Annotated in this window: 280 protein-coding genes, 3 tRNA genes and 5 pseudogenes (2 of these 288 only partly in view); 153 read left to right on the top strand and 135 right to left on the bottom strand. The window is 41.1% G+C overall.

All coding sequences use genetic code 11. The annotated features are described in order from the left end of the window. The 8 genes from DI077_RS03085 to DI077_RS03050 all read right to left on the bottom strand — a co-directional run. A protein-coding gene (locus tag DI077_RS03085; RefSeq protein WP_109020145.1) for a PEGA domain-containing protein crosses the window boundary here: on the bottom strand, window positions 1-1406 show its 5' portion. Its footprint begins 253 nt before the window's first position; the window shows 1406 of its 1659 coding nt (coding positions 1-1406); it begins with the start codon at window positions 1404-1406; the stop codon falls past the left edge of the window. 9 nt (window positions 1407-1415) lie between these two features. Continuing rightward, entirely contained in the window at window positions 1416-2195 is a 780-nt protein-coding gene (locus DI077_RS03080) for an ABC transporter permease subunit (protein WP_109020143.1), read from the bottom strand. Continuing rightward, on the bottom strand, window positions 2182-3087 hold the full coding sequence (locus DI077_RS03075) for an ABC transporter permease subunit (RefSeq protein WP_109020141.1): 906 nt from the start codon (window positions 3085-3087) through the stop codon (window positions 2182-2184). Before DI077_RS03075 ends, DI077_RS03080 begins: the two co-directional genes overlap by 14 nt. 9 nt (window positions 3088-3096) lie before the next feature. Continuing rightward, entirely contained in the window at window positions 3097-3558 is a 462-nt protein-coding gene (locus tag DI077_RS03070; protein ID WP_109020139.1) for a PTS sugar transporter subunit IIA, read from the bottom strand. Between the two features lie 35 nt (window positions 3559-3593). After that, the gene (locus tag DI077_RS03065) at window positions 3594-4496 is read right to left on the bottom strand and encodes a hypothetical protein (RefSeq protein ID WP_109020137.1); all 903 of its coding nucleotides are present in this window, start codon (window positions 4494-4496) and stop codon (window positions 3594-3596) included. Next, window positions 4496-5656: a 4Fe-4S dicluster domain-containing protein gene (locus DI077_RS03060; protein ID WP_109020134.1), complete on the bottom strand. Its 1161-nt coding sequence runs from the start codon at window positions 5654-5656 to the stop codon at window positions 4496-4498. Before DI077_RS03060 ends, DI077_RS03065 begins: the two co-directional genes overlap by 1 nt. Before the next feature lie 6 nt (window positions 5657-5662). Next, a complete protein-coding gene (locus tag DI077_RS03055) occupies window positions 5663-5941 on the bottom strand; it encodes a hypothetical protein (RefSeq protein WP_109020131.1) in 279 nt (92 codons plus the stop codon). Window positions 5942-6016: 75 nt separating this feature from the next. Further along, on the bottom strand, window positions 6017-7558 hold the full coding sequence (locus tag DI077_RS03050; RefSeq protein WP_109020129.1) for a cellulose synthase family protein: 1542 nt from the start codon (window positions 7556-7558) through the stop codon (window positions 6017-6019). A 178-nt stretch (window positions 7559-7736) separates the two neighbouring features. Here DI077_RS03050 and DI077_RS03045 point away from each other — a divergent pair, with 178 nt between their 5' ends. Together DI077_RS03045 and DI077_RS03040 are read left to right on the top strand one after the other, a co-directional pair. Further along, a complete protein-coding gene (locus DI077_RS03045; protein WP_242935330.1) occupies window positions 7737-9863 on the top strand; it encodes a hypothetical protein in 2127 nt (708 codons plus the stop codon). After that, the gene (locus DI077_RS03040; RefSeq protein ID WP_167837137.1) at window positions 9863-10600 is read left to right on the top strand and encodes a motility protein A; all 738 of its coding nucleotides are present in this window, start codon (window positions 9863-9865) and stop codon (window positions 10598-10600) included. Before DI077_RS03045 ends, DI077_RS03040 begins: the two co-directional genes overlap by 1 nt. A 237-nt stretch (window positions 10601-10837) precedes the next feature. On the opposite strand, the gene DI077_RS03035 is transcribed toward DI077_RS03040, so the two are convergent. Continuing rightward, window positions 10838-11815, bottom strand: coding sequence for a class I SAM-dependent methyltransferase (locus tag DI077_RS03035; protein ID WP_109020121.1), 978 nt, complete (start codon window positions 11813-11815; stop codon window positions 10838-10840). A 234-nt stretch (window positions 11816-12049) separates the two neighbouring features. Between DI077_RS03035 and DI077_RS03030 the strand changes: the two genes are divergently transcribed. The 11 genes from DI077_RS03030 to DI077_RS02980 all read left to right on the top strand — a co-directional run bounded on the left by DI077_RS03030 (window position 12050) and on the right by DI077_RS02980 (window position 26590). Beyond that, the gene (locus DI077_RS03030) at window positions 12050-12463 is read left to right on the top strand and encodes a ribonuclease HI family protein (RefSeq protein WP_109020119.1); all 414 of its coding nucleotides are present in this window, start codon (window positions 12050-12052) and stop codon (window positions 12461-12463) included. Beyond that, complete coding sequence (locus tag DI077_RS03025; protein WP_109020117.1) at window positions 12460-12804, top strand: hypothetical protein; 345 nt, start codon at window positions 12460-12462, stop codon at window positions 12802-12804. The genes DI077_RS03030 and DI077_RS03025 overlap by 4 nt, the downstream gene beginning before the upstream one ends. A 13-nt stretch (window positions 12805-12817) precedes the next feature. Further along, the gene (locus DI077_RS03020; protein ID WP_242935329.1) at window positions 12818-13261 is read left to right on the top strand and encodes a Fur family transcriptional regulator; all 444 of its coding nucleotides are present in this window, start codon (window positions 12818-12820) and stop codon (window positions 13259-13261) included. Beyond that, window positions 13252-14547, top strand: coding sequence for a CCA tRNA nucleotidyltransferase (locus DI077_RS03015; RefSeq protein ID WP_109020115.1), 1296 nt, complete (start codon window positions 13252-13254; stop codon window positions 14545-14547). Before DI077_RS03020 ends, DI077_RS03015 begins: the two co-directional genes overlap by 10 nt. 174 nt (window positions 14548-14721) lie before the next feature. Further along, window positions 14722-16242, top strand: a complete 1521-nt coding sequence (locus tag DI077_RS03010) for an outer membrane beta-barrel protein (RefSeq protein WP_109020113.1) — start codon at window positions 14722-14724, stop codon at window positions 16240-16242. 13 nt (window positions 16243-16255) lie between these two features. After that, window positions 16256-16714: a hypothetical protein gene (locus tag DI077_RS03005; protein WP_109020110.1), complete on the top strand. Its 459-nt coding sequence runs from the start codon at window positions 16256-16258 to the stop codon at window positions 16712-16714. A gap of 240 nt (window positions 16715-16954) precedes the next feature. Then, on the top strand, window positions 16955-17599 hold the full coding sequence (locus DI077_RS03000; RefSeq protein ID WP_109020108.1) for a hypothetical protein: 645 nt from the start codon (window positions 16955-16957) through the stop codon (window positions 17597-17599). Further along, window positions 17596-23952 carry a TIGR04388 family protein gene (locus tag DI077_RS02995; RefSeq protein ID WP_109020106.1) on the top strand — a complete coding sequence of 2119 codons (6357 nt, stop codon included), beginning with the start codon at window positions 17596-17598 and terminating at the stop codon, window positions 23950-23952. Before DI077_RS03000 ends, DI077_RS02995 begins: the two co-directional genes overlap by 4 nt. A 4-nt stretch (window positions 23953-23956) precedes the next feature. Further along, on the top strand, window positions 23957-24526 hold the full coding sequence (locus DI077_RS02990) for a hypothetical protein (protein ID WP_135354877.1): 570 nt from the start codon (window positions 23957-23959) through the stop codon (window positions 24524-24526). 401 nt (window positions 24527-24927) lie between these two features. After that, window positions 24928-26004 carry a C39 family peptidase gene (locus DI077_RS02985; RefSeq protein ID WP_167837136.1) on the top strand — a complete coding sequence of 359 codons (1077 nt, stop codon included), beginning with the start codon at window positions 24928-24930 and terminating at the stop codon, window positions 26002-26004. Next, window positions 25991-26590 carry a hypothetical protein gene (locus DI077_RS02980; RefSeq protein WP_135354876.1) on the top strand — a complete coding sequence of 200 codons (600 nt, stop codon included), beginning with the start codon at window positions 25991-25993 and terminating at the stop codon, window positions 26588-26590. The genes DI077_RS02985 and DI077_RS02980 overlap by 14 nt, the downstream gene beginning before the upstream one ends. 319 nt (window positions 26591-26909) lie before the next feature. On the opposite strand, the gene DI077_RS02975 is transcribed toward DI077_RS02980, so the two are convergent. After that, on the bottom strand, window positions 26910-27464 hold the full coding sequence (locus DI077_RS02975) for a hypothetical protein (RefSeq protein WP_242935328.1): 555 nt from the start codon (window positions 27462-27464) through the stop codon (window positions 26910-26912). A gap of 182 nt (window positions 27465-27646) precedes the next feature. On the opposite strand from DI077_RS02975, the gene DI077_RS02970 reads away from it, so the two are divergent. Further along, window positions 27647-29626 (top strand): methyl-accepting chemotaxis protein, encoded by a 1980-nt coding sequence (locus tag DI077_RS02970; protein WP_109020101.1) that lies wholly within the window; start codon window positions 27647-27649, stop codon window positions 29624-29626. Between the two features lie 63 nt (window positions 29627-29689). Here DI077_RS02970 and secA read toward each other — a convergent pair whose 3' ends face one another. From secA to DI077_RS02955, 3 genes are read right to left on the bottom strand one after another with little or no spacing between them, the layout of a single operon-like run. Continuing rightward, a complete protein-coding gene (gene secA, locus DI077_RS02965) occupies window positions 29690-32449 on the bottom strand; it encodes a preprotein translocase subunit SecA (protein WP_109020100.1) in 2760 nt (919 codons plus the stop codon). A gap of 10 nt (window positions 32450-32459) precedes the next feature. Then, entirely contained in the window at window positions 32460-33149 is a 690-nt protein-coding gene (locus DI077_RS02960; protein WP_109020099.1) for a type 1 glutamine amidotransferase, read from the bottom strand. Continuing rightward, window positions 33146-33733, bottom strand: coding sequence for a TlpA family protein disulfide reductase (locus DI077_RS02955; RefSeq protein WP_109020098.1), 588 nt, complete (start codon window positions 33731-33733; stop codon window positions 33146-33148). The genes DI077_RS02960 and DI077_RS02955 overlap by 4 nt, the downstream gene beginning before the upstream one ends. Before the next feature lie 140 nt (window positions 33734-33873). Here DI077_RS02955 and DI077_RS02950 point away from each other — a divergent pair, with 140 nt between their 5' ends. Next, window positions 33874-34347 (top strand): DNA primase, encoded by a 474-nt coding sequence (locus tag DI077_RS02950; RefSeq protein WP_109020097.1) that lies wholly within the window; start codon window positions 33874-33876, stop codon window positions 34345-34347. A gap of 5 nt (window positions 34348-34352) precedes the next feature. Further along, window positions 34353-35813: a 6-hydroxymethylpterin diphosphokinase MptE-like protein gene (locus DI077_RS19790; RefSeq protein WP_109020096.1), complete on the top strand. Its 1461-nt coding sequence runs from the start codon at window positions 34353-34355 to the stop codon at window positions 35811-35813. Here DI077_RS19790 and DI077_RS02940 read toward each other — a convergent pair. Further along, complete coding sequence (locus tag DI077_RS02940) at window positions 35810-36028, bottom strand: hypothetical protein (protein ID WP_109020095.1); 219 nt, start codon at window positions 36026-36028, stop codon at window positions 35810-35812. The two genes, DI077_RS19790 and DI077_RS02940, sit on opposite strands and share 4 nt — an antisense overlap. A 121-nt stretch (window positions 36029-36149) precedes the next feature. Between DI077_RS02940 and DI077_RS02935 the strand changes: the two genes are divergently transcribed. After that, window positions 36150-37622: an HDOD domain-containing protein gene (locus tag DI077_RS02935; protein ID WP_109020094.1), complete on the top strand. Its 1473-nt coding sequence runs from the start codon at window positions 36150-36152 to the stop codon at window positions 37620-37622. Then, window positions 37615-38397: an ABC transporter ATP-binding protein gene (locus tag DI077_RS02930; RefSeq protein WP_109020093.1), complete on the top strand. Its 783-nt coding sequence runs from the start codon at window positions 37615-37617 to the stop codon at window positions 38395-38397. Before DI077_RS02935 ends, DI077_RS02930 begins: the two co-directional genes overlap by 8 nt. Window positions 38398-38505: 108 nt before the next feature. Here the strand turns inward: DI077_RS02930 and DI077_RS02925 are convergent, their stop codons facing one another. Next, window positions 38506-42228 (bottom strand): Cna protein B-type domain protein, encoded by a 3723-nt coding sequence (locus DI077_RS02925; protein WP_109020092.1) that lies wholly within the window; start codon window positions 42226-42228, stop codon window positions 38506-38508. A gap of 239 nt (window positions 42229-42467) precedes the next feature. Here DI077_RS02925 and DI077_RS02920 point away from each other — a divergent pair, with 239 nt between their 5' ends. From DI077_RS02920 to DI077_RS02910, 3 genes are read left to right on the top strand one after another with little or no spacing between them, the layout of a single operon-like run. Further along, entirely contained in the window at window positions 42468-43685 is a 1218-nt protein-coding gene (locus DI077_RS02920) for a DUF445 domain-containing protein (protein WP_109020091.1), read from the top strand. Window positions 43686-43692: 7 nt separating this feature from the next. Beyond that, complete coding sequence (locus tag DI077_RS02915; RefSeq protein WP_109020090.1) at window positions 43693-44658, top strand: NAD-dependent epimerase/dehydratase family protein; 966 nt, start codon at window positions 43693-43695, stop codon at window positions 44656-44658. A 27-nt stretch (window positions 44659-44685) separates the two neighbouring features. Beyond that, the gene (locus tag DI077_RS02910) at window positions 44686-45507 is read left to right on the top strand and encodes a hypothetical protein (protein WP_135354875.1); all 822 of its coding nucleotides are present in this window, start codon (window positions 44686-44688) and stop codon (window positions 45505-45507) included. Between the two features lie 83 nt (window positions 45508-45590). Here the strand turns inward: DI077_RS02910 and DI077_RS02905 are convergent, their stop codons facing one another. From DI077_RS02905 to DI077_RS02895, 3 genes are all read right to left on the bottom strand, one after another. Continuing rightward, on the bottom strand, window positions 45591-46178 hold the full coding sequence (locus DI077_RS02905; RefSeq protein WP_109020088.1) for a hypothetical protein: 588 nt from the start codon (window positions 46176-46178) through the stop codon (window positions 45591-45593). Between the two features lie 214 nt (window positions 46179-46392). Continuing rightward, window positions 46393-48102 carry a methyl-accepting chemotaxis protein gene (locus DI077_RS02900; RefSeq protein WP_109020087.1) on the bottom strand — a complete coding sequence of 570 codons (1710 nt, stop codon included), beginning with the start codon at window positions 48100-48102 and terminating at the stop codon, window positions 46393-46395. A 434-nt stretch (window positions 48103-48536) separates the two neighbouring features. Continuing rightward, a complete protein-coding gene (locus DI077_RS02895; protein ID WP_109020086.1) occupies window positions 48537-49703 on the bottom strand; it encodes an acyl-CoA dehydrogenase family protein in 1167 nt (388 codons plus the stop codon). Window positions 49704-49870: 167 nt separating this feature from the next. Between DI077_RS02895 and DI077_RS02890 the strand changes: the two genes are divergently transcribed. Next, window positions 49871-50896, top strand: a complete 1026-nt coding sequence (locus tag DI077_RS02890) for an alpha/beta hydrolase (protein ID WP_242935326.1) — start codon at window positions 49871-49873, stop codon at window positions 50894-50896. A 41-nt stretch (window positions 50897-50937) separates the two neighbouring features. Continuing rightward, window positions 50938-51846 (top strand): DKNYY domain-containing protein, encoded by a 909-nt coding sequence (locus DI077_RS02885; RefSeq protein WP_109020085.1) that lies wholly within the window; start codon window positions 50938-50940, stop codon window positions 51844-51846. An 8-nt stretch (window positions 51847-51854) separates the two neighbouring features. Here the strand turns inward: DI077_RS02885 and DI077_RS02880 are convergent, their stop codons facing one another. After that, on the bottom strand, window positions 51855-52295 hold the full coding sequence (locus DI077_RS02880; RefSeq protein ID WP_109020084.1) for an acyl-CoA thioesterase: 441 nt from the start codon (window positions 52293-52295) through the stop codon (window positions 51855-51857). Window positions 52296-52402: 107 nt separating this feature from the next. On the opposite strand from DI077_RS02880, the gene DI077_RS02875 reads away from it, so the two are divergent. Together DI077_RS02875 and DI077_RS02870 are read left to right on the top strand one after the other, a co-directional pair. Next, entirely contained in the window at window positions 52403-53107 is a 705-nt protein-coding gene (locus tag DI077_RS02875) for an SDR family oxidoreductase (protein WP_109020083.1), read from the top strand. 37 nt (window positions 53108-53144) lie between these two features. After that, entirely contained in the window at window positions 53145-53639 is a 495-nt protein-coding gene (locus tag DI077_RS02870; RefSeq protein ID WP_109020082.1) for a DUF1579 domain-containing protein, read from the top strand. A gap of 3 nt (window positions 53640-53642) precedes the next feature. Here DI077_RS02870 and DI077_RS02865 read toward each other — a convergent pair whose 3' ends face one another. The 4 genes from DI077_RS02865 to DI077_RS02850 form a co-directional block, all read right to left on the bottom strand. Then, window positions 53643-55607 carry a PAS domain-containing hybrid sensor histidine kinase/response regulator gene (locus DI077_RS02865; RefSeq protein WP_109020081.1) on the bottom strand — a complete coding sequence of 655 codons (1965 nt, stop codon included), beginning with the start codon at window positions 55605-55607 and terminating at the stop codon, window positions 53643-53645. A gap of 7 nt (window positions 55608-55614) precedes the next feature. Further along, window positions 55615-56862: an adenylate/guanylate cyclase domain-containing protein gene (locus DI077_RS02860; RefSeq protein ID WP_109020080.1), complete on the bottom strand. Its 1248-nt coding sequence runs from the start codon at window positions 56860-56862 to the stop codon at window positions 55615-55617. 256 nt (window positions 56863-57118) lie between these two features. Continuing rightward, on the bottom strand, window positions 57119-58330 hold the full coding sequence (locus DI077_RS02855) for an NADP-dependent isocitrate dehydrogenase (RefSeq protein ID WP_109020079.1): 1212 nt from the start codon (window positions 58328-58330) through the stop codon (window positions 57119-57121). Window positions 58331-58375: 45 nt separating this feature from the next. Next, complete coding sequence (locus tag DI077_RS02850) at window positions 58376-58951, bottom strand: hypothetical protein (protein WP_109020078.1); 576 nt, start codon at window positions 58949-58951, stop codon at window positions 58376-58378. Between the two features lie 90 nt (window positions 58952-59041). Between DI077_RS02850 and DI077_RS02845 the strand changes: the two genes are divergently transcribed. The 4 genes from DI077_RS02845 (at window position 59042) to DI077_RS02830 (ending at window position 62342) form a co-directional block, all read left to right on the top strand. Further along, window positions 59042-59434: an LIC_13246 family protein gene (locus DI077_RS02845; RefSeq protein WP_109020077.1), complete on the top strand. Its 393-nt coding sequence runs from the start codon at window positions 59042-59044 to the stop codon at window positions 59432-59434. A 49-nt stretch (window positions 59435-59483) separates the two neighbouring features. Then, a complete protein-coding gene (locus tag DI077_RS02840; protein ID WP_109020076.1) occupies window positions 59484-60539 on the top strand; it encodes a hypothetical protein in 1056 nt (351 codons plus the stop codon). Window positions 60540-60708: 169 nt separating this feature from the next. Continuing rightward, complete coding sequence (locus DI077_RS02835; protein ID WP_109020075.1) at window positions 60709-61053, top strand: helix-turn-helix domain-containing protein; 345 nt, start codon at window positions 60709-60711, stop codon at window positions 61051-61053. After that, window positions 61053-62342 carry a type II toxin-antitoxin system HipA family toxin gene (locus DI077_RS02830; protein WP_109020074.1) on the top strand — a complete coding sequence of 430 codons (1290 nt, stop codon included), beginning with the start codon at window positions 61053-61055 and terminating at the stop codon, window positions 62340-62342. Before DI077_RS02835 ends, DI077_RS02830 begins: the two co-directional genes overlap by 1 nt. 87 nt (window positions 62343-62429) lie before the next feature. Here DI077_RS02830 and DI077_RS02825 read toward each other — a convergent pair whose 3' ends face one another. Genes DI077_RS02825 through DI077_RS02815 form a run of 3 tightly spaced genes read right to left on the bottom strand, consistent with a single transcriptional unit; the run spans window position 62430 to window position 63878 of the window. Beyond that, entirely contained in the window at window positions 62430-62696 is a 267-nt protein-coding gene (locus DI077_RS02825) for a DUF2442 domain-containing protein (protein WP_109020073.1), read from the bottom strand. Then, window positions 62677-62922, bottom strand: a complete 246-nt coding sequence (locus DI077_RS02820; RefSeq protein WP_109020072.1) for a DUF4160 domain-containing protein — start codon at window positions 62920-62922, stop codon at window positions 62677-62679. Before DI077_RS02820 ends, DI077_RS02825 begins: the two co-directional genes overlap by 20 nt. An 8-nt stretch (window positions 62923-62930) precedes the next feature. Then, window positions 62931-63878, bottom strand: a complete 948-nt coding sequence (locus tag DI077_RS02815; RefSeq protein ID WP_109020071.1) for an MBL fold metallo-hydrolase — start codon at window positions 63876-63878, stop codon at window positions 62931-62933. A 91-nt stretch (window positions 63879-63969) separates the two neighbouring features. On the opposite strand from DI077_RS02815, the gene trmB reads away from it, so the two are divergent. Beyond that, a complete protein-coding gene (trmB, locus tag DI077_RS02810) occupies window positions 63970-64629 on the top strand; it encodes a tRNA (guanosine(46)-N7)-methyltransferase TrmB (protein WP_109020070.1) in 660 nt (219 codons plus the stop codon). Between the two features lie 5 nt (window positions 64630-64634). Here trmB and DI077_RS02805 read toward each other — a convergent pair whose 3' ends face one another. The 4 genes from DI077_RS02805 to rsgA all read right to left on the bottom strand — a co-directional run bounded on the left by DI077_RS02805 (window position 64635) and on the right by rsgA (window position 71908). Next, window positions 64635-68231, bottom strand: a complete 3597-nt coding sequence (locus tag DI077_RS02805) for a tetratricopeptide repeat protein (protein ID WP_109020069.1) — start codon at window positions 68229-68231, stop codon at window positions 64635-64637. Beyond that, the gene (locus tag DI077_RS02800; protein WP_109020068.1) at window positions 68228-69859 is read right to left on the bottom strand and encodes an LIC10124 family lipoprotein; all 1632 of its coding nucleotides are present in this window, start codon (window positions 69857-69859) and stop codon (window positions 68228-68230) included. Before DI077_RS02800 ends, DI077_RS02805 begins: the two co-directional genes overlap by 4 nt. After that, window positions 69856-70827, bottom strand: a complete 972-nt coding sequence (locus DI077_RS02795) for a FecR family protein (protein WP_109020067.1) — start codon at window positions 70825-70827, stop codon at window positions 69856-69858. Before DI077_RS02795 ends, DI077_RS02800 begins: the two co-directional genes overlap by 4 nt. Window positions 70828-70894: 67 nt before the next feature. Continuing rightward, window positions 70895-71908: a ribosome small subunit-dependent GTPase A gene (gene rsgA, locus DI077_RS02790; protein WP_167837138.1), complete on the bottom strand. Its 1014-nt coding sequence runs from the start codon at window positions 71906-71908 to the stop codon at window positions 70895-70897. Between the two features lies 1 nt (window position 71909). On the opposite strand from rsgA, the gene DI077_RS02785 reads away from it, so the two are divergent. The 3 genes from DI077_RS02785 to tpx all read left to right on the top strand — a co-directional run bounded on the left by DI077_RS02785 (window position 71910) and on the right by tpx (window position 75597). Next, window positions 71910-73646: an ATP-binding protein gene (locus DI077_RS02785; RefSeq protein WP_109020066.1), complete on the top strand. Its 1737-nt coding sequence runs from the start codon at window positions 71910-71912 to the stop codon at window positions 73644-73646. 243 nt (window positions 73647-73889) lie between these two features. Then, window positions 73890-75020 (top strand): LBF_2804 family protein, encoded by a 1131-nt coding sequence (locus tag DI077_RS02780; protein WP_109020065.1) that lies wholly within the window; start codon window positions 73890-73892, stop codon window positions 75018-75020. A gap of 61 nt (window positions 75021-75081) precedes the next feature. After that, window positions 75082-75597, top strand: a complete 516-nt coding sequence (gene tpx / locus DI077_RS02775) for a thiol peroxidase (protein ID WP_109020064.1) — start codon at window positions 75082-75084, stop codon at window positions 75595-75597. Here the strand turns inward: tpx and DI077_RS02770 are convergent. The 3 genes from DI077_RS02770 to DI077_RS02760 all read right to left on the bottom strand — a co-directional run bounded on the left by DI077_RS02770 (window position 75594) and on the right by DI077_RS02760 (window position 80248). After that, complete coding sequence (locus DI077_RS02770; RefSeq protein WP_109020063.1) at window positions 75594-77903, bottom strand: ATP-binding protein; 2310 nt, start codon at window positions 77901-77903, stop codon at window positions 75594-75596. The two genes, tpx and DI077_RS02770, sit on opposite strands and share 4 nt — an antisense overlap. 2 nt (window positions 77904-77905) lie before the next feature. Further along, window positions 77906-78985, bottom strand: a complete 1080-nt coding sequence (locus DI077_RS02765) for a metallophosphoesterase family protein (protein ID WP_109020062.1) — start codon at window positions 78983-78985, stop codon at window positions 77906-77908. Between the two features lie 69 nt (window positions 78986-79054). Then, complete coding sequence (locus DI077_RS02760) at window positions 79055-80248, bottom strand: CaiB/BaiF CoA transferase family protein (RefSeq protein ID WP_109020061.1); 1194 nt, start codon at window positions 80246-80248, stop codon at window positions 79055-79057. Window positions 80249-80373: 125 nt separating this feature from the next. Between DI077_RS02760 and DI077_RS02755 the strand changes: the two genes are divergently transcribed. Beyond that, the gene (locus DI077_RS02755) at window positions 80374-85011 is read left to right on the top strand and encodes a beta strand repeat-containing protein (RefSeq protein ID WP_242935325.1); all 4638 of its coding nucleotides are present in this window, start codon (window positions 80374-80376) and stop codon (window positions 85009-85011) included. A gap of 1 nt (window position 85012) precedes the next feature. On the opposite strand, the gene DI077_RS02750 is transcribed toward DI077_RS02755, so the two are convergent. Together DI077_RS02750 and DI077_RS02745 are read right to left on the bottom strand one after the other, a co-directional pair. After that, a complete protein-coding gene (locus DI077_RS02750) occupies window positions 85013-86818 on the bottom strand; it encodes a sulfatase (protein WP_278321658.1) in 1806 nt (601 codons plus the stop codon). Then, window positions 86815-87204 (bottom strand): DMT family transporter, encoded by a 390-nt coding sequence (locus tag DI077_RS02745; protein ID WP_109020059.1) that lies wholly within the window; start codon window positions 87202-87204, stop codon window positions 86815-86817. The genes DI077_RS02750 and DI077_RS02745 overlap by 4 nt, the downstream gene beginning before the upstream one ends. 47 nt (window positions 87205-87251) lie before the next feature. Between DI077_RS02745 and DI077_RS02740 the strand changes: the two genes are divergently transcribed. Beyond that, complete coding sequence (locus DI077_RS02740; RefSeq protein ID WP_109020058.1) at window positions 87252-88088, top strand: alpha/beta fold hydrolase; 837 nt, start codon at window positions 87252-87254, stop codon at window positions 88086-88088. Between the two features lie 503 nt (window positions 88089-88591). On the opposite strand, the gene DI077_RS02735 is transcribed toward DI077_RS02740, so the two are convergent. From DI077_RS02735 to DI077_RS02725, 3 genes are all read right to left on the bottom strand, one after another. Beyond that, window positions 88592-90730, bottom strand: a complete 2139-nt coding sequence (locus DI077_RS02735) for a hypothetical protein (RefSeq protein WP_109020057.1) — start codon at window positions 90728-90730, stop codon at window positions 88592-88594. A gap of 122 nt (window positions 90731-90852) precedes the next feature. After that, window positions 90853-92280, bottom strand: coding sequence for a dihydrolipoyl dehydrogenase (lpdA, locus tag DI077_RS02730; protein ID WP_109020056.1), 1428 nt, complete (start codon window positions 92278-92280; stop codon window positions 90853-90855). A 42-nt stretch (window positions 92281-92322) separates the two neighbouring features. Continuing rightward, window positions 92323-93063, bottom strand: coding sequence for a class I SAM-dependent DNA methyltransferase (locus DI077_RS02725; RefSeq protein WP_109020055.1), 741 nt, complete (start codon window positions 93061-93063; stop codon window positions 92323-92325). A gap of 79 nt (window positions 93064-93142) precedes the next feature. On the opposite strand from DI077_RS02725, the gene DI077_RS02720 reads away from it, so the two are divergent. The 4 genes from DI077_RS02720 to DI077_RS02705 are packed head-to-tail and all read left to right on the top strand — an operon-like array spanning window position 93143 to window position 97345. After that, the gene (locus tag DI077_RS02720) at window positions 93143-94252 is read left to right on the top strand and encodes a hypothetical protein (RefSeq protein WP_109020054.1); all 1110 of its coding nucleotides are present in this window, start codon (window positions 93143-93145) and stop codon (window positions 94250-94252) included. Then, a complete protein-coding gene (locus DI077_RS02715) occupies window positions 94253-94762 on the top strand; it encodes a chemotaxis protein CheX (protein WP_109020053.1) in 510 nt (169 codons plus the stop codon). 14 nt (window positions 94763-94776) lie between these two features. After that, entirely contained in the window at window positions 94777-95811 is a 1035-nt protein-coding gene (locus tag DI077_RS02710; protein WP_109020052.1) for an alpha/beta hydrolase family protein, read from the top strand. 46 nt (window positions 95812-95857) lie between these two features. Then, window positions 95858-97345, top strand: a complete 1488-nt coding sequence (locus tag DI077_RS02705; protein WP_109020051.1) for a DUF342 domain-containing protein — start codon at window positions 95858-95860, stop codon at window positions 97343-97345. A 9-nt stretch (window positions 97346-97354) separates the two neighbouring features. On the opposite strand, the gene msrA is transcribed toward DI077_RS02705, so the two are convergent. Both msrA and mtnA read right to left on the bottom strand, forming a co-directional pair. Continuing rightward, window positions 97355-97864 (bottom strand): peptide-methionine (S)-S-oxide reductase MsrA, encoded by a 510-nt coding sequence (gene msrA, locus DI077_RS02700; protein WP_109020050.1) that lies wholly within the window; start codon window positions 97862-97864, stop codon window positions 97355-97357. Between the two features lie 7 nt (window positions 97865-97871). Further along, window positions 97872-98942, bottom strand: a complete 1071-nt coding sequence (gene mtnA, locus DI077_RS02695) for an S-methyl-5-thioribose-1-phosphate isomerase (protein ID WP_109020049.1) — start codon at window positions 98940-98942, stop codon at window positions 97872-97874. A 113-nt stretch (window positions 98943-99055) separates the two neighbouring features. Here mtnA and DI077_RS02690 point away from each other — a divergent pair, with 113 nt between their 5' ends. Beyond that, complete coding sequence (locus DI077_RS02690; RefSeq protein WP_109020048.1) at window positions 99056-99322, top strand: sigma-54 down-regulated protein; 267 nt, start codon at window positions 99056-99058, stop codon at window positions 99320-99322. A 27-nt stretch (window positions 99323-99349) separates the two neighbouring features. Here the strand turns inward: DI077_RS02690 and DI077_RS02685 are convergent, their stop codons facing one another. Genes DI077_RS02685 through DI077_RS02670 form a run of 4 tightly spaced genes read right to left on the bottom strand, consistent with a single transcriptional unit; the run spans window position 99350 to window position 103594 of the window. Then, window positions 99350-100066, bottom strand: coding sequence for a hypothetical protein (locus DI077_RS02685; protein ID WP_109020047.1), 717 nt, complete (start codon window positions 100064-100066; stop codon window positions 99350-99352). After that, window positions 100063-101883, bottom strand: coding sequence for a CHAT domain-containing protein (locus DI077_RS02680; protein WP_109020046.1), 1821 nt, complete (start codon window positions 101881-101883; stop codon window positions 100063-100065). The genes DI077_RS02685 and DI077_RS02680 overlap by 4 nt, the downstream gene beginning before the upstream one ends. A 12-nt stretch (window positions 101884-101895) precedes the next feature. Further along, window positions 101896-102633 (bottom strand): hypothetical protein, encoded by a 738-nt coding sequence (locus tag DI077_RS02675; RefSeq protein WP_109020045.1) that lies wholly within the window; start codon window positions 102631-102633, stop codon window positions 101896-101898. Window positions 102634-102676: 43 nt separating this feature from the next. After that, complete coding sequence (locus DI077_RS02670; RefSeq protein WP_109020044.1) at window positions 102677-103594, bottom strand: RNA polymerase sigma factor; 918 nt, start codon at window positions 103592-103594, stop codon at window positions 102677-102679. A 45-nt stretch (window positions 103595-103639) separates the two neighbouring features. On the opposite strand from DI077_RS02670, the gene DI077_RS02665 reads away from it, so the two are divergent. Next, window positions 103640-104584 carry a M23 family metallopeptidase gene (locus DI077_RS02665; RefSeq protein ID WP_109020043.1) on the top strand — a complete coding sequence of 315 codons (945 nt, stop codon included), beginning with the start codon at window positions 103640-103642 and terminating at the stop codon, window positions 104582-104584. Window positions 104585-104667: 83 nt separating this feature from the next. Here DI077_RS02665 and DI077_RS02660 read toward each other — a convergent pair whose 3' ends face one another. The 3 genes from DI077_RS02660 to dnaE form a co-directional block, all read right to left on the bottom strand. Beyond that, window positions 104668-106563, bottom strand: a complete 1896-nt coding sequence (locus tag DI077_RS02660) for an AMP-dependent synthetase/ligase (RefSeq protein WP_109020042.1) — start codon at window positions 106561-106563, stop codon at window positions 104668-104670. 69 nt (window positions 106564-106632) lie between these two features. Beyond that, window positions 106633-107754, bottom strand: a complete 1122-nt coding sequence (locus tag DI077_RS02655) for a helix-turn-helix domain-containing protein (protein ID WP_109020041.1) — start codon at window positions 107752-107754, stop codon at window positions 106633-106635. 2 nt (window positions 107755-107756) lie between these two features. Continuing rightward, a complete protein-coding gene (gene dnaE / locus DI077_RS02650; protein WP_109020040.1) occupies window positions 107757-111257 on the bottom strand; it encodes a DNA polymerase III subunit alpha in 3501 nt (1166 codons plus the stop codon). Between the two features lie 182 nt (window positions 111258-111439). On the opposite strand from dnaE, the gene cobT reads away from it, so the two are divergent. From cobT to DI077_RS02635, 3 genes are read left to right on the top strand one after another with little or no spacing between them, the layout of a single operon-like run. Further along, window positions 111440-112501: a nicotinate-nucleotide--dimethylbenzimidazole phosphoribosyltransferase gene (gene cobT, locus DI077_RS02645; RefSeq protein WP_109020039.1), complete on the top strand. Its 1062-nt coding sequence runs from the start codon at window positions 111440-111442 to the stop codon at window positions 112499-112501. After that, entirely contained in the window at window positions 112498-113367 is an 870-nt protein-coding gene (locus DI077_RS02640; RefSeq protein WP_109020038.1) for an adenosylcobinamide-GDP ribazoletransferase, read from the top strand. The genes cobT and DI077_RS02640 overlap by 4 nt, the downstream gene beginning before the upstream one ends. Next, window positions 113352-113948: a histidine phosphatase family protein gene (locus tag DI077_RS02635; RefSeq protein WP_109020037.1), complete on the top strand. Its 597-nt coding sequence runs from the start codon at window positions 113352-113354 to the stop codon at window positions 113946-113948. The genes DI077_RS02640 and DI077_RS02635 overlap by 16 nt, the downstream gene beginning before the upstream one ends. Here the strand turns inward: DI077_RS02635 and gatB are convergent. The 7 genes from gatB to DI077_RS02600 form a co-directional block, all read right to left on the bottom strand. Next, complete coding sequence (gene gatB / locus DI077_RS02630) at window positions 113945-115408, bottom strand: Asp-tRNA(Asn)/Glu-tRNA(Gln) amidotransferase subunit GatB (RefSeq protein WP_109020036.1); 1464 nt, start codon at window positions 115406-115408, stop codon at window positions 113945-113947. The genes DI077_RS02635 and gatB overlap by 4 nt on opposite strands. 108 nt (window positions 115409-115516) lie before the next feature. Continuing rightward, on the bottom strand, window positions 115517-116623 hold the full coding sequence (locus DI077_RS02625; RefSeq protein WP_242935323.1) for a bacteriohemerythrin: 1107 nt from the start codon (window positions 116621-116623) through the stop codon (window positions 115517-115519). Window positions 116624-116776: 153 nt separating this feature from the next. Continuing rightward, window positions 116777-118252: an aldehyde dehydrogenase family protein gene (locus tag DI077_RS02620; RefSeq protein ID WP_109020035.1), complete on the bottom strand. Its 1476-nt coding sequence runs from the start codon at window positions 118250-118252 to the stop codon at window positions 116777-116779. A gap of 71 nt (window positions 118253-118323) precedes the next feature. Then, window positions 118324-118854: a thioredoxin domain-containing protein gene (locus tag DI077_RS02615; RefSeq protein WP_109020034.1), complete on the bottom strand. Its 531-nt coding sequence runs from the start codon at window positions 118852-118854 to the stop codon at window positions 118324-118326. A gap of 2 nt (window positions 118855-118856) precedes the next feature. Next, entirely contained in the window at window positions 118857-120395 is a 1539-nt protein-coding gene (locus tag DI077_RS02610) for a methyl-accepting chemotaxis protein (protein WP_109020033.1), read from the bottom strand. A 242-nt stretch (window positions 120396-120637) separates the two neighbouring features. Further along, the gene (locus tag DI077_RS02605) at window positions 120638-122764 is read right to left on the bottom strand and encodes a 7TM diverse intracellular signaling domain-containing protein (protein ID WP_242935322.1); all 2127 of its coding nucleotides are present in this window, start codon (window positions 122762-122764) and stop codon (window positions 120638-120640) included. After that, on the bottom strand, window positions 122764-124968 hold the full coding sequence (locus tag DI077_RS02600) for an adenylate/guanylate cyclase domain-containing protein (protein WP_242935321.1): 2205 nt from the start codon (window positions 124966-124968) through the stop codon (window positions 122764-122766). Before DI077_RS02600 ends, DI077_RS02605 begins: the two co-directional genes overlap by 1 nt. A gap of 90 nt (window positions 124969-125058) precedes the next feature. On the opposite strand from DI077_RS02600, the gene DI077_RS02595 reads away from it, so the two are divergent. The 4 genes from DI077_RS02595 to DI077_RS02580 are packed head-to-tail and all read left to right on the top strand — an operon-like array spanning window position 125059 to window position 130991. After that, window positions 125059-126111, top strand: coding sequence for a FliG C-terminal domain-containing protein (locus tag DI077_RS02595; protein ID WP_109020157.1), 1053 nt, complete (start codon window positions 125059-125061; stop codon window positions 126109-126111). Window positions 126112-126115: 4 nt separating this feature from the next. Further along, window positions 126116-127039 carry a flagellar assembly protein FliH gene (gene fliH, locus DI077_RS02590; RefSeq protein WP_109020031.1) on the top strand — a complete coding sequence of 308 codons (924 nt, stop codon included), beginning with the start codon at window positions 126116-126118 and terminating at the stop codon, window positions 127037-127039. Then, window positions 127036-128994 carry a sensor histidine kinase gene (locus tag DI077_RS02585; RefSeq protein ID WP_109020030.1) on the top strand — a complete coding sequence of 653 codons (1959 nt, stop codon included), beginning with the start codon at window positions 127036-127038 and terminating at the stop codon, window positions 128992-128994. Before fliH ends, DI077_RS02585 begins: the two co-directional genes overlap by 4 nt. Further along, entirely contained in the window at window positions 128991-130991 is a 2001-nt protein-coding gene (locus DI077_RS02580; protein WP_109020029.1) for a 7TM-DISM domain-containing protein, read from the top strand. Before DI077_RS02585 ends, DI077_RS02580 begins: the two co-directional genes overlap by 4 nt. Window positions 130992-131034: 43 nt before the next feature. Here the strand turns inward: DI077_RS02580 and DI077_RS02575 are convergent, their stop codons facing one another. Genes DI077_RS02575 through DI077_RS02560 form a run of 4 tightly spaced genes read right to left on the bottom strand, consistent with a single transcriptional unit; the run spans window position 131035 to window position 135746 of the window. Next, window positions 131035-132597: a hypothetical protein gene (locus DI077_RS02575; RefSeq protein ID WP_135354874.1), complete on the bottom strand. Its 1563-nt coding sequence runs from the start codon at window positions 132595-132597 to the stop codon at window positions 131035-131037. A 43-nt stretch (window positions 132598-132640) separates the two neighbouring features. Further along, window positions 132641-133357, bottom strand: coding sequence for an acireductone synthase (gene mtnC / locus DI077_RS02570; protein ID WP_109020027.1), 717 nt, complete (start codon window positions 133355-133357; stop codon window positions 132641-132643). An 8-nt stretch (window positions 133358-133365) separates the two neighbouring features. Continuing rightward, window positions 133366-134727, bottom strand: coding sequence for an MFS transporter (locus DI077_RS02565; RefSeq protein ID WP_109020026.1), 1362 nt, complete (start codon window positions 134725-134727; stop codon window positions 133366-133368). Between the two features lie 2 nt (window positions 134728-134729). Continuing rightward, complete coding sequence (locus tag DI077_RS02560) at window positions 134730-135746, bottom strand: hypothetical protein (protein ID WP_109020025.1); 1017 nt, start codon at window positions 135744-135746, stop codon at window positions 134730-134732. A gap of 136 nt (window positions 135747-135882) precedes the next feature. Here DI077_RS02560 and DI077_RS02555 point away from each other — a divergent pair, with 136 nt between their 5' ends. After that, window positions 135883-136698 carry a WecB/TagA/CpsF family glycosyltransferase gene (locus tag DI077_RS02555; RefSeq protein ID WP_109020024.1) on the top strand — a complete coding sequence of 272 codons (816 nt, stop codon included), beginning with the start codon at window positions 135883-135885 and terminating at the stop codon, window positions 136696-136698. A 2-nt stretch (window positions 136699-136700) separates the two neighbouring features. On the opposite strand, the gene DI077_RS02550 is transcribed toward DI077_RS02555, so the two are convergent. Continuing rightward, a complete protein-coding gene (locus DI077_RS02550; RefSeq protein ID WP_109020023.1) occupies window positions 136701-140330 on the bottom strand; it encodes a hypothetical protein in 3630 nt (1209 codons plus the stop codon). A 145-nt stretch (window positions 140331-140475) separates the two neighbouring features. On the opposite strand from DI077_RS02550, the gene DI077_RS02545 reads away from it, so the two are divergent. Then, window positions 140476-141351, top strand: a complete 876-nt coding sequence (locus DI077_RS02545; RefSeq protein ID WP_109020155.1) for an early set domain-containing protein — start codon at window positions 140476-140478, stop codon at window positions 141349-141351. Window positions 141352-142018: 667 nt separating this feature from the next. Here the strand turns inward: DI077_RS02545 and DI077_RS02540 are convergent. From DI077_RS02540 to DI077_RS02510, 7 genes are all read right to left on the bottom strand, one after another. After that, window positions 142019-142345 carry an ATP-dependent Clp protease adaptor ClpS gene (locus DI077_RS02540; RefSeq protein WP_109020022.1) on the bottom strand — a complete coding sequence of 109 codons (327 nt, stop codon included), beginning with the start codon at window positions 142343-142345 and terminating at the stop codon, window positions 142019-142021. 17 nt (window positions 142346-142362) lie between these two features. Further along, entirely contained in the window at window positions 142363-143328 is a 966-nt protein-coding gene (locus DI077_RS02535; RefSeq protein WP_109020021.1) for a transketolase family protein, read from the bottom strand. A gap of 3 nt (window positions 143329-143331) precedes the next feature. Continuing rightward, a complete protein-coding gene (gene metK, locus DI077_RS02530; RefSeq protein WP_109020020.1) occupies window positions 143332-144498 on the bottom strand; it encodes a methionine adenosyltransferase in 1167 nt (388 codons plus the stop codon). A gap of 32 nt (window positions 144499-144530) precedes the next feature. Continuing rightward, window positions 144531-145262 (bottom strand): lysophospholipid acyltransferase family protein, encoded by a 732-nt coding sequence (locus DI077_RS02525; protein ID WP_109020019.1) that lies wholly within the window; start codon window positions 145260-145262, stop codon window positions 144531-144533. A gap of 2 nt (window positions 145263-145264) precedes the next feature. Next, window positions 145265-145963 carry a Rossmann-fold NAD(P)-binding domain-containing protein gene (locus DI077_RS02520; RefSeq protein WP_109020018.1) on the bottom strand — a complete coding sequence of 233 codons (699 nt, stop codon included), beginning with the start codon at window positions 145961-145963 and terminating at the stop codon, window positions 145265-145267. Between the two features lie 101 nt (window positions 145964-146064). Beyond that, window positions 146065-146415, bottom strand: coding sequence for a PilZ domain-containing protein (locus DI077_RS02515; protein ID WP_109020153.1), 351 nt, complete (start codon window positions 146413-146415; stop codon window positions 146065-146067). 50 nt (window positions 146416-146465) lie between these two features. After that, window positions 146466-147959, bottom strand: coding sequence for an MBOAT family O-acyltransferase (locus DI077_RS02510; RefSeq protein ID WP_109020017.1), 1494 nt, complete (start codon window positions 147957-147959; stop codon window positions 146466-146468). A 125-nt stretch (window positions 147960-148084) separates the two neighbouring features. On the opposite strand from DI077_RS02510, the gene DI077_RS02505 reads away from it, so the two are divergent. After that, on the top strand, window positions 148085-148585 hold the full coding sequence (locus DI077_RS02505) for a DUF3332 family protein (RefSeq protein ID WP_109020016.1): 501 nt from the start codon (window positions 148085-148087) through the stop codon (window positions 148583-148585). Between the two features lie 155 nt (window positions 148586-148740). After that, complete coding sequence (locus DI077_RS02500) at window positions 148741-149997, top strand: hypothetical protein (RefSeq protein WP_135354873.1); 1257 nt, start codon at window positions 148741-148743, stop codon at window positions 149995-149997. Window positions 149998-150045: 48 nt separating this feature from the next. Here DI077_RS02500 and DI077_RS02495 read toward each other — a convergent pair whose 3' ends face one another. Beyond that, entirely contained in the window at window positions 150046-150399 is a 354-nt protein-coding gene (locus tag DI077_RS02495; RefSeq protein WP_109020150.1) for a single-stranded DNA-binding protein, read from the bottom strand. Window positions 150400-150579: 180 nt separating this feature from the next. Here DI077_RS02495 and DI077_RS02490 point away from each other — a divergent pair, with 180 nt between their 5' ends. The 3 genes from DI077_RS02490 to DI077_RS02480 are packed head-to-tail and all read left to right on the top strand — an operon-like array spanning window position 150580 to window position 154465. Beyond that, window positions 150580-152454: a PAS domain-containing sensor histidine kinase gene (locus DI077_RS02490; RefSeq protein ID WP_109020014.1), complete on the top strand. Its 1875-nt coding sequence runs from the start codon at window positions 150580-150582 to the stop codon at window positions 152452-152454. Next, complete coding sequence (locus DI077_RS02485; RefSeq protein WP_109020013.1) at window positions 152455-152856, top strand: response regulator; 402 nt, start codon at window positions 152455-152457, stop codon at window positions 152854-152856. It begins immediately after the preceding gene. Between the two features lie 58 nt (window positions 152857-152914). Continuing rightward, complete coding sequence (locus DI077_RS02480; protein ID WP_109020012.1) at window positions 152915-154465, top strand: FMN-binding glutamate synthase family protein; 1551 nt, start codon at window positions 152915-152917, stop codon at window positions 154463-154465. A 6-nt stretch (window positions 154466-154471) separates the two neighbouring features. On the opposite strand, the gene DI077_RS02475 is transcribed toward DI077_RS02480, so the two are convergent. Next, window positions 154472-155926, bottom strand: a complete 1455-nt coding sequence (locus DI077_RS02475) for an Lcl C-terminal domain-containing protein (RefSeq protein ID WP_109020011.1) — start codon at window positions 155924-155926, stop codon at window positions 154472-154474. A gap of 295 nt (window positions 155927-156221) precedes the next feature. Here DI077_RS02475 and DI077_RS02470 point away from each other — a divergent pair, with 295 nt between their 5' ends. The 6 genes from DI077_RS02470 (at window position 156222) to DI077_RS02445 (ending at window position 162911) form a co-directional block, all read left to right on the top strand. Beyond that, on the top strand, window positions 156222-158300 hold the full coding sequence (locus tag DI077_RS02470) for an adenylate/guanylate cyclase domain-containing protein (RefSeq protein ID WP_109020148.1): 2079 nt from the start codon (window positions 156222-156224) through the stop codon (window positions 158298-158300). A 184-nt stretch (window positions 158301-158484) separates the two neighbouring features. Then, window positions 158485-159318: an LA_0442/LA_0875 N-terminal domain-containing protein gene (locus DI077_RS02465; RefSeq protein WP_109020010.1), complete on the top strand. Its 834-nt coding sequence runs from the start codon at window positions 158485-158487 to the stop codon at window positions 159316-159318. 2 nt (window positions 159319-159320) lie between these two features. Further along, window positions 159321-160202, top strand: coding sequence for an Ig-like domain-containing protein (locus tag DI077_RS02460; protein WP_109020009.1), 882 nt, complete (start codon window positions 159321-159323; stop codon window positions 160200-160202). A gap of 180 nt (window positions 160203-160382) precedes the next feature. Further along, on the top strand, window positions 160383-160589 hold the full coding sequence (locus DI077_RS02455; protein WP_109020008.1) for a hypothetical protein: 207 nt from the start codon (window positions 160383-160385) through the stop codon (window positions 160587-160589). Window positions 160590-160635: 46 nt separating this feature from the next. Further along, window positions 160636-161742 carry an AraC family transcriptional regulator gene (locus DI077_RS02450; RefSeq protein ID WP_109020007.1) on the top strand — a complete coding sequence of 369 codons (1107 nt, stop codon included), beginning with the start codon at window positions 160636-160638 and terminating at the stop codon, window positions 161740-161742. A 107-nt stretch (window positions 161743-161849) separates the two neighbouring features. Further along, the gene (locus tag DI077_RS02445; RefSeq protein ID WP_109020006.1) at window positions 161850-162911 is read left to right on the top strand and encodes a fatty acid desaturase; all 1062 of its coding nucleotides are present in this window, start codon (window positions 161850-161852) and stop codon (window positions 162909-162911) included. Between the two features lie 242 nt (window positions 162912-163153). On the opposite strand, the gene DI077_RS02440 is transcribed toward DI077_RS02445, so the two are convergent. From DI077_RS02440 to DI077_RS02430, 3 genes are all read right to left on the bottom strand, one after another. Continuing rightward, window positions 163154-164077 (bottom strand): ankyrin repeat domain-containing protein, encoded by a 924-nt coding sequence (locus DI077_RS02440; protein WP_109020005.1) that lies wholly within the window; start codon window positions 164075-164077, stop codon window positions 163154-163156. Between the two features lie 117 nt (window positions 164078-164194). Beyond that, window positions 164195-164890 (bottom strand): NADase-type glycan-binding domain-containing protein, encoded by a 696-nt coding sequence (locus DI077_RS02435; RefSeq protein WP_109020004.1) that lies wholly within the window; start codon window positions 164888-164890, stop codon window positions 164195-164197. Between the two features lie 6 nt (window positions 164891-164896). Beyond that, window positions 164897-172495: a TIGR04388 family protein gene (locus tag DI077_RS02430; RefSeq protein ID WP_242935320.1), complete on the bottom strand. Its 7599-nt coding sequence runs from the start codon at window positions 172493-172495 to the stop codon at window positions 164897-164899. Between the two features lie 678 nt (window positions 172496-173173). Here DI077_RS02430 and DI077_RS02425 point away from each other — a divergent pair. Next, window positions 173174-175903: a fibronectin type III domain-containing protein gene (locus tag DI077_RS02425; RefSeq protein WP_167837224.1), complete on the top strand. Its 2730-nt coding sequence runs from the start codon at window positions 173174-173176 to the stop codon at window positions 175901-175903. A 29-nt stretch (window positions 175904-175932) separates the two neighbouring features. Here the strand turns inward: DI077_RS02425 and DI077_RS02420 are convergent, their stop codons facing one another. Beyond that, window positions 175933-176793, bottom strand: coding sequence for an Ig-like domain-containing protein (locus DI077_RS02420; RefSeq protein WP_135354932.1), 861 nt, complete (start codon window positions 176791-176793; stop codon window positions 175933-175935). A gap of 488 nt (window positions 176794-177281) precedes the next feature. Here DI077_RS02420 and DI077_RS02415 point away from each other — a divergent pair, with 488 nt between their 5' ends. Together DI077_RS02415 and DI077_RS02410 are read left to right on the top strand one after the other, a co-directional pair. Further along, window positions 177282-177560: a FitA-like ribbon-helix-helix domain-containing protein gene (locus DI077_RS02415; RefSeq protein WP_109022130.1), complete on the top strand. Its 279-nt coding sequence runs from the start codon at window positions 177282-177284 to the stop codon at window positions 177558-177560. After that, window positions 177544-177942 (top strand): type II toxin-antitoxin system VapC family toxin, encoded by a 399-nt coding sequence (locus DI077_RS02410; protein ID WP_109022129.1) that lies wholly within the window; start codon window positions 177544-177546, stop codon window positions 177940-177942. Before DI077_RS02415 ends, DI077_RS02410 begins: the two co-directional genes overlap by 17 nt. Window positions 177943-178068: 126 nt before the next feature. Here DI077_RS02410 and DI077_RS02405 read toward each other — a convergent pair whose 3' ends face one another. The 3 genes from DI077_RS02405 to eat all read right to left on the bottom strand — a co-directional run bounded on the left by DI077_RS02405 (window position 178069) and on the right by eat (window position 180078). Then, complete coding sequence (locus tag DI077_RS02405; RefSeq protein ID WP_109022128.1) at window positions 178069-178374, bottom strand: HigA family addiction module antitoxin; 306 nt, start codon at window positions 178372-178374, stop codon at window positions 178069-178071. Between the two features lie 11 nt (window positions 178375-178385). Further along, window positions 178386-178667, bottom strand: a complete 282-nt coding sequence (locus tag DI077_RS02400; RefSeq protein WP_109022127.1) for a type II toxin-antitoxin system RelE/ParE family toxin — start codon at window positions 178665-178667, stop codon at window positions 178386-178388. Between the two features lie 70 nt (window positions 178668-178737). Beyond that, entirely contained in the window at window positions 178738-180078 is a 1341-nt protein-coding gene (eat, locus tag DI077_RS02395) for an ethanolamine permease (RefSeq protein WP_109022126.1), read from the bottom strand. 360 nt (window positions 180079-180438) lie between these two features. Between eat and DI077_RS02390 the strand changes: the two genes are divergently transcribed. Continuing rightward, a complete protein-coding gene (locus tag DI077_RS02390; RefSeq protein WP_109022125.1) occupies window positions 180439-180825 on the top strand; it encodes a hypothetical protein in 387 nt (128 codons plus the stop codon). Window positions 180826-180939: 114 nt separating this feature from the next. Here DI077_RS02390 and pckA read toward each other — a convergent pair whose 3' ends face one another. After that, window positions 180940-182535 carry a phosphoenolpyruvate carboxykinase (ATP) gene (pckA, locus tag DI077_RS02385; protein WP_109022124.1) on the bottom strand — a complete coding sequence of 532 codons (1596 nt, stop codon included), beginning with the start codon at window positions 182533-182535 and terminating at the stop codon, window positions 180940-180942. Between the two features lie 70 nt (window positions 182536-182605). Here pckA and DI077_RS02380 point away from each other — a divergent pair, with 70 nt between their 5' ends. Beyond that, complete coding sequence (locus DI077_RS02380; protein WP_109022123.1) at window positions 182606-184036, top strand: glycogen/starch synthase; 1431 nt, start codon at window positions 182606-182608, stop codon at window positions 184034-184036. 50 nt (window positions 184037-184086) lie between these two features. Here DI077_RS02380 and DI077_RS19760 read toward each other — a convergent pair whose 3' ends face one another. Further along, window positions 184087-184215 (bottom strand): hypothetical protein, encoded by a 129-nt coding sequence (locus DI077_RS19760; RefSeq protein WP_278321656.1) that lies wholly within the window; start codon window positions 184213-184215, stop codon window positions 184087-184089. 247 nt (window positions 184216-184462) lie between these two features. Here DI077_RS19760 and DI077_RS02375 point away from each other — a divergent pair, with 247 nt between their 5' ends. Together DI077_RS02375 and DI077_RS02370 are read left to right on the top strand one after the other, a co-directional pair. Continuing rightward, entirely contained in the window at window positions 184463-185971 is a 1509-nt protein-coding gene (locus DI077_RS02375; protein WP_109022122.1) for a hypothetical protein, read from the top strand. An 88-nt stretch (window positions 185972-186059) separates the two neighbouring features. Next, complete coding sequence (locus tag DI077_RS02370) at window positions 186060-187448, top strand: lipid A deacylase LpxR family protein (RefSeq protein ID WP_109022121.1); 1389 nt, start codon at window positions 186060-186062, stop codon at window positions 187446-187448. A 62-nt stretch (window positions 187449-187510) separates the two neighbouring features. On the opposite strand, the gene DI077_RS02365 is transcribed toward DI077_RS02370, so the two are convergent. Further along, entirely contained in the window at window positions 187511-188407 is an 897-nt protein-coding gene (locus tag DI077_RS02365; RefSeq protein ID WP_109022224.1) for an AraC family transcriptional regulator, read from the bottom strand. A 128-nt stretch (window positions 188408-188535) separates the two neighbouring features. Here DI077_RS02365 and DI077_RS02360 point away from each other — a divergent pair, with 128 nt between their 5' ends. The 4 genes from DI077_RS02360 to DI077_RS02345 all read left to right on the top strand — a co-directional run bounded on the left by DI077_RS02360 (window position 188536) and on the right by DI077_RS02345 (window position 191156). Beyond that, a complete protein-coding gene (locus DI077_RS02360) occupies window positions 188536-189393 on the top strand; it encodes an NmrA family NAD(P)-binding protein (RefSeq protein WP_109022120.1) in 858 nt (285 codons plus the stop codon). A gap of 88 nt (window positions 189394-189481) precedes the next feature. Next, window positions 189482-189856, top strand: a complete 375-nt coding sequence (locus tag DI077_RS02355; protein ID WP_109022119.1) for a DUF1304 domain-containing protein — start codon at window positions 189482-189484, stop codon at window positions 189854-189856. After that, a complete protein-coding gene (locus tag DI077_RS02350; protein ID WP_109022118.1) occupies window positions 189857-190690 on the top strand; it encodes an RNA polymerase sigma factor in 834 nt (277 codons plus the stop codon). A 4-nt stretch (window positions 190691-190694) separates the two neighbouring features. After that, a complete protein-coding gene (locus DI077_RS02345) occupies window positions 190695-191156 on the top strand; it encodes a hypothetical protein (protein ID WP_109022117.1) in 462 nt (153 codons plus the stop codon). A gap of 74 nt (window positions 191157-191230) precedes the next feature. Here DI077_RS02345 and DI077_RS02340 read toward each other — a convergent pair whose 3' ends face one another. Both DI077_RS02340 and DI077_RS02335 read right to left on the bottom strand, forming a co-directional pair. Further along, on the bottom strand, window positions 191231-191641 hold the full coding sequence (locus DI077_RS02340) for a DUF5329 family protein (RefSeq protein ID WP_109022116.1): 411 nt from the start codon (window positions 191639-191641) through the stop codon (window positions 191231-191233). Window positions 191642-191671: 30 nt separating this feature from the next. Then, window positions 191672-192301 carry a TfoX/Sxy family protein gene (locus DI077_RS02335; protein WP_109022115.1) on the bottom strand — a complete coding sequence of 210 codons (630 nt, stop codon included), beginning with the start codon at window positions 192299-192301 and terminating at the stop codon, window positions 191672-191674. Window positions 192302-192366: 65 nt separating this feature from the next. On the opposite strand from DI077_RS02335, the gene DI077_RS02330 reads away from it, so the two are divergent. Then, on the top strand, window positions 192367-192828 hold the full coding sequence (locus DI077_RS02330; RefSeq protein WP_109022114.1) for a GNAT family N-acetyltransferase: 462 nt from the start codon (window positions 192367-192369) through the stop codon (window positions 192826-192828). 474 nt (window positions 192829-193302) lie between these two features. On the opposite strand, the gene DI077_RS02325 is transcribed toward DI077_RS02330, so the two are convergent. Both DI077_RS02325 and DI077_RS02320 read right to left on the bottom strand, forming a co-directional pair. After that, complete coding sequence (locus DI077_RS02325) at window positions 193303-195051, bottom strand: hypothetical protein (protein WP_109022113.1); 1749 nt, start codon at window positions 195049-195051, stop codon at window positions 193303-193305. Between the two features lie 54 nt (window positions 195052-195105). Continuing rightward, window positions 195106-196140 carry a zinc-dependent alcohol dehydrogenase gene (locus DI077_RS02320; protein ID WP_109022112.1) on the bottom strand — a complete coding sequence of 345 codons (1035 nt, stop codon included), beginning with the start codon at window positions 196138-196140 and terminating at the stop codon, window positions 195106-195108. Window positions 196141-196242: 102 nt separating this feature from the next. Here DI077_RS02320 and DI077_RS02315 point away from each other — a divergent pair, with 102 nt between their 5' ends. Then, window positions 196243-196827 carry a TetR/AcrR family transcriptional regulator gene (locus DI077_RS02315; RefSeq protein ID WP_109022111.1) on the top strand — a complete coding sequence of 195 codons (585 nt, stop codon included), beginning with the start codon at window positions 196243-196245 and terminating at the stop codon, window positions 196825-196827. Between the two features lie 10 nt (window positions 196828-196837). On the opposite strand, the gene DI077_RS02310 is transcribed toward DI077_RS02315, so the two are convergent. Continuing rightward, window positions 196838-197215: a hypothetical protein gene (locus DI077_RS02310; protein WP_109022110.1), complete on the bottom strand. Its 378-nt coding sequence runs from the start codon at window positions 197213-197215 to the stop codon at window positions 196838-196840. A 107-nt stretch (window positions 197216-197322) separates the two neighbouring features. Between DI077_RS02310 and DI077_RS02305 the strand changes: the two genes are divergently transcribed. Further along, window positions 197323-197772 carry a hypothetical protein gene (locus DI077_RS02305; protein WP_109022109.1) on the top strand — a complete coding sequence of 150 codons (450 nt, stop codon included), beginning with the start codon at window positions 197323-197325 and terminating at the stop codon, window positions 197770-197772. 43 nt (window positions 197773-197815) lie between these two features. On the opposite strand, the gene DI077_RS02300 is transcribed toward DI077_RS02305, so the two are convergent. The 3 genes from DI077_RS02300 to DI077_RS02290 are packed head-to-tail and all read right to left on the bottom strand — an operon-like array spanning window position 197816 to window position 199610. After that, window positions 197816-198385 carry an RBBP9/YdeN family alpha/beta hydrolase gene (locus DI077_RS02300; RefSeq protein WP_109022108.1) on the bottom strand — a complete coding sequence of 190 codons (570 nt, stop codon included), beginning with the start codon at window positions 198383-198385 and terminating at the stop codon, window positions 197816-197818. A gap of 2 nt (window positions 198386-198387) precedes the next feature. Further along, entirely contained in the window at window positions 198388-199056 is a 669-nt protein-coding gene (locus DI077_RS02295) for an NrsF family protein (RefSeq protein ID WP_109022107.1), read from the bottom strand. Further along, window positions 199053-199610 (bottom strand): sigma-70 family RNA polymerase sigma factor, encoded by a 558-nt coding sequence (locus DI077_RS02290; RefSeq protein WP_242935319.1) that lies wholly within the window; start codon window positions 199608-199610, stop codon window positions 199053-199055. Before DI077_RS02290 ends, DI077_RS02295 begins: the two co-directional genes overlap by 4 nt. A gap of 130 nt (window positions 199611-199740) precedes the next feature. Here DI077_RS02290 and bufA2 point away from each other — a divergent pair, with 130 nt between their 5' ends. The 3 genes from bufA2 to DI077_RS02275 are packed head-to-tail and all read left to right on the top strand — an operon-like array spanning window position 199741 to window position 201603. Next, window positions 199741-199995, top strand: coding sequence for a BufA2 family periplasmic bufferin-type metallophore (bufA2, locus tag DI077_RS02285; protein WP_109022106.1), 255 nt, complete (start codon window positions 199741-199743; stop codon window positions 199993-199995). A 5-nt stretch (window positions 199996-200000) separates the two neighbouring features. Beyond that, the gene (gene bufB, locus DI077_RS02280) at window positions 200001-200861 is read left to right on the top strand and encodes an MNIO family bufferin maturase (protein ID WP_242935318.1); all 861 of its coding nucleotides are present in this window, start codon (window positions 200001-200003) and stop codon (window positions 200859-200861) included. Further along, window positions 200827-201603 (top strand): HvfC/BufC N-terminal domain-containing protein, encoded by a 777-nt coding sequence (locus tag DI077_RS02275; RefSeq protein WP_109022104.1) that lies wholly within the window; start codon window positions 200827-200829, stop codon window positions 201601-201603. The genes bufB and DI077_RS02275 overlap by 35 nt, the downstream gene beginning before the upstream one ends. On the opposite strand, the gene DI077_RS02270 is transcribed toward DI077_RS02275, so the two are convergent. Then, window positions 201600-203564 (bottom strand): PP2C family protein-serine/threonine phosphatase, encoded by a 1965-nt coding sequence (locus tag DI077_RS02270; RefSeq protein ID WP_109022103.1) that lies wholly within the window; start codon window positions 203562-203564, stop codon window positions 201600-201602. The genes DI077_RS02275 and DI077_RS02270 overlap by 4 nt on opposite strands. Before the next feature lie 208 nt (window positions 203565-203772). Here DI077_RS02270 and DI077_RS02265 point away from each other — a divergent pair, with 208 nt between their 5' ends. After that, window positions 203773-205722 (top strand): PP2C family protein-serine/threonine phosphatase, encoded by a 1950-nt coding sequence (locus DI077_RS02265; protein WP_242935317.1) that lies wholly within the window; start codon window positions 203773-203775, stop codon window positions 205720-205722. On the opposite strand, the gene eutC is transcribed toward DI077_RS02265, so the two are convergent. Beyond that, entirely contained in the window at window positions 205715-206500 is a 786-nt protein-coding gene (eutC, locus tag DI077_RS02260; protein ID WP_109022102.1) for an ethanolamine ammonia-lyase subunit EutC, read from the bottom strand. The genes DI077_RS02265 and eutC overlap by 8 nt on opposite strands. Further along, window positions 206490-207881, bottom strand: coding sequence for an ethanolamine ammonia-lyase subunit EutB (locus DI077_RS02255; RefSeq protein ID WP_109022101.1), 1392 nt, complete (start codon window positions 207879-207881; stop codon window positions 206490-206492). Before DI077_RS02255 ends, eutC begins: the two co-directional genes overlap by 11 nt. An 85-nt stretch (window positions 207882-207966) precedes the next feature. Here DI077_RS02255 and DI077_RS02250 point away from each other — a divergent pair, with 85 nt between their 5' ends. The 11 genes from DI077_RS02250 (at window position 207967) to DI077_RS02200 (ending at window position 218500) form a co-directional block, all read left to right on the top strand. Further along, window positions 207967-209850 carry a 7TM diverse intracellular signaling domain-containing protein gene (locus DI077_RS02250; RefSeq protein WP_109022100.1) on the top strand — a complete coding sequence of 628 codons (1884 nt, stop codon included), beginning with the start codon at window positions 207967-207969 and terminating at the stop codon, window positions 209848-209850. 15 nt (window positions 209851-209865) lie between these two features. Further along, entirely contained in the window at window positions 209866-210603 is a 738-nt protein-coding gene (locus DI077_RS02245) for a LytR/AlgR family response regulator transcription factor (protein ID WP_109022099.1), read from the top strand. Between the two features lie 130 nt (window positions 210604-210733). Then, the gene (locus DI077_RS02240) at window positions 210734-211114 is read left to right on the top strand and encodes an LIC20211 family lipoprotein (protein WP_109022098.1); all 381 of its coding nucleotides are present in this window, start codon (window positions 210734-210736) and stop codon (window positions 211112-211114) included. Window positions 211115-211129: 15 nt separating this feature from the next. Then, on the top strand, window positions 211130-211531 hold the full coding sequence (locus DI077_RS02235; RefSeq protein ID WP_109022097.1) for a hypothetical protein: 402 nt from the start codon (window positions 211130-211132) through the stop codon (window positions 211529-211531). Beyond that, the gene (locus tag DI077_RS02230) at window positions 211528-211878 is read left to right on the top strand and encodes a hypothetical protein (protein WP_109022096.1); all 351 of its coding nucleotides are present in this window, start codon (window positions 211528-211530) and stop codon (window positions 211876-211878) included. The genes DI077_RS02235 and DI077_RS02230 overlap by 4 nt, the downstream gene beginning before the upstream one ends. Beyond that, window positions 211850-214363 (top strand): TonB-dependent receptor plug domain-containing protein, encoded by a 2514-nt coding sequence (locus DI077_RS02225; protein ID WP_109022095.1) that lies wholly within the window; start codon window positions 211850-211852, stop codon window positions 214361-214363. Before DI077_RS02230 ends, DI077_RS02225 begins: the two co-directional genes overlap by 29 nt. Further along, the gene (locus tag DI077_RS02220; protein WP_109022094.1) at window positions 214363-214869 is read left to right on the top strand and encodes a hypothetical protein; all 507 of its coding nucleotides are present in this window, start codon (window positions 214363-214365) and stop codon (window positions 214867-214869) included. Before DI077_RS02225 ends, DI077_RS02220 begins: the two co-directional genes overlap by 1 nt. Before the next feature lies 1 nt (window position 214870). Beyond that, the gene (locus DI077_RS02215) at window positions 214871-215485 is read left to right on the top strand and encodes a MotA/TolQ/ExbB proton channel family protein (protein ID WP_109022093.1); all 615 of its coding nucleotides are present in this window, start codon (window positions 214871-214873) and stop codon (window positions 215483-215485) included. A 4-nt stretch (window positions 215486-215489) separates the two neighbouring features. Then, window positions 215490-215888, top strand: coding sequence for an ExbD/TolR family protein (locus tag DI077_RS02210; protein ID WP_109022092.1), 399 nt, complete (start codon window positions 215490-215492; stop codon window positions 215886-215888). Further along, window positions 215885-216538, top strand: coding sequence for an energy transducer TonB (locus DI077_RS02205; RefSeq protein WP_109022091.1), 654 nt, complete (start codon window positions 215885-215887; stop codon window positions 216536-216538). The genes DI077_RS02210 and DI077_RS02205 overlap by 4 nt, the downstream gene beginning before the upstream one ends. Before the next feature lie 6 nt (window positions 216539-216544). Next, window positions 216545-218500: a sensor histidine kinase gene (locus DI077_RS02200; protein ID WP_109022090.1), complete on the top strand. Its 1956-nt coding sequence runs from the start codon at window positions 216545-216547 to the stop codon at window positions 218498-218500. Here the strand turns inward: DI077_RS02200 and DI077_RS02195 are convergent. The 11 genes from DI077_RS02195 to DI077_RS02145 all read right to left on the bottom strand — a co-directional run bounded on the left by DI077_RS02195 (window position 218466) and on the right by DI077_RS02145 (window position 231891). Next, the gene (locus DI077_RS02195; RefSeq protein WP_242935316.1) at window positions 218466-219071 is read right to left on the bottom strand and encodes an SCO family protein; all 606 of its coding nucleotides are present in this window, start codon (window positions 219069-219071) and stop codon (window positions 218466-218468) included. The two genes, DI077_RS02200 and DI077_RS02195, sit on opposite strands and share 35 nt — an antisense overlap. Continuing rightward, the gene (locus DI077_RS02190) at window positions 219053-220129 is read right to left on the bottom strand and encodes a multicopper oxidase domain-containing protein (RefSeq protein ID WP_109022089.1); all 1077 of its coding nucleotides are present in this window, start codon (window positions 220127-220129) and stop codon (window positions 219053-219055) included. Before DI077_RS02190 ends, DI077_RS02195 begins: the two co-directional genes overlap by 19 nt. A gap of 28 nt (window positions 220130-220157) precedes the next feature. After that, window positions 220158-220469 (bottom strand): PLDc N-terminal domain-containing protein, encoded by a 312-nt coding sequence (locus DI077_RS02185; RefSeq protein WP_109022088.1) that lies wholly within the window; start codon window positions 220467-220469, stop codon window positions 220158-220160. Window positions 220470-220483: 14 nt separating this feature from the next. Next, window positions 220484-222466: a right-handed parallel beta-helix repeat-containing protein gene (locus DI077_RS02180; RefSeq protein ID WP_109022087.1), complete on the bottom strand. Its 1983-nt coding sequence runs from the start codon at window positions 222464-222466 to the stop codon at window positions 220484-220486. A gap of 111 nt (window positions 222467-222577) precedes the next feature. Continuing rightward, on the bottom strand, window positions 222578-223210 hold the full coding sequence (locus DI077_RS02175; RefSeq protein WP_109022086.1) for a TetR/AcrR family transcriptional regulator: 633 nt from the start codon (window positions 223208-223210) through the stop codon (window positions 222578-222580). Beyond that, a complete protein-coding gene (locus DI077_RS02170; RefSeq protein ID WP_109022085.1) occupies window positions 223211-225157 on the bottom strand; it encodes an ABC transporter permease in 1947 nt (648 codons plus the stop codon). A gap of 4 nt (window positions 225158-225161) precedes the next feature. Continuing rightward, window positions 225162-226121 carry an efflux RND transporter periplasmic adaptor subunit gene (locus DI077_RS02165; protein ID WP_109022084.1) on the bottom strand — a complete coding sequence of 320 codons (960 nt, stop codon included), beginning with the start codon at window positions 226119-226121 and terminating at the stop codon, window positions 225162-225164. Beyond that, window positions 226114-227469 carry a TolC family protein gene (locus DI077_RS02160; protein ID WP_242935315.1) on the bottom strand — a complete coding sequence of 452 codons (1356 nt, stop codon included), beginning with the start codon at window positions 227467-227469 and terminating at the stop codon, window positions 226114-226116. The genes DI077_RS02165 and DI077_RS02160 overlap by 8 nt, the downstream gene beginning before the upstream one ends. 152 nt (window positions 227470-227621) lie before the next feature. Then, the gene (locus DI077_RS02155) at window positions 227622-228605 is read right to left on the bottom strand and encodes a TPM domain-containing protein (RefSeq protein ID WP_109022083.1); all 984 of its coding nucleotides are present in this window, start codon (window positions 228603-228605) and stop codon (window positions 227622-227624) included. 76 nt (window positions 228606-228681) lie between these two features. Then, on the bottom strand, window positions 228682-230289 hold the full coding sequence (locus DI077_RS02150; RefSeq protein ID WP_109022082.1) for a SulP family inorganic anion transporter: 1608 nt from the start codon (window positions 230287-230289) through the stop codon (window positions 228682-228684). Between the two features lie 27 nt (window positions 230290-230316). After that, window positions 230317-231891: a helix-turn-helix domain-containing protein gene (locus tag DI077_RS02145; RefSeq protein WP_167837221.1), complete on the bottom strand. Its 1575-nt coding sequence runs from the start codon at window positions 231889-231891 to the stop codon at window positions 230317-230319. Window positions 231892-232017: 126 nt separating this feature from the next. On the opposite strand from DI077_RS02145, the gene DI077_RS02140 reads away from it, so the two are divergent. The 4 genes from DI077_RS02140 to DI077_RS02125 all read left to right on the top strand — a co-directional run bounded on the left by DI077_RS02140 (window position 232018) and on the right by DI077_RS02125 (window position 236452). After that, window positions 232018-233874: an alginate export family protein gene (locus tag DI077_RS02140; protein WP_109022080.1), complete on the top strand. Its 1857-nt coding sequence runs from the start codon at window positions 232018-232020 to the stop codon at window positions 233872-233874. Window positions 233875-234049: 175 nt separating this feature from the next. Next, window positions 234050-234640, top strand: a complete 591-nt coding sequence (locus DI077_RS02135) for a TetR/AcrR family transcriptional regulator (RefSeq protein WP_109022079.1) — start codon at window positions 234050-234052, stop codon at window positions 234638-234640. A 60-nt stretch (window positions 234641-234700) separates the two neighbouring features. Beyond that, on the top strand, window positions 234701-235603 hold the full coding sequence (locus DI077_RS02130) for an alpha/beta fold hydrolase (RefSeq protein WP_109022078.1): 903 nt from the start codon (window positions 234701-234703) through the stop codon (window positions 235601-235603). Between the two features lie 225 nt (window positions 235604-235828). Next, window positions 235829-236452, top strand: a complete 624-nt coding sequence (locus tag DI077_RS02125; protein ID WP_109022077.1) for a TetR/AcrR family transcriptional regulator — start codon at window positions 235829-235831, stop codon at window positions 236450-236452. 196 nt (window positions 236453-236648) lie between these two features. On the opposite strand, the gene DI077_RS02120 is transcribed toward DI077_RS02125, so the two are convergent. Beyond that, entirely contained in the window at window positions 236649-237362 is a 714-nt protein-coding gene (locus DI077_RS02120; protein WP_341461787.1) for a lysophospholipid acyltransferase family protein, read from the bottom strand. Window positions 237363-237497: 135 nt separating this feature from the next. On the opposite strand from DI077_RS02120, the gene DI077_RS02115 reads away from it, so the two are divergent. The 6 genes from DI077_RS02115 (at window position 237498) to DI077_RS02090 (ending at window position 242561) form a co-directional block, all read left to right on the top strand. Continuing rightward, a complete protein-coding gene (locus tag DI077_RS02115; RefSeq protein WP_242935314.1) occupies window positions 237498-238598 on the top strand; it encodes a cytochrome-c peroxidase in 1101 nt (366 codons plus the stop codon). Window positions 238599-238966: 368 nt separating this feature from the next. Beyond that, window positions 238967-239560: a hypothetical protein gene (locus DI077_RS02110; protein WP_109022076.1), complete on the top strand. Its 594-nt coding sequence runs from the start codon at window positions 238967-238969 to the stop codon at window positions 239558-239560. 57 nt (window positions 239561-239617) lie between these two features. Further along, window positions 239618-240499 (top strand): LIC_13355 family lipoprotein, encoded by an 882-nt coding sequence (locus DI077_RS02105; protein ID WP_109022075.1) that lies wholly within the window; start codon window positions 239618-239620, stop codon window positions 240497-240499. 349 nt (window positions 240500-240848) lie between these two features. Next, window positions 240849-241628 (top strand): class I SAM-dependent methyltransferase, encoded by a 780-nt coding sequence (locus DI077_RS02100; RefSeq protein WP_242935313.1) that lies wholly within the window; start codon window positions 240849-240851, stop codon window positions 241626-241628. Between the two features lie 12 nt (window positions 241629-241640). Further along, window positions 241641-242198 (top strand): slr1658 superfamily regulator, encoded by a 558-nt coding sequence (locus DI077_RS02095; protein ID WP_109022074.1) that lies wholly within the window; start codon window positions 241641-241643, stop codon window positions 242196-242198. A 15-nt stretch (window positions 242199-242213) separates the two neighbouring features. Then, a complete protein-coding gene (locus tag DI077_RS02090; RefSeq protein WP_109022073.1) occupies window positions 242214-242561 on the top strand; it encodes a slr1659 superfamily regulator in 348 nt (115 codons plus the stop codon). A gap of 11 nt (window positions 242562-242572) precedes the next feature. Here DI077_RS02090 and DI077_RS02085 read toward each other — a convergent pair whose 3' ends face one another. Further along, window positions 242573-243736, bottom strand: a complete 1164-nt coding sequence (locus tag DI077_RS02085; RefSeq protein ID WP_109022072.1) for a GNAT family N-acetyltransferase — start codon at window positions 243734-243736, stop codon at window positions 242573-242575. A 117-nt stretch (window positions 243737-243853) separates the two neighbouring features. On the opposite strand from DI077_RS02085, the gene DI077_RS02080 reads away from it, so the two are divergent. Genes DI077_RS02080 through DI077_RS02070 form a run of 3 tightly spaced genes read left to right on the top strand, consistent with a single transcriptional unit; the run spans window position 243854 to window position 246926 of the window. Next, window positions 243854-245365 carry a PP2C family protein-serine/threonine phosphatase gene (locus DI077_RS02080; RefSeq protein WP_109022071.1) on the top strand — a complete coding sequence of 504 codons (1512 nt, stop codon included), beginning with the start codon at window positions 243854-243856 and terminating at the stop codon, window positions 245363-245365. 7 nt (window positions 245366-245372) lie between these two features. After that, on the top strand, window positions 245373-246323 hold the full coding sequence (locus tag DI077_RS02075) for an adenylate/guanylate cyclase domain-containing protein (protein ID WP_109022070.1): 951 nt from the start codon (window positions 245373-245375) through the stop codon (window positions 246321-246323). A 33-nt stretch (window positions 246324-246356) separates the two neighbouring features. Then, window positions 246357-246926, top strand: a complete 570-nt coding sequence (locus tag DI077_RS02070; protein WP_109022069.1) for a slr1658 superfamily regulator — start codon at window positions 246357-246359, stop codon at window positions 246924-246926. Here DI077_RS02070 and DI077_RS02065 read toward each other — a convergent pair. Further along, on the bottom strand, window positions 246916-247566 hold the full coding sequence (locus DI077_RS02065; protein WP_242935312.1) for a TetR/AcrR family transcriptional regulator: 651 nt from the start codon (window positions 247564-247566) through the stop codon (window positions 246916-246918). The two genes, DI077_RS02070 and DI077_RS02065, sit on opposite strands and share 11 nt — an antisense overlap. A gap of 96 nt (window positions 247567-247662) precedes the next feature. On the opposite strand from DI077_RS02065, the gene DI077_RS02060 reads away from it, so the two are divergent. After that, window positions 247663-248622, top strand: a complete 960-nt coding sequence (locus tag DI077_RS02060) for a hypothetical protein (RefSeq protein WP_109022068.1) — start codon at window positions 247663-247665, stop codon at window positions 248620-248622. Then, complete coding sequence (locus DI077_RS02055; RefSeq protein WP_109022067.1) at window positions 248619-249059, top strand: ABA4-like family protein; 441 nt, start codon at window positions 248619-248621, stop codon at window positions 249057-249059. The genes DI077_RS02060 and DI077_RS02055 overlap by 4 nt, the downstream gene beginning before the upstream one ends. 189 nt (window positions 249060-249248) lie before the next feature. Here the strand turns inward: DI077_RS02055 and DI077_RS02050 are convergent, their stop codons facing one another. Beyond that, window positions 249249-250907 carry an ankyrin repeat domain-containing protein gene (locus tag DI077_RS02050; protein WP_167837220.1) on the bottom strand — a complete coding sequence of 553 codons (1659 nt, stop codon included), beginning with the start codon at window positions 250905-250907 and terminating at the stop codon, window positions 249249-249251. 107 nt (window positions 250908-251014) lie between these two features. On the opposite strand from DI077_RS02050, the gene DI077_RS02045 reads away from it, so the two are divergent. Together DI077_RS02045 and DI077_RS02040 are read left to right on the top strand one after the other, a co-directional pair. Continuing rightward, window positions 251015-251851, top strand: coding sequence for a hypothetical protein (locus tag DI077_RS02045; RefSeq protein ID WP_109022065.1), 837 nt, complete (start codon window positions 251015-251017; stop codon window positions 251849-251851). Window positions 251852-251909: 58 nt separating this feature from the next. Next, window positions 251910-252764, top strand: coding sequence for an alpha/beta fold hydrolase (locus DI077_RS02040; protein WP_109022064.1), 855 nt, complete (start codon window positions 251910-251912; stop codon window positions 252762-252764). A gap of 33 nt (window positions 252765-252797) precedes the next feature. Here the strand turns inward: DI077_RS02040 and DI077_RS02035 are convergent, their stop codons facing one another. Further along, on the bottom strand, window positions 252798-253061 hold the full coding sequence (locus DI077_RS02035; protein ID WP_109022063.1) for a hypothetical protein: 264 nt from the start codon (window positions 253059-253061) through the stop codon (window positions 252798-252800). 179 nt (window positions 253062-253240) lie between these two features. On the opposite strand from DI077_RS02035, the gene DI077_RS02030 reads away from it, so the two are divergent. The 4 genes from DI077_RS02030 (at window position 253241) to DI077_RS02015 (ending at window position 254933) form a co-directional block, all read left to right on the top strand. After that, window positions 253241-253693, top strand: coding sequence for an SRPBCC family protein (locus DI077_RS02030; protein WP_109022062.1), 453 nt, complete (start codon window positions 253241-253243; stop codon window positions 253691-253693). Between the two features lie 22 nt (window positions 253694-253715). After that, on the top strand, window positions 253716-254027 hold the full coding sequence (locus DI077_RS02025; RefSeq protein ID WP_242935311.1) for an ArsR/SmtB family transcription factor: 312 nt from the start codon (window positions 253716-253718) through the stop codon (window positions 254025-254027). A 79-nt stretch (window positions 254028-254106) separates the two neighbouring features. Next, window positions 254107-254445 (top strand): ArsR/SmtB family transcription factor, encoded by a 339-nt coding sequence (locus DI077_RS02020; protein WP_109022060.1) that lies wholly within the window; start codon window positions 254107-254109, stop codon window positions 254443-254445. Next, window positions 254442-254933: an SRPBCC family protein gene (locus DI077_RS02015; RefSeq protein ID WP_109022059.1), complete on the top strand. Its 492-nt coding sequence runs from the start codon at window positions 254442-254444 to the stop codon at window positions 254931-254933. The genes DI077_RS02020 and DI077_RS02015 overlap by 4 nt, the downstream gene beginning before the upstream one ends. Before the next feature lie 62 nt (window positions 254934-254995). Here the strand turns inward: DI077_RS02015 and DI077_RS02010 are convergent, their stop codons facing one another. Further along, complete coding sequence (locus tag DI077_RS02010; protein ID WP_109022058.1) at window positions 254996-256411, bottom strand: ferredoxin reductase family protein; 1416 nt, start codon at window positions 256409-256411, stop codon at window positions 254996-254998. A 144-nt stretch (window positions 256412-256555) separates the two neighbouring features. Here DI077_RS02010 and DI077_RS02005 point away from each other — a divergent pair, with 144 nt between their 5' ends. Next, window positions 256556-257038: a MarR family transcriptional regulator gene (locus tag DI077_RS02005; RefSeq protein WP_109022057.1), complete on the top strand. Its 483-nt coding sequence runs from the start codon at window positions 256556-256558 to the stop codon at window positions 257036-257038. Window positions 257039-257137: 99 nt separating this feature from the next. Here DI077_RS02005 and DI077_RS02000 read toward each other — a convergent pair whose 3' ends face one another. Further along, complete coding sequence (locus DI077_RS02000) at window positions 257138-257893, bottom strand: SDR family NAD(P)-dependent oxidoreductase (protein ID WP_109022056.1); 756 nt, start codon at window positions 257891-257893, stop codon at window positions 257138-257140. 190 nt (window positions 257894-258083) lie between these two features. Here DI077_RS02000 and DI077_RS01995 point away from each other — a divergent pair, with 190 nt between their 5' ends. Next, window positions 258084-258977 (top strand): AraC family transcriptional regulator, encoded by an 894-nt coding sequence (locus DI077_RS01995; RefSeq protein WP_109022055.1) that lies wholly within the window; start codon window positions 258084-258086, stop codon window positions 258975-258977. Window positions 258978-258985: 8 nt separating this feature from the next. On the opposite strand, the gene tmpT is transcribed toward DI077_RS01995, so the two are convergent. From tmpT to sppA, 11 genes are all read right to left on the bottom strand, one after another. Continuing rightward, a complete protein-coding gene (tmpT, locus tag DI077_RS01990; protein ID WP_109022054.1) occupies window positions 258986-259624 on the bottom strand; it encodes a thiopurine S-methyltransferase in 639 nt (212 codons plus the stop codon). A gap of 75 nt (window positions 259625-259699) precedes the next feature. After that, window positions 259700-260098, bottom strand: a complete 399-nt coding sequence (locus tag DI077_RS01985) for a hypothetical protein (RefSeq protein WP_109022053.1) — start codon at window positions 260096-260098, stop codon at window positions 259700-259702. A 55-nt stretch (window positions 260099-260153) separates the two neighbouring features. Then, the gene (locus DI077_RS01980) at window positions 260154-260570 is read right to left on the bottom strand and encodes a putative toxin-antitoxin system toxin component, PIN family (RefSeq protein ID WP_109022052.1); all 417 of its coding nucleotides are present in this window, start codon (window positions 260568-260570) and stop codon (window positions 260154-260156) included. Beyond that, window positions 260570-260815, bottom strand: a complete 246-nt coding sequence (locus DI077_RS01975; RefSeq protein WP_109022051.1) for a CopG family ribbon-helix-helix protein — start codon at window positions 260813-260815, stop codon at window positions 260570-260572. The genes DI077_RS01980 and DI077_RS01975 overlap by 1 nt, the downstream gene beginning before the upstream one ends. A gap of 135 nt (window positions 260816-260950) precedes the next feature. Next, window positions 260951-261022 (bottom strand) — tRNA-His (locus DI077_RS01970). 16 nt (window positions 261023-261038) lie between these two features. Then, window positions 261039-261112 (bottom strand) — tRNA-Arg (locus DI077_RS01965). 16 nt (window positions 261113-261128) lie between these two features. Continuing rightward, window positions 261129-261200 (bottom strand) — tRNA-Pro (locus tag DI077_RS01960). 60 nt (window positions 261201-261260) lie between these two features. Further along, on the bottom strand, window positions 261261-261926 hold the full coding sequence (locus tag DI077_RS01955; protein WP_109022050.1) for a tetratricopeptide repeat protein: 666 nt from the start codon (window positions 261924-261926) through the stop codon (window positions 261261-261263). Window positions 261927-261968: 42 nt separating this feature from the next. After that, window positions 261969-262715, bottom strand: a complete 747-nt coding sequence (surE, locus tag DI077_RS01950) for a 5'/3'-nucleotidase SurE (RefSeq protein WP_109022049.1) — start codon at window positions 262713-262715, stop codon at window positions 261969-261971. Continuing rightward, window positions 262716-263327 (bottom strand): hypothetical protein, encoded by a 612-nt coding sequence (locus tag DI077_RS01945; RefSeq protein WP_242935310.1) that lies wholly within the window; start codon window positions 263325-263327, stop codon window positions 262716-262718. After that, the gene (gene sppA / locus DI077_RS01940; RefSeq protein WP_109022048.1) at window positions 263324-264289 is read right to left on the bottom strand and encodes a signal peptide peptidase SppA; all 966 of its coding nucleotides are present in this window, start codon (window positions 264287-264289) and stop codon (window positions 263324-263326) included. Before sppA ends, DI077_RS01945 begins: the two co-directional genes overlap by 4 nt. A 135-nt stretch (window positions 264290-264424) precedes the next feature. Here sppA and DI077_RS01935 point away from each other — a divergent pair, with 135 nt between their 5' ends. Genes DI077_RS01935 through DI077_RS01925 form a run of 3 tightly spaced genes read left to right on the top strand, consistent with a single transcriptional unit; the run spans window position 264425 to window position 267413 of the window. Next, on the top strand, window positions 264425-264991 hold the full coding sequence (locus DI077_RS01935; RefSeq protein WP_242935309.1) for an LIC10415 family protein: 567 nt from the start codon (window positions 264425-264427) through the stop codon (window positions 264989-264991). After that, entirely contained in the window at window positions 264988-266376 is a 1389-nt protein-coding gene (locus tag DI077_RS01930; protein ID WP_423241780.1) for an APC family permease, read from the top strand. Before DI077_RS01935 ends, DI077_RS01930 begins: the two co-directional genes overlap by 4 nt. An 11-nt stretch (window positions 266377-266387) precedes the next feature. Beyond that, complete coding sequence (locus tag DI077_RS01925; protein ID WP_135354931.1) at window positions 266388-267413, top strand: hypothetical protein; 1026 nt, start codon at window positions 266388-266390, stop codon at window positions 267411-267413. On the opposite strand, the gene DI077_RS01920 is transcribed toward DI077_RS01925, so the two are convergent. Beyond that, on the bottom strand, window positions 267410-268903 hold the full coding sequence (locus DI077_RS01920) for a potassium/proton antiporter (protein WP_109022045.1): 1494 nt from the start codon (window positions 268901-268903) through the stop codon (window positions 267410-267412). The two genes, DI077_RS01925 and DI077_RS01920, sit on opposite strands and share 4 nt — an antisense overlap. 12 nt (window positions 268904-268915) lie before the next feature. Continuing rightward, window positions 268916-269317 carry a hypothetical protein gene (locus tag DI077_RS01915; RefSeq protein WP_109022213.1) on the bottom strand — a complete coding sequence of 134 codons (402 nt, stop codon included), beginning with the start codon at window positions 269315-269317 and terminating at the stop codon, window positions 268916-268918. Window positions 269318-269390: 73 nt separating this feature from the next. On the opposite strand from DI077_RS01915, the gene bcp reads away from it, so the two are divergent. Beyond that, window positions 269391-269861, top strand: a complete 471-nt coding sequence (bcp, locus tag DI077_RS01910) for a thioredoxin-dependent thiol peroxidase (RefSeq protein ID WP_109022044.1) — start codon at window positions 269391-269393, stop codon at window positions 269859-269861. 5 nt (window positions 269862-269866) lie between these two features. Next, window positions 269867-271345: a leucyl aminopeptidase gene (locus tag DI077_RS01905; protein WP_109022043.1), complete on the top strand. Its 1479-nt coding sequence runs from the start codon at window positions 269867-269869 to the stop codon at window positions 271343-271345. Between the two features lie 164 nt (window positions 271346-271509). Here DI077_RS01905 and DI077_RS01900 read toward each other — a convergent pair whose 3' ends face one another. Both DI077_RS01900 and DI077_RS01895 read right to left on the bottom strand, forming a co-directional pair. Next, entirely contained in the window at window positions 271510-273933 is a 2424-nt protein-coding gene (locus DI077_RS01900) for a SpoIIE family protein phosphatase (protein WP_109022042.1), read from the bottom strand. A gap of 43 nt (window positions 273934-273976) precedes the next feature. Then, window positions 273977-275578, bottom strand: coding sequence for a Ppx/GppA phosphatase family protein (locus tag DI077_RS01895; RefSeq protein WP_109022041.1), 1602 nt, complete (start codon window positions 275576-275578; stop codon window positions 273977-273979). A gap of 152 nt (window positions 275579-275730) precedes the next feature. Here DI077_RS01895 and DI077_RS01890 point away from each other — a divergent pair, with 152 nt between their 5' ends. From DI077_RS01890 to DI077_RS01850, 8 genes are all read left to right on the top strand, one after another. Then, window positions 275731-276753, top strand: coding sequence for a rod shape-determining protein (locus DI077_RS01890; RefSeq protein WP_002972591.1), 1023 nt, complete (start codon window positions 275731-275733; stop codon window positions 276751-276753). Between the two features lie 324 nt (window positions 276754-277077). Next, window positions 277078-278619, top strand: coding sequence for a type I restriction-modification system subunit M (locus tag DI077_RS01885; RefSeq protein WP_109022040.1), 1542 nt, complete (start codon window positions 277078-277080; stop codon window positions 278617-278619). Continuing rightward, complete coding sequence (locus DI077_RS01880) at window positions 278616-279629, top strand: virulence RhuM family protein (RefSeq protein WP_109022039.1); 1014 nt, start codon at window positions 278616-278618, stop codon at window positions 279627-279629. Before DI077_RS01885 ends, DI077_RS01880 begins: the two co-directional genes overlap by 4 nt. Window position 279630: 1 nt before the next feature. After that, window positions 279631-280857: a restriction endonuclease subunit S gene (locus DI077_RS19840; RefSeq protein ID WP_109022038.1), complete on the top strand. Its 1227-nt coding sequence runs from the start codon at window positions 279631-279633 to the stop codon at window positions 280855-280857. Window position 280858: 1 nt separating this feature from the next. After that, window positions 280859-282037: an anticodon nuclease gene (locus DI077_RS01865; RefSeq protein ID WP_109022037.1), complete on the top strand. Its 1179-nt coding sequence runs from the start codon at window positions 280859-280861 to the stop codon at window positions 282035-282037. Beyond that, window positions 282030-285131 (top strand): type I restriction endonuclease subunit R, encoded by a 3102-nt coding sequence (locus tag DI077_RS01860; RefSeq protein ID WP_109022036.1) that lies wholly within the window; start codon window positions 282030-282032, stop codon window positions 285129-285131. The genes DI077_RS01865 and DI077_RS01860 overlap by 8 nt, the downstream gene beginning before the upstream one ends. Before the next feature lie 2 nt (window positions 285132-285133). Beyond that, window positions 285134-285364, top strand: a complete 231-nt coding sequence (locus DI077_RS01855; RefSeq protein WP_109022035.1) for a hypothetical protein — start codon at window positions 285134-285136, stop codon at window positions 285362-285364. 144 nt (window positions 285365-285508) lie between these two features. After that, window positions 285509-285955 (top strand): nucleotidyl transferase AbiEii/AbiGii toxin family protein, encoded by a 447-nt coding sequence (locus DI077_RS01850; protein WP_109022034.1) that lies wholly within the window; start codon window positions 285509-285511, stop codon window positions 285953-285955. On the opposite strand, the gene DI077_RS01845 is transcribed toward DI077_RS01850, so the two are convergent. Further along, window positions 285900-286334, bottom strand: coding sequence for a hypothetical protein (locus tag DI077_RS01845; RefSeq protein WP_109022033.1), 435 nt, complete (start codon window positions 286332-286334; stop codon window positions 285900-285902). The two genes, DI077_RS01850 and DI077_RS01845, sit on opposite strands and share 56 nt — an antisense overlap. A gap of 126 nt (window positions 286335-286460) precedes the next feature. Next, window positions 286461-286790 carry a hypothetical protein gene (locus tag DI077_RS01840; protein WP_109022032.1) on the bottom strand — a complete coding sequence of 110 codons (330 nt, stop codon included), beginning with the start codon at window positions 286788-286790 and terminating at the stop codon, window positions 286461-286463. A 362-nt stretch (window positions 286791-287152) separates the two neighbouring features. Between DI077_RS01840 and DI077_RS01835 the strand changes: the two are divergent. The 5 genes and pseudogenes from DI077_RS01835 to DI077_RS01815 form a co-directional block, all read left to right on the top strand. Then, window positions 287153-287527: pseudogene (locus DI077_RS01835) on the top strand (rod shape-determining protein); the annotation flags it as partial. Between the two features lie 703 nt (window positions 287528-288230). Next, window positions 288231-289325: pseudogene (locus tag DI077_RS01830) on the top strand (DUF1554 domain-containing protein). Window positions 289326-289926: 601 nt separating this feature from the next. Beyond that, entirely contained in the window at window positions 289927-290790 is an 864-nt protein-coding gene (locus DI077_RS01825) for an SDR family NAD(P)-dependent oxidoreductase (RefSeq protein WP_167837218.1), read from the top strand. 268 nt (window positions 290791-291058) lie between these two features. Further along, on the top strand, window positions 291059-292069 hold the full coding sequence (locus DI077_RS01820) for an aldo/keto reductase (RefSeq protein WP_109022026.1): 1011 nt from the start codon (window positions 291059-291061) through the stop codon (window positions 292067-292069). Between the two features lie 6 nt (window positions 292070-292075). After that, on the top strand, window positions 292076-292993 hold the full coding sequence (locus DI077_RS01815; protein WP_109022025.1) for a helix-turn-helix domain-containing protein: 918 nt from the start codon (window positions 292076-292078) through the stop codon (window positions 292991-292993). On the opposite strand, the gene DI077_RS01810 is transcribed toward DI077_RS01815, so the two are convergent. Further along, the gene (locus DI077_RS01810) at window positions 292982-295408 is read right to left on the bottom strand and encodes an LA_1737 family protein (protein WP_423241779.1); all 2427 of its coding nucleotides are present in this window, start codon (window positions 295406-295408) and stop codon (window positions 292982-292984) included. The genes DI077_RS01815 and DI077_RS01810 overlap by 12 nt on opposite strands. A 137-nt stretch (window positions 295409-295545) precedes the next feature. On the opposite strand from DI077_RS01810, the gene DI077_RS19835 reads away from it, so the two are divergent. From DI077_RS19835 to DI077_RS19820, 6 genes and pseudogenes are all read left to right on the top strand, one after another. Continuing rightward, the gene (locus DI077_RS19835) at window positions 295546-295752 is read left to right on the top strand and encodes an AAC(3) family N-acetyltransferase (protein WP_109022211.1); all 207 of its coding nucleotides are present in this window, start codon (window positions 295546-295548) and stop codon (window positions 295750-295752) included. Between the two features lie 245 nt (window positions 295753-295997). Further along, window positions 295998-297486 (top strand): annotated as a pseudogene (locus DI077_RS19830) (efflux RND transporter permease subunit); the annotation flags it as partial. Between the two features lie 200 nt (window positions 297487-297686). After that, window positions 297687-299249: pseudogene (locus DI077_RS19825) on the top strand (efflux RND transporter permease subunit); the annotation flags it as partial. A 340-nt stretch (window positions 299250-299589) separates the two neighbouring features. Next, on the top strand, window positions 299590-300555 hold the full coding sequence (locus DI077_RS01800) for a hypothetical protein (RefSeq protein ID WP_109022022.1): 966 nt from the start codon (window positions 299590-299592) through the stop codon (window positions 300553-300555). Window positions 300556-300884: 329 nt separating this feature from the next. Next, on the top strand, window positions 300885-301763 hold the full coding sequence (locus DI077_RS01795) for a bile acid:sodium symporter family protein (RefSeq protein ID WP_109022021.1): 879 nt from the start codon (window positions 300885-300887) through the stop codon (window positions 301761-301763). A gap of 25 nt (window positions 301764-301788) precedes the next feature. Then, window positions 301789-301917 (top strand): annotated as a pseudogene (locus DI077_RS19820) (Mpo1-like protein); the annotation flags it as partial. 52 nt (window positions 301918-301969) lie between these two features. Here the strand turns inward: DI077_RS19820 and DI077_RS01790 are convergent. From DI077_RS01790 to DI077_RS01775, 4 genes are all read right to left on the bottom strand, one after another. Beyond that, window positions 301970-302155 carry a hypothetical protein gene (locus DI077_RS01790; protein WP_109022020.1) on the bottom strand — a complete coding sequence of 62 codons (186 nt, stop codon included), beginning with the start codon at window positions 302153-302155 and terminating at the stop codon, window positions 301970-301972. A 433-nt stretch (window positions 302156-302588) separates the two neighbouring features. Beyond that, window positions 302589-303215: a hypothetical protein gene (locus tag DI077_RS01785; protein WP_109022018.1), complete on the bottom strand. Its 627-nt coding sequence runs from the start codon at window positions 303213-303215 to the stop codon at window positions 302589-302591. Window positions 303216-303235: 20 nt separating this feature from the next. Further along, window positions 303236-303640: a response regulator gene (locus tag DI077_RS01780; RefSeq protein ID WP_109022017.1), complete on the bottom strand. Its 405-nt coding sequence runs from the start codon at window positions 303638-303640 to the stop codon at window positions 303236-303238. Between the two features lie 14 nt (window positions 303641-303654). Further along, complete coding sequence (locus DI077_RS01775; RefSeq protein WP_109022016.1) at window positions 303655-307155, bottom strand: PAS domain-containing protein; 3501 nt, start codon at window positions 307153-307155, stop codon at window positions 303655-303657. Window positions 307156-307453: 298 nt separating this feature from the next. Here DI077_RS01775 and mreC point away from each other — a divergent pair, with 298 nt between their 5' ends. Genes mreC through DI077_RS01740 form a run of 7 tightly spaced genes read left to right on the top strand, consistent with a single transcriptional unit; the run spans window position 307454 to window position 314851 of the window. Beyond that, window positions 307454-308617 carry a rod shape-determining protein MreC gene (gene mreC / locus DI077_RS01770; protein ID WP_109022015.1) on the top strand — a complete coding sequence of 388 codons (1164 nt, stop codon included), beginning with the start codon at window positions 307454-307456 and terminating at the stop codon, window positions 308615-308617. Continuing rightward, window positions 308614-309129 carry a rod shape-determining protein MreD gene (mreD, locus tag DI077_RS01765; protein WP_109022014.1) on the top strand — a complete coding sequence of 172 codons (516 nt, stop codon included), beginning with the start codon at window positions 308614-308616 and terminating at the stop codon, window positions 309127-309129. Before mreC ends, mreD begins: the two co-directional genes overlap by 4 nt. Beyond that, complete coding sequence (gene mrdA, locus DI077_RS01760; protein ID WP_109022013.1) at window positions 309126-311063, top strand: penicillin-binding protein 2; 1938 nt, start codon at window positions 309126-309128, stop codon at window positions 311061-311063. Before mreD ends, mrdA begins: the two co-directional genes overlap by 4 nt. A 1-nt stretch (window position 311064) precedes the next feature. Further along, window positions 311065-312579, top strand: coding sequence for a rod shape-determining protein RodA (gene rodA / locus DI077_RS01755; protein ID WP_109022012.1), 1515 nt, complete (start codon window positions 311065-311067; stop codon window positions 312577-312579). After that, window positions 312579-313358 carry a hypothetical protein gene (locus DI077_RS01750; protein ID WP_109022011.1) on the top strand — a complete coding sequence of 260 codons (780 nt, stop codon included), beginning with the start codon at window positions 312579-312581 and terminating at the stop codon, window positions 313356-313358. Before rodA ends, DI077_RS01750 begins: the two co-directional genes overlap by 1 nt. A 21-nt stretch (window positions 313359-313379) precedes the next feature. Then, on the top strand, window positions 313380-314084 hold the full coding sequence (locus tag DI077_RS01745; RefSeq protein WP_109022010.1) for a DUF1003 domain-containing protein: 705 nt from the start codon (window positions 313380-313382) through the stop codon (window positions 314082-314084). 2 nt (window positions 314085-314086) lie between these two features. Further along, window positions 314087-314851 carry a hypothetical protein gene (locus DI077_RS01740; RefSeq protein ID WP_109022009.1) on the top strand — a complete coding sequence of 255 codons (765 nt, stop codon included), beginning with the start codon at window positions 314087-314089 and terminating at the stop codon, window positions 314849-314851. On the opposite strand, the gene DI077_RS01735 is transcribed toward DI077_RS01740, so the two are convergent. Next, complete coding sequence (locus DI077_RS01735; RefSeq protein ID WP_109022008.1) at window positions 314840-315769, bottom strand: bifunctional riboflavin kinase/FAD synthetase; 930 nt, start codon at window positions 315767-315769, stop codon at window positions 314840-314842. The two genes, DI077_RS01740 and DI077_RS01735, sit on opposite strands and share 12 nt — an antisense overlap. Window positions 315770-315804: 35 nt before the next feature. Here DI077_RS01735 and DI077_RS01730 point away from each other — a divergent pair, with 35 nt between their 5' ends. Then, window positions 315805-316380, top strand: coding sequence for an LIC10729 family protein (locus DI077_RS01730; protein WP_242935306.1), 576 nt, complete (start codon window positions 315805-315807; stop codon window positions 316378-316380). Here the strand turns inward: DI077_RS01730 and DI077_RS01725 are convergent. Beyond that, window positions 316377-316721 carry an STAS domain-containing protein gene (locus tag DI077_RS01725; RefSeq protein WP_109022007.1) on the bottom strand — a complete coding sequence of 115 codons (345 nt, stop codon included), beginning with the start codon at window positions 316719-316721 and terminating at the stop codon, window positions 316377-316379. The genes DI077_RS01730 and DI077_RS01725 overlap by 4 nt on opposite strands. A 122-nt stretch (window positions 316722-316843) precedes the next feature. On the opposite strand from DI077_RS01725, the gene DI077_RS01720 reads away from it, so the two are divergent. Genes DI077_RS01720 through DI077_RS01700 form a run of 5 tightly spaced genes read left to right on the top strand, consistent with a single transcriptional unit; the run spans window position 316844 to window position 320739 of the window. Next, the gene (locus DI077_RS01720) at window positions 316844-317566 is read left to right on the top strand and encodes an LIC_12936 family protein (protein WP_109022006.1); all 723 of its coding nucleotides are present in this window, start codon (window positions 316844-316846) and stop codon (window positions 317564-317566) included. An 8-nt stretch (window positions 317567-317574) separates the two neighbouring features. Next, a complete protein-coding gene (locus DI077_RS01715) occupies window positions 317575-318300 on the top strand; it encodes a J domain-containing protein (RefSeq protein WP_109022005.1) in 726 nt (241 codons plus the stop codon). A 2-nt stretch (window positions 318301-318302) separates the two neighbouring features. Next, window positions 318303-319316, top strand: a complete 1014-nt coding sequence (locus DI077_RS01710) for a type I phosphomannose isomerase catalytic subunit (protein WP_109022004.1) — start codon at window positions 318303-318305, stop codon at window positions 319314-319316. 1 nt (window position 319317) lies between these two features. Further along, entirely contained in the window at window positions 319318-320280 is a 963-nt protein-coding gene (locus DI077_RS01705; RefSeq protein WP_109022003.1) for an NAD-dependent epimerase/dehydratase family protein, read from the top strand. A gap of 45 nt (window positions 320281-320325) precedes the next feature. Continuing rightward, window positions 320326-320739: an acyl-CoA thioesterase gene (locus tag DI077_RS01700; protein WP_109022002.1), complete on the top strand. Its 414-nt coding sequence runs from the start codon at window positions 320326-320328 to the stop codon at window positions 320737-320739. On the opposite strand, the gene DI077_RS01695 is transcribed toward DI077_RS01700, so the two are convergent. Both DI077_RS01695 and DI077_RS01690 read right to left on the bottom strand, forming a co-directional pair. Further along, window positions 320725-321585 carry a pirin family protein gene (locus DI077_RS01695; RefSeq protein WP_109022001.1) on the bottom strand — a complete coding sequence of 287 codons (861 nt, stop codon included), beginning with the start codon at window positions 321583-321585 and terminating at the stop codon, window positions 320725-320727. The genes DI077_RS01700 and DI077_RS01695 overlap by 15 nt on opposite strands. Further along, window positions 321582-322631, bottom strand: a complete 1050-nt coding sequence (locus DI077_RS01690; protein ID WP_109022000.1) for a glycoside hydrolase family protein — start codon at window positions 322629-322631, stop codon at window positions 321582-321584. Before DI077_RS01690 ends, DI077_RS01695 begins: the two co-directional genes overlap by 4 nt. A gap of 201 nt (window positions 322632-322832) precedes the next feature. On the opposite strand from DI077_RS01690, the gene DI077_RS01685 reads away from it, so the two are divergent. Then, window positions 322833-323519: a DJ-1/PfpI family protein gene (locus DI077_RS01685; protein ID WP_109021999.1), complete on the top strand. Its 687-nt coding sequence runs from the start codon at window positions 322833-322835 to the stop codon at window positions 323517-323519. Window positions 323520-323573: 54 nt separating this feature from the next. Here the strand turns inward: DI077_RS01685 and DI077_RS01680 are convergent, their stop codons facing one another. Beyond that, a complete protein-coding gene (locus DI077_RS01680) occupies window positions 323574-324896 on the bottom strand; it encodes an MFS transporter (RefSeq protein WP_423241778.1) in 1323 nt (440 codons plus the stop codon). A gap of 56 nt (window positions 324897-324952) precedes the next feature. Here DI077_RS01680 and DI077_RS01675 point away from each other — a divergent pair, with 56 nt between their 5' ends. Further along, window positions 324953-325921 (top strand): cysteine synthase A, encoded by a 969-nt coding sequence (locus DI077_RS01675; protein WP_109021997.1) that lies wholly within the window; start codon window positions 324953-324955, stop codon window positions 325919-325921. A gap of 274 nt (window positions 325922-326195) precedes the next feature. Then, the gene (locus DI077_RS01670) at window positions 326196-327971 is read left to right on the top strand and encodes a sensor histidine kinase (RefSeq protein ID WP_167837217.1); all 1776 of its coding nucleotides are present in this window, start codon (window positions 326196-326198) and stop codon (window positions 327969-327971) included. 7 nt (window positions 327972-327978) lie between these two features. On the opposite strand, the gene DI077_RS01665 is transcribed toward DI077_RS01670, so the two are convergent. After that, window positions 327979-328972 carry the 3' portion of an acetoacetate--CoA ligase gene (locus DI077_RS01665; protein ID WP_109022208.1) on the bottom strand. It continues 959 nt past the right edge of the window, so 994 of the gene's 1953 nt are visible here — the last part of the coding sequence; the start codon falls outside the window, past its right edge — the gene reads right to left on this strand; the stop codon is at window positions 327979-327981.

Below are 328972 nucleotides of genomic sequence, written 5' to 3'. Positions count from 1 at the left end.
CGCCAATAATTGGAATCGGAATCGTTGATCAACATAGACTGATACAGATACCAGCCTGCAAATTCGGCCTGGTTCGCCTTATACATGGTATCGATAATTGCATAATTCGTAATTTGAATCTGAGGTCTTGCCGCCTCACGAGCCTTATTCGCCGCAACATTGAAATACAAATATCCGGCATAAAACAAAAGTGCCCCGTAAAGAGAGTAAGTGGAGAAGTCTTTATATGTATGATCTAAAAATACGTTCTGTTTGTTCGGATAATAGATCTCCGATTTTCCGGGCCTCATTTCGATTTCGAAAGAAGACAACTTTCCTTCCTGTGCATCCACTCCCCGAAAAGAATCGATAAATCCTTCTTTGGAAACACGAAGTCGGTTCATTCCCACAGGAATGGGAACATTTTCGATCGGCGTTTTTCCAAGATGAGTTACCCCTAAATAAACATCCGCTTCTTCATTGGAATTGACGGTTAAGAACGAACTGCTCGCAATCTTTACCAATTTTACATCGGTATGAAAGGATTTGCCCGCTTCCAGATAAATAGTTTGTTTGTACGGATGATATCCTTCCTTAAATACATATAACTCTCGTTTACCGATAGGGAATTTTTTATCCAAAACGGGAGATTTGCCGAGATAAATTCCATCCAGATAAATAAGGGAAGATTCCACCCCGCTCACTTCCACCTGAACCAAAGTCGTTTCTTTTCCCTGAAGATGTTTGCGAATCTCTTCTCCCAGAGGACCCAACTCCTGATACGATCGAACAAAACTAGTGTTATGTGAGAATTTGTGCGACTTCCCTTCATATTCATCAAACAATTCCACATTAACCTTTAAACTCTGATCATTTGCCGAGAACTCACCGGTAAGAGTATAATCGCACCCGAATTTGCCGGAAAGAGAATACGCATCTTCGAAAAAAGGAGCCTTCGTTTCAAAGATTTGTTTGAGTTCCAATTTAATATAACGGGGATCTTTGTCCGGTTGCAGGACTTTTTTTCCGGCCCTGAGATCTTGCAAATCTTCCTGGGTGGTAACTTCCTTTTTCTTTTTTTTGTAACCTTCCGATTCGGAGTCAACTCTCTCTTGTAATGTTTTTTCCGGGCTTGCACCAAACGAATGATATACTATATCCGCGTGAGGGTATTCCACGTAAACATATTCCATATTACGCAATTCGGAAAATAGAACAGAAGGAAGCCCAGTTGCAAGATAAGAAAACTTGGCTTCTTTATTGGCGGTACGAAATGGAAACAAACATAACTTTCTTTTTTTTTCAAAAGCCACACTGCCCTTTACGGATTGTTTCGGAAAATTGTAATATTGATCAACAGCCGAAAGTGAGGAAACACTCATGGAAAAAAAGCTGAGAATCAAAATGAAAGATGTAAAACTTTTCATCACCTAACTTTAATTCTCGCTTCGACCGAAAGAATAAACCAAACCGATGATTCCCAATATGGGAAAAACAACAGAAACAGGAGTTTTTTCGAAATAATCTTTGGAAAAAGAAATCTGTTCTCCAAGTCCCGGCCCCCAATCGAAAAAACCGGTATCAAGTCCTAGATAAGAAAAAAGTGCCGTAGTCATAATTACAGAGGGAATCCCGGTCAAAAATAAGTATTCAATCAGGATTCTAAGTGCTGGTAAAAAATGTAACAAAAATATTTGATTCGATTTACCGCCCATCGCAAATGCCGCCGAAACATACCCGCTTCCTTTCACCTCTCTGATTTTTGCCTGCAAGGATTCGTAATTCATGGCCCAGTCGGATAGTACGATTGCAAATATGATGGTTAGTTTTGTTTCCGGAAAAACACCGATAATGATCAATGCTACAAGTAAGGAAGGCAAAGATAAAAAAACCGAAGAGAAAGATTCGATCAAAACGGAAAAACGTCCTTCCTTGATATAAGACAAAAACGAAAAAAACGAAGCAAAGATCAAAGTCAAAGCCTTTGCAGGGACGCACAAAATAACAGTCGCTAATGCCCCATAGGAAAAAAGCGCGAAATTGTCACGTCCGAGACGATCACAACCGAAAATATGGTCCCATGTTTGAAAGGGTTCAAGATTTACATCTGTCAACTGAACATAATTAGGCGGTACATTCAAGACAACTCCCAGAATGACCGATAAAAACGTCAAAAGTCGGACCAAATTACGAACGGATATCTTAGACAGAACCATAATCCGCCTCTCCGCTCAATTTTTTCTGCCATTGCATGGCAAAACGATTTAGAATATAAAAAACAATACCGGTATACAAGAGTAAGGTGGAAAGAAGATTAGTATCCATCGACTTGATCGAAAAAAACAATGATTTCCCTATTCCGGGAAAAAAGAATATTTCCTCCACTACCATTGCTCCGGATATAAGAGAACCGAAATCCAAAACGATAAGTATCATTGTCACGGGAAAAACTTTGATAAAAATCTCCTTAAATACGATATGTTTCCAGGGATAACCTCGCGTCTTCAAAAGTAAGATGTAAGGAGAATCGGATTCCATCCAAACCTCTTTGGAATGAAACAGATAAATCCTTGCAAATACCCGCATTCCCAAAGCGATTCCAGGCAAAACCACATAATACGTGTTCCATGATTCGTACCCGCCAGGAGGAAAGAGTTCCCATTTGTAGAAAAACAACAATAACAAAATCACCGCGGCAACGAATACAGGAGTGGAAAGAATCGCTTCAGAAAGAAAGCCCAAAGACTTAAACAAAAACCTGGACTTGAAAAACAACCCGGTTAATGAAAAAACAATTCCTAAAATCGATCCGAAGAGAATTGCAAAAAGAGCTAGATGAAAACTAGGAAGGATTCTACTGCCGATATGCGAATAGATATTTTCCCCGCTTTGAGTTTTGCCCCCGTTTTCCCAAATGATATTTTTCCAAAACAATATATAGGAAGTGCCGATCGTAAAAAGTATGTTAGGTTCTTCTTTTTTAGTTTCCGAAATACCGCCGTCCGCGTATAAAAACTCTCTGTCTTTCGCACGATAGGTGGAAATGAAATTGGCGATAAAGCTAAGCAAAATCAGGAAAAGAACAAAACGGAGAATTTCCGATTTCACAGACTTATGTTAGGAGGGAGAAAGAAATGCCTTTTGAATCTCTTCAAAATTTCTAGCTTTGATGAGTTTCTCTCTTTCCTCTGGGATGTTTAAAGTTTTTGCAATGAGCGCTAATGTTTTGATATGATCCTGAAATTTGTTTTTAGGAACAATCAGCATAATGAAAATCTGAACTAAGGAATGATCCAAAGCTTCGAAATCAATTCCTTTGGGCGCAATCGCCATAGAACATTTTAATTCGTTCACATAATGGACGGAACAATGCGGGATCGCAACTCCGCTACCGATACCGGTGGACATGGATTTTTCACGATTGAGGAGAGAGGTAATAATATCTTCTTCGTACGCGGGATCCAAAGAGGAAGTCCCTACCATATGAGAAATCATTTTGCGAATTGCTTCTTCTTTAGAAGAGGCTTCGAAATCAAAAATAATATTTTTTGGCTCCAAAATCTCTAGGAGTTGATTCATTGAAAAAATCCTACTTCCATAGTTTTAAAAGAAGGTTATTTTCCAAGAAAAACCCTTACCAATATTGCTTCTATCGGAAAAAAAAGAAGGAACACTAAAAAAGGGCTGATTCCCAACTTACCTGCTAACCAAGACATCGGGATCAAAATGCAAAAACTGATGATGGAAATATAAAATGAACCGTAAAAATTACGGCCGGGAGCCAGATGCACCAAAATGGAAACCGAGGAAAAGCTCAGAATCCAAGCGAACGGAATATTTCCCGTAGTTATTCCCATGACAAAATAAATCGCCAACCAGCCGAAGAAATAAACAAATAACAAGGGCCTGCGAAAAGCAATCCAAGATACTCCGATCAAAATATAAGTGGATAAGAATTCCAAACTGGAACGAAAAAGCGGATTTTGCTGGTTTTGACCAACTAACCAAGGAGATGCGAAATTCGGACCGAGAGTATTAGCTTCGACAACTCCCCTTCCCGGAAAAAAAAGAGAGGTTTGTTCACCCGCCCGCAAAGGAATTCCCATCAAATGAAAGAGCATATCCCAGAGAAAAAAGAAAAACAGAATATAAACAACTAATGCCAATCGAATCGAATACAATTGATTTAGAATAACATAAAAAAGCGCACCGCATAATAAAGCGATCACGGCAAGAACCGGGTGTAATAGCGGTATCGGAACCAGTAAAATCGTCAGAATGATTTGAGTGAGTAGAGCGATCGGATAGATTTGATTTTTCTTTTTTAATAAGTAAAAATACAAACATCCCCCCATCACTAAAAATTCCAATCCGACTATAAGATAGAGAAAAGGTTGATAGATAAAAAACAAAGAAAACGTAACAACGAGAGAAAGAGCAAAAAACAAATCCGCAAAAATTTCGGAAGACTTAATTCCCCAACTACCTTCCGAAAGTATGTATAAACTACGTAACATTAAAGTCCTTTCACCTCTAAGATCCTGGATCGTATATCAATTCCGGAAGGACAGTAAACAGTGCAGATTCCGCACTCAATGCAGGACTCTTTCTCGAAGTCCTCGAATCTTTTTTTTACAAGTGCAAACGGATTTGCATTTGTAGGGCAATAAGTATTGCATTCGTTGCAATCGATACAGGCAAATTCGTTACGAACAACGGGAAGACGTTCGTATAATAAAAGTAAATAATGTTCGTATATATTAAAATTGCCTAACGAATTGATATCCAGTGCATTTACGGAATCAAACATACTCTGAAAACTTGCGACTTTATACCTTTTATCATTGTTTTGGCGGATAAAATCAAGGGATTGCCCGTTGGTCAAAAGGAACTGTCTCGATTCGGTATCCATTCTTCCCTTTCTATCCACCAAACAGACAGATAGATGGCGCCTGGTAAACGGTTCGTCATAATATAAGGAACGCAAAATATGATAAATCGTTTCAGGACCCAAAAACAAAATCCGATTGTTTTGAATCTGTTCATTCACGGAAGGAATGTCCTCTCCCGTGATTTTATGAATAAAAAATTCGGGAATCCCCAATGGATGCGAATAGGGAATTTTGCCGGAGTCAATATGGCTTAAAATCTCTGCCTTGGGAAAAGTGGACTTTAAAAGCAACAGAAACTGATCCAGAGGTTCCTTCATCTCAGCGACAATCATCTCATCAAAAGAAAGATGATTATAACGGGTGAAAGGTGAGATTACTATTTTGAAATGATTTTCGGGAGAAAAGGAAGAGAAAAGTTTGAGTAAGGATAAATTCGGAAAATCGAGAGAAGCAAGTGCTCCTTCTACGAATTTTTCCAATACTTCGGCAAACGAATAATTTCTGTTTTGGAAAGGGGAGCTGGTTTTCCAAACCCCATCTTGTTTGATTTGAAAATGGGTCCCGTCTTCAGTGAGAGTGGCGACCCCATTCACGGGAGCAAGGATGCGCAAGGCACCTGAATCAATTAAAACTTCTCCAAGGCTGACCCTTTTCGGATAGATTTCTGTAATTTTGCTCCCCGAAGGAACGGCGATTAGGAAACTTCCCTGGATCGTCCGTTCTCTTTTGTTTTCAGCTTTGTGAAACTTCCGGGTAAATGTTCGAGGAAGTCTTGGGAAAAACACACCGATTTAGACTGCTTTCACCATGTAAATTTCATCTTTAATTGGGAGTTCTTTTTTGAGATTTTTGATGTAAGGCAAAATCTCTCCCATTTCTTCGTAAAATTCGCAATTGGTTTGCATTCTTCTGGCAACAGTAAAGTATTTATAGAGTTTTTCTTCTCCAGAACGCTTGGACCATTTCTTTTTATTACACTTGACGCGGAGTATATATTTATCTTGTTCCGATTCGTATTGGCGAACTACAACACAGTGTAGACAATTCGCGCAGTAAACTTTTTCACTCATGGAAGACCCCTGACCTAGGTTGAAATGTACAGCTTTTAGAAATAGACCGTTTCGTCAAGTAAGTACCCCAACCACTTAGGCGAGGGCACTTGCCTCTTTTTCTTCTTTGCTGGCCGGCTTGAACTTCCAGAAGGATTCTGAGACGGAAAGAAAGGAAACGGTAAAAAATCCGATCGAATAGAGAACCATAAATCCGATGACATACGGTTTTCCTACCAGAAAGGAAACATAAATACAGAATAAACAATATCCACCCATAAAAAATTCAAGGATGGCGCGGTAGTCCACAGGTACCACATATTTCACTTTTTCCTTGAGATTGTCGCCCGTTCCTTCAATGCGAAGTTTAGGAGTGCGTTTGAAACCGGACTGAACCCCGAATACCGCTTCGAGCCAAGCATAAGTGTTCACAACGGCAATTCCCGTTCCGATCATAACCAGAACCGGTAGGTAGATCAATTTGCCTTTCCAGTCTTTATGAAGTTCTCTTTGGGAGTATGCATAAAAAATCACGGGGCCAAGAGATCCGAGAGAAAGGATCGCTGCCGATCCGAATAGAATCTCAATCGGGAGATCATCCAATTTGAATCCTGCCCAATACTCCATAAGTAGTAGAGGAGCCGTCAGTAAAATATTGATGATCATCAAAGGATGAACGGAATAATTAATCAAGTGGGTAATCGCCTCGGCTTTGATCTTCCAAGGTTCTTTTGCGTTCCAAATACGCGGAATTAATTTAACAGCTGTTTGAATAGAACCTTTGCACCAACGGAACTGTTGGGATTTGTAAGCGTTCATAGTCGCAGGAATCTCCGCCTTACAAACCACATCTTTGATATAACGGAATTTCCAACCTTTGAGTTCGGCGCGATAAGAAAGATCGAAATCTTCCGTAAGAGTATCGTGTTCCCAACCACCCGCGTCTTCAATACATGCACGGCGCCAAATACCTGCAGTTCCATTGAAGTTCATCCAAAGACCGGAACCATTGCGTGCAACCTGTTCGATCATAAAATGACCGTCGATTCCGAAGCTTTGCGCTTTTGTAAGAGTATTATAATTCTCGTTAATATGACCCCAACGTGCCTGCACTACCCCGATCACAGGGTCTTGGAAATAACCCATGGTACGAAGTAGAAAATCAGGCTCTGGAGTAAAGTCCGCATCAAATATAGCAATGAAATCGCCTTTTGCCCGTGCCATACCTTCATCCAAAGCGCCAGCTTTGTGACCGCGACGGTTTGTGCGATGAAGATGTTCGATCCAAATTCCTTTCCCGGAATAAGAATGAACCAGAGATCTCACTTTCTCAATCGTCTCGTCCGTAGAATCATCTAAAACTTGAATTTGCAATTTGTCTTTGGGATATTCCATCGCACAAGCAGCATCGATCAGACGATCAATCACATAAAATTCGTTAAAGATTGGTAGTTGAATGGTGACAGTAGGTAGGTTTTTGTCGGACTTGGATAATAACTTGGTCTCGTCTTCCGCGCAATTTTCTTTATAGCGGCTATAAAGAAAAACCATCAGGTATGTATGTAACCCGAAGTAAAAAAGGAGAAGAATGTCAATGCCATAGATGGCAAGGAAAGAAAATGACAAAAACGTTAGCATGGCTATTGTCAATGTCGGCAGCTTATCCCTTGGAGTCAAACGTTTTGTGCACTGCCAAATGAAATCTAAATTTTCCTCTTTCTCTTCTCCCGTACCCTAGAAACCTTGGCTTCAATTCTTTATGGATTCGCAATGGAAACGATTCTGGGAAACAGGCCTTTTCCCCTCTTTAGAGTTTATGTTAAGCTTAACGCTCGGATACTTTATATCCCTGCTTTTTTATACATCATCAAATGAATTGAATTTGGTGGACACCACCGATTCCGCCTTTCCCATCCTCCAGGGACTTTTGGCCTTTTTTTTCGGATTCGGCTTCATTTTCAGAAAGTATTCTCAGAATTTACCAAGGCCACTAACGATTATTTTATTATTTTTAGTCGGTGCGGAAGCTTACTGGGTGATTCAAGAAGGTGCTTCCGAGTTTCTAATCGATTATATTTTTTCTTTTGAACTCATTTTGGTCACCGCGATCCTGGGAGGGTTCACTGCCGGGTTGTATTGCGGGTCACTCAGAGATTACAGGTTCTTAAGTTTTGCTCTAGGAGTGACGATTTTCACCTTTCACTCGTTATTTGACCCGAATCACAATTATTCCTTAAAAACAATCATCGCAGTTCTGTTTGTTCTATTTGAAATTTATCTTTGCAGTACATTCCTGCAGAAATCCGCATTTTCGATCCGATTTTACAAAATCAGATCGAAAATCGGTAAACATCCGTTATTTGCTCCATTTTACAGGTCTTCTCTTTCCTTATTGATTTCCTATTGCATTTTGCATGTGTATTTTCAGCCCGGTCCGAAAATCCCTCTGATACTTTCCATCTCGTTTGCGGTTTTTTTCGGAAGAATACTTTCCCTGCTAACGGGAATTAAGCATGAGACCAAGGCAGTGTTCTTTATCGGTCGCGCAACACTTGTGATTGCTTTCTTCTTTTTTGTTTATCAATCCTATTGGAATTATTTTCACATCGCACTTTGCATCCTGCTCGCAGGGATGGTCGGTTTTTTCAAACCGAACGAATCAGGCAAAAAGGAATATATCTTCGTAAGTTTGGAAGTTTTCGGATACACCGGGTTGTCTCTCATTTTGTATCATTGGAATATTATGCTGGGAATCCGATCGTTTCTTGCCTTGGGTTTTGTTCCGATTTTAGTTTATCCCTATCTGATGCAGAAACATATCGTCAAAACGCCCAGACTCATCATGTTAGGCGTTACATGCTTAATAACGATCGTATTTTTTTATCCGCCTTCCATCCGAAGCAATGCTCCGTTTTCCAAAAAGGAAATTTACGACCCGATTCCTTATAAAATCATAAATGCAAACATCGCAACCGATGAGTTCGTATTTTACAGATCTATTTTACCGTTTCAGTCCGATCCTTTTCTGCCGAAAAAAACTGAGATCAAAAACAAAACGATCATCTTGAGTTTGCAACACAATCAATCCCAGATCATTTCTTATATCGAAAGACTGAGTAAAGAAAAACATCCATTTCTAATATTTGTTAGCCGAAAAAAAGAAAGTCCGTCGCCTCATATCAATGCTTTGTCCCTTTTGAAGAGAATTTCCTTTTGGAGTTTCGATGTTTATTATCCGCCTTACACGGAGCAGCCGATTGGATTTGCGGAAGGTATTCCGAAAGATTGGAGATTGAAATACTTTCAGGAACGTTTGGAAAATGCAAACACCGAAGAAGCCCGGATCGCATTGGATACAATCATCAAATTTTCCAGCGGTGATTTGCGAAAAGACGCATTTACAATCAAACAATTGTATTACGATTCATATGCGGATTATGCAAGTTTCTACTACTCCATAGGACAAAACAAGTTGGCTCTTGATTCGATCGCATTGGCTCGGAAATTCGAAGTCCCGAAAAAAGACCTTCTCCGCATAGCATACAATAGTTTGAAGTTCACTACTCCGGAACCTGACTTTATACCTATTCTGGAAGATCTTGCAGGCGAAGAAGAGTTTCAGGAATTTGCTTGGAATACTCTCGTTCCTATGTTCGAATCCCTTAGTGATTTCGAGAATGCTTTGAAAACGATGTCTCTATTGGAAAAATACTACCGCAATCACAACCAAATCGATTTGGCCAACGAACTTGAGTTAGTAAAAGTTCGCCTTTACCTCAATCAGGAAAATTGGAAAGATGCGGAGCCGCTTATATTTGCCCGTGTAAAGGAAAATCCCGAATCGGTGATTTGGGGAAGATTGAAAAATGAAGTGATTGAAAAAAAGGAATCTTCCAGGAGAATATACGCACGTCCTGAAATGAGAGAGGCTCGTATCCAATAATGCACCCAACTATACTAGGAATCATTGCCGCCATACTTTCCGTCATCGTTGCGATCTTAATCGAAGGAGCATCTTTCCGTTCGTTCCTGCATCTTCCCGCCTTCTTACTGATAGTTGGCGGAACTTTAGGCGCCACCATCGCTTCTTTTTCGCTTTCGCAGTTAGGCCGGGCGATACGCGATTTGAGAAATTCCCTTTTTGAAAAGGAACCTCTCGACTTACAATCCATCTTTTTTAAATTTTGGGAGAAGGCCAGGAAAGAAGGGCTTCTTTCTTTGGAAGAAGAAGCAAAACGATTGCAACATCCCTTTCTTCAAAAAGGAATTCAATTGATTGTGGATGGTTCCGATCCGCGCACCATCGAAGAAATCCTTTGGGAAGCACATGAAGAATCCGAAAAAAAAGACCTTCGTTCCGCAAAAGTTTTTGAAACGGCTGCGGGATTTTCTCCCACAATCGGAATCATTGGAACCGTCCTCGGGCTTGTAACTGTTCTTGAAAACCTAGAAGGTGGAACACGTGTTTTGGGGCAAGGAATTGCAACCGCTTTTATCGCGACATTTTACGGAATCGCATTTGCCAATCTCATCTTTCTTCCGTTAGCTTACCAGCTTCGCTCATTCTCCAAAAAACAGAGTAACGAAAGACAGGCGATTTTTCGCGGAGTTCTTGCTTTGCAATCCGGTGAAAACAGAAGGATTTTGGCGGAGAGAATTGAACCTTTTTTAGATAAGTAAGGAAGGGACATAATGCGGCGGGGATATTAAAAGCCCCCGCCCTGAAGATCAGCTTCGCTGATGATTCTTCGAATACTTCTTCGCTTCTATTGGCGCGAAGAAGGGGATTGGGGGGTGTGGCTCGTGGGCTGCCGGAAATCCCTAACACAAAATCCTCATTCCCGCAAATCCAACTCCAAATTTCACGATTTTTCTTTTAAAAAGTTCGCCTTTTTGCCTTCCCCGAGAACATAACCACTAAACAGGTGCAATACGATATAATTTATGAATTTTTTTATCCCGAAAATCTTCAGGAATACTAGCAAGAGATAAATCGGTGCATTGAAAATCCCTCTCGGACCATTCTTCTTCGGGAATTCTCCACTCAAACTTACGAAAGTTAGTTGAAAACCAAATCTCCCCCGTATCCGTTAGAAATTTTGTCAAGAGAGTCAAAAGCAAATTGCGATGGTTTTCCTGAACATCCCATTCTTCCGACATTTTTTTACTATTGGAAAACGTTGGCGGGTCCAAAACGATCAGATCGTATTTTTTCCGAGAAGGGTTTTTTGACTCATCACGAATCCATTTGATTACATCCGTACAAAGAAGTTCATGATTTCTTTGATTAAAACCGTTTTTTGCCAAATTTTTTCCGGCCCATTCGATATAGGTCTTCGACAAATCGATGCTAACCGTAGAACTTGCCCCACCTGCAGCGGCGTATGCGGTGAAAGACCCGGTATAACAGAATAAATTCAGAACCGATTTGCCTTTTACCTTCTCTCTAACCATTTTCCTTGTTATACGATGATCCAAAAAAAGGCCGGTATCAAGATAATCCGATAAATTGATTAAAAATTGAATGTCATTCTCTTCTATCCAAATTTCTTTGGAGACATCGGACAGTTTTTCATACTGATCTTTGCCTTTTTGTTTCTTCCTTCTCTTTAAAAAAAGATTTTCCTCTTCCAATCCGAAGGAATTCCGGACAATCCGTCCTATTTCCTGAAATCGTTCTTCCTGTTCCGTTTCATTTTGAAATCGCAAAGAACTTCTATCATATAACACAAAATAATCGTTATATCTGTCCAAAATAACCGGAACCTGAGGTATATCCTCATCATAAATGCGATAGGACTGAATCCCTGCACGTTTGGACCATTTCTCACGATCTTTTTTAAGTTTTTTTAGGCGGTTCTCAAACATAAGAAGCGCGCCGGAAAGAGAATTCATAGAAAATCCTTGGTTAAAAGTCAGGCAAATAGAATGACGGTCGTTAGTTGCCGTCTATATATCCCCGCCCGATTTTGGGTGGGGAACTACACCCGCCGCCCAATACCTTCCCCTTACCACGCCCACCCGAAATCGTCCGCCCTTTTTCCATCCGCAAAGAAAATTTTTCGGAAAAGTTCGCCTTTTTCACTTTTCTCCTTGAGAATAAGGTACTGAACGGAATCTTTATCTTAGATGAGCGAGAAAGATCTGCTTTATATTTACTGCGACGGATCCTCACGAGGAAATCCCGGTCCGGCGGCAATCGGTGTTTCCGGCCAAACCAGAGACGGTAAAGAAATATTTTTCATTTCAGAGTCGATAGGAAATGCAACTAACAATGTTGCAGAATGGGGTGCTTTGCACCGAGGAATGGAAAAGGCTCTACAGCTAGGAGAAACCAAAGTTCAATTCAAATTGGATTCGGAACTTGTCGTAAAACAAATGAAAGGTGAATATAAAGTAAAGAACAAAGACTTGCTTCAATACAAAATCGCCTGTGAGAAATTAAAACCCGGCTTTGAATTTTTTGAAATCAAATACATACCGAGAGAACAAAACTCCAGAGCGGATGCCCTTGCCAATTTAGCACAAGACGCAAAACAATGAAGTTCCGGATTTTTTTTCTCTGCCTTTTATCAACACAGTGCCAAAAATCTCTCGAGGATCAGTTCGATGAACTGAAAAGAACCGCTTCCGTTTTCCGACTCGCCAGATTCTGTGAAGAAAATAAAGTCCTGCAGACCACAAAAGGAAAGGAATGTTCGGAAGCTTTTCAAGCCAGCCGGGACAGGTTGGAGGAAATATTATCCAGGCAGATTGATCTAAGCTTTACAAAACTGATTTTACCAAAGGAAGAAGGCGAGGAAATCGAACTACTTTTAAGAACCAAACCGGAATGGGGAATCCGCTATTTGGAAATCTGGAAACAATCTGTGATTTTAGAATAGACAATCCACGCTCATGCAGGATAAACAAATTATGGCGACAGGCGATCCTTCCAATATTCTGAAAAAGATTGGTCTCAAAGTAACTAAGAATAGAGAAAAAGTCATATCCATTCTCCAAGATTCCAGAAGACCTCTGAATCACCAGGAGATCATGGAAAAATTGCCTAAAGACGAATCTTGGGACAGGGTTACCATTTATCGCGCCTTAGCTGATCTGGAAGAAAAAAATATTCTGAATTCTCTCCACTCTACCGACAGACTCACCTACTTTGAACTGAAAGAAGAAGGTGGACGAACCGTATCTTTGGCGCACGGACATTTAATTTGCAACGTATGCGGCAAAATCGAATGCATAGATGATCCATGGAACGGAATTCCATCCGCCAAACAACTGAAAGGTTTTTCAACTGACTCGGTGGAAATCGTTTTTCGAGGCACTTGTAAGTCTTGCCAGTAGGCTTAACCCACATCCCGGAACCATTTCGGTCTCACCTCCAGGTTCTCTATAAAACTTTAAAAAACGCAGATTTCGAATCTTATCTTGTAGGAGGGTCCGTAAGGGATCTTTGTATGGGAAAGGTTCCCAAAGAATACGATCTCACCACTTCGGCAAAACCGGAAGATGTCAAAAAATTATTCCGACATGTGATAGAAACGGGGATCCAACACGGGACCGTCACCGTTGTGATGGAAAAAGTAAATTATGAAATCACAACCTTCCGGATAGACAAAGATTATACGGACGGCAGAAGGCCCGATCATGTGGAGTTCGGTTCGTCTCTCAGCGAAGATTTGAAGCGAAGGGATTTCACAATGAATGCTCTTGCTTTAAACCTGGAAACGGATGAATTGATCGATGAACATGAAGGCCAAGTCGACATTCGGAATAAATTGATCAGAACGATAGGAGATCCTGTCAAAAGATTTTCGGAAGACGGCCTCAGACCGGTTCGTGCCATGCGATTTGCCAGTGTATTGGGTTTTTCTATAGAACCAAACACTAGAAAGGCGATTGAAATTACAAAACAAATTACCGCAAAAATTTCGGTCGAACGTTTGCAGGAAGAAATCATAAAATCATTTCTGGGACCGAAACCTTCCGAAATGTTGAAATTGCTTTTGGAAGAAGGGATTCTCTCTCTTTTCTTTCCGAATTTCCTATCCGAAAACATTATACCGCAAAACAAAAGTTTATTGGCGTTGGATTCCGTTCCGAAAGAAAATCCGGGTTTTATATTAGGTATATGGATGTTTGCCATCTTTCCTTTTGCAACCACTACCGAATGTGAAGACTTCCTGAAAAAGCTGAAGTTCTCCAATCAATTGACCAAAGACGCATTATTCTTTTTTTCCATCTGCCAGGATCTGGCAAAACCTCTTCCTCAGGAAGATTATGAAATTCGCAAATACTTCTTGGCACCCATTGCCAAACATACGAATCCAAGAAAAATGGAACCAAATGAAGTATTCGCGGGTCTTAAAGTTGTCATCTCAAAGTTGAATGATAAGGAAGGAATCCGATGGTTTGAAAAACTATTTACCATTTGGCAATCCAAGCCTCCTCTTCTGCTTTCTGAGTTGGTTTTGAACGGAAAAGATATCGAAACCCTCTTTCCTTCCCTTCCCAAACAGAAATACGGAGAGCTACTGCAATTTCTCTTAGAGATGGTTTGGAAAGATCCAATAAACAATCAAACTGCCCTTCTAACCGAGCACTCTGCTTATTTTATAAGCAAACTGTAAATTTTCTCCAAAGTTTTCCTATATCCTAGTATTCATTACAAGAAAAAAATGTGCAAAAATTGCTCATTCTGCACTGGTTTTGCGTGAATCCTGTTCTTTTCCGGGTATAAATTTTTTCCTAATCTTCCCCCTGGTACACTACTTGCACTAGGACGGCATAGGAGAAAATGGCAAATGAGAAATAAATATACTCTCTTAGCAACCACGGTTGTGATTCTATTCAGCCAGACTTCGATCTTTTCCCAAGACAAAAAGGAAAAAGAAAAGTCATGGTACGACCTAGTCAATTTTTCCGGTTACGTGGATGTGTATTACAACTACACTACCAACAACCGGCAAGGTGCGACTCAAGATACGGCAGGAACTTTTCATACGTATAACAAACAATTTGCGGTAAACGCAGTTAAGTTGTCTATGGAAAAGATTGCAGATAAAGAAAGCCCATGGGGTTTTCGATTAGATATGCAAAACGGGCAAAACAACATGTACCAAGAGCGTCCTTACCAAACGACTAACTCTTTGCACAATATGCAATTGCTCCAACAAGCTTACGTATCTGCATACTTCAACGTATTGAAAGGTTTGACAGTTGACGTCGGTAAGATGGCAACACACATCGGACTGGAACTTTTGGATTCGAAAGACAACATTGCCTACACCATTGGGTATGTGTTCTTTAACACAATCCCCTTTATCCATACCGGTGCGAGAGCGAACTTACAAGTAACTGAAAAACTTTCCACATCATTGTATGTTTACAATAGTGCGCAAGGAACAGGATACACTGGAAACGGACAACAGTTCGGTTACAATGGTCTTGCAGTTTACGGTGATGCTACCACTACATCCAGCTTAACAAGCACTCAACAACATGCTTATGCAGACGGTCCGAACCCTACCAGAGCGATCGGAACACAAGTCAAGTATGCTTTCAGTGACAAGTTTACTGCTGTATGGAACACATTAAGCGCAAACGATAACATCCAAGGTAGACAAGACAATGCTCTTTACTATGCTAGTAACTATGCTGGAACTACCATTCCAAAACAATCCCGTTTCAATACAGACCATTGGTTGTTGCAAAACGTAATTCTGATCTTCAAACCGACTGACAAATTGACTACGATCTTCGACTATACTTACGGTGAAAGAGCTGGTCAAACAAACACTGCGGCGTACGGATATGAGGCTGCTGGTGGTGGTATCACCAGACAAAAACTTATCGACAACTTACCGGGAATTACAATTGCAGAATTGGATCCGGGCTTAGTGGCTGCAGGTTTCGGAAACGGTACACCATTGAATCGTGAAAACAGAATCAAACGAGTATACCAAACTTACCAATTCCAAGCGAAATATCAGTTCACTGATATGTTTGCTTTAGGAGTAAGAGCGGAGTATTTGGATGACAAACGTTACGGTGGATCTTTGGCGGTAAACCCTCCACTATTCGCACTTACACCTGTAGATCGTTATGACCTCAAGTGGCAAGAAAACATCGGTGCACGTGCTGCAAGTAACTACGGTCAAATCAAAACTTTCACACTCACACCTACGATCAACCTAACGGAAAACCTCCAAGTTAAGATTGACTTGAGAAGAGACTGGGGTCCGGGTCAACAATTCGTAGACTTGGCGGGAAGACCAGCTTCTCATCAAAACGGAATTATCATTGGTGCGGTTGCGAAGTTTTAAGGAGAGGATAAAGATGAAACGAAACAATAAACTAACCTTACTTACAATCGCAACTCTTCTCACAATGGGCATGATGCTCACAGCGGGTTGCACTAAAAACGGAGAGAAGAAACAGGACAACCCTACTCTTCTACTTTACTTAGCGCAAGGAAACACTGCTTCTCCAGATAAAGCGGAACAAACTTGTCTAGGAGCATATGCTCTGGCAAACAGTTGTGTTGCGGGGAGTCAATTCTTCAACGCAGGTATCGGATGCAGCAAAGCAAAGTTGAAAGACCAAGCTACTTATGATGCTCTGAAAGCTTGTGTTGTTGCTGGTATCACTGATCCAATCCAACCTTGTAACCTTACACAGTTCAAATATGCGGAAGCGCAACAATCAGTTGCGACAGGTGCGGCTTTCAACAAGTGCACTAAACCGTATGTTTCCGGAACTACGACTACAGACTTAACTGGAGTTCTTGTTTACTAGTAAGTCCTACTAGTAGTATAAGTAACTCGAACATTAACCCGGAACGGTTTCGTTCCGGGTTTTTTATTGTACAAACCAAAATTAAATTCGCTAGCTCACCAAACAGACGGATTGCTTAATTTATAAACACTTATCTGAAGCAAGATATAATCCCAATCAGTCTAGCTTATTTTGCAACTAACTCCAAAGAATAAAATATTTATAAAAAAACCTTGTTATCTTTTCTAAGATCAGCTTGTAATGGCTGTTATCGTGGAGTTCTTTCGGAAAATAGCAAAGTTACAAACAAGTAGAAATCTATTTCTACTGATTTTGTTATGTTCCACTCCAAGCTATTTATTTGCCGAATCAAACATAACCACCGCTGATTTCGAATCGGAGCTGGAAACTACTGTCTGGGAATCCGAGCTGAAGTCAAAAAATAGTTTCCCGAAAGATCCCGATTCCCATAAGATTTTTAGCCAAAATCAGACTCAAGCCGCTCCGCAGGTATCATCCCTCCCCGCGCATTCAGAAATGGAAGCCGATTGGGAAAACGAAGAAAGGGATCTGGTTTCGGAAATCATCACCTTACAAAAGCAGGTCCAATCCGATTTTCATAAGGAAATGGCAGGTTTGCAAACCGCTTCCTTCCTGCCAGAGTCCGATTCCGAAAGCTCTCCTTACTTTTACTCATCCAAAGTTCTACTTATATCCGGTTCCGATAAATTTGAACCTTCCTTTGTTCGTATAACAAACACTAGAAAACCTTTTGATTCTCAAAATCAAACTCTTGGTTTCCGATCCATTTGTCCTAATCTCTCGATTCCCAATCGCTTTTTACAATTTTTAGCAATCAAACTTAACTCTCCCCCTCCGGGTTTCCCAAAACAGGTTCGCACATGAAAAACTCTCTCTTCTCCCACTCTAACAAAAAATACACAACCTTTAGCCTGGACTTCGGTTCCAGAATCGGATTCTCCGAAAGACTCACCTCCCTCGTTTTACTTACTGTTTTTTTATTCACGATTGCTTTGCCCATAGAGGTTCTGGCGCAGAGTGTTCCCCAACTTACCAAAACAAAACCATTTAGAAACACGGACTTACAACCTTACGTTGAGTCTGCGGCAGCGAGCCAAACCAGCGAATCCGGTTTTATGAGTATTGTAAGAGGTGCAGAAGATGCAGTCGAAGCATCTTGGGAAGCGGAAGTAGAAGCGGAGATCAATACGATCCTTAGCTCAGTCACAACCACCGACCCTGTAAATGATGTTAGCGTTTACAGACAGGCAGTTCAAGCACAGCTCACCTTACAAAAACAACAAGCAAAAGCCAATTGGATTGCAGATGCATCCAGCTATATTCAGTCCGAATTGAATGCTTTTCTCAACACTCTTTCCGCTAAAAAAGACCAAGACATAGAAACCAACAAACAAGGGCTCATCGGAAGTATTGACCCGGCAGTTCAGGCGGTAACCGGCTTTGCGGAGGCTTCCCAAGAAGCGAACCCCGCACAAGTCACGGACGGATACACACAAGGTGCCGCTCTTTGGGATAGCAAATGGCAGGATCTACTCACCAAACAAGAGAATTGGGAACAAGATTCCGTGGCCGCCATCCAAAACGGGATCTTACAATGGAATACTACGATCAGCAACCTAACCCAGGAAAAACAAGACTATCTGGATGGGATTGCCATGACCAAGGAACAGTGGCTTCAGAACAAAGGTATGATCGAAAGTGCAGAGAATGCACTCAGGTCTTCTTTGCAAGGAACTGTCAATAGCATCCAATCCCAAAGAATACAACTGGCAACAAGCGTCAATGGCGACAAAGTGATGAGTGATGCATTCGGAGATGTAGATGCTCTCCTGAGTGAAATACAACAAAAATTAAACGACCATGCCTCCATATCCGAGATGGCCCAAACTCTAGGAACTTTTTTCCGAAACCAGGAAAACTATGCCAAAAATAAAGTCAATGAATGGGATGTATTGAAATGGGAAACAGTGACTGTAAGTCAACAACTTACTTATACCCAAGATGTTGGGGATACAACAGTAAGCTGTAGTGCTTATGGTGGATCCGGTGGTTGCGGTAGCTATCCCCCAGGCACTACTTATAATATCATTTATCAAGCGAATGGAACTTTCAACGGGTATTCTGTTGCTTCCGCTGTAAATTATGACACGAGAGGCACAGCTACTGCATTGATGAATGCAGGGAGGGTGCATGATTTTTTAACTTCTTATGACGCAGCGGCATGGGTTGTCGGTCAAAATTTCTCTACCCCTTCCGATAGTAGCACTGGTGCATGGGGTGGTCATCAAGAAACAAAGTATGTCGCCACTTCTAATTACCCTTACTATACATATGGAGGAACAACTGATGGTGTACAATGTTATCAACCAGGTAGAGGTACTTGTAACTACGCAATCCCCCCGGCAGGAATAAAAATGTATGGGTATTATGTTCCTCAATTACTTTCCGATCAGTCTTATTATCTCAACGTTTCTAACGATGTCTTGGAAGGGCAAGTCGCCACCAACAACAGCATTCGTAATGCAGTTTCAAAAAATTATAACGCCACTTTCACTCCAAATACTGCACAAGGATATTTAACCGGAAGCGAACAAGCGATTGCAGGTACCACAAAGATATTCTTAGGCAATACAGACATTACAGGAGCCGGGAACTGGTATGACCAACTGGGTTGGTACAACAATGTCAGTATCTATACGGATTATCGATATATAGATAAAGACAAACAAGGAAACCAAGATACTTGGAAAGGACACCAAGCCAACTATAAAAGTCTGGCAGATACTTTCTTAAGTCTGGTCAATCCACTCCAAGATTGGGAAGATAGAAGCAAACAGTACACAGACGAATACGAAGTCTCTCTCGCCAATCTGGAAGAAGCGAAGAACCTCGCGGTTCTTAATTTTGATACCCAAATCGCAAGTCTCAAAACACAGAGAGACAATTGGATCACTGATGTTTACGGATTTGAAGTCGCGGGAACAGGTGCCGTTGGTAACGAAAACAGTAGATTCCGAGCAGGACAACAAGCTTGGCAAGATACAATCGTTACATTCAAATCGGTTGAGCTGAATTGGTTCCTCACAGCCAAAGAAGCACTGAACAAAGCGGTAGAAGACCCGAGCACAGGTGAGAAAAAATTCCAAGCCGATGCCATCTCGGTCGCTCAAAACCTACAATCCCAAATTGTAAATTCATACAATAATACAACCCAGATGTACGATAGCTCCCGCCAACTTTGGAATAATTACCAATACAATTATTCCAATCAACTATTGGACCAAGCAGTATCCGGAAAAACAAATGAAATCCAAATGGGGGAAGCAGGTGCAGTTGTAAGTGGGAAACTCATCGAGTCTTATGCCAGAACAGAAAGTTATACCTCTAGCGAAATGGATGCGACGATCCGAATCCAAAACATTCTGGGAATGTTCGGACAAGAAGGATACGGAATCGAAGAGTTCCAGTCGGTCCAATCCAATATAGATGCTTCCCAGCAAGGCCAGGTTGATTGGAACAATGAATTGAATGGTGGGGATGGAAAATTCGGGTTTATCCCCAGAGCTGCCAGGGACAGAAACACACTCGCGCTTTATCAAGACGTAAGAGATGATACGAAGAAAGCGAACACACTTCAAAAAGAAGTGTTGGAAAAAGAAAACAAGATACTCGCCCAAGTGGAACAATACTTTAAGAAAGCCGATGATTTCCTAAAACTGGCGGAAGAATACGAAGAGAAAGGTAAGTTCGACGAAGCAGCGTATTACACAGGACAGGCGGTAGCTAAAAAGGCGGAGGCGAGATCCATCATCACGGATAATTATGCGAAGCTCGGGGACTTTATGCTGCAAGAGGTTTCGTCCAGATCTCTTAGTTATACGAAATCTTCATTCCTAAATTACAAAGATTCCCTTATCAGTAAAAGTTTCGACGATTCGGAATCCATTGCCAAACAAATCAAACAAGGCCAGAATCAAATTGATGGAATCAGAGAATCCGGTGAGGCTTACGATAAAATCCAAGGTTTACTTGCTACATCCCAAAGTTTAGTTCAAAAAGGAACCGAATCCCAAAATCTAGTAAACCAACTACTCGCGCAATCGGAACAGCTTGCGAACAAAAACCTCAAAGGGGAATTGTTAGACGGACTGGCTGAGATGATCGCTGCCATAGAAAGTGGTGCGCCTGCATCCGTTTCCGATGGATCGGAGATTGCAGAAGCAATCAATGCATCCAACCAGGCACTCAAGGAAACCAGAGAGCAAGTAGACGGACTGCTCTCCCATATGAATTCACTCGTCACAAACGAGAATGATATTAAGAACTTAGGTGCCCTGCTCAACGGTTCGGGCCAGGCGATGAATTATGCGGCTAACAGCGCCATTGCGAAATACCTGGATGATTATTCCCAACAGTTTATAGAAGAGAATGAAGCGAGAAGCAAATCCCTCAGACAAGAACTTTTCCTCAAATATTCGCAAGGGGAAGAGTATGCCTACTTAAGAAAAGAAGGTTATGAGTTCCGTATTCAGGGAGACTATATCGTAGGGTCCCGATCAATCCACAGTGGAGACTTTAAGATCGCAGGGAATGCGATGCAGGATTCCAGTTACTCTCCTCTCTTTACGGCGCAAAATATAGAGATCAATACTAAGTTTGATCCGGGCACGTTGCGTGTGGATACACTCGGCATAGATTCATTAATGAATACGGAATTTAACGCCGACAGAGTGACCCAAGTTGCCGCATATGTGGACAACATGGCAAACAATATGGAAGAGATGTTTGCTCAGTTCAGTGATAAGACGGAAGAAACAAAAGCATATTATACTCAGAATGAAGAAATCAAAACACAGAACATAGAGACTTATAAAAAACTAAGTAACTATTTTTTAACCAACTTCCAGGGCATGGAAGCTACCTTTAGCCAGGCTTATGCACCAAATATGGGCGGGCTTCGGGATAATTTCAAACAGTCAAAATACAATTTCAGACAAGGAACTCTTCCTGGTGATTCCAAAGGAGAGAATTGGGTTTCTATCAAAGGAGTGCCTGTTTCCACAGAACGCCACTTAGGTTCCAGAGAGTTAAGAGGAACTGTAAATATCAAAGGTATACCGATCGAGATGAGTTATGGAATACAAGACCTCAATATTCCTGCCGCATTCTCTCTCGGAGCTATGGGTCATAGCTTTGAGCTCAACGGTATGGGAACTACTTTCGCAGCTAATGAAGTAACAGCCGCTAATGGAGCATTCACTCAATATCTGGATGGCACAATCAAAGACGTTCAAGCCAAAGCGAAGGCAAATGAATCGGAGAAAGAAAGCAAAGGTTTTCTATTTGATGTTCTTTCCGGAACGGCCAGCGGACAAAACCTAGCACAAAGTTTCAAATCAGTCGTCACAGAAAAAGTTAATGGTATTATCACTTCCGCCATTGCCGAAGCAACCGGTCTTCCTGCGGGACTCATCTCCGGTCTTGTCGGTGGTAAGTCGATGAAGGACGCTGTCAAAGACTACGCAAAACAAGAAGCGACCAATGCCATCGCCGAAGCGACAGGTATTCCTGCATGGGCTATCTCACAACAGTTAGATAAGATGAGTAAGCCTAAGGAGAAGTTTTATGAGACTAAGGAATTTCAAATAGTAACAACAGTTGCCGCAGTAGCACTTGCTCCGTTTACAGGCGGAGCTTCTCTATATGTAGCAGTTGCAGCGAGTGCAGCGATCGGAGCAGCACAAGGCGCTGCAAGTGGCGGACTACAAGGTGCGTTAGTTGGTGCCGCAGGAGGTGCACTCGGTGCTGTTACTCGAAGTGTATCCGGAGGATCGGTAACTGTTGGACTATCTTACAGCGCTGAGAATGGATTCGGTGCAAGTGTAGGTGTTGGGTACGGTCCAGCAACAGTTACGGCCGGGATTAGCCAGAAAGGGGGAACAACTGTCGGGCTCGGATTTGAAGCCGGGGGATTGTCTGCAGGATTATCTTATTCTGAGCAAGATGGATTCGGAGGCAATGTAGGAATCGCTTCCGAAAATGGAAATAGCCTGGCGTTAAACTATAGTCAGGCTTCCGGTCTGGGAGTCAATATAGGAAGGGAATTTGGGAATGGTGTCTCAGGGGGGTTGAGTTATAGTCAGCAGAACGGATTCGGTGCGAATGTAGATGTTGCTTATGAGAATAAATTAAGCAAAAACAATGGTACAGGGGCCGGACTAGAACTAACCCAGAACGGAGGACTTACCGTAAATCTCAATGCAGCCGGTGGCGCAAATGCGGGTTCTTGGAATTCTCAAACCGGCTTCCAGGCAAATACAAATTTCTTAACCGATCAGTGGCAAAACAAATACAATAAAGATCAAGAAGAGAAACAAGCAGGGCTTGATCAAGCGGAAGCTGAAGCAAAACAGAAAGAAGCACAAAATAATGAAGGCGCCGATATCATTGCGGGGGCAAGCCGAATCGGGAAGAAGGAAGGAGATGAGCCAGATGCTCCAGGCACACCTATTGATCGTAATGCGAATAGTCGTGAGGCGATGCCAGACATAAGTGATCCAGGAGATAGTGTGCCTGATCCGGGAGAACCAGAGAATGCTCCAACATCGGAGAACAGTAACAAAGATAATTTACAATTGGATGTCAGAAAAATCAAACAACAAGATTTTCGAGTAAGTTCAAGTGAAGGATTATTCAGTTCAATGAGAAATGGATTAATGACTGCTGCAATGAAGGCCAACGGATGCTACGCAGCTACATTAATTGCTAGCGGGGAAGCGGATGGTGGAAAAAAAGTTGATCCAAATTCTGTATTGAACAAAGCAATTAAAAAAGGATACGTCGATGGCTATTCCGGTGAAGTATTAAATACAGTAGATTTATACAAGCTTGCTGGGGGAACAAAAACAAATTTAGAACGAGTAACCGGCAAAGGAATTACTGCAGAATATATCTCTTCTCAACTTGAAAATGGGAATACGCTCCAAATGAAATTACTTAAGAAAAATGGTGGTACACACTTTGAGGTAATCAAAGGAATTGAAACTATCGGTGGACAAAAGTATTTCAAGCTTATGGATCCCGGTTACAATGATGGCTATGAATATCTTAATCAAAAGACAATGAAAATTGGCTTAATCAACGAAACTGGAGAATTTATAGCAAGAAAAGATATAAATTCAATTGAAAGAATTCAAACTATAAAGAATTCTGAATAAAAATATGAGAAGATTTTTTTTCCCCATGCTCGGGCTCTGTTTAATTCTTTTATCTAGTAGTTTATCTGCAAAGAAGCCACTGATAACTGTAGGTAAAGATGAATGCTTCATAATCAATTCCAAAGAAGTCATCTACGATGGAAAAAAAGAAAATGGGGAAGTCATAAAACTCAATCTACCAATATATAGAGGAACCGAAGAGCCGGCAACATATTCAGACCTTAAATCAATGGTAATGGCTAACAATGAATATTTACTGAATTTTTGCTACTATAAGAACAAGGAGCAAACAAGAAAAGAGCTGCTATTTGACATTATTAATTTTTATAAAAAAAATCTACTTAAGAATATAGATACAAATAAGCCAAGCCTTCTTGCCGTAGAGGATAATGAATATATCATCTATTACGATTTTTTATATGAAGGAGTACCTGGACATATTCTTATCATGGCTTTAGATGCAACTAATTTATCATACCACTTTGGAGACGTTAGGCTAGCTCAACTGAAAAATAATAATCTACCAATCTTTTTAGTATTAAATATTGGGAAGTATAGTTCATATAAAAAATGATATTAAGCCTGGTAAAAACCAATTAGCCAAACAAATTGATCCACAGAAAGAGCTATACAGCAGTATGGCGGTCAAACATTTTTGAGAATTTGGCTTCCTCTGAAAAAAAATAGCTCTGAAATCACTCTTTAATCACTGAAGAGCGATTATAAATCAAAAATCCTCTTTTATTTTTTTCCTTCCTTGAATCCCAAAACAATCTCCAACAACAAATAACAAACCCCTTCGCCCGGATCGACTGAGCGCCCGCGTCGAGGGAGAGCCGGAAATAGCGCCCAAATAACAAGAAGTAGCTTACTACTCTATTCTTAAAACTGAGTGAAGCACTTCTCGCGGTGGCGAAGGCAGGGATGCCGGAGCTCGTGCGTCGTAACAGGAGGTTACGCGCACAGGAGCGTGGAGTGCGGAACGATTATGGATTCGGTGCGAATGTAGATGTTGCTTATGAGAATAAATTAAGCAAAAACAATGGTACAGGGGCCGGACTAGAACTAACCCAGAACGGAGGACTTACCGTAAATCTCAATGCAGCCGGTGGCGCAAATGCGGGTTCTTGGAATTCTCAAACCGGCTTCCAGGCAAATACAAATTTCTTAACCGATCAGTGGCAAAACAAATACAATAAAGATCAAGAAGAGAAACAAGCAGGGCTTGATCAAGCGGAAGCTGAAGCAAAACAGAAAGAAGCACAAAATAATGAAGGCGCCGATATTATTGCGGGGGCTAGTCGAGTCGGGAAGAAGGAAGGAGGTGCACCAGAGGCTCCTGAGACACCGAAGGATCGCAATGCAAATGGAAGTGAGGTGGTGCCAGACATAAGTGATCCAGAAGACAATATGCCTGATCCGGGAGAACCTGAGAATGCTCCAATCAAGCTATCTGACAAATTAATAATAAAAGAGAATGGTGACTTTGAGCTCCCTATTACAAAAGAAAGCCAATCCAGTTTTGTTGTAAACTTAGGAGAGAAAACTATCTTTGGCAAAAAAATTATTATTCCTGATCCTGTTGCAACTGCTAAACTCAAAAACAATGGCTGCAATGTAGCAAGCATAGTTAGTATTGGAGAATTGAACTCAGGAAAAGATGTTAATGCTAATCAAATTTTAAAGCAAGGAATTGACAAAGGCTTTGTTAGAAGAGATGGTTATGTAATGAACGAATCTGGTCTAATGAAATTGACCGGCTCTACTTCAAACGATAGAACCCAATTCACTGTTGACAAAGACTCAAAAGATAGAATCATAAATAATCTAAAGCAAGGAAACCCAGTCAAAGTTTCTTTAAATAATGGAGCTCACTTTGAGGTCATACATGGTATTGAAACTATTCAAGGTAAGCAGTATTTTAAAGTAATGGATCCAGGTTATCAAGGAGATACCCATTTGGATTCAGACAATTGGCAACCTGGTCGTTTTAAAAATGATAAGTTTGAAGGTACAAAAAGATCAGCTACAGGATTTTATGAGTATAAATAAACTACAATATAGTATGCTCTTCTTTATGCTTTTTTGCTCAAATGTAATTACAGCTGAACAAATACTAACTGAAGATAAGAAAACATTTTGTCGGTATATTAACGCCTCAAATGTTATATATAAAAGTAATCAAGAAAAAATAACTTACAAAGTTCCAATTTATCCAGGGAAAGGTAGGGATATTACTTATGAAGAGTTAGAATCTCAATCTACATCTCCGCCTAATCACTACTTACTGAATAATATTTGCTATAATACAAAGCAAGGAAAAGAACTGGAATTGCTAAATGATATTCTGAAATTTTATCAGAAACAAATGAATGCTGATCTCGATATAAAAAAGCCTACTGCGATTGTAACAGAGGATAATGAATATATCCTGTTCTTTGATTTTTCTTTCCAAAAAAATCCTGCTTACTTAACATTTACTTTAACAAATAGCAATTCAGCATATTATTCAGCAGGCCGTCTAGATCCAAAACGATTAAAGTTCAAAAAAGGACCTTCAGTTATTTATTTGGGCATATCCTTAGAATCGGAAAGTGATTACAAAATATGTCTACGTGATAAATCCTGTGAAATTTAATTTTCAAGCTTAGTTGAGTTCTTTACAAACCAAGTGCAAATTTAACAAATTGGTTCACTGGCCAAAACTAATAAAAGAACGTTTGTTAACATAAGACATAAATCACAAAAATCCTCTTTTTATTTTTCCCCTTACTTGAGCTCCAAAACAATATCCAACAACAAACAATCCACCTGAGCGCTGAGATTACGCACAAGGGATCGCAGTGGAAATCCTTCGCGCAGACCGCGCGAAGATTGGAACGGAGAGCCCGGTCGGGGCTTCGTTTATTTAATAAATATGATTTTGATCCGATGGGCCACCACCTAACAAAAACAAACTATTTTTGTTCCGACTCCGTCTTCTCGGCTTCTTTGTCTCCTTCGGGTTTTTTACGCGGAATGACTTTCTTGAATTGAAAAAGAGATTCTTCATTGGAAGCAGGTTTTATATGATTCACTCTTTCTACCATGGTTCGGCGAAATACGACAGTGATTTCCTCGTCAGGGTCGGAATCAGGTTTGTATTTGCTAACCGGGCGAGTATAAACCCAATACTCCCTATCTCCGTAATGTTTAATTTCATCCGGCTCGCCTAAATATTCTTTTACGAACAAATTGTTTTTAGACGCCAATGTATCTTTTATATCTTGTCTTATTTTAAGTCCCGCCAATTGTTCTTTGGAAAGTTTGGCAACTTGTTCTCTTCGGATTTCTTCGGAAGTTTTTAAGTCGGCTTCGGATTTTTCGAGAAAAGACTTGCACTTCACCTCGTCCTTAAACGTTTCCATACAATTATCATATAATGCTTGTTTGTTTTTCATTTGAACGTCCTGGGAGGAGGAACAATTCAAAACCGCAAAAGTGGTAATGGTCATAATTGCTAAGTTCTTCATATTTCTATGGAAATATAAGGAATCAAATTTTCCAAGCAATAATGAGGTCCTCATTTCGGATGATTCTGCGGAAAGGATTCGCTTCTTTTCGCAATAAAATGACAAAATCCAGACAAATTTCCTAAAAAATAAGCTCTCCTTTTAAGAAAGCTGCTATTATTTGACCAGTAAGGTAAATCTCGATGCTGAAAAGAATCTCCATCAAAAACAGACTTTTTCTATTGCCGTTACCCTTAGTCATACCTATCCTTTTTTTATTTATTTCTTTGTTTTTAGAACAAAACAAAACCATCGGTTTTTCCGAGAAAGAGATCGAAGGAATCCGGAGCACTAAGAAAGTTTATTGGATATTCGAAAACTTAATCTTATTACAAACCAGCCCCGAAAAATACACAAAACGGAAATTAGACGAACATCCGGGTGAAATTTTAGAGGGAGCAAGTATCAATGAATTAACATTGAAATTGGATGCTGCGAGTAAACAAACATTCGATCCTATCCCGATAATCGACGAAGCAAGAACTCTTCAATCGAAAGTGGGAGACGATTCCAATTTAATCTTGGATCCTGACATCGATTCTTATTATCTTATGGATATTACTATCATTCGATTTCCGTCCATATTCGAATCGATTTCCCGGATCAACGCGGAGATTTCCAGCTTATCAAAAAACATATCCCCCAATCAGATTAAATTGGAAACGGAATTGATTTCCATAAAAAAGGAAATCCGGGAAATCAACAAGTCCATACTTAAAGTGAAAGAATTCAATCCTGCATTCTTTGAAGAAAATTATTCGAAATCCCAAACAGAAATAAAGGAATTGGAAAAACAATTTCTGGAATTCGAAAATGAAATTTTAGATCCATCGGGTAAAACCATTTTAAAAAAAGATACAGCGGGTATTCAGTGGGAACAGTTCCCCGGTCTGAAAACATTATCCGATCTGACTTTGGATAGCTTGGAGAAACTAATCAACATTAGAGTAAACAAATTCAAATCGCAGCAGAATTTTTCCATCATTGCCATCATCATCATAGTAGTGCTTGCAATCGTATTTCTCTTAACAATTTTAAATAGCATTCTGAATCCTCTTTCATTGATTGTATCCAAAGTGGAAGAGCTTTCCAGCGAGGAGGCAAATCTGACTCATGAACTGCCCGATATGGGGAACAACGAACTGAGTATATTGTCTCACTCTATCAATAAATTTCTAAAAAATCTAACTGAAATTATCCGAAAAATGAAGACATCTTCCGCCAGTGCGAACGATGCATCGGAAAGATTGCAACGCGGTGCAGAGTCCGTTTCAGAATCGGCAACAAATCTAGCCAGTACTTCGGAGGAATCGTCCGCCGCCTTGGATCAACTTTCCCGTTCTTTCGATCTCATGCTGCAATCGATTATAAGCGAGACGAAAAACATAAATGAGATCGAAAACGAAATGCGGTCTATCAATCATTTTTTAGATGCAGTAAGTAAATCTTTGATTCTATTGGATTCAATCGTAATAGAATCCAATAAAGTTGCAGAAGAAGGTGATGCGACAGTAAAATTTACAGAGTCTTCGATGAAAGAGATTCAAGATGTAACCGGACAAATATCCGGTATCGTCAAATTGATCACTGAAATTTCAGAGCAAACCAACTTACTCGCATTAAATGCAAGTATCGAAGCTGCCCGCGCCGGAGACGCAGGAAAGGGATTTGCAGTTGTTGCGGAAGAAATTTCAAAACTTGCGAACAAAACAAGATCTTCTGTTAACGGGATCAAAGAGTTGATAGAAAAAACGAATGTTTCCGTAAATTCAGGTTCGGATCATGTTTCCAGAACGGTAATCGCGCTTTCCCATATCGTGCAAAATTCACTGTTGATCAAAGATAAAGTCAATCATTTGCAGAAAGAAATGACCACACAAGCAAAGAGCGTAACTCTTGTTACGACAGAATTGAACGGATTGAAAGATATGGCCGAGATGATAGAATTTTCGAGCAAGGAACAAAAGCAAGCATCGGAAGAAATGCAGTCGGTGATAAGTGAATTGGCAAAACGGGCGGAATTACTTGCCCATAACTCGGAAGATTTGAATGTAGTGAGCCGACAGATCACGGACATATCGGCAAACATTGCCGATACAACCGCAAGATTTAAGGTAAAATGAAAAGACGTTCTTCTTTCGAAGGGCTTCCTTTTTCAGAAAGCCTTTTCGTTTGATTGGAATCGATTATTTTTTTCTACGACTGGATCTTCTCTCGGAACCGCCGCCGGAACTGGTCGTGTTTGTGACCTGAGGTTTGGTTTGATTTGATCTCTTTTCGTTTCCGAACATATCCACTTCTTCCCGGGATTCCATTCCTACTTTCTTATATTCCTTAGGAGATTCGGTTCCCACATTGGATTTGTCCGATTCACTCACTTCCAATCGGAAGAGAAAAGATACTACTTCCACTTTCAGGTTGTCCACAAGTTGATCGAAAAGTTTAAAACCTTGGAGTTTGTATTCTACTAGAGGGTTTTTTTCTCCGTAACCTACGGTCCATATACCCTCTTTCAAATGATCCATTGCATAGAGATGGTCTTTCCATCTATGATCCAGGATATCCAGAAATACATTGCTTTCGATCGAACGCCAGATATTCTCTCCGACACGCTCCACCTTACTTTGATAAGTTGCTTTAAAAGCGGATGACACATCTTCGAAAAGCTTAAGTTGAGGATTGGATGCTTTTTTATAGCTTTCAGTATCCAGTTGAAACTGAATTCCGATGGAAGACAACCATTCATTCAAAGGCTCTGTTTCCCAAGAGGACACATTATTTCCTTCGCAATAAGTAATGATTTGGTTTTCCGCCACCTCATCGAGAAAATCCAAAATTTTCTCGGACATATTTCCTTTATCCAACAATTCGTTACGAATTCCATAGATATAAATTCTCTGGCGGTTCATTACATCATCATACTCTAACAAATGTTTACGAATATCGAAGTTATGACCTTCCACTCGCTTCTGAGCGCGGGCAATCGCATTGGAAACCATACTGTGTTCCAACTCTTGTCCTTCCGGCATCTTCAATGTATCCATGATTCGGGCGATTCTGTCCGAACCGAAGATACGCATCAAATCATCCTGAAGAGAAAGATAAAATCGGGAAGATCCCGGATCTCCCTGTCTTCCCGAACGACCTCGTAGCTGGTTGTCAATACGACGGGACTCATGTCTTTCCGAGCCGATGATATGAAGCCCGCCTGCACCGATCACCAAATCATGATCTTTTCTCCATTTGCGGGCGGATTCCAAAATATCGGAACATTGTTTGCGAATTTGGACATGCTCGATACTTGCAAGAGCGGATTCACTTTCGTCGAACTTTTGTTTAACGAGAAGTTCCCGAAAAGCGTAAATCGTTTGAATTCCGTTTCTGGAGTGGATTCCAGCCTTATGTGCGATCTCATCCAGTTTTTCCAGATCGTCTTTGTATTTCTGCGCTCCACCGAGAACAATGTCGGTTCCACGACCCGCCATGTTGGTGGCAATCGTTATAGCGCCAGGTTTTCCGGCATTGGCGACAATTTCGGATTCCCTTTCGTGTTGCTTCGCATTTAATACGTTATGTGGTAAACCATTGGCGGTCAACAGACGGGAAAGAACTTCCGATTTTTCTATGGATATCGTTCCTACAAGAACAGGTTGTTTTTTGGTAACCTTGTCCTGGATGTCTTTGACTACTGCGTCGAATTTTTCCTTCTCCGTTTTATAGACACGATCCGGCAAATCGATTCTTTGGATTTTTACATTGGATGGAATCACGATCACATCCAAACTATAGATTTTTTTGAATTCCTCCGCTTCCGTGTCTGCAGTTCCGGTCATACCCGCGAGTTTGTTATAGATTCTAAAAAAGTTCTGAAATGTGATGGAGGCTAATGTTTGGGATTCACGTGCAATCGGTACACCTTCTTTCGCCTCCAATGCCTGGTGGAGCCCGTCGGAATACCGTCTACCTTTCATTAGACGACCGGTAAATTCATCCACGATGATCACCTGACCTTCCTGAACCACATAATCCTTGTCTTTATCGAAAATCTTATGTGCTTTCAAAGCCTGATGAACGTGATGAACCAATTCGATATTATCCGCATTGTACAAATTATCCACGGACAATAATTCTTCCACGTGATGAACTCCCGTTTCGGAAAGTAATACGTTTTTCGCCTTTTCATCCACTTCATAGTCCTCCCCTTCGATCAAACGGGGAATGATCCGATCCACTTTAATGTATTTGTCGGTGGATTCTTCCGCAGGCCCGGATATGATCAGAGGAGTTCTCGCTTCGTCCACCAAAATGGAATCCACTTCGTCCACGATCGCAAAATTATGATTTCTTTGAACTCTATGTTCTTTATAGGAAACCATATTGTCCCGCAAATAATCAAAACCGAATTCGTTATTGGTTCCGTAAGTTATATCCGAGTTATATGCTTCTTTTCTTTCTTCATGTTCCATATCGTGTTGGATGATACCCACACTGATTTTCAGAAACTCGTAAATCGGTTTCATCCAATTGGCGTCACGTTTCGCCAAATAGTCGTTTACCGTTACAACATGAACACCTTGGCCCGATAATGAATTCAAGTAAATAGGCAGAGTGGAAGTAAGAGTTTTACCTTCTCCCGTTTTCATTTCGGAAATATTTCCCCAATGAAGTGCGATCCCACCCATCATTTGCACGTCGAAATGACGCATACCCAAAGTGCGGTAAGCCACCTCCCTAACAGTTGCAAATGCCTCGGGAAGTATATCGTCCAAAGATTCTCCTTTGGACAAACGTTCTTTAAAAGTTTCAGTTTGATTGGAAAGATCCGAATCGCTCAAAGCGCGTATTTTCGGTTCAAACGCATTGATTGATTCTACAATCGGAGTAAGTTTTTTTAAATCTCTCTCGTATTTACTACCGAAAAGAAATGTCAGTATTTTTTGAAACATAAATCATCCATTATATATTTAGAATATTGCGAAATACGATTTTAGCCGAAGACTCCATCGTTTTTTGATCTTCCACCAGATTGGAAAAATCCCCGTTGCCCTTGGCGATGAATTCCTTATGAACATCCTGCCAAACGCGTAACATCGGCAAAGTCGGTTCGATATGGGTTTGGAATGCGAATGCCTTATCTTTATAGGAAAACATCTGGTTGGGATAAAATCCGCCTTCCAAAAGATGATCGGCACCGTCGGGAATCGTGAACACATCTTCATGCAGATGGAATGCCTGGATTTCGGAAGAATCGATTCCGGCAAAGACCGGATTCGATTTGTTTTTGATCTTTACGGGAGAGAATCCGACTTCCGGACCTTTTTCGCCGACAGTCACTTTACCGCCTAACACCCGTGCAACGATCTGGGAACCCAGACATATCCCTATCAATTTGCGACCGCGAGTGATCAGAACATTTTCAACCAACTCATAATAGGGGGCAAAAAAAGAATCATTGGAATCGTCGGCAACGGTTTGAGGACCACCCAATAAAACAATCAGATCGAAATTCAGATGAGCGGACGGATGAAGTCTGAGTCTTTCGTCGTAAGCATTATGATAACTCACTCGATAACCTTTTTCGCGTAACACATGCTCGACTACGCCGGGTCCTTCACAGTCTTTGAAACGAACCATCAAACTTCTCATAAGCCCATCCCGAATTGATGACGAAAAAATGCGACCTTCGGATCTTTTTCAATTTCTTCCTGTTTTGATTCTTCCGAGATGGAACCTATGAAATTGTAATACAATCGCAGAGGTTTGGTTTCGAATAATAATGTTTCGGGTGTTCCACTCACCAGAGAATTGGGGATGATGGTAAAAGGGTGTTTCATGAATAAAATGGGAATCTCTATCTTATAATCCGATTTTTCTTTTTCCATAACCTTTTTGGCTTTGGCAAAAGCCTCTCCCCAACTCGCGTCAGCCGGTAAGTCGGGAACAATTTGATAAGGATCCACTACCATATAGATTGCTTTCGAAGGAAATTTGGTTTCAATTTCACGAGAAAGATAATTTAATGTGGGAACTTCCCTTTGGCAAGGGGTACAATTGGGGGCATAGACATTCAGGGCCAATTGTTCTTTTTCCAATTGACTGAATTTGATTTCTTTGCCGTCACTCGTGGTTGCGACCCAGTTTTCTTCCCCGAAATAGGAAGATTTGGTGGGAGCACAGAACCCGAGAAATAAGAAGGTGATTAGGAAGGCGGGGAAGGATATTTGTCCCATTCTAAGATCTTTTCCGTCCTATTCTGTCTCCTGGAGGTAGGCTGTAAAGCCTGTTTTCTCCAAGATTCCCCTTGACACGGGAGCCTGCGCTCCCAGACTGGTTTAACATTCCACTCCTATCTCTGGGGAATCATAAAAAAATGAGCCAATCCAACAAAGAAGACTTTGATATCGTATCCTTAATTGAATTATGCCGTGAAAAAAAATACGAAACCTGTGTCGCTGGCTTTGGAGTGATCGATAAAATCGAAAAAATCACTCTCCCTAAGAAACTTAAAAATAGAAAGCTCACAGTACAAGCACTTTATGCTCTTACAAATGATTTAGTTCAATGGAAATATCTCTCTAAAGAAGAACGCGAAAAACTCCAGGCGGAAAAAGACAAAATCGCAGGAGTTTCCTCTACTCTTACAACCTCCGCAGCACCTCACGCGGAAGAAGACATCGAAGAAGATTTCATTCCGGAAGAAGAAGCTCGCAAACCGGAAGCACTGGACGGCGAAGAAGATGAGTTCGGTGATGACTTCGATGACGATGATGATTCGGACGACGATGACGACGAAGATGATGATGATTCGGACGATGATGACGATGAGGATGATGACAAGGACTAGAAGCCATCGCTTTCCAAGTTATCTTTGAAAACCACAAACTCCTAAATTTCTTTCACCCCGAACAAAATACATTTATACATTCGCGATTCGATCCCAAAAAGGAAGGATCGCGATTTGTTCAATCTCTCTCCCCCAACGAAAATTCCTTACCTTGTTTCATCGGTCTCGGTGCCTTACACCACATAGATTCCTTACTCGAATCCAAAATTCATTTTCCTTTTTTACTTTTCTGGGAGCCTTTTCCGGAAATCCACTCGAACCCTGCGTTTCAAAAAGCTTGGGAGGAAATCGCAAAAAAACTCACTGAGCAAAATAGGAAATTCCGCCTTCTTCCGTCCGACCTGACCACCGAAGAAGCGAGCGAAATACTGGAATCCTTTCAAATCGAGATCGGTAGATCGCAAATTCGATATGAGATCCATCCATTCCCGTATTATGCACGTCATGCGGAAAATGAAATTGCCCGATTTAAAGATTTTCTACTTCAAAAAAACGAATCTTCCGTAAACCGTTCCACAAAATCCCATTTTCAAAAACTATGGACAGGGAATTATTTAAAAAATCTGAAACTCAGTTCCGAAACCGATTCTGCAAAAAGAAAATGGATCGAAGGTTTGGATTTGAAAGGCAAAGACGTATTTTTTTTAGGGGCAAGTCCTTCTTTGGAATCGGAATGGGAGGATCTGCCCAAAGAAAGATCCCGATCCGTTTTGATAGCGGCAGATACAAACATCCAATTTTTACTCGCGAAAAACATCATTCCCGACGCGATTCTTTCTTTAGATCCCGGGCGCGGTACCTTATTTCATTTTTTACCTTCCATTCCGAATACGATTCCTATTCTTACCTGGCTTGGTGCAAATTCCTATTTGTTTTCCCTACCGAACCCGGTTTATCTCATCAATACCAATCATCCTTTCGACCAACTAATTCAGTTTATATGGGAAAGGAAAAAGAATTCGGATCCCGCAAAATCGAATTGGCCGTATTTGAAAAATCCTAGTCTGAATTTGGCTGGGATGGCTCTGTCCTTTGCAAAAGAAGGCAAAGCCGATAAACTTATATTAGTTGGAGTTGGTTTTAAGGAAGAAAAGGGGAAGTCTCATTGCAGGGGAACAGGTTATGAAAGTTATCGTTTACCAATGGTAACCAGAAGAAGTCCCATGGAAAATCTACAAACCGGAATTTATGGAAAAGAGAGAAAGGGCAAAAACAAAATCGCCTGGGAATCAATTTGGAAAAAAGACATTGGTCTAAAAGTTATTTCTATGGAAGAATACAAATCCGTTACGAAAAAAGAGCCGGCCGTTGTCCTTGCTCCTACCGCTATTACGTCCCAACATAAGGAATGGATTCTAAGTTTTCAGGGGATTCCCGCAATGGATCCCTGGTTGTGGGAAAAGGCTTTCCAAGAATTTCCCGATTCAATTTCTATCTCTACTCTAAAACGTTGGAAGTTGATTTAGGCCCCGAATAATATAGGGATTTCACTCAAATTCCATTCTGCTTTTTCTTTGTTAGCAGGTATTGTAGGGATATAAACTATTTTCTTCCTAGGTTTCTTTTCCGAAATTTCAGTCAAGATCCGTTCCAATCTTTCCTCCATCAATGCATGTAGATTTTCCAGATCCAAAGAACCCGATACCTCATTCTTTCCTTTTCCTTCTAAATGTGCTTTCATAAAGATCTCCTTATAGAAACCATGATACCAAAGGGCTGGGACAAATCCCGTACCCCGTAAAAAAAATAACGCAAAGCACCAAAACGTATTCAAAGGGTGTTACTGGGATAAGTAAAGAACAGTGAATTTTCAGGAAATCATCTCTCAATTAGAGACAACGAAAGAATCAAGGCTTAATTATTACTTCGTTACGGAAGAACAAAACCAGGAAATCTACGCCCTTTTGGTTCATGTCATGGGCTACATGGACAAACTGTATTTGGTAGAAGTCATTTTTACCGTTCTAAAAGAACTTCTGATGAATGCGAACAAAGCCAACGCGAAACGGGACTACTTTACACGCGAAAAATTAGACATTCAAAATCCGGAAGATTATATAAAGGGAATGGAAAAGTTCCAAGAAAATATCATTCTTCGCTGGAACGAACAATTGGCCCATTTGGACGGAGGAAATTTTTATATCGGACTTCTTATCAAAGTGGATGGCAATAGCATTCATTTTGCGGTGGAAAACAACGCACCCATTACTCAGGAAGAATTGGCAAGGATCAACAAACGGATCGAAGTCGCCAAAAATTACAACGATCTTGCAGATGCTTTTTCGGACGTATCGGATAGTCAGGAATCTGCAGGACTCGGAATCGTACTCATTCAATTATTGCTTAAAAATTCAGGGATAGGAGCGGACAAATTCAGAATCCACACAAATGAAAAGCTAACGCGCGCTACACTGACCGTGCCTGATGTAACTTCTCCCGTGGAAATTACAACCACTCTCAAAACCAAAATTTTAAATGAGATAGAAGGTTTGCCTCCTCTCCCTCATTCTTTGACAAAAGTCATCCAACTCTGCAATAACCCTGACGCAGACTTGAATATGATTTCCGCAGAAATCGAAAAGAACCCTTCCCTTGCGGCGGACCTTCTGAAACTTTCCAATTCCGCATTTTTTGCTAACCGCAGTCAGGTGAACTCCATTCTACAGGCAGTCAAAGTAGTCGGCCTGAAAAACCTCCGTAATCTTCTCTACGTTTCGGGAGTTCGTAAAATTATGGATGGTCAATACGGTAAAATGCAGGATGTTTGGGAACATTCCAATCGTTGCAGTTATTATGCAAGATTTCTTGCGATGGACCATCCTCATGGAAATAAAATTGCGGATACGATCGCCGTCAGTGCTTTGTTACACGATATAGGAAAATTCGTACTACTTTCAGTGGATCGCGCCTTCTTCAAAAAAATAGAAACCTACCAAAGGGGTTCCGATTCGGGGAACTCCACTCTTTTGGAAGAGATGTCCATCGGTCTCAGCCATCCTCAGTTAGGCGGACTACTTGCAGAGAAATGGGAATTTCCATCCGATCTCCGCGTTGCTATCGAATACCACCACAAACCTTTTATGGCGCCGACTGATTTACGTGACCTGGTTGAAATCATTTACATGGCAAATATGATGTGTGATTTTCAAGAACAGAAAAAAGGTTTTTACGCAATCGACAAAAACCTTCTCGCAAAATTCAATTTGGATAGCTTGGAAATCTTTTCGGAAAAAGTCAAAAAAGTGGAAACCCTATACAAAAAGTCGAATGGATAATTTTCTTCGATTCTCCCATGTTTCCTTTTTTCGAAACGGAAACTGCATCTTAGACGATATATCCTTTTCCGTTCCTAAGGCAGAATCCCTTGTGATACTCGGAAGGAACGGCGCTGGCAAAACGACTCTCATCAATCTTTTGTTTGGTTATCTTTGGCCTACGACCGGCTCTGTTTTCGTCTTGAACGAAGAGTACGGAACAACCGCATTGAAACCGATTCAAACCAAAATCGGAATCGTACAACCCGCCCATCAGGAACAATTGTTACAAAAATCTCTTACAGTTGAAGAGATGATTTTAACAGGGTTCTATGCCACCTTAGGCCTGTACAACGATCCGACGGATGATGATAGGAAGAAAGCAAAGGAAAGACTCTCTCTACTCAACCTCACTCATAAGGCAAAACAGACTTATTCCACTCTTTCTTCCGGCGAAAAATCGAAAGTTTTACTACTTCGTGCACTCGGCAATGGCAAAGAAATTCTGATCCTGGACGAACCAGCCGCAGCTCTCGATGTGACTGCTCGTTTTGAATTGAACGAAAGTATTTCGAAAATCAAAAAAGAAAATCCCGATCTGACGAGAATTTTAATTACCCATCGTTTGGAAGAAATACCTAAAGATTTTTCTTCGGTCCTGCTTTTAAAAGAAGGCAAAATACTAAGTTACGGTAAAAAAGAAGATGTGCTCACTGCGGAACATTTAAGTGAATTGTATGACCTCAATTTGGATGTAGCCGTAAACAACGGTCAATACTCAACCAGTTTCAAATAAAAACTTTCGAAAATAATTTTCAAAATAGAAATTACAAAAAAAAACCAGAGGGAAACGCGCCCCTCTGGTATTAAGAATCTCTAAGCTAGCCAAATAACAGTGATTTGATCAATACATTGATCTTTCCAAAAACCCCGAAGCATTGCAATTGGAAGTTCCGACATCGGTGATGTTTTTATCGGCACCGATGCAAAAGATTTTCCACCATCTGTTGGAATGATTCGGACTGATTGCATAATTTCTTACTTCCCCGATACTACCTTTAAACACTCGTATGGTGGCACCGGATATACCCATATTGGCTTCTCCCGACCAGTTGTAGATACTGTAATAACGTACATCCTGTGACCAAATAGATCCTTTTAAGGAAATCGTTTCCGGTCCGTATCCCGTAGTGATATCATAATCCAGTTCACCATTGCCGGCTCCGAGTGGAGTTTTTCTATTCCATACGATTCTACTTCCACTATCGGTCGCACTGTATTGCAAATGGGAGTCCAAATCTCTGGGTTTTGCCCCCCAAGATAAAACAACTCTCATCTCGGAATCTCCGAGTACCGGTGAGACTAAGATGTTTTGATTGGAAGGTGTTTCCGTTCCTGCGGCAACCACAGTGCGAAAAGTAGTGGAATAAGCCTCTACGGAACTTGTACAATTTCCACGTTTTCCCGAACCTGTTACTTCCAAAGTATAATTTCCTGGAGGAACATTCGGAATCGCATAAGATCCGTCAGTTGCCGTTTTTACGGAAGCGATCGTTGTTCCGTTGCCATCAATTGCGTATGCTCCGGATTTTACATTGACTCCCGGTCGTATACGAGCCGTTAAATCACAAACTCCCGTATTGTACAAAGCGGATAATGCTCTTCCCGAAATGGCACCGGGAGTTTGAGTTCCAGGAACAAATGTAATGATATCAAAATTGGTCGTTGCATCCGCCTGGATATCCACGATTCCTTCTACGGTTTTATAACCGCTCGCCACGAAGCGAACCTTCCATCTACCTGCATTGATATTGAAAATGGTATATTGGTTTGCGTTCGAGAATGTAGTCGCTCCCGTCGAAATGGAAGCAGGCTGAACTCCCGCAGTCGGACGAATGGTTCCCGTATTCGGATCGACAATCTCAAGAGAATAAGTTCCGGAAAATGAAAATCCCCCCGGTGTACGGACAGAACCGGAAAGATGACCTTTCCCGTCATTTGTGATCACAGGAGTATTTACGGAAACCGTTCCTCCTCCACTTCCCACTTCTACGGGAAAGTAAGTAACGATGCCGTTTTTTTCCACTCGAATCGTGTATGCTCCTTGCGGAACAAATGAGAACGCATAACTGCCATTTGACTGCGAAGTGACGGATCCGATCACCTGGTCTTGTCCCGCGGTCCGAACCGAAGCAACAGTACAGGAATCGTTCACAAATCCCCCGGAACAATCCCGCCTAACATCGGCGACAAAATTTCCGGAATCAAATCTACCAAGCGTCAGAGTGGCTCCACTCACAGCGCTGGTAGAAATCGCATCCGTTACCGTTCCGGAAATAGTCGCCCGAACGTTATGAACTGCGATTCCGTTCAATGTAAATGTAGCGGGTGTCGAAGCGTATTGGTTGGTTGCCACATTGGAATTGTCCACGCTCAAAGAAGTGGCAGCCAGATAACTAGCTCTAGGTGAAGATACGACTGTATCAACTACCACAAGTTGAAAGGAGGACTGGCGGAAATAGTATTGATTGGTTGCAATCACATCAATCGATGCATTTTGATCATTATCCACTGCGATCGAATCCGCATTGGCAAGCGTGCTTGCCCCGCCGGCTTTCAAAGTCTGCAAAGCATAGCCAACCCGATCCGTATCCGAAGTCAAACCAGCAGGAAGTGTAACTACATAAGAAGAACCGTTAAAAGCAAAACTTCCACCGGATGTTACCGCAATATGTGCCAACGGTTGCCCGCCGGTTGTCGTATTGCCCAAAAGAACCGCAAAAAGTCCTGTTTGATTGGAATATAAACTCGGATTGGTAGGTGCGCTATCTCTGACAGTAATCGTTCCTGCAATCTGCGATCTATTTGTGATCGAAGTCATGGACACATTACCGGCGTTATGGTCGTTTCCATTGAGAGTAATGGTTTGGGGGCTGGAAGAACAAGGAGGTGCGTTCCCACCGCACCAGTTTTCAAAACCGGGAGCTGAAATATAGTAGGCCCATTTTCCCGCTACTGCGGTAAAATACACTTGGTTGTCGGACGGGCGGACTTCATAAACTTTGTTACCCCAAGTGGAATAATTCCACGGACCGGAACCTTGCACTGTCACCAAACAAGACGTTGTCGGAGTAATCGCACAGGAACAAATGGAAGGGGACCCGCTTGGATTCGTCGCACAATTAACACCTGCAACTGCAGAAAGAGATTCAAGAATCCAAAGTCTGGCGGCATTTCCGATCAGAGGATCACCGGTCAAATATACCAAATTGGAAGGGGCTTGTGTTCGATCCGGTTTGAAGTTGATGACGGAACCGGGAATGTGGTTAGAATTTCCGTCTCTTACAAAACCTACCACGTTGGAAGGACGGGCAACGATTCCAATAGGGGAAGGGAGAGTGATATTTTTCATACCCCCGTCCGGTGCCGCAGTGAACAAAAAGGATTGTGACACTGTGAAAAAATTGTTCGCGGAGACCTCGATATAATAAACTCCGTTGGGCAATCCCGAAGCAGTCAATTGAAAGGATCCATTACCCGAACGATTGGTAGAATCAACGACAGCACCTTGCTCGTTTTTGATTTTAATCGTAAAATAGGTTCCGGAATCTCCGGAAACCGCACCGTTGATCACCGAACCGTTTAAAGTTAGGCTACTATCCGTTGCCGCCATCCAAGGAAGAGTTGTTTCTCCCAAGGCAACGACAGTAGTAACGGAAGGATTTGTTCCTTGAAATGTAAAATGAATTGTATCGGAATTGTTTGCGTAAGGCTGGCCGTTTGAGGTAACGGAGGAGCCTTGGTATTCGATTGTATAATTTCCATTCGGTAAGTTGGGGATACTAAAGGAAAAAGTTCCGTCACCAGCAGTTGTGGTAGTTCCTACAGCATTCCCTTCGTTATCTCGTAAAACAACGGTTATCCCGGACAAAGGCCCGCTGGGAACAGTTACCCCGTTTCCGGAAAAACCGGGAGTGGAAATAGATCCTGTGATGAGCGCCGGACCGGATGTATAATACAATCTTTCCGCTTTCAAGTCTCCCACATCAACCAAGGTATAACCGTTTTGAGTAGGATCGAAAACAAAGGAAAAATCCTGATAACTGTAATTCAAACCGTTGCCGGTATTGATCAAAACTCTATAATTATTATTGGGGAGATTGTCCACATCGATGGTAAAACTACCATCCGCTTCGGCATTGGAAGAAGCGACTAAAGTGTATGAATTTCCATTTGCGACTTCAATTCTAACACTAATTAATGTTAAATCCAGACAATTGGGTGCGGAAGGTGCACCTGGTTGTCCGCATACGTCCGTAGCAGTCGTACCGGAAACTACAGGCCGAATGATTCCTGTAATTTTAGCAGGGCCTGAAGTAGGAACTTCCTGTTCCGCCTGATTTTCAGGAACTCCTCCGGAGGAGGAAGGAACGGTAGAATCACTGGATGCAGGGAGAGGAACCCCATTGGAATCGGCAGGAGTAGCTCCTGCAGAAGAATCTGCGGCATTGCCTGCTCCGCCCGAGCCAAGCAAAAACCAAAAAGGCATTGATTTGGACTTTTTAGAACAATCAACAACCAAAAAAGAGAGGGTAAGTACTAGTAGAAAAATCCCTCGTCTGTTCATAAAATTTCACCTCAAAATATTCGCTTTCTTTTACAATTCAGAAGTACGGAATTTCGCTACTTTTCCGTTTCTGCGTAGATATTAGTTTCAATTGTACAAAATACAAACAATTTTTGTCTTTTGTGTCAAATATTTGCCGGCAATATGTCGCATTGAGTATAAAAATTACGATTTTTTTCGTAAATGGAGATGAGAAATAGATTTCTTTATAGGAAATCCCCCATCCATTGGATTCCACAATGCCGCACGAACTAGTGAGCCTGGAAACTTTGAAACTATTATGCATTCCGTTCACTTATGGATTTGTAGGCTGGGTGACCAATTGGCTTGCTCTGAAAATGACATTCTATCCACTCAAATTTTGGGGAATCCCTCCTTACCTGGGATGGCAGGGAATCATTCCCAGAAAAGCACATAAAATGGCAAGCAAGTCCGTAGATGTAATCACGGAACGCTTGTTAAATATTCAAGAAGTGTTTTTAAAAGTAGATCCGGTCCGCGCCGAAAAGGAATTTTTACCTTCGATTGATTCCTCCATAAAAGAATCCATGCATGAATTTGCCGAAAGCCTGGATTCCCGAATCTGGCCTATGTTGCCGGATCTCGTAAAAGAAGAAATTTACCATAAAGTAAAAAGAGAAACAGGGTTTACCATTCGAAATGTAATCCGCAAACTCCAGGCGGATATCGATTCCTTATTCGATGTAAAAGCATTGGTTTTGAAAAAACTTTCAGGAGATAATGTGAGTTTGGTGGTCGAACTTTTTCAGGAAGTGGGCGCGCCTGAATTCAAATTCATCGAAAGATCAGGATTCTATTTCGGATTTTTGCTCGGCCTGGTTCAAATGGTGATTTGGATGTATTTTCCCATTTGGTGGACTTTACCGTTGCAAGGTGTGATCGTCGGTTATCTGACAAATTATTTGGCATTGGAGATGATATTCAGACCGCTCTACCCTACCAAAATCCTGGGAATCTTTACTTACCAGGGTCTTTTTCTGAAACGCCAAAGAGCGGTTTCTCTACTTTATGCAAAGTTAGTTGCAGAAAAAATACTCACGCCTAAAAATATTATGGAAGAACTGGTTTTTGGAAAAGCTGCCGCTGAAATTTTAGAAACCATTCGCAGGGCAATCCTCAAACAAGTCGATAATATCACAACTCTCGCAAAACCGATTCTTTATGCTTCGGGGAGATGGGAAAATTATGAAGTTGTGAAAGAAAAAATCGCAAAGACTATGTCAGAAACCGCCATTCGAAATTCCTCCGAATTGGAAGCCTATTTGGGAGAGGCGATGGAGTTGGAAAAAACAATGGGAGAAAGAATGGCAAGTTTGCCTCCCGATGAATTCGAATCGATACTCAGATCAGCATTTCAGGAAGATGAAATGTTATTGATTCTTGTAGGTGCCGCATTGGGAGCCGTGGTGGGTTGGTCCCAAATTTATTTTCTATAATGATACTATGAAAAAGATGAATGTATTAATTACAGGAGGTTCGGGAGTTCTAGGCCGCAAACTCATTGAATCCGTTTTAGAAAAATACAAAATCATTGCCATAGGCAAAGAATACGGAAGGATTTCGGAAACCATTCGACATCATAAAAATTTCAAATTTTACGAAAGGGATTTAACTGAAATTCGATCGGTTCAAGATTTTAAGATTACCGAGCCTATTGACTTAATCGTACATCTGGCAGGCGCAGTATCAGGATCAAAATTATCCGAAAAGGATTTTTTTACGATCAACGCGGAATCCACCAAACATCTGGCTGCGCTCGCAAAAGAAAAACATTCCAAAGCAATGTTACTCGCAAGTTCCGTATCCGTATACGGAGCACAGGAAGAGCCGATCTATACCACCAGTCCCACGTTAGGTTCCACAGTATATGCAAGATCGAAAATCGCTGCGGAAGAATATCTTAGAAACGCAGGAATTCCTTATTCCATTTTTCGCATAGCATCCGTTTATGGATTGAGTTCGAAAAGTTTCATACAAAAATTGTTTTCTTTGTATAAAAAGGGATTTTATCCAAAAATCAAAAACCAAAGCCCGAAATCGATCATCCATATAGAAGATCTGAATCTTGCTATCTTAGCTTGGATTGAAAGAGTATTAACCGGTGCTTCCATCCGACCGGTTTATGTCATATCCCATCCTGAATCCGTTACCATCCAACAGGTAATTGAAGAATTTAAAACTCATAGAAAACCGAGATGGGGAATCCTGGGCATACCTGTATTTCCTATTTTTATCCCTATATTTGATTTATTTTACAAGATTCTTCGAAAGTGGCAAGGACTCCCCTACCATGAATCCCCTTTGGGGCCCTTACTTCATTCCATTGAAGCTTATTCCGAGGAATCTTGGAGGGATTTGCACTTAATCCCGAAATGGGACTTGCGAAAAGGTACAACCCAGTATAAATAATGGAGAGGGAATAGGCCGATATTAAATATGATGAATGCGCGCGTTTTTCTCACCACCTTGCTACTAGTTTCCAGTGTTCCAGTTTTCGCAGGAACCTGGATTGAAGATTCTTTGGGATTTGCATTTGAATACCCGAGAGGTTGGTCGAAGGCAGTGCTTCGCAACCACGATACTGCCAGAATTCAATTTGCGAAAGCAAACAGAGAGGCAATCCTTCAAATCGATGTGGTTCGCAGAACCAAAGATTACGATCTGGATCGTTTCATCGAAGAATCGATTGATACATTTTTGCAAAAATACCCGGACCTGAAAGTGGTTCGGGAAAAAAGCCTGGAAGAAGAAATTCCCGGTTTCGATGAAACCGTATTTTTAGTTCTTCATTATGTGGAAAACAAAGTCATCGTTTCCAATCGGTTTTTGTTTCACAAAAAAGGTAACATGTATTATGTGATCCAGGCAAAAACTCCCAGAAAACAATACGGAGTTTATGCAAGAGATTTGGATCTGATTATGAAAACATTCAGAATGGAGCCGAGGGCCCGTTACCGATGGAGAAACGATAGCCTCGCCTATTTGGATCCGACAAAAGACGAAAAAGCAATTCAATACATATCCATTACCATCCGACCGATCGATAGTTTTCCAAGTGAAGACAAACCGAAAGAGGACAATACCTGGTTGAACAGTGCGGACGGATTCAAAAATCCTTTTTCCTCCGACCCAAACACTAACGATCCCTACATTCCTCAGAACAATAACTCATCTACGAATACGAACGAAAATGCAAAACCTTTGAATTCCAATCAGGAAAACGGTCCGACAGTCGTTCCTGAAACAGATCCGCTTTAGATCGAAACGATTGTTTTTACAAATCTCTCGCCCGCATAACTTTGTTATGACGGGCAAGCAGGGATCGAATTGATCCCTATTTCTTATTTAAAAAATCCTTTTTGATTTGCTTCTTTGTAAACAGCGAAAAATAAATCCTGTCTTGTTTCGTTTGCTACGGAAACAGGAAATTTGAACGGCATAACAAAGATGAGGAAAATCTGTTGCCATAAAGTCAATTTTTCTTTCTTCTCTATAACCCCTATTACCTTTCCCGCTTTTTTGAATGTACCTATTACTTTCCACTCGATGGATACGTAGGAAGGAATTACATAAAGAGTGAGCCCAGTCAAGAGTGCCATCGGTATATTCGGATCACCTATCTCCAATACTTCCAAGTCCAGAGTGTAATCGGATTTCGGCAATTGAGCTTCTACCGAAGTGAATAACAAAGAACCTTTTCCTTCCTTGATCGCAGCCTCTTCCCAATATTTGAGAAACTGAGCTTGCATAAGTTCCGAATTGCCGTTGTTGTGAACCCATTTTCCCACTGTGTTGATCCCTAAAGATTTGGAAGCGGGTTTTGCCACTTCGATCGTACCTGACTTAGGTTCTTGTAACCCTTCGCGAAACATGGCGCAGCTTGTCAAAACACTAACTAAAATCGAAATATATACATACCTTTTGTTCATTATTCGGTATTCCTCATTTGTAAATTCTAATCGATGTAAATAGGCACGAGCGTCCACGTCAATTCATTTCGACTAACAAAAATTTACGAAAAGGATGCAATAAATTATTTTTATGTTTTATTCCGCGCCAGGGATGCGAGGGCGCGAACGCGGCCAAACGAAGTTTGGCGGAAGCGTCAGCGCACCCCGTAGCAGCCCGCCCGGGCGCCCATTGTTATACTTTGAATTCGGACAAAACGTCTTTTAGATTGTATGCCATTCTGGACAAGGATTGGCTTGCTTCCGCAATTTCGGCTATGGCACTTTTTTGTTCCGTAGTTGCCAAAGATACACCTGATGTTTGTTCGGTGATTTTTCGATTAATGCCTTCCACATCTTTCGTAACTGTAATGATCTTGTTACTATAGTCCACGATCATTCGACTCGATTCGTTAATGGACTGTACCTGACCGGATTCGTCTTGCACGATGGAATTGAGAGTTTGAAAATTTTCACCGCATATTTTTACAAGTGCGGAACCTTCTTTGACTTCTTTTACTTCCTGTTTCATTTCATTCACTACGGAATGAATGATGTCTTGAAAATTTTTCACAAGCTCGGAGATTCCATCCGTTGCTTTCCTGGACTGTTCCGCAAGTCTGCCTACTTCCTGTGCAACAACGGAAAAACCTTTTCCTTCTGCTCCAGCTCTTGCCGCTTCGATTGCAGCATTCAAAGCAAGCAAACTGGTTTGTTCCGCAATCTGTGATATAACACTGACTATATTGTCTATCTCCTGGGATTCCCTGCCGAGTGTTTCGATCAATTGGTTGGATTTGCTCGCAACCGTTTCAATATTTTGCATTTGTTTCAGAACCTGATTGATCGAGACAAAACCGGAGTCAGCGGCTTTGGATGCTCTCTCCGACATGGATACGATTCCTTTGATAGCTGTGGAAATATCCTGAATCGCATTATGTATTCTCTCGGAAAGGACTACCACTTCTTCGACGGAAACGGATGCTTGTTTGGCTTGTGAATCGACGGTTTCCACGGAATTAACGACTAACATATTGCTACTGCTTGATTCTTCCGTACTGGCACTGAGCTCTTCCGAAGACGCAGCGACTTCTTCCGCTGATCGCAGAACACTGATTAACACATCTTTGATGTTTTGATTTGTTTTGGCGAAAGCGATTGCCAATTCTCCGTATTCGTCTTTTCTTTTTAGCAACTTCTCGCTTGGCCGGTCACTAAAATTCCGCTCTCCCATGGATTGCACGATACGGAGCATTTCCAAAAGAGGAGGAATGACAAGAGCTCTTAAATAAAGTCCGGTAAAAAAAATAATAAATGTCATAAACACCATTAGGATTGTGTTTGTAATCAAGTTGCTTTCCAGCAAAGATAAGCGGCGATTTCCTATAGTGTCGATTTGAGTGGAAATTTCTTTTAAGCCTCCATCGAGAACATCCGTATACGCCTGCAATTGGGATTCGGTAGTAGTTAGATAATGCTGATAAGCCTCTTCGTTTTTATTTTCCAAAGCAAGTTGAATCAGGATTTCCAGATTTTTTAAATAATTGGAACGCACTCTAGACAGAGTATCGATAAAGGTTTGATCCTTTTCGTTAAATATCAGTTCTTTTTTAAAACGTGCAATCTGTTCTGCATTATCTTTGTTCCTAAGGGTGATTTTTCCTTTGATCAATTCATTTCTTTTCAAATCTTTCGTAATCATCAGTTCCAAATAATCGCGGATATTGTTCTGCAAGTTGGATTTCATTCTTACCAAAATCAATTGTTGCTGATTTAGATTCAGATATACTCTATATTCGGAAGTAATTTCCCGGATGGAGGAAAAGATGAAAATATTTGAAACGACAATTACCGAAGAGAGGAAGATAACAACTGCCCAAAACTTTTTAGAAACGCTTAATTGCATAAAACCTTACCGGAGTTAGTATATATTTGTAAAATACTTTAACTACTCATATCAAATCTTAGATCTACTCCATTCAGACGAAAAAATAAATAATTTTCTCTATTAAGTATTCATTATCCTTAGGAAATAAATTTCCAAACAATTTACCGAAACAAGAAACAATTGACTGGTACTAGACCTATCTTTTTCATAAAAGTTCCCGAAAGTAATCAATTTTTACCGTATTGTCATTGTTAGTTTTATTTTCAAAAAGAAAGGAACGCAAAACCATATATGCAGAGAACCAAGCAAAGAATCATATTGTCGAAATTGCCAAAAGAAGGGTTTAAATGACCCCGAGGAAGGTTTGGGAAATAAAAAAGACCGCTACCACACTTTGTTCAGTGTTCTAGCGGCCTTTTTGTTAAGAAAGACGAGCTTTTCTTTGAAAGATATTATTCTTTTTTGGAAGCTGCGTCTTTGATTACATAAGCGGCAATTTCATTCTTTTGGATCTGAGTGGTTCCCTCGAAGATACAAAGAATCTTAGCATCTCTCATTAGTTTTTCCACAGGATATTCTTTCGTGTATCCGTATCCACCGAAGATTTGAACTGCATCCGTCGCACATTGCATCGCACATTCGGAAGCGTATGCTTTTGCAATTGCGGAATATTTCGGCAAAGTAGGATCGTTTGCATCGGACAAACGAGCTGCTTTGTAAGTGATCTCTCTAGCAGTTTCGACTTTGATCGCCATATCAGCTAACATATGTTGCACTGCTTGGAAAGTGGAGATTTTAACTCCGAACTGCTCTCTTTCACGTGCGTAACGTGCTGCATGGTCAAGTGCCGCTTGCGCCACACCCACACCCATAACCGCTACGAACGGACGGGAAGCATTCAATGTTTGAAGTGCGTAAACAAATCCAAGGTTTTCTTTTCCGATCAGGTTCTCTTCAGGAACTTCACAATCTTCAAAAATAACTTGGTGAGTGGAAGAAGCACGGATTCCCAATTTGTCTTCTTTCTTACCAACGATACAACCTTTTGCATCTCTTGGAACATAGAAACAAGATACTCCGCGAGTTCCGCGATTGCGGTCAGTATAAGCGAATACAGTGAATGCCTGTGCATCGGAAGCACCGGTGATCCATTGTTTTGCACCATTGATGACCCATTTGTCCCCTTTTTTCTCAGCACGAGTGCTCATGCCTGGAACGTCGGAACCGGCACCTGGTTCGGACAAACAGAAAGAAACTCCGAATTTTCCATCAGCGATAGGAGGAAGCCATTTTAATTTTTGTTCGTGAGTGGCACCTTTCAAAATAGGAAGGATTCCTAGACCGGTATAAGCGAATCCAAGAGAGATTCCGAGGCAGCCGCGAGATAATTCTTCGATGGCGAGGCACTGTTCGATAGCACCTAGTCCCCATCCGCCGTATTCTTCCGGGATAACTAGACCGTTGATTCCAAGTTCGGAACGCATTTTGTTAATGAGTTCTGTAGGATGGGCATTTTTTTCATCCCAATGCAAAGCTACTTCATGAGGGATTTCTTTTCTAACAAAATTGCGAACTAAGTCTCTGATTTCCAGTTGTTGTTCAGTGAATTGGGTATACATTCAGGGATGTTCCTTCTAGCGAATGGGGTATTTACTACCTTTTTTCGTACACGCTCTCTCGTGCAAAGGATTTTTCCTGACAGAAACCTAAAGAGAACGGAATTCTCTATTGACACAAATTTCCACAATTTTTCCGTCTTTACAGAAATTTGACACTGAGAGACCCTATGGCAGTTATGAATGCTACGAATGCTCTAATTTCCAGGAAAAGATTTTTTCTCCGATTTGTCACACTAACGGCCGTTTTTGTCATTTTTTCTTTTTGTGCCGGGAGGCCGGATTATACCCCCAAAAAAGATGTACCCAAAATCAGTTTTGAAGAATTTTATCAATCAAAACTCCGATTGAGCAAGGAAAAGGGACACAGACCGGGCAACGAAGAAAGATATATCAGCTTCGGTAAAAAAACTCCTTTGGCTTTTTTATACATCCACGGTTTTGGCGCCTCACGGGCGGAAGGCGAAGAAGTGATGGAAAAATTGGCGAAAACTTTCAAAGCAAATACCTATCTATTGCGACTTCCCGGCCATGGGACTAACAAGGAAGATCAAGCGGCGCAAAAATTTTCGGACTATCTGGATGCGGCCAGTGAAGCATTGCATATGATGCAGGGCCAAGGAGATAAGGTGGTTGTATTCGGATCTTCTCTCGGAGGACTACTCGGGACTTGGCTTGCTTCCGAATTTCCCGAAGAAGTGGACGGACTCGTACTCGGAAACCCTTTCTACGCCCCTACTGCGGGAGGACTCGGTTTGTACAATTACCCGGGCGGCCTAACCCTTGTACATATACTGAAAGGCAAAATCAGAAATTCAAGTCATAACGACAATCCGAAAGTATTACCGCAAAGAAACGATTATTGGTATCCCGAACAGTATTACTCAGCGTTAGTTGGTGTAAACGATTTGAAAAATTATGCCGCAGTCCCCGAGGTATTCGGAAAAATTTCAAGTCCGGTATTGCTATTATACTATTATAAGTCTGAAACGGAACAGGATCCTACCGCAAGCGTCTCAGCAATGAGATCCGCCTTTACTCAGTTTGGTGCTGATAAAAATCCGAATCCCTTGAATCGGGAAGTCAGAGTGGAAGACGGAATGCATGTACTCATGTCCAAATGGGTCATCACGGACAAAAAGTTTATCGAAAGCGAAACCGCGAAATGGATCAAAGACTTGGCCAAACTTAAGTAAGCAAGCACGGGCAAAAGTCGCTTATTTACGAAAAATTTATAATGATAACCGGAAAACACTATTTGATCTTGGTTTTTCTGTTTCTATCCTGCTCCCAAGGTTATCATTATAAATATTGGTTTTTTCCTTATTACGAAGATCATAAGATTGATACTACGGACAGGGAAGGATTTGCCATTTTAGATCGGTATTTTGCCAAAGATAAAAATCATATCTATTACAAGGAAAACCGATTGGCGGATATAGATCCTAAGTCCTTTCGGATTTTGAATCATACCTATTTTTCAGACAAGAAGAGTGTGTATTATATTTCCACTAGGACGGAATTAAAAACCAATTCTCCGAAAGCCTGGATCATCATTATTCCTTTGGATTTGAAAGTCTGGACGGAAGACAAATTGGCCTTGGTTCCTTTGGAAGATTCCGATCCGGAAACATTTCAAATCTTAAAAAACAGAGAGATCGATACCGCCTACGGAACCGATGAAAGGCGCTTATATTACGAAGGAACCAAATTGGAAGAAGTCGATAAAGATTCGATCCGGGTATTGGATTCGAATTTTTACGACATCATCAAAACGGAAAAATCCATTTATTATAAAGGGGAAAAAATTCAGGATGCCGATCCCGGAACATTTCTGTTATACGATAACTACGCGAAAGATAAAAAGAGATGTTATTATTTTAATACCTTAACAGTGCATGCGTTTTCCTGTAACGCAAAAGATTTCAAACCGTTGATTTATCCCAATCCGTTGGATTCTAAAATTTCCATGGATTCGGATTATGCAAAGGATGATGCGTCCGTATTTTGGCAGGGCACCAAAATCAAGCAGGCGGATGCAAAATCATTCACATTAGATTTGGAGAAAACCGATTGTCTTTACCCGGGAATGTGTGGAAAAGATAAAAACTTTTCTTATGAATCCGGACAAACTAACAACAAATAATCGATTCTTCAGTCCAGAACTTCAAATTGAGGAGCTTTTGGAAATTTGGAAAAAGCCTCTTTTACAAACTGGCTAGGAACCATTAATTTTCGAATTTCAGTATCGATCCAAGCACCGTCTACATTGATCACAGCGGCAAGTATATCTTCATTCTTAATGATACTGTGCTGAATGCTCCACCTTGAAAAATCAGGTCTTGCTTTTGTCAAAACCGCATTGATCGTAATCTTATCTTCAAAATGGATTTCCCGTTTGAAAATCGCTTCCTCTCTAAATAGGATCGGTCCTGTTTTCAGTTCCGTAAACTTGCTACTTGTCAAACCGTAGTTCGCTAAGAATTGAATCCTCGCAATCGCGCCGAAGTCGTAATATGCGGAATGTCTTAGGTGATGGTTTTGGTCAATGTCTGCCCAGCGAATTTGAATCGGAAAAGAAGCCGTAGATGTCATAGAATTTTCCCAATGGAACCGGGAACCTCATTCTTGTAATGGAAAAATCGGATTGTATTTCCTAATTTTTCGGTTTAATCTGAGAAAAATCCGAACCCGGAGACAAAATGAATCGGAAAGAAAAAATTGCACTCGTAACAGGATCCAACCGAGGGATAGGCAAACAAGTGGCACTGGATCTTGCCGCACAAGGAATCTTTGTCATCGTTACTTCCAGAAACAAAACGGAAGGAAAGCTAACGCAACAAGAGATCATAAGCTCCGGCGGAAAGGCGGATTTTTTTCCTTTGGATGTTTCCAATGAGAAAAGCGTATTGAGTTTGTTCGATTATATCAAAAAAACTTACGCGAGACTGGACATACTCATCAACAACGCGGGGGTTTATCTGGATCATGACGGTTTCAGCGGAACTACCAGAGAAGAAACTGCGAAAACACTGGAAACCAATCTAGTCGGCCCGCTTCGACTTTGTCAGTTATTTCTTCCTATGATGAGAGAAAACGAATATGGCCGCATTGTCAATGTTAGTTCAGGGATGGGGCAAATGTCGGATATGGGTGCGGGTTATCCTGCCTACCGGATTTCCAAATCGGCAATCAATGCACTAACAATTATAGTTTCGAAAGAAACCATCGGCAGAAATATCAAAGTCAATTCCGTCTGTCCCGGCTGGGTGAGAACAGATATGGGGGGTCCAAGTGCGGAACGAACAATCGAACATGGTGCGGAAACGATTGTTTGGGCGGCACTATTGCCCGAGACCGGAGCAACAGGTAAATTTTTCAGAGATAAAAAAGAAATTCCCTGGTGATCCTTTTCAACTAACAGTAAAAAACAGGTGTGATCTTATGAGCAAAGAAAAATTCGAATTATCCAAAAAAGAAGGAATTCATAAAGAACTGGCTTCTCTTGCGGGAGAGTGGAAAGGAAGAATGTTTACCATATTCGAAAAGGGAAAAATTGCGAATGAAGCGGACGTTTCCGGTACCATGAAACTTGTACTAGGTGGAAGATTCATTTTGCATGAATACAAAAGTAGCTTCGGAGACGATCCCATCGAAGGAATCGCTATTTACGGATATCATATAGATCGTAAAAAATTCGAATCCGCATGGATCGAAAGCTTCGGAATGGGAACCGCCATTATGTTTTCGCAAGGGACACATTCCGATACTGAGATTTCCTTTTTAGGCCATTACGAAGATCCTTCTTCCGATTCCAAATGGGGTTGGAAAACAACGATTCAAAAAATCGACGAAAACCAAATCCTCATCGTAGCGGAAAATTTTTCTCCCGAAGGCAGAGAAGCAGGCGGAGTCAAAATCATATACCATCGGATTTAAGGATCAACACCATTTTTCAATCAGTAACGCAAGTTCGGTTGGCTGAATCGGTTTGGAAAGATAATCATTCATTCCTGCATTGATACATTTTTCACGATCACCTTTCATCGCGTAGGCGGTAAGTGCAATGATGGGAATATTCGTTTGGAAATTTTCCTCAGTCTGAGAACGGATTCTAGCCGTCGCTTCAAACCCGTCCATCTCCGGCATTTGACAGTCCATCAAAACCAAGTTGTACCTATTTTTGGATAATTCTTCCAATACTTCTTTACCATTGTTTACAAGTTTCGCTTCTATTCCGATTTTTCTCAATAAACCCAAAGCTACGATTTGGTTTGTAGGATTGTCTTCCGCTACCAGAACTTTTTTACCCTGGAAACGTACATTTTTGGATTGGTTGGGAGATTTAGATTCGGCGTTCGAATCATTCGAGTCCAAACGAGATACATTATTTTCAAATACGCAAGTAAACCAAAATGTAGAACCTTTTCCCAATTCACTTGCAACTCCGATCGTTCCACCCATGAGTTCCGAAAGTTGTTTTGCAATGGCAAGGCCTAGTCCAGTTCCGCCAAACTTTCTTGTGGTGGAAGTCTCCACTTGATGGAAAGGGGAAAACAATTGGTCAATCGCATGGGAAGGAATCCCGATCCCGGTGTCCTGGATGGAAAACAATATCTTTGTTCGGTTCTCCACAGTCTCTTTCTTTTCAACGGTAATAGTCACTCCTCCGTCTCTCGTGAACTTTACCGCATTGCCGATCAAATTGATTAGAATTTGTCTGAGCCTGCTTGGATCTCCTAGAAAACTCTCTCCTTCGGCCAGATTGGATTCGTAATTCAAAGAAATCATCTTTTCAATTGTTTTCTGTTGAAATAAGAAAAGTACTTCTTCGATTGTTTTATCTACCTGGAAGGTAGTGTATTCCAATTCCAGTTTTTTCGCTTCTATTTTGGAGAAATCCAAAATATCGTTTAACAAAGATAATAAGGACTCTGCACTTGTCTTCACTAACTGGGAATATTTTCTCTGTTCCTGAGTGAGGCCGGTTTCCAAAAGAAGATGGGTCATTCCTATGATTCCATTCATCGGAGTACGGATTTCATGGCTCATATTGGCGAGAAATTCGCTTTTGGCAGCGCTTGCTTCCCTTGCCGTATCCGCCATCTTATTGGAATGATCGATCGCAATCAAAAGCCTTTGATTTGCTTCTTTAAGATCATCTTGCGATTGTTTGATGGCTTTTTCGGAACGGATTCTTTCCGAAATGTCATCGGCTACGCCGATCAAAAGAGAGATTTCCCCGAATTCATCGATAACAGGCGTTATCTTGACAGACCATGTTTTTAAAATTCCAGTGATTCTATGTTCCAATTCGAACTGAATCAGTTTTTTTTCTTCCAAGGATTGTTTGCATTGCAATAACAAATGATTTGCGACTTCGGAAGAAAAAACTTCATGTATCGTTTTGCCGAAAATTTTGGATTGGTGCAATTGCCATTCATTTTGAAAAGCAGGATTGGTTCCTAAAAAACGAAATACACTGTCCTCTTCCACTCTTAAGATAAAAATAGAATCGGACACTGCCTGAAAAACGGTCTTATACAGTTTTTCCTGTTCTCTTCTGTCATGTATATTGATCGCACAAGTGAGTCGTGCCTTGCCCGAACCCCAATGGATCACAGTATCATGGCATTCGTAAAATTGACCTTCAGGACCGAATTGACGTTCATAAGGTTCACTTCTGGAAGAAACAGTTTCCGAACCTAAGATCGATGCATTCCAGGTAAAAAGCGTAGAGATTGAATTTGGTTTTATTTCTTCGCTTTCTCCCAGTTCGGAAGGGATATTTCCCCAAATGGATTTTCCATATTCATTTACAAATAATATTTTCCCTGAGCCCATATCGGACACATAGACAAGAGCATCGATCGACTCTAAAATATTTGTAAGGATACTACTATTCATATAAATATTACATTCTTTTCGGTTCTTCCGAAATCGCAAAAATCCGCTTCGGGATAGCTATTCCTTTTAACTTATGTTCGCCGATGTCTTCCCATCGGATATTCGCATCACTTACAAATTCTTCGGAAGCGAGAACGGCTTTCTTCAACTCTCCGCACATCCCTGCAATGCGGCTCGCAAGATTGACCGCTTCTCCAATCACTGTGAAGTCCAATCGTTCTCTGGACCCGATGTTTCCGTATAAAATCTGTCCTTTATGAAGTCCCACTCCGTGTCGGATCGGGGTCTTTGAATCTTTGATACGAATTCGGTTTAATTTTCTCAATTCATCAAAGACCTGTCGAACAGAAAGTAAAGCTTTCATTCGGACTCTTTTCTTATTTTTTTCATCGAAAGGAAAGACAGCTAAAATTCCATCCCCTAACATTTTCAGAACTTCCCCGCCGTTTTTTTCAATGGAAGGGATAATGGCTCCGAAATAATCGTTCAACATGTGTATTATATCCGACGGAGATAAATCCTCACTGAGTCCGGAATAATTACGAATATCGGAAAACCAAATGACCGAATTCATAGTTTCCACGTCTCCTAAGTGAACTTTGCCCGAATAAACGAGAGAGCCCGTCCTTTTTCCCAGGTAAACGCTGAGCAAGGTCTCCGTAAATTCCGCCCGCATAAAGTTAGACCATTTAACATACATTACATTGCTTGCCTTTTCCAAAAAGGCGATCTTCTCAGGGGTAAATCCCTCCGGATGATCCGTCACAAAACTTTTAAATGCAACCGGATTTCTAGCCTCTATCACGGGTATTGCTATGTATCCAGTTGCTTTATGCTCTTTCAAATCTTCCAGGATGGGATAAGGCAAAGGTTCTTCCTGATAATCCAAAAAAGAAAACACGTAAGTTCTCTGAGATTGTAAGACACGATAAATCGGGCTGAGTTTGAACGGCTCTGTTCGGGAAGTACCTTGCTTGAAACGGATTTCCTTGAGAGAGCCGATTCCAAAAGTAAATACCTGTGAAGAAACGGCAAGGTCCCCTACCAGATTGTCAAAAATAGCCAATTTGTCATTCGGGACCCAAAGGTAAGTGACTGTTTCTACCTGAGGATGCACCGTTCTCGTTCCCATGCTCGCACGTATGATCCGGAAATCTTCCCGAATCAAAAACTCAATAAATGAATTAAAATAGGAAGAAGCGGATTTAGCGTTTCGGCTTTCTTCCATAAACCAGTCTAAAAATCGATTGTACATTGAACTCTGTCTGTATTATTTTTTATCTATAATTAATTCGCACACGCCATCTAACACGTTTTTTGCGGCAGATACACCGATGAATACACGATAAGGATTATCAAAGATTAAAGCGAAAGGCTTCATATTTCCTCCAGATGATTCAAAACAAATTGCCCATTGGACCGGATTTTCGCATGATCGGCAATCAAGACTGCCAAAGCCTATAAAGGAAGGTACCCTACCTCAAGGGAACAAGAGGTAGGGAAAAAGTTTCTTATTTCAATTTAGAATCGAGTCTTTTTTGAACGGCTTCCATAAATTGGAAAGTATCCAATTCTGTTTTTTTAGCCGCAGTCGAAAGAGAGAGTAAATCTTTTGTCATCTCTCCGCCTTCGATCGTCTCAATGATGGACTCTTCCAATTTCACTGCAAAGTTGACTACGTCAGGGGTTCCGTCTAACTCGCCTCTTTTTGCAAGAGCACCAGTCCAAGCAAAAATAGATGCAACGGAGTTGGTAGAAGTAGTCTCCCCTTTTTGGTATTTACGATAGTGACGAGTCACAGTTCCATGAGCCGCTTCGTATTCGTATTTTCCATCCGGAGAAACAAGAACGGAAGTCATAAGTCCCAAAGATCCGAATCCGGAAGCAACCATATCGGACATCACGTCACCGTCATAGTTCATGAGTGCCCAGAGTTGACCGCCTTCGTTTTTCATGATTTGCGCCACTGCATCATCAATTAGGAAATAATTGTAAGTGATGCCGGCAGCTTTCATTTCTGCGTCTTTTTTTGCTGCAAGATCATCAAAGATTTCGCGGAAACGTGCATGGTATTTTTTAGAGATGGTGTCTTTTGTAGCAAACCAGATGCTGATCTTTTCGGAAAGAGCATAATTGAAACAAGCAAGTGCAAAAGATTCGATGGACTTGTCCAGGTTGTGCATAGCAAGCGCAACTCCAGGTCCTTTGTATTCATTCACTACCAATCTTTGTTTTTCTTTTCCGGAAGCATCGGTATAAATCAATTCCACTTTACCAGGTCCGTCTATGATCATTTCCACATCACGGTAAATATCACCGTAAGCGTGACGACCGATTGCGATCGGCTTTTTCCAAGAGTTTACTGCAGCCGGAATGTTATTGATTATAATCGGTTTTCTAAAGACGGTTCCGTCCAGAATCGCACGAATGGTTCCGTTAGGTGATTTCCATTCTTGTTTCAGGCTGTATTCTTTTACTCTGTCTGCGTTGGGAGTAATGGTCGCGCATTTAACACCTACTCCGTGTTTTTTGATCGCATTTGCAGAATCGACAGTTACTTGGTCATCCGTCTTGTCCCGGTATTCAACGCCAAGGTCGTAATATTCAAGTGTGATATCTAAATAAGGGTGGATGAATCTTTCTTTGATTTCTTTCCAGATGATTCTTGTCATTTCGTCACCGTCTAATTCGACAAGCGGTGTTTTTACTTTAATTTTTCCCATGTAACTCTCCTAATAGCTGTTATTGATTTATAATTTCGCTTACGATCATGATTCTAGAAAAGGTGCTGCGTGTTTGTTCCAAAGAAAATGACAAAACTCGGTGGAATTGTTGATTGCGCCGGGCAAAGTATGAATCCCCGAAAGAGAGGCGTATCTTTTTTTAAACGCTTCTTTTTCGGAAAGACCCGCGAGCCTCTCTTCAATCCTAATCAAAGTTAGTCGCCAGTCCTTGACCAATTTTTCCTTGGAGACATTGACATTTGTTATATTTAATAATTTTGCGGAATCAATAGAAATATCTAAAAAATGAAGCGGAAATGCAGGAGGAGTGAATTTATCCCGAATGTCTTCCACATCCTTTTCCACATCCAATTCCTTATAAGGAGGGAAGGAAAACAATGCCCCGAACCTTAAAGAGAGAGGAAGATAGAAAGCAAAGTTGCGATCAAATGCAACCATTTGTTCCACTGCCCAGGCAATCGATTTGGGGCGGTCGGCGGAAGAAAACTCATACTCCGAGTCAGGGATTTTTGCGATTTTATTAATTGTGTACTGGGTAAAACGAAGCTTCTCGATCCAAAATATTTCTAAAATATGAGTCAGCATGTCCGTTTCGTTCATGATTATGAACGGAAACTTTTTTTCAAGTGAGAATCGAATTCGGGAGCCAATCGGTAGAGTTCTTTACCCCTCTGAAATGAGGTAAAAGACATGCACGAAGAGAAAACCGTTCTTTGGAGGGAGCTCACAAGCCGAAAAGAGGAATTCCAACATATCCTGAGGGTTTTGAATCATTATTACGAAGTCTGCAACATCCAAAATACAAAATTACAAAAGTTCCGCCAGGCATTGGTAGAAAGCCCTGCTGCAAAGATCAGAGTCTTTTTATCAAAAATTGGGGATTATGAATACTATGTTTCAGCCTGCATTACGGAAGGCAGTTTTTCTCCCCATACCTGGATCCATATCGACGGGATTTCGGAAGAAAGATCCAGGATGGTTTTGATCGGAAATTCGGATCACCCGGTTTTTTCCATCACAAGCATGGGGGATTTGTTTTCTCAAAATACGGAACCAACAAAAGAGGAGCACTTGCTTACTTAAAAATGAAAAAAAACTAGCAAAGTCCAAATCAAAATGAGAGTTTTGCCCCATGCAAAAGCTCTCCAGGCTCTGTTTTCTTTTTCTGATTTGTTGGCGATTGGATGCGGACGGAACCAATTTGGCCCGATTGGGAATTCCTTCCGATTTTCGAACTCAAATTTATCCGGAAGAAGGTTACTTGCAAGCTTGGAATTTTTCCTTACAAAATACATCCTACAAACTGTTTGCTACTTTTTTGGTCAGCAATTTCGGACCGGGCACAAAGAACAACGGAATCAGTGCCATCATCAAACATGAAAACGAACCTCTTTATTATTCTACCAGAGAGTTCGGTCAAGATGAGTTTGAAATGAAAAAGGGACAGTTCTTCCAACAAAGTGGAGAAAACTGGATGGATTATAAGGATGGAAAATATTCCATTCATATGGTTTTTCCCGAATGGACGATTGATTTGGATTTTTTTCCCAACCAAAGAACGGGAGTAGCCATCTCAGGTGGGAGGCTAAACCTAACAGAGGATGGGCGATTTGTTCAAGCGGACATTCCTCTCTCTTTCGTAAAAGTAAAAGGAACAATCATTCACAATGGAAATGCAGAAGCGGTGGAAGGGATAGGTGGAATGGAACACCTGCTGACCAATTACGAAGTGCATAAGTATTCCAATAAATGGGAAATCGTTCGAACGATCACAAAGGATGGAACTCGTATTTTTGCGGGTGGCTTTATCGGAAACGAAAAGATCCCCGGTGGGTTTTTTCGAAAGATTGCCGTACTTTCCAAAAAAGGAAACCTGATCCTGGAAGGAACCGTTTCAAAATCAGAGATTATCAATGAAGAAACGGAACCCGTTTCCGGTTACACTTTACCCAAAAAAGAAAGATTGTATTTCGGAGAGTCTGATTCTTGTTATGTGGATGTGATCAGGACAAAAAATATAGCAAGCATGAGTGCTTTGGAAAATATCTCCGCGGTGTTACGGTTTTTTATCCAACTCTTCTTCGCAAAACCGTATCAAATTCATTCCGAAACAGAACTGGAAGTGAATTGTGCGGCCTGGTCCGGCAAAGGCAAAGGAACTCATTCGTATTATCTGATCAATCAATGAAAGATGTTGAATTAGAATTAACCAAAATATGCCCATTAAACTATGCATATTTAAGATAAAACAGAAGATATGCCTAGTTTACCAGGCATAAAGTAAGTGTTTGACTAACTATTTATGCCTGCTATACTAGGCATATTCACAATAAAATTGAATATATGCCTACCAAACTATGCAAACAAACCGTAACGCACCTATAGAAACCCTGCTACAAACGATCGCCGAAAATCTTGAAAAAAGAGCGAAGCAAACAAAACAGGACAAACAAGATCTCGCCAGATTGGCCGACTTGAACCGAAATACAATCAGTGCCGCGCTCTCCGGTAACGATATGAAATTATCCACATTGATTCGACTTACACGCGTGCTCGGCTTCACTGACTGGCTACTGCCACTTCTAGATGCACCGATACAATCCCCCATCGAGCAACTTGCCAAAAAAAGAAAATCCGGTAACCAGGAGTCACTCGAATCCAAAAGACCAATGAGTAGAGTGATGGGGCGGCGCAAATCATAATGGAACAACCTGTTGCCGTCAATTTATGGGGAGAGAGGATAGGAGGATTGGTTTGGGATAAAAACCGGGGACTCGCTTTATTTGAATATGACCCTGACTTTATCCGGTCCCGTCGTTATGAAATCAGTCCTCTCATGTTACCTCTTTCCTCCCGAATTTTCCAATACCCGGAACTGAAAAATACAAAAACATTCAAAGGACTACCGGGTGTCATAGCCGATAGTCTGCCGGAAAAATTCGGCAATCGGTTGTTAGATGCCTATCTGGCGAAACATGGCCGTAAGCTTGAGGATATGAACCCATTGGAACGACTGTGTTACGTGGGAACCCGTGGAATGGGAGCACTGGAATATGAGCCCGATTTGGAAACCAGAAAATTAAACAAACCCATTCCCATACAAGTAAGTGATTTGGTCGAAGTAGCTAAAGCAGTATTGAATGAACGTATATCGGCAAATACCAGTTTGGTGGATGAAGGGATAGATTCGCTTATTACGGTCGGCACAAGTGCCGGAGGTGCAAAAGCAAAAGCGATTATAGCAATCAATAATAAGACCAAAGATGTTTTATCAGGTCAAACCAATGTTCCAAAAGGTTACGAACACTGGTTGATTAAGTTCGATGAAATGGAAAATGAAGAACATGCAACCAGCACCCAAATCGGTCGAATTGAATTCGCTTACAGTGAGATGGCATATGAATCGGGAATCAATATGATGGAATGTCGATTATTGAAAGACGGAAAGAAAGCACACTTTATGACAAAACGGTTCGATCGGGTCAATGGCAACGATAAAGTGCATGTTTTAACTTTCGCAGGAATGGTTCATGCCGATCGTGATCCACCGGGTAGTTATGGATACGAAAGATTGTTCCAGACAATTCGGGACTTGGGCCTAGGCCAAGATACACTGACCGAAATGTATCGCCGTATGGTATTCAATATTTGCAGTCGCAATCAGGATGATCATACCAAAAACCATGCTTTCCTAATGTTCGGAGATGGCAATTGGCAGTTGTCTCCTGCTTACGACATTTGTTTTAGTTATAAACCGGGAAATCAATTTATAGAACAACACCAGATGTCGTGCAACGGAAAACGCGAACATTTCACGTTGGATGATTTACTGGAAGCGGCTAAGTTTGCAGATATAAAACGTCCCCGTACCATCATAAAAGCGGTAGAGGAAACAGTATCTAAGTGGCCGGATTTTGCCGAGAAGGCGGGCATACGGGAAAAAAACGCAGCACAGATAGGAAATTTGCACAGACGTTTTATCAAGAAATAGAAAAACAAACATATGTAAGGCCGTATTAAATCCATTCCGAAACAGGACGAGAAGTGAATTGTACAGCTTGGCCAGGGAAGAATCTAACTAAAGATTTTTTTGATGTTGTGAAAGATCGCCATTCCCAAGAAGAAGCCCCGGGACACTGATATCCTCATCCAAATCGTCCCAATGCAGTCCAACTCCTCCGCCACTAATTTCAAATTTATGAAGTTGTTCGGAATTCGCTTTGCGAAGTCGAGGGAAATAAGCAAGAGGAACGGATAATGTTCTTCCATCAAATAAAGAGATCCAAAGATTATTTTCATCGAACCAGATTTTTTGAGCTTTAGCTTCAGATACCGAAGAAATCATTCCATTTACCTTGAATCAATACTAACTTACTTTCAATCTCATTTTCAATCCAATTTAATTCTTTTGAATTAAAACCATAGTTATCTTCAAGCGCGACAATCGGTTTAATCCAAAACTTGGCCAATTTTTCTCCCTTTCTGACATGAATGTGAATTGGTTCCCTAGGATTGCCTTCATTAGAAAAAAAGAAAAACTTATAACCATTGGTTTCGAATACCTTGGGCATAGAAAAATCTATAAATGAAAACTCATTCCTTCTCTTGCGATATGGATCGAAATATTTTTAGGATTGGAAGGTTTTCCCTCTTCTAAAATGATTCGAACCACTTCCGTATCTTCATGATCGGGCTCGTGATGAGTGAGTACTACCGATTTGATTTCCATCATCTCTGCAAACTCGACTGCTTGTCGAACAGCGGTATGTCCCCAACCGATTTTCTTTTCCGCCTCAGCAGTGCTATACTGCGCATCAATCACAAGCAAGTCGGCACCCGCAATATGAGGTTTCAATTCCAAAAGTTGGCTTCGGTCCTCTTCTCTGTATTCCACATCGGTACAAAATAAAAATTTCTTTTCCCCTTCCCGAACGCGGTATCCCAAACAACTGCCGGGGTGCCGGAGTCCGAAAGGGATCACTTTCAAATTCCCAAGCGCATAGGATTGAAATTCTTTCCAAAGATGAAATTCTTTTTTAGAAGCCATCTGGTTGAAAGTAATCGGAAAATTTTCAGGGTGTTGTTGGCGGATAAGTCTTTCTTCCAGGTTTTCAATCGCAGAATAAAAATGAATATTGGTAGTAGGTGAATAGGCCGGCTTAAAAAAAGGCCAACCTTGGATATGATCCCAATGAGTGTGAGACACAAGTATATTAATATCGAGTGGTTGTCCGTTGAATGCAACAGGAGCAAGAAGGTTTCCCAAGACGCGGATCCCGGTTCCCATGTCGAAAATAACCTTTTCTCCCGATTCTCCTTCCAGATAAACACAAGTAGTATTTCCACCTAAGTCTTGTTCCAAGGGGATGGGAAGGGATTCCAGAAATTTCTCTTCGGAAAAACCATTTGGATTTTTGGTCCACTCGGCTTTGGCTTGTCTTAAGATCTTCAGCAGTTTATCCTGCTGTTCCCGTTTCCCGACAGGAGTCGGTAACGAGCCTCGAACACCAAAAAGAGTAATTTTCATTCCATTCCTTTGGGAAATCTTTGTTTCCTGTGAAGATTGTTTTCAGAACTTGTATTCTAAACTCAAATATCGGTAGAAAGTGGTAAGTTCCTTGTTAGTAAATCCTGAAATTCGTCAAAAGCTATGGAAGTTCACCTTACGAACGTCCTATTCTTCAGACTATCTCCTGCAACCTAAAGAGTGGGGGAAAAAAATCGACATAAAAAAATGTTTCCCTGACCACATAAAAAACTACTGGCTAGAACTGGGTTCAGGTTGGGGGGAAGTAGCAATCGAACTTGCAAAAGAAAATCCGACTACGGGCTTTCTATTAATGGAACGGAAAATTGACCGAGTGATCGCTACGGAAGAAAAACGGAAAGAATTGGGTTTGGAAAATATCCGTTATATGACGGTCAACTTCCAATGGTTTTTTTCGGAGCTATTGGAAAAAGAAATGTTTGAAACTGTTTTGATCAATTTCCCCGATCCCTGGCCGAAAAGAAAACATCATAAAAACAGAGTGATGAAGCCGAAATTCTTAGAAGAAGTTCATTCCCTTTTGGCACCAAACGGGCGTCTTTTGTTTGCAACTGATTACGGTCCATACGCCAGAAAATGTATCTCTCTGTTTCGTAAAACAAGCAAATTCAATTGGGAAGGGATGGAAGAATATTCTTTCAGTCGACCGGAGTTCCCCCGATCTTTTTTCGAAACGGAAAAAAGAAACGAGGGAAAACAAATCTATTATTTAGAAAGAAACAAGGTATAAATCCCTCATTTAAGTGTAATCGTTGTCAGACGTTTTCCGTCTTTCTCCGATTTCCAAGGAACGGATTTCTTTTTACCGTCGGTGCTGACAGTGAGTTCTTTGGATTTCGGTTCCACGATATGTTCCCCTACAGGGAAACGGAATTCAGCGTCGCTCGCATAAGAATCGGCCCATTTCAAACCCGACTTCCAGACAAATATCTTTTCTTCCGTTTTGATATGAACAGTGTCTTCCGTTTCGTAAAATCCACGAATACTTCCCACATTCGGAAGTGCTCCCAGTTTCGATTTGGAATCAATTTCAAAGATTTGATTTCCCACCTTCACCAAACAGGAGTTTGTTACACACCCTAAAAATCCGGCCTTATCACTAGAATCCTTTTTGAGTAAAGATGCTGTCGGAGGATTCGAATTCAGATTGGAAAGAGAGGTGGAAGAAAACAAAAACTCTTTTTTGTTTTCTCTGAGGATCATCAAATTTCCCGATTTGGTAACAGCAAATGAATTCAAATCCTTCCATTTTAGCTCTGATTTTTTATTTCCGTTCCAATCCAAAATAGAAAGAATCCTTTCTTTATCTTTAGGATTTTCATTCAAAACAAGAATGGAATCGCCGCCTAGATCAGCTTGTAAAATCGGATAAGTATTCGGTAAAGGAAGAGTTATACCTTTTTTCCCAGTGTCAGGATAGATTTTTTGTATTACCCCGCTTCTGAATGCTAACAACTGTGTGCTGGGAACAAGATAAACAAATGTATCCGGAGTGGAAAGTTTCCAAACAGGCTCTTTTGTATTTCGATCCAAACCGGCAAGAGCAGTTCCGTAATTTACAATCACCCTGTTGGGATAAAGAATCGGATTCCCCACTACCGTTCCGCCCAAAGTCAAATCGGTTACAACAAACGGTGCATCGTCCATATCTTGTGTAGGAAGAAGTCGTGCGTATTTTGTTTCCGGATATTCTTTCCAAATTTGATTTTGAACCTGGCTACGTTTGGAACGGATTTTATCATCGGGATCTTGTTTGTATTTAGCATCCAAAATCCTCCAATGTGCATACAATGCTTCCGCCGATTTCTCTTCTTTTAAAACGGAAAGAACCGATTTTTCCGCATCATCCAACCGATTCTCTTTGAAATAGATATAAGCTAGTTGTAATTCGCCGTCGGTAAAGTCAGGGTTATTCTTTTTTAAGTCTTCAAGCAATGCTTTGGATTCTTTCACCAAATCTTCGTTAAAATATGCAATCGCCAAATTATAGGAAGACAAGGAAAAGTTGGTATCTTTCACACGTGCTTTTTCAAATTCTTTTTTGGCAGGTTCGGTTTGACCCAGTTTGTATAAGCTAAGTCCTTTTGCCACATTTGCCGGAGCAAAATTTCCATTCAGTAAAATCGACTTGTCCAATTGAGAAATGGAAGGTTCGTATTCCTTTTTTTTCATTGCAATCAGACCTAACATATAATAGCTGTAAAACGAATCGGGCTTTTCCCGCAAAAGATTGTTAAATCCGTCCTCAGCTTTGGAAGTTTCGCCTTTTTTGTAAAAGAATGCATAGATTCCTTCTTTAAAAGAAGATGCATTGTCTTTGTTTTCCTTTGCGGCTTTTTCCAGAATGGCGATTCCTTTTTCTTCCTCGCCCTTAGCCATATAACATTCCGCAATTTTCACAAGAAGAGAAGGTTTTTGGATTTTATTATAAGCTTTTTGGTAAGGCACGATCGCTTCATCGTACTTTTTCTTATCATAAAGGCGATTGGCTTCCGCTACCCAGGGAAGAATCTCCGCAAAACGCGCGTTCTCCTGAATCGTCTTTTCCGTTTGGACTACTTCCGGAATGTCCTTGGAATACTTTTTGGATTTTAGAATGTAGTCGGAAGCTTTCGAATAATTTTCTTTTTCGTTTTCTTCGACTGCCCTTTTGTAATAGAGACTTGCAAGGCGGTAGTTCAGAGCTTCATTGTCGGGAAATTTTTTCTTCAAACCGAGGTAAGTGGACTCCGCCTCTTCGTATTTACCGGCATCCTCCGCAATCCTACCGAGTGTGATGGCTGCGAACGGATCATCTGCGGAAAGTTTTTCCAAACGTTTGATGTATTCTTTCTCTTTTTTAGATTCGCCTGTTTTAGCGTACAAACGCGCAAGCCCTTGAACGGAACCTAAATTCTCAGGATCGTTGCGCAAAGCTTCCTGATAGGAAGATTCGGATTTTTTATAGTCGCCAAACACGAAATAGGCGCGACCGAACGCATTATGCGGAGAAGGGTCTTTAGGAGAACGACCAAGTGCGCGGCCATATTCTTCCAAAGCCTGTTTCTTTTTTCCTTGTCTTAAAAATTGATCCCCATTGGCGATAAACAACTGTGCTTCCGCAATCGAGAGAGCCTTCTTAAGGTCTTCCTTATTGGCATGCGGGTGCGATTCCGCTTTTTTCAAAACTTCAATCGCTTCCGCGTTCCTACCTTGGTCTAGAAGTACATATGCCAGGTTTAACTTCGGTTCGAAGAAATTTTTGTCCCAAACGGAAGCGTCCTGAAAACTAAGAGTGGCTTTCTGAGTTTGGCCCCATTTCCACTCGCAAATCCCTTGTTTGTTTTTCAATTCAGCATTTCGTGGAGATTTTTTGAGAGCAATGTCCGTTGTTTTCAAACATTCGGAAAAACTTTTTTTACGGATTTGAACATTGGTTAAACCGAGATAAGCAGCCGCAAGACTGTCTTGCAACGACAATGCTTTTCGAAAGCTGGTTTCGGAATCGGTATACGAAGTTTTTAAGAAATAAGCATTTCCCAAAAATGTCCAGAGAGAAGCGTTTGATGGTTGTAAGTCGGCTGCCTTTTTATATTCGGAAATGGCCAGATCATATTGTTTTTTGGAGATGGCATCATTTCCTTTTTGGATTAAAGATGCTATCTTTGTAGATTGTTTGGCGAGTCCTGCGGATTTTAGATCCGGTTGAAGCGCTTCCGCCTTGGCAAAATAACTTTCCGCCTCGTCGTATTTCTTCAGTTCCAAACAAACATCACCCAATTGATTGAGTAGTTCGACCGGGTAAGGAAAATCCTTATTTTCTTCCAAAGGTTTTAAAGTAACATAGCTCTCTTGGTATTTTTTCTGCGATTTGAGTAAAGTCCCCACCTTGTATTTATAAACAGGTTCGTCCGGTTTAATATCAACTAGCTTTTGATAGGTGACTGTGGCATCTTCATTTTCACCCAAAGTAGACTGAACCGTTCCCAAACCGATGAGTAATTTTTCATTTTTGGGATCCAATCTTTCACCCAATGAATATGCTTCTTTGGACTCCGCATATTCTCCCAATTGGTATCTGGAGGCACCTAGCAACGAATAAGCTTCCACAGTTTCATACTTTCCATTGGCTTCGTTTGCATGTGCGATTGCTTCTTCGAATTTGCCTTTTTGGAAATCGTTATTCCCTTCCGCCAGGATCAATCTCGCAGCTTCCAGATTTTCCTTATCGGATACAGTGGTTGCTTTATCCGCCAGCTTGTCACTTACGGAAACGGATCGAAAATCACGGGATTGACAGTTCCATAAAAAAATAGAGCTAACAATAAATAAAGACAGGAGAGGGTTTTTCATTTTTTGATTTTCTCCTCAAATTTCACCATATCGGGATAATGAATTTTAACACCCCGCACAGGATTTCCGGAAAGGAAGGAATCCGAAGGAGTAAGGATGGCAATACGCCAAAGAGATTTGAAATTCCAAGGTTTTTCCTGAATCAGGGAATTCCCCAGATAAACGCGTAACAACTGTTTTTCGGGATCTGTTTCCCAACGGAAAACCCGTCCCTTTTCAACGTCTTCCGATTTCCAACGGTAGGAAGATTTGACAAGAGATTCTTTTTCGTCTTTGGCAAAATTAACCAAATGGAAATCGGTTTTATCCACAACGACAAGAATGGAATGACCCTCTTTGTCCGTAAGATAGATTCCTAATTTTCCACCTAACTCGCCGGCAAGTCCCAATTTGATGCTGGATTCCACACGATCGGGAATGATGTCTTCTGAAAAAACTCCATACCATCCTTTGGGTAGATCCTGTTTTTTTTGGAATAAAAGTTGGCCCGGGAAGGAGGCAACAAAATGAGGTGAGCCGCCGGATGTTTCCCAGAACTCTTCCGCTTCCCAACCTGCACCTTCTTCCAAAGCGATGGGAAGCGCGAGGCTTGCGATGGATTTGGGGCGGATTGAAATTTCCGAACTTGCATATTCGTAATTATTATTTTCTTTTGTACGTACGAATTGTACGCTATAACTTCCGTAAGGAACGCCGGACTCGGCGTATTGGGTTTTTCCCTTTTTCTGGCCGGATACTAAAATATCCAAGCCCGTCGGGAAACTGGACAATAGAACAGTTCCTTGTGAAATATCATCACTCCATTCCTGGAATACGCGACTGGTTTTTCCCGCCCGAACCAAAATAGAACGGAAAATAGGATCTTTTCCCGGTTTGGAAAAGGAAAGTTGGTGTTTCCCATTTAACATGGAATAATCGATCAGAGGAGCTTTGCCTATTTCTTTGCCATCCAACATGATTGAAGTGCCGGGAGAAGACGAAAAAACGGAAACTTTTCCACGTAAACTGGATTCCAGGATTTTTTGGATCTCATCATTTGCTGGAGCGGAAACTTCGGATAAGTAGGAAGAAACTGCAGGAAGGAGAGGAACCAATTTGTTTTTTGCCTGAAAGATTTCCAAAGTCTTTCTTTGATCTTTCGATGAGATTTTATTTTCATCGTGAATCTGATGATAGCTGTAAAAGGTTGATCCGAAGTTTTGCGAAAGAACCGGATCTTTGTATTGAACATTGACTGAAATTTCATCTTTGTTGGATGAAAATTGCAATTCAAGAATCACATCAATATCCTTTGCTTTCAAAACCTCACCGTCCCCGATCTTAGAAGGGTCAATGGAAATATATTTCCCGAAAGAAGAATGAGAAGATATAACCCGCTCTTCCAACAAATTGATTTCTTCCCGATTGACATCGGGAGAAAGCTCCCGCCAAACAATCGCAAAGTGGGGAATCTGTTTGATCAGTAATCTTTCCCGGTAGTCTCTACCGGAAGGGTTTGGTTCGGAAAGCCCAGGCTCCGTGCTCCGGAAGACCGGTTTCGAGATTGAAGAATTTAAAGTCTCAATTTGCGAAACGGAAGCACAGGCCTGGAAAACAAAAGCGAATACCGCTATTAAAATAAATCTCATCTAGTCTTATCGAAACCTTCTTTGGCTGGTAATTTCAATGAATCTTTTTGTACATCTTTTTGGATGTATTTGGATTCTTCTACGGATTTTGCAGTAGTGATCACTTCATCCGATTTATTTCTAGTTGCTTCTTTTCTACGAACGGAAGTTTCCACTTCGTCAAGAGAAGATCCTACATCCATTTGTTTCAGTACTTCGTTATTGGATCTTAATTCATTGGCTAATGATTCGAATTCCAACATCTTGGTATTTTCAAAAACGAGCATCTCTTTCAATTCTCCGAGTGATTGGGAATCCAAAGGTTTTACAAGTTTTTCACTCAGCTTGGAATCGGATCCGACGGTAGCTTCTTTTTGTTTATCCAAAACCAATTCGTTTTCAGAGTTTGATTTTCGAATTGCGATCGCTCCGTCCAGAACTGCGTATTTAACAACACAGTTGTTCGCATTGCACGGAACCGATCCCGGTTTTGAACTTGGATTTTCCACGCTGGTCAAAAAGGAAGTCCCTCTAACACCCGCAATCGAAGTCGGTGTAACTACGTGGAAGGATTCGGATTTACGTTCCTTCTTGAGAACAGTTACCAATTTTCCGTATTGTAGATTCACCTCGGTATTGCGTTCTTCCGCGTGGCCTTTCAAAGCCGAATTAATACTGAGAGAAGTATTTTTGGCCAGTTTCAAAACGCCGTCTTCTCCCAGTAGAATTTCCGCTGCACCGTTTGCGCCTGTTACTACGGTATCGGTTGCAGCCAAAACATCACCTAAGATCGGTTTTATTTGCGCACCTTCCCGCAATACAATCACATCACCTTTGATAAATGCAAAAGCAGCAGCACGTTCGACCGGAGACTCCGGTTCGGTTGTAACATTGGAAGTCTTGGAATCCTTTTGACAAAAAAGACTGAATATGGCAAAAATTGCCACGAAGACCAGAGTGGATTTTTGGGGGGAAAGAATGAGTTTCATAGCGCCTCCTCTAACGAAAGAACATCCTAATTTTAATAAACAACTGAGAGCCTTGCAACTCTTTTACCTAATATCTTTTTGTAATCGCCTGGGACCAATGGTCCCTTCTGGTCACACGATGGGGTTTATCCAAACTTTCGAACATGGATTCAAGGCTTTTTTTGCGTGATTCCAATAGGCCATTCTCCATAAAACGAACCATATTGCACTCAGGACCCAAATCGCAACAATACTGCGAAGAACACTGTTCCTTTGCGGAAGAAAGTTCGGGAAAACTTTCCAAAAGCTCCTGCTTGGATAAATGAAGTATTCCCCATTCTTTCACACCGGGAGAATCGATAATCACCGTATCTTCTTCTAAAAACACGGCAAGAGAGTTTGTGGTGGTGTGTTTTCCTTTTTTGGTGGAACCGCTGACTTCATTCGTTTTCTGAACCTTTTGAACACTTTTCTTTGTTAGTTGGTTCAGCAAGGTGGATTTGCCGACGCCTGAGTTTCCGCAAAGGAAGGTTTTCTTTCCTTGAAGAACTTTCCATAAAACAGGAAAAGTATTTTCATCTTCGATGGAAACACTCATCACCTCATAACCCAAATTGGAATAAAAATCTTCCTTTTCCTTTTTCAGAGACGGGTCGACCAAATCGGATTTTGTAAAAATGATAAGAGGTTTGATTTTAGTATGATAACAAGCAACTAACAATCTATCAATGAATCCATCTTTCGTTTCCGGATCTTTATAGGAAGCTAGTATTGCCACTTGATCGAGATTTGCACACAGGACGTGGTTGTCTCCATGTTCGCTTCGACGGGTAAGATAGTTCGATCTTTCTTCTTTTTCAAGAATGATCCATTCTTCTCCGTAACCGGACTCGGCGGTTACAAGATCCCCTACTACAAACGGATGTCTATCCTCCGTGCTCTTCAATCTCAATTTGCCTTTGAGAACGGCGCGAACATACAATCTGTCCTTTGAGTATAACTCATAGTAGGCTCCGAAGATGCGTGCGATTGTAAATTGTTCTTTACCCAAAGATGAATTCCTAGTAGAGTGAGGTTCTTCTTTCAAGTTATCAGGAACCATCATGAAGATACAAGCCATCTTTCGATTTTTTCTCAGTGGGAAAAAATCAGAAACTGCGGAAATCCCCGCCAATGTCAGTCCGCAAATTCCAAAGGAAGATGAGAAAGGACCGAAGAAACGGGATGAACTGGTACAAAATCTATTTGCACTCGAAAAATTTAAAGAAGATCTGATTTCTCATAATGATCCCGATATCATCAGCCAAACGATCGCCAACTTTCTTGCGGCAAAAATCCCTGCAGAATTCGTTTTGGTTTATACTTGGGATGAAAAGGAAGGGAATTTTCGGCCAAGACCCTACCCCGACGGAACCAATTCGAATATTCTTTCCTCACTTCCCGTATATGACCCCTTCTTGCTATGGCTTTCCGACCGGGAAGGAATTCATTTAAAAGAAAATTTCGAAAATGAGAAAACTCCGAATCATGCGAAAATCAAAAACGCCGCTCTCAGTTTCTTCGATAGAACAAATTCCGTGTTAGTTGCCACTTTGGCAATGAAGAGTAGTCTGGTAGGTTTTATACTATTGGGCAAAAACACAAAAAAACATAGTTATGGACTTTCTGAAATTGAAACAATTTTGGAAATTCTTTCCGTTTCTCTCATGTCATTGTCCAATTCCATGATTTATCAACAGTTAGTTCATCTTACGGAAACATTGGAAGCCAAAGTCAGAGAAAGAACAAAAGAGTTGGAAGAAGCGCAAGCACATTTGGTTCAGTCGGAAAAGATGGCTTCTCTCGGTGTAATGGTTGCGGGAATTGCGCACGAAATCAATACTCCCGCTGGCGTAATCAACGGTGGGGCTGAAAATCTGGAATCCAATTTGATTTATATTTTTTCTCATTTGGCGGATCTCACCAAACTGATTCAAAGCCCAGATCTTTTGAAAAAATACATGGATGTGCTTTATTGTCTGATTCGGGAAGAATCGAAAGGAAAAATCGATCCCAAAGATAAATTCAAATTAAAAAAAGAAACCAAACACAAGTTTATCGAGAAGGGTTTGCCGGAACAAGACGCTTCGGAACTTGCCACCTTTCTGATTGAAAACTCCATCGTACATTTGGAACCTGAATTGATTTCCATATGGAATGAAGGTGGAAAAGAAGTGTATGAGATTCTGCGAAATAGTGCCGGACTTCATCGCAATGTAAAAAATATCAAATATGCCATACGCAATGTGGTAAGAATCGTAAAAGCGCTTAAGTATTATTCGCACTTAGGCCAATCTTCTTATGCGGAAGCCGATCTTCATGAAGGTATAGAAAACACTTTAATCATCGTTCAAAGTCAGATCAAACAAGGTGTGGAAATCGATCGTAGATATGAAAAATTACCACTCATCAAATGCAATATCGACGAACTGAATCAAGTCTGGACCAACCTGATCACAAACGCGCTTCATGCTATGAAGAAAACGGAAAAACCCCGGCTCACGATCTCCACACGAAGGATAGGCGAAGATTATGTGTTAGTCGGCTTTGAAGACAACGGATGCGGAATTTCCAATGACATCAAAGACAAAATTTGGGATCCTTTCTTTACCACAAAAGACCAAGGAGAAGGAACAGGACTCGGATTGGGAATTGTAAAAGGAATCATCGAAAAACACAAAGGAAGGATCGAACTGGAATCCGGCTCAGGTTCAACCAGATTTTTGGTGTATCTTCCTCTAGTCGGCCCAGGGGACGTACCAATGATCCCGAAAGAGATGATCCGGGAGATACGAGGGTAATGCGACATAAGTTGCGCGCGGGTGGTGAAAGCCCCCGCCCTGTGTAGGGTTGGGGGGTGAGGATCGTGGGCTGCAAACAACCGCCTAACACAGTACCGGATTTCCCGCAACTTCGTCTCTGAATCCGCTCTTTTTTTTTCAGATAAGTTCGCCTTTTTACTTTTGAACCCGGCAAAAGCCTTTGAAGTTCAGTAAATGTATCCACTTTGCAATCCCATTTCCCGAAAATCCATATAGTCCCTTATGGAAAATCAAAAGAAAATTCATTCTCCCGGTCTGTTGGAAAAATGGGGAAGAACGGTTTTATTTTCCTTCGCAGAAAAACAAAGGGGCAAAAAATCCGATGACCAATTGAACTTTCGGCAAAGTTCGAATCGGATCATTTGGCGGGGAAGTTTCCTGTCTTTTCTAATTGGATTTTTGCCTTCGTTTTTATTTGTATATGCCAGTTTTTTACTCCCCCTACCGAATGAATCCGAATTAGAATCGAAAATCATTCATATAATCTATGTTTTATTATTAATTCTGTTTTTCACAGTCATCGAATTTTATTTGTTATTCAAACTGGGGTTATATGAATCTTTCCGGATAGCGGAACTGGCAAATATAGAATTGGAAGACGAACCGGAACTTGTAACTCCGATCCCGGGAATGCTGGCACGGATCGCTCTCGAAATCCCTGACCCCGAACTCAGGTTATTCGGAATTGATCCTTATCAAAGATTAAATCGCAGGACTTTGGCTTTGAAAACATTGCTTTACAAGATCAAAGTGGTTCTTTCCAACATGATCGCAAAATTTGCGTTAAAGGCAGTGATAGGAAGAAGTTCCTTGCGACTTTATATTGAATATGTTTCCGCACCAATTACGGGCTTTTGGGATGCTTACGTCACTTTCCTGATTTTAAAAGAACTAAGAATGAGAGTCATCACAAGAAAGATCGCGGAACGAATCATTATTGAAACAAATACCGTTTCCGCGAACCTTTCCGAAAATGGAAAATTAGCCTGTCTTCAAGCGATTGCAAATTCAATCGTATTTACAAAAACATTTCATCCGAATTTCGAATTTATTCTCCTAAAGCTTGTTAAATGCTTTCAATTGAATTCAAACTTAAAGGATCTGGATAAACTCGTTGAATTTCAAAAAACATTATCCCAATGCAGTCCATTCGAAATGAAATTTGCGTTTCGTTTATTTCTGATCGGCTCCTGTTTTGACGGAAATTTAAGCGAAGAAGAAAAATCCATCTTACCTGCACTATATCCTGATTTTTCCGAGGAAGAATGGAAATCTACAAAAGAACTCTCTTTTTATATTCGGTCCGGAGAATTGAAGGAAGCCATTTCAGCTGTCGAAAAAATGATGCAATGATTTTTAAATTCTCTATTTTTGGAAAAACCGTCTAATTACAAACAACCGAAAAGGAATAATCATGGCATCCGTAACATTAAAAGGCAATCCCATTTCACTGGAAGGAAATCTTCCGAAAGCAGGAGACAAAGCTCCCGACTTTCATGTCACCACTCAAGATTTGAGTGAGATTTCTTTAAAAGATTTTGCAGGCAAAGTAAAGATCTTTGTAGCAGTCCCAAGTTTGGACACATCGGTCTGTGCCATCGAAGCAAAAAAATTCAACGAAAAAGTAGCAAAAGAATCCGCAATTACCACCTTAATTGTGTCAGGTGATCTTCCTTTTGCAATGAAACGATTTTGTGCGACAGAAGGAATTTCATCTCCGAACTTTATCACAGGATCCCAGTTTAGAAATTTTTCTTTCTCCAAAAACTACGGAACACATATCGGAACCGGCCCATTGACGGGACTATCTGCGCGGGCTGTCTTTGTTGTAGACAAATCGGATGTAATCCGCCACGTAGAGCTCGTTCCCGAAATAGGAAGCGAGCCAAACTACGAAACAGTGCTGGCAGAAGCAAAAAAACTAATCTAAGTTAATTCATGGAGAATGCAATCCAAGTTTTTGGACTTTGCATTCTCTCGGATCATTTTTACAAGATTTGAATCGAATGTAAAAAACACTCCGTTCCATTCTTCCTTCCCTAAAAAATCCAAACAATAATTCACTGCGGAACCGGTTCTGGTTTCATCCATATGCCGAAAAGGTTCATCTAGTAAAATCCAAGGTATCTTCTCTTCACCGGACATTCTTTTCGCATACTCCAAACGAAGTGCAAAAGATAATAATTCCTGAGTGCCTGTAGATAGATTTTCGAATTCCCTCAATTCGTTTCTTTTATCAAAGCTGGAAGGTTTTTTGGAAATATCATCCCATTCCAATTTTTTAAGTTCATTTCCCGAAAGAAGTTGGTTCCACCTTTTTCCTAATGACTCAATCAAAACTTGCATCTGATTGCCGGAATTCGCATCCATATCTCCAAATACTTTTGCCAGATTTTGATAAGCGGCGAAATTCAATTCCGCATCATCAAAATCTTTCTTCACCTTATCTAAGTCAGTCGATGATTTTTCCCATTCTTTCAAAATCCGATTCAATCTTTCCGTAGAAGTGGCAACCAAACTAGCTAAGGAATATTGGAGTTCATGAACTTCTTTGGACTTTGCATCTTTTTCCTTTTTTTTAGATTCAATTGTCAGCTTCAGATTTGATTTTTCATTTTTTTCATCTGAAGAAAAATCCTTAGGGATGTTTTCTTTTTCATAATGATCCAATTTATCTTTTGTTCTCAGTTTTAATTCTTCAATGGATTTCGTTTGGTATTCTTTCGCAATTTGAAGAAGATGCGAATCCAAATCCGAAAATTCCGTCAAAATCGACTTAGCCGATCTGATTTTTTCTTTATATTCCTCTATGGAAGTGGAATTGGATTTTTTTAAAATCTCGTCCACTGTCGTTTTTGTTTCTTCCCATTCTTCCTGTAGCTTGCGGATTTTTTTCGAAATATCCGTTAAAAGATTTTTTTCGGAAACCAAAGAATCCTCTTTCATTTGAGTTTGTCTTCGTTCCGATTCCAAATGAGAAAAATAATCTTTCAAAGCTTCTCTGATTCCATCCTTTGTAGCAAGAATCGGTCGAATCGTTTCCTTTGTCTGAAGGATCATATCTTCCGATAAATATTTAACGTGAGCATTCAAAGACTCTTCATCTTTTTTTATATTTGTTTTTTTACCGAAAAGAAGAAATACAAGTCCTCCTGTCAAAACAAGTAGTAACCCGCCGATGAACAAAGGAGTAACGGAGAACCCGTTATTCGCCGAAAGAATACTCGTAATAAAACCGATAAGAGAAACGGAAATGGAGGCGACAATATAAGGAATCTGCCAAACAATCTCTGTTTTTACAATCGTTGCGGACAAAATTTCATCCAACCGTTTTTCAAAACTGCGAGCCATCGATTCAAAAGCGGATAGAGAATTAAACTTCTTATCCGCTTCCTGTTTTTCCAAAGAAAGGGAAGTAATCTTTTTTTCCTTTTCTTCGGATGCATTTTTCAAAGATTTGATTTCAAAAGAAAGCTCGGTGGATTTTTTTTCGGAGGAAGTAAGCGCAGTTTCAGAATTGGATTCCAAAAGTTTTTTCAGATAGGAGATGTTTTTGAATTTATCTTCCCAAAGCAGAATGGATGCGTACAATTTGTCCAAAGTAGAAAGGGTTTCTTTTTTTTCCAAAATCTCATAACGTGCATTTGTTTGCAGCAAAGACTCCTCTATCTTTTTCAATTCTACTTCCAGATTTTGTTTTTTGATTTCCAAATCGGGAATGGAGGACCACTCTTTTAGACTATTCATTCTTTCCTGGTCCGTTTTAAAAAAATCAGCTCCCGCTTTGTCCAAAGATTCTTTGAGTGATTTGTAATTTTTAGCTGCTCTTCTGTTTCCCGTTTTTTCGGAAAATTCCAGACATCTTTCTTTAAGTTTCTTAGGATCGAATCCGGTATCAAATAAGGAATTTTGAATGACTTGGATCACTTCGTTTTTGTTTTTATCTTCATCCAGATTGAACTGAACATTTCCTTCCCGAATGGCATAAGTATGCAGGAAACTGGGAGCCGATAGGGAGTAAGAAGGAATGGAAGACTGAACCGACTTGTCTTTTTGGTAACGGGCATTTACTTTTTTTCCATAAACGGTCGTTCCACTAACTTTAATTAAAGAAGAAACGATTGCATCAAATATCGTGGTTTTTCCGGATTCGTTTCCTCCGTAAAAAATGGTTATTTGTTTGAATGAGAAGGATTTGTTAACGAATAATCCGAATTTTTTTAAACTGATATCCATTCTTAATTTTTTCCCGATAAAAGCATCTCAAAGCCGAGTCGTTTCATTCTTTCCCAAGTTTTAGGATCTTCGCCCGCTTTTCTCTTTTCCATCTCTTCCACAAAACGTTTGATAAATGCATTTTCCTGAATTCCGGAAATCAAACGTAAGCCGGACTCTTCCTTGTCAAAATCCATCGTTCTGAATTTCGGTTTCCATTCTTTCAAGAGTTGCAATTCAAAATCTTTTTTGGGATTCATATCTTCCACATAACCATTCCATCGAATGTAAACCCAATCATTCGGTCCGAATCCTTCAAAGTAGAATTCCGGATTTTTTTCAGGTTTTCCATCTAACGCCAAATCAATGTTTACTTCTCGAAATTGGCCCGCCTTCTCCCAAACCAAAGGTGATTTTTGAATGCGATTGTTTTTTATTTCCAAGAGATACCCTTGTCTCGGACCGGTTTCCCCTTTTCTCCATACCCGGGAAGATCCCGCATAGGCAATTTCGCAATTTCCGAACACTTGGGAACGCGCGGAATGAATATGGCCTACAGCCACATAGTCACAGTTCAACGATTGCAATTGATTGGAATCCAATATTCCTCCGTCCTCTTCCTCATTATTGATTCCTGCAAAACTCATTCCGGACACGGTCGCATGTGCCATTCCGATTCTGAATTTCGCTTTTTTGACAGGAGGATTGCCTGTTAATAATCTACCGTAGTTTTCCTGATGAGGGATTCCCAGGATCTCTATTTCTTCATTCAAAGAAATCAATTCATAAGGTTCCCCGTCAATAACCTGAATCTGAGTGCCCCAATCGAATTTCCCGTATCCGTTTTCCGATCCTTTTCTACGAAGAGCTTCGTGATTGCCCGGTAGAAAATAAATTTTGCCGCTAAATTGTTTCGACTCTTCTATAAATGCCGTGCGAAGCGCTTCCAGATCGGAATAAGTATCGAATATATCACCACATAACAGTATAGTTACGACTTCGTTTTTTTCTGCCGTTTGGAAAATTTCCCGAAGAACACCTAATCCGTATTCCTTGTCATTGGAAGCGGATAGATGCAAGTCGGATGTTTGAATCAGTTTCATATAATACCCAATCAATCCATTTTACAGGAGACATGGGACAAAATAGCAAGGCATACGAAAAAAGAAAAACTAAATGACTCTGTCTTTTCTAAATTCTTCTATATTTCCTTCGGAATATCCCAAAGATTTCAAAATTTCATTCGTATGTTCTCCATGATCCGGAGGGTCGTTTCTATAACTGAAAGGAGTTTCCGAAAAATGAAAAGGAGAACCGAATTGAAGCACATTTCCGTATTTTTCGGTTTTGGCCTCAAATACCATTTTGCGTTCTCTGAAATAAGGATCTTTCACCACTTCTTCCAAAGACAATATGGGAGTCAGACAGGAATCTTCATTCAAAAAAATCGGCTCCAAATCCGCATATGTTTTCGATAAAAAATAATCAGTTAACTTTTGTTTAATGAGCGGAAGATTTTCTTCCGTAAGCGGAGTCTCTTTGGTTAGATTTTCCATCCCCGCGGCACGAAGGAAAGTTTGAAAGAACATATCTTCCAAAGCTCCCAATGCCACATATCTTCCTTCTTTGGTTTCGTAGATATTGTAATTGGGAAGTTTCCCCGAGAGGATTTCGTTTCCTGCCTCGGGAGTTTTTCCGGAAGCGGAATAAATCCCTCCGTACAAAGATAGAAATTGCAAGGAAGCATCCGTCATCGAGACGTCAATCCTCTGACCTCTTCCTGTTTTTTCCCGATGATACAGTGCTGCGAGGATCGCCGAGACTGCTGTCAAAGTCCCCCCTCCGATATCCGCCAGTTGGAACCCGGCTGGTCTGGGAGGATTTCCCGTTTGATGAAGAACTCCGGAAAGTGCTAAGTAGTTCAAGTCATGTCCGGCAAAGTTTACGTACTTTCCCGAGGTTCCGTAACCGGAAATTCCGCAGTAGATCAGTCTTGGAAACTTTTCTTTCAGGACATCATATCCTATCCCCATCTTATCCATTCCGTCCGGGCGAAATCCTTCCAAAAGGACATCCGCATCGGCGAGTAATTTGAATAGAATCTCCTGAGACGCAGGACGCTTTAAATTCAAAGTGATGGCTTTTTTATTGCGATTCAGCATCATGAATAATGCCGAATAACCGGAGTTACCTTTGAACATCGCACGAGCGCCGTCGTATGCCCGGGGGTTTTCGATTTTGATCACTTCCGCACCCATATCGGCAAGATGTTGTGAGCAGAGCGGCCCGGGAAGTAGCAAGGATAAGTCAACAATTTTCACGCCTGCCAAGGGACCGGAAGATGGATTTGATTTGGGATTGGTCATGATATTTATTTACAGTTTCTTAAAAAAGAACCGGGAATCCAAACGATTTGATACGTTATATATAAAGAGAAGTATCGGAAAAGAAAAGCGATTTTTATTCCGGTAATGGTTCTTCCTATTCAGTGATGAAAAAAATCCACCTAACGTTAGCTTGTATTTTATTCTTCACTTTTTCCTGTCAAACCGTCGTACGTTCCAGCCTTTTTCTTTGGCTGGGAGCATTCTTCAGCGGCTCTTCGGATAAAGGGAATTTGATTTATGATGCAGACGTTTACCTTTTTACAAGTGAATCCGGAAAACAAGCCAGTTTTGAAGTCAAACTCAATCTTGAACCGAAAAGCGAAGTTCGTATCGGACCTATTTCCGTTTCGGATAGCACGGAAGGTGCGGTAGTCGGCAGCAATTATCTGACATTCACTCCTTCCAATTGGAATACCATTCAAACAATCACGATCAAAGGACTGGATGATTCACTCAGTGATGGAAATATTTCTTATCAGGTAAGTTTGGGAAACTGGCTGACAGACGACGGAAGATTTACGGAACAAAGTCTTCCTATCATTCCATTAGTGAACACTGACGATGAAACATCAGGAGTTGCTACAAATCCTGTCAGCGGACTTCTTACTTCCGAAAACGGAACTACGGCAAAGATCTATTATGTTTTGCAAACACGCCCGATGCGACCGGTGATTTTAAGCGGGTTTTCTTCTTCCGTTCCTGCCGAAGCAACAGCACCTAATACAACTCTCACGTTTACTTACGATAACTGGGACGTTCCTCAATACATTGAAATCACAGGAACGGACGACGGTGCTGTTATAGACGGTGCTCAAACTTATACCATCTCCGCAGGACTTACGAGCTCAGATGATCCGTCTTACAACGGTAAGTCTGTACCTGTTGCAACGGGAACAAACACGGACAATGATACCGCCGGGTTTACAGTCGTGAATAACACTACTTTAACGATAACAGAAGCAGGTGGTGCCGCACAATTTTCCGTCGTTATGAACACCATTCCTACCGGAAACGTCACCATATCATCCATTGTCGCCTCTCCGGCTACGGAAGGTACGGCAACACCGTCTTCTTTGGTATTCACACCTGCGAATTGGAATGTTCCCCAACTTGTCACAGTCACAGGTGTAAATGATTTCGAAGCGGATGGAAACCAAACCGTCACAATCGTTGCGAGTGCCGCCACATCCAGTGACGGATATTATAATAGTACACTTTGTACTCCTCCCGCAACTCCGCTTTGTCCCGTCGCTCCAAGTTTTCCCAATGTAACAAATACGGATGACGATACCAGAGGATTCACTCTGACTCCGACGAGCGGAATCAGCTTTTCCGAAAACGGAGGGTCTCAGGTATTTTCTTTCAGTCTGACTTCCAAACCTCCCGCAGGCCAAACGGTAAGTATCACAGGAATCAATTCATCTAACTCCGGGTTGGTGACAGTCAGTCCGACCAGTTTGAGTTTTACATCCGCCAATTGGAACGTACCCCAATCAATCACAGCCTCCGGACAGAACAATGCAATCGACGAAGATACCAGGTCGGTAACGATTTCCTTCGGCTCCGTGGATACATCTTCCGGCACAAGGGATACAGGCTACGATTCCGTTACGATTCCTTCGTCTGTCAATATATCTGTTACCGATGATGATACCGCCGGATTCACAATGTCACCTGCATCCGGTTTGGTGGTAAATGAAAATGCGGGCCCTATATCGACTACATTTACCGTTGTTCTGAATTCCCAACCGACTGCGACAGTCAACTTAACAAGCATTACATCAAGTAATACCTCAGAGATTACCGTATCTCCTTCCAGCCTCAGTTTCACTACCGCCAATTGGAATGTTGCCCAAACTGTCACAATCACATCCGTGTTAGATGGAAGTTTGGATGGAAACGGAAGTGTAAATATCAATTTTGCAAATGCTACTTCCGCAGATGCAAAATACAGCGGAATGTCCGTTTCTTCCGTAAGCGCAACGAATGTGGATAGCGGTACTCCTCAAGTGATATTGCAAAATATTTCATCCGGGTTGACACTTCCGGAGAACGGTATTTCGACCATTACCTTCGAAATCAAACTTGCCATCTTGCCGGGCTCCACAGTAACCATCGGACCGATTGTAAGTTCGGATACTTCTGAAATTGTCGTTTTGGATAGCAGTGGCAATCCTACTACTTCCCGCAGCCTAACATTCACTACTACGAACGGACAGGCTAATAACTTTACAGGATCTTCTTCCACAAGCGGATGGGATGTAGCTCAAACAATCACCATACGTTCGGTCACGGATGCATTCGATGACGGGGACATTCCGGTAAACATCAATATCCCTGCCGCATCGGGTTCTTTTTATGCGGGCCTTAGGCCGGATCAAATCATTTCAGGTTATACTCCGGCCACGGGAAATCTATTGGTTACATTGATTGATAATGATACGAAAGGTTTTACCATTTCCACTGGAACGGTGGCGGTTACGGAAGGAGGGGCAAACGGAACTTTTACAGTAAGACTCAATTCCGCACCTTGCGATACTCCCGGCAATTTGGCGAACTGCGCAACCGGTTCCGTTACGATTCCATTGAGTTCGGAAGTATTCTCCGCACCCGATGTGACTCAATATACATTTTCACCTGCAAGCCTTACATTCACTCAGGCCAACTGGAACACAAATCAAACTGTAACAATCATTCCATCAAATGATTCTTATGATGAAATTTTAACAAGGAACCATACTTTCACCTTAGGTGCGATCTCTTCTTCCGGCACGGATTATGACGGACAGGATCCGAGTGATGTTACGGTTTCAATCACGGATGATGACAACCCTTCACCTAACAAAGCAACTTTTGCATTGAAAGCAGGCTCCCAAGCATTTACGGCGGAGAACGGGTTACAGACCACCTATCAGTTGCAATTGGCTACTTCACCGATTGTGGGAAACTCGGTTACAATCACCGTAGCAACAACGAATTCTGCGGAAGGACGGATTCTTGTATCGACAGGTCCCGATGTACTTGCAAATTCGAACGTGTATACTTTTGATTCCACCAATTGGAACATTCCCGTTGATGTAGTGATTCGGGGAGAACCGGATAACGGAGATACTGCGAATGTTGCCTATACGGTGACCGTATCCGGTGGAACGGAATCGGGGAGCACTCCTTCCTGGTACAATAGTTTCGTAGGGGCAACAGGAGCCACAGCCAATCTGATCAATTATGATATTGCAGTAAGCAAGGTGACTATTTCCACTCCTGCATCCATGAGCATGGCGGAAAATGCGGCTGCATTCCAAGTGTATATATTTTTGGTTCAAGCTCCCAGTAGCACCGTGACCATACCTATTTCATTGAGTACGTCCTATCCTTGTAGGTTACTTACCAGCCCGGTAGTGGATCAATTTGCGATTTCCGCTACGTCGGTCACACTTGACTCTTCCAATTGGAATGTAGCAGGGACACATAACCAAATCACTGTTACCCCAAATAACGATGCGGTGAATGACGGGACGATTTCCTGTCCCATCCAAGTCGGAGCTCTTACTTCGGGAGACGCGTATTATAACGGTTACGATCCCGCAGATCCCAGCTTGACTTTAACGGACAACGATACGGCGGGTTATACGGTCAGCAACCAAACTCCCAGCCCTTTTGTCACTTCCTGGTCGGGAGCACAGTCTGCGTTTGACTTGATCTTAAGTTCGCAACCAGTCGCGGATATTACGGTAAGTTATACTCCTACTCCGGGCGGAATCGTAACATTCAGTCCTTCGACTTTGACGTTTACACCATCTAACTATGGATCAACGCAAACGGTAACAATGACAGGTGTAAACACAGGAGTATCGGGAGATCAGAGTTTTACCATTGCACTCAGTTCATCTTCCGGTGAAGTCACAACGGGAGGAGCGGGGTCCGTTCTTTATCAATCCTTATCCGCTTATACTTTACCTACTTCCGGTAAAAATATAGAGACCATTTTCGATATCATTCCTTGTGCAAGTACCGTTTCCTGTCCGGGAGCAGGCGGGGCCAACGCGAACGGAGGGCTCGTCGGAAGTCCGGCACTTAACACGACCGAGGCGGGAGGACAAGCAAGATTCCAAGTCAGACTTCGAGCAAGACCTGCCTCCGGTGTCACACTCGGAACCATCTCAAGCAGCAACACTTCCGAAGGAACCGTCACTCCGACAAGTCTCAGTTTCACTACCGCCAATTGGAACACCTTACAAGACGTATATGTAACCGGGATTGATGACTTCAGTGTCGACGGAAATATCAATTTTTTCGCACAACTGGGTTCTTTATCAGGAGGAGGAACCGCTTTCAACGGACTCGCATTGCCGGATGTTTCCATCACCAATACCGACAATGATACTGCTTCCGTGATCATCACTCCTACAGTCGGACTTGTAACAACGGAATCGGGAGGCACTGCCAATTTTACAATTCGTTTGAACAGCCAACCGAGCGGCATTGTGACGATTCCTCTCAGCTCTTCCAATACCGCGGAAGGAACGATCGCAGTGACGAATGTTCAATTCGACGGAAGTTGTCCCGGGGTCGATTGTTGGAGCACCGCCAAAACCATTACGATCACAGGAGTGGAAGATGCAGGTGCGATAGACGGAAATATTCCTTATTCCATTATTACGGGATCGGTCACTTCGGCGGATGCAAATTATAACGGAATCGATCCGACGGACGTAAGTGTAACCAATAACGATAACGATTGATTTACTGAATATAGCCTTGTTTGCGGAGTATATTCACCGCATCCGTTTCCAATTTATCGGAACGAACGTATTCTTTTTTATTATTTCCCGATCTCCAAACCTGCATACGGATTTCATTCGTCGGTCTCGGAGCACCGATAGGAGAATCGTATAAGGTTTCGCAATTCAATCTACAGCCAACAGGCGTTAGATCAAAAGAACCCGCACCCAAATTTCCGTTGGTGATTTCCAAATCATTTTGAAACAAATGAAAGCTCGGGAAAGTTACGTCGGGATATACTTCAAAAACAACTTCCGAATCCTTCGTTTTATTTTCTAATTGTTTGCTTTTATCCGAATTCCAAAGAACAGTCAACTCCCTTTCCGAATGGGAAATCTCCAAACAGGAACTGATGTTTTTTTTAAGAATGCGGATTCGTCCCACATTCACCCGGGCAACTGCTTTCAAAATCCCTTGATTGAATCGTCCGGGATTCAAACGGATCGTATAACGGGTCAAATTCGGTTCGGTCAACCGGATACGCGACCATAAAGATTCAATCTTTGTCTTCAGATCATTTGCAAGCTCGGAGTTTTTTATTTCGGAAATATCCAAAAATCGAATCGGATGGATTTGTTCCGGGTCTTTGGAAACATCATAGAAGTAAAAAGTTTCCCTTCCGACTCCTCCTTCCCAAAATCTACCTAACTCGTGAAAACGATAGGATCTTTGGAGAAGGAAATCATCCCCAATTCCGATCCCTTGCGTGGATCTTGTTTCTCCGTAGTACAGTCGTTTTTTGGTCTCTTCTCCCCGAATGATGGGAAATAGACTTTCTCCGTCTATATCGGATTTTTTTTGCATTCCTAATAATTCCAAAACGGTAGGATACAAATCAATGGAACGGGTTCTGTTTTTAAAAATAGTGCTGGTTGTTTGGTTTGGAAATTTGATCAAGAGAGGAACTGAAATATTTTCCAGAAACAAATCCTGTCCGTGTCCGAAAAATGTATTTGTTCCCGTAAAAGGAGAGATCGCATGTTCAGGATGCATCACCTCACCGTGGTCAGCCGTAATGATAATGCAGGTATTATCCCAAAGTCCTTTCTTTTTTAAAGCGTCAAATACAACGGACAATTCTTGATCAATATAAGCGACTTCTCCGAGATAATCCCTCTTTCTTTCTTCCATGATTTCATCCGACTTGATTCTTTCCCGGAAACCAGAAGGAGGAGTATAAGGTTTATGAGGATCGTTGAAATTCAAAAAAAAGAAAAAAGGTTTCTTTGCTTCCGAAAAGGATGTGATGACTTCCAAACTTTTTTTTGTGATTTGAGGTGTATCGTTACTCAAGTGGGAATATTCATGCAAAATTTGAAAACCCACATTTACCCCCAGACCGTTTTTATCCGTAACGAAAGGATTGTTTCCCACCATGACCGTATCGATTCCGTTTTGCGATAAAAGTTTCGGCAAAGGAAAAAGTTCCGATTCATAAAAAGCCGTCACTTCATTTTGAGGAGTTGGATAATCCCAGAAATTAACGGGATTTCTCGAAGCGTATTTGCCGGTAAAAAATACAAGTGTGGACGGTCTTGTCCAGGCCGCATTGACCAAATGGTTTGCAAACACATAGGAAGTTTTGGAAAATTTTTCCAATTCGGGAGTGACCCCGTATCTTCCGATCACATCTCCCCGCAAGGAATCGATCACAATCCAGAGAATGTTGGGTTTGTTCGGAGTTTCGGGGACGGGTAAAGATGTTTTCGGAGATGGTTTACAAAAGAAAAGACAAGCTGATATTAAAAAACAACAAATAGGTTTCAAGATTCAACATCAAACATTTGCAAGGCGGTAAGCCAAACACCGATCAAAATGAAGCCTATACCCATCCACTGCGTCCAATTCAATCTCTCTTTGAAAAAGAAAGCAGAAGCCATGAGCACGATGATAAATCCGCTGGAAGTGAACACCGGATAGGCGAGAGAAAGTTTAAGCCCTTTCCCTAAGACAAACCGGTAACCTAGGAGTGCCAATCCGAAGGAGGCCAGACCGGCGATAAAATAAGGATTCAAGATAGTCCATATGATCCCGACGGGAGAGGAAGTGCCTTGGCTTTGAGCATCTTGCAAGGAAGAAGATTTAATCAATATATTCGCAAGAGCGTTGAAGAATACGGCTATACAGAAGACTAGGATGATCTGGACTTGCATGAGATACTGGCAATTTGGAATGATTTGTAAGCAGGTCAAATAGAAAAATGAAAACAAAATCCTTTGCTTTTCGAGGAATCAATCTAACATACTACGACTACGAATCAGACAAACCTCCCCTTCTATTCTGCCACGCCAACGGGTACAGTGCGGGCTGTTACAAGTACTACCACGAGGTTTTGCAAAAAGACTACCGAGTCCTTGCACTGGATTTTGCCGGGCATGGAAAAAGTGATTTCACTTTGGATTTTAATAATTGGAACTTTTTTAGAGACCAGATCTTATCCCTTCTCGACCGCGAAAAAATCAATTCGATTCAGACCATAGGTCATTCTTTGGGGGGAGCTTCCACAATACTTGCTTCCGTCAAAGAACCGGAACGATTTAAAAAATTGATCGCATTCGACCCGGTGATCTTAGGTTGGAAAATGATCACCCTGGGAAAATTTCTAAAAAGTCCTTTGGAAAAAGGCGCATTAAAAAGAAGAAAAACTTTCAGCTCCATGGAACTGGTAAGAAGATCCTATCGTAAATTTCCCGCCTTCTCTAAGTTTGACGACTCTGTTTTTGAAGATTATCTGAACTCTTGTATCAAAGAGACAGGTAACGGAAAGGAGGTGGAATTATGTTGCGATCCGAGAGTGGAAGCTCAGATATTCGGAGATGCTCATTATCATATATTCGTGAACTTTTATAAAGTCTCCCGGGAAGTCCATGTACTCATCCCCGAAGAATACGAAGTCTGTAGTCCCGACTTAGCCAAACTCATCACAAAAAAAAATCCTAGTTCCTCCGTAACCATCTGGCCAGGAATCACTCATTTTTTCCCTTTTGAAAATCCCAAACAAACCTTGGATTGGTTGAAAACGAAGTTAGAACTCTAACTCCAAACCCCACCGCATCCACCGGCAAAAAGCCGAACTTTATTTTAAAAAATTCACGGAAAACAAGGTTCCCCTTTACAAATAATTTAACCTATGTTAAAAGGAACACATTGGGTGGCGGGTCTAGTTCCCCACCCAAAATCGGGCGGGGATACCAGAATAAAATCCAATACATCCTGAAGAACTACCAAAGAACACTACCAACTCCCATTTCCCTGTGCGCCTCGAACTCGTTAGATGATAAAAATCAAACACAATCCCCGACCGGGCTTTCCGTTTCAACCTTCGCATAAGCGAAGGGTTTTCACTGCAATCCCTGGCGCGGGGTCTTTTATATTCACAAGTAGGCTATGTTCCATTATCATTTTTCGCGCGACGGATCGTAACGGAAATCCTTCGCGTCCAGCGAAGATTGGAGTGAAGAGCCGGGTCGGGCACTGTATGATTTCAGATCCTATAACACATTCGACGCGCCCAACCAAACAAAACATTGATTAAGTTTTTCAATAACCGTTTGTTTCATACTGAAACAAACGAACGTTAGAGATTAAGTTCCCCGAACCTATATCCGTGCAATGAGTCGGAGAAACAGAACTCGCCTTTACTAATTTTCCATGACCTTGGTAGGAAGCTATGTTCGGAGTGTACAAACAATCCTCTCCCGATTCACAAAACAAATTCTCATTGCCGCTCCCGTCCCCGAGAATCTCTACCGCATTTCGTAAATGAATGATTTGGCAAATATTTCCCGATGCGGTTTTAGCACCTCTCAAGAAGGAAGAACACACCTGATCCGTATTACCTGCTCCTGAAATCGTATGAAACATCGGTTTGGCGGGATCAGGGCAAGGATTTGCATTTCTCAAAACCGTATCCGAATTTCGAAGGGACCAATCGTAAATCCTACAAATGCCTCCGCAATTTCCCCTCATTGCAGGAGTATATGCAGTCGAGGAATCATTATTACCCCAAGCACGATAAGGGTTTTGCATTGAGTCATAAAATCTTATTTCATTGGGAACAGAAGCGGATGGATAATAACCCGCAACATCGTAAGAATTTTTATTATCATCTTGAACGACTTGCCCCACAAAACTATCCGAGGAAGAAAGATTCGAATATAGATCAAAATCGGAATAACCGTTTTTTGCGCAAGTTGTAGTAACGATTCCGGGATTTAAACCGCCAGCCACAGTACAAGATGCTCCGACGCTGACTTTCAAGTTACCCGAAAAATAAGAATTACTGACATTCGTTGTTTCAAAATTCCCGATCAAAGAGGCAACATTCAATACTTTTGCATCCATATCCGTCGTTGAAGTTGAGTATAAATTAAATACCGGCGAACTATTATTGATAAATCCCATATTCATATCGGTAATATGATTGAATGGAACAGTAGCACTTGTTTGGTGAACAAAGCCAGGCAAACCGGCATTGGCTATCGTTAATTCTCTGGTCAAAAAACCGCTGATTTCGGCACTTCCTGCATTCCCAACCATAAACGCTTCCGCGGAAGAGGAGGAAAAAATAGTGATATCTGAGAATGCTTGATTGAAAATTTTGGAACCGGTAGCGGATACGTAAAGACTGATCGCATTGGAATCTGCTCCTCCGACTAACACCGATTTAAAAACATTCGCCTCCGTAGCCGTTCCTGAAGAACTTACCTTGATTCCCTCAGCGGAAGAACCACCGCCAAACAATCGCAAGTTCCGATACATTCCCATGGAACCGTAAACTGCAAACATACTTCCCGAAGCCGAATTGATCGAAACTTCTCTTACATAAGCGAATCGCGAAGAGGAATTGATGGTAACGACGCTAATCGGTGAACTTCCCTGTATGAGTCCTTCCAGATAAGGAAAACTTCCGTTAAAAACCAACCAATCTACCGCAGAAACATTCACTACGGATGAGGAAGACTGAATCACTCCCAGTTTGGGAGAATTGAAAGTTGTAGTATTGGAAACATTGGTATCCGAACCGATATAATACAAATCGTACGGTTTGCCTAATATCCCACCCGTAACAGGAAACGGATAAATGGGATTTTTCCACCAAACAGCAGGCTCTGATTTTCCGACTAGATTTCCGTTTAAATATACGAAAATCTGAATCGGTTTGAAACGAAGAGTATTCGAATCCACAAGATCACCCAATCTTTTTCCAGGAAGCAAAGATGTAGACGTTAGGCGAATTCCTCCGTCTGGATGCAAGCTGCAAGCATACAAAAATGCGCTTTCACTATCATTTGCAGAATACCCTTCGCAGGAATTCGGGGAAAGTTGTCCCCAACTAACACGAACGGATCTCATTTCACCTGCATGAATACAAGCGGAGTATCCTCCCGTCTCCGTTCCGTCACAAGGAGAATTCGAAGCGGAAAAATAATCTTTCCCATCGTTTTTGATATAATCCAGCCAATAATCTCTGCCGGAGTAAAGCGGTTCCGATGAAGAAACGGAAAGGTAACCGGAAACACCGCAGTGAGGAGAATGATCTTTCAGTATATTTTTTCCCAAAAGGGTTTTCCAAAACCCTTCGGACTTGGGATCACAGGAATTCAGGAAAGTCGGTGAATTGCAATTGACCCAAACATTCGAAAACAATAAAATAGTAATAAAGAAAAATCTGGACATAACGTAAAATCGGTTCGCTCTGATCAAACTGAACCGATTAAAACCAGCTGAATATCCGCGGAAATTCTTACAAACTCAAATCGCTAAAAAAAACATAGCGAAGTACACCACATAAATGAATTTCAAATATTAATCGCTTCACCTAGAACCGCGGCCGCAGCATCCATGATTCCCTCCGAAATGGTAGGGTGAGCATGAATCGTATTCGCAAGCTCACGGACTGTGACCTCCATATTGGCACCTAATGTTAATTCGGCGATCAATTCAGTAGCACCACTTCCTATAATATGCGCACCGAGAATCTCTCCGTGTTTTTTATCGGAGACGATCTTTACCATACCGGTAGTATCCCCTTGCGCCTGTGCACGACCACTGGCGGTAAAAGGAAACTTACCAATTTGAATCTCATAACCCAGAGAAAGCGCTTTTGCTTCCGAAAGCCCGACACTCGCCACTTCCGGATGACAGTAAGTACATCCGGGAATATAATTATAATTCAACGGATGGATTGTGATTTTATGCGGATTCCCGTTTCTAATGGAAATGTCTTCCGAAGCACGAATTCCTTCGGCACTCGCCACATGGGCAAGAGACGGAGTGGCGATACAATCCCCGATGGAATAAATCGTATCTACGGACGTTCTGTATTTTGCATCCACTTCGATAAACCCGTTCTTGGTTTTGACCCCTATCGACTCCAGACCGATATTACTTGTATTAGGTGCAATTCCCACTCCTACGATCACTTTATCGAATTTTAATTTCTCTTTTTTCGCGGATTTACGATCCTGAAGAACAAGTTCGACCCCATCGCCAGAAACGGAAGCGGATTCAACCGCATAACTTAAGTATTGTTCTATTTCCCTTTTTTTATAGCTTCTCTCCAAAATCTGAGAGATCTCCGTATCTTCGTTCGGCAACAAATGATCCTGGAACTCAATGATCGTTACCTTGGAGCCCATTGACTGATAGAAATCGGCGAACTCCACTCCTATGGCACCCGCACCTATGATAGCGAGATTTTTCGGAACGCTTTTTTGAATCATCGCTTCTTTTGCGGAAAGCACCTTATCACCGTCAAACGGTAAAAAAGGAAGGGCTTTGTTTTTGGCCCCTACCGCCAGAATGATATGATCGGCTGAAACCAAACTTGTTTCGCCTTTCTCATTTTTGATTTCAATATTGGATTTGTCTTTGAGGACCGCATCGCCGCTAAGAACGGTGATTTTGTTTTTCTTCATCAAAAACTCGACTCCCTTTGCCATTTGATCCGCAACGGAACGGGAACGTTTGATGACTTGTTCGAATTCTACGGATACATTTTCGGCCTTCAGTCCGAAACTGGCGGCTTTTTTCAAATGTTCCAAGACATGCGCGCTCTCTAACAGAGCTTTGGTGGGAATGCACCCCCAATTCAAACAAATTCCACCGAGTCTTTCTCTTTCAATGATTGCAGTATTGAGTCCGAGTTGTGCGGAACGAATCGCAGCGACATAACCTCCCGGTCCTCCTCCGATCACTACTACTTGGAATTTGGATGTATCAGTCATATATTCTCCCAACTCATTGGGATACCAGATTGAAAAAGGAAGTCAAGATCTCTTTTTTGCTACGACGAGAATCCTTGCCCCAGTTTTTAAGTATTTTTCCTCAGCATAACTTCCATAGACATGTAAAATTTCAAATTTGGCATCGTCTAAGAAAGTTTGAATCTGCGGATAATGAAAAACCCTCATGGTATGACGGTCTTTCACATCTTTCGAATTCAAGTTATATACGTAGTTCACTTCCACAATGGCAACATCGTCTGCCCTTGTCATACGAAATCCACGATTACGGCGGATGGAAATATTGCCCTGACGTACATTACTAACAACGGTTATCGGCTTTCTTTTGATACGGTGAATGGGATCGGCATTCCAGATTTCAAAAACGATGAGCCCGGCCTGTTTCAAGTTTTTATGAGTGTTGCGGAGAAAACCGATAACAGCATCATCATTTAATAGATAATTGAAAGTTCCGTAAAGGCAGACAATCGCGTCTACAGGTTGTTTTGCGACAAAATCTTCCATTTTGCCGTATTCAAAATGACAATGGGGATATCGGACTTTAGCGATTTCCAACATTCTTTGGGATGCATCCACACCTAGAACTTTGAAACCCATGGCTTGGATCTCTTTTACGTGTTCGCCGGTTCCGCAACCTATATCGATGATGGTTCCGATTTTATGTCTTTTGAATGTTTCTCTGAGAAAATCGACTTCTTCCGAAAATTTCCTGCCGGCTTCTTCAATGGTAAAATAATATTCAGCCAGCTCTGTATAAAGTTTCATTCTGTGGTTCGTTTCGGAGAGAAAATCATTTCAGAGATTTGGAAATCTGCCCGTTATAAAGAGTAACGGCAAATCTATCATGAAACGATATTTAATTCCTATTATTTTTTTTACCACCGGACTTTTGCTTCAATTTTGGCTTTATTTCTCTTGGACTACGTTCGGTCTCCTTCTCACTTCCACATTACTTCTTTGTCTTCTTATGTATGCAATCTCCGAAATGAGCACTGTGCCGGCGCAATTTGAAGAGAATATCTCTACGATGGCTTCGGAAGAAACCGTCCCTTTGGACCCCAAACCGGAAATCCAAATTGCAAACTCGGAAACTATACAGGAGATTCCTTTCTTTTCCGACTCGGATCCAGTCTCAATGGCGAAGGAATTGAAACAAAGGGAAAATCGAAACCTTTTCTCCGAAACCGTCAAAGAATATATTTTACCGAAGAAAAACCCCAAGATATCCTCCACCTTATATGCGTATTACGATGGATTGAGGTTCACGGAATGTTTTTGGCAAAAAGACAGCCTTCTCATCGACTCGGAATCCAACGACCTGGACTGGGAAGAATATGAACAAAACAGAATATTAGAATTATTGCCTTCGTTGAATAGGTCGGGCCGCAAACTTTATCTCCCCCTCTCCTTGAACCAGAGTCTATTCGGTCTGGTCTGTCTGGAAACAAAGGACAGATTTTTTGAAAATGAAATCAATTCATTCTGGGAATCCACCATTCTACTATCCGAAAAGCTTTTGGAAAAAAAAGAATACTATAAAGCGCTTCGTGATTCCAAAACCTATCTATTCAATAAATCTCATTTTTATACTACAGCAAAAGATCGTTTTTATTCCCACCTTCACCAGAACCTGATCCTTCTCAAGTTCATCAACTCCTCTCATTCGCAGGAATTTGCGATTTGTTTGAACGAAGCCGTAAAAAAGAAAGGATTCAGCGATATCGGTTTATTCCAATTGGAAGATCACATCATCGCAGGTTTCATTCCGAATTCCAATCTGGAAAAATTCACAAATTTCATTCAATCCTTTGTGGAAGAATTGGATTCTCTCGATTTCAATTGCGAACTGGCATTAGGTTATTCTTCCAAGACGGAGCCGGGACTTCGTTTCGACCAATGGATCAAAAAAGCCTATCAATCTTTGGAAGATAGCATTCTGCATAATGCGGCTTAAATGGATCCACTCCTAGACGAAAAATTCATTTTAACCGTTTCTCAGGTTCTGCCCGAACATTTTCAGAAAACTCTGCAAGTCCAGGCGGAAAGAGAGGCGTACGGTCCTTCGAAAAACGAAGGATTTTGTTATGAAAATGCAACTTGCGTTGAGTTTGTAGGAGACCTGAGCGGAAAAGTTTATCTAGGATTGGACGGTTACACCAAACTCAAGTTACTTCCTCGTATTGCAAAATCATTTCAAATCGATTCCACATCCAGGGCTCACTCCTCATCCATCATGATGGAATTTGCCAACCAAATCAGTGGAAAACTTATTTCCGAAATGAGGCTCGGACGATTTGAAATAGACATACTGCCTCCTGAAAATTTAAACCACAAACTTGTTCCCATCTCTTTGGAAAGATACAGACAATATATTTTGATTTTTTTTCTGAAAGACAGACGGGAAGAAGAATATCTGGGAAGACTTTATACAATTTTATTGCTGGAAAAATACCCGCAGAAATAAATATTTGAGCCAGCATGAGGCAATATCTCCTCTCCTTTCCATTGATCTCCCTTTACGGCGGACTCATAAAAAATAAAAAGATTCAATCCGAATCACTCACTCTTAAAAACAAAAGAAGAGCGAACGTCTATTGGCCCGCGAGCAGGAGCAGACAAAAACTTCCCGGCATATACCTTCAACATGGGATGAGCATTCTTGGAATCGACGACCAGAGAATCATCGACCTTGCGGAAAATCTTGCTTATTGCGGATTTAGCGTGATCCTTCCCGAACTGACGGAAGTAAGAGGATTACTCCTCAAGCCTGAAACCGTCGATCATATCGAAGAACTGGGAATCGAGCTTTCGGATAACAACACTTGGTATGATGGAAAGAGATTCGGATTTTTTTCGGTCAGTTTTTCGGGAGGAATGGGCCTTATCGCTTGTTCACGTCCCAAACTTTCCGAAAGAATTTCTTCCATTATGGCTGTTGGAGCTTATTCGGATTTTTTAGATACCTTTCCATTTGTATTTAAAAATTTCGAAGTGGATAATTACGGAGTTTTGGTTCTGCTTTATAACCTGATCGACAGAATCGAACCGAAATTATCATCCGATCTCTTGCCAGTTTTTTACGAAGCCGCAGTGGACAACGCACTACTTAGAACGAACGGTCAGGCAAAAGCTCCCGTACTACTGAAAAAAACGAAAAAGGCATCTCAGGATTTTTATAACAAAGTCATTTCGTCCCCTTCCTTCCGGGAAGAAATTTCCAAACGTATGTTAGCTTCCTACGATATTAGCGTACCCAAAGCCTTTTCCCCCTATTACAATATGAACGGTTTGAAAGCTCCTGTTTCTCTTTTACACGGCGAAACCGATCCTGTGATTTCGCCCAAAGAATCGGAAAAATTGGCCGGGTATTTCCAAGAGAAAAACCATAAATTCGTCTTCAGAACTTCTAGCGCGCTTACCCACGGCGACCAATTGCCGCTCCATACCCAAATTGCAGGCATTCCGGCATTATTGCAGACCTTCGGATCTTTTTTCAAATGGTTAAAGAATTGAGATTATTCTTTGCTTTTTGTAGCGATTTGCCGATAATTTAATCAGAATGGATAGCTCCCAGAACAAAAACCCAGAATTCAATCCGGAAAGGGGTTTGCGTGTTCAAATTTCCGATGACCGTCTAACAGCTACATTAGTTGCAAGACCGCTATGGTTGATCGGCGGGATATTGGACAAATATGTAATCTTGGAATCCATCGAAAGAGCCGGTGTTCATCCGGATCGTATCGAAATGAACGAACTGGACAAAGCGGTCACAGTCATAGACAACGCAACAAAAGATGCCACTCAACAAAAGGCCCAAATCGAATTCATAGTAGCAAGAGGAATTCCCGCCAAACAAGGGAAAAGTGGTTGGATCAAGTTTTTTTTCCCAAGAGCGCAAAGAGTCGTAGTAAAAGATGACGGAAGCGCTGATTTCAGAAATATCAATAAATACATACATGTCAAAGAAGGTGACAAACTAGCCACCTTATTCGAAGGAGTTCCCGGCGAACAGGGAACAGATGTTGAAGGAAAACCGGTTTATCCCAACCCGATCGACAGACCGAAGATTACTCTCGGACGAAATGTACTTCCGAAGACCGTGGAAGATTCCGAAAATCCCGGTTACACAGTAAAAGAATTTTATGCCGCAGTCAGTGGTGCGGTTTTCTCAACAGACAATTCGCTTACGGTATCTTCCGAATTGAATATTGATTCGAGCATCGGGCTTGGAACGGGAAATATCAATTTTGACGGAACCATTAAGGTAAAAGGTACGATTGAAGAAGGTGCCGTTCTCGTCTGTAGCGGATCCTTATATTTGGATGGAAACGTCGAATCTTCTGAGGTTACTGTAGGGGAGGACCTGGAAGTAAAAGGTGGAGTCAAAGGAAAGGGAAAAGGAATCATCCGTGTCAAAGGAGATCTTCGTACAAAATTCATCGAAAACGCAATCATAGAAATCGATGGAGATTGTATCGTAGAAAATTTCATCCTTGGCTCCAAAATCTTTTGTTTGGGTAACATCATCCTTACCGGAGAAACATCCTCTCTCATCGGATCGGAAGTGATTGCATTCAAAGGTGTCACATTATCCTCGTTTGGTTCCACAGCGCAAATGGATACTACCATCGAAGTCGGATTTCATTATAAAAACGATCGCTTATTTACGGAAGGTTCGAGTAGACTCGTCCAATTGGAAAAAGAATTGGAATCGGTTTTGCCTGAAATCCAAAAGATCAAGGACGTCGTACAAAGATCTCGCGGGAAAATAGACGATGCCCGCAAACTCAAATTCAAAGAAGTATTCGATAATTACCAAAAAAAATCCAGAACTCTCGAACTTTTAAAATCAAAAGTGGAAGAGCTTAAGATGACTCGATATAACAGCGAGAATGTGAAGGTTGTGGTTCGAAATACGGCTCATCCCGGAGCGACCATCAAGTACAGACGTCAGATTGAAAAACTGACAAAAGCGCAAACTGCTTTCATCATGAACTTTTTCCCGAACCAGGACAAAGCCATGATGACCGCTTTCAAAGCAAAATAACTTAAATTTCTATAGCTTCAAACCCAGTTTTTCCAGTTTCGGAGGAATCACATAATTGCAATATGGATTCCCCGGATTCAACCGAAAGTAATCCTGATGGTAGTCCTCTGCCGTATAAAATTCAGGCAACGGCGAAATCTCCGTTACGATCGGGTCGGAGAATGATTTTGCCGCATTCTTTTTGGAATCCTCGGCTATCTTTTTTTGAGTCTCATCTTTATAAAAAATAACGGAACGATACTGAGTTCCTACATCATTTCCCTGACGGTTGAGAGTGGTAGGATCATGAGCTTTCCAAAATATATCCAAGATTTGAGAAAGATTTATTTGGCTCTGATCAAATTTCACTTGGATGACTTCCGCATGTCCTGTGGTACCTGTGCAAATTTGTTTGTAAGTGGGGGATTTGACCGTACCGCCCGCATAACCGGACTTTACCGAAAGAACTCCGGGGATTCGCAAGTAAACTGCTTCCGTACACCAAAAACATCCGCCGCCCAATGTAATTTCTTCTTCCATAATGTCCTCACTTCCTTAGACGAGTTTTGATTTCTTCCGGAGGAAAACACCCGAACTCGGTGATAAAATTTGCGATAAACGAACAGGGAGTGATATCAAAGGAAGGATTGAGAGCCCGGGCACCCACGGGAGCGGTCATTCCTTCCGGTAAAAAAATCTCTCCATTCCCGCTTTTTAGAAAATCAAAACGAGTTACCTCTTCTTCCCTTCTCATCTCAATCGGGATTTGTGATCCCGTTTCCAATTTCAAATCGAAACTATCCTTTGTTGCGCATACGTAAAACGGAACCCGGTGTTGTTTTGCGGATATGGCCAGAGTATAAGTTCCTATTTTATTTGCAGTATCACCGTTTGCAGCAACGCGGTCACATCCGACTAGAACCGCATCGATTTTACGGTTGTTAAACAGCCATCCGGACATTCCGTCCGTAATGATATAACATTCGATCCCTTCTTCCATCATTTCAAATGCAGTCAGTCTGGAACCTTGCAAGAAAGGTCTCGTTTCATCCGCATATACGATCACTTTTTTCCCGGCATCCCGAAGAGATCGGATCACTCCCAATGCAGTTCCGTGTCCTGCGGTAGCAAGAGCTCCCGTATTGCAATGAGTGACGATATGAACTTCGTCTTTTGACTCCGAAAATAAGCTCAATCCGTTTTTACCCAGGTTCAAGTTGTCGGAAAGATCATTTTGCATAAGTTCCAAAGCAAGTTTTTCCCAAATGATGAAAACATCTTCCCAGTGTAACGAGTGTTTTACTCTGGTTTCGGCTTCCTTCAAAGCATAGGAAAGATTGACTGCCGTGGGTCTGGACTCCATCACACTGGCCAATAGGTTTTTTAAATCGTTCGGTAAGACATCTCCCGATTTCGATTTTGCACCAAGAGCCAGCCCAAACACACCCGTTATGGCAATGGCAGGCGCTCCCCTAACGGCCATTTCACGAATTGCGGAAATCGTTTCGTTTACCGAGGTAATCTTCAGAAATTCCTTTTTTCTAGGGAGGGAACGTTGATCGAGAAGGGTTAATTCCCCTGTTTTCCAGGAGATGGGTGAAAATCGGTCAGAAACCATAGGTCATTTTTTTTTAAACCCGACGGAAAAAAATTAAAAAAAACCATTGACGTTTTATGGAGCAGCGCACAAAAAGGAATAGTGCAATGCACAACTAAAACGAGGAACCGAAAATGGAAAAACAAGTAAAAGACAGTTTAAACTTTATCTTAGGCGCAGTAACTACTGCAAAAACGGAAGCTGAAACAGCGTGGACCAAAATCAACACTGAATTCCAAAGCCTAGCCGCTAAAGGTGCACAAGACCAAAGCGAAGTATCTGTAAATTTGAGAAAATACCTCCAAGACGGGATTTCACAAATTGATTCCCTTATCGGAAAAGTAAATACCACTGTTGCTGACGCGAAACAAAAAGTAGCTTCTGCAACTTCTAAAGCTTAAGAATCCCTTGGATTCAACAAACCCCGGTTAGTCGATTCTTGCCGGGGATTTTTTCATCTCTTCTTCCAAATCGTAAAACCCTTCTCCCAAGTTCTCTCTTAAAAAAACATAAACGGAAGATTCTTCCGGAAAACTATCGTATCTGACTTCGAAAGAGGTGGGATTAAAATTTGCGATTCGTTGCAAACGAATCCGAAAGAGAGATACAATCAATTCCTGAAATCGTAAAATCCCTTCTTCCATATTCCAATTTTTAAAACCGATCCATTTTTCGATCGCATAGATCAAAATATGATCTGATGCCAGATGGGAAAATTGAACCGAGTCCTCCGCAACTTTTACGAACAAATCTTCCCATAGAAGTGCAAGTTCATGTTCTTTGTTTTTGCAATCATAGGCTTGGCAGATAGAAGCCCCGTAAAAAGAAAAATTCTGACTTTTAGGATCTCCCGTAAAAATGGGATGGATCATACATCCTATTTTTTTCCCATCGCGGTTCACATATCCGAGAAAGGGACAATTATAAGTCATATCATCCTTTTTGGGGATTTCATTTTCCAACTTTTCTCTGGATTGTCTGTAAGCAGGAAAGCTATGACGGATGGAAAAATTTACATTCGACTGGAATTCTTCGGTTCTATCTTGGAGAAGTTTTTTATAACCTTCCGTGTCCAATTTCAAATTAAAAAGACCACAACAGGCACCGCAGGATACGCTGCCTTTGTCAGGATGGCATAAACTCAACCGGTAGACGTTTCCATTTTGAAAGTTTCAAGTCCGCTAAATACCAATTCCAAATCACCGGTTTCTTTTTTCTCTTTGAAATAAGTCAGATAAGGAATGGCTGTTTTTTTCTTATCATGAAATAATATCAAACTGCCGCGATAATTGGTCAACTGTTGGTCGATGGTTCGGTCTTTCACACCCGGTGCATTGATAAGAGCGTAAGTAGGTTTCGTACCTTTGAAAAAATAATGGTGTTGATTGCTTTCCGAAACCAAAAGTATATTCACTTTTTCCAATTCTGAAAACTCCAACATCAAGTTCTCTTGGAAAAACTGAAAGATAATAAGGTAAGATTCCAAATCGTCTTTAGGAATCGGCTTTTCTTCCCACGACTCCATCCAACCGATGATTTTGAATATAGTATCCTTTTGTGCATTCAAGGTATCCGAAATCGATTCCATAAAAGTGGAAATTTTCAACTTCTGAAAGTCCCAAATACAACTGTAAACCAATTCCCACCATTTGCGAATGGTTACCGCATCATCTGGGTTATTTGGAATTGCCTTGTCCATGGAATGAAATCTATGATCGCTGAATACAATCATACCCAGCACTTTGGAAAAACTTTCAAAGATAAATACCAAAGATTTTAAAAGTTCGATCTGAGGCGTTGCGGTTTTCTGAAGAGATAAAAACTTCGAATAAGCAAGTGCGATCGGAGACGGATAAAATTCGAATACAAGCGTAGGATTCAAAATTTTCTGGGCAGGCAAACTGGTACGCGGCTGGGTGATCAGTAAAAAATCAGGATTGCCGTATAACGCATAATTCGCCCAGGTCAAATCGTTGGAATGGTAATTCCTTCGGGCAAATTCTTTCGCCAAAAACAAAGACTCACCGACGGATTTTTCAGAGAATAAAAAAGTATAAAACCGAATCGTAAAATCAATCGTTCTTTCGTTATCCAAGATTTCCCAATTGGTTCCGATAAATGTTTTGATTCCTGCCGTCAAAAATGCTCCCGCGTATTGGTTCAAAATATCGGTATTTAGCTTTTTGCCGGCCATCTTTGCCGACATGCAAGAATTGGAAAATACTATGTCCGTATTGATTCCGGTGGATTTGATTTCGCGTGCTTTTAAAATTTTGCCGTCGGAAAGCAACCATCCGTTTTCCAGAGAGTCGTCTGAGAAATGCAGATGCCCTGAATAATGAATCACATGTTTGTCTTTGATAAGAGAAAGTAACTTGAGCTTGGTGACTTGTCTTCCCCCGATGAATTCCAATTCCAATAGATGGGAGGGAACTTTTTGGCTTAGGATGGAAAATAAAACTTCCCCCTCTTTTTGAGCCCCCGGCAAATCCTCGGTAGGATCGGCAATGATCAACATTTTGATTTTTTCGTTGGATCTTTGGGGAGAAAGATGAAGTCCCCCTCGAATGGTTTTACCGATCCGAAAACGGTCCGAAAGAAAGGAATTGCTGTCATGCAAAAGCTCCCAGGGAATGAGAGCCAATGCCGGATCTATATTGAAATGAATGCTTTTTTGAGATGTACTTTTGAGTTTTTGAACAATGCTTTCCGGAAAGAACTGTTGGTAGAAAGTTTCTCCCAAAATCCGAAGATCGTGGAGAACATCCGCGTTGACTACTTGGTTTTGATTGTTGAGAACTGCCTGGGAAACCCGGACTAGGCTATCGACTTCGCTGATGTATTCTAAAATCAGGTCGTCGTCAATGGTAGATTGAATATGGGATTCTTCGCCTGGAATATTTCCTTCCAGAACATTGAATATGTTTACATTTCCGACTCGGTCGATGATGAGAGAAAGCATCCCATCGAAAGGCTAACCAACTAGAACGGACAAGTCAAATGATTTTGAGCGTCCCACAGCGAGAAACTCAATGCTGTAGTTACCTGGTTTGAGACCGGAAAAGCTCGCAGTTCCTTCTTGGGAGATTTTGCTCGAAAGAATGAAACGACCGTCTTTTTTCAAATTCACCTGATGGAACGGACCTTCTCCGTTTGTTTCGGCTTTTACACTTAGGTAGATCTCATCCGGAGTTTCTTTGACAATCTGATAATAAAATCTTTGATTTTGAGTTGTTGTTTCTTCGAAAACTACTGAATTTGTGTCCGGAGAAGTTGCTTCCGCTGACGCACGTAAGCTGGGAGTCATAACAAGTGACTCTCGGACTTGAACGGTTTCAAGCAAACTATCGATAATTTGGATTCCTTTGTTGGAAAGCCGAAGGATCAAACTGTCCTTTCTCACGGGCTGCGCCAAGTTCTCTTCGGTATAATGCTTTAGGAATTCGGGTAATTCGTTTCCGGCACCCGATCCGAGAGAGAATTCGGCCTTTGCCAAATCCAATTTTTCCCGAAAGTCCGCAAAACCGTCTTCTTTGAAGTGCAGAGATAAATCGCCGAATAATCCCACCAATGTTTCTTCTAATGATACATATTCTGCAAAATTTTCTTCTGAGGACAAAAGCAGATCAGAGGAGATGTCTTTTCCTTCCACAAACAATTGCTTGATTAACTGCGAATCGTCTTGCGCTTTATCTGAACCCGAAACTTCCATTGTCCCACCTCAACTAAGAATCCTAATTAGGAGACGAATTTTTTCAATTTTCTTCACCGAAATCTCGAAAATTTTTCTGAAATTTTTCCATTACTCGTAACAAAGTTACGCTCACTCCTCCCTCAGATATCCCTAAAATACGGGATATTTCACGATAAGGAGTGCGTACTAGGAAATGCCCTTTTTGCTTTTTTTCGATCAATTTCCGTCTTTGTTCGTATTTCTTTTTTAGAGAGTGATCAATTCGATCCCGCAAATGAGCCGCCTCAATTGAATCACCAGTTGCTTTTGTCTTCTTTTGTTCCTTTAAATCAAGTATATTTAAATATAATGAAGTTATTTTGTCTTCATTGCGAAGGTTGTCCTCTTCTTTGTCCGAAAGATTTTCCCTTAAAGCCATGATCTCTATTTGCAAATCTACAGTGGAGATATTCGCCTTTTCCGCGATGTATTTTACCTCTTCGTCTGTTAGATGAAGGTAATAAATGAAAGAGAGTTTGAATACAACTCTACTTTCCAGTTTCACTTCCTGCAGGGCGGCTTGAAATTTTTCGGAGATATCGATCGCATGCGTTTGTTGTTCGGCGCGGGTATCCGGTTCGTCCTCGATCGTGTTATACTCTTTACCGTCTTTATTGACCTTACCCAGGGAATGTATCTTTAATTCCCGTTTGGTTCTTTGCCAATCAATGAGAAGGTTTCTGAGAACGGAAAAAAACCAGGTTTTGAAACTGGATTTGCCGACGAAACTCTGGAATCTCTTTCCTGTTTTGAGCCTTTCAAATGCATAGATATAATAATCGGAAGCATCATCCTCAGAAAGATGGAAGACCCGAATCGGAAAGTTATAGATGTCCTGGGAAAAAATATCAAAAAATTTCCGAAGGGCGGCTTCTTCCCCTTTCCCGCTTTTTTTTACGATGTCTAGGATTTCTTCATTCGAATATGCGACAGCTGGCATTATCTTCTTTCCTGATTTGAACCCGATCGGAATAGTTTCATAAATATGAAAAGAAGTCTTCGAAAGATTGCCCTTCTGGCAAGTTTTCTTTTATTTTTAACACCGTTTTCTGTACTTTTTATAACACTTCATTCTCAAACAGCTGGGAAACCCAAGTTTCAGTGGCCGATCCAGGGCTTAGACCTACCTTCCCTGATCACAAGTAGTTTCGGGGAATCCAGAAAGGACCATTTTCATAACGGATTGGATATTTCTTCCGTCTTTCAACCCGTGCGTAGTTTGGAAAGCGGCTATGTTCTCTATTCCCGCTACGGCGAAGACAACCCTTTCGAAGAAGAAAGAGGCTCGGGGAATATACTTTGGGTGGCGCACAAGGACGGTTATATCAGCGGCTATTATCACCTAGCAGGCTCTCGTCACGAAAACATCCGATCCAAAATAGAGATAAAAGCCGGGGAAGTGATCGGTTCCTCCGGAAATACGGGCCACTCCACGGGGGGGCATTTGCATTTTGTTTTGGGCAAAGATTTCGGAAAAACCTTACTAGACCCTTTGGCATACCTTCCCCCGCAAGAAGATACTATGTTCCCTCAAATCGCGAACCTGTTCATTCACGTAGGGGAAACTTATACAAACATCAATGACGGGGACAATATCAATGTTTCCAAAGCGTTTCCACTGACCGTGAGTGTGTTTGACGGGGGAGTGAAAAATAGTCAACGAAGAGGAATTCGAAATATTGAATATATCTTCAACGGTGAGCCGATGGGAAAAACATCTTTCGACTCTATTCATTTTGATAAGGGGAAATGGAAAACCGCGAACGGACTCAGTTTTGACGACCTTTACTTTAAGGATCGTTATTTGGTGGGAATCTTAAACTTAAAAACAGGGGAAAATATCATCAAGGTGATTGCTTCCGACTTTTCCGACCAGAAATCGGAAAGGACTTTTAGTGTGAATGTGACCCGGATCGCCTCGGGGAACTAAGCGGGATCGAAATACAAAGGTCAAAAAGCGGGGAGAACTCCCCGCAAAGAAGTATTGGGATCCGAAAGAAAAGAAAATACTGTTTATTTATACATCTCATCTATGTTTTTTGCATACTTTTCCGTAATCACGTGTCTCTTTAAGGAAAGTTTGGCGGTAAGTTCGTCTCCGACTTCGAACGGTTTGGATAAAACGGATATCTCTACGACTCTTTCGAAGGATTTGAATCCTTCCCCCGCATTGATCTTGGCCTTGACTTCGTTTTCTATCTTTTCCTTTACCTTTGTCGTTCCTGCAATTTGAGATAGATCAGCTCCATATTCGGATAACGCCTGTATATTGGGAACGATCAGTGCGGATAAAAACTTACGATCCTGCCCCACTACCATACATTGGTCGATGAGTTCGGATTCCAAAAGTTTCGCTTCTATCGGAACAGGCTCCACATTTTCACCGCCCAAAAGTACGATGGTTTCTTTGGTTCTTCCTACAATCTTCAAACATCCGTTTGCTGTAAATATACCCAAGTCACCGGTATTCATCCAACCGTCTTTGATAACTTTGGAAGTAGCTTCCTGGTTTTTAAAATAGCCCTGCATCACTTGAGGACCATTTACATGTATCTCTCCCTTTCTGCCGTATTCTATAAGGCCCCGCGTAGTATCCAAAAACACCTCTCCCGTCTTCCAGTCCACCAATCGGATTTCCGTGCCTCCGTACAAAGGACCGACTGTTCCCGCGACCAGATTGTCCGGTGTTCTCACTGCGATCACAGGGGATGTTTCCGTCATTCCGTAACCTTCCAGAACGGGAATTCCGATCGTATTGAAAAATTCATCCACATGAAACGGCAATGCACCTCCTCCCGAAACGGAACCTCTTAAATTTCCTCCGGTCGCCTTACGAATCTTAGATAAAACAATGGAGTCGAATATAAGATAAGGTATGAGCGAAACCAAGAATAGACAAAGTGCGGAGATAAAATCAAATACCTTTCGGAAAAAAGACTTCGGCACAAGCTGCAGATCTCTTCCTTTCAAAATCTGAAGAGTTCTAAAATGAGTTCTCGCGAGATTCGTAGCGATCGAGAAAAACAATTTTTTGGTAGTGGAAGCTTTTAAAATATTTCCCTGAATGCCTCCGTAAATACTTTCCCACAACCTAGGTGCGGATGCCATAAATGTAGGTTTAACAATTGCTAAATCTTCTTTCAAGGAACGAACATTTGTATAATAAGTGCAAGCTCCGTTTGCCATGCTGAAAATTTCAAATATCCTTTCGAAGATATGCCAAACGGGCAAAATGGAAAGTGCACGGTCATCCTCTTCCAAATTGATCGGCATATAATCCACTTGAGAAAGTATATTGGAATGACTAAGCATTACGCCTTTGGGAGCGCCTGTTGTTCCCGAAGTATAAATCAAAGTGAAAAGATCATTTCCTTTGATTCGACTCATTCTCTCTTCCAATGCCTTGGGAGATTTCGACTTCGCGACTTTTCCTTTTTCAATCACATCTGCAAAATTTCGCAATTTGAACTTACTTGATTTAACAGAGCCTGATTTCAAGCCGGACTCGTCCAATACGATGATTTCTTTCAGAGAAGTAAGTCTGGATTCAACTTGAAGGATTTTTTTCAATACATTTGCATTTTCCACAACCAAAATCTTGGATTCGGAATGATTGAGAATGTATTCTATATCTTGTTCCGTAACATCGGAAGCTCTAGGTACATCGGCCGCACCGGAAAAACAAATTCCGATACTTGAAACCATCCAAGCATAACAGTTGTCAGCAAATAAAGCGATCCTATCCCCCGGTTCTATACCTTCTAAACCTTCGCTGAAACTATGGGCATCCTCTATCAATTCGGAATATGATTTGGAAAGAAATGTTTTGTCGGCTTGTTTTGTGGCAAAGGCCGGTTTATTCGGGTATTTTTTTCTGAGACCTAAATAAAACTCTAAAAGATTTTGCATGGAACCATCTCCTGTCAGATTGAATTCCTATCTTAACAGATCATGATTTGAAAATCGTCCTAGAGAATTCTATGATACCTTTCTTTTAGTCTTAGAGGATTCCTTCGCACTCTTTTCTTTGAATTCGGTCGGAGTCTTTCCTTCTTTCTCCAAAAAAGCCCGATTGAATGTGGATTTGGAATTGAATCCGACCGAGTCCGCGATGGAGAGAACGGATCGTTTGGGATCTTCGAGTAAAATCTTCTTAGCCTCTGCGATACGATAGTCGTTGATAAAATGAAAAAAACTTTTTTCAAAATGGATATTGAGTAGTTCCGACATCTGTTGAGGACGAATACCTACCAATTCGGAAAATCGGGTCAGATTCAAATCTTCATCGCAATAGATCCGTTCCTCCGACATCAATCTTTGTATTTCATCTTTAATCGATTCAATATTCAAATTGACTAGTTTCGATTTTTCATATTTGGATCGTTTGATTTCCTCTTTGACTTGAGAGATAAAAGGTTTCCAAACTTCCCGGGCGATAAAATAAAAGAACATCAAAAAAGGAAGGAGAAGCGCACTGAGCTCCCGCAAAAAAGAAACCTTAAACAAAAATCCGAAAGTGCCGACCGAAAGATCCAAACAAATCAGAAGAAAAAAAACAAGAGTCAGTCTTCCTCCTTTTTTCAAGAACATTCCCCAACTAACAAATGGTAATATGTATTTAAAAAGAAACAATCCTGCCGACAGTAGTATCCCCAGTTTGATTGCAAGATTGAGAGATAAAACCGAAGCCTGGTAACCCGAAGAAGGTGGAGAAGAAAAAAATAAAATTTGTTCTCCTGTGGATTTCAGATAAAAAGGAATCAATAGTAAAACGGAAAGCACCGCGGGAAGATAGAGAAAGAAGGATAGTTTCGGTTTTTTATCCAGCACCAACAAAACAAAGTATTCGTAAAGAACGGGTGCCGATGCCAAAACAAAAGGAATGTGGAACAGTGTAATTCCCGGAAACAAAATGTACAATTTGGAAAAAAAGAAAGCGCCTGAGATAAGCCATAAGCCTGTGGAAAAAAGAACAAAGGCCCAACGAAATCGGAGAGAAGAGTTCTCTTCCCGTTTAACTAAGAATGAGATCGACCAAACGATACAAAAAATTCCGCCTGCGCCTAACCACAAAAAGCCGATCGCTTCTTTCAGGTCCATACTCAACCAAAAGCTCTCACTTCTTCCCCGATGGTATAACGAACAGTGCCTTTGCCCAATATTTCGGATAGAACATTCATCAAATCATCCGTAATTTCAATGGAAAAATGATCATGTGCACGAATAACTTTTTTCTCGTTTCCTGCAAGACCCACCAAATGGAAGAATACGGAGGAATCTCCTCTATGTTCTGTAAAGATAGATTGCAGACGAAGAATGATCTCTCTATTTTTTTCCTCTCCCATATCAATAGTTAGGTGAAGAGTCTTTTCCATTTTTCTTTCAATGGTAACCAAGTTGAGTTCTTCCACACGATTGACGATGATTTGGCCTTTGAGTTCCGACTCTTCCATATCCACACGCTCCAGGATACCTTTGATAAAAAGAGTTTTATCATCGATAAAGAGAGGTTTAAAGTCAGCATATGTTCTCGGAAAGGCAACACATTCAATCTCGCCGGTTTGATCTTCGATCACAAAGTTGATGAATTCTTCTTTTTTCTTAGTGAGTTTGATCTGTTTTTTGGAAAGAACACCCGCAATTTCCACTTTGGATTTGGGGCGAACGTCCTCCAACCTTTCAATTGTGATCGGTTTTAGACTTTTTAATTGTTCCGTAAATTTATCAAGAGGATGCCCGGACAGATACAGACCGGTGATTTCTTTTTCCCGTTTGAGAATTTCGTCAAACCCCCATTCGGTGGCGTTTTTCGGAAGGGTTAAATCGAATCCCGAATTGGGAGTGCTTGCTCCGAACAAAGAAAACTGGCCTTCTTTTTCTTCCGCCTGTTTTTTTTGCGCGAAAGAAAGGATGGTATCGGTAGATTCGAAAATACATTTTCGGGAATAGCCAAAAGAATCAAAACCGCCTCCTTGCGCAAGTGCTTCGAGAACTTTTTTATTGGCGAGTCTAGTATCCAGATCTTTTGCAAAATCATCCAACGTCGCATAGCCACCTAACTTTTGCCTGTTGGCCAGAATATTTTCCGCGGCAAGCTCCCCCACCCCTTTGATGGAAGAAAGTCCGAAACGAACCGTTTTATCATCGGTAATTTTGAAAGATACTTCCGATTCCCTTACATCCGGACCGAGGATGCGAATTCCCATCTCTTTCGCATTATTGATATATTTTACTACGTCGGTGGTTTTGGAATGATCTCCGGAAAGTAACGCAGTCATATATTCAATTGCGTAATTCGCTTTTAAATAAGCGGTTTGATAAGTGACAAATGCATAAGCTACCGAGTGTGATTTATTGAATCCGTATTCGCCGAATTTTTCCAAAGTTTCGAAAAGCTCTACAGCAAGTTTGGAATTGATTTTTTTCTCTGTGGCACCCGCCACGAATTTTTCTTTCAATGCAGGGAGCTTGGACTTGTCCTTCTTAGCCATCGCTTTACGAAGAACGTCCGAATCTCCAACTGAGAATCCACCCATAATTCTGGAAATCCCCATCACCTGCTCTTGATAAACGATGACTCCGTAGGTTTCGGACAATACTTCCGCAAGACTTTCATGCGGGAACACAACTTTCATTTTTCCGTTCTTACGGTCCAAATAATCGTCCAACATTCCCGATCCCATCGGGCCAGGTCGATATAATGCGAGTAAGGCGGCAATCTCTTCGAATTTCTGAACTTGTGCTTTTGCAAATAGGTCCCGAATACCCGTGGAAGAGTCCAACTGGAAGATACCCAGAACGTTTGCTTTCCGTAAAAGACTGAATGTAGCGGGATCATCCAACGGGATATTGTCCAAATCCACTTTGATACCGTGTCTTCTTTCTATGATTTGGGTGGCGTGATGAATGGTTGTTAGGTTTTTTAAACCTAAAATATCCATCTTGATAAGACCCACTTGCTCCGACATGTTTTTGTCGTATTGGGTAACGATGGATCTTCCGTCTTTTCCAGCTTCACTTACCGTGGAAAGAGGAACGATCTCTTCCAAAGGCACAGGTGAAATCACGACCCCTGCGGCATGTCTTCCCACCTGACGATAGTTACCTTCCAATCTTTGTGCGATGGAAAATACTTTTTTATTAAGATCCGTTTTTTCCGCCAAATCTTTCAAATCTTTCGATGTATCAACCGCTTCCTGAATGGTAATCCCCAATTTCTTAGGGAAAAGTTTGCTCATCTCATTCACTTCGGAGAACGGAACATTGAATACCCGGGCAACGTCTTTGATGGCGGCTTTCGCAGCGAGAGAACCGAAGGTAATGATCTGGCCTACACGATCTTCCCCGTATTTCTGTTTGATATAATTGATAACTTCTTCTCTTCTTTCTACACAGAAGTCCGTATCGATATCGGGCATATCCTTTCTATCCGGATTCAAAAATCTTTCGAATAGAAGGTTGTAACGAATCGGATCTACGTTCGTGATACCGAGTGCATAAGCAATGATGGAACCTGCGGCCGATCCCCTACCTGGGCCTACCGGAATTCCCGTGTGTCTTGCAAAATTGATATAATCTTGAACAATTAAAAAATAGCCCGCAAAATGCATGTTACGGATAGTTTGCAATTCAAAATCCGCTCTTTCCTTGACGATGGGAGTGATTTCTTTGTATTTTCTCTCGATTCCGTCCCAAACCAATTTTTCCAGATAAGTATCAGTGTCGTATCCGGGAGGAACTTCGAAAGGAGGAAGCAGAGGATTTCCGAATTGGAAACCGAGTGAACATTTATCACGAATCGCCAAAGTGTTGTAAAACGCTTGAGTATGATCCGGAAAAAGAGATAACATTTCTCTCGGGCTTTTAACATAAAAGTTTTCATTAAAGCCGAAACGCATCTCATCATCTATGTTTTTACGCATTCCGATGCGTAATAAGATATCTTGTGCTTCCCTATCATCTCTTGTTAAAAAATGGGAGTCATTGGTAAGAACGAGAGGAATACCGGTGCGTTTGGCAAAACCCATTACCGTTTCGGCAACAATCTTTTGTTCGGGGATGCCATGATCCTGAATCTCCATATAGAAATCTTCTTTTCGGAAAATTTCATGAAGTCTACCGGCTAACGCATAAGCTTTGTCTTCCTTACCTTCCAAAATCTTGCGATTGACTTCACCGGCAAGACATGCAGTCAGACAAACCAAACCTTCGCTGTGTCTTTCCAGCAAATCGTAATCGATCCTGGGTTTGCGATAAAATCCTTCCGTAAAGGATCGACTTGCCAATTTAATAATATTCTGATATCCTACTGAGTTTTTGACAAGTAGGATGATATGATAAGCTCCACCATCGGCAATCTCATCCATTTCCGTTTCAAGAGACCGGGATGGGGAAACATAAAATTCGCAACCGATGATAGGTTTGACATCGTGTTTGACAGCTTCCTTGTAAAACTCGATGGCACCGTACATATTGCCGTGATCCGTAATGGCAACCGAGCTCATTCCCAGTTCCTTCACTTTTTTCATCAGCTCGGGGATGCGTATGGCTCCATCCAGCATAGAATAGGTAGTGTGAAGGTGTAGGTGGGCGAAATCTTCCATAGCTCAAGTGACATAGTGACATTGGTGCGGTTGTAAGGAACGACTTTTTCTGGAAAAAGTAACAGACAAAAACGATGATTGAGTAGGAAAAATCGCTAGATTCTGGGACAGAGGAAGAAATTCCGCCGCACCAGAAATATCTCTCGATTTTCCCCCCTCACGGAAAACCCTGAGAAAGAAATATGAATTCCTCTTCGACTCTACAGAAATACTCCTTTCCTCCTTTGGAAAAGGATCTTGCCCCCAAAATCCAAACAAAGATCGATCAAAAAACAAAGCCGTTAGGCGCTCTGGGAGAGCTGGAAAAGATCGCCCTTCAAATCGCTCTGATTCAAAACTCTCTCTCCCCCGAACTGAAAAATCCCGTTCTTTATTTATTTGCGGCAGACCACGGAATTACGGATGAAAAGGTAAGCGCTTATCCCAAAGAAGTAACCTGGCAGATGGTGCAGAACTTTCTTACGGGAGGAGCTTGTTCCAATGTGTTTTCCAATTTCCACGGATTCTCGATGAAAGTGGTGGATGCAGGTGTGGATCACGAATGGGAAATGCAGAATCCGAACTTAATCGTCAAAAAAATTGCAAACGGAACAGCTAACTTTAACAAAACGAATGCGATGACGATGGAACAGGCTCTTCTTTGTTTGGAGACCGGGTATGAGATTATCCGAACCCAAACGACCGATTCTCAGAATGTGATTGCATTCGGAGAAATGGGAATAGGAAACACTTCTTCCGCATCACTCATTCATCATTGTATCTCCGGAATTCCTTTGGACGAGCTGGTAGGAAAAGGAACCGGTCTGGATCGGGAAGGCAGAGAAAGAAAACAAGAGGTTTTGAAATCTTCTCTTAAGAGAGGAGGAACCCCTACGGATCCGCTGGAAATCCTATCTCAGTACGGCGGCTTTGAAATCGCTATGATGGCAGGAGCATTTCTCGCTGTAGGAAAAACCGGGAAAACGATCTTAGTCGACGGATTCATCGCCACAGCTGCATTTGCGATCGCAAACTTGATTGAACCGAACTTAAAGGATTTTTGTATTTTTTCCCATGAATCGGAAGAAGTCGGACATAAAAAAATTCTCGCCCACTATCAAGTAACACCCATTTTGCGACTAGGAATGCGTTTGGGAGAAGGAACGGGTGCACTTGCCGCATATTCCATCCTGCAACTCAGTGTAAAATTTCTAAATGAAATGGCTTCCTTCGGAGAAGCAAAGGTCAGCGAAAAAGAAACATGAGTTCCATTTTAAAATATTTGATCCATGAACTAAGATTATTCTTTATCGCTATCTGGTTTTTATCCCGGCTACCTATTCCTAAATGGGTAGGCTTCCAAGAAGAATGGTTGGAAACTTCCATCAAATACTCTCCTTTCGTGGGAATAGTTCTGGGGAGTATCGGGTTTGTTGCCTTTTTTATCTTTCAGATATTTTTCGGAAGCTTAGTAGCATTTATACTCAGCACAGGACTTCTCGTCATACTCACCGGATGTTTTCATGAAGACGGATTCTCCGATTTTTGCGATGGGATCGGAGGCGGATGGAAGCGAGAAGACATCTTGCGTATTATGAAAGACAGTCGTGTAGGCAGTTTCGGAGCGGCGGGGTTAAGTCTGCTTCTACTTTTGAAAGTAGCAGCCGGCTATAAATCGTTGGAGATTTTAGACGGGATATTTCATTTCCAGATTCTATTCACTTCCCTGGAAACTGCGAAGAGTTTATTTTCCGAGGAATGGATTTTTATACTGCAAACCTGGCTATTCTTTATCACGGCCCATTCGTTCAGCAGATTCGTCTCTTTAAGTTTCTTTTTAACGCACGATTACGCGAAAGACGAAGGTTATGCGAAGCCGATGGCAAAAAGCATGACACTAGGACAATTTTCATTTTCTGCAATCGCTGGTCTTGGACCGCTCCTTGCTTTAAGTTATTTTTCGCCTTTGTTTCTTTTGATCTTTATTCCTTGTTTTCTGGTAAGGATGTATTTTTCTACTCTAATGAGAAAGTGGATCGACGGATTTACGGGAGATTGTCTGGGAGCTGTTCAACAAGGAATGGAAACATTGGTTTGGATATGGGGGGCTTTCTTATGGATCTCTATTTAGTTCGTCATCCGGAGACCTCGGCCCCCAAGGGAACTTGTTACGGTAGAGTGGATTTTCCTCTCTTGAATCCGGCAATCGAAACCGCAAAACAAACAATAAACGATTTACCGAATCAAATTCCTCTGATGATTGTGAGTCCGGCTCCTCGTGCGCAAGCACTTGCCAAGGAACTTTCCTTTCTTCATTTGGAAAAAAATTCAATTCATCCTGAATTACAAATTGAAGAACGGGTTCAGGAGATGGATTTCGGAGACTGGGACGGAAAACTTTGGGATTCCATTCCTAAAAAAGAAACCCTTGCCTGGATGAAGGATTTCGTAAATCAAAAGACTCCTAACGGAGAAGCATTCACAGACGTGATAGAAAGAACGAATGCATTTCTCAAAGACTGGGGAAAAGAAGGAATCAAACGAAAAGAGGAAGAAGAAAAAAGAAAAAGCCCGATTGACCAACTAATCATTGTTTGTCACTCAGGCTCCATTCGTGCGATACTATGCCAATTGCAAAACTTGGAATACAAAGATGCATTCCAAGCCAAAATCGACTTTGGCTCGGTGCATAAGGTAAAATTGGAATATTAGACTTTTTTCTTTTCTCCCAAAGGCCCGAGCTTGGCAAGAATCAGTTCATTGGCAAGCTTAGGATCCGCCTTTCCCTTAGTCTCTTTCATAACAGCTCCGACGATTGCGCCAAGCGCGCGATCTTTGCCGTTATTCCAAGCTTCGACGGATTCGGGCTGAGAGGCGATCACACGAACAATGATTTCTTCCAATGCCTTGTCGTCCCGAACTACTTTCAAACCTTTGGATTCTACGATCTTTTCGGGAGAATCCGTAGAAGTTAGCATATCTTCGAAAATGGTTTTAGCTATTTTCCCTGTGATCTCACCTGAATTGATCAGAGCAACTAACTTTCCGATACGATCCGGACCGACGCTAAATTCACTTATGGAAATATTTTCTTTGTTTACAATTCCCAGCACTTCGTCTTTTACCCAGTTGGATGTTTTTTTAGCATCTTTGGATATTTCCAGAGACTTTTCGAAATACTCAGCTATCTCTCGTTCGCTGGTGAGGACTTCCGCATCATATTCCGGTAGTCCGAGATCTCTGATATATCTTTCCTTCTTAGCACGAGGTAGTTCCGGCAATGTCTTTCGAATGTCATCAATGTACTGATCACTGATTTCCAATGCAGGAAGATCCGGTTCCGGAAAATAACGGTAATCATGGCTCATTTCTTTGGTCCGCATGGGAATGGTTTTAAGAAGAGTGGCATCCCAAAGTTTTGTCATTTGAACAAAGGTTTGATTGCGCGAATACTGATCTTTTTGCCATTCCACTTCATAATCTATCGCTTGTTTTACGGCTTTGAATGAATTCAGGTTTTTGATTTCCACTCTGGTGCGGAATCCCTTTTCCCCGATAGGGCGAATGGAAACGTTCGCATCGCATCGAAGAGATCCCTCTTCCATGTTACAATCCGAAACTTGTACATAACGAAGAATGGTTTTCAATTCGTTCAGATAGGCATAAGCCTCTTCCGAAGAACGCATATCAGGTTCTGAAACGATTTCAATCAAAGGAGTACCTGCGCGATTGTAATCCACGTAAGAATGATGAATCGAAGGATCGTGGGAGTGGATGAGTTTTCCTGCATCCTCTTCCATATGAATGCGGGTCAGGGGAATGAATTTTTCTTCCGACTGACCTTTCCATTTCACATGAAGCCCACCCTTTGTCGCATAAGGCTTGTCAAACTGGGAAATCTGATAACCTTTCGGAAGATCGGGATAAAAATAATTTTTGCGGTCGAATTTCGTAAATTGGGTGATGTCACATCCGAGAGCAAGCCCGGCACGAACGGCCTTTTCCAAAACGACTTCATTTAACACCGGCAAAGTGCCGGGAAGTGCCACGCAGAGTGTGGAAATATGAGTATTGGGAGAACCGCCGAATTCGTTGGTTGCGGTAGAAAAAATTTTAGAGTTCGTATTGAGCTGAACGTGGACTTCCAACCCGATGATAACTTCGTATTCCATAGATGAATTACAGGATTTTTCATAAAAAACAGGATGGCAAATGAAAAAGAATCGAAAGAAAGGGGATTTGTCCTTCCTTTTGGAAAAACTTTACCCTTTCTCTAAGACTTAAGCAAAAGGCTCCTGGACAATCGCTTTGTATAGATTCTGTTGGTCCGTCGAAATCTCAACTTCTCCTCTGGAATGAAGCTTTTTTGTGAATTCCAAAATCTCCCGAATTCTATGTTGTAAACTCAGTCCTATCTTTTTATCCTCAAAGGCAATATGGGATAATAACCAATTTTTCAAGTCTTGGACCAGATGCGTGGCTGCAAAAGGATCTCCTTTTTTATATTGATCATAACGTAACTTTACGAATTCGATAAACCGTTTGTGCTGATTCATGTGAGAGATCACATCGGTAAACCGGAAATATCGCATGATCTTTTCCTCCACGTCGAAGTGCACTTGAGTGTATTCAATCGCCAATGTGACTACTTTTTGAAAAACCTCAGACTCATGATCCCCCAGTTTCAAAGAACGATCCAATTCTACGATCATCTTCAATAGCCAAATATGTTGCAGATCGATGATGGGAATATTCGTCGCGAGGTTGTATGTTTTCCAGATATTCTGAATATCATGAACAATACTTTTCGTTTGGGTCGGTTCCAATTGATCCGCTTCGATCAAAGTGCTTATATTTTGGTAGAGGAGAAACTGGGCTTTGGAAATAGGAAACTTGCCTGATTTCAATAATTCGTTACAGTATTGTTTCAGATTGACTGACTCTTCCGTAAAGTATTCCGCATATTCCCTGTCATCATGCAGAATGTGTTGGAACAGCCATTTCTTCAGAATTTGAAGCAAACCTAAAGCTGCCACTTCCGTCTCATCCGAACTATGAAATTTCTCAATCAATTTTTCTACAAATCGTCTATGTCCTCTGATATGTTCCTCAAGTTTCGGATAGTTGAAATGCTCCAGAATATTTTCTTCCAAAGCAAAATGTTCGGATACATAGTCTAGTGCTTCATTGAAAGATGTTTTGATATCCGAAGCAGAGGTAGGGCGGTTTAAATCGGATAAGGCAAACTCGAGTTTGATGATGATATTTACCAACCAGATATGTTGCAAATCAATGATGGGAATTCCCAAAGAAAACGGCTTACTTTTCCAAGTATTTCTCAGTTCTTCGATATAAAGAGGTGAATCGGATTCCATGATGGAATCCAAGATCAAATCCCATCTTACTTAGTCTTATTTTAATTCGAATATTAGAAATTGATATTTATCAAATTAAGGAGGAGAAACGGAAGAAAGAAAAAGCCATATATTAAAAAGAAATTCCCAATTCAATATATGGCTTTCAGCTAAAGTGATTTCGAATTATACAAAAAATCTCGTAGTAGAATCCACAATCATTTTCACAAAACCGGTATAAGGCGGATACATCAGTTTTACTATGGAAAGTTTGGGAGTTTGAAGCACGGATCTCTCGTGAGAGAATGCCTTGAAGCCGAAAAGCCCATGGTAACTTCCGTGACCGGAATGATTGATGCCTCCAAAAGGTAAATTCGAATTTACCAAATGCAAAATCACATCATTGATCACCGATCCCCCGGCGCTTGTACGGTTCAAAATGTATTTTGCGGTCTTTGCCTTATCACTGAAGATATAGAGCGCAAGCGGTTTCGGTTTGTCATTGATGATTTTGATCGCATCGTCTAAATGATCATAGGTGACGATAGGAAGAAGCGGCCCGAAGATTTCATCCTCCATGATTTTTGCATCCAAAGGGACATCAGTCAAAATCGTAGGTGCGATAAAATTCTCATCGGCCTTTAATTTTCCACCGAAAGCGACCTTTGCACCTTTTTTCACCGCCTCATCAATATAAGAAGAAACTCTTCCGAAGTTTTTGGAATTGATGATCCTGCAAAAATCCGGATTTTCAGCAAACTTGTCTTCTTTGGACTTAAAGTATTTTTCAGTCGCTTCTTTTGCAAAAGATACGAATTTGTCTACTTTTGCCTTTGGAATCAAAACATAGTCGGGAGCAACACAGGTCTGACCTGCGTTTAAAAATTTCCCCCACATGATTCGTTCTGCTGCAAGTTTCAAATCGGCATCGTCCGCAACGATCGTAGGCGACTTACCACCCAACTCCAACGTAACAGTTGTTAAATGTTTTGCGGCTGCTTCCATCACCACTTTACCTACCGGAGTGGAGCCAGTAAAAAAGATATGATCGAAAGGTTGTTCCAAAAGAGCGGTCGATACGGACACATCCCCTTCAAAAACAGCCACTTCATTTTCCTGAAAGATCTCAGCTAACATTGTTTTAATGATCGCTGCGGTATTCGGAGTGAATTCGGAAGGCTTGAGAACGATTGTATTTCCCGCAGCGATGGCTGCTGCAATCGGTGCCACAGCCAAATGAAACGGATAATTCCAAGGAGCGATGATAAGACACACTCCTTTCGGTTCGTAAACGATTTTACTTACTGATCCGAGAAGAGTGATCGGAGTACTTACGTTCACGGGTCTCATCCAAGACTTCACATGTTTGATCGCGTCGTTGATTTCACCGATCGTAGGAAGGATCTCAGAAATATCCACTTCTCTGGCCGATTTATGAAAATCGGCGTGGAGCGCTTTTTGGATTTCAGTTTGGTATTTGAATATGACGTTTTTTAGTTTTTTTAACTTCGTAATTCGTTCTTTAGCAGTCGATAGGCGAAGTTCCAGGGATTTCGCTTTTTGCGCAGGGATGATGCGGCCGATGTCAGAAGGAGTAAAACTTTTGATTGAGCTTACGTGGGTGACCGATCCGTTCGAGTGAGAGAGTGTGGCTTGGGACATGGAAAAACTCCGTTAGAGTTTAATTTTGGCCTAAGAAAGAAAAGAGGACAAGGATTTTTTCAGTTTTTGTGTCAATTTGCCCTTAACTTGGGCCAATTTGTATAAAATCGGGAGTCCACTCGGTCTACCCACTCCGCTTCGGAGGAGCCTGCCCTGTGGATAAACAAACGGGAAGAGTGATGATTCGTATTTGAGCGGACCAGTCTCAATTTCTCCAAAACCGAATGCCTTTCTTTTGCATCCGGTTTCACTCTTTGGATATGAGGAAATCGGGTGGAGAATGTCGCCAAACCGGAAGGATTTTCAGTTTCGCTTAAGTCCAGAAATATAACCTTTACCTTGTTTGGTTGTGTTTCGGAAACGATCTTTTCCAACCAAGGAAGAGACGTGGCGCAAACCGTCTGGCAGTCCAAAAATCCGGAAAAGACCAAAGTGGAGAAATCGTCTTCCTCAGTGATGCGAACCTTTTCACCGATTCGATTTGGAATTTCAATTCCTTCTTTCAAATCAATCTTGAGCGTTTGAAAATTCCCGAAAAAAGCAAAACTGAAAAGTAAGCCGAAACAAAGGAAAAGGATGAAAATAAAAAGAATGTTCTTCAAGATTATTTGATATTTTTGATGATCGCATTTAATTCATCAAATCCTTGTTCTGTGGCTCCGACAAGTTTGGTGATTTTATCCGCAAGCTCAGTGGATTCGGAAACGGAGGATTTTAATTTACCCAATGCTTCGTTCACTTTCATGACAACCGATTCCTGGACTTCCGCAGAGGATTTTACATCTTCGCTATTCTTTGCAACTTTGAAAATTTGATCCTGGAAATCTTTTTGGTCCGTCTGCGCTTCCTGCAAGGTTTCCTCGACCGACTCCAAAGAAATCCCCGCTGCTTTCACCTGATCGGTGAATTGGTGATGGATTTTTGCAATTTCAACAGAATTCAATTCGCTTTTTTGAATTTCCTTTATCATTGCGGAAACGAGTAGTCCGATATCTCTCAATGCGGATTTGGTGGAATCGGAAAGTTTAGAAACTTCATGAGCGACCACACTGAAACCCTGACCTGCATCTCCGGCACGAGCCGCCTCGATGGATGCGTTTAATGCAAGTAAATTGACACGTTCCGCAATATCCCGTATCACTTTCAATATCTTGTCCATTTCCAGACTGTATTGATTCAGACCACCAAACGACTGTACTATTTCCTTCATCCCCTTTTCACTGGAATCAGCATGATTCAAAGCATGACTCATATTGGTTCTGGCCTCATTCGTCGCATCACGAAACAGATTGATTTTCTTAAGAAAATTACCCGAAGCGGTCAACAAACTCTTTGTACCTTCGCTTTGTTCCGTTCCAATGGAAAAAATCTGATGAGACTGTTCCGAATTTTTTATGATACTTTCCTCGATCATTTCCAAGGAATAAGATTGTAACAAATTTTTATCTTTCCACTGGCCGGAAGAAGCCCTGAGTTTTTCATGACTCTCCGCAAACGTTTCCGATTTTTTCTGAGCTTCTTCCACCAGTTTGCGCAAATGATCCGAGGTTTCCTCCGTCTTGATAATACTTTTCAACTGATTCGCAAGCCTACTTCGGAATACGATCGCAAGATAACCGAGAGCCAAACATTCAACGATTACAAAAAAGGCATGGACTGCTACGATGTCCCAACCGCATCCGTAATTGAAAATCTGAATCGGGATACCTGCGATTTGGATTTCTTTCGATTGTAAAAAATTAAAGAGGGCGTGGTGGACTGCGATAAACGCACCGCCGGTTAAAAAAACAATCCAATCCTCATAGATCAAAAGCAAGGCAAGCCCGCTAAAAACATGAAAATGCATTTCAATCCTACCGACTTGAGCTTGAATTAAAATGGCAGACCACAACATAATCAAACAAGAGTTAATGATTTTTAATTTTCTGCTCCCTAAGAAAAGATAATAGGAAACGAGTCCGATCAAAAAGGCAAATCCCCCGGTAATCAAAGTGGGAATTTGCGTTCCGAACTGAATGGAAAATAAAACGGAAATCGGAATGTGGATCAAAAATCCGAATAAAAACCAACGATCCGCCACCTTACTACGAGAAATGATCTCGGAAGTGAGTCTATCTTGGAAATGATGAGTAGAAGTTTTCAATCGTGCGACACCTTAGGAAAAATGACTGTGCTTATTGTTTATATATTAAGCTATCTCAAGTCATAATCGACAATGGTCGATTATTCGCATCTGAAATTTATTGACAAAGGGGAGATAAAGAACGAAAGGAAAAAGTAGTTTTAGTAATGATTGTGAAATCTTTTTTATTTTTTTTTACGAAAAGTTTCAAAAAAAAACGTCGAAGGTATTCGGTAAATTCTTACACCTCAGTCAAAAAATTTCTAACCCTTTTCCCAACCGGGCGGCGCACCGTTTTGAATATAGAGAATCGATTTTTCGCGATAGAGTTTGGATGCTTTGTCAGTCGGGTTGATATTCAGAACATAATTGAACTCATCCAATGCTTCGGAAAAATTTCCATCCCAAAATGCATTCACTCCTCTCTCAAAAGGAACTTTGGATAATATTTTAAGATGGGCATTGTCTTCCAGACCTTCCAGTAAAATTTCTGCAATACCAACTAACTTATTCTTGGCTGGAACCTTTATGAAATCCAAAATGCGATGAGGATGTGAATCAGGCTCCTTTGTTTCCAAAAGAGCATCCAAACTGATGATCACTTTGGCACCGTATTTTTTGGTCATAGATTCTAAAGTATTGGCAATCCCTGCCGTGTCCGACAAAACCGCACTCTCAATCCTTTGCTCTTCCCCAATCACACCTAACATCAATTCACCGTAATGAATGCCGACGCCGATCTGAATCTCAGGATAATTTTCGGCACGATTGCTATTATTCCATAAAGCAATGACCTTGTGCATATCTATGGCGGTTAATATCGCGGAATCCGGACCTTTGTCGAAGAAAGCGAGAATAGCATCACCGATGTATTTTTCGATAAAGCCCTGGTTAGATCGGATCACCGGACCGACCCTGCTCAAATAATCATTCAAAAACAAGAAATTGTCGGAAGGACTTAAAGCCTCGGAAATAGAAGTAAAATCGCGAATATCCGAAGACAGAACCGTCATGTTCCGCACAACATAATCACCCCTAACCACATCTATACTTTTCGGCTTGTCAAAAGATTCCAAAAATTTCAGAGGAACAAACTTTGAATAGGCGAGATTGGATTCTTCCAGCCGTTTATTGATCTCGATCACTTCTTCCGTTAATTTTTCCATCGAGGAATAGATACGGGCATTTCTTCTGGATAATAAAACGCTTTGGATCAAACAAAAGAAAAACAGAAAAAATCCAAGAAGTGGAGGAGCATTGGGCATAAAATTTCCCGCAACCAGATCGTTCAAACCACCGATCATCAAAAGTAAAAATCCGTAAAAGATCAGTTCGCTGTCTTTTCTCTTTGCCCTATAAACTTTGATCACATAAAACAATATGGAAAAACAAAATAAAAGAACCATCGTAAGAGATAAAAAATTCGCTTTCGAAAATACGATTGCATCCGTTAACAATACAAAGGCGCCGAATAATATCGAGCTCACCCAAGAACTGATCAAGAGCCAATTGGGAACATCCGATTTATTCGGATAAAGCGATTTGAAATAACTGAGGAAGGCAGTGACAAGAAAGGGGGAAGAGATATAATCGATCTTTTGCATCAGTTCCCAGGAAAAATCGGGGAACACATACATAATGTAAAAATTGTCGAGCACCACCAAACGAATGCTTGTTAAAAAACAGAATATTGCGAAAAACAAGGAACCGTATTCCTCTCTCCGCAGCAAAAATACCGTTAGTTGGTAAAGTCCCATCGAAATCAGAGCACCGAATACGAATATCTCTCCCGCGGAAAACCGGATATTTTCCACTTGGATCGCCGATCGGCTTCCCAATTCCAAAGACCTTCGAAACCCGCCCCGTGCATGATGAAAATTGCTCACCACCAAAATGAATTCGGTATCATAGGAAGTCGGTTCAAAAGAGGAAAAAAGCAATTTGTATTTCGGTTCTTCTCCTATTTTCGTTTCGGCAACCGTTCCGGAATGAGTGAGCAATTTCCGATTCACATACAACCGATAAGCGCTTGTTTGTGGGGGAATGCGGAGATAATAACGAATTCCGTAAGCCGGAAGACGAACTGTTAAACGATAAGTAGCGTAACCGTCTCCGCCTTTACCTTCAGGGCGATAGGAATTCCAGGATTTGGGAACTTCAGCATATTTGATCCCGTCTTTAGGAGTGTTGTCGATCGCTTCAAAATCGCCCAAATTATTCCAATAAAGTTCCCATTCTCCCTCCAACTTGTATTTGTAAAAATCGGAAAGATCGACTCCCGACAAGTCAAAAAACCCTTGTTTGGCGATCTTGATATCTTTTTTCTCGGTGCAAACGAAGGAAACGGAAGCGATAAAAACAAGAAAAACAAGACTGATTCGATATTTCATTATTTTTCCCAATCCGAAACTCCGTCCCAATCTTCGCCTACACCGGCACTCAGATTGTATTCGGTACGTTTTACATAAATTTCAGCGGCAACGTCTTCGGGATTGTCCAATGCAACCGCTTTGAAGCCCTCCAAAGCCGATTCGAAATTGGCCCTTTCATAGTCAAAGATAGCGGATTCAAAAAGATCTTTGTTCGCGATTTTTTTATCGGAAACGGTGTCTATTCCTGCAACGAGTACTTCCGCGATCATAACGGTTTCTTTTTTACCCTTCACCCGGACGAAGTCCAAAATACGATATGGAATATTGTCCAGGTCTTCATGCAACATAAGAGATGTTAGACTAATGAGAATCCTTGCGGAATACTTTTTGGTCAAACCCTGAATGCGGCTGGCAAGATTGACCGTATCGGAGATCACCGTACTTTCCATACGTTCCGACTCTCCGATGATCCCGAGCATCGTTTCACCGGAATGAATCCCGATCCCCGCATGAAGAGGAATGAATCCGTTTCCTCTTCTACGCACATTGTATTTTTCCAACTCCCATTGGATTTGTTCCGCAGCTTTTACCGCGTCCTGAATACCACCGTCAAACAACGCCATGACGGCACTTCCGATGTACTTGTCTATAAATCCGTTGTTGTTGGAAATATTGGGACCGATCCGACCTAGATACGAATTGGTAAATAAGATTCGTGCCTCTACCGGATTACTATAAATGATATCATAGTACTCCCAGATATCTGCAAATAGCACAGTCATCTCTCTTTGGTTGCTGTCTCCCAAGGAAATATTTTCGATGCTGTCTTTACCCAAGTAAGTGAGAAATTCTCTCGGAATGAATTTTTCATAAAAACGATTTGTTTCGATAAAGATATCGTTGGATTTTTCGAATTCTTCTTTTAACAATTTTCTTTTATCAAAAATGCGCGCAGTACGAAGAGTGATGATGGAGGATTGAACTCCGAAAAACAAAAACAAAGTGAGATGTGAAACGGACAATTCAGCTTCGGCCAAAAAAGCGGAAAGTATATCTATTGAAAATCCGGCGAATAACAAGATATAGCCGAATAAAAACAATCCCGATTCCGGCAATCCCCGATTGTACATCTGCACCAACCGGAAAAGAAGCAGAGAAGCAAGAACCAATCCGAAAATTTGAAATACGAATTCAAATCTCGTATAATAAAGCGGTTTCAAAATCAGGAAAAGAATCAGATGAAAGATAACGACCGCACTGATGGTTTTGATCAGATTGATACTGATGAATCTGGGAAAAAGTCCTTCTACGAACCATAAAAACAAAGTCGCCAAAACGAATACGCTTGCGTATTCCATAAAAATCATCAAATCCCAGGGAATAGCAGGTGTTACAGCATAGATTGTTTTGTTTCCCGTGAATAAAATGCGAACCGCAAAAACCAAACAAAACAAACCGAAGAAAAAAGCCTCTTTCTGTTTGTTCCGGTAGAAGAATATGATGAAATGATAAATCCCGAACATAAAGATGGCTCCCGTCAGAGCCAGATCAATCGTCCCGTTGGCAAATGCATAACCCTGGACGGCTTCTCCCGTTCCGATGAGCGGAGGAGAAAGAGTTCCCCCTTCCCTATGATGAAAATTGGAAACAAAGAGAACAAACGTTAGTTTGTCTTTGGCTGTGATAGACACCGATTGACCTTGCAAACTAGGATACGAACTGAGCGCAAGAGAACCGGGGATACCGCTTTGTACTCCTACTTTTTCGGTAAGATACAATCTGTAGGCGGTTCTTTGCTCGGGAACATAAACAACGTATCTAGCTTCTTCAGGAGGCAGGATGACTTCCAACTTATAAGTGGCAAATCCGATTCCGTCACTGAGTGAAGAAGATACGGGAGAATCATTCCAAAGCCCGGGAACTCTAAAATAACTCTTGCTAGTTGCCACCGAATTCCCATGAGAAAGGATTTCTTTCGGATAAAATTCCCAATCACCCTCCAAGGCAGCAATCCCGCCTTTTTCAAAAGGGAAAGAACTCAGATCTGCGACCCCGTTTTTAACGATGTCTACCTGATTTCGGATATTACACTGAAGGAAAATAAAAACAAACCCAAAGAAGAGAGACTTCTGCCAAAGGTTTGATTGCATGAAAACAAGAATCGGCCCTAATCCCCTTTTGGAAAGGAGGATTTCTTTCAAAGCGGAAATTACCAAGTTCACATAACCTTCATTTAATTTTTACCAAATCTCTTTCAAAAACTAAAAAATTAGTTTGTACGACGGATGAGTACATCTTACTATGTCACCCAAATGCAAAGAAATTCTGGCAAAAACAAAGCAGCCCTTGCCTACCAAATTTTAGGAAGGTATTTGCCAGATTCCGTATTCGATCACTTAAGATCGGAAGAAATCGAAAAATTACTCGAAAAAGTAAATCCAAATAGTAAACCCACTCCGAAAGAAGAACAAAACATTCTAATCTCATTCAACGAATTTTTAAAAGGAAAGCCAACAAAATCCAAAGCATCCACAAAGCAGTCTCTTTCCGAAATCCCAGTAGACCGCCTGTATTCCCCCGCAGAGGCGCGGGAGTCCGACCGGTCGTTTCCGAATCAATCCGACGATCAGCAACTAGTTCGGTTTTTGGAAGAGATGCTAAAAGAAGAAACCTCGAATGAATCCTATCTTGATTCTTTGAAGAAAAAGACGAGAGAAGAATTGTCCCATTTGGCAAGGGAAGAATCCCCGAGAACGATCGCCAGACTGCTTTCCTTTTCCGACCCGGAAGAAGCCTCCCTTGTGATCGCAGATTATCCCGATCCCATCCGGGAAGAGATTATTTTTGCCATATCCCAGATTGATTTCCATTCGGAAAGGGAGAGGGACGAACTGGAACGGTTTCTGCGATTCAAATCCGACCTAATCTCCAAAAAACTTCCCGTTTCCAAGGTGAAAAACCGCAAAGCCAAAACAGCGGGCGAGATTCTGACCCGCCTTCCTTTTTCCCAAACGCAAAATTTAATCGACCGAATACAGAAAAAAAGCCCCGAATTTGCCGAAACTATAATAGAACATTACTTTCGAATGGAGGATCTGCTCTATTTGGGACGAACGAGTCTCACTCGTTTTTTCTCAGAGATCCATCCTTTAGTGATAGCCTGCGCATTGAAAGGAGTTGAGACTTCATTTAAAGAGTCCATCTTCGAAAACCTTGAGGCATGGCTCGCAAAGGACATCCGTGTCGAATGGGACTCGTTAGGTCCCGTTTCTTTGGCTGAGATCGAAGAAGCCCAAAAAGGCGTACTCGATCGTTTGCGGGAAGAAATCGAAGAAGGTAAACTGAAACTTTGGAGAATGAAGTAAGGACATGGCAAAGCTAGTATTCAAACCCATTCAAATTGCCGACTTACAAGAAGAAGTTGAGATTCAACTTCCGGATAAGTATAAAAAATTTCATAAAACTGACGAGCAAGATGATTTTGAAATCGATCAAGAAGGAAATATCATCGAACAATACCAAGGTCCTTCCATTGAAGAGATCGAGGCGGAACTCCAAAGATACAGACAAGAAACCGAAGAACAAGTCAGACAACTTTTAGAAGACGCAAAAAAACACGCAAAAGAAATCGAAGACGAAGGTAGAACCAAAGCCTTCCAAATGATCCAGGACTCGAAAGAGAAAATCAAACTGGAAGAAGATTCAGGCCGTGCCAAAGCGGAACAAATCCTGGATCGCGCCAAGATGGAAGTGGAAAGGATGATCAAAGAAGCCGAAATGAAACAGGCTGAGATCGAACACGAAGCTTACCAAAAAGGCTATGATGCGGGCCGCGAAGTAGGATTCAAAAAAGGCCAAGGGGAAGTCAGACGACTCATCGACAGACTAGGAACTATCATTGGTAAGGCGATCGACATCCGTGAAGAAATGATCGCCGCTTCCGAAAAACAAATGGTGGAAATGATCCTGGTCATTGCGCGTAAGGTAATTAAAGACGAAATCATCGAACGTAAGGAAATCGTTCTCAATAATATACGCGAAGCTATGAAACGAATCAAAGACAGAGATCGTATCGACATTCGTGTTAACTTTGCCGATCTTGAACTTACAACGGCTCATAAAGACGAACTTATCAAACTTATGGAATCTCTCCGTAAGGTCAATATTTACGAAGACTCCCGTGTGGATCGCGGCGGTGTTATCATTGAAACCGACGTGGGCGCAATTGATGCCCGTATCTCCACTCAGCTCAAAGAAATCGAAGAGGCAATTCGAAACGTCGAACCGATATGATGCGTTTGTCTTTTTTATCAAAACTGGGGTTAGGTGCCACCCTCCTCGTAGTATTCCTATCTTCTGAACTTAAGGCGGAATCCTGCGGGGCTTTTATTTCATCCTGGGACGAACCCATCAAACTGGTGGATAACTGGCAGTTTCGAAAAGGCGACAACCTGGATTGGAGAGATGAAATCGTAGAAGAAAGTTTTTGGGTGAGAAGATCCGTTCCGGACTACGGAATTTCCAAAACGGAAAACCTAACAGGATATCATTGGTATCGTTGCAATTTTGTACTCCCTGAAAATTTCACAACGCCGACGGAACCGATCGCAATCCAACTGGGAAGGATCAGAGATATAGATGAATTGTATTTGAATGGAACTCTGGTGGGCAAAACCGGATCGGTTCTTCCCAAACTGGAAGTCGATTTCCAAAAACTGAGAATCTATTCCCTTCCTACTCATCTTTTAAAAGCAGGCAACAATATAATCGCGATCAGAATCTACGCTGCGACCAATTTAAACGGATTGAAAGTCGCACCGATCATAAGCAAAGAACGCACGTTACGCGAAGCGATGTTTATCAGCGAAGTATTTCCTATGGTTTGCGGTTATGTATTTATTTTTATGGGAATATACTTTCTTGTAGGTTCCATTGTACGGGGACGCACGGGGGAAAATTTCTTTTTTGCACTTTTTTCCATCTTTATTGGAATTTACGTACTGCTCCGTACCCAACATAGAAACATCTTATTTGATAATTTCACCTGGTCCTATGTGGCCGAGCTTCTGATACTCATCTGTCTTCCTGTTTTCTTTATCAACTTTCTCCACCAATATCTGAAGATAAAAAGAAACATGGTTTTGTTAGGATACGAAGTTTATCTTACGATTTTATTCATAGTCACATTATTCTTTCGCACACCGAAATCCTGGATTCTGGTCATTGCGCTTTTTAATTACGGATTGCCGGTGGCACTCGGACTCGGTGCATATTTATTCATCAAACACGGAAAAGAAAATATCGCAAAACTTCGTTATATCATCATAGGACTTATATCTTTACTTCCCACGATTTTAATCGATAGCCTATCCGCTTTGGAAATCATCAATTTTCCCGGTACACTCTTTCTGGGATTTTTGGTTTTTCTGGTAATGATTTCGATTCAACTTTCCAACGATATGGTTCTCGGTTTGCGTAATTTCATGGATCAGGAAAAAGAACTGATCCAAATGGAAAAAGTAAAAACAGGATTTTTACTTAACCTATCCAGCGAGTTCAAATCGGGGATGGAAAAAATCTATCTTGCTTTGGATAAAATTTCAAGACCTGCTCCCAAACCGAAAGCAACTAAGACCAAAACAAAGTCCGCAAAAGTCGCAGTTACCTCGACCGCAGATGTAATCAAACAAGCGGAAGATCACATATCTTACATGAGTTATATGGTAGAGGAAGCTTTGCTTTTAAAACAACTGGAAGAAAAAACATATCAGCCAAAATGGGAAAGTTTCCATATCAAAGAATTGATCCAGTCCTGCGTTTCCTCCATTGAAAATCATTTGGGTCAAAGAAGAAAAAATACAAGCATCGAAGTGAAACCCGACAACCTGGAAATACTCCAAGCTCCCGAATTGATTTTTGCCATGTTACGGAACTTAGTCGAAAACGCTTATATTTATACGGATGTAAAAACGGAAGTCAGCATTGAATTTTACAATAGAGACGGATTTCATTATCTTGTGGTCACCGATGAAGGTTTGGGAATGAGTCAAATCGAAATGGAGACCATATTTCAGAAATTTGTCCGCGGCTATAAAGAAAGTAAAAACGAAATACCCGGTGCGGGAATCGGTCTGACACTTGTACAAGCAACGTCGAATTTTTTGGGTGGAAATGTCACTTTAAAATCCGCCGAGGGAATGGGCGCAAAATTTACGGTAAAAATACCTGAAAAAGGTAAAAAAATATGAAGATACGTTCTTTAAGTATCTTATCATTAACGACTGTTCTTGTTTTATTTCTAAATTGCAGTCGAACGGGAAATGAAAATTCGATTGCCGTTTCTTTGCAAGGCGAAGACTGGGGAATTCAATTTGATCCTTCTACTGAAATTTTAAATCCCGACTTTAATATTAGTTCCCTAGAGCTTACTACCGTCCCCGGAAATTTCAGAAACATCAATCGTTCTTATCGAGGTCCGATTTGGATTCGTAAATCCTTCGAGATCACAAAAGATCAACATGATCAATCTCTTGCACTCCAATTGGGACGAATCTACCAATCCGACGAAGTCTTCATCAATGGAGTGTTAATCGGTAAAAATAATTCTCCTTTCGGAGAGAAACCGGATCTTTATTCTTTCGGAAGACCGCGCATTTATCCTATTCCTCATAATTTGATTCTGGAAGGCGAAAATAATATCGTTATCAAGATTGATTCCGATTTAAGCACATCGGCGGGGATCATCACAGGGCCGATTCGGATTTTGACCTATGAAGAAGCGATAGAGAAAAACCTGTATGATTCTCTCGTAGAACTGATATTTGTCGGATTTTATCTTTTCATCGCTCTGTTTTTCTTTATCAATTATTTCAAGATGAGAGATAAGAAAGAATATTTGAGTTTTAGTATCCTCGCATTGATCTTCTCAGCCTTTGAATTGTCTCGCAATGAGAGCCGTTTTTTCCTTTGGGACAACTTCACCGGGTATAAGTTCATAGAGTACGGATTTTTGCTCATCCTACCTTACGCATTCATCAAATTCATTCAGGACTTTTTTGAACTGAAGCGCTTCAAATACCAATTGGTTTACCTGGTCTTTCAATTGGTATTTTTGCTGGTATTCCTGATTATCCCCAAACCGGTGTTTTGGTATAATTTTATAGGATATTGGGACATTCATTTGCTGTTTGTAATCGGATATGCCGTTTATCTGACAATCCAGAAATTGAAAGATAATGTGCGTGGTGCCTGGATTCATATTCTTGCCCTCTGCTACTTGTTATATGCAATTTTAAAGGAAATCTTAATTGAAAGAGGTTACTTGGGAGCCGTTTCCTCATTGGAGACTTCTTTTTTGGTTTATCTGCTTCTGATGACACTTGCACTTCGTTTTCAATTTTTACTGATGAAGAGAAAGCTGCAAAATAGATTCGATCGCTTGAAAGAAGCGGACTCCATGCGGGAAAAAATCTTTTTCTATATGGATGCAATGATCACCAAACCATTGCTAAGTATGAAAGAAAAATTAAAAACCTTCCGGGAAGGCGTGGAAAAAGCAAAAGAAAAAATCATCTTGAAGGAAGTGATGGGGATTCAATCATCCATTGATTCGGTAATGGATGATATCATCGAACTTTCCCGTTTGGAAGTAATGAAGGAAGTTCCATTCCGTGATCAAATTAATTTTGTCAGCTTTATCAAAGATGTAATTCCGGACGATGAGATTACATATTCCATTAAAGTGCATCCGGATACTGAAATTTACAATAGTTTGGATTTGGTAAATTCCATCGTCGTTCGTTTGGTGGACTTTCCTCCTTTTAAAGAATTTTCCCATAACGATTTGATCATCACGCAAGACTTGAAAGGAAATGTACATTTCCGGTTTTTACTTTTCCATTCGAATCCGAAAGTCACAACAAGGCTTTTTAACGAATTGATAGAAAGCTATGAAACGCTCTCACCTAATAAAGTCAAATGGGCAATTATCCAGGAAATCGCACGCCTATTGGGTGCAAAAATGGATTTCAAAATCATCAAACGTAAATATCTGAAGATTGATCTCGGGCTAAAAGCAACCGCTCCTAATCAGGCGCAAATGCCGATCAAACAGCCAGGCATATCCCCTTCTCCAGCCAAGGCACCGGTTGCCAAAGAAGACTGGAAGGTCACTTTAAAAAAGATTTGGAGCCGCTTGAAGGAAATCGAAATCAAACTGCCGGATTTAAAGAAAAAGAAAAAATAAGTTTCTGATTGGTTGAAATCCCACTCCACGTCTCTTCTTAATCTTAATTGTCCCTTCTGAGTAAAACCTGATTAGAACAATTCCAGACTTTCAGAGGCTTAAAACTATATTGTTGAGTACTGTAATTGTTTTTCAGAAAATTTTTAAATTCAAAATCGTTTACAAACCGACTATCATTGATCAAAGCCTTATCAAGAAGAATTAAATTGATATTATTATTATTAACGAAAGCATCGAACGATGAATTTTTATTATACTCTCGTATATCTTCACAAGACCCCTTATAGTACATACATATTCGACCTCTTGTAGTCAAAAACTTGATTCCATCCAAATGAGTATTATTCAGAATGAAGGCGAGGGAAATATTAGAGCACGGATTGTTAAGATCATACTGCTTTCCTTTTGCTTTAAGATATATTTGATCCAATGATACCCAAACAAAAATCGATAAAAAGAATACATAATGAACTTTCTTCAATTTTATTTTAGAAAATAGAAATTCAAACGTCTCATACATCATGTATAAAAACGGAACGGAAAGCTGCAAAATATAATGTGTTCTTGGGAAAATCAACAAAACCCCTATGAGCGGAGGCAATGACAAAACCCAGGCAACAACCGATAAATATTTTGTTTCCCGAGAAAATATCAATTGATACAGCCCCAAGCAAAAAGAAAAAATATAAACAAATATAAGTAATACGATCGTGAAAGGAATATCAAGGTTAAGGACATTCGATATTTCTACTACACAGCCTCCAATATTTTCCGCAACATGCCGGAGAAATTTCTCAGGATGATTCGTAACGATTTTAATCAAACTGTCTTTTTCTTGAAAATGATCCAATAGAACACTTTCCCAATTCGTCCAAGGATCCACCGAAATTGTTCCATTCAAAGCCAACCTCAATGAATAATGCTGGCCAAACGCAATGATTGAACGTGATCCTTTGGTCGGGTTGTAAAAAATCACGATTGCCAGAAGTAAAACAAGGAACGGTATAAAATAAAAATAATTTTTTTTTGGAATCGAATCAAAGTGTTTCCAAATATAGAATATTATAAATATCAAGGTTAGATAAAAACTCAAAATAAATTCAGGTCTTGTAAAAACCAAAACGAATGTTAATAACGGCAAAAAAATGTAACAATTTTTATTATTTGAGACCAATAGAAGAATCGATAAAAGCAAACTGGAAAAAATAGTAATAAAAGGCCATACTTGAATGATACTTGGGCTCATCAGAAAGAAAACAAAGTAAAGTAAGTATATCACTACATGTACAAATTTATTATACGCTATTTTAGTCCCTAAAGCAATTCCCACGATCAAACTGGAAAAAAGACAATAGTACATTAGAAAATATAGATCTACATTGTTATTTTCAAAAAAACTTAGAAACTTATAAAATGAAAAATAAAAATAACCGTCCTGCAGTTTTTCACCGAAAGAAAAGTTCAAGCCTTTTTCCAAACTATCGGATTCATCATACAAACGAACATCATTCGGAAACGACAAATAATCCGATTTTAAATTAAAAAAATAAAGTGAAAATAAAATAATCACAAGTGTCCAAATTATTTTTTTTTCGTTAATAAACATACTTTGCCTAACCAATTTTAGGCGACCGAACATTTTATTCATATTATACCCAAATTGATCCCAGTTCTTTCAATACGCGAAACTCATGTTGAATTTGAGGTAAATTCCCCGGACGATCCAAGATAAAAACTTCCATACCTGCCGATTTCGCCGCGATCCCTTCCTCTGCTATATCTGTAAAAAAAACGATCTCACCTGCATCAGCACCTAACGCATGAACAATGTTTCGATAACTTATACTTTCCCTTTTACCACCGACAGCAGTATCAAAATAGGATTGAAAATATTCAGTCAGATCTCCTACATTGGAATATTTGTAGATCAGAATTTGAGCTTCCACACTCCCGGAGGAATATACATGACAGGCAATTCCTTTCTCTTTCGCCTTTTTCAAAAAGGGAGTCACATCGGGAAAGATAATACTTTTAATGGCTCCGGATTCGTAACCGGACTTCCAGATTTTACCTTGGATTTCCTTTAAAGGACCGAATTTACGATCCCTTAGAATCAAATAACGAAAGTAAGCTGGTAGAATCGTTTCCGAAAAAACGGGGTCCTTTCCCAAATACGAAACAAAATCCGGGTCGTTTGCCAACTTATCTTTTTCAAATTCGGAACGAACCGGTTCCAATTGAGCTTCGCTCCAAACAAAACCGGCTAAAAATTCATCCAATCTTTCCTGTGCAAAAGGAAACAAAACTTCATGTACAAAAGAAATAGGTGCAGTAGTACCTTCAATATCCAGTAAAAAATGTTTCAAAGATCACCTTACTTATGTTCTAGCTCTAATTTCAGTTGTTTTTCCATATTGTTTTGGTCTTTTTCATAATTGAAATAAATCAAAAGCCAAGCGAGAGCGCAAGGAACCCAAAACATAATGGAAATGGAAAGAGCCAAAGCGCGGTCTGTAGTCAAACCGAGAATGATTGCGGACAATGCCGGCCCCAAACCTTTTCCTAAATCATCCGTTAGGTTATAAATGGAAAAAATGGAACTTCTCGTTTTAGGAGAATTAACATTTAATAATACCGCTCTTACATTCGGTCCGGTCATTGAGATAAGAATTCCCGTTAACACGTTGAAAAGCGTAAATGCCAAAGTATTTTGTGAAAAACCTTGGGAGTAAAGTAAAACCAGAGCAGGGAAAATCCCTATCGTAGTGGTCGCAATACAAAGAACAGGTTGCCATTTTTTGTTTCGATTATAAAGCCATTGACCAAGGAAACCTCCGAAAAATGTTCCGATAAAAACGCCGATGGCGGCAAATGTAACAAGTCCGGATGCTTGTGCTTTTCCCAAGCCGTATGTATTTTCATAAAAATCCACCAAAAATACGAAGAACACTCCCCAAGGAATACAGCCGGGAATTCCTTGAAGAAAAGCGCCTAAATTGGTTTTATTATTAAATAATAATTTGAAATCCTTAAATGTCACTTTGTGAGAAAGTTCATCCACATGGTCGACTTCTTCTGCACCACCCCTCTTCGGTTCTTCACAAAACAGGATATAGACGATGACGAACAGAAAAGATGGCGCTGACATATAAATAAAAGATGTTCTCCATCCGTTGATCGGATCCGCCTCTCCCAAAATCCCTCCCAAGAGCTGGCCCACTCCGATCCCAAGTCCCATGGCAAGAGATACATAACCGGATGCTATTGCCCTGGATTGAGTGGAAAAATAATCTCCTATCAAACTGAACAATAATGGAAAAATTCCTCCCAGTCCGAAGCCGCATAATGTTCTTAAAACCAGGAACTGATCGTAGGTTTCTACATAAGCGGTTAAAAAACAGGGAATTTCTCCCAAAAGAACCGTTGCAACTAACAAATGTTTTCTGGAAAATTTTTGAGAAAGGTATCCCATCGAAAGAGAAACAGTCCCGCCCAAAATAAAAAATAAGATCGGTATGATCCCACCCAGTTTCCAATCGATATCTTCCGAATTTGTAATTCCTAGAGAAGCTCCGATGTTTTTCAGATTGGGGGCAATCAGGTTTTGGTCGCCAAACAAAAAGAAGGCAAGTCCCAAAATCATCCAGAATGCCAAAATCCCCTTTCCTCCGTGGGGAGCGAGTTCACCGAGTCCTACAAAACGTAAGAGAGATTTTTCCGGGCTTTTTGGGTTCATGGTTAGGGTTCCTTTTTAAGTGATTTTCTATAAACAAAAACAAAAGAAAGCGTAAATAATAATGATACAAAGCCGATCACTGCAAACAAGGAACTATCCCAAGAGGTAAGTATGGTTCCATTGGCGACTTCCGGAGAGGAATTGGTCATAGTAGGCACCGGCTTACCGCCAACAAACCTGAGTTTTATGATCTTCGAGGAATCCAATGCAATTAGGCTGTAAGCGCTGAGTCCCGGAGGAATGTCTTTTTCAAGTCTGGTCAAAGTTCCACCGGAAACAATTTCAGGCTTCATATCTTCCGGTTTTAAAAAAATAGGATAACTACCAGACTCACCCTCAAGTAACAGTTGTTCTGTGATCACTTCGATTTCATTGGGAATCAGATAAGAAATTTGAAGCTCGGATACTCCGGGAAGCAAAGCTCTTTCCAAAATTTTGCCTCCGTTTTTTCCTTCCGGCTGACCAAGAGGAATCGCCATCTTGCTTCCCGGTTGCTGAACTTGTGCAAAAACTTCCTTCGCTTCCTTAGGAACAAAATATTCTATCTGGCGGGAGTCGGTTTGAAAAGATCTGGGAGGTTTGCTCGCATTGTCCAAAAGAAACAATTTGAAAATACGAATCCCCGTTTTTTCCCGCATGACCTGCATTAAACTTTTCACGGTGATATCTTTCCAATTATTTCCTATCTCAAAAATCTGTATTTCCTGCGATGCACTACGAAATTTGGCAACGGGAGGAATGATCTTATTATAATTTACTCCTTTGTATGTCACCTGCACCAAAAGAGGCGAGCCTTCGGGAGCTTCCACGGCAGGAAAACGAAATGAACCCGTTTGTGGGCCGATTTCCGCCAAAGGCAACATAGCGCTTTGCAAAGCAAGTAGTTTGATTGAATCCGCTTTCCCTGCCCCCCCTAGAGTACCGTTCTTCAAAGAACCGAAAATGGAGACTTTTTCCGCATAACTAATGCTTGGTAATAATAAAAGAAAAACTACGGCTTGAATAAAAAAACGATTCATAACTCTCCCTGAATCTCCGTCTCACTATCAAAAATCCAAGTGAAAAAAAGAGATGGCCAGAAAATTTTAGAGGCGACACCAGACGCGCTCAGGGTATGTTTTTTTTAGAAGGTTCTAGGGGAAATAAGCAGGATCCATGAAGCAATTGAATGAAATCGTCCATAACTCTTCCAAAGAGGAAAGGGACATCCTACTTGAATACCAAAATATCGATGTAACCAAATTGGAGACTCTGAAAGTCCTTGGTGTACCGATCGACAATGTGACTGCAGATGAAGCGGTTGCGAAACTATTCAGAGTTCTTGAAAAAAAAGAAGCGATGCATCATGTACTTTTTCTTGATCCCATCAAGTTGATGAGGATGCGCCCTAAAAAGGCATTACATAGAATTACCGAAAAAGCGGGCACCATTCTTGTGGAAGGGGCGGGCATTGGTTGGATGAGTTCGGGTCGGCTGAAAGAAAGGGTCACTCCGGTTGCCATCATGATGGATCTCATTCGACTTGCGGAACTGAAAGAGTTCACCATTTTCATTTTCGGCTCCAAAGATGAAAACGTAGAAAGAGTATTTTTCAATCTTACCAGACATTTTCCGAAAGTTAGAATCGTAGGAAGACAAGCAGGACATCTGGATCGTCAGAGAGAGATGCGTGTCAAAGAAGCGATTCGCAAAACCGGTCCCGATATCATATTTGTAGCAAATGACTTTCCCGAACAGGAAGTATGGATAGAAAACAACACCGGTTTTTTCGGAAAAGCGGTAGTGATCGGAGTCGGTGGCGCATTAGATATGTTATCCGGTGCAGATAAAAAGTCGCCGGAATATTTCAAATCCAGAGGACTCACTTGGCTTTGGAGAATCATCACAAGACCTTATCGAATCCAAAGATTTTGGGAAACGTTCTATTTTATTCTTTTGGGAATCAGAGAAAGACTTAGAAAAAAATCCTAAGTCTATTTTTTGATATCGACCATCTTATCGAGGGTTGGTGGAAGCCAGTCCTCAAGCAACGGTTCTCTGTCCAACCTGGAACGCGCAAATACAAGATCCTTATTTGAAGTCGCAATCTCACTTACGGAATTGATCTTACGCGCAGTCTCCATCGCCTTCCAATAGTATTTCAAAGCGTTAATCGTATCCTGTTTCTTTTCGTAAACTGCCCCTATATTGTTATAGATCGCAGCGAGGGATTCATATACTTCCCTATGTTCCGAATTTTCAGGTTCGATTCTACCGAGAGTTTGTTCTCTCATTTCAAAATCATCTTTGAGCTTGAGATAATTGCCCAAACTGGCGTTATACTGCCTTGTATAGAAGAATGAATTTCCTTTTCCGAGAACCAAAGTAGGATTGTTATAAATATCTTCTTCCGGCAATTCCGCCCAAAAGTCCAAAGCTTGCGCAAATTCCCCGTGATTGTAATCGATCCAACCTAGGAAATAATAACATTCTCTTTGAATTTTAGGATCATTGCTGATACCACGTTCGATCGCTTTTTGAAAGGACTCCCGTGCGGCATAAAGTCCGTTTCTCCTTTCCTTTTCTTCAAAGGATAAAACACCTAAACTTCTTTCTGGATAAATTTTACGGCCGGGAAATTCCCTTATATTATCAGCCTGATTGATTCCTGCGGATTCCAATAATTGGATTTTGCCCAAGTCGAAAGAAATCCTTCCCGGCTTTCCTTCCAACAAGGTTTCATCTTCGTCCCTTTCGCCCAATTTGTCTTTATAAAGCTCATAACGGGTGTCAGATTCTCTTAACAATTTCACCGCTTCATCGTAGTTTTCCACTTTGATGTAGTATTCCGCCATAAGAAGAACCGCCAGGTAATGCCGGGTGTCATAAGTAGAAGCGAGTTCCAATTGCTTCAAGGCCCTTGCCGCTTCGTCGATCTTCAGATAATATCTGGCGCGTTGGTAATATCCTTCCGCAAATTTATTACCACCTTCTTTTCCGTAGGCGATATTTAAAAGATATTCCACATTATCATCAATCTCCATACCCGTCACTTGGTCTTCCGGATTGATGTTGTATTTGATTCGGACTTCTTCCGAATCCAAATCTATATAAAATGATGCCAACTTTGCAAGCACCGCAAGAGAAAGTTCGTCTTCTATATCAAGCGCGTTTCGAACCTGTCTATGATGGTTGAGAACAAACTGAGGATTGTTATCGCGTTTCCACATTTCAATATAAGTGGATAAAATACCTCCGTGACCGATCGGGTCTTTCGGGTATTTTTCAATAATATCGTTATAATATTTAACAGCTGTACCAAACTCTTGTTTGTTGTAAAAAATACGGGCTATTCCCGCGATCGCTTCTACATTATTCGGTTCGTTTGCGTCTGTAAAAACACGTTTGAAGTATTCGATCGCCAGATGGTCATTTTTATATTTTTTGCGATTGGAGCCGGGAGGAACATCAATGAAATCCTTCCGATTGAATGAATGAAATTTACCCAAACTGATATACGTCTGAGTATCATGAACATTGTATTTCAAACGGGAGGCGATATAAGCCCCCGCTTTTAAAACCTTTCTAGGGACTTTGTCTTGTGAAGTCAGATAAAATGCCAATTCGGAAAGCGGTTTTCTACCGGCAGTTTCCACACCAGCATCGTTCCATTCCGTTTTTTTAGCAAAACTGATGTTTGGTACTTCTTTTCTGTTTTCCCAAGCACGTTTGTGTTCCTTATCTTCCAATTCGTATCCGAAATCAGGCTCCACTTTACCGAAACATTTTTCAAAAGCACGATCATATTGGCCCGCACGCGCATATGCCAAACAGTATTCATTCAAATACTTCAGGTTATGCGGGAAGATTTCCTCGCCTTTGATAAAATAGTTTTCCGCATCTGCGAGAAGTTTCTTTTTTTCCAAAGCATCGGTTTCTTTGCTATACTCTTCTATTTTTTCAAGACCGAGAACATACTGAGCCTCCGCTCGGAAAGGAACGATTACATATTTATATAAAGCGACTCCTCCGAACACGAGGAGAATTGCCGCTGCGGAAGAAAATACCGTTTTACGGATAACTTCGCGGCGACGTACGGCACCTTCTTTCGTATATGCATCTTTGGATGCAATGATAGGGATACCGTCAGGGGAAAATTTTCCCGTGGAATCGGATAACTCCACTTTTTCGCCGAGTAACGAACTTAAGAATATAGCAACATCTTCCGGCTTTTGTTGAGCTTTGATTAACTCGATGAGTTCTTTTTGATTTCGGACAGGAACCCGATTATTGACAATCGTATCAATGATCGTACGTCTGAGCTTAGGCGGATATTTGATGAGCTCTCTTTGGATGATGGCAAGGTCTTCATCTTCCAGGCCTGCTTCCAAATCTTCCTGCGGCTCATCTTCTTTGCCGAGGGACATCAAATCATCTTCGAATCCTCCGTCTCCACCTAGATCGGACTCCATAGAGGAAACAGGCATATCATCAATGGAAGGAGCAAAATCATCGAAAGAAGGTGCGGAGGAATCATCATCCAATCCGGGAGGTTCCATTCCCACACCCAAATCTCCGAAAGGATCATCAAATCCCGAATCATCCGATGCGGAAGGAGCAGGTGTATTATCAAACCCGCCTCCCAAATCTCCAAAATCAGCATCTCCCGAAGAACTCGCAGATTCTCCCAAAGAACTAAACGGATCATCATCACCAAACGAATCAGTGGCGGTGGTTTCTCCGAAGCCGGAATCCCCTCCTCCCAAATCACTGAATGGGTCCGATTCGGTTTCAGCTCCGAATCCATCATCAACGCTTGGGGCGTCGCCAAGGCTTGCAAAAGGATCTTCTCCTTCTGTGCTATCGCTTGCACCTAAAGAGTCAAATGGGGCCGCCTCTTCGGAAGTCCCACCACCCAAATCAGCAAATGGATCGTCTCCGCCAAAACTTGGTTCCGTACCGGTTGTAGGGGCAAAGTCATCATCGAATCCGCCCGGTTCTGTTGGAGCTTCGTCGGATTCACCCAGGCTTGCAAATGGATCCGCTTCATCGGATGCAGAGTCTTCTTCCGAAGGAGATCCTAAAGAAGCAAACGGATCTTCTTCCGCAGGGCTATCCAACCCACCAAAAGGATCTTCGGAATCAGTAGTATCACTCGGTCCGCCCAAATCGGCAAATGGGTCGGCATCCCCTGCATCAACGGTAGGAGTTTCAAAGTCGCCTAATCCTGATTCTTCGGTGGGAGAATCAAAATCATCGAAATCGTCTGGAATTGGTTCTGCTTTTTTAGGGCCGTCTTCATTTAATAATTCATCTAAGTCGATGTCATCATCGGCTTCTAGGTTACGGAAAGGAGGTGGTCCGCCGGATTCCTCTGAGGACTCCGCAAATGGGTCATCCTCTCCTCCGAAATCGCTGTCAGTTGCAGATTCGGAATCCTCTTCCTCGGGGGCCTCTTCTTCTCCGGTGTGTTGGATTGGCTCCGAATAACCTAATTTCTCACGGAGAACTTTTGCCATCGGATTTAGGTCTTCCGAGGATTGCGGGTTTTTATTTAAGGCAGAGAGCAGACTTTCGATCTGTTGGATCTCTTCTGGTTGTAAATTATCTTTCGGCTCTGCCATGAGAAGGACGTATTTCCTACTTTAATATCGGACTCTTATAAAATTGGCAGAATTTTTTTTTATTATGTCGGATCGGTTGAAGAAAAATTACATTTATTCTCTTTCCGGATTTCTGCCGAAATTAAGAAAAGTGATCCCGAAACGTATGAAAAAATCATTTTTCTACCTTATCCCTTCTCTGCTTTTGTTTTTCTCCCTAGGACTTTGGGGACAAGATGCACTGGATTGGGTCGGTAGTTTTTCCTCAAACGAACTGGAAATGCAGGATGATATAGAAAGTCAGGATACCGTCTATTATCTCTGGCAATTGGAAAGTCTAAAGAAAAATATCTCACCCCGTTATATCCGTTACCTGGATGTGGAATCCTATCTGGAAACAACCAACTTACTCAAACGCGGAATTTTATTTTCTTATAACGGCCTCAGAGAAGAATCCGTAGAAGTCTGCGGTAATTTTTCCAATTGGGACTGTTTACCAATGAAGCGGAATAAATACGGAATCTATTATTTGGTGGTGGATGCGAATTTGCAAACACCCGACTATGAAGATGAAACGGTTTATGAATACAAATATAGGGTAAACGGGTTACTCACTTTTGATCCCGAGAACCAAGACAAAGCGGAAGACGGATCGGGTTCTTTTATCTCACGTTATATCCTGGAAAGAAAAGATACAAATAGACAATCCTCGTCTTTCGTATTGGAAGACTCCAATTCCGAAGAAAGAGATTTAAGGACCGTTAGGTTCCAAATTTATTTACCGCAAGCGGAAGTGGTAAGTCTTGTAGGAAACTTCAACGACTGGAATCCGGAAAATGATTTCCTAAAAAAAGACAGAAACGGGCTCTTCGTCCTGGAGAAAAAATTGCTCCCGGGTGAGTATCATTACCAATTCATCGTGGATGGAGATATACAAGTGGATACTTATAACTCAGTAACAAATGTTAAAATAGATACAAACGAACAAGTATCCACATTGGTGGTTCCGGAAAGGGATTTTCCTTTAGAGAGAAAGGATTAAGAAGGGGACATAATTTAAGAGCGCGGAATCTTTAAAGCCCCCACCCTTTTTAGGGTTGGGGGGTGAGGCTCGTGGGCTGCAAACATCCACCTAACACAATTTCCCTTTTCCCACTATCCCAATCTCTATCTCTCAAAATTTTCTTCCGAAAAGTTCGCCTTTTTGCCTAACCTTCCCCCGCGCCAGGGACCACGGAAAACCATTCCCCGCTCTTTTTCGCGGAACATCCTGTTCCGACGAAAAAACTCCGGCCATCCTTGGCCTCCGTTACCGCGAGAAATTGCTTTCCGTATTTAAGAATAGATCACTTTACTTTTTTTCCGTTTGATTGAAGCGGAGAGCCAGGTCGGTTAACAGAATAAAGCTGGAAAGTAAATTAAAATCCGAGGCACTAAAGCCAAACATAGATAAAGTCTTCTCCTCTCTTAAAAACAAGGAAGATGTTTCTCGCGGTGGCGGTGAAAAGCCCATCTCAGGATTGATGTGAACTTCCATAAGTTAGTTGGTTAAAGATTTATGTGCCCATTGGTTAGACTTGCAAGCAAGTCTGTGAATCTGGACTACCGCATTCGCTAACCGTCCAGTTCACATTCTCGCTCCCTATGAGTCGCTGCGAATGGCCAGGAAGGCCGGAGGTTACGCGAGAGAGAGCGGGGAACATCGAACGTTAATTTTCCAGAGTGGCAGTCATAGATCCTTTGGAACTTACCATACGAGGGTCCGGTCCGTAACCTATGATTCTTTCCTGAACAAATTCGGCATGTTCCAGTTCCCCGGAAAAAACGACTGTTTTCTTTTTAGTATCCACTTCTATGGCATGTTGGAAGGCTTTTTCCCAAGGCATTTGGCAGACATCCATCAGCATTTCGATCACATAATCGTAAGTATGATGGTCATCGTCCCAAAGTACGACTTTCCAGGGACCGCTGAACCCCCGTTTAACGAGGATTTCGGTTTCTTCTAAAACACCGGGCTGGGCATTCGCAAATATCACCCAGACAGCCTTCCTAATTATTTTAATTTTTTAGAGATTGCTAGCTCTACGTGAGAAACGATATCTTTGGATCTAAGTCCGAAATAATCCATTAGCCCACCCCAAGTACCGGATTTTCCAAAGCTATCTTTCATACCCACCTTTACGATAGGAACGGGAAATTCTTCGGAGAGAAACTCGGAAACGGCAGAACCAAGCCCGCCTATTACATTATGTTCTTCTGCGGTTACGATCGCACCGCATTCTTTTGCTTTCGCAAGGATGGCATCTTTGTCCAAAGGTTTGATGGTCGCCATATTGAGCAAACTTGCGGAAATGCCTTTCGCTTTCAAAGCTTCCACGGCGATCATTGCTTCCGAAACCATGATTCCGCAAGCAATGATACAAACATCCTTTCCTTCGGAAAGAACTTCAGCTTTGCCGATTTGAAATTGGTAATTATCTCTTTGAATGACTGGAATTGCAGGACGACCCACTCTTACGTAAACAGGGCCTTGGTAAGCAGCAATGGCATGAATCACTTGTTTGGTTTCATTGAAATCGGAAGGACAAATCACCGTCATCTCAGGGATAACTCGCATTGTTCCGAAATCTTCAATGCATTGGTGAGAAGCTCCGTCTTCCCCGACAGTGATTCCACCATGAGAAGCAACAAGCTTTACGTTTAACTTTGGATAAACGACACTATTGCGAACGATTTCCCAAGCCCTTCCGGACAAAAACATGGCGAAAGAAGAAGCGAACGGAGTGTAACCTGCGAGAGCAAATCCGGCGGCATGACCTACCAGATTTTGTTCCGCAACTCCCACATTGAAAAATCTTTCGGGAAAATGTTTTTTAAAATCAGCAGTTTTCGTTGAACCTGATAAGTCAGCTTCCAAAACGACGATATCAGGGCGGCTACCACCTAACTCAACCAATGCTTCGCCGTAAGCGTCACGAGTTGCTTTTTTATCTGAAGTTGATTGGCTAGGTGCACCCATTGATTATCCTTTTTTAAGAGCTTCCGCTTTGTCGGTTTTTTCCCAAGTGAATGTAGAACCCGTTCTACCGAAGTGACCGTATGCTGCGGTCTCTTGGTACTTTCTACCTTTACCGAGTAGATCTAAGGTATCCACGATTCCTTTTGGAGTGAGTTTGAAATTTGCTTTTACTCTTTTTGAAATTTCTTCATCAGAGATTGTTCCCGTTCCGAAAGTATCTACTAGTACGGATACAGGCTCGGCAACACCGATCGCGTAAGCAAGTTGTACTTCACATTTGCGTGCAAGTCCGGCTGCCACTACGTTTTTCGCAATATAACGGCCGATATATGCCGCAGAACGGTCCACTTTCGAAGGATCTTTTCCGGAGAAAGCGCCGCCACCGTGGCGACCCATTCCACCGTAAGTATCTACTATGATTTTTCTTCCCGTAAGTCCCGTGTCACCATGAGGCCCGCCGATTTCGAACTTACCTGTAGGGTTGATAAAATAACGGGGATTTCCCAGCAAGTTTGCAGGAATCACTTTTTTGATACATTCTTCAATCACTGCTTCTTCGATTTGTTTTTGAGTGAGACCCGGTGCATGTTGTGTGGAAATCACGACTGTGTCAACTTTCGAAGGTTTTCCATCCACGTATTGGATGGTGACTTGGGATTTAGCATCCGGACGAAGCCATCCTATTTTCCCGGAATGTCTGAGTTCGGATAAATTTTCCAAAAGTTTATGTGAATAATAAATCGGAGCAGGCATAAACTCAGGCGTATCGTCGATTGCAAAACCGAACATCAAACCTTGGTCTCCCGCACCTTGTTCCGTATACAAACCTTCACCTTCGTTCACGCCTTGTGCGATGTCGGGAGATTGGCTATGAACATGGGAGGAAACTACCGCATAATCCGCGTCAAAGTATAAATTGATATCGTTGTATCCGATTTTGCGGATCACATCACGAGCGACCTCGGAAGTGTCTACTTTTCCCTTACTGGTGATTTCACCGGCGATCACTACAAGATTGGTAGTTACTAAAGTTTCACAAGCAACTCTGGATTTTGGATCCTGTGCAAGAAATGCATCTAAAATAGCATCGGAAATTTGATCACAGACTTTGTCTGGGTGTCCCTCGGATACCGACTCGGACGTAAAAATGAAATTTTGTAGAGAGGACATTATTTTTTACCTTACTTCGCTAAACTTTTCATTTATAGTGCACTGTCAATAGAATTGTTCGGGTGTTTTTCCCGCATATATTCTTCCAGTTCTTTGCGCTTTTCTTTCATCTTTTCCTCTAATTTTTTAGACCATTCTTCCATTCCCGCTTCATCCAAAGCCTTAGGGACGAAAAACGGCTCCCCGTAAGAGATGTATAAATTAGCCCCGAACTTAGGGAAAAAATGCCGATCCCAACTATTAAATCTCCAGGCACGATCGTATTGCGAATCCAAAAACAAAATAGGCACCCCCGTCAGGGAAGCGGTCGCAATTACACCCGGCTTCACTTCATGTCTGGGTCCTTTGGGTCCATCGACCGTAAAAATAGGAACTCCTCCCGATTTCATTTCCTTGAGAATGGCGCGAAAAGCTCCGGTTCCTCCTCTGGTGGAACTGCCTCGAACGCTTCTTAAATTGGAGCGAGCAAATGTTTGGTGAATGATTTCCCCGTCTTTGGATTGGGATACAAGTGCAAACATGGAAGCTTTTTTCTTTTTCTGCAAATACCCTGTGGCATGTCTGTAGAGAGAAAGAGTAGTCTCATGAAAAACAGCAATGATGAATCCTTTTCCGGAGTCGATAAACTTCTGTGAGGCGGGAGGGATGAGCAATTCTCTGTTTCTAACGAATAAATACCAAAAACGTACTATGAAATGAACCACAAAACTCAAAATAATATATTTCGTTTTGTTATACGGTTTCCCCGGAGATGCACTTGCCATTCTTATAATCCTTTTCCCAAATCCAACATTTGATCCGATTCTATAATTTCCAGTTGGGGGGTGGTTGTTTCTTTCGTTTTCTCAAGACCCGCGGTAAGACTTTTCAATAAGGAAATAGCTACAAACTGGGCGTAAATCGGCTTGTATTTACGCATTCCCACAAGAGAAAAAGGTATGATCGTAGCAATCGCCTCTCCCAGTTTTTCCCCGATTCTTGTCTCTTTCCGGTCTCCCACAAGAAGCGAAGGTCGAAAAATCCCCAAATAAGGAAATTTCAAATCGATCAGAGCGTTTTCAATATCGCCTTTGACCCGATTATAAAACACAAACGAACCGGAGTTAGCCCCCATCGCGGTTACGATCAGGAATGCGGGAACACCCGCTTCCTTTGCCTTACGTCCGGCAAGTAGAGGATATTCATAATCCACTTCTCTGAATTTTTCCTGAGATCCCGCTTTGGCAATTGTGGTGCCGAGACAACATACAACCGCATCGATTCCTTCCGGTATTTGAACTTTTCCGGAAGAAAACGAATCCCAGGTAACCGTTTGAATTTCAATCGGAGAATCAGAATGAGCCGGACTTTCGATCCTCGCCCAAACAAAAACTTTTTCTATCTTTTTAAAAAGAGGAAGAACTTTCAGCACTTCCGAGCCTACAAGACCCGTGCCACCTAACAATAGTATTTTGTATCCGCTCATAAAGACGTCTCCGTGATTTTGGCATTGTGATTAGCCGATGTTTTGCAATGAAAATGGGAAATGATTGAAATGATAAAAATAGATTTCAGAAAAGGCACTTGCTAAATTTCCAAACTACGGGCAAGCATTGAATCCGTTAGATTTAATTTTTCGGAAAATTGTATCCCTGCCAGGAAGTATTGAACTCCCCGAATGACAGCTGTTTGGGTCCAAACGATTCTGCCTTCAAAAAACATACGTTTGTTGCCCAAAGACCAGAGAATGGTCCCGATTACGACGTTATCCAGTTCGTCGGAAAGCATATCGTCTTCCCCCAGATAACAGAGACCTTCCTCGGAAATATTGCCTAATTTTCCGGTAAGAGTGATCCCTTCTAAATCCAATTGAACTTCGAAATCACGAAATTCTCTCGGAGAGATCCTTGGAAGTCTGCGCTCGCTTTCGCTACCCATGGAAACAATGTAAAAGACAGTGATTTCGTGAAAACGAAAAAAGCCAATATCTAAAACTGGAAGTATATAAAAGGAACTGAATTTTCCGGAGTGGCCAGGCAAAGAATCAGCACAATGACGGGATAAAAGCAGAATTCCAAAGTCCCTGGAATATTCTTCCCCTTTCCTTTTTCAAAAATCCAATACCCGATCGCGTGACCCGCTGCCAGTAAGGCAACGATCCAAGCAAAATCTTTCCACATATAAGGACGAATTGTCCCCTCTTGGAAGAAAAATAATCCCTTAATATGAATCCAGGAAGCATCCCAAGTCAAGGATCGAAAAAACACCGCCCCTACAAAAAATGCAATGTTTGTTAAACTATTTTGTAAAATCCATTGGAGAGGTTGAATCCATTTTGAAATTTTTAATTTGAAAGAAGGACCTTTTTTCGGCTCCGCTTTCACATCTTTTTTCACCGGGAAAAAATCATGATAAAATTCTTCTATGACGTAAAAAACCCCGTTCAGAGATCCCCAGAAAACATAGGTCCAATTCGCTCCATGCCAGACCCCGCTGACAAACATGGTGAACCAAAGATTGAACTTCCTTCTCGCGGCACTGACTCTGCTTCCGCCCATCGTAAAATAAACATAATCCCGAAGCCAAGCGTTCAATGTCATATGCCAACGTCTCCAAAATCCCGAGACGGAGGTTGCGATGAAAGGCAGATTGAAATTGATTGGGAGTTTATAGCCGAGTAACAAAGCACTCCCGATCGCCATATCGGAATAACCGCTGAAGTCCAGATACACCTGAACTCCTCCGAGCACGGCACCGATCCACAAAGCAGATGTATGGTGGCCCGCAGGATTTCCGAAAATCGCCTCGATCGTCGGTGCGATCTGATCCGACAAAACAGCTTTTTTAAAATAACCTAATATAAAAAAACGGATCGCAATCCGAAAGGGAATGTCTGAAAATTTTTTCTCTTCGTAAAGCTGGGGGATAAATGTTTTTGCAGTGACAATGGGACCCGCCACCAATTGAGGAAAAAAACTTACGAATAGGGAAAACTTGATAAAATCCAACTCAGGCCTGATTTCTTTTCTATATACATCAATCGTATAACTCAAAGATTGAAATGTGAAAAAGGAAATCCCAGCAGGAAGGATGATATTTAAAATAGGCAGAGCTTCTTTTCCGAAAAGAGGAATCCAAATCGAATTGGTGGAGTTTGCAAGAAAGTTGTAATACTTAAAAAATCCTAAAATGAAAACAAGATTGGTGATGAGACTGAAATATAAATAGAAAAGTCTGAGTTTTCTATTTTCCGTTTTCCCCAATTTCCATCCCACGAAATAATCGATAAAGGTGGAAAGTAAAATCAATGCACCGAATCGGTAATCCCAGGACATATAGAAAAAATAACTGGCGATGAGTAAAAATATATGTAAGATGCGGGTTTCTTTCGAAGGATCTTTGAAAACAGCCGGAAAAAGATACCAGACTGTCAAAAATACAAATAGAAAAAAAATAAAATATTCGAAGTCAGAGAAGATCAAAAGGGATTTTCCTAATACTCAAACGATTCACTCAGAAAAAAGATACACGTCAATCATTTCGGCTTGCTAATCTCATTCCCTTTCGCAAGAATCTTCTAAAAATCACAAATTCTTGAGGTAAATGAATGAAACGACTGCTCGTAATTTTAAGCATTTTAATGTTCTCTTTCGGATCTTTCGCAAATTGTTTCGGTAAATTCGGTGTTCTGAAAACCATGTACGGCTTCCACGCGGGAATCAACGTTGGTTCCGGATTTGTTGCAAAACTGATCCGAACGATTTTAATGTACATCCCTTTCATCTGGGTCTACGGATTTGCCACTTTCCTTGACTTGGTTCTTTTCAATTTGATTGAATTCTGGACCGATAGCAACCCTATCGCTGCCGCAGAGTATGATTTCGAAGGAAAGTTAGTAAAAGAATTCCGTGAGAACGGAGAATCCTTACGTTTGACTTATACGAAATGGGGAAAGGAAATGATGATCGAAGCGGAAGGAAACAAAGGAAAAGTAACCTTCTTTGCTTTTGCTGACAAACCGGGCAAACTTTTCCAAAAAGAAAACGGAACTTTTGTAGAGAGAACGGAAGCAGAAGGCCCTGCCCTTCCTCCAGGATACGCACTTTAAAAATACAGAATGATTTCCAAAGCAGGAAGGGATTGATTTTTCTTCCTGCTTGAAGCTTGCACCGGAAGTTTTTCACCGGTTTCCGAACAAAATCCCCCTTCAAAATCAATAGAAAGATATTTGCCTCATACCGAGTCATTACCGATAATGAAACTATGAGATATGCCAAAATTCTTCCGCTTTTCGTTTTACTTTGGTTATTGGGTTGTAAGACGATAGTTTACAAAGTTCCTTCCGAACAAATAAACTTAAATTTGGTGAAGATGATCACTGCCGCGGAAGTGGCAAAAGAAACTGAGGCGGAATCGGATTCCGAGGATACCAAAAAAGTCCAATTATCCCCCGACCCTTATGTCAACGTGGAATACTCGGAAAATAACAAACCTTTCATCCGGTTGGAACTTTACTTCAAAGACTCCGGACTCAATATCATTGAAGAAATCAAAAACGGAACCATATTAGAACACAAAATCGTTGTGAAAAATCATAAGGGCGAAACGATCTCCGCTCAACCGGTGAACTTCCAAGCTTACGAAGTTACCGAAACCAAAATCGAAAAAGTCAGAAACAAAGTCGTCATCGGCGAAACCCAGGAAAAATTCAAACTCTCCGACCTTGGTAGAGAAAGCAAATCCTACAAGGAAAGCGAGCCGAGACGTTATTCGGATGATTCCCCCATTCCCCAGGCGCTGGAACTGGATCCGAAAAAAGTCCCCTCTGCAGGAGAATTCATCAGCATATTTTTAGAGATAACATACGTTAACCCTTTCCTGGAAGGAGTTTGCGATGAAATCAATTCGGACTGCGAAAAAGACAAAGTCATCATGTTTCGTCATATTGCGGAAAGAAACAAACTCGAATTGGAATCCTTGCGGGGGAGTTATGAAGAAGGAGACTTCCGCAAATTCAAATCCCTAACTGCGGAAGAAGTGGAATCCGAGAAAAAAATCATCAAAGATAAAATCTTTGCTCTCAATAATTCGCTCAACTCAAGCCTTCCCCAAGAATCCACCAATATCAAAAACAACCGTTCCTTTCCGGGCTCCGGTTTTGCACCGACAGTATTCAAAGAAACAAAAACAACTGTTAACGGGTCGGTTGAAACGGAGAAAGTGGGTACTATCAATGCATTCGTAGACCAAACCCATAACTACGACGGGAACAAATACTTTTATAGAGAATGGAATCTGGTCTCCTTTCCACGGTTTTTCAAAATCCAATCGATCATCAAAAACGGAAAATCCGTAGGAGAAGAAGTGAAAGACAAAGAGGAAAAAAAGATCCTCCCTACTTTACCGAAGGAAAATTCGGAATTGGAAAAAACCAAAGATGCAAATTCGGAACATCCCGAAAGCATATTTGATAAACCGAATCATCCGAAACACAAAAAGAAAACCATTTATACACCATAATATTCTAATGTGCGAGTCAAAGTATATGACTCGCACACCGCTCTCTTTTTAGGCAGCTTTCGCCTCTCTTTTTTTCTGACTGTCAAACCGCACGGTGGATGCCACCACTTTTACTTTGGACCTGTTCTCACCTTCGTTTGTTTTCCAACGGTTCTGTTTCAGATTTCCCATAACGGTGACCTTGCTCCCTTTCTTTAGATATTCGGAACAATTGTCTCCCAGTTTTTCCCACGCCTCTACTTCAAAAAAAGATACATCATCTGCATCTTTTTCTTCTCCAAAATGGTTGGAATGATTCACTGCAACTGTGAAATTCGTAACATTTTTTCCATTGTTTGTCCGTTTCAATTCCGGGTCCTGGGTTAAATTCCCATCCAGAATGATATATGATAGATTTTTAATACTCATAGAGTGATCCTTTAAACTAATTTAGGCGGCCGCCTACTACCTAAATGGGTAAAAAAACTTGAGTGTTTGGACCGATTTTTTTTTATTTTTTAGAAATAAATTTCCGAAAGTTCGCACTTTAACTTATGGAAAGAATAGACAAACCTAAATCCAAATTCAAATTTAGGGAGAACTGTGTTAGTACCTGATTACGAGATATATCAACTTCTTAGTAATATCAGTCGGGAGCTAATTTGCCTCCACACTGAAGATGGTACATATAGCTTTGTCAGCCCGTCTTCCGAGAAAATCATAGGTTATCTTCCTTCCGAATTGGTAGGAAAAAACGCATATGATTTCTTTCATCCCGAAGATAGGAAAAGAATCCAGGACGAGTCCCATTTGCCTATTTTAAGGGGAGAGGCGGACAATCTAACAGAATATAGGTTTTTGCATAAGAACGGATCCTATGTCTGGTTGCAAACGCTCAGCCAAATCGTAAAAAACAATGAAAACCAATCCGTAAAGATTCATACCTCCTCTCGTGACGTTTCCAACCAAGTAGAACTACGTGAAAAATTGATCCAACGGGAAAGACTACTCCGTGAATCCAATAATGTGGCGAAGGTAGGTGGTTGGGAATTGGATTTGATAACGATGAAGCCGATGTGGAGTGACATGATCTTTCAAATTCATGAGATCGAGCCTCCCGATATTCCTCCCTTGGAAACTTGTATTTCCTTTTTCCCTCCTCCCGGAGACAAAATCGTTCGGGAAAGTATTGCAACTACGATCGAAAAAGGCATTCCCTATGACTTAACCCTGCCTTTCGTTTCCGCTAATGGAAAACACAAATGGGTTCGCGCACTTGCCAAGGCCGAGTTTTTGAATGGCAAACCATCTCGCATCTATGGTGCGTTATACGATGTGACCGCGCAAAAAAATGCGGAGATAGAAAAAGAGATCTCTGAAAAAAAATTCAGAGAAGCGTTTTATTTTTCGGCGGGAGGACTCGCCATCACTTCGATCGAAGGAAAATTCATCGAAGTGAATCTGGCTTTTTCCAGATTCATCGGTTATTCTGAAGAAGAGCTGAAAAATATGACGATCGAATCCGTCAGTTATTTTGCGGACTTCGAAGCAAATATGAAATTACGTCAAAAGGTAATCGCAAACGAATCCAATTTTTTCGAAATGGAAAAACGATATGTCCACAAAGACGGCCAGATTCTATGGGGGCATCTTTCCGCCACCCTAGTCCGGGACAAAGTGGGTCATCCCGTTTATTTTATCTCGCAGGTTTTCGATATTGATTCCAGAAAAAAAGCGGAACTCAAGTTATTACTTGCCAATGAAAAATTAATATCTGTTACGAATTCATTGACAAACCAAAACAAACAACTTCAATCTTACAACCAAATCGTTTCTCATAACCTACGTTCACCGATCAGTAATCTCCGGACTTTGCTCGGCCTTATTGACGAGACGGAAGATCCTATTGAAAAAGCGGAATACCATTCTCATCTGAAAATCGTAGCCGAAAATTTGGAATCCACTTTAGAGGATTTGATCTCGGCACTTCGCATCCAGCAAAACCATGAAATCAAACCGCAACTTTTGGATATCAAAGACAGCTTCGAAAGAGTCCAAAAACTGATGATAGGAGAAATTCAAACCCTGGATGCGGAAATCGATTATGATTTTTCATCCTCTCCCAAAATCTATTTTCCGAAACTTTATCTGGAAAGCATTCTCACCAATCTTTTAAGCAATTCGCTTAAATACTCCGCGCCGGGAAAAAACCCTTATATACAAGTTCAATCTTTCAGCATTGGAAAATCGGTAACGCTTAGTTTTACGGACAATGGATCGGGGATAGACCTGGAACGGTATGGAAAACAAATCTTCCAACTGAAAAAAACATTTCACAGAGATAAGGCGGGAAGAGGAGTCGGATTGTTCCTGACAAAATACCAAATAGAATCAATGGGTGGTCAAATAGAGGTTCGTTCCCAACCTGGTCATGGAACTACGTTTCTCCTCCATTTTTTGAACCAGGTGAATGCATAAATGAGTCAAATCAAAATCTGTTTGATCGATGATGATAAAATCTATCAATTTACCACTAAAAAAATCATTTCCAATTCCAAACTGGCGGAAGAGGTTTTAACTTTCTCGGATGGGGAAGAAGCCATTGAGTTTTTTGAAGCTTCCAAACAAGACAAAGAAGTTTTGCCTGATGTTATTTTTTTGGATATCAATATGCCCTATATGGACGGTTGGCAGTTTCTGGACGCATATGCAAAAATCCATGCAGAGATTTTGAAACCCATTCGCATTTATTTAGTCAGCTCTTCCGTTGATGAAGCGGATACAAAACGTGCTTCGGAAAACAATCTGTTATCCGGATATATCTTCAAACCCTTTACCAAAGAAAAACTGATCCAAGCCACCTCGTTTTTTCAATCTTAGCTTGTCATTTTTTTCTTTTCTATGATCCTATTCGTCTAATACTCCCGCGGACGGTAGCATGGATCAAATTACAACTTGGATTTCTACAAACCCTTGGTTCTCCTCTGGGATTGTTTGTATCGGTTTTTTCATAATCGTTTTTGTTAGAGATATAACTCAGAAGAAACATACGATTCAACGCAACTTCCCTATCGTAGGTCATCTCAGATATTTTTTAGAGACAATTGGTCCCGAACTTCGCCAGTATTGGGTTGCAAACGATAAAGAAGAAAGACCGTTCGACAGAACGGAACGGAGTTGGATCTATGCTACGGCAAAAGGACAAAACAATAACTTCGGATTCGGTACAACGGAATTGCAGTATGAGCCCGGTTATCCGATCATCAAACACCATGCCTTTCCTTTTCCGGAATCCAAAGCACATATCGTAGGAAAAGATCCTTCTTGCATCCCCAGTCTGAAAGTGATCGGAGCCTGGCATAAAAGAAAATTTCCTTACAGACCTTATTCCATTATTAATATTTCGGCAATGTCTTTCGGCTCTCTCGGCAAAAATGCAGTGATGGCACTGAACCGTGGGGCAAGAGATGCAGGCGCCTATCATAACACAGGCGAAGGAGGACTTTCCCAATATCATTTGCAAGGCGCCGATATCATGTGGCAGATCGGAACCGGATATTTCGGAGCAAGAGATGAAAACGGAAAATTCGATTTGGCAAAAGCAAAAGAGAAAGTCGAAAAAAACAAAAATATCCGTTTGATTGAAATCAAACTTTCGCAAGGCGCCAAACCGGGTAAAGGTGGAATCCTTCCTGCGGCAAAAGTAAATGCGGAGATTGCAAAAATCCGTCATGTGGCAATCGGCAAGGATTGTATTTCTCCCAATTCCCATTCCGAGTTTAAAAATGTTTCGGAACTAGTGGAATTTATCGAAAAGGTTGCGGACGCAACCGGACTCCCCGTCGGAATCAAAAGCGCAGTGGGTGAAATTGAATTTTGGGAAGAGTTGGCAAAAGTCATCGAAGCTACGGGAAAAGGTCCCGATTTTATCACGATCGACGGTGGAGAAGGAGGAACCGGTGCGGCACCTCTTACTTACGCCGATCATGTTTCCTTGCCTTTCAAAATCGGATTTCAAAGAGTTTATACATTATTCCAAAGACACAATCTTTCCGAAAACATCGTTTGGATCGGTTCGGGGAAATTGGGATTTCCCGATCGCGCCGTTGTTGCGATTGCAATGGGATGTGATTTGATTCATATTGCACGGGAAGCCATGTTGTCGATCGGATGCATCCAGGCGCAAAAATGTCATACGGACCATTGCCCTGCGGGAGTTGCCACTCAAAACTGGTGGCTGCAAAGAGGAGTCGATCCCGAGCTCAAAGGCAAACGCGCCACCAAATATCTGCAAGGTTTTCGTAAGGAACTTTTGTCTCTCGCACATTCCTGCGGTTACGAACATCCGTTACAATTCACAGGAAGAGATATAGAAATCAGTATGGGTATGAACCGTTACCAACCTTTGGAAGACTTGCTCGGTTACAAACGGGACCCAATCGCCTTTACGAAGTTTGCCGATTACACTGACTTTCCCGGAAGAACGTAAATCGGGTCAATCGGGTCCTGCAACACAGCGGACCCGACTCACTACCGGAGAGGTTTTGTTGTTCGCAGCCATTTGATTCAGTTCATTGTATCTTACCTGTAAATTATTCGTCGGATTCAAAGTCCAACTTGTGGAAGAATGGAATAAATCTCCGCTTCCGTTCGTGAAAGGAGTATTCGGAAAAAATGTATTATCAATATAAGCGGAACTGGCACTTACATCAAAGCGCATAAGAGACAAAGCTTCCAAAACATTGGGAAGTCTCCAATCCGACCTACCACCTAACGTTAAACTGTCACAATAAACCAAAGCCCCCGACCAATCCAAACTCGAAGCGGATCCTCCCGAACAATCCGTACCACTCAGCCCGTTCGCACATTTCTGCCAGAGAAGTCCCGACCGAAATTCTCTGATCGTTCCGTCCTGATTGTCCGAAAATTGAGTGTATTGCAATTGGTTTCCCCGGACGCACGCAGTTAAACCGGTGTTATTTTTATCACGAGGAGCCAAACTTCCGAATGCAAATAATACGGCTCCGTAGTTGGTAGTGTTAAGTGGACTGACTTCATCCGTCCAAACCGGCACGGAAGCATGGTACCAGTTCGGAAAAGAACTAGTATCAATTGCCGCCGGAGAATTCGCCACATTCACAATGGAGAGTAATTCCTGAAAATTAGGAACTCTCCAATCCTTATAACCCGCATAACCTTGACCACTATTTGCCGAATTCAATGCACCGCAACTAATAGGCGCCTGGCTTTGTGTATTAAAAATGAAACTGCCCGTGCAAGTAGCTCCCGTAGGACCGTCCAAACAAGATTTCCAAGTAAGCCCGGAACCATTGTCAATGGTAATGTAATCAGACGCATAACCGGAATTTGTTGTTGGTCCCGTAAAAGAACGTATTCTGGACAAACCTTGTGCCTGAGCATCTTGCAACGGAAAAGCAGGATCCGTTCCGCAAGTAATCGTAGAATTTGCATTATAACAATTTACGGCCCCGCTTCGGATCAATTTGATGGAGTTGGAATTGTTTAAAGTAAAGGAATAATTATTCTCGGACCCGGATGAAGAAACTACTTTTAGTACAACCGTTTGGCTTCCGAACTTCAGCGGAACGAAAGCACCTGACTCAGGTTTGGTCAATGAACCTAAAGAAGAAACGGAAACTCCCGAATCCACTGCCCACTCCCAAACAGAAGAAGATCGACTCAAAGGAAAAGAAAGAGAATAAACAAATGTATCCGATGAAAAACCGGGAGTTAAAGTGCCGTCTTGAATGTTCAAACGATTCAATTTCGGATTTTGTGTCGAAGAGGAAGTATGCCTGAGAGCCCGATCCAACAAAGAACTAAGCGTGAACGGATCGCCGGGATTTGCCAATTCCAATTTGCAAGAAGAACAAACCAAACAAATCAATGTAAAAAAAGAAAAATTAGAAACGAGCTGATTCCGCCACATACAATTCTCTCTTCTCAATAATAAAAGAAAACGTCAAATGAATTCAGATCATTTTACTTTTCCAGTCAGTCCAAAAATTCACTACGTATTATTCACACGCAACCAACTAACTTTTGATAACTCAATCTCATTGTTGGCTCTGTAAATTTAAATTCGGAAGTCATCCCGATTCTTGCGTTTTGTCAGCAAATTTTTTTTTCTATCCTTAAAAGCAGATGGAACAAAATTTTTCGCTCGACGATCGTTTTATGATTTGAAATTTACTCGTCTCCTATTTCTAGGAGTAGGATTTTCATTGAAATTTATTATCTTGCTCATCTTTCTTTCCTTAAGTTGCAGTCCCGCCGGACGGGATGAAAAAGCAAACATTCAACAAGGAAAACTGAATTTAGAGACTTATTCCTTCGCCGACTCTCCTTTTTTAACACTGACGGGAGAATGGAATTTTTTCTGGAACAAAATCCCGGAAACCATCCTAGCTACGGATATTCCGACTTCCATTACTCTTCCCTCACATTGGAACCATCGTAAGGAAAAAGAAGAGGAACTGAACGGGCAAGGTTTTGCAACGTTCCGGGTTCATATCCTTTTGCCCAAGGATCAGACTGCTTTTCCTTTGGCAGTTTTAACGGGAGAACAGGATACTTCGCATGCGATCTATATCAATGGAAAGTATTTGGGAGGATCGGGCAAACCGGGTCGTTCCAAGGAGACTACCGTTTCCCAAGTGCAATCTTCAATCGTAATCATTCCTTTTACCGGTGCCAAAGAAATCGATCTGGATCTGGTTGTTTCCAATTTTGCGCATAGAAAAGGAGGGCCTTGGAATGATGTCGTTCTCGCTCCTTTCCAGAAAGCACAGGAAAGACTTACCAATAGGAAAATGAATGAAACCATCCTTGCTTCCGTACTCGGTTTTGTTGCTTTGTTCTTTTTGTTTTTCTATTTCTTTGATAAAGACGAAACCCACACTCTGGGTATTTTCGCTTTTTCATTTATCATATTGCTTAGAAATATTTCTACGGGCGAAAGAATCTTGTTGGATTGGATTCATCTTCCCTACCAGGTTATTTTACGAATCGAATATTTTTCCTGGTTCTGGTCCGCTCCCGTTTTATATCACTATTTTCAAACCGTCTTCCCTATCGATTTCTCAAAAAAAATCGGAAGTGTTTTTTATCTGATTTCACTGATACTAACACTCATTTTGCTGTTTCCTTCCGAATATTTTACGGAGACTGCTTCTTTTTATCCTGCGATATTCATACTTAACGGCTGTTTTTTGCTCTTTTTTCTAATCAAAAGTTATCTGAAAAAAAGATCGGATTCCCAAACCTTATTATTCGGAGCGGCTCTCCTTCTTATTGGTGCGATCAACGATACTTTACATGCGGAAGCGATCTGGCATACAACATACATAGGACCATTAACAGTTGTTTGTTTTGTGTTTTTACAGGTTTTCACATTCGGAAAGTCCTTTCGCAAAAGTCTGGATCACACAAAAGAGCTCGCTCACAAATTAAGTTCCCTCAATACTTCTTACAGTCGGTTTGTTCCGAAGGAATTTCTTAACTTTCTCGGGAAAACGGATATCAGAGACATTGCACTCGGCCAACAGGTTCAAAAAAAGATGACCATTCTTTTTGCGGACATCCGTTCCTTTACCGAATTTTCCGAGCAACTAACACCTAAAGAAAATTTCGATTTTTTAAATTCCTATCTGCAAAGAGTGGGACCTATTATCCGTCATAACGGCGGCTTCATAGACAAGTTCATCGGGGACGCCATCATGGCGCTTTTTCCGGACGATGCCAATCATGCCATTCGCGCCGCGGTACAAATGCAGAGCGAAATTCGCCTGTATAACATACATAGAGCCAATTACAATTACAGGCCGGTCCAAGTGGGAATCGGCATCCATACCGGCACATTGATTTTAGGAATCCTGGGAGAACACGAAAGGATGGAAGGCACGGTTATCTCCGATGCAGTCAATCTTGCTTCCCGAATCGAAGGAGTTACAAAGATGTTCGGTGCAAACATCGTGATCAGTGCGGACACTTTTATAGAAGCATCCGATGATTTGGGATATGACTACAGACTTTTGGATAGAGTGAATATAAAAGGGAAAGCTGATTCAGTCTTTGTTGTGGAAGTATTGGATGGATATGATCAGGAGAAAAAAGAGTTACTTTCCAAACGAAAAGATGATTATACCATAGCGCTGGAAGCATACCGAAGAGAAGACTATGAAGAAGCGGAAGAAGGTTTTTCCAGTATCCTTGATGAAGTTCCTCATGACTCGGTTTCCAAAATATTTTTGGAAAAATCGAAATCATTTCTTAATCTGTTAAACCAAGAACAAAGAAGCTAACCTTACCAGCGTTAAGGTAGCATATTTTTTCCATAGAAAATCCATAAAAAACACTACTCGAACAGGGGATAAAAAATTTCCAGTAGAAGTCCTAGTTTTTTACCAGGAAGAAACTTTTCTTCTTCCCAAACATTTTCCGTACATTAGGGTTTGTTTATAAGCAGAAAAATGAGCGCCAAATCATATGAAAAAATATCTATTTCTACTCTTATTCACCGGACTATTCTTATCTAGTCTTCCCCTAATCGCCATTAATACAATTCTTTTGAAAAATGGAAAATCCATCAAAGGAATCGTTTCCAATCAGAACATGGATTCCGTAGAAATCAATCGTACTGACGGAAAACATGTCATCATATCTAAAAAATCCGTCTTAAAAATCATCTACAAAGACCTTGCCGAAGAAGAAGAAGCAAAGATCCGCAAAGAAGAACAGACCAAAAGAGATTTGGAAAAAGCAAGACTTCTGGAAATCCGCAACCAGGAAAACCTAGCACTTCAAAACTCCGAAGCAGCCAAAAGAGCGGAAGAAAGAAAAAGAGTTTTGGAATCTGCAAATACTCCTTTGAAATCGGATTCCCTTCGCACTTCCTTTTTATTACATTCTCCGAATCCCACTCACCCGATACTACTCGCTTCTCCCGGACAAAAATGCCAACCATACTCGGAGTATCCTGAATACTTTTGGTTGTTTGGTGCTTTCCGGTTCAAAGAACCGAAATACAGTGAATTGTTTCCCAAAGAAGACCGACCGATTCGTATTTCTCAAGTTTCCACTTACAAGGACGTCGCTCTTACACTCTTGGGCGGATTTTTAGTTACAGTCACAAGAAAAACATTAGTAGTGGAAATCTGTGAAGGAGAAGGTGCTCGTTCTTACAACCAAACAGGCACGCCAAGCTCAATCGATTCCGAACTCAAAGCGAAACAAGACATGCAAGACATAGAAGAAAAACTGGATTTGGAACTCTTAGAGAAAGACCTGGAACATTTAGAGAAACAAAAACAAGGACAATAATCATGAATGCTTCAATTGTAAAAACCTTCTTCGCTTTTCGCCTGCTAACTTATATTAGCTGGGTTTTGACAATTGCATTTGTTTCCAATTGTTATTTCAATCCGGCGATTCAGTCGATAATCAACCCTCTGGAATCCAAATCATCTTCCGCAGGTGTTTTGGCGCTTTTAGGAGGAGGAGCGAATACCTCTTCTTCCAATATAGCAACTCTACAAGTTGGGGGACAGTTGAAATCCGACGGACTCAATTTAGTAAATGGAAATCTAACGGTTTCTTATGGTTCCTCTTCTGTAAGAGGAGTTTCCGTTTCCACATCAACCACTACCAATTCGGTAGGAAGATTTATTTTGTCTCTGAAACCAGGCACACCTAAGATCAGTGTAACCGATGCCAATGGAAACGATTTGGGTAGTTTTGAATTGAATGTACCGGCCGAAGGAGATATTACCGAAAAATCAAATTCCTCATCTTTGACCATATCCAGCTTAAAGAGATACACAATTGAGGAAACACCGGATCTAACAAACGATGATTCTTCAGATTCTTCTGTGGCTTTTTCACTCTCTTCCTCCACACCTGCATCAGGCGAAGAGCTAACTGCTGCTGCTGTGCCAAGCACAACTGTGACTTTGAATTTCAGTCAATCTGTAGATTCTTCAACGATCAGTGCATCCACAATTCAAGCGATAAACGTTACGGTTCCCAAAATGACTCTCACTCTCGGTTCATTTTCCACCAATGGAACAGTTGTAACATTCCAACTCGGAAATCTACTCGGAGGGAGTCCTTTTTTAATCAGTCTTTCCAGTTCAATTAAAAGCAAAAGTGGAAGCTCACTCCCCGTAACAACCATTCCTTTTACGATCGCTGGGGGAGGAGGATAACCAACCTTTCAAGATTCTAGGTTTTCGTAGACATTAGCTGCTTATGTCTCTTTAAAAAATTATAAATTTCTGATAAATACTATTGAAATCTATATTTCATAGGTACAATGGATGCCAGTCCCGAGCAGGCGTTCGTCACAATCAGTTCTATTTTTCTTGTGACAATCCGAAGGAAGTCCTATGAAAACAAATTCACCCCATCTATCAGATCGTAAGAACGTTTCAATCCGCCTTCTACTTGCTGCATTTTTTCTGGCTTTATTTTGCCAATGTTTGCTAAACCCCTCAGTGCAATCCGTTACAAAGCCGCCGGGAGAGACGACAAGTCCGATCGGTTTCCTGGTTTTGTTTGCGGGAGGTGCTACAACCAGTGACGCTTCCAGATAGAGTTCCTACTATACAGTTGTGATCGCAGCACTATCAACGGGGAACTTTGGATTTTCCGGCTTCATGGATCTTTATTTCCTTTGCAATCTTCGGGACCCATTTGGGTTTCCTTCTTTGTTTGGGACAATGTATATTAGAAAGAAAAACTTCCTTAAATAGACTACTCGCGATTTTATTTATCTCTCTTGGCATACTGCAGGGAACAGGACTCTGTTTGGTGCTGGGATTTCATTCCTTTCTTCCCAAGATCATCATCTTACATATCCCGGTATTGGCAACAGTAGGTCCTGTCCTTTACGGGATTCATAAAATCATTCAGGATTCGGAATTTGAAACATCCTTATTCGGGCTGGACGGAAAACATTTTTTTCTTCCCGGACTCTTTTGGGTATGGTATGCAAATATTCTTTTGACGGGAAACAGGGAATTATCCGATTCGATAGAGGTTTTTATTTCTGAAAATTCCTTGTTGGATTTTGTTTTTTACATACCCTTACTGATATTAGGTGCTTACATTGCGGCATTGCTCCGGGGAAGCAGAATGCTTTTCAAGCCGAGTGTGCTAAGAGAAGAATGGACAGCCCGTGTTCTACTTTACATCATCCTCGCTACCATAACAAATCATACGGTCGGCGCTCTTTATCTTTTTCATAAGAATCCGATCTTTCTTTTGGCAAGCGCCGATATGATGGCCCTTAGCTTATGCATTGCCTATTTGATCGGAAGAAGGTATCCTGCATATTTTCAAAATTTACAGGAAGTCGCAAGAGAAACCTTACGCAAATACAATCGTTCTTTGCTCATCGGGATGGATTTGGAAACCCTCAGGAACAATTTAACCTTGAGTATGGAAAAAGAAAAACTATATAAGGAAGAAGACTTAAACCTTGCAAACCTTGCCGAAGAGCTGGGACTCACTCCTCATCAACTTTCCGAACTGATCAACAAAGAAATGGGAAAGAATTTTTCTATTTTTGTAAACGAATACAGAATCAAGGAAGCCTGCGAACTTTTGCAAAGCGAACCGCAAAGATCGATTTTAGACATCGGATACGAAGTTGGGTTTCGAAGTAAAACCGCGTTCCTAAGGGCATTTTTAAAACAAACCGGCCTTACTCCTTCCGAATATAGAGAAAAAAATTCCATTCGTTAAGTAACATTCTATCATTCGGTTCCATTTACCAGGTATCAGTTTATAAAACGGAACGACCGCTTCGAAAAAATCCTGTAAGATATCCGATCGTCAGGTAGGAGAATGCGATGACCTCTTTAGTATTGGAAAGAAAAACGAAAATGTTTTCCGAAAAAGAAAAAACAAAACGAATCATGAAATGGATACGGTATTCCGATTCGAAACTGAGAAAACGATTCACTTTTTTACGTCATCAAAATGCAATCGGTTTTGGAATTGTGATCGGTTCCGCATCGGGAATGATTTTATTGGGAAGCCTATACATCGCAGGACTCCTCCCTTTTTGGATCTGTATTATTGGAAATGCGATCTTCGCTTCTTTCTTACATGAAATGGAACATGATCTCATCCACAATATCTACTTCAAAGAAAATCCGAAGATACAAAACTTTCTCTTTTGGGTGGTTTGGTTGTTCAGAGCCAATGTGGTCAATCCTTGGTTTCGAAAAGAAATTCATCTTTTGCATCATAAGGTATCGGGAAACAAAGAGGACATAGAAGAAAGATTTATCAGCAACGGCATGCCTTGGGGATGGAAACGGATTTTAGTAATGATCGATCCGATTCTGGCAGTCGTATTGCAAGGACCGAAAATCAAAAAAGATGCGATTCGTTATTTAAGAAAAATCAAATCCCCGGCGACCAAAGGACCGTATCAATCCGTTTTTCTTTTGCTATGGTATACTTTTTTAGGCTGGGGATTGTTCTCTTTGGTAAACATCGCACTTGCCAACCCCTTCCATGAAACAGGCATTATCGCAAATATTCATTCTATCCTAAACACTACCGCAGTCGTTTACTTGATTCCTTGTTGGTTGAGACAATCCGCGATCCAAATCGTTTCTTCCAATATGCATTATTATGGCGATGTCAAAAGCTTATACCGGCAAACCCAAGTTTTGGATTCCTGGCTCACTTTCCCCTTACAACTGTTTTGTTTTAATTTCGGCGCCACTCACGGAATCCACCATTTCATCGTAACGCAACCGTTCTATCTAAGACAGGCAGTCGCACCTAAAGTAAAACCGATTCTGAAAAAATACGGAATCCCTTTCAACGACTTCAAAAGCATGGCTCACGCAAATCGTGAAACAAATCCTGAAGGAAATGATGCAACCCAAACAGTGTAATCTGGGCGCCTCGGATTTATTCTGTGGATATAAATGAAATCCACATCCCCGACCCGGCTCTCCCTCGACGGCAACGCTCGGTCGATCCGGTGGCGCGGGAAGGGATTTTGATCCGGTAAGTGTTCAATACTTTGGTTTTTATGAGGCTCAGAAAAGATAACGGCAAGAGTCTATGGAAGGTATTCGATCTAAGTTAAGTTAGAAAAAACTAATCGGCGAATACTATAAGAAGAAAAATCCTCTCAATACTTATCTAAATAATCTTCCCAATTATTTGGATAAAGTCTCTTCGCTTCGTTAATTGCTGCGAGTGGGATTGGAGTGGCTCTGTAGTCGATTCCATTTTTCTTTAAGAATGCAACAACTTTCATTTTTTGTTTGTATTGTTCGGAGTTTAGGGGGAGAGTGTTAAAACGTAATTTGTCCGCGATAAATAATGGATATTCTTCTTTCGTATTATAATTTTTCCCACTAGCAGTGCCAAGTTGATGTTTGTATTCGATTCCATTTTCGAGTAAGTATAATACGATATCCATGTGATCTTGTATTAGAGCTTCTTTTAGTGGTGTCTCACCTAGTTCATTTTGAAAATGTATATCTGCACCCACTTTCACTAATAGTTTTACATTTTCTAATCTTCCACGTTTACTAGCATTTAGTAACGGAGTATATGTAATTGTACCGCTACTTATTTTCCCTTTCCCTTCTATATTTGGATTACCTCCGTGCGCTAATAATAATTTTAATACCCTCGTGTCTCTCGCACTTGCTGCATACATCACAGGTGAATAACCTTCTGAAAGTGAATTCCCTTGTTTGTTGGGGTCTGCACCTAATTCTAGCAATGTCCTAATGGAATCGTACCTTTCATTTTTAACCTCCATAGACAACAAAGTTTCTTCAAACTTGGGCTCTCGGAAATCCACATCCAGCTTCTCCTCTTGCACGATTTTTTTCATTTTTTCAGTATCTTGTATCACTGCAGCCTTGGTTAGTTCCCAAACGGGAGTTCCTCGGAATAATCTAAAATCGTAACCAGTAATTCTGGTTCCAGGAGGCAGGGGTGCATCTAAATCAATCAATCCCATATTTACTTTTGTTCTAAAACGCCATTCCGCACAAGAGATGGAAATAAATATGCATACTATATAGATCAAGTATTTCATAAAATACACCCCTATCTTTTCTCGATTAAATGCATAGTTTTTCTATATTCAATCCTTTATATTTTTGTCCCAAACGGCTAACGTAAAATCAGAAATGATAAAATTTTTCCATTGAATCTAGTTTTTCTCTGGCACAACAATAGAAAAACTAGCGTCAGAAATGCAGGTATCCTTATACTTAGAACCAGGATAGATATCTTTGATTATAATCTTAAATAACAGATCCATCTGAAGATAGGGATCCTTTTTAAGTTTAGGAATGATTTTTAGTTTAAACTTTTGCTCATCCATCGTATCCATTAATTCAATCTCATGAAGGCTATTGAAGAGAGGACCTTCATATATTTTTATATCTGTTCCAGCAGCCGTATCTGGTCCTGATACGGACATTGTATATCCAACCTCCTGCACCTCGATAGAAACTTTCTTAACTCTATTATTTGCTAAAAATAAATCTTTGTTTCTGGCAAATCCATTTGTAACCTTAAATAAAGAATAGTAGTCTCCTCTTTGCAAAATTTCTTTATATTCATTAATACTTGGGTCGTTTTGATATGGCACATAGATGAATTCTGCTATTCCTTGGTTTTTTGATACACACCATGCTGTTTCTTTTTTATAGTCATGTATTTTCGGGGGAATATATTCATCCTGAGGTTTGCCCTTCTCTATTAAGAAGGAACTAGCGACTGCTTGAAAGCACTCTCTTCCTTTAAGGCAATCGTTTACATTGACGTAAAGTTTCTCAAAATTAAGATCCCTCGCTTCTACAAATAAGGTGGGAAAGATGAGTAATAGAATCGAATATCTCATTTCCTGTTATTTCTCCTTTTGGATATTTTCAATTACGAATGCAGTCTTTTTGCCTATATCCCATTTACCGAAATCATAATGAGCATACATTCCCGACCCTTGGTAACTAGTATTATTCGCATTTCCATACGGATCATGGACTATCCAACCCGTAGAATCATAACCTACAATCACTAATCTATGACCTCCGATAACTGGAGAAACGTTAAATTCCCCACCAACTACTACCGGTTTGCCTTCACTCAAAGCCTTTTTGATAGAATCTGTTTTCCAATTATTTGGATCAGGTTTATACTGAGTTGGGCTTATTCCAGAAATTGGAACCAAATCTACTTTTAAATCAATCAATTTCTGATCATATTTTGCAAGGACCTGCTTTAAATATTTATCTTCTTTCAACTCCGTTCCACTAACAAGAACCCCATCGTTATTTGCCTGTTTGATAAAATCATCCACAAATTGATACATTCCATTTTGAGAAGTTGCTCCCATATATTCAGCGACGATTGAAGTTGAAGTTGGTGAACATTCATTACCCGGATAAAGAGTATAATCAGAAAATTCTATTTTGCTAGTATTGTCTCTCTGAGAATCGTAAGCTACCTGATTTAAAATCATTCCTTCTCCATTTTTTAATACGGTAACACGATCCGTACTATTTTCAGTATCGATTTTATCACCATACCTATTCACAAGAGTTTCTGCAGTGATTCTCGCATAATTTTCTCTTGTATAATCAATTCTTGCTTTTAACGGATCTACCTTTGCATTCTTAATCGTTGCATTCAATTCAGATTGCAATTTTTGATACAGCTGCTTTTGCTCCGGGGTCGAACTTGGAGTATTAAGCCCATTTTCCTTTGCGAATTTTTCGAGTAAGTCCTTTGATTTTATAGAAGCATCATAGTTGAAATATGCATCTTTAATCATTTGAGTTCCGATCTTCTCTATTGTCTCATGAATTTTTTCAGGAGGTGTCGTTTCTGAAAATTCTAATTTTAAACTACCTCCTTTCTTAAAATCATTCACATTCGGGAGTTCTACTGCTTCGATAAATCTCTGTTGTAAGGTAGCAGACGAATTCGAAATCTCACTCACATTCAAAGGGCGAGAAGCAACTTCAGGTTTATTTCCCACTGTGCTTTCGTTTACTACGGGACTGTAACCAAACCCCATAGATGTATTTCTGATAACGCTGTTTAAACTATCTTTTACTTTATTTGGAATTTTCTTTTTCAGCGGTTCATAAACTGTCTCAGAGAAAGCTTGAGCAAAGCCTCCCGCACTACCCTCTACTGTTGCATGAGGTATTTCTATTAATTTCATTGGATTAACCGTTTCCGTATTTTCATTTTTAAAATAATGATCTACGAAGTTCTCTATTTTGTGACCCTTAAAGATTCCTGATGGAGTCATAATCGTTTCCGTGTGAGTTCTACCATTGGGACCAATGAAAGGAAATAAAGGCCTTTGCACTAAAGTATTCAACGGATCAGTCGGAGTGATGTATGCATCAATTTGATTCCATCCCGTATTGAATGCATTGGAAATCCCATTGGTAAGAAAGTTGGTTCCGGCAGGATTGAAAGTGATCGCAGGAATTCCAGTCTGTAGAGAGATGGAAGCCGCCATTCCTCCACCTAAAGAATGACCTGTTGTCATTATAATTGCACTTGGATCATGTTCCTTTAGATACTTTTGAATCTTTCTTGCATTATCAAGGGCAAGTTCATATTGAGTCGAACTTCCTACCACAGCACTCGCATTTGTTGCCCCGTCTTGACTTATTGGCCCTCCTTCTGTTCCTGCCAAAGCATATACATAAACCGTTCTCTCTACTCCATCTATCGTTGCAGTTCGTTTCACTATCATAGAATCCAAACCCGATTTAGTATCTTTAAAACGTAGGTTTTCTAAAGTTGTCCCACTAAAATCATCCGGACCAAGAATCTTAAACAGATTTTCACTTTTTCCAAGTAATTGATCTTTTTTATCTTTCGGAACATCAGAATACACTGCTGCAGCTAACAAGGCCGCATCTGCTTTAGATAATACAGACGGATTGACTGCAGGTGCATCATTCCACCAGTCTATTGGCATTTGAGCAATTTCCTTCACATGATTAGCCATTCGGTCCACTGAATTGACAAGGTCCGTGGAAAGGTCTTTGATTGAATCTGTTAGGTTATCTTTCACCCGATCGACAACATCGGAGATTTTATCCAGAACGGTCTCAACACCGTCTTCAGTCTTTCTCCTAGCGACCTCGACGACTCTTGCACCGATATTCGTTGGTATCGGAGAACTGTTAGATGTTCCACCTAATCCGACAAAGGCAAGGGCTGCGGTTCCAAGGCTGGTCAAAGCGGCGATCGCTACAGTCCCGACATCGACAACGTTATTAATTCTATCCAATGCTTGCTCTCTCGCAAATTCACTCATAGAGTTTATAACATCCTGAGCAATTCCACTCTTTAGCAATTGCTGATTTTCTTTCTCTATCGTGATCTTGCCTGCAAGCTCTGCGATTTCATTATCAGACATCCTACTCACATCCGCATCAGGCATATTGGCTTTTACTGTGGCTAGATTCGATGCCTTTTGACGTATTTCATCTGTTGCGTCCTGTGCCTTATTAATATTTATATCCGTCCAACTGATTTCATCATATCTGAATCCATCTTGAGTCATTGTTGCCAAATTGACTCCGTTTAACTGTCCTGAGGTGGATAGTCCGTTGCGGTCAATTGTGGAGGTGAGTCCGAGTCCTGTTGCTGAATTTGTATATCCTACACTTCCCGAGAATCCGCCTCCGTTGATATCATAGTTTGCTCCGAGGTTCCAGCCTTGTCTTGGACCTTTGTCATTTGGGTTGTAATTCGCCCCAATTGTGGTGGCACCGTTCGTTGTGCTACTTGCCGTTAATTGAATACCTTTGAATCCTGATTCCATAGAACCGGATACAGTTGTATTCCCTCTCTGAGAGAAACTGATGGAAACATTTGCCTTGGCTCCCCCAAGTCCAAGGGAACCTCCCCAACCGTTTTGTTTGTCATAACTGACTCCGAGACCGAGTAAAGATTTTTCTAAAAGCGGATTTAATTTCGAGGTTAAGCTTGTGGATAATTCATCCGTAAGCGCTGAAAGTTTGTCACCGATAGGAATTTTAACTTTCCCACCTATTAAACCAATGGCACCATTCGCAAAACCTGCAAGCATCCCTTCTTTGCCATTTCGACTTCCGTCTACAACCTGAACTCCCAGATTGATGACAGCCGCGCCTAACTGTGCGCTACCAGCTCCAAGCACAGTCAAACCTTTCAAGACTGTTTGCCCAAATGCCCCACCTGCTCCGAGTGTGGCCGCTGTCGTAACGGCTGTGATGACTGTTGACCTTACGGCTTCGTTTTTAGCCTTATTATCCGCTTTCTTCTGTTTGATTGCTCCATACTGTTTACGGAAGGCTGCATCGGCTACATCCTTGTCCATCCCTGTAGCTTTAACGATTTCATCCACTACGATGCGTTGGCCCAGTTCATCTACAATGCCGGCATTGTCTTTGGGAAGATTGGACGTATAACTTGTACCTGGTGCTTTCATTCCCAAGGACTGATTTAAATAAGCTAGGGACTGAGCTTCCAAATTCGAATCTATTACCCCGGAGTACAACATTCGATTTCCATCACTCAACATCTTTTGAATGTCTCTTTCTTTGGCACCCATTGCGACTGCTGCGGTTTTTAAGATACCGCCTGCAAGTCCTGCCACCTGACTTCCTATCACTCCGATCGGATTGGAATTCATTGCATCTCTTGTTTTCTTCGCCGCTTGTGATCCTTGGTAGTCAGTCAACATTTGACCTACTAAATCTTTAGGAAGACCTGTCGCAGATGCGATTGCGGTTGTAGCGGAAGATTTGATCATTGCATTCTCATTTGCTTTAATCGCTGCCAATTGGTCTTTAGGTCCGGTGATTCGATTCATCATTGCATCCGCTGCATTGTCTCCGGCTACCGCCCGATAAACTGAGTTTGTGGCGCCTAAGCCAAAACTTGCCATCGAACTTCCAAATGTTGCACCGAGCATGGCACCGGAACTTCCGATCATGTTTCCAACCCCCGCCATTGCACCCATAGCTCCGCTGAGTAACATAGACGCCCCACCGGTCATAATAGCAAGTCCTCCCATCGCCGCATTGGTTAGGTTGTTTTTAGCCATATTGCTTTTGATCTTTCTTTCCTGCATCTTGCCGCGCATAAAGCTGACTAATTGCGAAGCCATCGCGATTTGATCTTCACTCCCCCCGGTAGCACGGATGAACGCTGCCGCCAAACCGGAATTAATCTGATCTTCTACCTTGCCTTTAATAGAGGATTTAATTCCTTCTATCCCTCCGGAAATATAAGCCATGATCATATCTTTGAGAAAGGAATCAGCTGCTTCCGCCGCAGCTTTGGCTTCTTGGAATTTTTTCTCGTTCCTTGACTCCGTTTGTGCTATATCGTTCAAGGCCGCAGAAGTGCGTTTGCTGTCACCCGCAAGACCGGCACTATAAAAATCCGACATCACAGCAGCTTGTTGAGCCCCGATATCGTCCCAATCCTCCTCCCCCCATACATCGAATAAATCTTTGCCTTTGGGAGCGATTACCGGTTTCACTTCCGACAAACTCACGTAACGAGTCTCTTCTTGTTTGCCACTGATGTATTCGCCTTTGCTATTTTTTCCTGCGATTTTACCATCGCTAATGATTTTAGTTACTGTGGCTACGTTTGAATTTTGATTCAACGTATAAGTATAATCTTGTCGGAGCAAAGTTTTGCAAGATTGCGGATTTACATAACAACTGCCTGCGACCGCTTTTTCTTCTGCGCTAAGATCAAGTCCGGCCGTCTGGCCTAGCATGACTTTATCTGCTCTACTTAAGGACTTTACGATCATTCCATCCTGATATTCCCAACCTCTTTCTTTGAGAAAAGATAGCTCTTTCTTATAATAATTATTAAAGCAGTCCTCAGGCGATCCTCCACCCGCCTTGCAACCATCCAGTTGGTTTGTATCGTATTTGGAAGGCTCTGTGAATCGTTTGAGTAAATCAGTCAAAAGCGGATCTCCGACGATCTCCCCCTTTTCATTGAATTTAGTAACGGCTCTGTCTTCCCATTTGATCCCATACGTTAGCTGATTGAGAAGTTTTTCCTGTTCTCTATCTGCACTTCTCTCGTTGTTTTCATTGGCGGATAATAATTGAGCATACTGGTACACTCCATTCGCTGTGTTGCTAAAAACTGCTCCTATATCTTTGCCATCCACCTTTAAACTTGTTTCCACTGTCTTTTGGCTCGCTGCGTTGAAAATCGAGAAGGATTGCCCACCGGATGTATTTGATCCTGTAAGGGAAGACGCAAATCCTCCCACAGCACCGGCAGCGGATTCCACAAGGCTAATCGTTTTATAAATGGTAGGATCGGTTTGCACAAGTCCGATACTTGATGCCAAACCACCTAACGAGAAACTTCCCAATGTGGAAACTTTATCGAATACCTCTATTTTAGATATCGCCATTAGACTTTGGTCTTTGGAGAAAAATTCTTTGACACTGATACTTGTATCTTGCGCGATGACCTGTTGTTGAACAGGTTCCTGGAATACAAATTCTTTCGTAGTAAGACTTGTTAAACTATCTTCGTAGCGACCTAAGACCGATTCGGTTCCTGTGGAAAAGTCAAAGGTTGAAGACTTACCGGAGATTAAATCCGATTTCAAGGCCGCTAAATCATTCTTTGATTCTGCGTTCGCAGCATTTTTTTGCATCTCTTCCCATTTGATGAGTCCCTCTTGTCTTTCCGTTTCCAGTTTGGAAACCCATGCGGATTTTTTGGCTTCCAGATCGGCGAGTGAATTTTCATAATCTGCCTTTGCCTGTGCTTTCAATGCATCTGCATTTACTTTCCATTGTTCGTAGAAACTACTATAACTTGCTACTTGTCCTTCCCAGTTTCGAATCGCAGGATTGATATCGTTCGTATATTTGCCCAGTTGACCTGTCAAAGAAGTCGAATTGGATCCCCAATAGTCTGCCATAACCGAAGCGTGCGCGTCATGCACTACGTATAAAGCGCGGTATCCGATGGCACCCATTTGCATTTCAGTTGTATTCCATGGACGTATTTGCCACCAACTGTCATAAGGAGTACCAACGGCTCTATCCCGAAGAAAATTCCCTTCAGTATGTGATACACCGGTGAGGCCTCCTGGCATTTGATTGTACATATTATAACTATCCGTATACAGGTTAGCAAATGTTACGCTTGTTACCGTCCGATCTCCCGTTCCCACAAGTTGGTTCAATAAAAATCTGACACCTTCCATATTATCAGATCTGATCGCCAGAAATATGGATTTGAGAGGTTCGGGAATATTTGCAAAATCCCTGGAACCAGGACTTTGTTGCCATGCCACAAATCGTTGGTTGTCAGGAACAGAACCGAATGAATCCGAATAAATCGAACTGATGATACCGGAAACATCTGTTGTATAAATATTCATACTGGGATCAAAATTCAAAGTAGTTTGGTAAGTATCGATTCGATTGGCAAAAGAAGTCGTATTGGTAGCCGCAGTGTTTCTGACTCCCGCCAGAAAAGATGTCACCTCTGTAGAAATGGAGGTGAGAATGTTGGAACTGTCCAAGGTTGTTTGGTTCAGAACTGTTTCCATTCTTCCAATCAAGTTAGTCAGCATGATTCCCGCATCATTCAATCCTGCCTGATTGGCTTTTTTATAAACGCAGTCATCCGGTTGGTTGCAGGTATCGACTAACATTCCTTTGAACTGATCGACGATTCCTTTGATTCCGGTTTTAACAGCTGTTTTATAAGAATCGATTGCGTTCAGATTGTTCTGGAAAGTGGCCTCCGACTCGTCCATAGAATCCAGGAATTGGCTGTACTGGCTTTCTATCGTTTGCAAAGAGGTCGCAAAATCATTGAATCCCTGTTGGGCATTCTGATTGAAATTTTGGCTCCATTGGTTCGAAGCATTGGCAATCTGCTGTTGCAATTGGAGCGCTTGGTTATGTGTGTCCTGTCCGGAAAGCGTTGTTTGTATTCCGATTCGATTCAGATATGTGGTATCGACTCTGTTTGTATTGAGTCTGAGCACGAACTCATTTCTATTTTCCAGAAAATCCAGGTTCGCACGATCTTCCCAGGTATTCAGAGCCGCGATTTTCTGGGATTCCAGTTCCTTTTGCACATAGTCTTTATACGCATCAACATTGTTATACGAATCGCTTGTGGTAATGTTTGAGACATAATTGTAAATCGCGCTGTCGGCGGCGGCTTCCCAATTGGCACGGAGCAAACCTTTGTAATACGTTACCTGATCCGTCCAGCCTGCGATGGAATTCAGAAAGTAAGACTGGCCGTAAACCTGATTCATTACATTCGAATTGTATTCATCCATCTGCAATTGGGGGATGACTTCTTGGGAGAACGTTCTACCTGCAAAGAACATTGCGAGGACGAAAGAACTTAACCCGATCCATGCTTGGGTTTTAGTAAATAATGTAAAATTCTGCTCTTTCGTCTGCTCTTGTTTCATGGTGCCATCTCCAGTGTTTGCCAACTAATACCAATTAGAAGTTAAAGTCAAAAAAATATACGGGTCGCCCGTTCGTTTTGTTGTTTCGTTTTTTCAATTTTCTAAAAAAAATTTCCCGGAAATCCGATTGGGACGATTTTGACTTTATGGCACCTTTCTACTGTTAATTGATAAAATACGAATTGTGTTTGGCTGTGTATTATCATGGGAACCTCTTTGCCGAGGTAAGTCGGCTATAGAAGAAGGTCAGGAAACTAGTGGTTTGGTTCTGGTTTTTAAAAAAATTTGCGGTTTTTTACGAAAAAAGTTAAAAGAGGCAGATAGGATGTGGGACGGGAGTCGAAGGTATACCATCCCCGCCCTATTGAGACTGGGTGGGGTAAACCACCCGCCACCCAATGCGTTCCCTCTAACACATCTTCCTCCATAGCGCAAGCAAAACCCTAGCAACAGAAATTTTTATTCCAATAAGTTCGCCTTTTTGCCGCATGGTGGCAACTGACACAGGTTTATATTGTAAAATTTCTAAAAAATAAATATTTTTTCCCTTTTTTATTTACCAAAAGGAATATACAGATAATACCCATTATCCAAATGCCAGAACGATCTTTCTGCTTGCTTTTGACCTTTTGTTTATTCAGTTGTGGGCCGTTAGCGCCCGAGGACTGGGCACCATCCATGTTTACAGTATCTTTACTATTAGGCGGAAGTTCGACAAACAGCTCAAAATCACTCAAACCAGGGCAAACAGTCAATCTCAACGGAGGACAGGGAACTGTCACCGGAACAGTTGTAGATACCAATGGAGACGGCATCGCAGATGGAATCGTGATTTATAATGGCAGTTCGGGAGGTAGCTCCGCCGACAGCAGTGCACCGCCCAATCTCATACTGATCGATTCCGACGGGGATGAAATTCCCAATGGCGTGGACACAAACGGAGACGGTATTATCGATTATTATCTTTCCATCGGAAACGGGAGCTCGATCAGTTTAACAACGCAACCGAATGGTGGGGGAAACCACGTAACAGTCGTTCCTGGACAAGGTTTTGATTCCAACGGAGACGGAATCGTGGACAATCCCATCTTAGGCCAAATCGCAAACGATACTTCTCCCCCTACTTCGTCCATCCTTCCTGCAGGAGGATCTTATCCTTCCGCAGTCAGTCTTACGATTAGTTGTTCTGATAACATTGCACCAAGCCAGATGGTTTATACCACAGACGGTTCCACACCAAGTTTCAATCCAATCAACGGAATCATTAGAAATCCACCTAGTGCTCGTTTTACTGCGGGAGCGGGAGGAAACGGAACTTATGTTGTCAAATATCTGTGCCGGGATCTGGCAGGGAATTTATCAATCACACATACCGAAACCTATGTGATTGATAACAATGTTCCCACCGTGACTGCAAGTCTTGCTTCCATCTATGTGAGTAACATTGGAGGAGCGATCAACTCATCCCTGCTCACTTGGTCAAGCAATGTGAATGGAAACTACAGCGTTCGATCTGGTGGGACAAATTGTACAGATGGGGTCGAGCTTTCCAATGGAAGTGCAACAGCGACAACCCCGAATACTGCTACTAATTTTGCCGCAAGTTCCTTATCGATTGGAAATACTACCATCCGGGTTTGTGTTACAAATCCAAACAACGGATTTACCGGTTCCTATGCACTTACCATCACAAGAGACGACACTCCACCCACTGTCAGTGCTAGTCCGACGAGCGGTAGTTATATCACACTTATTTCCGTATCGCTAACCTGCAATGACACAGGTGGAGCTGGCTGTGACAAAATCGCATACTCTACTCAGACTGGTTCTGCTCCGACTGATCCTGCAATTACCGGAACAACAGGGACAATTACTTCGGGGGTTTTATATTCCAGTGCGATTGCACAGGCAGACCTTGCAACGACTTATATAAACTTCATCGCCCGTGACCAAGCAGGAAATACCTCCTCAGTTTCCAGTGAAAATTACATGATAGACACTACCATTGTCACCCCTTCTCAGGTCTCCGCTATTGGTACTGGAACAGAAATCTATGTGCAATGGGCTCCCGTTCTCAACGCTACAGAGTACAGGGTGTACTACAGCACTTCCAGTCCAGTGACTACTTCCTCTGCTAGTATCACAGGAATTAGCGGACTGTATCACACAATCACTGGTCTTGCGAGCAATACAACTTACTATGTTCGGGTGGATGCAAGGAACGGTGCCGTGGGTGGAGGAGTGAGTGCGCTCTCAGGAGAACAAACCGTGTTTACCACTACCGTCCCGGTCGGCACTGCCATCTCAGGAGGTCATTTCGATATATCCGCAGGAGAGGGCGCGAATTCCGGAAATAACCCGAGAGCATTGATCGATACTGCTTCCGGAAAACTATTGGTAGTGACTAACAATGGTGCAAATAACGGTAAACCGAGTTTGTTTCGTTGCAATCTGGATGGGAACGGCTGCACTCATACGGATATTTCCGCAGGGCAAGGAACTGACTCCGGATTTGAATTAACGGTAGTTATTGATTCCGCTTCCGGAAAACTATTGGTAATGACTAACAATAATGCGAATAACGGCAAACTGAGTTTGTTTCGCTGCAATCTGGATGGAACCAGTTGTACGCATACCGATATCTCTGCAGGCCAAGGAACTAACTCCGGTCAGGCCCCTAGAGCAGTCATCGATTCTATCTCCGGGAAATTACTGGTTGTGTCTACAAATGGAGCAAATAGCAGTAAACCTAGTCTGTATCGCTGCAATCTAGATGGAACCAGTTGTACCCACACAGATATTTCCGCAGGACAAGGAGCAAATTCAATCTCACTTTTTCCCGGTGTGGTCATTGATTCTGTTTCTGCAAAGCTGCTTGTGGTGACTTGCAACGGAGCGAACACTAGCAAACCGAGTTTGTTTCGCTGCAATTTGGATGGAACCAGTTGCACTCATACAGATATTTCCGCAGGGCAAGGAACTAGTTCTGGAGAGAGGCCAACTGTAATCATCGACACTAGCTCAGGGAAACTTTTGGCATTCACTTCGAATGGTGCGAATGGAGGAAGGCCCGGTTTGTTTCGCTGTAACCTAGATGGAACAGCTTGCACTTATGCAGATGTATCTGCAGGCCAAGGAGCAAGCTCCGGTACTTATCCGTCTGCGGTGATTGATCCTATTTCGGGGAAAATATTGTTTGCGACCATGAATCAATTTAATAATAGCAAGCCAGGATTATTTCGTTGTGATGCAGATGGTACGAACTGCACTCATACGGATATTTCCATGGGACAAGGAATCAGCTCAGGCCTCCGACCTGCCATACTGATCGAGCCTAGTTCGGGGAAACTATTTGTAGTGACTATGAATCTGGCGAATAACACCAAACCCAGTTTGTTTATTTGGTAAAAGTTTTTGCCCAGGTTGCTAACGATTATTCATAACGCCGCGCCCGCTAGTTTAATAGTGATTGCTTTGGGAGTTAGAGAAAATCCGTCGGTGTCTTTGATGTTATTTGTGAGAGTAATCGTATAACTATACATTGGGAAAGCGAAAATATTGTTGCCACTGAAGATAATTGAGGCAGTATTTCCGGATACTGATGGCGTTATCGTAGTTCCCCCAGTAGAAAAGCCTATATTGCCAGGAACCATTGTAGATGCATCGACTGTGTTGCTAAAAACAAAAGAGCATAAGAAGCTGGCTGGGGAAGGACCGGTAATTGTCGGTGCATTCTGTTCTCCATCCACCGGACTAGAGCTAACAACTGTAAACTCTGTTGTCAACGTAACCGTCTGATCTAAGGTGTAAGTAGTAAGCCCCAGGAGAGTAAAAGTACCAGAATCGGAACCTTGTGTGACCGTGGTACCATTGACTACCAAACTGAAACTTCCAAGACTGACACCGGCGGAACTTGTTACACTGATCGTGTAGGTGCCGGGACGAAGTTTGAGTAAAAACTTACCAATCGCGTTCGTTGTCGCAGTAGTGCTAACGGCAACTACATCTTTTACAGAAGAGGAAGTCGAACCCAAACTCAAGGTAGCGTTTGCTACGGAAACACCCGAACTTTTTAATTGGCCTAATACTTGCAAAGTGGCAGAGGTATCAGCAGTGCTTACCGATGATCCTCCTCCGGCCAAAAGGGCAAGTGCTCCTGAGCTGTTTGACTCTGAAGTGGTAGGATTGAGAACGGATTGGATGGCAGGGTTGAAGTAACAATTCGAAAAAAATAGAAAGCCGATGATTAGAACCGGGATTTTAATGAGTAAATTTGATATAGAATTCTGTTTTTTCATTTTGATATCCCCGATTTTCCCTGTCTCTCGGAAAAGGATAGCATCTATGCAGAAGTTTTCTAGAAATAAATTGCTCAAAAAGAGATTTTAATCAAAGCAAAATTCACTACGAACGGAAGATTTATCCCCTAAACGAGGGATGCTCATTTAATAATATTTCGCAGACTATTGTTGGTTTTTTATTTCACCTAATTATGGTAAGGTACGATCCCTTTCTCAAAAATAGTCCTTTGCATTATCTCTTTACCAGGTAAACAAATTGGTTTTGCGCAGTCTGTAATATTCCAAGTCACTACGAAGAGCTTTCCTGAGGCAGGATTAATCAGTAATCTCTGACTGTTACTGAAGTAAACAAAAGCTAAACCCAAAACCACCCCGTGCGCCTTTCCAGGCAAAGGCACACCGTTTTTATTACCCTACCTATAGTATGACATGAAAAATGCTTGCAAACTCATGAAACGATCCCACATTAAAAATAGATACTAAATATGGCAAACCTACAAGTCAGAGATATTGATAATAGACTCTATGAGTCTTTAAAAAGAAGAGCTGAATTAGAACATCGATCCGTTAGCCAGGAAGTTGTTATGATTATTGAAAGCCATCTCAAACGAGATAATTTAGAAACCGAATTACAAACTCTTGAGTTTCTTAAATTGGCTAATTCTTGGCATGATGATAAAAGTGCTAAAGAAATAATTTCTGATCTTAAATCATCTAGGTCTAAAAATAACCGATCAAGGATTACGAATGAGTTATTTGATTGATACGGATATTATCATCTATAGTTTGAAGGGAAACGAAAAGGTCCAACAAAACCTAATTGATAGAAAGAATATTTCAAAATCCATTTCAGTCATCACATATGGGGAATTGATATTCGGGGCCAAGAAATCGAAAAGTAGAGAAAAAAATTTAGCTACTGTATATAGAATCGGGGAGCTATTTCCAGTAATTGAGCTTACAAAGGGAATCGTTGAAACCTTTGGAGAAGTTAAGTCTGCGACACAAAAGAAAGGAAATACTATCGACGATTTTGATCTACTAATAGGTTCAACTGCATTATTTTTGAATTATACATTGGTTACGAATAACGAAAAACATTTTTCTATGATTCCTGACTTAAGAATAGAAAATTGGAATAAATAGTTTACTTCAATACGGAAAAAACGGCGCAGATCACTAGCAACATCAAAGATACTGACGGCTTCTCTTTAACTCCAAAAACACTATACATTAAAAATGCAAGCGGTGCAATTAAGCGAACGACTTCGTTTAACTCGCTTTAAGTTCAGAAAATCTCTTTATAGATTTTAACTCATTTTTCAATTCATCTTGTTTCATTTCCAAGTCGTAGTGAGCTTGAATAGATAACCAAAATTCGGGAGAATTTCCAAAGAATTTAGAAAATCTTAAAGCTGTATCGGCAGTGATTGCCCTTTTTCCATGAATAATCTCACTAATTCTTTTTTGATCGATGAGAGTACTTTGAGCAAGTTTATATGCAGATAATTCCATTGGCTTTAGAAAATCTTCTAAGAGAATTTCGCCCGGGTGAATATTCATTAATTCTTTATTCATACCAAAACTCCTTAATGATAATCTACAATTTCAACATTTTCTACAGACCCATTGTTCCAGGTGAAACATATTCTGTATTTCATGTTAATGCTGATAGAATGCTGACCAATACGGTCATTACTAAGTTGATGTAATCTGTTTCCCGGAGGGATTTTTAGATCTTCCAAATTTTTTGCACTATCAATATGAATCAGTTTCCTTCTAGCAGTTCTCTGAATATCTTTAGGAAATTTCTTCGAAATAGACCCATTCCAAATAGCTTCAGTGTCCTTATCTTTGAAGGATTTAATCACAAGTCAATACTGGTGCCTCAAGATAGTGGTGTCAATTACCATTATTCCTAATTGGAGTTTTTTATTACTGTCATGTATGAACTTGCTTCCGCTCTCCCCTTCTACCCCACAACATAAACCCCACAGTCGACACAGCAAACCCAACAAACAAAAGTAAAGCGACAAAAGGATTACTGTAAATTACAGAAACCAAAGCTACTAAACCCAAAACCAAAGCGATCATTGCCAAAACAGGATAGAATGGCGCTACATAAGGTCTCGAACGATTCGGTTCTTTTTTTCTCAAAACGAAAAAAGAAATCATACTCACCACATACATCCCGCAGGCTCCGAGAGCGCTCGCTGTGATCAACTCCGAAGTTTTGCCCACACAAAGCGCCAAAAACCCTATGGCGGCACCGACAAACACTGCATTGACGGGAACATGGGTTTTGTGATTTAATTTTCCAAGGAAACCGGGCAAAAACTTTTCTTTGGACAAAGCATAGACCAATCGGGAGGAGCCCAATATGATTCCGAAAAGAGAAGCGATCAGTCCGAAAAGTCCGATAAACGTAAATATCTTCGCAATATAAGAATCAGTTCCATATAACTTTGTCAATACGAATGACAAAGGATAATCCAAGCCGGCCACTTCTTTCGTAGGAACCACACCTGCCGTTCCTATAAAAATGGAAGAAGCAAGAAAGATGAGAGTCCCGATTCCCGCGGCATAACCTTTTGGAATGTCTTTTTTGGGATCTTTGACTTCTTCGGCCGCCATGGCGACACCTTCCACGGCCAGAAAGAACCAGATCGCAAAAGGAATGGATTGAAAAAAAGAAGATAAGGAAAACTCGGCGAATGCGGGAAGTTTCGCAAACGATTGAAATGAAAAATAAGGAAGGATCGCTCCCAGATAAAGCAACAATCCGCAAATCGCAGTGATTGTAACAAACAATTCGAATCTCGCGGTCTGTTTGACTCCCAACAGATTGATGATCACCAAAATTCCGAAAAAACCGAAAGACGCATATAGATCGGGAATGACAGGAAATAGAAAATGAAAATAACCACCTAACGCAGATGCAATGGCGGGAGGCGCCAGAATGAATTCGGCCAAAACCAAAAACCCGCTGATAAACCCTCCTATCTTACCCAATGCCAAATGAGAGTATGCGAAAGGTCCGCCCGAATGAGGAATGGATGCCGCAAGTTCGGTAAAACAAAGTGCAAAACAAATATAAAAGACCGCGATGATAAATACTGCGAGCGCAAATTCCCAAAATCCTGCGACTGACCAACCCAGGTTCCATCCGAAATAATCTCCCGAGATCACAAGCCCCACTGCAATTCCCCAAAGATGAATCGGACCTAAGGTTTTATGAAGACCTGAATTTTCTTTTGATTGCGATTGTTCCGGATGATTCAAGTGGTACCTCTGACGGATTGGTTAGTTCATCGAACAGAAAGAACAAAAATCGGTCGAGTAAAGATTTATGGAAATGTAAAGATACCATGTAACAAAAACCAGGTGATGTAGTGAAATTCGGCTTTTTGTTCGCTAAAACGGCAAAAAATCCCCAATTATTTGTTTACAAAGAAAGAATCGGGAAATATAAACTTACAATTAGAATAATAGGAATAGTAAGATGCAAAATGTACAATGTATAGATAAAGTTCCATCTCTCTTCGGAGCAAGGGAGATGCTTCTTGCGGTGGCGAAGCCATGGACTGCCGAAGCGAGTGCACACATGGAGGTTACGCGCACAGGAGCGGGGAGCATCGAACGATGAAAAAACATCTATTGCGAATTTCGATTTTCGGTGTGGTCCTTTGGATCGTGCCTTTTTTTGTTTCCTTCGGTTTTTATTCTCCCGAAGGCAAACTACAAGGAGATCTTTTTTTATTCAAAACAACGATGATCCTTGTTGGAAGTTTAACCGGCTGTTACCTGCTCTATCGTTTGGCAAAATTGAAACCGGAGTCGGCACTGATCACATTTACAGGAACCGGAATCCTTTGGTTTGTAGAAAATATCGTTCTTGATTTTTTGATTTTGATCCCGATGTCCAAGATGTCGCTGGGAGATTATTTTGTGCAAATCGGGCTTCGCTACTTAACCATGATCTTTATCGCAACCACGGTTGGGGCGAGCATCGAGGCACAAAAAAAGTAAATTGGAAACGATATCAGTTAAAAAATAGAGATGAGTCAAAATATAAAAAACCCGCATTGTTTAGATGCGGGTCTTCACTTCGGTAGTACCGGAATCTTTGTCGTTTAATCTAAATTAAGCGACTGGACCGAAAGCACTGAAGTCGAACTCTTTCGAACCACCTGTTAAATACTTTTTGTAGTTTTCTACAAATTGTTTCGCAAGATCTCCCGCAGTTTTATCATAGTCCGCTTTGTCCGCCCAAGCATTGCGCGGGTTGAGGATTTGAGAATCCACTCCGGTCACTGTTTTAGGGAAAGAAACTTGGAATACAGGGTGTTTTTCGAACTCTGATTTTTCAATGTTACCGTTTAGAATTTCATTGATGATCTGGCGGGTTGCAGGAAGGTTCATACGTTTTCCCACACCATACTTTCCACCTACGAGTCCTGTGTTGATCAGGTAAGCATTTACATTATGCTTTTTCATTTTTTCACCGAGTAACTTTGCATAGAAAGTCGGGTGAAGGGTCATGAAAGCCTGACCGAAACATGCTGAGAAAGTTGCTTGCGGCTCTTTCACACCACGTTCCGTTCCCGCTACCTTTGCAGTATATCCGGACAAGAAATGATACATCGCTTGTTCAATAGATAGTTTGGAAACCGCAGGAAGAACTCCGTAAGCATCATAAGTTAAGAAGATCACAGTGTTCGGGTGACCTGCCTTGGATCCCGGTTGAGTGTTTTCAATGTGGAAGATAGGATAAGATACACGGGTGTTTTCCGTTTTTGCCGCAGAAGAATAATCCACTTTTTTGGTAGTAGCATCGAATACTACGTTCTCAAGAAGTGCATCTCTTCGGATCGCCGCATAAATCTCAGGCTCAGTTTTAGGATCGAGATTGATCGTCTTCGCATAACAGCCACCTTCGATGTTGAAGATACCGTTGTCATCCCAACCGTGTTCGTCATCGCCGATGAGTTTGCGGTTCGGGTCTGTGGAAAGAGTTGTCTTTCCTGTTCCTGATAAACCGAAAAACAAAGCGGAATCTCCCGCAGCACCTACGTTCGCAGAACAGTGCATAGTCAAAACGCCTTTGAGAGGAAGGTAATAGTTCATTACGGAGAAGATACCTTTTTTCATCTCTCCACCGTATTCCGTTCCACCGATGATACAGATCTTTTTAGCAAGGTGGAAGATTACGAATACATCCGAGTTCAAACCGTGCTCTTTGTACTTTGTGTTTTTGTAACCGGAAGCATTGATGATTGTAAATTCGGGAAGTAGATTTGCCAATTCGTCTTTTGTAGGACGAAGAAACATGTTTGTGCAAAAATGATGTTGCCAAGCTCTTTCCGTTACTACGCGAAGAGAGATGCGAGTGTCCGTGTTGGTTCCTGCATGACCGTCAAAGACATAAAGTTTTTTGTTGTCCAAAAACTTTACAACTTCCGTATAAAGTTCGTTAAAGATAGCTTCGGAAACCTTTGTATTTACAGGTCCCCACCAAATGTTTCCATTGGAAGAAGGTTCATCTACAAAGTATTTGTCTTTAGGAGAACGTCCCGTAAAAATCCCGGTATCCACCATCACTGTACCGTTGTCAGAAACTACGCCTTCTTTGTTGTTGATTTCGTGCTGGTAAATTTCGTCGTAAGATAGGTTATGGAAGACTTCAGATGGTTTCAGGCCGAGCTCTGCAAGGCCGCGTAAGTTAGTGGATACTGACATGGATTTCTCCTAGATTTCAAATCGTGTTTTTCTAGCTTCCCATTTTGCGAGTCGGTGTCAATAACAGAATATGAAGATTCTTCACGCTACGGCGGAATATTTTCCCTACATAAAGATGGGGGGTCTTTCGGACATGCTCGCTTCTTTGTCCAAAGAACAGTCACAAAACCATCAAGTTTCCGTGACTTTGCCTCAGATCCGTGGTCTGAAGGAAAAGCCTGATTTCACAGGAAAGACTATCCCGATCCTGCCCCCTTTTCCCGAAAAAACAAACGTTGTTCTTGAGATTTTGAAGGATTCCTGCTTCCGGGAAGCGGAGAAAGGAAGACTCAAACTCTATTTTTTCGATTCTCCTCTGTTTCGGGATCTGGAAACCATCTACGGAAATAGCGACGAACATTTCCGGTTTGCCGTTTATTCTTATGCCGCTTTTTACCTAAGCCAGGTCCTGGATGCGGATGTTTTCCATGCTCACGATTGGCACACTGCGATGGCCCCTGTTTTGCAAAAATATTCTCCCGAAGGAAAACCGTCCGTATTCACCATCCACAACCTTGCCTACCAGGGAGATCATCCTCTTTGGATGACTGGATTTTTGAAAGAAGCGCCTTTTTTACTTCATCCCGAATTTCTTTTGCACGAAGGAAAAACAAATTATCTGAAAGCAGGGTTACTTTCCGCAGACCAGATAACAACCGTAAGTCCCGGATACAGGGAAGAAACTTTATTGGATGCGAACGGATTCGGGCTCGCAGAAGCACTTCGCCGGAGAAGCGAAGACTATACGGGGATCATCAATGGAATCGATCCGGAAGAATGGAATCCGTCGAATGATATCCGTATCTTTGAAAGGTTCGATAGGAATACAAACAAAGAAGGAAAGTTAAAAAACAAAATCGAACTCTATAAAGAAATCGGCCGTCCATTGATCGATCCGGACCGGTCTCTTGTGGGAATCATAGGAAGGCTTACTTATCAAAAAGGTTATTCCGTGTTTTTACAGAGTTTCCAAGAGAGAAAACATTTATCGCATTATTATATCTTCCAGGGTGCGGGAGAAAAGGATTTGGAAAATCCCCTCTTCCATCTTTCCCATACGGAACAAGATCGTATCTATTTTTATAAAGGTTATAGCGAAGAGCTTGCCCGCAAAATCGAAGCAGCGTCCGATTTTTTTCTAATGCCTTCCTTATTCGAACCTTGCGGACTAAACCAACTTTACAGCCATGCTTACGGAACGATTCCGATCGTATCCAGAGTTGGCGGATTGAAAGATACCGTTGTAGAATCTTCGCAAAACAAATACTATACGGGAATCGTATTCGAACCGAACGACCCTTCTTCTTTGGGATATGCATTGGAACGGGCGGAAACTTTGTACAAAGACAAAATCAAATTTTATGAAGTCAGAGAAAACATAATGAAACAAGACTGGAGCTGGAAAAACAGAATGGGGGAATACGAAACCGTTTACAAAAGAGCGATCGCCAAACGGAAGTAAACTGGTATTTGAAAATCAAACACGGGAAAGTCTAATGACCGAAGGAAATTTTATTTATAAAGCAAATCCTCTTCTTCGGAAAAATCAAAGTTCTTCCATCTTTCCAAAGCAACCCTCATATCTTCATTCGCTTCCAAAACTTCCTGGTAAATTTCGCTGATCTCATCTTGTAATGACATGGGAAATACCTCTCGCCTGCATTAAAGTTCTACCACAAGCGGGGAATCTGACAATCCATTTCCGCTATCACGGATACTATGTTCATCATAATGGATACGAATTTAAACAAAAAGAAGGATATTTTTACAGATCAGCAATTCATTCAAATTGAATTGTTATTTTTATAGATTCGGGTACCGTTTTTAGAAATTCAGTTTTGCTAAAAAAGCGATAACCACTATGAAATTTATCTTCTATCTATCATTCATGTTTCTCCAGATTCTCGGACTGGCTGGTTGCAAAATCAATTTGAACAACCAGGGAGATCCTCGGTCTTCCGGGTTTTTCCAAGCGGGACTGATGAACGAGTTTCTGACTCCTCATTGCAGAAATTGGGCAAACAATTTCGGAACAGGAAGATATCTTACCATGCTGAATGATCTCGCTACTCTCCCTAACGGTGATATCATCGCAACGGGGATTACCAACGAACCTTTGACTTCAGGAAACGATCTGATCAAAGAAACCAAAACTCCTTTTACGGGAGTTGCCGGAATCGATTCGAATATCTTTATCGTAAGAATTTCCAGTAGGACCGGGGCTGCAGCATGGATAGATTATCTGGGGAAACCACAAAGCAGTGATTCGGCGAGACCTACAATTAAAGTTTCAACTTCCGGAGAAATCGTTATAGGGGGAGTTGCAGTTCCGAGTGGTTTGACAAATTCGATTTCTCTCATGTCGGGAAATCCTTATTCATTCCTGTTGGCAAAGTACAGCCAGGATGGTACAAGGCAATGGCTGACTTATCTGGACAGCACGGACATCACCTGGCCGTTTGCATTCGATGTGGACACAAAGAACTATATTCATTTATTCTTAGGACTGAACGGAGGGAACAATCACTCCCCTCTTACCGAGTTTCCATCACCAACTAACGCACATTCCGGTGAAACGATCAATCCGGACATCCTGTATGCTTTGCTTTCTTCCAACGGGGAACCGATTTCCCAACAGTACATACAAGGGTTAGGAGCGGAAGAAGCGGTATCCGCAGTTCGAAGCGGAGACTTCGTTTATTTAGGAGGGACCGCTCAAAATTTATTGTCCACCCCGAACGTAACGACTCACCCTTTTCCCGGAAATAAAAAGAACTTTCTGGCAAAAGTAAAAGTAAATTCAAACGGACAACAGGAAATCCAATGGGTCTCTTACAGCGGCAGTGTATCTTCGGTAGAAAGCCGGGTTAGAAAAATTTTGGATGTGAAAGGCAATATTCTTTCATTGGGACTTGCCAGTGATTCTTTCGGAACCCCTGCGGAACCTAGTCAAACTTCAGGAAATAGAAATCTCACTTACGAAAGTTTTGATGCGCAAGGAAACTCTTTGTGGCATAGTTATTTCGGACACGCAAATGCAGACGTCATCGACGGAGCAGTCGCAACAATCATGTATCCGACCAATTCGGAAAGTATATATTCGACTACCATCAGCCAACCTGGCGGCGAAAGATTTCTGGTCTCAAGCTCGATTGAAGCCAATCAACCTTCCGGTATGTACCCTTTGGCGACTCTGAAGATAAATGCAAATACCGGAAAATTCCAACGGATCTTTTACGAACACAATAGACCCTATCCTGTACTTTATTATAAAAACCAAGTGATACAAACTTGTTTAGGTGCCATAGCAGTCGCTTATCAGGAGATCCCCATTTTTGGAAACGAAACAAGAGGATATTTTTCAATCAAAACTATAAAAACTTCGGATCTTCCTTAAATACGATTTTATTTAAAGTTTGGAAAAACTAATGATGAAAAGTGGTAGGTACAAAGCCGAATGAAACAAAACTAAGCTTTATTCTTGCATGTCTTTATCGAAACAAGCTTTCTTTGTTGCTATTATTGTTATTCTATCGCATGCAAATTTCTCTTCCTTGCAAAGTGAAGAAGAGAAAACTTCGAAAGACAATACTTTAGACAGCTCTCGCCAAGATCCCGCCAAACGAGTATTAAAACTTGGAATTGAAAATGATGTCATACTTTTGTCCGATCGGGAATACACTCATGGAACCAGACTTGAATACGGACAATATGAATTTTTGCATTCCCCTTCCGCCTGGATATTTTTAGGATTAAAAAAACTGATTCCTGTCTTTGCCGACAACTCCAAAGAATACAACGGATACTCATTAACCCAAAAACTTTTTACTCCTCAGAACACAATCCGCAAAGACATCGCCTACGGAGAGAGACCTTACGCAGGTTATATGCAAGCAAGTTCCATATCAACCTATTGGTGGAAACAAAGTTCTTTTACCATTGAAACAGGGTTCGGAGAAATAGGACCGAACGCAGGGGGAGAATACTTTCAATCCCAAGTTCACAAAGTCATCGGTGCCACTCATCCGCAAGGTTGGAAGAATCAAATTCCGAACAGAACCGTTTATCAACTGAACCTTGACTATAAATTTTTTTGGATCAAAGAACTGGGCATGGAAACGACTGTTAAATGGGGGAATTTCGATACTTCCGCTTCCTTAGGCCCGATTTTTCGTTTTGGAAAAATAGTGTCTCCGGTTTCGGGAGGGTTTACCTTCAATGATCCCACATCCGTATATCCGGTAGATGATACAGAATATTATTTTTTCATCAAACCGGAAGCGGTTTATCAATCCTGGAACGGCACATTGCAAGCAGGCAAAGATTCCTTTCAAAAAATGAAACATCATACAAGCGCAGATTCGTTGTATCGTTATGCCATATTCGATGCTTTGACTTTTTCCGAAGAAAAACCTGGATTTCAATTCTTGATTTTCAATACTCTTTTCAATGCAGGCAATCCCGTTTCCAATGATCTTTCCTTATTGATTGCAAGGGACTTAACACCGATCAGTGATTATAAATTCAGATACCCAACTATAGAATATTTTCTACTGGAAACCTTATTGAACGACAAACTGCCTTCCGGAATAGCACGTAGTCTCGCATATTCGTATTTACTCGGAGACGGAACCAATTTGAACAACAACTTGATTGTTGCTTCCAAAATATTTTTGCAAAACTCGGAAGGTAGCAAACATTATGCGGTTCCCATTCGAAATTTTCAAGGGAAGTTGACTTTGGGCCTTGCTTTACAAAGGCCTGATTGGTTTATACAGCTGGCAGCGGAAATTGCTACTTTGGATTATATTCCTTCTACCGATATCAGCCCGGTACACAGATATGCCAGCTTGCAAGCAGGTTTAAAGTTTTAGTCAAATCGACCCAAACCCGACCCCGACCCGAAGAACAACACAAATACAAATAAGAAGACCGGTTAGCCCGTCTTTTTCCATTCCCGGGCGGGAGAGACACCAAATAACCGTTTGTATGCTTTCGAAAAAGCAAACGCGGAAGAATATCCTACGGCCAATGCTACCTCTTCCAAATTGGTATCTTCTTTCATAAAAAGATCTCTCGCCTTATCCATTCTGATCCGGGTCAGATATTCCATAGGAGGGATATTCAAAACCTCTTTGAACTTATTGGCAAGCCCTGCCCGGGAGATACCGATGTTTTTTGCCAACGACTCTAATGTCCAATCGGCGGAAGGATTTTTGTGCATGGATTGCAATGCAAGTAGCACATGATTGTCGCGAAATGCCATCACCCATCCGGGACTGACACTCGGGTTTTTTGTTAGCCAATGACGGATCACATAGTACAACAAAATATCCGTTAGTCTCTGCAAAATCAAATCGGAACCGAAACCTGATTCCAATTCCTGGGAGATCATTGTAGTCGCGGTGTTTAGAGAATGATGTGCCGCGATGTCTTCGGCCCGCATCAAAATATGATCCGGCAATTCCAGAAAAAAAGGATGTTGGGGTTTTTCAGGAATTTCATACCGAACGGAAACAAATGTAGTTACCGGGAGACTATTCTTTGTTTGGTGCTCCCTCTTTTCATAGAACCTTTGTATTTCAACTACCTTGGCCTTGGGATCGGACAATAATTCATGAGTGAGACCTTTTGCAATGAAAAGGATATCTCCTTTTTTCAATTCGAATTGTTTTCCCAAAAATCTCGCGTAACAAGAACCTTGCGTGATGATGTGAAACCCTCCGCTCTTCTCGCAAGGAAACTGAAATCCCCAAGACTCGTGGATCGCATCCCGAGTGAGCAAATCGTTTTTCCAACCGGCCTCGTCCAAAATGGCAGATAGTAGATCCATAGTGAAAAAATCAGGGCTTATATCCAAAAGTCTACTAAATTATACGATTGGATATATTTTTAATACTTAAACACATAGACAGTCTTGGATTTAGAGAGTAATCTTAGATTCGTAAGCAGGAGATTTATATGAAGATATTTGTAAATGGCGCGAGCGGAAAAGTGAGCCAAAATGTAATCCAGGAACTATTGGAAGCAGGTCATGAAGTATTTGCAGGAACCAGATTTCCCGAAAAAGGCGAAAAGAAAACGGGAGTGACTTGGGTGGTTTCCGACGCTTCCGCACCGGAAAAAGGTTTGGAAGTGTTGGAAAAAGTAGATGCTGCGTTTTTCATCGCACCTCCCGGATTTACCAACCAATACGAGATTCTTTCCCCTTGGATCGAAAAAGCGAAACAGGTAAAATTGAAAAAAGTAGTTCTTATGACCGCAATGGGAGTCGAGTTTGCGCCGGATGAAGCACCTTTCCGCAAAACAGAGATTTTGTTGGAAAAATCGGGACTAAATTGGAATATCATCCGCCCCAATTGGTTTATGCAGAATTTTCATACTTTCTGGATCGCAGGGATTTTAAGTGATAAAAAGATCTATTTCCCGGCGGGAAATGCAAAAACAAGTTTTATCGATTCCAGAGATATTTCAAGCACTGCCGCCAAACTTTTGGTAAGCGGCGATAAATTCGCAAGCCAGGCATTCGTACTTACAGGCACGAAATCTCTTACGCATGATGAAGTCGCTTCGATCATTTCGAAACACACCGGCCTAAAAATCGAATATGTAAACGTAAGCCCGGAAGATTTCAAAAAGGGACTGCTTAGCGGAGGAGTGCCGGAAGATTATGCAAGTTTTCTAGTCATCATCGCAGGAGCACTTCGGGACGGTCATTCGGAGGCAATTACCGATTCGGTTCAAAAGATTACCGGAAAATCCCCTATTTCTTTCGATAAGTACGCAGAGGACAACAAAAACGCCTGGTTGGTAAGCTAAGGTTTATCCTTAAAAAGAAATTTTTTTCTGGAAACTGTCACAAAATGCGATCCTATCTTTGTCGAAAGATCTAAATCAGGAGGATTTAATGAATATCGCATCAAAAATTTTAGTAGGGTTTGTGGCAGTAGAACACCTTTTCATCCTAGTTTTAGAAATGTTCCTTTGGCAAAGTGAACTGGGTTTGAAAATTTTTAAAATGACTCCGGAAGTGGCGAGTGCCTCGGCTACTCTCGCAAAAAACCAAGGTCTTTATAACGGATTTTTGGCGGCGGGACTGATCTGGGCACTCGGATTTATTTCCGACAAATCTCAAAAATACGACACAACCGTTTTCTTTTTGGGATGTATCATCGTTGCCGCAATCTTCGGAGCGATTACTGCAAAACCTTCCATTATCATTTCCCAAGGGAGCCCTGCGATTATCGCACTCATCGTAACGTACCTTGCCAATAAAAAGTAGATGATTGATGATCCGCACTTAGATTTGTTAGACGGTTGTTTGAAAGGGGATAGAAAGTCCCTGGAAAAACTAGTCAAAGTATTTCAGGAAAAGATATTTTCCCTGTCTCTGAAGTTTTTATGGAACCCGGATGATGCGGAAGATGCTACCCAGGAAATACTGATCAAAGTCATTACAAATCTAGGCGGGTTTCGTAAAGAAAGCAAACTTTCTACCTGGGTCTATCGGATTGCAACAAATCATCTGATCAATTTTAAAAAGAGCAAAGAAGAATTGTCCCGAGTCAATTTTCGATTGATTCATTCCGAATTGCAAAAATCACAAACGATCCAAACCGAATTTTCCGAAACCACTTCTTATATTGCAATGAATGTACAGGCGGCATGCACCCATGCAATGTTACTCTGTTTGAAACGAAACCACAGACTTGCATTCTTATTAGGAGAAGTATTCCAGGTAACAAGTGACGAAGGCGGATGGATTATGGATATAACGCCTGCTAATTTTCGCAAAAAATTATCGCGTGCGCGAATCAGAATGAGCGAATTTTTAGGAACTCACTGCGGGCTTAGCAACGCAAAGAATGTATGCAGATGTGAAAATAGGATCGAATACTCTTTGAACAGAGGAAGAATCCACGCTTACCTGGACCTCTCTGAAAAAATGAAGGAATCCGGCGAATGGAAACAGATGCCTGTGCTACTCGCCGCATCCGATGAAGTGCGGGACGTAGCCGAGGTCTATAGATTCAGTCCTCAATTTAAATCCAGACGGGATGGATTAGAATTTCTAAAGAAAGAGATTTCCAGGGAATCTTGGAAATTGATACGTTGATCCGATGAATGAATATGAAACCTATGTTCGTGATATGAGCCTTAGATTCAAAGCCATCAATGCCAAAGCACCCGATCTTACCAGTGCCGAGCACTCTTATGAACGTGGATGGATTACCAAAGAAGAATTCCAAGCAACAGAACGCGAAGCGGTCGTTTTCATTTCCAAAAAAGAAGAGCTAACAAAAGAATATTATTCCAAATATTCCCCGACTGATAAAGACGCACTGGGATTTTTCAGTCATGTGAAAGACAGACTGCTTTCCTACCAAACCAAAGGAAACGAATATCTGAAACAATACCCGGATGACCCCAAAAAACAGGGATTCAACTTGGCGCTTACCATCTCGATCAACAAAGAACTGGATGCTTTCCTAAATCATCAGAAGATGAATTCGGAATTGGGTTGGATGTTTTGGACTTCTTTGGATATTTACGATTTAGACGAAAAGATCTTTGAGCTTTAAATTTTAAAAACCGAACCGGTTGCTTCGAAGGTTCAACCGCCCGCTATAAACACAAAAAATAAATTAAGCGGTTTTTATTTACAGGAATCGTTTATCTTTTTCAATTCCACTTCCAACCAACTTTGCGAAGTGACTGTTTTTCCGTCTTTCAATTTGATTTTGTACACTTCACCGGACAAAAAAGATTTCGAAGCGACCTTTTCGATAAACAACTTGGCAGTCCAGTCCTTAGGATCGGGAGCAAAGATGGATTTTTTGGCAGAATTTAATTTATAACGAAGATGTTCGGCGGCTTCTTTAGCACCATGTTCTTCTCCGTTTCGGATAAAAACACCATCTAACTTTTGTACGGAGAGAATCAAAGACTCGATCTTTTGTTCTTCCGTGAGCGGATTCCTGCATTCTGCGGAAAGGTTAATCGAAAAAGACAGAAACAGCAAAACCAATGTTATCCGATTTCGAAGTATGTAAAAAAAGGCTAACATTGGTTTATCGTAATTCAATGAAGAATGATCTTATTTGGATCTTTTTTTCTTCTTCGCCGCTTTTTTAGCTTTGGCTTTTTTTACCGGCTTCTTTTTGATACTCTTCTTTTTAGAAACAAGTTTTTTAGAAGACTTCTTTACCGCTTTTTTGGATTTTTTAGGAGCCGGCTTGGACTTTTTAGCCTTCGCTTTTTTCTTAGCTACTACCTTTGCCTTCTTTTTAGCAGGTTTTGCTTTCTTCTTTGCAGCCTTCTTTTTAGGAGCGGATTTTTTAGCCTGTGGAGCAGGAGAAGCCGCTTTTGCAACGGGTTCCGGTTTTGGAGCCGGTGCTTCCGGTTTGCTTCTAACAGCTGCTTGGTAGGCAAGTTCTGCCCATTCTTGCAAGTCTTCCGGAGATTCCCAAACTTCCGATGGGAAAGTCCAGTAACTCATCACAGAAGGAGCGCCTTCTTTTCCGTCATAGGTAAAAGGTCGTCCGCCGGCAACTTGGAATTTGGAAATTGTTTGGCTGTCTGTCTTTAGATATAGCACATCTTCGGCGACAAGACCGAACATAACTCCGTCAAGATAGATGCCATAACCACCAAACATAGCTCTGGCGGTCACATTTCCTAGGATAGATAATTTTTCGAGGGTTTCTTCAACAAATGGATTGGACATAATGGTTTTCACTGACAAATACTGATCGACATAGTCTCATTTGTCAAACAAAACTAATAAACTGTATGGCAGAGATTCAAATCAAAAAAGAAAAATCCGACTCACCCGTTGTTTACAAAATGAGCAATGCACTTTGGGAAGAAATCCAAACGCGTTATTCGTTCCAAGCACCCAATCCTTACGAAGCCAAAGATTTTGCAGAAGACTGGTCCGGAGTTTGGATCGCCTACGATGGGGAGACTGCCGTAGGAAGCATTGCCCTTTTGCCCTTCGAAGGAGAAGAGAGTGAATTGGATCTGATGTTTGTGTCAAAAAACCACAGAAAACAAGGGATTGCGGAAAAACTTTTGGCAACGGTAGAATCTTTTGCCACGGAAACCGGCTATACAAGCATCAAACTACGTGCAGGTGAACCCCAACCTGAAGCAATCGCCTTTTACAAAAAGATGGGTTTCCAACCGATCTCCAGCTTCGGCAAATGGAAGTCCGATCCGACCGCACTCTGCTTTGAAAAAACCTTAGACTGATTTCCCGAAATACGAAAGAACCTTTTGGATCATGGGCGCCTCGGATGTTTTTTGGTTTTTCGGATTCTTTTGCGAAATCGACCGGGGCTCTGCCTCGGCGGCAACGCTCGCTTCGCTGGTCGGTCCCTGGCGCAGGGCTTCTGTCAGGGACGGAGGATAGAAGGAGTTTTTAGGATACTATCCCCGCCCTATCGACATTGGGTGGGGTTAACCACCCGCCACCCAATGCGCTCCTTCTATCACATCGCCTTGCTCTTGTAAAGCGAAGCATTGGTTCCTGAAAATTTTATTCAAATAAGTTCGCCTTTTTGCCAAAAACCGCCTTCCCGACCAGGGATACGAAGGGCTTGGTCCGCGCCAGCGACCGAGCGGATTTCCGCGAGCCCGCAGTAGCTCGGGCCCCGAAGCGAAAAGCTTCGGGGTGAGCGCCCCAAAAATAAAAAATTAATTCCACCTAATGTTTGTAAATCGAAATTAAATCCCTTTGAACAGATCGATACACAACAATTCGGACTGATACTTAAAAATCAAATATCCGTGAAAGCTGACGGCAAATCCTTCCAAAGAACGAAGTTTCACCTGGTTTATCTCCTGCCCTTCCGGATTCCAAAGAGTTAGAAGATAATTATCATCCACTCCGTAACCCGTATAATTCGATTGAACAAAACAAATATTTTTACCGTCAAACGTGAATAAGTTGACAAAAGGAACTTCCGAAGGAGAGACCCGAATCTCTTCTCCTTCCAAAGAAAAGAGACGGATTTGTTTATAGTCTTCGCAAAAGACCAGTCTGTTTTCCGTGACAAGAGTCGGTTCCGGTTTATCATCCAAAGCATGGGGGCCGAGTGTATCCGTACATGTATATGGAATTTTTTTTACGATCTCCAAATCGAAATTCAAAATATAAGATTCGTCATAAGCAAAGGGAACAAAATATCCATTTGGTAAGGGCGCAGGAGTGGTCCGTAAAAAATGAGTCAAACTCACACCGCTCTCCATTTTTTGTTGAAACTCCTTTACCACATGAGTTCTGGGATTTTCCACATGCGCATAATAATAGAATACATTCATATTCGAATCCATAAACACGGGATGATACGGGGACTTCCAGGAAGAGAGTATCTTCCACTTGGCATCGAATAGTATGAAACCTTTCATAGTATATGCAAGAATTTTCCCGTCTTCATCTATCTGTAGTTTGCCGGAGAATATATGACCATCGGGGAGAGAAAGATTTATGATTTCTTTTTTATTTTTTAAATCGAAAGCCTTTAAGGAATGACCGCTCGGCAAATAGAGACTGTCATCCCAAATCGTGACCCTGAAATTATGAACGGTTCTATTTTCGGAATAATCCCTTTCTTCCGGGGAAATCACTTCATAGGCTTTCCAGGAAAGATGTTCTTCTAACAAGAGTTCACCGTCCGTGGAATAAACCCTCAATCTATCCGGACGGTTCAATCGGGAATAATGTTCCGATCCCATTTGCAGCCCGTGCAAAGTGCAAAGATACCCGCCTTGATAAAACAATACAGGCAGTTTCATTCCCCCGGAAAAAGGAGCGGGCAAATCCGTTTTCCATCCCGCTTTTCCCGTTTTATGATTCAAAGATTGCAAATACGATCGACCGTCTTCCCCCTCTTCCACCCAAATCACGAAGTCTTCCAAAGTATAAAATTCGGAAGAGATGATTTTGGAATTTTCAGGTAAGGCATAAATGGAATTTGCACCCATGTGAAATCCGTCTTCTTTGAACCTGCGGAATTCTTCCGGAGCAATGCTTTCGTACCATTTTTCCAGCCAGAATTTAATGCTGCTGTCCAAATCCGGCTTTTGCTCTCTGTAGAGTCGGATGAGATTTTGTTTTTCCTTTTCTTTCAGCTTATCCAAAACGGAAGTTCGAAAGTCGTAAGGCATGGATATTTCACCTAATTTTAGTAAGTTGTCCAATGTAGGTTGAACTACGGCTTCCCTTTCTATTCCTTTCAACAAAGTGGCAGTTTGTTCGTAATACTCCGGATAGGTGGAACGGGGATCTCCCGTGCCTCGGGATTGGATTTTCCAAATGGAGTCGCAATCGGAACAACGATAGATTTCCGAAAAAACCTGAATTGCATTTCCTACCAAATCATCGATCGGAAAATCATGATGGTATTCCTCTCCGCCTAGAGCGACGGAACGGGAAAAAGACTCGGATTTTTTGCTGCAATAAAGGCAAGACATGGGGAAAGAATATCGACCTTTCCCCATCTGTCAAAGAAAGCATTTACTATCTTATCAATTTATTGCCGATTGGGTGATCACAAGTTTGGTACTAGGTTCGATCCAAGCATCCTTCGCATCCGAAAACGATGCCACCTTCGTGACAATCGGACCCGGATCATAAATCCCTGACTCGACGAGAGACAAAATCTTTGTCATATACTCTCTGGAATCCACCCTGGTGATATGTAATTTTGCACCCGCATTATAAAGTTCCAAATAAGGAATCTCCCATTTATTGGTCCAAAAAATAGATGCGGAAGTGAACACTCCGTTCGGTGCAATGGATCGCATCGCCATGTCCCACCCCTCTTTGGTAGAAGCGCATTCACAAACCAAATCGAATTTTCCGGCAGACTTGGGATATGTTTCCATATACTCGCAAGGAATCCCTAGAGAGCTGGCAAGATCAATCCGTGCCTTATCCGTATCCCAATAAACAACTGTTCCTCGGCCCATCCGATGAGCAAGGAGTGCGGTATACAAACCTATGCTTGCGGCCTGTCCCCCCACTACCAAAACCTTGGAATCCGGTCTTGTTTCCAAATATTTTCCCGCAAGCTTCCACGCTTCTGCGATATTATCGGATAAACTGGCAACCGCTACGGGATTTGTAGATTCTTTTATAGGAAGTAACATCTGTGATGCGTAAGGGACAAGAACCGATTCCGCAACGGCACCTCCGTAGATTTGCGCTCCGGGTGCCATTCCGAAACTGGTAACAGGGGGCAAAGTGGTACAAGATTTGGAATCCGCGGCAAGACAGCTCGGACAGGTTCCGCAGGAAATCTGAAAAGATACAGCTACTCTTTGTTTGGTGGTAAACCGGTCGCTCAAGTCGTCTGACACGGAAATGATTTCACCCACGAACTCATGCCCCAAAGGAAACGGAGGACGAAATAAGGTTCTTCCGGTTACGATTCCTATGTCCAGATCGCAACGAGCGATGGCGATGGGACGAACCAATGCCTGGTTTTTGCCTGTAATTTTGGGACTGGGAACCTCTTCCCATTCCAAGACCCCTTTTTTCCGAAATACTAAGTGTTGCATAGAATTCACCAAATTAGACAGATTTGTCTAATTTTTAAATGTTAGGAAATTTTTGTCCAGAAAAAATTAGACAGAATTGTCTAATTCAAAAGGATCGATATTATGGACAAACAAAAGCCAAAAGAAAGGATACTCAGCACGACCAAATCCCTTTTCTACCGGCAAGGGTATGATCGGACGGGCATCAACCAAATCCTGGAGGAGTCCCGTTCCCATAAACAGAGTTTGTATCAATACTTTCCTTCCAAACAGGATTTGGGAAAGGCCTACCTCGAAGAACAAAGATTAGATTTACTCAATTTACTCCGGGGCCTTTCCGAAAAAAAAGAAGATCCCAAGGAATGGATTGCTGCTTGGGTAAGCGTATTGAAACGACAGGCGAGAAAGGAGGATTTTTTCGGATGTCCTTTTGCCAATTTTTCCGCACAAAGCTTGGAAGAAAAAAGCATATTCCAGGAACAATTGCAAACCGTGATCAAAGAATGGATTCTAGTCTTTGAAACAAACTTTGACAAATGGAAAGAGAAAAAGTATATTTCACCTAACCTAAATTCATCGGTTTGTGCCAAAAAATCTTTGGTGATCTATGAAGGGAATATCCAACTCTTTCTGATCACCGGAAACAAATCTTATTTGGAATCCATCGAATCCGATTTTTTGGATTTGATCAGAGAACCGGTCCGCTAATTTATAAAAATCAAATCAAGGAACTGAGTTTAAAGCTAGGCCAAGATCCGAACCAAGTATGATAGTAGAGCACATAGATGCCGAATAACAGCCCGCATAAGATAAGAAAGATGGCCGTTTTGCGAAATACCAAAAGATTTCCCATCTCCACGGTAATCTTCAAAACGATCTTAGTCAGTTTATCAATGATGGAAAACAAAAACCAAAAAAGCAAAAGGATCACTCCCATACCTATCAAAGTCACGATCGGTTTTTCATAAAGACTGGTAAGACTCAATACCCGTCCGTTGATGTTTGTTACAACCAAATCGACTGCAAGTATGCAAAGTATGCGGAAATAAAAACCTAAAAAACGATGAAAGAGAGTTTGTTTGGGTGAAGAGGACATGGAATAAAATCATAGTTTCCGAGCCGAAATGGCAAGTACGATTTGCCAAAAATCGGTGGTAAAAATAATTAAAATTTCTGAAAAAGAAAAGATAGGTCTTAATATTTATGGACAAAGTTATAGAAAACAAATGGATTCCCGAACAGAAATTACTTATCTCTCATCTGGACGGTGCTATGGATATTGAAGACATCGCTGCTTGGGAATCTTCTTTACACCAATGTCTAAATCAAATCGAAGAGAACGGAACTTTTAAGATTTTTGTCAATCTCTACGGTTTCAGCGGAGCAAACGTAGAAGCACATAAAAGATTCAGATCAGTGATTCCCGAAACTTTGGCAAACTACGGTTGGAGAGTGGGATATTTGGATCTATTCGAGGAAGCCAAAGACCTGCAATTGAAAAACCATCGCGGTATTCAATGTTTGGCGGCTGTTCATGTCCATCAAGATGCCACAAAAATAGAAAAGTATGAAGAAAATTTCAGCAGAGAGAATGAACATTTTTTCACCGATCCGGCTCGGGCAAAAGAATGGATCACCGGGTTTGTAGTATAATTCGTAAACCTACCGGGTATTTCGAACCGCAAATATAGCTCTTTTACAATCTCCACAAAAACAAAGTTAGGTTTTTAATTCCTCCGAACCACGAACCTAACTTGCTTTCGGAATTGACATGCCCTTTTTTTCCAATATTTTTAAATTCAGCCCCCCAGTCCGAGGCGAGTTGTTCGGAAAAAGAAATCTCTGCATATGGATCATTTTCGCTAGCAAGAATCAGAGAAGGAGGAACCAACTTAATTCTTGTTAGCTTGGAAAATTCCGCAGCTTGAGAAGGAAAAACAGGCGATTTCGGATTAGGTGGCGCGACAAGCAGGATGGAAGCAACATAGTTTTGGTGAATTTGGTTTTCAAAAAAATAATGATGAACCAAAAGGCATCCCAGGCTATGGGCAATGATGATTTTTTTGCGATTGTTTTGCAATCTTCCCAACAACTCACCTAACGCAAATTGCCATTCCTTAAGATTCGGGCGATCCCAATCGGAGACGGAAATACGATAAGTGTTTGGTAAAAAATTTTCCCATTTTGATTGCCAATGAGATTCCCCCGAATTCCCGATGCCAGGAACAATGATAAAGTCGTATTTTCGAAAAAAGGGTAATTTCATAATTAAACTTTTAATAGGAAAGAATGTAAAACCTTTGTTTGAATCAGTTTAAATATCGTAAAAAAAATCAAACTATAAAACGGAATCGATGCAAGAGTATGCCAAGTGAGTATATGAGTCGATGTTTCATTGGCGCAAAAAAACGAGATTGCCATTTGAGCCAATGTAAAAGGCAACACATAAGCGGAAAATTGAAATAAAAAGGTAGGCTCTATAAAACCGTTCCTTAGGTATAAATTCAATAAAATCATAGGAATGATTGTCATCAAAAGAACTACTTCCGCACAACCCGGCCCGTGGCTTTTCCATTCCCCGGAAAGACCGGCAAGTAAACCTTTCTCCGTGAACGAAACGGAGAAAATCAAAAAACCAAACCAACTGACTAGAATTAGATTGTGGAACAGATAATCATAACCGGATTGTTTTCCTGGAATGTTTCTCTTGAACAAAACAAAACCGCAAGAAACAAAAACGATAGCCAAAGCCAGAATGGATTCCCAAAACCTTGGGATATGATATTGTCCGCGAATCATAAAGGAAGCGACCAAGATAACAAATATACTCAGAAAGGAATAGAATGCCCAAGTCAAAAACCGAAGGAGAGGACTTTTTAATACATGTACTTTCTTATTATCTTGTGTAAGTATCTCAATTAATTCTACTGTTTTCATAATTTCCCTCCCGGACGAATACGGATGATTTTATAAATTCTATGGGCCGCCGTTTTCACAGCGGACCTAGACATAGACATGACTTTCGCCGTTTCTGCAACGGACATTTTCTCCAACTTCAAAAGACGAAGGATCAATCTCTGTTTTTCGGAAAGTTTGTCCAATATTTCCTCGATACGTTCCTTGGTATCATCATCCGAATGAAAGTATTCTTTCTCCGGTAAATACTCGTTAGACTGAATAATTTCCCTTTTTTTCATACGTTCTTTTTTTCTGATATAATCGATTATCTTATATTTGGCGATAGTGGACAACCAAGGCAAAAACGATTTATCGGGTAAAAAAGTATGTTTGGAAAGATGGACTGCAATGAGAATTTCCTGAAGAACATCTTCCCTATCGTTCGGATCGTAAATTTTCACAGCGAGTGCCCTTCTTAAAATTTCGCTCGTTTCTTCCAGAAGTTTCCTGTAAGAAGACGAATCTCCTTCCTGAGAAGAGCGCATCAATCCGGATAATTCTTCCGGTGCAATCCTATTCCTGGATAGTTTCACCACTCTTTATTCACCTGAATGTTCAGTTCATAATTCAATTTATTTATAGAAATCAAATTATTTTTTTTAAGAATGTAACTTTTAGATTTTTCAAACGAAAGAAGATACAAATCAAATTCAGGAGTTTATTATGAATTACAAATCAGGAATCCTTATTGGCGCAGCCTTAGCCGGACTTACTTTCACATCTTGCATGAGTGCAAAAACACAAGTTGCGGAAAAAGCGGAAGGGGAATGTCACGGAATCAATGCCTGCAAAGGTCAGGGAGATTGTGGAGGAAAAGGACATTCTTGTGCAGGAAAAAATTCATGCAAAGGACAAGGCTGGAAAGGGACTTCCGAAAAAGATTGCGCATCGAAAGGCGGAAAGTTCGTAAAATCTTAAGATCGGTGGAACGTCTTACTTCCATATACGGTGTTGGTCTCAGACGAGAACATTATCCTTACTTATTGGAAAACCCGGATACGGGCATAGATTGGTTTGAAGTGATCAGTGAAAATTATATGAGCACAGAAGGAAGACCTATGTCCGTACTGGAATTCATCCGTAAAGACTATCCTGTCGCATGTCACGGAGTCGGTATTTCTTTGGGAAGTGCAACAGGAATTGATTCGAATTACCTGAGAGATTTAAAACAGCTGATCGATAGAGTGGAACCATTCTTGGTCTCAGATCATTTGGCTTGGAATGTCCAAAACAAAACTAGATTGCATGAACTGGTTCCCGTACCTTATAACGAAGAATGCCTGGAGGTAATAACAAATCATATAGACTATGTACAGAATGAACTTCAAAGACAGATAGCGGTGGAAAATATTTCCGCATACTTTAACTATAAATCTTCTTCGATGAACGAATGGGAATTCTTAAGTCAATTGGTACGAAGAACCGGATGTTCATTGCTTCTAGACATCAATAATATCTATGTGAATGCCAAGAACTTTCATTTTGATCCGATGGCTTTCATAGAACACATTCCTAAGGAAAGTATATCACAGATTCATCTGGCGGGTTTTACAGATATGGGAAATTTTCTATTCGATACACATGCAGAACCAGTGCATCGGGAAGTGTGGAATTTATTTGAAGCATCCTTAGCATATATTCCTGAAAATATCCCCATTATGATTGAATGGGATGAGGATGTTCCCGAATTTCATCGGCTGGAAGAGGAACTAAACAAAGCTCGAGAAATTATGAACAAGCGATATAAAAATGAAACTGAAAAAACTTCAAAATCTGTATTCTGAAAGTATTTTGTATAACAAGGATACCCCTTTTCAAAACCAAATTATCGCATGTAACAACTTAGCTCCGGAAGAAGCGATTTCCGTTTATAAAAATGCATACTTTTACAGGATGAAGGAAGTATTGGCGGATAATTTCGAAGCAATAAATTATGCGTTAGGTGATGAATTGTTTGATTTCGCGGCAGAAAAATTCATAAAAGAAACCTTTCATAAGTCTTATAATCTTTCCGACTACGGGGAAAATTTTCCGGATTGTTTGATGGAAATTTATCCAGAATTACCTTATTTGAAAAATTTGGCGGAATTCGAACTGAAATTTATTGATAGTTTTCATAAAGCAGAACATCTGAGTTTCGACTTTGCGAAAATTCAAAATCAAACCGATTTGGAAAATTCAATCTTGGTATTTGGCAAAAGTATAAAGCTAATCCAAAATCAATTTTCGATTTATCCGATTTGGAAAAACAGAAAATCAACTCAATCCCCTGATTTATCCAAAATTGATAATCAGGAATTTTTGCTACTCTATAAGCAGAATTCGGATATGTACATTCTTAGTCTGAAACCAATGGAATATTTCTTTATCGATTTACTGCTAAAAGGCGATCGAATCGGAGTTTCTTTGGAAAAAACGGCTGCTCTTTTTTATTTGGATCCAGAGATCATATCCGTCCTATTTGGAAAAATATCAGCGTCTGGAATAGTAACAAATATTATCTTACAAACCGAGAATACCGGTTAACTAATTTTATTTACCAGTCTTTTCAAAATGGGATGATTTTCCTCTTCAGCACCCACTTTACTCAAAAGATAATTTGCTCTTTCTTTGTCTCCCTGCAATCGATAAATATCCGCTAGGTGGATGAGGTTTTTAACATTTTCGGGATCGCGCAAACGGACTCTCTCGCTCAATTCCTGGGCCTCGCCCAGATAAGTCATGAATTTCGTTTGAGCAAATACTCTTTTGAATAATAAAGAAGTATGAAGCAGCCAAGCAGTGTCCGACGGATCTATTTCCAAAACCATACCGGCGTATTCCAAAGCTTGAAGTAAATTTTCCTTTTTCTCGTACAATCTTGCCAAAAGTTTCAATTCTTTCGGAGAAGCGACCACGGGATTGAAACTTTCACTCAATAGATCCAAAGCTTTTTCAAAATCATGAGCAAGCATTGCATCTTTTGCTTCAAAATAATTTTTACTCGGTTTAAAATGATTTTCTCCGGTATACTCCAATGAAATCAAACTGAAATCATCGGAAAAAGAACCGTAGGATTTCAACCGGGATTCCATCTCATAAAGATTTCCGTTTGCTTCTTCCAGTCTTTGTAAGAATTGAGTTTCGTCTTCGTTGATGATTCTTTTTCCACCGGAAGATTCTTCTATGACGATATCGTCTTTTCCGTCGGAACCGCAAAATATCTTATCACCTTGTTTCAGCTTAAAAACACTGATGGCAATCTGAGAAGGAATTCCGGTAACACCTAACTTATAAAAATGATGCTCATTTTCTACAAACCCTGCTTTGCCGTCACGGAATAAAATCATCCAGGGATGTTCCAAATTGATATAATACAATGTACCTGAAGTTTCTTCCAATAATCCGAAAATAGCGGATACAAGCATCCCTCCGTCAAAAGTTTCGAATACTTTTTGCAAATCGGTAAAACAATCCTTTAACCAACGTTCGGGGCTACGATTGGAAGAATTCGGATCCATTTTGGAACGAATGATGATGGAATTGTAAACCGCACCGAGTACGATGGCGCCCCCCGCTCCCTGAATGGATTTACCCATGGCGTCTCCATTGACAAACGCCTTGTATTTTTTCCCTTGGAGGATCAAATTATATACGCTAACATAATCACCGCCTAACTCGTATTCCTTTTCACGGAAGGAAAACTTTTTGTGTTGGCGGATCGTATAATCAATCTTAACAAATCCGCTTTCCACTTCTTTACCGACCAAAGGATTGAACAGAAGAGTAGTAAGAAAATAATCTCCGTCCTGTTTTGTTTTCAAATCCTGAATCTGGGCCATAGACAAAGATATCTCTTTGTTTTTTTCCAAAATCCTATGACGGCTTATGAAAGTGGTGAAACGAAATCTTTCGATGATAAATCCGCTGAAAAAACCTACAAGATAACTGATCGCAAGGTTTTGCATCGAGTAGGAAGCGGAATCGGTGGAAAGATTAGGATGAAAAATCAATACCGAAGTTAAAAAACAAAAAATGGATCCGATATAAAATAGAACGATTGTTCGTCTTTGAAAAGGCATAAAGACAAGCGACATGACAGCAATCTGAAGCCCGGAAACATAAGTCGGATCATCAGCAATCCTTCCTGTAAGAAACGCAGTCGCATTCAAAAGATAAAGGAATAGAAAATATGCCCAGCCAAGTCCTTTTCCCCTCGCTCTGATTTTAAAATATTTGTCAACGAAGTAGAGCATTAAAAAAAACAGACAGATAAGAGAGAGTCCGATTCTAAAATAGAACAATTCGGGAAATTCAGGATGTAATTTTTTATCCGTATCAAAAGCAAAACCCAACCAAACAAAGACTCCGATAAAGGAGCCGGGAAGGTGCAAAAGTCTCGCCTGCCTGTGTAAGTCGTCTAAATAATCTTTTGCATATTTTTTCCTATCTTCATCCAACTCAAACAGAGATTTAAAAGTTTTTTTGGTAAAGGAGACAAAGGACATAGTAGATACGCTTATTTACTATAAGTTCTCAGTAAATTGAGAAGATCAATTCGAATTAAAATCCGGTCGTAGCAAAAAGACTGCGATTTTAAGTAAATCTACGCAAATAACCCAACCTTTTGTACAATATCCACTCGACAATGTTTTGCGGTCTTTGGAAAAAGTTTGCGAATTTGGTCTTGCTATTTTCCAAAATTGGAATAGCATCTTGGAACAAAGTGACCTTATGTTTCGTATTGCCATTCTAACAATTTTCATTGGTTTTATCATGGCGGTAGATGCTAATCCTTTGGAAATAAATCCGGAGGAAATCACATCCGCTCCGGATGGTTGGACATTCGCAGCGCACGGACAAGACCCTGTCCCGATTCAAGTAGGGAAAAGCCTTGCCTCGCAAGGTTTCAAACCGCCCACTCACGGTAAGTATCACTTCACATTTTTTTTCCCAAAAACCGAAACGATTCTTGCACAAGGGATTTATCTAAACCGTGTTCAGGAAGCGGATAAAATATATCTAAATGGAACATTGATCGGAAAAACGGGAAGTTTTCCCCCCGGGGAAAAATACTCACCTAACTGGTATTTGAAGAGACTCTACTATCTCCCCGACTCCCTTCTTAAGAAAGGGGAACTCAATACATTGGAAGTGGAAATCTATTACCAGAACCAAACTTTTCCGGGAGGATTGTTCCGCACAATTCCTGAAATCGGAAATTTGGATATGTTATACTCCCATATCCTCAAAGAGGATGGAAGGGATTTCTGCATAATTATGTTATTTTTCGGGATCGGTGCTTATCAGATATTTTCCATTCTGCTTCGAAGACAACCTAAAGCGAATTTATATCTGCTCTGCTCCAGTATGTGTTTTGTTTTATGGAGACTTCCCCTTTTAAATGTAACTCATAATTTCTCAGGATTGGAGTTCAACACTTTGATCCGGATCTTTTTTGTTTTTCAAACTCTACTTCCTGCCGCATTACTTCTGTTCAGTTATTCTATTTTCAGAGATCCTTTACGTAACAAAGAGATAGCTGTGATCGGTCTTGTTGTGATCCTTGCCTTAATTCAAGTTTTCAATATCGAATACTCGACCAGGATCATTTGTCTCAGGATTTGGGAATTTTCCCTTCTATTTTTAGTGGCTTTTGTTATAACGGGAGTTATTCGCGCAGCAAAACAAAAGAAAAAGGAAGCAAGCATCCTTGGTATCGGCTTTTTATTCCTATGCATCGGTGGAGTTACGGACATAACAATAGATATCACTACGGGCAAAAATATCTATCTGAGCCAATACGGATTTTTGGTTTTGATGATCCTTTCCGCGGTAACGATTTCATTTAGAAATGCGAAAAATGAAAAGGAACTTTCCTTGCTTACCAAAGATCTGGAAGCAAGAGTTCAAATCCGCACGGAGGAATTGCGCAAAAAAAATAACAGCCTGGAACAGGATTTGTTTTTTGCTTCGCAACTGCAAGGCCACTTATTGCCGAAAGATTCTCCTTCCATCAAGGGTTTGAATTTATTCGCCACTTACCTTCCGATGGAACAGGTAGGAGGGGATTTGTACGATTGGGTGGAAGTCGACGAACATCAGTTATTGTTTCTGATTGCCGATGTGGCAGGCCATGGAGTTCCTGCGGCACTTGTATCTTCTATGGTAAAAGTCCAATTCAGGGAAATCGTCAAAGAAACCCAAAACCCGGCGAAGGTCCTTCTCAAAATGAACCAAGCTCTGGTTTTTTTAGTCAGCAAATATTTCATTACCGCCTCATGTGCGTTATTTGATACAAAGAAGAATCAAGTCATCATATCTTCCGCAGGGCATCCGAATCCGTTGATCTACAACGGAGACGATTCCAAATTCAGTTTTCTAAATCTCAAAGGCTCCATACTCGGTTGGAGAGAATCGTTCCAATTCCAAAATTGGACTCAAACGATTACAAAAGGAGACAGATACTTTTTTTATACGGATGGGGTCACCGAAGCGAGAGCGGACGGAAAATTGTTCGGAGAGGCCAATCTGCTCCGACTCCTCAAAAAAACAAAATCGAAAGACATTCAAAGTGTCGCCGAAGTAGTACAGGAAGAAATTACAAAATACTCCGACAAAGAACTGAAAGATGATGTAACATATGTTATTATCGAAATTATTTAGGCAACTGCTTTTCCGAAGAACCTACCGAACCTTCTATCGCATCTACCATTCTGTCCTTTAACAATACTCCCGATCTTTTTTGATCCAGTCCTTCCTTCAACAGATACGATAGTTTTTCCGCCGCTCTCTCATAGGATAAACCTTCCATACGAACATTGGAAATACAATTTCTTCTTTCGTCGGTTGATCCGATCGTAGGCTCGTAAGTCATATAGATTCCCAGACTGTCTGCAGATGTCAACCCTGGTCTTTCTCCTATGAGAACAATGAGCATCTTTGCTGCAAAAATCTCTGCCACCTCGTCTCCCACAGCAACTCTTCCGTTGGTGACACAAACAATGGGAGCGATTTTTTTAAATAACACTCTCAGTTCCGGTTCCAAGAGATTTAAAAAAGGAATTATATTTTTCCGGATCGCCAAAGGAGACAAACCGTCTACGATGCAAATGGATAGATCATAATTTTTCTTTTGCAAAGCACGGGTTTTGAGTTTTCCAACAGAGTCTTCACTCAAACGTCTTCCTTGGTCCGGTCGAAGCAAATAATCCTGTCTGGTGGTTGCGCAGGAATTTACTTCAATGATCCCGTTCCAGTTCTGCAAACCTTCGATGATTTCCTTCCAATCGCAAGTTTCCCAAACGGCATCCCTTGCACCGGCGTGATCCCATCTTAACTTTAACATCTCTTTTGTGGGAAGAGAACCTCCAGCGCGACCAAGGCCGATTCTTGCCGAAGTATGTTGTTTTATTTTTTCCCAGGACAAAGAATCATTTCCCATGAAATTCTCCCGCAAATCCGGGAAGGAGGCGCATCGAATCCTCTTTCCAGGTAGGCAATTGGTTTTTTCCCACCACTCCCATTCTTTGAAGCCATGCTTCAAACTCAGGAGCCGGTTTCAAATTCAAACTTTGTCTGAGGTAAAGTGCATCATGAAAGGATGTACTTTGATAAGACAACATCACATCATCAGAGCCGGGAATCCCCATGATATAATTGCAGCCTGCAACGCCGAGCATTGTCAAAAGCAAATCCATATCATCCGAATCGGCATCGGCATGATTCGTATAACAAATGTCAACTCCCATAGGAAGTCCCATAATTTTACCGCAGAAATGATCTTCAAGACCGGCACGAATGATTTGTTTTCCGTTAAAAAGATATTCCGGACCGATGAAACCCACAACCGTATTGACAAGTAGAGGTGAAAATTCGCGGGCAACCGCATAAGCGCGCGTTTCCAAGGTCTGTTGGTCGATTCCGAAATGGGCATTTGCGGAAAGAGCACTCCCTTGCCCGGTTTCAAAATACATTACATCGTTTCCCACCGTATAACGGTTCATAGACAAAGCTTGTTCACGGGCTTCTTTTAAAATTCCTAGATTCACTCCGAAACTTTCATTTAATTTTTGAGTGCCTCCGATGGATTGAAACACCAGATCCAGAGGTGCATTCTCCGACATAAGTTCCATGGAAGTAGTGACATGACAAAGCACGCAGGATTGAGTGGGGATTTCATATTTTGTTCGAATAGAATCCATTAGGTGGAGAAGTTTGCGTGCGGTGGGAAGATTGTCCGTAGCAGGATTGATACCGATTACGGCATCTCCCGCGCCCAAAAGCAATCCGTCCAGAATACTCGCCGCCACCCCCGTAAGATCATCAGTAGGATGATTCGGTTGCAATCGAACCGAGATCCTTCCCTTTTCACCGATTGTGTTTCTAAATTTTGTGACAACTCTGCATTTTTGCGCACCCAAAACCAAATCCTGTAAAGACATGATCTTTGAAACCGCTGCTACCATCTCAGGAGTTAGCGCATAACGAATGCTAGTTAAAAATTCCGTATCGCAATCTTCCGATAAAATAAAGTCCCGTAGGCCACCGACAGTGAGGTGATTTATTTTTTTGAATGCGACCGGATCGAATTGTTTTTGAATGAGTGCGGAAACATCGTCTTTTTCACTGGGAAGAATTTCTTCTTTTAAAAAACGATCTAACGGCAGGTCTGCCAAACAAAATTGCGCAGCTACTCTCTCTCTGCCGGATTCGGCGGCAACTCCCGCCAATTGATCTCCGGACCGAAGGGGAGTCGCTTTTGCAAGCAATGTCTTAAGATCGGCAAATTGAAATTGAAAAGTTCCAATACTTGAGCGAAACATCTATTCTGATTGAAAGAAGTTCTCCAAAAAGAACAATGAAAAAAAGAATTGAGTACAATATAAAATGAGATAGAGTAACGCCTCTATGAAATTTTTTTTGTCAAAATCTTTTCAAATCTATTTTCTCAGCTTTGTCATTTTATTTACAATGCAAGTATTCGCGGAATCTACCGCTTCCATTGAATGGAAAAAAAATACTAAGACTCTTCCGCTGAGTCCCAAAGCAACCTACTGGGAAGATAAAAATAAAACGGAAACCTTATCCGGTATATTAGAAAAAGCCAAATCAGGTAAGGATGCAAAAACCGCCGACGGAAAATCTCTCGGTTTCGGTTATTCCTCTTCCGCCTATTGGCTTCATTGGTCTTTCGAAATTGCGGAAGGAGACGAAGAAGAATTATGGCTGGAGCTTGTCTCGCTCATCGATTCGATTGATTTGCATCTTTTTTACAATGGAAAGGAAATTCTTACAAAACATACGGGAAGAATTCTACCTTTCTCTTCCCGATTGATAGAACATAGGAATTTTTTATTCCAACTTCCTTTCACAAAACCAGGTCATTATGATTTGGTTATGCGGTTCGAAAGTCAGGGTTCCGTTTTATTGCCACTTACACTTTGGGAAAAAGAAACCTATCTGGAGGAAGAAGAAGCCAAAACCATTTTATTCGGAGCCTACTTCGGAGTTATGGGAGTTGTGTTTTTCTACAATTTGTTTTTATTTTTCAGCGTAAAAGACAGAAGTTATCTTTATTATATTTTCTATATTTTGTTTCTGACTTTGATCCAATCGGGGATCTGGGGATTCACCCATGCTTATGTTTTTCCCGATTTACCTACATGGGCCGATCAGACTTTCCCCATTTCAATCGGGCTTTCCTGCACCTTTAGTATGTTATTCGCACGAAAATTCGTAGAAGCGAAAAACAATATGCCGAAATTGAATATCTATCTCACGATTTTGGCATGTCTTTCCGCTTTGGTGATCCTTCCTTCTTTTTTAGGATATTACAGGCTTGCCGTTACTCTTACGCTTTTTTTTGCGGTGTTGAATTCACTTACCCTATTCGGAGTCTCCTCTTACGCATGGGCAAAAGGTTATACGCAAGCTCGTTTTTTTCTATTAGGCTCATCAGTGGTTTTGGTGGGAGCAATTGTGGTGGGACTTCGCAATTTCGGAATCCTTCCTTATCATTTTCTCACCAATTACTCTTTGCAGATAGGTTCGGTTTTGGAAGCAGTATTTCTTTCCCTTTCCCTTGCGGACCGAATCAATATCGTTCAAAGGGAAAAAGTGGAAATCCAAACACGCTCTCTGGAAGAACAAAAAAGTCTGGCGGAAGCATTTTCCAGATTCTTTCCTTCGCAGATCATTCCTTTGTTGAACAAGTCGGATGTACGGGATGTATTTTTGGGAGACGCTGTTGATGGAGAAGTCGCCGTTTTGTTTTTGGATATCAGAGGTTTTACATCCATTTCCGAAAAATTAAATCCCAGACTTACGTTCGATTTTCTAAATGCATTTATGAGATTCACCGCTCCTTCCATTGAACGCAAGTCAGGTTATATTGATAAGTACATCGGTGATTCGATTATGGCTTTCTTTCCCAACTCTTCCGAAAACGCACTTGCTGCCGCAAAAGATATGATGATCGGCTTGGAAGAATTCAACCGCAAACGGGAAGAAACGGGAGAAACCCCCGTGAAAATAGGCATCGGAATTCATTACGGCAAAGTTTTGATAGGAACCATCGGACAGGAAAGCAGAATGGACGGAACTTTGATCGGAGATACGGTGAATACGGCTTCCCGATTGGAAGGAAAAACAAAAGAACTGGGAACTACAGTCTTACTCAGCGAAACAGCATACGACAAACTCTCCTCCGAATCAAAAGCGAGTTTGAAATCCTTGGGAGAATTGGAACTTCGGGGAAGAGAAGAAAAAATTGCAGTCTACGGGCTGACTTAATTATATGATCATCTTATGGGCGAGGAATTATCCTATTCGGTTTTAATCATAGAAGATGAATACCCTGCCCGTATGTTGATGATGGATTATGTGCTGGGTTGTCCCGAACTCAAACTGGCAGGCATTGCCGAAGACGGAGACAAAGCTTTCAAACTTTTGGAAGAAAAAGAATTCGATTTGGTTTTTTTAGATATCAACTTACCTGCAAAATCAGGAATCGAAATTTTAAAATCAGTCAGAAAACCTAAAACCTTTTTCATATTAACGACTGCTTATAGCGAATATGCCGTCGAAGCTTTCGATCTGGAAGCACTTGATTATCTATTGAAACCATTCTCCTTTCTCAGGTTCAGAAAATCCGTAGATAAGGCTTTGAAATACTGGAAGGAAACACCTTCCGCCAAAGAAGACTCCGATTCGAATGACCACCTAACATTTACGTCAGAATCGGCGACTCATTTGTTGTCTTATAACGAAATTCATTTCATATCCGCAAATAACAAATCTTCCGTCATTCATACGAATGCAAAGGATTATGAAACCCCCAAGTTATTGAAAGATTTGGAAGAAAAATTACCATCGAAACTATTTATACGAATTCACAAAGGATACCTTGTGAATATAAAATATATTACAAATTTGAGATATGATAAAGGAGGGGCCTACCTAGTACAGTTGAAAAACGAAGACGAAACCGTTCTCCCGGTTGGTCGCTCATTCGCGGGACAACTGAAAGAGACCCTCGGATTGTGATTTAATTTTCGTTTATTCCTGAGTACGTAGCGTTCATTCCCTTTCATGTAGTTAATGACGGTTATTTGATTTTAACCATTGACAGTCATTCCGATCGGAGGAATTTTCCTCTAGATCGGAGTTATTAAAAATGAAAAAAACCTCTCTACTACTCGGCTTATTTGCCTCTTGTTTGTTTTTCACAAATTGTGCATCCTCCACCGTAGGAATCGCTTCAAGCAATCGCCCGTTACCGAATATCCCTTATGAAACTATTAAATCCGTAGAGAAAAATTTTTCATGGTTTTCATTTGATATCGGAATCATTGGAATCCCTACTTCCATCCCTCCTGCGGATAATGTGATCCAATCTCTTATGGAAGGAGAGGACGCCGACGCAGTTGTGAATATCCGCTACTGGAATGACAAATCCGTTTACGGACCCGTGACAAGACATCGCTTCGGAATCAAAGGAGATTTGGTGAAATTCACATCGCAAACTCCTTCTGCCACAACGAAAGGCAAAAAATAGCACTTAGGCACGAATATGAAACTTCGTATCAGTATATTTTTTCTTTTATTCTTCCTCACAGTCTTTAACGCATGTTTGGGGTCAAAATTACAAAAGGAAATCCATATTTTTGATTCTGCCACTGTCATAAGAAGCAATGATTACGTGATTTTGGGTAGAGGATTCGGACAGGATTCCGCATTTTACATTCTGGGAATGATTCCTGTTACACGGGAGCCGAACGTGGAGCTTGCCTTGAGCCAAGTTCTTGAAAAATATCCGGAAGGCAAAACCCTAATCAATATCCAAATTCAGAGAATAGACAAACCTTATTTCCCTTTGGGATTGGTAACCGTAGTATCGGTCAGTGCCGACGTGGTAGGAAGTCCTAAACTTGAGGAAGCAGTAGAAACTTCCAAAGGGAAAGGAAAACAATGATATTAAAATATATTAAAATTCTAATTCTTTTGGCGTCTTTCGCAATTTTCATGCAATGCGCCGCTCAAGAAGATAGGGTTCCTGTAAACGAAGCACAAAGCCAAGTTTACGCTGCCGCAAAATTCGCGGCCGAAAAATGCGGAACCCCGATTCCCAATCCTCCACTTATCATCGTAAATCCCCCTTTGAAAAGAAATTTGGATTTATGTTCGGTATCGATTACCAGAGTCGGTTGTCCTTTTGTAGGTTATCCGATCGCTTGTACTTTGATCTACCTACAAAAAGACCCCGGAAATATCCCTTGGTATGCAAACTTCAATGAACTCAGCAAGCAACAAATTAAATAAATATATTATTCTAATATTTGCACTCATACTAATGGGGTCTCCTTTGTTAGCGGTAAGTGTAAAAATAAAATTATATAATCAGAAAAAAGAAGTGGGTGAAAAGAATCTATCCATTATGGTTTTTGAAACGAAAAAGTTTTTTCAAACCGATGGAGAAGGTAACGTCACTTTGGAATTTCCCGCACCGGGAGAGTATACCCTGAGATTACTCAGAGATACCGGTATGCAGGAAATGAAACTTTCCGTGGGCGCAAACGACGAAGCAAGAACCGTTTATACGGAGAAAAAAGTCATTCCTAAAGGTGGAATCGTTGTGGAAGGAGAAAGGGAAAAAACTGTTTCGTCCAGAACCAAAGTCCGCTACGAAGAAATCAAAAGGATGCCAGGAACATTCGGGGAAGCATTGCGTTCCTTGGAAACTTTGCCGGGTGTCATTCCCAATATCGGATTCGGTGGGGGAGCCAACGGAATCATCATCCGAGGTGCGGACCCACAGTCGAATACGTATTTATACGATGACCTTCCTATTCTTTACCCTTACCACTTGGACGGGTTGACATCAGTCATTCATAACGATCTTATCAAGTCGATCGACTTGTATCGGGGAGCTTTCCCAGCTAACTTTAACAACGCGACAGGTGGTGTGATCGAAATTGAAACCGTCGATGCGATTCAAAAAGCGAAAGGTGCATTTCAAGTTTCACTCTGGAATACTACCGCTTACAGTGCGACTCCTTTTGCCAACGGGAAAGGTTATGTTGCCATTGCGGGAAAATTAGGTTACCTGGATAAAACCTTGGGAGCATCAGGGCTTTTGCCAGAAGGAATCAGACTTCCCAGATACAACGACTCACAGATCAAGTTGGTTTATAATTTCACGCCCGAACATCAGGTGTCACTTTATAACTTAACCGCTCAGGACAATTTTGCCATCGACCTTCCCAATAAGGCTGTGAACGATCCTACGAAAGATCCCATCTCCACTTTTTCGGGAGCCAAAGCGAATTTCGGACAGAGTTTCAGAACGACTGCACTACGTTATACCTGGGTTCCAGGGGACAAATTTCAGAACCGTATTACATTGATTAACTTTGATCCGATCACTCAGTACAATGTCGGAGTGGGAAGTATCCAGGGAAAACAATTCGTGCGACCTACTTATGTAGGTGTAAGGCAAGATGCAAACTGGCAAGCAACCGATTTTCTAAAAATCGACTTCGGATCCGAATATAGAAGATTGTCCTTTCGGGACTACGGAGATCAGGTCAAACTGAAAGATCCGACCAATGTATCGCCAAACCCCTATAATACTGCCGATCCGGATTTCATTTCCCAACCACTCAGCGTAAAAGGCCTATCAGGGTATTATAATGGCTATACGACGCTACACTTCAAGTTCGGGAATTTTCTAATCGAACCGGGAGTTCGTTACGATCATTTGGAAGTCACAAATAATGGCGCGCTGGCTCCCAGAGCGACCGCGTCCTATACTTTCCCGGAATTGGGAAAAGGTCTGACTATTTTCGGAAGCGGCGGTGATCTTGCACGTTTTCCTCAGACCACGGTATTCAACAAAGAAACGGGAAACCCGGATTTAAGATTCGAGAAGGTAAGAAAGGTCAGTGCCGGTTTCGAACAAAAGTTCAATTCGGTTTGGCAAGTTACGTTCGAAGCATTTAAAAACGAATTCCGGGATACAATCGTAAGTGATCCTTATATTTCAACCCCTATCGGAATGAATCCCGACAAATCAAGGTTACTTGCCCAACCGTTAGTAACGAACAGATCTCTCAACTATTCCAACAGACAAAACGGTTGGTCTCATGGTTACGAAGTTATGATTCGGAAAAATTCAAAACCGGGAATACGAGACTGGTTCGGTTGGATCTCTTATACATGGTCTCAATCTTTTGTGAATGATAATATCAACAAAACCTACGATGGAGACAATTTTCAATACTCTACAATTGAGAAAAAAGTAATCGCGGAATACTTTCCGAATTCGAAAGAACAACTGGCTTCTTGGGACAGAACTCATGTGGTCAATGTAATCTACGGTTGGAGATTTTCGGAAGAATACCAGATCGGTGGAAGATGGAGTTACCTTACCTCCGTTCCCTACCAACCGATTACCGGGGACGATGGAGGTAGATATTCCAATCCTTTGAACGGTCTAACTTATTGGAACCCTACTTATTCCAACAATCCGTATTCCTCAGATTATGGGAATGTAAGAAGAGGTGCCGACTATCATAGATTAGACGTCCGTCTCGATAAGTTTGAAAATTACTCTTGGGGTTATTTGAACTGGTATCTGGAAATCGTGAATTTATATCTGAGAAAAAATACGAACGGAGAAGGTTTTGACAACTCCAGACCGTTCTCAGCCACAAACCCGACTCCAAGTCAAACCTTCGGAACGTTGGAATTGCCCGGCGGAACGATCATTCCCTTTTTCAATATCGGTATGGAGGTTCATTTCTAATGAAACTTACCAAACTACTCTGTTTAATAACAGTTCTATCCGGTTTAACGTTTTGCAAAGAAGAAAGAAAGTATGACGACGATTATGCGAGAGTCATATTATTGCAATTGGCGATGTCCAATCCTTCCGCCAACACTTCCTGCGCCGCAGCAATTACCAGAAATACGGAATGTTTTGCTCTCTCTTTGGGAGTTTCTACCGCCAGTATCTCTCTTTCCGATCCGGCGAAAGAAGCGCAATGCAAGAACTTAAGACAAACTACATTCAATAATATGTCCGAACGTGCACAAGTCTGCTTGTTTGACTGTCAGGAAAAAGATTGGGGAAGCAAAATCAATTCAGGCTCCTGTAAAACGCAAACAACGACTGCGCTACTTGCTTCGGTTTCAACGAGCACGGATTTAAAAACATGTATACGATCCTGTATCCAAACAACTAACAACCAGGTAAACGATTCGGAAATCAATAACCTTTTATTATACAATTTTATTCAAATAGGAGAATAATATGCAAGAGTACGTAGAATTCGGTGAACAATTTATTTTTTTAGCGATGGGATTTGCCAGCATCCTGGCACTCGCTGTCTTTTTGGAAAGGCTTCTTTATTTCAGAAAGTCTTTGGGCAAAGTAAACGATAGTTTTCTATCCGAAGTAAGAACATCTTTACAAGAAGCTTCCGAAGTGAACTGGAAAACGGAAACAAGTGTCGATTCCATTTATTCCAGATTCGTTCAATTTGCGCTCAGACAATTGAGTCTCGGAAGAAAAGGTTTGGATGAAAGTTTGGAAGGCCAAATCCTATCGGAAAAATTGGAGTTGGAAAAAAGATTACCCATCTTGAATACTTTGGGAAACAACGCACCTTTCATAGGACTATTGGGAACCGTGCTCGGAGTAATCAAAGCATTTTACGGTTTGGGAACATTGGGAAGCTCCGGTGCAGAAGTTGTTATGCGATCCATCTCGACCGCCCTACTCGCAACCGCCGCAGGTCTTGCAGTAGCGATTCCGGTAGTAATGGCCAATAACTATTTTTCCCGCAAAGCAAAGGTTATTTTACAGAACCTTGAGATTCTAAAAACGGAATTTCATTCGTTTTTGCTGAACAAAACTAAAGGATAAATCCATGGCTGCATCAAGTTCACAAGAAGAAGAAATCGGAAGCATAAATATCACACCGATGGTGGATGTGATATTGGTTCTCTTGGTCATCTTTATGGTAACTGCAAACTTCCTGAAAAAAGAAAGTTTGAATATCAATCTACCGAAAGTGCAAGCGGCTGATCCGAATGTCGCTGAATCCGTGCAAGTAGCGATCACAAAGACGGGTGTTATCTTTTTGGAAGGAAAGGAAAGTACGATTTCCTCCCTTGTAAAAAACCTGGAGAGAGACTCTAAAATCCGTCCAAATATGCGCCTCACTCTTTCCGCCGATGAAAATCTTCCCTATGGAAAAATTACCGATCTAATGGGAGTGATTCGCAAAGCAGGCGTTACAAAAATTGCACTTAGTGTAAAAAAATGAAAACGTATAAGGATTATATTTCCCAATTCCTCCAGTCTTTAAAGGACAATAAGGAAAGACTGTTTCACATATGTCTCGCCATTAGTTTGTTCATTCATACGGGAACATACGCAGGTTATAAAATCAGTCAGATGCAAACGGAAGAACCTTTGGAAGCATCTGAGTTTGAAGATGTGGACGTTAACTTTGAAGAAATTCCACCTGAATTGATAGGAGGAACTTCTTCACCGGCTCCTGTGGAGAAACAGGAATGGGTGGAAGGTTCAAGCAAGGACAAAAACGACGCGCCCGATGACTCCGACATCAATCCGAATCAACTTGCGGGAAACGGAACCGACAAAGACGGATACTTGTTTTCGTATAACGGAGATAAGACACCGACTGCGATCATTGATTTCAATCTGAGGGATTACTTCCCTCCCCAGGCAAAAGCGGCTAATATTACGGAAAAAACCGTCGTTGTTCTGGTTCAAGTGAATGAGGACGGAACATTACAATCTGCAAAAATCGTTTCCGGTAAACAAGGATACGGATTCGAAGACGCTGCGATGAAAATCATACACCGAGCAAGATTTAGCCCCGGTTATGTGCAAGGACAGCCGAGAAAGATGTCTCATCGTATGCCGATTGTATTCTCATTGGAGGATTGAAAGAGTTTGGAAAAAATAACGGATTGGCTTCGATCTTATTTATTAGACAAGCCATATCTGTCTATTTTTGCATTCTTCATCAGCTTAATAGGAATACTTTTATTTATTGCTCAGACTTATTTTCATATTACTTTGTGGTTCGAACATAGAATCCCTAAAAAAACAGCTCATCACTACATCAATATCACTGCAGACTCCGAATACATACCGCATGATATTGAATTAAGTGGAGATTCCTATGATTTTAAAAAAATCAAAAACCTGAATTGGAAAATCCTCAAAGTCTGGGCGGACACAAATGATTTGCAGGAGATCGCACAAAATCCGTATATATGGATGAGGTTCAAAGCAAAAAATATCGATCAAGTGCCCGATCCCTATTGTTTAGTCGAACATGTGGGAGCCAATTTTCAGGTCTTCAATGATTCCGGTGAGCTCTTGTTTCAAAACGGAAAGATGGACTTTAGCGAAAAGTTGCCGTCACAATTGCAAGGTGAGTTCAATTGGATCAAGCTAAATCACACACCAACCGAATATTATTATATTCGATTTATACATAGAGAAGGATTCTTATTCGGATTTACTGCCTTCGATAATCGCATTGATTCGCAAAGTTCCATTTATAAGGATTTTGCGAAAATCAATCTGCTTCCCATCATATTTTCGAGCTTTTTCATAGTAGTCGGTACCTTATGTGCATTAGTTTATTTTATCGAATACAAAAAGAAATATTACAAGCTGATCGATCTTGCCGTATTTTCATTTTTGGTCGGTTTAACAGAGATAACCAGAAATCATTTTGTAAGATTCATATTGGATAATAGCGAGGCTTTGCTTCTGATTTCCATGATCGTTCCGAATTTCGTATTTGTTTCAATGCACTCCGGTCTGCGCAGACTTTTCGGAGCAGGAAAATGGAATCTTCTCAATATACTCATCTATCTCAATCTGGGGATGGCCGTCTTCAATTCCATATTGGGCCTTCAAATCGATCGTTCTCCGGAAGTACTCCAATTTTTCATTCAAGTCCGTTTTTTCTCGATTGCTTTAACAATCATTAATATACTCGGACCGATCATCGTTTCCTATCATGCTTGGAGGAAAGGAGATGAGTTGGGTCTCGGGCATTGTATCAGTTTCATCATCGTATTGTTTTTGGTGATCATAGAAATTTATATTACTTTAAGTGACGATTCCAGTAGAATTCCGGTTACTTATTGGGGAATCCTAATAGGTGTTTTTGCGCAAGGATTGTCTCTCGAAAAATCAATCTTTTCCAACCGTCAACAAATTCAAGAATACAAAGCGACTCTTCTGAAGGCGGAAAAATCCTTAAAAGAAGCGCAATTGAAAACTTTACAATCGAAGATGAGTCCTCATTATTTATTCAATTCGTTGAATACGATTCATGCACTTCATAAAACCAAACCCGAGTTAATCGGTGACGCCATTCTCCGACTGGCAAATAATTACAGATACTTCATGGACAAAACGGATAGAGATCTGATTCCTTTTGAAGAAGAATGGGAATTTACGGATGATTACCTTCATTTGCAAAAATTGCGATTTTATGATACGGTGCGGATTGAATTTAGAAAAGAAGGCGATTTCAAAAATGTATTTCTTCCTCCACTTGTCTTGCAACCGATTGTGGAAAATTCATTCAAACACGGGTTTAGAACTTCAGCCAAGTCCAATTGGCTGATTCACGTGAAAGCAAACCTGACTCCCGAAGGAAAATTCCAATTATTAGTTTATGATAACGGAGCCGGACTGAGCAAAGACGTTCTCTCCAATCCGAATCAGCTTTGGGAAAGATCTTTGGGGAACATCAAAGAAAGGATCGAACATTTATTCCCTAAAACAAACTTCGAAATCGTGCAAAATTTTCCGAGCGGAGTGAGAGTCCATCTCGAAATTGAAAATATTATTTCAGAGAACCTAGCTCCCGTAGACTTGTAGCAATCGCTTGGGCGGACGTACCCCCTGGCAGTTTGATCAATTGATTCAAGTTTTCATCGATTACGTAAATCAAATTCGAATGATCAATCGCATAAGATTCGTTAGCTTTTACTTTTTTTGCAATCACTCCGAATAAGTCGGAAATTTTACCGAGACTTTCCAAATCCGGTGAAAGTGCCGTAAGGTTTTTACCGGGAAATCCGTTGATATAATTTTTAAGAGTGCTAGGTGCATCGCGATCCGGATCAAGAGTAATAAATACAAATTGGAAATCCTTTCCTTTATCACCTAATATCAGTGAGGCTCTTCCTAAATTGGTAAGAGCCATAGGGCACATATCCGGACAATGTGAAAATCCGAAATACAATACTGATTTTTTCCTAGTCCAAAAATCCGGATCTAAAGATTGGCCCTCAGGATTCACTAACTTCAAATTTAAAAAAGAATCGGGAAGTTTGGCACCTGTAGAAAATTGATTTTTGCAATGAAAGACAGACGCAAAAACAAATAACAAAGCGGAATATATCCAGAATTTCGATTTCAATAAAGATTTCAAATCGCGACGATCCAACCCATGCCTCCGTTTTCAGCCATATGAGTTTGATGTGGGTGGAACATATAACGTCCTTTCCTAGGCAAAGTGAATTCAATCACGGCTCTTTCCGTAGGACCGAGAGTGATCACATCCGAATGTCCATCAGGTTTCGTACTTCCTAAATTTCGAATGATATCGAATGTCTGAGCGTGCAGGTGAAACGTAAAAACCGGTTCTAACTCCAATAGGTTCTGAATATAGAATCGGACTCTTTCCCCGGCAGGAACTTTCATCGGATAACGGTCGTAAAGTCCCGATACACCGTTCCAAGTATAAAAATCGTTTTTACCGATACCTTTCGTATCCCAACCTGAAAAAGTCAGCACAAATTCATGAGCAGGCGGTCTCGGGTTCGGCGGATCGACAAGAAGAGCACCAAACAACCCTTTCGCGGTATGTATCGTCAAAGGAGGAACATGACAGTGATACGGATGAAGTCCCACGGGACCTGCTTTGATTTTATATGTTTTTTCTCCGAAAGAAGCGATCGGCTCCCAGCCGTCTTCTCCGGGATCGTGAGTTCCGTGAAAATGAAGAGAGTGAGGGTCAGGACTTGAATTTTTAACCTTGATGATCAGATCATCGCCCAACTTGGCACGAAGAATCGGACCCGGTACTAATCCGTCGAATGTCCATGCCGAATAAGATACGTTATGTGCAATATCCACGTTCAAAGGAAATACATTCAATTCAAAGTTCTTTGTTTTTGCATTGGAAATTTTAAAACCAGGAGGAAAGTAAAACCTTTCCGTATATTCATTTGTAATATGAAAAGGAGGATGAGCCATACTTCCGTAGGAATTGGTAGCTCTCAAACTTCCATTGGCACCTACCCCTCCTGCCGATCCGCCACCATATAGATTCGAGGTCGGTTGAAGATTTGCCGCATTAGTAACGTTAGTAGCCGGCGTAGAACAAATTTCTCCGTTTCCGCCGTAGCCTGGTCTGTCTTTTCCGGAATAGGAGCCGAACAAAGCCCCCACAAAGCCGGAAAGACCGAAACCTAGAGTGGTTAAAAAACTTTTACGATCCAAGATCGTTTACCTTATCTAAAAACCGGGACTATACTTGAGATAAAATACTTAAAATCCAGACCACGAGCAGTACGGCAAATCCGCCCAACACGGCAGTCACACGGAATTTTTTATCAAATCCGGATTCACCAAACAAAAGATAGGCTCCGCCTCCGAAAATCGGAATGATGAGTATCGCAAGGGCCCAAAGATATACTTTGGAACTTGAGAGATCCTTTTTTCCGGAAAGATCGAAAAGTGCGATCGGTGCCCAAACGGATGTTAATACGAAAGGTAAATAGTAAGCATAAGAACCTATAAAATAGGTCCAAGCTCCCGGTGTTGAAAGTGTAGTTTCCATATTGAATCTCCTTATTATACCGCAGGTCCCGTCACAGCAAACATTGCATAGACGGTCATAACTAAAATTGATAAAAACAAACCGATTCCTCCGAAGACGACGGTATTCCTGACTTTTTTGGATACCAGACTTTCTTTGGAAAAAAGGACGAACAAAGCTCCGATAAAAGGCAAAAGTAAAATCCCCCAAAAGGACAGATCCGCTTTCAATTCGGAAGAACCCTTACGATTCAGCTTGTCCAAGAGAGCAAGACCCGTCCAAGAAGCGAAGATTCCAAACGGCAACAGATATCCGAAAATATGGAAAAACCATGTTTTGAAAGTCGCAGGATAATGAACCCGGAACGCAGAAACGTGAAATTTGGAAGACTTCTCAAATGCTTCTAACTCTTGTTTGGTTTCAGGAGGAAGTTCCGCCTTATCAATCAGATACTTATTTTTTTCAAACACATCGTGAGCCGGTTCTATTTTTGCCAAAAGATCTTTTGGCATTTCTTTTTGTTTCGGAGGGATGGGTTGATTTTTATAAGAAGCAAGTTCAAAATCCCCCATATTCGCCTGCACAAAAAGCGCAAGTAAACCGATCGTCGAAGCCATATCACCTGTTAGTGGATACCGGATTCCCTTACAAGACTGCAAAGTATCCAAAAGAGGAGGACTGGATTGGGAAATAGTATTGTTCTCGAAACAATTTCCCACACTCACAGGTCCACTCATGGTGATGTCCCCTCTTCCCGAAGACAGAACTATATTATTTTTAATTTTGTTGTTATTGGAAATCCATATGTTCTCATCAATATTCGGAGTCACTAGAATTCCGTAGTTTTTATGATTGAGTACTACGTTACCTTCAACCAAGTTTTCCAAACCACCTAATACACCGATTCCGTTTCCGATGGAAGGTACTTCCAGTTTTTTGGAAGGTGCATTGTAATTGTTATTATCATAGACCAAATTCTTTTTCACTACGATACTTTTTTGGGGAGGAAGCAATTCCCGGTCCAATGTATTCGGGCCGATTCCCAATTGATTTCTTCTCCAAATGGAAGATAACAGATAAAGGTCTCCGCTTGAATTGGTTCCCGAATATCCTAAAGCGTTGTTTTCCGAAATCACATCATAGATAATCGACTTACATGGGTTACATTGCCCAATATAGATGCCCGAATCCGGAGATCCGGACGCGAATGAATGTTCCAAAATTCCATCCACGGAATCAAAAGCATAGAGTCCGTAGTCTCCGTTATTATATGCTGTGAGGTAAGATCCACGGTATCCCTTTACCCCGGTCCAATACACTCCGTTCAAGGTAGCATTACGAGCCGTTAGGTTTTCTACCGCCACTCCGTCCGCTCCAACCACCATGACTCCGTTGCCGCGCAAAAACTCACCGTCAATGATAGTCTCTGCCCGATCTTCTCCCCGGATCACTAGGGAAGGAGTAGTTACCACAACTTCTTCTTTATAAATTCCTTTTGCAATCAGGATCAAATCTCCCGGAAGGGCTGCATCCACTGCGTTTTGAATCGTAGGATACTGGCTTGGAACTTTGCGTGTTACACCCGACCAAGTTTTAGAAATCTTCGACTTACTAGCATTAGTTTGCGAAGAATAAACCGCATTTCCGACAACTGCAACCCCAGTCATACCCACCTTACCGTCGGGGGAAGCATGAAAAGTACAGAAGTAAGGAAATACCCCTTCCTCCGGATAATATACATCCGTCTGTGCGCCGCGAAACATCGCGGATTGACCGTAAGTTTTTTCCGTTGTCCAAGATTTATCCAGTGCGACGGCATTATGAGGGTTGTTCCCTTCATTTACAAATCGAATCTTACTTCCTTTCGAAGTTCGAATCACCGGCGGATAAAACGTATTGTCCATCATTGTAACATGAACAAAAGGTACGTTCCCGGACTCATCCGATTTACAAGCGATTATGCCCACGAGAAGGATAAATAGTAGAAACTTTGCAGGTAAAAGAAAATAGAGTTTCATACAGGCTTTCCCCAAATGTGAGGAATACCTCACATTTATCAGAATTTAAAACTCTCCTACAATAAAGTCAATGAAAAATTAGAGCTTTTTATCGGTTTCGGGCCGGGAAGGTTATTTTAACCGGCTGAAATAAGAATATAAAAATCGGCCGAGTTCCGTGAGGATTTGTTTTTTTCTCATCTTGGAAATTTTCGATTCACGCAATAAGGATTTGAATACGGAATCCACAGCTTCTACGGAAATAAAGGCGACATCCATTGCCTTCTGCTTTTTCAATTTGGGAAAAAGAGGTAAAAGCAATTCGTTTACAAGCGAATTCGCAAATCTAATATTGCTTTCTTGATCCAACTTTTGTAATTCGGGATGAGTGTGAACGATAGATTCAATCGTATGATACCATTTCACTTCTACAAGTGACTTTTCAAACATCGAAAGCAATTGTTCGATTAGTTTTTCATCGAATTTTTTTCTGGTTTTCATTTCTTCTCTTACCAAAGAGAAAAAATAATCGTGAATATTGAGATAACTTGCATCCGCCAAAGAATACAATATGGCCTCTTTATTCGGAAAAAACTGATACAAAGAACCGACGGAAATCCCGCACTCCAAAGCAATCGCATCCGTAGTAATCGAATCGTAGCCCACATCTTGCAATAATCGAATGGTAGAATCCAAAATTTTTTGGACGCGTTCTTTGGAACGAAGTTGTTTCGGTTCTCTTCTGGGTAATGCTTTGTATTTCATCTATTCGTATCTTAACGCCGTGATAGGATTTAATTTTGCGGCAAGCTCCGCAGGCCACCAACCGAATAAAACTCCGATTGTAGTGGAAAACAAAAGCGAAATTCCGATGGAAGAAGTAGTGATCATCGCCGTCCAACCAGCAAACTCCTGTAACATGGTAATGGTAAATACTCCTATAAAGACTCCGACTCCTCCTCCGATAAGACTTACCAAAACGGATTCAATCAAAAATTGAATTCTTATATCGTTGTTTCGCGCACCTAACGCCTTACGAAGACCGATTTCACGAGTTCTTTCTTTTACGGAAACAAGCATAATATTCATAATTCCAATTCCTCCTACAACAAGAGAGATTCCTGCGATTCCCATCAGCAAAGAAGACATCGTTTGACTGGTCTCCGAAACCGCGGCCTGAATATCAGCCATACTCATGATTTGAAATAAATTTCCCATCGTTTCATTCGTATTATGCCTTTGGTGCAATAATGCTCTTAGATCGGACGAAAAAATATCACGATCCGCATTCGGATCCAATTCCATTTCAATCGAATCGATACTATCCCGGTTCATTACCCTGCGAAGTGCCGTTTGCATAGGAATCAAAACCACGTCGTCCTGGTCTCTAAATCCACCGTTTCCTTTTTCAGGAAGGATTCCAATCACCTTAAAATGAATCCGATTGATTTTAATGTATTTTCCCAGAGGATCCGCTTCCCCGAACAATTCCCGTAAGACTGTAGCCCCGATCAAAACCACCAAACTTCTCTGATTGTTTTCCTCTTCCGTAAAAAATCTTCCCGAAGTGGGCAATGAATTGCGCAATACTCCGTAAGAAGGCTGAACTCCCATGATCATAGTATTCCAGTTGCGGTTTTGATGCACCGACTGACCGCGGCCGGTAATTGTCCCGCTTATATTCAGAACACCAACTAATTTCCGTTTAATGGCATCCACATCTCCCAAATCAATCTTTGCCACGCTTCCCGCTTCCAAGGAAACTCCGCCGGATCTGGATCCCCCCGTTCTTACGATAAGTAAATTGGAACCCATGGAATTAAACTGCTCTTCGATACTTTTTTTCGCTCCTTCACCTAATGCAATCACTGCGATAACGGCGGCCACACCGAACAAAATTCCCAATGCAGATAAAAAGGATCGTGCCCTGTTTGCAATCAATGTTTTTACAGCGGAACGAAGAGATCCGAATAAAATAGACGAAAGTTTTCTTTGGGAATGGGGGAAACTGAAAAAGGAATCCGTTTTTTTAGTTCGGTTTCTTTTCTCCTCTTTGACAATCTTTCCGTCGGAAAAATAAATCAAACGATCGCAATACTCCGCCATTTCCTGTTCGTGAGTTACCATAACGATCGTTTTGCCCTCTTTGTGTAGTTTGGACAATTCCATCATGATATCCAATTTACTTTTGGAATCCAGATTTCCCGTAGGTTCATCCGCAAAAATAAGTCCGGGACCGTTGAACAAAGATCTTGCGATCGCTACCCTTTGCTGTTGTCCTCCGGAAAGTTCATTCGGCTTATGATGGGCCCGGTCTCCCAGACCGACTTTATCCAAAAGAGAAAGAGCTCTTTCTTCGCCTTGGTCCGAACCGGAATACAATCCGGGCAAACCTACATTTTCCAAAGCCGAAGTTCTTGCGAGTAGATGAAATTGCTGAAAAATAAATCCGATCCGACTGGAACGGAGAAACGAAAGTTCATCTCCCGTCTTTTTGGAAACCTCTTCTCCGAAGAGTAAGTACGACCCGGAATCAAATCCGTCTAACAAACCTAAGATTTGTAAAAGTGTGGATTTCCCGGAACCGGAAGCCCCCATGATAGCGACAAACTCTCCTTCCTGGATGGAAAGGGAAACATGATCCAATACCGAAAATGGAATAGAACCTGTGTTATATGTTTTTACAAGATTGGTGATTTTGATGACATCCAAAGGGTCATCTCCTGGGAGGCATACGCGGAGACTGAAAAGGACCACCGCTTTGCGGCTGTTTGGTTTTTGGCGCTATCTTTTGGATCAATATTATTTCTCCCTCCGACAAACCGTCTTTCACTTGCGTAAAACCTTCATCAGAAAGACCGATCTCAATTTTTTTCTTCGAAGGCAATGATTCTTTCTCGGGATTAGGCGTATATACGAAAGATTGCCCGTTCTCCTTCAAAATGGATTCATTCGGGATCAAAAGAATATTTGATTCTTCCGCAAAAATAAAATCGACAGTGGACGACATCCCGCTTCTAAAAAACTCGGGAACCCGGGAAGGTTTCACTTCCACTGAATAAACCGTCACATTATTTTCAGTGACAGCTTCATAAGCAATATGAGAAACAAAACCAAGCACAGGTTCGGCGGGAAACGAATCAATCGTTAAAAGCGCCTTCTGCCCTTTCTTAACTCGGGCCAAATCCGTTTCGTCCACTTTCGCTTGTACAAGCAATGCATCGGAAAGTACAAATAAAATATCTTGTTGAGTTACGGTTTGACCGGTGCGGATATTGTTCGCGATGACAAGTCCTTTCAAAGGTGCCATCACAGGTGTGGGTTTGTACAGATCTTCCCATTCCTTCAGCTCGCTTGCACCTTTGGCCCTTGCTGCATCCAATAGTGCCGCTCTCTCCGTAGAACTCATCCAGGCAAGAATTCTACCTTTGGAAACGGTATTCCCCTCTTCCAACAAAACGGATTCGATTCTTCCTGCGATCGGAGGTTTGATTTCCAAACGGTTTTGAGGTTGAACAGTTCCGGAAGCTCTTACAAATACTTTCAAATCACCTCGTTTAACAGTATGACGTTGGTAACTGACTCTGGACTTTTTCCCGTCAAAAAATTTAAAATAAACGAATGCAGAAAGAATAATAGTTAAGATAGAGATTAGGAAAATCCATTTTTTATTCATTGGAAATACTCTTACCAATATTACGAAGCCAGGTTGCATTGGCAAGCTCTGCTTCCCGTTTGCCGGTGAGTAAGTTCTTCTCCCGATTGATCAAATCATTTTCAATGATATCCCAGTTTTCAAAATTGAGCAGTCCGTTCGAATACTGCGAACGTGCGATCTTTGCACGAGTCTCGGCAGCTTGAAAATAGTTTTCCAATACTTCCACATTATCGATCGCATTCCTTAGATTTTGATAGGACTGCTGCAAAGAATATGTAAGTGAATTTCTTTTGCTATCTCTTTGATGAACGGACTTTTCGTGTTCCGTTCTGGCAATCTTCACATCATAATAATCCCTTCCGCCATTGAATATGGGATAACTGAAATTCAACCCGAAGGAATAGGTTTTCGGTTTCGGCAACCAAACATCGTCTTGGCGGGTGATTGTTGCGCTCATACTGATATCAGGATAAAATTTACCTTCCGCCACGGACACTCCCGCAAGTGCCGCTCTTACCTTGGCCTGTTCCGCCATCAATTGAGGATGACCTGCGACAAACTCTTCCCAATTTTCCAGTTTAGGTATGGAAGGGGTAACCAGATTTCCGTCTAACTGGTATTTCTTATCGTCTTCAACGGAAAGAATACGTTTTAATTCGGCAAAATTGATGGCTTCGGTTCTTTTGGATTGTTCCAATTCGAATTCCGCCTGTTTTGTCGCAGCCTCACTCATCAGATAAGATCCTTTGTGTTCTCTTCCGCCTTCGTAACGAAGTTTGACCAAGTTGCGGTTTCTTTGACGACGTTCCAGAATTTCGGTACTCAAAGAGGCCAAACTTTTCGCATACAAAACTTGCGCGTATGCATTTCTCAATTCATACGAGATTCTGATTTTTGTGTCTTCTAATGTCTGTTTTGCGGCTTGCACGAGTGCCTCTGCCTGATCGACGGAACTTTTATCCTTAAACCCGGCAAAAAGATTTTGGCTGGCAGTAAGTCCCACCGAATATCTGTTTGATGCCCCTGTGGAACTACTTCCCGACTGGGTTCCCGTACTGCTTGTAGAACTTCCTTGGGATTGATTTGCGGTGACATTCGGATCGACCAAAGTTCCCGAGCCGCTGAAGTTGTTTGTCAATTGTCTTGCGGATGCCTGTGCCGTAAGTGTAGGCAAGTACCCTGCATAACTTCTTTCATATTGAAAGACCGCTTTGTCCAACTCCGCTTTGGAAAAAGCCAAATCGGGATTCCCGCGTAAAGCATCTTTCCAAAGAGATGCAAGCGTGACTGCTTCCCCTTGTAGAGAAACAAAGCCGAAGAAAGAAATGCCAATATATATCGATTTTCGAAATGAGAAAAGATTCACTATGCTATTTACCCAAGTTTAGGAAGGGAAGTCCCCAAATAACGAGAGGGCGCACCCATCATTATTTTAATTCCTTTCTAGGATTTTATAACATGAGAAAGAATCCATCTTAAAATTATCATTCTGATTCTGGTCGGTTTGTAATATGTTTGTTACCAGCTTCCCGAACTTCCACCGCCTCCGAAGCTACCACCGCCACCTCCGAAACTACTACTTCCACTACTGCTGCTGCTCCAACCACCCGAGGAAAAACCACCTCCCGACGACCGACCGGAACCGCCATATGCACTTTCCTTTTCTTTCATTCGTTTTCTACCATGCGGTGTAAGCAGATGATAAAGTTTCCAAAGACCCATACCGATTGCATAAGTTAGAAAAATGATAATGCCTATATCCGGTCCGTGTAAGGCGATGGGAAAAAGACTCCAAAACGGAAATAGAAAAAAATAAAGAACCCAACCGAAGTAAGGAAGATTGGCAGCAAGATAAGTGAATACTCCCAAGATTCCAAAAACGAAAAGACTTCCGAAAATTCTTACTGTAATAGGAATGTTTTCCCCACCACCGTCCATCTCCCCTAAAAACGCAAGTGGTCCCAAATAGGAATAATCCTTAGGAGGAGGAATCGTATAAGTTCCCGCAATGGCACCTAATATTTTATGAACACCATTTCGGATTCCTTCTTCAAAATCACCTGCTTTGAAAGAAGGTTTGATTTCCTGTTCGATGATCCGGTGACACAAAACATCGGTTAGAGTTCCTTCCAGCCCGTAGCCTACTTCGATTCTGAGTTTTCTATCATCCTTGGCGATAAATAACAAAACACCGTTGTCCTTTCCTTTCTGACCAAGTTTCCAAGTCTCCGCCACACGAAGGGAGTATTCTTCCAGATTTTCATCTTCCAAAGAAGAAGTGAGTAAAACCACAACTTGGTTCGAAGTTTTATTTTCATGCTGAACAAGAAGATCATTGATTTCTTTTTCAAAGCCGGGTGTTAAAGTCCAGGTTTCGTCGATGATATGGGAGGTGAGTTTAGGAACTTCTTTTGCAATCAGAAGGTTCGGGGAAAAAAGGAAAATCGATAGCAGGAAAGTAAGAACTCTGAAAGGGAAAAATGATACTCGAATGTTTTGCATAGGTTAGAGCCGGGCTAACCCTATGCAAAACTTAGATTTTTGACAATCTATTTTTGATCTGTAAAATCTTTATCGATTAGACCAATCTTCTCGATGCTTGAGGGTGATTGGAAATCGGTTTCAAATCGTCCACTCCGGAAATGATCACTTTTCCGCCGTCTGATTCATAATCGTTTTTGAAATCATTCAAAAAGTCCAACGCGGAGTAACCCGCAAATTTCAAAGACTCACATTTGATTTCAATCGACTTTCCTCTCGGAAGTTTGTTCAGGGTTCTTTTTACACTCAACATGTTTGAAAAGATCAATGCTTTGCGAATATGCAAAGTATAAGAGTCTTTCTTTTCTTCTATTTCCACATCGGAAATGAACATATTGCGTAAAGGAACACCTAATATCAGTTGGATGATCAGTTTCGTTACGATACCGGCACCCACACCGACGAGCAAATCTTCAAAAACAGTAAAGAAAACCGTTACAAGGAACACAACGATTTGATCCCAACCTTTCTTATAGGCATGAATGAACTCCGCCGGTGAAGCAAGTCTTACTCCTACCATAATCAAAACCCCTGCAAGAGATGCCAAAGGAATCTTATGAATCAGCCCGGGAAGCAAAACGATAAACACTAACAAAAATGCACCGTGGAAAAAGTTGGACCATCTTGTTTTTGCACCATTATTAATGTTAGCTGATGATCTGACAACTTCCGCAATGATCGGCAATCCACCGATCCATCCTAGAAAAAAGTTACCGATACCTTTCGCCACCAATTCTTTGTTCATATTGGAACGTCTTCTGTAAGGATCCACTTTATCGATGGCGGATGCGGTAAGAAGGGATTCGATACTTGCAATGAGTCCGATCGTAACTACCATCAGCCAGAAAACTCCGGTTCCGATCTTATCAAAGTTAGGGTGGATGATTCCGTCTGTGATATGTGCAGGAAGTGTCACGAGACTAGTAGGACCGATTTTGTAGATTTGATCCATAAGAGAATACGAATGTTCGTCTTCCAAATCGAATACAATCCCGAGGATCACTCCGATCACCACCGCAATCAGAGGAGCGGGAAGTTTTTTAACGAAGGCATTTTTGGTTCTACCGAGTAAGACCAAAACCAAAATCGTCGAAATCCCGATGATCGCAACTTCCGGATTGATTTTACTAAGGCTGAATGGCATTTCCAAAATCAATCCGCTGATCGTTTTTGCTACAGGAGTAATTCCCAAAGCAACATAGAACTGCTTGGATATGATGATGATACCGATAGCGGACATCATCCCGTGAACAACGGAGATAGGAAAGAAAACCGTTAGGTTCCCTGCTCGTAAGAGCCCCAGAACAATCTGAATAGCTCCGGCGATTACAATTACCGCAAGAGTGTATTCGAATCCCAATCGGTTATCGCCACCACCGAGCACGGTAATGGAATGAAGAACAACGGCAATGAGACCTGCTGCAGGTCCGTTGATCGTAACATAAGAACCACTGAAGAGAGACACGATAAGTCCCCCTACGATTCCGGAAAAAAGTCCTGCCATCGGAGGAGCTCCGGAAGCAAGAGAGATTCCCAAACAGAGCGGCAATGCGATTAAAAAAATAATGAATCCGGATATTAAATCCGATTTCCAGTTTTTCTTTAAACCTTGTAGACCATCATCAGGTATAGATGTACTTGTCATAAACAATCCTTGATTACTTACTTTTTCTTAATTAATTCGCTTAACTTTCGTCTTTTGCCCTAATTCTTGTTTGCGGTATTCATTTGGATTGATACCGGTTTGTTTTTTAAACTCCAAATAAAAAGCAGACCGAGATCCAAACCCAGCCTCTCTCCCTATATCCGAAATATTCTTACCTTTATCTTGTAATAATAATTGTTTTGACTCCAAAACTCTGTAATAATTCAACAGAGACGGAAAATTCATTTTAAATTCCGAATTCACAAGTTCGCTTAACTGGTGATATCCGATTCCCAGAGACTGGGCTACTTGTTCTTCATTGCAATCTTCCGAAAGAAAAATCTTATCGTTCTCCAACATCTCTTTCAAATCGGAAGTAACTTGAAACACATCTATTTGAGTTAAATTAGATTTTTTAACAGTATGCAAGGTATCCGTTTCCATTTTATCCACCTGTATAAAAGCAAATGACGTAAAAAAAGGAAGATAAAAGATCGCGCCGAAGTTTGTGAAAAAATGATAAGGATAAAAATCAAAATGAAACAGGGTCATCAGAAAAAAGAAAAATAGAAATATCCCCCATGCCGTTACATAACCCAGTTTGCCCCGGTGATTGGAAATAATTAGGGAAAAATGGCTTTTTACAAAATAAAAAATCATCCAACCGAATACAAAAGATAATAATAAGATACGATGCTCGTACCAAAACTGGGAAACAGGAACCAGCAGATAAACCAATCCTGACAAAGAAGTGACCCAAAATGTTTTGGAATGTATCAAACTTCCGGACTGAAATCTATCCCATAACAACAAATAGGTGGAAAATGAAAAATGGTTCAGGCAAAGCAAAATGAAATATGCATGACGAAACAGATTGTTCTCATTTCCGAAAACATCGGCAAACTCCTTGCCGTGAATGAAATAAACAAGTAGAGTGAATAAAGTATAATGAATGCCTAAACCGACATAAACGAATCTTTGTTTTTTGCGAAAATTAATCCCTGCCCAAACGAGAAAGACAGCCATCATAATGAACAAAAATATAAAACCGGTCCAACGGAACCGTTTAAACCAATAATAACCTGTCCCCGACATCAACCGAATCGGATAATTCAGGTCTTCATTCGATTCAATTCGTAGATAGAATGTCCTGGTTTCTTTCGGTAAAAGATCAATATTGAAATGAGGATAAGGTGATAATAATCCGAAAAGGCCCGACTCGGTGGAATACCCGCTGAAGGAATCCTCCGTTTCTCCTTTTCTTGATTCGGAGCAAAGTTCAGCGACTGGGATATTGATCCATTGTACCAGAATGGTTCTTTTCCAAAGCAATTCGGAAGGATTTGATAAGGTAAAACGAAGCCAATTTCCTCTGGGATTTCTTCTGGAACGGACGGAACTTCCCAAGTTCTTGTGCCACTCAACGTGCTTCAATTCTTCGATCGAATCCAAAGAACAGGACTTAAGACTCAGCTGGCCGTCGTAACGATATTCAACTTGGTTGGATATGTTTTGGTCCAATTCGCCGCTCGGTCCCAAATCTCCACAGCTCACGGAAGAGAGCGCAAACAAGGAAAGAGAGATCCTGTGTCGCCAATTCATTTTGTTCCGAGCCATCCCATATCTACTGGTTTTAAAGTTTGGCAAAATTATACAAGTACAATAACTTTGTCTAAGTTTATATTTTTGGACAAGACAAATTGTCTAATTTTATAATTCTGGAGATATATGAATCCTAAACAAATTCCTTCCCCACTCTCTTTTTCGAGTGTTACTCTTCTATGTGCACTGCTGATCTGCACTCTTTCTTTAAGTGCAGAGGAACCGACGACAACGGCAACTCCACCCCCTGCCACCACAGTGAAAGAAAAATACAAATCCCCCATGATAGAGAAAGGAATCGATCCTGAATTTGCCAGACATATGTTTGTGGAGCCTGATCTTGCCAAGTCTGTGAACAAATCAGAATCTCTCTGGATCAATGACGTTCTTAGGGTAGGAGCCTATTTTCGTCCCCGTTTCGAATCAAGAAACAACCTCAATTTCGATAAATCCAACAAAGAAGTAATCGATAGAGCCGTCCAAACCACTTCCCTTTTCTTTATATTTGATCCGAGTCCTTATGTATCTGCAAAAGTAACTGTGCAGGATTCCAGAGTTTGGGGAGGGGAAGCCCCCGCCTCTTCCGGAGACATCCGAGCCAATTTTTTCAATAACACTCCAACTCAAATCGCAGCAGGTCAAAGCAATGCCGCATTGAATAGCACGGACATCAGAGAAGCGTTCCTTATGCTGAAAAAACTTCCTTTGGATATCAAGGTTCAATTAGGTCGTCAGATCTGGGCCTATGGCGACCAACGGATGATAGGTGGTGGTAACTGGACGATCAACGGGCTTTCTTATGACGGCGCCAGAATCATGCTGGAAAGATCCGATTTCAAAATTCATTTATTTGCAGCCCGGCCTTTTTGGACCCAAAGCGGAACCAACGGAGTTATTTCCGCAAACGATCCTACGATCAACAGCGCGTCCAAAGGAACCGATACCACATTATTCGGAACTTATAATTCAGTCAAAATTCTGGACGCAGTCACTGCGGATGTTTACAGCATCAACGTAGTTCGCAAATGGAAACCCAATACATACAATGCCGCGACCAATCTTCCCAATGCATCCGCAGACGATCCACTTGCGATGAATCGTTCCAAACAAAATGAAGAATTATACACTGCGGGTTTTCGTTTAACCAACCGGACGGAAAATAACAACCTACCCAAAGGATCCTCTTGGGATTGGACGGTGGAAAGTGCTTGGCAATCCGGTTTTACCGGAAAGCGGATTCGGGAGAAAATGTTCGGCTACGACTTACCTACCACTTATCAAAATATGAAAACGGAAAGGGAAAAATACACGGGGCAATTTCACTTCGCTCAAACAGGTTATACCTTCTTCGAAAAACTTCGAATTGGCGGTCAAATTCAATATGCATCCGGAGATGCGAATCGCTCCGACGGAAGCGCTTCCACTTTCCAAACTTTATCCAACCCGAGATTCGGTGTGATTCCTTACTTCAATACTGTGGCAGGGATTTCGGAAAACATCGATACCAAAAACTTAATATCAAAGGGAGCGAGTATTTCTTACAAAACCGACGAATACGGCACCTTTCAAGTTTCCTATTTTGCAAATGATAAAGCGCAAAGACAAGATGCATGGTATGCCGTAAGTGGTGCAGCTAACTCCGCATCAACGATCGGTTCCGCAAATTCTTCTCCCGTTGATACTGCAAAAGGAAGTACGGAAAGTTACACCAATAACGTATACACTCAGAATTATTCCTTGGGAAAACATATCTATACCGAGATCGACTTAACTTGGATGGGCAAAATCAACGACAACGTCTCCATCTGGATGGGTGTCGGTTATCTTCATGCGGGCAATGCAATCACTAACTACCGAAACGCTCTTTACGTTTACGACGCGAGCAGCAATAGCTTCGGGATCAATCCCAATTATATATTGGGAAAACATAAGGCGGCAACTGACGGAGGAATGGCTTACCTGCAAGTCAATGGCGCCTTCTAACAATTTTGGATTATATTCGTAACTGAATAGAATCATATTTTGACTCATCACTGGATGCCCTTTTGGTTCCCTCCCCAGAGAACTAAAAGGGCGTTTTTTTATTCCAGTGAAGAGATAGATCCGGGAAACGCGGAATATGGATTGACAAAAAAAGAACGATCGTTCGTATTGAATTATGGGCAAAGGAGAAGAAACAAAATCGATTATTTTGAACCGTGCCGTTCAGATCGCAAGCAAGGAAGGTTTGGATGGGCTGACCATCGGAACTTTGGCGGATGATCTGGGTATGTCCAAAAGCGGAATCTTCGGTAAATTCCAATCCAAAGAAACCCTTCAAATCGAAGTATTAAAAGTGGGATCGGAAATGTTCCGAAGGAACGTCATCTATCCTGTGCTTAAGTCGGAACCTGGTCTGAAAAGAATCAGAACTTTGTTTATTACTTGGTTGGAATGGATCGAAGGAGATGCATTGCCCGGCGGTTGTTTGGTCTTAGGAAGTATTTCCACCTATGACGACAAACCAGGAGCTGTAAGGGATTATCTGGTTAAGGTGGAATCGGAATTGATGAGGTTAATCGAAAGATTTTTATCCGAAGTCAAAGCGGACAAAATTCTAAAACCGGGATTCAAATCCGATTTTTTCATCCAGGAACTCTGGGGAATCATATTGGGTTTTCAACTCTACCATCGTTTTTTTCAAGATGCGAAATCAAAAACAAGAGCTAAATCAAGCTTTGAAGAACTGATTCAAAGATCATTGGCATAACGAAAATCATAAAGGAAATTTAAATATAATGGACGCAATTTCAAATACCAGGAGTAGATTATGGAATCAAAAATAAGCACGAACGTTCGATCTTTTTCAAATCATGTTCAAAGGAAACTGGACTTTGCAAAAAGAAAACCCGAGTTTTTGGCGGCAGTGGCAGAAAACCTTTTTTTCACACCTACAAGATCCTTTCCTTCCCGAAAAGAGAAAGATGTTCTAGCCACAGGTGTGGAAAAAACCTTTCGTATGGGAAACCGGGAAATTCATTACTGGCATTGGGATAGAGGTGGTGAATTGGTTTTTCTGGTTCACGGATGGAATGGCCATAGCGGAAATTTATCCCGATTCGTTGAACCTTTGCTAGCGGAAGGTTTTTCCATAGTCAGCTTTGATCTTCCCGGTCATGGTGTTTCCGGAGGAAGGCATAACAGTTTGCCTCTTTCCGCACAAACATTGATTCAGCTCACTGAGATCGTAGGTGTACCTTACGCATTTCTCGCTCACTCTTTCGGAGGAGCCATTGCAACTTTGGCGATGGAAAAAGGGTTAGAGGTAAAACAAGCAGTGTACATTTCCCCGCCTTTGCGTTTGGAAGATTTCAGATATGAATTTTGCAATTATATGAATTTCGATTTCGATACGATGGAAAAGATGAAAGCCAGAATAGAAAAAAGATTTAATTTTTCATTGGAATATTTGAATACAGCCGAACTTGGAAAAAATTTGAATACGAAACTTTTAGTCATTCATGATAAAGATGATGACGAGGTTCCTTATTCAAAAGGCGAGAAAGTAGCAAAGTCATGGAAATCGGCAGAGCTTATCTCAACGGAAGGGCTAGGCCATAAAATGATTCTGCGTTCTCCAGATATAATCGAAAAGACAATCAGGTTTATTAAAGAAGGTCTTGTCTCTTCGGATTCCGGAGTGACGAAAGGAGTCTCCGTTCTGAGAGTTTAATCAAAACATTATGAGAATAAAGGAAAGATCGGATATATGGGATTTAATATTCGGTCTTCCCTTCATAAAATACAAATGCTAGTTAGTTGATTATGCAAAATGTTTCTCAAAAAATCCATTTCCGATTCCTCGGAATAAATAATTCACAAATCCATTTTGCAAGAAATTAGACTTGTTTCCATTTCACTCTTTAAAATAAAATCTAAGTAGAGTAGTGATTTCTTAGTGGAATTAGGTAACCGTACACGCCGTATTCGAAATAGCCTTTCGCGGGAAGAAATTCGGGAAACGTCCCTTTTGATTCTTCGGGAAGAAGGATTGGAAGGCCTATCCATGCGCAAGATCGCTCATCGACTAGGTTGCAGTGTGGCCAGTCCCTACTCTTATTACGAAAATCAAGTGGACTTGGTCAAAGACCTCATCAAACACGGGGAAGACGAACTCTTGGGAATGTTACGAAGATCCATTCCGGATGAAAATGCAAATACCACTTTCCAAAAATTAGCGGCAATTGCCCGTGCTTACTTTTATTTTGCCAGCACAAACAGAGAACTCCACAAAGTTATGTTCAATACGGATTATAACACAGTGCATAGAAAAGCGTTTCCTCAGCTTCCCAAAAGTTACCGTTTCTTTTTAGAAACACTACGGGAAGGATTCGAATCAGGAGAGATTCGTTATCCCAAAAAAGAATACCCTGCGATCGCTCGGATGATGTGGGGTTGGATGTACGGACTTTTGGTTTTGGACATGACGGGGATGCTGAAAAAAAGACGTGGAAGTGACAATCCGATCGAAGAGGGGATTTCTTATTTTAAAACTCTGCTGGAAGGAACTTCGCCTCGTTAGGATTTGCGGGAGGTACCACAACTTCCACGATGACCAAGCCTAACTAAGGGCAAAAAGGCGAACTAAAAATCAAAAAAAATCCCAAGTTCGAAAAGGTGGTTGTGCTACCGTCTGATGTATGCTAAATGGAGCACATTGGGTGGCGGGTGGTTAACCCCACCCAATGTCGATAGGGCGGGGATAGTATTCTAAAAACTCAACCCTTTCCCGTAGTTTCCACCACATCAGCTCCTACATCTACGGCCCTTCTCTCTTTCAGGCGCAAAAATTCTTTGGCAATATATTCAGTTACCAGGTTTGCGTCCATCGGTTCCCAAATCGGATTTCCGATGGCTATACGGAGCGGCTTATTTAAATTATAAGCTTCAATGTACATCGGCAAAATCGGAAGGTTGTATCTTTTGCTAAGAACCGCCATCCCGCCTTGCAAACGTCTTGATTTACGAAAACCACGGAACCAAGTCCCCTCCGGGAATATACCAAGGCCTAAATTTCCCAAGTTAATCCGTCTCTTTACTTCCTTAATAGTTTCAGGATCACTCTGATTCCGATTAATCGGAATTAGGTCAATAGAAGTAACAATGCCTTTTACCAATTGTTCTTTCCTGATTTGCCCAGGAGTTTTTTTTCCTTTTTTACCGGAATCGAAACTGGTAAGTGCCGTAGTATAGATACCATGTCTTTTTAACATGGCGCGAATCATAAACGCATCATAAGGCATAGTTACCAAACGTAAAAATTTATTTCTCGGTTTGATGTGATTGGCTACCAAAATCACAGACTTGCCTTTGAAATCTTTTAGAATATGCTCATTTTCATACGTACATTTTTTGCGTCCGTAAATTTGTCGCATAGGTTTGACAAGCGCCCACATAAATATCAATCCGAGAAATCTGCCTAAATAATACAAAGCTCTATCCTTCCTATTACTATCGTTCGAACGAATTAAAGTGAATTGGTTGCAAATTTTTTCCACAAAAAAACGCACCCTCTCACGAAATTACACAAATAGTCAAAAACTGAACGGAAAGAAGGTTTGACCATTTTGAATAGATTTCCGTGTTTGGTACCTATGTTACTGAAAATGCAATTGTATTCGCCGAAGTGCATATACAAAACATTTTTATTACTAACTTCTATTTGGTTATTTTCTGCATGCAATACCGACTTTGATTTGAAGAAAAAAGAAGACAGTGACAATACCCGACTGCTCGCAGCTTATCTTTACCAAATTCCCGGAGGAGCGGAAATTCAAGCGGAAGCTAGGATCAAAATCGGATTATTGCCGCCAAAAACTCCTGGCTCCGAGTCGGATACCCCGGCACAAATTACCCTGGGAAATAAAATTTTCAGAGATAATACTTTATCCCTCAACCATGTTCAGTCCTGTCACACCTGCCATCCGTTAGATGGAAATTCCGCAGGCATGGACAGTCAATCCACATCCCGCGGCACCTCCGGCCAGATAGGAAGGCGAAACGCTCCTACGATTTTAAACGTGGGGTACCTTCCGATTATTTTCTGGGACGGAAGAAAACAAAATTTATTCGATCAGGCGGTAGCACCTTTTCTCGATTCATTGGAGATGGCTTTGCCTTCGGAAGCAGAATTATTGACAAGACTTCAAAATAACTCTAGTTATACGGGTTTGTTTCAGAATGCTTTTCCCGATTCGCCCGCGATCAGCATCAACTCCTTAAGAAATGCACTCTCCGCCTTCGAAAGATCTTTGGTTTCCAAATCCAGATTCGATGATTTTATAGAATGGGATCTGCGCGCACTAAATAATGAAGAGAAACAAGGCTTAAAGACTTTTATGGATCTGGGTTGTACAAATTGTCATAGCGGATATCTGTTAGGCGGCAACCAATTCAAAAAACTGGATTCCTTTTATTCTTATAATACGAACGATTTGGGAAGATTCGAATTTACGGGGAACCAAGATGATAAATCTTTTTTTAAAGTTCCACCTCTTCGTAACGTAGCCTTGACCGCCCCTTACTTCCATGACGGAAGTGTTCGAACCTTAAAAGAAGCAGTAACAAGAATGAACCAATATGAAATGAGTCGACCCATGACAGATTCTGAAATCAATTCCATCGTAACATTCTTAAAATCTCTTTCCGATAAAACAAAATCTAATTAGATTTTGAAAATTGACAAAAAAGTCCATGGTTACGAACCTGACCTTAACCTTCAGGGAGGAAACAGGTGCAACTCCTGTGCTGACCCGCAACTGTGATACATCAACTTAGCTTTCGCTTTGTTAGATGGTAAGCCAGATCTTCCCCGCAAAGAACGCTCCGAGGTATGGGAACTTTGCACACTTACTTATGACTCATTCCGTGAGACATGGTAAAGGGGCCCCGAAGGCTAAAATCGGGGCGCCCGAATGGAAAAAAAGTTACTTACTCTCTCATATCCAGAAGTCAAGACTCATCGTTTAACAACGAAGATACGCCTATTTCCAAATCGTGTTCCCCTAAATTCAAACCAAGATTTAGGAGAATCTAAATGAAAACAATTTTAAAACTAACTGTTGCTATTCTGGCAATTTCTCTTTTCACCGCTTGTTCCGATTCTGGAAAAGTGAATAAATCCGAAGCAGACACGAATTTGCTTGCAGGTCTTCTGCTCGGTCAACAACAAGGATCCGCGTCCGTCTACAACACTTTAACAGAGATTAGAGGATATTGGAAGGGCGGATTTTGCAGTGCCGGAACTTGTTCCAGCTTCACAACGAATGTTTCCATCGCACAAGATCCGAACGGCTTCGGTGTTTGGGCATCCGGTACTAGCTACACAAGAATCATATCTGCAGACAGTTCGGCAAGAACTTTGATTTATCAATATTTACCAACTGATTCTTTCAGCCCAAGCAAATATACAAAAGTGCTTTGGACTACGCCTACTTCCGTAGGATGCGAAAACTCTGCCACAAAATGTTTCTACTATTGCACGGTTTTCCCTAACTTCGCAACTTTAGCGGAAGCACAAAACGCAAATTTGTCGGCTTACAGTTCGGCAGATCCTACCAGATCAGGTTGCGGTGGATTCGGATGGAGCAAAGCTCTGTTTGTATCTTCCAACCCGACAAATTGGAATTAAGAGTTAAATTTTTTTACCCTGCTCCAACAAAGCAGGGTTTTCTATTGGAGAAAAACAATGCAATTTAAAATCAAAAACTTTATTAAAGGGTTAGGTTATTCGTTATTATCAGTTCTTCTCATGTCTTGCTCGGGAGAAAAAAAGAATAATTCATCGGATTTACTTTCATTGTTAGCTTTAACTTCAGTATCTTCATCGGGTAGCACATTGGGCTCTTGCCCTCCCGCTTCCTTACCTTCGGGTATACCCATTGCAAATACAGTTGTCTCGGCAAATTCCACAGTCAGCGGATTCAATGATTCCACAAAAGCAATCAACGGAATTTGTGGTGGTGGAGAAACTTCCGGCTCACTCGACGTATACGCACTTAATTTAACAGGCACAGGTGCTACAGTAGTACTTTCCTGGGGTGGTAAGACTGTAAAAAATGTTTCCGGAGTTGATTTCATAGTTTATGAAAACCCTTTCAAGGTGAGCGATACAAGCGATCGTTATGCGTTTGATCCGATGGTTGTACAAGTATCTTTCGACGGCACCAATTATTGCGGATTCAATCTAAGCGGATTTGGTGGCGGTCTGCCAAGCTCGGATAATAATAAAATCGCCTATTGGCCCGGCTTCGGCGGCCTTCGTCCGGTCAATTATAACATGACCTCGAAAATCTTCACTCTGGAACAACTATTCACTTCCACAGGAAGCGGTTTCCTGACCGGCGGTGGAGACGGATTCAATCTGGACGATCTGTACAGTTCCGATGCTCAAAACCCTGCTTGCGATAATACGGTAAAAACGAATATTCAAACAAACGGATTCAAATTCATCAAAATGATTTCTGCAACTGCAGTTACAAACCCAGCAACGAGCGCAGGTTATGTATATCCTCATTCTTACACAAATGGGCCCGACATCGATGGCGTTGTGGGAAAATTGGTGGAATAATCAATCCATAACAATTTTATAAAATGTCTTTTTCAATGAGACATAAAAAATATAGGTTTTGGAATACAAGACGCATCATCGGCGTTTTCAAATTCCTAGGAAAGTAAGCTGTAACAACAAGCAAGTATTTCACAAAAGCTCGGCCAAAGTCTAGCTTCTGCTAAACGGTCTGCAAGTTATGTCTTAGGGAGGTCACATTCCCCCATTTTTCCCGCCTTTTCTTCGGAATGGCTCCATTCTCAATATTTATAGCAATTTGGTGAAAAAACTTTGAGAATTCAGTTGACCAAATTAAAAAAAAAGGATTCTTTTCTTACAATTAGATCGCGTTTGATTTGAGATTGTAACTTTGAGCGAAAACTTTTATACACAAAAAATATCCATCCATGACGAGATGCCTAGACTCTCCGCTCAGGCAAACTTGTTTCGTTTGCTTCTGGATCCTTTCTTTGATTCCATTCACTTTGAAAAGGAATCCGGTAAGGGATTGGACGCAGGGGCAGGTCCTGGAATCCTAGCCAGTTTTCTTACAAAAAAAAATCCGAACCTGGTTTGGTCCGCCTGTGACATTTCGGAAGAAATGGTTCAATACTGCAAACTTTCCTATCCCAAGATCGATTGGAAGGTTTGTGACCTTCGCAATCTGGATTATCCGGACAATAGTTTTGATTTTATATTTAATTCCATGGTTCTCATCCACATCCAAGAGCCAGAAAAAGTGATGAAAGAATTCTACAGAGTGCTTAAACCCGGTGGAAAATTACTCATCACTTGTCCCAACGACAAAACGTTCGAAGGACCTCCCGTTCTTTTAGAAATGGTTGCAAAACACGCGGAAATCCATCCTGCTGATAGATATGTGATGGAAAAGGTTCCGGGCTTTGCGAAAGACTTAGGTCTGACTCTGGAAGCCAGAACCGACTTCGTTGCCAGCAACGATGGCAATGACGACAAACCGAAACTAGATTACCCAACCATTCATTTAGGAATGATGACAGGTTGGTCGATGTTATCATTTATGGGGCACCCGGACGGTATGCAGGATGTATACTCTCGTTGCCAATCAGAGTACATGTCCAATCGTGTACGTTTTTCATTAAAACTCGAAACTCATTTGTATCGGAAATAACGGAGGCGGAATTTGAACCAGAAAGTACCGAAAATAATCGGTGAATTTCAAACGATACCAGACAACTTGCCTGCTGACGGGCAGTTAAAATTGATCTTTCAGCCGATTGATATGACTACCTACTGGCGTAGATGCGGTCTTACTGCCAATTTTGTTGCGGGTTTTTATTCTTATTGTTATGAGGCGAGTGATACCAAAGCAAATTCACTCTCTACAATTATCAACGAACTACTGGAAAATGCATCCAAGTTCTCCAAAGCTAGGGAAGGACGCATTCAAATCGAGTTAAAACATTACGGAAATCTTTTGAAGGTAGATGTTTCCAACATCGCCTCCAGAAACCTTCGCGAATCCTTTGAGGCGTTCGTGAGCAAACTACAAGCGGAAAACGTAGAAGAGCTTTATTTTTCTACTTTAGAATCGAAAGAAGATGGCGACACAAAGTCGGGACTTGGACTTCTCATGATGTTGAAGGACTATCCTGTCCGGTTCGGTTACAGTTTCAATGAGATTGATGCCGATACTCATGAAATAACGGTGCGAGCCATCATCAACGTAGAAGAGATATAACCAGGCGCAAAATTCATGGAAATCAAAGACTTAGACTACCACATTCAATTTGACGAAGCGACGAGAACGGTGAAATTCGTCGGTTCCATTCGACTTCAGAACTTACCAGCATACGAACCAATTAAGAACTTTTTACGTGATGTCGCCAAACTTTGCCAAGGTGTATCATTAACGATGGATTTCAAAGAACTGCAATTCGTGAACAGTTCCGGGATTACCACCTTGTCTATGTTCATTATTGATTCGAGAAAGAGTGCTTCTTACCAGATTAAAATATTAGGTTCTTTGAACGTATCCTGGCAATCCAAGTCTCTCTCCAATTTTAAGAAACTTTGGGACCAGGTTGTTTTAGAAATCGCTTAATTACTAATATTTTACGCCTCTACACCGCCCATCTCGTACAATCTACGATAATCGAGCATGCGGCGGGACATTTCATTGAATCTCTGTCCCAAAATCACAAACAAGTTAGTTAACAATTTCATCGCAAGGCTCGGGCTTTGTAATTCCAGTTTTTGAAATTCATTCGGAGTTAGGATAAGCAGTTTAGCCTTATCACGGACAACAATCGTTGCATTTCTTTGTGTTTTAGCAACAAACCCCAGTTCACCGAAAATTTCCCCTTGGTTTAAAACCGCAATTGTGGAATAGGAACCGTCCTCTTTTTCCACAAGAACGGACACTGCACCTTCCAGAACACAAAACAAACCTTGGCTTTCCTGGTTTTGTTTGAATACAATGGCACCCGGCTCATAGACAATCAAATCCAGCATGGAAAGTAATTTGGAAGCTTCCTGTTCCGTGAAATTGAAAAGAAAGGAAAGTGCTTGGTTGGGAGGAAGTGCCATATCCGTAACGATATTGTTCCAAACTTCTTCCCCTTCCATGGAGAAAAGAGGTCGGATATCTCTATACTCCGGAAATCGTTCCTTAAATAAATCGGCTAGTTCCGTACCTGCCGGGTATCTTTTGGCAAGTCGTAAGAAAGGAGAATGAATCTGTTTGAGATATTCGTGGTCATCCAAAAGGAAAACCATTGGGATTACATTTCCATAATCAGGGTGATCTATATTTTTCTTGTACAATCTGTACCCTACTTGGCTGTACAAACGCACAAGATGAGGGTTTGTATCGATAAAATCGATGAGTATTCCGTTTTCCCGGGCGTGCTCATAAATCTTCATACACAACATACTTGCGGCGGCGGAGGAACGGTATTCCCGGCGCACCATAAGCTTGGTAGACATGGATACTTGATCGGGGTAGAAAGGACGAAAATGATCCATATCATAGAGTTCCTCGCATTCCAGCTCTCCATCTTTGCGGAAGTTGATCCGAACGGTTCCTATGACCTGGTCATCGTCTTCGGCAAGAAACAAATGGCCTGTATCATCATAAGGTTCATGGATTCTAGCTTTCTCATGGTCAGCAAAGGATTGTTTTCTGTTCATTTCCTGAACATAGATATCATAACGTAATTGGAAAATTTTTTCCCTATCTTCTGTATTTTGCGCCAATCGAACCCGAATTTGACCCATTTGCGGTTCCTCCTAAAAAAATGAAAAATCATTTGCAATTTATGCAAAATGTATGACGTTATTAGCTAATTTTCCTCATTCTCAATATCGAAATATAAAGAAAGAAACCTGTAACCTATGTCGCAAGCCCCCGCTACCGAAAACCGATTCGTCCTCTCCGATTATTACAAAACACAACTCAAAGAGATTGCTTACCAAGGTGAATTTCGCGCGGAAACGTTCGCAACGAAATTCCGTTTCTTCTTCCTTGGCTTTTTAGTAATCTTTGCCACCCTCGGCCTTGTTTCGGGAAGACCCGTCATCGAGTTCTATTTTCAACTGGCCGCTATTTTAGTTTTACTTGCTTATAATTTTATCGTCTATTACTCCCTAAAAAAATCAGGCAATTACTTAAATATTTTTAAATTTCTTTCATCTTTTTTAGAAATTTCGCTTCTAACGTTTGTTACAGGATACAGCGCTTATACTCAAAAGAACCCAAGTTTGGTCTATGCCGCTCCGATGGTCTATGTTTATTTCATTCTCATTGCATTAGCATCGATTCGTAACAATACAAAGACAATCATATTCGCATTGATCGTTTTATTCATAGAGTATGCAGCATTAACGATCGTATTTTTTCCTCAGATGTCCCAGTTCAACGAGAAATTGATGGAGATGTCGGATATTTTAAAGCCTCACTTTTTAGAAGAGCAAGGTTCCTTTTTCATCGTCAACGCAGTTCCGATGGGAATCTTTCTTATCCTTCTTTATATGATTGTTACCGGCGGTTTGATTTTATACGCCATCGTAAACACATCACGCACAACGCAAGAGCAAGCCGACTTGATTTCCAATACGGAAAAGCAAGCCATCCTGGAAGAGAACATGCGTTTGGGAATGGAGTTGGATGTTGCAAGACAAATCCAAGCGATGGTTCTTCCCCGTACTGAAGAATTAGTAGAGATCAAAGAATTGGAAATTTCCGCAAGAATGGATTCGGCTAACGAAGTAGGTGGAGATTACTACGATGTCATTCCTCATGAAGACGGCACGATTTACATCGGTATAGGAGATGTAACGGATCATGGTTTGGCTTCCGGAGTTGTGATGCTAATGACTCAGTCCGCATTTATCACTACTTTGCGGGCAAAAACACAATCCTTACGCGAATCTCTAAAGTCTATTAACTCTATCTTATTTTCTAATATTCATATAAGAATGAAAGACATTAGAAATCTCACTCTCTCCTTATTCGCGTATAAAGACGGTGTTTTTACAACAGCCGGCCAGCACGAAACCATCCTGATTTACAGACAAGCGACGAAGAAAACGGAGATCATCGATACAACCGATCATGGTATGTTAGTCGGTCTGACGGAATCCATCGACGAATTCATTCATGAACACAAAATCGAACTCGGTTTGAAAGACATTATGCTTCTTTATACGGACGGCGCTACGGAAGCGGAAAATGCAAACAGGGAACAATTCGGTTCCAAACGTTTGGTTGAATCTTTAGAAAAACACTCGGGTCTTCCTACTACGGATGCAATTATCGAAGCAATTTATAAAGACATCTACGGGTTTATCGACGGAATGCAATTGTATGACGATATTACCGTGATGGTAATGAAAAGAAAGGTGTAGGATTCTCGTGAGCGGTGAAGATTTACAAGCACTACTTGAGGAAGAACAGGCCAAGTACGCCGAGCTGGAAGTACTTTACCAAAATATCATAGACCATTCCACTGAAGTGGAAAACGAGCTCCTGGAAAATAATAAAAAGATTCAAATGTTTATGGATCGTATGAGGAGATATCTATCCCCTCAACTCCATGAGATGATCACCGGTTCCAAAGAAGATGAAACATCGATCAATTCTTATCAACGCCGGAAACTCACTATCTTTTTCTCGGACATTGTAGGCTTTACAACCATTACGGATTCCATCGAACCGGAAATCCTATCCGACTGTCTAAACAAGTATCTGGACGTAATGTCCTCCATTGCGATCAAATACGGCGGAACCATAGATAAGTTTATCGGTGATGCCATTATGATCTTTTTTGGAGCACCTGTGTTTGAAAACGATACCGCTCATGCCTTAAATTGTGTGAAAATGGCGATTGAGATGAGAGACAGTCTTCCTGCTTTGGACGAGTATTGGAGAAAGTCGGGAATCAACCACAGTCTTACTTGTCGTATCGGGATTAATACAGGTTATGTTACAGTAGGCAACTTTGGAACCAATGAAAGGATGGATTACACAATCATTGGCGGTCCGGTGAATGTGGCTTCCCGATTGGAACACGCATCTGAGCCCGGCGGAGTGCTCATCTCCAACGCAACTAAATCCCTGATAGACGAGTTTATCGAAACGAGACCCAAAGGTGAGATCGTAGTTAAGGGAGTGCACACGCCTATAGAAACCTACCAAGTGATCGGGCTGAAAGAGAACCAGGAGAAGAAGGAAAATCCATTCCTGAAATTTGACAATAACGGATTCTTGTTGAAACCGCTACATTTCGATAAAATCAGTACAGATCTCGAAGAAAGACGATTAATGCGATTTGCATTAGAAAAAGCGCTTGCGGCTTTGAAATAATACTATATCCTATTTCCGTTATACACAAGCATTATGCGAAAGTACAGTAATCTAAAATCAATAGACATTTTAAAAACAGAAGCTGATTCCAGAATCTCGGTTCATTTAAAGCCGTTGGATTTGATGTCTCACTGGAGACGGATCGGGATTCTTTCCGACTTTGTTGCTTATTTTTACGGGTTTTCTTTCATTCCCAATGAAACGGCAACTCCGGAAGCAATGAGAAGTTCCGAAATTGTAAATTCCATCTCAACTGTGTTCAACGAACTTTTGGAAAATGCTGCCAAATATTCCTATAATGACAAAGCCGATATTGATCTCGAGTTAGCCTATAGAACCCGTTGTTTTGAAATGGTTGTCATCAATTATACAAATGACAAAAGCCTACAAACTTATGAAGTAAATCTAAAGGAAATTTTCGAATCGGAAAATCTTGACGATCTTTATATTCAGAAATTAGAATTGAATGAAAACGATCCCCACCATTCGGGCATAGGTTTGGTAATGATTTTAAAAGATTACCCGATCGAAATGGAAGTCATTGTAGAGAACAAAGGGGAGATTTCAAAAGTTACAAGCAGGGTGATTTACTTTACGGATTGATCCGGATCCCATGCACTACTATCTCCAAAAGAGAATTCATTTGTTTTCGTATGATTTCTCTTTCTTCTTCTGTTTTTGTTAAACGCCAATATCTTTCATTTATCACTGCAAATCCGTGCACGGAACTCCAAACGCTCATCGCAAGAGTTTCCGCCGTGAAATCATTTCGGAAAACATTACCAGCCTGCCCCATTTCTACAATTCGATATAAACCCATATAGGCTTCTTTGCCTACTTGCTGGAGTTCTTCAGGAGGGTCCTCCCCGCAATTCACTTCTCCGCCAAACATCAGTTCCGTTCTTCTGGGATGAAGAAGTACCAAATGGATATAAGCCGAACCTGCGGCATTCAATTTCAGAAGAGCGCTTTCATTTTCTTTCCAGGCCCGATCCATCGCATCGCGCAAATCGGAAAACCCACGAATCGCCAAAGCGTACAAAAGATCCAATTTGTTCGGAAAATGCCGGTAGGGCGCAGAATGGCTTACGCCTAAATCCGAGGCTACATCCCGGAGACTTAAAGCTTGGACCCCTTTTTCCTCTAAAATCGCTTCAGAACGCAAAAGAACCATGTTTCGTAGGTCACCATGGTGGTATGACTCCGGGGTTTGTTTGGAAGTTTTGTTTTCTTTTTTTTTCATAAATGTTTGCAGTGTCCACTTTTTATGTTGACATCGACTACTTAAATATATACACTGTCAACATCAATTTCAATTCAAAACGCAGAGGAGTCAACCATGTCTTTAATTGCAAACCTCGTCTTTAAAGGAAAAAATCCGCTATATGCAAACGGAATACTTATGGGAATCGCATTGTTGATTTTGCTTCCTTTGTATTTTTTCGATGAAAGGATGATATCATCAGCACCGATGTGGACAAAATCGGTTAAATTCACAATCTCAATAGCCGTTTATTCTTTTACGTTGGTATGGATTTTACAGATTTCAAGACTTAAGGAAAAATACATTTACAGTTTATCTTGGGTTCTAACTCTCATGTTCCTAATCGAAATTATATGTATCTATTTTCAATCTGCGCGAGGTATCGATAGCCATTTCAATATAAGCTCTCCCTTGAACGGTTTTATCTTTTCACTTATGGGAATCAGCATTACCATTTTCTGGATTGCCCATCTTCTCATTACCCTCCAAGTAATTCGTAAATCGGATATCCATCCTTTATTGCGGGAAAGTCTTGTTTGGGGACTTGGAATCGCCGCATACGGAATGGTTCTTGGCTTTTTTATGACTCAGCCAAGAACCGAACAAATAGCGGAAATGCAGAGAGGAATCTTTACTACAAGCGGCGGGCATACATTCGGAGCGACGGACGGCGGAAAAGGTATCGATTTCTTCGGGTGGAGCAAGTTAGCAGGTGATATGCGGGTACCTCATTTTTTCGGAATGCACGCTATGCAATTTTTTTCAATTCTCGCCTGGATTTTTTCCATGGGTAGAGAAGATGATAAAAAAAGTATCTCCGATTTTATGTCGTTACGACTCTTCGGTATCTCATACTTGTCGACAACCATTATAATGCAGATACAAGCGTTAACCGGTGAATCTTTATTTGCAACTAGTCTTAAATTCCAAATAGCATATGCAGCATCCTTGTCTCTGTCCATTTTAGGAATTTTCTTAATTGTCTCGAATTTTAAATTAAACAAACAAATTTCAAAACCAGGAGAAGTTTTATGAATTTAGAAACAGTATTTCAAATAACAAGCAATGTTGCAGTGTTAGGTTGGCTGATACTAATCGTTGCTCCGAATTGGAAACATACGAAGAACATTACCACAATCCTGATCTCAACACTTATCTTTGGGGGGCTGTATGCTTTTTTTATCGGAACCAGCTTCGGAGAAGGTGAAGGCGGTTTCGGTAGTCTGGCGGACGTAAGAAAGTTATTTATGAATGATCGGGCTTTGCTTGCCGGATGGATTCATTATTTATCTTTTGATTTGTTCATCGGAACATGGGAAATTGAAAATGCGAAATCTCTAGGAATCTCAAGATGGTTGGTTCTTCCTTGCCAAATTCTAACCTTTCTATTCGGGCCGATCGGTTTGTTATTGTATTTTCTGATAAGATTGGCTGTTACCAAAAATATCAAACAAGGCAATACATTTGCCTAGGCAATGGCAAAAAGGCGAACGAATTTGAAAAAATTTACGGGTTTTCCGGGAAAGAGAGGATTTTCTACCAGAATGTGTTAGGTGGTGGACGGCAGCCCACGAGCCACTCCCCCCAACCCTAATCAGGGCGGGGGCCTTAAAGATTCGCCCGACCCGATTATGTCATATACGCATTTTATATCAGAGCAACTAACCGCCGTAAACGGCGAGTAAAGACAGAATTCTTTGAAACTTGGCTTTTTTTTCCTCATCACCTTCCAATTCCGCATTTTCAAGTTCATGAGTGGCAAAGTCCCGCCCGCTTTTACCGTTTTTTCCCAAAAGTTTCGCATCCGCTCCGGCTTCCAATAATAAAGCCAGGACGGATGTATTTCCATACCTACATGCTTCATGCATTGGCGCAAAACCTTGGTTATCCAATAGATGGATGTTGGCACCCGACTGAATGAGTTTTTTTGCGATAGTAGGCTCACAAAACATAGAACACCAATGCAAAGCCGTCATACCACTGTTAGATTGATGATCTATATTGGCATGCATAGGTAATATTGCGTCAAGAAGCAGAACCTTGTCTTTGAGTGACATTTCGTTGTTTTGACAAATTTTAAAAAGAGGGGTTTCTCCGTTTTTATCCAAAAAATTCGGATTTGATCCCTTCTCCAATAAAAGGAGCCCGCATTTCGCACCCAGTCCGTAAAATGATTCATGCAAAATGTTAAAGCCGAACGGGTTTACCTTCTCGTCCTCTACTAAATAGTCCACCGGTAGACCTGCATCCAATAAAGCGGAAAGACTTACATGGTCATCTTTTTGGATAGCAACGGAAGGATCTCTTTCCAAGGAGACAGGAGATATTTGTTCTTTATTTCCTAGAATCCTTTGGATCTCATCCGGAAATCTTTTTTTAAATACCGGTAAAAAAGCAAATTCAAGAGAAGGGTGATTTTTTATTTTATCTTCAATGATCGCCCAAATCTCGTTAGACGGCAATACATGATTGGCTAGAAAAAAGACGAGAGACTCCATCATCTTTTTTTCCGACAAAATAAAATTGAATACTACGTTTTCTTCCGTGAAACCGAACTTATGAGAATCTGAAGAGGAATCAACCACCCAAGACTCGATCAAAAGTTTGAGTAATTGAAGTTTCTCTTCTTCCGTAAGCCGAGTGAAACATTCCTGAAGATATAAAATACTTCCTGCCAAAGAATACGCTTTTGCAGATACAAAATTAGACAGATAGCTCGGAAGATTCTTATCATAACTTCCGTTCTCCAGAAAGTTGATGATATGTATCTTTTCCGCTTTATACTTCCCGTACAAATATGTTTTGTCCGGGTCGGGAAGTGCCAGATAAATAAGCCCTGTAACCGCGGATTCCGTTTCTTCCGCAACGGTTATCGAGAGTCTATAACTAGAATTAGTGGTAAAATTTCTTAATCCTAAAACCTGCCTCTGAGGGCTTCCCGGATCTCCCGGAATTACATCAAATCGGAAACCTTTGATTTTTCTCGGATACGACAAACCAAGAATGGAAATAGATAATTCTTTTTTCAAACTTCCGTCGGAGGAAGGAATGATTTCCAATTTATCCTCAATCCAGTAAAAATTCAATTCTTCGTACTTTTTCCCTTCGAACCAACCGACTACAGGATTCGTGGGTAAATCACCCGAGAAGTTTAGATCATAAGAGAATGCCGAGCCGCTTTGAGCGGAGTCGTTTTTGAAATTGAAATTATTTTCAGCACGACAAGACTTACAGAAAAATTTTCCTTTTTTTCCAAGGATCTTTGCTTCAGTAATATGATGCTGCGCGCGGCAATGAGTGCAAGTGAGAACTGCTTTCATGTCTAAGTAGATTCTAATATAAAAGATTATTTTTTCAAAACAAGCAATCCAATTTTCATTTTTTAGCCACTTGACAAACTGGAAAAAACAAATCATCTGAATCATTTATGTCCAAGAATCAATATCTTATCATTGGTGGTTCCGGAGAAGCCGGACAATCCGCCCTTCAAACCTTGCGTCATCTTGCACCGGAGGCCGTTCTCATTGCATCTACGACTAGCGAATCAAATGTGGAAGGCGCGGATATTACCTTAAAACGAATTTACGCGGATCCGAACATTGTGACCAACGTTAAAGAGCAATTAAAATCAAACAATCTCTCATCGGAATGGGAAGCTATCATTTATACACCCGCCCTCGGAGAAGTCGGATTTCCTATCAAGGCAACTACAAAAAAAGCTCTCTCCGACGCTTTGAGTATTTCTTATGATCCGATGATCCTTCTGGAAACCGAATTCAAACCGAAGATCACGGTTGCTTATTCCGCATTCTATTGGCTACCGCACACATATTCTTTTTACGGTTCTATGGGATATGTAAAAAAACAAATGGATGAATGGGCGTTCACGTCTCCACCTAACAGAAGAATCATTCGTGCAGGAACTTTTTTCTCCAAAAGTGTTAGGGGAATCTCTTTGATTTTACAACGATCCATAAAAAAAACGGATCATCAGGAAATGAACATACTGAAAGAAGAGTGGGAAAAATCAGGAAAAAAATTCCAAGATTTCTTTTTGGATTATGCTTGGATGCACGAAGAGCAAGCTTTCCAAGAAAAATTTCCGAATAGTCCTTATCGACATACTAGTAGAGACGATTTAGGACGTGGATTGAAATTAGCCTTAGAAGGCAATTCTCCCGTTGTTACCGTATTAGGCGATTGGGAATGGATGGAAGATAAAATGCCGGAACTTCCCGATTGGTTTCAATCTTCTCCGAGGTAGTTTTAGAATCTAAAAAAATCTGGACTTTGCAACCAGCTTAAAAAAATAGTCCTTCATTATGTACAATGGCGTAATTCAAACATTTCGCAATGATGAGTTCAATCTTCAATACATCATCGAAGGAAAAGGAAAACCTGCCCTGGTTGTAGGAAGCGCTCTTTATTATCAAAGAACTTATTCTCAAAATCTTCGTAATCATCTCAAACTGGTTTTTGCAGATCATAGGGGCTTCGCTCCAAACAACCTAGTGAAAGATAAAACAAAATTCGAGTTGGAATTACTCGTCGAAGACATAGAGTCTCTTAGAAAAAAACTAGATTTGGGGAAACTGATTCTTATGGGCCATTCAGGTCATGGTTATATGGCTCTAGAATATGCAAAAAAATACCCTGAAAATGTATCTCATTTGGTATTAACTTGTTTCGCGCCCAGCCATTCTTCAGAGAACCATGCGGAGTCGGATAAACATTTTGATCTAACTGCGGCGCAAGAAAGAAAGACTGCTCTAGCCAAAGGGATGAGTCAATTGGGTGACGCCATTTCCAAAGACCCATCGAAAGCATTTATCACTTTTTGCTTGTTAACTGGAGCAAAAAGCTGGTATGACTACGATTTCGATGCATCTGAACTTTGGGCGGATGTGGAAGTAAATATGACTATGTTCGATTATGTTTGGGGAGAGATCTTCAGGGACATTGACATTACTAAAGGATTGGAAAAAATGGATGTTCCCGTTTTTTTAGGTTTGGGGCGTTATGATTACCTGGTTCCTCCGGCTCACACATGGGATGGAATAAAAGAAAAATTCAAAAACCTTACCTATCATATATTTGAAAAAAGTAGTCATGCAGTTCATTTCGAAGAACCAGAGTTATTCGATAAAGTTCTTATCGAATGGCTGAAAACCAATTGATAAGAACTCTTTTCCAATCATCTCCTCCCTGATTTAAGTTCCGTCATTTTTTCTTTCCGGCGGTTTGATTCCGCATTTCTCAAATGCGGCCCTAGCCAGTTCCGGATCTCTCTTCGTACTTTCCGTCGGTTTTCCGAGATTTTCATCCAAACATTTCTTTTGTTCTTCCGTTAATTTTCCTCTAGGTTCCCGCCCTTCCCGTTCTCCGTTTTTACCTTCTTTCCCTTCCCAAGCAAAGATTGCAAAACTCAAAAATAGAACGACCATCAACTGAGTTGTTCCTAGTACTGCTTTCATCAATTCTCCCGTTCAATTCCAAAGATTGAAATCAAATACATATAAAAGAACCCTTTGATGGGCAAAAGGTTCCCGAAATTCCGATAAAGATAAATTTTATTTAATTTCGAAACAATACGCAACAAAAAGGTTGCCTTTTTTGGCTGAATAGTTATTATGCAATCAAAAGGTTGCATAATATGAAAGATCGTATTGAAAAAAATATCGAACTGAAAGCGCCGATTTCACGGGTCTGGCGTGCACTAACGGATCATCGGGAATTTGGAGAATGGTTTCTGGTGAAACTGGATGGCCCCTTTGTCCCCGGCCAAGTTTCACGAGGGTATATCACTTACCCGGGTTACGAACATATTGAATGGCAGGTTACCGTACAAAAAATGGAACCGGAACAACTCTTTTCATTTACTTGGCATCCTTATGCAATCGATCCCAAAATCGATTATTCCAAAGAAATACCTACAACAGTGGAGTTCAGATTGAAAGAGATCCCCGGAGGCACATTACTTTCTCTCACAGAATCGGGCTTTGACCGAGTGCCAAGTGATCGTAGATTCGATGCATTCCGTATGAATGAAGGTGGCTGGGAAGAACAGATGAAAAACATAGAGGCTCATGTCGCGCGCCGTCCGTAAAAGAACTTCCCCTAAACGGAAAATGCATGCACCCGTTTTTGCGGCCCTCGGTGATGAAACAAGACTATCCTTAGTTGCAAAACTTAGCGAAGGCCGGCCGCGCTCCATTTCTCAGCTTACGGAAGGTACAAAACTTTCCAGACAGGCAATCACCAAACATTTGCTAGTATTGGAGGGTGTAGGCATCGTACGAAGTGTTCGAATCGGCCGGGAAAGTCTGTTCGAATTTGACTCGGAGCCGATAGAAGAAATCAAAGAATACTTGAATCAAGTCTCACAACAATGGGATAAAACTCTACTTAGATTAAAATCGTTTGTAGAGAATGAGGATTGACCTTCTTTGAAAGCATCTACAAAAATAAACGGTCATAAATAAAATTGACAAAGTATCCGTTCCGAAAATAGTTAGGTAGATGCCTAACAATTCTGAAACTATCAGCGCTGTTTTCCATTCCCTTGCAGACCCTACCCGCCGTGCCGTGATAGAACGACTCAGTGAAGGTCCTGCTGCGGTAGGAGAATTAGCCCGGTCATTCAATATGGCATTGCCCTCTTTTATGCAACATCTGTCCGTGATGGAAGAATGTATGTTGGTGAAATCATATAAAACAGGGCGAGTGCGAATTTACCATCTTGTTCCCAAACAACTCAAATTAGCGGAGCATTGGATGACAGAACAACGTTCTATTTGGGAAAAACGCCTGGATCAACTTGATAATTTTTTGTATAAACTAAAGGAGAAAGAAAAATGAAAGAGCAGAAACTAGATCCGAAACTTGACCTTGTCTTGGAAAGAATTGTAGATGTGCCAAGGGAATTGGTATGGAAAGCATGGACCACTCCGGAACATATCAAACAATGGTTTACTCCTGTACCTTGGCAAACCATAGATTGCGAAATCGATCTTCGCCCGGGTGGGATTTTTTACACTGTTATGCGTTCACCGGAAGGTCAGGAATTTCCGAATATCGGTTGTTATCTGGAAGTGATTCCGAATGAAAGGCTCACCTGGACCGACAGACTTTTACCGGGCTTTCGCCCTTCTGCTCATAGCATCAACGATCATCCGTTCTATGTTACGGCGATCATTGCATTGGAACCACACGAAAAAGGTTGCAAATACATCGCAACAGTCATGCACAGTGATGAAGAAAGTCGCAAAAAACATGAAGACATGGGTTTCCACGAAGGATGGGGAATCGCGCTTGATCAATTGGTTGCATTTGTTAAAAAACAATGAAATTACCGGCCGTATCCCGCAAAGATGGAGGGTACGGTCGTATTTTTTTTAACGATAACATACTAACGCATGCTGAAACTATCATAATGAAAATCATTTATATCAAATCCCGCTGATTTCAATCCTTTCATTATATATTTTGCAAAATCGCCAGGACCACAAAACCAAATGCTTGAATTATTAAAATTGCCAATTGTTGTTTTGAGTCTGTCAATTGTTAAGTATTCCTTTTTATTTGAGTTTAAATGATAAAAGTTGATTCCGTTTTTTTCACATAAGGATTGCAACGAGGAAGGAAATTGATTATCCAAATCACCGCGGGTACAATACCAAAAATCAATCGGCTTTTTTGTGCCTCCCTGGTTTGATAAATACTCCAAGCGCGCGATAAATGGTGTGATTCCTATCCCTCCTGCAATCCATATTTGCCTTTCGCTATTATCTTCAAATTTGAATTCACCGTAAGGCCCTTCTATTTTAACATATTGTCCGACTTCAATACGATCGTTTAATTCTTTGGTAAAATCACCTAAACCTTTAATGGCAAAACGTAATATATGCGGATTAACTCCTGAAGATGCAATAGTAAAAGGATGGGGTTCTTTGTTATGTGCAAATTGTAGGAACGCGTATTGTCCTGCCTGATGCAGGAACGGTTTATCCAATGTTTGCAAGCGGATATCAAGTATACCATTTTCGTGAAGTTCAATATTTTGAATCACCGCTTCCACTTTACGCGACTTGCCGATTTGCTGAAACAATCCTATAATTGCCGCATAACTACCGATTGCTAAAAGAATAAGCAAGAAATAAGCGGCAGGACTGGTGAACCAATGTTCTTTAAGCGGAGCGGTAGCAGCATGATATGCGAGCAAAAGAAATACGCCGGGAAAAATCTTATGAGTAACACGAAAGAAACGATAGGAGATTCTATCGAATAGAGCAATGGTAACGAGTATTATAAACACATAAAACAGTATTTCAGCGATCAAAGTACCGCTTTGAAAAAGGGCAATTTCCAATTCGGAGAAACCACTGCTGTCTCCCAATTCTCCCGGATTCGGAATTATATTCAATTCTACCAACCAATGAGGAACTGTTTCGGTAGACCAATGAAGTATTACAAATATAAGAGAATAAATCCCTGTCCACTTATGCACTATATAAGCCTTATCCAATCCTCCCACCAGTCGATTAATTCGTTCAAAACGTAAGGAAAGGATCACTGACATTACCATTAGAGACATCGCACACAATCCTGTTAGATAAACAAACTGTTCACGCAATTCCCATCTGGAAGGATCATTGATCAAATGAATCGGTCCCGGCGAAAACCCAAAAATTACGCATCCGATGAATAAAGAACCTATGATCCATTTCTTTTCGGACATTCTCTGTTTGATGATTACATTGGTGATATTTCCGATTACCCGATCGATTAAGCTCTTTTCGATTTTGACATTGAAATCCGGTTTCATAAGCCCTCTTCATTATTGTTTCCATGGATACAATAATGAATGGAGTATTCCAAAATATTGTTTCCCCGTAAACAATATTTTGAATTGACATCATAATATTTCACGATTTACGATTTCGTAAGGAATTTTTCCAAAGGAATAGGAGTGAAAAAAGCGAATCCGGAAATCCAATCTATGATCCAAAAACTGATTTTATTACAGGATCATAATCGCAACTTTGAAGAAAAACATCAGAAAGTAATTCTGCGAATGCTGACCGCACGCGGTGCGAGCCCCGAGATGGTCCGGAACATTTCTCTTTCGGAACTGCATGTGATTGATTGTATCGGAAGTCATGAAGAGCCCAACGTAACGTTTATAGCCGAACAAACGGGCATGACGAAGGGAGCCGTCTCAAAAATCGCATCCAGAATGGTGGATCGAAAGTTCATCGAGGCACGCAAGCGGGACAACAATAGGAAAGAAATTCTTTATTCCCTGACTAAAAAGGGAAAGGTCGCTTTTGATATTCATAAAAAATTTCATGACACAGAAAATAAAAAGCTTCATGAAATTTTTGCAAGTTTCAAGCCGGAGGAGTTGAAAATCATTGATAGGTTTTTTAACGATATCCTCTCGGATTTCTAATCCGATTGCACGGCCACATACAGTATCAGTTGTTAGCTGAATATATTCCAAAACTGTAAATGGCCCATGCCCAATGTAATTCGAAAAAGCTGTGCAGGCTTAAAGCAAAAAACCACCCGAAATTTCAATATCTTGAGCTGTAACCCAGCCGAAGTCATCCGATAACAAGTTTGCAATGACCTTGCCGACATCATCGGGCTTAGCAATTCTACCCAGCGCAGTCTGCTCTGCCAAGGGTTTAATGTATTCAGGATGTTTGTCAAAAACTCCGTCACCAAAATTACTGTGAACCGGGCCGGGAGAAACCGCATTTACGCGGATTTGTCGTGGGGCAAGTTCTTTCGCCAAATAACGAGACCAAGTTGATAAAGCTGCTTTCAATGATCCGTAAGCGGAATATCCCGGAGGAGTTATGGAACTTGAGTTACTTGAGGTATTAACAATTCGTCCGCCGTCTTCGATTAGTTTGACGAGTTTCTGTGTTAAAAAAAACGGTCCCTTGAAATTCGTATTGAGTATGTTATCAAAATAATCTTCGGTCATATCGGTGAACATCATCCCGCCACCGATTCCACCGTTATTCACCAAATAATCGAAAGTTTTTCTTTGCCAAACTTCTTCGAGATTCTTTTTCACAGCCGTAGTGAAATCCTCGAAAGTCGATTTTTGGCTCAGATCCAATTTTAACCCTACCGCACGGGCGGTGCCGTTTTTTTCGATTTCTCTAATGACATCCTCAGCGCTCTTCTGATTGGAATGATAGGTAAGAATAACACCGATTCCACGTTTGCTCAGTTCAAGAGCTGTGCTTTTTCCGATCCCGTTACTCCCACCTGTGATGATTGCTACTTTCATAAAATTCTCCTTAAATCAGCAATGATTAATCATCATTATAGGTGATTTCAAAAAACGAAGAAGATCCGATTGTACTTTTTTATTGCCTAATAATACCGATCGATGAATTTCATTTGAATAAATATCTTGTTTTTTTTGATTTTTTGTTTCATAAAAAGCCTAAAACTATCATTTATGGTATCATAGCAAAATGAAAGAGATTTTGAACGAGATCAGTCAACTAACTTCTAATGCCAAAACCGAGCCAACTGCAACGGATTTGCCGGGCGTAGTGATCATCAAAGGTGAGGTGCCTGAACATCAACTTGCGGCAATCTATGAACCGATGATTGGCGTAATTATTCAGGGAAGGAAAACGATTTCGATCGGTGACCAAGTGATCAATTTAAAGCCGCCCGCCTATTTCGTTGTGCCTATGGAAATTCCTGCAACAGGACGTGTACATCAGGGCCCGAACGGACTTCCGTATTTATCTGTGGGTCTTTCTATAAATCAAAACTCGCTATTGGATTTGCTGAAGGATCTTCCCGATGATCTTTATGAAGAAAAAGTTACTACTGAGTTTGCAGCTTGTGAAGCGACAACGGATTTTCTCGAAGCATGGTTACGAATGTTGCGGCTTCTGAAGACTCCTGAACATATTCCGGCACTTGCTCCTGTCTATGAACGGGAAATCCTTTATCGAGTGCTTCTTGGTCCGCAAGGGTGGCGTTTAAGACAAGTTTGTCGAACACAAAAGGGACCAAGTATCAACCAAGCCATTCAATGGATTCGGAAAAATTTTACTAAGCCAATGGAAATAAAACGTATGGCTGCGAAGTCAGCCATCGGAGTTACTACGTTTCACCGCCAATTCAAACAAATAACCGGCTTAAGTCCCATTCAATTTCAAAAACAATTAAGGCTACTTGAAGCAAGAAAACTTTTGGTCTTTAGCGGCTATCCGGTATCGCATGCCGCTTTTGAAGTCGGTTACGAGAGTGTATCGCAGTTCAATCGTGAATATTCCAGATTCTTCGGCACGCCTCCTGCCAGAGACGCTTCGAATCTAAGACAAATCGAAGTTATACGAAATATCGCATAATATATGCATTAGTCGTTTCGCAAGAGCCATACATTCTCTTTTGCCGGACATTTTCCTTTCAATCCACCGGGTACGTCCCTACTTTCAATGAAAGTTAAATTATAAATACCCGCATAGTGTTGCTTCACTTCCTCATTGCTGATCGAAAAGGGAGGACCTGCTACCAAGTTTTGATCGTATTCGTAACAAATGAGCAACTGAGGTGCCTTAGCAGAAATCCCGGTTAAATGCCCGGTGTATCTAGTTCGCATCTCAAGAGGCAAAGCCACTAAGGCAGCTCTGTCGTAAATTGCATCGATTGGGCCTAATATCTCGGCGGATAAATTGAATATATCGCCTACAAATATATCGATACTTTCTGCGCTGTAGTGATCCATTTCTCCGACTCTGGATATTTTCGGTTCAACTCCCAGTCCAGCGAACAATTGCTCAATGGCAATTTTACTCAATTCAGCACCTGCAACGCGATAGCCATTGGAAATGAGCCAAGGGATATCAAGAGTCTTGCCGCATAACGGTAAAAATACGCGACTACCTTTTGGTAAAGAGAGTTCCTTGAAATATTTTAACAACAGGGGGTTGGCTTCGCTTTCGTGAAAAGCGATTTCATTTTTTCCCCATTTTTGGTGCCAGAAACTTGCTTCCATAATAAATCCTTTAGAAATATACTTCCATAGAACTCACGGGTGATCAACCGTAAAAGATGCTCCGCTTCCGAAAGCTCAGGGCTTCTTCGGATTTAGAATGGAAAGTAAAAACTTGACTTCCAAATAAGCCAATCCGATAACATAAAGTCCTTCCAAGCCAAGGTGTAATAGTCCGAAGATAGAAGAGATATCCTGCAAATACCAGACTTGAGTAAAACAATGTCCTGCCCAAAGAGAGTTCGCTATAATAAGGATGATAACAAACTCATTTTTAATATAATTTCCAGATAACAGACGAAAGCTGATAAATCCGGAATAACATCCGTATAAAATATTTACAAAGCCGATGAATAAAATCAGTGCGCTAGACAAATGATACCATTCGGAAAGTAAGGAAGACAAAGCGAGTGTGACGATTCCACCGATGAATGCGGAAATTGAATCGGCCAATATGATATTGTTTGGTTGTTTCATATATAAGTTGAAATTTGGGTTTCTTACAAGAACGACCGCAATCACAAAAAAATATTTAGTTTTGTTTTTCTTTAATCTTCAAATACTCATCAGGTGAGATGATACCAAAATCTTTGATCCTTTTTAAAGAAAGTAAATCTTTATCTCCGGAAATAATATAATCCACCTTTGCGGAGAATGCAGCTCCAAGAATATGATAATCATTTCTATCTCTTAACTCTAAATAATCGGAAATAGGTTTATTTTTAATTGAAACCGTAATATCTCTGATTTCGGAAAGGACAATCTGAATGAAATCATCATTCAAATTAAATTTAGGTTTAGAAAGAGTAGATTCAATCTCATCCAAAATTTCCCTTGAGATGAAACCTGTATAAATTTCATCTATGAGATCTTGAAAAATCTCTCTAGGTTTACCTTTAAACAAAATCGCAGATATATAGATATTCGTATCTAAAAGAATTTTGAGCATTAAGAAACTTTTCTTTTACTTCGAATCGACTTGATTTCATCCAAGACGTCGTTTTCCGAAAAGGTCTTCTTACTATTGGAATTTGCAGTAAAATCAAAGATAGTTTGCCATTTGGACTTTTTTTCTATATAGGCTCTCGCCGCCTCACGAATCAGCTCCGATCTCGATCTATGTTCTTTCTTAGCAATTTTATCAATTTCCTTTAAAAGAGTTTTTTCAAAAGAAATATTAACAGTCTGATTCATGATTTTTAAATATATACAAAGATTGTATGAGGGTCAAATAAATTTCACATTTGTTACGATCGTTCAGACCCCAACTTCTTTATGTTAAATCGAAAATAATTGGATTTGGAATCAGCTTTGCTGATGATTGAGGTGGGTGGATGACGGGATTCGAACCCGCGACGACTGGTACCACAAACCAGGGCTCTACCGCTGAACTACATCCACCATATCTGACTGAACTTGACCCGAGAGGGATTCGAACCCCCGACCAACGGCTTAGAAGGCAGTTGCTCTATCCAGCTGAGCTACCGGGTCAGATAGAACAACTGACTCGGGATGACAGGATTTGAACCTGCGACCCTCTGTACCCAAAACAGATGCGCTACCACTGCGCTACATCCCGAAAGTAGTTCTGATTCTCCAGTTTTTTGGCAAGAAGTGCCGTGTCAACAAAAGGGAGAGATTATTTTCGCAAACTCTTCAATCTCTCCAAAAGAACGGGGTGATTTGGGTTTTGTTTCAAACCTTTTTGAAAGGCTTTCCAGGCAGATTCCAGATTTCCGGATTTTTGGAGCAAAAAACCGAAGGAATCCAGGTAAGCAGGATTTTCAGGATCGTACATCAAAGCCTTTTTCAATGATTCGATTGCTTCTTTCTTTTCCGCTTCGGTCGGATGTTCTTTCAAAGCCAGAAGATAACCTAACGAGTTTAAGCTGTTCCTGTAATCGGGCGTACCTTGCAGAATCCTTCGGTGAATTTCAATCGCTTCATTCAGACGATGAGTGTATTCATAAATATGAGCCAGGAAAGAAAGCAACTTAGGATCATTCAAAGACAACTTTAATCTTTCTTGAATGAGTTTTTCGGCGGAATCCCAATCCTTCAATTCAATATAAGAAAATACCTTCAAACGATATACGTTGTCGATTTCGATGAACTTGGGATATTCCTGAATGATATGATCGAAAACCTGAATGGATTTTTTGAAATTTTTTGTCTGAAAACAACATAATGCAAAATTATAATGCAAAACAGGATCGTTTGGAGAATTGTTTATTTCTTTATCAATCAGGGTCAATGCCAAAGCATAATTCCCTTTTTGCATATAACCGACGTAATCTTCTGCCATCTAAGTTATTTACCTTATCATCAATAGGAAACGGCCGGATATTTATTTGGAAATCTTTTTTATTCCGTCCAAACGGGAATAATGAGTCAGATCCAACTGAATTGGGGTGACAGGAAGTTTTCCCTGATAATAGGCTTCAAAATCGGTTCCCGCATCCTGGTCATGCCCCAGAAGACTTCCGTTCAATTGAAATTCACTGACTCCACCGATGATTGTTTTTTTATCGTATTTTTCCGTATAACGTCTACGACCGAGTCTGGCAAATACCAATTGATCCAATCCTCCATTTCCGGCAATTTCAGGAGGAAAATTCAAATTCCAAACTTCTCCGGGAGCAATCTCTTTAAAATATAAATCCAAAAACTCACTTACCAATACTGCTTCTTTTTCATATCCGTCTTCCGGATCAATCCTTCCCGAACTCACCGCCAAGGAAGGAACTCCGTGCAAAGCTCCGTGTTTTGCGGCACCGACAGTGCCTGAGTAATGAACATCGTAACCCATATTCACTCCTCGATTGATTCCGGACAATACCAGATCAATAGAAGGAAAAATCTCGGCATACAATCCTATGTTTACGCAATCCACAGGAAATCCGTCGGCAATGTAATGATTGTCATTGATTCGCTCCACTCTCATGGATTGAAAAACAGTAAGTGCCATGGAAGTTACGGAACGTTCTTTGAGAGGTGCAATCAGAAATGTATTGTGTTTTTTTCCTAATTCGGATTCGAGAGCTTTGATTCCACTGGAAGAAATTCCATCATCATTGGTAATCAATATATTCAACTAAAAATCTCCAGCTAATGACTGCAATATGGTTGTGGCCGTGTAAAGATTGAACAATAAAGGAAATAAAATACTCAAACCGAGTGCGGTGTATCCGAATTTGAACGCATCTTTATCTTTTAAATCGTAGATGTATTTTGCACCACGACCCACAAGAAGCGAATAAACCAGTAAATGAAAAATCAAGACCAAAAGTCCGATCCCTCGTCCGCCGAAGCCAAGGTTTTGCAAAACGGTACAAAATGGCGCAAATAAAATAAAGATTAAGACCGAATGACGGGCATAGCTTAGAAAAACACTAACCTTTGCATTGCGCCCTTTCCCTTGCGCGTAATAATCGAAAATGATTACAAATATAAAGGGAAAAAAGCGAACCGCAATCAGGTTGGCAAAAAAACCGAAAATCAAAAATCCGATCGTACCTATTGTGTAAGGCGGTGATAACAAACTCATCCCGGTCGCAATACTGAGCGCGGAAAGTATGGCAAAAGCCCAATGCGTGGAGTTTCCCCTCGCCAAAGGGATTTCTTTCATCTCTTCCGGAAAACGAAGCGGTTCGAGGAATACTATTTCCAAAAGATCGACAAAATCATAAAACAAATCCCGAATCATAAGCTCAATTTTCCAAGAGAACTGGGTAAAATCACAAGCACTTGCGATTGGAAAAGCAAACTCAACTTATGCGCTTGCAATGCTTTCCCTTCAAAGAGAACTCCTATTGATTGCAAAAAGCGATCGAAGGGAGTGATTTCTTTTTCGATCAGAGGAATTAAGCCGTCGTAAAGGCAAAGCTCGGAAAGTTTTTTATGAGCTTCCCTTCTTCCTCCGATATCATCCACCAGTTTGTTTCGAAACGCATCTTCTCCCGAATAGATTTTACCTTCCGCAAGTTCTTCCACCGACTTGACGGTTTTGTTTCTGCCTTTGGCAACATCCTCAACAAACCGACGATAGGTGTCCGTGAGTTGTTTGTTGATCATTTCGTCTTCTTCCAGAGTGGAATCCCGGAAAGGAGAATACATGTCTTTGTATTTTCCCGCTTTATAAGTTCGAACGGATACTCCGTAACGATCCATTAGCCCTTTAAAATTGGGACTGAAGGAAATCACTCCGATGGAACCGGTAATGGTTCCGTTATGAGCAAAGATATAATCCGAAGCCGAAGCGATATAATAACCGCCGGAAGCGGCAACATCCTTCATAGATACGACTATCTTCTTGGTTTTACGAAGTTCCAGTAGTTCGTTGAATATTTCCTGGGAAGCGGCAACCGTTCCGCCGGGAGAATTGATTTCTACAAGAATTCCTTTGATATTCGAATCTTCTCCGATATCACGTAACTCACGTAAAACGGTATCCGCACCGGTGGAATCGTATGTGGATTCGCCCGAATGGATTTCTCCGCCAATGTTGAGAACAACCGCACCGATTTCGGAAGTTTGGAATAATCCTCCGCCTGTTCCTGCGGAAAAGCGGCCGGAGCCGGAGCTTGTGGCGATTTGAACAATGCCGAGTAAAGTTGCTACGGCGCTAAGTAAAAAACTGAGAAAGAGAAGTAATTGGTTTCTTTCCATGGGACTCCCCCCAAAAAAGCCGCACAAAACAACCAGTCAACTTTAATAATACTTTACATTTTTTCAAAAAAATATATCTTTTTCTTGTACGTAGCTGCCGACAATTAGATTGGTAGTTTCAGGGTTTCTTTCTCCATGAAATGGGGACATAACCCGATTATCAAGGAAGGTAAGGACATGGATGTTCGTCTCAACCGGCTTCTCAATTCTGCAGAACGATTTGTTCAGGACAAAAAGGAAGTAAAAGACTCAAATTCTTCGGGAGCAAACGCAAGTGCGAAAACTTCCGAAACAAAATCGGATTTTGCTGTCAGCCTTCCCGTCCAGTACCACAACATCCAATCAAAACTGACGGAATTACAAAGACAATTGTCCAAGGAACAATCTCGTATGAGTTTCCTGGAAGATAATAACACCAAACAGGAAGACCTGATTCACATTCTTTTTGAAAACGAACCCTTGTTTCCGGAACTTGCAAACGCAGAAGGAAAATTTTCCAAGAAAGATGCGCTAGCGGCAACCGGATCCGGAATTCGTGCTTTGGTGGAAGAATTGAAAAAGAAAGAAGTAGAAGGAGAAAATATTTTCTCTCTCGGCATGATGCATAGCCCGGAAGAATTCAAAGGGAAAATGGGGGATGTATCTCCTTATGCGCAAAAACCTCTTTCTGAAACTGTTGTAAAACGCCTGCTAGGCGGATAAGCCTGGAGCTAAAACGTTCTCTCAATCTTTTTGACTCCATCTCTTTACTTTTTTCTTCGATGGTGGGGTCGGGAATCTTCTTTACATCCGGTTTTCTTTTACAGGAAACGGGAAATCCCTGGATCGTATTAATCTGTTGGGCCTTAGGCGGTTTACTCGCGTTATGTGGTTCGATCACCTATGCTTATGCTGCACGTTTGCTTCCTTTTGCGGGAGGGGACTATGTATATTTAAAAGTGGCTTATTCCCCTCTTTTGGCATTTGTAAGCGGATGGTCTTCCCTACTTACTAATTTTTCCGCCTGCATTTCCGTATTGGCTCTCGCCTTCGGAAAATATATCTGCATTTTGTTCCCCGATATCCCGATTTGGAATTCTCCCACCTATAAATTCTTGGGTGTGGATTTTCAAATCGGTACTTCGACTTTCATCGGCGTTGTGCCAATCGTATTTTTCAGCATACTTAATTTTTTCGGAATCAAATCGGCAGTTCGGGTTCAAAACTTTTTTGCAGTAGTTAAAATCATAGGCTTGGTTCTGTTTTTGATATTCGGTTTTTCTCTGGGGAATGCAAACTGGGGTTATCTGTTAAACGCACCTTTTCCCGATTTTCAATCTTTTTCGTTTTTATCCAAACTTTTGATCGGAATCGTGCCAGTATCTTTTTCCTATCTCGGTTGGAACATGATCACCTATATAGCCGAAGAGGTAAAATCCCCCGAAAAGAATTTGGTTCACTCCGCAACGACCGCCTGTTTACTTGTAACCGGCTTGTATATTTCCCTGAATACTTTGTTCCTAGTATCCGCGCCTAGCGATGTTTTGTCAGGACAAGATGGGATCGGAGCGATCGCCTTTCAAAGGTTACTCGGCAGCCATTTATCCATTCTCACAACCGGTTTTATTTCCTGGGTTATTCTAGGATCACTCTCTGCGATCATCATCGGAGGTAGCAGAGTTTACTTTGCAATGGCAAGAGATCGTGCGTTTTTACCGAGCTTTGCGAAAGTTCATAAAAAATACCACAGTCCTTATGTTTCCATTTTTTTTCAATGTTTGGTAGCTATCCTATTTTTATTAGTCAAAGAAATAGAAGCACTACTTTATATGATCACTTGTTCCATATTGGTATTGTCTTGTTTGACGGCGCTGACTCCATTCCGGTTTGAAAAAATGGGATTCAAATCCGAATATAAAATTCCTTTTTATCCGATTCCGATCATCATCTATGTAGTTGCAAACATTGCAGTTATGATTGTTTTATTTAAGGAAAAACCTGTGAACGCATTATGGGGATTAGTGATTACGCTCAGCGCAATTCCCGTTTATTACGGCTTTAGGTTAAACAAAAAAATTACGATACAAAAAGAGTTCCACACTCGATGAAGGAGACAGATATGAAAAAAATAAAATTCCTATTTCTATTATTACCGATTCTACATTTTACGCCTTTGCTGGCTCAGGCCGGTAAAGTAGAAGGCAGTGCCCTCCGTCTTAAACTTGCATTGCTTTCCGGATTTTACAATTCAGATTGGGAAAACAGAAATCAAGGTTTTCAACTTTTTTACAATAGAGTTTTGGAAGACAATTGGAAGGACAAAAACAAAGCTTACGGTGGTAAGGTGGGTGCGGATTATTACGCACCTTTGAAAAATACAACATTCTCCCATCTGCTCTTCGGTGCAAGCTATAGCATGCTTAACGGCGGTTTCCCGATGGCAAGGTACGGAACGGGAGAATTGCAAACAGGAAAGTATTCCGGCGGATACAACCAATTGGAACTCACATTCGGAACGGTGATCAATGCTTACGAAGGGCTTCGTATAATTCCCAAATTCGTACACCGATCTTTAACCCAAAACCTGAAGAACAAAGTGGATACTTACTACTTTACCGATACTAATTTGGGTTTACTCAACGGAACCGAAACTTATAAAAGCAATGCCGCACTCGGGTATTTAGGTTTGGGTTTGGAATATGATATCACACCTACTCTTACCGTTTATTTTGACTCGCTGTTATTCAGCAATTTCCTGATTCAATCCAACGGAAAATACCAAGTGGATGGAAATGCGCAAGGATTTCTATTGTCCAATAGTTCTGCGGTTTCCATGACAAGATTAGATCATTCCCAAGGAAATTATAAAGTCAGTGGAAACAGGTTCTTACTCGGCTTTAACTTAAAGATAACCGACTCATTTCGATTTTTCATCGCTACGGAAAAGGATTCGATCGTAACGGAAATCTCCAATCCGATAGGATCGAATGTTCTGGCTTTGCTTTCTCTATCTTCCCGTCCCACCTTCTCCGTGCAAGGTGACGCTATCAACAAAACCATTTACGAAATGATTTTATACTCCGGGAAACAAAGAATCGAGTCCACTACACTGCAATTAGGCGTAGCTAAAGATATTAACTTTTAATTCGGATACATCGGAGTCATATCTCCTGTTCGGAAAACATTTCCGATATAGGAGATGACTTCATCCTTGGCAAGCACCCAAACCACGTCACCGCCCTTCACTTGCGTATTTCCCGAAGGAATCAGGAACTGTTCCCCCCGGGCGATAAGAAGTATATGAGACTCGGCAGGAAGTTTGATTTCAAACAAGGCTTTGTCTACGATCTTGGAATTGTAAGGAACGATCATTTCCTGCAGACTCATTCCCGGAAATTCGATATTATCAAAATCACGGGGACGATAGAGGCTTTCCGAATCTTGTTTTAAAATTCCCAAAAGTCTGGCCACCTTCTGTACTGTGGAACCTTGGACTAGTAATGAAATGAGTACAACAAAGAATACAACGTGAAATAATAAGTCTCCGCCGGCAATCCCCGCAGCAATCGGAAAGGTTGCCATAATGATGGGCGATGCTCCCCGAAGCCCGACCCAAGAGATAAACAATTTTTCTCTGGTGGGCATTCTTTCGCCGATCAAAGAAATGAATACCGCGGCGGGTCTTGCAAAAAAGATCAGCAACAAAGCGATACTAAGTCCTGGCAACCAAATTTGTGCTAGGCGGCTAGGAAAAACAAGAAGCCCGAAACATAAAAACATTCCGATCTGTAAAATCCAAACATATCCGTTTAAAAAACGAAATATGGATTTTTTATGAATGAATTTGAATCCTCCGATAAGCATCCCTGCAATATAGACCGCAAGGAATCCGTTGCCCATAAAGATAGTCGTGACAGAATAAACAAAAGGTACGCAAGCAGTGATAAATACCAGATAAAGACCGTCATATCCGAGTTTTACGGTGTTCATCAGATACACGATCACAAGCCCGAAACTGTATCCCATCAGGACTCCCACAAATATTTGCAGAAAGAAAAACCGGGCAAAATACCAACCGGAAAAACTGGAACTATCCGTAGTGATCAGGTTGATAAATATAGTCGTTAATAATACACCGAGCGCATCATTGGATCCGGATTCGAATTCTATGATTTTTTTCAAACGTTCTTCAAGATCGGAGCTACCTGTTTTGAAAATATTGAATACGGATGCCGCATCCGTTGCACTTACAATGGAACCGAGTAATAGAGATTCCAATAATCCCAACACGGGAAAAAGAAGATGGATGAGTAATCCCAAAATCAAAGCAGTGAGAAGAGTGCCCAGTATGGAAAGTTTTAAGCTGACGGAAAGTGAATTTCTGACTGCTTCCCAATCGCTTTCCAAACCACCCAAAAATAGGATATAAATGAGTGAAAAAGTACCGATGGATTGGGCTAATTTATAATCCGAAAAATCAAGTCCACCCGGTCCGTCAGAGCCAGCTAACATACCAAAGACTAAAAAAATCAAAAGGATCGGAAATCCGAATCGAAAGAAGAGTTTGCTGGAAATGATCGAAAATAGAATAAGAGCGGAAACGATAAATGTCTGTAAGGTGAAAGAATCGATCATTTAGTGGCTAATTTATTTCCTCCCGTTCAAAATTTCCAAAGCTTTTGCTTTTAAGATCGGATGCACTTTGAAATCGTCGGGATTCAGTTCTTTTACGGATTCTTCCCGGTTTGCAGCTTGATCGGAAGCAGTAGAAACCTCGGAAGACTTGAACTTGTCTTTGCCCAGCCACTCGGACAATGCCATCACCATTCGTTGGAATATCTCATCCACCTTGTCCTTGCGCCCCGCCTTTTTATAATAACCGAATGCAAGCATAGGAAGTCTTTTGTCGTACATAAAATGATCGCCCAAACGAACAAGGCCGTCCTGGTAACCGGTTTTGAGAAAGATCTCGCGTGCCTTTCGGATATCGCCCGCATTAAATGCCTGATTTCCTTCTCGAATCAGCTGTACTCTTTCCTTAGCTTCCATGTTTATGTTATCGCTAGAAAATCTTGATTTTACAACAGAATTTTGTCTAAGTGATAAATAAAAAGGGGATCCAATGGCAGAACTCATCGTAGGTAAAAAGGCACCTGCTTTTACAGCAAAAAATGCAAATGACGAATCGGTAAAACTTGCTGATTTAGTAGGCAAAAACGGAGTCGTAATCTATTTTTATCCGCGCGATATGACGCCGGGTTGTACAACGGAAGCTTGTGATTTTAGGGATAACTTCGCAAGGATCAAAAAATTAGGATTCAATGTTGTGGGAATTTCAAAAGACACCACCAAATCTCATACAAAATTCATAGAGAAGGAAAGTTTAAACTTCGATCTGATCTCGGATGAGACTGGTGAAATCTGTGAAAAGTACGGCGTTTGGCGGGAAAAGGTATTTATGGGACGCAAAGGTTTGGGAATTGTTCGAACGACTTTTATCCTGGATTCCTCTCTCAAAATCAAAAAAATCTATGACAAGGTAAGGGTCAAAGGTCACGTAGAAGAAATCATCAAAGATATTCAGGAATTATAAAAAGAATGAAAATAGAAACCTCTCCTCTCAGCTTTCAAGTAGGCAATCTCAAAGGCAATACTCATTATAAAGTCGAACTTGTTTTTCAAGACGAAGTAAAAGAAAAACTAGGCAAAAAATTTCCAAACCAGGTGAATGCGAAAGTTTTTTCGGGTGATTTCGGGCAGGAGTTAAAAGATGAATCCGAACAAATCCTTTACATCGGTCTCGGAGAAAAAGAAAAACTCATCTTTCGCAAGTTAGCTGGTCTATTTATCAAATACGGAGAAAAAGTTCTGAAATGGAACGGTGTCGGTTTGGAAATTCATATCCAAAAAGAACTCACAAAACTTTTTTCTGCGGAAAGAATCGCTTATCAAATCGCAAACTCGCTTTCCATCGGATCTTATCCTGTGAGTGTTTTGCAAACCAAGAAAAAAGAAAAAACGACTCCCGGTTCCATCGCGCTAGTATTCGAAGATAAAAAATCGGAGAAAGAAGCCGAAAAAGGTTTGGAAAAAAGCAAAATTGTCGCCAAACACATCAATGGCGCAAGACATATTGCACATTTACCCGCCAATTATTTTACCCCGGACGACTTTGTATCCCGCTCGAAAGAAATTGCCAAAGAAGGCAAACTCACCGTCAAAGTTTGGGATGATCCTCAATTGAAAAAAGAAGGTTTCGGAGGAATTCTTGCTGTTAGTCGGGGATCCGAACTGAACGGAAAAATGGTGATTATAGAATACAAACCTGCAAAAGCCAAAAAGAAATTTGCGATAGTCGGGAAAGGATTAACTTTCGACACCGGTGGAATCTCTTTGAAACCTCCCGGAGAAATGCATGAAATGAAATACGATATGTGCGGTGCCGCCGCCGCCATACACGCAATAGGTGCCATTGCCGCACTAAAAGCTCCCATCCATGTAATCGCAGCAATCGGAGTCGCGGAAAATATGCCGGATGGAAAGGCGATCAAACCGGGCGACGTTTACACTGCTTATAACGGAACTACTGTGGAAGTGCAAAACACGGATGCGGAAGGCAGACTTGTTCTTGGTGACGTTCTTTCTTATGTTTCCAAAACTTACAAACCGGACTATATGGTGGACCTCGCCACTCTTACAGGTGCCGTAATCATCGCGTTAGGTCATGAAGCTGCGGGGATTATGACAAATTCCGCTCCGCTCCGGGAAGCTTTGCACAAAGCTTCCGATGCGTCAGATGATCGGGTTTGGGAACTTCCCCTTTGGGAAGAATATGGTGAGGATTTGAAATCCGATATCGCCGATTTGAAAAATATTACGGGTGGAGGGAAAGGCGGCGGGACGATTTCAGCAGGAGTCTTTTTGTCCAAGTTTGTCTCCGAAGGAATCGATTGGGCTCATATTGATATCGCAGGCGCAGCCTGGAGAAAAAAAGCTTCTGGAACTCAAACCAGCGGCCCAACGGGATACGGAGTACGCTTGTTAGTTGAACTTGCAAACGAGCTGGCAAAGAAGTAATCAGGCAAAAAGGCGAACTTATCCGAAGAAAATTTCCCAAAAAAAGGGAACCGCTTTACAAAAAGTAGGCGATGTGATAAAAGGAACGCATTGGGTGGCGGGTGGTTATCCCCACCCAGTCTCAATAGGGCGGGGATAGTATACTAAAAACTCCCCTCCTCCCCCTACCTTGGTTTGCCTTCCGAAACGGATTTCAATTTCAAATATTGAGGATGTTCCGAATCAATAGCGCCTAACTTTAATAACAACTTATCCGCTTTTTCTTCATTACGAACGAGCCTGTAACATTCGATCAAATGCACCAGATTTCTAAAATGTTTCGGATCTCTCGATCTCAACCGTTCTCCCAAATCGATTGCTTTTTTGAAATGTTTCAGTTTGCGATAGGCATAACTCAACTGGAGCAGAATCTCATCGTCCGTGGGCAAATAAGGAAGCATCTTTTCCAATGTTTCTACGGCCGATTCATAGTCTCTGGTTTGAAGTGCCATCCGTGCGGATTCCCGAAGATCATCTTTATTTTGAAGTGTTTTCGGCTCACCCTTCCATTCCAGACGAACAAGAGTTAAATCATCAGAAAGTTCTCCGAACGATTTAAGCCTTTCTACCAAATCCTTCAATTTTCCCTCGGACTCTTCCACCCTGCGTAAAAACTGAGTTTCGTCTTCATTGATTAGGCGATTTTCCGCATTTCCTTGCGGCAAAATCAAATCGTCCCTTCCATCCGAGCCTACAAACAATACATCCTCCGCTTGCAATGGAAAAATGCGAATCCGAATGTCACCTTCCATCCCTTTGGTTCCGATTTTGCGCAATTCCAATTCGTCTTCGATAAAACCCGCCACGCCGTCCCGATAAAGAACTGTCCAAGGATGTTCCGCATTGATATAATAAAGTAATCCCGTTTCTTCTTCCACAAGACCCATGACTACGGAGATAAGCATCGAACCGTCAAAGGATTCGAAGATAGATTGTAATTCCAAAAAGCATTCTTTCAGCCAGCGTTCAGGAGACTTTTCTTTGTACTCTTTTTTTGACTGGGTTCGTTTGATAAAAGATAAAAATACAACTCCGAGCACAAGTGCACCACCTGCCCCTTGCATGGATTTACCCATAGCATCTCCGTTGACAAACACGGTGTATCTTTTTCCATTTAACAGGATTACATCGCTAATGATGATGTCGCCGCCGATTTCCCTTTTTTTATTTCTAAACTCGAATTCTTTTTTTTGTTTAGTAAAAGATTCGATTTGAACCAAACTCGAATTCGAATGATTTGCAGAAAGAGGTTCGAGCAAAAGAGACGTAAGAAAATAATCCCCATCTTGTTGTACCTTTAACTCCTGTACGGTGGTAAGTGTTCTTTGAAGATCATTTGTTCTCTCTTCCACTTTTTTCTCCAAGGTGGCGTTGAGTTTTTCCACTTCCTTGTGAACGCGAAGAAAACGATTTGCAAGTACAACGGCGATTCCCAAAACAAAAAATAAAAAACCGAATCGAAGCAGTCCCAAGTTCTGAATGGGAAGAACTCCCATACTTCCCAAAACATCCCAACACCCTGCAACAAACATGACGACAAATCCAAATAACATTCGTTTTGCGTCCTTGTTTTTAACAAATACTCCCCTAACAATCAGATAAACCGTATATAAGGAAAAAATAAGAACGGAAATCTGCCAAATCAGTAAAATCTGAACAGAGACTGGCCTCGTAACAAAAAGCTGAACCAGGGCCAAAACTCCTGCAAAAACCAGATAAAAAAGAGAAATCCGGCCGAGGTATCCCCGAAAAAACTGTTCCGTAAAAAGGAGCAACCAAGCAGGAATAAAAAAGACTACGAAATATTCCATGCGGGATTGAAGATAAGGCTCCAGCTCCAAAACATAAATCGCCTGGGAACGGAATACCATGTAGACGGATAAAAAGATCGAAAATAGCGCATAATACAGATTATATGTTTCTTTTTTTCTTTTAATATAAAACAATCCGTGATACACACCCACGAAAAAATACAAAAAGAGAAGCATATAAGTAAAATACTCTTCGTGTATTTTTCGGTTTTCGGAAGCAAAATCAATCTTTGCAGGAATATCATTAAACAAGCGGTAAATGTTAAGTTCTTCTCCCGGGGCGGAAGCGATCAAAATCCGAATCTCGTTCCACCCGAGATTCAACCGGTAACGATCCATTCCAACGATGACATGCCTTCTGTATCCGCTTTTTAGAATCCGACCTTCTTCGATCTGCCCTCCCTGGCTCACCAAATCACCGTTGATATATATTTGGTACACATTGGAAATATAAGGGATATGCAGGCTGAATGCATCTTTTGCGGTTTCTTCCATATCCTTGTTTGTTATGATAAAACTCTTATGCACAGTCACATAATGAATATTATCTGATTTAAAATTCAATTTGGGAATAACATCACTCAAAGGCAAAGCGTCCAATTGAATCCAATGAGGAGAACTAGGCAAAACTTCCAAAACCCATCCGGTAGTGACTTGCCAATTTTTGCTCAAGTCGATGGGTAAAGCGAAGACAGGGGAAAAAGCCAAAAAGGAAGTCAGATAGACTAAGTATTTCATTCGGATCACCTTTTGCTTAGGAGAGAAACTCCACAGCCAATCTTCAGGAAGACTTAGCTTGGAACTCCAGCTTCAAACCGAACGTCTCTTCAAACAGATCTTTTTTTTCTTCTACGGACCAAACTTCCAAATGCGGATCGTTTTCTTTCGAATGAATCATTTCCAAGATGACCTTGGAACCTTGACGAACTGTTTTCACCTGATCGATCAAACATTTCTCCGACCTGTCCAATCCGTCTCCGATCCTAAGCAGGGAAGAAAGTTTTCTTACCAAAGTTTGATCCTCGAAACGAAGGGATTTAAACTCCTCATGTTTCCCTTTCGGTCCTCCCTTTCTATGATACCGTGAAACAAGTGCGATGATTTCGATTTCCGAATTGGAAAACCCGACCATCGCTTCCGAGTTTTTGATGATATAATAACTATGTTTGTGATAGGAATGATGGGAAATACAAAGTCCTACCTGGTGAAGATGGCAAGCCGCTTCCAGATATTCTCTTTCCTGCGCCCCCAATCCGTGTAAATCCTTCAAATCATCAAACAACTGCAAGGTGAGTTTGGCAACTTGCTCGGCATGTTTTTTTCCTTGAGGATACAAATTGGAGACCGTTCGAAGCGCCTTGTCCCTGATATTATCCAAAGCAGGAAGATTCGTGTTTTCATGACGATACCAACTTTCAATCGTATCGTAGACAATTCCGTCTCTGAGTGCAAAATCGGAAACAATCACCGAAGGAGCTTTCACACGGTGCAATACTTCGTCCAACACCAAAATCCCGCCCACGATGATATCCGCCCGCTTGGAATCAAGTCCCGGGATTTTCAGGCGTTTTTTCACGCTATCCGCTTCCAGAACGGATTTGCGAACTTCTTTGAATTGATCATAAGTGAATTCAAAACCGTTCAAGCGGTCCACCTTTTCTCCCCTTCCTTCCAGAATCATAGATGTAACGGAAGTTATACTACCGGAAGATCCTACAACTTGAAACGGTTTCCATTGTTCGATCTGAGGTAAAAACGCGGAAAGTACGGATTCGATGTGAATTCTGCATTTTTGCAAATCCACAACTCCCAAAGGATCTTTTTTCAAAAACTTTTCCGTCAGCCGGATCGCACCGAGTTTTAAACTCGTAGAAAAAAGAATCTCTCCTTTCTCTCCCACAAGTAGCTCGGTACTCCCTCCCCCGATATCGATCATTAAAATTCGTTTATCGTAAACGGGAAGACCTTGCAATATCCCCAAATAAATGAGTCTTGCCTCTTCATTTCCCGAAACCACATCGATTTTTAAGCCGACTTCTTTTTCCGCCCGATCAAGAAATATGTCTCTATTCTCGGCTTCGCGTAACGCACTTGTGGCGACAGCCCTGATCTCCGCTTGGTAAGAATCTGCCAATGTTTTAAATCGTTTTAAGCAGGATAGCCCGCGTTCTATCGCATCTTCCTGGATCACCGCATAATCCCCGCTACCGCTTCCCAATCGGACGGACTCTTTTTCTTTGGTGATAGGTTCGAGGGTTCCATCGACACGGATGCGAACGATGACTATATGAAAGGAATTGGTTCCCAGATCGATGGCCGCGAGTATCTTTTCATGAGAACTCGCCCCACTTCTCTTCTTTAAAAGTTGGCTGAATGGTAGCATTTTTCTAGTATCAATCCTATGAAAAATTTTTACGGTTGAAAGCAAAATCCTACCGAAAATTAATGGGAACAGGTAGTTTTAAGCTTTTCTGATGGTTTTTCGACTTACCATCTTCGTGATCCTACCGTTTCATACTTATATCAGGACATCATATGATTTTTGACAACCTCTACGGACTATTTTCGAACGACATGGGTATCGATCTAGGCACAGCAAACACACTCGTTCACGTGAAAGGGCAAGGTATTGTTCTCTCCGAACCATCCGTAGTAGCAGTCCAAGCTTCCACCGGAAGAGTCCTTGCGGTAGGCCAGGAAGCAAAACGAATGCTTGGTAGAACTCCGGGAGACATCGTTGCCATTCGCCCGATGAAAGACGGGGTGATTGCCGACTTTGAAACCGTGGAAAAGATGATCCGCTATTTCATCGCAAAAGTACACAATCGCACTACATTTGTAAAACCCCGCATCGTCATTGGAGTTCCTTCCGGAATTACGGAAGTGGAAAGACGTGCCGTTCGGGAATCCGCAGAGCAAGCGGGAGCGCGTGAGATCTTTCTCATCGAAGAAGCTTTGGCAGCTGCCATCGGTGCCAACATCCCGATCCATGAGCCGGCAGGAAACATGATCGTAGATATCGGAGGAGGTACCACAGAAATCGCTGTGATCTCCCTCGGTGGTATGGTGATTGCCGAGTCCATCCGTACAGGAGGGGACGAATTTGATGAAGCTATCGTAAAATATCTTCGTAACCAATACAACCTGGTTGTGGGGGAAAGAACTGCGGAAGATATCAAACTTACCATCGGAAATGCATTCGCGGACAAACGGGTGGATACAATGGAAGTAAAAGGTAGAGACGCGATCTCCGGACTCCCTCGCACACTCGAACTGGATTCCAACGAAATCAGAAAAGCACTCAAAGAACCTACCGACGAAATCCTAGACGGAATCAAATCCGTATTGGAAAGAACTCCTCCCGAACTTGCCGCCGACATCGTAGAAAGAGGAATCGTTCTTACAGGTGGTGGTTGCCTACTTCGCGGGCTAGAACACTACCTCACCAAAGAAACAGGAGTTCCGGTGTTCCGGGCCGAAAACCCGCTCACTTGCGTGGTTCTCGGAACAGGGCGTTATTTGGACGAACTCAAATACATCAAGCCGGGTATCAGATAACCTTCGGTTACATGGATTGGCAAGAGGAAGGGAACGGGTGTTCCCTTTTTTTTTGGGCGCACATTTCCGGCTATCCGCTCCAATCTTTGCTTAGGCAAAGGATTTCCGCTTCTATCCGGGGCGGGGGGTATTATCCTCTTTCAAAATCGCAAATGAACCAATTTACTTTTTAAAAATAAATTTCCCTTTTTCTGGAATCGAATCCTCGTTAGGTTTTGTTTTGTCCTAGGTTTATCGTAAGCTTATATGATTGAAATCTCGATTTTCAATATTTTTTAAAATTGAATTCTCAAAATACGATTGATTATAAAATATTAACACCAAATGACAAGTGCTCAACAACGCGCCGCACTACAAAGCCAAATCTGGAAAATCGCCAATGAAGTCAGAGGTGCCGTGGATGGCTGGGATTTTAAACAGTATGTCCTGGGTGCCTTATTTTACCGTTTTATCAGCGAGAACTTCACCAGTCATATGGAAGGTGATGACGAAAGCATTCAATATGCAAAATTGACAGATAAAAACATTACTCCTGCCATCAAAGAAGATGCGATCAAAACAAAAGGTTACTTTATTTATCCAAGCCAACTCTTTGCCAATATCGTTGCAGAGGCTGATAAAAACGAAAACCTAAATACTGAACTCGCAGCGATCTTTAAAGCGATTGAAGCTTCGGCCATTGGTTATCCTTCTGAAGACGACATCAAAGGTTTATTTGCCGATTTTGATACGACGAGTAACCGTCTTGGAAACACAGTCAAAGATAAAAATAGTCGCCTATCTGCTGTTCTAAGAGGCGTAGCAGGATTAGACTTTGGAGATTTTCACGGCAGTCAAATTGATCTATTTGGTGATGCGTATGAGTTTCTCATTTCAAACTATGCAGCCAATGCGGGTAAATCTGGGGGTGAGTTCTTTACTCCCCAACATGTATCCAAATTGATCGCACGACTTGCGATGCACAAACAAACAAGTGTGAATAAAATTTATGATCCTGCTTGCGGCTCTGGTTCTCTTCTGCTACAGGCAAAAAAACATTTTGATGAACATATCATTGAAGAAGGTTTTTTTGGTCAGGAAATCAACCATACAACGTATAACTTAGCACGGATGAACATGTTTTTACACAACATCAATTATGATAAGTTTAATATCCAACTAGGGAATACTTTGACAGATCCTCATTTTGGAAAAGAAAAACCATTTGATGCCATCGTCTCCAACCCACCCTATTCGATTAATTGGATTGGTAGTGATGACCCTACTCTCATCAACGACGAACGATTTGCTCCTGCCGGGGTTCTTGCACCAAAATCAAAGGCAGACTTTGCTTTTGTTCTCCATGCACTTAGTTATTTGTCGAGTAAAGGCCGTGCGGCCATTGTTTGTTTTCCTGGTATTTTTTACCGTGGTGGTGCTGAACAGAAAATACGCCAATACCTGGTGGATCACAACTTTATTGAGACTGTGATTTCGCTTGCACCGAACTTGTTTTATGGTACTACCATTGCAGTAAACATTCTTGTTCTTTCGAAACATAAAAACGATACTACCACCCAGTTTATCGATGCAAGTGGATTGTTTAAAAAAGAAACCAATAATAACATCCTTACAGAAGAACATATCGAACAAATGATGCAGGTGTTTGATAACAAAGCTGATCTTCCGCATTTTGCAAAGTCTGTTCAAAATGAAAAGATCGCTGAAAATGATTATAATCTTTCAGTCAGTAACTATGTCGAAACCAAAGACAATCGAGAAGTGATAGATATCACTAAACTCAATGCAGAGATTAAAACCACTGTTGCAAAAAATGACCAGCTTCGTGCGGAAATTGATGTGATTGTAGCGGAAATTGAAGGATGAGTAAAGAACTCCAATTCCTGATCTACAACACACCGAAGGATGATGTCAAGGTCAATGTGGTGGTGCATGATGAAACCATCTGGCTTACGCAAAAAGCTATGGCAGACTTGTTTGGTGTGCAAATACCTGCCATCAATAAACATCTAAAAAATATCTTCGAAGAGGGAGAGCTTGAAGAGAGAGTGGTTATTTCCAAAATGGAAACAACCACGGAACACGGTGCCATTAAGGGAAAAACTCAAACAAAGGAGACAAACTTTTACAATCTCGATGCCATCATCTCCGTTGGCTATCGTGTTAATTCTACAAAGGCAACCCAATTTCGAATTTGGGCGACAAAAACTCTAAAGGAATTCATCCAAAAAGGTTTTGTTTTGGACGATGAACGTCTCAAACAAGGTTCCAATGCTTTTGGTAAGGATTATTTCCGCGAACTCCTCGATCGTGTTCGTTCCATTCGAGCCAGCGAAAGGCGTATTTGGCAACAGGTGACTGATATTTTTGCCGAATGTTCTTTCGACTACACACCTAATGCACAAATTACGAAAGACTTCTATGCTATGGTCCAAAATAAATTTCATTTTGCCATTGCAGGCCAAACCGCTGCCGAAATTGTCTTTCACAAAGTGGATCGAAACGCGGAACATATGGGTCTCACGACTTGGAAGAACGCGCCTGCTGGACGCATTCTTAAATCCGATGTAACTACAGCAAAAAACTACCTCTCTGAAACAGATATCAAACGGCTAGAGCGCACAGTTTCTGGTTACTTTGATTATATAGAGGATTTGATTGAACGAGAAAACACTTTCTCGATGGAAGATTTTGCCAATAGTATCAATGAGTTTTTGGCATTCCGAAAATATGAAATCTTATCTGATAAAGGAAAAATCTCCAAACAACAAGCAGATAACAAAGCAACTACGGAATATGACGCCTTTAACAAAACGCAGAAAATAGTTTCTGATTTTGACAAAGCGATGAGAGCCATCGAAAGGAAGGAAACCTAATATGAGTCAGTTGCATTTTATAGAAAAATTACTTGATGGTGCTTCGGTTGAATGGAAACCTTTGGGCGATGTACTTGTTCGGACGAAAGGAACAAATATTACAGCTGGCGAGATGAAAGTTTTACACAAAGATGGTGCACCATTAAAAATTTTTGCCGGAGGAAGAACAGTTGCATACGTAGATTATGAAGATATCCCCGAAAAAGATGTAAATAGCAAGCCTTCAATAATTGTTAAATCTCGAGGTTTTATTGAATTTGAATATTATGATAAACCTTTTTCTCATAAAAATGAAATGTGGTCATATCATTCCCAAAACAACAAAATTGATATTAAATATGTATATTACTTCTTAAAAATACATGAATCATATTTTCAGAATCTTGGAAAAAAAATGCAAATGCCTCAAATTGCAACTCCAGATACAGATAAGTTTCCCATCCCCATCCCTTGTCCCGACAACCCAGAAAAATCATTACAGATCCAATCGGAAATTGTCCGCATTTTGGACGCCTTTACCGAGCTTACTACCGAGCTTACTACCGAGCTTACTACCGAGCTTACGCTTCGGAAAAAGCAGTATCAATACTATCGAGATCAGCTATTGAGTTTTGAAGAGGGGGAAGTGGAATGGAAGCCGCTCGGGGAGGTTGCTCTTGAGTTTAGTCGTGGAAAATCAAAGCATCGCCCAAGAAACGATTCGAAGTTATATGGTGGAAATATTCCATTCATCCAAACAGGTGATATCAGAAATGCATCGCATATCATTACAGATTACACGCAAACTTATAGTGATTTTGGATTGCAACAAAGTAAATTATGGCCCAAAGGAACGCTATGCATAACTATTGCAGCCAATATTGCAGAAACGACGATTCTTGGTTTTGATTCATGCTTCCCAGACAGCGTGATCGGGTTTGTTGCCAATCCAGAAAAAACAAGTTCAAGTTACGTTGAATATCTTTTGTCTTCATTTAAAACTCAGCTGCAATCGCAAAGCACTGGCAGTGCTCAAGATAATATCAATATGGGAACCTTTGAAAGTATGCGTTTGCCGTTTCCACCACTCGACGTTCAAGCCCGTATTGTCGCCATCCTCGACAAATTCGATGTCCTTACCAATTCCATCACGGAAGGATTGCCCCGAGAAATTGAACTCCGCCAAAAACAATACGAGTATTATCGAGATATGCTGTTCCATTTTCCTAAGCCAGAGGGGGTAGCTTAACATGGGTCATACTCTTGCTGAAATTGCGCAGCAGTTAATTGATTCCAACAAGAAGGTACAGTTGATTTATGCATTTAATGGCGTAGGAAAGACACGTTTATCAAGAGAGTTTAAGCAATTCATCGCGCCGAAAACAGAGACTGAGGAAGATGAAAGTGACAGCACGGAACCGTGGTTAGCAAGAGAAAAGATTCTCTATTACAGTGCATTCACTGAGGATTTGTTTTACTGGGACAACGATTTGGAATTAGATTCTGTGCCGAAATTAAAGATTCAGCCCAATTCATTTACGGACTGGATCCTGATTGAACAAGGACAGGATCAGAATATCATTACAAATTTCCAGCGCTTTACCAATAACAAGTTAACACCAAAGTTTAATGAAGAATATACGATCCATGACAAAGATAATCAACCGATTACCGTAAAAGCTTTTTCCGAAGTGACTTTTTCGATACAACGTGGTGATGACGAAGGTTCGGGAAACATCAAAATTTCCAAAGGAGAAGAAAGTAATTTTGTTTGGAGCATATTTTATACAATGCTTGAGCAAATTATCGGTGTGTTAAAAGAAAATGAAGCAAGTGGAATAGAATCTGGTGATTTCACCAATTTGAAATATGTTTTTATCGATGATCCTGTAAGCTCGTTAGATGAAAATCATTTGATAGAGCTGGGTGTCAATGTAGCTGAGCTAATAAAATCAAGTAATCAAAATTTGAAATTTTTAATAACCACACACTCCCCTTTATTCTTCAATGTGCTCTACAGTGAACTTAGCACGAAATCTAGTTATATGCTAGAACAGCTGGAAGATGGTAATTTTTCTCTAGTTAAAAAAGATGGTGATTCAAATAAAAGTTTTTCATATCATTTGTATTTAAAAAAGACTCTTGAAGAAGCTATTAATCAAAGGGCGATTCAGAAGTATCATTTTATGTTACTTCGAAATCTTTACGAAAAAACTGCCATGTTTTTAGGTTACCCGCAATGGAAAGATCTATTACCTAATGAAAAAGAATCCTATTATAATCGAATAATACATTTCAATAGTCATAGAAAATTATCGAATGAAGAAGTTAAAGAACCTACTGAGCCAGAAAAGCAAATGGTTGTGTTTTTACTTAAACATTTGATAGAAAACTCTCGTTATTGGCAAGAGGAAACGCAAAATGATTGATTTTACAAAACCAATAGCAGAATCAAAAAATTTTATCATTTTAGATAAATATATAAGGGAATGGCAAACGCAGGAAAGCTATCAAAGCGAAGCCGATCTCGAGCGTGAACTCATTCAAGATTTGCAAAACCAAGGTTATCAATTCCTACCTGGAATGAACACACCGGAGAAGATGTTGATCAATGTGCGCGAACAGTTGCAGGCACTCAATAAAATGCAGTTCTCAAACGTTGAGTGGACACGCTTCGTCGAGGAATATTTGGATAAACCAAATGATAGTAATGTGGATAAAGCACGTAAAGTGCATGTTGATTTTATCTATGACTTTGTATTTGATGATGGCCATATTCAAAACATCTATCTATTAGATAAAAAAAATATCACACGCAATCAGTTGCAGGTAATCAAACAATTTGAACAAACTGGTTCCAATGCAAACCGCTATGATGTTACGATTCTAGTAAATGGATTGCCTTTAGTTCAAATCGAATTGAAAAAACGGGGAGTTGCCATTCGGGAAGCTTTCAATCAGGTACACCGCTACAGCAAAGAAAGTTTTAACAGCGAACATTCATTATACAAATACTTACAATTGTTTGTCATATCAAATGGTACGGACAGCCGTTATTTTGCCAATACCACAAAACGAAACAAAAACAGTTTTGATTTTACAATGAATTGGGCAAAAGCCGACAACAGCCTCATCAAAGACTTAAAAGATTTCACTGCCACTTTTTTCCAAAAAAACACTCTACTGAATGTGCTTCTCAACTATTCGGTGTTTGATGCAAGTGATACTTTACTTGTAATGCGTCCTTACCAGATTGCGGCCACAGAGCGCATTTTGTGGAAGATTAAGAGTTCACGCACAGCCAAAGACTGGAGTACACCTGAAGGTGGTGGTTTTATCTGGCACACAACAGGATCAGGAAAAACTCTCACTAGTTTTAAAGCAGCACGTTTAGCTACTGAGCTTCCATCCATCGATAAGGTGTTTTTTGTGGTAGATCGAAAAGATTTGGATTACCAAACAATGAAGGAGTATCAACGATTTGCTCCAGATAGTGTCAATGGCTCCGATAGCACAGCGGGATTAAAACTTAACCTCGAGAAAGCTGACAATAAAATCATTGTTACGACTATCCAAAAGTTGAATCACTTGATGAAGAGTGAATCCGACTTATCAATTTACGAGAAACAAGTGGTTTTTATTTTTGATGAATGCCACCGCTCGCAGTTTGGCGAAGCACAGAAAAATTTAAAGAAAAAGTTTAAAAAATATTATCAGTTTGGTTTTACTGGAACACCTATTTTTCCACAAAACGCAATGGGCGCTGAAACAACAGCTAGCGTATTTGGTACTGAGCTACATTCCTACGTGATCACTGATGCCATTCGTGATGAAAAAGTATTGAAATTCAAAGTAGACTATAACGATGTGCGCCCCCAGTTTAAAGCAATTGAAGGCGAACAAGATGCTCAAAAGCTATCAACAGCCGAAAACAGACAGGCCTTATTACACCCTGATCGCATACAAGAAATATCGAAGTATATACTAAACCATTTTCGTCAAAAAACACATCGTTTGTTAGCTAGCTCTAAAGGATTTAATGCCATGTTTGCTGTGAGTAGTATTGATGCTGCAAAAGCCTACTATGAAACCTTTAAACAATTACAAAATAACAATGATAAACCCCTAAAAGTTGCTACAATCTTTTCTTTTGCTGCCAATGAAGAACAAATTGCAGTGGGGGAAATTTCGGATGAAAGTTTTGAAGTTTCTGCGATGAACCAGAGTTCGAAAGAATTCTTAACATCAGTAATCGATGACTATAATCAATTGTTCAAAACTAATTTTGGATTAGATAGTAATGGATTCCAAAACTATTATCGTGATCTTGCAAAACGTGTTATCAGTCAGGAAATAGATCTACTCATTGTCGTGGGGATGTTTCTGACAGGCTTTGATGCACCAGCACTAAATACTTTATTTGTTGATAAGAATTTGCGTTACCACGGCTTACTACAAGCGTATTCACGAACCAATCGAATCTTTGATGCTACCAAAACATTCGGTAATATTGTTACCTTTCGAGATTTAGAGGAAGCAACGAAAGCTGCCATTACATTATTTGGTGATAAAAATACTAAAAATGTGGTTTTGGAGAAAAGCTATAAAGAATATATGGAAGGCTTTACAGATTTGGTAACTGGTGAAGCTAGACGCGGTTATAAAGATGTAGTAGCTGACTTGCAGAAGCAATTTCCTAATCCTGATGCAATTGAAAAAGAATCCGACAAGAAGGCTTTCGTAAAACTATTTGGTGAATATCTACGAGTAGAACATATTCTACAAAACTACGATGAATTCGCAAGCCTAAAGGCATTGCAAACAATCGAGCTCGAAAATCCAGAAGTAGTCGAAGCTTTTAAAGCAAAACATTATTTAAACGATGAAGATATCACAAAATTGCAAACAATCGAGATTCCTGCTGAACGAAAAATTCAGGATTATCGTTCCACATATAATGATATTCGCGATTGGCTCCGTCGTGAAAAATCAAGTTCAGAAAAAGAAAAATCTTCTATTGATTGGGATGATGTAGTATTTGAAGTTGACCTTCTTAAGTCACAAGAGATTAACCTGGATTATATTCTAGAATTGATTTTTGAAAATAAAAAAAAGGTAAAAAACAAAGTAACACTCATCGAAGATGTACGTCGGGTGATTCGTGCAAGTATAGGGAACCGTGCAAAAGAAAGTTTGTTAGTTGATTTTATCAACCAAACTGACCTCGAAAAAATAGGTGATAAAGCTAGTATCATTGAAGCTTTTTTCGCCTTTGCTCAGATAGAACAAAAACGGGAAGCAGATGACTTAATTATTACTGAAAAATTAAATGAGGACGCTGCTAAACGATACATTCTTACTTCATTAAAAAGGGAATACGCAAGCGACAGTGGTACCGAGTTAAATGCAATTCTACCTAAGATGAGTCCCCTGAACCCAGATTACCTAAAAATAAAACAAAATGTTTTTCAAAAAATTTCAGCGTTTGTTGAAAAGTTTAAAGGCGTCGGTGGACAAATTTGAGGATGAAAGCACAACGCCAAGGACAGCGGAATCGTAAAGGGACTGCCATAGAGTATTTTTATCTCGAAGGAAACAGGTCTTCCTATCATATTGATCTTTCGATTTCTAAAGACTTTACTCCCGAAGAATTGAAAAAGTTAAAAATCACGTTAGAAAAAAATATCAAAAATGAATTCCAATCCATTGGATATACGATCCTTGATTTTTCAATGGCTACAAAACCGAATCGGTGAAACCAAACTCAAGACACTTCTGGGGTGGCTATTTTATTGAATTTAAAATCATAAGTTTAGAAAAATCGAAGAATATACAAAATCAAGACCAACTGAGAAGGAATACAGAAAGTATTAAACCAAACCATAGCACCAAGCTAACCATTGATATTAGTAAGTTTGAATACACGGGAAGGAAAAGAGAAAAAAGAATTGGATGGACTGAAAATTTATGTTTATCCGATCAACTTGATCATTATTGAAAAATTAAGAGCGATCTGCCAACAAAATACAAAGTATTCGGACATAATCGAATCACATACCCGCCGGCCCAGGCCCAGAGATTTCTATGATATTTATAAATTAAGTTCCAAATATAATGTTCATATTGATGATGAAAATTTTCAAATTTTAAAACAAGTATTTGCAATTAAAGAAGTGCCTTTATCTCTTTTAGGTGACCTAGAGGTAGACAGAGCGTTCCATCTTTCTGATTATAATAGTTTAAGAGATTCTGTCTTAATCAAGGCAGAATTACAAGAGTTTGATTTTTATTTTAATTACGTTCGAGATATGATTCAACCTCTTTTGGATAGAACAACTTCCACTTAGTATTATACGAAGGATCTTTTAATTTATAACCAAGATAGAAGTCAAATTTTATACCATGTTCTCGGAATGTCTTCAGTTTATTTTCAGAAAATTTACCCGTCATCTCAAGTAAAAAGCCAAGTGCTTGGTGGTATGGGTAAATATATTTTAAATTCATATAATATGCATTTAACTTATTGATAGAAATTTCATCGCTAGCCATTTGAAACGCTTTGATGATTTCATGTATACCTCCTGAATAATCTGGTCGAACGATGATATCGATCAAAGTCCTTTCTTTGTCTGTGAATGTGATTAAATTGCCTTCGTAAAATTCCTGTATTGTTCCTAAATTATTTGTTTTTTTACCATTTATTAAAACTACCTCATAGCCATTCAATTCTGCTCGAGTATTTGAATTCCTTTGGTGATTCGCAAAAGCACGGTTGATAGCTTCCTGACTCAGACTCTGAGTCGAAAAAGATTCATTGTTTTGCTCTCTATTGATATATATTGTTTTAGGAATTTACTCCGTTAATTGGTTCAAAAACAAAGCTGAGTAATGAGAAAAATAAGCCTTATTGTAGAGCGAATGAGTCCAGACGTAGATATTGTGCTCAATGGGTGAGTATCTTCTTTCTTTTCTTGTTGGAAAATTAAATTCCGCTTCTTTAAGTATATCGTTCTCTAATAATTGCTGAACCAATTTCTTAAAAGAGATAGTGCTATTAATTTTAAGTCTTTCTCTGTGTTCTTCAATGACAGAATCCAATTCCTTATAAGAGAATATTTGATCTCCTTCTTTTCGAAAGAATTCATTCAGTCGCTTGATAGTAGTATTGGTAAGCTTTATCATCAGTGTTTTATGTAATATATATATTACATAGAATCCGATTTTTAAATAAACCTAAATCAATGCCTACAAAATAGTCATTTTAACCTGAAGAAGTAAAATCCACGGGATTCTGCTCGCTTGGTATTCCTAATCGCTTTTCTGAAACAGGAAAGCGAATGCGTTATTACATGCGAGAAAAGCTTTTCTTACAGCTAATCAATAAAACTGAATTATCTGAACCCATTTTAGAGTTCATATATTTCTATTTTCCCGCACCAGGGATTGCAGTGGAAATCCTTTTCGCTTACGCGAAAAGATTGGAACGGAAAGCCCGGTCGCTTACACAGAAAATTCAATCGTAAACTTATGATTGCGAGGTGCCCACCATCGGAAATGCATTCGCGGACAAACGGGTGGATACAATGGAAGTAAAAGGTAGAGACGCGATCTCCGGTCTCCCTCGCACACTCGAACTGGATTCCAACGAAATCAGAAAAGCACTCAAAGAACCTACCGACGAAATCCTAGACGGAATCAAATCCGTATTGGAACGCACTCCTCCCGAACTTGCCGCCGATATCGTAGAACGAGGAATCGTTCTCACAGGTGGCGGTTGCCTTCTTCGCGGACTTGAGCATTACCTCACCAAAGAAACAGGAGTTCCTGTGTTCCGTGCAGAAAACCCACTTACTTGCGTGGTTCTGGGAACAGGACGTTATTTGGACGAACTCAAATACATCAAACCGGGTATCCGCTAATCGAATTAACGACCTATGATGAAGCCTAATATTTATTAGGCTAGGCCTCAGTGATTTTAAAAAAGGGAAACGAAAGTTTCCTTTTTTTGTGTGGAAGGGGTGGCGAGCCCCCTGTTGGGGTCGGGCTATCCAGGGCTTTGGTCGCTACGCGACCGCTAGCGCGCCCTTTCTATCCCTCTCGCGTAAGGAGAAGACTCATTTTTTTGGAAATTAAGCTACGTACCAAAACCTCCTTTTTGGAGAGGCCATCCTACTCACCTGCGCTCACTAATGAATCAGAATATAAATCGCTCTTGCAAAATTAAAAAGATCCATTTATCTCGAGTTATACGGCAAGATTCGAATCCAAATTCGGGAAGATCCCAATTTGGAAACTAACTGTGGTTGAAAAACTATTAACTTGCGGAAAGATTATATGAACTTTTGTTTCAAAAACATGTCAATCATCCACGTATTCTTTAAAGCCTTGCGGTAAGGATTAATACAAAACGACTCCAAGCGATCCGCCTGAAGTGATTTCGGATAAGCTATTTTTAGATTGATTTTTTTCATTCAAGCGTAGATCGTTCTCCTCGAAAGTAAGGACATGGAAGTCGTAGCGCCGTGAGGATTCGGTATCCCTGTTGATTTTTGGGGTTTGGTTTTGAAAAAACCCTTACTAAGTTCCGAAATGGACAATCATATTTTTTTGTTATAAACTTGTATGAAAAAATATCAATTAAACAAAAATCTGATAGTGAATGCGCTAGCAATCATTATGAACTATGAAGCGAAGTTGATTCAGATTATTGTATTTTTAATTTTCTCTTTCTTTGAAATTTATTGTTCGCATATTGGACTTGAAAATGATTGCGACCCACTTTCAACTTCTTACCGTAATACGATGCTGGTGAAAAGTATCACAGGTGATATGACGCCTCTCTGTGTTATTGGGTCAGCCAACCGCGCCACAAGCAGCCAGGAAAATACTGCACAAGGCATTCAGGTGTCTCCGCTCAACAAAGGTTTTACGACTAAAAATTCTGGAACGGATTCATTTACAGTGAGCCTTCTTAAAGCTCCGAAGGAGACTGTAATCATACCTTTGTCTGCCTCTATCTCTGGCCAAGTGGCAATAGCACCCAATAGCTTGTCCTTTACTACCTCCAATTGGAACATTCCTCAAACAGTTACGCTCACAGGCCTCGATGACCTTGCTGCTCTTGGAACTTTTGTTAATCTTGTTATCAATTTGGGTCCGAGTCAAAGCCAAGATGTTAGCTCGAATTCTTTAAATGCCACATCACAAACATTTGCAAATAGAGACTATAGACGGATTATTTTTTCAACTAGTGTAAATACCCTCGTAGGAGGCTCTTTAGGTGGAGTTGCAGGAGCAGATTCTCTGTGTAATGCGGATGCGGGAAAACCAGTAAACACAGGCACCTATAAGGCAATGATAGCTACGTGACTAATTCGACGAGCCTCTATATCAGCAAATCTAGGTGATGGCCAAATCGATTGGGTGTTCCTTCCAAACCAGTTGTATGTACGCCCGAGTGGTTTGACCGTCATGTCGACAAATCCGAATGGTATTTTTGTATTTGGAACTTTCACAAATTCGATTGGTGCAACAGGAGATCTCACTTGGACAGGACTTAATGCAGATTGGACAACATCCGGTGGTTGTGGAACAGATTGGAACAACACTGTTTCGACTGGAAAATATGGCGTTGATAACGCCGTAGACTCTACTGTGCTCAATGGTGGCAATATAAATTGCTCAAACGCGGGAAGATTGAGCTGCGTCCAGCAGTAATAAATTTCTATACAACATCTGGCTCAAAATTACGATCGTTAACACCTAATGATATCACTCACCCTTGAGAATTGGCAGCAGTCTGATTTCAATTCTGACTTCACAATATAGCACATATTAATTTTAGTATCGATGTATATGTCTAATTTTTTGGATTATCAAAAGAGATTTATAAGAAGTAAGTTGAAAAACCTTAACCAGAATTCCATGGTCATTTAAAACAAAAGATTTCCGCTTCTATCCGGAGCACGGGTAGAATAGTAAGGTGACATAGTTTTCCGATGGGAGAGTCTTTAAAGCCCACGCCCCTTCGAGCGCCAATAGAAGCGAGAAGTTCCGAAGGATCATCAGCGAAGCTGATCTCGGTTGGGGGGTGAGGGTCGTGGGCTTGCAAAAAACCACCTAACATAAAACGATCAAATCGCCCATTCCTTTCCTGAAATTCTAAAAAATTTTAAATTTAAGTTCGCCTTTTTAACCTAACGATAATGCTTATTTCCCTTGATATCCGTTTTGTTTCTCAAAAAACAACGGAATCATTCAAGCCGAAACCGGAAATTTAGTCTGTAATATACCTATCAACCAAAAAGGTCGGCGGGTTTTGAATCAAGACAGTTTGAAAAGAAGTAAGGTTGCCCAAGATACCGTAGTAGTTACCGGGGCGGGTTCAGGAATAGGATACGCGATTTCGGAAAGACTCGTAAGTGACGGATATAAAGTCTATGGAACCGCAATTCATAAGGAAGAAGCCGATAGACTGCAAAAAGAATTCGGTGCATCTTTTTTTCCCATCATTGTGGATATCAGAGAAGAAAAAACGATACAAGCAGCGATTGCAACAATCACTCATCGGAACGGAGAAGAGCCGGTGGAAGCAGTCATTAATGTTGCAGGTATCGTTCAAAACGGACCTTTATGCGATGTAAGTTCGGATGAATTTAAAAATATTTTAAGTGTCAATGTAGTCGGGATGCACAACATATCCAGAGCCTTTCTCCCTTTTTTGATGCGGGCAAAGTCGCCTAGAATCATCAATATCAGCTCGACCGGAGGCCAAAGAACCCTACCGTTTAACGGTGCATATTCGGCGAGTAAGTTCGCAGTTGAAGCTTTATCTTCCGCTATGCGGATGGAATACCATTGCCTCGGAATCAAGGTCGTGGTAGTTGCGCCTTCGATGGTAAAAACTCCGATGACAAACAAGATCCAAGAAGATCTTAAGAAAGATCCGTCTTTGACTATTTATAAAAAACCAATGTTGCGATTTTTGAAAAGAGCCGAACAAGTCTTTCAGAACGGGCCATCGGTACAGCTTGTAGTAGACCAAGTCATCCATGCTTTAACTAAAAAAAATCCTAAAGACAGATATGTTATTTACCAAAGTTGGTGGCGGGATTATCTTTTGATGAAAATTTTACCTGTCCGAAAACGAGAGGAAATCTTTCGCAAAGTGATTGGATTATAGGTGGAATGATAGATAGATATGCATATCTCAACGCGCCAGGGATTGCAGTGGAAATCCTTTTCGCTTACGCGAAAAGATTGGAACGGAAAGCCCGGTCGGGGTGATCGGCAAAATTTCGAATTTTCGAAAAGATCCGAGGTGCCCCACAAAACAAATATTAGACCCGAATATAGAATCTTTCATTTGTATACAATTAAACTGAATTCGTATACCTTATGAATTTAAATTCAAATTGAATCATAATCTCGTGAAAATTTAAAATTCATGTATGACAAACATTAGAAAAATCAATTTAGGAAACCAAGGCCTGGTAGTTCCAATAGAAGGGCTTGGTTGTATGGGAATGTCCAAGATGGGCGACATGAATATTTACGGTATCGCCGATGATACCGAATCCATTGCAACCATTCACCGTGCTTTGGAATTGGGAGTGAACTTTCTGGACACTGCCGATCTCTACGGTCCTTTGAAAAACGAAAGGTTAATCGCGAGAGCAATCAAAGGCAATAGAAATGCATATATCATAGCAACTAAGTTCGGTTATGAGGTGGACGACAAAGAGCAACTTACCTGGCAAATCAATGGCAAACCTCACTATGTAAAAAAGGCAATAGAACGTTCTTTGAAAAATCTCGGAACGGATCATGTTGATCTTTATTATCTTCATCGACTTGATCCGGGTACACCGATCGAAGACACGGTAGGTGCCATGTCGGAACTCGTCAAAGAAGGGAAAGTGCGTTACATCGGACTTTCGGAAGTTTCTTCCGCTACCATCAAACGTGCGCACAAAGTCCATCCGCTGACTGCAGTACAAACGGAATATTCTTTATTTGAAAGGGAAGTGGAAAGTAGAGGAATTTTAGCCACTATGCGGGAGTTGGGAATCGGACTTGTCGCCTATTCCCCGTTAAGCAGAGGATTTTTAACGGGAGCGATCAAATCTCCCGACGATTTTGACGCAAATGATTTCAGAAAAAACATCCCTCGTTACCAAGGAGATCAGTTTTATAAGAACATAGAATTGGTAAATGAAATCCAAAAATTAGCGGCAAAAAAAAGAATCACTCCTTCGCAAGTGGCAATCGCTTGGGTATTGTCAAAAGATATTGTTGCGATTCCCGGAACAAAACGAGTCAAATATGTGGAAGAAAATATTGCCGCGGCAAACATCGGTTTTACCCAAGACGAACTCGATAAATTGGAATCCATCATTCCGCCGGGAGTTTCGACGGGAGATCGTTATGATGCCGGTTCAATGGCGGCACTGGACAGATAAAAATCTATGGCGACAAAAGGACTGATTACATTCAATTCTATCGGTGAATATCATAAGATTTTGAATTTACCAAAACCGCAACACCCGTTGATATCCATTATGAAATTTACAGGGACTACCATGAGTCCCTTTTTTTTGGAAAACAAATTTGTTTACGATTTTTATACGATTTCGATCAAAAAAAATATCAAAGGCACCATTCGTTACGGGAGACAAAATTACGATTTCAGCGAAGGGATCATGAGTTTAAGTGCCACCAAACAAGTGTTCTCTTTCGATGAATCCACGGATGTTTCTGAACTATCAGGATGGGGCTTAAACTTTCATGCCGATTTTATTCGAAATTATAATCTGGCAAAACAGATCAAAAATTACGGTTTTTTTTCCTATGAAACTCACGAAGCACTGCATTTATCCGACAAAGAAGAAACGGTAATCGAAACGATTATGAAGAACATTGAACAGGAATATCTCACTCCGATTGATATGTTCAGTCAGGATGTGATGATTTCCCATATCGAACTTCTTCTCAATTATGCAAATCGGTTTTACAACAGACAGTTTATCACCCGCAAACATACCAAAGACGATCTACTCATTCGCCTGGAAGGTTTGTTAAAAGAATATTTCGATAGTAATAAGATGCAACAACTGGGACTGCCCACGGTCAAATATCTTTCTTTCCAATTGAATGTCTCTCCCAACTATCTAAGTGATATGTTAAAAACAGTCACAGGCCAAAATACGCAACAACACATTCATAGTTGGGTAATAGAAAGAGCAAAAGAAAAATTGACCACTACATCGTTGTCAGTGAATGAAATCGCAATTCAATTGGGATTCGAATATCCTCAATATTTCAGCAGGCTCTTCAAAACAAAAACAAAACTCACTCCGATGGAATTCAGAAATTCATTCGATTGAAAATCCCATGAACTTCCTTGTTCCATTCGTTTCCTTTGTGTAGGAAAATATCTTCAGAATGGAAAATTTTTCGAATCCGGTCTCTTCTTCTATCTGATATTCCCAGAGCCATCCCCAAAGACTTCCTCTTTTTTTGAAGCCTCGATCTTTTTCGGTCGCTTCCTGGTACAGAGCACCTAACAGAATATAAGTTCCGTATTGGTTGTCGGATTTTGTTTTATTATGGTAATATCCCAAACCGAGAAGTACCAATTCGGTATTTTCTTCTTCCGAATCATAGTTATAGTATAAAAACGGACCGAACATTCTGGACTTGTCCGTAGAAGAATCCGCAACACGAAATAGAGGAAAAAAGTTTACAATCTTTTTGGAAGAAGATTGATTATCATAACCTAACCAAAGAAAAGTAGTCCTTGCAATTCCTTCCTGATTGGTTCTAAAACTCCAAAGATAATCTCCCAGACTTCTGAATGTATATGTGGATTCGGTTTTTTCCGATTCGACCAAAAACAAAAAATTATAATAATGGCCTTTTTCCCTGAGATGCAGATATTGAAGTAGTGTAAATGTTTTAAAACTATCACTATTCCACCAATTGAAGGAAAAAGGAATGATGGAAAAAATTTTTTTCTCATAATAAAAAGGAAATACCATCAAATGTGAAAGTTCCTTTTTTCTTCCGCCCTCTCCATCTGAGAACAAAGCGGAACTCTTTCCCCAATCCATAAACCACAACAAATTGGTTCTCTCTTCGGAAGAATTGGATTTGTGATAAAAGAAAGGAGTGACCCAATACTTTTGATTCGACTGGTTTTGGGAAAGAATGTTCTGAAAGGATATCCAAAGAGGCCAAAAGAAAAAATCGGAAGAATAAAAATCTTTTCCTTCCTGAACTTCGGAATGAGAGAAGAAAGTATAAGTTTCTTTTTTGATTGTGTCTTCGATCTTCCTCTTTCGATGGAGATAAAAAGGAAGCACACGATGACCGGAACCGAGATCAGACTCATACATATTGATGAAAGGCCATACAAAAGATCTTTCTTTTAGATGGTTTTCCTTCCATTCCTCACCAATGTAAGCATTGATCAAAAATGCATGAATCTCCGAATCATTGTCCTTTTGTTTTCCATAAAATGGAAACAAAACCTTATATTCCAAATCATCCGATTTATAACTGAGCCAAATAGGAAAAAAAGGAGGAAGCAACACAACCTTGTCTTCGGAAGCTTCGTCCCAAGTGAACCAGGCAAAAGGGAGAAGCCGGATATGCCTTTTGGTATCTCCTCTTTCAAAAGAAAAAATACCGAATAACGCGCTATAGCCGATAAAACTATCCGAACTTTCCCGATTGAATTCTCTCTTCTTGACCAACTTCGGATTTTCGGGAGTATCCGATTTTGAATTCGGCTTTAAATTTACGATCGTTTGTTTCGCATTGATAATTTTGGTTCTTTGCGAAAATCCGAATAAATTATAAAGTATTCCGAAATCATAATCCAAATACCAATTTTTATCCTTTCTGCTGACATCCAGATTTGCAGAGTTGGATTTCGTGTACCATAAGAAATTGATGTGATAGTCGTTCTGCTCGTCCGAATAATTCACATAAAGCGGGAGAATCAAATCCAGTTTTTTGTCAGGAGTTTTGTAAAACAACAATAGCGGAAATATGGTAAACAAACTTTCATCTTTGATTACGTCTTTCGAATAATAAACCGGACCCAACCATAGTTTCGTATTCTCAATATAATAATCCTGATAATACAGAAAGATAGGAATCAGTAAAAAGTCGCGGTGAGCATAATAGAAAAAAGGAAGAAAGGAAATCCGGTTCAAATTTCCAGAATCATTTGTTTCAAAATGAAAAAATGTCAACAAACGGGAGTAATGTTTTTTACTGTTTTCTTCCCTGCTGCGGTTCTGATAATATACCAAAGGTAATATTGGAAAACCGAATTTGCTACCGTCATACGAATCGGAATAAAAATAGAAAGGAACTATATTATGATAAGATGAATTTATCCCTTTTCCCCAAAACGAAAAAGGATAAAAAGCTTTATCGGTATCTTCATTTTTTTTTGTTATAGTATAGTTTATGATTCGTTTGTATTCACGATTGTCTATTTTACTTTGAATGCCGTAATAAAAAGGGAAAACGGTTCTTGATTTGGATTTAGGATAATCATAATAACGATATAATCCAAAAGCTTTAACGGAATAATGATCTTTCCAATCTTCCACTTCATAAAAGATATTATTCGAAGTGAATTTTAAACTTTTTTCACTTCCGTAGATTTCAGTTTCTTTTTCTTTCTCCAAATCCTTCCAGGTTTCGGCCTCAAGAGAAACGGAAATCAAATTGGAAAATACAAAAACAAATCCGATAAAATACGGAAACACCAGACCATTGAACATATTTGCCATATTTCCCCAGATGGAACAATACCTTGCTTGTCCCGATGATGCACCGGACAAAACGTCCTATGTCAATAGGAAAAATCCGTCGCTAAGAAAACAATGTCAAGTTAAACTGGAAATATCTTTCCTTCGAGCTGAAACATTCGCCTGCGTCTTACGATCACGAAATACTAACAGATATCATTCGAACTTGGCCGGGAGCCGTTCGCTCTCTCAATCCCGGTGCTTCTACGATTGCAATCGGACCTCTGGCAAAATGCCCGATGATTATTTTCCGCAAATCACGAAAAGTTACATCACATCCGGCTTCGCACGATTCCGAAAGTTCGGACAATCACTAAAAGATCCGGACCATTATGTCAAACTGCAAAACATTCGTGATCCGAATGCATCATTAAACATAAGTTTTACGGCACACTATCGGAAAATTTCTTCCAATCCCGCTTTTTTTACAGTCTAATACACTCGCCCCCATTAAAGAACCGATCAAAGATCTGTTTAAAGTTGACCACCTGGTCAGCATTGATTTTTATTTGCCTTGCCGAGCCTCGGGGAAAACTATGTTTTTAGACCTTTGGAGAATAAGATGAGCTTTGCTGAGCTTTCGATAAAAAGACCAATTTTCATTACCTGTACCATCGTTTTGATTCTGATTACGGGTTATCTGTCCTTAAACAAATTGGGAGTCGACTTATTCCCCAATATTACAATTCCGGTGGTAACAGTCACCGTTCCTTATCCGGGAGCCGCACCGAACGAGATTGAAACCCTCATTGCAAAACCGGTTGAAGACGAATTATCCACTATCTCCGGGGTCAAAAGAATCAAATCCATCTGTAACGAAGGTTTGGGAACCGTGGTTGTGGAATTCACAATGGAAACGGATGTGAAATATGCGGAACAGCAAGTTCGGGACAAAATTTCTGCCGTAAAACCAAAGTTACCCGATGATGCCAAAGAACCTATCATCCGAAGAATTGATCCCGCGGATCAACCGATTATCATTTTAGCTTTAAAAGCCGACCTTCCCGAAGCGGCAATTTATGATATTGCAAACGAAGAGATCAAACAGATTCTTCTTACTACAAAAGACGTGGGAAACATCACTATCTACGGAGGCCGCAAAAGAGAAATCCATGTAGAGTTGGATCGGGACAAATTGAAATCCCATATGATCTCGGCTTCCATGGTTTCCAATCGTTTGGCTTCCGGCGGAACCAACATCCCTGCAGGTAAGGTAAGTCGTTCCGATAAAGAATTGGTTTACAGAACCATCAATGAATTCAAATCACCCGACGAAATCAGAGATACCCCTCTATCACTTTTCGGAAACGAAGTTCCGGTCAAAATCGGTCAACTGGGAGAAGTGAGGGACACGATGGAAGACGAAGCTTCCCGTGCTTACTTTAACGGAGATAAGGCGGTCTTCCTTTTGGTTTACAAACAGTCCGGTGCCAACACGGTCGCGGTTGCAAAGGATATCAAAAAGAGAGCGGCCGAAATCAATAAGGATCTGCAACGCAGACAAGGCTCCCTCTTTCTTGCCATTGCAAACGATAACTCCATTGCCATCGAAGACAACATTTACGACGTAAACGAAACCATTTTCATCGGTATCGTTCTTACTATCATCGTTGTTTTGCTCTTTTTGGGAAGCGTCCGTTCCACATTGATCACCGGTCTTGCATTACCGAACTCTTTGTTAGGTGCTTTTATCCTGATGGCGATTGCGGGATTTACGGTAAACGTGATGACACTCCTCGCTTTGAGTTTGGCGGTAGGTCTTCTCATTGACGATGCGATTGTGGTCAGGGAAAATATTTTCCGCCATAGAGAGATGGGAAAAACGGCAAGGCAAGCCTCCATCGACGGAACCAAAGAAGTAACTCTTGCGGTCATCGCAACCACTATGGCGGTCATTGCGGTGTTTATGCCGATCGCATTTATCAGCGGTGTTGTGGGTCAGTTCTTACGGGAATTCGGACTTACCATTTGTTTTGCCCTATTGATTTCATTGTATGATGCACTTACCATCGCACCGATGCTTTCCGCTTACTTCGGAGGAGCCGTTGCAAGTCATGGTGGTGGCCACGGAGGAAGTCATTCTCCGGCGGAAGCAACTGCCAATTCCAAGTCCAAGAAAAAAGCCCAGGAAGAACAGTCAACTTTCCCGATAGCTCCCAAGGAACGAGGACGGGTTGCACAAATATTTTATCTCATACTGACTCCTCTTCGTATCATAGGAAATATTTTGAATTTCGGATTGGAGAAAGTGCTCGGGGTATTCAACAGATTTCAATCCTGGTTGGAAAATGTTTATGCTAAGATTTTGGTATTCACTCTTAAGTTTCCGATTTTAATCATCGCGGCCGCTCTGTTTTTATTCGTGTTCAGTATTTTCCTCACCAAGTATGTTCCGAAAACTTTCTTACCTGCACAAGACCAAGGAAAGTTTCAGGTTACATTGGATATGCCTCCGGGCACTTCCGTTGAAAAAATGGCGGAAGTGGCAAAGGAAGTGTATGGAAAAATTTCCGCTCATAAAGAAACGAAACAAGTAGCGATGTTCAATACAAACCGAACCACTTCCATGTTCGTTGAAATGGTCCCTTCCAAACAAAGAAAGGTAAACACAAGCCAATTCAAAGACGTACTCAGAAAGGAATTGGCAATCACTCATCCTTACGCGACACCGATTGTCAAAGACATTGATAACGTTGGTGGCGGGCAAAGACCGTTCGTTGTGGTAGTAAGCGGACAAGATGGAGCGGAAGTTTTGGATTACGGTTTGAAGTTTTTAGAAAGACTTAAAAAATCCAAAGCCCTGTTAGACGTGGATACAAGTTACAGAGCAGGATCACCGGAATTCCGGGTGATTCCGGATCGTTCCAAAGAAGTACTTCTCGGAATTCCCGGTTCTGCCATCGGTATGGAACTCAGAACTCTGATTGAAGGAACTACTCCTGCCGTGTATAGAGAAAACGGAGTGGAGTATGATATCCGGGTCCGACTCAAAGAAGGACAAAGAAACTTAAAAGAAAGTTTCTATCAATCTTACGTTCCTAACTTCAACAACATCATGATCCCGATTAAAAACGTGGCCACTTCCGAAGAGACTACCGGTCTTGCTACGATCAACCGGTTGAACAGAAATCAATCTTTGGAAATCTACGCAGACATGGCTCCCGACGGGCCGGGGATGGGAGGAGCGATGGAAGAGATTGCCAAGATCACTTCGACAGAACTTCCTATTCCTCCGAAAGTGAAGATTAATTATCTGGGACAAGCGGAAAACTTCAAAGAGTTGGGTTCTTCCATGGCGATTGCAATGGGTCTGGGAATCTTATTCATATACATCGTTCTCTCTTCCCTTTATGAAAGTTTCATCACTCCGATTGCGATCATGTTGGTTTTACCGTTAGCGTTATGCGGTGCCTTCATCGCTCTCTTTCTCGCAAACGAATCCATGAACCTATTCTCCATGATCGCACTCATCATGTTAATTGGTGTCGCCACCAAAAACTCCATCTTGCTCGTGGATTTTACAAATCAGTTGATCCAACAAGGAACGGAGATGAAGGCGGCGATCATCGAAGCGGGTAGAGAAAGACTTCGTCCGATTCTTATGACCTCTTTCGCGTTAGTTGCCGGATTTTTACCGATTGCGATCGGCTTGAACGAAGCATCCAAACAAAGAACCAGTATGGGTGTGGCGCTCATCGGCGGGGTTATCTCTTCAACACTGCTCACTCTGATTGTGGTACCTGCCGCATTCTCCTATATAGAAAAATTGAACAATTTCGTAAGAAGAAATTCTCCAAACCCCGACGCTAAGTAAAAACAAACTGACCGCCTTTTCCCTTCGGGGAAGAGGCCTTGAGCCTCGAACAAAACCTCCAACTAACAACCCATTTCTCGGGTTTCCGTTGGAGATTCTATTTTCACAACCACCGCCATTCTCACTTCCAATCCGGTTTTTGGGCGCCATTTCCGGCTCTACACTCCAATCTTCGCATACGCGAAGGATTTCCGTTGCGATCCGGGGCGCGGGCCGGCATCGAATTTAATATTCCTGTATTCTGATATTCTAATTTTTTTAAACACCCTGATTTTTCAATTGCACCTTACTTCAAGTTATATTAATACCATCTAATCCAACAATAGGTGGTAATAATACAATGAGCGGAATACACTGGAATACGGCAGATTATCTGCAAATACTGACTCCGAATGACCTAAGATTCATCGACGGCAGAATCAAAACACATGGCTCGGGAAGCCCGGAAGGAGTACTCACAGCCGTACTGGGATCGGAATATACCGATACTGCGACAGGCTCATTGTATCTGAAGACGTCCGGGTCAGGCAATACGGGTTGGTCTCTGATTGCCGTCGGAAGTAGCACATCTGTTCTCCCTGGCACCATCATCGCCCATGTCAGTTCTTCACAAAGCGGGTATTTGCTTTGCGACGGCACTGAAGTTTCCCGATCAACTTACAGTAGTCTTTTTGGAGTCATGCCAAATGCAAGTGCTACGGTGACGATAGCCCTTGGATCTCCTTGTGTTGTCACTTGGACTTCCAACGTACTTACCACAGGAAGCCAGGTTCAATTTTCATCAACGGGAGTCCTTCCTTCAGGAATTACAGCAGATCTTCCTTACTTTGTCGGAGTTGTCACTCCAGGGTCTACGTTTCGTTTATATGGTTCCTTAGCGGACGCAATGAGTTCAAATTCTCCCCTTGATGCTTCAGGAACTCCGAGTGGGACAATCACTGCGACCACCTACTTTTATGGAAACGGAGACGGTTCTACCACGTTCAATCTTCCGAATTTACAAGGACTTGTTCCACGGGGAATCGGACAAACAAGCGGGTTTACGAATAACCCTACCATCGGAATCGGTGAACTTACAGAGGATCAGTTTCAAGCTCATATTTTTCAGGTTTCTAGATATGGCGTAGTCGGAGCAAATTCAACTGCATCCATAGCATTAGGGGGCGGTAATTATCAATCCACAACCCAGGAATTAACCGGATTTTTTGCCGATACCATTTTGGAAACAGGTTCAAATGGGACTCCGCGCATTGGTCCCGAAACACGAGGCAAATCTCTGGGAGTTTATTTTTTAATCAAAACTTGACCGGAGAACATAAGCTAACTTTTGTTACTTAAATATTTCGTTTTCAAGATAGATTATTTTTCGGAATCGCCCTCTCTTATATAAATAGGAGAGGGTGTCGGTAAAAAAGATTGTTCCTTCCCGAAGCAAAGTTATCTATTTGTCTATTGTGGAAAGCGACTACTACTTCACTCACGAGTCCGCCTATCAGACTATAGGAAGCTTACGCCTTAATTTCAAAATAAAGTTATCAATGTTCTTGACTTAAAAAAAGAAAGACTTAGTCTATTCGGGCAAGTTTTCCCCAAGTTAAAATCGAATCCCAATTCTATTCTCATAAGGAGTTTGCAATGGGTTCCACTTCTTTTTTCGTCACTTATCTTCTTCCCGGAGCGCTTGCGCTGATCATGTTCGGATTGGGTCTCTCCCTTACCGTCGCGGATTTTGCCAGAGTGGTACGTTTTCCTAAATCGGTAGTGATCGGTTTGGTTTGCCAAATGTTTCTTCTACCTTTATTCGGCCTTGGTATCTGTCATGCTTTCGGATTATCTCCGGAACTCTCGATCGGGGTTATGATTCTTGCCGCAAGCCCCGGGGGAGTCGCGGCCAATCTTTTTTCCCATTTCGCCAAAGGTGATGTAGCACTCAACCTCACACTAACGGCAGTTAATAGCGTACTTGCCGCAGTCACTCTTCCTTTGATTGTCAACTTTTCCATTAGTTATTTTTCGGATGGAAATCAATCGATAGGACTTCAGTTCCAAAAAACGATCGAAGTATTTTTTATTATTTTGATTCCGGTTGTATTCGGAATGTTCGGAAAAAAACACTTTCCCAACTTTGCGGAAAAAATGGACAAACCTGTTCGGATTTTTTCTTTTATATTTTTGTTCGTGATCATTGCCGCTACGATTGCAAAAGAAAAACATAGGATTGTGGACGCATTGATCCAAGTGGGCATACCGGTTTACCTATTTAATATTCTAAGTCTGGCAACCGGATACATTCTTCCTTTGTTGGCAAAAGTAAGGGACAAGGAAGCCATCGCGATTTCCATGGAAGTGGGAATTCATAACGGAACTCTTGCCGTCTATGTAGCTATTTCTCTTTTGGGTTCTTATGAACTCGCGTTACCTGCGGCGGTTTACAGTATATTTATGTTTAAAACAGCAGGTATCTTTACCGCAATTCTGATCAAAAGAAACAAAGAGGTATCTAACGTCAGCTAACGAACATAAGCTCGAAAAGTTTTCCGATTTTAATCTATTTTATCTGACCCAACACCGCAACCCGACTTGCAGAACGTTTCATGCAATCGGAACCAGTTTGGTAATCATTACATTTTTCCATGTAATCTGGACGGGGTACTCCAGAAATACATAACCCGGTCGGAATCCCAGGAAGATTCCGGAAACAGAAATTAGACTGAGAGCAATTAAGGAGTTTCTTCCGTTGTTTTTTCTTCGGTTCCCGGATTTTCAGAAACTTCCGAAGTTGTTTCGGGATTTTCTTCCCCCGGAGTCGCAGGTTTATTTAACTTTTTTTGACGTTTTTCTTCCTGTTTCTTCTTCTTAGCTATATCTTTCTGACGTTTTTCAAACGAATAGTTATTTTTGGCCAATCTTTCATCCTTTATGTATCACTTGCAAAATCTTCATCTATGATCTTCTTAGACTGAGTATCTATAGCAAATTACCTTCGCTTTTTTCCATAAATGCAAATGGCTTTTTATTTGATTTATAATAAATTTTAAATATTGGATTGTTTGAGGTTAAATTCCCGGAAAACGATGGCTTTTAGCCGGCGGTTTTGTCATTTCTCAGTAGAATCGGGATTGCCGGATCCGAATCTAACTGCCCAAAAATAGTAAGGTCTTCGTTATGTTATTCAAACAAAGCCATCTGGCAGAAATCCGATCCGGAAATATTCCTCTCGCGTTTCGCAAATGGGAAAAAACCTTCCGTGAAAGAAGACAGTCGCATAAAAACAAACGTAGGTTTGGTGGAATTCGTATCCATTGCTATGACCGAAGAAAACCAAATCACGACAACGGATCAAAATTGAAATCTAATTTTGTCTTTTGCCATTTTCAAGTCGAGATAGTTAGGCCGGTCTAATATTTTATTTTTATCAAACTGTAAAATATATCTTCTTGTTTTCCTGTTCTGATCGAAGACCGGTTGTTTGGGTGTAAGATTGAAATATTCATATTGCATGGACTTGCCGGCGGAAAAATCATTCTTATTGTTTTTTTCATTCTCTCCCGAATGATCGTAATTATAAAAAATAAGTAATTTTCCCATCGAATGATTCAAATAAACTTCCCCAAGTTCGAAAAGATTTTTGGTATAGGGATTTTCGAATTCAATGACAAGAAAGAAAACATATTTTGAAAAATCCAAATTCAACTTAGACGCGAGGATGGGATCTGTTTGATTCTTAGTATCCCGGAGGATAAGATCGAATTGTTCCGTTGTTAAAATCCGATAGACCCGGCAGCGATGTTTTAAACTGAGACTCTGTTTCTCTTCTTCAATAAACGGATTTTTAATTTCATAGTCGGAAGAAAGACCTGGGGAAACGGTTTGAACGGAAGAACAATGAATGAAAACTAATGCGATATATGGAACGGATCTTACCAAACCGGTTAAAACGGAATGTAAATTGAATCGCAAATCCATACTTTAACAGACATAAAACCTTACTTATTGCAACAAACTCTCACTGCTTCCATCAATTGAGCCGGATCCCAGGGTTTTGGTAACACTGCATAAGTGCCTGCTTCCTTTTTCACACGTGCTACTGCGGCTTCATCGATATGACCTGTGATCATAATAGATTGAATCTCGGGATACTTTTTGTGAATGGAAATCAAAAACTCATCCCCTTTGATGCCGGGCATAAGCCAATCTGACAAAATCAAAATCACATTCACACCGGTGCCGACTAACTCATCTATAACGGTTAAAGCTTCACTTGCGTTGAGCGCAACTTCGTATTGAAACTCATTTCCGAATTGTTTCTTTAACTCTTGTTTCAGTGCAATCAGAATGATGGGCTCATCATCAACACATAGAATCGCACTTTGTTCTAAAGTAGTATCCATCAATAAAAGTCCTTTTAAATAGATGACGAGGCGGATTTCAGAAAAACACTGAATTTTGTTCTACCGGGAGAACTTTCAAATTCGATTTTCCCGCCTAGCTTCTCAACAATCTTCTTTGAAATATCCAATCCTAGTCCGATTCCTTCTCCGTGTTTTTTGGTGGTAAAAAACGGTTCAAAGATTTTATCTTTGATCTCATCTGCAATCCCCGTTCCCGAATCAATGAAGGAAGTTACAATCCAAGAATCCTGTTTTTCAACGCGAATTTCCAGTCTGCCCTCGTAATTCATAGACTGCAAACCATTATTTAATAAATTAATCCACACTTGATTCAATTTATTTCCATTACCCATACATCGATCCGTTGCCAGAAAGTTTTTAACCACTTCCACTCCGTATTTGATTTTACCGTGATAAAGAGTGAGGATCGATTCAATCTCGCTGATGATATCTACCGAAGTAATCTCTTCTTCTTTGGCATTGCCATCGGGATTCAAATAATTTTTCAAAGCTTCCACGACATGGGATGCTTTCCCGGTCGCAACAGAGATAACATTGCTTAAACGAACAATCGTCGACAAAGAAGAAACGGCTTTTAGGATTTCCAGATTCTTTTCCGTATTCAAAAGCTCTGTCAATTCTTCACCTAAACGGTAAACACCAAGATCCATCACGGTATCCGCAAGATTATCGTAATTTTTTATTCCTGCCGATTTGAAAGATTGTATGAATTGTTTTTTGATCGCTCGATTGGGTAGGCTTTCTGAAATAGTAGCATCTTTTAAACTTTCCGCAAGAATCACTTTGAATTTTTTGGAGTCTTCTTCATTCAGACCTGATAGAAAATCGGGGATGTCTTTCAGTTCATTATTCAAGATTCCCAGTATCGCCCGATTAGAAGAAACAATCGCCCCCAAAGGAGTGTTCAATTCATGAGTCATTCCGGCAGCTAACTGTCCTAAGGCTGCAAGCTTTTCCGATAATAAGAGCTGATCTTGGGTTTCTTCCAATTCTTTCATCACTCTTTTTTGATCTTGAATCGAAAGTACCAAATCTTCGTTCGATTTTTTAAGTTCTTCCGTTCTGATTTCGATCTTTCGTTCCAGATTGGCATTCAAGTCGAGTATGGCTTCCTCGATATGTTTTCTTTCCGTAACATCCACCATAACTCCGCGAAGCCATTCTGCTTTTCCATCGGATGAAATTACCTTTACCAAATCATGAAGCCAAACAACTCTACCGTCTTTACAAATAAATCTGTATTCGAAATCATGCGCTTCCAAACGACCTGTGCAGGAAACACAATATTCCACCGCCCTTTCCCGATCATCAGGGTGCAAATGATTTGCCCAAAATCCGGGTTCTTTCCATTCTTCTACGGTATAACCTAACATATTTTCCACTTGCTGACTTACGAACGTAAACGTAAAAGTAACCGCATCCGCTTCCCAAACGATTCCGGGAGTAGTATCTACCAGATCACGAAATTTTCTTTGGCTGGAGAGAAGTGCTTCTTCCGATTTTTTTTGTTCCGTAATATCACGGGCAACACCGATGACGTTATCAAAAAGACCGTCTTCATTCTGAATGGCAAAACCATTGTCTTGAATCCAACGGATCTCTCCGTCAGGTCTAAGGATACGGTATTCCTGATTATAAACTCCGATCCCTTGCGATGCGCTTGCCTTTCTAGCCTTCTCCCTGTCTTCCGGATGAATTGCATCCAACCATGTGTGAGGATCCGCATAAAGACTTTCGCAAGTCCTTCCCCAAACTTTTTCGTAAGCTTGGTTGATGTACAATAACTGTTTTTTATCAATTGTAGTGATCCAAAAAACTTCCTGCACATTCTCTGCAAATTTGCGGAACCTTTCTTCACTCGTTTTGGTTCTATGAAACGATTCATGAAGTTGTTCCGCCATATGATTGAAAGAAGAGGAAAGAGCACCTAACTCTTCCAAACGGCTAGGAGGAACCCTTTGGCTCAGATCTCCCAATGCGATTGCCTGGCTCGCACTTGCAATCCTTTGGATCGGCGTCGCAACAATTCCCGCAAGAATGACTGCAACAAGCAGGGATAAAGTCAAAGCAATCGCGAATACCATCGCCGACTGGCTGTTACCTGCACGAACTCCTTCCAGATAATAGGCCGCCGGCATCGCAGTGACTACAAGCCAGTCTATGTTCTTAGTTACATCCTTGTAAGGGGATACTTGAGTAAGCCATGTTTCCTTGGAAAGGGGTTTTGCGGTAACTATATCAAACCGGAATTGGTGGGTATTTTCCAACAGAATCAAGTTCCCGAAGTTATGATTTAAATTCCGAACCGCATTCCGAATGACCAAATCCCCGCTATTCGCCGCGGGAACAGGTTGATCCGTATTTTGAATCACTTCCCGCGAAGAAGCGATCAACATACCCGACCGATTGATGATAAAAGCGCGTCCATTTTCCGAAATGCTTGTTTTCCAAAGCAAACGGTTGATATCATTCTGATTTGGAATCTCGTTTTTCCATTCCGGTTTGTTTAAATAATTGTCCAAACGAAGACGAATGTGATCTGAAATTTCTTCATGGAGACGGCAGGCAAGTTTGTCCGCGGCAGTTTGCGAACTGGTCAAAGTCAAATAAGCCGTTGTTGCCACCATCACCAGAACCAAAACAATGAAAGGTGTAACAAGAAAAATGCGGATGGGCATTCTTCCTTGTTCATTCCGGTTTATATCTTTTAAAACCTCGCCTATACCGCTTTCCCAAACCCATTCTTTATAACTGATCAGCAGTTCTTTTACATGGCCGGGAATCTCCGCCCAGAACATCCCGTATCTTTTTGCCAAAGGGAAAGCAACTAACATTGCAAAGGGTGCAATCGCCCAAGTGATGGCTGTCGTAAAAAACAAAGCAGGTGTTATATTGCGATAGGAAATTTCCGATGTAAATTGTTCGGAACAGAGATAACCCCAAAGAACCGGTTCGATTGTAAGAAAAACAAAAACAAAAAGAATATACTTTATCCAGGTTTTGATTTTTCGAAAATCCGGGTCTCTTCCGATTACCTGATAGGCGACCCAAAAGCAGGAAGGATTGATGAAATAGCCTAAAATCCAATCTCCCAAAAACTCAGGCGGAACTCCCTCGATCAGATCGGAAAGCCCATAGGCAAACGGCACTGCAATCAATGCGGGGTATCCGAATAAGACAATGCAGAGAAATACGGATAGATCCTTGAGGGATTCGAAAGTTTGGGCTCCCGGAACAAGAACGATAAAGGAACCGAGAAATCCGGTAACGAAAATCAGGATAAAGGTAAAAACGATGCTAAGGACGGCTCTTTCATCCCAGGCTTGCCTTTCCCTTCCGAATCCCCATCTTCCCCCAGGACGAAAGGTGAAACCGCCAAATGCGGCAATCATAATGAAAATTCCTAAAATATACCCAAATCTGCCCCAAACCTCCAAAAAAGGTAAGGGAATCGAGTTAAATATGGATTCGAGCCAATTGATCGCAGTGTGCATGCCAGTTGATTTGCCTTTTCGCTCCTGAACAATAACAGACGAAAGTAATCCAGTAAAGTAGGTAAATTTTTAATGAAATAAATTGCTAGCGTCTTTTTCTATACTTAACTGTTGTTTGTTGCAACTGTTTTTTCCAGCTGGGATAAACACCGACTCCGATGAGTAGCCGTAGGAAATCTCACCCTTATCCTACCGGTCTTTTCAGCCCTTCTATTTTCCCTCCAAAAACCGTCCCGAAAGATAACCGACTTGAAATATTCCTTCCCTTCTATTTCATGTGACATAGTATTAATACCAGATGATTTGGAACCGATTTAGCCGCAACGGAGAAGCCCTGTCTGTGGGTTTTATCATTTTATTCTCCTTCACCTCCCTGATCTGGAATGGAAATTTCATGGTCAGAGGGATCGCCAGCTTTCAAGGAGTAGGTGACTTTTTCTCAGGATCCTTCGACTCCTTCGGAAGTTTGATCAAAAGCTCCTATAATAAACTGGAATCCTTCGAAAGAGTAAGAGAAGAGAGAGACTCTTGTTTGAACGTAATGGAAGAATACAGACAACTTTCCAAAGACGTAGAACGCCTCAAGGCTGAAAATGCGATCCTGAGACAGGAATTGAACTTCCCTCTTAGAAACGATTACCCTTCCGTTCGGGCGGAGGTTTTAAGCGTTCGTCTCAATGCAATTTACAGAACCATCATTATCAATAAAGGTAGCGAATCCGGAATCAAACCTTACATGCCTGTCGTAGCACGAGCGTTAGACGAAAAAGGGAAATTTGCGGAAGCACTGGTAGGAAAAATCATCGCCGTTTCCAAAGGTTCCTCGGTGGTGCAACCGCTCATCAATTCCAATTTTTCCATGGGAGTGGCTGTTCCCGGAACCAATCTTTGGGCTTCTCTCAACGGAAACAGTGGTCGCGGAACAGATGTTTTGTTAGACTATATCGATTCGGGAATCGTAATCGATCCGAAAGCGATCGGTTCTTTCCCTAGCGGACCGGTACAAGCAACTCCGGGAAGCGCATTTTTTACGGAAGGATTCAGTAAAATCGGAAAAGCCGTTTACAGTTCGGGCGGATCGGGAGTTTTCCCGCAAGGCACTCCCGTAGGAATCATCATCGAAGAAGGACCGCGCAACGGATCGTTTAAGACGGCTTATGTGAGACCCTTCGTTGAGTTCGATAAATTATTAAATGTAATCGTAATCAAAAAACTTCCTGAAAAATGGAAGGAAGAATGGCCGGCGGAAAAAACCATTCAAATCGAAGGTCCTTATTTCGGAGAGATCGACTTTCCGAGAGAAAAAGACAGCTCGGGGAAAATTCAAACCAATACCCGCAAACAAAATCTCCCGCAAGGGCCGGGAACCGGACAAAGACCGCAGAACACCCGTAATGACTCTTCACCACCCGTTATCACAAATCCTCCTGATACAGAAACAGGAACGGAGGGCACACCATGATTTTAGATAAAGTATTCATCTTCCTAGCTATGTTACTCGCCCATTTCCTGAATGGGTCTAACATATTTGAATTGGGAAATGCGATTCGTCCCGACTTTATGATCATCGTTGTGATCTTCTTTGCCTTCCGAAAAGGAGCAATGTACGGACTCTGGCTCGGTTTTTTCGGAGGACTTCTCACGGATACTTCGTTAGGCGGAGAGATCGGCGCGGACAATGCCGTTTATTACAAGATAGGACTTCATTCTTTGTCTTATGCGATCGTAGGTTACGTCATCGGCAAAGTGACACGCAATGCTTATACTGAAAATTATATTTCAATCACGATCTATGTGATGGGATTTACCTTTTTGTCCAGAGTGATTACTTACTTTCTATTTTGGATGTTCTTTCATTCCAATCACAGTTACTCGTTTGTATATGTTTCGCTTTATAATGCGTTCATCGGTCCTGCGATTTTCTTCCTACTGACTTGGATCTTCCGACTGGAAGCGGATGAGGTAAGACAATGAGTCAATCCGCATCCGAATTCAAATTAGAAACCTCCTTTCGAAAAAGATTGTACTTTTTTACAGGATTGATTGTATTCACTCTCACCTCTTACATACTTCAGCTGTTCAATCTTCAAATCATTCAGGGAAGTGAAAACTCTCTCAAAGCGGAAAGATTTGTAAGAAGAAGCGAATCCATTCCTGCAGACAGAGGTCAAATCTTCGACAGGAATTTTCTCACTCCCGAAACTTCCCAACCTCTCGTATCCAATTCCGCCTCTTTGGATGTGATCTTAAACACAAGTTTATTCAAAAACGATCCGAAACGAATCAAAGAATTCATATACAGATTCTGTGAATCCCTTTCGATCCCGCTTGCTTATTATGAAAAGGATCTCCAGGAAAACCGGCTGATCAAAAAAATCCGAACCAGAGAACCTTTCGTGCTTCTGGAAGGGATTTCCCGAGAACAACAGGAAAGAATCCTCGTTCTGGATAATATCAATCGTTACGTATATTTGGTTTCTTCGCCAGCCCGCGTTTATCATATGGGGCCTGCACTTGCGCATGTTTCCGGTTATGTGGGAAAACCTACAACGAACGATATCCAGGAAAAAGAAATCAAATCCTATCAATTGGTGGGAAAAGGAGGAATCGAATCTCTTTATGATACGATACTTCGCGGACAGGACGGATTTCGAATTCAAAAAAGAAATACGGAAGGAAATATAGAAGAAGAAAGAGTCATCGAACATTCCGTTCCCGGCAACAACCTGATTCTAACCATTGATCGGGATATGCAGATCGCCGCTTACAAAGCGCTCAAAGGAGTGCGCGGAACGGTTTTCGCTCTTCGGCCTACAACGGGGGAAGTGCTTGCGATGGCGTCAAATCCGTCGTACGATCCGAATATTCTTTCCGGAAAAAACAAACAAGACCGCGCCAATCATTTCGCACGCGTTACAAATAATGGTGCTTTTTTAAACTTGGCCATTCAATCCAAATTTCCGCCTGCCTCCACATATAAAGTGTTAGTTGCTCTTGCGGCAATGGAGAGCGAACATAAAATCAATTTTGATCCGAAACAAACGTTTTCCTGCCCTGCCAATTTCACTTTAAAATCCACCTTCAAAGGTGTCCCCGACCAGGTATTTTATAATTGGGATAAAAAAAATCACGGCGAATTGAACTTGGCGCAAGCAATCGAAAAATCCAATTCGGTGTATTTTTACCAATTGGGTTATAAACTGGGTGCGGAACCGATTCTCGCCTACTCCAGGTTATTTGGTCTAGACAAAAGAACCGGTATCGATCTACCGGGTGAAGTAACCGGTTTTATTCCTAGTTCAGAATGGAAAAAAAGAACCTATGGAAACAAATGGTTCGATGGAGATACTGTAAACTTGTCCATCGGCCAGGGATTTCTTTCCGTAACTCCGTTGGAGATGGCCTTATTCTATATGGCAATCATCAACAACGGAAAAATTTACAAACCTTTTGTGATTTCGGAAATCAGAAGTCCTCTGGACAATTCAATCATACAAAAAACGGAACCTACCATCCTAAGGGACATTCCTCTCAAACGTTCTACTGTGGAAGCAGTGAAGGAAGGACTCTATCTGGTCGGTTATTCGGGAACCGCTTCGGGAGTATTGAACTCACCGAATTTACCGGAAATCGCGGGTAAAACGGGAACAGCTCAAACCAGAAGAAGAGGAGCATCCTCCTCCAACCATGCTTGGTTTATCGGCTATGCACCGTTCAATGCACCTCCGGAAAAACAAATCCTGGTTGCCGCCTTCGTAGAATATGGCGTAGGTGGTGCGGCATCCGCGGCACCGGCCGCAAGGGAAATTTTCAAAGCAGCATTCCCTCCGGGATCTTATCCGAGACAGGATAGAACCAGAGTCAAACCGATGGAAGAGGAAGCTCCCGTAGAAGGAGAAGCATTTTAATATGGCAGAACGTAACACAGAAAAACTGGATTATTTTTTAATATTTTCCGTAATCATTGTCGCACTTGCGGGAGTTTTAACTCTTTATACCCAGGAAGCAAACACTGCGGACGGACTGGGAAGATGGTACAAACAGTTCCTATTTTTATTCGTAGGGCTTGCAGCCATGTGGTTCATGTCCCGAATCAACTACCAGTTGATAGGTTCCTACGCGTTATTCATTTACCTGTTTTCACTCGTACTCCTGATACTCACGTTGATTCCCGGTATCGGATACTTACCATCCGCGAGGGGAGCTCGTTCCTGGTTGAAGCTCGGGCCGATCACACTTCAGGCATCCGAATTTTCAAAATTAGCGACTGTGATTTTACTCGGCCAGTATTTGGTTTTGAAAGAAAAAGAAATGCATAAGATTACGGTATTGATCGTACCATTTATTATATGTTTGGTGCCGATGCTATTTATTCTTTTACAACCGGACTTCGGAACGGCGGTGTCTTTTCTACCTATGTTATTCACGATGTTGTTTCTGGGTGGTGCCGACATTTTGCACATCGGATCGCTTCTTACCTTCGGTGGGATTTCGCTGATCGTACCGATGTATCTGGCATACTCCAGACTAACACTAGTTCAACCATTGATCGACCTACTGAGAAAAGAAAACAAATTGGAACTTGTTTCTCTGGTATCGCAAGTACAAGGTAAAATTTGGCCTATTTTGGACGGTAAAAAAATCAGTGGAGTCGAAATCCCCGGATTTCAGAATCCCAAAAATATCCAGGCCATCCGGGAAGCAGCCGAGGCAGTCAAAGATGAGTTCGGAAGTCTTGGATTTAAAATCCTTTCCAACGAAGCGTTTATGGTAGGATTAGGCGGGCTTTTAGCACTGATCAGCTTGGGAATGATATTCTTCAGAATCGCGCGCGGTTCCAAAACAATCCGCCAGTATTACATCCCCATCGGGATCATAGGGATTTCCATCTTAGCTGCATTTGCCGTTCACAAATCCATCCCTTTCCGGGAAAACCAAGTCATTCGCCTAACAGCATTTATTAACCCTGACCAATTCAAACAAGGGGCCGGTTACCAACTTCGCGCTTCCAAACCTGCGGTCGGTTCGGGTAAGTTATTCGGAAAAGGGCTTTTTCACGGGGAGATGACGGAAGGAAGAGTCCCTCATGTACCGGAAGCGGGAACGGATTTTATTTTTGCTTCCTGGGCGGAACAAACCGGATTTATAGGAAGTATTTTGCTTTTATTCTTTTTGCTTTCGATTCCACTCAGAGGATTACAAATCAGTTTTGAAAGTAAGGATAGGTTCGGTTCCTTACTTGCAGCAGGGATCGTAGCAATGATTTTTTTCCATATAGCGATCAACGTAGGAATTGTCATCGGATTGCTTCCTGTAACAGGGATTCCTCTTACGTTTATGAGTTACGGAGGATCGCATTTGTTAATGGCAATGACCGCCGTGGGCATCATCCTATCCATCAAAAAACGTAAATTTGCAAACTGATGGCAGCAGCTTCCAAAAAGAAACTTTCCACTGACAACTTTTTCACGGAAAAAGTTCGTTTGGAAAAGGATCTGATGGATTTTGAAAGAAAAATCCTGGAAGCGAATAATCACCTAACAAATATGGAAAATTCTCTTGCGCAGATGCATTCGATTGCGGAAGAGAACCATTCCTATTATTTTTTAAAACGCGTAAAAAAATTACAAACACTGTATTTCAATCTGCAAAGAAAGAAAGGTTATACCAAAGATGATTTTGATTCCTTCTATCATCACCTTGGTAAAATCGTAAACGAAGACAAAATCGAGTTTTTAGATTCGGCTCTTCGCAATCGAATCACAAAAGTTGCGGCCAAACTAGGTGAAGCTGGGATCATAGGACAAAAGAAAAAAGAAATCGATCTGGCAGGCAAAATCAGGTTCCTCGCATTCGAAGTGGAGGGGGTTCATTTTTTAGTTCCAAAAACTTCCTATCGCATTTTAAAAAACATTCCCGCATTCAAATCCAAACTCTCGATCAAAAAAACGATTATTCCTCTTTTTCCCGGACCAGGCTTTATCCTGTTAGATGATACGAAACCTGCCTCAAAAAAAAATATTATTCTGATCAAAAACAGCAAAGGAAAAGAAGAAGGATATTATTTCGATAAACTTGAGGAAGATTGGGCGATTTCAAAACAATCGATTGATTTGATTCTAAAAAAAGAAAAATCCAACGACAAGGTGATCGGCAAAATCAGAAGAAAGGGAATCTATTATCATTTGCTCAGAGCGGACTAACTTTCTACACAGGATGTGAATATGGACTTTAAAAAATGTGCCGTATGTAACAAGGATTACCCTTCCGCCGAATTGATTTTAGGCGATAATATCCATCATGAAATCGAAAGATTGATCAAAGTGGATCGCCCCGGTTGGAAAGATTCTTCTTACATTTGTAAAAACGACTACGAAAAATACAGAATTTCCCATATCATCGAATTGATTTCCGATGAACATTCCCAGATAGAAAAATTGGAATCCGAAGTGGTTCGCAATATCAAAGCAAGCGAGTTGGTTACTTCCAGTTTAAGTCCCGATTCAAACCAGGAATTCACATTCGGTGAAAAGATAGCGGACAAAGTTGCGGAGTTCGGTGGAAGTTGGAAATTCATCATTCTATTTTTTGTTCTTCTAACAGCATGGATTGTGATAAATAGTCACTTTTTACTTACCAAACCGTTCGATCCTTTTCCCTTTATACTAATGAACCTGATTCTTTCCTGTTTGGCGGCAATTCAGGCACCGATCATTATGATGAGCCAAAACAGACAGGAAGCAAAAGACAGATTGCGCGCGGAAAATGATTATAAAATCAATCTTAAAGCGGAAATCGAAATCAGAACTCTTCATGAGAAAGTGGATCATTTGTTACTGGCACAATGGTCCAAAATGATTGAGATACAAAAACTGCAGATAGATTTGTTATCTGAAATTCGGGAAAAAGTCAAAACCGAAAAGATATAAAGATGAATCCGATCAAACGAATTCTAAAGCAAAGAAACGATCTTTTAGAATCGGAGGAAAATTTACGAAACAAAAAGAAGGAATCCAAATCCAGACGGGATCGCCTGGCGAGAATGTATTATTCCTTTTGTCGTTTTATTTCCCAGTCATCCTTAGGCAAATCCGTTTCGGGATATATCCGATTCTTATTTACGGATTTGTGGATCCTCAATTACTCGGTTCTTGGCATTATACTAATGTTAGTTGTTCCTTCGGTTTATATCACATGTATGATAGAGCCGGATCTGTTGGAAAATATTTATATTTTAGGACTCGTTCTTTTTTTCCCTTTCGTATTGATTATAGAATGGATTCGTTATCTTAAATTCGGATTCGACTTAAACAATATTCCCTTTCCCGTAACAGATTGGATTTCTCTTTACCAAGACGATAACACTTCCCAGTTTCAATGGCGAGTGATACGGGTGAACGTGGATTTTTTTAAAAATAAAGAAGCTGTAATTGCAATCTTGGAATCTTTCTCCATTCGTGCGAACAGATTGTTCTACCAAACCTTGGACAAAGATATTAGGAAAAAATGGGGATTGTCCGGAAATACAATCGAAGGTTCTGCGAATAGCAGAATCGTATTATTAATGTTAAATCAATTATTCAAACCGCTACGTACTCTGGAATCTTTCGAATCGTCGATCCGTTCGGTTACAATTACTAAACTATCGGAACCTGAATCCATTTCTTCCTTACAGAACGACGGATCATCCGACTAAGATTTTAAAACTGGTTTCCCTATCGGCTTCCAGTTGTTGTTTCAAAGCTTCGATACCGCTGAATTTAACTTCATCACGAATCTTTTGGACCAATTGCACTTCTATGGTTTCTCCGTAAATTTCCCTGGCAAAATCCAGTATATTCACTTCTACGTGCATCCTTTTTCCGTCAAAGGTAGGATTTTTTCCTATATTGACCATCCCTTTGTATTTTACTCCGTCAACTATCGTATAACAAGCGTAAACACCTATCCCGGGAAGGATTCGCTCTTCCGGCAGTTCTAAATTGGCAGTGGGAAACCCGATCGTTCTGCCCCGTTTGGCACCCTCTTTCACTTTTCCTGTCAGAGAATAGTTTCTTCCTAAAATGGAACTTGCTCCTTTCATATCCCCTTGGTCTAAGAAGTTACGAATCACGGAACTGGAAATTTTCTGATCTCCTTGGGTCACAGCATCTCTCAATTCCACTTCGTAACCGTAACGACTTGCATTTTCCTGCAAAAGATGAAAGTCCCCTCTTCTTCCCTGCCCGAAAAAATGATTATATCCGATCACGATGTATTTAGCATTTAACTTTTGTATGATGATCTTTTCCAAAAAGTCTTCCGCACTCATACGGGAAAGCTCTAACGTAAAATCCAAAATCACCAAATAATCGATATTAAATGATCGAATCAGGTCTTCTTTTTCAGGTTCCGTAGTCAGATATTTGAAATTAGGATTTTTTCCCAGCACTACGGAAGGGTGAGGAGAATAAGTCACTACTACGGAAGGTATATTTCTTTCTTTAGCCACTTGAACGGTGCGATTTAAAAGTGTTTGGTGGCCTAAATGAATTCCGTCAAAATTTCCCAAAGTGAGGGAAGAACCTTTCGCAAATGCGGAATCAATCGAAGTTATGGATTTTATTATTTTCAAGATAAGATGATCTGTCTTCCGATAGAAAAAACTAGGTGTTGCAATTGAAACTAAAGTTCTTTCTTCTTACGGCAATCTTTTTCTCATTCTTTACTTTCAAGAACACCCGGGCGGAGGAACCACCCCGTGTTCCCGTCCAAGCCTTCGCGGCGGAAGAGGGACTCATTCCGGAGGATACCGCCAGTTTCCCGGAACTTAAAACCTGGGCCTTGTATCAATTTTACGAATTGGAACCGGATAGTCCTATCATGGGAATCCAGGATTATCTATGTCGTATGGTTCCGGAAACAGGGCTTCGTTTTCTTTTGGAAAAATCACCCAAAAATCGATCCACAGTTTATCTATATCTGGACATGACCCGATACCTTCCCCAAAAAAAGGCGAGTTTCAAATCCAGAAAGCTGGAGATTTACATCAATCATAGGAAGAAAAAAGAAATCTACACGAGCCGGGGAAAGAGTTTTACAAATCCTGTTGAAATCCCAATTGAACCGAATGAATTTCCCGACGGAAAGATCTATGTGGAATTGTCCCCTAGCACGAGCGAATCAGGTAGATTTTGGGGAGTTTGGGATGCGTTTATTTTGGAGAATCCGCTAGAAAAAAATTAAACCGCAAATTTTTCGCGGTATTCTTCTTCGCCGATGGTTTGGAAATAACTGGTGAGTCCTGCGACTTTGAAAACTTTTTCAATCGCGGGTCTCATATTGGCAATGGAGAACTTTCCTTTCAACTCTTGGACATAATTCAGCTGTTTGATCAGCATTCCGATCCCGGAAGAGTCGATATAGTTGAGTTTTTCCAAATTAACCACAACATGCAGATCCCCTGATTGAACCTGAGGGATATTTGCCTCGAGAAAGTTTTTAAAATCGAGGGACGTATAAATATCAAGACTTCCCGAGATACTTATAATATGCGCGTCCGCGCTCTTTTTTAAACTGATTTCCATGTAGGGGTCCTCCCCACAGGGTTTGCGTTACCTATTTTTATTCAACCTTATTTTTAGACAAATTAATGATTTCATTTCAAAAGTCGAAAATATATATAGAGAGAAACATTTCGGGAGTTCGTATGCACATTCGATTCGCATTAATCATTTTATTACTAGGTTCAGTTGCAATTTTTGCGGCTGATGATGCAAAAAAGGAAATTAATCAGTCAGATAGAACAAGGTTAAATCCGGATGGAAGCATCGGATTGATTCCTTATAACGCCAAACAACAACAGCGTATTGATTCTATTGCAAAAGAAGTGGATGAAATCCACGGACAAATCAACGAGAAGTTGAAATTTCTTAACTTTGAGAAAAAAATCAAAGATTCCCGTTACGGACAAGTAAGTTCCGCTCGTGAAATCAAATTGCCTTACGAGCCGAGTTATGTACAACACAGTCGATACGTAATGAAATTGAAAGGCGGCGGCGGAGCGGAAGGCGGTGGATTTGCATTGGATGAAATCAGTTTCTGGTCCAGAAAGTCGCTTATCTCAAAAGGAAAAGAACCTCTTACGATCTATCGCGATCTTAAAAACTCCGCTTCAGGGGGAGGGCTTAAAGGTTTGACTTTGTCCATCCGAACTGTAACAAACGCAGATGATACCACAAGCACTTATGAATTGGAAAAAATCCAATCCCCTTGGGAAAGAATCAAGCTTGCAATGGCCTACAGGGACCGACTAACAGATGTTCTCAGAACGATAGATCGTTATATCAGCGGCAAAGGATTTCTCGAGGCCAAAGAAGTCAAAGATTCCATTCTTGAAATCAGCATAGGCGGAGATTTCCAAGAGCCGTAATTCAGATCATGGGTGGAACGAAAAAAAACAATCCACCCTTTCCTGACTATTATGAAACCTTAGAACTCCCTTATGGTGCCACTGCGGAAGCGATACGAACCAACTTCCGCAGATTAGCCAAATTCTTTCATCCGGACGTTCCCTTCACAGGTTCGGAAGAAACCTTCATCAAGATCTTCACCGCATACCAAACACTGAGTTCTCAAGCCAGAACCAAATACGACGAAATTTATAAAAAATACCAGGCAGCCCGTTTTTTACAAAAACAAGTCAGTCTGTCCGCTCCCATTGTTCTACCTCCCTCCCGGGTGACATTTTCAACAGGTATTCTGGATCTCGCCAAACGCGGATTAATGCGAAAAGGTTTTCGTACCAAAGACAGAAGAAAGGTTACGGGAATCAATTACGATATAATAGTTCATATTAAGGAAAAAGAAGCGATTCGCAGAGTGATTGCACTCATACCGTTGACGGTTCGGGTTGTTTGCAGGGATTGCATGGGAGGGGATCCTCATTGTTCCTCATGCGACGGTGCGGGTAGCTATAAAAGTTCAAGAAATCTAAAAGTGGAATTTCCCCCGAGTACACTTCAAAACAATCGGTTGTTTGAGTTCGATCTTTCCAAGTTCAGACCCGATTCATTTACCCATTTCAAAAAGAAACTTTTGCGGGTAAAGTTGCATATTGAAAGAAAAATCCCCTTGCCGTTTGAAGCTAGGCCGGTAGGTAAGTAGGTATGAGCTCAGTCCCACCAATTCTACAATTTACACCGATCTACAAAGATAAAATCTGGGGCGGAAAAAAATTAAAATCTATTTTCGGAAGGCAAACGCCGGAAGGGAACATAGGTGAGTCTTGGGAAGTTTCCGATTATGGAAAAGATGTCTCAGTTACATCTAACACCAATTATCCGGGAAAATCCTTTAGAGAAATCTATCAATCAAATACAAAAGAAATCCTAGGTCCTTCCTTTTCAAATCAATCCTTTCCTTTACTTGTCAAAATCATAGATGCAAGGGAAAAACTGTCCGTCCAAGTTCATCCCGACGACGCCTATGCGGAAAAATACGATCCGGTTTCTTCCGGCAAAAAAGAATGTTGGCTTGTTCTCGCGGCTGAGCCCGGAGCCGAATTGGTGGTCGGTTTCGAAAAAGATACCGACAAACAAACATATGCCGAACTTGTAAAAAAGAACCAAGCGGAAGAAGTTTTAAGAAGATGGGAAGTGAAACCAGGAGATGTATTTCTTTTAAATCCTGGTACGATCCATGCTATAGGTGCGGGTGTAGTCTTATTGGAAGTACAACAATCTTCCGATTCCACCTATCGTGTGTATGACTACGGAAGATTAGGAGACGACGGCAAACCCAGAGATTTACATTTGGAAAAAGCTCTTGCCGTATTGAAATTTCAAAAATCAGACGGCTCTGAAAAACAAGGCCTGTCTTTAATTTCCCATTCACCTTTCTCCCGTTATCTGTGCACATCCAATGATAAATTCAGATTGGAGACATGGGTATTTTCCCAAGGACAGTTTCTACCGCTTTTCCCTTTGTCCGATCCTGTAAGTTTTGGAATCGCCTATGTGATCCAAGGAGAAGTTTCCTATCCAGAAGAAAGGCTCAGTTTTAAGAAAGGGGATAGTTTTTTTCTGACGGCAGATGCATTTCAAAAAGGAGCTCTGCTTTCCATCGCACCGGATACGAAGATCGCGTTTATGAGTGCGGGCGCGGACTGGGTAAATTGGTAATATGAAAATTTTAGTCACTGGTGCCACCGGAATGGTAGGCGCAAACATCGTAAGCGAATTATTAAAATCAGGCGGGGATAAAGTTTCCATATTGGCTCGCTCCAAAAAAAAAGCGGAAAAACTATTTCCGAAGAACGTCAACATTTTATTAGGTGATATTACCGACAAAGAAAGTTTGAAGATAGCGGTTTCCGGTCAGGATATCGTATATCATTCCGCAGGCTTACCCGAACAGTGGTTTCGCGACCCTTCTCTATTTACAAAAACAAACGTAGAAGGCACACGCAACGTACTCGAAGCCGCCAAAAATGCAAAAGTAAAAAGAGTTGTATATACCAGCACGATCGATGTATTCCAAGGATTCAAAGACCAAACTTACGATGAGTCCGTTTTAGATCCGAATCCGAAAGGAACTTATTATGAACGTTCCAAACAGGAAGCGGATCGGATCGCAGTCGAATATTTAAACGAAGGAATGGACATTGTATTTTTACATCCGTCCGGTGTTTACGGATTGGGACCGATCAGTTCTCCCGGACCAAACGGTCTTATGAAAGATCTGATCCTTGGAAAAGTTCCCATGCTTTTGCCAGGAGGGTTTCCCATTGTTTTTGCGAAGGATTGTGCAATCGGTCATATACTTGCCGCCAAACAAGGAAAAGCAGGAGATCGCTTTATATTAAGTGAAAGTTATCTTTCTTTGAAAGATTTTGCCGTTTTGGTAAACGAAATCAAACCTATCCCCAAAATGCCACGTGTGATGCCACTTTCGGTAGCAAAGCTGTTCTCGACCATCGTGGAAGGATTTGCCTGGCTTACGGGTCATCCTCCCCTTCTACCGAAAGGGCAATTGCACTTTCTACAATGGCAGGCGATTCCTTCGGCGGAAAAGGCCAAAAAGGTATTGGGATGGAAACCTACCGATGCAAAAGAAGGATTCCGTCAAACCATAGGATCTTTCTAATCGAACCGGTCCCTACCATTTGCATTTAGTACCGAAAACAAAACCATGAAAACCTACGAAACAATGAAAGCCGTCAGGTTCCAACACTGCGACCCGGCAGGAGTCGTATTTACTCCTCAGTATTTCAATCTATTTATGGAAGTAGTGGAAGACTGGTTTTCTCATCTCGGTCATAGCTTTTCTAAAATTGTAATCAAAGAACACCAAGGAATCCCTGCTATGCGAATTGTAGCCAGATTCTTAAAACCTTCGTTCCTTGGTGACCGGCTGCAATTCTCTTTGAATGTGAAAAGATTAAGAGAAAAAAATATCCTGGTCAGTATCACCGCTTTCTGTAACGGAGAATGTAGATGTACCGCAGAATTTCTGTTTGGTTTTGCCACTTTATCGAGCCTCAGCTTGGTGGAATGGCCTGAGGCTCTTAGAGAAGGAATGTCAGAATACTTACAAGGGCGGTAAAGGAATCTTTTCCGTTTCTCCCGGCACACGCGGGAAAGTATCATTTTGATAACTTTCTTTTGCCTTATCGATCAATTCCTGGGAAGTAGAAACAAAGTTCCACCAGAGATTTCTTTTTTCAGGGAGAGGCTCTCCACCGAGTAACATCAAACGGCTGTCTTCTAAGGCTTCAAATTCCACGGAAGCACCCAAATCATAGCTGATCATATTTCCCACACCAAGCTCCGTATTGGCGACTTTGATCTTACCACGAGCTACGTAAATCCCCGCTTCTTGTTCAGGTTTTACATTCCATTGAATCCGACCGGCGACAGGCTTCACTTCCACATCCGCATAAAACAAAGGAGAATGAACATGTGCGGTTGAAACCAGTCCCAGAAACTCACCACCTAATAACCGTACAATGATTCCTTCTTTTTCATAAACCGGAATCTCTTCTTTGGAAAGATGTTGAAAGCCGGGCTCCATCTCTTCCTTTTCTTTGGGAAGTGCCACCCAGGTTTGCAAACCTTCAAAAGACGAATATTGATCGTCTAAAACCGAACGTTCGCTATGTGCAATTCCCGAACCTGCCGTCATCCAATTTGTTTCATAGGGACGAATCGGTTGAAACACTCCCAAACTATCCCGATGTTCAATGACTCCGCTGTACAAAAAGGTAATCGTAGAAAGACCTATATGAGGATGGGCGCGAACAACCAATTCTTTTCCGGTGACAACCGGCACAGGACCGAAATGATCTAAAAAAACAAAAGGGCCTATCGCTCTTTTTTCCATCGAAGGAAGAAGTCTTTTTACTGTGAAATGATCGCCTAAATCTTTTTCGTGGCCTTTGAAAAATTTCATCTTTTCTTTTTAGATTTCGCCTTTTTGGAAATCACCCTCTTTTTGGAATTCTTTTTAGAAACGGGTAAGGAAATCTCTTCTTCCACTTTCCCGACAAAGAGCCCGATTGCTTCTTTTCCTTTAGACCAATGAGGTTTGTTTCTGGCATTGAAATAGACGATAAATACTTTTTCGGACTCTGAAAATTTCACATCGCAAGATGATACATGGCTTGCCTTCCAACCTTGCCCGGTCGGTCCGAGAATGGGTGTATCGTTGATACGATCCCAATGAATTCCATCTTCCGATTGTAAAAATAAGATGGCCGATCCTGACTCCCCGGTTTTTTGATTCCAAAAAATCCCATTCTGAAATCCGAACAGGCGATCCTTCCAACGAACAACTTTGATGGAACCCGCACTTAAGTTGGAATAAGGGTCCATAGTATTTGCAGATAATATGGGTTTGCTGAACAAAGCGAAAGGACCCAATGGCGATGCCGAATCTGCAACACTAATATGCAATGGCTCGCAAAATCCGCAGTCGGGAACGGAAACCAAGGAAGATGAAAAATATAGACGGTAACGGTTTCCCACTTTCACCAAACAAGGATTACCAACAGAGTCGCCCCATTCCGGATCGGAATGCCAATCTTTCGTAGGAGTGAGAATGGTTTTGGGTTCCGACCATGTTTTCAAATCCAAACTGGTTCGAACCTGGATCTCCGATTTCCATTTGCGACCTTTCAACCAAGATAACAGGAAAGAGAACGGTTTGTACTTTTCATAATAGAGATAATAAGTCGCGTTTTCCGTGTAAATGAACGGCCGCATAGCATTTGATAGGATTTGTTTCGGCTTGGACCATTCGATCCCATTTTCCGACTTATAATGAACGATCCCGAAGACCGTATGCGCGAATAAATGCCATTGGTGATCAAGACTGTCCTCGGGGAATAAAAAACTGGGATCGGATAAAACGGGAAAAGGAAAGGAGGGCTTTAGAACCGGTTCGTCTTGGTAAAGTCTCCAATAGATATTTGTTTTTGCGGTTGTTTTTTGTTTCATTGAATGGCTAGATTTGTTATATCAAATGGTTGCGGATTGGAATCTTCATTGGCAATGATTTTTTATCATTACGTTTTCGATTTAAACCAGGATCAAAAATCCTTTAGAACGAGGATAAAACGAGTTGAAAAAGTTAACAATATTTATGCGATATAACAAAACAATCCACATCCCACTCGGGGCCATCGGAGGAAAGATTCCATGAAGCTGATCATAGGAATGATATTATTCGAAGAAGTAACCATCTTGGATTTTGTAGGACCTTATGAGGTATTTACAAAGATTAAAGACTGGGAAATCAAAATCATCGGTCTGGGAGGAAAAAAAATCACTTGTAACGGAAGTCTTAAAATAGAAGCGGAATACGATATATCCGAGATCGAATCCGTAGATATTCTATTTGTTCCCGGTGGATACGGAGTGAACGAAGTGATTCTAAATCCCGACTTCCTGAAAGAATTGGAACGATTGGGCGGTTCGGCAAACTATGTTTCTTCCGTTTGTACAGGTTCTTTGGTATTAGGAGCCGCCGGTCTTTTACAAGGATACCAAGCAACCAGCCACTGGCGTTCTTTGGATCTACTTTCTTATTTTGGTGCCATACCGAATCCCGATAGAGTGGTTTGGGATGGAAATAGAATCACAGGAGGTGGAATCACTTCGGGAATCGACTTTGCATTGGACCTGGTAAAAATCATAGAAGGAGAAGAAAGAGCGAAAGAAATCGAACTCTGGTTAGAGTATGATCCCAAACCCCCTCTTCTTACCGGTCACCCTAGAATCGCGCCCAAGGAAGTTTTGGAGCGCGTTGTAAAAAATACGGAAAGCAGCAGATCCGTAAGAGAAAATGTAATTCGCGAGTTTTTAAGAAACAAGCAGGACAAATGAAAAAAGAATATGATTTTTCAAAATCCAAAAAAAATCCATACTTGAAAAAACCCTTTACCCTCTCGGTTTCAAGCGCCAAGTAAAGGAAAGCAAAAGAATTGCAAAAAGGGTGGCGATGACGATCGCCGCCAAAGCCTCGTTCCACGAATAATGGTCCACAAGCCAACCCAAGCCTTTGCCTTGTACGGTTCTGCCCAAAGCTCCGAACAAGCCGATAAATCCCGCCGCAGTTCCCACAGCTTTTTTGGAAGTGAAATCCAATCCGGCGACTCCGAGCAACATAACAGGAGGATAAATAAACAACCCGATGATTCCGAACAAAATAAAATCGATCATTATATTTCCGGGAGGGTTATAGATAATTCCGAGAAAGGCGAAAAAGATAGGAATGATACAAAGCAAACTCACCATTCCTCTCCTTCCTCCCGCTTTGTCGGAGATCCAACCCATCAGTAAAGTAGAACCGATTCCGCCAAACTCAAGCACAAGCGTGGAAATCCCTCCGCTTTCCAGATTGGCACCTTTCACCTCTTTTAGGTAAGTCGGTCCCCAATCAATCAAACTGTAACGAATGATATAAACGAAAAAATTGGCAATGGAGAAAAGCCAAATGTATTTATTGAGTAGAACATTGTGAATGATTAATTCCTTCGTGCTCAGCTCTTTCTCATGATCTTCGTTTTTCGCCTCTTCGGGAGGATGATCTTGATTGAATTCTTCTATGGGAGGAAGACCGACGGATTGAGGTGTATCCACCAAACGAAAGTAAAGATAGGCGGCACCGACGAGTGCAATGACTCCCGGAATAAAAAATGCATACTGCCATCCGAAATAAGATGCGGAATAGGAAGCAATGACTCCTACGAGACCACCGCCGATATTATGAGCAATATTCCAGAAGGCGAATGTTTTTCCCCTTTCGCTCACGGAATACCAATGTCCCAGCGAACGACCGCAAGGTGGCCACCCCATCCCTTGCACGAGACCGTTTAATCCCCAAAGTACCAAATGCACCCAATAGTGGTTTGTAAAGCCGAATGAAAAATTCAAAATTGCAGTGAGAATCAATCCCACAGTCATAAACTTTCTAGGATTGGAACGATCGGACAACGCTCCCATAATGAATTTGCCAAGTCCGTACGTAATTGCCGTTACGGCCAATATATCTCCAATATCTTGTCTAGAATAGCTTAACGCTTCGCCAATTTCCTTCGAAACAGGGGAAAAATTGTTACGAAGCAGATAAAAGGTAGTGTAACCAAGAAAGGTGGATTCCAAGATACGCCAACGGTACTTTGGGTAAGCTTCTTGGATTTCTTTTGTCGGTTTGAGAGAGATGGCACTGGCAGGACGGAACCAATTCAGAATGGCTTGCAACATTGTCCTGGAAATTTGAAGTAATACTAAGAGGAGTCAAGCTAGAATCTTCATCTATGGATATCAAAAAAGGTTTCATTGAATCTGTGGGAAACACCCCACTCATCCGTATCAACTCACTGAGCGACGAGACTGGTTGTGAAATTTTAGGCAAAGCGGAGTTTATGAACCCGGGAGGTTCCGTAAAAGACAGAGCGGCTCATTACATTATAGCCGAAGCGGAAAAAAACGGATTGCTCAAACCCGGTGGCACCGTGGTGGAAGGGACAGCCGGAAATACGGGAATAGGGATTACGCATATCTGCAATGCGAAAGGTTACAAAGCGGTAATCATTATCCCTGAAACCCAGTCGCAGGAAAAAATAGAAACCTTGCGCACATTAGGTGCCGAAGTCAAACTCGTCCCTGCAGTTCCATATACGAATCCTGATAATTATGTACGTGTTTCCGAACGAATCGCAAAAGAAACTCCCAACGCCATTTGGGCAAACCAATTCGACAACTTGGCAAATAGAAAGGCGCATTTTGAAACCACAGGACCGGAAATTTGGAAGCAGACGGATGGCAAAGTAGATGTATGGATTGCTTCCTTGGGAACCGGCGGAACCTATTCGGGAACTGCATTGTATTTCAAAGAAAAAAACCCGAAAATCAAATGCATTGTAGCGGATCCCCATGGTTCCGGAATTTACTCCTTTATCAAGACAGGTACAATCTCCGTCGAAGGAAGTTCCATTACGGAAGGGATCGGACAAGGTCGTATAACAAAGAATATGGAAGGGATGCCGGTTGACGATGCCCTTCGAATCGACGATAAAGAATGTTTACGGATTCTAAACATACTTCTCAAAAAAGACGGACTCTTTATGGGAGGGTCGGTTGGAATCAATGTGGCGGCAGCATACCAAACGGCAAAAACCTTAGGGCCGGGGCATACGATCGTAACCGTTCTATGTGATGGCGGTGCCCGTTACCAATCCAAGATTTATAATGAAGAATTCCTAAAAACGAAAGGGTTAATTTAGAAAAAAACACGGTTTCTTCAAAAAAAATCAGTCTTATCCCAGAAGGGGCATGATGCATCTATTCCTATTCCGAAATTTATTGCATACAAACCCCTTCGCTCCTTAAAAGCAATTTGACTAACACAAATTCAAGGGAGATTCTATACAAAGTCTCATTACTATGCGATATTTACTGGTACGAATCCTAATTATAATCTTCCTTATCCTCGTGCCATTGGCTTTTCTCTCCCGTTTCGCTGAAACAAATTCCCCGTGCAAAGACCATTCGAAAGAAATGGTATATTGGGAAGATAAATCGGCAAATGTAAGTTTTAACGAAATTCTAGGCAAACAGACATTAAATGATTTTAAACAAAAAACAAAGCCCGATCACAATATAGGGTATTCCAAGTCGGCCTTTTGGTTTTACTGGAAACCGGATTTTCCCCACCAAAATGCAAGATATTGGCTGGTAATAGACAATCCTTTGATCGATAATTTGGATTTTTACCAAGTGGAAGAGAAAGGAACTTGGGTGGAAAGATACATGGGAGATGATAGGCCGTTTGCAAATAGAATCATTCCCATCCGGCCTTTTTCCTTACGTATGACGGAAGGAGCGTATCAAAAAGGGATCTTTATACGAGTCAAGTCGGAAGGCTCGATTCGTTTTCCCGTCGAAGTTTGCAAAGGAGATGTCATCATTGCAAATGCGGCGCGAACGGAAATGGCCTATGGATTGTTTTACGGGAGTATCCTTTTCATATCCATCTATCAATTATTAAGTTATTTTTACTCCAGAAACATTACTTTTTTAACTTACTCTTTTTTCGGATTCACTCTCTCCATGTTTCTCGCTTCACAAAGCGGCCACTTACAGGAGTTCTTTTATCCTGAAGTTGCTGGAATCAGTAATTATGTGAATCACATCACCAGCTCCCTCTCGATCGTGTTTGGAGTTTATTTCATATACTCTTTTTTTCCGTTTATGAAAGAAAACAAAATATACCGTTATACGGTATATTCGTTTTTAATTTTGGCAGGATCGGTCGCCCCGCTTACTTTTTTTATCTCTTATTCTTATATATCCAGGGTCCTTCCTTTCCTTAGTCTAATCATTGTTATTTTTCTTTTTGTGGTATTAACCAGAAGAAAGTTAAACTATTCCGAAAAATGGATACGCAGAGGAATCATAGTGGTGATTGTTTCCATTATCATCGCAGTCATGCGAAATTACAGTTTGATCCCAAATTCTTTTCTTACTCTTCATATTGTAAAAATCTCCCAGTTTATCCAAGTTTTATTTTTCGCTTTGGCAACCAGTAGTCAGTACAAGATGATCGAACAATATGCACTTACAACAACTACGGAAAAAAATACCGCATTAAAACTCGCAAAATCGAAGTCGGAGATACTTGCTTACTTAAGCCACGAAATCAGAAGCCCCATCCATTCCATGTTGGCATATCTTGAATTATTGACTGAAAAGGAAAGCAACAAAGAAAGTCAGACGGAATTGAAATTGGTTCAGAAATCCGCCGAACATGTTGTGGCATTGGTTTCAAACATATTGGAACAAAGCCGTCTGGAAGCGGGAAAAGTTGAAATCCAAAAGGAAAATTTTTCCTTACAGACATTAGTTGATGATATAACATTGGAACAAAGGCCGATTGCAAAACAAAAAGATCTTTTTCTGGATGTGCTGATTGCCGACGATTTACCGAAATCAGTTTGGGGTGACCCCCTTCGAATCCATCAGGTATTAACGAATCTGATCTCCAATGCGATTAAGTTTACCAATTCGGGAAAAGTCATTCTTTCCATTTCCAAAGAAAACGATCTGATCCGTTTTTCAGTAACGGACTCAGGGCTCGGGATCAGAGCGGAGGAAATTGAATCTTTATTTGCGGAATTCAAACAAGCCAATTATTCCATATACAAACAGTTTGGCGGAACCGGACTCGGTCTTTCCATTTCCAAAAGCCTTCTCAATTTAATGGATTCCGACCTCAAATTAAAAACGGAAATGGGTGTCGGTTCCGAATTTTACTTTTATATCAAAATCGATTAACACCTGTTTACTTCAATTCGGGGATATCTTTAAAATACGAAAGTGACTCGGGATTTGCGAGCGCGTTACTGTTTTTCACTGTTTCACCTTGGACAGTTTGTCTCACCGCTATCTCCACTTTTTTACCGTTCACCGTATAAGGAATATCTTTTACTTCCAAAATCAAAGCAGGTACATGGCGGGGAGAAGTTTCGGAACGAATCGCATCTTTCAAACGGGATTTCAACTCATCTTCCAATTTCCGACCTTCTTTCATTTTCAAAAAAAGTACAATTCGTACATCTTCCTTATATTCCTGTCCGATGATCACCGAGTCTTGTATTTCCGAAAAAGTTTCTACGACCGAATAAATATCGGCGGTTCCGATCCGGACTCCTCCCGGATTCAAAGTAGCATCGGATCTTCCGTAAATGATCATCCCTTTGTTTTCCGTCAGCTCCGCAAAATCACCATGGCACCAGATATTTTCAAATCGGGAAAAGTAGGCGGATTGGTATTTTGATCCGTCTTTATCATTCCAAAAGAAAAGTGGCATCGAAGGAAAAGGTGATTCGCAAACCAGTTCACCTTTTTCTTTTTCCACAGGCTGTCCATTTTCGTTAAAAACTTTTACATCCATCCCGAGACCTCTGGATTGAATCTCTCCTTCAAAAACAGGTAGATCGGGATTCCCAAGCGCAAAACAACCGTTCAAGTCCGTTCCTCCAGAAATGGAAGCAAGTTGTACATCCTTTTTTATTTTGGAATATACATAACGAAATCCGGAAGGATACAAAGGGCTGCCTGTAGAAAGAATGGTCTTAAGTTTTGACAGAGGAAATTCACCTATAGGCTCGACACCATCCTGTTCCATAACGGAAAGGTATTTGGCACTGGTTCCGAAAACCTGGATCTCTTCTTCCTCTGCAAAACGCCAAAGAGTTTTCCAATCGGGATGAAACGGATTTCCATCATACTGACATAAGGTGGCGCCCAATGCCAGAGCACTTTGCGACCAATTC

Source organism: Leptospira kobayashii (assembly GCF_003114835.2).
Classification (GTDB): domain Bacteria; phylum Spirochaetota; class Leptospiria; order Leptospirales; family Leptospiraceae; genus Leptospira_A; species Leptospira_A kobayashii.
This window is presented reverse-complemented; position numbering and strand designations above follow the sequence as displayed.

Excerpts from the sequence above, each read along its gene's own strand:
- DI077_RS03080 (WP_109020143.1), bottom strand. The coding sequence starts at position 2,195 with ATGGTTCTGTCTAAGATATCCGTTCGTAATTTGGTCCGACTTTTGACG.
- DI077_RS03070 (WP_109020139.1), bottom strand. The coding sequence starts at position 3,558 with ATGAATCAACTCCTAGAGATTTTGGAGCCAAAAAATATTATTTTTGAT.
- DI077_RS03065 (WP_109020137.1), bottom strand. The coding sequence starts at position 4,496 with ATGTTACGTAGTTTATACATACTTTCGGAAGGTAGTTGGGGAATTAAG.
- DI077_RS03055 (WP_109020131.1), bottom strand. The coding sequence starts at position 5,941 with ATGAGTGAAAAAGTTTACTGCGCGAATTGTCTACACTGTGTTGTAGTT.
- DI077_RS03050 (WP_109020129.1), bottom strand. The coding sequence starts at position 7,558 with ATGCTAACGTTTTTGTCATTTTCTTTCCTTGCCATCTATGGCATTGAC.
- DI077_RS03045 (WP_242935330.1), top strand. The coding sequence starts at position 7,737 with ATGTTAAGCTTAACGCTCGGATACTTTATATCCCTGCTTTTTTATACA.
- DI077_RS03040 (WP_167837137.1), top strand. The coding sequence starts at position 9,863 with ATGCACCCAACTATACTAGGAATCATTGCCGCCATACTTTCCGTCATC.
- DI077_RS03035 (WP_109020121.1), bottom strand. The coding sequence starts at position 11,815 with ATGAATTCTCTTTCCGGCGCGCTTCTTATGTTTGAGAACCGCCTAAAA.
- DI077_RS03030 (WP_109020119.1), top strand. The coding sequence starts at position 12,050 with ATGAGCGAGAAAGATCTGCTTTATATTTACTGCGACGGATCCTCACGA.
- DI077_RS03025 (WP_109020117.1), top strand. The coding sequence starts at position 12,460 with ATGAAGTTCCGGATTTTTTTTCTCTGCCTTTTATCAACACAGTGCCAA.
- DI077_RS03020 (WP_242935329.1), top strand. The coding sequence starts at position 12,818 with ATGCAGGATAAACAAATTATGGCGACAGGCGATCCTTCCAATATTCTG.
- DI077_RS03010 (WP_109020113.1), top strand. The coding sequence starts at position 14,722 with ATGAGAAATAAATATACTCTCTTAGCAACCACGGTTGTGATTCTATTC.
- DI077_RS03005 (WP_109020110.1), top strand. The coding sequence starts at position 16,256 with ATGAAACGAAACAATAAACTAACCTTACTTACAATCGCAACTCTTCTC.
- DI077_RS03000 (WP_109020108.1), top strand. The coding sequence starts at position 16,955 with ATGGCTGTTATCGTGGAGTTCTTTCGGAAAATAGCAAAGTTACAAACA.
- DI077_RS02995 (WP_109020106.1), top strand. The coding sequence starts at position 17,596 with ATGAAAAACTCTCTCTTCTCCCACTCTAACAAAAAATACACAACCTTT.
- DI077_RS02990 (WP_135354877.1), top strand. The coding sequence starts at position 23,957 with ATGAGAAGATTTTTTTTCCCCATGCTCGGGCTCTGTTTAATTCTTTTA.
- DI077_RS02980 (WP_135354876.1), top strand. The coding sequence starts at position 25,991 with ATGAGTATAAATAAACTACAATATAGTATGCTCTTCTTTATGCTTTTT.
- DI077_RS02975 (WP_242935328.1), bottom strand. The coding sequence starts at position 27,464 with ATGAAGAACTTAGCAATTATGACCATTACCACTTTTGCGGTTTTGAAT.
- DI077_RS02970 (WP_109020101.1), top strand. The coding sequence starts at position 27,647 with ATGCTGAAAAGAATCTCCATCAAAAACAGACTTTTTCTATTGCCGTTA.
- secA (WP_109020100.1), bottom strand. The coding sequence starts at position 32,449 with ATGTTTCAAAAAATACTGACATTTCTTTTCGGTAGTAAATACGAGAGA.
- DI077_RS02960 (WP_109020099.1), bottom strand. The coding sequence starts at position 33,149 with ATGAGAAGTTTGATGGTTCGTTTCAAAGACTGTGAAGGACCCGGCGTA.
- DI077_RS02955 (WP_109020098.1), bottom strand. The coding sequence starts at position 33,733 with ATGGGACAAATATCCTTCCCCGCCTTCCTAATCACCTTCTTATTTCTC.
- DI077_RS02950 (WP_109020097.1), top strand. The coding sequence starts at position 33,874 with ATGAGCCAATCCAACAAAGAAGACTTTGATATCGTATCCTTAATTGAA.
- DI077_RS02940 (WP_109020095.1), bottom strand. The coding sequence starts at position 36,028 with ATGAAAGCACATTTAGAAGGAAAAGGAAAGAATGAGGTATCGGGTTCT.
- DI077_RS02930 (WP_109020093.1), top strand. The coding sequence starts at position 37,615 with ATGGATAATTTTCTTCGATTCTCCCATGTTTCCTTTTTTCGAAACGGA.
- DI077_RS02925 (WP_109020092.1), bottom strand. The coding sequence starts at position 42,228 with ATGAACAGACGAGGGATTTTTCTACTAGTACTTACCCTCTCTTTTTTG.
- DI077_RS02920 (WP_109020091.1), top strand. The coding sequence starts at position 42,468 with ATGCCGCACGAACTAGTGAGCCTGGAAACTTTGAAACTATTATGCATT.
- DI077_RS02915 (WP_109020090.1), top strand. The coding sequence starts at position 43,693 with ATGAAAAAGATGAATGTATTAATTACAGGAGGTTCGGGAGTTCTAGGC.
- DI077_RS02910 (WP_135354875.1), top strand. The coding sequence starts at position 44,686 with ATGATGAATGCGCGCGTTTTTCTCACCACCTTGCTACTAGTTTCCAGT.
- DI077_RS02905 (WP_109020088.1), bottom strand. The coding sequence starts at position 46,178 with ATGAACAAAAGGTATGTATATATTTCGATTTTAGTTAGTGTTTTGACA.
- DI077_RS02900 (WP_109020087.1), bottom strand. The coding sequence starts at position 48,102 with ATGCAATTAAGCGTTTCTAAAAAGTTTTGGGCAGTTGTTATCTTCCTC.
- DI077_RS02895 (WP_109020086.1), bottom strand. The coding sequence starts at position 49,703 with ATGTATACCCAATTCACTGAACAACAACTGGAAATCAGAGACTTAGTT.
- DI077_RS02890 (WP_242935326.1), top strand. The coding sequence starts at position 49,871 with ATGGCAGTTATGAATGCTACGAATGCTCTAATTTCCAGGAAAAGATTT.
- DI077_RS02885 (WP_109020085.1), top strand. The coding sequence starts at position 50,938 with ATGATAACCGGAAAACACTATTTGATCTTGGTTTTTCTGTTTCTATCC.
- DI077_RS02880 (WP_109020084.1), bottom strand. The coding sequence starts at position 52,295 with ATGACATCTACGGCTTCTTTTCCGATTCAAATTCGCTGGGCAGACATT.
- DI077_RS02875 (WP_109020083.1), top strand. The coding sequence starts at position 52,403 with ATGAATCGGAAAGAAAAAATTGCACTCGTAACAGGATCCAACCGAGGG.
- DI077_RS02870 (WP_109020082.1), top strand. The coding sequence starts at position 53,145 with ATGAGCAAAGAAAAATTCGAATTATCCAAAAAAGAAGGAATTCATAAA.
- DI077_RS02865 (WP_109020081.1), bottom strand. The coding sequence starts at position 55,607 with ATGAATAGTAGTATCCTTACAAATATTTTAGAGTCGATCGATGCTCTT.
- DI077_RS02860 (WP_109020080.1), bottom strand. The coding sequence starts at position 56,862 with ATGTACAATCGATTTTTAGACTGGTTTATGGAAGAAAGCCGAAACGCT.
- DI077_RS02855 (WP_109020079.1), bottom strand. The coding sequence starts at position 58,330 with ATGGGAAAAATTAAAGTAAAAACACCGCTTGTCGAATTAGACGGTGAC.
- DI077_RS02850 (WP_109020078.1), bottom strand. The coding sequence starts at position 58,951 with ATGAACGAAACGGACATGCTGACTCATATTTTAGAAATATTTTGGATC.
- DI077_RS02845 (WP_109020077.1), top strand. The coding sequence starts at position 59,042 with ATGCACGAAGAGAAAACCGTTCTTTGGAGGGAGCTCACAAGCCGAAAA.
- DI077_RS02840 (WP_109020076.1), top strand. The coding sequence starts at position 59,484 with ATGCAAAAGCTCTCCAGGCTCTGTTTTCTTTTTCTGATTTGTTGGCGA.
- DI077_RS02835 (WP_109020075.1), top strand. The coding sequence starts at position 60,709 with ATGCAAACAAACCGTAACGCACCTATAGAAACCCTGCTACAAACGATC.
- DI077_RS02830 (WP_109020074.1), top strand. The coding sequence starts at position 61,053 with ATGGAACAACCTGTTGCCGTCAATTTATGGGGAGAGAGGATAGGAGGA.
- DI077_RS02825 (WP_109020073.1), bottom strand. The coding sequence starts at position 62,696 with ATGATTTCTTCGGTATCTGAAGCTAAAGCTCAAAAAATCTGGTTCGAT.
- DI077_RS02820 (WP_109020072.1), bottom strand. The coding sequence starts at position 62,922 with ATGCCCAAGGTATTCGAAACCAATGGTTATAAGTTTTTCTTTTTTTCT.
- DI077_RS02815 (WP_109020071.1), bottom strand. The coding sequence starts at position 63,878 with ATGAAAATTACTCTTTTTGGTGTTCGAGGCTCGTTACCGACTCCTGTC.
- DI077_RS02805 (WP_109020069.1), bottom strand. The coding sequence starts at position 68,231 with ATGAAAAACCCTCTCCTGTCTTTATTTATTGTTAGCTCTATTTTTTTA.
- DI077_RS02800 (WP_109020068.1), bottom strand. The coding sequence starts at position 69,859 with ATGAGATTTATTTTAATAGCGGTATTCGCTTTTGTTTTCCAGGCCTGT.
- DI077_RS02795 (WP_109020067.1), bottom strand. The coding sequence starts at position 70,827 with ATGAAACTCATTCTTTCCCCCCAAAAATCCACTCTGGTCTTCGTGGCA.
- rsgA (WP_167837138.1), bottom strand. The coding sequence starts at position 71,908 with ATGGTTCCTGATAACTTGAAAGAAGAACCTCACTCTACTAGGAATTCA.
- DI077_RS02785 (WP_109020066.1), top strand. The coding sequence starts at position 71,910 with ATGAAGATACAAGCCATCTTTCGATTTTTTCTCAGTGGGAAAAAATCA.
- DI077_RS02780 (WP_109020065.1), top strand. The coding sequence starts at position 73,890 with ATGGAAAATCAAAAGAAAATTCATTCTCCCGGTCTGTTGGAAAAATGG.
- tpx (WP_109020064.1), top strand. The coding sequence starts at position 75,082 with ATGGCATCCGTAACATTAAAAGGCAATCCCATTTCACTGGAAGGAAAT.
- DI077_RS02770 (WP_109020063.1), bottom strand. The coding sequence starts at position 77,903 with ATGGATATCAGTTTAAAAAAATTCGGATTATTCGTTAACAAATCCTTC.
- DI077_RS02765 (WP_109020062.1), bottom strand. The coding sequence starts at position 78,985 with ATGAAACTGATTCAAACATCCGACTTGCATCTATCCGCTTCCAATGAC.
- DI077_RS02760 (WP_109020061.1), bottom strand. The coding sequence starts at position 80,248 with ATGACCAATCCCAAATCAAATCCATCTTCCGGTCCCTTGGCAGGCGTG.
- DI077_RS02755 (WP_242935325.1), top strand. The coding sequence starts at position 80,374 with ATGAAAAAAATCCACCTAACGTTAGCTTGTATTTTATTCTTCACTTTT.
- DI077_RS02745 (WP_109020059.1), bottom strand. The coding sequence starts at position 87,204 with ATGCAAGTCCAGATCATCCTAGTCTTCTGTATAGCCGTATTCTTCAAC.
- DI077_RS02740 (WP_109020058.1), top strand. The coding sequence starts at position 87,252 with ATGAAAACAAAATCCTTTGCTTTTCGAGGAATCAATCTAACATACTAC.
- DI077_RS02735 (WP_109020057.1), bottom strand. The coding sequence starts at position 90,730 with ATGTCCAGATTTTTCTTTATTACTATTTTATTGTTTTCGAATGTTTGG.
- lpdA (WP_109020056.1), bottom strand. The coding sequence starts at position 92,280 with ATGACTGATACATCCAAATTCCAAGTAGTAGTGATCGGAGGAGGACCG.
- DI077_RS02725 (WP_109020055.1), bottom strand. The coding sequence starts at position 93,063 with ATGAAACTTTATACAGAGCTGGCTGAATATTATTTTACCATTGAAGAA.
- DI077_RS02720 (WP_109020054.1), top strand. The coding sequence starts at position 93,143 with ATGAAACGATATTTAATTCCTATTATTTTTTTTACCACCGGACTTTTG.
- DI077_RS02715 (WP_109020053.1), top strand. The coding sequence starts at position 94,253 with ATGGATCCACTCCTAGACGAAAAATTCATTTTAACCGTTTCTCAGGTT.
- DI077_RS02710 (WP_109020052.1), top strand. The coding sequence starts at position 94,777 with ATGAGGCAATATCTCCTCTCCTTTCCATTGATCTCCCTTTACGGCGGA.
- DI077_RS02705 (WP_109020051.1), top strand. The coding sequence starts at position 95,858 with ATGGATAGCTCCCAGAACAAAAACCCAGAATTCAATCCGGAAAGGGGT.
- msrA (WP_109020050.1), bottom strand. The coding sequence starts at position 97,864 with ATGGAAGAAGAAATTACATTGGGCGGCGGATGTTTTTGGTGTACGGAA.
- mtnA (WP_109020049.1), bottom strand. The coding sequence starts at position 98,942 with ATGGTTTCTGACCGATTTTCACCCATCTCCTGGAAAACAGGGGAATTA.
- DI077_RS02690 (WP_109020048.1), top strand. The coding sequence starts at position 99,056 with ATGGAAAAACAAGTAAAAGACAGTTTAAACTTTATCTTAGGCGCAGTA.
- DI077_RS02680 (WP_109020046.1), bottom strand. The coding sequence starts at position 101,883 with ATGCTTTCTCTCATCATCGACCGAGTCGGAAATGTAAACATATTCAAT.
- DI077_RS02675 (WP_109020045.1), bottom strand. The coding sequence starts at position 102,633 with ATGGAAGTTTCGGGTTCAGATAAAGCGCAAGACGATTCGCAGTTAATC.
- DI077_RS02670 (WP_109020044.1), bottom strand. The coding sequence starts at position 103,594 with ATGCCAGCTGTCGCATATTCGAATGAAGAAATCCTAGACATCGTAAAA.
- DI077_RS02665 (WP_109020043.1), top strand. The coding sequence starts at position 103,640 with ATGAAAAGAAGTCTTCGAAAGATTGCCCTTCTGGCAAGTTTTCTTTTA.
- DI077_RS02660 (WP_109020042.1), bottom strand. The coding sequence starts at position 106,563 with ATGCAAAATCTTTTAGAGTTTTATTTAGGTCTCAGAAAAAAATACCCG.
- DI077_RS02655 (WP_109020041.1), bottom strand. The coding sequence starts at position 107,754 with ATGGACCTGAAAGAAGCGATCGGCTTTTTGTGGTTAGGCGCAGGCGGA.
- dnaE (WP_109020040.1), bottom strand. The coding sequence starts at position 111,257 with ATGGAAGATTTCGCCCACCTACACCTTCACACTACCTATTCTATGCTG.
- cobT (WP_109020039.1), top strand. The coding sequence starts at position 111,440 with ATGAATTCCTCTTCGACTCTACAGAAATACTCCTTTCCTCCTTTGGAA.
- DI077_RS02640 (WP_109020038.1), top strand. The coding sequence starts at position 112,498 with ATGAGTTCCATTTTAAAATATTTGATCCATGAACTAAGATTATTCTTT.
- DI077_RS02635 (WP_109020037.1), top strand. The coding sequence starts at position 113,352 with ATGGATCTCTATTTAGTTCGTCATCCGGAGACCTCGGCCCCCAAGGGA.
- gatB (WP_109020036.1), bottom strand. The coding sequence starts at position 115,408 with ATGGAATACGAAGTTATCATCGGGTTGGAAGTCCACGTTCAGCTCAAT.
- DI077_RS02620 (WP_109020035.1), bottom strand. The coding sequence starts at position 118,252 with ATGTCCCAAGCCACACTCTCTCACTCGAACGGATCGGTCACCCACGTA.
- DI077_RS02605 (WP_242935322.1), bottom strand. The coding sequence starts at position 122,764 with ATGAAATATCGAATCAGTCTTGTTTTTCTTGTTTTTATCGCTTCCGTT.
- DI077_RS02595 (WP_109020157.1), top strand. The coding sequence starts at position 125,059 with ATGCAAAGAAATTCTGGCAAAAACAAAGCAGCCCTTGCCTACCAAATT.
- fliH (WP_109020031.1), top strand. The coding sequence starts at position 126,116 with ATGGCAAAGCTAGTATTCAAACCCATTCAAATTGCCGACTTACAAGAA.
- DI077_RS02585 (WP_109020030.1), top strand. The coding sequence starts at position 127,036 with ATGATGCGTTTGTCTTTTTTATCAAAACTGGGGTTAGGTGCCACCCTC.
- DI077_RS02580 (WP_109020029.1), top strand. The coding sequence starts at position 128,991 with ATGAAGATACGTTCTTTAAGTATCTTATCATTAACGACTGTTCTTGTT.
- DI077_RS02575 (WP_135354874.1), bottom strand. The coding sequence starts at position 132,597 with ATGTTTATTAACGAAAAAAAAATAATTTGGACACTTGTGATTATTTTA.
- DI077_RS02565 (WP_109020026.1), bottom strand. The coding sequence starts at position 134,727 with ATGAACCCAAAAAGCCCGGAAAAATCTCTCTTACGTTTTGTAGGACTC.
- DI077_RS02560 (WP_109020025.1), bottom strand. The coding sequence starts at position 135,746 with ATGAATCGTTTTTTTATTCAAGCCGTAGTTTTTCTTTTATTATTACCA.
- DI077_RS02555 (WP_109020024.1), top strand. The coding sequence starts at position 135,883 with ATGAAGCAATTGAATGAAATCGTCCATAACTCTTCCAAAGAGGAAAGG.
- DI077_RS02550 (WP_109020023.1), bottom strand. The coding sequence starts at position 140,330 with ATGGCAGAGCCGAAAGATAATTTACAACCAGAAGAGATCCAACAGATC.
- DI077_RS02545 (WP_109020155.1), top strand. The coding sequence starts at position 140,476 with ATGAAAAAATCATTTTTCTACCTTATCCCTTCTCTGCTTTTGTTTTTC.
- DI077_RS02535 (WP_109020021.1), bottom strand. The coding sequence starts at position 143,328 with ATGGGTGCACCTAGCCAATCAACTTCAGATAAAAAAGCAACTCGTGAC.
- metK (WP_109020020.1), bottom strand. The coding sequence starts at position 144,498 with ATGTCCTCTCTACAAAATTTCATTTTTACGTCCGAGTCGGTATCCGAG.
- DI077_RS02525 (WP_109020019.1), bottom strand. The coding sequence starts at position 145,262 with ATGGCAAGTGCATCTCCGGGGAAACCGTATAACAAAACGAAATATATT.
- DI077_RS02520 (WP_109020018.1), bottom strand. The coding sequence starts at position 145,963 with ATGAGCGGATACAAAATACTATTGTTAGGTGGCACGGGTCTTGTAGGC.
- DI077_RS02515 (WP_109020153.1), bottom strand. The coding sequence starts at position 146,415 with ATGGGTAGCGAAAGCGAGCGCAGACTTCCAAGGATCTCTCCGAGAGAA.
- DI077_RS02505 (WP_109020016.1), top strand. The coding sequence starts at position 148,085 with ATGAAACGACTGCTCGTAATTTTAAGCATTTTAATGTTCTCTTTCGGA.
- DI077_RS02500 (WP_135354873.1), top strand. The coding sequence starts at position 148,741 with ATGAGATATGCCAAAATTCTTCCGCTTTTCGTTTTACTTTGGTTATTG.
- DI077_RS02485 (WP_109020013.1), top strand. The coding sequence starts at position 152,455 with ATGAGTCAAATCAAAATCTGTTTGATCGATGATGATAAAATCTATCAA.
- DI077_RS02480 (WP_109020012.1), top strand. The coding sequence starts at position 152,915 with ATGGATCAAATTACAACTTGGATTTCTACAAACCCTTGGTTCTCCTCT.
- DI077_RS02475 (WP_109020011.1), bottom strand. The coding sequence starts at position 155,926 with ATGTGGCGGAATCAGCTCGTTTCTAATTTTTCTTTTTTTACATTGATT.
- DI077_RS02465 (WP_109020010.1), top strand. The coding sequence starts at position 158,485 with ATGAAAAAATATCTATTTCTACTCTTATTCACCGGACTATTCTTATCT.
- DI077_RS02460 (WP_109020009.1), top strand. The coding sequence starts at position 159,321 with ATGAATGCTTCAATTGTAAAAACCTTCTTCGCTTTTCGCCTGCTAACT.
- DI077_RS02455 (WP_109020008.1), top strand. The coding sequence starts at position 160,383 with ATGAAAACAAATTCACCCCATCTATCAGATCGTAAGAACGTTTCAATC.
- DI077_RS02445 (WP_109020006.1), top strand. The coding sequence starts at position 161,850 with ATGACCTCTTTAGTATTGGAAAGAAAAACGAAAATGTTTTCCGAAAAA.
- DI077_RS02440 (WP_109020005.1), bottom strand. The coding sequence starts at position 164,077 with ATGAAATACTTGATCTATATAGTATGCATATTTATTTCCATCTCTTGT.
- DI077_RS02435 (WP_109020004.1), bottom strand. The coding sequence starts at position 164,890 with ATGAGATATTCGATTCTATTACTCATCTTTCCCACCTTATTTGTAGAA.
- DI077_RS02430 (WP_242935320.1), bottom strand. The coding sequence starts at position 172,495 with ATGAAACAAGAGCAGACGAAAGAGCAGAATTTTACATTATTTACTAAA.
- DI077_RS02425 (WP_167837224.1), top strand. The coding sequence starts at position 173,174 with ATGTTTACAGTATCTTTACTATTAGGCGGAAGTTCGACAAACAGCTCA.
- DI077_RS02420 (WP_135354932.1), bottom strand. The coding sequence starts at position 176,793 with ATGAAAAAACAGAATTCTATATCAAATTTACTCATTAAAATCCCGGTT.
- DI077_RS02415 (WP_109022130.1), top strand. The coding sequence starts at position 177,282 with ATGGCAAACCTACAAGTCAGAGATATTGATAATAGACTCTATGAGTCT.
- DI077_RS02410 (WP_109022129.1), top strand. The coding sequence starts at position 177,544 with ATGAGTTATTTGATTGATACGGATATTATCATCTATAGTTTGAAGGGA.
- DI077_RS02405 (WP_109022128.1), bottom strand. The coding sequence starts at position 178,374 with ATGAATAAAGAATTAATGAATATTCACCCGGGCGAAATTCTCTTAGAA.
- DI077_RS02390 (WP_109022125.1), top strand. The coding sequence starts at position 180,439 with ATGAAAAAACATCTATTGCGAATTTCGATTTTCGGTGTGGTCCTTTGG.
- pckA (WP_109022124.1), bottom strand. The coding sequence starts at position 182,535 with ATGTCAGTATCCACTAACTTACGCGGCCTTGCAGAGCTCGGCCTGAAA.
- DI077_RS02380 (WP_109022123.1), top strand. The coding sequence starts at position 182,606 with ATGAAGATTCTTCACGCTACGGCGGAATATTTTCCCTACATAAAGATG.
- DI077_RS19760 (WP_278321656.1), bottom strand. The coding sequence starts at position 184,215 with ATGTCATTACAAGATGAGATCAGCGAAATTTACCAGGAAGTTTTGGAA.
- DI077_RS02375 (WP_109022122.1), top strand. The coding sequence starts at position 184,463 with ATGTTTCTCCAGATTCTCGGACTGGCTGGTTGCAAAATCAATTTGAAC.
- DI077_RS02370 (WP_109022121.1), top strand. The coding sequence starts at position 186,060 with ATGTCTTTATCGAAACAAGCTTTCTTTGTTGCTATTATTGTTATTCTA.
- DI077_RS02365 (WP_109022224.1), bottom strand. The coding sequence starts at position 188,407 with ATGGATCTACTATCTGCCATTTTGGACGAGGCCGGTTGGAAAAACGAT.
- DI077_RS02360 (WP_109022120.1), top strand. The coding sequence starts at position 188,536 with ATGAAGATATTTGTAAATGGCGCGAGCGGAAAAGTGAGCCAAAATGTA.
- DI077_RS02355 (WP_109022119.1), top strand. The coding sequence starts at position 189,482 with ATGAATATCGCATCAAAAATTTTAGTAGGGTTTGTGGCAGTAGAACAC.
- DI077_RS02350 (WP_109022118.1), top strand. The coding sequence starts at position 189,857 with ATGATTGATGATCCGCACTTAGATTTGTTAGACGGTTGTTTGAAAGGG.
- DI077_RS02345 (WP_109022117.1), top strand. The coding sequence starts at position 190,695 with ATGAATGAATATGAAACCTATGTTCGTGATATGAGCCTTAGATTCAAA.
- DI077_RS02340 (WP_109022116.1), bottom strand. The coding sequence starts at position 191,641 with ATGTTAGCCTTTTTTTACATACTTCGAAATCGGATAACATTGGTTTTG.
- DI077_RS02335 (WP_109022115.1), bottom strand. The coding sequence starts at position 192,301 with ATGTCCAATCCATTTGTTGAAGAAACCCTCGAAAAATTATCTATCCTA.
- DI077_RS02330 (WP_109022114.1), top strand. The coding sequence starts at position 192,367 with ATGGCAGAGATTCAAATCAAAAAAGAAAAATCCGACTCACCCGTTGTT.
- DI077_RS02325 (WP_109022113.1), bottom strand. The coding sequence starts at position 195,051 with ATGTCTTGCCTTTATTGCAGCAAAAAATCCGAGTCTTTTTCCCGTTCC.
- DI077_RS02320 (WP_109022112.1), bottom strand. The coding sequence starts at position 196,140 with ATGCAACACTTAGTATTTCGGAAAAAAGGGGTCTTGGAATGGGAAGAG.
- DI077_RS02315 (WP_109022111.1), top strand. The coding sequence starts at position 196,243 with ATGGACAAACAAAAGCCAAAAGAAAGGATACTCAGCACGACCAAATCC.
- DI077_RS02310 (WP_109022110.1), bottom strand. The coding sequence starts at position 197,215 with ATGTCCTCTTCACCCAAACAAACTCTCTTTCATCGTTTTTTAGGTTTT.
- DI077_RS02305 (WP_109022109.1), top strand. The coding sequence starts at position 197,323 with ATGGACAAAGTTATAGAAAACAAATGGATTCCCGAACAGAAATTACTT.
- DI077_RS02300 (WP_109022108.1), bottom strand. The coding sequence starts at position 198,385 with ATGAAATTACCCTTTTTTCGAAAATACGACTTTATCATTGTTCCTGGC.
- DI077_RS02295 (WP_109022107.1), bottom strand. The coding sequence starts at position 199,056 with ATGAAAACAGTAGAATTAATTGAGATACTTACACAAGATAATAAGAAA.
- bufA2 (WP_109022106.1), top strand. The coding sequence starts at position 199,741 with ATGAATTACAAATCAGGAATCCTTATTGGCGCAGCCTTAGCCGGACTT.
- DI077_RS02275 (WP_109022104.1), top strand. The coding sequence starts at position 200,827 with ATGAAACTGAAAAAACTTCAAAATCTGTATTCTGAAAGTATTTTGTAT.
- DI077_RS02270 (WP_109022103.1), bottom strand. The coding sequence starts at position 203,564 with ATGTCCTTTGTCTCCTTTACCAAAAAAACTTTTAAATCTCTGTTTGAG.
- eutC (WP_109022102.1), bottom strand. The coding sequence starts at position 206,500 with ATGGGAAATGATTCTTTGTCCTGGGAAAAAATAAAACAACATACTTCG.
- DI077_RS02255 (WP_109022101.1), bottom strand. The coding sequence starts at position 207,881 with ATGTTTCGCTCAAGTATTGGAACTTTTCAATTTCAATTTGCCGATCTT.
- DI077_RS02250 (WP_109022100.1), top strand. The coding sequence starts at position 207,967 with ATGAAATTTTTTTTGTCAAAATCTTTTCAAATCTATTTTCTCAGCTTT.
- DI077_RS02245 (WP_109022099.1), top strand. The coding sequence starts at position 209,866 with ATGGGCGAGGAATTATCCTATTCGGTTTTAATCATAGAAGATGAATAC.
- DI077_RS02240 (WP_109022098.1), top strand. The coding sequence starts at position 210,734 with ATGAAAAAAACCTCTCTACTACTCGGCTTATTTGCCTCTTGTTTGTTT.
- DI077_RS02235 (WP_109022097.1), top strand. The coding sequence starts at position 211,130 with ATGAAACTTCGTATCAGTATATTTTTTCTTTTATTCTTCCTCACAGTC.
- DI077_RS02230 (WP_109022096.1), top strand. The coding sequence starts at position 211,528 with ATGATATTAAAATATATTAAAATTCTAATTCTTTTGGCGTCTTTCGCA.
- DI077_RS02225 (WP_109022095.1), top strand. The coding sequence starts at position 211,850 with ATGAACTCAGCAAGCAACAAATTAAATAAATATATTATTCTAATATTT.
- DI077_RS02220 (WP_109022094.1), top strand. The coding sequence starts at position 214,363 with ATGAAACTTACCAAACTACTCTGTTTAATAACAGTTCTATCCGGTTTA.
- DI077_RS02215 (WP_109022093.1), top strand. The coding sequence starts at position 214,871 with ATGCAAGAGTACGTAGAATTCGGTGAACAATTTATTTTTTTAGCGATG.
- DI077_RS02210 (WP_109022092.1), top strand. The coding sequence starts at position 215,490 with ATGGCTGCATCAAGTTCACAAGAAGAAGAAATCGGAAGCATAAATATC.
- DI077_RS02205 (WP_109022091.1), top strand. The coding sequence starts at position 215,885 with ATGAAAACGTATAAGGATTATATTTCCCAATTCCTCCAGTCTTTAAAG.
- DI077_RS02185 (WP_109022088.1), bottom strand. The coding sequence starts at position 220,469 with ATGGAAACTACACTTTCAACACCGGGAGCTTGGACCTATTTTATAGGT.
- DI077_RS02180 (WP_109022087.1), bottom strand. The coding sequence starts at position 222,466 with ATGAAACTCTATTTTCTTTTACCTGCAAAGTTTCTACTATTTATCCTT.
- DI077_RS02175 (WP_109022086.1), bottom strand. The coding sequence starts at position 223,210 with ATGAAATACAAAGCATTACCCAGAAGAGAACCGAAACAACTTCGTTCC.
- DI077_RS02165 (WP_109022084.1), bottom strand. The coding sequence starts at position 226,121 with ATGAATAAAAAATGGATTTTCCTAATCTCTATCTTAACTATTATTCTT.
- DI077_RS02155 (WP_109022083.1), bottom strand. The coding sequence starts at position 228,605 with ATGCAAAACATTCGAGTATCATTTTTCCCTTTCAGAGTTCTTACTTTC.
- DI077_RS02150 (WP_109022082.1), bottom strand. The coding sequence starts at position 230,289 with ATGACAAGTACATCTATACCTGATGATGGTCTACAAGGTTTAAAGAAA.
- DI077_RS02145 (WP_167837221.1), bottom strand. The coding sequence starts at position 231,891 with ATGAATTGGCGACACAGGATCTCTCTTTCCTTGTTTGCGCTCTCTTCC.
- DI077_RS02140 (WP_109022080.1), top strand. The coding sequence starts at position 232,018 with ATGAATCCTAAACAAATTCCTTCCCCACTCTCTTTTTCGAGTGTTACT.
- DI077_RS02135 (WP_109022079.1), top strand. The coding sequence starts at position 234,050 with ATGGGCAAAGGAGAAGAAACAAAATCGATTATTTTGAACCGTGCCGTT.
- DI077_RS02130 (WP_109022078.1), top strand. The coding sequence starts at position 234,701 with ATGGAATCAAAAATAAGCACGAACGTTCGATCTTTTTCAAATCATGTT.
- DI077_RS02110 (WP_109022076.1), top strand. The coding sequence starts at position 238,967 with ATGAAAACAATTTTAAAACTAACTGTTGCTATTCTGGCAATTTCTCTT.
- DI077_RS02105 (WP_109022075.1), top strand. The coding sequence starts at position 239,618 with ATGCAATTTAAAATCAAAAACTTTATTAAAGGGTTAGGTTATTCGTTA.
- DI077_RS02090 (WP_109022073.1), top strand. The coding sequence starts at position 242,214 with ATGGAAATCAAAGACTTAGACTACCACATTCAATTTGACGAAGCGACG.
- DI077_RS02085 (WP_109022072.1), bottom strand. The coding sequence starts at position 243,736 with ATGGGTCAAATTCGGGTTCGATTGGCGCAAAATACAGAAGATAGGGAA.
- DI077_RS02080 (WP_109022071.1), top strand. The coding sequence starts at position 243,854 with ATGTCGCAAGCCCCCGCTACCGAAAACCGATTCGTCCTCTCCGATTAT.
- DI077_RS02070 (WP_109022069.1), top strand. The coding sequence starts at position 246,357 with ATGCGAAAGTACAGTAATCTAAAATCAATAGACATTTTAAAAACAGAA.
- DI077_RS02065 (WP_242935312.1), bottom strand. The coding sequence starts at position 247,566 with ATGAAAAAAAAAGAAAACAAAACTTCCAAACAAACCCCGGAGTCATAC.
- DI077_RS02060 (WP_109022068.1), top strand. The coding sequence starts at position 247,663 with ATGTCTTTAATTGCAAACCTCGTCTTTAAAGGAAAAAATCCGCTATAT.
- DI077_RS02055 (WP_109022067.1), top strand. The coding sequence starts at position 248,619 with ATGAATTTAGAAACAGTATTTCAAATAACAAGCAATGTTGCAGTGTTA.
- DI077_RS02050 (WP_167837220.1), bottom strand. The coding sequence starts at position 250,907 with ATGAAAGCAGTTCTCACTTGCACTCATTGCCGCGCGCAGCATCATATT.
- DI077_RS02045 (WP_109022065.1), top strand. The coding sequence starts at position 251,015 with ATGTCCAAGAATCAATATCTTATCATTGGTGGTTCCGGAGAAGCCGGA.
- DI077_RS02040 (WP_109022064.1), top strand. The coding sequence starts at position 251,910 with ATGTACAATGGCGTAATTCAAACATTTCGCAATGATGAGTTCAATCTT.
- DI077_RS02035 (WP_109022063.1), bottom strand. The coding sequence starts at position 253,061 with ATGAAAGCAGTACTAGGAACAACTCAGTTGATGGTCGTTCTATTTTTG.
- DI077_RS02030 (WP_109022062.1), top strand. The coding sequence starts at position 253,241 with ATGAAAGATCGTATTGAAAAAAATATCGAACTGAAAGCGCCGATTTCA.
- DI077_RS02025 (WP_242935311.1), top strand. The coding sequence starts at position 253,716 with ATGCATGCACCCGTTTTTGCGGCCCTCGGTGATGAAACAAGACTATCC.
- DI077_RS02020 (WP_109022060.1), top strand. The coding sequence starts at position 254,107 with ATGCCTAACAATTCTGAAACTATCAGCGCTGTTTTCCATTCCCTTGCA.
- DI077_RS02015 (WP_109022059.1), top strand. The coding sequence starts at position 254,442 with ATGAAAGAGCAGAAACTAGATCCGAAACTTGACCTTGTCTTGGAAAGA.
- DI077_RS02010 (WP_109022058.1), bottom strand. The coding sequence starts at position 256,411 with ATGAAACCGGATTTCAATGTCAAAATCGAAAAGAGCTTAATCGATCGG.
- DI077_RS02000 (WP_109022056.1), bottom strand. The coding sequence starts at position 257,893 with ATGAAAGTAGCAATCATCACAGGTGGGAGTAACGGGATCGGAAAAAGC.
- DI077_RS01995 (WP_109022055.1), top strand. The coding sequence starts at position 258,084 with ATGAAAGAGATTTTGAACGAGATCAGTCAACTAACTTCTAATGCCAAA.
- tmpT (WP_109022054.1), bottom strand. The coding sequence starts at position 259,624 with ATGGAAGCAAGTTTCTGGCACCAAAAATGGGGAAAAAATGAAATCGCT.
- DI077_RS01985 (WP_109022053.1), bottom strand. The coding sequence starts at position 260,098 with ATGAAACAACCAAACAATATCATATTGGCCGATTCAATTTCCGCATTC.
- DI077_RS01980 (WP_109022052.1), bottom strand. The coding sequence starts at position 260,570 with ATGCTCAAAATTCTTTTAGATACGAATATCTATATATCTGCGATTTTG.
- DI077_RS01975 (WP_109022051.1), bottom strand. The coding sequence starts at position 260,815 with ATGAATCAGACTGTTAATATTTCTTTTGAAAAAACTCTTTTAAAGGAA.
- DI077_RS01955 (WP_109022050.1), bottom strand. The coding sequence starts at position 261,926 with ATGGCAGAAGATTACGTCGGTTATATGCAAAAAGGGAATTATGCTTTG.
- DI077_RS01945 (WP_242935310.1), bottom strand. The coding sequence starts at position 263,327 with ATGATTCGGGATTTGTTTTATGATTTTGTCGATCTTTTGGAAATAGTA.
- sppA (WP_109022048.1), bottom strand. The coding sequence starts at position 264,289 with ATGGAAAGAAACCAATTACTTCTCTTTCTCAGTTTTTTACTTAGCGCC.
- DI077_RS01935 (WP_242935309.1), top strand. The coding sequence starts at position 264,425 with ATGAAATGGGGACATAACCCGATTATCAAGGAAGGTAAGGACATGGAT.
- DI077_RS01925 (WP_135354931.1), top strand. The coding sequence starts at position 266,388 with ATGAAAAAAATAAAATTCCTATTTCTATTATTACCGATTCTACATTTT.
- DI077_RS01920 (WP_109022045.1), bottom strand. The coding sequence starts at position 268,903 with ATGATCGATTCTTTCACCTTACAGACATTTATCGTTTCCGCTCTTATT.
- DI077_RS01915 (WP_109022213.1), bottom strand. The coding sequence starts at position 269,317 with ATGGAAGCTAAGGAAAGAGTACAGCTGATTCGAGAAGGAAATCAGGCA.
- bcp (WP_109022044.1), top strand. The coding sequence starts at position 269,391 with ATGGCAGAACTCATCGTAGGTAAAAAGGCACCTGCTTTTACAGCAAAA.
- DI077_RS01905 (WP_109022043.1), top strand. The coding sequence starts at position 269,867 with ATGAAAATAGAAACCTCTCCTCTCAGCTTTCAAGTAGGCAATCTCAAA.
- DI077_RS01900 (WP_109022042.1), bottom strand. The coding sequence starts at position 273,933 with ATGAAATACTTAGTCTATCTGACTTCCTTTTTGGCTTTTTCCCCTGTC.
- DI077_RS01895 (WP_109022041.1), bottom strand. The coding sequence starts at position 275,578 with ATGCTACCATTCAGCCAACTTTTAAAGAAGAGAAGTGGGGCGAGTTCT.
- DI077_RS01890 (WP_002972591.1), top strand. The coding sequence starts at position 275,731 with ATGATTTTTGACAACCTCTACGGACTATTTTCGAACGACATGGGTATC.
- DI077_RS01885 (WP_109022040.1), top strand. The coding sequence starts at position 277,078 with ATGACAAGTGCTCAACAACGCGCCGCACTACAAAGCCAAATCTGGAAA.
- DI077_RS01880 (WP_109022039.1), top strand. The coding sequence starts at position 278,616 with ATGAGTAAAGAACTCCAATTCCTGATCTACAACACACCGAAGGATGAT.
- DI077_RS19840 (WP_109022038.1), top strand. The coding sequence starts at position 279,631 with ATGAGTCAGTTGCATTTTATAGAAAAATTACTTGATGGTGCTTCGGTT.
- DI077_RS01865 (WP_109022037.1), top strand. The coding sequence starts at position 280,859 with ATGGGTCATACTCTTGCTGAAATTGCGCAGCAGTTAATTGATTCCAAC.
- DI077_RS01860 (WP_109022036.1), top strand. The coding sequence starts at position 282,030 with ATGATTGATTTTACAAAACCAATAGCAGAATCAAAAAATTTTATCATT.
- DI077_RS01855 (WP_109022035.1), top strand. The coding sequence starts at position 285,134 with ATGAAAGCACAACGCCAAGGACAGCGGAATCGTAAAGGGACTGCCATA.
- DI077_RS01840 (WP_109022032.1), bottom strand. The coding sequence starts at position 286,790 with ATGATAAAGCTTACCAATACTACTATCAAGCGACTGAATGAATTCTTT.
- DI077_RS01820 (WP_109022026.1), top strand. The coding sequence starts at position 291,059 with ATGACAAACATTAGAAAAATCAATTTAGGAAACCAAGGCCTGGTAGTT.
- DI077_RS01815 (WP_109022025.1), top strand. The coding sequence starts at position 292,076 with ATGGCGACAAAAGGACTGATTACATTCAATTCTATCGGTGAATATCAT.
- DI077_RS01810 (WP_423241779.1), bottom strand. The coding sequence starts at position 295,408 with ATGTTCAATGGTCTGGTGTTTCCGTATTTTATCGGATTTGTTTTTGTA.
- DI077_RS01800 (WP_109022022.1), top strand. The coding sequence starts at position 299,590 with ATGAGCGGAATACACTGGAATACGGCAGATTATCTGCAAATACTGACT.
- DI077_RS01795 (WP_109022021.1), top strand. The coding sequence starts at position 300,885 with ATGGGTTCCACTTCTTTTTTCGTCACTTATCTTCTTCCCGGAGCGCTT.
- DI077_RS01785 (WP_109022018.1), bottom strand. The coding sequence starts at position 303,215 with ATGGATTTGCGATTCAATTTACATTCCGTTTTAACCGGTTTGGTAAGA.
- DI077_RS01780 (WP_109022017.1), bottom strand. The coding sequence starts at position 303,640 with ATGGATACTACTTTAGAACAAAGTGCGATTCTATGTGTTGATGATGAG.
- DI077_RS01775 (WP_109022016.1), bottom strand. The coding sequence starts at position 307,155 with ATGCACACTGCGATCAATTGGCTCGAATCCATATTTAACTCGATTCCC.
- mreC (WP_109022015.1), top strand. The coding sequence starts at position 307,454 with ATGATTTGGAACCGATTTAGCCGCAACGGAGAAGCCCTGTCTGTGGGT.
- mreD (WP_109022014.1), top strand. The coding sequence starts at position 308,614 with ATGATTTTAGATAAAGTATTCATCTTCCTAGCTATGTTACTCGCCCAT.
- mrdA (WP_109022013.1), top strand. The coding sequence starts at position 309,126 with ATGAGTCAATCCGCATCCGAATTCAAATTAGAAACCTCCTTTCGAAAA.
- rodA (WP_109022012.1), top strand. The coding sequence starts at position 311,065 with ATGGCAGAACGTAACACAGAAAAACTGGATTATTTTTTAATATTTTCC.
- DI077_RS01750 (WP_109022011.1), top strand. The coding sequence starts at position 312,579 with ATGGCAGCAGCTTCCAAAAAGAAACTTTCCACTGACAACTTTTTCACG.
- DI077_RS01745 (WP_109022010.1), top strand. The coding sequence starts at position 313,380 with ATGGACTTTAAAAAATGTGCCGTATGTAACAAGGATTACCCTTCCGCC.
- DI077_RS01740 (WP_109022009.1), top strand. The coding sequence starts at position 314,087 with ATGAATCCGATCAAACGAATTCTAAAGCAAAGAAACGATCTTTTAGAA.
- DI077_RS01725 (WP_109022007.1), bottom strand. The coding sequence starts at position 316,721 with ATGGAAATCAGTTTAAAAAAGAGCGCGGACGCGCATATTATAAGTATC.
- DI077_RS01720 (WP_109022006.1), top strand. The coding sequence starts at position 316,844 with ATGCACATTCGATTCGCATTAATCATTTTATTACTAGGTTCAGTTGCA.
- DI077_RS01715 (WP_109022005.1), top strand. The coding sequence starts at position 317,575 with ATGGGTGGAACGAAAAAAAACAATCCACCCTTTCCTGACTATTATGAA.
- DI077_RS01710 (WP_109022004.1), top strand. The coding sequence starts at position 318,303 with ATGAGCTCAGTCCCACCAATTCTACAATTTACACCGATCTACAAAGAT.
- DI077_RS01705 (WP_109022003.1), top strand. The coding sequence starts at position 319,318 with ATGAAAATTTTAGTCACTGGTGCCACCGGAATGGTAGGCGCAAACATC.
- DI077_RS01700 (WP_109022002.1), top strand. The coding sequence starts at position 320,326 with ATGAAAACCTACGAAACAATGAAAGCCGTCAGGTTCCAACACTGCGAC.
- DI077_RS01695 (WP_109022001.1), bottom strand. The coding sequence starts at position 321,585 with ATGAAATTTTTCAAAGGCCACGAAAAAGATTTAGGCGATCATTTCACA.
- DI077_RS01690 (WP_109022000.1), bottom strand. The coding sequence starts at position 322,631 with ATGAAACAAAAAACAACCGCAAAAACAAATATCTATTGGAGACTTTAC.
- DI077_RS01685 (WP_109021999.1), top strand. The coding sequence starts at position 322,833 with ATGAAGCTGATCATAGGAATGATATTATTCGAAGAAGTAACCATCTTG.
- DI077_RS01675 (WP_109021997.1), top strand. The coding sequence starts at position 324,953 with ATGGATATCAAAAAAGGTTTCATTGAATCTGTGGGAAACACCCCACTC.
- DI077_RS01670 (WP_167837217.1), top strand. The coding sequence starts at position 326,196 with ATGGTATATTGGGAAGATAAATCGGCAAATGTAAGTTTTAACGAAATT.